Source organism: Pseudomonas frederiksbergensis (assembly GCF_003732275.1).
GTDB lineage: Bacteria > Pseudomonadota > Gammaproteobacteria > Pseudomonadales > Pseudomonadaceae > Aquipseudomonas > Aquipseudomonas frederiksbergensis_H.
Genome location: NZ_MOBM01000038.1, coordinates 691,773 through 1,153,145, shown reverse-complemented (window position 1 = coordinate 1,153,145; position 461,373 = coordinate 691,773). Strand labels below are relative to the sequence as shown.

Below are 461,373 nucleotides of genomic sequence, written 5' to 3'. Positions count from 1 at the left end.
ATGACCATTGAAACTGTGGGGCTGGTCCTGCTGTGGCTGGCGCCCTCGACGGGTTATGCCTTGATTGGCGCAGGGCTGACCGGGTTCGGCTTGTCGCTGGTGTATCCGGCGCTGGGGGTCGAAGCGATCAAACAAGTACCCAATTCCAGTCGCGGAGCGGGTTTGAGTGCTTATGCGGTGTTTTTCGATCTGGCGCTGGCGATTGCCGGGCCGCTGATGGGCGCGGTGGCGTTGAACCTGGGGTATTCGTGGATTTTCTTTAGTGCGGCGTTGTTGTCGATAACCGGGCTCGGTTTGACCTTATTACTGAAACACCGCGCAATGGCCTAAGCCTGCCGCATATCCCCTGTGGGAGCGGGCTTGCTCGCGAAGAGGGCGTGTCAGTCGACATTAATGTGTCTGACCCACCGCATTCGCGAGCAAGCCCGCTCCCACAAGGGTTCCGGGGACATTATTGATCTGCGGTCTGCATGCCGGCGCGGGTAGGTTTGCCCAGGGCATGGGAGAAGAACCGTCCGGCTTCGGAAATCATGTTGCGGTGAATATCCTTGCGGTCGACGCCGTCGGCATCGGTGCATAGTGCCGGCATGGCGGCGATCTGTTCTTCGTTGCACGGCGCCAGGAACACGAAGTGCCCTGCCCCGGCCAGCAATTTGAAGTCCGGTGCGGTCGGCAGTTTGCGCGCAAGCGCTGCGGCGTTTTTGTCGAACGCCACCAGTTTGTCGCCATCACCGCTGTACAGCAGCACCGGCACATGCACGTCGGCCAGAGTATGGCGGCCGAACTTCAGGCTCAGCGGCGCCATCAGCAGCAAGGCATGCACGCGCGGGTCTGCCACTGGCTGCAAGTCATCACGATCGACGATCAGTTCGCCTTGCGTGTTGCAGGCATCGTGATCATCCGGGCGCTCCTGGCAATAACGGCGCAGGCGATCCAGATCCGGGGTGGCACCGGACAGGATCAACGCGGTCTCGCCGCCCGCCGAATAGCCAATCACTCCAACCTGCTCGGCATTGACGAACGGCGCAAGCATCCGGTCGCCCAAGGTCGCGGTAATGGCTTCGGAAATCTGGATCGGTCGACCATAAAGGTTGCTCAAGGTGCCGAGGCGGCTGTGGTCTTTGGAGTTGTCGCCGGGATGGATCACCGCCACCACCACAAAACCCTTGCGCGCCAATGAGGTGGCGAGGTCGTGCAGGGCCAGCGGGGTTCCGGTGTTGCCATGGGACAGCATCAGCATCGGGAAACGTCCGATGGCGACTTTGGTGTCTTCACCGGCTTCGATCGAGTAGCCCTCGAGCGTGCTGGAATGTTCCTTTTCACTGGACGGGTAAAAGGCGATGGCGCGCATCGGCTGCAAGTCCAGCGGATCAAGGAACGTCATCTCATGGAAACCGACGCTCCAGTGAGGATGCGGCGCAGGCATGGCATGCACTGAATTCAGGCTGCCCAGCAGACAAATCAGTAGCGTTGCACAAAGACGCATCATGGGATGCCCCACCTTATTACCTGACCGCAGATGTTAACCCTCGACTGCATAACCTGGGCCAGAGACTGATAACCGCCAGAAACAAAAAAACTCCGTACCTGGCCATCACGATGACCAGAATACAGAGTTTCAGGGGTATTGCCCGAGCTGTTTACGACTTTACGCAAGCCTTATGCGGCAGCAAACAATTGCTCGCTGATGTGCGCCTGAGCGTCGCTCATGGCTTTGGTGCGCACTTCATCACCGTAGGCCAGGCCATGGGCGCGGACGAACTCGATGTCGGTGATGCCGAGGAAACCGAACAGCACTTTCAAATAATCTTCGTGCGCAACACCGGTTGCTTGACCGGCATGCAGACCGCCGGCAGTCGAGACGATCACGACTTTCTTGCCGCCACACAGGCCTTCAGGGCCGGCTTCGGTGTAGCGGAAAGTCTGACCGGCTACGGCGATGCGGTCGATCCAGGCCTTGAGTTGGGTCGGGATGGTGAAGTTGTACATCGGCGCGGCAATCACAACGGCATCGGCGGCGAGGAATTCGGCCAGGGCCTGCGCGCTCAGATCGGCTTCGTGCTGTTGCGCGGCGTTGCGCAGTTCAGCGGCGGTGCCGGCGGCGACCAGGGTGGTGGCGGAGAAATGGCTGATGGCGTCGGCTGCCAGGTCGCGGTAAGTCACCACAACGCCAGGCTCGGCGGCTTGCCAGGTTTTGACGACTTCGCCGCTCAGCTGACGGGAAGCCGAGTTGTCACCCAGAATGCTCGAATCGATATGCAGTAATTTCATGTGGGATCTCCAAGGTGAGGATCGCCACCGGCGATCTAATGGAGACAATCCTACCGACGAAACCAATAGATGATTAGTCGGTAACAATGCGATAGTTTGTCCCACTGATAGAACAGTCGAGTTTAAACCATGCAAGATCTCAACGACCTCTACTACTTCGCCAAGGTGGTCGAAGCCGGTGGTTTCGCAGCGGCCGGGCGTTTGTTGGGGATTCCCAAATCGCGGTTGTCGCGACGCATCGCCGAGCTGGAAGAACGCCTGGGAGCGCGTCTGCTGCAACGCACCACCCGCCAACTCAACCTGACCGCCGTGGGCGAGCGTTACTTGCGCCATTGTCAGGCGATGCTGCTGGAAGCCGAGATGGCCGACGAAGCGGTGGCCAGCATGTCCAGCGAACCCCGAGGGCGCTTGCGAGTGTCCTGCCCCGTCGGATTGGCCCACGAAATTCTGCCTGGGGTGATCAGTCACTTCCTGGAGAAATTCCCTCAGGTTCAGCTGGAGATGATGTTGCTCAACCGTCGGGTTGACTTGATCAACGAGGGCGTCGACGTCGCCTTGAGAGTGCGGGATCTGGGTGATGAAGATCCATTGCTGGTCACCCGCCGCCTGCGTCAGGCTCAGATGCTGATGGTTGCCAGCCCTGCATTTTTGCTCGGCCGTGAAATCAATCATCCCGAAGACCTGAAAAACCTGCCCGTTCTCGGCGCTCTGGAAGCCGACCGCATGGTGCATATCCGCATGCTTGATCAAACAGGTAAAAGCTATGATCTGAGCCTGGAAGCGCGATTGGGGATCGACGATTTCATCGTACGCAAAGCCTGCACCCTCAGTGGCCAGGGTTTTACCATGCTGCCCATGATGCATTGCGAGCAGGAGCTGAAAAACGGCGAGCTGGTGCAACTGTTGCCCGACTGGTCATTGCCGGGCGGCTGGCTGCAAGCCGTCTACCCTCATCGACGCGGGGTGATGCCGGCCGTGCGCGCCTGGATCGACCATTTGATCGAATCATTCAATGCTTGTGGGGACAGACTGTTATGAAAGCGGGATTAATGAGCGAAGAGGATGTCGCGCAATACTGCCTGGCGTTGCCCGGCGCGCGGGAGGATTACAAGTGGGGTGGCGTGCGGGTGTTTTCGATTGCCGGGAACAAGATGTTCGCCTTGCAGAACCTGCGGGGACAGTCGCTGGCTTTCAAGGTCGACAAGGACCTGTTCCTGGGCCATTGCGACCGGCCGGGCATTCACCCGGCGCCGTATCTGGCTCGGGCCCAGTGGGTCATCATGGAAACGCCCTACCCGCTGGGCACCGAAGAACTGCAAGGCTTGCTGCAACGTTCCCACCAACTGGTGGTGAGCAAGTTGCCCAAGCGCACGCAGGTCGGCTTGCTGCTTTAAAGTGCTTTAAAGCAGCGCAAACAGATTAGCGCCCAGAAACAGCTGATCGATCCAGAACACCTGATGCATCAGCACGATGAGCCAGAACACCAACTGAAACGAGACTTTGCGGGTCTTGTGCCGAAACGTTTGCTGGGCCAGCAAGGCACCCGGCCAACCGCCGGCCAGCTCCACAGCGTGCAAGACATTCTCCGGCGTGCGCCAACTGTCGGCGCGGGCCTTGTGCTTGTCGCTCCAGTACAGGAAAAACGCCAGCACGCTGACGATGCCGTAGGCCGCCAGGGGAATCACCGACACCCCGTGCAGCCACAGCGACACCGAGCCAAACAACGGCACTGCGCACAGCGCAACGAACACCAGCAGTTTCAGCCGCAGGTTCTGAATGGCGCCCCCGGACTTGCGTCCGGGGTTGTTGTTGCGCGCACTGGAATCGTTCATGGCTTGACTGCTGTCCAGTCGACCCAGCCGAACTGCCAGGTGGCCAGGATCACCAGACCGAACGCAATGCGATACCAGGCGAACGCCGCGTAACTGTGGCTGGCGATAAATTTGAGCAAGCCCCGAACGGCGATCATCGCAAAGATAAACGCAGTGACGAAGCCAATGGCGAACACCGGAAAATCAGCCGGCACAAACAGGTTGCGGTATTTGTAGCCCGAGTACACCGCCGCGCCGACCATGGTTGGCATGGCGAGGAAGAATGAGAACTCGGTGGCCGTCTTGCGCGACAACCCGAACAGCAGACCGCCAATGATCGTCGAGCCGGAACGCGAGGTCCCCGGAATCATCGCCAGGCATTGGGCGAAGCCGACTTTCAGGGCGTCTTTCCAGGTGATGTCATCGACACTTTCAGCATGCACTTCATGTTGACGGCGTTCAGCCCACAACATGACGATCCCGCCCACGACCAATGCGGTGGCCACGGTAATCGGGTTGAACAGGTACTCGTGAATCAAGTCGGCGAAAATCACCCCCAATACCACGGCCGGCAGGAAGGCAATCAACAGGTTCGCGGTAAAGCGTCGAGCGCTGGGCTGCGTCGGCAAACCGATGACCACGTCGAAGATCTTGCGGCGAAACTCCCAGACCACCGCCAGGATTGCCCCGAGCTGAATGATGATATTGAAGGCCATGGCCCGCTCGCCCCCAAAGTTGAGCAAGTCCGCCACAATGATCTGGTGCCCGGTACTGGAAATGGGCAAGAACTCCGTCAACCCTTCTACAACGCCTAAAATCAATGCCTGAAAGGCCGTCCAAAGATCCATCAATCCCCCAAGAAGCAATGCCCCAGGCACGCCCCGTTAATATTTTTTGAGCGTTCACTGCGATCAGCGTAGCTGACATCCCGCGCGCACAAAGATCCCCACAAAACCGTAAAAATTCCGTGAAAACCAAACTGGAACTCAGGTTTTTTCGCGCGGGGCCGAAATCCTATCAGACACGCCCTGTTTTCGCTGCCGCGTAATAGGACCTGAGTCGCATAGGCCCGATCGGCAAAGTGTGGTTGGATGCTGGCGATCGTTTATTACAAGAACAAGAAACCGGAGTAACAGCGTTATGAACAGCTTGCGCAGTGTGTCGATCAGCCGACGCTTGTGGCTCATCTTGATCGTAGCCGTGGTGATGCTATTGACGTTGGGCGTGTTGATGCTCAAGCAGATTCACGACGACCTCTATCATGCCAAGGCTCAGAAAACCCAGCATGTGGTGCAGACGGCCAGTGGCATCCTGACCTACTACCACAGCCTGGAAACCGCCGGCACCCTCACTCGCGACGCCGCGCAAAAACAGGCACTGACTGCCGTGCGCGGTTTGCGCTACGACCAGAACGATTATTTCTGGATCAATGATCTGACGCCCGTCATGGTCATGCACCCGACCAATCCCAAACTTGAAGGTCAGAATCTCTCGACGATCCGCGACCCTGACGGTTTCGCGCTGTTCAACGAGATGGTCGCCATCGCCAAGGCCAAGGGTGCCGGCATGGTCGATTACCGCTGGCCGAAACCGGGCGCCAGCGCGCCGGTGGAAAAAACCTCCTACGTCAAACTGTTCGAGCCCTGGGGTTGGGTGATTGGTTCGGGCGTATACATCGATGACATGCAGGCCGAGTTTTATGCGCAGGTCTGGAAGGCGTCTTTCGTGGGCCTGGTGATCGCCCTGATCATGGCGTTGCTGGTGATCATGATTGCCCGCAGCATCGTGCGTCCGCTCCAGGAAACCGTGAACGCCATGGCCAACATCGCCAGTGGTGAAAGCGATCTGACCCGTAGCCTCGATACCCACGGCCAGGACGAAGTCACGCAACTGGCCCGGCACTTCAACGCCTTTACCGCCAAACTGCGCCTGGTGATCAGTCAGCTGCAAACCTCCGCCAGCGCGTTGGGTCAGTCTTCCAGCGAACTGGGCAACGATGCCGCGCAAGCCCAGCAACGCAGCCAACAGCAATCCCAACAAATGGAACTGGTGGCAACCGCGATCAACGAAGTGACCTACGGCGTGCAGGATGTGGCCAAAAACGCCGAGCACGCGGCCAGCGAAATGCGCAATGCCGAGTCTCAGGCGCAACAGGGGCAGGTCAATATCGACGGCAGCCTGCAGCAGATCGACAAGCTGTCGTCGACCATCGATCAAGCCGTCGAAGTGATTCGTACGCTGGCCGCCGAAAGCACACAAATCGGCAGCGTTCTGGAAGTGATCCGCTCCATCGCCGAGCAAACCAACCTGCTCGCCCTCAACGCCGCCATTGAAGCTGCCCGGGCCGGCGAGCAAGGTCGCGGGTTTGCGGTGGTCGCCGATGAAGTGCGGCTGCTGGCCCAGCGCACCCAGAAGTCCACGGCGGAAATCCAGTCGATGATCGAACGCCTTCAAAGCCATTCCGAAGCGGCGGTCAAGGTGATTGGCGACAGCAGCCGTGCGTCGCAGCTGACTATCGAACAGGCCGGCCTGGCGGGCGCCAGCCTGAATGCCATCGGCCAGGCCTTGCGCAACCTCAACGGGTTGAACGCTTCGATTGCCAGTGCGACCTTGCAACAGGCCCATGTGGTGGAAGACATCAATCAGAACGTCACCCAGGCAGCCGGGTTGTCCCACAGCACGGCACTGGCGGCCGAACAGTCAAGCGTGGCCAGCGTTCACCTCAAGGAACTGAGCGAACAGTTGAACGGGTTGCTGAAGCAATTTCGGGTCTGATCAATTCAGTAGGGGCAACTGGCCCGGCCAGCCCGGAACACCAGTCGCCCCCATCGCGAGCAGGCTCGCTCCCACGTTGGATCGTTGTCGAACACAAAGCCTGTGTCCTCTAAAGATCTCCTGTGGGAGCGAGCCTGCTCGCGATGAACGATGACGCGATTTTTCCGGGTACAATTCGCCCCCCTCATTTTTACGACACCAAGGAACTCCCATGTCCGGGCTTGAACTGTTTGCTGCCGCCCTCGGCGTGATTGCCGTCTGGTTGACGGTCAAACAGAACCCTTGGTGCTGGCCGATCGGCCTGGTCATGGTGCTGCTGTATAGCTGGATTTTTTTCGAGGTGAAGCTGTATTCGGACATGTTGCTGCAAGTGATCTACGCCGCGTTGCAGCTCTACGGCTGGTGGCAGTGGACTCAGGGGACCGCGACTCATGGTAGGCGGCAGGTCAGCCTGCTCGATGGAAAATCCATCGCGCTCGGTCTGGCCGTGGGCGCAGCCGGCAGTTTGTTGCTGGGCGCCGCAATGGCTCACTGGACCGATGCCGCCCAGCCTTGGCTTGATGCGGCGTTGACCGGTTTCAGCCTCGTGGCGCAATTATGGATGGCGCAAAAACGTCTGCAATGCTGGCCCCTGTGGCTCGCGCTGGACATCATCTTTGTTGGTCTCTTCATCTATAAAGCGCTGTACCTGACCGCCGGCCTCTATGGGGTATTCGCGTTGCTGGCGGTGCATGGCTGGCGGACATGGCGCGCCGACCCGGCGTTGCGCACATGAAAGTGCTGGTACTCACGGGGCCTGAATCCAGCGGCAAGAGCTGGCTGGCCGCCGAACTGCAACAGCAATTCGGCGGTGCTCTGGTAGGCGAATACGTGCGCTGGTTCATCGAGCAGGAGGCGCGAGACACCTGCCCGGACGATATTCCTGAAATTGCTCGCGGTCAGCTGCAATGGGAGGATGATGCTCGCGCCCTTGGGCCGCCGTTGCTGATTCTCGACACTCACCTGCTGAGCAACATGCTCTGGAGCCAGACCCTGTTTGGCGATTGCCCTACCTGGCTCGAACAGGCGCTGCTGGCTCGGCACTACGACTTGCACTTGCTGCTGTCGCCCGAACAGGTCGACTGGACCGATGACGGTCAGCGTTGTCAGCCCGAACTGGATGAACGCCGGGCTTTTTTCAGCGCCACTCAGGCGTGGCTGGAGCAGCATCGACAGCCTGTTCAAGTGCTTGAGGGTGATTGGACCGAACGCCGGCTTCGGGCATTGCAAGCCGTCGCGTTACTGCTCGAACACTGATCTGCCCTATTTGGGCCAATACCCCATGCCAAGGCGGGACCTGTGGGAGCGAGCCTGCTCGCGATTGGGCCTTCACATTCAACATCTATGTTGACGGTCAGACCGCTATCGCGAGCAGGCTCGCTCCCACAAGGGATTGGGCTTAACTTACTGGCACTCTCCTCCAGCATTTGTTGCAAAATTTTTGCAAATACGTCCGTTTCTGAAACACGCGTCCCCTCTCAAACAGCCCGTTTCAACGCTGGTCATCGTCTTGTCATGCGATGTGTTAAAGCGCCGATACATCCCCGCACAAAGCTTGGATCCAGAGTGTTTGCGATCCTTTATCACATTGCCGCCCCGGCGGTTGTCTCAGACCTGAAACAGCACCCTCCATCGATCCACTCGCCTTGATCGATAACCCTCTGAATCAAAACAATAATCAAAAACCGGCACAGCTTTCGCTCACTCCTTCACAACGCTGATTTAGGACCAGCCCACAACAAAGAAGGAATTGCCGCCGTGGGGACATTTGATAACAGCATCTATAGCCTCCTACTGATCGGATGCGCACTGGGCTCAAGTTTCAGCCTGCCCGTACAGGCCGACAACGGCATCATTATTATCAAACGTGATGTCCAACCGCGCATGGCAACGCGTCCGCCGGTGGCTCCCGACCCTAGCCCCACGACCGCCAATGCCAACCCGTCCAAACAAATCCTCAGGCAAACGAATGAGTTGAGCGACGGCGACTTTGCCAACGTCGCCAGTGGTGCAGGTATCTCCCGCCTGGTCACTCAAAACACCAATAACCTGGGCGGCAATCTCACCAATCAGACCCAGCTTTCCAACCTCCCCGCTGGACGTTCGGGCAATTCGGGTAACGGTATTTCCAATATGGTCAATTCCAACATCCAGCAAGGCCTGGGTGCTCTGAGAGTTGTAACGGGAGACCGTTGAGATGAATCGTACGCTGCTGATGATTGCCATGTTTTGCAGTGCATCGACCTTTGCCCAACCTCCCGTCATCAATAACGCCGAAATCGACGGTTCGGGCATGCAGCACCAAGGCAACCTCTCGGTCAACCAGGCTGCGGGCGATCAGCAGCAACAGGCCAACGCCCGAGCCATCGCCGTTGGCAACAACGCCAGTGCTACCACACAGATTCGCCAACGGTTGCGTACGCAGGTCGACCCCAGGATCGATGCTCGATCCAGCATTCAAGGCGACTCCTTCAGCCACGGCAACGGCGTACTGGGCGTCAACCAGAGCGCGGGCGCCAGCAACCAGCAAGCCAATGCCCTGCGGATAAGCATCAGCACACAGCCGCAAAGTATCGACGACAGCGTCCTCATGCAGCAGAACGTGGCGCTGATCAACAACTCCGATCCAACTGACTCTGCACCAGGCAATCGCCAGGTCGCTACCAGCGATCAGGCCTTCACCGGTAGCCGTGGGGTGATCCAGTTGAATCAGAGCGCCGGGGTGGGAAACCGAACGGCCAATACCCTGAGCGTACGGGTCTCGGATTGACCCAAACAGGTAGAAACAACACTTAACCTAAAATAAGTACGGAGAATCACCATGAAACCTTCGATGGCACTAAAGCCTCTGGTTTTCGCAATTGCTGCGGTCATGGCTGTTGCTGTACAAGCGAACGATTGGCGTGACAATGACCACCACCATGGCCACAACAACGGCCATCACACCCCTCCTCCAACAAAGATCCCTGTCTATGCGACTGCCAATGCGTGGGATAACCAGAGCAGTACCGGCAACCGCATCCGTAACGAAGGGACTGTCAACGAAGCTGAAATGACCAGCTCTGCCACAGGCGCCAGCGGCAACGTCGGCGTCAACGTGGCAGCAGGTAGCGGCAACCAACAAGACAACGCGTCCGCTATCGCCAATGCTGCCTCAAACTCCAGTCAAGACAACAGCTTCGTGTTCGGCACTGCCACAGCCACCGCCGACGTCACGCAATACAGCAACAATAACAGGGTCAACAACTTCGGCAGCACAGCCTCTGCCGTGATGGGCGGATCGGGTAATGGCGGCAGCGGTAATATGGGTATCAACATTGCTGGTGGCGACCTTAACCAACAGAAAAACACCATGGCAATTGCCAACACCAATGCCCCACTTGGTAACGCAACAGCCACCGCCTCTGCCGATCAACAAGGTCCTGGCCTGGTAGTGAATAACAACGCCGATCGGACGTATCGCCTGGATACGATGACAGTCAGCAACTCGGCCAGCGGTAGTTTCTCTCGCGATAAGTCATCCGAGGCTAGCGGCAGTAAAAGCGCTTCTTCTAGCTGGGACGCGAGCGGTTCCAGGAGCTTTGATGCCAGCGGTTCCAAAAGCGTTGATATAAGTGGTTCTAATAGCAGTAATGCGAGCGGCTCTAACAGCAGTACTGCGAGCGGTTCTTCGAGTGCTTCTTTGAGTGCTTCCTTGAACGCTACTTTGGACGCTAATGCAGCGGCTGCCAGTTCCGTTACCTTCAATAATGGCAATGGCGATCGCACCCGCAGCAGGACTGCCGACGCATCGCTTAACGCATCGATTGACGCAACGCTTGACGCATCGAGAGACAGATCGTACGACAGATCGCGCGACTCTTCGTACGACAGATCGCGCGATTCCTCGTACGACAGATCGTACGATAAATCGTACGATAAATCGTCCGCCTCCTCGTACGAAAAATCGGGCAGTAAATCGTCCGAATCTGCGTACGACAAAGCGAAAAGCTACAGTGAAAGCAGCTCATATGATTTGAGCAACACCTATTCCTATCAAGTGCTGACTCCAACTGGCTGGGCAAACCCTGTGACCAACACTGCGGCCCTGAACGGTTCGGTGAATGGTGGCAGTGGCAACCTGGGCGTCAACGTGGCTGCCGGTGTGGGTAACCAACAAAGCAACTCGCTGGCCATTTCCAACAACTCATTCTAATTGCTGTCTCTGGAGGCCCCCTTACGGGGGCCTGTTTCAACACAACCAGAAGGCGTCCTACCATGCGCATTATCGCCTTGGCATTTTTGCTTTGCGTGGCCTGCGTGAGCGAGGCTGCACAAATGCCGCTTTCCGTCCTGCCGGGCGGCGCGGTGGTGTATAAGCCGATCCAGAGCATGCGCGAGCGTAAATTTGCCGACCTGGTGCAACAGAAAACCGACTTCAGTTGCGGCGCCGCTGCGCTGGCGACCATATTGCGCCAAGCCTATTGGCTGGACGTGAATGAAGAACAGATCATCGAAGGCATGCTGTCACACTCCGATCAAGATCTTGTCCGCGTCCAGGGCTTCTCCATGCTCGACATGAAGCGTTACGTGGAAAGTATCGGCATGCGGGCCCGTGGCTACCGGGTAGCGCCGCAAATGCTGAGCGAAATCAGAATTCCGGTGGTGGTACTCATGGATATCCGTGGTTACAAACATTTTGTGGTCATGCAAAGAGTCCATAAGGGCTGGGTCTATATCGGAGATCCGGTACTCGGTCATAAACGCTACAAAGTCGACGACTTTGTAAAAGGCTGGAACGGCATCATCTTTGCCGTCATCGGTCAGGGCTACGACAAAACCAATGCGTTGCTCGACCCACCCCTGCCACTGACCGCCAAAAACCGCATCAACACCTTCGCCCCGGTGCGAGACGCAGAGTTGATGGATTTCGGATTCATCCAAAGCGACTTCTTCTAATGACAAGGAGCACGACGCTCCGGGAGCATCCAATGAAGACTCCAATGTGGCTGGTCGTGGTTTGCCTGGCCGCCAGCCTGCCGACCCAGGCACAGACATTCAAACCCATTGAACTGAAGGATCAGGAATTGGCGACCCTGCGCGGCCGCTATGTCATGCCGGGGCGGGTCATCAGTTTCGGCATTGTCATGACCAGCACTTGGCAAAATGCCAACGGTGAAGTGATCGGGGCAACGTCCTCGATGCAAATTCAACAATCAACCATCAAGCCACAGTTCTATGTGTCGATGATCAACGAAAAAGGTGATGGCTCAGCGCGTTCGCAAGGCACCGGTACCGTCACTGGCGGCAGCGGCCTCAACAGCACCGAAGGCGTCACTCAAGTCGTGCGTGCTGCCGGCGACCATAACACTGCCTACAACAACGTTGAAATCAACGTCACAAAAGCTAGCCAAGCGCCAGCAACGCAACAGCAGGGCCAGGCGTTGGCCGCAGGCTCGACGTTGGTCGGCGCCAATGGCGCGGGCTCGTTGAGCGTTTCCTCGACCGGCACGGGTGTGCAACTCAACATCGTGGGCAACAACAACCAGGGCAGTACCGTACAACGCCTGGCCCAGGGCGGGCTGATGCAGAACACGACTTTGCTCGGCGGTGGTAACCAGGTCAACAACCTCACATCCTTCAATGTCGTGCTGCGTGACAATGCGACAACCGGGTCGCTGAGCGGCAACCTGGACCAGCTCAAAGGTCTTCGCACTCAAGGATTCTGATCTACGCTCAGTGTCACCCGATGTAGTCAGAAGGGACGGCTAACCCATGCACCGATCGTTGACGTTCAGAGCTATCGTTTGTTTGAGTAGCCTGGCCCCGACCACACTGCTATACGCAGCAACGGACCCCCAGGTTGAAGCACTAAAACAAGAACTCATGGAGTTGAAACAGCGTTACGAAGTACAACAGAACGCGCTGATGGTACTCGAGCAACGCGTTCGCCAAGTCGAAGAAGCACCTGCGACTCCTGCTCCCAAACGCCTGACCAAATCCCCCGCAGAAACGCCCAGGAGTGGTCAGACGGTGGCCGCCGGTGCGCCGGGAACCACGGGCAGTTCATACGGCCAATCGCTCCAGGAGGATTCGGAGCCTGCGCAAAGCGTTTCCAACCTGTATGACGAAGCCAGCGGCTTCTTCGGTGGCGGCAAGTTCAGCGTCGAAACCGGCCTGACCTATACGCACTACGATACCCGTGCATTGGTACTCAATGGCTTCCTGGCACTGGACGCAATTTTCCTCGGTAACATCAACCTCGACCGTATCAAGGCGGATAACTGGACCCTGGACCTGACCGCCCGCTACAACGTGGCACAACGTTGGCAGTTCGACATCAATGTCCCCGTGGTTTATCGCGAATCAACGTATTCCTCCGGTGGCGCCGGTGGCGCAGGACCGGTGACGTCGGACGCAACCGTTACCCGCGACCCGACCATCGGCGATGTGAACTTTGGCGTTGCCTACAAGTTTCTGGATGAGTCGGCCAATCTGCCCGACGCGGTCTTTACACTGCGCCTCAAGGCGCCGACCGGTAAGGACCCTTACGGCATCAAGCTGGTCAATGACCCGAACAACGATAACCTCTCGGTACCCGAGGACTTGCCTACCGGCAATGGTGTCTGGTCGATCACCCCGGGGCTCTCGCTGGTCAAGAGCTTCGACCCGGCCGTGCTGTTCGGCAGCCTGGCCTACACCTACAACATGGAAGACTCTTTCAGCGACATCAGCCCTCAGGTCAACTCCAAGGTGCCCGGGGACGTGAAACTGGGCGATTCCTGGCAGGTCGGCGCCGGCATTGCATTCGCCTTGAACGAGAAGATGAGTATGTCGTTCTCGTTCACCGATCAGTTCGCCCGCAAGAGCAAGATCAAGCCGGACGGTGGCGATTGGCAATCGATTTCCAACAGCGATTACAACTCGGCCAACTTCAACATCGGCATGACCCTGGCAGCAACCGATAACCTGACGATCGTTCCCAACCTGGCCATCGGCCTGACCGACGACTCGCCAGACTTTTCCTTCAGCCTGAAATTCCCGTACTACTTCTAACCGTTTTCCCCCTATGGAAAAGGCCCGCTGCGATGAATGTCGCAGCGGGCCTCTTCGTTTCACCGCGCCCTAGCGGATTTGGTGCTTATGCAGCAATCGGTAAAAAGTCGGCCGCGACACGCCCAGGACTCTGGCGGCGACGCTCAGGTTATCGCTGTGCCGGTTCAACACATCGCACAGCGCCTGACGCTCGGCGCGGGTCTTGTAGTCTTCAAGGGTGCCCATCGGCGTAGCGGTGATGTGTTGACTGATCAACCCCAGGTCTCGCGCCTCGATCTGCCGTCCTTCGGCCAGAACCAGCCCGCGCCGTACCCGGTTGGCTAACTCACGGACATTGCCCGGCCAGTCGTGCTTGCCCATGGCGATCAGCGCGTCCTCGCTGAAGCTGCGAGGACGACGGCCGGTTTCCTGGCTGTAGAAATGGGAAAAGTGGTTGGCCAGCATCGAGAGATCGCCATGGCGTTCACGCAGCGGCACGGTGATGACTTGCAAGACATTCAAACGGTAATACAGATCTTCGCGAAAGAGTTTCTTCTCAATGGCCGCTTCAAGGTCGACGTGCGTTGCCGCCAATACCCGCACATCCACCGGAATAGGCTGGTGCCCCCCTACACGCTCAATGTGTTTTTCCTGCAGGAAGCGCAGCAGATTGGCTTGCAGTTCGAGGGGGAGATCACCGATTTCATCGAGAAACAGCGTTCCGCCGTTGGCCGCCTCGATCCGTCCGACCTTACGCTGATGAGCGCCGGTAAAGGCCCCCTTCTCGTGGCCAAACAGTTCGGACTGGATCAAGTGTTCGGGAATCGCGCCGCAGTTGATCGCCACGAACGGTTTGCTGTGACGCTGGGATTGTCGATGCAGGGTGCGAGCGACCAATTCTTTGCCGGTCCCGCTTTCGCCGCGGATCAGCACCGGGGATTCGGTGGGTGCCAGTTTGCTCAGCAGTTTGCGCAGTTCGCGAATCGGTTTGCTGTCGCCGAGCAGTTCGTGTTCAGGCTGATCGATATGAACCGTGCCTTGGCCGCGCAGGCGCGCCATGCCGAAGGCGCGGCCCAAGGTGACCTGAACCCGTGAAACATCGAACGGCAGGGTATGGAAGTCAAAAAACCATTCGCAGACGAAGTCCCCGACATTTTGCAGTCGCAGGACTTCTTGATTCAGCACCGCAATCCACTCGGTACCGCTACGGCTGATCAATTCCTTGACGGCTTCCGGGCGCTCCAGATGAAAGGGCTGCAATCGGAACAGGCCGACATCGCAGGTTCGTTCGGTGGCGTTTTCCAGGGTACAGCTATCAACATCCCAACCCACGGCGCGTAAACCCGGCAACAGACGGTGGCAGTCGTCGCAAGGATCCACTACTAAAAGACGTCGCAAGGCAGGCGCTTCGATCATGACTGTTCCTTGACGCCAAATTTTAGGAAATATTATTAAAAACAGTCATTTGGCGGGCTTCGTTGTAACACTAGCAAGATTTTGACGCAGGCTTGTATCGATTGCTTATAGGGCTGTTTGCTTATTAGTTATAAGAAATCAATTGGTTAGTTACCTAACGAGTTGAACCTTTCATTCAGCTTTCAGAAACAGCCTGAATATCGAATCAATCAAAGAAAGTTGAAATTTCTTTTGATTGTGTGTGACCCAACCCCCACTTGCGGGCATCAGTACAAGTAACCAGCCGAACGGTAAGCCCAACCGACGGCATATCACTTGATTGGGCATACAGAGAGAAAACCCCATGAACGCCCCGCTCCGTATCAACGAAGCACTTTTGATTGCCGACCGCGCATTCCAACCCTTTCAATGCGTGGCCTGGGCACCACAAGACGGTAATGGCGAGCTCAGCCTGACTATCATCGATCGCACTAGTACTCGTATCGGCCGTAAACAAATTCCAAGCAGTGCCTATTCCGATCCAGCGCAACTCGAACACGTGCTGGAAGAAGCCCGTGCCGAGTTGAGCCAGGAAGGTTACACACTGCAATCGTGGTCCATGCCGCACTAAGCGTTTTCGCGGATTGCCGCCCGGCAATCCGCGCCCCCACTTCCTCTTAGTTGACGATTTTCTACAGTCAATGCGCGACACCACTCACCTGTTTTAACTTCTAACCCGCCATATTACTTGGCAGGCTTGGCAATGGTTCGAAAAGACATTGTTCTGGCACAAAACGCGCTTCCTCCAGCTCATGAAAACAGTTGTGCGCCGAGTCATTCAGGGGTTGAATGTTTTGCTCAGGCAGTCGCCATCCGGGAACCGGATTAAGGACGGCTGGCAAGGAGATGCATGCATGTCACCCCAGACTGCTTTTGCCTTACCTGCAACCGTGAATGGTGCCGAACGGCTCGATACGAATTTCGCTGGCACCGGCAAGACTCAAGTGTATTTCGCCGGCAGTCTCTCCAGCATGACCAATGGGGTTGCGATTGACCACGTCGGCCGGTTGTTGGTGGCGGCAAAGGTCGGTACGCCGGGCGGCCAACGCTTTGGCCTGGCCCGCCTGCTTGCAGATGGTTCGGCGGATCTGGAATTCGGCAAAAAAGGCAGCATCAGCGGCCAGTTCGCACTCGGCTTCGAGGCCATGGCTGGCAAGGTACGGGCATTGCCCAACGGGCACATTCTGGTGGCCGGCCTGCACTACGAGAATGCTCACCGTACGCTTCCCGCCCTGGCGATGTTTGATCAGCAAGGCTGCCCGGTCCAGGGTTTTGGCGACAATGGACGTTGCGTGGTGCGCCTTGCGGGTAATCTTTCCCTGGGTGCTCGCGACGCCTGGTTACCGCCCGGCGTGCCGAGCGCCGAAGCCTGTGATGTCTGCGTGCAGGACGACGGTCGAATCCTGCTGCTGGCCAATCATTACTTCGAACCGACCGATCACGTCGGCATGCTGATACGACTCAACGCCGACGGCTCGCTGGACGACAGCTTCAACGGTCGCGGCTTCGTCATGGTTCGGCACTTGTTGATGAACACCTGGCTCAGCAGCCTGATGGTGCAACGCGATGGTCGGATCCTGGTGAGTGGCTCAATCAATTTTCCCGAGGAAGGTCTGCTGGCGCGCTATCACCCGGACGGCCGACTGGATGACAGCTTCGCCGTGGATGGTTTCATGACCTTCAAGGCACGGGAGCACAGCGCTCAGATCAACCAGATCGTCCAGCATGAAAATGGTGACTTGCATTGTTTTGGCAGCAGTCGCGACCCGATGCTCTGCCTGTCTCTGAAAGTTCACAGTAATGGCCGACCCGATATTCATTGCAACGGTGGCAAGCCAAAGCTTTTAGGCGTCGGCCGCAGCAGTTGCCGCTGGACCGCCGCCGAGACTCAACCGGATGGACGTGTGCTGACAGTTGGATCGATGGTCGGCGGGATCGAAGCCGATTTCATTTTTGCCCGATATTTACCCAGTGGGCAGCTGGATCGCAGTTTTGCCAAGGGCATTGGCTGGTGTCGCACACGCCTGGGTCGCGGTTCGCATACCGCTACTTCATTGGCGATTCAGGCCGACGGCTGCATTGTCATAGGCGGCTACTCACTGGACGGAAACTGCCGCGCGATCGTCGCGCGTTATCAGTGTTAGGCCAACGTCATTTTCCTGCACTTGATCTTCTGTTCTTCTTACGGCAAGTTGCGCGCTTCTTAATACAAGGAGTAGCCGATGTCCGGTTCAATGGCCCAGGCCTTCGCGCACAACTTTCTCGGGCACTCACCTCGTTGGTACAAGGCGAGCATTGTCGGCTTCCTGATTCTCAACGCCCTGGTGTTGTGGACGGTCGGACCGGTGGCGGCCGGCTGGTTATTGGTGCTGGAGTTCATCTTCACCCTGGCCATGGCGCTCAAGTGTTACCCGCTCATGCCCGGTGGCTTGCTACTGGTCGAAGCGCTGCTGCTGAAAATGACCACACCCCAGGCTCTCTATGATGAGCTGGTGCACAACTTTCCGGTGATCCTGCTGCTGATGTTTATGGTGGCAGGCATCTACTTCATGAAAGACCTGCTGCTGTTCCTGTTTTCGCGCCTGTTGTTGGGGGTTCGCTCCAAGGCCCTGCTGGCATTGATGTTCTGTTTCCTGTCAGCGTTTCTGTCGGCGTTTCTCGATGCGCTGACCGTGACGGCAGTGATTATCAGTGCATCAGTGGGGTTCTATACGGTGTATCACCGCGTCGCCTCGGGCAACGACCCGCGTCAAGACAGCGAAATCAGCGATGACCGGCACCTGCCCACACTCCACCATGCCGACCTCGAACAGTTCCGCGCTTTCCTGCGCAGCCTGCTGATGCACGGTGCTGTGGGCACGGCGTTGGGTGGCGTGTGCACGCTGGTTGGCGAGCCGCAGAACCTGCTGATCGGCCATGAGATGGGGTGGCACTTCGCCGATTTCTTTTTGAAGATCGCCCCGGTGTCGCTGCCGGTGCTGGCAGCCGGCCTGGTGACTTGCGTGCTGCTGGAGAAACTGCGCTGGTTCGGCTATGGCACGCTGCTGCCAGACAACGTGCGTACGGTGCTGGCCAACTACGCCGCCGAAGACAACGCCGAACGCACTGCACGTCAGCGCGCTGCGTTGCTGGTTCAAGGGGTGGCGGCGCTGATTCTGATTGCCGGCCTCGCGTTTCACGTCGCCGAAGTCGGCCTGATCGGTTTGATGGTGATCGTGCTGATCACTGCGTTCACCGGCATTACTGACGAACACCGTATTGGCAACGCGTTCAGGGATGCGATGCCGTTCACGGCGCTGTTGGTGGTGTTTTTCGCAGTGGTGGCGGTGATTCATGATCAGCAACTGTTCACGCCGCTGATCCAGTGGGTGCTGGCGCTGCCGGCAGATCAACAGCCGGGCATGTTGTTTATTGCCAATGGCTTGTTGTCGGCCATTAGCGACAATGTGTTCGTGGCGACCATTTACATCACCGAAGTGAAACAGGCTTTCATCTCCGGCCACATGAGCCGCGAGCACTTTGAAACCCTGGCCATTGCGATCAATACCGGCACCAACCTGCCAAGCGTGGCGACACCCAATGGTCAGGCGGCGTTCCTGTTCCTGCTGACCTCGGCGATTGCACCGCTGATTCGCTTGTCGTATGGGCGAATGGTGTGGATGGCGCTGCCTTACACCGTGGTGATGGGCGTGTTGGGCTGGTATGCGGTGAGTTACTGGCTGTAACGCTGAACAAAATGTGGGAGCGGGCTTGCTCGCGAAGGCGATGTGTCATTCAACAACAATGTTGAATGTGACGGCCTCTTCGCGAGCAAGTCGAATCGTCGCACCGCCGCTCCCACATTGGTTTTGTGTCGTTATCGAGGAAGGATGTACTTCTCAATCGCCTGGGCCGCACCGTCTTCGGTATTGGCCCCGGTCACCACGTCGGCCTGACGCTTCACCGCCTCCTCCGCCTGCCCCATGGCGATCGACAACCCGGCGCTATGAAACATCGCCGGGTCATTGCCGCCGTCACCCATGGCGGCGGTCTGTTCCAGCGGCACCCCGAGAAACTCGGCCAGTGTCGCCAATGCCTCGCCCTTGTTCGCCAGCATCGCCGTCACGTCCAGATAGATCGGTTGCGAGCGCGAAACCTGCGCCTGCCCTTCGACCTTGGGCAGCAACTGCGCTTCCAGTTCGATCAACAGTTCGGCGTTGTTGCTGGCCGCGACGATTTTGTCGATGCGTGCCAGGTGAGGCTCAAAACTCTCGACCACCACCGGCGGATAACCCAGGCCGTGCTGCTCTCGCGGGACCATCGGGCCATACGCATCTTTCAGCAGCCAGTCGCCACCACTGAACACCCAGACTTCAATGTCCGGCTGATCGGCAAACAGCGTCAACGCCGTCAACGCTGCCGTGACCGGCAAATAATGCGCCACCAGCAAACTGCCGTCCGGGTTGACGATTGTGCCGCCATTGAAGGCCGCCGTCGGCAGATCGATACCCAGGGCTTCGATCTGCTGCAACATGGCTTTGGGCGGTCGCCCGGTCGCCAGGCTGAACAGCACACCGGCCTCGCGCAAGGCGCGGACTGCTTCGATCGTGCGCTGACTGAGGCTGTGATCAGGGAGCAGTAAAGTGCCGTCCATGTCACTGAGCAGAAAACGGATGGGTTGTTGCGTTACGTCACTCACCGACGCTGTGCCAAACACGGCCGTCGCGGGTCAGCAACTCGTCAGCGGTCTGTGGTCCGTCTTCGCCGGCCGCATAGTTCTCCACCGTTGCGTCCTGCTCCCAGGCGTCGAGGAATGGCTGCACGGCGCGCCAGCCATTCTCGATGTTGTCGGCACGCTGAAACAGCGTCTGATCGCCAGTCAGGCAGTCGTAGATCAAGGTTTCATAGCCAGTGGACGGCTGCATCTCGAAGAAATCCTTGTAGGCAAAGCCCAGTTCGATATTGGCCATGTTCAACGCCGGCCCCGGCCGCTTGGCCAGCAGGTCGAACCACATGCCTTCGTTGGGTTGAATCTGGATCCGCAGATAGGTCGGCTGCAACTCGTCGACCTCGGTGTCGCGAAACTGCGCGTACGGCGCAGGCTTGAAGCAAATGACAATCTCGGTGTCGCGCGCGCTCATGCGCTTGCCGGTGCGCAGGTAGAACGGCACGCCGACCCAGCGCCAGTTGTCGATCATGACTTTGAGCGCGACATAGGTTTCGGTCGTGCTGTCGGGCGCCACGTTGGCTTCCTGGCGATAACCGGGCAGCGGCTCGTCATCGATCTGGCCGGCGGTGTATTGGCCGCGCACCGAGTTGGCTCGCGCTTCCTCGGTCGACCAGGGGCGGATGGCGCCGACGACTTTGGCTTTTTCGCCGCGTACCGCATCGGCGCCAAAAGCGGCCGGTGGTTCCATGGCCACCATCGCCAATAATTGGAACAGGTGATTGGGCACCATGTCCCGCAGGGCGCCGGTGACCTCATAAAAACTGCCACGGGTTTCCACGCCGACGGTTTCGGCGGCGGTGATTTGCACGTGGTCGATGTAATGGTTGTTCCAGAAGGCTTCGAACAGGCTGTTGGAGAACCGGCTGACCAGAATGTTCTGCACGGTTTCCTTGCCCAGATAGTGATCGATCCGGTAGATCTGCTTTTCCGTCATCACTTTTAGCAAGCACGCGTTCAAGGCTTCGGCGGTGTGCAGATCGGAGCCAAAAGGTTTTTCGATCACCACCCTTCTGAATGCTTCGGGGGTTTCCTGGAGCAATCCGGCAGCACCGAGACGCCGCACCACTTCGCTGAAAAAGCGCGGCGCGGTAGCCAGATAGAAAATCGCATTGCCAGTTCCGCTGGCGGCGATTTTCGCCGCCAGCGCTTCATAGGTGCGTTCGTCGAGGAAGTCGCCCTGGACGTAACTGATGTGCTTGGCCAGTTTGGCCCACAAGGCCGGATCAAGGGCTTGATCGCCCTTGCCGACCTTGGTCGCCACTTCCGCCCGAATGAAATCTTCGAGTTTTTTGGCGAAGGCTTCGTCACTGATGGCGTTGTGATCAACGCCGATGATCCGCAGTCCATTTCCCAGCAAACCGTCGCGACTCAGGTTGTACAGCGCCGGCATCAGCAGGCGCTTGACCAGATCACCATGGGCACCGAACAGAAACAGCGTGGTAGGCGGTGCGGGTTCTGCCTTGGATTTCCTGCGGATCACATGGGTCATTTTTTCGAAGTCTCCACGTGGCCGCCGAAGCCGAAGCGCTGGGCAGAGAGAATCTTGTCGCCAAAGGTGCCTTGCCCGCGCGAACGGTAGCGCGAGAACAGCGAGTTCGACAGCACCGGTACAGGCACCGATTGCTCCATCGCGGCTTCGATGGTCCAGCGACCTTCACCGCTGTCAGCCACCGAGCCCGAGTAACCGTCAAGTTTCGGGTCGCTGGCCAGGGCATCGGCGGTCAGGTCGAGCAGCCAGGACGACACCACGCTGCCACGACGCCAGACTTCGGCGATGTCGGCGACGTTCAGGTCGAAACGCTGGTCTTCCGGCAGGTTGGTGCTGGCTTTGGTCTTGAGGATGTCGAAGCCTTCGGCGAAGGCCTGCATCATTCCGTATTCGATGCCGTTGTGGATCATTTTCACGAAGTGGCCAGAACCGGCCGGGCCTGCGTGGATATAACCGCGCTCGGCGCGATCGTCATCGGACTTGCGGTCCTTGGTGCGCGGGATGTCGCCCAGGCCCGGGGCCAGGGATTCGAACAGCGGGTCAAGACGCTTAACAGTCTCGGCATCGCCGCCGATCATCATGCAATAACCACGCTCCAGGCCCCAGACGCCGCCGGAGGTGCCGACGTCGATGTAGTGCAGGCCTTTTTCCGACAAGGTTTTGGCCCGGCGGATGTCGTCCTTATAGAAGGTGTTGCCGCCGTCGATGATGGTATCGCCAGCGTCGAGCAAGGTGCTCAGGGTGTCGATGGTGTCTTCGGTCGGTGCGCCGGCGGGCAGCATGACCCACACCGCGCGTGGTTTGGCCAGGCCAGCGACCAGGGCTGGCAAGTCGGCAACACCGGTGGCGCCTGCTTCAGCCAGGGTGTCGACAAAGGCGGTATTGCGGTCGTAAACAACGGTGGTATGTCCGTTGAGCATCAGGCGCCGCGCAATATTGCCGCCCATGCGGCCCAGTCCAATAATCCCGAGTTGCATGTACTGATGCTCCCTACTACAAATAAAGTGTGTCAAAGGTTATAGCCCAACGCGACTAATGAGGGTTAGTCCAGAGCGGCGGGATGAAGTTTCCGGGCATTGTGCCCGATCCAGACTGATAACGTCGGGAATCGTGCCGAAGACACAACGACCATGAAAAATAAAAAAGTTCCCTTCGAGGGCAAAAGAAATCAAAATTGGCGCCGATAGTAAGAGAGCACCTGATCCAGGGAGCGAACTTACAGTTGAGACAGCCATTTGCGAGGTGAGCAATGGGCACCGTACACACAGCACTGCCAGCACAAACCCTTTACGTCACGATCCGTCGCGATGAACTGCGCCAGTTGAAAGATGAGCGTGACCAATTGAAGCGGGAAGTCGCGCAATTGCGCCTGCTGACCCAAGGCAATGAGGTTCAGCCCTGGCCTGTCACCCAACGTGCTCCCCACGCCTGACCCCCTCGTTTGAATCGGAAACAGCCGCCGCTGTTTCCGACTCGCTGCAACCCTGCCTGCTCCGGCAACTCACAAAGTTTTCACACCTTCTTGTCGATACTTCGGCTCATTGTGGCCGTTCGGTATCCGTGCGGCATCCGTTCGTCTGCGACAGGGAGAGTGCGACGGCCGAAGTAATTATCAGGCTGGAGTGCTAATGGCTTTGTTTAAACGCAGCAAAACGTCTGCGAAAGGTTTTGATTGGGCAGGATTTCTCTGGTTATTTCTGTTCTTCTGGTATTTTTCGGGCATTACCCAACTGCTGATTCAACTGACGGGCACCTCCGGTTTTACCGGGTTCCGCCAGGCCTTTGTGATGAGTGCCATCTGGCTCGCGCCGATGCTGTTGTTCCCTAGGCAAACACGCGTGATGGCCGCGCTGATCGGCGTGGTGCTGTGGGCCTGTTCGATGGCCAGCCTCGGTTATTTCTTCATCTATCAGCAGGAATTTTCCCAGAGCGTCATCTTCATCATGTTCGAATCGAACGTGTCTGAAGCCGGCGAGTACATGACCCAGTATTTTGCCTGGTGGATGGTGCTGGCTTTCCTCGCCCACACCGCGTTCGCGTATTTGCTCTGGACCCGCCTGCGTCCGGTGTACCTGCCTCGTGGCCAGGCGCTGATCGCAGCGATGGCGATTCTGCTGGCCGTGGTCGGTTACCCGCTGATCAAGCAGACCGCGCACACCGGCAGCCTGGCGGGCGGCTTCGAGAAATTCGAAACTCGCATCGAGCCCGCGGTGCCGTGGCAGATGGCCGTGGCCTATCACCGTTACCTCAATACCCTGGCCGGCATGCAAGCCATGCTCGACAGCGCCAGCAAGATTGCACCGCTCAAGAACCTCACCGATGCGATGGCCAATCAGCCGGCGACTCTGGTGCTGGTGATCGGCGAGTCCACCAACCGTCAGCGCATGAGCCTGTACGGTTACCCACGGGAAACCACCCCCGAGCTGGACAAGCTCAAGGATCAACTGGCGGTTTTCGATAACGTCATTACCCCGCGCCCCTATACCATCGAAGCGTTGCAGCAGGTACTGACCTTCGCCGACGAAGAAAACCCCGACCTCTACCTGTCCACACCGTCGGTGGTCAGCATGATGAAACAGGCCGGTTACAAGACCTTCTGGATCACCAACCAGCAGACCATGACCAAGCGCAACACCATGCTCACAACGTTCTCCCAGCAGGCCGATGAGCAGGTGTACCTGAACAATAACCGTAACCAGAATGCCGCCCAGTACGATGGCGATGTGATCGAGCCGTTCAACAAGGCGCTGGCCGATGCGGCCCCACGCAAGCTGATCGTTGTGCATCTGCTCGGCACGCACATGAGCTACCAATACCGTTACCCGTCGACGTTCAACAAGTTCACCGACCGCAAAGGTGTTCCGGACGGCGTGCGTGACGATCAGGTGCCGACGTACAACAGCTATGACAACGCCGTGCTGTACAACGACTTCGTGGTGTCGAGCCTGATCAAGGACTACGCCAAGACTGATCCGAACGGCTTCCTGCTGTACCTCTCCGACCACGGCGAAGATGTTTTCGACTCCGCTGGCCACAATACCCTGGGCCGCAATGAGAGCAAGCCGACGGCACCGATGTACACCATTCCATTCATGGCTTGGGCATCGCCGAAATGGCGAGAAACCCATGACTGGAATTTTGCCGGTGATCTCGGACGGCCATACAGCAGTTCTCAGCTGATTCACACCTGGGCGGATCTGGCAGGCCTGAGTTTCGATGAACTGGACCGCAGCAAAAGCCTGGTCAGCGACAGCTTCAAGTCACGGCCGTTGATGATCGGCGATCCTTATGAGCGTCAGCAGCGGCCGTTGATCGACTTCAGCCTGATGAAACCCAAGAGCACGCCTGTCACGCCGGCAGTTGTTCAGCAGTAGTTTTTGGCGCGGATCCTGTTGGAGCGGGCTTGCGTGGCGAGGGAGCTTGCTCCCGCTCGGCTGCGAAGCAGTCGTAAACCCTTTACATGCGGTTTAACTTTGAAATGCCGGGGTCGCTGCGCGACCCAACGGGAGCAAGCTCCCTCGCCACACAAGCCCGCTCCCACAAGATTGTGGATTGCAAATTAAAGCGTTTTGATCCAGAACAGCATCCGCCCGTGCGCCGGGTCGAACATGCCTGGCGAAAAACCGAATTTGCCATAGGCCCCCTGAGCCACCGCATTACCTTCCAGTACTTCCAGGGTGATCTTGCAGCAGCCGCGCTGGCGTGCGATGTCCTCGACTTTGTGCAGCATCTTCTGACTCAGCCCCATCCCGCGAAACTTCGACACTACCGCCACGTCGTGTACGTTGACCAGCGGCCGGCAGGCAAAGGTCGAAAAACCTTCAAAGCAGTTGACCAGCCCTGCCGGCTCGCCGCCGACAAACGCCAGTACGCTGAAGGCATGCGGACGTTTGGCCAGTTCCCCAGGCAGTTGTTGCAATCTATCGGCGGATAACGGGTGACCGCCACCCATCGGGTCTTCGGCGTAGTGGTTCAATACAAGACAAATCGCCTCGGCATGCACCGGGTTGGTGTAGCTGGCCTGAAGCACAAGAATTACTGCGGATTCCATTTCCACCCTCAATCACACAAGTTGCCCCAGTTCGCCTCTTGCGCGCTGAAAGGTCCAGCGACCTTATCGCGAGTCCCGGGGTGCCGACAACTAGATCCTGTTGTGATCGTTCCCTCTCAAACGCCCCAGATCAATGCCTCGGTCCATCCCAACTCGGCAAAGTCCTCGGCCCTCAACTCTGCCTCACCGGCACAGAAAAACTCGTCCAGTTGCGGCGGCTTGACCGAGGTGCCACTGAGCATTGCGTGAACCTGCCCGCGATGATGAATCTGATGCTCGAACAAATGGGACAGCATGCGCAAACGGCTGTCATGTTGCGGCGTGTCGCGCGCGATGGTCACGAGCCGTCCGAGGTCTGCGTCGCGCAGTTGCTCGCAGTAGGCGATCAGTCGACGGTCCACCATTGCTTGCTCGCGCTTGAGATCGGCACCGTGGGTGAACGGCTCGTCTACGTTGAAGAACACGTAGCAATCGGGATGCGGTTCGTCACCGCGCAACTCCCGCTCCAGTGCATCCACATAGAACCAGTCGCACGTGAGGATGTGATTCAGAGTCGCGTTGAGGCTGGGGAAGAAACTGACTCGCGGCGCAGCCAGTTCAGCCCGGCTTAACTGAAGCCAGGCCTTGGCGAGTCGATGATTGGCCCAGGCGTTCTGATAGGCCATGGTCAGCAAATGGTGAGACAAGGGCTGATTCATGTTCGCTCCTTCTGGAGATCAAGCCTCGGCGAAACGTTTTAGCTGCATTTCCTGCAGACGACTAAGGGTGCGGCGAAACGGAAACTCCAGATAGCCCTCGGTGTACAACGCCTCCATCGGCACCTGCGCTTCGAGGTACAGCGGCACCTTGCGGTCGTAGCATTCGTCCACCAGGGCGATGAACCGGCGCACGCCGTCGTCATGCACCGACAACTGCGGCAACTCGCGATCCCCTGCCACCACCCGCTCGACACCGTCTTCAGTGCCGCGAGCGATGCGACCTTCGCGTTTTTGTGCGCTGAGGTTGGGCACGTCGCTCAACAGAATAGCGCTGAAGGTGTCGCACAGGGCCATGAAGTCCATGGCGGCAAATGGCTGCTCGCAGATATCGGCGTAACGGCACCACAGCACGGTTTGACTGGCCTGCATCACATTGACCGAACGGTAGCCGATCCTGACCGGATCGCTGGACAGCGCCTGGCCCACGGTCAAGGCTTTGAACACTTCGCTCAGAGCGCCGGGCTGACCTGGTACGTTCACCCAATAACGCTGCAGACCGGCGCCGGGGTGCAGACGATGATCTTCCCCGCCATCCACCGCAATCACCTGCATGTGTTGCTTGATTGCGGTAATGGCCGGCACGAACCGGTCACGGTTGAAGCCATCCGCGTACAGCTGATCCGGCGGCTGATTGGAGGTGCAGACCACCACCACACCCTGCTCGAACATCACCTGAAACAAACGCCCGAGAATGATGGCGTCACCGATGTCGTTGACGAACAGTTCATCGAAACACAGCACGCGCACTTCCTGGCTCAGCTCGCGTGCCAGCGCTTTCAACGGGTCGGCGGTGCCGGTCAATTGAAAGGAGCGCTGATGCACCCAGCCCATGAAGTGATGAAAGTGCTGACGTCGGGCCGGGACGCGCAGGTTTTGATAGAACTGATCCATCAACCAGGTCTTGCCCCGCCCGACCGGTCCCCAGAGGTACACGCCAGTGATGGGTGTGCGGCCTTCATGCAAGGCTTCGTGGCATTTTTGCAGCGCCCACACGGCATGTTCCTGGGCTTCGTCCTGGACGAAGCCCTTCTGTTCGATGGCGTGTTGCCAGGCGCTTAAGGGAGAGTCGACATTCATGCGCGGCAGTATATAGCAGCTAGCGAAGCTCAACCCCTGTGGGAGCGAGCCTGCTCGCGATAGCGGCGGGTCAGTCAATATTGATGCTGAATGTACCGCCGTCATCGCGAGCAGGCTCGCTCCCACAGGTTTAGCAGCGCGATACAGCACCGGGTTACAACGAGATATCCAGCCGGGCGATCTTGCCCTGCTCATTGAGGCGGAACATATAGCGCAGTTCCAGCGGGCTGCCGGGAAAGGTGCCGGAGATCAGGTTATGCACCAGCACTTTGCCGGTGCGCAGCTGAACGTCGAGCACCTCGACCCTTGGCTGATAACGTTGTGCGGTGTCTTGCATCCATTGGGCGATGGCTTGTGTGCCGACCTGATGCTGCCCTTCATCGAACACGTTGGCATCCTCAGCGAAAAAACTGGCAACCCTCGACGTGTCACGAGCATTGGCAGCGGCAATGTAGGCGGCGATGGCGGGGGCCAGTGAAGAGGCTGGATTGGACATGTTTACGGCTCCTTGTGAGTTGATTCTGGAGCCATGCTAAAACAAGCCTGTGTCAGTTCTTGTCAGGAGTGAAACGCCCTGCTTCGTCCAGTTGCATCTGCTTGCGCCAGGTGCGCAAGAGGTCGCTGCGCCGCCCCGGATAGTGTTCGCCCTGTTCGCTGGCGGCCGAGATCCGGTCGGTGCGAAAGGTGCGATAGGCACTGCGCAATTCACACCAGGCAACGATGATCCGCACCTCGTTGAGAAAGCCCAGGGCCAGTGGCCATATCAGCCGCTGACTCGGCACCTGGTTGGCGTCCGCGTAATCGATGTGCAGCTTGGCCTGATCGCGGATGGCTTGGCGAAATACATTCAAGGGCACGGCATTTTGCGGATAGCCATAACCCGGAGGACCCGGCAGCACGGTCGGGTTGCGCAAGGCCTCCTGGGCCGCGGGGTCGAGTACCGCGGCGATTTTTGCCAGGGCATCGGCCGCGGCTTTGCCCAAGACCTCATCACCACGCTGATCCACGTAGCGCAAGCCGAGCACGATGGCTTCGGTTTCATCGGCATTGAGCATCAAGGGCGGCAGAAACAGACCGCTGCGCAACACATAACCGATCCCCGCCTCGCCAAAGATCGGTGCGCCGAGGGCGGTGAGTTCCGCGATGTCGCGGTACAGCGTGCGTTCGGAAATCTCCAGTTCGCTGGCCAATGTCGCGGCAGTCACCGGACGACTTTTGCCCCGAAGCACTTGTAACAAAGTCAGTAAACGGCTGGTTCGCGACACGGTCGGCAGGCTCTTTCCTGAAAAGTCGTCGGAGCTTAGCAGAGGCTGCTGTCAGAAACTGGCAGGAGCGATAAGACCATCGCTCTATGGCCTGACACAGATCAAATGCGGGAGCGGGCTTGCTCGCGAAAGCGACCACAACATCTTCGAATCACCGATCACCGTCGGTGCGTTGTGCGCTATCGTGCTGAATATCTTCCTGCCCGAAGAATTCATCGAGCTGGAAGAAGATGAGTTCGACCCGCAAGCCTCGGTGCTTCAGGTGATGCAGAATCCGGATGTTGCGCCCAAAGGTGAACCCGCTTCACCTGCAGCTGTCGCACAGTTGAACCGTGCGTCATGCTCAAGAGCCGAGCCACGAGCGGCTCGGCCTTTTTCTTTACGGGAGCCTGTCCATGCGCAGATTGTTCGCCCTGTCTCTGTCCCTCTTGCTGCTCTCCCTGAGCGCCTGCGCCCTGTTCCCTCATCACGACCCGCTGAACATCAACGTGGTCGGTATCGAGCCGCTGCCAAGCCAGGAACTGGAAGTGCGTTTTGCGGTAAAACTGCGTGTGCAAAACCCCAATGAAACGGCAATCGACTACAACGGTGTAGCCCTGGATCTGGAGGTGAACGGTCAATCACTCGCCTCCGGCGTCAGCGACCAGTCGGGCTCGATTCCGCGTTTTTCCGAAGCAGTCATCGTGGTGCCGGTGAGCGTTTCGGCCTTCTCGGTGCTGCGTCAGACCCTCGGGCTGAGTCAGACGCAGACACTGAACAATCTGCCTTACGTGCTTCGGGGCAAACTGGCCAGCGGTGTGTTCGGCACGATGCGTTTCGTTGATCACGGCAAACTCAGCCTGCCGGGGCCGACTACCGACACGTGGTGACGCTCACGGCTCGGCCCGCGGCTTAACCGGATCGATCACCTGGGTCACGCAATGTTTGAGGCCTTCTACGTGCCAGTTGGCCCACAGCCGACTTTTGCCGGTGCTGTCTTCATCCGGCTCTATCGCCAGCCAGTTTCGAGCGGCTATCAGGTAACGTCCTCGGGCACCGATGGGCAACAGGGTTGCGGTGATGCCGTAGTCGATCTGTTCCTGGTGCTTGCCAATGGACTCCAGAAACTGCACCGCCAGCACCGGCGGTGCAGGATGCACGACCCCGGTCGAAATCAATTGGTAGATCAATCCTGAACCATCGTTGCGATGCCGGGATAACGTCGATTCAATCACGCAGGCCCCCGCCACATGAACATCACCGGACACCAGCGTGACCTTGCATGACTCGGCATGGGCGAAATCCAGCAGCCGCATGATCAACCGCTTGCGTTCGTCTCGGTGGGGCAGGCTTCGCCAATGGTCGCGCAAATCGTCCTCCAGTTCCTGTTGCCCCGAGATCAGGTCCAGTGCCTTTTCGGCCGCCTGCAAATCCAGGTAGCCGACGGGAATACTCGACATCAGCAGCAAGTGCTTATGCGCCTTGACCTTGCCCAGCCAGGCATAAATCGCATCCCAACTGACGGGGGAAATGATCCGGGTTTGCCGAGCCGGGGGCGTCGTCAAATCCGGCGCACGCTCACTGCGCAAGTCAGGCACCAGCAATGCCAATTCACCCAGGCCGGTAAACCCCAGGTGAAAGCCGTCAGCGGTGTCGGGAATCGCACAGGGATGGGTATCAGCGGACGGTTTGAGGTGAGGATGAGTCTGGATCAGTTGCTGCTGGAAAATCCTGAAATAGCGCTTGGCCGTGGCAAACAGCCCCTGGAACACCGGGCTTGAATGCAGAATCTCATCGTAGGAACCCCAGCCATCGATGATGTCATGGTCATCCCACATCATCACCGTCGGAACGGCGCTGAGCAGCTTCGCGACCTCAGGCTGTTTCCAGCGCTCCAGGTAGAGTCTGGCGAAGAACTTGTCCAGATCGGCTTCGATCACCTTGCTGTAGACCGCCTTTTGACGGTCGGCAAAGGGTTTGGCAAACCATGTTTTCATCGACGACACACTGCTGCGCATGTCGTCGCTGTAAACCTGATCGCCCCCCATCAACAACAGATGATAGGGCTTGCTTTGATGAACCCCCCACATGTGCTCCCAGCGCTCGTTGTTCCGGTCCACTTTCTCCATGTCCCTGGGGTCCGAGAAACCGTTGCACGACACATAGGCCATGCGCGGCGACTGACCCTCGGCAGGAACGACGAAGTTGGCCTCCGCGCCCTCTATCTTGATCGTGTAAGTCGTGGCGACAGCCTGGTCTTGCAGCGCTTTGAAATCGACGCGCCAGACGCGGTACTGAGGATTGAGCAACGGGATATCGGCGGTGGCCAACGGTTTGCCGGCAGTGACACCGCCGGGTACTTTTACGCTGGGTGATGTCGCGCCCAAGGGTAAAACCACTAGAGCCGACACGTTATAGACATTACTGTTGATGCCACGAAACTGCAGAATCGGGCCGAGTAACAAACTCATGGACGGTCCATCCGTTGACAGGGGTGTGAACGCCTAGAGACTAGACGACAATCGACGCTGCGCATGACGCGCAACACCCGTCTCTACAAGGAGGTCATCCACGATGCACGCCGCACCAACGCTCTACACCGAACGACTGATTTTGCGCCCGCTGGAACTGGCCGATGCCGACGCCATCCAGCAACAATTCCCCCACTGGGACGTGGTGCGTTATTTGAATGTCCTGGTGCCGTGGCCTTATCCCGCTGACGGCGCGTTGACTTATCTGCGTGATATTGCCCTGCCGGCGATGACCCGTGGCGAAGAATGGCACTGGTCGATCCGCTTGAAGTCGGCCCCCGACCAACTGATCGGCAATGTCAGCCTGATGAATGAACAGGACAACAACCGCGGCTTCTGGCTGGCCCCGCAATGGCAAGGCCAGGGGTTGATGGGTGAAGCCAGTGCGGCGGTGACCGAGTACTGGTTCGAAACACTCGGCCGGCCGTTGCTGCGCGTGCCGAAAGCGGCGCCGAATATTGGCTCGCGCAAACTCTCGGAACGTACCGGCATGCGCTTGATACACACCGATGAAGGCGACTTTGTCAGTGGACGATTCCCGAAGGAACTCTGGGAGATCACCCGCGAAGAGTGGCTTCAACTGCGCTGAAGATCCAATGTGGGAGCGGCGGTGCGACGATTCGACTTGCTCGCGAAGGCGGTGTGTCAGTCAATATTAATGTCGACTGACACGCCCTCTTCGCGAGCAAGCCCGCTCCCACATTATGCGTTGAACCGCACGCCCGGTTTGGCCCGCTCATCCACCGTCAACTCAAACACGTCCGGGCGCGCGTAGTGCCCGACCACGTCGTAGTCGTAACGGGCGCGGATCAGGTCGTCGGTGTCGATTTCAGCGGTGAGCAAACCCGCCTCGTCACGCAGCGGCCCGGCGAGAATGTCGCCCATCGGCCCGACAATCACGCTGCCGCCGGCAATCAACGGACGCTGCGCCGGCCAGTTGGCGATTTCCACGCCCAAGGCTTGAGGTGAGGCCTGCACCTGACAGGCGCTGACCACAAAGCAGCGTCCTTCATGGGCGATGTGGCGCATGCTGACTTGCCACATTTCCCGCTCGTCCACGGTCGGCGCGCACCAGACCTCCACGCCTTTGGCATACATCGCGGTACGCAGCAGCGGCATCATGTTTTCCCAGCACACCACTGCGCCGACTCGCCCGACCTGGCTGTCGATCACCGGCAAGGTCGAGCCATCGCCCTTGCCCCAGATCAGTCGCTCGGTGCCGGTGGGCATCAGTTTGCGGTGCTTGGCGACCAGCCCGGCCTGCGGATCGAAATACAGCGCGGTGCAATACAATGTGCTGCCGGCGCGCTCGATCACGCCGATCACCAGGTTGGCACCAGTACGTGAGGACAATCCGGCCAAGGCATCAGTCTCGGCACCGGGCACGTCGATGGCGTTGTCGAAATACCGCGCAAACGCTTCACGCCCCTCCGGCAGTCGATAACCGAGTTGCGTGCCAAAACCCTCGCCCTTGGGGTAGCCGCCGAGCAACGCCTCCGGCATGACCACCAGTGCGGCGCCGGATTCGATAATGGCGGTTTCCCAAGAGAGGATTTGATCAAGGGTGTCGGCCTTGCCGCCGGGCAAGGCGCCGATTTGCAGGGCAGCAACGATGGACTTGGGCATCGTGATGACTCCGTCAGTAATGAGGTGTTGCTCATTCTCCGGCGCCACAGGATCATGAATAAAGCCCGACTCACTGCTGAATGATATGAACCAAATGAATATCGCGACCGTCGATCTCAACTTGCTCAAAGTCTTCGAAGCCCTGCATGAGGAATCCAGCGCCAGCCGTGCCGCGCTGCGTCTGGGCGTGACGCAATCGGCGGTCAGCGCGGCGTTGCGCCGATTGCGCGAGGTGTACGGCGATCAGTTGTTCGTGCGCACGGGTCGAGGTCTTGCGCCGACGCTCAAGGCCAACCAGTTAAAACCGGTGGTCAGCGATGCGCTGAATAAATGCCGCCAGAGCCTGGCGATGGTCGATCCGGCGGCGAATCATTACGACGGACGTTCGGTGACGGTGGGTTTATCGGATGATTTCGAAATCGCCTACGGGCGACGATTGATTGACGAGATCGCGGATCGCGCGCCGAAACTGCGGCTGATCTTTCGCCAGACCCATAGCCAGATCGTCGCCCGAGCCTTGATGGAACGCAGCATCGATCTGGCGATTACAGCAGGCGGGTTCGCCGAGCGTTTGCTCAGTCGTCAGGTGCTGGGTGAAGGCGATTATCTGTGCCTGGTGGATCCCCTCAGTCTGACCGAGGGACAGGAAACTCTCAGCCTTGAAGCGTTCGTCGCCCGTGAGCATATTCTGGTGTCATCGGGCGGTTTTATCGGGATCACCGATGAAGGCCTGGCGGCGTTGGGGCTGAGCCGGCGGGTATGTGCATCGACCACGCACTTTGCCGCGTTGCCGCATCTGCTCAAGGGCAGTCAGGCGGTGGCGACTATTCCAGCTCATGCGGCACGAAGTATCGCTACGCTCAGCGGACTGGCGCTGCTGCCCTGCCCTCTGGCGCTGCCACGCTATCCGATCGAACTGGGCTGGCGCACCAGCACGCAGCTCGATCCGGTGGTGCTGAAAGTGCGCGAGGCGATTATCGCGACCTTTTCCTACCCGTAGGAGCTGGCGAAGCCTGCGATCCTTTGATCTTTAGCAGTTTCGAAACCGGCAAAAGAGCAAGATCAAAAGATCGCAGCCTTCGGCAGCTCCTACATGAGCGCGTACATCCGCCATTGATCGGTCGTACTCATTCCCCGTAGGAGCTGGCGAAGCCTGCGATCTTTTGATGTTCGACAATTTCGAAACCGTCAGCGCTGGAAGCTTATTTAGCGGCCATCAGGCGATTGACTTCACTGCGCACCATGTTCGCAAATTCCGGGGGCGACATGCCGTCAAGTTCGGAGCGGACCCACTCGGCCCATTTGCCTTTGCGCTTGGCACGCTCACCGAACAACCGTGCGGCTTCGCCCTTGGATTTACCCAGGTTGTTTTGCCAGAGCTCGAACAGACGGGATTTTTCATCTTCAAGCGCCGCGCGCTCGGCAAGGGGTTTGTCGGCCAGATTGAAGCTCATGGAAGATACCTGCTGCGTAAAATAGGCGACATCTTACACTGTAGGAGGAAATGTCCTGCCCTGGATTTTTCATCAGGGTGGAGTCGCCACGCAAAATGGCTGCAACTTTTGCCATCGCGCCAGACTCCATTGTTCACTGCCCATTTACCTGCAAGGAGTACTCCAATGGCCCGCAAAATCATCGATCAAGTCGCCGAGGATCAAATCAAGGATCAGGTCTTCAGCGAACTTCAGGCCCTGATCGAAGAGTCGGAAAAACTGCTCAAGAGCAGTGCTTCACTGGTCGGTGAAGAAGCGGACACCCTTCGTGGGCAAATCGCCCAGAAGCTCCAGCAGGCCCGGGGTTCAGTTTCCAGTATACGTGACCGGACCAGGCCCGCAGTCGAGGCCAGCGAAATCTACATCGGTGGTCATCCCTGGCAAACCGTGGCCATCTCCGCCGGATTCGGTTTGGTGGTGGGGCTGTTGTTGGGTCGGCGTTAAGCCATTGTGGCGAGGGGGCTTGCCCCCGTTGGGTCGCGAAGCGGCCCCAAAACTGTTTCCGCGGTGAATCAGCTAAGCGGGTGTGCAGGTTTCACGACTGCTTCGCAGCCGAACGGGGGCAAGCCCCCTCGCCACAAAAGCCCGCTCCCACATTAGGGCTTGCGTTTGAGCTCAAAGCCCGGCCAGTTCCCGCAGATTTGCCAGCGTCTGAGCATCGAGTGCAATGCCTTCGACCTTGGCTTTGGCGCGCTGCTGATGACGCCGATCACCCGGTAACCGCTTGAGCCCTACACCGTGCATTTGCCGAACCAGTTCCTCACTGCGCTCGGCAAAACTCTGCCCCGCCGACTTGCTCGGGTCGATCACGATCAGCAGTTGACCCGTCCAGGGTGTTTTCGCCCCGGGATGGTTCGACCAGTCGAACTCGAAAGAAAAATTGCCGCCAGTCAACGCCGCCGCCAACAACTCCACCATCATCGACAGCGCCGAACCCTTGTGTCCGCCAAACGGCAGCAAGGCACCACCTTCAAGGATCGCTTTCGGATCCTGGGTTGGCTGGCCGAGGCTGTCCACCCCCATGCCCGCGGGCAAACGCTCGCCTTTACGGGCGGCGATCTGTACATCGCCATGGGCGATGGCGCTGGTCGCCAGGTCGAAGACAATCGGACCACCGTTGGCCCGAGGGGCAGCGAAGGCAATCGGGTTGGTCCCGAATAGCGGACGGTCGGCACCGTGCGGAACCACGCAAGTCATGCTGTTGACCACGCTCAGTGCCACCAGCCCTTCATCGGCAAACGGCTCGACGTCCGGCCACAAGGCAGCGAAATGGTGGGAATTACGGATGGCCAGCACCGCAATGCCGGCACCACGGGCTTTCTCCACCAACAATGACCGCGCCGCCGCGAGGGCCGGTTGGGCAAAACCATTAGCGGCGTCGACCCGGACGAAACCCGAGGCCACGTCCTCGACCACCGGTACAGCCTTGCCGTTGACCCAGCCGCTTTGCAACGTCGACACATAACCGGGAATGCGGAATACGCCGTGGCTGTGAGCACCATCGCGCTCGGCACCGGCGCAGTTAAGGGCCAGGGTTCTGGCGACATCGGCTGAGGTGCCGTGGCGCAAGAAGATCTGCTCGAGCAACGCCGTCAGCGCTTCGAAGGACAGGTTTTGCGAAACCGCAGTAGACACATGATCGTGTGGCGCAGACATCTGAAGCTCCAGAGTAATTATTGGAGGGGGCAACAGCGTACGAAGACAAGCCGATTAACAACGCACGACGAGCGAGCTGTCAACTTTTCGGTTGATCACCTGCAGGCCGTACCCGCGCGGCCTCCACTTTCTTCTCGAGTTTGCACGATCAACCGGCAGGCTGTGCGGTAACTATCTACCACCTTCCACACTTCAATGACTTTTAGTCTCGAGGCTCAATCCACTGGCGAATTTCAATCGCGCCCTGAACGAGACTCGACGATGTCTACACCTGTTACTCCGATGTTTTTCCCCCAGGCCCTGAAGTCTCCCGGACTCTGGAGGAAACTTGGCCAAACCCACGGGCTGACGCAAAAGGACTTCGAATGGTTCAGTCACCTGCAACTAGCCAACCACACGCTGCGCGGTGAACAGAAACCGCCCATGCTCGCCGAAAAAATTCTGCTCAAGACCAACGACCTGGAACCCGTGCCCCTGGCCGGCAGCTTCGTGCTGAGCGCCACACCGGATGACAACGGCGTGATTCTCTATACCCCCTACGCCGGCATAAAGAAGTTCGACAGCCGCTCAACCTTGACCGAACAGCTGAACCGCCAGCTGAACAGCGCGACCGAGGACGACGACCTGCTGGCGTTCATGTCGTTGTCTCAACGCAGAACGCTGGCAGATGCCGCCACTATCGAGGTGACCTTTCAAACCATCGAAGGCGAGGTGTTCGAAGACCAAAGCAGCACCATCACCGCACATCAGCACATGAACGATCAGGCCATGCTCGACGAGTTGAAAGCGCTGCCGACCCTGACTTCGCTGCTCGATACGGTGCTCAATGAACTGCTGAAGTCAGCCTTCCCCGGCCTGGATCAACGCCAGACCCAGGTCAGTTTCTATTCCACGGCAACTGCCGATGAACACGATAAGGAAAGCACTCCGGCGCGGCGCTGGCTCAACGCGATGTCCTTGAGTGATGCGGTGCTGTTTCACTACCGCAATCAACGCTGGCCGTTGGGGCAATCACATGAGTTTTCCCACCCGAAAAAGCTTCCGGCCAGCACTGACCAGCAATACTGGGAAACCGCCGTAGCCACTGCCTCCCGAAAACTGATCAGCCTGCTTTCCGAGCAAATGAATAGTTACTGGGACGCAGCGAGTGCCGATGGCGCATCACGTCGCGATTTGTTCAGCAAGGCCATTGCTGAACAGGCGCGAGCGGAGTTCCTGCTCAAGCGCGAAGCCGAAATCATCACGCCTGAACAAAGCCAGGACTTGCATTCGCTGATCGAACCGACCAGCAGAACGTACGAGACACTGACCGTCGAAACCGTGCGTCTCTGGGAATACGAGGCCAACTATGTGGAGCTGGCAGGCTCGCTGATGATCAGTGGCAGCAATGCGTTTCTCTACACCCCCGCTCAGGGGCTGCAGGTGCTGAAAGACTATCAGGACCTCAAAGACACCTTACTGAGCAAATTCAGCGCGGCCGGTCATGAGGATGAGCTCTACGGCCTCCTGAGCCTGGCGGAACGTCAGCGCTTCATCGGTTTCGATCAGCCGAATGTCTCCGGGAAAGTGATTTCCGGTTCGATCTTCAAAAAGCTGTTCGAGGCGATCATCACCAAACAACAGCAGAATGTGGAGTATGCCCTGCAGGTTTTCCGTCACAGCGACGGCATCGTGGACATCAACGCCTTGTTCGACAAGGCGCTGGACATCCGCTCGATGCTCAGCGAGCACCTGCTGATGCTGGATGCCCAAGGGCGCTGGAGTACGCGACCGGTATTGTCGGGCAAGCAACAGCCCTCCATGGTGCTGGCAGACACGGCGGCGGCGTTCGTGAAAACCTTCAGCGATATCGAAGCGCTGATCGGCGCGGACTTTGCAGCTCAACCCACCACCGCGTTGGCACTGCAGCGAGTCTATCTGGAGAACATGAAACCCCGGCTGGCTCATGCTCTTTCCGTAGGCATACGTGGGGAAGCCAGTCTTCGGGGGCTCGACGCCACATTGGGCGACACGGACCGGGCCATTGTCGATACGGTGCTCAATCCGGATAAGCCGGATCGTAAACGCCGGCTCTCACTCAAGGGGTTCCGGCCTGACGCCTATTCATTGACCCTTGAGTGCACCGGCCAAACGAATATCCTGCCCTTGGCCAATTGCATGTTGTTGACCGAGCGTGGCGGGCTCGACCCTCAGCATTCGGGCCGAACAGTTTTATGGACACCTGCGCAGGGCCTGGAAGTCTTTGATACCGTCAGCCGCGCGAGGCAGGAACTGGACCGGCGCCTGCATGATCCGCAAAAACGTCTGGCGCTATTGGAAAACCTCTCCCCTGTCCAGCGCACCTTCCACCAGCGTTATACGCTCGGTGCGTTGCGACTGATTGAAGATCATGTCCTGCAGCGGTTATCACAATCATCCATTGACCACTTCCTGGGACATTGCGAATACCTGCGCGCCCTCAAGCTGGACACTGCAAAACAGATCAAAGCCCTTCAAGCCCTGACAAAAACGGTGGTCGACACCAACTTGCGCAGAGCCACTTCGATCGCGCAGGCGATCACCCTACAGCAGTCCTTGCCTGCCTGGCTCGCAATGGCACCCGTCGAGGAGCAGCAGCTGCACATCGAACTGCTGGAGCAATACCGCAACAGCGTCGACGATGACAAAGACTACCTGCACGGCCTAAAGACGCTGAAGTCCTATGTGCATGAGACGTTGGAGTCACTGCTCGGTAGCCGCTTCTCGGGGACACTGCCAGACCCCGACGACATCGAAATCATCCCCAACCTGACCTTGGCCGGCCCCGCTCGATCCCTGACCGAGTTTGCCTTGAACCATGTCAACATTGCCCAGGGCACAGGTTTCACGATCGCTTCGAAAACCACTCAATCCCTTCCGCAAGGCCTGGACCAGTCCGCTGTCAGGCAACTCCTGCTGTCACTGAACATTCAGCAAACCTACGCAAAACTGGTCATAGACAGCTTGTCGAACAAAAGCGCCGATGCCGACATTCGAAGGCTGCGCTTCATTCGGCAACTGCCCTGGCAATTGATGCAACACGCCCATGCACAAAAACTGCAGCAACGTCTTTCCGACAGCGCCTTCGACTTGATTCGACAGGTGATGGACATGCCGGACGCTATCGCCCGCGCGGCTGTCAACGGCGCCCACGCCATTGTTCGCCCTCTGGAGCTGATCAAGACAGTCGGCGCTGCTGCCGTCAGGACACTGGGCCTGTACCTGATAGGCCCCGGCTCCGGACAGAAAGGTCCGCAAGTCCTGTATGCGCCCTACCATGCAGGCTCGCCATTCACCGAGTTCGACAATGAGACCAGCGTTGTCTCGGCGTTCAATACGCCGGGACCGTTACAGGAGCTGCTGATACGTCGCCTTCCAGCAAGTGCGCAATCCGGGTTTCGCAATCTGTTGAAGTCCACCGTCGGACAAGCGAGCGAAATCACCCTCGCCTCTAACCCCATCGGCGGCAACTTGCTGACCCGGTTGTTCAGCGACAACACAAGCCTGCTGTGGCAAATGCTCGGCGCTCAGTCCGAGGTCGGCGGCCAGTCAGACTGGGAGGCAGCCAAAAACCTGTTCAGCTCCGGCATCCAGAGGTTCTCGGGCCTTTTACCCGGCAAACTGGCTTATGGGCTGTTTTTGTGGCAAGCCTACAAAGACTTCAAGAACTCGGCCGAAGCGCTGCAGGACCACCACTGGAAACAGGCAATGTTCAACTTTATTGCCGGTGCAGTGCAAATGGTGTCACTGGGCAGGTTGTCGCTGGAAGAGTCGATCGGCACAGCGCAGGCAACGACCAATACTCTCGCCGAACCGGCGGCCACTCCTGTGGTCGCGCCGCAATGGTCGCAAGTGCAATCCACTGCACCGATGCGCACGTCACTGCAGCCTTTCGAAACCACCGCCGTCGAACTGAAGGATTTAAAGAAGAACAGCGCTGATGGCACTTACCTGGAAATGACCAGCAGACAAACCTATGCCCCCATCGCGGGCAAGGTGTACCGCGTGACCAAACCCGGGGCGATCTGGCGGATGATCAAAGACACGGAAGAAGGCCCGGCGCTCCTGACTACCTCAGACAAGCAACTGGTGCTCGATTCGGACATCCATACCGTCCACTATGGAAAAGCCCTGTCGAAAATGCACAATCGACATGCCGCCGATAAATATGCCAGGCAGCTTCTGAATATCGAAGCACGGGGAATGAAAGACATTCGGGCAAAACACCCGGAAAAAGCGCGCATGATCGTGCAAGCCATAGACCTGGCTCGCTACTACGCTTTTAACAGTCTGCATAACCTGGCGCAGCTCAGACAGCTGAAGCCGGGGACGCGGCTGGATACCTTCCTCAGAGCCGTTTTTGATGCTGACCTTATCGACGACAGCCTCCTGGACAAAATCAAGAAAGTCATCGTGCCCATTTGCACAGCGCTGGTGGACCCAAACGTGGATTTCATGAATACCGAACGTTTTGTGGTCGGGTCAAACAAATACGCAATCGGCAATACGATTGCTTTTGTTATAAATGATGACGCACAGAATCGTGTGCATTTCACGGAGAGGTTCTTTGACCCGCAACTCGATTGGTACGAGTCCTGTTTGACTGAGCCTTTCAGCGTCGGCGACCATGCCCGGGCCACTACGCTGATCCATGAGTTCTCTCATCTTTTTTCAAAGACCGTGGATATTGCACTGGTTGAAGCAAGGCGCCCGTTCAGCGATCTCATTGCCACCGTCACCGCTTACGGTGTGGCAATCAAACAAACGCAACAGGATTTCCAGCGAAAAGCACTGTCCCTCGCCACCCCGAGAGAGGAGCTGTTTGCGCATTGGAACGAAACGTTGCAGGAATGGATCGATCTGGATTCGGTTGAGGGTTTGGGGCATGTGGCTCAGGACATCCTCAAAACGACGGGCTGTAAAACACTGGATGAAGCTCGCAACATTTTCCTGAATCCGGACAATGTGCATCTGCGAACCGACGTCATTTTGCGCAACGCAGACTCGATCGCTTACTTGATAGGTGAAATGGGTCGACAACTGGATCCGGTGCTAGCCCCATCCCCGAGTTGATCTGAATTTTTCATCATAAAAGCATGTGCAGTCACCCTATCTGCACATGCTTTGCTCGCCCGGTACAGGGCACCAGCCTTGCAGGGGCTTGACCCTTTTTTCACTCAATTTATGGATACTGCCAGGCGATACCCTGTTTGCGGGCGTGCGGATGAAAAATAAGTCGTACTTTGATGGGCAATTGCCATGACGGTTGTTCTCGCAGACTTCCCCTCAAGGTTAGAATGCAGGAAATCAGGATGAGTCAATGACCGATCACTCTCTCTCGCAAGCCCAATACGACGCCATCACCGATGCCGCTGCGCACTGGTGCATGCGTCTGCACGCCACCGACTGCACGGCCGAAGAACGCCTGGCGTTCGAGCAATGGCGTGACGCCCATCCTCTGCATGCCTTCGAGTACGAAGCCATGCTGCAGATCTGGGATGTGGCTGGGGATTTGCCTCGTCCCGAATCTCCCGCGCCGGCAGTTGGCATCAAACCGGCAAAGTCCTGGCGCACCTTCGGCATTGCAGCCACCGTCTGTGCCCTGGCATTGCCACTGGCGGCATACACCGGATGGAACCTGGGTTGGCTGCCCAATGCCTACCAGCATTTCGAGGCGACAGACAATGTTCGTCAGGTCACGCTGGGCGACGGCAGTCAGGTGGAGCTGAACCTGGGCAGTGAACTGACGTTCAGCAACTACAAGGATGAACGTCGTGTCACGTTGAAAAAAGGCGAAGCCTTCTTCAACGTCAGTCACGACGTGCAGCACCCTTTCATTGTCAGGGCGGCCGACGGCAGAATTCGCGTCACCGGAACCCGATTCAACGTCTGGATGTATGAGGATCAGGTACGCGTGAACCTGATCGAAGGTTCCGTCCTGGTAACCAGCAATGGTGCTCTGCCCGGCGAGGGCTCACGTCTCGAACCTGCCATGCAGGCACGTTACCGACACGGCGACTTCACACCGCAAATCAGCCAGACCTCTGCCGATGACCATTCGCTGGCGTGGCGCAGCGGAAAACTGGTGCTCGATGATCTGACGCTGACCGATGCCCTGCCCTTGATCAATCGTTATTTGAACAAGCCAGTCATGATCGCAGACCACAGTACTGGCTCGATTCGCCTCGGCGGCATCTACAACATCAAGGAACTCAACAACCTGGTGGCTTCGCTACCCAAGGTGCTGCCGGTCTACCTGACCCGCAATAAGGACGGCAATCCGGTCCTCAATTCGATCCCGCAACAAGCCCCAAAAAGCTGAAGGCCGCCACCCTTGCGGGGTGCGGCCTTCACTTTTGATTCAAACGCTATCGCGACTACTGCGCGGCGATCTTCCCTGCTTTTTCATCCTGCTCTCGAATCGTCTGAGCCTGATACTGCGGATCGGACGTGATCTGCTGCTCGGTAAACGGCAACACACTCAGCTGTTTCTTCGAAAAGGCCAGTGTCTGATCCCGGGAGTACTTCGACGCCGGGTCACTGGACAACGAGAAAGCCAGTAAGCCCCGAGCCTGCGGTCCCTTATCATCGAAAGTCACCACCTGCAAATAGCTGGTACCACTGACGACTTCGCGTTTTCCGTCGCTTCTCGGCACGCTTTGGATCGCGTTATACACACCCAGCGTGCCCGGCCCGCCGTGGATCGGCGTTTGCTGCCCGCCACTGCTGACCACCTGGATATCACCCCAGCGGCTATCGGCCTTCAGGCCAAGGGCTTTCACCTGTTCGACCGAAGCCATCATCGCCGCCCGAATCGCTTTGGCAACATCTGGCCGTTCAATTGCCAGGCCATGTGGAGTGTTTTGCGGATCCTTCGGATCGAACGCTACACGCCAGATATCAGGGATCTGCTGTAACGGCTCCATGACATTCTGAAAATGCACAAAGCCCAGTCCACTGTCCAGATTCACCCGGCGATCCCAGGCCTTGAGGCTGGCACACAGCGGTGTAAGCGTCGGTGCATCGGCGCCGAGATTCGCGGCGCAGAACTGCAGCAGATCCGGCATCACTTGGGCCGCCTGATACACCTGATCGTCCATCACCATGTGTTGCAGATCGGCCGCAGCGACAGGGCCGGCCTTGCTCAATGTGCCCAGACGCTCCAGTGCGAAACGCGAACGCAGCCCCAACGGCTGATTGTCCTGACTGATCAACGGCGAAAAACCGGTGAGCGGTTGTGCCGGGTTGGCCATCCAGGCCGAATCATTGGAATGCTGCACAAAGTCTTTGCGCAGCAGTTGCGGCAACTTGTCTGCCGCGTAGATACCTTTTTGCGCAGCGTGCGGGTCGATGTCCCAGGCACAGGCGCTGTTGGAACCGTCGAGCAGAATCATCTGTAATCCGGCCCGCGGATCGCTGCACTTGGCCAGCTTGTCGGCATTGACGTTCGGCACCACCGACAGGTTCATGTAAAGCGTCTGCCCTTGATCGTCCACCGCCAGGGTGTTGACCCACGGGATCCCCTGAATCTTGTGCAGCGATGCCTGCAAATCCTTGAGGCTGGTGGCACGGTTCATCGCATACCACTGCTGCAAGACCCGGTCGTTCTCCAGGTTAGCGTCGCGCAGGCTATAGGCGAACTGGTTGTTCCAGTCCAGCTTACCGGGCCATTGCACAATCGGGCCGAACTCCGAGCTGTAGACCACATGGGAGATTTGCCGGGTCTGGCCATCGGCTTGCTTCACGTTCACTGCCAGCGTCTGCTGTTTCATTGGCAAGGACTTGCCATCCAGCAGGTAACGGGTCGGGTCCTTGGGATCGAGTTGCAGGCGATACAGCGTGAAGTGCTTGGACGAATCCACCGTGTGGGTCCACGCCAGGTGCTGGTTGAAACCAATATTGATCATGGGCAGGCCGGGCAACGCGGCGCCCATGACGTCCAGTTTGCCGGGAATGGTCAGGTGCATCTGATAGAAACGCATCCCGCCCACCCACGGAAAGTGTGGATTGGCCAGCAACATCCCGCGACCGTTGAACGAACGTTCGCTGCCGACCGCCACGGCGTTACTGCCGCGATCCAGAGCAAAGCGTTGCATGCGCGAAGCCGCCAGCTGGAACGACGCCGGTTCGCCCGCCAGATGGGCAACGGTTTTCGGCGGGGTAGCACCGGCCAATGCTTCGGCAAACTGCCCCACGCCGCCTTCGACCAACAGACGTCGGGTCAACTTGACCAGGTCCTGGGCGGTAATCGCGCGCACCCATTCTCCCTGGCATTGCTGCGGCAAACCCTGCGCTCGACGCTCTGTCAGCGAACGGTTGTAACCCGCCACGTAACCTTCGATGAGCTCTTGGACTTCAGGCGTTTGCGTCTGCCAGAAAGCGGCAACAGCCTGCGGGGTATTCAGCCAGTTGAAAAACACATCGCTGGCCAGGTTCCCGCGCTCTTCGACGCTAGACTGGTCCGGGCCGAAATACCGTGAGCGCTCGCCATTGACGGTGACGATCTCATTGGCCAGCAAGCACAGATTATCTTGAGCGTAGGCATAGCCAATGCCATAGCCGAGCCCACGCTCGTTGTCGGCACGAATATGCGGCACGCCGAAACTGGTTCGACGAATCTCGGCCGTCGCCTGCTCTGGCTGGCTGCGCGCGTTTGCTGCAAGACTGAGCCCCAGAAACACACCCGCAAGGCTCAACCTGGTTAACTGCCTGGAAATAATCACGCTCGCTCCTGATCGAAAAGACGTATGACACGCAATGCGCCTCCCCTTAAAACGAAGCAAACAGCAAAAATTTAGGACATCCCCCGCGCCCGGCTCACGGGCCGCTGACATAACGGCGACAAATTTTCTACATACGGGTCTTCATTATTTGCCTGGCTCATTCGTCTTATTGATTGAGAGCGCCCATCACTTTTTCCTGATCAGGCTCTGAAAAGGAGTTTTTGCATGTACAACCCGCAACTGCCAACGGACGGTAGCCATGCGCCAAAGGCCAGCACCCTGGGCTCCGGCGTTTTCAATCAACCAGCCGAACGCCACGGCAACGAACGGATCAGGTTTCTGCTCAAGAGTTTTGGCCTGCGTACCAGCCTGATTCGCCTCAAAGTCATCGACGCCTTGCTGACCGCCGCCGAAAGCGACCGCAGCCTGGGGGTGCGTGGCGTCCACAGTCACTTGCTGGACCTGGACATTCCCCTGTCCTTTCTCAGTGTCCGTGAAGTGTTGAAACGCTTGTGCGGTGAAGGCGTGATCACCCTCAATCCGGACAAAAGCTACAGCCTGCATCCACAGGCCGCCGCTGTCCTCTACAGCGAGCAATCTGGCCAGGGGGCGTCGTCGCTCAAGGCTTGACCTTGCGACGCATCACGCCATTGATCACCACCACGAGCACTGCCACGCCAATGGCGATGTACTGGAACAGCTGTTCGGTGATGATTCCCGCATTTTGCAGCCAGGAAAGGCCGAACATGATCCCCAGTACCACCAGGGAAATCAGAATCGAGTATTTCAAACGTTGCGACTGGGTCATTGCGGGTTCCTGAACCAAAAAATGTATCCGGCTTGTATCCGATTGCATGCCAAGCCACTACCGTTCTGCGGGAATGAGGGGCTGCAAACGAGGTCTTATGTTACAGCCCATGACGCGTTTTGACTTCATAGCGGCGATTACCCGGATTTCGAAATGTTTCGTCGAATCACATTGCTGATTCCCTTGCTTGCTCTCCTGACCCTGAGTGGCTGCATCGTTTTCCCCCACGGCGGCTGGCATGGCGATCACCATTACGACCATGGCGCACCCGGTTATTATCAACATCGATAATATGGAACTCGCTCAGGTACTTGAGTCATTTCTATAGAAGCCATTCACCGACTGCGCACAGAGCTCCACCATCCCAGTCGACGAACACCCGCACCCGTCGGGACAACTGGCGATGAGGAGGATAGAGCGCCGTCAGCGGCATACCCGGTGGCGGCACATCCCTCAGTACCTCGATCAAACGCCCCTCCTTCAGTTGGCGGGCAACGTGATAATACGGGGTCTGGACCAAGCCATATCCCGCCTCACACGCCGCCAGATAGCCATCGGCGCTATTGACCGAAACGTGCTTGGGCAGATCGATCAACCGCAGGTGGTCATCGACTGCAAATTCCAGTCCGTAGCGTTTGCCTGTGCTATTGGAAAAGTATTCCACCATCTGATGACCTTTCAGATCCTCCAGGCACAGCGGAGTCCCACGACGCTGCAAGTATTCCGGGCTGGCACAGGTGACCTGGTCCAGCATGCACAGCGGGCGCGCCACCAGTGATTCGTCCAGAGTCGAGCCACCGCGCAACACGCAATCGACGCCTTCGCGAATCAGATCCACAGGCCGGTCATTCAAACCGATCTCCAGTTCGATCAATGGATATCGGGTGGTGAACTGCGGCAATGCCGGGATCACGATCAAACGCCCCACTCCCGCGGGCATATCCACTCGCAGCAAACCTTTGGGGTTGTGGCGAGCAGCGGAAAATACCGCTTCGGTTTCCTCCAGATCCGCCAGCAACCGCACGCAACGCGGGTAATAAGCCGCGCCATCAAGCGTCAAGCTGATCTGCCGGGTGGTGCGTTGCAGCAGTTGCACCCCCAGATGAGCCTCGAGTTGCTTGATCAGAATGGTCACCGAAGCCCGGGGCAATTGCAGGCTGTCCGCCGCTTTGGCAAAGCCGCCCAGTTCGACGATTCGGGTGAATACGCGCATGGCGTTTAAACGGTCCATTGCTTTGGCTTACCGGCTTATTATTTAGAAATTACAAATAGTGATAGCAGTTTTAGCCGGTTTATCTTGTTTCTGTCGAGGTTAACAATAGGTTTTCAATTCACAGGGAGCTAATTTCATGCAAACACGTCAACTGGGCAAAAACGGCCCGCAGGTGAGCGCGATAGGTCTGGGCTGCATGGGCATGACCGATTTCTACACCACCGGCGTGGACACCCGCGAAGCCACGGCCACTTTGCACCGCGCGCTGGAACTGGGGGTCAACCTGCTCGACACGGCAGACATGTACGGTCCACATACCAACGAAGAACTGATCGGCAAGGCCATTGTCGGCAAGCGTGAGCAAGTGTTTCTGGCCAGTAAGTTCGGCATTGTCCGCGACCCATCCAACCCCGGTACACGAGGCGTCAACGGGCGACCGGAATATATTCGCGACGCTATCGACGGCACCCTCAAGCGCCTTGGTGTGGAAACCCTGGATTTGTATTACCAGCACCGCATTGATCCGCAGGTGGCCATCGAGGAAACCGTAGGCGCCATGGCGGAACTGGTGAAGGCCGGCAAGGTGCGTTACCTGGGATTGAGTGAAGCATCGGTCGCCACGCTGGAGCGAGCGAACAAGGTTCATCCGATCAGCGCACTGCAAAGTGAGTATTCGCTGTGGAGCCGCGATCAGGAGGAGAACGGTTGCCTGGCCGCGTGCCAGCGTCTGGGCGTTGCCTTTGTCCCTTACAGCCCGTTGGGCCGGGGTTTTTTGACCGGTGCTCTGAGAAGCCCGGATGATTTCGCAGCCGATGATTACCGTCGCTTCAGCCCACGTTTTCAAGGGGACAACTTCGCAAAAAACCTTTTGCTGGTGCAACAGGTGCAGGCCCTGGCCGCCGACAAGGGTGTGACGGCGGGCCAACTGGCGTTGGCGTGGGTCTTGGCCCAAGGGGATTACCTGATCCCGATTCCAGGCACCAAACAGCGTAAATACCTGGAAGAAAATGTGGCGGCGCTGGACGTGAAATTGAGCCGCGAAGAGTTGCAGGCCCTGGAAGCGATATTCCCGGCCAATGCCACGGCAGGCCTGCGTTATCCGGAAGAAGTCATGAAGTTGCTTGACCGATAGCAGGTGCCCGGCCCACAGGCAGCGTCGCGCAGAAGCCCGGTCAGGCTGGCATGCCCCCTCGCCACAGGGGTTAACCCAAGGCTGTATTACTTCGAAACAATCCCCTGTCTCTTTGTTGGGTAAACGGGTCAAAATGCATCTTTTTGGCCACAACCCGAGACGAGATCTCCATGCGAACCCACCTGCGTCTGGTCGCCCTGAGCGCGCTCTTCATCTCTTCCCTGGCCCAGGCCGCCGACCTGATCCCTATCGAGGTTCACCGCGACGCCAATTGCGGCTGCTGCAAAAAATGGGTCAGTCATCTGGAAGCCAACGGTTTCAAGGTCGAAGACCATGTTGAAGCCGATATGAGCCAATTCAAGCAACAGCACGGTGTGCCACCTCGCCTCGCGTCGTGTCACACCGGCCTTATCAACGGCAAATTCGTCGAAGGCCATGTGCCGGCCGATCAAGTACTGGCCTTGAGCAAGCGCGACGATCTGTTGGGGGTTGCTGCCCCTGGCATGCCCATGGGATCGCCCGGCATGGAAATGGACGGCATGAGCGATGCCTACCAAGTGATCGGTCTGAAAAAGGACGGCACTGACGTAGTGGTGGCGGACTACCCCGCCCATTGATGTTCGGCGCCTACATCGGGCTGTTTCTCGCGGCATTCGGTGCCGCGACGTTGCTGCCCTTGCAATCTGAAGCCGTGCTGGTGGGGCTGTTGCTCAGCGACCGGTATTGGCTTTGGTCGCTGCTGACCATCGCAACGCTGGGCAACGTGCTGGGGTCGCTGCTGAACTGGTGGCTGGGGCGCGGCATCGAGCGGTTTCACGAACGGCGCTGGTTTCCGGTCAGCCCTCGCCATCTCGAGCAAGCCCAAAAGCACTATCAGCGCTATGGTCATTGGTCATTGTTGCTCAGTTGGGTGCCCATTATCGGCGACCCTCTGACGCTGGTGGCCGGCGTCATGCGCGAACCGTTGGGGCGTTTCCTGATGATCGTGACGCTCGCCAAGGGCGCCCGCTACGGTGTATTGGCCCTTGCTACGCTGGGGTGGATGGGTTGAACGATCATGCAGGGCCATGGCCCAATGCCCGTCAGTTAAAGTGCGCAACCTGTGGGATCGCCGCACCGCCGCTCCCACATGGATTGCGCTCGGCATTACGGTCGTGACCTATGTTTAATGTCACCCTAATCATGCCGATCCAGCATCGGCGGATTTCCTGTGGAGTTCACCCATGTCGCCCACTTTCTCCCGCTGGTTACCGGGCCTGCTGCTGACGGCGGCACTGCCCGCTCTCGTTCATACCCAGAACCAGGCCCAACCCAAGGTCGAAACGCCGGAATACGGCCCGGAACTTCAGGGCTTCGAGTACCCCTACACGGTCAAACACTTCGCTTTTGAATCCCAGGGAAAATCCCTGCAAATGGGTTACATGGACGTCGCCGCCCTTGGCAAGGCCAACGGGCGCAGCGTAGTGCTGATGCATGGAAAAAATTTCTGCGGTGCCACTTGGGACAGCTCGATCAAGGCGCTGAGCGAGGCCGGTTACCGGGTCATCGCCCCCGACCAGATCGGCTTCTGCACCTCCAGCAAACCGGACCACTATCAATACAGCTTCCAGCAACTGGCGGCCAACACCCAGCAACTGCTCAAGGCTCTGGGCATCCAGAAAGCCACCCTGCTCGGCCACTCTACCGGCGGCATGCTCGCCACCCGCTATGCACTGCAATACCCCGATCAAGTCGAACAACTGGCGCTGGTCAATCCCATCGGCCTGGAAGACTGGAAAGCCCTTGGCGTGCCCTATCTCACGGTTGACCAATGGTATGAGCGCGAGCTGAAAGTCACGGCGCAAGGTATCCATGACTACCAACGCAGCACCTATTACGATGGCCGCTGGAAGCCGGAATTTGACCGTTGGGTGAACATGTACGCAGGCTTGGCCAAAGGGCCGGGCAAAACAGCGGTGGCGTGGAACTCGGCGCTGATCTACGACATGATCTTCACCCAACCGGTGTACTACGAGTTCAAGGACCTGAAGGTGCCGACCCTGCTGCTGATCGGCACTTCCGACACCACGGCCATCAACAAGAACATCGCACCACCCGAGGTCAAGGCGAAAATCGGTCATTACGACGTACTCGGCAAGCAAGTGGCGAAACTGATTCCCCGGTCGACGCTGATCGAATTTCCCGGCATGGGCCACGCGCCGCAGATGGAGGAACCGGCGAAATTCCATCAGGCGTTGCTCGGCTGGCTGAACCAAACCAATACCGTTCCTTGATGAGGTAAAGGCTGATGCAGATTGCGGTGATCGATGACTGGCAGGACGTGGCTCGCGACGTGGTGGACTGGTCGGTGCTGGACAGCATCGGCCAGGTGAGTTTTATCCATGACTACCCTGCCGACAACGAAACCCTGGCCGAGCGGCTCGGCGCATTCGAGGTGATCTGCGTAATGCGCGAGCGCACCCGGTTCGACGAAGACCTGCTGCGCCGCTTGTCCGCACTCAAACTGCTGGTCACCGGCGGCATGCGCAATGCCGCCCTGGACCTGAAAGCCGCCGCCGTGCTGGGCATTCAGGTCTGCGGCACGGACAGCTACAAACATGCCGCCCCCGAACTGACCTGGGCGCTGATCATGGCCGCGACCCGCAACCTGGTGGCCGAAGCCAACGCCTTGCGCGCAGGTCAGTGGCAACAAGGGTTGGGCGGCGACCTGCAGGGCAAGACCTTGGCGATTCTCGGGCTGGGCAGCATTGGTCAACGGGTAGCCCGGTTCGGGCAGGTGTTCGGCATGCGGGTGATTGCCTGGAGCGAAAACCTGACCGCCGAACGGGCTGCCGAGGTCGACGTCACCTATGTCAGCAAGCAGGAACTGTTCGAGCAGGCCGATGTGTTGTCGGTCCATCTGGTGCTCAGCGAGCGCAGCCGAGGGCTGGTGGACGCTCAGGCACTGGACTGGATGAAACCCACGGCATGGCTGGTCAACACCGCTCGCGGGCCGATTGTCGATGAGTCCGCATTGATCAAGGCACTTCAGAAAAAACGCCTGGCGGGCGCTGCGCTGGACGTGTTCGAGCACGAGCCGTTGCCCCGCCATCATCCCTTCAGAACGCTGGAAAACGTGCTGGCCACGCCTCATGTCGGGTATGTCAGCCGGCAGAATTACCAACTGTTCTTTTCGCAAATGATCGAGGACATACAGGCCTGGGCGGCTGGGGAGCCGGTTCGGATTCTGAGCTGAGACCGCGTTATCGTTCTTCGCGAGCAGGCTCGCTCCCACATTTGGCTTTGCTCACGCATCCTGTGCACACCCGAGATCCAATGTAGGAGCGAGCCTGCTCGCGATGAGGCCCTCAAACCCACTACATTCCGCCCTGCGCACCGCAATGGTGCAACCCACATCCCATCACGCCCGATTATCGTGACTTCCCAGTCCCGATTTGACCCATGCAAAAAAATAAACCTGCCCTTCGTCGGTGCATCTCCCTACAAAACCCCATGCCTGTACTCTCTTTTGACCGATTGTCGAACAATTTCACCCGTTGGCCGACCCCGCTCTAAGTTCTGGCCTAGACTGATTTTCGCGGAGTAAAACCGGCTAGTCATTCGGTGAAAATAATCGAAACTTTTGGTGCTGGCCTCGTGTCAGGTTAAAGGTAGGGCCACAGCGACTGGTGCATTCCTTGCAACAGCCACTTCACCCATTCTGCTTCAGCGCATGGGCAGCACTTGCTCACCGATGCGTAGCGCGTTTGCGCCCGGCCACAGGATTTGGCCACGAACACCGTTTGTGCCAGGCCTAGAATTAGATCAACAACACGGGAGATTCATATGATCAGTGCGGCTTTAGATATCCAGGGAGAACGTGCTCATCAGCAGGTCGGGGAAACGAGCACCGTCGGTGTCCTCAATGCCAAATCAGTCAATATGCCGATCCCCAAGACGCTGACACCGGCAGCCAGCCAGAATCCCAACAAGAAGAAAGTCCTGTTCGTCACCTCGGAGATTGCCGACCTGGTAAAGACCGGAGGTCTTGGCGACGTTTCCGCCGCACTGCCCCGGGCGATGGCGCATCTGCACGATGTCCGTGTGCTGATCCCCGGTTATCCGCAAGTAATGAACAGCGAAAACCCGATTCATATCATTGGTGAACTGGGCGGGCACGCAGCATTGCCGCCTTGCAAGATCGGGCGCATGGACATGCCCGACGGCCTGGTCATTTACGTGTTGATCTGCCCTGAATTGTACGAGCGCGAAGGTTCACCCTACGGCGCCAACAACGGCCGCGACTGGCCGGACAACCATATTCGTTTCGCTCGACTGGGCCTAGCAGCGGCCGATATCGCCGCCAATCTCGCCCAAATTCACTGGTGCCCGGACCTGGTGCATGCTCACGACTGGCCGGCTGGCCTGGCCCCCGCCTATATGCACTGGCGCGGTCAACGCACCCCGACCCTGTTCACCATCCACAACCTGGCATACCAGGGCGTCATCAGCCTTGGCTCGTGCCCGGAACTCGGGATCCCCATGCATGCCTTGCAACAGGAAGGCATGGAGTTTTACGGCAAGATGTCGTTCCTCAAAGCTGGCATGGCCTACTCGAGCCACATCACCACCGTCAGCGCCACCTATGCCCAGGAAATCACCACGCCAGCCTTCGGCTGCGGCCTCGACGGTTTTCTCGCCGCCAAGACCCAGCAAGGTCTGCTCAGCGGGATTCCCAATGGCATCGATGAGAGCTGGGATGCAGCGACCGATCCGCACCTGTTCCACCCCTTCGGCATCGGCGACTGGGACGGTAAAGCAGTCAATGCCATGCACGTTCGCAGACTGTTCGACCTCGAAGACTCCGAAGGTCCACTGTTCGCCGTGGTTTCGCGGCTGGTCTATCAGAAAGGCCTGGACCTGACCGAAGCAGTGGCCGAATACATTGTCGACAATGGCGGGCAAATCGCGATCATCGGCCGTGGCGAACCGGAAGAAGAACAAGCCATGCGTGAACTGGCGTTGCGCTTCCCCGGGCAAGTCGGCGTACACATCGGCTTCAATGAAACCGACGCCCGCCGGATGTTTGCCGGCAGTGATTTCCTGCTGATGCCTTCGCGTTACGAACCCTGCGGCCTGAGCCAGATGTACGCCCAGCGCTTCGGTTCATTGCCGGTGGCCCGCAATACCGGTGGTTTGGCCGACACCATTGAAAACGGTGTGACCGGTTTCCTCTTCGACGAATCCACGGTGGAGAGTTATCGCGAAGCCCTGAGCCGCGCGTTCAAGGTGTTCGCCTTCCCGGATCTGCTCAACGCGATGCGTTGCCGAGCCATGGCGGCGCCTTTCAACTGGTGCAAGGCCGTCGAACCCTACGCCGAACTCTACGAACAGCTGGTGGCTAAAGCCCTGGGAAAATCGGGCAAACAGTAAGAGGCTTTCAACGATGCCGTTACGGACCCTTGAGACCTGGCCCCACGGCGCAATCATGCTGGACGCAGAACACACGCGTTTTGCCTTGTGGGCGCCAGATGCGTTTTTCGTCAGTCTCGAACTGGAAGATGGGCAATCACTGCCACTGCTGCCTCAGGCCGATGGCTGGTTTGTGATCAACACCCGCTGCCCCGCGGGTACCCGCTACCGCTACAACATCGATGGCGAGCTGGAGGTGCCGGACCCGGCCTCCCGCGCCCAGGCGGGCGATATCGACAGCCACAGCGTGGTGGTCGATCCCCTCGCCTATCGGTGGCACCACAGCGCCTGGCAGGGTCGACCGTGGAATGAGGCGGTGATCTACGAACTGCACGTCGGTGCACTCGGCGGCTTCAGCCAGGTTGAGCAGCATCTGGAGCACCTGGTCGAGCTGGGTATTACCGCCATCGAACTGATGCCGCTGGCGCAGTTCCCCGGCGAGCGTAACTGGGGCTATGACGGGGTTTTGCTTTACGCGCCGCAAGCTTCCTATGGCTCGCCCGAACAACTCAAACACCTGATCGACACGGCCCACGGCCACGGCCTGGCGGTGATTCTCGACGTGGTCTACAACCACTTCGGCCCGGATGGCAATTACCTGCATCGCTACGCCAAAGGCTTTTTCCGCGAAGACAAACACACCCCGTGGGGCGCGGCGATCGACTTCCGGCGGCGCGAGGTGCGCGACTTCTTTATCGACAACGCGCTGATGTGGTTGCTGGAGTACCGCTTCGACGGCCTGCGCCTGGACGCGGTGCATGCCATCGAAGACCCGGACTTTCTTCAAGAGCTGGCGCAACGGGTGCGGCGGCAAACCGATCCGGCGCGGCACGTGTGGCTCATGGCGGAAAACGAGCACAACCAGGCCAGCCTGCTGGAGCAAGGTTTTGACGCGCAGTGGAACGACGACGGCCATAACGCCCTGCACGTTCTGCTCACGGGTGAAACCGACGCCTATTACGCCGACTATGCCGAGCACCCCACCGAACAGCTCGCCCGCTGCCTGAGCCAGGGCTTCGTGTTTCAAGGCCACATCACCCGTCACGGTACGGCGCGCGGTGAACCGAGCGGTCACTTGCCGCCCACAGCCTTCGTGCTATTTCTGCAGAACCACGACCAGATCGGCAATCGCGCCTTTGGCGAACGCCTGCATCAGTTGGCCCATCCTGATGCCCTTTATGCCGCCACTGCGTTGCTGCTGTTGTCGCCGATGATTCCGCTGATGTTCATGGGCGATGAGTTTGCCGTCGAGCAACCGTTCCTGTTCTTCACCAGCCACCACGGTGAATTGGCGGAACTGGTGCGCGAAGGACGACGCAACGAGTTCGCAGCGTTCAGCGCCTTTGCCGACCCGCACAAACGCGAGCAGATTCCCGATCCGAACGCGACGCAGACCTTCGAAGCTTCACGGCCGACACTGACCACCAGCCGCCAATCGCCGATTTACGCTCTGTATCGCCAACTGCTGCAGATCCGCCACCGACACATCATCCCGCACCTGCCCGGCGCCCAGGCGCTGGGTGCGCAGGTACTGGCCGAGGGTGCGGTGACGGCGCGCTGGCGGCTGGGCGATGGCAGTCAGTTGCGCATTGACCTGAACCTCAGCGATGCACCTGCGGTCCACACCCCACAGGCCGACGCGACATTGCTGTTCGAACACCCGCCACAATCGGCCGGTCTGTTGAATCAGGGCATGCTTGCCCCGTATTGCGCGCTAGTCAGCCTCACGGCCGCAGCCCCTTTGCTACCCCCGGATGGAGAGCGCCCATGAGCAATGCGCAACTGGAAATACTGGCCAGCCGAGCAGGCTTGGCCGTCGACTGGATCGACGCCAATGGCCGTCCACAGAAAGTCACCCCGGCGGTGTTGCGCTCGGTGCTGGCCGGGCTTGGCCATCCCGCCGGCAGCGCTCAGGAAATCGACGCCAGCCTGCTGCAACTGCAGGAGGTGCAACAAACCCGGCACCTGCCACCGCTGTTGACCTGCGACGTGGGCGTCGGCCTTGATCTGGCCCACTACTTTGAACCGCAAACCCCGTGTGAGATCCATCTCGAAGACGGCTCACGGATTAACTTGAAGCTCGATGACAACGCTGTGTTGCCCGGGCTGGTGCCGGTGGGTTATCAGCACGTCAGCATCGACGATCAATCCTTCACCCTGGCGGTGGCACCTCAACGCTGCTACAGCGTCGGCGATGCGGTTGACAGTAAAAACCCCCGCGCCTGGGGCCTGAGCGTGCAGCTGTACTCGCTGCGTCGCCCCGGCGATGGCGGTTTCGGCGATACCCAGGCCCTCGAAGATCTGGCCCGGGTGGCCGGCGAACGGGGCGCCGAAGCGTTGGCGATCAGCCCGCTGCATGCGATGTTCAGCGGCGACACCCAACGTTACAGCCCATACTCGCCGTCCAGCCGTTTGTTCCTCAATAGCCTGTACGCGGCGCCCGGCGCGATCCTCGGTGAGCGCGCCCTGCGCACCGCGATCGACGCCACCGGCCTTGCCGCTGAGCTCAAGCACCTTGAAGCGTTGCCGCTGATCGACTGGCCCACCGCCGCCGAAGCCAAGCACCGCTTGCTCGAAGCCTTGTACGAAGGGTTCACCCACGGCGAACACCCCTTGCACCCAGACTTCAGCAGTTTCCGTCATGCCGGCGGCGAAGCACTGGAAAATCATTGCCGCTTCGAAGCGATCCAGGAAGCCCGTGCGCGGCGCGGTGAAAGCCTCGACTGGCGCGAGTGGCCCGAACAATGGCGTGACCCGCGCAGCACCGCCCTGGCGCATTTTGCCGAAGAAAATTCGACCCGCATCGGCTACTACGCATTCTGCCAATGGCTGATTGCGCGCAGCCTGGAACGCGCCCAGGCCGCCGCCCGCAGTGCAGGCATGGGCATCGGTCTGATCGCCGACCTGGCCGTTGGCGCTGACGGCGGCGGCAGCCAGGCCTGGAGTCGTCAGGACGAATTGCTCGCCTCACTGACCGTGGGTGCGCCACCAGACATCCTCAATCGTTCCGGCCAGGGTTGGGGCATTTCCGCGTTCTCTCCCGAAGGTCTGGTGCGCAACGGCTTTCGCGCATTCATCGAAATGCTGCGGGCCAACTTCGCCCATGCCGGCGGCCTGCGTATCGATCACGTCATGGGGCTGCAACGACTGTGGGTGATCCCCAACGATGCGCCGCCCAGCGACGGTGCCTACCTCTATTACCCGGTGGACGACCTGCTGCGCTTGCTGACCCTCGAATCCCATCGGCATCAGGCCGTCGTCCTCGGCGAGGACCTCGGCACCGTGCCCGAGGGTCTGCGCGAGAAACTCATCGCACGCTCGATTCTCGGCATGCGCGTGCTGCTGTTCGAACAGGACAATACTCACTTCAAGCCGATTCTTGACTGGCCGGACAACGCGCTGGCAACCACCAGCACCCACGACCTGCCGACGCTCAATGGCTGGTGGCATGGCCGCGATATTGACTGGAGCGCGCGCTTGAATCTGGTCGACGCCCCGGGGGAAATCGAATGGCGCCAACACCGTGAACGCGAGCGCGAAGGTTTGCGCCGGGTGCTGAGCGAGGACCCGCAGAATTTCCGCGAAGAGTCCCACGAAACCGATCAGGTGCTCGACGCCGCGATCCGCTTCCTCGGCCATACCCGCGCGCCGCTGGTATTGCTGCCAATGGAAGATGCCTTGGGTATCGAACAGCAGGCCAACCTGCCCGGCACCACCGATACCCATCCCAACTGGTCCCGCAGGCTGCCCGGCGACAGCGAAGCCCTGCTCGATGATCCGGACGCCGCACGGCGCCTGGAACTGCTCGCCTGTGCACGACTTCAGGCGGCCGAGCGTGACCAATGAATCAACCGTTCATCCAACCGCTGCGGGCGACTCTGCGGCTGCAATTTCATAAAGGTTTCACTCTGGATCAGGCGGTGCCGCTGGTGCCGTACTTCGCCAGTCTGGGCATCAGCCATGTCTATGCCTCGCCGCTGCTCGCCGCCCGCGCGGGGTCCATGCATGGCTACGACGTGGTGGACCCGACCACGGTCAACCCAGAACTGGGCGGCGAAGCGGCATTGCGGCGTTTGGTCGGTGCATTGCGCGAACAGAACATGGGGCTGATCCTCGACATTGTCTCCAACCACATGGCCGTCGGCGGTGGCGATAACCCCTGGTGGCTCGACTTGCTGGAATGGGGGCGACTGAGCCCTTACGGCGAGTTCTTCGACATTCAATGGCACTCGCCCGACCCGTTGATGGAAGGCCAGTTGCTGCTGCCTTTTTTGGGCAGTGATTACGGCATCGCCTTGCAGGACGGCACCCTGCCCTTGCGTTTCGATGCCCGGCGCGGCGCTTTTTATGTCGAGCACTATGAGCACCACTTCCCGATTTCCCCGTCAGACTACGGCGAGCTGCTCAAGGCCGATGATCAATTGAATGCCGAGCAGGCCGAGCAGCTCAAATCCCTGGCAGACCGCTTCAGTACCTTGAGCTACCAGACTGACGCATACAGCCTGGCGATTCCGCTGAAAACGGAACTGCATGAACTCGCCAGCGATCCGGCCATTCTTCACGCCATCGAACACACCCTCGGCACGTACGACTCGCTCACCCCCGAGGGTTTCCAGCGCCTGCATAATCTGCTGGAGCGCCAGAGTTATCGCCTGGCCAGCTGGCGTACCGCGGCGGACGACATCAACTGGCGGCGTTTTTTCGATATCAATGAACTGGGTGGCCTGCGCGTCGAACGCCCGGCGGTGTTCGAGGCGACCCATGCAAAAATCTTCGAGCTGGTAGCCGAGGGTCTTGTCGACGGGCTGCGCATCGATCACATCGATGGCCTCGCCGACCCGCGTGGCTACTGCCGCAAATTGCGGCGCCGAGTCGATAGACTGGTACCGGAGCGGCACCTGCCGATCTACGTCGAGAAGATCCTCGGCGAAGGCGAAACCCTGCACCGCGACTGGTCTGTCGATGGCAGCACCGGTTACGAATTCATGAACCAGTTGTCGTTGCTGCAACACGACCCCGAAGGCGCCCAGGCCTTGGGTGAACTCTGGAGCCGGCACAGCGAACGGCCCGCCGATTTCCGCCAGGAAGCACAACTGGCGCGTCAGCAGATTCTCAACGGCTCCCTCGCCGGGGATTTCGAAAGTGTCGCCCACGCCCTGTTGCAAGTGGCCCGGGACGACCTGATGACACGGGACCTGACCCTCGGCGCAATCCGTCGGGCCTTGCAGGAACTGATCGTACACTTCCCGGTGTATCGCACTTACATCAGCCCGCTGGGCCGAAACTGCGCCCAGGACGAGGTGTTTTTCCAGCAAGCCATGGACGGTGCAAGGCAAACCCTTGGCGAAGCCGACTGGCCCGTGCTCGATTGCCTGTCCGGCTGGCTGGGTGGCCAACCCTGGCGCAAACACCCGCTGGGCCGCCCACGCAAACTGCTCAAGCATGCGTGCGTGCGCTTCCAGCAACTGACCTCACCGGCGGCGGCCAAGGCGGTGGAAGACACCGCGCTTTATCGCTCGGCGGTGCTGCTGTCGCGCAACGATGTCGGCTACAACACCGAGCAGTTCAGTGCGCCGGTGGCTGACTTCCATGCGGCCTGCGCCAATCGCCTCGCCGAATTCCCCGACAACCTGCTGGCCACCGCGACCCACGACCACAAACGCGGCGAAGACACCCGTGCGCGGCTGGCGGTGTTAAGCGAGCGCAGCGCCTGGTATGGCGCACAGGTCGAACACTGGCGAACCCTGGCCGACCAATTGCGCACTGAACCCGGCGCGCCCTCGGCGGGCGACGAGCTGATTCTTTATCAAGCGATCCTCGGCAGCTGGCCGCTGGAACTGCGCAGCGATGATCAGGTGGCGCTCGAGGACTACGCCAAACGCCTCTGGCAGTGGCAACAGAAAGCCCTGCGCGAAGCCAAGTTGCAAAGCAGCTGGAGCGCACCAAACGAGGGATATGAACAGGCGACCCATGGGTTTCTCGAACGCTTGCTGCTCAGCCCCGAAGGCCAGCCACTGCGCGCGACCATCGGTGCGGCGGCGCAGAGCATCGCCGCCCCGGGTGCGTTGAATGGCTTGGCGCAAACCTTGCTGCGAATGACTGTGCCGGGGGTACCGGATCTCTATCAGGGCAACGAGTTCTGGGACTTCACGCTGGTCGATCCGGACAACCGCCGGCCGGTGGATTACGTCAGCCGTCAGCAGGCCATGCACGTACGACTGGACCTGCCGGATCTGTTGGTGAACTGGCGTGACGGGCGCATCAAGCAAACCCTGATCGCCCATGCGTTGAGCCGACGCGCCGAGCATGCCCAGCTGTTTCAGACAGGGACTTATCAAGCCCTTGAAGTCCTCGGCAACCAGGCTCACCGGGTATTGGCGTTTGCTCGTGAATGGCAGGGAAAACGGGCTATCGTGATCGTACCGATACGCTGTGCCGAGCTGCTGGAAAACAGTGCCGAACCACAGGTTGAGGCGCCGCTGTGGGGCGATACCCGAGTCAAATTGACGTTCGCCGCGCCTGAAGAAAATCTGAAGGGACTTTTTGCAAGCGTCACAGTCACAAAACACAGGGAGCTGATGGTCAGCGCCGCGCTGGGGGATTTCCCGGTCAATCTCTTTATCCAAACTACCCAAGCTTGAGTTCAGTTCAGGAGCATTGCGATGAGTACCGACGATAAACGCATCCGCGAATTTGCCTATCAGATCTGGGAGTCCGAAGGGAAACCCGTGGGCCAGGAAGCACGCCATTGGGAGATGGCCTGCAAACTCGCCGAAGCCGAAGCACTGGCTCCCGGCAAGTCATCGAAAGCGACCGGCAGCAAACGTGTCGGCACCAAATCTGCGGTCGGCAAGCCCGACGGCAAGCTGGTCAATGCCAAGGACATCGAACCCGCACTCAAAGCCAAAACCAAGCCCAAGGCCAAACCCGCCGCCGCTTCGACAGTGATCCCGCCGGGAGAAAAATCCACGGAGAAAAAGCCTCGCGCCGCGCGTAAACCGCCAACGACCTGACGCTTTATCGCCTTGCCCCGCTTGATTTGTGGCGAGGGAGCTTGCTCCCGTTGGACTGCGAAGCGGTCCCCCTCTTTCTGGGGATAGGGGGGCCGCTTCGCGGCCCAACGGGAGCAAGCTCCCTCGCCACAGCTGACCGGCATTAGCCCAGTACCGCCCCCCAATGCAGGAGCATCTATGAGTAGTCCAAAGAAAACCGCGCCCGAACCTCGTGCCGAGGCCTCGCGAATCCGTGAAGGCCTGCCCTTCCCGCTAGGCGCGACCTGGGATGGCCTGGGGGTCAATTTCGCGCTGTTTTCGGCTAACGCGACCAAGGTCGAACTGTGCATCTTTGACGACGCCGGCGAGGTGGAAATCGAGCGTATCGAGTTACCGGAATACACCGACGAGATCTACCACGGCTACTTGCCCGACGCCCACCCGGGGTTGATCTACGGCTATCGCGTGTACGGTCCGTATGACCCGGCCAACGGCCATCGTTTCAATCCCAACAAGCTGCTGATCGATCCCTATGCCAAGCAATTGGTCGGTCGATTGAAATGGTCCGAAGCGTTGTTCGGCTACACCATCGGCCACCCTGACGCCGACCTCAGTTTCGATGAACGGGACAGCGCGCCCTTCGTGCCCAAATGCAAAGTGATCGACCCGGCCCACACCTGGGGTCATGACCATCGGGTCAGCGTGCCGTGGGACAAAACGATCATTTACGAAACACACGTACGCGGTTTCAGCATGCGTCACCCCTCCGTCCCCGAGAACCTGCGTGGCACCTTCGCCGGGTTGATGGTCGATGACGTGCTGGAACACATCCGCAAGCTCGGCGTATCGACTGTGGAATTGCTGCCGATTCATGCCTTCGTCAATGACCAGCATCTGCTGCACAAAGGCATGACCAATTACTGGGGTTACAACAGCATTGCGTTCTTTGCCCCGGACCCGCGCTACCTGGCCAGCGGCAAGATCGCCGAGTTCAAGGAGATGGTCGCGCACCTGCACGAGGCCAATCTGGAAGTGATCCTCGACGTGGTCTACAACCACACCGCCGAGGGCAACGAACAAGGCCCGACCCTGTCGATGCGCGGCATCGACAACGCCTCATACTACCGCTTGATGCCCGACGACAAGCGCTACTACATCAACGATTCCGGGACCGGTAACACCCTGGACCTGAGTCACCCGTGTGTGCTGCAAATGGTCACCGACTCCCTGCGTTACTGGGCCACGGAAATGCACGTGGACGGTTTCCGTTTTGACTTGGCGACCATTCTTGGCCGCTACCACGACGGTTTCGACGAGCGTCACAGCTTTCTCGTGGCCTGCCGTCAAGACCCGGTGCTGCGCCAGGTGAAGATGATTGCAGAAGCCTGGGATTGCGGCCCCGGTGGCTATCAAGTCGGCAACTTTCCTCCGGGTTGGGTTGAGTGGAATGACAAATTCCGCGACACCGTGCGCGCGTTCTGGAAAGGCGACGACGGCCAACTGGCGGACTTCGCCAGTCGCATGACCGCCTCCGGCGAGATGTTCAATCAGCGTGGCCGGCGGCCGTATGCCTCGGTGAACTTCGTCACCGCCCACGACGGTTTCACCCTGAACGACCTGGTGTCGTACAACGACAAACACAACGAAGCCAACGACGAGAACAATCAGGACGGCAGCAACAACAACCTGTCCTGGAACCATGGCGTCGAAGGCCCGACCGACGATCCCGAGATCAATGAACTGCGCCAGCGCCAGATGCGCAACTTCTTCGCCACCTTGCTGCTGTCCCAGGGCACGCCGATGCTGGTGGCCGGCGATGAGTTCGCTCGCACCCAGGAAGGCAATAACAATGCCTATTGCCAGGACAGCGAGATCGGTTGGGTCAATTGGGACCTGAGCGAAGACGGCAAGGCCCTGCTCAAGTTCGTCAAACGCCTGATCAAACTGCGTCTGGCCTATCCGATTCTGCGTCGCGGGCGCTTTCTGGTGGGCAATTACAACGAAGACATCGGCGTCAAGGACGTGACCTGGCTGGCCCCGGATGGCAGCGAAATGTCCATCGAACAATGGGAAGAAGGCCACGGTCGTTGCCTGGGCATGCTGCTTGATGGCCGCGCCCAGGAAACCGGCATTCGCCGCAAGGGTGCCGACGCAACGTTGCTACTGGTGGTCAACGCCCACCATGACATCGTCAATTTCCTGCTGCCGGAAGTGCCTGACGGCGGTTTCTGGACCTGCATTATCGATACCAATCAACCCTCGATTCGTGGCCAGGAACGCTTCGAGTTCGGTCACGAATATTCAGTCACCGGCCGTTCGCTGCTGCTGTTCGAATTGCAGCGTGAGGAAGACGAGTAAAAAAGGAAGCAGTCCATGTGGGAGCGAGCCTGCTCGCGATTGCGATGGCACATCCAGCATTAATGTGACTGACAGACCGCTATCGCGAGCAGGCTCGCTCCCACAGTTTTTTTTGCTGACTATTTGCAACATTCGACACAGCCCGGATCAAAAAAACCTATCAGACCAAAGGCTGAGGCGACGAATAGCATTCCATGAGCAATACTCTGCCCGCGGCAATCCAGGGTCCGGAGCGCTGCAATTGCTATTTACCCCCGCCTTCACGGGTCTGCCAGGCTTGCGTCCTGCAAGTAATACGCATGACTGAGGGCACGACAGAACAAGGAAGTAGCGCCTATGAAATCAGTTTCCATCAGCGAAAACAGTTTGCCCGCGCAGATCTGGAACAGCGCCCCGCAACTGGACAACATCCCTGTCATCAACACCGAAACACTGGTCCCGGCCGGCGCTCGCGCGGTAGTCATCGCGCCGCATCCCGGCGATGAAGTGGTGACCTGCGGTGGTCTGCTGCAGTTGCTGTGCTCCCTTGGTCATCCCCTGCAATTGATCTCGATCACCGACGGTAGCGCCAGCCATCCGGGATCGCGGCAGTGGTCGGAAAAACGCCTGAGCGTGTTCCGGCCCCAGGAAAGCGTCGAAGCCTTGCGCCGACTCGGGTTGCCGATGCACAGCCTGAAGTGGATTCGCGGCGGCTTCACTGACAACGCTCTTGCCGAGCGGGAGTCCGAATTGACCCAATTCATCGCCCGTTATCTACGCCCCGGTGATGTGGTGTTCAGCACCTGGCGCGAAGACGACCATGGCGACCACGGTGCCGTCGGCCGGGCCAGCGTCAAGGCTGCGGCCCTGGTCGACGCGACGCTCAACGAAATACCGGTCTGGGCCTGGCACTGGCCGATGCGCGATCATGGGCTGATCCCCTGGCATCGCGCGCGCAAGGTACGCCTCGACACCTGGACCGTTGCGCGCAAAAGCCACGCCACTTACGCTTACGCCAGCCAACTCGACGGCGAGCCGGCGATCGGCATCGCCCCGTTGCTGCCCCCGGTGATTCTGGAGCGCATGCGATTGCCGTATGAAATTGTGTTTGTCTAAGTTTTTCGAGGACTGTCGTTGGTAAAGGAGCTTTTGTGGCGAGGGAGCTTGCTCCCGCTGGGGCGCGAAGCGGCCCCAAAAGCTTTGCGACTGCTTCGCAGCCGAACGGGAGCAAGCTCCCTCGCCACAGGCAAGCCCCCTCACCACAGTAACCCGCTCCCACATGGGGCGGTGTCGCTCAAACTGAACTGCTGGCCCGTGCATCAGTCGCATGGAAACAGCAGCCTTGATTCAGAGGAGTGAACGTGTCCAGCGATGCCGAACGACAGGCCGTCGAATCAACGCCACCGAACACACCTCCGGCGATTCATCGACTGAGAGTACTGACGGTCAACACCCACAAAGGCTTCACCGCCCTCAACCGGCGTTTCATCCTCCCGGAACTGCGTGAAGCGGTGCGCAGCACATCGGCGGACCTGGTGTTTCTGCAGGAAGTGGTCGGTGAGCACGACCGGCATTCTTCCCGTTACAACGAGTGGCCACAGACTTCGCAATACGAGTTCCTGGCCGACAGCATGTGGAGCGATTTCGCTTACGGCCGTAACGCGGTCTATCCCGACGGCCATCACGGCAATGCCCTGCTGTCGAAATACCCGATCCGTGAATTTCGCAACCTCGACGTCTCGATCACCGGTCCCGAGCGGCGCGGGTTGTTGCACTGTGTTCTGGATGTGCCGGGGCATGCCGAAGTGCATGCCATTTGCGTGCATCTGAGCCTGTTGGAAAGCCATCGACAACTCCAGCTGCAGTTGCTCTGCCTGTTGCTCGAATCGTTGCCCGATGATGCCCCGGTGATTATTGCCGGCGACTTCAACGACTGGCAGTTGCAAGGCAACGCCGCCCTCGCCCGGCGCGACTACCTGCATGAAGCCTTCGAACGCCATCATGGCCGACCGGCGAAAACTTACCCGGCGCGTTTTCCCCTGCTGCGCCTGGACCGGATCTACCTGCGTAATGCCAGCAGTCATGAGCCTCGAATACTCGGCCATAAACCCTGGACGCATCTGTCGGACCATTTGCCGCTGGCGGTGGAGGTGCACCTGCAATACCGTCAAACAACAGTCGCCACAGACTGCCAACTCTGACAGAAAAAATGACAGCAATGGCGCACCGACGCCATTTGTTTATCCTGCGCTTGATCGTTCGTCAAACAACCGATAGCCCCCTACCCAGCGCGTCTGGACCGCATCTTTCGGGATGATTTTTTGCACAAACAACAACTTATATACACGCCAAAAATCAGTCACTTACAACGTCTAAAATAGCCATACCGCTTATCGGCCACTTTCTTGACGCAGCGTCAGCAGTCTTCTTAGCTACTGCTTACTACCCCCGGAAATCCATCAGGGGCAAGCCTCCAGACTCCTGTAAAAACGGGCGGTCTGACCTTGCCTCAATCCATTCGGTCGCCCCTCATTCGGGGTAGGAGAGACGCCAAAGCGAGAGACGCATGCGATTGCAAGGTAGACCCCCATGAAAACTTCGTTCACCCCACAAGAGATCAAAATCACTTTTTGCACTGTCACCAGTTCATTCCTGCTGTGCTCATCCATGGAGGTGCAGGCCTCGCCTGCCGAGGACGAAACACCCCTCTGGTACAACCAGGCATTGCCGACCCTTACCTTGCCAACCGCCTCCGCCACGTATCCCGGCCGCTTACGCTTCAATCCAGACTTACAAAGCTCACGCCTGACGGTTGAAGATGCCTCGCCTTCAGCCTGGGACCACGTCTACGGAAAGACCTCACGGCAGGCCCAAACCGACTCTCTGGCCCAGGGTTCTTCTATCCCCGGCGCCAGCGAATTCAAAGGCCCGGCTCTGCTGACCGTACAAAGCAACAGCGGCCATACTCAACGGGTCGGACTGATCGGCGGCACCGCCCAATTCCAGGGCAATGACAACGGCCTGCTGACCAGTCGCGCGCTCGCCGACCCCGGCCATGACACGCTCAGCCTTCAAGGCCAAAGTCTCGGCGCCTACTGGAGCCTGACCGGTCCGCAAGGCTGGCACGTAGACTTGACGGCCAGCGGTGGCCGGGTCAACGGCTACAGTCGCAATGACCAGGGCGCGCGACAAGCCACCGAAGGCAGCGCGGTGACGTTCTCGGTGGAAGGTGGTTTCCCGATTGGTCTGGGTAATAACTGGGTGGTCGAACCCCAGGCGCAGTTGATCAATCAACGCGTTACCCTGGATACGCCCTATGCCGGCTCTGGAAATGCCTCATCCAGCGACATGACGTCCTGGAGCGGTCGGGTCGGGGCACGCTTGAAAGGCAGTTACGATATTAACGGCCTGCCGGTCGAACCCTATGTGCGGACCAACGTATGGCACACGGTGTACACCGGCAATACCGTAAGCCTGGATCAGGTCGACAAAATCAGCAGCAGCCGCAATTCATCGACAGTGGACGTGGGTCTGGGGCTGGTGGCCAGAGTGACGCCTTTGGTCAGCCTGTATGTCAGTGCCGATTACAGCAGCGATGTGGATGACAATGATTTGAACGGGTTGATTGGCAGCCTTGGGGTGCGGATGCGTTGGTGAGTGCATGACTCAAGAAGCGCTTTGTTCGGTCTGGCCCCTTCGCGAGCAAGCCCGCTCCCACATTGGTTTTGTGTACGACGACAATCCAATGTGGGAGCGGGCTTGCTCGCGAATGAAGCGACGCGATTTTAGATCAACCCTCCGGACGCAAAATCAACACCGCCAACGGCGGCAGGTTCAACTCCACAGAGAGGGCCTGGCCATGGCTCGGTTCTTCGTCGGTGAACACTCCGCCGCCGTTACCGTAATTGGACCCGGCATAAGTGTCGGCATCGCTGTTGATCAACTCGACCCAGCGCCCGGCAAACGGCACGCCGACGCGGTAGGCCTGTCGCGGCACGGGGGTGAAGTTGGCCACCACCAACACCGGCCGCCCGTCCTTGCTCCAGCGCAGCCACGCGTAGACGCTGTTGACCGCATCGTCGCCAATCAACCACTGGAAGCCTTGCGGGGCATCGTCCTGATCGTGCAGCGCCGGTTCTTCGCGATACAACCGATTCAGGTCACCGACCAGCTTGCGCACGCCTTGGTGTTCCGGGTATTGCAGCAAATACCAGTCCAGTTGCTGATCGTGATTCCACTCTCGCCACTGGCCGAACTCGCAGCCCATGAACAGCAGTTTCTTGCCGGGATGCGTCCACATGAAACTCAGATAAGCCCGCAGGTTGGCAAACTTCTGCCAGCGATCGCCGGGCATCTTGTCGATCAGCGAATGCTTGCCATGCACCACTTCATCGTGAGAAATCGGCAGGATGAAGCGCTCGGACCAGGCATACACCAGGCCGAAACTCAGCTCGTTGTGGTGATGGGCGCGGTATACCGGATCTTGCTGAATGTAATGCAGTGAATCGTGCATCCAGCCCATGTTCCACTTATAGGCAAAACCCAGCCCACCCTGTTGCGTGCTCTGGCTGACACCCGGCCACGCCGTGGATTCTTCGGCAATCACCAGTGCGCCCGGCGTTTCCAGGGCCACCACATCGTTGAGATGGCGGACGAAATCAATGGCCTCCAGATTCTCCCGACCGCCGTGACGGTTGGGCACCCATTCGCCGGCCTTGCGCGAGTAATCGCGATACAGCATCGACGCCACTGCGTCCACGCGCAGGCCATCAACGTGGAAATGCTTGAGCCAGTGCAGCGCCGACGCCAGCATGTAGCCATGCACCTCGGTGCGGCCCAGGTTGTAGATCAGCGTGTCCCAGTCCTGGTGAAAACCTTCCTGCGGGTTGCCGTACTCATACAGCGCGGTGCCGTCGAACTGCGCCAGGCCGTGGGTATCGGTGGGGAAATGCGCCGGCACCCAATCGAGGATCACGCCGATCTCGGCCTGGTGACAGGCATTGACGAACGCGGCGAAATCATCCGGCGTGCCGTAACGGGCACTCGGGGCGAATTGCGACAGCAGTTGATAACCCCAGGACCCACCGAACGGATGCTCCATGATCGGCATCAGCTCGATGTGGGTGAAGCCCAGTTCCTTCACATAAGGAATCAGCCGCTCGGCCAACTCGGGCCAGGTGTACTGACGGGCGACCTCGCCCAGGTCATCCAGCTCGCATTGCCAGGAGCCGGCGTGCAACTCGTAGATCGACAACGGTGCGCTCGTTCGCTGACGCTCGCCCCGCGACTGCATCCAGGCATGGTCCTGCCAGTCGATTTTCAGCGGCGAGGCGACTTTCGATGCAGTGTCCGGTGGCAAAGCGGTGGCAAGGGCCATCGGGTCGGCCTTGAGCGGCAGAATGCCGTGGGCGCCGAGGATTTCGTATTTATAGGCCTCCCCCGCTTGCAGGCGCGGGATGAACAATTCCCAGACGCCGGCAGGGTGGCGCAGGCGCATCGGATGGCGGCGCCCATCCCAGACGTTGAAATCGCCGACCACCGAGACCCTTCTGGCATTCGGCGCCCACACGGCAAAGCGCACGCCGTCGACGCCATCGACCGTCTTCAGCTGTGCGCCGAGGCAACTGCTCAGGTCGCGGTGATTGCCCTCGGCGAACAGGTACAAGTCCATCTCGCCGAGTAATGGGCCAAAGCTGTAAGGGTCCTCGGCGAGTTGCTCGCCACCGGCCCAACGGGTTCGCAACTGATAGGGTCGGGCCCGCTCGAAGTGCCCGACGAACAGCCCCGGGGTTTGGGTGGTCTCAAGGCTGCCGAGTTCTTCCCCGGATTCCTTGTCCACCACCTGCACGCTCAAGGCGTCCGGTAGATAAGCTCGAATGAATTGCCCGCCGGCGCCATCGCCGTGCGGGCCGAGAATTGCAAAGGGGTCTTGGTGCTCGGCACGTACCAACGCATCGATATCCCGCGTCCTGGGTAGCAGCGCCTGTCCCACATGCCCCTGTTCCTTGTTCGAGATACTCATGACTACTCTCCACCAAGATCGGAAAAGGGTTTGAGCCCACTCAATAACCCGTACAGACCGTGCAACGGCACGGGCAGCCAGGTGGGGCGATTTTCAGCCTCATAGGCCACTTCATAAGCCGCCTTCTCCAGACCGAACAACGCCAGCGCGGCGTCTTCGCCTTCAGGATCTTGCCATGCATGAGCAAGACTAGCTGCCGCCAGCCGATAAGCGTCGACAAATGCTTGCCTTGCCTCTTTCAGATAACGCTCGGCAACCCGTTGACGCGCCTCTTGGGCGGCGACGGTGTTATCGACGTTATGCACGTTGATCGTCATCGCCGCGGCGTAATCGAAGGAGCGCAACACGCCGCTGACATCTTTATAAGGGCTGTGCTTGCCTCGGCGCTCATGCAGCGGCCGCGCCGGCTCGCCCTCGAAATCGATCAGGTAGGCATCGCCCTTGATCACCAGCACCTGCCCCAGGTGCAAGTCACCATGGACGCGGATACGCAAACCGCCAGCAGCCTTTTTACCCAGTTCCTGGACATGGCTGAGGATGGATTTTTTGTTGTCCAGCAAACGACTGACCAATGCCTGATCCTCGGCGTTCAGTTCAGTTTGATGCTGCTTGAGTAACTTCAGGGCATGTTCCAGTTGCGCCGCCACATCCTTGGCCGAGGCCAAAGCATCTTTCTGGGTGGTGATCTGTGGGGCAAAGTCCGGATTGGCGCTCGGGGCGGCCAACATCTGATGCATTTCCCCCAGACGCTGGCCGAGCATGCCGGCAAAATCCTTCAGCTCGCCGAGGGCGTTGTAGTGCTGCTCCTGCTCGGACATGGCATCAGCGAGTTCGTCGCGAAGTGCCCGTTCGAGGTTGTTCTGGGTCCACTCCCACGCATCGCCCTGATTGCTCAAGTAGCCTTGGGCGATCATCAACAACGTGTCTTCGCCCGCCGCATCGCGACGAATCACCGCCCCCAGCAGTGGCGATATGTTTTGGAAACCGGCATGGGTCAGGTACGCACTCATTTCCAGTTCCGGATGCACGCCTGACGCGACCTTGCGGATCAGTTTCAGCACCAGGCTGCTGCCGATCACCACCGAACTGTTGGATTGCTCGGCGGACAGGTACCGCACCTCCGACTCGGCCGTCAGGCCAAGTCTGGCCAGTTCGTCGGTAGGCTCGAAGCGGATCTCGCCGCCGTCCGACGGCAACACCATGCCGGCCTGCATGCTCTGCAACACGGTATGAACAAAGCTGTCGAGGCTGAAGGCGTCGGTGATCAAGCCGACCTGACGCCCGCGCCGGACCCTGGCCAGCGCCAATTGCTGCGGCAACGCCGCGCCAACCTGTTCCTCGGAAATAAAGCCGAACGGCAATTGATAGCGGCTGGTCTGACCGCCGCTGGTGACGTCGATTTCACCCAGCAGCACTGGATGCTGCGGGTCGCCAAAACGCACGCCGTAAGCGAGGTTGACGTTGTCGATGATGCCGTCCTTGCCGGCGTACCAGCGGCGGTTCTGCAACCAGCTCGGCAGGATGCCCTGCTCCAGAGTACGTCGGGATGGCGCTTCGAGCAGCTCTTCCATGCGTTTCTTCAGCACCAGGGTGGTGAAGTCCGGCAGGCTTTGTGCCGGTTCCACGTGCCAGCTCGGCATTTGGTTTTCCGCCGCCAGCCCGAACCAATAGAAACCGTAAGGCGCCAGCGTCAGCAGGAAATTCAACTGGCCGATGGGCGGGAACGCATTGCCGCCGAGCATCTCCACCGGAACCATGCCGACGTAAGCCGACAGATCCAGTTCCGCCGCTTGCGCGCTGCGGGACACGTTGGCCACGCACAAAATAATCTCGTGCTTGCCGTCCGGGCCGGTGAATTCGCGGGTGTAAGCCAGAATCCGTCGATTGCTCGGCGAGAGCATCTTCAACGTCCCGCGACCGAAGGCCTTGGACTGCTTGCGCACCGCGAGCAGGCGCCGGTTCCAGTTCAACAATGAATGAGGGTCACCGGCCTGGGTTTCGACGTTGACCGACAGATAGCCGTAGAGCGGGTCCATGATCGGCGGCAGCACCAGGCTGGCCGGATCGGCGCGGGAGAACCCGCCGTTACGATCGATCGACCACTGCATCGGCGTGCGCACACCGTCGCGGTCGCCGAGGTAGATGTTGTCGCCCATGCCGATTTCATCGCCGTAATACAGGGTCGGCGTGCCGGGCATCGACAGCAGCAGGCTGTTAAGCAGTTCCACGCGGCGACGATCACGTTCCATCAACGGCGCCAGACGCCGGCGAATCCCCAGATTGATCCGCGCCCGACGGTCGGCGGCGTAGTAATTCCACAGGTAATCGCGCTCCCGGTCGGTGACCATTTCCAGGGTCAACTCATCGTGGTTGCGCAGGAAAATCGCCCACTGGCAGTTGGCGGGGATTTCCGGGGTCTGGCGCAGGATATCGGTGATCGGGAAGCGATCTTCCTGAGCCAGCGCCATGTACATGCGCGGCATCAGCGGGAAATGAAAGGCCATATGACATTCGTCGCCGTTCTGGCCACTGGCGTCGGTGTTGCCAAAGTACAGCTGAGTGTCTTCCGGCCACTGATTGGCTTCAGCCAGCAACATGCGGTCGGGGTAATTGGCGTCGATCTCGGCACGGATCTGCTTGAGGACGTCGTGGGTCTCGGGCAGGTTTTCATTGTTGGTGCCGTCGCGCTCAATCAGGTACGGGATCGCGTCCAGCCGCAGACCGTCGATGCCCATGTCGAGCCAGTAACGCATCACCGACAGCACCGCTTTCATGACCTGCGGGTTGTCGAAGTTCAGGTCTGGCTGGTGGGAATAGAAACGGTGCCAGAAGTACTGACCGGCCACCGGGTCCCAGGTCCAGTTGGACTTTTCGGTGTCGAGAAAGATGATGCGAGTGCCATCGTATTTCTGGTCGTCATCGGACCAGACGTAGAAGTCGCGGGCCGCCGAACCGGGCTTGGCCTTGCGCGCGCGCTGGAACCAGGCGTGCTGGTCCGAGGTGTGGTTGATGACCAATTCGGTAATCACCCGCAGGCCGCGTTTATGAGCCTCGGCAATGAAGCGCTTGGCATCGGCCATGGTGCCGTAGTCAGGATGCACACCACGGTATTCGGCGATGTCATAGCCATCGTCGCGTCGTGGCGAGGGGTAGAATGGCAACAGCCAGATGGTGTTGACGCCCAGATCGGCAATGTAATCGAGTTTGGCGATAAGGCCGGGAAAGTCGCCGATCCCGTCGTTGTTGGAGTCGAAAAAAGACTTAACGTGAACCTGGTAGATCACCGCATCCTTGTACCAGAGCGGGTCTTTGATAAAGGTGGCTGACCTGGGTTTCTTCGCCATTTGTAACTCCTGTTGAATTCAATAAGGCCACTAAGGCGAAACACTCTGCTGCCGAGGGCGGCTCTTTGTGGCGAGGGAGCTTGCTCCCGCTGGGTTGCGCAGCAACCCCATTGCAGTTCATCAGTTGCACCGCATTCACCGGGTTTGCGACTGCTTCGCCGCCGAGCGGGAGCAAGCTCCCTCGCCACAGGAGCGCGGTGTATTCAAGAGGCAGATATCCGCCAAATCCCGAACGGCTGATGCCACGGTTCGATCCGCATGAACTGGTACTTGCCGTGCCAGGTCCAGCGGTGGCCGTTCATCAAGTCTTCGCCCTGAGTGCTGGCATCGTCGGGCAGGCCCATTTCCCACAGCGGCAATTCGAAGTTCGCCTCTTGGGCGTGATGCGGATCGAGGCTGACCGCCACCAGAATGAAATTGCTGCCGTCGACGCTGCGTTTGCCGAAGTACAGAATGTTGTCGTTCCAGGCGTTGTAGACCTTCAGGCCCAGGTGCGTGTGCAACGCCGGGTTCTGCCGGCGGATGCGGTTGAGCTGGGCGATTTCGGCAATGATGTTGCCCGGCGCGTTGAAGTCCCGTGGGCGGATTTCGTACTTCTCGGAATTGAGGTATTCCTCCCGGCCCGGCACCGGTGCCGCTTCACACAGTTCAAAACCCGAATACATGCCCCACAGCCCGGAGCCCATGGTCGCCAGCGCGGCACGAATCAGAAAACCCGCGCGCCCGGATTCATGCAGGAACGCCGGGTTGATGTCCGGCGTGTTGACGAAAAAATTCGGCCGGTAGCATTCACGCCACGGCGACTCGTTGAGTTCGGTGAAGTAAGTCGCCAGCTCGGTCTTGGTGTTGCGCCAGGTGAAATAGGTGTAGCTCTGGGAGTAACCGACCTTGCCCAAACGCGCCATCATCGCCGGGGTGGTAAAGGCTTCGGCCAGGAAGATCACCTCGGGGTACAGCGCCCGCACATCGGCGATCATCCACTGCCAGAACGGCAACGGTTTGGTATGAGGATTGTCGACGCGAAACAGCTTCACGCCCTCCTTGACCCAACCCACGACGATGTCACGCAACTCGATCCAAAGACTGGGAATAGCATCCACGGCATAGAAGTCGACGTTGACGATGTCCTGGTATTTCTTCGGCGGGTTCTCGGCGTATTTGATCGTGCCGTCCGGCCGCCAGTTGAACCAGCCCGGGTGCTGTTTGAGCCACGGGTGATCCTGGGAACACTGAATCGCAAAGTCGAGGGCAATTTCCAGCCCATGCTCGGCAGCGGCCGCAACGAGCCGGCGAAAATCTTCGCGAGTGCCCAATTCCGAGTGAATCGCCTCGTGCCCGCCCTCTTCGCTGCCAATGGCGTAAGGGCTGCCCGGATCGTCGGGGCCGGCGATCAACGAGTTGTTCGGGCCTTTGCGGTAGCTGCGGCCGATCGGGTGGATCGGCGTGAAGTACAGCACGTCGAAACCCATGTCCTGGATCATCGGCAGCCGCGAATGCACGTCGTTGAAGGTGCCGTGGCGGGCCGGGTCATCGGTGATCGAGCGCGGAAACAGTTCATACCAACTGGCGAACTGCGCCAGCGCTCGCTCTACGTCCACCGGGTATTCAGGGCTCAGGTTCAGCGAGGGACGATGGTCGGCCTGGGCCATCAAGTCCGCGCTACGCTGGTGCAGAAACAAAGCAACCTGCTCGGTTTCGAGCAGACCGGACAATTCATGGTGCAACGCCGCCAGTTGTTCACTGAGCTGACCTTCGGAGCGTTCGGCGGCCTGCTGGACGTGAGTGCGCCCTTCCTGCAGCTCCAGGCTGACCGAAACGCCAGCGACGTGCTTTTTTTCCAGCTCATAACAAAAACTGGCGAACTGATCGATCCAGGCTTCGAGGCAGAACACATAGCGGCCCTGCTTCTCGACACGGAACTGGCCCTGCCAGCCGTTATTGCCCAACTCGGCCATCACCTCGCTCTGCCAGGTTTCGTCGCCGTCGGCACGCCAACGGATGCGCACGGCCAGTTTGTCGTGACCGTCGGCAAACACTTTACTGGTCACCACCACGTCCTGATCAATCACGGCTTTAACGGCGAATTGCCCGCCATCGAGGATCGGCATGGTGTTTTCGATCACGATCCGCGGCAGCAACAATGCCTGGGACAGCGGTATATGCGGGTTGTAGCTCGCCTCTGTGGGTTTTTCAGCGGTCATCGAGCATCTCTCCTTAACGCCCCAAGGACGCTCTTGTGCCTGGTCGTCGTTCACACGAAGCGGTCTGCCCCGACATGAACTCACTTAAGTTCCGAACAGCAGGCGCCGGTAAAAGTTCAGAGGGATTTGCCAAGTCTTTCGGGGAATCAAATTCCCTGTGTACGGGTCAACCAACTTAAGCACGACTCACGCCATCTGCCACTGGAGACGATCGATGAGCATTCCAATCCCGGCCGAGACACCCGATCCGAACATCGATGAGCCGACGATTCCGCCAACACCGCCAACTCCGCCGACCGAACCCGGCCCCATCCCCGAGCAGGAACCGCCAGGCACCAGCCCGCCGCCCCGGGAGGAGCCGCCGAGCTCCCAGCCGCCGGAAATCGTGAGTCCGTGAACAGTGCTCCCGACGCATGAAGGTTTTACGGGTTTCGATCCTTTTCAATCTGGCGCACCACGACAGGCATCACACCGAGAATCACCAACGCCAGCAACGTACTGAGCAGCGCCGTCGCCTCGCGGCCCATCCCGGCTGAAACGCCAATGGCCGCCGTCATCCACAAACCGGCAGCGGTGGTCAGGCCTTTGACATGGCCCTCGTCGCCATCAGTATTTTTCAGGATAGTCCCGGCCCCGAGAAAGCCGATGCCGGCGATCACGCCCTGCACCACCCGGCTCATGGCGTCGGCCTGGGATCCTGACATCTGCGGCACCAGCACAAACAGCGCCGCGCCCAGCGCTACCAGCATATGGGTGCGAATCCCGGCGGCCTTACCTTTCTGCTCACGTTCGAAACCGAGAATGCCGCCCAGCAAAGCGGCCATTAGCAATCGCACTGTAATGCGCGTCAGTTGCGAGGCGTCGCCGATGTCGGCGAACTCCGCTTGCAGCGTCACCCAAACCTCGTGCCACCAGGCATCCATGGCGCAGTCCTTGTGATGATGTAATGACCCGATAGAGGATGGACCGCACCCACCATTAATCGGTTGCACAGAACGATGATCGGCGCACGCGTCCTAACACTTCAGAATCCGCCGAAAAAAGGACGCCTCCATGACCGTGCGCATCGAAAACCAGACCTGCTTCTTCATCACCCAAAACAGAGAAGAAATCCGTCTTTGCTCCGACGTGACCATCATCACCGACGGGGAAAAATCCATGTCGGCGGTCGACCTCGACGACCAGCGCATCTATATCACCGAAGCAGAAGCCGATGCATTGACCGTAGCAGGCGCAGTGGATGAACGCCGGCATTTGAAGGCCACGGACAGTGATTCGGTGATTTGACTGAGCCGCATCAACATACGCCGCAAACACCTGGCACAGGCGTTTGCGGCCTGCCGTTGCGGGTGCATCAAGTTGTCGCAGGCAGGAGCCAGAAACTCATCTGATCCTCTTTTTATTGCTTTAGCTGAGTCTGTTATGCAAACAGATCGCTGGTCATAGTGCTCAGGCCTGATGGAGGCTGATGAGCGAAAGACCATGAGCGATAGAATCCCCGTCCGAACCGTTGAAACGTTCGAGCCTTTGCGTCCAAAGATAAAGGCCAAATCCAGCGACAACCTGATCCATACCCGCAGCTTCACGGGCTTGTTCCGCACCCTGCGCATGAGTGGCGCGGGGGTTCTGTTTCTGCTGTTCTTCGGCACGGTGTGGCTGAACTGGGGTGGCCGCCAGGCGGTGCTCTGGGACCTTTCCGAAAGCAAATTTCACATCTTCGGCGCGACCTTCTGGCCACAGGATTTCATTCTGCTTTCGGCGCTGCTGATCATCGCCGCATTCGGCCTGTTTGCGATCACCGTGTTCGCAGGCCGGGTCTGGTGCGGTTACACCTGCCCGCAGAGTTCCTGGACCTGGATCTTCATGTGGTGCGAGAAGCTCACCGAAGGCGAACGCAACCAACGGATCAAACTGCAAGCTGCGCCCTGGGGCCTGAACAAACTGGTCCGCCGCACGGCCAAACATACCCTGTGGCTGGCAATCAGCCTGCTCACGGGCCTGACCTTTGTTGGCTACTTCACACCGATCCGTCCGCTGGCCGAGGAGCTGCTGACCTTGCAAATCGGCGGTGTCAGCCTGTTCTGGGTGCTGTTCTTTACCGGGGCTACTTACATCCATGCCGGTTGGCTGCGCGAAGCGGTGTGCATGCACATGTGCCCGTATGCGCGGTTCCAGAGCGTGATGTTCGACAAGGACACCCTGACCATTTCCTACGACGTGGCCCGCGGCGAAAACCGTGGCCCGCGCAAACGTGACGTGAAACCCGCCGAGGTCGGGCTGGGTGATTGCATCGATTGCCAACTGTGCGTGCAGGTCTGCCCGACCGGCATCGACATTCGCGACGGCTTGCAGATGGAATGCATCGGTTGCGCCGCGTGCATCGACGCCTGTGATTCGATCATGGACAAAATGGGCTACGCCCGTGGGCTGATCAGCTACACCTCGGAGCATGAGTTGCAGGGTGGCAAGACCCACCTGTTGCGCCCGCGCTTGATCGGCTACAGCGCGGTGCTGCTGGTGATGATCGGCGCCCTCGCCCTGGCGCTGGTGGAGCGGCCGATGGTGTCGCTGGACGTGAGCAAGGACCGTGGCCTGTTCCGCGAGAACAGTGAAGGCCAGATCGAAAACATCTACAGCCTGAAGGTCATCAACAAGACCCAGCAACGTCAGGACTACCGATTGACGCTGGTCGATGGTGACGGCTTTCAGCTGCAAGGCAAGACCGAACTGAGCCTGGCCCCCGGTGAGATCGTCGACGTACCGGTGTCGGTGGCCATGACCACGGATCGCCCGAGCAGCAGCTCGCAGACCATCAGTTTCAAGGTTGTCGACAGTGATGAACCGGACATCTATAGCGTGGCCAAGAGCCGGTTTGTTTCGCCGATGAACCGTTGAGCCTTTAAGATGCAGTCCTTTGTCAGATGCGGTCCTCTGTGGCGAGGGAGCTTGCTCCCGCTCGGCTGCGTAGCAGTCGTAAATTTTTGGGGGCGCTTCGCACCCAGCGGGAGCAAGCTCCCTCGCCACAACAGCGCACCCACTGAGTAACTTCAAACCGGGACTCAAATGAAACGCTACGAAAAATTCGCCGACGACATCGCTGAACTGATCCGCTCCGGCGTCCTCGGTCCCGGCCAGCGAGTGCCATCGGTGCGCTACGCCAGCCAGACCTACGGCGTCAGCCCGTCCACGGTGTTCCAGGCCTATTACCTGCTCGAACGCCGCGGCCTGATCCGCGCCCGACCGCGTTCCGGTTACTTCGTCAATGTACATGCACCGAGCCCGTTCTCGGAGCCGGTGATCAGCAGCCAGGTCAACGAGTCCACCAAAGTCGACGTCAGTGAACTGGTGTTCTCGGTGCTGGACTCGATCAAGGACCCGAACACCGTGCCCTTCGGCTCGGCTTTCCCCAGCCCCACGTTGTTCCCGCTGCAACGGTTGTCCCGTTCGCTGATCAATGCCGCCCGGGAAATGGACCCGCGCATGGTCGTCACCGACATGTCGCCGGGTAACCCGCAACTGCGTCGCCAAATCGCCCTGCGCTACATGGTCGGCGGGCTGATGTTGCCCATGGAAGAATTGCTGATCACCAGCGGCGCCCTCGAAGCGCTGAACCTGTGCCTGCAAGCAGTCACCGAACCCGGCGATCTGGTGGCCATCGAAGCCCCGGCGTTCTACGCCAGCCTGCAAGTGCTGGAACGCCTGAAGCTCAAAGCGGTGGAAATTCCCGTCCACCCGCGAGACGGCATCGACCTCGGCGTGCTCGCCCAAACCCTGGAACGGCATCCGATCAAGGCCTGTTGGTGCATGACCAGTTTCCAGAACCCGATGGGCGCGACCATGCCCGAAGCGAAGAAACAGGAGCTGGTGGAGTTGTTGCGCCGCCATCAGGTGCCGCTGATCGAGGACGACGTCTACGCCGAGCTTTATTACGGCCAACAGGCGCCAAAACCGGCCAAGGCTTTCGATACTGAGGGTCTGGTGATGCATTGCGGCTCGTTCGCCAAGAGCCTGGCCCCCGGTTATCGCATCGGCTGGGTCGCCGCTGGGCGGTATGCGCAGAAAGTCGAACGCCTGAAGCTCATGACCTCGCTCTGCGCTTCGATGCCCGCCCAGGCCGCCATCGCCGATTACCTGCAACACGGCGGCTATGACCGGCACCTGCGCAAACTGCGCTACGCCCTGGAAGAACAGCAAAGCGCCATGCTCGCCGCCATCGCCCGCTACTTCCCGGCCCAGACCCGCGTCAGCCAACCGGCCGGCGGCTACTTCCTGTGGCTGGAACTGCCGCCGCAGATGGATTCGTTGAAGTTGTTTCAGATGGCATTGGCGCAAGGGATCAGCATTGCGCCGGGGCCGATCTTTTCACCGACCCAGCGGTTCAGGAATTGTATTCGGCTGAATTATGGCAGCCCTTGGACCGAGGATTCGGAGAAGGCGATGGAGACGTTGGGCAGGATCGTACGGTCGTTCTGAAGGTTTGATGTCGTTTGAAAGATGGCTATCGCGAGCAGGCTCGCTCCCACAGGGCTCGGTAATGTTCACAAATGATGTGTTCACACAGATCCACTGTGGGAGCGAGCCTGCTCGCGATGAGGCCAGAACAGACGGCGCCAACCTTAAGGATTAACGCCCGCCTCCCAGGTCGACGAAAGTCCCCGTCGCATACGAAGCCTTATCCGACAACAACCAAACAATCGCCTCCGCCACTTCATCTGGCCGCCCACCCCGAGCCATCGGGATCGCCGACTCCAGCTTGCTGACCCGATCCGGATCACCGCTCAATGCATGGAAATCGGTGTAGATGTAGCCCGGCCGCACGGCGTTGACGCGAATCCCCTCGCCCGCCACTTCCTTGGACAGGCCGATGGTGAAGGTGTCCAGCGCGCCTTTGGACGCGGCGTAGTCGACATATTCGCTGGGGGCGCCCAAGCGGGCAGCGACCGACGACACGTTGACGATGCTGCCACCCTGCCCGCCATGTTTGGGCGACATGCGCAGGATCGCGTGTTTGGCGCAGAGGATCGGCGCCAGAACGTTGGTCTTGAGGATTTTCAGAATACGGAATTCGGACATTTCGTCGATCCGCGACTTTTGCCCGACAGTGCCGGCGTTATTCACCAGCGCCGTGACCCGACCGAGTTCGGTGTCTACGCGGTGGAACAGGCCGATCACCTCATCTTCGATGCTGACATCGGCGCGCACGGCAATGGCCTGGGCGCCGAGTGCGCGGACTTGTTCCAGCACACTGTGCGCTGCCTGTTCGTCGGACTGATAGTTGATACAGATCCGATAGCCTTGTTCTGCGGCCAACAGGGCCGTGGCGGCGCCGATTCCGCGGCTGCCTCCGGTGATGACGATGACTTTGTCCATGCTGGCATTTCCCCCGTTTCAAGCGTAAGCAGTCGGGGCCAAGAATAACCGCCATTGCGCGGTTTTGCATGAACCTGCGTCAATTCCAATGACACAAACCTGTGGCGAGGGAGCTTGCTCCCGCTGGAGTGCGCAGCGCTCCCAATCCAGGCCGCAGCGGTACATCAGGTAAATCGAGGTGTCTGGTTTACGACTGCTACGCAGCCGAGCGGGAGCAAGCTCCCTCGCCACAGGGGTCCATCAGCCAGTAGCCAATTGCTCCCCACGGTGAATGTCGGCCATGAAGCGATCAGCAGGCAACGGATGCCCCAGCAGATATCCCTGCAACGAGTCGCAGCCCAATTGGGTCAGGAAGTCTTGCTGGACATCGGTTTCCACCCCTTCGGCCACGATCCGCAAACCCAAGGCCTGGCCGAGGGCGACGATGGCCGAGACGATGGCCGCATCGTCGCTGTCGTGTTCCAGATCGCGGACGAAACCCCGGTCGATCTTCAATTCATTGGCCGGCAGGCGCTTGAGGTACATCAAGCTCGAATAGCCGGTGCCAAAGTCATCGATGGACAGGTCAACGCCCATTTCCGAGAGTTCCTGCAGCACCGTCATGCTCGCATCGGCGTCGCTCATGGCGGTGGTTTCGGTGATTTCCAGGGTCAGGCTGTTGGCCGGCAAATGGTGAGTGGCCAGGGCCTTGGCGACGCTCTGAACCAACCCGGCGTGGCAGAACTGCAAGGCCGAGAGGTTCACCGCAATGCGCCAGTCGGTGTAACCAAGCACGTACCACTCGCGCATCTGACGACAGGCTTCGTCGAGCACCCACTCGCCTATCGGGATGATCAGCCCGGTCTTTTCCGCAAGATCGATGAAGCTGTCCGGCTGCAGCATGCCCTCGCTGGGGTGCATCCAGCGCAGCAACGCCTCGGCGCCCACTGCTCGGCCATTGCCGGCGTCGAACTTGGGTTGGTAATAGAGACTGAACTGCTGCTGATCGACGGCATTGCGCAGGTCTTGCAGCAATTGCAGCTGTTTGCGCGCGTTGCTGTTCATCGAGGTGTCGAAGAAGCGGTGGCCGTTTTTCCCGGCGCCCTTGGCGTGGTACATCGCGGCGTCGGCGTTCATCAGCAATTCCTCGGCGGTGTGACCGTTGCCCGGATAGAGCGCGATGCCGACGCTGGCGGAAATCTGCAAGTCATGTTCCGCGACCCGGAACGAGCGCCCGATCAGCCCCACCTGTCGCGCCGCCAGGTTCAGCGCGTCATTCGGCTCGGTGAGTTGCACCAGCAGCACAAACTCATCGCCGCCGATCCGCGCCAAGGTGTCCTGGCTGCGCAAATCCTCGCGCAGGCGCAGGCTGACCTCACGCAGCAACTGGTCGCCCATGTGGTGTCCGAAGGCATCGTTGACCGGTTTGAAGCCGTCCAGATCAATGAACATCAACGCAAAACAGCCGCCCTGCTCCTGCACCCTCGACATCGCCTGATCGATGCGATCGGCCAGCAACACTCGGTTCGGCAGCCCGGTCAGGGTGTCGTGCAACGCCAGTTGGGTGAGTTCGCGATTGGCCTCGGTCAGTGATTGGGCGAGCTGCGCAGTGCGAGCCTCCAGACGGGCATCGAGGATCGAGGTGAGCAAGGCAATGCTCAACACTGCCAGGGTGGTGATCAGAACAAGATTATCCAGGCCCTTGCCGTTCAGGCCATCGACCGCCGCGCCACAGAAACTGCCGTCGGCAAAGCGCGCCGCGGCCATGCCGGTGTAGTGCATGCCGACGATGGCGATGCCCATGATCACCGCTGCACCGCCGCGAATCAGACGAACATACGGTGCGTGCTGGCGCAGGCGAAACGCGATCCATAACGCCGCGCCCGATGCGCCAACGGCAATCAGCAGCGACGCGCTAAACAGTGCAGGGTCGTAATCAATGCCCGGCTGCATGCGCATGGCGGCCATGCCGGTGTAATGCATCGCACTGATGCCTGCGCCCATGACCAAGGCGCCGAACGCCAGTTGCCAGGCCGGTAGTTGTGTCTGGCTGACCAGCCACAGGGCAAAGCCGCAGGACAGGACTGCAATCAATAGGGACAGCGCCGTAAGGGTAACGTCGTAGCCCAGATCGATCGGCAATGTGAACGCGAGCATGCCGATGAAATGCATCGACCACACGCCGATCCCCATCGCAAAAGCGCCACCCGCCGTCCACAGATGCGCCGCCCGGCCCTTGGCCGTGGTGATGCGACCGGTGAGGTCGAGCGCGGTATAAGAGGCAAGTATCGCCACACAGAGCGATATGAAAACCAGGGTAAAGGAATAACTACCGATGAGCATGGGACTTCTCGTGACCGCCCCCGCCGTGCTGCGTTCATTAACGGGGAGCAAAGTCGGCGATTGTACTGATTCCGCGGACGAACGCACTCACAAAGTAATCAAAGGGCCATCAAGACGATGAAACGTTTGGGTGGTCGCGGCACAGGGCAGTGAAGGCAATAATCATCTGTGGCGAGGGAGCTTGCTCCCGCTCGGCTGCGCAGCAGTCGCAAGCCGGTTGACGCGTTTTGTCTGAACGTATGCGTCAACACCTATGGGACGGCTTCGCCGTCCAGCGGGAGCAAGCTCCCTCGCCACAGGCAAGCCCCTCGCCACGATGTTGCGTTATTGCTTGTCGCTCACCTGAAGCTGCCCGTCCCATCCGCCGCCCAGTGCGGCAATCAATTGCACGCTGGCGATCAAGCGGCTCTGCAGCAAGCTCAGCACGTTGCGCTCGTTGCTCAACGCCGTGGCCTGAACCACCACCACATCCAGATAAGCAATCACCCCTGCCTTGTACTGATTCTGGGTCAACCGCAGAGACTCACGCGCCGCATCCAGGGCTTCCTGGCGCACCTTGGCTTCGTCTTCCAGCACCTTGAGCTGCACCAGATAGTTTTCCACTTCACGGAAGCCATCGAGCACGGTCTGGCGGTACTTGGCGACGGTCTCGTCATAGGCCGCTTCGCTGCGATCGACTTCCGCCGAACGCTGCCCACCGTCGAACAGGGTCATGGCCAGTTGCGGCCCGACCGACCAGAAGCGGTTCGGCACGCTGATCCAGTTATTAGTGGTGCTGCTGCTATAACCGCCGTTCAGGCTCAGGGTCAGGTCTGGGTAGTAAGCGGCTTTGGCCACGCCGATATTGGCGTTGGCGGCCATCACCGAGCGTTCGGCGGAGGCGATATCCGGGCGGCGTTCCAGCAACTGCGACGGCAGGCTCAGCGGCACCTGCGGCAATGCCGGGATGTCTTGGGTTTCAGCCAGGCTGAACTCGGCCGGCGGCAGACCAATCAGTACGGCGATGGCGTTCTCGAACTGCGCGCGCTGCCAGATCAGGTCGACCATCTCTGCCTGGGTGCTTTTGAGCTGCGTGGTGGCCTGGGCCACTGCGTCCTTGCCGGAGACACCGGCGCGGTACTGGTTTTCGGTCATGGTCAGCGAGCGCTGATAGGCCTCGACCGTCGCTTCCAGCAGGCGTTTCTGTTCGTCGATCACCCGCAGTTGCAGGTAGTTCTGCACCAGCTCCGATTGCTGGCTCAGGCGCATCGCCGCCAGGTCGGCAAAACTCGCCTCGGCGTTGGCGGTGTCGGCTTCCAGGCCTCGGCGCAATTTGCCCCAGACGTCCGCTTCCCAACTGACCCCGGCCTGCGCCGTGTAAGTGTCGCGAATACCGCTGGAGGAACTGCTCAGGCTCGAACTGCTGCTACCGGTGCCCTGGCTGGAACGGGTTTTCCCGACTGTCAGGTCCACCGTCGGGAAAAACGCACCCCGGGCGCTGCGCACCAAGGCCTGGGCCTGGCGGTACTGGGCTTCGGACTGGGCGACAGTCTGGTTGGCGCTGTTGAGTTTTTCGATCAAGCCATTGAGCTGCTGATCGCCATACAGCTCCCACCAGGCACCGCGCGCCAGAGAATCGCTGGGATTGGCCTGACGCCAGCCAGCCGCTTCCTTGTACTGTGCCGGCGCGGCGGCTTGCGGGCGCTGGTAATCCGGGCCGATAGCGCAGGCGCTGAGCATCGCCACGCACAGCGACAGGCTCAGCAAGCGCGAGCCTCGGGCCGTGATCAGCGGTGCAGTCAGGTTGATAAGCGAACGGTCAGTCATAGCGGAGTTTCCAGAGCAGCATCGGTACGCACCCCACGCCAGTGGTTGAAGCGATGGCGCAGTTTGTCGAGATAGAGGTAAACCACCGGGGTGGTGTAAAGGGTCAGCACTTGGCTGAAGACCAGCCCGCCGATGATGGTCAGGCCCAGCGGCTGACGCATTTCCGCCCCTTCGGCCCGGCTCAGCAACAACGGCAAGGCGCCAAGGATCGCCGCCAGGGTGGTCATCAAAATCGGCCGCAGCCGTTGCAGACAGGCGCTGCGGATCGACTCCAGCGGCGCCAGGCCCTGGTGCCGTTCCAGTTGCAGCGCCAGGTCGATCATCAGAATCGCGTTTTTCTTCACCACGCCGATCAGCAGGAACAGCCCGAGCAAGGAGATCAGGCTGAACTCGCCGCCCAGCACGTAGATCGACAACAACGCTCCGACACCGGCGGACGGCAAGGTCGAGAGAATGGTCAGCGGATGGATGTAGCTTTCATACAGCACGCCCAGCACCAGATACACCGCCACCAGCGCGCCGAGAATCATCCACGGCTGGCTCTTCTGGGTGGCGGCAAACGCATCGGCGGTACCGGCCATTTTCGCGATCACGTCTTCCGGCAGACCGACCTTGGCAATCGCCCGCTCGATGGCCGCCGAGCCCTGCTCCACCGTCACGCCTTCGGCCATGTCGAAAGCGATGCTCTCCGACGCGAACTGGCCTTCGTGGCTGACCCGGTCGTCTTCCAGGCTGTTTTCGTAATGGGCAATGGTCGACAGCGGAATCCGCGCACCGTCGGCGGTGATCACCTGCACTTGCTTGAGCGTGACCGGGTCCTGCGCGTATTTCGGGTTGACCTCCATCACCACCTGATACTGGTTGAGGCTGTCGTAGATCGTCGAAATCTGCCGCTGGCTGTAGGCGTTGTTCAGCACCGCCGTGACCATGTCCATGTCCACGCCCAGACGCTTGGCCTGATCACGATCGACAATCAGGGTCACTTGCTGGGCGCCACGGCCTTCACGCGCATCAATCGCCGTCAGTTCCGGCAGCGCCTTGAGGGCGGTGACGACTTTCGGATACCACTCACGCAATGCGCCAAGATCGCCGCTTTGCAGGATGTAGGAATATTGCGAAGTGGTCTGCTCGCGGCCGCCGCCAAATTGCAGGTCCTGATCGGCCATCAGCATCAATTGCGCACCGGGCACCTTGGGCATTTCCTTGCGCAGGCGTTCGATGACTTTCTGCGCGGACACGTTGCGTTCCTTGATCGGCTTCAGTCGCACCAGCATGAAGGCGTTGTTGGTGCCGTTGTTGCCACCGATGAACCCGGCGACGCTTTGCACCGCCTCGTCCTTGAGCACGGCGCGGCGGAAGATTTCCATCTTCGGCTGCATCACGCTGAATGACAGGCCATCGTCGCCGCGCACGAAACCGATCAATTGACCGGTGTCCTGCTGGGGTAAAAATGTTTTAGGAACAACAACATACAACGCGATATTCACGCCAATCGTCACGAACAGACTGAGCAAGGTCAGCCGACGGTGACGCAACACCCAGTCGAGGCTGGTGGCGTATTTGCCGACCATCCACTCGTTGGTTCGCTGGCTCCAGCGTTGCAAACGGTTTTCCTGCCCCGGTGTATGCGGCTTGAGCCAGCGCGCACAGAGCATCGGCGTCAGCGTCAGCGACACCAGCAACGACACTACGATCGCGGCCGCCAGGGTGATAGAAAACTCGCGGAACAGGCTTTCGATGATCCCGCCCATGAACAGGATCGACAGGAACACCGCCACCAGCGAGACGTTCATCGACAGCAGCGTGAAGCCGACTTCCTGGGCCCCAAGATACGCGGCCTTCATCGGTGGCACGCCCTTGTCGATGTGCCGGGAAATGTTCTCCAGCACCACGATGGCATCGTCCACCACCAGCCCGGTAGCCAGGATCAGTGCCATCAGCGACAGGTTGTTCAGAGAGAACCCGTAGAGGTACATCACCGCAAACGTGCCCACCAGCGACACCGGCACCGCCAGGGTCGGAATCAGCGAGGCGCGGAAATTACCGAGGAACAGGAACACCACCAGAATCACCAGCGCCACGGCAATCAGCAGGGTCATTTCCGCTTCATGCAGGGTGGCCTTGATCACCGGCGAACGGTCCATCGCCAGGTTCAGCTTGACGCTGGCCGGCAACACGGCCTGCAACGCCGGCAACTGCGCCTTGATCTCGTTGACCGTCTCGATGATGTTGGCGCCGGCCTGGCGGTTGATCACCAGCAACACCGCCGCGTCGTCGTTGAAGAAGCCGCTGTTGTAGCGGTCCTCGACGCCGTCACTGACCTTGGCCACATCCTTCAGGCGCAGGGCCGCGCCGTCCGCGTAGTGAATGATCAGCGACTCGTAGTCCTTGGCCTTTTCCAGTTGATCGTTGGCCTGAACCTGCCACAGCCGCTGGCTGTCTTCGACCGAGCCCTTGGGCCGGCGCACGTTGGCGTTGGCGATGGTGTTGCGCACGTCATCCAGGGCCACGCCGTACTGGTTGAGCGCCTGGGGTTCGAGTTCGATGCGCACCGCCGGCAACGAACTGCCACCGATCTGCACTTCACCCACGCCCTGCACCTGCGACAGGCTCTGGGACAAAATGGTCGAGGCCAAATCATAGAGCTGGCCTTTTTCCAGCACATCCGAGGTCAGCGACAACACCATGATCGGCGCCTGGGAGGGGTTGACCTTCTTGTAGGTGGGCATGCTGCGCATGCCGCTCGGCAGCAAATTGCGCGAGGCATTGATCGCCGCCTGCACTTCCCGCGCCGCGCCGTTGATGTCGCGGTCCAGGTCGAACTGCAGAATCACCCGCGTCGAGCCTTGGCTGGAACGGCTGCTCATGGTGTTGACCCCGGCGATGGCGCCGAAGGAACGCTCAAGCGGTGTGGCCACGGTCGAGGCCATGACCTCAGGGCTCGCACCGGGCAAACTGGCCTGAACCACGATCACCGGGAAGTCCATCTGCGGCAGCGGCGATACCGGCAACAGGCCGAAGCTCACGCCGCCCAGCAATATGATCGCCAGGCTCAACAACATCGTTGCGACCGGGCGCTTGATGAAAGGACCGGACAGGTTCATCGACGCCAGCTCCCGACATCCACCCCTGTGGGAGCGAGCCTGCTCGCGATGAGGCCTGCACATTCAATATCGATGCTTACTGCCCCACCGCTATCGCGAGCAGGCTCGCTCCCACAAGGGGTGCGCCTTGCAGGGGCAGATTTGTCTTTGCGAGCCATCATACCGCCGCCTCTTGGACGTCGGACTTGCCGAAACGGCGTCCCAACCGATCGAAGTACAAGTAGATAACAGGCGTGGTAAACAACGTCAGCACCTGACTCACCAGCAAGCCACCGACCATCACCAGACCCAAAGGCTGGCGCAGCTCCGCCCCGGAACCGGTGGCCAGCATCAACGGCACCGCGCCGAACAACGCCGCCAGGGTGGTCATCAGAATTGGCCGGAAACGCAGCAGCGCTGCCTGATAGATCGCGGTTTGCGGGTCCATGCCCTGATTGCGTTCAGCCTCGAGGGCGAAGTCGATCATCATGATCGCGTTCTTTTTCACGATACCGATCAGCAGGATGATGCCGATGATCGCGATCATCCCCAGGTCATTGCCGCTCAACAGCAACGCCAGCAAGGCGCCGACCGCCGCCGAGGGCAAGGTCGAGAGAATGGTGATCGGGTGAATGTAACTCTCGTAGAGCACGCCGAGCACGATGTACATGGTCACCACCGCCGCCAGAATCAGCAGCAAGGTGCTCGACAGCGACGCCTGGAACGCTTCGGCCGCGCCCTGGAACTGGGTCTGCACGCCAATCGGCATGCCGATGTCTTTCTGCACCTGATCGATGATCTGCACCGCATGCCCCAACGCCACGCCGGGCGCCAGGTTGAAGGACATCATCACCGCCGGGAACTGGCCAATGTGGGTGATCGCCAGTTGCGCCTGACGTTCCTCGACATGCGCCAGGCTGGACAGGCGCACCTGGCCGCCATCGGTGGTCTTGACGTGAATCTGGTTCAGCGCATCCGGGCCGATCTTCTCGCCGGACTGCGACTGCAGCACCACGCGGTATTGGCTGGCCTGGGTGTAAATGGTGGAAATCTGCCGCTGACCGAAGGCGTCGTACAGCGCGTCGGTGATGTTCGACACCGATACACCGACCCGCGACGCCGCATCACGGTCGATCACCAGATACACCTGCAAGCCCTTGTCCTGCAAATCACTGGCGACGTCGGTCAATTCCGGTCGTTGCGCCAGGGCTTCCACCAGACGCCCGCTCCACAGGCTGAGCAACTCGGAATCCGGCGACGACATGCTGAACTGGTACTGCGTGCGGCTGACCCGATCTTCGATGGTCAGGTCCTGCACTGGCTGCATGAACAGGCGAATGCCGATCAGCTTGTCCAATTCCGGTTGCAGACGCGCAATCACTTCGGTGGCGCTCAGGTCGCGATTGCTGTGGGATTTGAGGTTGATCAGCAGCCGACCGCTGTTCAGCGTCGAGTTGTCACCGTCGACTCCGATGTAGGACGACAGGCTCTCCACGGCCGGATCGGCGAGGATCACCTTGGCCAGTTCCTGCTGCCGCTCGCTCATCGCCGCGAAGGAAATCGACTGTGGCGCCTCGGAAATACCCTGGATCACCCCGGTGTCCTGCACCGGGAAGAAGCCCTTGGGCACCACCATGTACAGGAACACGGTCAATGCCAGCGTGCCGATGGCCACCATCAGGGTCAGCGGCTGGTGCTTGAGAACCCACTTTAACTTGCACCCGTAAGCCGCGATCATCCAATCAATTGCGGCGCCACTGGAGCGATAGAAACGGCCCTGCTCTGCTTCCTTGGGCTCACGCTTGAGCAGCCGCGCGCACATCATTGGCGTCAGGGTCAGGGAGACGACAAGGGAAATCAGGATCGCCACCGCCAGGGTGATCGCAAACTCGCGGAACAAGCGCCCCACCACGTCCGCCATGAACAACAGCGGAATCAACACCGCGATCAGCGACAGCGTCAGGGAAATCAGGGTGAAACCAATCTGCTTGGCGCCCTTGAGCGCCGCTTGCAGCGGGCTGTCGCCCTCTTCGATAAATCGGGAAATGTTCTCCAGCATGACGATCGCATCGTCCACCACGAAACCGGTGGCGATGGTCAGCGCCATCAGGGTCAGGTTGTTGACCGAAAAGCCTGCGAGGTACATCACGCCGAAGGTGCCGATCAACGACAGTGGCACGGCCACCGACGGAATGATCGTGGCGCTGGCCCGCCGCAAGAACAGGAACGTGACCATCACCACCAGCGCGATGGCGATCAGCAGTTCGTGTTGCACGTCGGTGACCGAGGCGCGGATGGTCTGGGTGCGGTCGGTGAGCACTGTAACGTCGAGACCGGCCGGCAGGTTGTCGGTGATGCTTGGCAGCAAGGCCTTGATCCGATCGACTACTTCGATGACGTTGGCGCCGGGCTGGCGCTGGATGTTCAGCAATACCGCCTGGTTTTCATTGGCCCACGCCGCCAGACGTTCGTTCTCGGCGCCGTCGACGATCTCCGCCACGTCTTTGAGCCGCAACGGCGCGCCGTTGCTGTAGGCCAGAATCAGGTTGGCGTAATCCTTCGGTGAGGTCAGCTGATCGTTGGCGTCGAGCATCGACACCCGAGTCGGCCCGTCGAAGTTGCCCTTGGGCTGATTGACGTTGGAGGCGCCGATCAGAGTGCGCACGTCCGACAGGTTCAGGCCATTGGCCGCCAAGGCCTCTGGGTTGACCTTGATCCGCACTGCCTGACGCTGGCCGCCGGCAATGCTGACCATGCCGACGCCGCTGATCTGGGCGATTTTTTGCGCCATGCGGGTGTCGACCAAATCATTGAGCTTGGGCAACAGCATGGTTTTGGAGGTGATGGCGAGGGTCAGCACCGGGGTGTCCGCCGGGTTGACCTTGTTGTACACCGGCGGTGCCGGCAAGTCCTTGGGCAGCAAATTGGTCGCAGCGTTGATCGCGGCCTGCACTTGCTGCTCGGCAACGTCCATGTTGATGTCGAGGCTGAACCGCAGGGTCAGCACCGAAGCGCCGCCGGAACTGGTCGAGGCCATCTGGGTCAGGCCGGGCATCTGCCCGAACTGACGCTCCAGTGGTGCAGTCACGGCGCTGGTCATGACATCCGGGCTGGCGCCGGGATAGAGCGTCATGACGCGAATGGTCGGGTAGTCGACCTGGGGCAATGCCGACACTGGCAGCAGCCGATAAGCGATCACGCCGGCCAGAATAATCGCCAGCATGCTCAGGGTCGTGGCGACCGGGCGAAGGATGAACAGCCGCGAGATGTTCATGCGCCGCCCTTTTTCGCCTTGTCGGTGGCCGTCGCGTCAGGTGCAGTGGCGGCCGACTTGCCTTGCAGGTGTTCGGTCGGGGTGGTCGGCACATCCTTGCTGTCGTTGACGACCTCCACTTCGCTGCCTTCTTTCAGGCGGTCGGTGCCTTCCAGCACCACCCGATCACCAGCGGCCAGGCCTTCGGTGATCACCGTGTTGTCACCGTCACTGGCGCCGACTTTCAACTGGCGGATGGTGACCTTCTTGTCGCCGTCCATGGCATAGACGAACGTACCGTTGGTGCCGAACTGGATCGCCGCCGAGGGCGCAAGCACCACACCCTTGAGGGTGTCGGCCAGCAAGTGGACGTTGACGAATTGATTGGGGAACAGCGCTTGATCGCGGTTCTCGTAACGGGCCTTGAATTTCAGGGTGCCGGTGGTGACGTCGATCTGGTTATCCAGGCTCTGCAACACGCCAGTGGCCTGCAATTTGGTGTCACCACGGTCCCAGGCTTCGGCGGGCAGTTTGGCGCCGGTGCGATAGCGGGCCAGCACGGTGTCCAGGCTGTTTTCCGGCAAGGTGAACGCCACGCTGATCGGTTGGGTCTGGGTGATGATCACCAGCGCCGTGGTGTCGTTGGCCGCCACAAGGTTGCCGACATCCAGCTGACGCAGGCCTACGCGCCCGGCGATCGGGGCGCGAATCTTGGTGAATTCCAGGTTGAGCTTGGCGTCGTTGACCGCCGCCTGATTGGTCTTGACCGTGCCCAGGTACTGGCCGACCAATGCTTCGGCGGTGTCCAGGGTTTGCTTGGCGATACTGTCTTCGCGGTACAGGCCGCGATAGCGCTCGACATCGACTTGGGCGTTTTTCAGTTGTGCCTGATTCTGCAGCAAGGTGCCTTCGGCCTGGAGCAAGGCGTTCTGGTAAGGACGCGGGTCGATCTCGGCCAGCAGGTCGCCCGCCTTGACCATTTGCCCTTCTTCGAAATAAACCTTGACCAGTTCGCCACCGACGCGGCTGCGCACATTGATGGTGTTCAGCGCGGTCACGGTGCCCAGCGCCTTGTAATACAACGGGAAATCGCCTTTGACCGCCGGCGCCACGCGCACCGGAACCGGCCCGCTCGCCCCACCAAACCCCGGACGCATTCCCCCCGACCGGCCTGTATGCCCGGCAACGGCTTTCTGCCCTGCGCCCTCCTTCGGGCTGCTGCCTGCGGGCCAGAACTTCCAGCACAGGCCAGCGATGACCAACAGGACAAGCAGGCCGAACAGCCAGCGACGAGGATTGCGGGAAGCGGAGGATTGCATGGAATGATCAACCATTGGGCGCGTGAGCTTCTTTCTACGGGAGGCTGAACGATAAGCACTGGCGGGTATTAAGCAAAGCGCCTTTACCGGCAATTTACCTTTGGCTTACGTAACAGGAGGTTTGGCTAAGACACTGAAGCACAAATGAAAACGGCCTGGACAGGGCCAGGCCGTTAACAATTGTAAAACCGCGCTTATTTCAAAACAGCGAGTGCCGCTTCGTAGTTTGGTTCTTGACCGATTTCGCTAACCAGTTCGCTGTGCAGAACCTTGTCGTTTTCGTCCAGAACCACGACGGCACGGGCGGTCAGGCCTTTGAGTGGGCCATCGGCAATCGCCACGCCGTAGTTCTCGATGAACTCGGCACCGCGCAGGGTCGACAGGTTCTGCACGTTTTCCAGGCCTTCAGCGCCGCAGAAACGAGCCTGGGCGAACGGCAGGTCAGCGGAGATGCACAGCACCACGGTGTTGGCGACATCATTGGCCTGGGCATTGAACTTGCGCACGGAGGTGGCGCAGGTCGGGGTGTCGATGCTTGGGAAGATGTTCAACACTTTGCGCTTGCCGGCGAAGCTCGCCAGGGTCACGTCGGACAGATTGCCGGCAACCAGGGAAAAGGCTGGCGCCTGGGAACCGGCTTGTGGCAATTGGCCGTTGACTTGAACCGGGTTGCCTTTAAGAGTGACTTGAGCCATGAACGGAGTCCTTCTGAACGTTGATGTAGAGAATTTTGACGAGGCCGAAGTTAACCACGAAATCGCCTGACGACCTATGCCCAGATACAAATTGTGATATGTCGTCGCACAAAAATGGATACAGGTGTTTCAACAAAACTTACTAACACTGCACCACCCTGTGGGAGCGGGCAAGCCTCGCTCCTACAGAGATAGGGGCAAAAGGTTTGTAGCGATTTTCCTTTGGCCGCATTGTCGATTTAGCCCATGGCCATTCGACTAGACAGTGAGTCACTCAAATCCAGCGGAGACAAGACCATGCGATTCATGATCATTGTGAAAGCCAGCCCGGATTCCGAGGCCGGTGTGATGCCCAGCGAAGAACTGATGACTGCAATGGGCAATTTCAACGAGGAACTGGTCAAGGCCGGCATCCTCATCGATTGCGACGGCCTGCAGCCCAGCAGCAAAGGCGCCCGCGTACGTTTTTCGGGTGACCAGCGCACGGTGATCGACGGCCCGTTCGCCGCCACCAAAGAGCTGATCGCCGGCTATTGGTTGTGGCAGGTGAAGTCGAAAGAGGAAGCGATCGAGTGGGTCAAGCGCTGCCCCAACCCGATGCCGGGGACAGAGGCCGAGATCGAGATTCGCCAGGTGTACGAGGCCGAAGACTTCGGTGCCGAGTTCACACCGCAATTGCGCGAGCAGGAAGAGCGAGTGCGTACGCAGGCGAAGAAGAACTGAATCACACCTGATGCACCGTAGGCGGGGATATCGGGGTCTCAAGGGGAAATTAGTAGTACCGGGAGACCGCTTTCGCGAGCAAGCCCGCTCCCACATTTGATCTCTGGTGTTCACAAAATCTGTGATCGAAACAGAATCAATGTGGGAGCGAGCCTGCTCGCGATATAGGCCCTCAGCCCCGCCGCATTACTTGGACTTGAGCTTCAGATACGACTGATGCATATCCGACGCCCAGCCATCGATCACGTTTTTCACGTCACCGGCCTTCATCACCTGATCTGAGTTTTCCAGCGGTTTGCCGATGCCCTTGCGCACCACCTGGGCCACGACTTTGTTGTTGCCGCCATCGAGAAACACCGCTTCGGTGGCCAGATTGGTTTCCTGGTCGCGAATGCCGCTGGCTGTACTGACTGCCGCTGCCACCAGGGCGATCGGGATCACTTCATAAGGCTGAAGGCCTTCGGTCTTGCTGGTGACAGAGGTGATCGCCGCACGCACCACCATCACGCCGGGGCCGGGGCCGTTGGCCAGTGGCAGGGATTTGCCTATTTCGCGTTTAAGTGCTTGATCGTAGTAACTGGTGATGCCGTTCAGTGTGGTCTGCGGGATTTTCACCGTCGGTTGCGGTTTGGGATAGAGCTGAGTCGGCTCGATGTAGACACTGGTGAATTTTTTGACATCGAGCTTGGGGTCCATCCAGCGCATCACCACGGCGCCCGATGGCGACTTGGCTTCCTTCAGCTGACTGTAGTCCTTGAGAAAACCGGAATACTGGTCTGGCTCAACGACTTTACTGGAGCACCCCACCATCCCGATAGAGGCGATGCACAGTGTGCTCATCATTAACGCAAGCTTCATGCTGTAACTCCTGTCAGAAGGCCGGGCAACAATATTGCATAGAGGAATTACAGGTATAGCCAATGCCCGGCACTTTGTTTTCAAAAAACACAATATTCATCTATTGCCGCAGCATATCGTTGATATTCGAAGGGCTCTTCGCGGGCAAGCCACGCGCCCACAGGATTTTCGTCGCTCAAAACTCTTAATTTACTAGCATTGGGACAGGCCCCCTCGCCACAGGCTTCAGCGCCGTCTGAACAACGGCCGCGGCTCAATCACCGAGCGCCCATAAAGCACACTCATCCCGGCCAATCCCTTCAGCGCATCTTCGGCGGATTTGTCTTCGCGCACGGCAAAGCTGTCGAAACCGCATTGGCGCATGTGGCTGAGTTGATCGCGCAGTACATCGCCAATCGCGCGCAATTCGCCTTGCCAACCGAAACGCGTACGCAGCAGATAGGCCTGGCTGTAGGCACGTCCGTCGCGAAAACTCGGGAAGTCCAGGGCAATCAACGGCAGGTCGGGAAACCATGGGGCCAGGTTTGTCACTTCGTCGCTGGGACCCAGCCAGACGCCTTCGAGCGCTGATGTCCTGTCGGCATTCAGGGTCAGCCACTGGGGTAACGGCAGTATCAGCGGCCCGGCCGGCAATTCCTCCGTTGTTTCACGAATCAGCTGCCACGGATCATCGCGCACCCACTCGGCGCCGCGGTCTTGCAAACGCAGCAGATTGTTCATGCCGACACCTCCAGCATTTTCGGGTATACCCGCTCCTTGAACGGCTCCAGACCGATGCGCGCAAAGGTATCGACGAACAGCTCCTCGCTTTCCCGGTAGCGAACGAACGTGGCAATGATCCGTTCAATGACATCGGGCACTTCGGCAGCGCTGAAGGACGGGCCGATGACTTTGCCCAACGCGCTGTTCTTGCCCTGGGCACCGCCGAGGGTGATCTGGTACCACTCGCTGCCGTTCTTATCGACGCCAAGAATGCCGATGTTGCCGATGTGGTGGTGGCCGCAGGCGTTCATGCAACCGGAGATGTTCAGGCTGATGTCGCCCAGGTCATGCAGGTAATCCAGATCCTCGAAACGCGCCTGAATCGCTTGTGCTATGGAGATTGATTTGGCGTTGGCCAACGCGCAAAAGTCACCGCCGGGGCAGGCGATGATGTCGGTTAGCAAGCCGATGTTGGCGCAGCCCAGGCCTTGCTCGCAGGCCAGGCACCACAGTAGATAAAGGTCAGCCTTGGGCACATCCGGCAGGACGATGTTCTGTTCATGGGCGATGCGGATTTCGCCGAAACCAAACTGCTCGGACCACTGGGCCACCGCTTCCATTTGCTCGGCGGTGACATCCCCCGGCGGCGCGGTGATGCCCGGCTTGGTCGACAGCACCACGCTGGCGTAACCCGCCACCTTGTGCGGTTGAACATTGCGCGCCACCCAACGGGCGAATGCCGGTTTCTCGGCCAGGCGTGTACCGAAGTCCAGATCAGTGCCGGCCAGTGGACGGTAATCGGGCGGCACGAAGGCACTGGCGACACGCTCATATTCGACGTCGGTCAACTGCGCCGGACCGTCCTTGAGGTACACCCACTCCTCCTCCACTTCCCTGGCGAACGCCTCGATACCCAAAGCCTTGACCAGAATCTTGATCCGCGCCTTGTACTTGTTATCGCGCCGTCCGTAACGGTTATAGACCCGTAACACTGCCTCGACATAGGACAGCAGGTGCTGCCACGGCAAGCCTTCGCGAATCTGCAAACCGAGGATCGGCGTGCGCCCCAACCCGCCGCCAACAATCACCCGCAAGAGCATTTGCCCGCGGTCATCGCGATAAAGATAGAGGCCGATGTCATGCATCATGATCGCCGCGCGGTCCTGCTTCGCCGAGCAGATGGCGATCTTGAACTTGCGCGGCAGGAACAGGAATTCCGGGTTGATGGTCGACCATTGCCGCAGGATCTCAGCCAGCGGGCGCGGGTCCATCAGTTCGTCCGCCGCGACACCGGCGAAGGCTTCGGTGGTGATATTGCGCACGCAGTTGCCGGAGGTCTGGATCGCGTGCATTTCCACTTGGGCCAGGCGTTCGAGGATGTCCGGCACCTGAGCCAGTTCGATCCAGTTGAACTGCATGTTTTGCCGGGTGGTGAAATGGCCGTAGCCACGATCGTAATCCCGCGCGATGCTCGCCAGAATGCGCATTTGCTTCGCGCTCAGCGTGCCGTAAGGAATCGCCACGCGCAGCATGTAGGCGTGCTTTTGCATGTACAGGCCGTTCTGCAGACGCAGGGGCAGGAATTCTTCTTCGCTCAAATCGCCTGCCATGAAACGTTCGACCTGATCGCGAAACTGCGCAACACGCTCGAACACCAGGGCCCGGTCATAGTCGTCGTATTGATACATGTGGCTGCCACCTCATCAGGATTATCGGGCTCTGCGGCTAATGCCGGTCAGTCAGGGATTTGAATGCCGCAATCCATGTGGGAGCGAGCCTGCTCGCGATGACGGTTGCACATTCAACACATGTGCTGCTTGTCAGTCCGCTATCGCGAGCAGGCTCGCTCCCACAAGGTCTGCGCCTTAATTGGTCGGCATCAGGCTCTGCGGCTCGTTCTTGAGGTGGCGACTATGCACCTACGGCGCAGCGCGTTACAGATTCAGCTAAACACCAAAAAACCGTATCAGAGCACGGCCTATGTCCGCAGGCTCGCGTCGCATCTGATCCGTACAAACTCGGTTTTTCTGAGTCTGTTTTGTTTGCAACAGGGTTTCTACAGTTCATGGCATGCCAGACCGGATGGCCTGGCAAGACTTTGCAACCGTGGAAGAACTGACCATGAGCACAGCAACAATCGGACAGGCCTATAACTACAAGGTCGTTCGCCAATTCGTCGTGGCAACCATCGTCTGGGGTGTCGTCGGGATGGCGATGGGGGTATGGATCGCCTCGCAACTGGTGTGGCCCGAGATGAACCTCGACCTGCCGTGGACCACCTTCGGCCGCTTGCGCCCGCTGCACACCAGCCTGGTGATTTTCGGCTTTGCCGGCAGCGCGCAATTCGCCGCCAGTTACTACGCGGTGCAACGCACCTGCCAGGTTCGGCTGTACTCCGACAAGCTCGCTGCGTTCACCTTCTGGGGCTGGCAGTCGGTGATCGTGGTGATGCTGATTACCTTGCCGCTGGGCTACACCACCACCAAGGAATACGCCGAGATCGAATTCTCCGGCGCGGTGTGCATGACGGTGGTCTGGGTCGCTTACGCCATCGTGTTCTTCACCACCGTGGTGCAACGCAAGACCAGGCACATCTACGTCGGCAACTGGTTTTTTGGTGCGTTCATCGTGGTGATCGCCACGCTGCACGTGGTCAATCACCTGTCGATCCCGGTGGACTGGTTCAAGTCGTATCCGGTGTATTCCGGGGCCACCGACGCCATGGTGCAATGGTGGTACGGGCACAACGCCGTGGGGTTCTTCCTGACTACCGGGTTCCTCGGGATGATGTATTACTTCGTGCCGAAACAGGTCGGGCGGCCGGTGTATTCCTATCGTTTGTCGATCGTGCATTTCTGGGCGCTGATCACCCTGTATATCTGGGCCGGCCCGCACCACTTGCACTACACCGCGCTGCCGGACTGGGCACAGTCGCTGGGCATGGCGATGTCGCTGATTCTGCTGGCGCCGAGCTGGGGCGGGATGATCAACGGCATGATGACGCTGTCGGGCGCCTGGCATAAGTTGCGCACCGACCCGATCCTGCGCTTTCTGGTGCTGTCATTGGCCTTCTACGGCATGTCGACGTTTGAAGGGCCGATGATGGCGATCAAAACGGTGAACGCCCTCTCCCACTACACCGACTGGACCATCGGCCACGTTCACGCCGGGGCCCTCGGTTGGGTGGCGATGATTACCTTCGGCGCCATCTACCACATGGTCCCGAAAGTCTTCGGTCGCCCGCAGATGCACAGCATCGGCCTGATCAATGCGCACTTCTGGCTGGCGACCATCGGTACCGTTCTGTACATCGCGTCGATGTGGGTCAACGGCATCACCCAGGGGTTGATGTGGCGCGCGATCAACGACGACGGCACGCTGACCTACTCCTTCGTCGAAGCCTTGCAGGCCAGCCATCCGGGGTTTGTCGTGCGCTTTGTCGGTGGGGTGTTCTTCCTCAGCGGCATGTTGCTGATGGCCTACAACACCTGGCGCACGGTGCGGGTGGCGGACGTGAAAATGGCTGAACTTGAAGCGCAGATTGCCTGAGGCAAGGAGCCTGACATGATCGAGATGGTGTTGAATCTATTGGGTGTTTTGGGGCTTTGGCTGGCGGTCGAGTATTGCCTGAAACATCAGACGGCCGAGAGCCTGGACGATGCCAGCCTGATTCCGTTTGCCGATGGCCCCGAGGTGGCACGGCGGGTGGAATTGGCCACCGGAAAGAAAGTGAACGCCGTCGCGCCGGCAGAAGTGAAGCCGGGTTGGGGCAACCTCGAAATCTGATACACCACGATCACTGTGGGAGCGGGCTTGCTCGCGAAGGCGGTGTGTCAGGCAACATTGATGCCGACTGACACTCCCTCTTCGCGAGCAAGCCCGCTCCCACAGTGGTTATGTGTTCGTCACAAATAACACGCTTCAGCCGCGCTCGCGGGGAATCAGGCTCTGCAGCTGCTGCGCCAGGAAGTTCGCATCGAAGGCAAAGGTGTCCGGGTCTTTCAAGCCATTGGTCTTGCGCCACTGCCAACTGCTGGAGGGCGGCAGGCACACCAGCGAAATGCTGCCATAACGCGCCGCGGTCAAGCCCATCACTGCCAGGGAAATCTGCCCACCCGCGCCCATCACGTCCGGCACAAACTCCACCGGTTTACCGGCGATCACAATGGACAGTTTCTCGGTCTTGAACGTCGACGTCTCAAGCGGCACGCTCGGCCCGGACGCGACATACGCCTCGCGGCTCACTTCCAACAGATTCGGCGTCAGGACCGGCGCCAGCCACTGCTGGATCTGATCGAACAACTCACCAATGCGCGTCGCCCACACGGCCGATTGCGACTCAAACAGTTGCTTCTTGTGCGCTTCGCTATCTGCATAGTGGCGAAGCATCTCGCCCAGTTGCTGTACATCGTCCATTGCGGTGTTCCTTTGGTTGAAGCGGTGCTGCGGACTTTGAGCATGGCAGATGCCGACCGCTCGCGTACAGAAAAGGTGCGAACGGCTACAGAGTCTCGGTAGATGAAAAAGCACCATGACACTTCACCGAAAGATGAACGGTACAGTTGATTTTCGCTGGTATCCGCCGTTGGACAAACGGAAACTCCCTTCAGGCCTGCCCTATCAACACAGGCCATAGCCTGAGGAAATCCAATGCGCACCATCGGCCTTATCGGCGGCATGAGCTGGGAGTCCAGCGCCGAGTATTACCGTCTCATCAACCAGCAGGTACGTGATCGCCTCGGGCCGTTGCGCTCGGCGAAATTGCTGATGTACAGCGTCGACTTCGGCCCTGTCGAACAGGCCCAGCATGCCGGGCGCTGGGACGACGCTGCGGCGATCCTGGTGGATGCAGCCCAGCGTCTGGAAGCGGGTGGCGCCGAGTGCGTGGTGCTGTGTACCAATACCATGCACAAGGTGGCCGGGCAGATTCAGGCAGCGATCGATATTCCGTTCCTGCACATTGCCGACCCGGCCGGCCAAGCGGCACTGGACGCTGGCGCGCTGCGAGTGGGTTTGCTGGGCACCGCGTTCACCATGGAACAGGACTTTCTCAAGGAGCGTCTGACGGCCAAAGGCCTGACGGTGCTGGTGCCGGAAGCCGAAGAGCGCCAAGCCGTGCATCGGATCATCTATGACGAGTTGTGCGTCGGGGTGATCAGCGAGGCCTCACGCCAGGTCTATCAACGGGTGATCGAATCGCTGACCGAACGCGGCGCCCAGGCGATCATTCTCGGCTGTACCGAAATCGGCCTGCTGATCAAACCCGAGCACAGCGCCCTGCCCTTGCTCGACACCACCGAACTGCATGCGCAGGCGGCGGTGGCGTTCGCGCTGGGCGACTGACTCGCACAGGATTTTCGTCGCTCAAATTACCGGCATTGGGCCTCGGGCATGCGACGCAGGCGCGCCATGCTCAGGGTATCGACCAGCCGGCCGTCACGCACGGCGTAATCGCGAAACAGGCCTTCGGTCTCGAAACCGAATTTCTGGTACAGACCGATGGCCGCTTCATTGTCGGCGTACACCGAGAGTTCGACCCGTTGCAGGTTCATCCAGTTGTCGGCGACGTCCAGCGCTGCTGCCAGCAGTTTCGAGCCGACGCCCTTGCCCTGCCACGCCACGGCGACCCCCATGCCGAAGCTGCCGGCGTGGCTGCGGCGGATTCGCGAAAACTGCTCAAGGCCAATGTTGCCGATGACCGCTCCCTGGTGCAGCGCCACCAGTTTCACTGCCCGCTCGTTGTCCGCCATCAGCCGTTGGCGCCAGACCTCGGTGGACTGAAACGGCATCTGCAGCACCTGCCGTGCCACGGCCGGGTCGTTGTAGAGCGCGGTGATGCCCTCGATGTGGGATTCGTTGAAGCGTTCGAGGTGAATGGCGGGGTCGTGGTCGGGCATGACGGTGTTCGTCCTTGATCGGTGTGTGGCTGACCACTCTAAACCGCACGCCCTCTGCGTGGCGATAACAATTGAAGGTGTATCCACCTGTGGCGAGGGGGCTTGCCCCCGTTCGGCTGCGTAGCAGTCGTAAACCCGGAAAATGCGATTTATCAGATACAACCGGGTTGAATGATTTTGGGGCTGCTGCGCAGCCCAACGGGGGCAAGCCCCCTCGCCACAAATGAGCGGGGTCAGTCATTGCGGCCCCATCATCAGACGTTCACACAAGCGCAATACAGTAACGCGGATTGATTTCTCGCCCCTTCAATCTGTGAGCCGAATACGTAATGTTGCCTGTTGCCGAGATAGAAGCCGCCTTGAAAAACGGGATTGCAAAGATCCCTGATCGTTACGCTGGCAGCAATGAAGTGGGGGCCTACTGCCCCACTAACGACGTTGAGATCAACGTTCGATTTCTAACGCCAGCTGACATTCCCTCGGTGCTTGAACTTGAGCAAAGGAAGTGGGAAGACGATCAGCGCGCCGAAGCCTCCATGCTGGCGTCACGGATCGCCTCTTTCCCGGCATTGAGTATCGGCGCTTTTTGCACTCGCACGGGGACTGCGCTGGCGTCGTTGTTCATGAAACCTACCCGGCACGACAGCATACGCAAGTGCCCGACATGGGCAGACTGTGCAAGAAAACAGGACGGCGAGGAGTCCGCAAAAACCGGTGTGTTGTTTGGCATCAGCCTGAGCAGTATTGATCCGAAAGCGGTGCAAGCGATTTTCGAGTTCTTTTGGCCCCATGCGCTGAAGGCGGGATGGTCAGACATCTATCTTGGCTCGCCGGTCCCGGGTCTTCGTCATTGGGCCTCGCAGAATCCTGATCTTCCAGTAGCGCAGTATGTGCGAGGTGAACGCAAGGGCCTGCCGCTGGATCCGCAACTGCGGTTTTACTTCAAAAAAGGCTTTCGCAAGATCGTCGCCATCAACGACAACTATTTCCCGCATGAGCCTTCGCTGGATGTCGGCGTGCTGATCGTAGGTAAAGTGCCGCTCTCCGGCCTTTCCTTCATATGGAAGAGAGTTCCACTGCCCTGGCTGCAGCGCATGAAAAAACTGTGCTCCGTGTGCTTGTGAACGCCTCTCTGACAAAAGCGCAGCACGTCGATGCCGGCTCGCGCTCCAACCTGCCCAGCTATCTGTTCATGGCCCTGTGCGTCTTGAATACGGCCGCGATTGCCTGGTTGGCTGCGCACGCGGGGTATGGATGGCTGGCCGTTGCTCCGCTGATCGTGCTCCAGGCGATCCTGATGATTGGTGTTCAGGAGATCAAGCATCAGGCTGTGCATCGTCAGTTTCTCGTTGGCACGCGTCTCAATGATGCAGTGGGTGTGTTCGCGGCTGCCATTTTCGCCGCCAACTTCGTCGGCTACCGCTACTTTCACCTCGAACACCACCGCAAAACCTGCCAGGCCGATGATCCCGAAGGGCTGATGTACGAACAGACATGGCGGACACGCCTGATCAGCCTGCTGGGTGCAGCGGAGCAACTATGGGTTACCGTCACCACCAATATTATTTCCCGACGCTACACACCCCCTCGCGCGGTCTGGCGCTGGCGCTGGAACAATGCCTTGATCGTCGTTTTCGTTGCAGTGCTGGGGTTAGGCATCCATGAGGTGCCTCGACAAATTGTGTGCGCCTATCTGCTCCCGTATTGCCTTTTTGCCTGGATGGATTTCTGGCTGACGCAGGCCGAGCACTATGGCGTGCCGATCTCGGCTCAAGGCTCGCGCCGCGCACCCGCTGACATCACGACGGATTTATACCTGCCAAGGCCTCTGTCCTGGCTCATCCTGAATCGCTCGCTGCATCGCATTCACCACCACGCGCCGGCGACCCGCTGGTTCCATGCGTACGCTCAATCGAGGGCTCTGGCCAAACGCAAGCCAGGTGGCGTGACGGACCTGCCCACCTTCTTTGCAACCTGGATGCGACTCGGTCCCCGACTCTGGAAGTAAGCCATGACAGACGCACCTATCGAACCGCGGCGCGCAAAGATTGCCGAGGCCGACATCTTCAAGCCCTTCTGGAACGACACATCGATCAAGACCTATCTGTTCGATGCCTGTTCGGTACTGCTTCCTGCCGGTGAGCAATTCGTGATTTCGGTGGTGGAGTCATCTGCGTTGCGGTTGCAACAAACGTCGGCGCTTGCCGAACATTCGCGCAGTTTCGTGGCAGAGGAACGGGCCCACCAGCGAGCGCACAGGCTGTACAACCAGCAACTGGAAACCCAGGGGTTTGAAGTCAAGAAGTTCGAGCACATGATCGAAAAAGATCTCGAGGCTCTTCAGTCGAAATTGTCACTCAATGCGCAACTGGCATTGGCTGCTGCGTTCGAGCACGTGACGGCTGTCATGTCCGCTGCCGCCTTGCGCAGAAACGGCTTGCTCTCGGTCAAGGAGTCACCACAGACCCGCCTGTGGCGATGGCATTGCGCTGAAGAAGTGGCGCACCAGCACGTCACCACGGACCTGGCGCGGTCGCTGGGCATACCCTATTGGCAGCGGATTCTCTATTTCCTGGCAGCATCGGGGCTCATGGCGTTCGATGTCATTCGCCACATGCACAGTTTTGCCCGCCTCGACATCGCCCGCGGCCGCGTCAGCTCGAAGGAAGTACGGCGTGCCGTGGGCAGCTTGCTGTTTCGCGATGGCGCCAACCTGGCATTGATGGCAATCGGATGGGCCGCCTACTTTCTTCCGCTGAAAAAAAGTTAAGAGGTCAGCCCGATAAAAGAGCGGCAAGGCTGGACGGTTGAGGCGCCAACCACCTGCTAGAGTAAAAAGCATATCAATCGACTATCCAGCACCGGAGTCGTGCGCTGCCACCTGGCTTTCGACTTGTGAAACGACGTTATTGGCCGGACTGAATGTCACCTTCGGAAATGAGGAAATTTCTATGAAAGGTTTGCTTCGCGTCGCAGGATTCAGCTTGATGGCGCTTTTCGCAAGTTGTGGTGTCGGTGCTCAGACCGTGCACAGTCATGCGGCGCCGCCTGCCTTCACCGCCACAGCGGCCGATATCCAAGGGGATAGTCAAAGAAATTGATCGTTCCCATGTTCCACGCAGGCGTGGGAACGGGCTTGCTCGTGAAAGGCGACCTGCACAGTCGATATTGATGTCGAATGTGATGGCCTCTTCGCGAGCAAGCCCGCTCCCACATTTGAACTGTGGCTACCCTTCAAACCACTCCCGCCGCTCGTTGAAGGTGTTGTGGATCAGTTCGACGATTCCCTGCACCTCGGCCTCATTCCGGGAGTCGGCATTGACCGCCATCCACACCTGGCGCTGCATCGGTTGCTTGAAGAGCCCGGGCAATGCCATCAGCCCCCGGTCGAATTGGCTCATGTAGTGCGGCAACAAACCGATGCAGGCGCTGCAACGGATCATCTCCAGCATCAGCTCATAGGAATGCAACTGCACCACCCCTGCCAGGCGCTGCTCCACCAGACTGTTCCATGGGCCAAAAGCGGTGACCTGACGGTCGTGTTGCCATTGCACCAGCATGAAATCGGCCAGGTCACCCAGGCTGTCCGGCCGCGCCGCGACCCGTGAATAGCGTTTGGCGATGTGCGGCAGATAGTCCAGCCGTGCCAGACGCTGGGGTTCGCTGATGGCGAAACTGGGGCCTGGCAACGGCGAATCGGTGCCCGCCAGCCACACCACCACATCGGCACTGATCGCTCGCAGGGACAGTTCGCTGTCCAGGGAGATGATGTCCAGACGCACACTGGCGTTGCGCCGCAGCAGCGAGACCAGATCGCGGCCGAGGATGTGGTGCAGGATTGATTCGGCCACGGCCAGGCGAATCAAGGGCTGTTCGATCACTGGCAACTTGCGTTCATGGGCCAAGGCAATCAACTGCGCCTGAAACTGCAAGCCGTCACGACTGAGGGCAAAGCCATTGCCCGAATGGCTGAACAGCGAACACTGCAATTGCGCCTCAAGTTGCGCCAATTGTTTACGCAACTGGGTCGACTTGATGTTGAGGCTGCGGGCCGCTTGCATGAAACAGCCGCAACGGGCACTGACCCGGAAAGACTGCACCAGCACCGGATCGATTCTGGCCGCCAGCGTGTGCAAGGATTCGCGCTGTTTTACGGGCCTGCGGTACTCGGCCACACCCTGACGCCCGGTGGATTCCATGAATGACATTGATGACTCCCTGTCGATCTGTCCTTGTACGTTTCATCCTGCTGATCGTTCATGAACCTGATGTGACAGCCGGGTAAAAATTGAATCAACTGCCTGATACCTGCAGGAGCGAGCGGTGCGGCGATCCGACTTGCCCGCGAAGGCGGTGCGTAGGAACTGCCGAAGGCTGCGATCTTTTGATTTTGGCTTTGTTGATTGATCGAGGGTATAGGCAAGGGCAAGATCAAAAGATCGCAGCCTTCGGCAGCTCCTACAGGGTTTGCGCTTGAATCAACCGCTGGGCATTTGCCGAAAGCTCACCGCCAGGCGATTCCAGCTATTGATGGTGCTGACGGCCATCGTCAGGTCGACCAGTTCACCTTCGCTGAACTGCTCCCGGGCCACTGCGTAAACATCGTCCGGTACGTGGCTTTCCGAAAGCAGGGTTACCGCTTCGGTCCAGGCCAGGGCCGCCCGCTCCCGAGGGTTGAAGAAGTTGCTGTCGCGCCAGACCACGATCGCATACAGCCGACGATCGCTCTCACCGAAGCGGCGCGCGTCCACCGAGTGCATGTCGGTGCAAAAGGCGCAGCCATTGAGCTGCGAGGCGCGGATTTTGATCAGGTTCAGCAAGGCCGGTTCAATGCTCAGATCGCGGGTCAAGGCCTCCATGGCGATCATGGCTTTCATCGCTTTGGGGGATGCGCTGTAGTAATCAAGACGGGCGTTCATGGGGCGACCTCGTGGATCGGATCAGTGCCTCCACACTAGCCGCCGATGCACCCGCGTTACAGACCCAATTCAGCGAAAAAACAATGGACCGCCCGGCAGCAGGCCAATCGCAGGTTTTTCGCCCACGCAACTTCTGCGCAGCCGTTCATGCGGGTAATCTGGCGCGACGCACAGTCGCCTAAACCGCCCAGGAGCCCCGCCGGTATGGAACTTCATGTTGTCATCAACGGCCGCAAGGACCTGGCAGGCCAGTTGTACCGGCAACTGCGCGATGCCATTGAGTCCGGTCGCCTGACAGCCGGGACGCAGCTGCCGCCCAGCCGCTTGCTGGCCGAACAACTGGGGATTTCGCGCAAGACCATTTCCGACACGTATGCACAACTGACCTATGAGAACTTCCTCACCGGGGTGATCGGCAAGGGCACTTACGTCAATGCCCGTCCGGCAAAAATCGTCCACAAGCAGAGCCATTCGGAGCTGGCGAGCTTTGATGTCATCGAACGCTGGCGCAGCCTGCCGACATTCTTGCGCCACCCGACGCTGGAAGGCTCGTTGCGTTACGAGTTCATCGGTGGCGCCACCAGCAAGGGCCAGTTTCCGCAGGACGATTGGCGCCGCTGCACCTCCCATGCCTTGCGCCAGATTGCCGGTTCCAAAGGTTTCTACAGCCTGCCCGAAGGCCTGCCGGCGCTGCGCAATGCGATCGCACGGCACATCGCGTTTTCGCGCGGGGTCAATTGTCAGGACGAAGACGTGGTGGTGTGCAACGGCGCGCAACAGGCGCTGGACCTGATTTCCCGGGTGCTGACCCAACCGGGCAGCCTCGTCGCCATGGAAGATCCCGGTTACCCGCCAGCACGTCTATTGTTTGGGAGCCATGGCGCAACGGTGGTCGGCGTGCCGGTGGATGCGCAAGGCATTCAGGTCGAGCACATTCCTGATGGCGCCCGGCTGATTTACGTCACCCCGTCCCACCAGTTCCCCTTGGGCATGCCCATGAGCCAGGCCCGGCGCGAAGCCCTGCTCGCAAGGGCATACGAGCTGGGGGCGATCATTATCGAAGACGATTACGACAGCGAATTCCGCTATGAAGGCCGGCCCACCGACTCGCTGCAAAGCCTGGATGAGCGCGGTATCGTCGCCTACGTCGGCACTTTCTCGAAGACCTTGTTGCCGGAACTGCGGCTGGGTTACGCGATTTTGCCGCCGGCGATTCTCGAAGCGGTGATCCGCGCCAAGCAGCTCACCGACTTGCACACCTCCACCCTGCCCCAATGGGCACTGGCCAAGTTCATCGCCGAAGGCTGCCTGCTCAAGCACATCCGGCGCTGCCATACGATTTACGCCGGGCGCCGTGAACGGATCCTGGCACGCATGGCGGGCGATCTTTCGCCGTGGTTTGAAGCGGTGCCGACCACGGCCGGATTCCACATGGCGGTGCTGTGTAAGGTGCCGGTCGATATTCCATTGGTGATCGAATTGGCAAAAAAAGTCGAAGTGGGGCTCTATGCCCTGGACGGCTTTTTTTACCAGCAAGCGCCGCGGGCCGGGCTTTTCCTGGGGTTCGGCGCGATCGAAACCCTGGACATCGACATCGCCCTGGACCGGTTAAGGGACATTTTGCAGCAGCTCGGCTGAGGGATTGGTCTGCGGCTTTATCTGGCGATTGGCTATTGGCGGTCTGGGGGTGCAGGCCTATCCTGATTGGGCGTTATCCCTCAATGAGCAGGATTCGTCCGGCCTGATTCAGGAGTGTGAGCAATGTCCAACGAAGTGATCACCACCGTAAAGGTGCAGGCTGCCGCCGGCCGCTCGGACGAACTGGGTAAGCAACTGCAAAAGATTGTCGACACCCTGCGCGAACTACCGGGCTGTGACTCCTATATGGTCGACCGCTGCCCCGAGGACGACACCCGCTGGACGGTCAGCGCCCGCTGGCAATCGGAAGCGGCCATGCAATCGCATTTCAACTGCCCCGAAGTGCAAGGCTTCATCGGCCTGATCGACAGCCGACTGGCGAATGCCGTCGACTTCAACAGCTTTCCAATCGTTTAAAAGCAAGATCAAAAGATCGCAGCGTTCCGCAGCTCCTACATTGGAATCGCGTGCACCCTTGAAACATCGGGCGGACGCAAATTCTGTAGGAGCTGCGGAACGCTGCGATCTTTTGATTTTGACTTGCTTGATTGGTCCCCTCGCCTTCCCGAAAATTGGCCGTTTGATTGCCCGATAGCGCGGCTTACTGTGCTCCCTGACGACTCACCACCTCAGGTAATCAACCATGAATGCGCTTCGTTTTTTTGCTGCCCCTCTCGCCGCCCTGACGCTGAGTGTTTCAGCCCCGACATTCGCCCACGACACCGCAGCCCCTTCAGAAAAAGTCACCGTCCTGCAGGACCAGATGCTGAAAAACGCACCCGGCAAAAAAGCCTTGATGATCGAAGTCGATTACGAGCCGGGCCAATCGTCCATCGCCCATAAACACCAGGGCACGGCCATGGCCTATGTGCTTTCGGGGGAGATCATTTCGCAAGTCAAAGGTGAAAAAGCGATCACCTACAAGGCCGGCGAATTCTGGTACGAACCGGCCGGGTCGGAACATCTGGTTTCGAAGAACGCCAGCGCTACCCAACCCGCCAAGTTGTTGGTGTTCATGGTGTTGGCTCCGGATGAGAAAGTGTTGATTCCTTTGGAAAACTAATAGCTGAGGCGATGCTGATGGCCCTATCGCGAGCAGGCTCGCTCCCACAGTAGATCGCTTTCTTCTGGAAGAATCCGGTCACCTGTGGGAGCGAGCCTGCTCGCGAAGAGGCCCGACCAGACCTCACAAAACCTCCAGACAAAAAAAAGCCCCATCTCTTTCGAGACAGGGCTTTTTCATTCAACGCCTATCAGGCAGCCGGCTCCAGCTCGGCGCTGGCAGTCATATTGGCAGTGGTAGGCACCACCGCTTGACCGCTCAACGCCAGGTCCAGCAGTTCGCGGTTGGCCACCGCGTACATGGCGTAGTCGGTGCCGCTGGCGGCACGGATTTCCACCAGCATGGCGCGCCAGCGTTCGATCATGCCTTCGTGCTCTTCCATCCACAGCGCCAAGCGTGTTTCCACGTCCTGGGTGCCGTCGCCCTGTTGCAGGACGGAGATGGTGATCGCACGTTGTTGCCAGTCGACATCGTCGCGGAACGCCTCACGGGCCAGGGCCTGCCAGTTGTTTTCAACCGGCAGAGCGCTGATCTGTTGCAGGTACCAGGTGATGTCCAGCGCACTGCCCACGGCGAAGTAGGCCTTGGCCACGTCCGCTGCGTTCTGGCCGGTCACGTCCGAAGCTTCGATGATCGGCAACAAGGTGTACAGGTGGGTGGTACCTGCAACCATGCGCGCCAGCAACTCAGGCACGCCAGCAGCGACGTAAGCCTGGTAGCGGGTCTGCCAGCCTTCGCGGGTCGGGCCTTCCAGCAGTTCGTCGAGCTTGAGGCCCAACGCGGCCAGATGCGGACCGAAGTGTGCGACGTCACGGGCAGCGTTCTGCTCGTTGCGACGGCTGCGCAGGAACCAGCGCGTAGCGCGACGGCCCAGACGCATCAGCTCATCCATCAGCTCCAGTTGCACATCAGCGGAGACCTGGTAGTCCAAGGCTTCGATCTGACGGAACCAGTGCGGGAGATGGAAGATGTCACGCACGATCACGTAAGCACCGGCCACATTCGCCGGGCTCATGCCGGTCGACTCTTTGAGTCGTTGAACGAAGGTGATGCCCATGTGGTTCACCAGATCGTTGGCGATCTGGGTGCTGACGATTTCGCGCTTCAGACGGTGACGGCGCATGGCGGCGGAGAACTTGCTCACCAGCGTCGGCGGGAAAGCGGTTTCCATGTCGCGGGTCAGGTAGTCGTCGTCCGGCACCAAGGAGTTGAGCAGCGCTTCCTTGAGGTCGATCTTGCTGTAGGAGATCAGCACCGACAGCTCGGCACGGGTCAGGCCATGGCCCGCCGCGACGCGCTCGTTGATCGCCTCTTCAGCCGGCAGGAACTCGATGGCGCGATCCAGCTTGCCGCGGCCTTCCAGATCGTTCATCAGACGCTTGTATTCGGCAATCCGCGGCAAGGCACGGCGTGCCGCCAGGGACAGGGCCTGAGTCTGCTTGTAGTTGTTGCCGAGCACCAGGTTGCCGACTTCGTCGGTCATGCTCGCCAGCAACTGGTTACGTTGCTTGTCGGTCATGTCACCGGCGTGTACCACTTCGTTCAGCAGGATCTTGATGTTCACTTCGTGGTCGGAGCAGTCCACACCACCGGCGTTGTCGATGAAGTCGGTGTTGGAACCGCCGCCATTGAGGCCGAATTCGACACGACCCAACTGAGTCATACCGAGGTTACCGCCCTCGCCCACGACTTTGCAGCGCAGTTCGTTGCCGTTCACGCGCAGTGCATCGTTGGCCTTGTCGCCGACATCGGCGTGGCTTTCGGTGCTGGCTTTCACGTACGTACCGATACCGCCGTTCCACAACAGATCCACCGGTGCCTTGAGCAAGGCATTCAGCAGTTCGGTTGGAGTCAGTTTGTCAGCCTGAATGTCGAAACGCTCTTTCATCTGCGGGGAAATCGCGATGCTTTTTGCGCTGCGCGAGAAAATCCCGCCGCCTTCGGACATGATGCTGGTGTCGTAGTCCGACCAGGCCGAACGCGGCAAGTCGAACAGACGCTGACGTTCGGCGAAGCTGTTGGCTGGCTCCGGGTTCGGGTCGATGAAGATGTGCAGGTGGTTGAATGCAGCGACCAGTTGCAGCTTTTCGGACATCAGCAAGCCGTTACCGAACACGTCACCGGCCATGTCACCGACGCCCACCACCGTGATGCTGTCTTCCTGAACATTGATGCCGCGCTCGCGGAAGTGGCGTTGTACGCCGACCCACGCGCCCTTGGCGGTAATGCCCATTTTCTTGTGGTCGTAACCGGCCGAGCCGCCGGACGCAAAGGCGTCGCCGAGCCAGAAGCCGTAGTCGATGGCGATGCCGTTGGCGATGTCGGAGAAGGTCGCAGTGCCCTTGTCCGCCGCCACCACCAGGTACGGGTCATCGTCGTCATGACGCACGACGTTGGCCGGCGGTACCAGCGCGCCGTCTTTCAGGTTGTCGGTGATGTCCAACAGGCCCGAGATGAAGATGCGGTAGCAGGCGATGCCCTCGGCCGCGATCTCGTCTCGGCTGCCGCCCAGTGGCAGGCGACGCGGCAGGAAGCCGCCCTTCGCACCCACCGGTACGATGACCGAGTTCTTCACTTGCTGGGCTTTTACCAGGCCCAGGACTTCGGTGCGGAAGTCTTCTTCACGGTCGGACCAGCGCAGACCACCGCGAGCAACGTTGCCGAAGCGCAGGTGTACGCCTTCAACGCGAGGCGAATAAACGAAGATTTCGAACTTCGGAACCGGCTTCGGCAGCTCTGGAATCTGGTGCGGGTTGAACTTGAAGCTGAAGTAGGACTTGTTCTGACCGTTGGCGTCGGTCTGGTAGAAGTTGGTCCGCAGGGTCGCTTTGATCAGGTCCAGGTAACGACGCAGGATGCGGTCTTCGTTCAGCACCTGAACATCGTCCAGTGCTGCCAGAATCGCGTGTTCCAGGCGTTGCTGCTTGTCTTCCAGATCATCACTGGCCAGCTTGCGCGCCAGGTAGAAACGGGTCTTGAACAACCGGGTCAACTCGCGAGCGATGTCGGTGTGGTTGTTCAGGGTGCTGGCGATGTAACCCAGGTCGAAGCCCAGGCGGATCTGCTTCATGTAACGGGCGTAGGCACGCAGCAGCGCCACATCGCGCCATGGCAGGCCGGCGGTCAGCACCAGGCGGTTGAATGCATCGTTCTCGGCATCGCCACGCACGATGTGGACGAAAGCGTCCTGCAAGGTGTCGTTGAGTTGCTGGATGTCGAGTTCCAGACCTTCGGCGGCGGTGAACGCGAAGTCATGAATCCAGAATTCGCGGCCATTGTTGTGACGCAGGCGATACGGGAACTCACCCAGCACGCGCAGGCCGAGGTTTTCCAGGATCGGCAACACGTCGGACAACGCCAGCGGCGTATCGGCGTGATACAGCTTGCAGTGCAGCATGCGCTGACCGGAAACCTGGGCCAGAGGCTGATAGAAGCTCATGACCAGCGGATTTTTTTCGCTCAGGCTCAGCAGGTGCTGCATGTCGACCACAGCCGAGTGGGCTGCGAAACGCTCGCGGTAACCGGCCGGGAAGCCTTTCGGGAAGTCGGCCAGCACGTTGGTGCCCTGGGCTTCGCCAAAGCTCTCGACCACCAGGCTCGCGTAGTCGTCCTGCCAGCTGCGGCAGGCCTGCACCACTTCTTTTTCCAGCAGAACCGGGTCGATGTCCAGACGGTTCTTCGGATCGACCCGCAGAATCAGTTGCACACGGGCCAGCACGGACTCGGAGAAGAAGGTCCAGAACTCGCAGTCCGAGGCTTTCAGGCGATCCATCAGCACTTGCTGGATCTTCTGGCGCACTTCGGTGGAGTAGATGTCGCGCGGCACGTAGGCCAGGCAGTAGCAGAAACGGCCGTACGGGTCTTTGCGCAGGAACACGCGGATCTTGTTGCGCTCCTGAATCTGCACGATCGACATCACGGTGGTGAACAGCTCGTCCACCGGGGTCTGGAACAAGTCATCGCGCGGCAGCACTTCAAGCACCTGGGCCAGTTCCTTGCCCAAGTGAGCCTTGGCCTGGAAGCCCGAACGCTGTTCGATGATCTCGACCTTGCGACGGATGTAAGGAATGACCCGCACGCTTTCGCCATACACCGAGGAGGTATACAGGCCCATGAAGCGGCATTCTTTAACGACTTTGCCATTGGCATCGATCTGGCGGATCGACACGTAATCGGGGTACGCCGGACGATGGACACGGCTTGGGTGTGCAGCCTTGGCGAACGACAGCGGCGTCGGTTCGCGCAGGTAGTTGACGGCGTAGTCTTCGATGCGCAGATCGTCGACGGTCAGGCCGGCGCGCAGCAGTTTGGTCAGGCCGAGGAACGAGTTCTGGTCATATTCGATGTGACCGCCGTTCTGATCTTCGCCCACCACGAATTCTTCGTAGCCCAGGAAGGTGAAGTGGTTGCCCACCAGCCATTCCAGGAAGCTCTTGATTTCGGACTTTTCGTCGGCGTTGATGATGAACTGGCTGTTGTCGATGCCTTCGATCAGCTCCTTGACCTTGGCTTTCATCGGTTCGAAATCGGCGACCGCGACGCGGACTTCGCCGAGAACCTGCTCCAGCTCTTTGGTCAGGACGTTCAGTTCGGCCGTGTTGGCGCAACGGTCGATTTCCAGGTACATCAGCGATTCTTGCAGAATGCCTTCGCCCTGGGTGCCTTTGGGCAGGATTTCCAGCAGCTCGCCCTTGCTGCCGCGACGCACGCTCAGCACAGTGGTTTGCAGGGTATGAATGCTGTAGCCGCGACGGTTCAGCTCGGTGCGCACCGAGTCCACCAGAAACGGCAGGTCGTGGTGCAGCACTTCGACCGCGGTGTGGGTCGACTGCCAGCCGTGGCGTTCGTAATCGGGGTTGTAGACGCGCACTTGCGGATGCGCGTGATCGAAGCGCTCAAGCAGGCGCCACGCAGAAAGGGTGCAGCCGGCGAGATCGGACAGCCGACGCTGGGTCAGCTCGTCCAGGGAAATAATGCCGAAGAATTGTTCGGCGAACAGCGCCACTTGTGGCAGTGCCTGTTCACTGATGTGCTGCGCCAGTGCCGCTTGCAGTTGGTGCTGGAAGTCGGCTTTGCTGGCTGCGGTGAAGAACGCCATCTGTGGTACTCCGCTTGGGCTTGTTATTGATGGAAGCGTCGCGTGCAAACCCCTTTCGGGGGCAATCCGTCACCCTGTTCCTGATTCTCGGGCAGAGGAAACAGGATGACAGGTGGGTGAAGCTGGACGAGACACTCAGGTCACATTCACCTTCCATTGAATGGGCATCTGCAAAAACGACTGCCAAGGCAACAGGCAATGCCTTTACGGGTGCTCATCCGTTGCGCAGCTTAACGAGTGCGGCAAGGGCCGTGCTTGCAGCGCTGCGACATATTCGGTCATCGGCACGTAACTCGCGGCATGTGCCTCGAACAACACTAGCAGTCGTGCAGGAAAATGGGCACTTTATGCCCGGTTTTACGGCACCCGCGTGCCAAAAATGACCAGTAACACCCCGAATGTTCACGACACATATTCTGACACTCAGCCAAGCAGAAATTCCCCGGGGCTGGCAGAATTGCCTTTTGTTACGTTCACCACGCTCGCCGAGCCAGGATTTTCCCATGCAAATGACAACTGACCTCTTGATCGTCAACCCGTGCGACGAAGAAGAAGACAACTTGGCCATGCTCTGCTGCAACAGCGCCGAGGGCGAAATGTTCCTGATGAGCCGCTTTCCGGACGAGGATGAGCTGGAGATCATCTTCCACGACAAGCCTTCGGCCCTCAACGGTGTGAAAGTCACCCTCAGCCCTGACCGCCTGCTGATCGAGATCGCCGCCACGGACGCCGATGTGCTCGATGGCGATGATTCGCTGGAAATCCTGCACAGCACCGATGCGCAGGATCTGGCTGAAGTGGAAGAAACCTTGCAGAACATCCTCAAGGGGACTGGTACTTATATAAGTCAGCTCTAAGCCTCGGAATCTCGGGTGCCTGAACCTGCCTCATCGCGAGCAGGCTCGCTCCCACATTTGATCGCATTTTCATGTGAGAACCCGGTCACCTGTGGGAGCGGGCTTGCTCGCGAAGAGGCCAGCCAGATCACCACCCTGCCCCTCGCCTACAAAATTCCAACAATTTCCCCCATCAATTCCCGCACTTTGCACAAAATGCCGTTAGTCGCCGCACCCTGCGATGGATTAAAGTAACGCCCCCAGCCCTGGCGTTATTCGAACGTCTTCGGTCACCCTTTCCAGGAACAGTCATCGATGGAACATCGTGAAGCGCTGCTCGCGCTGCGAACCTTTCTTTCAACGCAGATTCTCGGCCAGGAAAAACTCATCGAGCGCTTGCTCATCGCCTTGCTCGCCGACGGCCACATGCTGGTCGAGGGCGCCCCGGGGCTGGCCAAGACCAAGGCCATCAAAGAGCTCGCCGAAGGCATCGAAGCACAGTTCCATCGCATCCAGTTCACCCCCGACCTGCTACCGGCCGACATCACCGGCACGGAAATCTATCGCCCGGAAACCGGCAGCTTCGTGTTCCAGCAAGGTCCGATTTTCCACAATCTGGTGCTGGCGGACGAAATCAACCGTGCCCCGGCCAAGGTTCAGTCGGCCCTGCTTGAAGCCATGGGCGAACGCCAGGTCAGTGTCGGGCGCAGCACCTACGACCTGTCGCCGCTGTTTCTGGTCATGGCCACGCAAAACCCCATCGAGCAGGAAGGCACCTACCCGCTGCCCGAAGCCCAGCTCGACCGTTTCCTGATGCACGTAAAAATCGGCTTCCCTGACGCCGCGGTCGAGCGCCGGATTCTGCAACAGGCTCGCGGCGAAGCGCTGCACGGCGAAACCAAGCCCGAGCGCCGGGTCAGCCAGCAGGCGATCTTCGCCGCGCGCAAGGAAATCCTCGGGTTGTACATGGCCGACGCCGTGGAGGAATACCTGGTGCAACTGGTCATGGCCACCCGCACGCCGGCCAAATTCGACCCGGAAATGGCCGAATGGATCGCCTACGGCGCCAGCCCGCGGGGCTCCATTGCCCTGGACCGTTGCGCCCGGGCCCACGCATGGCTGGCCGGTCGCGACTTCGTCAGCCCGGAAGACATTCAGGCGGTGCTGTTCGATGTGTTGCGCCATCGCATCATTCTTTCCTTTGAAGCCGAAGCCGCTGGCATCGACCAGGACCGGGTGGTCCAGCGGATTCTCGACGTCGTAGCCGTCGCTTGACCCCGATGAACGCCCTCCTGCCGCCCGAGCCGGGCATCCGTGTCAGCCTCGCCGAGCTGATCGAGATGCGCCATCGCGTGCGCGAAGTGCAGCTGTTTTCCACGCCGAGCCAGCGCAGCCCGCTGATCGGCCTGCACCACTCCAAACTGCGCGGGCGCGGGGTGGACTTCGATCAGGTGCGGGTCTATCAGGCCGGTGATGACGTGCGAAGCATCGACTGGCGCGTCACCGCCCGGACCCAGGAGCCTCACACCAAGCTGTTCCACGAAGAACGCGAGCGGCCGATTTTCATCATGGTCGAACAGAGCCGCCGGTTGTTTTTCGGCTCCGGGCTGATGTTCAAATCGGTGCTTGCTGCCCAGGCGGCGAGCCTGATTGGCTGGGCCGCGCTAGGCCATAACGACCGGGTCGGCGGCCTGGTGTTCGGCGACGACGAGCACTACGAAATCAAACCGCGACGTAGCAAACAGAGCCTGCTGCAATTGCTCAACCGCCTGGTGCGGGTCAATCAGTCGCTGCACACCGAACGCGAGCCGGACCGCGACGCCTTCGGCATTGCCCTGCGCCGCGCCCGGGAAGTACTGCGCCCCGGCAGCCTGGTGATTGTGATCTGCGATGAACGCGCCTTGTCCGACGGTGCCGAGCAGCAGTTGAGCCTGTTGTCACGCCATTGCGACCTGTTGCTACTGCCCGTGTCCGATCCGCTGGATCACGCCCTGCCCGCCGCCGGGCTTTTACGCTTCACGGAACGAGGGGCGCAGCTGGAACTCGACACGTTGAATTACGACTTGCGCCAGGCCTATCGCGCACAAGCGGAAGCGCGTATCGCCCGCTGGGAGCTGTTGGCGCAAAAGTTGCGGGTATTGCTGATGCCTTTGAGCACCCAAAGCGAAATGGTCGAGCAACTGCGCGAATACCTGAACCCGCAGCGTCCGGGGAAAGGTCGATGAGCAGCCTCGATCAACTGCAACCGCTGATTTCCCCGCCACCGATCGGCTTCTGGCCGCCGGCGCCGGGCTGGTGGCTGCTGCTGTTATTGCTGCCATTGATCGGTCTCGGCTTGTGGCAGTTGCGCCGTTTCATCCCGAACAAGCGCCCTATCGTCCGCGCCGAACAACCGCTGGATCCTGTGCGTCTCGCGGCGCTGGCTGAACTCGCCCGGATGCCCAAGCCCTATGACGGCGCCCCGGCCGGTGCCTGGCTGCAGCAACTCAACGGGCTGCTCAAACGCCTGTGCCGCAACCATTACCCCTACAGCCAGAGCCACACCCTTAATGGGCGCAAATGGCTGGCATTCCTCGATAACCGATGCCCGGCTGCAGGCCTTACGCGCTGGATGGTGCTGGTGGAAGGCGCCTACAAACCCGAATGCAAACTCGACGACAAGGCCATCGCCGGCCTGACTCAAGCAGTCGACACCTGGATTCGCAAACATGTTTGAGTTCGCCTGGCCGTGGATCTTCGCCCTGCTGCCACTGCCGTGGCTGATGCGGGTGTTACTGCCGGTCGCCGACAGCGGCGAACCGGCACTCAAAGTCAGCTTTCTCAGCGACCTCGAAGGCCTCGCTCGCCGCCGTGCCCGGGCGAATCTGCCGGCGTGGCGTCAGCAGGCACCGTTCATTTTGCTGTGGCTGTTATTGCTGATCGCCGCCGCGCGCCCGCAATGGCTCGGCGACCCCCTGCCGGTTGCCGCCAGTGGCCGCGATCTGCTGGTGGCGGTCGACGTGTCCGGCTCCATGGATTTCCCCGACATGCGGTGGCAGGACGAAGACGTCAGCCGACTGTCGCTGGTGCAGCATTTGCTCGGTGACTTTCTTGAAAGTCGCGACGGCGATCGGGTCGGGTTGATCCTGTTCGGCAGCCAGGCCTATCTGCAAGCGCCACTGACCTTCGATCGGCACACCGTTCGCGTGTGGCTCGACGAAGCGCGGATCGGCATCGCCGGCAAGAACACCGCCATCGGCGATGCCATAGGCCTGGCCCTCAAACGCCTGCGTCAACGCCCGGCACAAAGTCGTGTGCTGATTCTGGTCACCGACGGCGCCAACAATGGCGGCGAAATCGACCCGCTGACCGCCGCACGCCTGGCGGCCAAAGAAGGTGTGAAAATCTATCCGATCGGTATCGGCACCGATCCGGAACAAAGCGGCACTTTGGGATTCCTGGGCATCAACCCGAGCCTGGACCTCGACGAACCGGCCTTGAAAGCCATCGCCCAAGCCACTGGCGGCCAGTACTTCCGCGCCCGCGACGGCGAGGAATTGCAGGCGATCAAGCGCACCCTCGACCAACTGGAACCCGTGACTCAACAACCCACCCAAGCCCGCCCGGCCCAAGCGTTGTATCACTGGCCTCTGGCGATGGCCCTGCTGTTGAGCATGCTGCTGGTGATCCGCGAGCGCTGGCCGGACAACCCGTTGCAACGGCTGTTTACCAAAGAGCGGTTTCTGCAATCGCAACTGCCCGACTGGCGTCAGCGGCTCAAACGCCTGCGACTGCGGAGGCGCCGATGATTGCGCTCTGGCCGCACTGGTTCCGTCCCTGGTGGCTGCTGTTGTTGCCGCTGCTGGGCTGGTTACTCTGGCAACTCTGGCATCGGCAGAAGCGCGCAGGCCGCTGGCAAATGATTCTGCCACCGGCCTTCCACGCCGCGTTGCTCAGTGGTGGCAGCGGTCGCGAGAGCAAACTGCCCTGGGTCGCCCTGGGCCTGGCTTGGGCGCTTACCGTTTTGGCCCTGCTAGGGCCGAGCTGGCAGCGCGTCGAACAAACCAGCCAGAAACCCGCCGACCCGCTGGTGGTGTTGCTTGAGCTGACTCCGGAAATGCTCGCCACCGATAGTGCGCCGAACAGGCTGGAACAAGCCCGGCGCAAACTGTTCGACCTGCTGCAAAACCGTAGCGACGCGCAGACCGCAATCATCGTCTACGCCGGCAGCGCCCACACCTTGGTGCCGCTGTCGGATGACCTGTCGACCAGCCGCAACCTGCTGGGTGCGCTCAAGCCGTCGCTGATGCCCCAGGCCGGTCATCGTGCCGATCTGGCGGTGGCCAAGGCCCTCGCGCTGCTGGATCAGGGCGCCCTCGGCCAGGGTCGGATCCTGCTGATCGGCTCGTCGCTGACGGAACAGGAACGCCAAGGGACTCGTCAGGCATTGGACGACAAGTCCACGCAATTTCTGATGCTCGGTATCGGCACTGCCGAAGGTGCGCCGGTCGCGCAGGACGACGGCAGTTTCCTCAAGGATGACCTGGGCGCAATTCTGGTGCCGCGTCTGGACGGCCCCAGCCTGAAGGCCTTTACCAACGGTCTGGGTGGACGTTACCGCCAGGCACGCCTGGACGATGCCGACCTGCGCGGCCTCGGCCTGCTCGACGGCCCACGGGATCTGCGCAACGACGGCCAGACGCTGCGTCTCGACACCTGGGCCGATCAGGGTTACTGGCTGCTGCTGCCACTGTTATTGCTGGCCGCTTGTGCCGGGCGCCGCGGCTGGCTGTTCTGCCTGCCGCTGCTGTTCCTGCTGCCGCAACCGAGTTACGCCTTCGATTTCGAAGACCTGTGGCTGCGTCCCGATCAACAGGGCCTGCACTTGCTCAAACAAAAGCGCCCGGCCGAGGCTGCGCAGCATTTTGAAGATTCTCAATGGCAAGGCGTGGCGCTTTATGAAGCTGGCGACTACAGTGGCGCCGCTCAGCGGTTTGCCGAAAGCAATGACGCCCACGCCCACTACAATCGTGGCAACGCCCTGGCCAAAAGCGGTGAGCTGGAAGCGGCGCTAGACGCTTACGAACAAGCGCTGGAACGTCAACCGGATCTGCGTCCGGCCCTGACCAACAAGGCACTGGTGGAAAGTCTGCTCAAACAGAAGGCCTCAGCGCCGCCCGTCGAGCCGGACAAAACCGCCGATGGCAAAACCGAAACCATCACCCAGGAACCGCCGCCGGGCAGCGCCACCCAACCCAGCAATGGCGAGCCGAAAACCGACGCCGAGCAAACCACGCCGGACGCCGAGCAGCCGCCCACGACACCACCGCAACCGGGCGCCAATGAAGTCCCGGGCAGCGAGTTGGGCGATGAGCAAAGCACCACGCCACCGCGGCACCCGGCCAGCGACATGATCGAAGGCGAACAGCGCCAGGCGCTGGAGCAATGGCTGCGCAAGATCCCGGATGACCCCGGCGAACTGCTCAGACGCAAATTCTGGTACGAACAGCAACAACATCAGGATCAGGAAAAAACTCGATGACCCGCTTCACCGCCTTCTTGCTTGCATTGTTGCCCGCCCTGTTGCTCTGCACCGTTCAGGCCCAGGCTGCGGAGCTGGTCGCCAGCGTCGATCGCAGCCGCCTGAATTCCGGCGAGACGGTCGAACTGACCCTGGAAACCAGCGACGTAACCCAGTTCGGCAAACCCGACCTGACCCCGCTGGAGCCGCTGTTCGAAGTGCGCGGCACCCGTCAGGTCAACCAACTGAACACCCTCAACGGCGACACCCAAGCGACCACCCGCTGGATCATCACCCTGCTGCCCCGGCAAAACGGCAGCGTGGTGATTCCGTCGCTGCAACTGGGCGACGTCCAGAGCCAGCCGATTACCGTACAAGTGATCGAAAGCGAAACCCAGGACAGCAGCAACACACTGGCGCCGGTGTTCATCGAGGCCAGTCTCGACCAGAACAGCGTCTATGTGCAGGCCCAGGCGATCCTGACTTTGCGCATCTACCATTCGGTGTCGCTGTACGACGACAGCAGCCTGACCCCGTTGCAGATTCCCGATGCGCGCATCGAACAGCTGGGCGAGTCGCGCACCTACGAAAAAGTCATCAACGGATTGCGCCATGGCGTGATCGAAATGCGCTACGCGATTTACCCGCAACACAGCGGTGAATTGACCATTCCGGCGCAGATGTTCAGTGCCACGCCGGTCGATACCCGGCCGTCCCAGGACGCAACACCCCAAGGGCCAAAACCGGGCAAGCAGATGCGCGTCAAATCCGCCGAGATCCCGCTGACGGTCAAGGCCAAACCCGGCACGTATCCGGCCGATGTTCCCTGGCTGCCGGCCCGTAGCTTGAGCCTGAGCGAAACCTGGAGCCCCGAACCGGATCAAGCGCAGGTCGGCGACTCGCTGACCCGTAGCCTGACCTTGAACGCCGAAGGCCTCGCCAGTTCCCAGCTGCCCCCCTTACCCGCCACCGAGATCAACGGCCTGCGGCGCTACCCGGATCAACCGGTGCTGGGCAACCAGAGCAGCGAGCGCGGCTTGATCGGCAGTCGCGAGGACCGTGAAGCCCTGGTGCCGACCCGTACCGGCAACATTGACTTGCCGAGCGTTGAAGTGGTCTGGTGGAACACCTTCGAGGATCACCTGGAACACAGCAGCCTGCCGGCCCGCACGCTGCAAGTGGCGAGCAATCCGAGCCTGATCGTCGATAGCCCGGCGGGCAGCCCGCAGGTGATGTCCGGCGCCAACAACGAAGCCCTCTGGTGGTGGAAACTCAGCACTGTGATTCTGGCCTGCACCACCCTGCTGGGCTTCGGCCTCTGGTGGCGCGCCCGTTCGCAACCGGCAATCCTGCGGGCGGCGCAAACCGGCCCGAGCCCACGCACGCTGCTCGACGACCTCAAACGCGCCTGCCAGGCCAACGACTCCCATGCCACCCGCCAGGCCCTCGACGCCTGGGCCCGGCAACAACCGGAAACCCTGGCCGACATGGCGGCGCGTTTTGTGCCGCTGTCCGATGCGCTCGATGGCCTGAACGGCGCGCTTTACAGCGAAACCGGACAGTACTGGCAAGGCGAAGAACTCTGGCGCGCAATTCGTGCGATCCCGACGGCCGAAGGGGTTCAAGACCTGGTTGGCGATACCGGGTTGCCGCCGCTTTATCCGAAATAGAATCAAAAGATCGCAGCCTTCGGCAGCTCCTACGGGTGTACACCATTCCAATGTAGGAGCTGCCGAAGGCTGCGATCTTTTCTGCCCTTCTGCATTCCCGACCTTTTGCCAGTAAACTCTCCTCCCTTTAGTCGCTGTCATTTTCCTCGCGATCATTACCTTATTTCCTACGGAGTACGCCTTGCGTCTGTTTCATACCTCCGACTGGCACCTTGGGCAGAACCTGCACGGCCAGGAGCGCGATTTCGAGCACGCCTGTTTTCTTGACTGGCTGCTGCGTCAGCTGAAGCTGGACCAGCCCGATGTGCTGCTGATTGCCGGCGATATCTTTGACACAGTCAACCCGCCGGTCAAAGCCCAGGAACGCCTCTACGATTTCATCGTCAGCGCCCACGAACAGCAGCCCTTGCTGACCATCGTGATGATCGCCGGCAACCATGACTCCGGCTCGCGAATCGAACTGCCCGCGCCGTTGATGCGGCGCTTGCGCACTCACGCCCTCGGTCGCGTGCTGTGGCTCGATGACGGTCAACTGGATGCCGAACGTCTGTTGCTGCCGTTGCCTGATGCCAGCGGCGAAATTGCCGCCTGGTGCCTGGCGCTGCCGTTCCTGCGCCCGGCCGAAGTGACCGGCGCGCATTTGGGCGATAACTATTTGCGCGGCATCGGCCAGGTTCATGAATGGCTGATCGAAGCGGCCAACATCAAGCGCAAACCAGGCCAGGCGCTGATCGCCATCAGCCATGCGCACATGGCCGGCGGTTCGGTTTCGGAAGATTCCGAACGTAGCCTGATCATCGGCAACGCCGAAGCCCTGCCTGCCAGTCTGTTCGGGCCGAGCATCAGCTATGTCGCCCTCGGGCATTTGCACAAGCCGCAGAAGGTCAACGGTGAAGAGCGCATTCGCTACTGCGGATCGCCGATTCCGTTGTCGTTCTCCGAGATCAATTACCAGCATCAGATTCTCGATATTCAGCTTGATGGCGAAACATTGGTCAGCGTCGAACCGCGCCTGATTCCGCGTTCCGTCCACCTGCAACGCCTCGGCTCCGCGCCGTTGGCCGAGATCCTGCTGCAACTGGCCGATCTGCCCAACATCGACCTGCTCGCCGATATCCAGCGCCAGCCGTGGCTGGAAGTGCGGGTCCGTCTCGACGAACCGCAACCGGACCTGCGCCATCAAGTGGAAACGGCGCTGCAAGGCAAAGCCGTGCGGCTGGTGCGCATTGCTGCCGAATACGCCGGCAATGGCAGCCGCGACGGCGTCGATGACGGCACAACCTTGATCGAACTGGATCAGCTTTCGCCCCAGGAACTGTTCAGCCGCGCCTGGCAGGACAACTACGGCAGCGACGTCGACGAGCAAACGCTCAAGGACTTCGCCGAGCTGTTGCAAGACGTGCAGATGGAGAGCGAACAGCCATGAAAATTCTCGCGATCCGCCTGAAAAACCTCGCCTCCCTGGCCGGGCCTTTTGAAATCGATTTCACCGCTGAGCCCTTGGCCAGTGCCGGTCTGTTCGCGATTACCGGACCGACCGGGGCCGGCAAAAGCACGCTGCTCGACGCCCTGTGCCTGGCGCTGTTTGGCGCCGTGCCGCGCCTGAACAACACCGGCCGCGACGCCAAGGTCCCGGATGCCGATGGCGAAATCGGCACCGGCGACCCGCGTACCCTGCTGCGTCGTGGCACCGGTGAAGGCTATGCGGAAGTGGATTTCGTCGGCATCGACGGTCGCCGCTATCGCGCTCGCTGGGAGGCCAACCGCGCTCGAGAAAAGGCCGGCGGCAAACTGCAAGCCAGTCGCCAGAGCCTGCGCGACATCGATCAGGATCAACTGCTGGCCAGCCAGAAAGGCGAATACAAAGCTCAGCTCGAAGCCGCGCTGGGCCTGAACTTCGAACAGTTCACCCGCGCCGTCATGCTGGCTCAGAGCGAGTTCAGCGCCTTCCTCAAGGCTGACGACAACGACCGCAGCGAACTGCTGGAAAAGCTCACCGACACCGCGCTCTACACCCGCCTCGGTCGACGCGCTTTCGACAAGACCAAAGAAGCTCGTGAAGCCCACAAGCTGTTGCAGGATCAGGCCACCGGGGTCACGCCGCTCTCCCCCGAAGCTCGGGCTGAACTCGATGAGCGTTTCAACAACGCTCAGCAGCAACTCAAGACCCAACAAGCGCAGCTCAAACAGTTGGAGTTGCAACACACCTGGCTCAAGGAACTGCGCCAGGTGCAGGACGCGCAACAGAGCGCCACCGAGCAACTGCACTCCGCCCAGCAACACTGGAACAGCCTCGCCGGCGAGCGCTTGAAGCTGACCCGACTGGAGCAACTGGCGCCGCAACGGCATCAGTTCGCACGCAAGACCGAACTCACCGCCCAGCTCACGCCGCTGGCAGCGCAGATTCAGCTGCACACGCAACAGCAAAGCGAGCTGATCGAGCGACAGACTCAACTCGAACAGAGCCTGGGCACCGCCCAAACGGTGCTGACCCAAGCGCAAAGCCAACACACCTCCAGCGCGCCACTGCTGCGCCAGGCCTTCGAAGAGCAAAGCGCCCTCGCCCGTCTGGTCAAGGACGCCAGCCGCAGTGCCGACCTCAAGCAGCAGGCGGAACAGGCCTGCACTCAGGGTCAGGGGACGATTCAGGGTTTGCTCGACCAACAGAAACAGGTCGCCGAACGGTTGCAGCGAATTGCCGGCGAGCTTGAGCAAAGCACCCCTCTGGCGCCGTTGAGCGATGCCTGGAATGCCTACCGCGATCGCCTGCAACAACTGATGCTGATCGGTAATCGCCTGAACAAGGGCCAGGCCGAACTGGCGGCTCTGGAGCAAAACGCCGCCCGCGCCGCCCAGGAGCTGGCCACCCAGCGCCAGAGCCTTGAGGTGCTGTACAAAGAGGCCGGCGCCGAACCTGAAGCGGTGGCCGAGCAGATTCAGATCCTCGGCAGTCTGCTACAGGACAACCGCAAGCAACTGCGGGCCTTTGAAGAACTGACGCGACTGTGGGCCAGCCAACAGGAACTGGACAAGCGCGGCGCCGAGCTTCAGCAGCGACAACTCGCCGCTCAGCAAGATCGCGATCGTCTGACCCAGGACGGCGTGAAGACCAAAGCCGAACTGAGCGTCGCCGAACAGACCCTGACCGTCACCCGCGAACTGCTGGAGCGTCAGCGCCTGGCGCGCAGTGCCAGTGTCGAAGAACTGCGCGCGCGGTTGCAGGACGATCAGCCGTGCCCGGTTTGTGGCAGCCCGGACCATCCCTATCATCAGCCTGAAGCCTTGTTGCAAAGCCTCGGCCGGCATGATGAAAGCGAACAGACCAACGCTCAGAAAGCCGTCGACCTGCTCAAGGAAAAACTCACCGATCTGCGCGCCGAAGTCGGCGGTTTGATTGCTCAGCAAAAGGAATTGCTGCAACAGCAAGAACAGCTCGCGGCTCAGCAACAAGGCCTGACGCCAAGCCTGGAAGCGCACCCACTGTCCGCACAACTGTTGGGCCAGGACGCCAGCAAACGCGATGCCTGGCTAACGCAACAAAGCAGCCAGTTGAACCAGAGCATCACGCAGGACGAACAACGGCAAACCGCCCTGCTCACCCTGCAACAGGATGCCGCGCGCCTTGCACAGCAACTGCGCAGCGCCGAAGCGGCAAGTCAGCAAGCAACACAACACCTGCTCAACCAGCAACGAGAGTTGAGCAGTGATCGCCAACGCCTGGATGAAGAACTGACGGCGTTCAGCACCCTGCTGCCAGCCGAGACGCTCGAGGCCTTGCGCAACGAACCCGCCGCGACCTTCATGCAGCTCGACCGGCAGATTGCCCAGCGTCTGGAACAACTCGACCAGCAGCGCGATGAACTCGGCGAACAGCAACAACGCCAGCAGACGCTGGAGAAAGAACAGTACCAACAGCAGACCCGCACCCAGCAGTTGGACGCCGCGCAACAGCAGTTCACGGCGTTGACCGGGCAGCAACAGGCTTGCCAGCAGAAACTGACTCAACTGCTGGGCGAACATGCCAGCGCCGAACAGTGGCAGCAGCAACTGGATCAGGCCGTCGAGCAGGCGCGCACTGCCGAAGCGACGGCCAATCAGGAATTGCAAACCGTGCGCACGCGATTGGTGCAACTGGCCGCTGAACTCAAGGCGCAGCAGGAGCGTTCGCAGGCCCTGGAAACCGAAGATCGCGAGCTGAGCGCCAAGATCGCCGACTGGCGTGCGCAGCATCCAGAACTGGACGACGGCGGACTGGAAGATTTGTTGGGCGTCGACGACCAACATGTCAGTGAACTGCGTCAACGCTTGCAGCAGAGCGAAAAAGCCATCGAGCAAGCCAAGGTGCTGTTGCAGGAGCGCGATCAGCGCTTGCTCGATCATCAGGCGCAGCACAACGGCAATCTCGATGCAGAACAACTGGCCACGACGCTGGCCGAGCTGCAAAACCTGTTCGCCACCAGCGAGCACCGCTGCGCCGAATTGCGCGCAGAACAGGCCGAGGATCAGCGTCGACAGAACGCCAATCAGGCGCTGGCGCAACAGATCGCCGACGCCTACACCGAGTATCAGCGCTGGGCACGCTTGAATGCGCTGATCGGTTCGGCCACCGGCGACACCTTCCGCAAGATCGCCCAGGCCTACAACCTCGACCTGTTGGTGCACCACGCCAACGTCCAATTGCGACAACTGGTGCGGCGCTATCGTTTGAAACGCGGCGGCAGCATGCTCGGGTTATTGGTGATGGACACCGAGATGGGCGATGAACTGCGCTCGGTGCATTCGCTGTCCGGTGGCGAGACGTTCCTGGTGTCGCTGGCGCTGGCGCTCGGTTTGGCGTCAATGGCTTCGAGCACGCTGAAAATCGAATCGCTGTTCATCGACGAAGGCTTCGGCAGCCTCGATCCGGAATCCCTGCAACTGGCCATGGACGCCCTTGACGGTTTGCAAGCGCAGGGCCGCAAGGTCGCGGTGATTTCCCACGTGCAGGAAATGCATGAACGGATTCCGGTACAGATTCAGGTCCACCGCCAAGGCAACGGCCTGAGTACGCTGGAGGTGAAATGAATACGTTGTATTCATTCCGCCGCTGCCCCTACGCCATGCGCGCACGCATGGCCCTGCACAATTCGGGGGTTGCGGTGAATATCGTCGAGGTCAGCCTCAAGGCCAAACCGGCCGAAATGCTCGCACTGTCGAGCAAAGGCACGGTGCCGGTGCTGAGTGTGGATGGGCAGGTGATCGATGAGAGCCTGGAAATCATGCGCTGGGCGCTGGCGCAGAACGATCCGCAGGACTGGTTGCTCAAGGATGATCCGCAAGGACAGCAACGCAGCGCCGCACTGATCGAAGAGAACGATCAGGTGTTCAAGGTGTACCTGAATCGCTACAAGTATGCCGAGCGTTATCCTGAGCAACCGATGGAGTTTTACCGATCAGAGGGCGAGGTGTTTTTGCAAAAACTGGATGATTTGCTGGAAGGGCGCGACTACTTGCTGGCCGGGCATCCGAGCCTGGCGGATATCGCCGTGATGCCGTTCGTACGGCAATTCGCCCACGTGGATCGCGAGTGGTTCGGGCAGACGCCTTATGTGCGGTTGCAGGCGTGGTTGCAGCGCTTCATCGAGTCAGACCTGTTCACCGGTGTGATGCAGAAATAACACCGCGCACTTGTGGCGAGGGAGCTTGCTCCCGCTCGGCTGCGTAGCAGTCGTATATCAGCCGATGAAAGCTGTCTGAAACAATGAGGTGGCAGGTTTTGGGGCTGCTGCGCAGCCCAGCGGGAGCAAGCTCCCTCGCCACATTAGATTGGGGATTCATGCCAATACCGCGCACATCCCCAACGCCGAGCAGTCCACCTGGAACGGCCCGAAGAATCCGCCATTGGGCTTGATCGGCGGATTACCCACCAGCAGCTCCAAAGCCTTGGCAGTCTGAATGTTGTGGGCGATGTTGTGGTTGCATTCGATGGCCCGTGCCACCGACCCCGCCGAGCCCTGCCCGATCCCAAGTAAAGAAGCGCCATTGGTCATGAACGCCAGGAAGGCGATGACCCAGAGCTTGCGTCCTTTCATGCCCCCACCACTCCCGCCACGTCGGCGTGATCGACCATTACGTTTTGCGCGCGGTGTTCGAATTGAATGGCGGGATAAGCGACCTGAATCGGTGCTTGAAGGCTTTGTTGCGATTGAGCCGAAAGGCTGACGAGCAACACCATGACCACGTAAAGACCGATGGCCAGGTAGGCGCCGTATTTGGCAGAAGTGATGATTGCGCTGGCCATGGTGTTCTCCGTTGGCATGTTTCAGTGCCCACAGAATCGATCAAAAAACAGAAGATAACTAGCGAGCTTTATGCATAGTAGCTATCAGTTTTATTGATCATGAACCCGGCGTGTTTCAGTCCTCGATAAAACTCATCAAGCGCTCGCGGGCCGCCTCAGGTTCGTTTGAAACGGGCTGGGCTGCAGACAGAATCGGGGTTGAATAGAGAAACAGGAGAACCACTGCCAGACGCATCGCCATGCTGTCGATCCTTATTGGGGAAGGAGTCAAAAACTCAGCGTCAAATTTAAACTCATGGCCATGTGATATCAAGCAATACATTGATAGCAATATGATGCTGTCGGAAACGCGTTATGCAGGAGCGACATCACTTCGGGGCTTTTCGGCGCTTATAGCTCGATCGGCAAGTGACTTCGCTCCTGCATAAAAGGTGCAAGGCTTACATTTCAGTGTTGGGTTTTATGATCCAGCGCGGCGTAGAAGTTGGCGCTCTGTTGCAGGTATTTCTGGGTGTAGCTCTGGGTGTGGGATTTTTTATCGCTGATTTCAACGTTGGCGCTGGCTGGCAGTGCAACGGTGGCAGAGATAGCGGAAGCGGCGATGACGGAGAAGAGATTGAAGTTCATGGCGGTATTCCTCGATTCAGTTGGCTTGCTTGCCCGGTGGGGCCGTGAAGCAAACTTAACTCCCGAGGGTCGGCGCCTTGAAATGCTTTGTAGCATTAGCCGATATCAGTCTCATTAATAGAAGGTTGCAGGCCCCATCAACCGGGGCCTGCGGTCTATTGACGCACCAGGAACTTGAGATCGCTGGGGGCATCCATCGGCAGTTTCTGCACGGTTTTACCCAACAGACCGGTCTTGGCGTCGCGTTCGACGACGACAATCTGGTTGCTCTTCTGGTTGGCAATCAGCACGAACTTGCCACTCGGATCGAGGCTGAACTCGCGCGGGTGATCACCGTCCACGGAGCGGCGCTGAAGCTCCTTGAGGTGCCCGGTCGCCGGGTCGATGGCGAACACCAGCAATTGATTGGTGGTGCCACGGTTGCTGACGTAAAGGAACTTGCCGTCGGCCGAGGCGTGAAGCGCAGCCGCAGCCTTGCCCGATGTCGGCAGACCCGCCGCCAGATCGACCAACTGCGTTTGCTCAAGCCTGCCGTCGCGGTAATCGAACACCGCGACCTGCGCGCTCATTTCCATGGTCAGCCAGGCGTGCTTGCCATCGGCGCTGAACAGCAAGTGTCGCGGCCCGCTGCCGGGTGGCAACTGGACGGACGCCGGTTTGGCGGCGGTCAATGGCAGTTCCGGATTAGCTTTTGGATCGAAGCGATAGACGAAAATCTTGTCCGCTCCCAAGTCGTTGGAAAACACGTATCGGCCATCCGGTGATGAAACCACCGAATGCACGTGCGCTGACTTCTGCCGCTCAGGATTGACCCGGCTGGACGGATGACTGCTCATCTGCACGACGGGTTTTAGCTTGCCATCGGTGCCCACCGGTAACACCGCCAAGGTGCCGCCCGGGTCTTCAGCCACCGAGTAGTTGCTGACAAACACGTGACTGGCGTCGCCGCTGACGCTCGAGTGCGTCGGCTCGTTGCCCAGGGTTTGCACCTGACTGATCAGGCTCAACTCGTGGGTCTTGGGGTCGATCGCATAGCTGCTGACACGCCCTACCGGATCGGCCTGACCCGGGCCGTTTTCGTTGACCGCGAACAGGCGCTGTTGATCCTTGGACACGGCGAGCCAGGACGGGTTGGCGCTCTTCACCACTTGCAGGGGTTTGGCGTCGATCTGCCCGGTGCGGCTGTCGAAGCTCAGGCGATAAATACCCTGGCTCTGGCCGGCGGTGTACGAGCCCACCAGCAACTCGTAATGATCGGCCGGTGCCGCCTGCACGCCCATCGCGCCGACACTGCCGGCCATCAACAGTGGCCAGAGGTTACGCATCCTCATTCGCTTCGTCCTCATCGTCACCACCGCCGAATGCTTCCATGGGCACCAACCGGTGCTCGCCGGAATCGCCGGTAATGATCCAGCTCTTCAAGTCAGGATCGAAAGTCGCCGCCGCGATCTGCGCCACGCTGAACTCCCAGCGCTTGAGCGCCCGACCGTCCATGCATTCGATGTGCAGGTTATCGTCTTCATCGAGAGAGAAGTCGAACGCGTGCAGCCCGTCGATTTCCAACATGTCGCAATGTTCGAGGGCGTTGATCAAGGTGTCGTCTACGGCAGTCATGGCAGTCAATCTTTGAATGGAAAAAAGCAATGATAGCTCAATGTGGAAGCGGGCTCGTGTCGGTCACAACACTCGCACACGACACCGAACACATGTGGGAGCGGGCTTGCTCGCGAAGACGGTGGCACATCCAACCTCGAAGTGACTGTCAGACCGCTATCGCGAGCAGGCTCGCTCCCACAATGGGTCAGTGCCGATCACATCATTCGCGCACGACACCGGACACACGTGGGAGCGAGCCTGCTCGCGAAGACGGTGGCACATCCAACCTCGAAGTGACTGTCAGACCGCTATCGCGAGCAGGCTCGCTCCCACAATGGGTCAGTGCCGATCACATCATTCGCGCACGACACCGAACACATGTGGGAGCGAGCCTGCTCGCGATGATGGCGGCACATCCAACATCACAGTGACTGTCAGATCGCTTTCGCGAGCAAGCCCGCTCCCACAGGGATTGTGACCAGTCGTTAGAGAGCATCGCGCGATGGCCTGCCATCAACCAGGCGCTGGATGCGCAGCGGATTACCATTTTTCAGTGCTTCCGGCAGCAGGCTGTCGGGGTAGTTCTGGAAGCACACCGGGCGCAGGAAACGGTCGATGGCCAGGGTGCCCACCGAGGTGCCGCGCGCATCGGAAGTCGCCGGATACGGCCCGCCATGAACCATCGAGTCGCAGACTTCCACGCCGGTCGGATAGCCGTTGAGCAGGATCCGTCCGACCTTCTGTTCCAGCAATGGAGTCAGTTCACTGAACTGTTCAAAGTCCGCCGGTTCACCGATGATCGTTGCCGTCAGCTGCCCATGCAGGCCGTTCAACGCGGCACTGAGTTGTGCCTGATCCGCCACTTCGACGAACACCGTGGTCGGGCCGAACACTTCCTCTTGCAGCACTTCATCGCCATCGAGCAACAGGCTCACATCGGCCTTGAACAGTTGCGGTTGCGCCTGATTGCCTTGTTGCGGGTTGCCGGCCAAATGCTCGATTTTCGGATGCGCGAGGAGCTTCTGAAGGCCTTTGCCATAGCTGCCCAACGTACCGGCATTGAGCATGGTTTGCGCCGGTTGATCGCCAATCAGCCCCGCCACCTGCTGCACGAACGCACTGAACTGCGGCGAACGAATGCCGATCACCAACCCCGGATTGGTACAGAACTGACCACACCCCTGCACCACCGAAGCCGTGAGATCACGGGCGACGCTTTCAGCCCGAGCTTCCAGCGCTTGAGGCAGCACGATCACCGGGTTGATGCTCGACATCTCGGCAAACACCGGAATCGGCTGCGCGCGTGCCGCGGCCATGTCGCACAGCGCACGGCCACCCTTCAGTGAGCCGGTAAAACCGACCGCCTGAATCGCCGGGTGCCTGACCAACGCTTCCCCCACCCCGCCGCCATAGATCATGTTGAACACACCGGCCGGCATGGCAGTTTTCTCGGCGGCACGGATCACGGCGTCGGCCACCCACTCGGCGGTTGCCATGTGGCCACTGTGGGCCTTGAACACCACCGGGCAACCGGCGGCCAAGGCGGATGCGGTGTCGCCGCCCGCCGTGGAAAACGCCAACGGAAAGTTACTCGCGCCAAACACCGCGACCGGCCCGAGGCCGATGCGGTACTGACGCAGATCCGGACGCGGCAATGGCGTACGTTCAGGCAGCGCGCGATCAATCCGCGCCCCATAGAAATCACCGCGCCGCAGTACCTTGGCGAACAGACGCATCTGGCCGCTGGTGCGACCACGCTCGCCTTGAATACGGCCGGCCGGCAATGCGGTTTCGCGGCAGACCACGGCGACAAAGTCATCGCCCAGCGCATCCAGCTCATCGGCAATCGCATCGAGAAATTGCGCACGTCGTTCGGCGCTCAGGCTGCGATAGGCCGGGTAAGCAGCGGCGGCGGCCTTCGCGGCGGCGTCGACTTCTTCAAGGGTGGCCTGATAGAAATCGTGAGGCAAAGCCTCGCCAGTGCTGGCGTCGACGCTTTGGAGTTTGACGGTGCCGGTAGCGCTACGCTGACCGCCAATGTAGTTGTGGCCAAGAATCCGGGTCATGGGTGTCTCCTTAAAGTGTGCCGACGGTGCCGGGTTCAAACGCCGCTTCAACGGGCTCAATGCCGTTGATCAGGGGCGCGCCGAACTCGGCCTGACTGATCTCGAACACATCACCCGGTTGGGTGCGGATGCCGTCAGCGAAAGACAGGGTCGCGGTGCCGAAGAAGTGAATATGCACGTCACCGGGGCGCAGGAACTGGCTGTATTTGAAATGGTGGTACTCGAGGTTTTCCAGGCTGTGGCACATGTTCGCTTCGCCACTGAGGAATTCGTTCTGCCACAGCACTTCACCATCGCGCAGGATCCGGCTGGTGCCGGCCAGATGCTGGGGCAACTGGCCGACCCGAAGCTCCGGGCCATAACTGCAACTGCGCAATTTCGAATGGGCCAGGTAGAGGTAATTCTTGCGCTCCATCACATGATCAGAGAACTCGTTGCCCACCGCGAAACCGAGGCGATACGGTTTGCCGTCGTGGCCGATTACATAGAGACCGCTGAGTTCAGGTTCCTCCCCGGCATCTTCGGCAAACGGCGGCAGCGGGAACGGTTGGCCCGGTCGCACAACGATGCTGCCGTCGCCCTTGTAGAACCACTCCGGTTGCACGCCAGCCCGGCCGGTCGCGGGTTTACCGCCCTCCACGCCCCACTTGAAGATGCGCATGGTGTCGGTCATGGCGGTTTCGTCGCCGACCTGCTGATGCATTTTGTCCCGGGCCGACGCGCTGCCCAGATGGGTCAGGCCGGTGCCGCTGACCAGCATGTGCGCGGGGTCCGGGTGATCCAGCGGCGGCAGGATTTGCAGATTGGTCAGCAGCGCTGAATAGTCGTGGCTGATGCCCAACCCCAGGGTTTGAACCTGTTGCTCAAGATTGACGCCCGCCTCGATCGCTGCCAGCGCCAGATCCCGCACCGAGCGCGCATCCTGCACTTCGCGCACCAGACCGTCCTCGACCACGCCGACGCGGCGTTCGCCGTTACTCAATTCGAACTGAACTAAACGCATGTCTTTCTCCTGTAAACAAACTCGAAAACGCCACAAAACCAATGTGGGAGCGAGCCTGCTCGCGATGAGGCCATTCGGTCCGACATCAATGTTGAATATCAGGCTGTCATCGCGAGCAGGCTCGCTCCCACAGTTGATTGGTGTTAAACCTCAGATTCAGATACGGGTAGCCCCACGCGCACTGGCCGCAAACTCATCGGCCGGTAGCACGTGCTTACGCTCCAGCAGCCGATAAACCACACCCGTCAGCACCAGGCCGAACACCATTACACAGGACAGGAAGTACAACCCCGACGCCAGATTGCCCGTGTATTCCTTCAGCGCGCCGATCACGAACGGGCCGATGTAGCCGCCGAGGTTGCCCACCGAGTTGATCAAGGCAATGCCCGCCGCCGCACTGGCGCCAGCGAAGAAGCGACCCGGCAAGGTCCAGAACACCGCGGTGCAGGAAAACAACGCGAACGCCACCAGGCACAGCGCCGCCAATTGCAGCACCGGCACCGTCAGCCAGGCGCTGAGAAACAGACCGATGGCGCCCAGCACATACAGCACCGCCAAATGACCGTAGCGATCATTCAAGCGATCTGAACTGCGCGGAATAATCAACAAACCGATGATCCCGAAGATGTACGGCACCGACGACACAAACCCGGTCATCAGGTCAGTGCCAGCGAACTGCTTGATCAACGTCGGCAACCACAAACCGAGACCGTAGATGCTCAACGTCACCGGCAGATAGAACAGCGCCAGCAGCAACACGCGTTTGTCCTTCAGCGCATGCAGCGGATTGCCGTGGCGGGTCTGGCCATACTCTTCCAGGTCCTTTTTCAGTTCGCCGGTCAGCCAGTCTTTCTCAGACTGGTCCATCCATTTCACCTGTTGCGGGCCGTCCGGCAGGTAACGCAGCACTGGCCAGGTCAGCAGGATCGCGGGTGTACCGATGACGATGAACAGCCACTGCCAACCGTGCAGCCCAAGAATGCCGTCCATGCCCAGCAAGCCGCCGGACACCGGACCGGTAATCATCATCGCGATGGGTTGGGAAAGGATGAACAACCCGAGGATTTTGCCGCGATGGCGGATCGGGAACCATTGGGTGATGTAGTACAGAACGCCCGGGAAGAACCCGGCTTCGGCCGCGCCGAGCAGAAAGCGCATCACATAGAAGCTGTTCGGTCCCTGGACGAACGCCATGCCGATGGTGATAGCGCCCCAGGTGATCATGATCCGCGCGAACCAGCGCCGGGCGCCGAAGCGGTCGAGCATCAGGTTGCTGGGGATTTCCAGCAGGAAGTAGCCAATGAAGAACAGCCCGGCACCCAAGCCATAAGCCGCGTCACCCAGGCCGATGTCGGCGCCCATGTGCAGCTTGGCGAAACCGACCGCGGAGCGATCCACATAGGCGATCAGGTACAGCAGGATCAGGAAGGGAATCAGTTTCAGCGTGATGCGACGAATAAGCCGCAGTTCCTGGCTCATGAGTTCGGTCTCCGATTGTTGTTGTTATAGAACCTCGGGGGACGCCTCTCGCAGAAAACCGCCAGGGCCACCCCTCCGTTGAAAACGACTATATAGTAATACTATTTAACCAACAACACTTCCAAACAGCCGAAATTGCGCTTATGTTACGCCGTAGCTCGAACAATATAGTCATACAATAAGAGAACGATCATGTCTGATAAGAAACCCACCCTGCGCTCCGCCCAATGGTTTGGCACCGCCGACAAGAACGGCTTCATGTACCGCAGCTGGATGAAGAATCAGGGCATCGCCGACCATCAGTTCCACGGCAAGCCGATCATCGGCATCTGCAACACCTGGTCGGAACTGACCCCGTGCAACGCGCATTTCCGGCAGATCGCCGAGCACGTCAAACGCGGGGTGATCGAAGCCGGCGGTTTTCCAGTGGAATTCCCGGTGTTCTCCAATGGCGAATCGAACCTGCGCCCCACCGCGATGCTCACCCGCAACCTGGCGAGCATGGACGTCGAGGAAGCGATTCGCGGTAACCCGATCGATGGCGTGGTGCTGCTCACCGGCTGCGACAAAACCACTCCGGCGCTGCTGATGGGCGCGGCCAGTTGCGACGTGCCGGCGATCGTCGTCACCGGCGGACCGATGCTCAATGGCAAGCACAAGGGCCAGGACATCGGCTCGGGCACGGTGGTCTGGCAGCTCAGCGAACAGGTCAAGGCGGGCACCATCACCATTGATGATTTCCTCGCGGCCGAGGGCGGCATGTCACGCTCGGCCGGTACCTGCAACACCATGGGCACGGCCTCGACCATGGCTTGCATGGCCGAAGCCCTCGGCACTTCCCTGCCCCACAACGCGGCGATTCCAGCGGTCGATGCACGCCGTTATGTGTTGGCGCACATGTCCGGCATGCGTGCGGTGGAGATGGTCCGCGAAGATTTGAAACTGTCGAAAATCCTCACCAAGGAAGCCTTCGAAAATGCCATCCGGGTGAACGCCGCCATCGGTGGTTCGACCAACGCGGTGATCCACCTGAAAGCCATCGCCGGGCGCATCGGTGTCGAGCTGGACCTGGATGACTGGACCCGCATCGGTCGCGGCATGCCGACCATTGTCGACCTGCAACCCTCCGGGCGCTTCCTGATGGAAGAGTTCTACTACGCCGGCGGCTTGCCCGCGGTGTTGCGTCGCCTCGGCGAAGCCAACCTGATTCCGAACCCGAATGCCCTCACCGTCAACGGCAAAACCATCGGCGAGAACACCAAGGACGCGCCAATCTACGGCCAGGACGAAGTGATCCGCACCCTCGACAACCCGATCCGCGCCGACGGCGGCATTTGTGTGTTGCGCGGCAACCTGGCGCCACTGGGTGCGGTGCTCAAACCTTCCGCCGCGAGTGCCGAATTGATGCAGCATCGCGGGCGCGCGGTGGTGTTCGAGAACTTCGACATGTACAAGGCGCGGATCAACGATCCGGAACTGGATGTAGATGCCAATTCGATTCTGGTGATGAAAAACTGCGGGCCGAAGGGTTATCCGGGCATGGCCGAAGTCGGCAACATGGGGTTGCCAGCCAAGCTGCTGGCCCAGGGCGTGACCGACATGGTGCGGATTTCCGACGCACGCATGAGCGGCACCGCTTACGGCACGGTGGTCTTGCATGTGGCACCGGAAGCGGCGGCTGGCGGGCCTTTGGCGACAGTGAAGGAAGGCGACTGGATCGAGCTTGATTGCGCCAACGGGCGTTTGCACCTGGACATTCCGGATGCAGAGCTGGCGGCGCGCATGGCGGATCTGCAGCCGCCACAGCAATTGATCGTGGGCGGTTATCGTCAGCTGTACATCGATCATGTGCTGCAGGCGGATCAGGGTTGCGACTTCGACTTCCTCGTCGGATGCCGAGGGGCCGAAGTGCCGCGTCATTCTCACTGACACCATCTATCCCCTGTGGGAGCGAGCCTGCTCGCGATGACGGACTGACAGCCAACTTAAATGTTGAATGCTCAACCGCTATCGCGAGCAGGCTCGCTCCCACAATGGTTCTGCGTCTGCATCAGAATCTTGCGCTAGCGACCTTCACTCGCCGCGCCTGCTATCATGCGCGGCACCCCATCGCACAGGATCGCGCCGTTCCCCATGGATTACCGCAAACCCTCCGACCGCAAAAGCATGCACTCGCGCATCGTCCAGGAACTGGGCATGCAGATCGTCTCGGGACGTTTCAAACCGGACGACAAACTGCCCGCCGAAGCCCTGCTGTGCGAGGAATACGCGGTCAGCCGGCCGGTGCTGCGCGAAGCCACTCGCGTATTGGTCGCCAAGGGCCTGGTGTATTCCCGTCCACGGGTCGGCACGGTGGTCAAGCAGCGCAAGGAATGGCACATGCTCGACCCGGACGTGCTGCACTGGTTGATGCAAAGCAGCCCGCAAAATGAATTCTTTGATCTGCTGACCAGCGTGCGCAGCATCATCGAACCGGCCGCCGCCGCGTTGGCCGCGCAGTTCGCCACGGATGAAGACATCGCCTCCATCGGTGAAGCCTACCAACGCATGGAAGCTGCACCGACCCCGGAAGCGTTGTTGCAACCGGACCTCGATTTCCACAGCCGCATCGCCGACGCGACTCATAACGACTTGCTGGCGAACCTGTGCAACATGCTGTCGGTGGCAATTGCCGAAGCCTTGAAGCATTCAAACCAACGACCGAATCTGCATGAATTGGCGATGCCACGGCACAAGGCGATCCTCACCGCTATCGAGAATCGCGATGCGTTGGGCGCACGGCATGCGACGCTGGTGCAGCTGGATGATGCGCGTAGTGCGCTGAATGTGGTGCTGGGAACCGATCCCTCATAACCACCACAAATCCAATGTGGGAGCGGGCTTGCTCGCGAAGACGGAGTATCAGTCGACATCAATGCTGAATGTACACGCATTCGCGAGCAAGCCCGCTCCCACAGGGGATCTGTGTCGAACTTGAGGTATAAAAAAGCCGCAACCTTGGTTGCGGCTTTGTTGTTTCAGCGACCGGTCAGTGAGCAAACAGCGAGTTGCCCTTCTGCCCTGCCAATTTCTCCGGTTTGATCAGGAACCGTGCCAGCGCTGGCAGCAGCCACAATGCGCCGAACATGTTCCAGAGCAGCATGAAGGTCAGCATCAGACCCATGTCGGCCTGGAACTTGATCGCCGAGAAGATCCAGGTGCATACGCCAATCGCCAGGCACAGACCGGTGAACAGCACGGCTTTACCGGTGGACTTCAGCGTCTGGTAGTACGCCTCTTGCAGCGGCAGGCCGGCACGCAGGAAGCTTTCCAGACGGCTGTAGATGTAGATCCCGTAGTCCACGCCAATCCCCACCCCGAGCGCCACCACCGGCAAGGTCGCCACTTTCACGCCGATGCCCATGAACGCCATCAACGCGTTGCCGAGTACCGAGGTCAGCACCAGCGGCAGCACGATGCACAAGGTCGCCGCCCAGGAACGGAAGGTGATCATGCACATGGTCGCGACGCAGATGTACACCAGGACCAGAATGGTCAGTTCGGAGCGTTTGATCACCTCGTTGGTGGCCGCTTCGATCCCGGCATTACCGGCGGCGAGGATGAATTCCAGGCCTTCCTTGTTGTTGTCTTTGGCGAAGTCCTGCACCGCATGCACCGCGCGGTCCAGCGTTTCGGCCTTGTGGTCGTTGAGGAACACCAGCACCGGCGCCAGGGAGCAATTGTTGTTGTACAGGCCATCGGCACGGGCGATGGAGTTGTTCAGTACGTCCGGGTTGCGCGACAGGGTTTCCCATTTCAGGTTGCCCTCGTTCATGCCCTTGATCATCTGCTTGGACACGGTCACCAGTGAGATCGCCGACTGCACGCCCTCGGTGTTTTGCATCTTCCACATCAGCTCGTCGATCGGCGCCATGGCTTCGTAGCGCGAGCAACCTTCGGACTTGGTCTTGACCATCACCACCAGCACGTCGGAACTGGTGGAGTAGTTATTGATGATGAAGCTGTTGTCCTTGTTGTAACGCGAGTCCGGACGCAGTTCCGGCGCGCCTTGGTCGAGGTCGCCGATTTTCAGGTTCTGGCTGTACCAGAGGCCACCACCGAAAGCGATCAGCGCCAGGGCAATGGAAATCGGGGCGACTTTGGGGCTGGCAAAGTTCGACAGCAGGCGCCAGAACGGATGCTCGCGATGCGCATCTTTCTTGCTGCGTTCGACGGCGCGTTTGCTGATACCGACGTAGGAAATCGCCACCGGCAGCAGGATCAGGTTGGTGAACACGATCACCGCCACGCCGATGGAGGCGCCAATGGCCAGTTCACGAATCACGCCAATGTCGATGATCAACAGCGTGATAAAGCCCACCGCATCCGCGAGGATCGCGATCATCCCCGGCAGAAACAGCTGACGGAATGTGCGGCGTGCCGCGGTCAGCGCGTTCTCCGCCTCGCTGGACTGCAAGGCGATACCGTTGATTTTCTGCACGCCGTGGGAAATCCCGATGGCGAAGATCAGAAACGGCACCAGCATCGAATACGGATCAAGCCCGAAGCCGAAGAAGTGCATCAGGCCCAGCTGCCAGACCACCGCCACCAGTGTGGTGCTCAACACCGCCACGGTGCTGCGCATGCAGTTAGTGAACCAGTACAGCAGGATCAGGGTAATGACGAAGGCGACGCCGAAGAACATCACCACCATGACCAGCCCATCGATCAGGTCGCCGACTTTCTTGGCGAACCCGACAATGTGGATCTTCACGTTGGGGTTCTGGGCTTCGAACTTGTTGCGGATCTTGTCTTCGAGTTCGTGAGAGAACTTGCGGTAGTCCAGCGCCAGCAACTTGCCCTGGTCCTGCGGGTCCGGGTAGGACTCCAGCAGCGGGATGTCGACAATGCTCGACTTGAAGTCGTTGGCCACCAGCCGCCCGACTTGCCCGGACTTGAGCACGTTATTGCGCAGCAGGTCGAGGCTCTGCTGAGAGCCGTTATAGCTCTGTGGAATTACTTCACCGCCGGCGAAGCCCTCCTCCGTCACCTCGGTCCAGCGCACGCTCGGGCTCCACAGCGACTTGAGGCCGGAACGGTCGACGCCGGAAATGTAGAACACCTCGTCGTTGATCTGACGCAGGGTCTCCATGTATTCCTTGGAGAAGATGTCGCCATCGGTGGCTTCCACGGAAATCCGCACCGTGTTGCCCAGGTTCGCCAGATCGTTGCGGTGCTCCATCATTTTTTCAATGAACGGATGCTCAAGCGGGATCATTTTTTCGAAACTGGTGGACGGCCGGATCAGCGTTGCCTGCCAGAACAGGAAAACACTGACCAGCAGGCAGATGACGATGACTGCCGGGCGGTTATTGAAAATCAGGCGTTCAAGAAACGTCGCCTTGTCCTGATGAGGAGTGCTTAAGGATGTCATAGACCCGCCTTCTTATTATTTGCCCGGCTCATTTGGACGACCCGTTTTTTCCATTCTCTGCGCCGGTAGGCGAAGTGACGCGAACGCCACCCTGTCCTGCCAGAATCAGATTGCCGTTGCCTGCCGCAGTCACCGCCGAAACAGAAATGCGATCCGGGCGGTTGAACACGCTGAAGGTTTCGCCGTCGTCGGTGCTGCGAATAATGCTGCCGCCGTTGCCGACGATCACGATGGAGCCGTCATCGAGCAATGTCGCGCCGGACAGACCGAACTCCAGTGCGCCACGTGCAGCCTTGAGTTCGACCTGCTCCCAGGTGCTGCCAAAATCCGTGGAACGGTAGAGATTGCCCCGCAACCCATAGGCCAGCAGCGTAGCCGGTTGCGCAGTGCCGATCACACCGAACAGCGAGCCTTCGTAGGGGCCCTCAAGCTTTTCCCAGGTTTGCCCCTCATCGGCGGAGCGGAACATGCTGCCCTGCTCGCCGACGATGAAAATGCCGGAATCCTTGACCGCGGCAATAGCGTTGAGGTGGTACTGGTCTTCGTTGTCCAGGCGATCGCTGACGTCTTCCCAGTTTTTTCCGCCGTCGGTGGTTTCCAGCAAGGCACCGTAAGCGCCCACGGCAAAGCCGCTGTTAACGTCCTTGAACCAGACGTCGAGCAGCGGCGATTCGCGTTTCAGGTCTTCGAATTGTTTGGTCCAGGTGGTGCCGCCGTCTTCGCTGGCGAGGATCTGTGCGTCATGGCCAACGGCCCAGCCGTGTTTGTCATCGACAAAAAACACTGCCGTCAGCAGTTGCCGGGTCGGCACCTTGGCCTGGGTCCAGGTCGCGCCCTGGTCATCGGAATACAGAATGTGCCCGCGATCGCCGACCGCCACCAGGCGCTTGCCGGCGTGTACGACATCGAGCATCAGGCCTTTGCTGGCCTTGGCGGATTCAACGGAATAAACCACATTGGTGGCCGACGCGGCAGCGGCCAGCGCAGGCGCCGACAGCACGGTACAGCCCAACAGCGAGAGCGCTGTAGCCAGCAACGCGAACCTGCGTAACGCCGGCGGGCGGCCAATACTCACACCCATGACAGGCTCACTCATAGACCTTCCCCCACATTATTATTGTTAGGTCGTTCAACCCTTCAGGGCGCCGTAAGGGATGCGCATCGGGATTGACCTGTTCAGGAGCATAGTCCTGAAACCCGCAATCCAGAGCCCCTTCGGAAGCTGGCTTATCCTATCGGGGTTTGGAAAGGTCTGACAATCGACGCCACGTTATGTTTTGTTAACCTGAGGGGTATGGGGTGGGGGTGAATGATTGGGTATCAGGTGGGGTGATTGGGGTTTGGGGTACATATCCGTTTCTGCGGTAGTGCCGGCTGACGGTTATTGCCCTTGTAGGAGCGAGGCTTGCCCGCGAAGGCGGCCTGATAGCCAATTGGGGTCTTTGATCGTGTACATATCCATTTCTGCGGTCACGGCCGCTGGCGGTTTCGCTTTTACAGCGAGTCACTTTCGAAAAGCGCGAAAGCAACCAAAGCGCTTCTGCCCCTTTCGTTCGGTGCCTCGCTAAGGCTCGGCATGCCCTCGCTCCGGTCCTGCTCCGTGGGCCCGCCGCCATCGGCCATCCATGGCCGTGCGCGGCTAACCCGGCATCCATGCCGGGTTGCCCACTGCGCAGAACCTCCACTCGGCCTCTCGAGGGGGCGGTGCGTCAACATCAAAAGCTGCAGGCGAGCTAACGCTCGGCCTGTTGAGTGGTGAAAAGCAGAGCGGATGTGCTCTGATTTTTGATGCGCTTTGATTTTTTGTGGGAGCGGGCTTGTCGGGTCGCCGCATCGCGGCGATGGCGGCCTGTCAGCCGACCAATCTTCCCCGGATGTACCCCGTCCAACTGTGGGAGCGAGCTTGCTCGCGAAGCTGTTGATGTTGCTGTTGCCGTTGCTGTTGCTGTTGCTGTTGCTGTGGCTTTTGATCTTGATCTGCCTGCCCCTTTCCCAGAGGCCGAACGCAGGTATTGCGCAGGGGGCACCGCGGCAAGGATGCCGCGGTAGCCGCCCCCGGCCATGGATGGCCGATGGCGGCGGGCCCCCGGAGCAATGCCGGAGTGAGGGCATGCCGAGCCTGGGCGAGGCACCGAATGGCGGGGCAAAAGCGCTTTGGTTACTTTCGCGCTTTTCGAAAGTGACTCGCTGTAAGAGCGAAACCATAGGCCGCCATAACCGCAGAAATGGATATGTACACCATCAAAAATCCCGGTCGGCTATCAGGCCGCCTTCGCAGGCAAGCCAGCTCCCACAATTTGATCGGTGTACATCTGCAAGAGGTCGGCTATCAGGCCGCCTTCGCGAGCAAGCCCACTCCCACAGGGTCCGAGTGACCCCGAGGGAGCAAGGCCAAACTCAGGCCAGGCTTTTGCTGACCACTTCAAACACATCGCTGGACAGTTGCCCCGAAGCGCGAATCCGCTCCAGCTCACCTTTCATCAACGCCTGACGGGCGTCGTCGTATTTGCGCCAGCGAGTCAGCGGCGCCAGTTGGCGAGAGGCGATCTGCGGGTTAAACCCGTTCAACTCGATCACCAGATCCGCCAGGAACCGATACCCGGAACCATCGGCCGCATGGAAGTTGATCAGATTCTGCCCGGCAAACGCGCCGATCAGTGCCCGCACCTTGTTCGGGTTCTTGATCGTGAACGCGGGGTGTTGCATCAAGGCTTTGACCCGTTCCAGACCACCCGGCAACGTGCTGCCTGCCTGAACGCTGAACCACTGATCCATGACCAGCGGATTGTCCTTGAAGTGCTCGGCAAAGCTCGCCAACGCCGTGGCTTTCTGCTCCTCGAACGGCGAATTCACCACCACCGCCAACGCCGTCAGACGCTCGGTCATGTTGTCGCTGGTGTCGAACTGCTCAAGGGTCGCCGCCAACACTTCCGGCTTGCCGCTGAGCATCAGGTACGACAGCGCAATGTTTTGCAGCGCGCGGCGGGCGAAATGCTCGGCCTCGGCCACATACGGCGTTTTCTTCGAGAGATCGCGATTGGCCTGATAACGCAGCCACAATGCCTCGAACAAGCCTTCAGCCAATTGCTTACGGGCAAACTCGCGAGCCGTGTGAATGGCGTCTACGTCAGCCACTTCACTGATCTCGGTCAGATACGCCTCGCCCGGCAGCGAAAGCATCTCGGCGACCATCGCCTGATCCAGTGTGTCGTCGGACAGCACGGTACGCAGTGCTGAAACCAAACGCTGATCCAGCACCAGCGCTTCGCCCTTCTGTTGATGTTCGATCAACTCTTGCAGCACCTGCACCGACAATTGCTGACCGGCATCCCAGCGGTTGAAACCGTCGCTGTCGTGCTGCATCAGGAACATCAGCTGATCGCGGTCGTACGGGAAGCTCAGTTTCACTGGCGCCGAGAAGCCACGCAGCAACGAAGGCAGCGGTTTTTCAGCAATGTCGACGAAAGTGAAAGTCTGCTCGGCTTCAGTCACCGAAATAACCCGCGAAGTGCCTTGAGCACTGGCTTCACCGACAAGACGCAGGGCAATTTCGCCGCCCTTGCTGTCCAGCAGGCCCAGTTCCACTGGAATCACGAACGGTAATTTTTCCACCTTGTCCGGGGTTTCCGGGCAGCTCTGGCGGAAAGTCAGGCTGTAGGTTTTCGCTGCGGCGTCGTAGGACTCGCTCACCGCCAAACGTGGTGTGCCGGCCTGGCTGTACCAGCGTTTGAATTGAGTCAGGTCAACGCCGTTGGCGTCTTCCATGGCCTTGATGAAGTCGTCGCAGGTCACGGCCTGGCCGTCATGGCGTTCGAAGTACAGGTCGCTGCCTTTGCGGAAGCCTTCGGCACCCAGCAAGGTGTGGATCATGCCGACCACTTCCGAACCCTTTTCGTACACGGTCAGGGTGTAGAAATTGGAAATCTCGATGAAGCTGTCCGGGCGCACGGCGTGGGCCATCGGGCCGGCGTCTTCGGCGAACTGGTGGGTACGCAGGTAAGCCACGTCCTGGATGCGTTTGACCGTGGCCGAGTTCATGTCGGCGGAGAAGCCGGAATCGCGGAATACGGTGAAGCCTTCCTTGAGCGACAACTGGAACCAGTCGCGGCAGGTCACGCGGTTGCCCGACCAGTTGTGAAAGTATTCGTGGGCGACGATCGCCTCCACACGCTGGTGCGCGGCGTCGGTAGCGGTTTCGGCGCGGGCCAGTACGGCGCTGGAGTTGAAGATGTTGAGGCCCTTGTTCTCCATGGCGCCCATGTTGAAGTCGTTGACCGCGACGATCATGAAGATGTCCAGGTCGTACTCGCGACCGTAAACCTCTTCGTCCCAGCGCATGGACTTCTTCAGGCTGTTCATGGCGTGCTGGCACTTGTCGATGTTTTCCGGCTCGACGTAGATGCGCAGCGCCACGGAGCGCTCGGTCATGGTGGTGAAGGTGTCTTCGACGCACCACAGGTCACCGGCCACCAGCGCAAACAGGTACGCCGGTTTCTTGAACGGGTCTTCCCAGGTCGCCCAGTGCCGGCCGTCTTCGCCCGGACCTGAGGCAATCGGGTTGCCATTGGACAGCAGCACCGGATAGCTGTGCTGCTCGGCGACCACCGTGGTGGTGAACGTGCTCATCACGTCCGGGCGGTCGAGGTAATAGGTGATCTTGCGGAAACCTTCGGCTTCACACTGGGTGCAGAACATGGTGCCGGATTTGTACAGGCCTTCCAGGGCGGTGTTGGTTTCCGGGTGGATCTTGACGCTGGTGTCGACCGTGAAGCTTATATCGGTCGGTTGCAGGGTCAGGTGATTCTCGGTCAGTTGGTAGTCGGAAGCGCTCAGCTCACGGTCGGCCAAAGTCACCGACAGCAGCTCGAGTTGCTGACCGTCCAGCACCAGCGGCGGCAGGCCCGGGCCACGTTCAGGATTGCGGCGCATCACCAGTTGCGCATGGACCAGGCTGTGGTCCTCGAACAACTCGAAGGTCAGGTGCGTCTCGTCGATCAGGTACTCAGGCGCCTGATAGTCCTTCAGGTAGATCATCTTCGGTTGTTCGGTGCGCATACTGGAATCCTTACTGATGCACGGCGAGCTGGTAGGCCGTGTATTTACGAATATTGATCACGCCGGTGTCGAAAATCAGGTACTGGCCCTTGATCCCCAGCAGCGTGCCTTCGGCAATCGGGTTCTTGTCCAGGTTGAAGCTGACAATCTTGGCCGGGTATTGCTCGACCGGATAGCGGATTTCAAGCGGTTCGACATCGGTAATGGTCTGGATTGCTTGTAGGCCAAATCGTTCCTGCAAACCTTGCAAACCTTCCGCACAACTTTCAAACAGCTGATCGCGCACCTGCGCCAGGTCCACAGATACGGCGTCGCCCTTGAGTAAAGCACGCCAGTTGGTCTTGTCGGCTACCTGACTGCGGAACAGGTCTTCGACGAAACCCGATTGCTGGCGGGTCGCGACGCGCATGATCGGCAAGGCCTGGCTGGCGCCCTGATCGAGCCAACGAGTGGGCAGCTGCGTAGCACGGGTTATGCCGACCTTGATCCCCGACGAATTGGCCAGATACACCACATGATCGGTCATGCAGAATTTTTCGCCCCACTCCGGATCGCGGCAGGTGCCAGCGTCGTAGTGGCAACGTTCCGGGCTCATGATGCAGATGTCGCACTGCGCCAGTTTGGTCATGCACGGGTAGCAGTAACCCTGGCTGAAACTGGTTTTGGTCTTGCGTCCGCAATGGGTGCAGTGGATCGCCCCCAGGTATTCCAGGCGCACCGTGGTGCCGATCAACGGATTGACCGGTACCTCGGCGTCGCCCAGACGAAAAGCGTACTGAACGTTCGGCCCGTCAAGGCGCGCCGACATTTTGCTGATTGCACCGCGGCCAATCTCGATCAATGGATGGCATCCGATTTGAACAGAATGTTTGGCACTTCAATCGACTTCGACTCGCATTCCTGCGGGCCCATGTAGCCGGTGCGCTCTTCCTCGGGCAGGTTCTGGATTTCCCAGGCGATCATCGCTTGCAGGGACAGTTCGCGCTGCTCGGCGGTGAGTTTGCCACCGTCGGACCATTTGCCGATTTCCACCGCCAGTTTCAGGCTCTGGTAGATATCCGGGGTGATGTTTTTGATCATTTCGTTAAAAGAGGACATCAAGGGCTCCGCGCTCTTTAATCACATAGCTTATTTGGAAGTCAGTTTACGGCGGTTGTACAAACCGCCCAACAAACCGGTGAAGCATCCGATGAGTAACCCGCTGACGTGGGCCGCGTTGGCAATCTGGCCGAAGCCGATCATCGAAACCAGCCCGGACAGGCACACCAGCAACCACACCAGCATCATCACCAACACCCCTCGGGGCAGGCGATACGCCGGGTTCGGCGACAGAACCTGGAAGATCCAGCAATGCCCGAGCAGGCCGTACAGCACCCCGGACAACCCGCCAAACAGGCTCGGGCCGCTGAAAAGGTATTGGGTATAGTTGGACACCAGGCTGAACAGCAACGTCAGGCCGATCAGGTTGATGCTGCCCTGACGCGACTCGATACGCCGCCCCAGCTCCCAGTACCACATGCCGTTCATGGCCAGGTGCAGGATGCCGAAGTGGATCAGCATCGGCGTCACCAGACGCCACCACTGCCCCGCCGCCAGGCTGTCAGCCAATGGTGTGAAATGGATGTACTCGCCGACCACACGGAAATCGAGGAAGGTCAGCCAGCGTATCGTCTCGAGGTTTTCGCCCAGCAGCGTCACCACGCCGACGATCAGGCTCAGCAACAGCACCAGCGCCGTAGCCTTGCTGTAGCGCAATTGCTCGACGAAGCCCGGACGCGACCGCGTCTGCGCGATCGGGATATCCAGTTGCTGATCAGGGTCGCCTGCGGGAAAGCGTTCGTACAATGAGCGTACGTCTTCGCTGATGTTGGCCGGGACCCACAGCACCTGCTCGCCCGCCTCTTCGCTGACCCGATGGGGCACTTGCATGCGCTGCAGCAGTTTGACGAATCCGCTCAAATCCACCGCCAGAGGCAGACGCAATACCGCCACCGCCGTCATTGCAGCACCTCCGGCCGCTCGACATCGACCCAGACGAACTTATGCGGGTCGAGACGGGTTTCCTGATCCAGACGATAAGCGACCAGTTTGCCGTAGAGCACCGCGCTGTAATCCAGGCACGCCAGGTTCGGGCGGATCGGCGCCGGTTTGCCGCTGCGCCAGTAGTGGCCGACGAACAACAACGGCTCATCGACGCCGTAGCGCAGCAAGTTGTCTTTTTCGCTGGACGATAGTGGCGTGCGGGCCACCGGTTCAGGCAAGGCGTCAGGCTGGAACACGATGTCTCCGTAGGTTTGCGGGTCGTCTTCCCAGAACTTGGTGCGGAAAAACGAGCGCGTCAGGCCGTCGCCGCTGGTCATGGTCAACCCGTGGGGCAAGCGCATGTCGGTGCCGCGCAACAGGCGATCGAACACGGTGCAGGCAAAACTGCCTGGCACCGCGGAGGCCTGGAGGAAGTGCTCATCGATGCAGCCGTCGGGAAACAACCCGCGCAACGGCTCGATCAGGCCGGCATCCCAGCAGGCATGCACGACGCGAAAGCGTCCGGCATCGACGAACAATGGCAGTTCATAGAACCATTGCAGGAAGTCATGCCAATCTTCGGGATGATCTTCGAACTGGGTCAGGGTTTCCTTGAGCAGGCGCGCGTGGCGTGGCGTATGTTCACGCACGAACTGCTGGCCACTGCCCGGCAACGCCGGCGTGCTCCAGCCGAGGGCGTTGAATTCATGGTTGCCCATGATGCACAGCGCCTGGCCGGCCTCGACCATGTCGTGGACGATATGCAGCGCCTCGCGAATCCGCGGGCCGCGGTCGATGATGTCGCCGAGGAACACCGCCATGCGCGACGGATGCCGCCAGACACCCGCCTGTTTGTGGTAACCGAGCCGGTCAAGCAAGTGCTCAAGGGTCAGAGCGCAACCGTGCACGTCACCGATCAGGTCGTAGCTACGCGCGGGATCGAGCATCAGTCGCCTCCACCACCCAACTTGCTGCCCCAGCCGAGCTTGGTCCGGCAGACTTCATAATAGTTGTGATCGAGCGGATGAATCAGCCGCAGCTTCTGCGCTTTCTTGCTGATGGTAATGGTGTCACCGGGCGCGCAGGTGAAGTGATTCTGCCCGTCACAGGAGACTTGCGGGTAAATCTGCATATCTTTGGACACGACGATTTTCAGCTCACTATTGCCATCGACCACGATCGGTCTACCTGACAAGGTATGGGGGTACATCGGCACAATCACAATAGCGTCGAGCTTGGGATGCATGATCGGGCCGCCCGCCGACAGCGCGTAAGCGGTCGAACCGGTCGGCGTGGCGACGATCAGGCCGTCAGCCTTCTGGCTGCAGACGAACTGGCCATCGATGTACAACTCGAACTCGATCATCCGCGTCGATTTGCCGGGGTGCAGCACCACATCGTTCAGCGCATCGCCCTGGCCAATGGCCTCGGCGTGGCGACGGACTTCGGCTTGCAGCAGAAAGCGGTTTTCCACCAGATAGTGGCCGTCGAGCACTTCGGCGACTTTGACTTCCAGCTCATCGGGACGAATATCGGTCAGGAACCCCAGGCTGCCCCGGTTGATGCCGAGCACTGGAATATTGTGTCGGGCCAGCGCCCGGGCGGCGCCCAGCAGGCTGCCGTCACCACCGACCACAATCACCATGTCACACACTTCACCGAGCATCTTGCGCGACGAAGTTTGCAGGCCATGACCCGGCAGGACTTCGGCGATGGTGTCTTCGAGGATCACATGTAGATGACGATCGAGCAGAAACCGTTTCAGTCGGCGGACGGTATCCAGCACCTGAGAACTGCCCAGGCGACCGATGATGCCGATATTACGAAATTGCTCCATGGGGCTCCTGCGAGGGTCTGCGGCGGCGAAAAACACGATTATGGGCGAAAGCGCGGCGTAGACAAAACCCTTTCAGCCACGAGTGAAGAGGCTATGCTCGCAAGATGATCCTATTTCCAGATTTGCTCCAGTTACCTCACCAGTTGCGCCACCCTGAAGTGCGCGACCTGGCTTGGGTCATCCTCGCACCGCCGATGCTCAGCGTCACCCCGTGGCCGCAGCGTCATCCGCTGGCGGGCAGCGACTGGGTGCAGGCACCGGAGCGCCTGGAACACTGGCTCAGGCAACTGGATCGCGACAGCTACGATTTGCTGCACTGGCTGGCCCAGGCCAGGACCCGGCGCCTGGGTCTGTACTACGAGCGGCTATGGCAATACGCCGTGCGGCACGCGCCGGGCATCGAACTGATTGCCGCCAACATGCCGATCCGCCGTGAAGGCCACACCTTGGGTGAGCTGGACATGCTGCTGCGTGATCGCGACGGCGTGCATCACCTGGAACTGGCGATCAAGCTCTACCTTGGACCACAGAACGGTGACGGCCATGACTCCGCGCAGTGGCTCGGACCGGGTTGTCATGATCGGCTGGACCGTAAACTGAAGCACCTGAGCCAGCATCAATTACCGATTTCCGCGCGGGTGGAGAGCCGTGCAGTGCTGGCGTCGCTGGATATCCAGCAGTTCAGTGCGCATCTGTGGCTGGGCGGTTATCTGCTCTATCCGTGGCCGGGGCAGGCCGAATCACCCAGCGGCGCGCACCCTCAGCATTTGCGCGGTAGCTGGCTGCATCAGAAAGACTGGGCGGACTTTGTCGTGCAGCGCCCATCCGGTCGCTGGCAACCCCTGCCCCGCCATGCCTGGCTGGCGCCGGCACACTATCCCGAAGAGCAGACCTGGAACGCTGAACAGCTGAATGCGTGGCTGAGCGATCTGGACCCGCTGGCACCGGCGCAATTGATGGTGCGGCTTACAGAGAACGGCGAAGGCGATTGGGAGGAAGCCGAGCGGCTGTTTCTGGTGTCCGATCTTTGGCCGAATGTGCCGGGTAATGGTTGAGTTTATGTGGTGAATGGACGGGCCCTATCGCGAGCAGGCTCGCTCCCATATTGGATCTCCTTATGGTGAAGATCCTTGTGGGAGCGAGCCTGCTCGCGATAGGGCCGATACGGTTCAGATAGACAACCGCAACGCCAACGCCGCCAACATCACCGCCAACACAGTCTCGACCTGCAGGCTCGGCAGCTGCTGCAAGGGAAAGGTCATTGCTTTTTATGCTGCTCAACCCACAGCGCATACGCATCGATGAATTTCTGCAAGAACGGCCTGACCGACTCCGACAACTTGCCTGCCTCGTCGAACGCTGAACCGGCGCCGCCCAGGTAGGCTTCCGGCTGCTGCATGCACGGCACATTGAGAAACACCATGGACTGGCGCACATTGTGGTTGGCCCCAAATCCGCCGACGGCGCCCGGTGAAGCGCTGATCACCGCACCCGGCTTGCCGTTCCAGGCGCTCTTGCCATAAGGGCGCGACCCCACGTCGATCGCATTCTTCAACGGCGCCGGCACCGAACGGTTATATTCCGGGGTCACGAACAGCACCGCGTCGGATGAACTCACTTGTTGTCGGAAAGTGCTGTAGGCTGCCGGCGGTGATTCGCCATCGATGTCTTCGTTATAGAGCGGCAAATCGCCGATTTCGACGATATTCAGCTTCAGATTGGCAGGCGCCAGCTCGGCCAGCGCCAGCGCGACCTTGCGGTTGATCGATGCTTTTCTCAGGCTGCCGACCAGAACGGCGATCTCGTAGACGTTGCTCATGGAAGATTCTCGACTGTCCGATGGGAAGAGCTTCTAGTTATAGATGATCAAATGACGATTCAACCAGTGGGCGACGGAAAAACGCCGCCCCTGACTATTTTTTTCCTGTAGGAAAACTTACCTCGCCCAACCACGGTCTACAGAACCGCAAATTGAGTGATTTATCTCCAGAGGTTCTAAGCAGATGGCAGCAGTACTCGTCGGTCAGTTCCATGCAAGAGACGCGGAAGGCCGCGTTTATTCCGTGCATGAGTTCCAGGAATCCACTCCGTCGCACGACGGCCTCGCCGGCTCGGTGCCTGTCACCACCTATAAGCTGGCCATTGGCGACCGGCTCAACAAACTCGACGACAACGAATTTGTGCTGGTGCAATCAGGCGTCACCCTCACTCGCGAACCTGAAACGAACGTGGCCTCATAACCCGCTGTTATGAGCAGAAGTCATATGCACGCACTTGAGTTAGGATTCAGTGACTGACTCCCTCACCTGCTGAACATGGACTTCACGCATGCGTTTACGTCATATCGAAGTAATCCAGGCGCTCCTGCAGACCGGTCACCTGGGCACCGCCGCCGAATGGCTGCAGTTGCCGGTGGCCGAGGTTGAACGCACCCTGCGTGATGCCGAGGATCAATTGGGTTTCATGCTGTTTGCCAGCGTGCGTGGTCGCCTGCAAGCCACGCGCGAGGCGCGGGAGTTGCAGGCCGAGATCGCCCACGTCTACGAAGCCCTCGAGCCGGTTCAGCGACTGGCCAGCAGCCTCAAGCAATATTTGGCCCCACCCCTGCGAATTATCTGCACCCCGCCTTTGGCGCAGCAATTGTTGCCACACAGCATCGCGGCTCTGCGCCGACGCCTCCCAGACGCACCATGCACCCTCCTGAGCCAGCCGACCCGCGAAATTGTCAGAAGCCTGCTGCTGCGTGAAAGCGATCTGGGCCTGAGCCTGCATGACCCGGACCACGCCGATATCCATTGCCAGGTCATCGCTCAAGGCAAGCTCCAGCTGCTGGCGCCCCATGGCTGGCTGCAACCGAAACAGAAGTACATCTCGCTGCAGGACCTGGCCGGCCAGTCGATGGTTGGTCTGGAAGGTCACGATCCGTTAAGCCCGGCGCTGGACAACAAACTGCATGCGCTGCGCCCTGCCCCGGTCATCCAGACCCGGGTACAGACTCATCAAATGATGCGCAGCATGGTCGAGGCCGGCGAAGGCCTGGCGATCGTCGACCCGTTTACCGCCCTCGGCGCCAAATCGGCCGGGCTCGATGCCTGCCCATTGGCGCCTGCCGTGCCGATCAGCGTGTATGCCTTGAGCCTCAAGACCGCCGAGCCCTCTTCGGCGGTTCAGGCGCTGCTGGACATCGTCACGGAACAAGCCGTGGCGATGTTGGCGAGCTGAGCGGGTTTTCCAGCGGATTATCGAACAGGCGATACCAGAACAGCGCCACCTCAGCGGTGTTCGGATCGATCCCGCGGTAGCGCAGATGATCGATCCCGCCGACCACATAGCCACAGCGCTCATAAAGCCGACAGGCGCCCAGGTTGTTGTTCTGGGTTTCCAGCATGATGCCAGGCAGTTTTTTCTTGCGACTCCAGAACTGCGCCACGTCCAGCAGCGACTTGGCCACGCCATGACGGCGCGCCGGAGCATGCACCGCCAATTCGTCGATATGGGCGAAGCCGTTCCAGTTGGTGCTGACCACCAAATGACCCACCGGCTCGTCATCCAGATAGGCCATGAAAATCGCGCTGTCAGTGGCATCGTGAAAACTGCTGAATTCCTCGGGATCGATGCCATAACACTTGCGATACGGGGTGATTGGCGTCACCGGCCACTGCGCCACCGGCTTACCGATTTGCGCGGCACCATAGGCGGCGACTTCAAAACTGAAATCACTGCCCCAGATATAAGCCGCAAACCCCTCATCGGCGACACGCACCGAGAGGCCTGGGTGTTTGGGATTCATGACTGGTTGCATACTCGGAAAGGTCCTCATTCCTTGATGCAATCGACGGTGTAGTGCCGTCCATTGCCCTCGTCTTCGTGTTGCAAGCCATGCACATCGGCGACAAATCCGGGGAAACTGCTGTCGAACGTACGGGCAAACTTCAGGTAATCGATGATCGAACGGGTCGACTCGGTGAAACGCTCGCCGGGCATGATCAACGGGATCCCCGGCGGGTATGGCACCAGCATTACCGCCGCGATCCGCCCATCCAGAGCATCGATCGAAACAGCCTCAACCTCCCCGCGTACCAATTGATCATAGGCGTCAGCCGGCTTCATGGCGACTTCCGGCAGCACTGTGTACATGCGTTTGAGGTGTTTGGCCGTGGCGTTGCTGCGATAACAGGCGTGCAATTGATCACACAGATCGCGCAAACCCATGCCTTGATAACGGGCAATATTGTGTTGCGCCACGCACGGCAGGCAGGTGGCCAGGTTGACATTGGCGTCGTAACTGCGCTTGAACTCCAGCAACTCGGTCAGCAACGTGCTCCATTTGCCCTTGGTGATGCCCATGGAGAACAGCACCAGGAACGAATACAGCCCGGTCTTTTCCACGACCAGCCCACGTTCCCAGAGAAATTTGCTGACCACCGCCGCCGGAATCCCCCGCGCACTCAGGGCACCGCCCGCCGTCAAACCCGGCATCACCAGCGTGACCTTGATCGGATCGAGCAGCACGTAGTCGTCGGTCACGCCGCCAAAGCCGTGCCAATCGGCGTCGGGTTGCAGCAACCAGTCTTCGGTGACCACCTGTTCGATACCTTCGGCCGAGGGTGGTTGCCAGATGGAAAACCACCAGTCATCGGCGGCGATGTGCTGGCGCAGATTAGCCAGGGCCCGGCGAAAACTCAGGGCCTCGTCGAACATTTCCTGTAACAGCGAACGTCCGGCCGGCCCTTCCATCATCGCCGAGGCCACGTCCAGCGAGGCGATGATGCTGTACTGCGGCGAGGTCGAGATGTGCATCATGAACGCTTCGTTGAAACGGTCGCGATCCAGTTGCCGCGCCCCGCCGTCCTGAACGTGAATCATCGACGCCTGACTGAACGCCGCCAGCAATTTGTGCGTGGAGTGCGTAGTGAACACCAGCGGGCTGTCTTCGCTGCGAGAGGTGCCCATGCCGTAACGACCGGCGAAAAACTCGTGGAACGCCGCGTAGGCGTACCAGGCCTCATCGAAATGCAGCACCTCGACGCTATTGCCCAGGCTCTGCTTGATCAGCTCGGCGTTGTAACAGAGGCCGTCGTAAGTCGAGTTGGTCACCACCGCCAACTTGACCTTGGGCTCGCGGCCCTTGGTCAGTGGGCTGGCGTCAATCTTGGCCTGGATCGATTCGCGGCTGAATTCGCTCAACGGAATCGGCCCGATAATCCCCAGCTCATTGCGCTCCGGGCACAGGTACAGCGGAATCGCACCGGTCATGATGATCGAGTGCAGCACCGACTTGTGACAGTTGCGATCTACCAGCACCAGGTCATCGCGGGCCACCATGGAATGCCAGACGATCTTGTTGGCGGTCGAGGTGCCATTGATCACGAAAAAGGTGTGATCGGCGCCGAAATTACGCGCAGCTCTCGCTTCTGCCTCGGCCAGTGGGCCCGTGTGATCGAGCAGCGAACCGAGTTCCGGTACCGACACCGACAAATCCGAGCGCAGTGTGTTTTCCCCGAAGAACTGATGAAACGCCTGCCCCACCGGGCTCTTGTGATACGCCACGCCGCCGCCATGGCCAGGGGTGTGCCAGGAATAATTGGAGTCGGCGGTGTGCTGCACCAGCGCCTTGAAGAACGGCGGCAACAGACCGTCCAGATATTTACGCGCCGCGCGGGCGACTTGCCGGGCAAGGAAGGGCACGGTGTCTTCGAACAGATAAAGAATGCCGCGCAGCTGATTGAGCTCGGCCATGGCATTGGCCGGGGCGTTTTCCAGGGTGACCTGCTCGCCCAGGGCAAAGATCGGCAGGTCCGGCGCCCGAACCCGTGCCAGGCGGATCAGCTCGGCCATGTTATGCAGAAGATGAGCATGGGTGCTGGCGTCTTCGGCGGCAATCAACATGCAAGAGAGGCCGTGATGAGTCGAGGCGACCAGACGCCCTTCGTTGTAATCGACTGCCGAAACGATGCTGAAGCCTTCCTGCTCCAGCTCCCGGGCGATGCCACGCACACGATCACCGGCAACGGTGTCGGCTTTGATGTCGCGGTGGACGATCAGGACCGGGAATTTCAAATCTTTATACATGGTGCTCGGTGTCCTGAGGCGGCAGACCGTGGCCTGCCAATAACCTCAGGGTAGAGGGTTGGAGCGCATGTGGCGAGCGGGATGCCCTGAAGTGGGTCGGCGGGCGCACCAGCATGTGGCCAGCAAACCCATTGTTCAGAAAGCTTATCTGTGGCGAGGGAGCTTGCTCCCGTTGGGCTGCGAAGCGGCCCCCTGCATTCGCTCAGATACACCGTGCTGGCAGGATTTGCGACTGCTGCGCAGCCGAGCGGGAGCAAGCTCCCTCGCCACAAAAGCCCTTCCGCTCGAAGGGGCTCAGGCCTGAGCCTTGGCCTCCGCCAATTGCTGCCACAGCGACGGAGCGCCGGCGGATTTGGCGATGGCTTCAAGGCGCGCAATGTGCTGGGCCAGATCTTCTTCACTGGCACGGATGATCCGGATCGGCTGACGATCGGCCGGCAGACGACGGATTTCTGTGGCGGAGTTGTCCGCGCCTTCACCGGAACCATTGCCATCAGACGCATTACCGGCCAGCGACAGGCTGGTCTGGCCGCCGGTCATGGTCAGGTAAACGTCGGCGAGAATCTCGGAGTCGAGCAAGGCGCCGTGCAGTTCACGGCCGGAGTTGTCGACGCCATAGCGTTTGCACAAAGCGTCGAGGCTGTTGCGCTGCCCCGGGTGACGTTCCCGGGCCATCATCAGGGTGTCGAGGATCGAGCAGTGTTGCGTGATGTCCGCGCGGTCGTGGTGGCCCATCAGGGCGAATTCGTTGTTGATGAAGCCAACGTCGAACGCCGCGTTATGGATGATCAGCTGCGCGCCCTTGATGAACTCGAAGAATTCATCGGCCACTTCGGTGAAACGCGGCTTGCCCACCAGAAATTCGTTAGTGATGCCGTGGACGCCGATGGCGCCTTCGTCACTCTCGCGATCCGGTTGCAGGTAAACGTGGAAGTGCCGGCCGGTCAGGCGCCGACCGATCAACTCGACACAACCGATTTCGATAATCCGGTGGCCGTCGGTCACCGGCATGCCGGTGGTTTCGGTATCGAGTACAACGGATCTGGTGGCCATCAGTGCTCAGCTCTCAACGGGTCAATCGTGCAAAAGCGGCGATGTTAACACGCTCGCTGGGGTCTTTCAGGTACACCGTGTGGCACCCATCGCGAGCAGGCTCGCTCCCACATTGAATTCGGGGGTTCACAGAATTTGTGCTCAACGAAGATCAAATGTGGGAGCGAGCCTGCTCGCGATTGGCCACGACGCGGTGCATCGATAGAACCGGAATCAAGCCTGCTTGTACCCACGCACTTCATCAACGCCACGATTGGCCAGTTGGTCGGCTCGTTCGTTGCCGTGATGGCCAATGTGCCCTCGCACCCATTTCCAGGTGACGTTGTGGCGGTTGACCTGCTCGTCGAGCAGTTTCCACAAGTCGGCGTTTTTCACCGGTTCCTTGGCCGCGGTTTTCCAGCCGCGTTTCTTCCAGTTGGCCATCCACTCGTTGATGCCTTTCATCACGTACTGGGAGTCGGTCACCAGCAGCACGTCGCAGGAGCGCTTGAGCTCTTCCAGGCCGCGAATCGCGCCCATCAACTCCATGCGGTTGTTGGTGGTGTTGGCTTCGCCGCCCCAGAGTTCTTTTTCAACGCCCTTGCACACCAGCAATGCACCCCAGCCGCCCGGACCAGGGTTGCCCTTACAGGCGCCATCGGTGAAGAGTTCTACGCTATCGCTCATGCCAATCTATCCAGAAAATGCGGTGGCTCGCCGATCGGTGACCGACGATGCCCGAGGCCGGGGCGAACCCGACCGGGAAAATAAAAAGTGTATTACGGTTCGAGGTGACGACGGTTGACCTTGGCCATCGGCAACGGAATCAGCTTGCCCATCGGTTCGCGCCGTTCCTGACGCACCGGCCGCAGGCCCACCACGATCTTGCGCGCGACCAATAAATAGAAGCCACCACCCGACAATTGCCAGTCACCGGCCTTGCGTTCCCAACCGGCCAGACGGGCTTGCCAGGCAGGCGACGCAAGCGGCGGACGATAGCACCCGAAGCGGCGTTTCTCCAGCGCGAAGCCCAGCAGGTTCAGCCAGTCACCAACCCGCGATGGCGAAATGCAACGGGCCTTGCGCAAGGCGTCATGGGCGAACACATGACGCAGGCCCCAACTGCTCCAGGGGTTGATTCCGACGATCAGCAGATGCCCGCCAGGCCGAACACTGCTCGCCGCTTCGCGCAGCAAACCGTGAGGCGACAGGCAGAAATCCAGCCCGTGCTGCAACACCACCACATCGGCGGCGTGCTCGCTCAAAGGCCAGGCCTGCTCTTCGCAAACGATCTCGACCCCCGGCAACGGCGCACCCAGTCGCACATTGCGCTGGACCTGCGGCGCCGACGGCGGCGTTTGCGCCGAGGGGCCGTAATGCACCAGGTAGCCGCCGAAGAAGCGCCCCAACTCGTCTTCGAGCATGCGTCGTTCTTCGTCCAGCAGAAATTGCCCGATGGGCCCGGACAACCATTCACGGGCCGCGCTGATCAACGTCAGCCACTCAGGATCGGCCTGAGCGAACGCTTTATCGGTCATTGCATTCTCCAACGCGCCAGGAAGTTCTAAGATGCGCCAATGTTTTCCGCTTGGCGAATCCGACGATGATACAGATCAGTGCCCTGCCCGCCTTCACCGACAACTACATCTGGTTGTTACAAGACCACAGCACCCAGCGCTGCGCGGTGGTCGATCCGGGCGATGCCGCGCCAGTACAAGCCTGGCTCGCGGCGCACCCGGGTTGGGTGTTAAGCGATATTTTGATCACTCATCACCATCATGACCACGTCGGCGGCGTCGAGCGGCTGAAAAAAGCGACAGACGCGACAGTCTACGGCCCGGCCAGCGAAAGCATCCCGGCGCGGGACGTGGCCCTCAAGGACAATGACCGCATCAGCGTGCTGGGCTGGGACTTCGACGTCATCCAGGTGCCGGGCCATACCCTGGGGCACATCGCCTTTTATCACCAGGGCCATTTGTTTTGCGGCGACACCCTGTTCGCCGCCGGTTGCGGACGCCTGTTCGAAGGCACGCCGGAGCAAATGCATCACTCGCTGAGCCGCCTCGCTGCGCTGCCCGAAGACACGCTGGTCTACTGCACCCACGAGTACACCCTGAGCAATCTGAAGTTCGCCGCAGCAGTCGAACCGGGCAACCCCGATACCCTCGAACGACTGGCCACAGTCGCCCGGCAACGCGAAGCCGGCATCATGACGCTGCCTTCGACGCTGGCACTGGAAAAGCTCACCAATCCGTTTTTGCGTACCGGCGAAACATCCGTTAAAGAAAAAGTGGACGAACGGAACGGACCCGATAACCGGGCGCCGAGTGCGGTTTTTGCTGCTCTTCGCGCTTGGAAAGATACGTTCTAGGGAGGCTGCTTGATGATACAAAAATTCTGAATGGTTGACCGCAGGGGGTGCGCTTTCTAGAATCGCCCGACATTTTTGCCCGGAACTTACTTCCAGCCAATGTCGTCACCTATTCGTAAAGCCATCAATTCAGACGCATTGACCCGCTTGGCTCAAGCCATTGCGGTGGCTGTGTCCGCCACTTTGGCGGGCTGTTCCAGCCATGTGCCGCAGACCGAAGCGACACACACTCCGAATATTGCCGCTCGAGCCAAGCAGAAACCCATCTGGCTCAGCGAAAAACCAACACCGCAAATTCCACAGGACGTCTGGGAGCGCATGCGCCAGGGCTTCCAGTTGCAGGACAACCTGGGCGTCAACCCGCGCATCGAGCAACAGCGCTTGTGGTTCGCCAGTAACCCGTCCTTCCTCGAAAATGCCGGCGAACGCGGCAGCCTCTACATTCACTACATCGTCGAACGCCTTGAAGAACGCAACATGCCGCTGGAACTGGCGCTGTTGCCGGTGATTGAAAGCGCCTACAACCCGATGGCCTATTCCCGGGCCGACGCGGTGGGTCTTTGGCAATTCATTCCTTCCACCGGGCGTTACTTCAACCTGCGTCAGACCCGCTTTTATGATGGCCGTCGCGATATCACCGCCTCGACCACCGCGGCCATGGATTACCTGACCCGCCTGCACGACATGTTCAACGGCGACTGGTTGCTGGCCCTGGCGGCCTACAACGCCGGCGAAGGTACGGTCAGCCGGGCCATCGAGCGCAACGAACGACTCGGCCTGCCGACCGACTACTGGAACCTGCCGCTGCCAGCGGAAACCCAGGCCTATGTGCCTAAGCTGCTGGCCTTGTCGCAAGTGGTATTGGCGCCCGAAGCCTATGGCGTGAACCTCAACCCGATCGCCAACGAACCGTACTTCCAGGTCGTCGAAATCAACCAGCGCATGGACCTGTCCAAGGTTGCCGCGGTGGCCAATATCGACGAAGACGAACTGTTCCAGCTCAACCCGGCCTTCAAGCAGCGCACCACCATCGACGGCCCCCAGCATCTGCTGGTGCCAACGTCCAAGGCGCAACTGCTGACCGCCAGCCTGTCGACCATGCGCCCTGACGAGCTGATCAGTCAGCGATCGCTCAAGCCGGTGTTCGAAGGGGCAGACGACAGCGAAATCGCCAGCCTCAAGCGCGCCTATCGGGTCAAACGTGGCGACAACCTGGGCACCATCGCCAAGGCCAACAAGGTCGACATCAAGGACCTGCAACGCTGGAACAAACTGACGGGCAAGGACCTCAAGGTCGGCCAGACCCTGGTCATGCAGGACACCACCAAGCGCAAACCCGGGCGCGTCAACACGGTGGTGGCGGCGAACAGCAAGGCGAACGGCAAAGTAACCAACAAGACGCAACAGACCCAGTACAAGGTCAAGCAAGGCGATTCGCTGTATATGGTCGCCAAACGCTTCAACGTTGAAATGCAGCACCTCAAGCGCTGGAACCCTCGGGTTGGCCAGGCGCTGAAGCCGGGGCAGATGCTGACGGTTGCTTCGCCGAATTAAACAACACGCCCTGTCGAGGGGATTTTGTGGCGAGGGAGCTTGCTCCCGTCGGGTTGCGAAGCAGCCCCAAAACCTGAAACCCGGTGATTTCTGACACACCGCGTATTTCGGTTTACGACTGCTTCGCAGCCGAGCGGGAGCAAGCTCCCTCGCCACAGGTTCTGCGATCCGCCGAACCTTCACCGGCACAATTAACCACGCATTACCCCCCCATCTTTTTCCTGTCGATACAAGCTGTTACTGTACGGCCCACAAAGCCCAAGCCGCCTGGATCGGATCTCTGACTTGAAGCGTCCCCTCCTCCTGCTCCTGATCAGCCTGGCCTTGAGCTCCCCCGCAAGCGCGACGATCAGCGAAAGCCATGGTTATGCGCAGTTCGGCACGCTCAAGTACCCGGCCAGATTTACCCACTTCGACTGGGTCAACCCGCAAGCGCCCAAGGGCGGTACGTTGCGGGTGATGGCGTTTGGCACCTTCGATACGCTCAACCCTTACACATTCAAAGGCTCGAGCCCGGTTTCCACCGCCAATTTCCTGCAGTACGGCATCAACGAACTCAATGAACCATTGATGGTCGGCACCGGCCAATACGCGCCGTCCGGCGATGAGCCGACCTCCAGTTATGGCCTGATCGCCCAATCGGTGGAATACAGCGAGGACCGCAGCTGGGTGGTGTTCAACCTGCGCCCCGAAGCGCGCTTCCACGATGGCACGCCGATCACCGCTTACGACGTGGCGTTCTCTTACCGATTGCTGCTCAAGGATGGTCACCCGCAATACCGCACCAACCTTCAGGAAGTGTCGCGGGTGGATATCCTCAACCCACAGCGCATCCGCTTCGTCTTCAAACGCGCCGGCAATCCGCTGCTGATCCTGCGCCTGGGCGAGTTGCCGGTATTGCCCCAGCATTACTGGGAAGGTCGTGATTTCAAGGCCACCACCTTCGAGCCGCCATTGGGCAGTGGACCGTATCGCATCACCTCGGTAACGCCCGGGCGGCAGATCGTCTTCGAACGGGTCAAGGATTACTGGGGCAAAGACCTGCCGGTCAATCGCGGCAAGTACAACGTCGATCGCATGGAAGTCGAGTTCTACCGTGACAGCGACGTGGCTTTCGAAGCGTTCAAGGCCGGTGAGTTCGACATCTACATCGAGCACCAGGCGAAGAACTGGGCCAACGGTTACAACTTCCCCGCCGTGCGCCGTGGCGATGTGATCAAGGCGCAAATCGCGCACCAGATCCCGACCCAGAGCCAGGGCCTGTTCATGAACACCCGGCGACCAACCTTCGCCGAGACCAAGGTCCGCGAAGCGCTGGGGCTGATGTTCGACTTCGAGTGGACCAACCGCACGCTGTTCAGCGGCGCCTACAAGCGCGCCATGAGTTATTACCCCAACAGCGAGTTCTCCGCCACCGGGCTACCGGTCGGTCATGAGTGGCTGCTGCTCAAGCCCTATCGCGATCAGTTGCCCGCCAAGCTGCTCACCGAGCCGTTCAGCCTGCCGCAGACCGAAGGTCGCGGCATTCCACGGGAAACCATGCGCAAAGCCCTGGAGCTACTCGCCCAGGCCGGCTGGAAGCTCAACGGTCAGCGGCTACAGAACACCATCGGCCAACCGTTGCGTTTCGAGATCCTGCTGGTCAATCCGAACCTGGAACGGATCCTTCAGCCTTACGTCGAGAACCTCGCCAGCATCGGCATCGACGCACGGCTGCGCACGGTCGATCGCGCCCAGTACAAACAACGCCTCGATCAGTTCGATTTCGACATGATCCTGATGACCCTCAACCAGACCCTCAGCCCGGGACTGGAACAATGGCAGTACTTTCACTCCAGCCAGGTCGGGGTCAAGGGCAGCAAGAATTACGCAGGTATCGCCAACCCGGTGGTCGACCATTTGCTCGAACAACTGCTCGCCGCCCAGACCCGTGATGCACAAGTCGCCGCCGGCAAGGCACTCGACCGGGTGCTGCTGTGGCAGCACTACATCATTCCCAACTGGTACCTCAATTATCACCGCCTGGCCTACCGCAACCGGTTCGCCTTCGTCACCACGCCGCCCTACACCCTGGGCCTGAGCGCGTGGTGGCTGAAATCTTCGGAGAAAGATCGATGAAACCCCTACGCGCCCTGCTCTTGCAGGCCAGCGGTCTGTTGTTCGCCGGGCTGGCCTGCGCCGCCCCGCAACATGCCCTGACCCTGTACAACGAGCCGCCGAAATACCCGGCCGATTTCAAATATTTCGATTACGTAAACCCTGACGCGCCCAAGGGCGGAATCTTTCGCCAGGCCGGGTTCGGTGGCTTCGACAGCCTCAACCCGTTCATCAACAAAGGCGTGCCGGCCGACGACATCAGCATGATCTATGACACCCTGGCCAAACAGGGTCTCGATGAGCCGTTCACTCAATATGGCTTGATCGCCGGCAAAATCGAAAAAGCCCCGGACAACAGCTGGGTGCGCTTCTACCTGCGCCCCGAAGCACGTTTCCACGATGGCCACCCCGTGCGTGCCGAAGACGTCGTGTTCAGCTTCCAGACCCTGATCAAGGACGGTGCCCCGCTCTACCGCGGCTATTACAGCGACGTGGAGGAAGCGATCGCCGAAGACCCGCTCAAAGTGCTGTTCAAGTTCAAGCACAACAATAACCGCGAACTGCCAATGATCCTCTGCCAGTTGCCGGTGCTACCCAAACATTGGTGGGTGACCCGCGACTTCAACAAGGGCAATCTTGAACTGCCGCTGGGCAGCGGTCCGTACAAAGTCAGCGAAGTGAAGGCCGGACGCTCGGTGCGCTATGAGCGGGTCAAGGATTACTGGGGCAAGGACCTGCCGGTCAATCGCGGCTTCTACAACTTCGACGTGCTGACCACCGACTACTATCGCGACAACACCGTCGCGCTGGAAGCACTCAAGGCCGGTCAGTTCGACTACTGGCTGGAAATGGCCGCGAAAAACTGGGCCAATGCCTACAACATTCCGGCGGTGACCGAAGGTCGGTTGATCAAGGAACAGATCCCGAACGGCAACCCCACCGGTATGCAGGGTTTTATATTCAACCTGCGCCGTCCGGTGTTCCAGGACGTGCGCGTGCGTCAGGCACTGACCCTGTTGCTGGACTTCGAATGGACCAACAAGCAGCTGTTCAACGGCGCCTACGCGCGCACCCGCAGTTACTTTGAAAACTCGGAAATGGCCGCTACTGGCCTGCCGGACGCCGATCAACTGGCGATCCTCGACCCGTTCCGCGGCAAGCTTCCCGAGCAAGTGTTCAGCGAGGCGTTCCAGAACCCGGTGACCGACGCCAGCGGCATGATCCGTAGCCAGCAGCGCAAGGCCTATCAACTGCTGCAAGAGGCCGGCTGGCGGATTGTCGACGACAAGATGGTCGACGCCACCGGCAAACCGGTGAGCATCGAGTTCCTGCTGGCCCAGACCGAGTTCGAACGGGTGCTGCTGCCGTTCAAGCGCAACCTCAGCGACTTGGGCATCGACCTGGTGATTCGCCGGGTCGACGTCTCGCAATACATCAACCGCGTGCGTTCTCGGGACTTCGACATGATCGTCGGCAGCTTCCCTCAATCCAACTCGCCGGGTAACGAACAACGTGAGTACTGGATGAGCGCCGCTGCCGACAAACCCGGCAGTCGTAACTCCATGGGCTTGAAAGACCCGGTGGTGGACCACCTGGTCGAGCAACTGATCAACGCCGATTCGCGCCAAAGCCTGGTGGCCCATGCCCGGGCGCTGGACCGGGTGCTGCAATGGGGCTATTACGTGATCCCCAACTGGCACATCAAGACCTGGCGCGTGGCGTACTGGAACCACATCGGCCACCCCAAGGTTTCGCCCAAATATGACATCGGCATCAATACCTGGTGGGTCAAGCCCAACGCGACATTGCCGATAGAAGTCGAAACCAAACTGCTAGCCGACCCTGCGGGCACGGAGTAATCAGATGCTGGCGTATATTTTTCGGCGACTGCTGCTGATCATCCCGACCCTGCTCGGCATTTTGCTGATCAACTTCGTGATCATCCAGGCCGCCCCCGGCGGGCCGGTGGAACAGATGATCGCCAAGCTCGAAGGCTTCGAAGGCGCCACCAGCCGTATCGCCGGCGGCGGTGCCGAGGTGTCGGTGGCCGGTTCCGCCTATCGCGGCGCCCAGGGCCTGGACCCGGCGCTGGTCAAGGAAATCGAGCACATGTACGGCTTCGACAAATCGGCGCCGGAACGTTTGTGGATCATGATCAAGAACTACGCCACCCTGGATTTCGGCGACAGCTTCTTCCGCGACGCCAAGGTCATCGACCTGATCAAGGAAAAGATGCCGGTGTCGATCTCCCTCGGGCTGTGGAGCACGCTGATCATGTACCTGGTGTCGATTCCGTTGGGGATCGCCAAGGCGACGCGACACGGCAGCCACTTCGACGTCTGGACCAGTTCGGCGATCATCGTCGGTTACGCGATTCCGGCATTCCTGTTCGCCATCCTGCTGATTGTGGTGTTCGCTGGCGGCAGCTATTTCGACTGGTTCCCGCTACGGGGCCTGACCTCGAACAATTTCGATGAGCTCAGCACCGGCGGCAAGATCCTCGATTATTTCTGGCACCTGGCACTGCCGGTGACCGCACTGGTAATCGGCAACTTCGCGACCATGACGCTGCTGACCAAGAACAGCTTCCTCGATGAAATCAACAAGCAGTACGTGGTGACCGCCAAGGCCAAGGGCCTGACCCGCCATCGCGTGCTGTACGGCCATGTGTTTCGCAACGCCATGCTGTTGGTGATCGCCGGTTTCCCTTCGGCATTCATCGGGATCTTCTTCACCGGCTCGTTGCTGGTGGAAGTGATTTTCTCCCTCGACGGCCTCGGCCTGATGAGTTTTGAAGCAGCGATCAACCGCGACTACCCGATAGTCTTCGGCACGCTGTTCATCTTCACCCTGCTGGGGTTGGTGGTGAAGCTGATCGGCGACCTCACTTACACCTTTGTCGATCCGCGCATCGACTTCGAAAGCCGGGAGCATTGAGATGAACCTGTCCCCTCTCAATCGCCGACGTTTCGAACTGTTCAAGGCCAACAAGCGTGGCTGGTGGTCGTTGTGGCTGTTCCTGATTCTGTTCGGCGCAAGCCTCGGTGCCGAACTGATCGCCAACGATAAACCGCTGGTGGTGCATTACGACAACGCCTGGTACTTCCCGGCACTCAAGCGCTACCCGGAAACCGCGTTCGGCGGCGAATTCCCGCTGGAAGCCAACTACAAGAGCCCGTACATCCGCGAACTGCTCAAGGCCAAGGAGGCCTGGGTCTTGTGGGCGCCGATTCCCTACAGCTACCAAAGCATCAACTACGACCTGAAAGTCCCGGCCCCCGCGCCGCCGTCCGCCGACAACCTATTAGGCACCGACGATCAGGGCCGTGACGTGCTGGCCCGGGTGATTTACGGCTTCCGGATTTCGGTATTGTTCGCGTTGACGCTGACCATTCTCAGCTCGACCATCGGCGTGATCGCCGGGGCCTTGCAGGGTTTTTATGGTGGCTGGGTCGACTTGGCCGGGCAGCGTTTTCTGGAGATCTGGTCCGGGTTGCCGGTGCTGTACCTGTTGATCATCCTGGCCAGTTTCGTGCAGCCTAATTTCTGGTGGCTGCTGGGGATCATGCTGTTGTTTTCGTGGATGAGCCTGGTGGATGTGGTGCGCGCCGAGTTCCTGCGCGGGCGGAACCTGGAATACGTGCGCGCGGCGCGGGCGCTGGGCATGCAGAATGGTGCGATCATGTTCCGCCACATTCTGCCCAACGCGATGGTCTCGACCATGACGTTCATGCCGTTCATCCTGACCGGCGCCATCGGCACCCTGACCGCCCTGGATTTCCTCGGCTTCGGCTTGCCGCCGGGCGCGCCGTCCCTGGGTGAACTGGTGGCCCAGGGCAAATCCAACCTGCAGGCGCCGTGGCTCGGTATGAGCGCGTTTGCGGTGCTGGCGCTGATGTTGAGTCTGCTGGTGTTCATCGGCGAGTCCGCTCGCGATGCCTTCGACCCGAGGAAGTGAAATGAATCAGGACAATCTGATCGAAGTGCGCGATCTGGCCGTCGAATTTATCGTCGGCGAGCGTGTTCAGCGGGTGGTCGAGGGCGTGAGCTTCGACATCAAGCGCGGCGAAACCCTGGCGCTGGTGGGTGAAAGCGGCTCCGGCAAATCGGTGACCGCCCACTCGATCCTGCGGCTGCTGCCCTACCCGCTGGCCCGGCATCCGTCCGGCACCATCACTTATTCCGACCGGAATCTGCTGGACCTGAAAGAGAAAACCATCCGCCACATCCGCGGCAACCGGATTGCGATGATCTTTCAAGAGCCGATGACCTCGCTCAATCCGCTGCACTCGATCGAGAAGCAGATCAACGAGGTGTTGGGCATCCACAAAGGCCTGACCGGCAAAGTCGCGACCAAGCGCACGCTGGAACTGTTGGAAATGGTGGGCATCCCCGAGCCCGAGAAGCGTCTCAAGGCCCTGCCCCACGAATTGTCCGGCGGCCAGCGCCAGCGGGTAATGATCGCGATGGCCCTGGCCAATGAGCCGGAATTGCTGATCGCCGACGAACCGACCACGGCGCTGGACGTGACCGTTCAACTGAAAATTCTCGAACTGCTCAAGGAATTGCAGGCCCGTCTGGGCATGGCGTTGTTACTGATCAGTCATGATTTGAACCTTGTACGAAGAATTGCGCATCGCGTATGTGTCATGCAGCGCGGTTGCATCGTCGAACAGGCATCGTGCGAAGAATTGTTCCGCGCGCCGCAGCATCCGTACACGCGGGAACTGCTGGCAGCGGAGCCCAGCGGGACGCCTGCGACCAATGTGATTGGCCCGCCGTTGCTGCAGGTCGAGGACCTGAAAGTCTGGTTCCCGATCAAGAAAGGCTTTCTGAAAAAGACCGTGGACCATATCAAAGCGGTGGACGGTATCAATTTCAGCCTGCCCCAGGGCCAGACTCTGGGGATTGTGGGAGAAAGCGGTTCCGGCAAGTCGACGCTCGGCCTGGCAATATTGCGGCTGATCGGTAGCAAAGGCGCCATCCGTTTTGAAGGCAAGCAGCTAGACTGCCTGACGCAGCAACAGATTCGACCTCTGCGGCGGGAGATGCAGGTGGTGTTCCAGGACCCGTTCGGCAGCCTGAGCCCACGGATGTGCGTGAGCCAGATCGTCGGCGAAGGCCTGCGGATCCACAAGATGGGCACCGAGGCAGGACAGGAACAAGCGATTATTGCGGCACTCAAGGAGGTAGGTCTGGACCCGGAAACCCGGCACCGCTACCCCCACGAATTTTCCGGTGGGCAACGGCAAAGAATCGCCATTGCCCGGGCATTAGTGCTAAAACCGGCGTTGATTCTGCTGGACGAGCCGACTTCGGCCCTCGACCGCACCGTGCAACGCCAAGTGGTGGAGCTGCTACGTTCACTGCAAACCAAGTACAACCTGACGTATTTGTTTATCAGCCATGACCTGGCTGTCGTCAAAGCGCTGAGCCACCAGCTGATGGTGGTCAAGCATGGCCAAGTGGTCGAACAGGGAGACGCGCAAAGTATCTTTGCCGCCCCCAAACATCCGTATACACAGCAGTTGCTGGAAGCCGCTTTTCTGGCACCAGCCACTGCGCAATAAACCTGAAAAGAGGAGCAACACATGGGTTTTCTCGCCGGTAAGCGCGTACTGATCGTCGGTGTCGCCAGCAAGCTGTCCATCGCATCCGGCATCGCTGCCGCCATGCATCGCGAGGGCGCTGAGCTTGCCTTCACTTATCAGAACGACAAACTCAAGGGTCGTGTCGAAGAATTCGCACAAGGCTGGGGCTCGAGCCCTGAGCTGTGCTTCCCGTGCGACGTGGCCAGCGATGAAGAAATCGCCAAGGTCTTCGAAGCACTGAGCAAGAAGTGGGACGGCCTGGATTGCATCGTGCATTCCGTCGGCTTCGCCCCGGGCGACCAACTGGACGGCGACTTCACCGAAGCCACCACCCGTGAAGGTTTCCGCATCGCTCACGACATCAGCGCCTACAGCTTCGTGGCCCTGGCCAAGGCTGGCCGCGAAATGATGAAAGGCCGCAATGGCAGCCTGCTGACCCTGTCGTACCTGGGCGCCGAGCGCACCATGCCGAACTACAACGTAATGGGCATGGCCAAGGCTTCTCTGGAAGCGGGCGTGCGTTACCTGGCCGGCTCCCTGGGCCCGGATGGCACCCGCGTGAACTGCGTATCGGCTGGCCCGATCCGCACCCTCGCCGCTTCCGGCATCAAGAACTTCCGCAAAATGCTGGCCGCCAACGAAGCGCAAACCCCGCTGCGTCGTAACGTCACCATCGACGAAGTCGGCAACGCCGGCGCCTTCCTGTGCTCGGACCTGGCGTCCGGCATCAGCGGCGAAATCATGTACGTAGACGGCGGCTTCAACACCACCGCCATGGGCAACATCGAAGAGTGATCTTCGGTTAGCCATGAAGAAACCCGCCGATTGGCGGGTTTTTTTATGCCTGCCATTTCAAAATCGATGCAATTCCCCTGTGGGAGCGAGCCTGCTCGCGATAGCGGTTCGTCAGTCGATACATGCAGTGCGTCTGACATTGTCATCGCGAGCAGGCTCGCTCCCACAGGGGATGGTGGTCAGTCGTCGATTTTCGTCAAACACCGCGCAAACAACTGCTGGAATAGCGAAACACCCAGCCCGCATTCGACCATTTTGACGATAGCTTCCAGCTCATCCAGCTCCAGAGCCACCGGCACATCGATCTGCTGCTCGCGTAAAAAGCGAGCCACCAGGCGCCCACCGAACGAATTGCGGTCGTAGCGTACGTGCGGATGGTTGGCGAGCAGCTGCAGCGGGTCGTCACCCTCAAGACCTGCCGGCACGATCAGCACAAATGGCTCCCGCCCCTTGCGGCAACGCTCTGGAGTTCAAGGCGTTCAGGAATATCGATCAGTTGTTCGCCAAATGATCCGCCCGACCGTTGACGCCAGCTCCACCATTCAACAATGACGAGCATCAAATTCCCGGGCGTACAGCGCTTTATCGGCCAAGGCCAGCAAGTCTTCCGCCGTCTGGTGCAGCCGAGAATCAAACTCGATCTGCCCGACACTGAAGCGAATGTCATAGCCACGATGCGCCGTGGCATTGCGTTCATCGAGTATTTCTTCGAGGCGCGCTCTGATCGCGGCGATTTCCACGGCGTCGGCGCCGGTCAACAAGGCAGCAAACTCATCGCTGCCGAGCCGGCCGATCACATCGCTTTCACGAAAGGCGATGCGTAGCACATCGGCGAAGGTTTTCAGGGCATTGTCGCCCTCGGCGCGACCGTACAGCTGATTGATGCGCTTGAAGTCATCAAGGTCGAAAAACAGCAGGGTCGCGGGTTTGCCCAACTGCTGACAGGCCTCCAGCCCCAATTGAGCCAAGGCCTCAAACCCATGACGATTGGAGAGCAGCGTCAGTTCATCCATGCTCGCCATCTGCACGCCCATCAGCGCTTGCTCGGCCTTGCGGGCCAGATCGCGCAGTACATCGCGATCCTGCACTGCACTGTCGAGGACGTTCGGCGCACGCAAAGTGTCTGCGCCAGCGCCGCGTTTAACCGGTTTGCCTGGGGTTAACATCACTCACTCCTTGATGGGTATGAACGTTAGAGTCGTTCACACCCGATATGACTCCCTATAAACGCGCCGCTGGTCAGCTTCCTGCCACCGGACACGGCCCTCCAGCATCCGCCCAGAGCTTGAACTGGGTGACAAAGATGTCGTGGGGCACCGGTACCGGCGCCCGCCCCTCACCCGGATTCCAACCCCAAAGCACCAGCTTATCGTCGCTGACGTGCTTGATCAGCGCCGCAAAATCACGGTCGCCATTACTGGAACGGTCCTTGATCATCGCGCACAACTTGTCGGCCGGCAGGCCGATCCAGGCCATCTTGTGCGCGGCCGGCGGCAGGCTCCAATGCGGCGCTCCGGGCGGCGCGTGAGGGCCATAACTGGCCGGCGGATTGCTTTCGGCATGACAACTGGCACACGGCAAACCGGCCGCTCCCTTGCCATCAAGGCCGCGAACCACATTCATTGCGTGAGCAATACCGGCGTCGAACTGCAACGGCGAATCGCCGGGGATATGACAATTCTGACAACGCGGGCTCTGGAACACTTTCTGCACCGTGTCGAACGCCTTCACCGCCTCTTTATCGTCAGCGAACAGGTCCGAGGTATAGCTACCCAGGCCAATCAACATCACCGCACCCCAAAATATATGTCGTCTCATCTCACACCCCCGACAGTTGCAACGGCAGTTCCCGCAGACGCTGCCCGGTCAGGGCAAACACCGCGTTCGCCACTGCCGGCGCCACCGGAGGCACACCGACCTCGCCGATGCCGCCGGGCTTGTCGCTGCTGGGGACGATATGCACCTCGACCACCGGCATCTCGTTCAGGCGCAGGACCTGATAGTCGTGATAATTGGACTGCTCAACCTGACCGTTCTTGAACGTCAGTTTGCTGTGCAAGGTAAATCCGAGACCGAAGGTGATGCCCGATTCCATCTGCGCCGCGATGCCCTGCGGGTTGACCGCAATGCCGCAATCCACCGCACACACCACCCGATGCACGCGAATCGCCAGGTTGTCCTGGGATACCTCGGCCACCTGGGCGACGTAACTGCCGAAGGACTCATGCACCGCCACGCCCAATGCGTGACCGTCCGGCAAGGGTGCTTTCCAGTCGGCTTTTTCCACCGCCAGATTCAGCACGCCCAAATGCCGTGGATGCGCCTTGAGCAAGGCTCGTCGATATTCCACCGGATCCTTGCCGGCGGCGTCTGCCAGTTCATCGATCAACGACTCCATGACGAATGCAGTGTGGGTGTGCCCCACCGAACGCAACCACAGCACGCTGATGCCGGTTTGCGGTGAATGCAGATCCACCTGATGGTTGGCCAGCCCCTCAAGGTAAGGGCTGTCGGCCACGCCTTCGACGGAGGTTTTGTCGACGCCATCCTTGACCATGGTCGCCGCGAACGACGTGCCCGTCAGAATTGACTGGCCGACCAGCACATGCTTCCAAGCCATTGGCATGCCGTCGGCACCCAGCCCGATGCGCGCCTGATGCAAGAACGCCGAGCGGTAGTAACCGCCGCGAATGTCATCCTCTCGGGCCCAGACGGTTTTCACCGGCCCGCCCGCTGCCTTGGCGACGTACACGGCTTCGCTGACAAAATCCGAGGTCGGATTGGCCCGTCGCCCGAAACCGCCGCCGAGGAATTGGGTGTGGATCTCTACCTGTTCGGGTTTGAGCCCAGTGATCTTCCCCGCGATCATCTGATCCAGCGTTTGAAACTGCGTGCCGGTCCATATTTCGCATTTGTCCTTGGAGATTTTCACCGTGCAATTGAGCGGTTCCATCGGCGCATGAGCCAGGTACGGCACGCTGTATTCAGCCTCAATCGTTTTCACCGCTTTGCCCAGCGTCGCCGTTGCATCCCCGGCCTGACTGGCGGAAGTGCCAGGGGTGGCGGCGAGTTTACGAAAGCTCTCCAGCAGTTGTTGGCTGTCGAGCCCGGCGTTCGGCCCCAGGTCCCATTCGACCTTAAGCGCATCACGCCCCAGCTTCGCCGCCCAATAATGATCGGCAATCACCGCGACACCCGTGGGCACCTGCACCACTTTGTGTACGCCCGGCACCGCCAGCGCCTCGGCGCCTTCGAAGGATTTGACGCTGCCACCGAACACCGGTGGACGAGCGACCAGCGCCGTCATGAGCCCGTCGAATTGCACGTCTATGCCAAACTTGGCTCGCCCGGTGATTTTCTCCGGGGTGTCGAGGCGCTTGGTGGGTTTGCCGATGACCTTCCAGTCTTTGGCTTCCTTGAACTTGATCGAGGCCGGATCCGGCACCGGCAACTTGGCGGCGTCATCCGCCAGTTCGCCGTAAGTGGCGCGTTTGTCGCCGGCAATGACCACGCCCGACTCGGTGCGGATCTGCGAAGGTGCCACGTCGAATCGCTTGGCGGCCGCCTCGATCAGCATCAAGCGCGCCGCCGCTCCGGCCTGGCGATAGCGATTGAACTCCATCCAGGTCGACGTCGAACCGCCGGTAATCTGCATTCCGCCAAACGCCGGCAGGCCATAATCGGCGGCCGAGGCCGGCGCATGTTCGACATGGATTTTCGACCAGTCGGCGTCCAGCTCTTCGGCGATCAACATGGTCAGGCCGGTCCAGATGCCCTGGCCCATTTCCGAATGGCCGAGCAGCACGGTGATGCTGTTGTCGTTGCCAACGCGTAAAAAGGCATTGGGTGCGAAGACGTTTCCTTGATTCTCGGCCCCGAGGGCAAAGCGATTGGCACCCGGGATGACAAATGCCACCACCAGACCGCCGCCCAGCACTGCGCTGCCCTTGAGAAAACCGCGACGCGAGACAGGGTTGATTCTGTTCATGGGTCAGCTTCCTTAGACGTGGTATCAACCGATCTCGGCGGCACGTTTGACCGCGGCGCGGATTCTTGGGTAGGTGCCGCAGCGGCAAATGTTGCCGGACAGCGCCTGGTCGATGTCACTGTCGGTGGGCTTGGGGATCTTCGCCAGCAACGCGGCCGCCGACATGATCTGCCCCGATTGACAATAACCGCACTGGACGACATCGAGCTCGGCCCAGGCTTGCTGGACCGGGTGCGAGCCGTCGGCGGACAAGCCTTCGATGGTGAGAATTTTCTGCCCGTTGGCCACCGCCGTGGCGGGCGTGATGCAGGAGCGCAGCGGCGCGCCGTCGACGTGTACGGTGCAAGCGCCACACTGGGCCATGCCGCAACCGAATTTGGTGCCCGTCAGGTGCGCGACATCGCGCAGTACCCAGAGCAACGGCATGTCTGCGGGGACATCCAGTTCCTGGTCTTTGCCATTGATATTAAGGGTCAGCATTGCGAATTTCCTCAGACTCAGGGGGCGTTACGCGCGCCTTGGGTTATCCATACAGCTAAGCGCAATTTGACCCACTAGCCATGTTCATCGACCACCGGTCGCCCTCCATTCGCTCCAAACGGGTTGGGGGAATTCTCACGATTTGTCGATCTATGGCACAACCGGACCACCGCAGGCTGACTACGCTGATAATCCAGAGTGATTAACCCGCAGAGGAGCACCGCCATGCACCGCGTTCAAAAACTCACGCCCTGCCTGTGGTTCGACGATCAGGCCGAGGATGCCGCGAAGTTTTACTGCGCGATCTTCGATCATTCCAAAATCGCCGGCATCACCCATTACGGCAAGGCCGGTCAGGAAATCCATGGCCGGCCGGAAGGTTCGGTGATGACCGTCAGTTTCGAACTCGATGGGCAGAGCTTCACCAACCTTAACGGCGGCCCGGTTTTCAAGTTCAATGAGGCGATCTCATTCCAGGTCAATTGCCACACTCAGGAAGAAGTCGACCACTTCTGGGGACGCCTTTCTGCGGGCGGTCCCGTTGAAGCCCAGCAATGCGGCTGGCTCAAGGATAAATTCGGCGTGTCGTGGCAAATTGTGCCCGTGGCGTTGATGGACATGATGAAAGACCCCGATACAGGCAAATCCCAGCGTGCCATGGCAGCGATGCTGCAAATGAAAAAACTCGACATTGCCACGCTGCAACGAGCCTTTGACAACGAGAGCTAATACACTCGAGCGCTGGCCTGCCGAGGAAATCGAGATGAAGCACACCGTCGCCAAAGATGCAGACAAAGCCCCGCGCTTCTGGCGTGACGACGCCCTGCCCTTCATCGAAGCCCGCTCCATCGCCGACGGTCGCGAGGTCTGCTACAGCCGGCATTCCCACGCGCATTTTTCTATCGGGGCGATCACCGCCGGGCGCAGTACCTATATCCACGAGCAATCGGAATATCAGGTCAGTGCCGGCACCGTGGTGCTGATGAATCCGGGCGATGTGCATGCCTGCAATCCGATCGACGACCAGCCGTGGTCGTACCTGATGCTGTACGTCGAGACGCCTTGGCTGACCGATTTGCAGCATCAGCTCGGCTTCAGCCAGGACTTGGCGTTTCGCCGGTTTTCCATCACCCACAATCGTGATGTCGAGCTGTTTACCGGCCTGAAGAATTTGTACGAGGTGTTGGTCGACCCGCAGCAAGAGGTGCTGTGCAAGCACAGCGCGGCGCTGGAGTTTTTCACCGAGGTGCAACAGCGGCTCAACCCCGTCGATCAACCGCTGCGCGAACCCAATTTCAAGCTGGAACGGGCCGCCGACTTTATCCGCGACAACTGCACACAGATGCTCAAACTCGAAGACATTTGCGAGGTGGCGCAACTATCGCCGTCGTACCTGATCCGCGCGTTCAAGCAGCATTACGGCATGACGCCCCATGCGTTCCTGGTCAACCGGCGCATCCAGTTCGCCCGGGATCGACTGCGCAGCGGCAAGCTGATCGCCGATGTGGCGCTGGAAGCCGGGTTTGCCGATCAGGCGCATTTTCAACGCGCGTTCAAACAGCATCTGGCGGCGACACCGGGGCAGTACCGCGGCTAACTCAACCTCCCTCGCCACAAGTCTTGATGGGTGGAGCTCCCACATTAAGGGAAACACCCTCCAGATCTACGGCAACAGCAAATACGCCGCACTCACCGCCAGCAGCAACGCCATGACCCGATTGAACAGCCGTATCCCCGCAGGATTGCTCAGGTAGCCGCGCAAAAACGTCCCGACATACACCCAGCAACCCACCGACAAGTAACAGATCACCAGATACACCGCCGCAAACTGCCACACCAACCGCGCTTCGCCATCGGCGACAAACGCGCCCATCCCCGCCACACAGGCCAGCCAGGCTTTCGGGTTGAGCCATTGCATCACCGCGCCATACAGCATCGACGGCGCCCGACCGGACTCCCTGGCATCGAGCTGACCGTTATCAGTGGCCAATTTGAAAGCCATGAACAACAGAAACGCCACCCCCGCCCATTGCACCACCCGTGTCAGCGCCGGCCAACGCTGTAACACCTCATGCAAACCCAACCCCATCAGCACCAACAGCAGAACAAACCCCAAGGTCGCCCCGGCCACATGCCGCTGGCTCGCGCGGAAACCGAACTGCGCCCCCGAGCTCAACGCCACAATATTCACCGGCCCCGGCGTTATAGAGGCGACCAGCGCAAACGCGGCCATGGAAAGAATCAGACTCATCGCACACCTGCTTCAAATCAAGGAATACAGGTCCACGGTAACCAGAGCATTGCTCGGGGTATTGAAGAAAATTGCTCTTGCCAAACGCTTCAACCCGTTGCCCAAGCCTGTAGAAAGTGCGCTCAGCGGCCTGGCCTGAGTTCGTCAGCGCATAAAAGGGACAGGCCACGATTTCAGGTAAAAGCTGAGCAATCGTGGACTGTCCCCTGCTTTCCCTAAGTCATTGCAAACCCGCCACGATGTGCCTTGTGGCGGGCCTATACTTCAAGGGTCGGCACACTCGAAGCGACATGCAATCGTGTTTGATGTACGGGGGATCGCGTCGAGTGATCGTTCACGCAGGCCACGGCCTGCCTTCATCGTAGGGAGGAGAAGATCATGGCGCGTAAATACATCGACTGCCGCGAGTTTCCAAGCGATTCCAAATGCTCGGTCGCGCTGTCCGCAGACTCTGAAAACGAACTGCTCGAGGCCGCCGCACAGCATGCGGTCAGCGTTCACAAGCACACCGACTCACCGGAACTGCGTGCTCAACTGAAGACAATGTTTCACGACGGCACCCCGCCTGTTGAAGCACCGCGTCCCGCTTGATAGGGAGCCCCTCTGCAGGAGCTGCCGCAGGCTGCTCCTGCAGAGGGAATTGCCCAAAATCCGACGATGCGCAATCTCTGGAAAACCCTCGATAGAGCCTCGTTACGCTTGCCCACCGCAGCTATTTAGATTCACTAGATGGCACTGGGCCAGACTGTGTCAGATGTCGGGCCTGAGCTTACTCTTGCCTGACAATATCGACCGAGATCTCCACCGCCGGAACCGTTCCTCTGTTCTCAAGCCAGTGAGTGGTGTTCCTGTCCTCGGGCCAGCCCACTCCCGGCCCATAGTCCGTGGCGACTCCATTTCGATGGTCAGTGATCGTTCCTTGCAATATGTAGACGGTGCCGGGTCTGTCCTTATGATTATGAATCGGCCCGAAGACGCCTCCAGGCTCAATGGTCACCATACGCATTCTGAGTTGGCGCCCTGCCATGCCCTCGATCTCAGGGCCAAGGTCAATCGTTGCAAGTAACTTCACCGCAACACCTTTTGTCTCAGGTGCCACCTGTTCGTTGCTCATGGTGCTCTCCTCTCTGTGCATACAGGGCCTGACTAGAAGTAAACACCCTAAAAGCCGGGAAAGCTCGTTGGGCAGAAGGCAGAAACTCCTGATTCACGCAAACGGCGGTATGAACGTCGAAGCAGGAGCCTTGCGCCGTCGTCACAAGGGAAGCAGCCTACCCGGATGACCCGTTTCATACGAATGCTCCGCTGTGTATCACAGTGTGTCTGGCTAGCCTCTTGATACATGGGTTTTCACCTGGCCTGCGATTCGACACAGGCCAGATACGTCGCCGCGTTCAAATGCAAGCCAGGTTTGAAGGGGATCACCCAGAACCCCTGGCCAACGGCTTGCAACGGAGACATCACCATGAAGATGGCACTGCAGAAAAAAACCGGCACAACTCGCCGCCGTCTGGTCGGCTCATCGATCCTCGCGCTCACCCTGTTCAGCGTTCTCGGTGCGGCCCACGCACAAACAGCCGCAGCCGTGCAGGCAGACGCGATCAGTGCCGGCGCCACTCATGCGGCACCCTCTCCTTTCGGCCCGCTGAAGCATGTCAGCGCCGGACTGTTGAACGTGGCGTACGCCGAAACAGGCCCGGCCGATGGGCCGGTAGTGATTCTTCTGCACGGCTGGCCGTACGACATTCACAGCTATGACGAGGTCGCGCCATTGCTTGCAGCAAAGGGCTATCGAGTGCTGATGCCGTATGCGCGTGGCTACGGCGATACGCATTTTCTGTCCGAGAAAACTGTTCGCAATGGTCAACCGGCCGCGCTGGCAAGTGACGTCATCGACTTTATGGATGCGCTGAAGATCAAACAGGCCGTGCTCGGTGGCTATGACTGGGGCGCGCGTTCGGCCGACATCGTCTCGGCGCTGTGGCCAGAGCGGGTCAAGGCGTTGGTCTCGGTCAGCGGCTATCTGATCGGTAACCAGGCGGCCGGCAAGAACCCGCTGCCACCCAAGGCCGAATTGCAGTGGTGGTATCAGTTTTACTTCGCCACCGATCGCGGTCGCTCCGGGTACGAGAAAAATACCCACGACTTCGCCAAGTTGATCTGGCAACTGGCTTCGCCGAAATGGGCGTTCGATGACGCCACTTTCGACCGCAGCGCCAAGGCTCTGGAGAACCCCGACCATGTCGACATCACCGTATTCAACTACCGCTGGCGCCTGGGGCTGGTTCAAGGCGAGAGCCAATATGAAGCGCTAGAGCAGAAACTGGCTATGGCGCCTTCCATTAGCGTGCCGACCATCACCCTTGAAGGCGATGCCAACGGCGCGCCGCACCCTGCCCCCGAGGATTACGCCAAGCGCTTCACTAGTAAATACGAGTTCCGGCTGATCAACGGCGGCATTGGCCACAACCTGCCGCAGGAAGATCCGCAGGCGTTCGCCAAGGCTGTGATTGATGCGGATCACCTTTGAATCCGGCACCGTCACAACAACGGCTCGTTCCCTCTAAAGTGGCCGGCGGTCGTTGCATTTCGCTCGCCGCCGGGCGTTTGGCTAAGCTGATTAAATCGGGACGAACTGAAATTTTAGTAGTGGCAGCCATCAACGGATCTTGATTGGCATCAAGACGGTAACTCCCAAAGGAGACGACCATGTATGCGGTTATAAGAACCTACTTGGGTGCTGGCGCAAAGCAGCTGTTCGATCTTTTAGAACAGCGCAAGGCCGACGTCGAAGCTACCCTGCGGACAGTGCCTGGCCTGGTAAGTTACACACTGCTGAATACGGGTGATGGCGGTACGGCGGTGACTGTTTGCACGGACAAGGCCGGCAGCGATGCGAGCTTGAAAGTCGCGCGCGACTGGATTCAGAAAAATGCCTCGAATATCCACGCAAACCCGCCGATCGTGACGGAAGGTCCGGTGATTGTGCAGATCAAATAGCGCGTCTTTTATCCCAACCTGAATGACGAAGTATATCCCCCGTAGGAGCTGCCGAAGGCTGCGATCCTTTGATCTTGATTTTCGGTGGTCTGGGTGAAGATCAAAATCAAAGGATCGCAGCCTTCGGCAGCTCCTACGGGGGATTTCGGGTGTTTAGGGGAGCTTGTTTAATGTGGCTGCGCGTTACTTCCTGAAAGCTACAGCGTCTTGCGTCATTGCCTACGACTACGCCAGAATCCGCCGGCTTGTGCGCCTTGGCCCTGGCCTCTATCGTTTCCCTGCCACTGCCTATCAGTGGTCGGGTTTAGTCGCCCGCTGATGTCAAGATGCACATGCTTCTATCAGTCAGGTATCCCATCCCTGCACTTGATGGTGGCTGTGCGCAGGGCGCTTCGGCGCGCCGATTTCTTGGCTCATCGGTCGACTAACCTGCGCACAGCTGCCTCCTATTCGTTTAGTCGCGAACTGGTTGCAGCCTCACTCATATAGAGGTTAGAGCCAATGTTCAAGATCACACCGAATCCACCGGAAACCGACGACGACGTTTCCCCCTACGAATCCATCGACTCAAAAAAGCTCCACGACGCGGCGGAACGCGCGCTCGATCATTACCTCAAGCCCCCCAAAGAACCCGCTGCTGCCCGTAAACCCAGCAGAATGTTCATCGTCGCCCCCGACATGGATACCGAAAGCTTGCTGGCCCATGCCTGCGAATCACTCGCATCAGCCAGTGTCATGCTCAGTGATTTTGCAAACCTTCTGGAAAACCCGCATCGCAACACCATGCTGGGGATTCAGCAGAACATCATGCTGGGCGAGCTGGCGGTGAACCGGGCGCTGGACAATATCGATCCGCAGAATTAGTCGCTTCGTCCGTTGAAAAAACGGCCTTAACCAGGCAATGCCAGTCAGTTAAGGCGCAGAACCTGTGGGAGCGGGCTTGCTCGCGAAGGGGGAGTATCTGCCAACATTAATGTTGCCTGACACACCGCTTTCGCGAGCAAGCCCGCTCCCACAGGGATTGCGCTAACCAACTGGCATTTGCCTTGACCAACCCGGCACAAGTGTACGGCGATTTGCGCTCACCGCTGTATGGGCCGGCCCACTCGTCACTCATGATAAAAATACGGCTCACGTTACTGGAGCCGTCGTCGTGGACCTCGCCACCCTCACCCTGTTTCTCCCGGCCTGCTTCGCCCTGAACATGGCCCCCGGCCCGAACAATCTGCTGTCGGTCAGCAACGCTACCCGTTATGGCTATCGTCGCGCCTGCGTGGCCGGCGTCGGACGCTTGCTGGCGTTTGCCGGAATGATTGCCCTGGCCGCCGCCGGGTTGTCGGTGGTGCTGCAAACCTCGGAATGGCTGTTCTACGCGATCAAAATCATTGGCGCCGCTTATCTGCTGTACCTGGCGTGGCAACTGTGGCGCGCCCACCCCGAGGCCGAGCAGGTTGTGAACGGTGCGCCAATTGGCATTGTCGCTCTGGCGCGGCAGGAATTTCTGGTGGCGGCGGGTAATCCCAAGGCTATTTTGCTATTCACCGCGTTCCTGCCGCAGTTCGTCGACCCGACTCGACCGATTGCCGCGCAATTCGTCGTGCTCGGCGCGTTGTTCCTGATGCTGGAATGGATCGCCATCAGCGCCTACGCCTACATGGGCCTGCACATGCGCCGCTGGTTCGCCGAACCACGGGGCAAGCGGATATTCAACCGTTGCTGCGCGGGATTGTTGTCGGCAGCGGCTTCGGTGTTGTTGATGGCGAAACGGGCCTGATCTTTACCCTTGAGACGGCCCTTTCAGTTCAACCTGATTGCCATCCGGGTCGAAGCAATAGATCGACAGCCCATGGCCTTCGGCGCCGAAACGCACTGCGGCTTTCTCGGGTGTCAGGCCGAAGGACTGCAAGTGACTGACCAGCGCTTCCTCGTCGAACGGTTCAATGCGCAGGCAGAAGTGATCGACGTTGCGCCGTTCGTTGCCTGCGGCAGCACCGCCCTTGCGGCCGAGTTCACCCTGGATGTCGACGAGGTCGATCATCGAGGTGCCCGCACGTAAATGCACCAGGCCCAAATCGTCACGGCGCTTGACCAGTTCGGCGCCGAATACCTCGCCGTAAAAAGTGATGCTTCGTTCGAGATCCTTGACGCGCAGGACGATGTGATCGATGTGTTTGATCATGAACGGTTGCATTAGAAGGATTCCTGAAAATATCGTTTACAGGATTATCGGTGACCCGATGACTGTAGCTCAGGGCTACAAAAATTCACTGTCGATTTTCCGGTGGAGGCGCCGGGCGACGCGGCATATGCTCAGCCCATGAACCTACAAAACGCTGTGCTTCCGCCCCACGCCGAGATGGTTCGCGCCATGCTCGAACGCGACACCGCCTACGAGGGGGTGTTCTTTACCGCGGTCAAAACCACTGGCATTTTCTGCCGCCCCGGCTGTACGGCGCGTAAACCGAAGCCGGAAAACGTCGAGTTCTTCGCCCATGCCGATGAGGCGATGTTGGCGGGCTATCGGGCCTGCCTGCGTTGCAAGCCGCTGGACGCCGCGGCCATCGCGCCGGACTGGGTGCAGCGGCTGCTCAAATCCGTGGACGCCGACCCCGACCTGCGCTGGACCGATGCCCAGTTGCTCGCCGAGGGCATCGAGCCGCTGAAACTGCGTCGCTGGTTCAAGCAGCATTTCGGCATGACCTTTCACGCCTGGCTGCGCAGCCGGCGCCTGGGCATTGCTCTCGGTGGCATCAAACAGGGCGAATCCATCGACAACGCCGCGTTCGACTCCGGCTACGAATCCCTGAGCGGTTTTCGCGATGCGTTTCAAAAGTCGTTCCACATCACGCCCGGCCGCGCCGCCCACAGCGAGCCACTGCTGTTCACTCGACTGATCACACCGCTGGGGCCGATGATCGCCATGGCCGAACAGCGTGGGTTGGTACTGCTGGAGTTTCTCGATCGACCGGCACTGACCAAGGAAATCGAAGAACTGCAGAACCGTTATGGCTACGCCGTGGCCCCCGGGCATAACGGGCATTTGCAGAAGATCGAAGAAGAACTGGCGCAATACTTCGCAGGCAAACGGACCGAATTCAACGTGCCACTGCACTTGCCCGGCAGCGATTTCGCCCGGCAGGTGTGGGCCGAACTGACGAAAATCCCCTACGGCCAGACCACTACTTATGGCGCGATCGCCGCGCAACTGGGCAAACCCGGCGCCAGTCGCGCCGTGGGCCTGGCTAACGGACAAAACCGTCTGGCGATTATCCTGCCCTGTCACCGGGTGATCGGTGCAGACGGCTCGTTGACCGGCTATGGTGGAGGACAACCGCGCAAGGCGTTTCTGCTCAGGCTGGAAAACGCCGCAGTGCAAATCACCCAACAACTCGCGTTCTGATCACTCCGCCGTTTCTTTTCAGACAGTCATAAGGAAGGACATTCGATGGACATACTCGACAAACAATTCCACCAACTGCACCAGAGCGGCCTGCTGATTCTGACCAACGTCGCCGACGCCACCGGGGCGCGACTGGTGGAACAGCTGGGCAGCAAGGCCGTCGCCACCAGCAGCGCGGCGGTGGCTTGGGTTCACGGTTACCCGGATGGCAACACCTTGCCGCTTGAACGTCTCGTGTCCACCGTTGAATCCATCGCCCGAGTCATCACGGTGCCGTTGACCGTGGACATTGAGGCCGGTTATTCCGATGACCTGGGTCGGGTCGCAGAAGTGATCGACGCCGTCATCGCTGCCGGTGCCGTGGGGATCAATATCGAGGACGGTGCTTCGCCGCCCGAGCTGCTGGCGCGCAAGATCGAAATCGCTCGCCAGGTCGCCAATCGCCGGGACGTGAAGTTGTTCATCAACGCCCGGACCGACGTGTACCTCAGGGGCTTGGTATCTGCCGAAGATCGCGTCGCAGAGACACTCAAGCGTGCCGCGTTGTATCAAGCCGCCGGTGCCGACGGGCTGTTCGCGGCGGGCGTCACGGCGGCGTATGAGATCGAAGCGCTATGCCGTGGCACGACGCTGCCGGTGAACGTGCTCGGTTTCGCGGGCCTGCCTTCGCCGGAAGAACTGCAAGCCCTCGGCGTGCGCCGTTTGAGCGCAGGTTCGAGCATCGCCGAATTCCTCTACGGCGCCATGGCGTCGGTAGCCAAAAGCTTTCTGGAGACCGGAAAACTCGATAGCAGTGACCTCAAGGCCTTCACTTATGGCCAAGTGAACGCCCTGCTGGCCCCCACCGGCAAAGTTTGACCGCAAGCAATAGAGTGCGGCGCTGCGGGGGGACGACTAATCTTCCCGCAGTCACCCGCGCTTCAGGACGCTCCATGCCCGACACCTATCAACTGGCCAGCGAATTTCTCTCTGCCCTCGATGCCGACTGGCAACGCCACATCAGCGCCATCGGCCCCTGCCTGCATCAGCCCCATGCGGCTCGCGATCCTTATGAGTCGCTGGTGCGGGCGATTGCCTATCAGCAACTGCATGCCAAGGCCGGCGATGCGATTGTCGGCCGGCTGCTGGCGTTGTTTCCGGCAAGCACCTTCCCCAGACCTGAGCAGATTCTGGCGACAGACTTCGAACAGATGCGCGGTTGCGGGTTTTCCGCCAGCAAGATCACGACCATTCAGGGCATCGCTCAAGCGGCTCTGGACGGCGTGGTGCCGGATTACGCCACGGCCTTGGCGATGGACGATGAAGCGTTGATCAAGCGCTTGATTACCTTGCGCGGGGTGGGTCGCTGGACGGTGGAAATGCTGCTGATCTACAGCCTGGAGCGGCCGGACATCTTACCGGCCGATGACTTTGGCGTGCGTGAGGGTTATCGGCGGCTGAAGGGGCTAGAGGTACAGCCGACTCGTAAGCAGATGATTGAAATCGGGCTGGCGTGGAGCCCCTATCGGACGGTGGCGGCGTGGTACTTGTGGCGGGTGCCTAGCCGATAGACCGCGTTATCTTCATCGCGAGCAGGCTCGCTCCCACATTTGATCTTCAGTGTTCACACATAATGTGTTCACAGAAATTCCCTGTGGGAGCGAGCCTGCTCGCGATAGCGCCCGCACATCCAGCACAAATTCAACTGCCCGGAAACCCTGACGGTCTAGGCTGTCTTGAGCCATCCCAAGACCCGTCGGAGGTTCCCATGCAGCTCGAAGGTTCCTGCCATTGCGGCGCAGTGTCGTTCAGCCTGACCAGCGCCCACCCCTACCCTTATCAGCGCTGCTATTGCTCGATCTGTCGCAAGACCCAGGGCGGTGGCGGCTATGCGATCAACCTGGGCGGCGATGCCGACAGCCTCAAGGTGCATGGTCGCAAGCACATCTCGATTTACCATGCGCGGCTCAAGGACGAAGGTGACAAACGCGCCCGCCGCAGCACCGCCGAGCGGCATTTCTGCTCTCTTTGCGGCTCGGGATTATGGCTGTTCAGCCCTGAATGGCCGGAGTTGATTCATCCGTTTGCCTCGGCCATCGACACTCCGTTGCCGGTACCACCGGAACATACGCACCTGATGCTCGGCTCCAAGGCGCCGTGGGTGGAAGTCGAGGCGCATCCGGGCGACCAGCAGTTCGACGTCTACCCCGAAGAGTCCATCGCCCAATGGCATGAGCGCCTGGGTTTGAGCCGCTAAGCCCGTTCACAGTCTTTGACAGTTTCCCGACAAAGCTCTCAAAGATTGCCGGCCGGCACCCGCTTAGCATGGGCGCATCCAACCTCCCTTCGGGTGCTCCCATGTTCCGTTCGTTGTGTCTGCCGTTGACTTCATGCTGCCTGCTCATCTCTTCCGACTCATTGCACGCCGAAGACTGGCGCTACAGCTTGCGAGCCGGTGCCGCCAGCGTGCCGCGTTACAGCGGCAGTGACGAACGCGCAGTGGCACCGCTGTTGGGGGCAAAAATCACCAGCCCTTATGGGTTGTTTCTCGACACCGATAAGGGGCTGGGCTGGGCGTTTGACGAAGACGACTTCGGTTTGAGCGTGTACATCGGCGCCAGTGATGTGCGCAAGGATCGCAAGACCGGTTTCAAAGGCTCGGATGAGCTCAATGGCATGGGCTCGATCAAGTCGCGGCCAGTACTGGGGCTGGACGGAACCTACCAGATGGGGCCGATCATCCTCGGCGCCACTTTCGAACATGCACTGGAAAAGGATGATGACGATCACGACACCGGCTCGGCCTGGAACCGACTGAAGCTGAGCATCAGCGCACCGCTTTATGACGGTGATCATGGCAAGCTCGTGGGCAGCCTCAACAGTCAGTTCGGCGACAGCAACTACGTGCGCACCTGGTATGGCGTCAGCGCAGCGCAGGCATCGCGCAGTCAGTTTCGGGCCTATGACACACACGGTGGGCTGGTGAGTCGCGGGGCGGATTTGACCTGGTCGCTGCCGATCAATGATCAGTGGAGTGTTTCAACGGTGCTCGCCGTTCAGTACCTGGCCAATGATGCGGCGGACAGCCCGATTGTGGAGCGCCGGATGCAGACGTCGTTGGTTGGGCAGGTGGTGTACAGCTTTTGATGATGCGGTGTTGCAGATGGCCTCTTCGCGGGCAAGCCTCGCTCCTACAGGATTTGCGGCGTTCGCGAATGCGGTAGGAGCGAGGCTTGCCCGCGAAGGCGTACGCAAGAACAACACAGCTAATCCAGGTGCGCCCAGGTCATGCGAAACGACGCCCCGCCCCACGGCGAATCCGTCACTTCCACTTGCCCGCCATGGGATTGCGACACCCGTCGCACCAGCGCCAGCCCCAAGCCAAACCCACCGGTGCGGCGGTCGCGGCTGGCGTCCAGGCGCGAGAACGGCTCGAAGATTTTCTCCCGCCCGTCCAGCGGCACGCCCGGCCCGTCGTCGTTGACCCGCACTTCGTAATGATCACCGGTGCGCACCAACGACACTTCCACCCGCTCCTCGGCATAGCGAATGGCATTGCGCAGCAAGTTGATCACCGCGCGGGCCATGAAACGCGGTTCGATACGAACTTCGTCGACCTGACATTCGACAATCAACAGCTGCACCCTGGCAGCCTCAGCCTCCAGCGCCACGCTGCCAACTACGCTGTCGAGCCAGTTGCTGGCCTGAATATTTTCCCGCGTGATCACCGTGGCGCCGCGCTCAAGGCTGGCGTACGTCAGAAGCTCGGAAACCATCTCTTCCAGCTCGCCGAGGTCGGCGTACATGTCGGCAATCAGTTCGAGATTCTGGGTCGGATCGGATTGTTGCTTGAGCTGATCAAGTTCAAACGACAACCGCGCAATCGGCGTGCGCAGTTCATGGGACACCGCGTTGGTCAGCTCGCGCTGATTGGCGATCAGGCCTTCGATGCGTGCTGCCATCAGGTTGAAGTGTTCGGCCAGATCGCGAATGTTCGAACGCTTGGACAACTGGATGCGGGACGACAGGTCGTTATCGCCGAATCGCTCGGCGGCCAGGCGCAGTTTTTCCAGGTCGCGCCAGTGCGGGCGCACCCAGAATAACAACACGAAACCGATCATCACCGCGATCATCAGATAGGCCGCGGCAATGTAAAACGACATCAGGCTCGGCTCGGCCGGCAGTTTGATGCTGAGCAGCTGCGAGCCGTCGTCAATGCGCGAGATGAATTGCGTGTACTTGTCGCGAATCACCAGCAGGCCCTGGGCCAACTCGGCTTTTTCCTCATCGGTCAGGGACAGTTGATCGGACTCGACCAGAGTCAGGCCCAAGCCGTAATGGGGGCGCACGGCTTCCAGTTGGCGCTCCCGGGCCGAACTGTCCAGGCCGCGCAACTGCTCGGCCAGCGACCAGGCCTGGCCCCGCCCCGCCTCTCGGTTGTAGCTCTGCATCTGACCGTCGAGAAGCGCATCGAACGTGCGCTCGACGGTTTGCAGGCCCAGTACCAGGCCAACCGTCATCACCAGAAACAGCCCCAAAAACAACCGCAGCATTTACAGCTCCCACGCAAACGGATTGAACAGGTAACCCTTGCCCCAGACTGTCTTGATGCACACCGGCTCGCGCGGGTTGTCCTTGAGCTTGCCGCGCAATTTACTGATGTAGACGTCGACGCTGCGGTTTAGGCCGTCGAAGGCGATACCGCGCATGTTGAGAATGTCGTCGCGGGACAGAGTCTTGCCGGCGGCGCTGGCCAGCAACCATAGCAGTTCGAATTCCATGGTGGTGAGTTCAATGCCCTCACCCGCCAATCGCACTTCGCGGCAGCTGCGGTCGATGCTCAGATGACCAAATTCCAACGAACTGCACACGCTGCTGTCTGGCATCTGACGGCGTTGCAAGGCGCGCAAACGTGCCAGCAGCACCGGTGGTTTGATCGGTTTGATCACGTAGTCGTCGGCACCGGATTCCAGGCCGAGGATGTGATCGAGGTCGTCTTCCTTGGCGGTAAGAATGACGATCGGCGTGTCGGATACGCTGCGGATTTCGCGGCACACGTGCAGGCCACTCTGGCCCGGCAGCATCAGGTCGAGCACCACGATTTTCGGTGTGAAGTCGAGGAAAGCGGCCAACGCGAGATCACCGCGATGCACCTGTCGGACCTCGAAGCCGTGTTGGGACAGGAAATGCGCGATCAGCCCGGCAAGCTTTTCGTCGTCTTCCACCAGCAGTACTTTGCCAAAACCCAGGTTATCCATAACGACCGTTTGCCAACCCTTGAATGAAGTGGCCGGCATTATGGCGCCAATCGCGTTCGGGACGGTTATCGCAAGCAGCAAAAACCGGCCACGGGGGCCGGTTTTTGGCGATGTTTCATTCTTTTAAGAGTTTTTTACAAACAGGGTCAAAGATCGCAGCCTTTATCACGCCGCTACCGGCACACCACTGTGAAAGCGAAACTCCACATCCGGCGACTCGATCAACGCCTGCTCGGCGTCACGAACCTTCTCGATCACCTGGGCGATGTCCTTGGCGTCACCGTACTGATAGGCCAGTTTCAGGTAACCCTGGAAATGCCGCGCCTCGCTTTTCAGCAGACCGAAGTAGAACTTGCCCAGTTCTTCATCCAGATGCGGCACCAACGCCTCGAAACGCTCGCAACTGCGGGCTTCGATGAAGGCGCCGACCACCAGCGTATCCACCAGCTTCACCGGCTCGTGGCTGCGCACCACTTTGCGCAGCCCCGAGGCGTAACGCCCGGCGGACAGCTGACGCAGCTCGATCTTGCGCTTTTTCATCAGGCGCATGACCTGCTCGTGATGCACCAGCTCTTCCCGGGCCAGACGCGACATCAGGTTGATCAGATCGACGTGGGAGTGGTATTTGGCAATCAGGCTCAACGCCGTGCTGGCCGCCTTGAATTCGCAGTTTTTGTGGTCGATCAGCAGGGTTTCCTGATCGGCCAGCGCGGCCTGGACCCAGCCAGCGGGCGTGCGGCAGCCAAGGAATTCGTGAATTTCGGGAAGGATCATGGGGCTCACGGATAAAAGGTACAGAACGAAGGGCGCCGATTATACCGGCCTGCCGACAGACCACCAGCCGCCAACCGTTGATATGCATCAAGTCGCCGAATGCCGACCAGCAACTATAGTTGTCCAACGCAGTGTTTTTACCTTCCAGGGAGATTCCGATCATGCAAGCCATTCGCAGCATTCTGGTGGTCATCGAACCCGAGCACTCGGAGAGCCTGGCGCTCAAACGGGCCAAACTGATCGCCGGCGTGACCCAGGCCCATTTGCACCTGTTGGTCTGCGACAAAAAGCATGACCACGCTGGCATGCTGGGTGTGCTCAAGGCGGCCCTGCTGGAGGACGGTTACAGCGTCACCACCGAACAGGCCTGGAACGAAAGCCTGCACGAAACCATCGTCGATGTGCAGCAAGCCGAAGGCTGCGGGCTGGTGATCAAGCAGCATTTCGCTGACAGCCCGCTGAAAAAAGCCCTGCTGACCCCGGCGGACTGGAAACTGCTGCGCTACTGCCCTACTCCGGTGCTGCTGGTGAAAACCGCCAAGCCCTGGACCGGCGGCGTGATCCTGGCGGCTATCGATGTCGGCAACATCGACGGCGAACACCGCACCTTGCACGCCAGCATCATTGATCATGGCTACGATATCTCCAGCCTGGCCAAAGCCCATTTGCACGTGATCAGCGCCCATCCATCGCCGATGCTGTCGGCGGCCGACCCGACGTTTCAGCTAAAAGAAACCATCGAGGCCAGTTACCGCGAGCAGTGCAAGGCGTTCCAGGCCGAGTTCGACATTGATGATGACCATCTGCACATCGAGGAAGGTCCGGCGGATGTGTTGATTCCGTATATGGCCCATAAATTGGGGGCATCGGTGACGGTGATCGGCACCGTGGCTCGGACCGGGTTGTCCGGGGCGTTGATCGGTAATACGGCGGAAGTGGTGCTGGATGCGCTGGAAAGCGATGTGCTGGTGCTCAAGCCGGATACGGTCATGGATCATCTGGAAGAGATCGTGACCCAGCATTGAAATCTGCGGTGCCCGGCAGGACGCCATCGCGAGCAGGCTCGCTCCCACATTGGATCTGTGGCGCTCACAAATCCCCTGTGGGAGCGAGCCTGCTCGCGATGCTCTTAACCGCCGAACGCATCCTTGAGAAACCCCGGCGCAATGTAGCGCTGGTAATGCGCCTCAGACAGCAGGAAAAATTCCCGATCAATGGCATCGCGCAATTCCGGGAGGTTCCAGTCGCGGAACTCCGGCAGCAGCACCATCCCGTAGGCTTCCAGATTATTGATGACCCGCGCGCCCCGGGCGATCAGCTGATAAGCCCAGCAATATTCCGACTGATGCGGCACAAAACGAATCTTGCGCTGCTCCAGCTGCAGACGCAGCAACGCGGGATCGAAAATCTCTATCTTGCTGGCCATCACCTGCGACAACAATTGCTCAAGACGCAGCCACACCGCGCGTTTTTCTTCCTCGTTGTAACCGTTCCAGTGAATCACTTCATGGTGGAAACGCTTGCAGCCACGGCACACCAGATCACCGTAAACAGTGGAGCAGAGGCCGACGCAGGGGGTCTTGATGGTCTGATTGGGCATAGGTAGGCAAAACACGGGAAAGCAGAACAGGTCGGCATGTTAGCCCTTTGTCTAACATTCATCACCCCTCAAAGTTTGGGGCCTCAGGGTCTGTTGGACTTTGGTGACGGCCGCGACGGATGCCCGCGCCTTGCCCCGCACACGTTGGCCCAGCAACGCAGCTCACCACCAAAGTCCAATAGACCCTGACTTACCTTTAATTTTTTTTTGCCGTAGAATCAGCCAGCCTTTTAAGGCGCCAATGTCCGTTAGAAGCTGTTTTCAAAGCGTCACGAGCACAGTCGTTCCTTCAGAGCGGTGTTGGCGAAGGGTTTTTCAGCGGTGAAAAACCTGACGCCAACCCTCATCAGCTCCCCGTTCTGCAGGCGTAAAACTTTGAAAGCAGCTTCTGTAAGGAATTGCCGGTAATTCTGGCTAAGCGGCCCACAACGCCACGCAGCGCATGAGTACGGCAATTTCGGGATGAGCGTCCCGGACACCCATTTGGGACCACTGATGAGGGTAATAACTGTGCTTGAAGCCTACCGCAAACATATCGAAGAGCGTGCAGCACTGGGTATCGTTCCCCAGCCGCTTAACGCCGAACAAACTGCAGGCCTGGTCGAGCTGCTGAAGAATCCCCCGGCTGGCGAAGAAGCCTTCCTCGTTGACCTGATCACCAATCGCGTTCCGCCAGGCGTGGACGAAGCGGCCTATGTAAAGGCCGGTTTCCTCTCTGCCCTCGCCAAAGGCGAAGCCAAATCCCCTCTGATCGACAAGAAACGCGCTGTTGAACTGCTCGGCACCATGCAGGGTGGCTACAACATCGTGACGCTGGTCAATCTGCTGGACGACGCCGAACTGGCACCAGTAGCCGCCGAAGAGCTCAAGCACACCCTGCTGATGTTCGACGCCTTCCACGACGTGGCTGAACGTGCCAAGAACGGCAACGTTCACGCCAAAGGCGTTCTGCAATCCTGGGCCGACGGCGAGTGGTTCAAGAACCGCCCTGTGCTGGCCGACAAGATCAGCCTGCGCGTGTTCAAGGTGACTGGCGAAACCAACACCGACGACCTGTCCCCTGCTCCTGATGCCTGGTCCCGCCCGGACATCCCGCTGCACGCCCTGGCCATGCTGAAAATGGCTCGCGACGGCATCGTGCCGGACGTACAAGGCTCCATCGGTCCGATGAAGCAGATCGAAGAAATGCGCAACAGCGGCTTCCCGATCGCCTACGTCGGTGACGTGGTCGGTACCGGTTCGTCGCGTAAATCGGCCACCAACTCGGTGCTGTGGTTCTTCGGCGACGACGTGCCTTTCGTGCCGAACAAGCGTGCTGGCGGCTTCTGCTTCGGCAGCAAGATCGCTCCGATCTTCTACAACACCATGGAAGATGCCGGCGCACTGCCAATCGAATTCGACGTAACCAACATCAACATGGGCGACGTGATCGATCTGTACCCGCACGCTGGCAAAGTCTGCAAGCACGGTACCGACGAAGTCATCACCACCTTCGAAATGAAGACCCCTGTGCTGTTGGACGAAGTCCGTGCCGGCGGTCGTATTCCGCTGATCATCGGCCGTGGCCTGACCGATAAGGCTCGCGCCGAACTGGGTCTGCCAGCGTTCGACCTGTTCAAGAAACCGGATGCCCCGATCGAAAGCACCAAGGGTTTCACCCTGGCGCAGAAAATGGTCGGCAAGGCGTGCGGCGTAGCCGGTGTGCGTCCAGGCACCTACTGCGAACCGAAGATGACCACCGTGGGTTCTCAGGACACCACCGGTCCAATGACCCGTGACGAACTGAAAGACCTGGCGTGCCTGGGCTTCTCCGCTGATCTGGTGATGCAGTCGTTCTGCCACACCGCGGCTTATCCAAAGCCGATCGACGTGACCACCCACCACACCCTGCCTGACTTCATCATGACCCGCGGCGGCGTTTCCCTGCGTCCGGGCGACGGCATCATCCACAGCTGGCTGAACCGCATGCTGCTGCCGGACACCGTCGGCACCGGTGGTGACTCGCACACCCGTTTCCCGATGGGCATTTCGTTCCCGGCCGGTTCCGGTCTGGTCGCATTCGCCGCTGCCACTGGCGTGATGCCGCTGGACATGCCGGAATCGATCCTGGTGCGTTTCAAAGGCGAGATGCAACCGGGCGTCACCCTGCGTGACCTGGTTCACGCCATTCCTTACTTCGCAATTCAGGCTGGCCTGCTGACCGTCGAGAAGAAAGGCAAGAAGAACGCCTTCTCCGGCCGAATCCTGGAAATCGAAGGCCTGGACAACCTGAGCATCGAACAGGCTTTCGAGCTGTCCGACGCCTCGGCCGAACGTTCGGCTGCCGGTTGCACCATCAAGCTGTCGAAAGAGTCGATCACCGAATACCTGCAATCGAACATCACCCTGCTGCGCTGGATGATCGGTGAAGGCTACGGTGATGTGCGTACCCTGGAACGTCGTGCTCAAGCGATGGAAGCCTGGATCGCCAACCCTGAGTTGATGGTTGCCGACGCTGACGCCGAATACGCTGAAGTCATCGAAATCGACCTGGCCGACATCAAAGAGCCTGTGCTCTGCGCGCCAAACGATCCGGACGACGCCCGTCTGCTGTCCAGCGTTGCTGGCGAGAAGATCGACGAAGTGTTCATCGGTTCGTGCATGACCAACATCGGTCACTTCCGCGCTGCCGGCAAGTTGCTGGAACAGGTCAAGGGTCAGCTGCCAACCCGTCTGTGGCTGTCGCCGCCGACCAAAATGGACGCTCACCAGCTGACCGAAGAAGGCTACTACGGCATCTACGGCAAGGCCGGCGCACGCATGGAAATGCCAGGCTGCTCGCTGTGCATGGGCAACCAGGCACGTGTAGAGCCGAACTCGACTGTGGTGTCGACGTCGACCCGTAACTTCCCGAACCGTCTGGGTGACGGCGCGAACGTCTACCTGGCTTCGGCCGAGCTGGCGTCCGTTGCGTCCATCCTGGGTCGCCTGCCGACCGTCGAGGAGTACATGGAATACGCTGGCAAGATCGACAGCATGGCGGCCGATGTTTACCGCTACCTGTCCTTCGACCAGATCGCCGAGTTCCGTGAAGCTGCTGCGAACGCCAACATCCCGGTCGTTCAAGCCTAACGTTACAACGCCATAAAAAACGCCGCCCATCGTGAGATGAGCGGCGTTTTTTTATGCCTGAAGAAATGTGGGACTCACTGCCTGGCTCACCTGAAGAACGAGGCGCCCCCATCGCGAGCAGGCTCGCTCCCACAGAAACGGTGCAGAACCTGTGGGAGCGAGCCTGCTCGCGATAGCGGACTCACAGGCCCGCAGAAACGTCAGTGGTCACTCAAATTCAGACGGTCAGCGAGTAGATCAACGCCGAAATTGCTACCAGGCCCACCGCCGTCACGAAGACGTTAGAGGCTTGACCACGAAAGCGCGCCATGGCCGGAACCTTGCGGATCGCGTACATCGGCATCAGGAACAGGATCGCGGCGATGATCGGGCCACCGAGGGTTTCGATCATGCCGAGAATGCTCGGGTTCAGCGTGGCAACGATCCAGCAGACCACCAGCATGAATGCCGCGGTCATGCGGTCCAGCGTCTTCGGTGCCGGGCGTTTGCCGCTCTTGACGATCAGGCCCTTCAAGCCTTCGCTGGCGCCGATATAGTGGCCCAGGAACGACTTGGAAATGGCCACGAAGGCAATCAACGGCGCCGCGAAGGCGATGGTCGGGTTGCTGAAGTGGTTGGCCAGGTACGACAGGATCGACAGGTTTTGCGCCTTGGCTTCCGCCAGTTGCGCCGGCGACAGGGTCAGCACGCAGCTGAAGACGAAGAACAGCACCATCACCACCATCAAGATGTGGGCGCGTGACAGGATCTGCGAGCTGCGCTCTTCGGCATGCGCGCCGTAGCGACGCTTCTGGTCCACTGCGAACGCCGAGATGATCGGCGAGTGATTGAACGAGAACACCATCACTGGAATCGCCAGCCACAGGGTGTGCAGCAGCGCCGACGACTCAGGCAGCGTGGTCGCAGTGCTGAGGATGCCGCCATTCCAGTGCGGAACCAGGAATACCGCCAGGAACATTAGCGCGACGATGAACGGATACACCATCAGGCTCATCGCCTTGACGATCGCCTGCTCACCGCAACGCACCACTGCCAACAGGCCAAGAATCAGCACGAACGACAGCACGGCGCGAGGTGGCGGCATGATGTGCAGTTGATGTTCGAGGAAACTGCCCACGGTGTTGGTCAGGGCTACGCTGTAGATCAGCAGGATCGGGAAGATCGCGAAGAAATACAGCAATGTGATCAACGCACCGGCCTTGATGCCGAAGTGTTCTTCCACCACTTCGGTGATGTCGGCGCCTTCACGGCCGGACAACACAAAGCGGGTCAGGCCACGGTGTGCGTAAAACGTCATGGGGAACGCCAGCACTGCCAGGATCAGCAGCGGCCAGAAACCGCCCAGCCCCGCGTTGATCGGCAAAAACAGGGTACCGGCCCCGATTGCCGTGCCAAACAGGCCCAGCATCCAGGTGGTGTCATGGCGATTCCAGCTTTCTAGGCTCGCTGGTGTTGCCGCTACATAGCGTTCGTCGACGCTATTGGCCTGATCATTCATCGGGTCGGATCTCCGCTTTCCGGTCACTTGCCACCCGGTCAGGACGAGTCGGAAAAACCCGACAGGCAGCGCCCTGGCCGAAACAGGGGCGCGATTGTCCGGGATTAATCAACAGAAGCAAAGGCTTAGGTGAGGAATGGTTATGCGGATCAGATTCTCCCGTAGGAGCGAGCGGACAAATCCTCTCCATCTGCCTCGCACTGATCTAGTGTTGTCATTAGAAGGATCGCAGGCTTCGCCAGCTCCGCCACCGGGAGCCAAAACCCTGGCCATTGCCAAATCGCTCTGAGGTCAGCAATCTGAAGCGACGTTCGAGCCCCCGACATTCCGCTGCCCGCAGGAGCCCAGCATGACCGCAACTGTTCTGGTACTGGTTGAAACCATTAATGAATACCTGCCGATTCTCGAACATCAGGGGTTTCATCTGATTCTGGCCCCGACCCCGGCCGAGCGTGCCGCCGCCATTGCCCGACAGGGCAGTCAGATCGATGCAGTGCTGACGCGCGGTCCATTGGGCCTGTACGCCAATGAAATTGCCGCCCTGCCCAACCTCAAGATCATCTGCGTGATCGGCGCCGGCTACGAACATGTCGACCTGCAAGCCGCCGCCGACCGCGGCATCACCGTCACCAACGGGGCCGGCGTCAATGCCTCTTCCGTCGCCGACCACGCCATGGCGTTGCTGCTGGCACTGGTGCGGGATATTCCTCGGGCCGATGCTGCCGTGCGTCGGGGCGAGTGGCCGAAAATCATGCGCCCTTCCCTGGCTGGCAAACACCTGGGCATCCTCGGCCTTGGGGCCGTCGGCATCGCTATCGCCAAACGTGCCGCCAACGGCTTCGACATGAGCGTGAGTTACCACAATCGCCAGCATCGCAGCGATGTGCCCTACAGTTTCTGCTCGACGCCGACTGAACTGGCGCGCCATTCGGATTTTCTGATAGTTGCCGCACCCGGCGGGCTCGGCACCCAACACTTGATCAACAGGCAGGTACTGGATGCTTTAGGGCCCAACGGATTTATCGTCAACATTGCCCGGGCCAGTGTGATCATCACGGCAGACCTGATCAGCGCGCTGGAACAACGACGGATCGCTGGCGCCGCGCTGGATGTCTTCGATAACGAACCCCAGGTGCCGGACGCCCTCAAGGGACTGGCCAACGTGATTCTGACCCCGCATGTCGCCGGATTGTCCCCGGAGGCCACCCAAGGCACCGTGGAACTGGTCGGCAAAAACCTGACGGCGTTTTTTTCCGGTCAACCGGTACTGACCCCCATTGCTTTACCGCCGCCGACGGCAGCCACCCGGCACAATCACTAAAGGACGCCCAATAGCAGTTATCGGTACGCTTCTTCACTATTCGCGGGTTCGCTGAGTACTGGGGTGCCGGGATGACTGGCGGCCTGGCGGCCGGGGTCGATGCCGCCACCATGAGCGTATCGACAGGCGCCGGGGTTGGTTTGGCGCTCGACCGATGCTGCCGGAGCTTAAAGCCTTGTATTGACTGAGATCGCCTCATCGCGAGCAGGCTCGCTCCCACCTTTTGGATCTCCGTCGTACATAAATACCGCGCTCAACCGAGATCCCTGTGGGAGCGAGCCTGCTCGCGATGACGTCGGCACATTCATTATCGATGCTGGCCGACATTCGTCCGCCGAGCCTGCGCTCGCACATCAGGAACGCTGATTATCCGGCAACACGCTAACCTATAAGACCGTGCCGCGCTTGTGGCCCCCCCGGCGCACCATTAGATTAGCCAATGATGTCTGGCCTCCAAAATAAGCAGAAGGGATAAGCATGGCGCTTACTGACCAGTCCACCCGTATACGCTCCGGCGAAGAACTCGATGCCAGCCTGATCGATCCTTACCTCAAGGCGCACATTCCGGGCCTGAGTGGCTTGCCGAAAATCAGCCAGTTTCCGGGCGGTGCGTCGAACCTGACTTACCTGCTGGAATACCCCGAACAGGAATTCGTCCTGCGTCGGCCACCGTTCGGTCACAAGGCCAAGTCCGCCCACGACATGGGCCGCGAATTCCGCATACTCAATCAGCTGCGGGACGGCTTTCCCTATTGCCCCAAAGCCTACGTGCATTGCACTGACGAATCGGTGATCGGCGCCGAGTTTTATGTGATGGAGCGGGTCAAGGGCATCATCCTGCGCTCCGAACTGCCGCCGGAACTGGGTCTTGATTCAGCCAAGACCGAAGCCCTGTGCAAAAGCTTCATCGACAAATTCGTGGAACTGCACCAGGTCGACTACAAGGCCTATGGCCTGGGCGACCTTGGCAAACCCGAAGGTTATGTCGCGCGGCAAATCAAAGGCTGGAGCGAGCGCTACGAAAAAGCCCTGACCCCGGATGCGCCGAAGTGGGAAGCGGTCAAGGCCTGGCTCAACGACAAGATGCCGGCCGATCACCCGACCTCGAGCATCGTCCATAACGATTACCGCTTCGACAACGTGATCCTCGACCCCGAGAACCCGATGCAGATCATCGGCGTGCTCGATTGGGAGCTGACCACCCTTGGCGACCCGCTGATGGATCTGGGCAATACCCTCGCCTACTGGATCGAAGCCGACGACCCGGCGCCGGTGCAATTAATGCGCCGCCAGCCAAGCCACGCTCCCGGCATGCTGACCCGCCGTGAGTTTGTCGATTACTACGCCGAGCGCGCCGGCATCCAGATCGACAACTTCGACTTCTACTACACCTACGGCCTGTTCCGTCTGGCCGGCATCGTGCAGCAGATCTACTACCGCTTCTTCCATGGTCAGACCCAGGACAAACGCTTCGCGCAGTTCATTCACATGAACAAACTGCTGGAGCAGATGAGCCTGCAAGTCATCTCGAAATCCAGCCTCTGATCACGGCCGCTGATCGGGCCCAAAAACAAGGAAAAATCATGTCCAAGACTCAGTTGTTCGACCTCGACGGCAAGATCGCTTTCGTCTCCGGCGCCAGCCGCGGCATCGGTGAAGCCATTGCCAGACTGCTGGCGCAGCAAGGCGCCCACGTGATCGTCTCGAGCCGCAAACTCGATGGTTGCCAGCACGTCGCCGACGCCATCATCGCCGCCGGCGGCAAGGCCACCGCCATCGCCTGCCACATTGGTGAGATGGAGCAGATCACCCAAGTCTTCGCCGGCATCCGCGAACAGTTCGGGCGCCTGGACATTCTGGTCAACAACGCCGCGACCAACCCGCAGTTCTGCAACGTCCTGGACACCGACCTCAGCGCATTCCAGAAAACCGTCGACGTGAACATTCGCGGCTATTTCTTCATGTCGGTGGAAGCCGGCAAGCTGATGCGCGAACACGGCGGCGGCAGCATCATCAACGTCGCCTCGATCAATGGTATTTCGCCGGGGATCTTCCAGGGCATCTACTCGGTGACCAAGGCCGCGGTGATCAACATGACCAAAGTCTTCGCCAAGGAATGCGCGCAATTCGGCATTCGCTGCAACGCCCTGCTACCGGGTCTGACCGACACCAAGTTTGCTTCGGCGCTGGTGAAGAACGACGCCATATTGCAAACGGCGCTGCAGCAGATTCCGCTCAAGCGTGTGGCGGATCCGAGTGAAATGGCCGGTGCGGTGTTGTATCTGGCGAGTGATGCGTCGAGCTACACGACTGGGGTTTCGTTGAATGTGGATGGTGGTTTTCTGTCCTGATTTGGTTCTGCGAATAAACTGAAGGCAGCCAAAAGGCTGCCTTTTTTGTGTCCTGCGTATGTACACCGTCCCCGTGTAGGAGCTGCCGAAGGCTGCGATCTTTTGATCTATGGCGTCAGTTGAATCGTTAAAGGTCAAAAAGATCGCAGCCTTCGGCAGCTCCTACAGTGGGATCGGCGTTTTCACAGGAAGTATCGAATCCAAACATAAGAATATTTATTCCACCATTTGCATATTGGGAATATTTATTCCATAAATAACCCTCCTGAAAATAAAAACCAAAGGACCTTGGCTATGCGCGAACTCGGTATCGGACTTATCGGCACAGGTTTCATGGGCCGTGCCCACGCCTTGGCCTTTCGCAACGTCAGCGCCGTTTTTGAATTGCCGCTGAAGCTCAAACTCGCCGCCCTCGCCGACGCCGACCCGCAACGTGCGCGCCACTGCGCCGACGCCTGGGGCTTCGATGCGGCTCACAGCGACTGGCAACAGCTGATCAATGACCCCAAGGTCAACCTGATCGCCATCACTACTCCTAATCATCTGCACTACCCCATGGCCATGGCCGCCCTAGCAGGCGGCAAACCGGTGTACTGCGAGAAGCCCTTGGCCGTGAATCTCGAACAGGCCAGTGCCATGCGTCTGGCCGCCAAAGCAGCGGGTGTGGTGACGCGGGTCGGTTACAACTATCAACACAACCCGATCATCGGCCTGGCTCGCGATCTGATTCAAAACGGATCGCTGGGGCAGATCATCAGTTTCCAGGGCGAATTCAGCGAAGACTTCATGGCCGACCCTGTTTCACCCTGGTCCTGGCGCTGCGACGCCGATTACGCCGGCGGTGCCTTGGCGGACCTGGGCAGTCACTTGCTGGCCATGGCTCGTCATCTGCTGGGCGATATCGAGGCGGTGTGCGCGGACACCCAGACCGTACATGCGCAACGCCCCGTTACGTTGGGCGGTCAGGAACGGCGCGAGGTCGCGGTCGACGATCAGGTCCACGCGTTGCTGCGGTTCGCCAACGGCGCGCGCGGGACGTTCAGCAGCAGCTGGCTCAAACACGGTTACAAGAATCACCTGAGTTTTGAAATCAGCGGCACCCTAGGCACCTTGGCGTTCGATCAGGAACGCTTGAATGAACTGCGGCTGTATCGCGCAGGGCAAGGCGGTTTCCAACGGCTGCTGGCCGGGCCGGATTTACCGGGTTATGCCGCCTTCAGCCCGGCACCGGGGCATCAGTTGGGTTACAACGAACTCAAGACCCTTGAAGTGCATGAGTTGGTGATGGCGCTGGCCGGTCTCGGTCAGGACGGGACAGATTTCGAACAGGCATGGGAAGTCGAACGCCTGGCGACGGCAATTCGTTTGGCGGCACAAGCGTCGCGGTGGGTCAGGATCGAGGAAGTCTGACCCGCCACTCAGGCCACACCCGCCGGTCGCACATCGCGCCGGTACACCTGACCCGGCTTACTGAGTGACGCAACGGGTCAGGGTCGTGGTCCGGGTCACCTGCCCTTCAACCCTCATATCACCCTGCACATCGGTGTTTTCGGAGGTCTGACAGGTTCGAACCGGTGGCGGTGGCGGCGCAGCGGGTGGTGGAGGCGGCGGACTGGCGCAACCACCCAGAATCGCCGCGCAGAGTACGAGCGACAATGGCGAAAAAATACGTATCCCAAAACTGTTCATAGGCTGACCCGCGGTAAGTAATCGACATTTTCCGCGACACAAAAACCACACCGCACACCCGCGGCCCCGTCACAGAAAAGAAATACCTCGCATTCCTTATAGCCCAGCCACCCGCCAATGCCAGAAAATCGCGAGCAGGCTCGCTCCCACAGTTTGAACGGCGTACATCAGAGGGGGATTTATAGGTTATAAGGTCGTCTTCGCGAGCAAGCCCGCTCCCACAGTGGATCGGGGGATATCTGCGAGAGAAAAGCCAGCGCCTACAAAGCACTGGACCGATGCAGGCCAATGCTCTCAAGCTCGTACCGCAACTCTTCAATCAACGCCGCCATTGCCTCTGGCGTCCTGAGCATCGCCATGCTCAACCCACTGACCACCAGATCCACCTGCCCCGTCGCCGGGTGATAAAGCTTCACCGTCAACGAATTATCCCCCGTGAGCGCACACTCACAGGCCAACGGTGAAAAATTCCGCTCCAGTTGCATACGCAATTGCGCCAGATGAATCATCCCGATTCACCTTGGCGACGACGCAAAATCGACCCCACGCTTGATCTGTTCGCACCCATGTGGCTGTTCCTTTAGCTGCATCGAAGAGGACCCGATACCGACCCGAAGTCACGTATCGCACCCTTACAGCCTAGAAAAACCAGCCCCTTGGCAGAACATCAAATTGCACCATCCCAACTAGTGCATTTGCATCTTAACGTTGCCCCTTGGGCCGCCTCTCGCTGGAGAACAGACCCCGTTCGCGGGCCCATACAATCGCCTCACTGCGGCTATGCACGTCGAGCTTGGAATACACCGTCGAGACATGATTACGCACCGTATTGGGCGCCAGTTTCAGGCGCGCGGCGATTTCCTTGTCGGCGAGGCCTTCACAGATCAAGCCGAGCACATCACGCTCCCGGGCGGTCAGGTCGGTGAACGACACACTGGGCAATTGCGGCAAATTGACGTTCTTCACATTAGCCAGTTTCTCGATCAGCGTGCGGCTGAACCAGGAGGCATCTTTCATCACCTCTTCAATCGCCGACACCAACTCCAGCTCGGTGCGTTTACGCTCCGTGATGTCCATCAACACCAGCAGATAACAAGTGCCGTCCTGAATGTTCACGGTGTCCGCCGAGACGGCGCAATCGATCAGCCCGGCATCCTTGCAGCGTACCCTGACATCGACGCGATCCACGCGCCCGGTTTTCTCCAGGGCCGCAAACAGTCGCGTGCGAGTGCCCGCATCGTCGATGAATCCGAGTTGCGCCACGGTCTTGCCGAGCACCTCTTCACTGGGGCACGCGAGGGTATCGAGAAAGGCTTCGTTGACGTCCATCACCACTTGATCGTCGGCGCTGCACACCAGGATCGGCACCGGGGTGAGGCGAAAGGCTTTGGCGAACCGTTCCTCGCTCTGGCGCAGGGCAATTTCGGCCTTGTGCCGCAGCTCCATGTCGACGAAGGAAAACAGCATGCAAGCTTCGTCGTTGAGCTCCAGCGGTTGCCCGGCAACGATCACCTGTTTGCTGCCACCGTCGGGCAATTGCAGTTCGGCCTGCATCTGCGGAATGGTTGCCCCGTCACGCAAACGCTGCTTGGCCAGTTCCTTGTTTTCAGCGCGCTCCAGTACATCCAGCTCATAGGTCGAAGCGCCGATCACCTGATCGCGGGCATAACCGGTCATTTCCAGGAAGCCCTGATTGACTTTGATGAAGCGCAAATCGCTGAGGCGACAGATCACCGCCGGGGCCGGGTTGGCATTGAAGGTCTTTTCGAAACGCTGCTCGGCGCTGGCCCATTCGGTGACGTCGTTCATGATCAGCACCAACGACTCCGGCTCGCCGGCGCGGTCGGCCAGCACCATGCTGCGCACGCTATGAACCCAGGTGCGCTCTTTGTTTTCGACTGGCGTCAATTCAACAAGAACATCACTGAACATCTCGCCGCGGGCCACGCGGCTGATCGGATAATTCTCCGTCGCTACCGGATGATTGTTGCGATAGCGCAAGGCAAACCGCTTCGCGTACTCCCTGGCATTGGCGCCCAGCTCACCAATCCGATTGACACCGTGCATGGCCAGCGCGGCGTCATTGGCCCAGAGAATGGTCTGGTCGAGCTCCAGCAGAATCACCCCATCGGACAGTCCGGCGATGATCTGCTGCAACTGGCGGCGATTGGTTTCGGTGGTCAGGACGTCCTGGCTCATTGGAACTCCACGATTGCGGCGGCGCAGTTACGCGCGACCCTGTGAAGATTACGACCGCCAGCGTTTGCGATAGTGCAGATAGCACTGCCACCTCCTCCAATTGCCAACACAACCTTTGTGGCGAGGGAGCTTGCTCCCGCTGGAGCGCGAAGCGGTCCCAAATCCTGTCACCGCGTTGTTTCAGGTACTGCGCGTTAGTTGGTTTACGACCGCTACGAAGCCGAACGGGAGCAAGCTCCCTCGCCATACGGCGGCGGTGCGACGTTCGCGCGCCCCTCGATGCTGAGTGTTTCTTCCGTGATGACTTAGAAGTCTGACATCGACTTCATCGCCAGCTCTATTCGCTCCCGTGCAGCGCTGGTCAGGCGCCTCACCCCCAATGCTTTAGCGATTTCAAGTGGCCTGTCACCTGCTGAGATCAAGGACGCCACCGTCAGCAACTCCTCGGCAGCTATCTCTTCTACAGACCGGGCATCTTCGATAGTCACCGGTATCCGATAGCGGTTCCAGCCAGCAACATCATTTTCAGAGTGCCAGACAAATTGACCGTCAACGGGATCGGTTCTCAGGTGATGATTCTGCTCTGTCAGGTCCAGGACTCGTTCTCGAATAAGGCGTCCGGAGCGCTGAAACCCATGAGCTCGAGCAACCCGTTGCACCAGCAATGAGTCGAGGATTGGAGCTTCGTGTACTAATACATGTGCAATCAAATCTGCGAGAACTGCGTCGTATTCTGGCGAGTAAAAGGCCTCTGCACTAATCCTGTCGCCCACACCGGTGAAATCAGTGACACGGTACTCACCTTTGATCGCAGGGCTGGCCGACGCCATAAAGGATCTCGCAATTTTGAGGTCTACCGGCTCCTCGACTGGCATTTCCATCGCTGGTGCGTCGACAACTTCTTCTACTTGATCAACGACTGTTGCTACTGGAGCGTTCTGCACCAGTGACAATTGAGGAATATGCAGATCTTTGTTGGGCGACAGGCTTGCGGCGGGGACCGCACGAGACTCCTGCAGCAGCGCTTCCAGTGACACATGCAAGCGATCAAGGGCACCAGACTTATCAATCCACCATTCGGTGGACCACAGTCGAACCAACTTCCAGCCCAACCCTTTGAGAATTGCACTGCGGACTTTGTCGCGGTCTCTGGCTGTCGCAGCGCTGTGGTAGGTCGCGCCATCGCATTCGACACCGACAAGATAGTCACCTGGTCTATCTGGATGGACGATCCCCAAATCAATTCGAAAACGAGAGACACCAATCTGCGGCACCACTTGCCAGCCCTTACGTCGCAAACCTTGAGCGACCGCTTCTTCAAACGGCGAATCGTAGCCACCCACTGAACCCTGTACCGCTTCAGCCAGCGCCCTCGGCCCACGCTGCGCAAACTCAATAAAGTGTTTCAGATCACGCACGGCTCGTGCATTGGTACGGTTCAGGTCAACCATCGAAGAATCAAAAGACGAGAAGACCAGCATTTCCCTACGCGCACGTGTTATCGCGACATTCAAACGACGCCATCCACCTTCCTTATTCAGGGGGCCGAAGTTCATCGACATAACCTGAGCACCAGATTCCGTCGGACCATACCCAATACCCAGCATGATCAAATCACGTTCGTCACCTTGTACTGTCTCCAGATTTTTTACGACTACAGGTTCGGCAATATCATCCTGGAAAAATGGCTCAATCTGCGGAAATTGTTGCCGTGCTCTGTCCAACAGATCGGTAATAAGCCTTTGCTGATCGCTGTTAAGCGTGATGATCCCGATCGTATGACCCGCAGCGATAAAGGCTGGGTCCATCAAGCGCTTCACGGTTTCGGTAACGATGGCCTCGGCCTCTGCCTGATTGTGCCGGCCTTTACCCTTCGCATAAACACCGTCAACACGACGCCACTCCACAGCACTCGCCCGTGTTTCGGCAGCCGGGAACGTAATCAAGTTACTGTCGTAATAACGATGGTTGGAAAACGCAATCAAGCTTTCATGGCGACTACGGTAGTGCCAGCTGAGACTATGGCTCGGGATGCCCGCGCCGAGACACTCATCCAGAATGCTTTCCATATCCTCCGCCGTATCATCTTCTGAGGCGGACGCAGCGCGATTGAAAAAATTAGTAGGTGGCATCTGCCGAGGATCACCTGCGATTACCACCTGCTTGCCTCTCGCAATGGAGCCGATGGCGTCCCATGGGGCAATTTGCGAAGCCTCATCGAAGATGACCAAGTCAAAAAGGGCCAGATCTGTCGGTAGATATTGCGCAATCGAAAGCGGACTCATCAGCATACAAGGGGCAAGCTTGGACATTGCATCACCCATCTCGACTGCCAGTTGTCGTACTGGTTTATGGCGCCGAGATTTTAGCAGTTCATGTTTCAAAATACCAAAGCCGCCTTGCTTGCCGATCTCGTTTTTTGACGGGATCAAACCACACAGTTTTGCTCGGATGTATCGCACTGTGAGCTTGGACAAATCCTCATCAAGGCGAATAAATGCGTCAATGTCGCTTGCGTGTTCCGCGGGTACAAAGTTTCGCAACAACGGTTCTGCATCAATCGTCACCGTTGCAAACCAACGAGCGTAGGCCGTTTCGAAGGTATCAACAGTGCCACCTTCAGGTATCGCATTAGCCGCCAGTGCATCGCTTAAAGGTTGAAGCCCTGAGGCAATTGCCTCCTCTCTAACCCGGCACCAATCACACCAGGCTTTCAGCTTCGACTCCTGCCGGACGATGGCATTAGAGGCTTCTAGCAAGGACTCAATCGTCAGCTTGCCTTCAAATGGACGGTTGCCCAGTTCGTTGAATCGTTTAGTTGCTTGATTAAAGTAAGCCAGTGCATCCTTCAACTGATGAAGCGCCGAGGCAATGAACCCTCCTCCACCCAGTAATTCATTGGCTTTAACGACAAGCTTTTCAGTGGCCCCGCGCAATACAATCAGGTCCTCAGGGGACTCTGCCCTTGAGCTAATCATCGTCCGCAAGCGCTCGCCCAACTCACATGCAGCGGCCATGGCAGACACATTGCTGGACAGGCCGCTCCAGCCAGGCACAGAGCTCAAATCTGCAGATACACCCTCCAGAGAGATAAGCAAGCTGCGCATTTCGTTGAACTTGAGCAGATCCGACTCAACGTCTGGAAGACCAGCAGCACCACCAACGCTTGCCAAGTTTTTGGCCACCTTCTTCTTGCCGAAAGTAGCGAGTATCCAGAACTTACCGTTGGCTACCTCCCAGTCGTTTTTGAGCTGTTCAAGGTTGAGGGTGCGGCAAGCTTCTGGTGCGTATCGCAGAGATAGCGATTGTTCGATTTCTCGATATTCAGCTAGTAGCTGAATGGCTTTTTTGGCGGCGCTTATCTTCGCGCTCACATTCAGCGTAAAAACGAATGAAAGATCAACACCATGTGCATCAACCAGAACAGCGACGAACTGCGCAAGTTGCTCGATATCGTCGCTATGTGCGACCGCAAGTGGAAGGTCCGTTGCCTTCAACAAACTGGTGCTTGCGGCTTTAAGTCGTTCTATTGCACTAGGCAAATCACTGGCAGCAGCAACAATCGCCTCCTGCCACCCGTTCGACCAATCCGTAGGGGCCAAAAGTGAAAAGCCGACAGAAAGCTCTCGGGCGGCCTGACTATTTAGGTCAAGACGTCTAGCGATATCGCGCAGCAGAGCATAGGTATGCGCGTCGTGGGTTGTTCCTTCTGGCCATCCAAGACGCGGTAACGAGGAATTTCCATCCCGCACAACCCGGCCGATAGCCTGATGCACAGACAATCCATTGGGCGAACGGCGATGCAACAACTCAACAACTTCATTTAGTCGATTTCGCAGCTTATGCAGCTTCGCTGTTTCAACTGTCCATTCGTCTGCTGTCAGAGCATCACGCACGTCCCATGCACGTTCGAGTTGTTTGAGCACTTCCACTTTCGAGGTCTTGCTGGAGTGGAGCTCAAGGCAGAACTCGCCCAATCCTTTTTCTTCAAGTCGACGATAAACCACATCCAGAGCAGCCATCTTTTCAGCGACAAACAATACTCTGCGCCCTAAGGCGAGGTTGTGCGCAATCATATTGGCAATGGTTTGAGATTTACCGGTGCCGGGAGGTCCGTCGAGTACAAAGTCACAACCACTGGCCGATGCAACGACGGCTGCTAATTGGGAGGAGTCTGCCGGTAACGGTGTAAAAAGATCAGCCGGATTGACCTTCCTATCCAATTCATTGGGGTGAGGAAAGTCACCTGAGGTGGAATAACCTTCACCGCCAACACTCCTCTCGAGCAAGTGCTTGACCATGGGGCTTTTCAAAAGCTGTTCTGAGCGGGCCGCCAGATCCTGCCACATCAAGTATTTTGCAAAGGAAAAAGTCCCAAGCACAAGTTCCGTAGTGACTTCAAACCCCGGCACATCCCTTATCGCACGCCTGACAGTATTCCAGATACCTGCTACATCGATACCGCTTTCATCGGTCGGAAGCTCTCCTTCCAATCCTGGAATCACCAACTCGAAATCGTGCCGAAGCAACTCGAGCAATGTCAGGTTAAAGCGAGGTTCATCCTCAAGCAGGGTCATCGTCACACCCGACAAGGCACTTTTTCGATCAAGCTTTACCGGTAACAAAATCAGGGGAGCTGAATAGGTCTTCGAATCGTCTGCCGACTTTTTCCACTTTAGAAAGCCGAGAGCAAGAAACAGCGTGTTAGCGCCGCCCTCATCAAGATCGCTCCGGGCTTTGCGATAAAGCTCTATCAGCGCTACTTCAAGTTTGCTTTTCTCCAGCGTGGCCAGTACTTCACCTCGAGACAGAGCGCTCCGTGCATATTCATCGCGCAAACTTTCACGATTTTGCTGTTCATAAAGAGCGGCGTCTCTACCGCCTGCTTCTAGATCGGGTACCGAAACAATTCTGATGCGTTTACCACTGGCCAGTTGATCCTCCAACTCAGCAGGCTCGGGGCAAATCAAGCGAACGCCCTTTGCGCTATCAGGCAGGTGCAAGAGGCGGTTTCTAGTAGTCAGGTCCAGAAGCTTGCGCTGCCACAAGGTTAGCTTCCCAGCCGGAGAATCGGTTTCGGTAAGAATTTCAATGTCGAAACCAGGTAGCGAAGGCGCAATTTCCAACGCCTCTAGAGTTGCTTCCGAATCTTGAACAGTTTCCGATTTTGGCCCAGAGATCGACGTTGCCAAAGGTCGGATGCGTTGCATACGCGCCCGGTGTATATCAATGGCCATGATGAAATCTTCATCATTAATTTGCCGCTCTGCTGTACTTACTGCCTGACTGAAACTCGGCACAGGAAACCGCGTAGCAAGGGTGGTTTCAAATACGAGGGCTTCTTTCAGGTCAATACGCTTTCGTACAGCAGAAGCTTCGTCGGTAATGAGCTGGGAAAATTCTTGTGGTTGAAGCCAAACACCAACAAAAGCGTGGCCTTTGGTCAGTATCAAGAGAGCATTGAGCCCCGCCTGTTCTAGTGCTGCCGAAAAAAGCAATGCGGTGTCCAAGCAGGTTGCGACACCACCCTCCAGAATAAGCCCTGGTGTTCGGACCTTTTGCCCTTGGGTTTCAAAGCTTGCGGGTGGTAATGCATAACTTAATCTCAGACCACAGACTGCCGACCATATCGCGGAAGCCAGTTCCCACGTTAGGGTTCTGGATTTGCTTTCGTATCCGTTGATGCCATCTGGTTTACCAGCGCGACGTAAAACATCCGAAGCAGACTTAAGTATCCGATCAACGGCCGGATCATTGGGCATGGAAAACGCAGGAAGCAACTCCGGCATGGAGTTCACGCCGCCCCATTCGTTTTTTGCTAGAAGCTCAATCGGGAACGACTGGCTGTAGAGAATTTCTGCTTTGCAGCGGAGGCGCAGAACCAACGTTGCAGTCAGGCTTTCCGCAAGGTCTGCAAGATAGCCAGCATTCAGCGTCAAATTGCGCTCTGAAATATGCAGCGTCGAATCTTTGCTTAACCGGTCGAGCCGCCACGTCTTGCCTTCGAGGAAGGGAGGATCCGCCACAAGCTCCAGCTCAAGATCGTTATAATCTGCATCACCGTCATTGTGTACCATCAGCTCCCTTAGGACTGGCACAGCATTCTGGTGGGAAGCAAAGCCAATTTTATTGGCGATCACTCCCTCGATCTTGATGGTCATAAACCATTTCTCCGTGGTGAACTCGACGACGCGACTTTGAAAGACAGGCACAAATAGTGGGCATACTCACCGACATGCATGGATTTTGAAACTGCTTTTTTTACTATATGTGTAGTTGCGAAAGCTCCTACTCTTAAGGCTGTGCATTTATCGTAAGAATCAACACTGAAAGCTCGCAAGCGTAGGCCCCTTGGCCAGTTAAAAGTGAAGTCATCAATTCAGTACGCACTCTCCCTCAGGCGACTGCTTCGCAGTCGAGCGGGGGCAAGCCCCCTCGCCACAGAAGTAGCATCCGGCCGAAGGTTTTCGCCAGCCAACAAAAAACGGCCCGCAGGCCGTTTCTTGTAGTCTCATAGGGCGCGTGTAGAAACGCTCAATGGCAACAGGATTTTTCGATAATTGCGGCCCGAATTGTCAGGAGCTCTGAACAAAATAAACGGGACCGCTGAGTGTGGTGGCAACAATCTCGCACTGAGTTACTGCACATCCAACAAATCTCGCAACCCCACCAACTTATCCGGATTACGCATGATGAAAATCCGGTTCACCCGCCCCGCTTCGTCAAAACCAAAACTCAGCGATGCGACGAGTTCGCTGTCGGCTTTGATGATCACGCCTTGAGCGCCGTTGATTTGCGTGGGCAGCCATTCGTACGTCTGCCAGTAGGTGTGCAGCGACTGACCAATGAAATCCAGCACGCGGTTGATGCCGAACAGGGTTTCGCGGATGGCCGAGGCCTTGCCGCCGCCGTCGGCGCAGAGTTCGACGTCTTCGGCCAGCAGCGCGGTCAGGGACGCGGTTGAGCCGCTGGCGATGGCGCTGTGGAAGGCGTTCAGCAACTGGTTCTGACGCGCGGGTTCGGGTTGATAGCGGATTTGCCCGCTACCCAGACCGGCCTTGGCCCGGGACACCAACTTGCGGCAAGCCGCTTCCTGGCCCCCGATAACCTCCGCCACTTGGGCGTAATCCATATCGAAAATTTCGTAGAGCAGGTACGCGGCGCGCTCCTTGGGGGTCAGCCGTTCCAGCAAGAGCAGGAACGCGGTGGACAATGACGAGGCCAGTTCATGCAGGTGTTCGGGTGAATGCTGATGGGTGGTGTGAATCGGCTCCGGCAGCCAGGTGCCGATGTAATCGACCCGTGACTTGTGCGCCGAGCGCAACAGGTCGATGCAGTGCCGGGTGCAAGCGGTGGTGAGCCAGGCGGCTGGCGTGGTGATGGAGGCCCGGTCGGCCTCCAGCCACTTGATGAACAACTCTTGCACCACATCCTCGGCTTCGGTGCGCGAGCCGAGAATGCGATACGCCAGACCGAGCAAAAAGGGCCGGCGCTGCTCGAACACAGCGGCGGCGTTTTCAGCGGAGTTCATCAATCAGTGCCTCGACACCTGCAAACGGTTCCACAGGTTGATCATGCCGATCTCGGCCGTCAAGGCACCGATCTGAGCATCGTTGAAATGCTCGCGCAAGTCCCCGCGCAGGCTGGCGTAGTCGGTCTTTTCATCGAGCACAGTCAGGGCTTCGGTCCAAGCCAGCGCCGCGCGTTCGGCAGCGCTGAAATCGCTGACATGGCGCCAGACGATCAGGCGGTCCAGGCGCTCGTTGGTTTCATTGGCCTCACGCGCCTCACGGGTGTGCATCTTCACGCAGAAACCGCATTGGTTGATCTGCGAGGCACGCAGGTGCAGCAGGTGTTTGAGGGTCGGGTCCAGGTCATGGCTGTCGAGGGTGACATGGACTTGGGTCAGGCTTTCGAAAACCTGAGGAATGGACTGCAGCAGATTGACCGGTTGGGTGTTGGACGACATCGTGTTGCTCCGCTAATTGAGGGGTTCAACAGGATGACGATTGAGGATTCGGGTTTGTGACGTGGGGACTTTTTTTAACGCATAAAAGCGAAAGATCGCAGCCTTCGGCAGCTCCTACAGGGGTCGCGTACATCCATGGGTGTACGGCTCAATGCAGGAGCTGGCGAAGCCTGCGATCTTTTGATCTTCAGGCCGCAAGTTCTCCGCTGGCAATCGCATCCGAAGCCGCCAGCATCGCCCGCAACAACACCGCACACCCGGCAGCGAGGTCATCCGGCGTGGCGTTTTCGATTTCGTTGTGGCTGATGCCGCCTTCGCAGGGCACGAAGATCATCCCCGCCGGGCCGAGTTCGGCGAGGAAGATCGCGTCGTGCCCTGCCCCGCTGACGATGTCCATGTGCGACAAACCCAACCCTTGAGCGGCGCCGCGTACTGCTTCGACGCAACCCTTGTCGAAGTAAAGCGGCGGGAAGTCGGCGGTGGGAGTCAATTCGAAGGTCAGGCCGTGTTCTTCGCAGGTGGTTTCGATGACTTCGCGAACTTCGGCGATCATTGAATCGAGTCGCGCCGGTTCCAGATGACGGAAGTCCAGGGTCATGCGCACTTCGCCGGGAATCACATTGCGTGAGCCGGGGTAGGCTTGCAGGCAGCCGACAGTGCCGCAGGCGTGGGGTTGATGGCCGAGGGCGGCGCGATTGACCGCGCCGACGATCACTGAGGCGCCGACCAGAGCATCCTTGCGCAGGTGCATTGGTGTCGGGCCGGCGTGGGCTTCGACGCCGCGCAATTTCAGGTCGAACCATTTCTGCCCGAGGGCGCCCATGACCACGCCGATGGTTTTGCGCTCGTCCTCAAGAATCGGGCCTTGCTCGATGTGGGCTTCGAAATAGGCGCCGACGGCGTGGCCACTGACTTTGCGCGGGCCGGCATAGCCAATGGCATTCAGGGCTTCGCCGACGGTCACGCCCTCGGCATCGACCTTGGCCAGGGTTTCTTCGAGGGTGAATTTTTCCGCGAACACACCGGAGCCCATCATGCACGGGGCGAAGCGCGAGCCTTCTTCGTTGGTCCAGACCACCACTTCCAGCGGCGCTTCGGTTTCCACGCCCAGGTCATTGAGGGTGCGCAAGACTTCGACCCCGGCCAGCACGCCGAAGCAGCCGTCGAACTTGCCACCGGTGGGTTGAGTGTCGATGTGGCTGCCGGTCATCACCGGCGGCAGGTTCGGGTTGCGCCCCGGACGGCGGGCGAAGATGTTGCCGACAGCGTCGATACTGACGGTGCAGCCGGCTTCCTCGCACCAGTTCACGAAGATGTCCCGGGCCTGGCGGTCGAGGTCGGTCAGGGCCAGTCGGCAGACGCCGCCCTTGACCGTGGCACCGAGTTTGGCCAGGTCCATGAGCGACTGCCACAGACGGTCGCGGTTGATGTGCTGATGGGTGGACTGCAGAACGTCTATGGCAGCGTTCATGGTGATCTCCTCAGGCAGTTGTTATAGGTTTCTTCATGAAAATTTGTGGTTATTGTGAGGCCGCCATCGCGAGCAGGCTCGCTCCCACAGTTGAAATGCATTCCCTTGTAGGAGCTGCCGAAGGCTGCGATCTTTTGATCTTGCTCTCCGGCGGCCCCGAAAAGATCGCAGCCTTCGGCAGCTCCCACAGTTGAGATGCATTCCCCTGTGGGAGCGAGCCTGCTCGCGATGAGGCCATCCCTCACACCGCAGTTTTCACAGCAGTAGGACTCGGCCGCATCACACTCAACCCGTAATAAATCAGCCCACCAAGGGCCGAGCCGGTGAACCAGCCGTAGCTGTAGAACCAGCTGAACGCATCGCTGCCCAGCGACAGCAGCGTCAATGCCACCGGCACGCCGAACGCGATAAAACCGAACCAGTGCCACGCCGGGTAAACGTCATCGCGGTAGAGACCCGCCAGATCCAGCTGCTGTTTCTTGATCAGGAAATAGTCCACCACCATGATCCCGGCGATCGGCCCCAACAGACTCGAATAGCCCAGCAACCAGTTGGAATACACCGTCTCCAGGCTCAAATCCGAAACGATCAGCCCCAGCTTTTTCAACAATTCATGAGCCATCAGCGCCAAGCCGACCAGCCCCGTGAGGATCACCGCTTTGGTGCGGTTGATGATCTTGGGCGCAACGTTCTGGAAGTCGTTGGTCGGCGAAACGATGTTGGCCGCGGTGTTTGTGGACAACGTGGCGATGATGATCAGCGCCATGGCCAGGGCGACCCAGACCGGGCTCTGGATATGGCCGATCAGGGTGACCGGATCGGAAACAGTGACGCCCACCAGTTTTACCGAAGCGGCCGTCATCACCACGCCGAGGGAGGCGAACAGGAACATGGTCAGGGGCAAGCCGATAATCTGCCCGATAATCTGATCCTTCTGGCTTCTCGCGTAGCGACTGAAGTCCGGAATATTCAGCGACAAGGTGGCCCAGAAGCCAACCATGGCGGTCAGCCCGGCGGCAAAGTAACTGACCACGCTGGCCCCTTCCGGACGCTTGGCCGGGATCGCCATCAATTCGCTCATCGATACGTTCGGCATCGCCCACATCAGCAGCCCCACGCCGACCAGTACCAGTAACGGTGCGGACAGTGTTTCCAGCCATTTGATCGAGTCCGCGCCGCGAATCACCACCCACAGGTTCAAGGCCCAGAACACCATGAAGCCGATCACTTCACCGGTGCCGCCGAGGGCTTTCCAGTCATCGAACACCGACCCGAGAAACAGGTGAATCGCCAACCCGCCAAACATGGTCTGGATGCCGAACCAGCCACACGCTACCAGGGCACGGATCAGGCATGGAATGTTGGAACCGAGGATGCCGAAGGACGAACGCAGCAACACCGGGAATGGGATGCCGTACTTGGTGCCGGGGAAGGCGTTCAGGGTCAGTGGAATCAGCACGATAATGTTGGCGAACAGAATCGCCAGCAGCGCTTCGCCGACGGTCAGCCCGAAATAAGCGGTGAGCACGCCGCCGAGGGTATAGGTCGGCACGCAGATCGCCATGCCGACCCATAACGCGGTGATGTGCCATTTGTTCCAGGTTCGTTCATGCACCTTGGTTGGTGCCATGTCGTGGTTGTAACGGGGACTGTCAAGGACATCGCTGCCGGCTTCTAGCTCAAACAAGCCGTCGCGCTCGGTCACTTGCGATCTGATCTGTTGCATGGCCGCTCCACTGTTCTTTTGATTATTTTTGCTCATCAGGGGCTGGCGCGAGACGCGCGAGCCGGACGATGGCCGGAGAAACTGACAACTTTTACGGACCGGCCAAGGTGTCAGCGGCGGCATCAATAAACGTGCCGGGTACCCCGCTTACGCATCGGGCAGTGCCATAAAATTTCGCTAACCAACTGATATTGATCAGCTTTATTTATCCAACTATTGAATCCGCGGTGAGTTGCGATGCCACTCAGGCCGAATGTCAGGCAAGTTGTCCGAACAGTCAGGACTCAATCTGGTGCGTCGATCTTTTTTGAAAGACTGCGCCTCAACCATAGACCATCTACAAGCGGCTGATTTCACATAGAAAATCTCGTCTATTTTTGGAACCTGTCAAGTGCGTCAAAATGGTGAGAGGCCTCACCATTTTGGTGATTTTCAGTTTTAATCGTTATTTATCAATCAGTTAAAACAGTCATAAGCTTATAAAAAATATTCTTGCTCAATCCGTAAACTGCAGCTAGCGTCTATTCTTGACAGCGCTGACAGGAATACACCGATTGGCGTCTGCTTCATATAAAACATTTAGAACCGGCATCAGTCGGTCAATGCCTGCGAGGAACTCGGAATGTCTCTGTTGATCCGTGGCGCCACCGTTATTACCCATGATGAAAGTTATCGCGCCGACGTCTATTGCGCCGAGGGCGTGATCAAAGCCATCGGTGAAAACCTTGATGTTCCCGCCGATGCCGAAGTGCTCGACGGCAGCGGCCAATACCTGATGCCCGGCGGCATCGACCCGCACACTCATATGCAGTTGCCCTTCATGGGTACGGTGGCCAGCGAAGACTTCTTCAGCGGCACCGCGGCGGGGCTTGCCGGCGGCACCACCTCGATCATCGACTTCGTGATTCCCAACCCGCAGCAATCGTTGATGGAGGCATTTCATCAATGGCGCGGCTGGGCCGAGAAGTCGGCGTCGGACTACGGTTTCCACGTCGCCATTACCTGGTGGAGCGAGCAGGTCCGCGAAGAAATGGCTGAGCTGGTGAGCCATCACGGGGTCAACAGCTTCAAGCATTTCATGGCCTACAAGAACGCGATCATGGCTGCCGACGATACGCTGGTGGCGAGTTTCGAGCGGTGTCTGGAATTGGGCGCAGTGCCCACCGTGCATGCGGAAAACGGCGAGCTGGTCTATCACCTGCAACGCAAGTTGATGGCCCAGGGCATGACCGGGCCGGAAGCGCACCCGCTGTCGCGACCTTCGCAGGTGGAAGGTGAAGCCGCGAGCCGGGCGATCCGTATTGCCGAAACCCTCGGCACGCCGCTGTACCTGGTCCACGTCTCGACCAAGGAAGCCCTCGACGAAATCACCTATGCCCGCAGCAAGGGTCAACAGGTCTACGGCGAAGTGCTGGCCGGGCATTTGCTGCTGGACGACAGCGTTTACCAACACCCGGACTGGCAGACCGCCGCCGGTTACGTAATGAGCCCGCCCTTCCGTCCTCACGGCCATCAGGAAGCCCTTTGGCATGGCTTGCAATCAGGCAACCTGCACACCACCGCCACCGACCACTGCTGCTTCTGCGCCGAGCAAAAAGCCGCCGGCCGTGACGACTTCAGCAAGATTCCCAACGGCACCGCCGGCATCGAAGACCGCATGGCAGTGCTCTGGGATGAAGGGGTGAACACCGGGCGCTTGTCGATGCAACATTTCGTTGCCCTCACCTCCACCAACACCGCGAAGATCTTCAACCTCTATCCGCGCAAGGGTGCGATTCGTGTGGGCGCTGATGCCGATCTGGTGCTGTGGGATCCGGAAGGCACGCGGACGATTTCAGCCAAGACCCATCACCAGCAAGTCGACTTCAACATCTTCGAAGGCAAGACCGTGCGCGGCGTGCCGAGCCACACCGTCAGCCAGGGCCGAGTGGTGTGGGCCGATGGTGATTTGCGGGCCGAGCGTGGTGCCGGTCGGTATGTCGAACGGCCGGCGTATCCGGCGGTGTTCGATTTGCTGAGCAAGCGGGCTGAATTGTGCAGGCCGGTTGCTGTGAAACGCTGAAATCGAGGCCTTCGGCCTTCGCGAGCAAGCCCGCTCCCACAAGGGAACGCATTCCAAATGTGGGAGCGGGCTTGCTCGCGAAGGCGGCAGTCCTGACAACACAAAAACCAATGCCCACCAGAGGCAATACCTCAAATAACCGTGAGGCCAACACCGTGATCAAGACCCTGAACCACCTCCCGCATCCCCATGAGGACGCGGCCGCCCTCGCCGGCCACTTCACCGATCTGGCGCCGCCGCTCAACGACCGTCAGGCGCATCTGGAAGCCTCGCGCTGCCTGTATTGCTACGACGCGCCGTGCGTGAATGCCTGTCCGAGTGACATCGACATTCCGTCGTTCATCCGCAATATCCATCAGGAAAACGTTCAGGGCGCCGCGCAGAAAATCCTCTCGGCGAACATCCTCGGCGGCAGTTGCGCCCGGGTCTGCCCGACGGAGATTCTTTGCCAGCAAGCCTGCGTGCGCAACAACGCCCAAGAATGCGCGCCGGTGCTGATCGGCCTGTTGCAACGCTACGCCGTGGACAACGCACACTTCAGCGAACACCCGTTCCAACGCGCCGCCGCAACTGGCAAGCGCATCGCTGTGGTGGGTGCCGGTCCGGCCGGTTTGTCCTGCGCGCACCGCAGTGCCATGCACGGCCATGACGTGGTGATTTTCGAGGCGCGGGAAAAGGCTGGTGGACTCAACGAATACGGGATCGCCAAGTACAAACTGGTGGACGATTACGCGCAGAAGGAGCTTGAATTCCTGATGGGGATTGGCGGGATCGAAATTCGTCACGGGCAGAAGCTCGGCGACAACCTGACCCTCAGCGAACTGCATCAGCAATTCGATGCGGTGTTCCTCGGCCTCGGTCTGGCCGCCAGCAAACAGCTGGGTCTGGCCCACGAGGATGCCCCCGGCCTGCTTGCCGCCACCGACTACATCCGCGAACTGCGCCAGGCCGATGACCTGACGCAACTGCCGCTGGCCGAGCGCTGCATCGTCCTTGGTGCCGGCAACACCGCCATCGACATGGCCGTGCAAATGGCTCGCCTCGGCGCTCGCGACGTCAATCTTGTGTACCGCCGCGGCGTCGAGGACATGGGCGCCACCGGTCACGAACAGGACATCGCCAAGGCCAATCAGGTGCGTCTGCTGACCTGGGCTCAACCGCAAGAAGTGCTGCTCGACGATAAGGGCAAGGTGCGCGGCATGCGCTTCGCCCGCACCCGGTTGGTGGATGGTCGCCTGCAAACCACTGGCGAAACCTTTGAACTGGCCGCCGACGCGATCTTCAAAGCCATAGGCCAAGCCTTCGACAACAGCACCCTCGCCGATCCGCTGGCCCGTGAACTCAAGCGTCAGGGCGACCGCATCCTCGTCGACGAACAGCTGCGTACCAGCATTCCCGGGGTGTATGCCGGTGGCGATTGCACCAGCCTCGATCAGGACCTCACCGTGCAAGCCGTGCAGCACGGCAAGCTGGCCGCCGAGGCCATCAACGCTCAACTCATGCTCAACGTGGAGGCTGCGTAAATGGCCGATCTCTCGATTTTTTTCGCCGGCATCAAAGCCCCCAATCCGTTCTGGCTGGCTTCCGCGCCGCCGACCGACAAAGCCTACAACGTGGTTCGCGCGTTCGAGGCAGGCTGGGGCGGCGTGGTCTGGAAAACCCTGGGTGAAGACCCGGCGGCGGTCAACGTGTCGTCGCGTTACTCGGCGCACTTCGGGGCTAATCGGGAGGTGCTTGGTTTTAACAACATTGAACTGATCACCGACCGTTCGCTGGAAATCAACCTGCGTGAAATTACCCAGGTCAAAAAGGACTGGCCGGACCGCGCGCTGATCGTGTCGCTGATGGTGCCCTGCGTCGAAGAGTCGTGGAAAAACATCCTGCCGCTGGTGGAAGCCACCGGGGCCGATGGCATCGAGTTGAATTTCGGCTGCCCCCACGGCATGCCGGAACGGGGCATGGGCGCGGCGGTCGGCCAGGTGCCGGAATACGTCGAACAGGTCACCCGCTGGTGCAAGACCTATTGCTCGCTGCCGGTGATCGTCAAGCTCACGCCGAACATCACCGACATCCGCGTCGCCGCCCGTGCCGCTTACCGGGGCGGGGCTGATGCGGTGTCGTTGATCAACACCATCAACTCGATCACCAGCGTCAACCTGGAACGCATGGTCGCCAATCCCGCCGTCGGCAGCCAAAGCACCCATGGCGGTTATTGCGGTTCGGCGGTGAAGCCGATTGCGTTGAACATGGTCGCCGAAATCGCCCGCGATCCGCAGACCCAGGGCTTGCCGATCTGTGGCATTGGCGGGATTGGCAGTTGGCGCGATGCGGCGGAATTCATTGCCCTGGGCAGCGGCGCGGTGCAGGTATGCACGGCAGCAATGCTGCATGGTTTCCGGATTGTCGAGGAGATGAAGGACGGTTTATCACGCTGGATGGACAGTCAGGGCTACGCCAGCGTCTCGGAATTTTCCGGGCGGGCGGTGGGCAATACCACGGACTGGAAGTACCTGGACATCAACTATCAGGTGATTGCGAAGATTGATCAGGCGGCGTGCATCGGTTGCGGTCGTTGTCACATCGCTTGCGAAGACACCTCGCACCAGGCGATTGCGAGCCTTAAGCAGGCGGACGGGACGCATAAATATGAAGTGATTGATGATGAGTGCGTGGGGTGCAACCTGTGTCAGATCACCTGCCCGGTGCAGGATTGCATCGAAATGGTGCCGATGGATACCGGCAAGCCGTTTCTGGATTGGAACCATGATCCGAGGAATCCGTACCATGTCGCGGTCTGAACTCAGCGGCGCCTGAACTGACGCCTTCGCGAGCAAGCCCGCTCCCACAGTGGATCAACTTCGCGCACAAATCCTGTGTTCGCTAGAGATTTAATGTGGGAGCGGGCTTGCTCGCGAAGAGGCCAGCTGCTGCGCCGCAAACCTCAAGGCTCCAACCCGATCCCGCGCAATATCACGCTGGTCACCGTCTGAACCGCCCGCTCGAACTGCATGTCCGACAACGGCTGGTGATCATTAAGAATATTCACCTGGTGATCAAAGTCGGCGTAATGCTGGGTCGAGGCCCAGATCATGTACAGCAGGCTGGAAGGCTCCACCGGCAGGATGCGTTTGTCCTCCACCCACTGGCGAATTTTCGCTTCTTTCATCTTGGCCCAGTCGTACAGGCTGGCGTCCAGTTTCTCACCCAGTGTCGGCGCACCGTGGATGATTTCGTTGGCCCAGACTTTCGAGCCGTAAGGGCGACTGCGGGAATGGTTCATCTTGGCGCGGATATAGCTGCTGAGCACCACTCGCGGGTCGTCGAACATCTCGAAGCACAGGGCGTCCTGCTTCCAGACCTCCAGCAAACCCAGCAACACCGCGCTGTACAGCTCGCTCTTGGTGCTGAAGTAGTAATGCAGGTTGGAACGCGGCAATTGCACTTCGGCGGCGATGTCAGCCATGGCGGTGCTGCCGAAACCTTTTTCGGCGAAGACTTTTTCGGCCCCCAGCAGAATCTTTTCGACGTTACTGCGACGAATCTCGATCTTGTGATTGCCCATGAGGGCTCCCTGACAACAGCGTTGATCAAGACTAGCATCCGCTCTGGATCGGGGCGACAGGGGAAAACGAAACTTCGTACGGTGGTCTTGTGGCAGGTAAACTGGCCGCCTCTTTGAACCTGCCTCCGAGGTCTTCACGATGCTGCTCAAGAACGCCCTGACCACCACCGCCCTTCTCGGCTCGTTGCTCGCCGCCTCATCGGTGTTTGCCCACGCGCACCTGAAAAGCCAGACCCCGGCGGCCGACAGCACCGTCAGCGCGCCCTCGGAGCTGCGCCTGAAGTTTTCCGAAGGGGTTGAAGCGACGTTCACCAAAGTGACGATCAGCAAAGACGGTGCCGACATCCCGGTAAAAAACCTCGCCACCGAAGGCAGCGACAAGAAAACCCTGATCGTCACCCCTGCCGTGCCGTTGGCCGCTGGCGATTACAAAGTCGAATGGCACGCCGTGTCGGTCGACACCCATAAAAGTGAAGGCGCCTATCGCTTCAAGGTCGGTCAGTAATTCATGACCGATGCGCTGGTGCTGTGCCGCTTTCTGCATTTCACCGTGGTGCTGATGCTGTTCGGGGCCTGGGTGTTCAGGCCTCTGCTGTTGGGCCGTGAAACCGCGTGGCTGGATCCATCTCTGGCGCGTGTGACCCGCTGGCTTACCGCTGTAGCGTTAATCAGTGGCGTCGGCTGGTTGCTGCTGATCACCGCCAGCATGGCCGGCTCCGCGGACGCGGCACTTGATCCGGCGACGCTAGGCCTGGTGCTGAGCAATACCTTTTTCGGTCAGGTCTGGCGTTGGCATCTGCTGCTCAATCTGTTGCTCATGGCCCTGCTGCTGACGCCCTGGCGTTCCAGTTCGCTTTGGCGCATCAGCCTTTCGAGCTTGCTGCTGGCGACGCTGGCCCCGGTCGGTCATGGCGCCATGCTCGATGGCCTGCAAGGCCAGTTGCTGATTCTTAACCAGATCATTCACCTGGCGTGCGTCGGCGCCTGGCTGGGTGGGTTGATGCTGTTGGTGATGATCCTGCGCCAACCGGCCGATCATCCCTTGAGCGCGATATTGCAACGCTTCAGCGGGATCGGTTACGCCTTGGTGGCGGGGCTGGTGATGACCGGGCTGATCAACGTGCGGGTATTGACCGGCGTGTTCTGGCCGACGCCGTTGCTGTCCGGGTTTGCGCTGATCCTGCTGATCAAGGTTGTGCTGGTGATCGGGATGCTGGGGTTGGCGCTGTTCAATCGGCGGCGGGTCAAGGATTGCCAGCAGCGCCCGGACCTGTTGCGTGCCAGCGTCGTGCTGGAGTGGTTGCTGGGGATTGGCGCGGTGGCAGCGGTTTCGCTACTGGGCACCATGCCGCCGATGACTACTGCCTGAACACACCTCCAATGTGGGAGCCCTGTGGCGAGGGGGCTTGCCCCCGTTTGAGTGCGTAGCGCTCACAAGATTTTTGCTACAACAGACATTTTGGGGCTGCTTCGCAGCCCAACGGGGGCAAGCCCCCTCGCCACAGGTCGCTCCTACAAGGACCGTGTCAATCAGGGGTGATCGCGGCAGCGGTATCAATACTCACCACCACCGACATCCCCGGCAGCAACCGCTCGCTCTGTTCCTGATCGGCATCGACGGTGATCCGCACCGGCACCCGCTGGGCGATCTTGACGAAGTTGCCGGTGGCATTATCGGCCTGGAGCAAACTGAACTCGGACCCTGTGGCCGGCGAAATCCGCTGTACCCGTCCGTGGAATTGACGATGGCTCAGCGCATCGACCGTGAAGCTCACCGGTTGGCCGACCCGCACGTTGTCCATCTGGGTTTCCTTCATGTTGGCGATCACCCACAACTGGTTCGGCACCAGCGCCATCAGCTGCGCCCCGGAGTTCACGTAGGCGCCAAGGCGCACACCGATCTGCCCGAGTTGCCCATCGCGCGGCGCCACCACGCGGGTGTTCGACAGGTCGATCCGTGCCAGTTGCACCGCCGCTTCAGCATTGGCCACCGCCGCTTCCAGCGAGCCGCGATTGACGATCACCGTTTGCAGATCCTGCCGGGAGATTTCCAGATTAGCCTGGGCCTGCGCCACGGCGGCAATGGTCTGGGCATTGGCGGCCAGGGTCACGTCCAGTTCGCGTTTCGACACCGAACCATCGCTGACCAGCTCCTTGTTACGACGCAAATCCGCTTCACTTTTGCGCAACTGCGCCTGGGCGTCGGCGACGGCGGCCTGACGCAACTTGATGGTCGCTTCGGCGCTGTTGCGTTGCTGCACCACGTTGGCCAGCGCGGCTTTCTCCACCGCCAATTGCGCCAGGGATTGATCGAGGCGCTGCTTGTAGATGCGGTCGTCGAGGCGCACCAGCAAATCCCCGGCCTTCACAAACTGAAAATCCTGCACCGGCACTTCGTACACGTAACCGCTGAGCTGCGGGCCAATGATCGTCACTTGGCCCCGCACCAGTGCGTTTTCCGTGGTCTCGACCGCGCTACTGAACGGCGGCAGTTGCCAGGCGTACAACACGATCAGCACGCCGACGATGGCAATCGCCGCAAAGCCCAAGGACGAGATGATCCGCACCCGCAGCGAACGCGGTTCGGTGCCCGGCGAGGATGGCGGCGTTACGCCCTCGGGGGTGGCGGCAATGGCGTTGGTGGTCGGTTCGGTCATGGAGAAGTGGCACCGCTGGGTTGTACGGTTGGAGTGGCAGGCGCCGGGGCGACAGTTTGGGTGGTGCTCATCAGCCACAGGGCGCGAATGGAGATCCAGATCATGGTCAGCACCGCGATCACGGCAATCAGCATGAACACATCGTTATAGGCTAGAACATTGGCCTCGCGGGTGGCCGCGGCGGCCAGGCTGCGAATGCCCTGCAGGTTGCGCAGGCTCGGGTCGGCGATCACCGAGCCGACCGCGTTGCCACCGCTCTGTACCCGCGCAGCCACACGCGGATCAAGCAGGGTCAGCTGCTCGACGATGTGGCTGGAGTGGAACTTCTCGCGCACGATCTGGAACGTCCCCAGCAATGCCGCGCCAATCAGGCCACCGAGGTTCTGGCAAATACCGAACAGCACCGAGAAACTTACCAGGTTACGGGGGCTGGACAGCACGTTGCGCATGCCGTAGACCATGGTCGGCCCGAGAAAAAACGTCCCGCCGAAGGCCAGCAGGAACTGGCTGAAATACAAGTTTTCCGGACGGGTCAGGTTGTTCGAATAGCTGTCCATCACCGAGCCGACCGCCATCAGCGCGAGAGAGATGTTCAGCGGCATGATCAGGTGTTTGGGATCGATGGTCAGGGCACTGGTGGCCAGACCGGCAATGCTGCCGATCAACATCACCACATACAGACTGTGCAGTTGCTGACTGCTCATGTTCAGCGTCTGCATGAACCCCACCGCGCCGGTGGATTGTTCCGACGTCACCATTCGGATCAGAATCACCGCCAAGGCCAGGCGAATCATCGCCCCGCTGCCGAGCCAGCGGGTCATCAGCATCGGGTTGCTGCGGTTGTGCTCGATGGCCAGGCCCGTGAGGATCAACACGATCGAGGCCGCCGAGGCCACGCCGATCCACTGCGCTTCGAGCCACCAGTCGATCCGCCCCAAGGACAGCACCGCGCAAAGCAAGGCCACGCCGCTGGCAAGGATGGCGAAGGTCAGGAAGTCGAGTTTTTCGAAGGTCTTGAAGCGATCACCCGGCGGCAATTTCAGCAGGAATACGCAGCCCAGGGACAACAGCGCCATGCCCAGTTCGAACAGATACAAGCCGCGCCATTCGGCGATTTGCAGCAGGTCTTCGGAGAACAACCGCGCCATCGGCAACGCCAGTTGTGAGGTGCCGAGGCCCAACACCAGCGCCTTCATCCGCCATTTCGCCGGGAAGGCCTGGATCATGTAATACAGGCCCAGCGAACTCAGCGCCGCGCCGACCATGCCGTGGGCCGCGCGCACGGCAATCGCCGAACTCAGGTCGTTGACGAACAAATGGCCGAAGGTCACCAGGGCATAGAGCATCAGGAATACTTCGGTGAACGCCCGCAAGCCGAACTGCTGGCGAAACTTCACCAGCAGCAGGTTCATCGATACGTTGGTCATCACATAGGCCGCCGGCAACCAGGCCATCTCGGCGGTGGTCGCCCCCAACGCGCCTTGCAGGTAAGGCAGGTTGGCGATCACCAGCGAGTTGCCGAGGCCGCCGGTCAATGCCACCAGCAAACCCACCAACGCATAGGCCAGCCGTCTGGGGTTGGAGTGCAATGGCGTCGAAGGCGAACCGGGCAGGCTGGGGCGCTCGTGAGGCTGCCAGTTGCGCGGGGTGTAGTGATCCATTCAATGGCCTTGTTTCGGGAAGGTTGTCAGTTTGCCGGAAAATCTCAGCCGAAACACAAAACCCTTGTGGGAGCGAGCCTGCTCGCGATGGCGGATTGTCAGCTGATATCAATGTTGAATGTCAGACCGCTATCGCGAGCAGGCTCGCTCCCACAAGGGGACGATGTGATCGTACAACTTGTGATTGACATTCGTGCAAAGCCTCGCAAATAATCGCCGCCAATGTTGTACGACGACGTATAACAAAAAATAAAAATAACAAAAAACCAGGGAGCGTTACTGTGAGCAGACTCGCCCGCAATTCCTTCACCAGCACCCCTCACCCCACCTTCGCCCGTCGCCATACCCTCAGTTTGATCGGTTGCAGCAGCCTGGCCCTCGCCCTGCCCATGACCAGCCAGGCCGAAGGTTTCGTCGATGACGCCAAGGCCACGCTGAACCTGCGTAACGCCTACATCAATCGCAACTTCACCAATCCGAACAACGCCCAAGGCAAGGCTGAAGAGTGGACGCAAAACTTCATCCTCGACGCTAAATCCGGCTTCACCCAGGGCCCCGTCGGTTTCGGCATGGATGTGCTCGGTATGTACTCGCAGAAACTCGACGGCGGTAAGGGTACGGGCGGCACGCAGTTGCTGCCGATCCATGATGACGGTCGCCCCGCGGACAATTTCGGTCGTCTGGGCGTGGCGCTGAAAGCCAAGGTGTCGAAAACCGAATTGAAGGTCGGGGAATGGATGCCGGTGCTGCCGATCCTGCGCTCCGATGATGGTCGCTCGCTGCCGCAAACCTTCCGCGGCGGCCAGGTCACCTCCACCGAGCTCAGCGGCCTGACGCTCTACGGCGGCCAGTTCCGCGGCAACAGCCCGCGCAATGACGCGAGCATGGAAGACATGTCGATGAACGGCAGAGGCGCGTTCACCTCCGACCGCTTCAACTTCGGCGGCGGCGAGTATGCGTTCAATGAAAAACGCACTCAGGTCGGCGTCTGGTACGCGGAACTCAGCGACATTTATCAGCAGCAGTATTTCAACCTGAGCCACAGCCAGCCCATGGGCGATTGGACCCTGGGGGCCAACCTCGGTTACTTCATCGGCAAGGAAGACGGCAGTGCGCTGGCCGGCGATCTCGACAACAAAACCGCGTTCGCCCTGCTCTCGGCCAAATACGGCGGCAACACCTTCTATGTCGGCCTGCAAAAACTCAGCGGCGACAACGCCTGGATGCGTGTCAACGGCACCAGCGGCGGCACGCTGGCCAACGACAGTTACAACGCCAGTTATGACAACGCCAAGGAACGCTCCTGGCAGGTGCGTCACGACTACAACTTCGTCGCCCTCGGCATCCCCGGCCTGACGCTGATGAACCGCTACATCAGCGGCGATAACGTACACACCGGCGCGATCACCAACGGCAAGGAATGGGGCCGCGAATCGGAACTGGCCTACACCGTGCAAAGCGGCGCGCTAAAGAACCTCAACGTCAAATGGCGCAACGCGACCATCCGCCGCGATTTCAGCACCAACGAATTTGATGAGAACAGGATCTTTATCAGTTACCCGATTTCGTTGTTGTAAGGCGCAGATCTTCTGCAGGCAGGATACCCCCTTGTGGCGAGGGAGCTTGCTCCCGCTGGAGTGCGAAGCGCTCCCAATCCGATCACTGAATGTTCCTGAACTTCTGGATGGGGGCTGCTTCGCAGCCCAGCGGGAGCAAGCTCCCTCGCCACAGGTCAGTGAACTCATTGGATGAACATGACCCTCCGTCAATTTCAACCAAAGTGGCGTTGACAAGCACCGGAAAGCCTAACAATACTTCGTCCAAGTCATACGACAACCTACAACAAACCCAATAACTACAATTTTCTGTTCAGGGATTTACATGACGACCACATCCCCATTCAATCGCCTGCTCCTGACCGGCGCCGCCGGTGGCCTCGGTAAAGTCCTGCGCGAACGCCTGCGACCTTACGCCAACGTACTCCGTCTGTCGGACATCGCCGACATGGCGCCAGCCATTGATGATCGCGAAGAAGTCGTGCCCTGCGACCTCGCCGACAAGCAAGCAGTACATCAACTGGTCGAAGGCGTGGATGCGATCCTGCACTTCGGCGGCGTGTCGGTGGAGCGTCCGTTCGAAGAGATCCTCGGCGCCAACATCTGCGGCGTGTTTCATATCTACGAAGCGGCCCGTCGCCATGGCGTGAAGCGGGTGATCTTCGCCAGTTCCAACCACGTCATCGGCTTTTACAAGCAGGACGAAGCCCTCGACGCCCACTCCCCTCGCCGCCCGGACAGCTATTACGGTTTGTCCAAGTCCTACGGCGAAGACATGGCCAGTTTCTACTTCGATCGCTATGGCATCGAAACCGTCAGCATCCGCATCGGCTCCTCGTTCCCGGAACCACAGAACCGCCGAATGATGAGCACCTGGCTGAGCTTCGACGACCTGACCCAACTGCTCGAACGCGCGCTGTACACCCCGAATGTCGGCCACACCGTGGTGTACGGCATGTCCGACAACAAGAGCATCTGGTGGGACAACCGATTCGCGGCGCACCTGGGTTATGCGCCCCAGGACACGTCCGAAGTCTTCCGCGAAAAAGTCGAAGCCCAACCAATGCCCGCCGAAGATGATCCGGCCCGGGTTTATCAGGGTGGCGCCTTTGTCGCGGCCGGGCCGTTCGGCGACTGAGCCCTCGCCAATCCCCACATAACAAAGCCAAGGGAATGCGTTGCCATGCAAGCCGAATTGATTGTCGATGCCCGCAATGCGGTCGGTGAAAGCCCGGTGTGGGTCCCCGAGGAAAACGCCCTGTACTGGGTCGATATTCCGGCCGGTGGATTACAGCGCTGGAATGCCGACAGCGGGCACGTTCACGCCTGGAAAGCCCCGCAAATGCTTGCCTGCATCGCTCGTCACAGCGCGGGTGGCTGGGTCGCCGGCATGGAAAGCGGATTTTTTCACCTGCACCCGCACAACGATGGCAGCCTCGACAGCGAACTGCTGGCCCACGTCGATCACGCCCGCCCCAACATGCGCCTGAACGATGGCCGCTGTGATCGTCAGGGCCGTTTTTGGGCCGGCAGCATGGTGCTGAACATGGGCGCCAACGCCGCCGACGGCACGCTCTATCGCTACAGTGCCGGACAACGCGGGCCGCTCGACGCCCGGCTCAGCGGTTTCATCGTGCCCAACGGCCTGGGCTTCAGCCCGGACGGCAAGACCATGTACCTCTCGGATTCGCACCCGAATGTGCAGCAGATCTGGGCTTTCGATTACGACATCGATAGCGGCACGCCGTCCAACCGTCGGCTGTTTGTCGACATGCATCACTTCCTTGGCCGCCCCGATGGCGCGGCAGTGGATGCCGAAGGTTGTTATTGGATCTGCGCCAACGACGCCGGGCTGATTCACCGTTTCACCCCTGATGGCCGACTGGATCGTTCGCTCCCCGTGCCGGTGAAGAAACCGACCATGTGCGCCTTCGGTGGCAGCCAGCTCGACACTCTGTTTGTGACCTCGATCCGCCCCGCTGACGACCATGACGAACAGTCGCTGGCCGGCGGCGTGTTCGCTCTTAACCCCGGTGTCAAAGGCTTGCCGGAACCGGTGTTCAACGAATGGCTTTAACCCCGCCTGCTGCATCGCTGTGCCTTGAATAAAAAAAACAACAAGACTGGAGACGCACCCCATGGACTTCAAACGCACCTTGCTCGCCGCCGCACTTCCCATCACCGCAGCGCTCACCTTCACCCTCAGCAGCGCCGCCCAGGCGCTGGAAATCAAATTCGCCGACATTCACCCCGCCGGTTACCCGACCGTGGTCGCCGAGGAACAGCTGGGTAAAACCCTGGTGGCCGACAGCAACGGCAAACTGACGTTCAAGATGTTCGCCGGCGGTGTGCTCGGTTCGGAAAAAGAAGTCATCGAACAGGCCCAGGTCGGCGCTATTCAAATGGCCCGGGTCAGCCTCGGCATCGTCGGGCCAGTGGTGCCGGACGTGAACGTGTTCAACATGCCGTTCGTGTTCCGCGACCAGGCGCACATGCGCAATGTCATCGACGGTGAGGTCGGCGATGAGATCCTCGACAAGATCACCAACTCCGAATTCAACCTGGTCGCCCTGGCCTGGATGGACGGCGGCACGCGCAATATCTACACCAAAAAACCGGTACGCAGCCTCGCCGACCTCAAAGGCATGAAGATCCGCGTGCAAGGCAACCCGATGTTCATCGATACCATCAACGCCATGGGCGGCAACGGCATTGCCATGGACACCGGCGAGATATTCAGTGCATTGCAGACCGGGGTTATCGACGGCGCGGAAAACAACCCGCCGACCCTGCTCGAACACAACCACTACCAGAACGCCAAGTTCTACAGCCTGACCGGGCACCTGATCCTGCCCGAGCCAATCGTGATGTCGAAAATCACTTGGGAAAAACTCAGCCCCGAGCAGCAAGTGCTGGTGAAAAAAGCCGCCAAAGCCGCACAGGCCCAGGAGCGCACGCTGTGGGATGCGAAGTCGGCCAGCAGTGAAGAAAAACTCAAGGCTGCCGGCGTCGAGTTCATCACCGTCGACAAAAAACCTTTCTATGAAGCCACGGCTTCGGTCCGGGAAAAATACGGCGCGCCTTACGCCGACCTGATCAAGCGCATCGAAGCCGTTCAGTAACCCTCCCTGCATTCATGAAAGGCCCGGTACCGTTGACGAGTGGATCGTCAGCGGCGCCCGGTTACGGTGAAACCCGATGAAGAATCTGCTGCTGCGCATCAACGACAGGATTTACATGACCTGCATCTGGGTCGCCGGCCTGTCGGTCCTGACCATTGCCCTGATCATTCCCTGGGGCGTCTTCGCCCGTTACGTCCTCGGCACCGGTTCAAGCTGGCCAGAGCCCACCGCGATTTTGCTGATGATGGTCTTCACCTTCATCGGTGCCGCCGCCAGTTATCGCGCCGGAGCGCACATGGCCGTGGCCATGCTCACCGAGCGCATGCCCCCCGAACTGCGCAAGACCATGAGCATCGTTTCGCAGCTGCTGATGGCGACCATTTGCCTGTTCATGGCCATCTGGGGCACCAAGCTCTGTATGTCCACCTGGAATCAGTTCATGAGCTCCCTGCCCACCCTGCGCGTGGGCATCACGTATATGCCTATTCCTGTTGGCGGTGTGCTGACGCTGATTTTCGTGCTGGAAAAACTCTTGCTCGGTGACCAGAGCAACCGTCGGGTCGTGCGTTTCGACCTGGTTGAAGAAAGCGAAGGTGCCGCATAAATGGACGCTCTGATTCTGCTCGGCAGTTTTATCGCTTTGATCCTGATCGGCATGCCGGTCGCTTACGCCCTGGGGCTTTCTGCCCTGATCGGTGCGTGGTGGATCGACATCCCGTTCCAGGCGCTGATGATTCAGGTCGCCGGCGGTGTTAACAAATTCTCGTTGCTGGCGATTCCGTTCTTCGTGCTCGCTGGCGCGATCATGGCCGAGGGCGGCATGTCCCGGCGACTGGTGGCGTTTGCCGGGGTGTTGGTGGGGTTCGTGCGCGGCGGCTTGTCGCTGGTGAACATCATGGCTTCGACTTTCTTCGGCGCGATTTCCGGCTCTTCGGTGGCGGACACGGCGTCGGTCGGTTCGGTGCTGATTCCGGAAATGGAGCGTCGCGGCTACCCGCGGGATTTCTCCACAGCGGTGACGGTCAGCGGTTCGGTGCAAGCCCTGTTGACGCCGCCCAGCCATAACTCAGTGCTCTACTCGCTGGCCGCTGGCGGGACCGTTTCGATCGCCTCGCTGTTCATGGCCGGCGTGGTGCCGGGCCTGTTGATGAGCGCGTGCCTGATGGTGCTGTGCCTGATTTTCGCCAGAAAGCGCAATTACCCCAAGGGCGAAGTCATTCCGCTCAAGGAGGCGCTGAAAATCTGCGGTGAAGCGATGTGGGGCATGATGGCGATGGTCATCATTCTCGGCGGCATTCTCTCGGGCATCTTCACCGCCACCGAATCGGCGGCGATCGCGGTGCTGTGGTCGTTCTTCGTCACCATGTTCATCTACCGCGACTACAAGTGGAGTGAGCTGCCCAAGTTGATGCACCGCACGGTGCGCACCATCTCGATCGTGATGATCCTGATCGGCTTCGCCGCCAGCTTCGGCTACATCATGACGCTGATGCAGATCCCGGCGAAGATCACCACGATGTTCCTGACCCTGTCGGACAACCGTTACGTGATCCTGATGTGCATCAACGTGATGCTGTTGTTGCTCGGCACGGTGATGGACATGGCGCCGCTGATCCTGATCCTCACGCCGATTCTGATGCCGGTGATTCTGGGCATTGGCGTGGACCCGGTGCAGTTCGGCATGATCATGCTGGTGAACCTGGGGATCGGCTTGATCACACCGCCGGTGGGCGCGGTGCTGTTTGTCGGCTCGGCGGTGGGCAAGGTCAGCATCGAAAGCACCGTGAAAGCGCTGCTGCCGTTCTATGGCGTGCTGTTCCTGGTGCTGATGGCCGTGACTTACATTCCCGCCATTTCGCTGTGGTTGCCGCATTTGGTGTTGTAACAACGGCTGGCAAATCTCCCTGTGGCGAGGGAGCTTGCTCCCGTTGGCTCGCGCAGCGGGCCCCAGCAATCTTCCCGAGGGACCGAGTTATCTGGATTTACGACTGCTTCGCAGCCGAACGGGAGCAAGCTCCCTCGCCACAAAAAACCTCATGCAGCCAATGAAGATCGCCATGACGCCAACACTCCTGGAACTCGAAGACGAACTCACCCGCCTCACCCTCGCCCCGGCACTCGGGGCGGGCATCGTCAACTGGACGGTACGCAGCACCGGCCAACCGCTGTTGCGTCACAGTGACCAACACGCCTTGAACACCGGCCTGCCCGGCAAACTCGCCTGCTATCCCCTGGCGCCGTGGTCGAACCGTATCGCCGAAGGCGGTTTCGATTGCCCGGATCGCTGGCTGGCGCTGACGCCCAACAGCCTCACCGATCCCCTGCCGATCCATGGCAGTGCCTGGCAACAGCCGTGGCAGATCGTCTCCCTGCAACTCGACAGCACCACACCCTTCGCTTATTGCGCAAGGCAACGTTTCCATCTGAGCGAGGGCAAGCTGAGCATCGATTTACAGGTCACCCACCTGGCCGAACACGCCGCCTGGCATGGGCTCGGTTTACATCCCTACTTCCCCCGCACCGCAGGCACTCGGTTGCAGGCACAGGCGCGGCAGGTCTGGTTGTGCGACAGCACAAAACTGCCAACACAACTCACTTCGATACCCAAGGATTGGGACTTCAGCCAGCCCCGGGCATTAGCCGAAACGCTGGTGGACAACGGCTTTTGCGAATGGGACGGCCGCTGCCTGATCCAGCAACCCGAGCTGGGTTATGAACTGGAATGCCAGGCCACCGGCAGCGACTACTACCTGCTCTACTGCCCCGTAGGCCTGGAATTTTTCTGCATCGAACCGGTGAGCCACCCGGTCAATGCCCATCACTTGCCGGGTCGGCCAGGGTTGCGTTTGCTGGAGCAAGGCCAATCTGCCGAGCTCGGTTTCAGCCTGCGCTATCGCTACGCCAACAACTGAGTCAGCACTGCGCGCAATTTGCCGGGCTTCACTGGTTTGTTCAGCAGCGGCGCGTCGAGGCGCTGCAATGAGCGCCGACATTGGTCGGTGCGGTCGGCGGTGATGATCACCGCCGGAATCGCCTGGCTGAAATGCTCGCGCAAATGCCGAACCACCTCACAACCCACTACCCCGTGATCCAGGTGATAGTCCGCCAGAATCAGTTCCGGGGCCTGTCCCTGCAAAGCCACTAGTGCCGTGGCCTCGTCGGTGGCGGTGACCACCTCGCAGCCCCACTGCCCGAGCAGCGCGCTCATGCTTTCAAGAATGCTGACTTCGTTGTCCAGCACCAACAGGCGCCGGCCCGGCAACGGGTTGCCGGTACTCGGTTGCGGCGCGACCTGACTGATCGGCAGTGGAACCTCATGGGAAATCGGTACTTCGATGCTGAACATCGAACCACGCCCCGGCTGCGAATGAACCTGAATCCTGTAGTCGAGGATCTTGGCGATGCGTTCGACAATCGCCAGTCCCAGGCCCACGCCCTTGCGATCGGCGGCGCGCCCGACGTCCAGTTGGTTGAATTCGAGGAAGATCGAGTCAAGACGATCCGCAGGAATCCCGCGCCCGGTGTCCCAGACTTCGAGACGCAGCGCATCGCCCCGGCGTCTTGCCCCCAGCAGAATGCAGCCTTCGTCGGTGTAGCGGCAGGCATTGCTGAGGAAGTTGCGCAGGATTCGGGTCATCAGGCGCAAGTCGGTATGAATGGCGTAATCGCCCATGCGCACCCGCAGGTTCAACCCGGCTGCCGCGGCCACCGACTGAAACTCCGAGACCAGTGGCGCGAACAATTCGTCGAGGCGGTACAGGGCAATGTCCGGCTTCACCGCGGCCTGATCGAGCCGGGAAATATCCAGCAGATCGGTGAGCAAGTCTTCAGCCCCCTCCAGCGCCTGATGCGTGCGTTCCACCAGCACCTGCTCGACGTCGGGCAGTTTGCGTTCGCGCAAGGTCGAGATCAGCAAACGCGCAGCGTTGAGCGGTTGCAGCAAGTCGTGACTGGCGGCGGCGAGGTATTTGTCCTTGCTGCGATTGGCGGCTTCGGCGGCATCACGGGCATCGCGCAAGGCTTCTGCGATCTGTTTGCGCTGGGTGATCTGCTGTTGCAGGTTGCGGTTGGCGTCCAGTAACTCGTTGGTGCGCGCGGTGACCCGCTGCTCCAGTTCGTCATTGAGTTGTTGCAGGCGCTGCTGAGCCAGTTTTCGCTCGGTGATGTCGGCGACAAAGCCCTCCACCAAACCTTCCTGATCCGGTTTGAGCAGCAAGTTCATCAATACGTCGAGGACGCTGCCGTCCTTGCGCCGCAGCTGAGTTTCATAGCCCAGCAGGCTGCGCTCGCGCTGGAGGATTTCGCCGATGCTTTCCAGCTCTTGCGCCCCGCCGACGAACAACGTGCCCGCCAGGTCCGTCAGGGAAAACAGCACCTCCTGCGGGTTTTGATAGCCAAGCATTCGCGCCAGCGCCGGGTTGGCGGCGCGCATGCCCTCCAGCAGGCTGGCCTGGAAGATCCCGTGTACCGCGTTTTCGAATAGCCATTTGTAGCGGTTGCGTTCGGTTTCCAGTTCATCCAGGCGCGCAGCCAGTTCCGGGTAATGACTCTTGCGCGCCGAGTGGTTGCCCAAGCCGAGTAACCCGGCCAGCGCCCGTTGTTGCTCGTCAGAGGGCTTCGCCATAGACGACCTCGACGTCGCGCTGACTGGATTCGCGCGGGTTGGTAAGGATGCACGGGTCGTGCATGGCGTGTTGCGACAGGAACGGAATGTCCGCCGTACTCACCCCGTGCAGACCGAGGGTTTCGTGGAAGCCGATGGCGTGTTTAAGGGCGATCAGGTGTTCGACCAGCCGCCCGCAAATCTGCCGGTGATTGAGGCCACGGCAATCGATGCCGAACGTCTCGGCAATCACCTTGAAGCGCTCGGGCGCCGAGCTGTAGTTGAACGCCACCACGTGTTCCACCAGCACCGCATTGCACAGGCCATGGGGCAGATCGAGGAAGCCGCCGAGGCTGTGAGACATGGCGTGCACCGCGCCAAGGATCGCGTTGGAGAAAGCCAGCCCGGCCTGCATGCTGCCGAGCATGATTTTTTCCCGCAGGGCGATGTCGCTGGGGTTGGCGATCATTTGCACCAGATTGCCGTTGATCAGCCGCATCGCCTCCAGCGCATGAGGGTCGGTGAGCGGCCCGTGACCGGTGGAGACGAAGGCTTCGATGGCATGGACCAACGCGTCGATGCCGGTACAGGCCGACAGGAACGGGTCCATGCTCAGGGTGGTTTCCGGGTCGATCAGCGACACGTCCGGCACCGCGGCTTTGCTGACGATGGAGAATTTCATGCGTTCTTGCTGATTGGAGATGATCACGAACTGCGACACGTCGGCCGAAGTGCCGGCGGTGGTCGGGATCAGGATCAGCGGCGGGCTGGGCATGCGCAACATGTCCACGCCCTCGAATTCGAGGATGTTGCGCCCGTGGGCGACGACGATGCCGATGCCCTTGCCGCAATCCATCGGGCTACCGCCGCCGATCGCCACGATCACATCGCAGTGATTCTCCCGGTACAACTCGGCGCCGAGCATGACCTCTTCGATCCGCGGGTTGGGCGAAACGTCGCTATACAAAAAGAAATCAATACCCTGGGCTTGCAGGCTGGCCTCGACATCGGCGACCCAACCGGCGGCAATCACACCGGGATCGCTGACCACCAGCACCTTGCGGGCGCCGAAGGTCTTGGCGTAGTTGCCGACGTTATGCCGACAGCCGGCACCGAAGATGATTTCAGGCGAAACGAATTTACGCAGCTGGCTGAGATTCTGGCTCATTGGAAAGCCTGTTTTTATTGTTTTGGAAGGTAAAGTCCACACTAAAGCATCCGGCTGCGAATGCAATCAGACCAATGGATAGCGAGCCAGCCCGGGGGTGCACTCCGATTTCAGATTCACCGAAGATCCCCTGTGGGAGCGAGCCTGCTCGCGATGGCTGTCTTCCAGTCAATATGATGTTGTCTGACACTCCGCCATCGCGAGCAGGCTCGCTCCCACAGGGTTCTGTGTTCACAACTCATCCGCGATAAATCAGTCGCGAAGCCTTTTCATTGCGCAAGGTCAGGTGCTCCATGCCCTGCCCCGGCACGTCGGCGTCGTCCCGAGCCTTGAGAATAACGTCGTGCTGCGGCGACTTGCTGCACACCGGGTCGGCGTTGGCGGCATCACCGGTGAGCATGAACGCCTGGCAGCGGCAGCCGCCGAGGTCCTTGTGCTTTTCATCGCAGGAACGGCATGGCTCTTTCATCCAGTCATCGCCGCGAAAACGGTTGAAACCGAAGGAGTCGTTCCAGATGTGTTCGATGCTGTGCTCACGCACGTTGGGAAACTGCACCGTCAGCTGGCGGGCGCTATGACAGGGCAACGCCGTGCCGTCCGGGGTGATGTCGAGAAACAGGTTGGCCCAGCCATTCATGCAGGTCTTGGGGCGTTCTTCGTAGTAATCCGGGGTGACGAAAATCAGCTTGCACGGGTGGCCCTCGGCCTCAAGCCGCTGGCGGTATTCATTGGTGATGCGCTCGGCGCGCTGCAACTGTTCGCGGGTCGGCAACAGGCCGATGCGATTCAGTTCAGCCCAACCGTAGAACTGACACGTCGCCAACTCGACGAAATCCGCCTCCAGCTCCAGGCACAGTTCGATGATCTGCGCGATCTGGTCGATGTTGTGCCGATGGGTGACGAAGTTCAGCACCATCGGGTAGCCCTGGGCCTTCACCGCCCGAGCCATGGCCAGTTTCTGGGCGAAGGCCTTGCGCGAGCCGGCGAGCAGATTGTTCACCTCTTCGTCGGCGGCCTGAAAGCTGATCTGGATATGGTCCAGCCCGGCGACTTTAAAGTCGCGGACCTTCTGTTCGGTCAGGCCGATACCCGAGGTGATCAGGTTGGTGTAGTAACCCATGTCCCGCGCGGCCTTGATCAGCTCGGCCAGGTCCTGGCGCACCAACGGCTCGCCCCCGGAAAAACCCAGTTGTGCAGCGCCCATCTCCCGCGCCTCGCGGAACACCCGAATCCACTCTTCTGTGCTCAACTCCTCACCCTGTTGGGCGAAGTCCAGCGGGTTGGAGCAATACGGGCATTGCAGCGGGCAACGATAGGTCAGCTCCGCCAGCAACCACAGCGGTGGGCCGGGTTGCTGTTCGATCTGGCTCACAGGGTGATCCCCCGATGCCAGACCTGCTCGGTGGTGACGGTGTGATACGGTGGGCGATCCAGCTCGTAGGCCATGCTCATCGCGTCGAGCATGCTCCACAGCACATCGAGCTTGAACTGCAGAATCTCCAGCATGCGTTGCTGGCCTTCGACCGTGACGTAGTGCGCCAGGGTGATGCGCAAACCATGCTCGACATCGCGCCGGGCCTGGCTCAGACGCGTACGGAAATAGTCGTAACCGGCCGGGTCGATCCATGGGTAATGGGTGGGCCAGGCGTCGAGCCGGGACTGGTGGATTTGTGGCGCGAACAGTTCGGTCAGGGAACTGCTGGCCGCTTCTTGCCAGCGAGCGCGGCGGGCGAAATTGACGTAGGCGTCCACGGCGAAACGTACGCCCGGCAGCACCCGTTCTTGCGAGAGGATTTGTTCGCGATCCAGCCCCACTGCTTCGCCCAATCGTAGCCACGCTTCGATGCCGCCTTCACTGCCGGGGACGCCGTCGTGGTCGAGAATCCGTTGCAGCCATTCCCGGCGCACGTCGCGGTCCGGGCAATTGGCGAGGATGGCGGCATCCTTGAGCGGGATGTTCACCTGGTAATAGAAGCGATTGGCGACCCAGCCCTGAATCTGCTCGCGGGTGGCGCGCCCGGCGTACATGGCTTGGTGGAACGGGTGGTGGATATGGTAATAGGCACCCTTGGCGCGCAGGGCGGCTTCGAATTGGGCGGGGGTCATTGCTTTGCTAGTCATGGCGGTTCTCCGGGGAATAACCGTGTGTTCTGTATTGTCTGGTCTGGCCCATCGCGAGCAGGCTCGCTCCCACAATGGACCTGCTTTGCACAGAAAATTGGATACGACCCGGACTCCTGTGGGAGCGAGCCTGCTCGCGATGGGGCCATCAGCTACAACACAATGTCCATGCCGTCATAAGCCACTTCAATCCCACGCCGCTCCAGCAAGGCACGCTCGGCCGAGTCTTCATCGAGGATCGGGTTGGTGTTGTTGATGTGGATCAGCACCTTGCGCTGGCGATTGAAGCCCTCCAGCACGTCGAGCATGCCGCCGGGGCCGCTTTGCGGCAGGTGGCCCATTTCGCTGCCCAGGCTCTGGCCGACTTCGCACGCGCGCATTTCATCGTCGCGCCACAGCGTGCCGTCCAGCAGCAGGCAGTCGGCGCGCTGCATCCAGCTCAACACCTCGGCGTCGACCTGCCCCAGCCCCGGCGCATAGAAAACCGATGCACCGCTGCGCAGGTCTTCGATGAACAGGCCGATGGTGTCGCCCGGTTGCGGGTTGCCACGGTTGGGAGAATACGGCGGTGCATTGCTGACCAACGGAATCGCGCGAAATTGCAGGTGTGGGCAGGCAGCGATACTGAACGGCTCGCGGTCCAGCCCGATGGGTTGCCACTGCAAGCCACCGTTCCAGTGTTTGAGCATGGCGAACAAGGGAAAGCCGCTGCTCAGGTCTTCGTGAACCCGCTCGGTGCACCAGACCGAATGCGGGCAACCTTCGCGCAGGCTCAACAGCCCGGTGCAATGGTCGATCTGACTGTCCAGCAGGACGACACCGGCAATCGCCGTGTCACGCAAGCGTCGGGCCGGTTGCATCGCCGGGAAGCTTTCGAGTTGCGCGCGAATGTCCGGTGAAGCATTGCAGAGCACCCACTCCACACCGTCGTCGCTCAGGGCAATGGACGACTGCGTGCGGCGTTGCGCGCGCAGGTTGCCGTTGCGCATGGCGGCGCATTGACGGCAGTTGCAGTTCCATTGCGGAAAACCGCCGCCAGCGGCGGAACCGAGAACGCGGATGTGCATGGGATGGCTCCAGAAGGCAGGCCCGGCCAACGCGACGGCTGACCGGGCGATCAAATCAACGGTTGGCGAAATACATCGTCACTTCGAAGCCAATGCGCAGATCGGTAAACGCGGGTTTATTCCACATGGGTCAATCCTCTTCTTGTGCCGGGCAATTCCGGTAAGACCATTAATGCACGGGGGATGGGATGACCGAATGCTACTTTCGAAGGAGGTTGTGGGGTGCGTTGGTAGGGGGTGTTGCGCAGGTCCTGGAAACACACAAAACCAATGTGGGAGCGAGCCTGCTCGCGATGGCGGGATGTCAGTCAACCTTGATGCTGAATGTGCTGGCGTCATCGCGAGCAGGCTCGCTCCCACCTTTGAACTGCGTTACCCGGCAATGACTGACAGACACAAATCCACTGTGGCAGCGGGCTTGCCCGCGATGGCGCCATCACATTCAACACATTCGTTGACTGACAGTTCACTATCGCGGGCAAGCCCGCTCCCACAGGTTTCAATGGTGTTCTTGCGGGTTAGAAGAACCCCAGCGGATTGATGTCGTAGCTCACCAGCAGGTTTTTAGTCTGCTGGTAATGGTCGAGCATCATCTTGTGGTTCTCACGGCCAACACCGGACTTTTTGTAGCCACCGAACGCGGCGTGGGCCGGGTACAGGTGGTAGCAGTTGGTCCAGACGCGCCCGGCCTTGATCGCCCGGCCCATGCGGTAGGCGCGGTTGATGTCGCGGGTCCACAGGCCGGCGCCGAGGCCGAACTCGCTGTCGTTGGCAATCGCCAGGGCTTCGGCTTCGTCCTTGAAGGTGGTGATACCCACCACCGGGCCGAAGATTTCTTCCTGGAATACACGCATTTTGTTGTGGCCCTTGAGCAGGGTCGGCTGGATGTAATAGCCGCTCGACAAGTCGCCCTCAAGACGCTCGGCCGCGCCGCCGGTGAGCAGTTCGGCGCCCTCCTCCTGAGCGATTTTCAGGTACGAGAGAATCTTGTCGTACTGCTGCTCGGACGCCTGGGCGCCGACCATCGTTTCGGTGTCCAGCGGATTGCCGCGCTTGATCTTGACGATCTTCTTCATCACCTCGGCCATGAACGGCTCGTAGATCGATTCCTGCACCAGCGCCCGGGACGGACAGGTGCAGACTTCGCCCTGGTTGAAAAACGCCAGTACCAGGCCTTCGGCGGCTTTCTCGATGAACTGCGGCTCGGCGTTCATGATGTCTTCGAAGAAAATGTTCGGCGATTTGCCGCCCAGTTCAACGGTGCTTGGAATAATGTTCTCGGCCGCGCAATGCATGATGTGCGCGCCGACCGGGGTGGAACCGGTGAAGGCAATTTTGGCGATGCGCTTGCTGGTGGCCAGCGCCTCACCGGCTTCGCGACCGAAACCCTGGACGATATTCAGCACGCCGGCTGGCAGCAAGTCGGCGATCAGCTCAGCGAACACCATGATCGACAGTGGCGTTTGTTCGGCAGGTTTGAGCACGATGCAGTTGCCGGCAGCCAGGGCCGGGGCGAGTTTCCACGCGGCCATCAGCAGCGGGAAGTTCCACGGAATGATCTGCCCGACTACGCCCAACGGTTCGTGGAAATGATAGGCGGTGGTCAGTTCGTTGATCTCGGCGGCGCCGCCTTCCTGAGCGCGGATGCAACCGGCGAAATAACGGAAGTGGTCGGCGGCCAGCGGCACGTCGGCGTTGAGGGTTTCGCGCACGGCCTTGCCGTTGTCCCAGGTTTCGGTGACGGCGAGAATTTCCAGGTTCTGCTCGATGCGGTCGGCGATTTTCAGCAGCACCAGCGAGCGATCCTGCGCCGAGGTTTTACCCCAGGCATCGGCGGCGGCATGGGCGGCGTCAAGGGCTTTTTCGATGTCGGCGGCGCTGGAGCGTGGGAATTCGGCGATCACTTCACCGGTGACCGGTGAGGTGTTGGTGAAGTACTCGCCGTTGATTGGGGCAACGAATTCGCCGCCGATGAAATTGCCGTAGCGCGGTTTGAAGGAAACGACGGCGCCGGGTGTTCCAGGTTGTGCGTAGATCATGGTGGGCCTCTGTCTGGGTCGATGCCTGTCGAGCCAACAGGCGATGAACCGATAGTAGAGAGCCCCGCCTGCCAGACGAATGCGCCGTTGGCAGGGGGATTCTCGTTATTTGGTAGTAGGTTTCACACAAACTAATGTGGGAGCGAGCCTGCTCGCGATGGGGCCAGTACATTCAACAATGATGTTAACTGTCAGACCGCTATCGCGAGCAGGCTCGCTCCCACAGGGTTATGCGGTGGATTTTGAGTTAATGCTTCGCCACCAGATCTTTAGGCAGCTTGAACGTCCAGAGCATGCCGCCCTGGTTGAAGTCCTTGATGCGCTTGGCCACTTCTCCGCCCCACAGCGGTACCGCGCCGCCCCAGCCGGAGAGCACCGAGACATATTGTTCGCCGTCCATTTCCCAGGTGATGGGCGAGCCGAGCACGCCGGAACCGGTCTGGAATTCCCAGACTTTCTCGCCAGTCTTGGCATTGAATGCCTGCAGGAAACCTTCCGGCGTACCGGTGAACACCAGATTGCCCTTGGTGGTCAGCACTCCGCCCCACAGCGGCGCGAAGTTCTTGTGGCGCCAGACTTCCTTGCCGGTTTTCGGGTCGATGGCGCGCAGCACACCGATGTAGTCTTCATTGAGCGGCTTGATGGTGAAACCGGCGCCAAGGAACGCCGCGCCTTTCTTGTAGGCGATGCCTTCGTTCCAGATGTCCATGCCCCATTCGTTGGACGGCACATAGAACAGGCCGGTGTCGCGGTTGTAGGCCATCGGCATCCAGTTTTTCGCGCCGAGGAACGCTGGCGCGACGAACACCGAACTGCCTTTGGCCTCGGAGCCCGGCGCACCCGGACGGCTGGCTTCGTTGTAGATCGGCCGGCCGTTCTTATCCAGGCCGCTGGCCCAGGTGATCTTGTCCACGAACGGGAAGCCACGGATGAATTTGCCGTTGGTGCGATCGAGCACGTAGAAGAAACCGTTACGGTCCGCCGTGGCCGCGGCTTTGATTTCTTTGCCGCCTTCGTTGTAGTTGAACGACACCAACTCGTTCACGCCGTCATAGTCCCAACCGTCGTGGGGGGTGCTCTGGAAGTGCCATTTGATGGTGCCGTCGTCCGGGTTCAGCGCCAGACGCGAGGACGAGTAAAGGTTGTCGCCCGGACGCAGGTGCGAGTTCCACGGTGCCGGGTTGCCGGTGCCGAACAGCAGCAGATTGGTTTCCGGGTCGTAGTAGCCACCCAGCCAAGGGGCCGCGCCGCCGGTTTTCCACAGATCGCCCGGCCAGGTCTTGCCCGCTTCGCCGCCGGAGATGCCGTTCTCTACCGCTTTGCCGTCCTTGTAGACATAGCCCATGTGGCCTTCGACGGTGGGACGAGTCCACAGCAGGTCGCCGTTTTTCGGATCATAGGCTTCGATTTTGCCCACCACCCCGAACTCGCCACCGGCCACACCGGTGATCAGTTTGCCGTTGATCACCAACGGCGCGGCGCTGATGGAATAGCCTTCCTTGTGGTCGGCAACTTTCTTGCTCCAGACAACCTTGCCGGTGTCCTTGTTCAGGGCCACGAGCTTGGCGTCGAGGGTGCCGAAAATCACCAGATCGCCATACAGCGCAACACCACGGTTGATCACGTCGCAGCACGGGCGGATGTCATCGGGCAGGCGCGCGTCGTATTGCCAGAGCTTGCGACCGGTGCGCGCATCCACCGCGAATACCCGCGAGTAGGAGCCGGTCATGTACATCACGCCGTCCTTGATCATCGGCTGCGCCTGCTGACCGCGCTGTTTTTCCCCGCCGAACGAAAAGGCCCAGACCGGGCGCAGGTCCTTCACGTTGTCGACATTGAGGGTGTCCAGCGGGCTGTAGCGCTGACCCTGGACGCCCAGGCCGTTGGTGACGACCTGCTCCGGGTTCTTCGGGTCCTGGAGGATGTCTTGATCGGAGACTGCGGCCAATGCCTGGCCGGACAACAGCATGGCACTGAGCAGCACGCTCAAGGCGAAGGGTTGGCGACGTGCGGGTTGGGTCATGACGGCTACCTCTGCGGTTTTTGTTATACCCGGGAAATTTTCCCGGTCTGGTGCAGATTCTTGGGCGCCGCCGCCCTTGCAACAATTGCCCGCAATGCGGAGATTGCTAGTTCCTTAGTACCGGGTCGGTCGCGGATTTTGTGATCGACATCGGCCCCTGTGGGAGCGAGCCTGCTCGCGATGAGGCCAGAACATTCAACATTGATGACGCCTGACACACCGCCATCGCGAGCAGGCTCGCTCCCACAAAAAGCGTCATTTGCGCATGCCGGAATCTACCCGCCTCATCTGCCCCCGTTCGTAACGCGGGTACAAATGGCTGACGCTGCGAATCAGTTCATAGCGGCTCAGGCTGATCCCGGCGAAACGTTCGGGAATGGGGCTGCGGATCATCTCGGCCATGTCGCTGCCATGAGCGGCGCCATCGCGCATCAGCTGGTCCAGCCAGGTCAGGTAATCGCGCATCTGCTCGAACGGTTTTGTGTCCGTGGCCACCGGCCCATGGCCAGGGACAATCAATGTCCACGGCAAACCCTGCAGGGTCGCGATGTCCGCCAGCCACACCGACAGCCCCGGGCTGTTCGGCGTGGTCAGGGCGCGTTGATAAAACACCAGGTCCCCGGCAAACAGCACGCCGGTTTTCTGGTCGAGAATAGCCAGATCCGCGCCGGTGTGCCCACCCAGACTCAGTAGGCGCAAATCGTGATTCCCAAAACTTTTCACACCTGGCATCAGCGCCTGCGTCGGCAATACCACCTCAGTGCCGCGCATCCAGTCGCCCACCAGCCGATACATGTTCTCGGCCATGACATCACCCTGTTGATGCAACAACTCGGTGGTACCGGCCAAAGCGCCGATCGGCACGTCGGTGAAAGCCTGATTACCCAACACATGGTCGGGATGGTGATGGGTCAGCAGCACCTGGGTCACCGGTTTATCGGTGGTCATCGCAATCGCTTTGCGCAGGGCTTCGCCATAGCGTTTCGACGGTCCGGTATCGATTACCACCACGCCCTCCTCGGTGACGATGAACGCGGTGTTGACGATGTTGCCGCCGTTGCTCTTGGCGAAGTTGTCGGTGCTGCCTTCCAGCAACCAGGTGTCTTCGGCGATCTGTCGGGGCTTGAGTGCGTAGTCGGGATCGGCCAGGGTCGGCAGGCTCAGACTGATGAACAACAGCAGCATCCAGCGCATCACTCGCTCCTTGGGTCAGGGAATGGCCGCATCGAATTGATTGCCGCTGTTGTCGCGCAACACCAGGCGCGTCTGCCCTGCTCCTTCGATGTCGAAGGCCAGGTTGGGGTTTTCACTGACCGCCGGGAACAACGCCAGACGTGCCAGCAGCTGATCGTTTTGATCGCGCAGTTCGGCCTGGTTGATGAAAAATTCCGGGATGCCGCTGACCATGCCGTTGTCCATCGGATGCGCCACCTGCAAACGCACGCGACTGAATTCACCACGGGGATAGCGACCACCCAGCACTTCGCCGATGTGTTCTTCCCAACCCGGCTGGGTGCGCACCACGCTCGGTGCCGTGCAGCCGCCGCCTGCCGCATCGATCAGGGTCGAGCCGACATGCCACAGTCCGTCGCGGGTCAGTACCGCCGCACGTAATGGCGTGGCCTGTTCAACGCGGATGCGGATCGACAGCCACGGCAGCACACCGGGCAAGGGTTCGAAGTCGACGATTTTCGGCAGCGGATTGAGTTCGGCCCAGGCGAGGATTCGCACCACTTCACCCTTGAACGCCCGGGCGTCAATTTCCAGCGGAACTTGTCGGGCGTCTTCGGCAAATGGCGGCGCGAGCAACTTGACCCGCTCGTCGAACACGAACGGTGCGTCGCCGAGCATCTGCTTGTGATAGAACGCCCACATCACCGACGGCACCGGGTCTTTACCCGGTTCGACGTCCACCGCGTTCGCGGCCAAGGGTAACCAGCAGGCCAACAGACAACTCGCGCGCCAGTTCACTATTGATACATCTCGGGCACGTCATACCGCAGGCCGTAACGGGCATAAATGGCTTTCACCGAGCCCTCGCGAATCAACCCTTCCAGCGCCTCTTCCACGGCGTAGGCCAGTTGCCGATTGCTTTCATGCACCGCCATGCCGATCTCCCAGAGCTGTTTGCCCATGTTCGGGTAGGCGTTTTCCGCCAGCGCCACTTGCGGGTCGGCAGCCTGATGGACTTGCCAGTCGATCTCGCCGCGCATGGCCATTACCGCGTCGACTTCACCAGCCTTCATCGCGGCAAACGCCTGAGATACGCCTGGATAATGGTGGGTCTTGGCGGCGAGCATGCCGTTGAACACCGAGGTCAGGTAAAACGACGGCACGCTGTCGACCTCGACGCCGATCGGGTGTTGCTGGAACACCGCGACACTCGCCACCGAGTCCAGACGACGACGGTCATAAGCCACTTGCCATTGTTCGGTCTGGTACGGCCCGAACATCACCACATGGCCGTTTTCCAGTTCACCCAGTTCATTGCGTTTCTGTGAGTAATCGCGATCGTAGGGCACGCGCATCATCAGGTCGGCCAGTTGCTGATTGTGCAACTGACTGGCCCGCCAGATGTAATCGCGCAGGTCGTCGTCGAGCTTTTCCCCGGCGGGTGCCCAGATCAGTTTCAGGCGCACCCCCATGGCCTTGGCCAGTGCCTGGGCAAGCTCGACATCGACCCCGCGAGCCTCGCCAGCGTCTTCAAAGCTGTAGGGCGCGAAGTCCTTGTACACCGCGACTTTCAGCTCGGCGGCGGCGATCATTTCGTCATAGGTACGGACCTGCGCCTGCGCTGTCTGGCAACACAGCCACACAGCGCTGATCAACACCGCGAGCAAACGCATGGGTCACTCCTCGACATGCACGCTGTCCAGGTAGGTGCGCACCGCCCACAAGGCTTCCTGACTCAGGTAGTCGGCCATCTTCGGCATGTACACCCGGCCGTCACGCACGGCGCCATGGCGCACGCGTTCGACGAACCACTCATCACCGGCCTCGCCGACGTCGAGCATGCGCAAGTCAGGGGCGATGCCGCCGGACTTGGCTTCCAGGCCATGACAGGCCGCGCAGTTCTGGTTGTAGGCCGAAGAGCCGATTTCCAAGGCTTTATCGTGTTCCGGGGAGGAACGGTAAGGGTTCGCCGCCGCCCAACCATCGGCATCGACCTGCACACCGGCATCCTTGATCGGGGTCAGTCCCTTGGTTTCGACGGCCTGGGGTACCACGTTGCCGTGAGCCCAGACGGAACCTGCGCTGATAAAACCGGCCAGCAGTCCGGCAATGAGCAAGGCGTTGCGTTTTGTTGTCATTGTTCTGCCCTCAAGATTGCACGCAAAACCTCTTTGAAGAGGCTATGGCACCCATCTTAGGAACGGCTTTGCGCCAACCCCATGCTGCTTTGGTGGCCGCGGCCTACTCCCTTGGTAGTAGGGCTTGTGGCGCAGGACCAACCAATACGGGTCGGGCGCCGTGAAGCTTGTCGATGCCGATCAGGGTCAGGATCAGCAAAAACGGCAGGAGCAGTGCTTTGAGAATTCGCATGGTCAATCTCCCCCCTTGAGTGATGGCCGTTGTAGCCCATGCTAAAACCGCGCCGCCCTGGGTGAGTTACGACCTTGGTACTGGCTCATCGGTACTTTCTGCATATTTCCCCGCCCGTCCTGGGTTCCTATGCTGACGCTACCTGTGATGGAGTGCCTTTATGCGCCAGCTCGCCCCTTATGCCTTGATCTACTTGCTGGCGATAGCCTGCGCCGCCGGGGTGGCGACCCAGGTTCAGGCGGCGGATGCGCCGTTGCAGGTGCAAATCGGCTACCTGGGCTATCGCCCCGACCCCGGCCCGTTGCTGTCGAACGTCATTCCCGAACCGACCGATGCCGGCCTGCGGGGCGCCGAACTGGCGATCACCGACAGCAACAGTACCGGGCGCTTTCTCAATCACAGCTACAGCCTGGTCAGCGCCAGCGTCGACACTCCGGATGCGCTGATCGAAGCAGCCAAAGCCCAACACGAACAAGGCCTGCGCCTGTTTGTGGTGAATGCACCGGTGGAAACCCTGCGCAGACTCAGCGCCGTGCTACCCGACAGCTTGCTGTTCAATGCCGGCAGCCCCGATGACAGTCTGCGCAGCACCGATTGTCTGCCAAACGTGCTGCACAGCCTGCCAAGCCGCGCGATGCTGGCCGATGCGTTGGCGCAATTTCTGGTGCTGCGTAAATGGCAACGGGCGCTGCTGATTGTCGGCCCGACCGCGGACGATCAAGCCTATGCCGCCGCCCTGCGTCGGGCGGCCAAACGCTTCGGCCTGCAACTGATAGCGGAGAAAGCCTGGAGCTTCGATAACGACCAGCGCCGCAGCGCCCAGGCCGACATGCCACTGTTCACCCAGACCGCCGAGTACGACGTGGTGCTGGTGGCCGATGAACGCGGCGACTTCGGCGAGTACGTGCCCTACCAGACCTGGTATCCACGGCCGGTCGCCGGCACTCAGGGCCTGACCCCGGTGGGCTGGCACAAGACCGTAGAAACCTACGGCGCCGCGCAGTTGCAGAAGCGCTTCGAAGCCCTGACCGGACGCTGGATGAACGACCGGGATTTCGCCGCGTGGATGGCCGTACGCAGCATCGCCAGTGCGGTGGGCAAACTGCGTCAGGCCGATGCCATGGCGATCCGTACGCTTGCAATCAGCGATCAATTGCCTCTGGACGGCTTCAAGGGTCGCAAGCTCAGTTATCGGCCATGGAACGGTCAGTTGCGCCAGCCGATCCCCATCGTGCAACCCCGGGCACTGGTCAGCACCTCGCCGCAAGACGGTTTCCTGCACCCCGTCAACGAAATGGACAGCCTGGGTTACGACAAAGCCGAGGTCAGCTGCCGCTTTCTCTGATCCTTTTTTCACGACAACAACAATAAGGAATCTGCCATGCGCCGCACCCTGCTTTCCTGCGCCCTGCTGCTCGCCGCCGGGCACGCCGCTGCCAGCACCGCCTGGGTCTCCAACGAAAAGGACAACAGCCTGAGCCTGATCGACATGCAGACCCTGAAAGTCACCGACACCCTGCCCGTCGGCCAGCGCCCGCGCGGCCTGTTGCTGTCCCACGACAATAAGCTGCTGTACATCTGCGCCAGCGATTCGGACCGGGTCCAGGTGATGGACGTCGCCACGCGCAAGATCATCAAGGAACTGCCTTCGGGCAAAGACCCCGAGCAATTCGCCCTGCACCCTAATAATCGCTGGCTGTATGTCTCCAACGAGGACGATGCACTGGTGACAGTGATCGACACCGAAACTTCCAAAGTGCTCGGGCAGATCAACGTCGGCGTCGAGCCCGAAGGCATGGCCGTCAGCCCCGACGGCAAGTGGGCGGTGAACACCAGTGAAACCACCAACATGCTGCACTGGATCGACACCAGCACCCAGAACCTGGCCGACAACACCCTGGTCGATCAGCGGCCGCGTTTTGTCGAATTCAATCCCGATGGCTCGCAGCTCTGGGCCTCGGCGGAAATCGGCGGCACGGTGACGATTCTCGACGTCGCCAGCCGCAAGATCCTCAAGACCCTGACCTTCCAGATCAAAGGCGTACACCCGGACAAGGTTCAGCCGGTGGGGATCAAACTCAGCGCCGACGGCAAATACGGTTTCGTCGCCCTCGGCCCGGCCAACCATGTGGCGGTGATCGACGCCAAGACCTTCGAGATCCTTGATTACCTGCTGGTGGGCCGACGGGTCTGGCAGATGTCGTTCACCCCGGATCAACGGCAATTACTGGCCACCAATGGCGTCAGTGGCGACGTATCGGTGATCGATGTCGACAGCCTCAAGGTGACCAAATCGGTGAAGGTCGGGCGCTATCCGTGGGGCGTGGTGGTGACGCCATGAACGCCCTTGAAGTCAGCGACCTGAGTTTCGCTTACGGCCAGCGCGAGGCCTTGCGTCAGGTGAGTTTCAACCTGGCATCCGGGCGTTTTGCCGCGCTGCTGGGACCGAACGGCGCGGGCAAGTCGACACTGATCGCCCTGCTCACCCGTCTTTATGATGTACAGCGCGGTGATATTCGGGTCGGCGGCTGTTCCTTGCGCACCTCGGCACGTCCGGCGCTCAAGCAGTTGGGTGTGGTATTTCAGCAAAGCACCTTGGATCTAGACCTCAGCGTCGAGCAGAACCTGCGTTATCACGCCGCGCTGCATGGCCTGTCCCGACGCCAGACCGGACTTCGGGTCGACGCCGAACTGGCACGTCAGGCCTTGACCGAACGCCGTGGCGAACGGGTACGCGAACTCAATGGCGGCCATCGCCGGCGGGTGGAAATCGCCCGCGCGTTGCTGCATGAGCCAAGCTTGCTGCTGCTTGATGAGGCCAGTGTCGGCCTCGATCCGGCCAGTCGTCTGGCGCTCAACCAACACATCCGCAGTCTGTGCCGCGAGCACAACATCAGTGTGCTCTGGACCACTCATTTGCTGGATGAAGTGCAGCCCAGCGACAACTTGCTGATCCTGCATCAAGGCCGTTTGGTGGCCAGCGGACAGGCTGATGCGTTGAGCCTGGAACATGGCGGTGACCTCGGTTCGGCCTTCGCGCGACTGACCACCTCGGCCCCTTCAGGAGCAGTCGTCAGATGAATGTTTACTGGCAATGCTTCAGCGGTATCGTACTGCGTGAATGGCTACGCTTTGTGTTGCAGCGCACGCGGTTTCTCAGTGCGTTGGTGCGGCCGTTGTTGTGGCTGCTGGTGTTCGCCGCCGGTTTTCGCGCGGCACTCGGCATCGCCATCATCGAGCCCTATGACACCTACATTCCCTATGAGGTTTACATCATCCCGGGCCTGGCCTGCATGATCCTGCTGTTCAACGGCATGCAAGGTTCGCTGTCGATGGTCTACGACCGGGAGATGGGCAGCATGCGCGTGCTGCTGACCAGCCCCCTGCCCCGGACCTTCCTGCTGTGCAGCAAATTGCTGGCGACATCGCTGATTTCGCTGTTGCAGGTGTATGCCTTTCTGGCGATTGCCTGGCTGTACGGCGTGCGACCGCCGGCCACGGGTTTGTTGCTGGCGTTGCCGGCGTTGCTTCTGGTCGCGTTGATGCTTAGCGCGCTGGGGCTGTTGCTGTCCAACGCCATCCGCCAACTGGAGAACTTTGCCGGGGTGATGAACTTCGTAATCTTCCCGCTGTTTTTCCTGTCGTCGGCGCTGTATCCGCTGTGGAAAATGCGCGAATCCAGCGAGTGGTTGTATTGGTTGTGTGCCTTGAACCCGTTCACCCATGCGGTGGAACTGGTGCGGTTTGCGCTGTATGAACGCTTCAACCCGGTCGCGCTGGCGGTGTGCGTAGGGCTGACGCTGGTGTTTGCCCTGCTGGCCGTGCTCACCTTCAACCCGCAGCACGCGGCCTTGCGCAAAACCAACTGACAACACGATTCCCCGTGTGGGAGCGGGCTTGCTCGCGATGGCGGTGTATCAGTCGACATCAATACTGAATGTGATGGCCTCATCGCGAGCAGGCTCGCTCCCACAGTTGATCTGAGGTGTTCACATATTTTGTGTTCACACACCATTCAGTGTGGGAGCGAGCCTGCTCGCGATTGCGGTGTGTCAGTCGACATCAATGCTGGATGTGATGGCCTCATCGCGAGCAGGCTCGCTCCCACAGTTGATCTGAGGTGTTCACATATTTGTGTTCACAAGGAAAGCACCCGGCAATCCGGGCAAAATTACTACTTTAGTACTGGTTTACCTGTCTATCGTCGCATTCACAACGCACCGCTACTGGCATGTAATGGGTTCATAACTATAAGGACTGAACCTCCATGCCGCGTGCACGACGTGTTCTGCTGTGCCCTTCTCTCGCCGCGCTGTCGCTGAGCCTGTTGCTGGGCGTGGCGCAGGCTGAAACTGCGCTGTTCTCCGCCGAAGGTTATCGCATCGGTCTGTACCGCAGCCCGACCCCGACTCAGCTCCAGGGTGCGAACATCATCGACACCCCCGCCCTGCAAAACCTGCTCAAGCACACGCCCCAACCGCTGCTGATCGATGTCTACCGCCGGCAATGGTTGCAAGACCGTTTCATCGAAGACGAGGCCCACGAAAACCTGCCCGGCAGCCATTGGCTGGCCAATACCGGTGACGGCGACCTGACGCCCCCGTGGCAGCAATATTTCGCGCACCACCTGCAGCAATTGACGGCGGGTGACCTGACGCGACCGTTGGTCTTTTACTGCCGTTCCGATTGCTGGTTGAGCTGGAACGCGGTAAAACGCGCCGCTTCCATGGGCTATAAGACACTGTATTGGTACCGCGACGGACTGGATGCGTGGCAGGCGGCGAATCTGCCCGTGACGCCGGCCCGGCCCGACCCTTTCCCTGACTTGAGCGCTTGCGTGTTGTTGCCACACCCTGATCAAAAAAAAATAATGAGGTGAAAGGCCATGTACAAAATTCTGATTGCCGACGATCACCCGCTGTTTCGCGAAGCCATTCATAACGTCATCAGCGATGGTTTCCCCGGCAGCGAGGTCATGGAAACCGCCGACCTCGACAGTGCCCTGGCCCTGACTCAGGAACACGATGACCTGGACCTGATCCTGCTCGACCTGAACATGCCTGGCATGCACGGCCTAAATGGCCTGATCAACCTGCGCAACGAGGCGCCGACCATTCCGGTGGTGATCGTCTCGGCCGAGCAGGACAAGCAAATCGTGCTGCAAGCCATCACCTATGGCGCGGTGGGGTTCATCACCAAGTCCTCGCCTCGGGTGCAGATGACCGAGGCCATCCAGCAGATTCTCAATGGCAACGTCTACCTGCCGCCGGACATCATCCGCACGCAGAAAAGCGGCACTCATCGCCGGATGAATGACACCCCGAGCTTCCCGCCGGAGCTGCTCCAGGCACTGACCCGCAAGCAGTTGCTGGTGCTTGAGCGTATGACCAAAGGCGAATCGAACAAACAGATCGCCTACACCCTGGAAATCGCCGAAACCACGGTCAAGGCTCACGTCTCGGCGATATTGCGCAAACTCAATGTACACAATCGGGTGCAGGCAATTTTGAGTGCCGGGGATATTGATTTCGGGTCGTATTTGCGGCGTTGATGCTTCTTCAGAAAGACCGCGTCGCCCCTATCGCGAGCAGGCTCGCTCCCACATTAGATCTGAGATGACTCGGTCAAATGTGGGAGCGAGCCTGCTCGCGATGAGGCCCTCACAAACACCAGAAAACTCAAGGCCGACCCAGCAAATGACTCATCGCCGTCTTGAGTTTCATCGGCCGCACCGGTTTGTGCATCAGGGTGTGGCCCAGTTCGCGGATCTGCTGTTTGAGTTCGTTGCTGTAGTTGGCGGTGATCATCATCGCCGGGATCGCTGAAGCGCGACGGGCGTTGATGCGGGCCACGGCGTCGACACCATTCTTCTCGTCATCCAGGTGATAGTCGGCAATCAGCAGGTCAGCTTCGTCGTGGTAATTATCCACTTGCCGCGCCAGGTCCTCCTCCGACAACGCCGTGATTACCCGGCAACCCCAACCTTCGAGCAAGGTGCGCATCCCCGCGCAAATGGCCGCGTCGTTGTCCAGCACCCACACCCGTGCGCCGCGCAGGCGCTCGAGCATCGGTTCACTCATCAGCAGGTTCGGCAACGCCTTCGGCGCCGTGGCACTCAACGGCACTTCGACGGAAAACATCGAGCCCTTGTCCGGCCACGAACGCACATGAATCCGGTGGCCAAGAATGCGCGCGATTTTCTCCACAATCGCCAGACCCAGCCCCAAGCCGCGATCCTGATCCGGACGCTGTACGTCACCGCGTTTGAACTCCTGAAAAATCTCCTCCAGACGGTTTTCAGCAATGCCCATGCCGCTGTCCCAGACTTCGATGGTCAGCCGCTGATGATGACGCCGGCAGCCGAGCACCACTCGCCCGCTGTAGGTGTAGCGAATGGCATTGCTCAGCAGGTTGCGCAGGATCCGCGCGAGCAACTGAATGTCGCTGCGCACCAGCGCCGAACACGGAATGAAATGCAGCTCGAGGCCTTCGCTGCGGGCCACTTGGGTGTATTCGGCGGCGAGGTTTTCCAGCAATTCGCTCAGGGCAAATGGCGCAATGTCAGCCTTGATCACTCCGGCATCGAGTTTGGAAATATCCACCAGGGTGCCCAGCAGGTTTTCCACGTCCTCCAGGGAATTGCTGACGTTGCGCACCAGAATCTCGTTGGCCACCGGCTCCCGGCGCTCCAGCAAGGCACTGGTAAACAACCGCGCAGCATTCAGCGGTTGCAGCAGGTCGTGACTGACCGCCGCGAGAAATTTGGTCTTCGACAGGTTGGCCTGCTCGGCCTCGAGCTTGGCCTCGCGCAAGCGTGACTCCACGCGGCGACGCTCGTCGATTTCGCGCAGCAATTGGTCATTGAGGGTGGTCAGTTCGGTGGTACGTTCACGCACCCGCAATTCAAGGTTCTGATAGGCCTGATGCAGCGCTTCGGCGGTGCGGCGGCGCTCGGTGATGTCGCGGATCAACACGAAAATCCCCACCACTTCCCCGGTGGCCAGGCGATTGGGCACGTAGGAGCGCAGCATGTAGCGCTCCTGATTATTGATGTTGGTTTCGGCAAACTCGAACGTCACGCTCTCGCCGGTCAGGGCCCGGGCCACGTAGGCTTCCAGGCGCTGATAATGCTGTTCACTGTGAACTTCGCGCAGGCTCTGCCCGAGCATCACGCCCCGGGGCCAGCAGTACCATTCTTCGTAGACTTTGTTAGTGAATTCATAGACCAGATCGGCGTTCAGGTAGGCGATCAGCGCCGGCACGTGGTCCGTGATCAGGCGAATCCAGCGCTCGCTTTCGCTGAGTGCTTCGGCGTGCTGGTAGCGTTCGGTGATGTCGGTGAAGGTGTTGACGAAACCGCCGGTGGGCAACGGATGGGTGCGGATTTCCAGCACCCGGCCATCGTAGAGGCGCTGCTCGCACTCCTGCACGTGCCGCCCGTTCGGGTCGCGACTGGCCGGGGTCAGCAGGTTCAGTTCGCTGTCGGCAATCACTTCGGCGAACGGCCGATGGGCCGCCACCGGGGCCAGACCGCTGAGTTCCAGGAAGCGCCGGTTCCACAGTTCCAGAATGCCCTCGGCGTTGACCATCGCCACCCCTTGGGACAGGTTGTCGACCGCCCGCTGCAACAAATGCGACTTCTGCGCCACGGCCTGTTCGCGGCGCAGGGTTTCGCTGAGTTTGACGTCGGTAATGTCAGTGAACAGGATCACCCGCCCGCCTTCCTGAGTCGGCCGTTCGCTGACTTGCAGCCAGCGCCCGTTGTGCAGGCGATAGAGCAGGTTTTCGTCGGCGTGCCCGCGGGGTTCTTCGCTGAACAGTCCGGTCGCGGTCATCAGCCGTTTGACCTCGCGCAAGCGCATGCCGGCGTTGATCCGCACCCGGCTGTTGCCCCAAAACGCCTTGAAACGGCTGTTGAACAGCACGATCCGCTGCTCGGCATCGAACAATACAAAGGCGTCGGAAATGCTTTCGATGGCGTCGATCAAGTGTTGATGGGCAGTTTCGGCCCGCAGTCGTGCCTCGCTGAGCAAATGATTGCCGGCCTTGAGTTCGGCCATGGCCTGGTTCAGGGCGTCGGTGCGCTCACGCACCTGCTCGGCCAGCACCACCGAATGCTGGAACGCCGCATACGGGTCGTTGCCCCGGGTGATGCCGGATTCGATGCGCTCGATCAGCGCGCCATTAATGCGCTGCAGTTTGTGGTTTTCGCGCCGCAGGCTGGCGATCTGCGCCTGAAGGTCAGCGCTGTCCAGGGGAGCGGCCTCGGGCAATGGCAACCCCGGTGAAGGTCTGGTTGATGTGCATGCCATTGAACTGTTCTCCGTAGGTGTTGAAACCCATCACCCGCTGATCCCGCAAAAATGCGCCGATCTGCTCGAGACGGCCGCCGTCTTCCAGTTCCAGACGCCTGAGAAAACAGTCGCAGCCGATGGTCAGCAACAGGTCGCCGAGACGCTCCTGCAAACCGTCGAACAGGTTTTGCAGATTCGGCAGCATGGGGCCGGGGGTCATGACGGTGAGGACGATGCCGTTTTCCACCGCACAGTAGAAACTCAGGCTCAGGTCCGGATGAACCTGCTGGATCGCCCGCACGTAATACTGATCGTTGATTCGCACCGCCAACGGGTGCGCGGCAAAGATCCGGTAATCGAGGTCGGCCACCGCCACGCCGATGTGCCGGGCGTACTCTTCGGCGGCCGGTTCGGCGTTGAGTTCGAACACCCGGCGTGAGGCGCTGTCGGCAGCGGTGACCACCAGTTTCTCGGCCCTGGGCAGGATGTGGTGGGTGGTGAAGACTTCGAAGTCCAGCCAGGTATTGACCAACACCACCACCGCCGCGCCGCTGTGAAACTCGCCGCCGAAATACACGTGGGTGTGGGTCAGGTAGTTGTCGTCGCCGGCCGAACCGCCAAAATGCGGAATGTCGCCCAACGCCGCACTCAGGGCAGCGAGAACCATTTCTTCACGGCTGGACAAGCCATCGAGCAGGGTCAGGGCAAAGCTGTTGCCCTTGATTGGCGCCAGGGTGTTGCTGCGACAGCCACTGACCAGTCGCTCGACCATTTGCTGGGCATCGATCAGGCTGAAATGTTCCATTTCGTCGATCAGTTCGGTGGAGATGGAAAAGTGCCGATGATCGAAGCCCACCGCCGTCACGCAGCTGCGGCCATAGCCTTGGGGGGTGATTTCTCCGGCACTGGTGCAGCCCACCAGACGAATGCCGCCGAAGCTCTGTTGCAACGCCTGCCCCAGCGCCTGCAAGTCGTACTCGGCGGAGCAGAAGAACAGCACGAAGCCCAAATGCGGGTGCAAGAGTTGTCGCGCCAGATCCTGAGCCGCTTGCTGGGCGTCGGTGGCCTGGGACATGGCACTGACCACACCGTCGTTCTGAACCTGCTCCATCCTCGCCCCTCGCCGGTGCGCCTGTATGAGGCACGAGTGTACGAAGCCTGCGGGCGGCGGCGAATGCTACTTGGGTAGTGGGTGGGTGGTTCGATGGGATGAGAGGGCTTTCAGAATCTATAAGACACTGCAGATCCCCTGTGGGAGCGAGCCTGCTCGCGATGGCGGACTTACATTCAACATATTCGCTGAATATTAGGCCCTCATCGCGAGCAGGCTCGCTCCCACATTGGATCTGCGTTGTGCCGATTACGGAGTTACCAAGTCAACACCGCCCCCACTGCAAACGTATCGGTGTCTTCATTCTGAGCGCTGGTGTCATGGCCGTTGATTTCGAACTGGTTGTACTCGGCCACCAGCTTCAGGTTGTCGTTGACGTCATGGAACAGCGCAATGCCGCGGGTCTCGTAATCGGCGCCGCTGCCGACCACGCCGTTGCCGTCGTCCTCGGTCTTGCCGTAAGACAGTGCCAGGCGGTTTTTGCCGAGTTTGTAGGAGCCCTGCAACAAGTAACCGTCGCTGTCGACGTTGCGCAAGGTCGGTTCGCCGGCGTTGTTGGTGAAGAACGGGTTGATGCCCTTGGCCTGGAAACCGGAGCCGGTCAGCGACAGCCCGCCCATCTTCGCCTGCACGCCGTAGCCGACGCCTTTGGAGGTGACGGACTCGACGCTGGAGTCGGTGTTGTCCGAAGTCTGGTAGCTGCCGTTGAGCCAGCTGTAAATCTTCGCCCCGCCGACGTCGAACTGATAGGTGATCTCGCTCTCGGTGCGCGGGTTCTCCTGATACGCCTTGCCCGTCGCGCTGCTGTCGTTGGTGTCGACCGGGTCCATGATCCCGACCGCCACCCGCAAGCCATCCATCACCGGGGTGCGATAGGTAATCTGCGACGTCGGGAACGGGTACGGATAACCGCTGCCGATGTTGCCGAACGACACCCCGCCGCCGTCCACCAGGCCCAACGTATCGCTGACCTGACCATAACCGGCGAGCAATTCATCGAGCAGGATGTTGGAGCGGGCAAACAGGCCGAAGTCCTTGCCGATCAGCACCTCGCCCCACTCTGGATTGGCCACCGTGCCGTAGAACTGCCGCACGTCGATGGCGGTGTCGGTGCCGTTGGTTTCGCTGTCGTTGATGGTCACCCAGAACGAGGCGCGGGCGCCGAGCTTGAGGTCATCGACTTGTTTGCCCATGTTGAAGCCCAGGTAGTTGGGCAGGAATCCCATCTTCACCCGCGCCTGGCGCCGGTCGTACTGCTCGCCGGCCCGGTCCACGTCGCTGTTCACGTAGAAGGCGTTGATGTAGCCATCCGTGGAGAACGTGGTCTGGTCCTTGTCGTACAGCATGATCTCGGCCTCGGCCATTGAGCTCAGGCCCAGGGAGGACAGGCTGGCGATGAAGGCCGGCAAGAAACGATGCTTGAAGTTCTTATTGTTGTGCATGACGCGCTCCGCAACGGGGGACTTGATGTCGGAGGCGATTATCGAAAGTGGACCGGCGGCGTCATACGCTGCCTTGGGGGCGGTTGTCAGCTGCTTTGGATTGGCCGGTGGCGCGCGGCAAATTCGGTGTAAGACCGCCCGCCGGCCAGGCCCGGAACTTAGGGTGTACGCCTGTGGACCCGACTGGCGTCCACAGGAACCGGTGTCCGCTAGGCGAGCGCTCTAAACAGCATGTAAACGGCGGTCACCACGCAGACGCTGGCGAAGCCGATCTGCAGCCCTCGGGCCGGTACCCGTGCGCAGAGTTTTCGACCGAGGATCATCCCGACGATGCTGGCGACAATGAACGACACGCCCAAACCATCGATCCGCACCCCGGCATGAAACGCGCCGATCACCCCAATCACCGAGATCAGACTGATCACCATCAACGAAGTAGCGACGATGCCGCGCATCTGCACGTCGGTCAGTTGCTTGAACGCCGGCACAATCAGAAAGCCGCCGCCAACACCGAGCAGCCCCGAGACCACACCGGTCACCGCGCCGAGTACCGCCAGGGTTGCGGTGCATTTGGCGGTCCAGGAAAAACGCCCGGTCTGCTGATCGAGCATGCAGTTCTTCTGGCCCCAGTTGGCATGCCCGTGATCGCTCGGGCCATCGTCGGGCTTTTCCCGGCGCAGCATCCGCCAGGCCACCATGACCATCAGCAGACTGAACAGAATCATCAGGATCTTTTCCGGCAACTGATGGGCGAAGTAGATGCCCACCGGCGAAAACACCGCGCCCAGCAGTGCAATCAACAACGCCGCGCGATAGCGCACCAGGCCATGGCGCAAACCGTCGATCGCACCGATCGCCGCCGCACTGCCCACCGCGAACAAGGCGACGGGCGCCGCTTGGGTCATGGTCAATCCCAGCCCCAGCACCAGGGCCGGCACCGCAAGAATACCGCCACCGGCACCGGTCAAACCGAGCACCAGGCCCATGACCACACCGAAAAAACTGGCCAGCAACATAGAGTTCTCTCAGTCAACCTTGGACAGATGGGTCAGCCATTCACGGCCCTTGAGCAGGCCATTCCAGTAGAACCATGGCAGCAGGGTCGCCTTGAGAAACCAGGCTGAACGACGCGGCACGATCGGGTCGAGGGGAAAGGTCGGCAGCAATTTACCGGCGTAACCGAACTCGGCGAGGATCACCTTGCCCTTCTCCACCGTCAGCGGGCAGGAACCGTAGCCGTCGTACTTGAGTGGCAACGGCTGTTGCTTGCGCAGGGCCAGCAGGTTTTGCGCCACCACCACGATCTGCTTGCGCGCGGCGGCAGCAGTTTTCGCGTTGCTGGTGGAACAGACATCGCCCAAGGCAAAGACGTCTGTATAGCGTACGTGTTGCAGGCTGTGCGGGTTCACTTCGCACCAGCCAGCGGCGTCGGCCAACGGGCTCTGGCGGATGAAATCCGGCGAGACCTGAGGCGGCACGACGTGCAGCAGGTCGAAGGTTTTTTCTTCTACGGTCACAACACCTGCAGCGTCCCTGACCTCGAACCACGCGGTTTTCGACGGTCCGTCAACCTTGACCAGATTGGAATTGAAGGCCAGCCGGGCGTTGTACTTTTCCATGTACTTCATGAGCGGCGGCACGAATGTCGCCACGCCGAACAACGCTGCGCCGGCCAGATTGAACTCGACGTCGAATTTGTTCAGAACCCCTGTTTTACGCCAGTGATCGCAGGACAAGTACAAGGCTTTCTGCGGCGCACCAGCGCATTTGATCGGCATCGCTGGCTGGGTGAAGATCGCTTTGCCGCCGCGCAATCCCTGGACCAGTTCCCAAGTGTAGGCCGCGTGCCGATAGCTGTAATTGGAAGTCACGCCGTTCTGGCCGAGGGTGTCCTGCAAGCCTTCGATTTTCTCCCAGGCCAGGCACAACCCCGGGCAGACAACGAGGTTCTGGTAACTGACGGTGCGGCCATCGTTGAGGGTCAGCTGTTTGCTGTCCGGGGCGATATCAGTCACGGACGCCTGCAACCAAGTGGCCTGACGCGGCATCACTGAGGACATCGGGCGCGCGGTGTTTTTCACCGCGTAAGCACCGCCGCCCACCAGCGTCCACGCCGGTTGGTAGTAGTGCCGGCTATCGGGTTCGATAACAGTGATGTTCAAGCCCGGATCGCGTTTCAGCAGGCTGGCCACCAGGCCAATGCCGGCGGTCCCGCCGCCTATTACCACGATGTCGGCACTGATGGATGGGCCCCAGTGTTGATCGTTCATCATTCATTCCTTGTTATTGCATGCATGGCGCCAGGTTCATTAAGTCGCGGAACCTGTGGGAGCGGGCTTGCTCGCGAAAGCGGTGTGTCAGGCGACATCATTATTGACTGTGCCACCGCCTTCGCGAGCAAGCCCGCTCCCACATGGATTGCGCTTAACTGACCGGCATCAGGTTCAGCCCCAGCTTTTCAGCACCGCTCCGCAGTACAGGCCGGACAGTGTCTTCATCACCTGAATCACTTCGTGACTGGCTAAACCATAGAATATGTACTTGCCTTCACGACGGGTGACTACCAATCCTTCGTCGCGCAGGATGCCCAGCTGTTGGGACAGTGTGGGCTGGCGCACGCCGGTCATTTTCTCCAGCTCGCCGACGTTGCGCTCGCCCTGGGTCAATTGGCAGAGAATCAGCAAGCGGTCCTCGTTGGCCAGGGCTTTGAGCAGCGCGCAAGCCTTGGAGGCCGAGGCCCGGAGCTGGGCGACTTCACATTCGGTCAGACTGGATTGCATTTGCAGGATGCCTTCGACGTCACTTAAGCTGCGGACATTATGTTTAAACATAAAGTGTTGCAACCGGTTACTGTGCTCTCGCCCCTTTCCACAGGTTCGTCCCCATGTCTGCGTTGATTGAAGCCTTCCTCGACCCCGCATCAAAGACCTACAGCTACGTGATCTACGAACACGATGGCGGGCACTGCGCGATTGTCGATCCGGTGCTGGATTACGACCCCGCCGCCGGGCGCACCGCGACCGTCCAGGCCGACAAGATCATCGCCTTCGTACGCGAACACCAGTTGCAGGTGCAATGGCTGCTGGAAACCCACGCCCATGCCGATCACCTGTCCGCCGCGCCTTATCTGCGTCGGGAACTGGGCGGCAAGATTGCGATTGGTGAGTCGATCAGCAAGGTTCAGGGGGTGTTCAAGACGCTGTTCAATCTGGAGCCGGGATTTAGCGTCGATGGTTCACAGTTCGATCACCTGTTCGCGCCGGACGAGTCATTCCGGATCGGCAACCTCAAGGCCACGGCCCTGCATGTGCCCGGGCATACCCCGGCGGACATGGCCTATTTGATCGACGGCGATGTGATTCTGGTGGGCGATACGTTGTTCATGCCGGATGTCGGCACGGCGCGCTGCGACTTCCCCGGTGGCAACGCCAACCAGATGTTTGCCTCGATCCAGAAACTGTTGGCTTTTCCCGCCAGCGTGCGGCTTTACGTCTGCCACGATTACCCGCCCACGGGCCGCGCTCCGCAATGCCAGAGCACGGTGGGTGAGCAGCGCAAAAGCAACATTCATATTCACGATGGCATTGATGAGGCCGCCTTCGTCGCCATGCGTACCCGGCGCGATGCCGGGTTATGCATGCCGACGTTGTTGCTGCCAGCGATTCAAGTGAATGTGCGGGCGGGGAATTTGCCGCCGGCGGAAGAGAATGGCGTGACTTACCTGAAGATCCCGATTAATAAGCTGTAAATCAGATCAAAAGATCGCAGGCTTCGCCAGCTCCTACATTGATCGTATGCAACCTCAATGTAATGGGTGTACCCAACCCCCGCCGTAGGAGCTGCCGAAGGCTGCGATCTTTTGATTTTCAATTGGCCAACGTCAACCCGTTCGCCGGCAACGGCAGCGCCGTCTTATACCTCACCTGCTTGAGCGCAAAGCTCGAACGGATGTTCGCCACCCCCGGCACTTTGGTCAGAAAATCCATCATGAAGCGTTCCAGCGACTGAATGGTCGGCACCAGCACGCGGATCAGGTAGTCCGGGTCGCCGGCCATCAAATAGCACTCCATCACTTCCGGGCGATCCGAGATCGCCTCTTCGAAATGCTGCAACGCCTCCTCCACCTGTTTCTCCAGGCTGACGTGAATGAACACATTCACATGCAGCCCCAGCAGGTCGGCATCCAGCAGGGTCACTTGCTCACGAATCAGTCCTAATTCTTCCATCGCCTTGACCCGGTTGAAGCACGGCGTCGGCGACAGGTTCACCGAGCGCGCGAGGTCGGCGTTGGTGATGCGCGCGTTCTCCTGAAGGCTGTTGAGAATGCCGATATCGGTACGGTCCAGTTTGCGCATGAGACAAAACCACCTGCTTTTTATGTTTATGCAGAATTTTTATCCTCAAATGACCGCAAGCGCAACGAAACAGAGAGAAATATTCTTCTTGGGCCGGCCTATGATTGTTGTAGGACAAGAATTCTTTTACCGAAGAATGACTGCCAGCTCACTACAAGAAATTCACAAGATCGAGCGTAGAAGCCATGAACCAAGCGTACGAACCGCTGCGCCTGCACGTTCCCGAACCTTCGGGCCGCCCCGGCTGCAAAACCGACTTCTCCTACCTGCATCTGACTGACGCAGGCCTGGTGCGCAAACCCCCAATCGACGTTGAACCGGCGGACACGGCTGATCTGGCCAAAGGCCTGATTCGCGTGCTCGACGACCAGGGCAATGCCCTCGGCCCATGGGCTGAAGGCGTGCCAGTCGAGATCCTGCGTAAAGGCATGCGCGCCATGCTCAAGACGCGGATTTTCGACAACCGCATGGTGGTCGCCCAGCGTCAGAAAAAAATGTCGTTCTACATGCAAAGCCTTGGCGAAGAAGCCATCGGCAGCGCCCAGGCCCTGGCCTTGAACATCGACGACATGTGCTTCCCCACCTACCGTCAACAAAGCATCCTGATGGCCCGCGAAGTGCCACTGGTCGACCTGATCTGCCAACTGCTGTCCAACGAGCGCGATCCGCTCAAAGGCCGTCAGCTGCCGATCATGTACTCGGTCAAAGACGCCGGCTTCTTCACCATTTCCGGCAACCTCGCCACTCAATTCGTTCAGGGCGTGGGCTGGGGCATGGCCTCGGCGATCAAGGGTGACACCAAAATCGCCTCGGCCTGGATCGGCGACGGCGCTACCGCAGAATCGGACTTCCATACCGCCCTCACCTTCGCCCACGTCTACCGTGCGCCGGTGATCCTCAACGTGGTCAACAACCAGTGGGCGATCTCGACGTTCCAGGCGATTGCCGGCGGTGAAGCCACCACCTTCGCCGGTCGCGGCGTCGGTTGCGGCATCGCCTCCCTGCGGGTCGATGGCAACGATTTTGTCGCGGTGTACGCCGCCTCTGCCTGGGCCGCCGAACGCGCGCGCCGCAACCTCGGCCCGACCATGATCGAATGGGTCACCTACCGCGCCGGCCCGCACTCGACGTCCGACGATCCGTCCAAATACCGTCCTGCCGACGACTGGAGCCACTTCCCGTTGGGCGACCCGATTGCCCGCCTCAAGCAGCACCTGATCAAAGTCGGTCAGTGGTCCGAAGAGGAACACGTCGCCGTCAGCGCCGAACTGGAAGCCGAAGTGATCGCCGCACAGAAAGAAGCCGAGCAGTACGGCACCCTCGCCGGCGGCCAGATTCCAAGCGCCGCGACCATGTTCGAAGACGTCTACAAAGAGATGCCGGAGCACTTGAAGCGCCAGCGTCAAGAGTTGGGGATCTGACATGAACGATCACAACAATAAAATCGAGTTGGAAACCGCCATGACCACGACCACCATGACCATGATCCAGGCCCTGCGCTCGGCCATGGATGTGATGCTTGAGCGTGACGATAACGTCGTGGTGTTCGGCCAGGACGTCGGTTATTTCGGCGGCGTGTTCCGTTGCACCGAAGGCCTGCAGAACAAATACGGCACCTCCCGGGTATTCGATGCGCCGATCTCCGAAAGCGGCATCGTCGGCGTCGCCGTGGGCATGGGCGCTTACGGTTTGCGGCCGGTGGCCGAGATCCAGTTCGCCGATTACGTCTACCCGGCGTCGGACCAGATCATTTCCGAAGCGGCACGCCTGCGTTATCGCTCGGCCGGTGAGTTCACCGCGCCGATGACCCTGCGCATGCCATGCGGCGGCGGCATCTATGGTGGCCAGACCCACAGCCAGAGCATCGAGGCGATGTTCACCCAGGTTTGCGGTTTGCGCACGGTCATGCCGTCCAACCCTTACGACGCCAAAGGCTTGCTGATCGCCTCCATCGAAAACGATGACCCGGTGATCTTCCTCGAACCAAAACGTCTGTACAACGGCCCGTTCGATGGTCACCACGACCGTCCGGTAACGCCATGGTCGAAACACCCCGCCGCGCAAGTACCGGACGGTTACTACACCGTGCCGCTGGACGTCGCCGCCATCGCTCGTCCGGGCAAAGACGTGACCATCCTGACCTACGGCACCACGGTTTATGTGTCGCAAGTGGCGGCTGAAGAAACCGGTATCGACGCCGAAGTCATCGACCTGCGCAGCCTGTGGCCGCTGGACCTGGACACCATCGTCAAGTCGGTGAAGAAAACCGGCCGTTGCGTGATTGTTCACGAAGCGACCCGCACCTGCGGTTTCGGCGCCGAACTGGTCGCCTTGGTGCAAGAGCATTGCTTCCACTACCTGGAAGCGCCGATCGAACGCGTCACCGGTTGGGACACCCCCTACCCGCATGCGCAAGAGTGGGCGTATTTCCCTGGTCCGTCCCGAGTGGGCGCGGCTTTGCATCGGGTTATGGAGGTCTGAATGGGCACGCACGTTATTAAAATGCCGGACATTGGCGAAGGCATTGCAGAAGTTGAACTGTCTCAGTGGCACGTCAAGGTTGGCGACATGGTCGTCGAGGATCAGGTGCTGGCCGATGTCATGACCGACAAGGCGATGGTCGACATTCCATCCCCGGTGCATGGCAAGGTGATTTCGCTGGGCGGACAGCCTGGCGAAGTCATGGCGGTTGGCAGCATCTTGATCAGCATTGAAGTTGAAGGCACGGGCAACGTTAAAGAGTCGGCCCAGCCAGTAGCGGTTAAAGAAGCACCCGTTGCAGCGCCGAAAGTTGAAGCCGTTGTTGAAAGCAAACCGGTTGCGGCGCCTCGCCCGGCCGCCGCGTGCCAAGGCCCGATGGTTGCTCGCGAGGCCGATGAACGCCCGCTGGCCTCCCCGGCCGTGCGCAAACATGCCCTGGACCTCGGCATTCAATTGCGTCTGGTGCGTGGCAGCGGCCCTGCCGGTCGGGTGCTGCACGAAGACCTCGAAGCCTGGCTGGCTCAGGGTCAGTCGAATGCATCGACCGCCACCGCCGCGTACGCCCAGCGCAACGACGAAGAGCAAATCCCGGTGATCGGCATGCGCCGCAAGATCGCCCAGCGCATGCAAGACGCCACCCAGCGTGCTGCCCACTTCAGCTACGTCGAAGAAATCGACGTCACTGCCGTGGAAGAACTGCGCGCACACCTGAACGAAAAACACGGCGCGACCCGCGGCAAGCTGACCTTGCTACCGTTCCTGGTCCGCGCGCTGGTTGTGGCTCTGCGCGACTTTCCGCAGATCAACGCCCGCTACGACGACGAAGCGCAAGTCATCACCCGCCTCGGCGCGGTGCATGTGGGCGTCGCCACCCAAGCCGACATCGGTTTGATGGTGCCGGTTGTGCGTCATGCCGAAACTCGCAGCCTGTGGGACAGCGCCGCGGAAATCTCCCGTTTGGCCACCGCCGCGCGCACTGGCAAGGCCAGCCGCGATGAGCTGTCCGGTTCGACCATCACCCTGACTAGCCTCGGCGCCCTGGGCGGCATCGTCAGCACCCCGGTGCTGAACCTGCCGGAAGTGGCAATCGTCGGCGTGAACAAAATCGTCGAACGGCCGATGGTCGTCAAAGGCCAGATCGTGATTCGCAAGATGATGAACCTCTCCAGCTCCTTCGATCACCGCGTGGTCGATGGCATGGACGCGGCGCAATTCATCCAGGCCGTTCGTGGCTTGCTCGAACAACCCGCCACCCTGTTTGTGGACTAATTATTAGTGGAGCAGGCATGCAAACTTTGAACACCACGCTGCTGATCATCGGCGGCGGCCCTGGCGGCTATGTGACGGCGATCCGTGCCGGTCAGCTGGGCATTTCGACCATTCTGGTGGAAGGCGAATCGTTGGGCGGCACCTGCCTGAACATCGGCTGCATTCCATCGAAGGCATTGATTCACGTCGCCGAACAGTTCCATCAGACGCAACACCACAGCCAATACTCGGCGCTGGGCATCAGCGTGTCGACACCGACCCTGGACATCGGCAAGAGCGTCGAGTGGAAGGACGGTATCGTTGATCGTCTGACCACCGGCGTCTCGGCGCTGTTGAAGAAGCACAAGGTCCAGGTCATTCAAGGCTGGGCCAAAGTGATCGATGGCAAAACCGTCGATGTCGGCGACACGCGCATTCAGTGCGAGCACCTGGTGCTGGCCACCGGTTCGAAAAGCGTGAACCTGCCAATGCTGCCGATTGGCGGGCCGATCATCTCCTCCACCGAAGCCCTGGCGCCGAAAAGCGTGCCGAAACGGCTGGTCGTGGTCGGTGGCGGTTACATCGGTCTGGAGCTGGGGATTGCCTATCGCAAACTCGGCGCCGAGGTCAGTGTGGTCGAGGCGCAGGATCGTATCCTGCCGGCCTACGATGCCGAACTGACCCATCCCGTACACGAAGCGCTTAAGCAACTCGACGTGAAGCTTTACTTGAAACACAGCGTCGAAGGCTTTGATTCACAAAGAAATACTCTACAAGTTCGTGACCCTAACGGCGACATCCTGAATCTTGCAACCGATCAGGTGCTGGTGGCCGTCGGTCGCAAACCCAACACTCAGGGCTGGAATCTCGAAGCCTTGAATCTGGAGATGAGCGGTTCGGCGATCAAGATCGACAACCGTTGCCAGACCAGCATGCGCAATGTCTACGCCATCGGCGACTTGAGCGGCGAACCGATGCTCGCCCACCGGGCCATGGCTCAGGGTGAAATGGTTGCCGAGCTGATCAGCGGTAAACACCGCGAATTCAACCCGACCGCCATCGCCGCCGTGTGCTTCACCGACCCGGAACTGGTGGTGGTCGGCAAGACACCGGACGAGGCCAAGGCTGCGGGACTGGACTGCATCGTTTCGAGTTTCCCGTTCGCCGCCAATGGCCGGGCGATGACGCTGGAGTCGAAAAGCGGCTTTGTGCGGGTCGTGGCGCGCCGTGACAATCATGTGATTGTTGGTTGGCAGGCGGTGGGTGTGGGCGTGTCGGAGTTGTCGACGGCGTTCGGTCAAAGCCTGGAAATGGGCGCCCGACTGGAAGACATCGCCGGCACCATCCACGCGCATCCGACGCTCGGTGAGGCGGTGCAGGAAGCGGCGTTGCGTGCTTTGGGGCATGCGTTGCACCTGTAAACGCGATCAACTGTGGCGAGGGAGCTTGCTCCCGCTGGGCTGCGAAGCGGCCCCTTGCTGACTTTCAGGCACACCGCGTTGTCTGGATTTACGACTGCTTCGCAGCCGAGCGGGAGCAAGCTCCCTCGCCACAGGGTTTCGAACAATGAATAATCGGCAGCAAATTTAATGAGCGAGCCGATAGTCCGGGCTGCGAAATGGGCCCGGAATGAAGTATTGTTGTCCCCATCCAGAAAAATGTCAGAAGCCTTGAACCGTTTCGGCGGTTGTTAAGTGATAGAGGGTGTCATGGGTAACGAAAGCATCAATTGGGACAAGCTGGGTTTTGACTACATCAAGACAGACAAGCGATATCTGTCGCACTGGCGTAATGGCGAGTGGGACAAAGGCACCCTGACCGAAGACAACGTGCTGCACATCAGCGAAGGCTCCACTGCCCTTCACTATGGCCAGCAGTGCTTCGAAGGCCTGAAGGCCTACCGCTGCAAGGACGGTTCGATCAACCTGTTCCGCCCGGACCAGAACGCCGCACGCATGCAACGCAGCTGCGCGCGCCTGCTGATGCCGCAGGTGTCTACCGAGCAGTTCGTCGAAGCGTGCAAGGAAGTGGTGCGCGCCAACGAGCGTTTCATCCCGCCTTACGGCACCGGCGGCGCGCTGTACCTGCGCCCGTTCGTGATCGGCGTGGGTGACAACATCGGCGTGCGTACCGCGCCCGAGTTCATCTTCTCGATCTTCTGCATCCCGGTCGGCGCCTACTTCAAGGGCGGTTTGACCCCGCACAACTTCCTCATCTCCAGCTACGACCGTGCTGCCCCACAAGGCACCGGCGCGGCCAAGGTCGGTGGCAACTACGCCGCCAGCCTGATGCCGGGCTCCCAGGCCAAGAAGGCGCATTTCGCCGACTGCATCTACCTGGACCCGCTGACGCACACCAAAATCGAAGAAGTCGGCTCGGCCAACTTCTTCGGGATCACCCACGACAACAAGTTCGTCACCCCGAATTCCCCTTCGGTGTTGCCGGGCATCACTCGTCTGTCGTTGATCGAGCTGGCCAAAACCCGTCTGGGCCTGGAAGTGATCGAAGGTGACGTGTTCATCGACAAGCTGTCCGACTTCAAGGAAGCCGGTGCTTGCGGTACTGCCGCCGTGATCACCCCGATCGGCGGTATCAGCTACAACGACAAGCTGCACGTGTTCCATAGCGAAACCGAAGTCGGCCCGGTCACCCAGAAGCTCTACAAAGAGCTGACCGGTGTACAGACCGGCGACGTCGAAGCGCCAGCGGGCTGGATCGTCAAAGTTTGATTTGACGCGACTGCCCGTTTGAACACAAAAGCCCGGCCATCACATTGAAGGCCGGGCTTTTTTTCGTCTGCGTTTCGTGGAAACGTCACTAGACTTGCCACGTGCAACAGCCATCAACAGGTGCCACTAAAACCATGGGAAAACTCTGGCGAAAGTATCTGGCCTTGCTGGACACCGATTTCACCACGCAAGTGTTCGACAACATCAAAAACCTGCTGGTGTGCGCCCTTCTGTTCGCTGCAGGCACCAACGTACTGGATCGCGAGCATCACCTGTTCATGGGGTTGCTCGCTTCGAATCTGGCGGGTTGGGGGCTGATTTTGGTGTCAGCGATGCTGATGTTGCTGAGTGTCAGTGACGGTCTGCGCCGGCTGTCCAAGTTGCCGTATCACACGGCATTTCAGATTATCTTGTTTCTGATTTACCTGATCTTGGCAGTCCGCGTGGTGGAGATTGTCTGGGTTTTCAGAGCGTAGCGGTCACAGCACGAGGTGTTTTCCAACGCTGCTCATCCTGAGCAATCCGGGCAAACAACCACTCCACAAACACCCGTGTCTGCGCCGTCACGTCCGGCGCAACACCGTAGTAATAACGCGGCAACGGCATACGCAACTCGGGCAACGGGCAGGTCAGGTCTCCGCTCAAAAGATGGGTGCCCAGCAAAGAGGTCGGGCACAAGGCTATGCCCTGTCCCTCCACGGCAGCCTGAAGCACCATGTGCATGTGATCAAACTGCCGGGTGACCTGAGTAGCTGACAGACTTTGACCAAAGTGCATCGCCCAATGGTGCCAGTCTTCACGACGTGCCTTGGCGGTCAGTAACGTGTGCCGGCTCAGCGAAGTGAGGTCTTCAAGTGGCAGGCGCTCGATCAGCGATGGCGCCGCGACCAGTAAGAGTTCGTCTTCGAACAGCGCTCGCGCCTCAATCTCCGGCGCCCAATCGTCACGACCACGGCGAATGACGATATCGAACCCGTCGCGTGCCTGATCGGGCGCCTGGGTTTGCGTGATCACCTGCGGCTTGATGTCCGGGTGCTGCGCAATGAAATCCCCCAGCCTGGGCGTCAGCCAAAGCACGGCAAAGGACGGACGGACATTGATCTTCACGGTAGGCAGCGAGGCATGTTGCTTGAGCGCAGCGGCGGCGTTGGCTATCTGCGCCAGCCCGGCGCTGACTTGCTCATAAAAGCGCTGGCCGGCCGGCGTCAGCACCGATTGCCGGATGCGCCGCTCGAACAGCAGCACGCCCAGGTATTCCTCGAGCAATTTGATGTGCCGGCTGACGGCACTGTGGCTCACATGCAACTCTTCGGCCGCCAGCCTGAAGCTCTGATGACGAGCAGCGATGGCGAAGGCGCGAACAGCATTAAGCGGCGGTAGTTGATTTTTCATGCGTCTAATTTAGTCACCTATGCGCTTTAATTAAAGCGTTTGTCACGCCCTCGTCGTCACGCCACTCTGCCAGCACGCAGCCAGCGCCACCTGACGGAGCACGACATGAACAGCTATGGACTCTTTATACTTTTCGCCACCCTGACCATTTTGAGCCCGGGGCCTGGCGTGGTCCTGACCCTGTCCAACGCAGTGCGTCACGGCTGGACGGGCGCAGTGCCGGGCATTCTGGGGATCGCGTCGGGGGCGTTCGTTGTCGCCGCCATCAGTGCCACCAGTGTGGGTCTGATACTCAGCACCTCCGCAAACGCCTTTACCGCGTTGAAATACGCAGGGGCCGCCTATTTGTTGTACCTGGGTTACAAAAGCTGGCGCTCGGATCGTTTCAGTACGCTGCTTGAAACGCGCCCCTCAAGCCCTGGCTATCGCTTCCTTGAAGCGGCTTCGATGCAGCTTTTGAACCCCAAGGCGGTGTTTTTCTTTCTGGCGGTGTTTCCGCAATTCATCGATACCTCGGCGCACTTCTACACCCAGTTCATCAAACTGGTCGCTTCCTACGGCGTATTGGTGATTCTGGTGCATGGCAGCTATGCCTTGCTCGCCAATGCCGCCAAAGGCTGGTTGTCGAGCCCGAAGGGTTCCTGGCTGGCGGCGAAAGTCTCGGGCGTGACCTTCGCCGGCTTTGGCGTGCTCATGGCCTCGTCGAGTCGCTAAGCCACAGGACTGGCAATCGCGCGGCGCCTGCTCTCAGTGGCCGCGGGTTGTGCTGTTGTCGCCTGAACCGGCAGCTCAACGGCGAACCGGCTACTGAGTTCCTTGCGCCCCACCGCCGTCAACGCCAGCGCCCGGCTGTCCAGATCCTGCGTCACCCATTTGCGTTTGATCGCCGTTTGCAGCAATGCCGCGCCCAAGGCGCCGCCCAAATGCGGCCGACGCATGCTCCAGTCCAGACACGGGCAGGCGAAGCGGCGGCGCAAGGTGCCGAGGTCTTTGACGTCGATCCCCAACCCTTCGAACAACGCTTCACCGCTGTCGCTCAGTCGATAAGCCTGCTCATCGGTTTCCAGCAACCACCCCGCTTCGATCATCCGGTCATGCAGCAACACCGCCAACGTACCGGCCATGTGGTCGTAGCAAGTGCGGGCGAATTGCAGGCGGTCGGGGGTGCGCGGATTGAACGTCGGCGCCGCGTTCTGGCCGATTACCATCAGCGCTTCCAGGGCCTGGGCCACGCGCTTGTCCGCGAGGCTGTAATAGCGGTGACGGCCCTGAATGTGCAAACGCACCAGCGCCAGCTCCTTGAGCTTGGCCAGATGAGCACTTGCGGTCGAGGCGCTGACTTCGGCAACCGCCGCCAGTTCGGTGCTGGTGCGGGCGTGGCCGTCCATCAGCGAACAGAGGATTTTCGTCCGGGCCGGTTCGGCAATCGCTGCCGCCACTTGAGAGACGCCAATGTCGTGTTGTTCTACGTTCATATTTCGCTCCTGGACGAATCAAGGCCCTTTCGGACTGGAGATAGTAGCAACACTTTTCAACCACCGATAAGGCTGCGACCCATGGACCCGATCATCGCTGCGACTCACGCCGATCCCTACCCTTACTACGCGCAATTGCGCACCGAGGGCGGACTGGCTTTTCATCAAGGACTGAAACTGTGGGTGGCCAGCAGCGCGCGATCCGTCGCGGCCGTGCTGGCGCATCCGGATTGTCATGTGCGGCCTCCCCATGAACCGGTGCCCAAGGGCATTGCTCAAGGCATGGCCGGCAAGGTGTTCGGTCAGTTGATGCGGATGAACGAGGGCGCACGGCAGCGTTGCCCGAGGGCGGCGATTGAGCCGGGGCTGGCGTTGATTGACGTGAACGAGGTCAATGCGTTGGTCGGCGCTCGGTTGATTACCCCGGGCGCCGACGGGTTGTACGCGGCGATGTTTCGCGGGCCGGTCTGCGTAGTGGCGGCGTTGCTGGGGTTTTCTCCAGCTCAGGGCCGGGCCATCAGCGAGCTGACCGCCGACTTCGTCGCCTGCCTGTCGCCCCTCAGCGACCAAGCGCAGCTGGACACCGCCCATGTCGCGGCGGAACAACTGAAGGGTTATTTCATCGGGCTTCTGGACGACCCGAGCAACCGAAGTGCCCTGCTCGCCGGTATCCGGCAGCGCTTCGCGGCAACATCGACCGATTCTGAAATCTTGATCGCCAATTTGATCGGCCTTTTCTCCCAGACCCATGAAGCCACTGCCGGGCTGATCGGTAATGCGCTATTAGCGTTAATCCGAAACCCACAGCTGGATTCGGCTCAAGTTGATGACTTGATCGCTGAAGTCCAGCGCTTCGACCCATCGGTGCAAAACACCCGCCGTTTCGTCGCCGAGCCGTGTGAAATCGACGGCATAAACCTGAACCCCGGCGACGTTATTCTGGTGCTGCTGGCCTCAGCCAATCGCGATCCGCAGCTTAATGAGGATCCCGATGCGTTTTTGCCCGATCGCCCGAACCGTCGCAGTTTCACTTTCGGCGCGGGGCGTCATCAATGTCCGGGGCAGGTGTTAGCCATGAGCATTGCCAGCGCCACGCTGACTGAGATCCTGGCGATGAAACCTGCTTTGGACCGTTTGGCCTGGCACTATCGCCCTTCCCTGAATGGGCGGATTCCTTTGTTCACCGACCTGCCGAATACCTGACAGACCGCGTCATCGTTCTTCGCGAGCAAGCCCGCTCCCACACTTGATCGTCGATGTTCACAACATTTGTGATCGACACAAATCCCCTGTGGGAGCGGGCTTGCTCGCGAAGGCGGCCTGACAAACAACGCATTACTTTTGACTTGCGCAATAGGCTACATCGCGGGTGAACTGACCGTGAACCAGCCACAGAATGGAGTTACAAAGTGAGCCTCCTCTACCAAGATCCAACAATGAGCCACGAGGAAGCGACGAGACTTCTAGCGAGCGACTTAGAAACCAACGTTGCCGCCGCATTGATTTCTATCGGGCTGAATGAGCAAGACAGGGTTTGGGCTCAGAACACCTGCCTGAAGTATCTCGAGGGTGAATCCGAATCGGTTGCAGCAGCTGCCATCACCGCGCTCGGTCACATAGCCCGCAGACAGGGTGGTCTGGACTTGGGTGCTGTACGCCCGGCTCTTGAAAAGGTGAAGGAAAGATTCCCCTCACTGGAAGGGACTGTGGCGGACACCCTTGATGATATTGAGGCATACACCTGACTTACCGTTTAGCAAAAGGACACTTGGGATCGCCAAGATCGCAGCCTTCGGCAGCTCCTACGCCGACCGGGTACACCCATGGAATCGAAGCCGTACACAAATCCGTAGGAGCTGCCGCAGGCTGCGATCTTTTGGGGCCGCCAACACTAAACGGACAGTCATCAAGACAAGCCCCTCTCGCCACAAAAAAGCCAAAAACCCGCCATCTCTGTAAGAAGAAATGGCGGGGTTTGTCGTTTCAACTCACACAGCCATCAATCATCACGCGTCAGCACTTCCAGCAATTCAATCTCGAAAATCAGATTCGAATTCGGTGTAATCGCGCCCATCGTTCGCTCGCCATAAGCCAGATGCGCCGGCACCAGCAGCTTGCGTTTACCGCCAACCTGCATGCCCATGATCCCTTGATCCCAGCCCTTGATCCCAGCCCTTGATCACCCGCCCCGTGCCAATCACGCACTGAAACGGTTTACCCCGACTGTAGGAAGAATCGAATTCAGTGCCATCTTCCAGCCAACCCCGATATTGGGTGGTGATCAGCGCGCCTTTGACAGCCGCTTTGCCGTCGCCCACTTCAAGGTCGATTACCTGCAATTCATCATTCATTACATTCACTCTAGTGTGCGCTTGCCCGAACAAGCTTCATGGGCGCCGTTTTCCCAGAAATACAGGCTGTTGGCAACCGTTTCGGCCTGTCTCCGGCAGTGGCCGTGATCTAAGATACCCACCACCTCGATGCTTACGCATGCATTGATCCGCTCAACGCATCAATGCATGCCAACTATGCAATTAACATATCGATGGCCCTGCTCCACTATCCGCCCTAATAAGAACCGTGCACCGCGTCCAGGCAGTGCACGTCATAAAAGCGGTGGAGTACACGTCAATGACAGCATCAATCCATTCCGGTCGCTCCCGGGCCAGTTCGATTTTCCGGGTGACCTCGGGCAACTTCCTCGAACAATTCGATTTCTTCCTTTTCGGCTTTTATGCCACGCAGATCGCTGCCGTGTTTTTCCCCGCCAGCAGCGAGTTCGCGTCCCTGATGATGACCTTCGCGGTGTTTGGCGCAGGCTTCCTGATGCGCCCGTTGGGCGCCGTGGTGCTGGGCGCTTACATCGATGATGTGGGGCGACGCAAGGGGTTGATCGTCACCCTGTCGATCATGGCCAGCGGTACGATTCTGATTGTGCTGGTGCCCGGTTACGACACCATCGGGCTGTTCGCTCCGGCCATCGTGCTGATCGGCCGATTGCTGCAAGGCTTCTCGGCCGGTGCGGAAATGGGCGGTGTATCGGTGTACCTCGCGGAGATCGCCACTCCCGGCAACAAAGGCTTCTTCACCAGTTGGCAATCAGCGAGCCAGCAGGTGGCGATCATCATCGCGGCGGCTTTGGGCTATGGTCTGAACCAATGGATGGCGCCGACGATGATTGCCGATTGGGGCTGGCGGATTCCGTTTTTCGTCGGCTGCATGATCGTGCCATTCATCTTCTTCCTGCGCCGTAACCTGGAAGAAACCGAAGAGTTTGCCGCTCGTAAACATCGGCCTGGCATGGCCGAGGTGTTCCGCACCCTGGCGCAGAACTGGGTCATCGTGTTCGCCGGAATGATGATGGTCGCCCTGACCACTACCGCGTTCTATCTGATCACCGTGTACGCGCCGACCTTCGGCAAAACCGTGCTGCACCTGAGTACCTCCGATGCGCTGTTGGTGACCTTGCTGGTGGGGGTTTCGAACTTTTTCTGGCTGCCGATTGGCGGCGCACTGTCGGATCGCATCGGTCGTCGCCCGGTACTGATCGCCATGGCGTTGCTGACGTTGGCCACCGCCTACCCTGCGCTGACCTATCTGGTGCAAGCACCGAGTTTCATCAACATGCTGTTGGTGCTGCTGTGGCTGTCGTTCATTTATGGCTTGTACAACGGCGCGATGATCGCCGCGCTCACGGAAATCATGCCGGTCGAGGTTCGGGTTGCAGGTTTCTCTTTGGCTTATAGCCTGGCGACGGCGGTGTTTGGCGGTTTCACACCGGCGATATCGACCTTCCTGATCCAGTACACCGGCGACAAGGCTGCACCCGGGTACTGGATGAGTTTCGCCGCACTCTGTGCCTTGTGCGCAACGCTGTTTCTCTATCGCCGTGCCTCTGGCCGCCTGCAACCGGCCGTGTCGTAAACCCCGACCTCTAACTGCGAGAGCCATTCGATGAAAAAATTTTTCAACTTCACCGCCCTGGCCCTGGTGATCAGCCTCGGTTTGAGTGCAGTCGCCCAGGCCGAAGAAATCCGTGTGATGACTTCCGGTGGTTTCACCGCAGCCTACAAGATCCTCGGCCCGAAATTTGTCGAGTCTACCGGCAACACCCTGGACACCGCCCTCGGCCCATCCATGGGAAAAGCCCCGGAAGCCATTCCCAATCGTCTGGCCCGTGGTGAACAAGCCGACGTGGTCATCATGGTCGGTTATGCCCTCGACGACCTGATCAAGCAAGGCAAAATCGATCCCGCTTCACGGGTCGAACTGGCGGATTCGCGAATTGGTCTGGCAGTGCGTGAAGGTGCGCCGAAGCCGGATATCAGCTCGGAGGATGGATTGAAAAAAGCCTTGCTCGATGCCAAATCAGTCGCCTATTCCGACAGTGCCAGCGGTGTGTACATCGAACAGCAACTGTTCAAGCGCCTGGGCATCGAAAACCAGCTCAAACCCAAGTCAAAAATGATCTCGAAAATCCCGGTGGGCTCGGTTGTTGCCACCGGTGACTATCAACTGGGCTTCCAGCAGGTCAGCGAATTGCTGCCGGTGCCGGGAGTGAGCTTTGTGGCGAAAATTCCAGAATCGGTGCAATCGGTCACCCGTTTCGCCGCCGGCATTCCGGTCAATGCGCAACACCCGACCGAGGCCAAGGCGCTGCTTGAATACCTGGCCTCCACCGCAGCTCAGCCGGATGTAAAAGCAACGGGGCTGGACTCGGTCAGCCACTGACCGAGGGTTGCTGGACTTTCATTTCCACCACCAGGCGCTCCAACGCCAATGCCGCCGGGGTTAACGTACGACCCCGGCGCTTGATCAAACCAACACTGCGCATCACCTGCGGATCGGTCAGCGGTACCCGCGTCAGAATCGGATGGTCCGCAGCCGGCATCGCCATCAACGGCACCGCTGCCACGCCCAACCCGGCTTCTACCAGACCGATCATGGTCGTCACATGACGGGTTTCGCAGATGCTCGGCCGCTTGGGCACCACGCCAGCCAGCGCTTGATCCAGCAGAAATCGATTGCCCGAAGTCTTGTCCAGCGAGATGTAATCCTGCTGATAAAACTCATCCCACGTCACGCTGCTGCGTCCCGCCAGGGGATGATCTCGTCTGCACGCCACCACGTAACCTTCCTGCACCAACTGCTCGAACTCGACTTCGACCTCCAGAACCCCCATGAAACTCAGACCGAAATCCGCTTCACCGTTGACGACGGCGCTCAATACCTCGTGGGCACTGGAATCGAGCACCTTGACCTTGATCCGCGGAAATTGCCGGTGGTAGTGGGCGATCACACGCGGCATGAAGTAGTACGCCGCAGACGGTACACACGCGACGGTCACGTGGCCGAGCCGGCTCGAAGCGACTTCACTGATGCCTAAAAGCGCAACGTCCAGGTCATCCAGCAAGCGCTCAACGCTGGGCAAGAAACCGCGTCCGGCCTGAGTCAGACTGACCCGTCGAGTGGTGCGCTCGAACAATTTCACGCCCAGAGCGTCTTCGAGCTTTTCGATCCGCCGGCTAAGGGCCGGTTGGGAAATACGCACCGTGTCCGCGGCCTTTCGAAAGCTGCCCTGCTCCACCACGGCGCGGAAGGCTTGCAGATCGTTAAGGTCGAAGTTGATGGTCATGGTGCGCACTCGGGAACGAAACGGATTGATCAGCTTATCCTATTAATGTAACTAATTGATGCCAAATGTAACGACATCTTTGTCGCCTGCTCGCGATGTGTGTCGGCGCATAACGTTTTCGTTCATGGCTGACGCATCCAGTGTCAGCCTTTATCCTATGCGCCCCCGTCGCACCGAGTTAATGGAGTTTCGCCATGCCCCACGAAGGCAATCTGTTGCAAGCCGCTGTCGTCTTTTTATTCGCGGCGGTGCTCACCGTCCCTTTGGCCAAGCGCCTGCAACTGGGGGCGGTCCTGGGTTATCTGTTTGCCGGGGTGATCATCGGGCCGTCGGTGCTTGGCTTGATCGGTAATCCGCAAAGCGTCAGCCATATCTCCGAACTCGGGGTGGTGTTGTTGCTGTTCATCATCGGCCTTGAGCTGTCGCCGCGACGCTTGTGGGTGATGCGCAAATCGGTGTTTGGCGTGGGCCTGGCGCAGGTGCTGCTGACCGGGTCGGTGATTGGTGTGCTGGCGTTGTTCGTGTTCGGCCAATCCCTGAACAGCGCCATCGTGTTGGGCCTTGGCCTGGCGTTGTCGTCTACTGCATTTGGTTTGCAAAGCCTGGCCGAGCGCAAGGAACTGACCAGCCCCCATGGGCGGTTGGCGTTCGCGATTTTGCTGTTCCAGGACATCGCCGCGATCCCGCTGATCGCGATGGTGCCACTGCTGGCCGGCGGTGATCACACCAGCAGCGCCGCCGATGATCTGAACCATGGTTTGCGGGTGCTGGGCAGTATCGCGGTGGTGGTGATTGGCGGGCGGTATTTGCTGCGACCGGTTTTTCGCGTGGTGGCCAAGACCGGCTTGCCGGAGGTGTCCACCGCCACTGCGTTGCTGGTGGTGATTGGTACGGCGTGGCTGATGGACCTGGTCGGTGTGTCCATGGCACTTGGCGCGTTCCTCGCCGGTTTGCTGCTGGCGGATTCCGAATATCGCCACGAACTGGAAGCGCAGATCGAGCCGTTCAAGGGCCTGCTGCTGGGGCTGTTTTTCATCAGCGTCGGCATGGGCGCCAATCTGAGTTTGTTGCTCAGTGCGCCGATTGTGGTGCTGGGGCTGACGGTGCTGCTGATCGCGATCAAGCTGCCGTTGCTGTTTGTGGTCGGTCGATTGGCCGGGGGCCTGGGCAAGGTCAATGCGATTCGCTTGGGCATCGTGCTGGCGGCCGGTGGTGAGTTTGCCTTTGTGGTGTTCAAGATCGGCCGGGATCAGGGCTTGTTCGAGCCGCGCCTGTACGACTTGCTGGTGCTGACCATCACCCTGTCGATGGCGCTGACACCGCTGTTGTTGCTGGCCTGCGCACGACTGGTCAAACCCAAGGTTCAACCGGTGGAGGTGCCGGAGAAATTCCGCGAAATCGACACCGACACACCTCGCGTAGTCATCGCCGGCATGGGCCGTATGGGGCAGATCGTGGCGCGGATTCTGCGGGCGCAGAACATCAAGTTCGTCGCCCTCGACACGTCGGTGGAAACCATTGAACTGTCCCGCAGCTTCGGCGGCGTGCCGGTGTTCTACGGTGATCCGATGCGCCCGGAAATCCTCAGCGCGGCCAAGGTCGAGCAAGCGGAGTTTTTCGTGATCGCCACCGATGATCCGGACACCAACATCAAGACGGCCGAGGTGGTACACAAGCTTTATCCGCACATCAAAATCATCGCCCGCGCCCGTAACCGTCAGCATGTACACCGGTTGGTGGATGTCGGGGCTCAGGCGGTACGGGAAACCTATTACTCCAGCCTGGAAATGACCCGGCGGACCCTGGTTGGACTAGGGTTGACCCAGGCCCAGGCGGATGCGCGGATCAAGCGCTTTACCCATCACGATGAACAGGTGCTGGAAGCCCAGCATGCGGTGTACGACGATGCGGCCAAGGTGATGCAGACCGCGCAGGAAGCACGGGCGGAACTGGCAAAACTGTTTGAGTCGGATCAGTTGGAGGAGGAAGCGGGTAAGGCTTGAGGTGAATCTGATGTCCCCATCGCGAGCAGGCTCGCTCCCACAGGGGATCTATGTCAGCCGAAAATCTTGTGGCTGACTCGATCACTGTGGGAGCGAGCCTGCTCGCGATGAACGATGACGCGGTGCATGGGATAAATAACAACGACCAAGGAACCCACAATGGCTGACCAGACCTCCCCCGCCCTGAAGGAAATCTTCAACGCCGAACGCCTCGCGCACATCGCCACGGAGATGACTGCGGTCTACCCCGGCTTCGATGCCAAAGCTTTCCTGAAACTGGCCAAAACCGGTCTGGCGAAATTGTCAGTCATGCAACGCATGGCCCGCGTCAGTGAATGTCTGCACGCGGTGTTGCCACTCGATTTTGAAGAATCCCTGGACGTCCTGCGCGCCCTCGCCCCGCGCCTCAACAGCGCCTTCGTCAGTATGTTTTTGCCGCACTACGTCGCGACCTACGGCGCTCACACGTTCGATCTGTCGATGAATTCGCTCAAATATTTCACTTCCTTCGGCTCCTCGGAGTTTGCCATCCGGCATTTTTTGCGCAGTGATATCGAACGCTCGTTGGCGCTGATGCACGACTGGTCGCTGGATGAAAACGAACACGTCCGGCGCCTGGCGAGCGAAGGCAGCCGACCGCGCCTGCCATGGTCGTTCCGCCTGGAACAGGTCCAGGCCGACCCGACACTGGCGGTTGCGATCCTCGACAACCTCAAGGCCGACGACAGCCTCTACGTGCGCAAATCCGTGGCCAACCACCTCAACGACATCACCAAGGATCATCCCGAGTGGGTGCTGGCGCTGATCGAGGGTTGGTCGCTGGACAACAAGCATACGGCGTGGATCGCCATACACGCTCTGCGCAGTTTGATCAAACAAGGTAACAAGCGGGCGCTGGCAATCATTGGCGCGGGTGGCAAGCCCGAAGTTGAAATCATTGACGTGAAGGTTGAGCCGGCGGTGATTCGACTGGGGGAGAAAATCACTTTGTCTTTCAGAGTGAAGTCCACGGTCCCGGACAGTCAGCGATTGGTGATCGATTACGCTATCGATTATGTCAAAGCCAACGGCAGCACCTCGGCAAAGGTGTTCAAACTTAAAGCCCTCACGCTGTCCGACAATGCCAGCGAAGCCATTAGCCGCAGTCAGCACATCAAGGAACTGACCACCCGCAGGCACTATGCCGGCCAGCACGCGGTGCACATTCTGGTAAATGGCGAACGCTTGGCCAGCACCCAATTCCGAATTATCGCTGACGCTCATTGATGCCCACACCAGAGCCGCCCGGCAGCATGCGCGTGAGCGTGTTGTCGCGGACCCAGTAGTGATGGAACAACCCCGCCGCTGCATGCATACCAATCAACCAATAGCCAGTGCTACCGAGCAATTCGTGCCAATGCTTGAGTTGCTTGGCCAGATCGGGATCAACCGCAATCGGCGCCGGCAGGAAAAAGCCGAAATACGGCATCGGCTTGCCCCCGGCGGCCAGCATCAACCAGGCCAATAGCGGCGTAGCGATCATCAGCCCATAAAGCGCCAGGTGCATGAGGTGCGAGACGCCCGTCTGCCAGGTGGGTGGGGCCGGGGTAATCGGTGGTCGGGGCGTGAGGCGCCCGAGCAAGCGAACCCAGACCAGCACAAAAATGCTCAACCCGAATATGCCGTGCAGCCCCAGAAACAGGCCCTTCAAGGCATGCCCACGGGGCAACAATCCTTTGATCTCGATGCAACCGTAAACGCCGACGAACAGCGCCAGCATCAGCCAGTGCAAGGTGATCGAGAGTTTTCCATACCGGTGTACTGCTGAATCTCGGGTCATACAGGGCCTCGTGAAGATCGGTGGCGGCTGCCGACTCATTTCGTACAGCCTGGATCCGGTTTCGTCGAACCGACCGGCGCCACCCTGCCCGCCCAGTCTTAAGGCAATCTGAAGGCCACCTTCAGACTCCGTTAAGAATTGCCTTTGATACTCCTCCCAAACTTACTCAGGGAGGCGTTCTTGCCCATGCCCGATTTCGACTGGAACATCCCTCTGCCCCTGCACTTCGGCCAAGCCGAAACCCCGCAGATGAGTCTGGCCAGAGCCTTGCCGGACGATCCCCAGCGTCCGGTCTTCGAAGCTTTTATCCAGCAGCGTTTTCGAAAGACCCACGGCGCCGACATCCGCCAATTCATGCCACAGCTGTTCGGCATGAGCGATGCGTCAGGCACGCTGTGTGCGGTGGCCGGCGTACGACTGGCCAGTGCCGAACCGCTGTTTCTGGAGCGTTACCTGGACGAGGCGATCGATCCGCTGATCAGCGACGCTGCCGGTCAACCCGTGGACCGGGCCGGTATTGTCGAGGTCGGGAACCTCGCTGCCAGCGATACCGGCAGTGCGCGCCTGAGCATCATCGCCATCACCTACCTGTTGGCCATGGGCGGGCTGGAATGGGTGGCGTTCACCGGCAACATCGGGCTGGTGAACAGTTTTCATCGCCTGGGCTTGAAGCCGGTGACGCTCTGCGCCGCCGACCCTGCGCGACTGGGCGACGACCGTCACCTCTGGGGCAGTTATTACGAGAGTCAGCCATGGGTGCATGTCGGCAACATCCGCGCCGGTTTCATCCATTTACGCAACATCGGTCTGTTCAATCGCCTGGGGTTGCCGACGTCCCTTGAGGAGTCCAGCCATGTCGCCTGAAATGGAGCGGTTCAAACAGACCCTGCGCAATCACGCCGAACGCAAGACCAACGCCATCGCCTTGTGGGGCGATCAGTTGAAACTGGACTACGCCACGCTGTACGCCGAGGTCATGTACCGCCAACAGCGTCTGCGCGATGAGCACGTCAAAGTGGTCGCGCTGGCCCTGGACAACGGCGCCGAGGCGATACTATGGGACCTGGCCGTACTGTTCGAAGGCCTGACCTGCCTGACGTTGCCGCCCTTCTTCAGCCCGGCACAACGCAGTCATTGCCTGGAACAGAGCCAGGCCGAACGGGTGATTGCCGAACCGGAACTGGAGGCCGAACTGCAGGCGGCCGGCTACGAGAAGACCGGCGAATTCTGGCGTCGCACCTTCAGCGATCCGAACCGGATACCCGAACGCACCGCCAAACTGACCTTCACCTCAGGCACCACCGGCACGCCCAAAGGCGTGTGCCTGAGCGCCGAGAGCCTTTTGCGGGTGGCCCGTGAACTGGATCAGGCAAGCAAGCCCACCGATCCACGGCATCACCTGGCGCTGCTGCCCCTGGCGATTCTGCTGGAAAACCTCGGCTGTTATGCCGCGCTGTATGCCGGCGCGACCTTGAGCGTACCCAGCCAGAAAACCCTGGGCATTCAAGGCGCCAGCGGTGTCGATGTGCCGCGGCTTTTGGGTTGCCTGGCCATCCGCGCACCCGAGAGCTTGATCCTGGTGCCGCAGTTGCTGCTGATGCTGGTCAGCGCCGCCGAGCAAAAAGCGTTCAACCCTCAGTCGTTGCGCTTTGCCGCCGTGGGCGGTGCGCGGGTTTCCGAAGAATTATTGCATCGCGCTCAGCGCATCGGCATTCCGGTTTACGAGGGTTACGGGTTGTCGGAATGCTCGTCGGTGGTCTGCCTCAATCGCCCGGGCGCGCGCCGCCCCGGCAGCGTCGGCCGGCCCCTGCCCCATGTTGAGATTCGCCTGGCCGATGATGGTGAAGTGCTGGTCAAGGGCTCGACCCTGCTCGGCTATCTGGGGCAAGCGCCCTTCAGCGATGAATGGTGGCCGACCGGCGATCTCGGCGAGTTCGATCCGGAAGGTTTTCTCTACCTCAACGGGCGCAAGAAGCATCAGTTCGTCACCAGTTTCGGTCGCAACGTCAATCCGGAATGGGTCGAGGCCGAACTCACTCAGCGTCGCCACATCGCTCAGGCGTTCGTCTACGGCGAAGCGATGCCAACCAACCACGCTCTACTCTGGCCCCATCGGCCGGACTGCACCGATGAAGAACTGGCCGCTGCGGTGGCCCAGGCCAACGAGGCCCTGCCCGATTACGCCCAGGTTCATCACTGGACCCGTCTCGATCAACCGTTCACCGCCGCCAACGGCTTGCTGACCGCCAATGGCCGACCACGCCGCGACGCCATCGTCGAGCGTTACCGGGCGCAGCTCACTGACTCCGTTTTTTCCGAGGAATCCGCATCATGAGTTTTTTCGACACCCTGCAAGAAGCCACCCAGCAGGAACGCCACGAGTTGTTCAACCTGCCGATCATCCGCGATGCCCTCGAGGGCAAAGTCAGCCTGGAGAGCTACCGCGCCTTCCTCGCCCAGGCCTACTACCACGTGCGCCATACCGTGCCGTTGATGATGGCGTGCGGCGCACGGCTGCCGCAGCGGCTGGAATGGCTGCGCAAAGCAGTGTGCGAGTACATCGAGGACGAATACGGCCACGAACAATGGGTACTCGACGACATCGAGGCCTGTGGTGGCGACAGAGAGGCGGTGTGTGACGGTCGTCCATCGCTGCCAATCGAGTTGATGGTCAGCTTCCTTTACGACCTGATTGCACGGGACAACCCGGTGGGCCTGTTCGGCATGGTCAACGTGCTGGAAGGCACCAGCATTGCCCTGGCCACCCACGCGGCCGGCAGCATCCGCGAACGCCTGGCGCTGCCGGAAACCGCCTTCAGCTACCTGAGCTCCCACGGCTCGCTGGATATCGAACACATGCAAACTTACCGCCGGCTGATGAACACACTCGAAGACCCGGCGGATCAAGCCGCGGTGATTCATGCCTCGAAGGTCGTTTACAAACTCTATACCGACATGTTCCGCGGCCTGCCCCGCGATGGGGAGAACCTGCATGCAGCTGCATGAAGCCCGTGTGGTTTTGACCGGAGCCAGCGGCGGTATCGGCCTGGCCATTGCCAGTGCCCTGTGTGCCAGTGGCGCGCGGGTGTTGGCCGTGTCCCGGCACCGGGAGTCGCTGGAGCCCTTGCTCGAACACTACCCGCTGCACCTGTGTTGGGTCGGCGCTGACCTGACCGTCCCCGGCGACCGACACAAAGTGCTGGCTGCGGCCGAAGCCATCGGTGGCATCAACCTGCTGGTCAATGCCGCCGGGGTCAATCACTTCGCCATGCTCGAACAGCTCGATGACAGCGAGATCAATGCGATGCTGGCGGTGAACATCAGTGCGCCGATCTGCCTGACCAAGCTGTTGCTGCCGCTGCTCAAACAAGCCGAGAGCGCCATGGTGGTGAACGTCGGCTCAACCTACGGCTCCATCGGTTACCCCGGTTACGCCAGCTATTGCGCCACCAAATTTGCTTTGCGCGGTTTCTCCGAAGCCCTGCGCCGGGAACTGGCCGACACTCGCATCAGCGTGCTCTACGTCGCCCCCCGGGCGACCCACACCAGCATGAACAGCCCGGCGGCCCAGGCGTTGAACGACGCGCTCAAAGCCAACGTCGACGACCCGCAGACCGTTGCCTCGGCGGTCATCCATGCGATTGCCGGTGACCGGCGCGACTTGTACCTGGGCTGGCCGGAACGCTTTTTCGTCCGCCTGAACAGTCTGTTGCCGCACTTGGTGGACCGTGGCTTGCGCAAACAATTGCCGCTGATCCGTCGCCTCAGTCAGAAGCCCGATAACGAGAGCCTCAAACCATGAAAAAAATCGTCACGTGCCTGCTGTTCGGGGTGTTGAGCCAAAGTGTCTGGGCGCTGGACGCCGCCGATCAGCAGCGCCTCAATGGCATTCAGCAAAGCTGGGCGCACATTCAATACGAATTGCCCGCCGAACAGCGCACCGCGGCCTTCGAAAAACTCGCGACCCAGGCCTCGGCGTTCACCCAGGAACGTCAATCCCTGGCTGAAGCGTGGATCTGGTCCGGCATTGTCACCAGCAGTTGGGCCGGAGCCCAGGGTGGCCTCGGCGCCCTGAGCAAAGCCAAGGCCGCCAAAGTCGATCTGGAAAAAGCCCTGGCCATTGATCCCAAGGCCCTGCAAGGCTCGGCCTACACCAGCCTTGCGGCGTTGTATGATCGCGTGCCCGGCTGGCCCATCGGTTTCGGCGATGCCGACAAGGCCGAACAACTGTTGAAGCAGGCCTTGCAGTTGAACCCGGCCGGCATCGACAGTCTGTACTTCTGGGGCGATCACCTTTACCGTCAAAAGCGCTATGGTGAAGCCAAGGACGCACTGCAAAAAGCCCTGCAAGCGGCACCGCGTCCTGGCCGGGAAAGCGCCGATGCCGGGCGCCGCAAAGAGATCGAGGCATTACTGGTGGACGTGAACAAGAAACTCAGCTGACAGGAGTCCGCGTGCGTTTATTACTGATCGAGGATGACGTGGCTCTCGGCGAGGGCATTCATCAGGCCCTGGGCCGTGAGGGTTACACCGTCGACTGGCTGCAAGACGGCAGCAGTGCCTTGCATTCGCTGCTCAGCGAGACGTTTGACCTGGCCGTGCTCGACCTCGGCCTGCCGCGCCTGGATGGCCTGGAAGTGTTGCGCCGCCTGCGCGAAAGCGGCTCTAACCTGCCGGTACTGATCCTCACCGCCCGGGACGCCACCGAAGACCGCATCGCCGGCCTGGATGCGGGGGCCGATGATTACCTGATCAAGCCCTTCGACCTGGCCGAACTCAAGGCTCGCCTGCGGGCCTTGTTGCGACGCAGCGCCGGTCGCGCCCAAGTGCTGATCGAACACGCCGGCATCAGCCTGAACCCCGGCACCCAGCAAGTCAGCTATCAAGGCGAGCCGGTGGCGCTGACGCCCAAGGAATATCAACTGCTCCACGAATTGCTTTCGCCGCCGGGCCGGGTCATGACCCGCGATCACCTGATGCAACTGCTTTACGGCTGGAACGAAGAAGCCGAAAGCAACACCCTGGAAGTGCATATCCATCACCTGCGCAAGAAGTTCTCCACCGACCTAATCCGCACCATTCGCGGTGTCGGGTACCTGGTGGAGGAGCGTCGATGACTTCCATCCGGCGTCGCACCCTGACGCTGATCATCGGCCTGTTACTGACTGGCCTGGCGATCATCAGCGTGCTCAACCTGCACGACAGCAATCACGAGATTGCCGAAGTCTACGACGCCCAACTGGCCCAGAACGCCCGGTTGCTGCAGGGTGTGATGCGCATGCCGTTGGCCAGCAATGAACACGCCGAACTGTACCAGGCATTCAACATGGCTTTGAGTGAAGCGGTGCCGAGAGTTGATGGTCATCCCTATGAAAGCAAAATTGCCTTTCAGGTGTGGAATCGCAAGGGCGAAGTACTGGTGCATACCGCCAGTGCGCCCTCCTTCACGGCGCCGCCGACGAAATCCGGTTTCAGCGATGTGGTGGATCTGCACAACCGCCATTGGCGGGTGTTCATGCTCGAAGACAAACAGAATGACCTGCGCATCTGGGTCGGTGAACGGGACGACGTGCGTGCGGACCTGGTAGACCGGATCGTGCGTCATACCCTGTGGCCCAATGTGCTGGGCAGCCTGATACTGGCGGCCATGGTCTGGCTGGCCATTGGCTGGGGGCTCAAACCCCTGGCCAATATGGCGGAAACGTTGCGGGCACGGCACAGTGGTTCTCTGGAGCCGTTGCAACTGACTCCATTGCCCAGCGAACTGGAACCGATGCAGGCAGCGCTCAACCGCATGCTCGCGCAAATTCAAGAGGTGCTTGGCCGCGAGCGGCGCTTCATCGCCGACGCCGCCCACGAATTACGCACGCCGCTGGCCGTGCTGCGGGTGCATGCGCAAAACCTGCAGGAAGCCGGCACGGAACAGGAACGTCGTGAATCCCTGGCGTTTCTGATTGCTGGGGTCGACCGCACCAGCCGCCTGGTCAATCAGTTGCTGACCATGGCCCGTCTCGAGCCCAAAGCCGTGGCGCCGGTGCTGCACAGCATCGACCTGAGCGAAACCGTGCGCGCCAGCCTGGCCCAACTCACACCCTGGTTACTGAGCCGGAACCTGGAACTGGCCTTCGACGTCGATGACCAGCCGTTCAAAGTCCTCGCCGACGCCGCCGCCATCGACATCGCCCTGAACAATCTGGTCACCAACGCCGCGAATTTTTCGCCAGAGCATGGCGTCATCACCGTGCAATTGAGCCAGGAGGAAGGGTTCTACAACTTGAGCGTCCAGGACCAGGGGCCGGGCATCGACGAAGCGGAACGTACGCGGTTGTTCGAACGTTTTTACAGCCGCGGAAATACCGGGGGCGCGGGGTTGGGGTTGACCATCGTCAGCACCATTGCGACGCGGCTGGGTGGGCGGATTACGCTGGTCAATCCACCCGAAGGCGGGCTGCGGGCGACCCTGTCGATTCCCGATGGCCAGAAGCACAACTCTGTGCGACGGACCACCCGCGAGCTGCCGCCCAATGGCTGAATGACCACAGCCCCGCTCCTACAGGCGAATGGTGCATGCGGCACATCCTGTTCGTGGCCGCTGAACAATCTGTGGCGAGGGAGCTTGCTCCCGCTAGGCCGCGAAGCGGTCCCAAAAAAGGAGCCACTGCACAACCCTGCGTCAGTCACTCACTCACCACAGCAGCCCATGCCTACTCGGGCGTATCAATGTGATCCAGAACCCGGTTCGCGGTGATCTCCGCCACCATGATGCTGTTTGAAATGCCCAGCAGGGCGTAGCGTGACTCACCCTCCAGATGATCCACCAACTGATGGACCATCACATCGACCGAGGCCAGCGTCTCGACCAAAAAAATCGCCAGGGTTTCGGCTGTGGCCTCTGGGGCCACGGCAAACAGCTTGCTGGGGTTACGCGCGGTGGCTTTGATATCGGCATTCGATGGAAAGTGGAAGTCGAGGGCGCGTTTGGCGGCCTCATTGAGTTTTTTTGAATCGGGTTCGTACGGGGATATCGGATCGGTGTCCGGCGGATTGGGCGTAGGTTTGATCATGGTGAAACTCCTGATTGTTCATTAGGAACTACCGACATCACTTGCAGATGATGGGTGGCAGCCATGTGCGGGTCTGCAAGACCGGGAAACCAGGAACCCGGCAGATCCGAAGATCTCCCGCACAAAGCCGCCATTTCGCGGACATAAACGAGCGTCCTTTGGCAGGGCTATGCGACTGGTATTCCGGCGGGCTTGCAGACCCGATCACTGATGAGCAGTGACGGGAATCAAGTTACCGAGCGGGCCCAAGGCGCACAAGCCGGCGGATTCTGTCTTACGTGTAGGGAGTGGCGCAAGGCGTTGTAGCCTCTGGATGGTAACGGCAAGCTTCATTTAAACGATCGCGGTTTTTCTTGTTTAAAACGTGCCCCATAGGAGCGTAATGATGTTCACTTAAGCGCGACTCTTCGGTCATGCCTGCCTTTGTGGCGAGCGAGCTGCTTGCGCTGGGCTGCGTAGCGGCCCCAAAATCTGAACAATCGCCGGTTTTTGTGAGTGCTACGCACTCAAGCGGGAGCAAGCTCCTTCGCCACAGGTTTCTCACTGACTCAAGATTCTCTTAAGTGAACAGCATTACCCGTAGGAGCCTCGCAGCAGATCCTGCTCACGCTCACACAACTCCACCACGTAATCCCACAACACCCGCAGCCGCACGGACTTGTGCAGCTCGCGCCGCGTGCTGATCCAATAACTGCGCTGGATGCTTTCATCCGGCAGCAACGGCACCAAGTCCGGATCGGCGCTGGCCATGTAGCACGGCAACACGGCGATCCCCAACCCCGAGCGCGCGGCCTGTTGTTGGGCGATGACGCTGGTGCTGTGGAAGACCACCTGGGGGTTGCGGCAGAAGCTGTTGAGGAACATCAGTTCCTGGCTGAACAGCAAGTCGTCGACGTAGCCGATCCATGCATGCCGACCGAGGTCTTCGCGGCTGCGCAGTGGTGGCGCGCGGTCCAGATAGGCCTGGCTGGCGTAGAGCGCCAGTCGGTAATCGGTGAGTTTTCGAGTGACCAGCATGTCGGCGGCCGGGCGTTCCAGGTGAATGCTGATCTCGGCTTCACGGTTGAGAATGCTGACGAAGCGCGGCACCGCCACCAGCTCCACCTCCAACCCCGGATAGCGTTCGAACAGCCCGTTCATGCGGCTGGCGAGGAACATGATGCCCAGCCCTTCCGTCACCCCGACGCGGATCTTGCCCAGCGGCGCGGATGATTGGGTGATTTCTTCCTGAGCCAGCAGCGCGACGTTTTCCATGGCCTCGGCGTGTTTGAGCAGCGCTTCGCCGGCCGGGGTCAATTCGTAGCCTTGGGTATGCTGGACGAACAGCGCGGTGCCGAGGCTTTTTTCAATGGCTTCGATGTGCCGGGCCACGGTGGCGTGGGTGGTGTTCAAACGGCGAGCGGCGGTGAGCAAGCGGCCGCTGCGCTGCAATTCGAGAAAAAACCGCAGGTCATTCCAGTCGAACATGAACCATCCCTGACGTTATGCCGTTAACGACGCTGTCTAAAAACGCACAGCAGCTGCGCAAAAACTAACATTCTTTTAACGAAAGCTAACAACTAGGATGACCGACAACAAGAACAACAATACGAGGTCAGGGATGCAGACTTCCCTTGATGAATACGACTACATCGTGGTCGGCGCCGGGCCGGCCGGTTGTTTGCTGGCCAATCGATTGTCAGCCAACCCGCAGCATCGCGTGCTGCTGCTCGAAGCCGGCGGCCGCGATAACTACCCGTGGATTCACATTCCCGTCGGTTACCTGTTCTGCATCGGCAACCCGCGCACCGACTGGTGCTTCAAGACCGAAACGCAACCGGGCCTGCAAGGCCGCGCCCTGAGCTACCCACGCGGCAAGGTGCTCGGCGGCTGTTCTTCGATCAACGGCATGATCTACATGCGCGGCCAGGCCGGTGATTACGACGGCTGGGCGGCCGAGGGCAATGCCGGCTGGGGCTGGCAAGACGTTCTGCCCCTGTTCAAACAAAGCGAAAACCACTTTGCCGGCGACTCGGAGTTTCATGGCGCTGCCGGCGAATGGCGGATCGAACGGCAGCGGCTGTCGTGGCCGATCCTCGACGCCTTCCGCACCGCTGCCGAGCAAAGCGGCATTGCCAGCATTGATGACTTCAATCAGGGCGACAACGAAGGCTGCGGCTATTTCCAGGTCAACCAGAAAGCCGGGATCCGCTGGAACGCGGCCAAGGCGTTTCTCAAACCGATCCGCCAGCGCGCCAATCTGACGGTGCTGACCGACGTCGAAGTGGACCGCGTGCAGCTGGAAAACGGCCGTGCCTCAGCAGTCAGCGCACGTTGGCAAGGCCAGGCCAAAACCTTCAAGGCACGCAAGGAAATTGTGCTGTGTGCCGGTTCCGTCGGTTCACCGGGCATCCTTCAGCGTTCCGGAATCGGCCCTCGCCCGCTCCTGCAAAAACTGGGCATCGGCGTTGTCCATGAACTGCCCGGCGTGGGCGGCAACCTGCAGGACCATCTGCAACTGCGGCTGATCTACAAACTGGAAAACGCCCGCACCCTGAACCAGATTGCCGGCACGCTGTGGGGCAAGATGGGCATGGGCCTGCGTTATCTGTATGACCGCAGCGGCCCGCTGTCCATGGCACCGAGCCAACTCGGTGCCTTCGCCCGTTCGGGGCCGGAGCAGACCTCGGCGAACCTCGAATACCACGTGCAACCGTTGTCGCTGGAGCGCTTCGGCGAGCCGCTGCACGCCTTCCCCGCCTTCACTGCGTCGGTCTGCGATCTGCGCCCGCAAAGCCGTGGCCGGATAGACATTCGTTCCGCCGACCCGCGGGAAGCGCCGCTGATTCAGCCCAACTACCTGAGTCATCCCGAAGACTTGCGAGTGGCAGCCGACGCCATCCGCCTGACCCGCCGCATCGTCTCCGCGCCCGCCTTGCAAGCGTTCAAACCGGTCGAGTACCTGCCCGGCGACAGCTTGCAGAGTGAAGAGCAATTGCACGAAGCGGCCGCCCGGATCGGCACGACGATTTTCCACCCGGTGGGCACCTGCCGGATGGGCAACGATGCGCACGCGGTGGTCGACGCCGAGTTGCGTGTTCACGGCATCCCCGGCCTGCGCATCGCCGATGCTTCGATCATGCCGCGCATCACCTCAGGCAACACCTGCTCGCCGACGTTGATGATTGCCGAGAAAGCTGCGCAATTGATCCTCGAAACTACCGCCAACACCCCCACTGTGGGAGCGAGCCTGCTCGCGATGACGGTCTGACATCCAACATCTATGGTGACTGATACACCGCCATCGCGAGCAGGCTCGCTCCCACAAGGGATTGCACTCCAACAGGGATTGCAGCTGATTCGCGAGCATTGAGCATTACCCCTACAAGGAACACGCAACACCAGTGGAACAACAAAAACAATCACTGTGAGGGATACCGATATGTCAGAACATGTTCAGCCCCTGGAAGCCGTCCGCAGCGCCGGCACCAGTCAGGAAACCCAGAAAGTCATCTTCGCCTCGTCCCTCGGGACGGTGTTCGAGTGGTACGACTTTTTCCTCTATGGCGCCCTCGCGGCGGTCATCAGCAAACAGTTCTTCGCCGGGGTCAACGACACCACGGCGTTCATCTTCGCGCTCATGGCCTTCGCCGCCGGCTTCATCGTGCGGCCGTTCGGTGCGCTGGTGTTCGGACGTTTGGGGGACATGATCGGGCGTAAATACACGTTCCTCGCGACCATCGTCCTCATGGGCCTGGCGACGTTCTGCGTCGGTTTGCTGCCGACTTATGCGAGTATCGGCATTGCCGCGCCGATCATCCTCGTGGTGCTGCGCATGCTCCAGGGTCTGGCGCTGGGCGGTGAATACGGCGGCGCGGCCACTTATGTCGCGGAACACGCGCCGATCGGCAAACGCGGTTTCCACACCAGCTGGATTCAGTCCACCGCCACCCTCGGCTTGCTGCTGTCGCTGCTGGTGGTGCTCGGCTGCCGCTACTTCACCGGTGACCAGTTCGAAGTCTGGGGCTGGCGCATTCCGTTTCTGTTTTCAATCGTGCTGCTGGGCATCTCGACCTGGATTCGCTTGAGCCTGCATGAGTCGCCTGCGTTCGTGAAAATGAAAGAAGAAGGCAAGCTCTGCAAGTCGCCGCTGCGCGATTCCTTCGGCAAATGGGACAACCTCAAAGTGGTGCTGATTGCGCTGTTCAGCATCAACGCCGGGCAAGCGGTGACCTTCTACGCAGCGCAGTTCTATGTGCTGTTCTTCCTCACCCAATTCCTGAAAATGGACCCGGCCCTGGCCAACAGTCTGCTGATCGTCAGCGTGATCATTGGCGCACCGTTCTTCATCTTTTTTGGCTGGCTGTCGGACAAGGTCGGGCGCAAACCGGTGCTGATGATCGGCCTGTTGCTGGCCACCGCGCTGTACTTCCCGATCTTCAAGACTCTGGCCCATTACGCCAACCCGGCCATCGACCAGGCCAGCCGCCAGGCACCGATCACCGTGCTGGCCGACCCGGCCACCTGCACCTTCCAGTTCGACCCGGTGGGCAAGGCTAAATTTGATAGCCCGTGCGACAAGGTCAAAACCTTCCTGGTCAAACAAGGCCTGCCCTACAACAGCGAAGCGGCTCCGGCCGGCAGCGCCGTGCAGGTCAGCGTCGGTGAAGTGAAACTTGAAGGCTACGATGAAGCGGCCCTGCGTGGCGCCGTGACCCTGGCTGGGTATCCGTCAAAAGCCGACACCCAGCTGATCAACAAACCGATGATCGTGGCGCTGATCGTGGCGCTGATTATCATCTCCGCCATGTGCTACGGCCCGCTGGCAGCGTTGATGGTCGAACTGTTCCCGACCCGCATTCGCTACACCTCCATGTCCCTGCCCTACCACATCGGCAACGGCTGGTTTGGTGGTTTCCTGCCGACGGTGTCGTTTGCCCTGGTGGTGTACACCGGGGATATTTTCTATGGGCTGTGGTACCCGGTGGTGATTACCGGGGTGAGCCTGGTGGTGGGAATGATCTGTTTGCGTGAGACGAAGAATGTGGATCTGGACAAGAACTGACGGCACGTACCTCTAGCCCAGGCTTACCTGTGGGAGCGGGCTTCCTGTGGCGAGGGAGCTTGCTCCCGCTCGGCTGCGAAGCAGTCGCAAGACGGACACCATGCTCTATCTGAATCCCGTGCGCTGACAGGCTTCGGGGCCGCTACGCGCCCCAGCGGGAGCAAGCTCCCTCGCCACAATGGTACGCGAGACTCTGAATTTCTGTTAACTGGCCGACATTAGGCCAAGCCCCCCACCACAATGCTTTCTGCACCTCAGGTATCAAGCACCTCAAACGTCACTTCTTCAGGATAAAACGCCACATACCCGCGAATCTGCTCAACTGACACCTTCGGGTCCTCATAACTCCACACCGCATTGGCACCTTCATGCCCGGGTATTTGCAGGCTGAAATAGCTGGCATCGCCCTTGTACGGGCAATAGCTGGTGTGGTCGGTGCGGGCGAAATAGTGTTCGGCGATGTCCTCACGAGGGATGTAGTACACCGGAGGATAATTGGCCTCATGCATGACCAGCGCCCGAGTGGATGACGCCACTTGAATGCCATGGAACTTCACCACCACGCAGCCGGGTTGAGGGGCGATGGCGATGGGATTACCGGGACCTGGGACTTTCATGGGATAGCTCCTCTGTTACAACGGCGAAGATCCAAATGGAGCGCAGGCTTGTTCGCGATGGGCAGCATAGCCCTCACACACCTTTACCAGGAACCATCAGGTATAACCCATGTTCCGTCGACGCGACGGTTTCGCAGCCGAACGGGTGCAAGCTTGCTCGCAGAGGTAGTACTGTCGAAATCCCGCTTGGCGTTGGAGTTGAAACCATAGACCGTGTCGTCGGCGCGAGTCTCGAGGTTGGCACCGCCATTGGCACCAGGTTGATCGTGGTGGATTGACCACAGTCATCAACGGCAACAGCTTAAGCTGTACATCCATACAGATAAAGATTGCTCCATCGCTCATCAGCCGCCATTCTGTGCATCTCCCGAACACTGATTGATGATGGTGGTTATGCAGCTGTACCTCTGTGAAAAACCCTCCCAGGCCAAAGACATCGCGGCCGTGCTCGGCGCCAAGCGCCGGGGCGACGGCTGCTGGCTGGGAACGGGTGTCACGGTGACCTGGTGCATCGGCCATCTGCTGGAAACCGCACCGCCGGATGCCTATGACGCGCGTTACAAGCGTTGGGTGCTGGCGGATCTGCCGATCATTCCCGAAAAATGGAAGATGACCGTCAAACCGCGCACGGCCAGCCAGTACAAGGCGGTCAAACGCTTGCTCGGCGAGGCCAGTGAACTGGTGATTGCCACCGACGCCGACCGTGAGGGCGAGATGATCGCCCGGGAACTGGTGGAGCATTGCCGTTATCGCGGGCCGATCCGGCGGCTGTGGCTGTCGGCGCTGGACGATGCATCGATCCGCAAGGCACTGGCGGCGCTCAAGCCGGGGGCCGAGACGTTCAGCCTTTATCATTCGGCATTGGGGCGCTCCCGGGCCGACTGGCTGATCGGGATGAACATGAGTCGGCTGTTCACCCTGCTGGGGCGTCAGTCCGGCTATCAGGGCGTATTGCCGGTCGGTCGGGTGCAGACACCGACCTTGCGCCTGGTGGTGGATCGCGACCGCAGCATTGCCGATTTCGTCCCGGTCGCCTACTGGGCGATCGATGTGCAACTGCTGCACGATGGCACCGCGTTCACCGCCCAATGGCGTGCGTCCTCCGACGCTTGCGACGATCAGGACCGTTGCCTGAATCAGGCGCTGGCGCAAAAAGCGGCTACGGCCATTAGCGGTGCGGCGAGCGCTCGGGTGATCAAACTGCGCACCGAGCGGATGCGCGAAGTCGCGCCTTTACCGTTCGATCTGGGCACGTTGCAGGAAGTCTGTTCAAAGAAGCTCGGGCTCGGTGCTCAGGAAACCCTCGATATTGCCCAGGCGCTGTACGAAACCCACAAAGTCATTACCTACCCGCGTAGCGACTGCGGCTACCTGCCCCTGAGTCAGCACAGCGAAGCCCCGGGTATTCTGGCGGCGCTTCGGCAAGCCGATCCGGCCCTGAACGCCTTGCACGATTACCTGGAGCCCCAGCGCCGCTCACGGGCCTGGAACGATGCCAAGGTCAGCGCTCACCACGGCATCATTCCCACTGCGGCGGCGAAAAACCTCGACCGACTGGTAGGCAAGCAACGGGCGGTCTACACCCTGATTCGTGCGCGTTATCTGGCGCAGTTCCTGCCCAACCATGAGTACGACCGGACCCAGGCCGACTTCGACTGTGCCGGTGAAGCCTTGCGTGCCGTGGGCAAGCAGATTGTCGAGCCCGGCTGGAAACGCGCCTTGCCCGAAGCCCTCGCGCCAGCCAAGGGCCGCGAAGCACCGGCACCACAAACACTGCCGGCATTGGCAGAAGGGCGTGACTGCGCAGTGGCCGACGTGAAGCTCAAGGACCTCTGGACCCAGCCGCCCAAGCCATTCACCGAAGGTGATCTGATCAAGGCGATGAAGAACGTCGCCAAACTGGTGGAAGATCCGCTGCTCAAGCAGAAGCTCAAGGACACCACTGGTATCGGCACCGAAGCCACCCGCGCCTCGATCATCCAGGGCCTGCTGGACCGCGGCTACCTGATCAAGAATGGCAAGGCCCTGGCCGCGACGCCGGCAGCGTTCAGCCTGATCGATGCCGTGCCGCGCGCGATTGCCGACCCCGGAACCACGGCGATCTGGGAACAGGCCCTGGACATGGTGCAGAGCGGTGAAATGAGCCTGGAAGAATTCGTCACCAAACAGGCTGCGTGGATGAGCAAGCAGGTGGCACGTTGCGCCGGCCTGAACCTGACCATCAGCGGGCCGGCAAGCCCGGCCGGGCGTGGCGCCACACCGTGGAAAAACAAACGCAAACCGGCCAAACGCAAGCCCTCGACCGGCACCAAACGCGCGGTGAAACCGGCAAGCAAGGCTTGAGGACAGTTCGAGCGAACCTGAATGGTCTAGTGTTCTTCATGTCCGGCAATAGCCCCCATGCCAGTCAGTCAAGCCCAATCCATGTGGGAGCGAGCCTGCTCGCGAAGGCGACGGCACAGTCAATATTGATGTCGACTGACACACCGCTATCGCGAGCAGGCTCGCTCCCACAGGTTCCGCCCCCTAACTGACAGGCATCAGGCAACAGCCCAGCTTTCTGAAAAGGTACGACCATGACGACAATCAGAAGCCAGCCCTCAATAGAACTGCACGCCGCTCAGCGCGACGAACTGGAAACCATCGAAAACCTGATGCAGTTCTACATCTACGATTTCAGCGAATGGCTGCCCCTGAAACTCGGGGATCATGGCTTCTTCAACATCCAGCCCAAGCTTGATTACTGGCGCAACCCGGCAACCAGGCCGTTTCTGATCAAGGTTGACGGCGAGCTTGCCGGTTTTGTGACCGTGGATAATGAAACCCATACCGTCGGCGCCGAGCACAACATCGGCTACTTTTTTGTCAGTCGACGCTTTCGTGGCCAAGGCGTCGCGAAGTTTGTCGTCTCTGCCCTCTTGAACCGATTCCCCGGTCAATGGCAGATTTTCCACATCGATGCCAACCAGCCTGCACGGCTGTTCTGGGCCAGGGTGATGCCCGATCTCACGGGTGGCGAGTTCACCTTGCATCACCTGTCGATCGACGGTTATCCATGCACCGTTTACCGCTTTAAAAGATCGCAGCCTTCGGCAACTCCTACGGGGCCGGGGTAGGAGCTGCCGAAGGTACGATCTTGGCGATTCTGTGACATCACAGCCCTCCAATCGCTAGCCACACCCGACTTTCTAATTCCAAAACCACTTTGTCCGACAATATGTAGTGAACAAAAATAATCACTACAAAACCGTTGACGCCTCCGGTTTGCCCTTGCATGATGCAGACGTCTCCCCGATCGGGAGTACAGGCAACACGTTTGAGCAAGCTCGTCTGACCGCCGAGCTGTTTTTCCCGGATACACGCTGCCCACAAGGCAGATTGAAGAAGCTGACCTGGCCTGAACGTCCAGTACAAAGGACGAGAAGCGCTGGCGATCAATCCTCATGAAGCTTGTGGCCGACCCTGAAAATGTCGGCAGTGGCCTCCAGGTTTTCGCTGCTTCTCTTCGTTGTGACGCTATTGCGTAGCAGTTATTCAACACGACTACATGCAGCAGACGCGAGACCCCGTCGTATTGACGGTCGACCGCTGACGTCCTGGTTTCGGTGCCAGGGATCAACTAACCGATGGGCTACTTGTATTAGCGAATCAACTTTGAAAGATCACCAAATGGTCAAGGGGCTTACAATGAATCTGAACAATCAACCTACTATCGATGAACTGGCTCGCTTGTTCGCTGCGCAAAAAGACAGCCAGGACAGCCATATTCTGTGGATCAGCAAATCGGGCCAGGTTCATATCGACTGCCTGTCGCCTCATGCCCACGAAGAAGAGTTCGACCAGAACAACCAGAACCTGCTCGCCCGACTGAAGATGTACCGTCGCGGCCAAGGCTATGTCGGCAAGAAAGCCGCGGCCGACAAGGACTTCATCGGTAATGTGCTGCAAACGCTGAAACAAGCGTGGGCATCGATGCAGAACCAGAACGAAGTTCGGGTGATTGATCGGTTGTACTGATCTCTTTCAAAGGGGTCTCCCCCCATAAACAAAAGGCCCCGCTCGTATCATCGAGCGGGGCCTTTTTTTGTTTGTCGCGTATACACCTCTTACTTCGCACTGAGTCAAAAGAACAGAGCTATGGTTAACAGAGCGCTGGACATCGGTTTATTCACTGGAGGTCTGCGATGAAAAGAACCCTGACATTCATGCTACTGGCGTTGGCGGGTGCCGCTCATGCGAACAGCGTTCCCGGCGTTCCTGCCTTTGATGTGGACTGCCCCGGGAAAATCATGGTCCACGCCGACCAGGATGGCCCGGTCTTGATCAACAGCAAAGAAGCCCAGACCAAAATGATCAACGATCGCCTTTTCGAGGCCAAGGGGGCGGACGTAACGATCTCGATCAGCATCGCGGATGACGATTCGGTTGCCGTGACCTATACCAGCAAGAAAGGCGGCAATGGCATCTGCCAGTCCGTGGATGATTGATCTACACGCTGGCGCTGGCGGTCATCACCAGGTTCGCGAACGCCACCGACGCGGCGCTGTGATAATTGTTCTTCCTGCGCAGCAACGCCGCGTCGCGCCGGGGTGCTTCGCCCTGTAATTCAATCCGGCGCAATGCCCGCTCCGCAGTGGCGATGGGTTCAGGGAGGATGGTGGCCATCGGCGCGTGGCGAATGACCTCCAACAGCGTACTCACCGAGTTCACCTCGATCGCCACTTTGGGCGTGATGTTCTGTTGCCGAAAATACCCGTCGATGGAGGATCGGGTAATGAAGTCCGGCGTCAGCAACGCGAACTCCAGCTGCGCCACCTCCTTTGCCGATAGCGGGTTCTGGCGCTCGTACAACGGATGACTGCGCCCGACCATCACGCCCAAGGTCTCGACAAACGCCGGCACGCACTCGATGTCGGGGCTTCTCACCGGGGTAAAGGCGATGGCGATGTCCAGCGAGTCATCGAGCAACCCGGCCTCGATGTCATCCATCGATAACTCGAAAATCTGCAGACGGATGTTCGGAAACTTCGCCACGTAATCGCGCACCAACGGCCCCACCAGATACGCCATGAACGTTGGCGTCATGGCCAATCGCAAAGTGCCGCGAGACAAGTCCTTCACGTCATGCAGCGCGCGTTTCCCCGCTTCAAGCTCCACCAGTACCCGACGGGCACTTTCGATATAGGCCAGTCCCGCATCGGTCGGCTTGACCGTGCGCGAGGTGCGGTCGAACAAGCTCACGCCCAACGTTTCCTCCAGTTGTCGGATCTGCTGGGACAGCGTCGGTTGGGAGACATGCAACGCCTCGGCGGCGCGGGTGAAGCCGCCGTGGTCGGCGACTGCCAGCAAGTAGCGCAAATGTCGAAGCAGCATGGGGGTACACCATCTATAGGCAGGGCTTATGCGAAGCATTGTATATCGGTCTTGGACGCTATGGATCAATCGACCGAAGATGGCTCCACTTTCCAGCCACAACCGATAGGAGTCACATCATGCAACAGTCCCACGCTTACCAGGACCCGAGTCTGGCCCTGACCACTTCGATTCTCGATGCCAAGGCGCGCAAGAATCTGTCCTGGCAGGATCTGACCGACGGCACCGGCCTGGGTCTGGCCTACGTCACCGCCGCCCTGCTCGGCCAACATCCGCTGCCGGAAGCTGCCGCCAAAGTGATTGGCGAGAAACTCGAACTGGACGCCGACGCCGTGGCCCGCCTCCAAATCATTCCGCTGCGCGGCAGCCTCTCGGGCGTCCCGACCGACCCGACCATCTACCGCTTCTACGAAATGATCCAGATCTACGGCACCACGCTCAAAGCCCTGGTTCACGAGCAATTCGGCGACGGCATCATCAGCGCGATCAACTTCAAGCTGGACATGAAGAAAGTTGAAGACCCGGAAGGTGGTTCCCGCGCAGTGATTACTCTGGACGGCAAGTTCCTGCCGCTGCGTCCGTTCTGAAATAGCCCGCACCGACTGATGTCAGTCAGTTAAGAATTTGAACACCGCCCTCCTGTGGGAGCGAGCCTGCTCGCGATAGCGGCGGGTCAGCCAACATTGATGCTGAATGTACCGCCATCGCGAGCAGGCTCGCTCCCACATGGATTGTGCCTAACTGACTGGCATTAACCCCCCCTCATTCATTGCAAGGAAGTCCGCCATGAAAGCGCTCATCGAAGGTTTATTGAAGTTTCAGAACGAAGCCTTTGTACAACGTACCGACCTGTTCAAACACCTGGCCACCACCCAGCATCCCGGCACTTTGTTCATCACCTGTTCCGACAGCCGTGTGGTGCCGGAACTGCTGACCCAGCAAGAGCCCGGCGAACTGTTCGTGGTGCGCAATGCCGGCAATATCGTGCCCTCTTACAGTCCGCATCCCGGCGGCGTGTCGGCCACGGTCGAATATGCGGTCGCGGTATTGGGCGTGACCGACATCGTAATCTGCGGGCATTCGGACTGCGGCGCCATGACCGCCATTGCCCAGTGCAAATGCATGGATCACCTGCCCGCAGTCAGTGGCTGGTTGCAACACGCCGAGTCGGCCAAAGTGATCAATGACTCCCGCCCTCACGCCAGCGACGCAGCCAAGGTGAATTCGATGGTCCGGGAAAACGTTATCGCCCAACTGGCAAATATCCAGACTCACCCGAGCGTGCGTCTGGCCCAGGAAAAAGGCCTGCTGAATCTGCATGGTTGGGTGTATGACATCGAGACCGGTTCGGTCGATGCTCTGGATGCCAGCCGTCGCAACTTCGTGTCGCTGGCCGAGCACCCGGACACCTGTGCGGTGTATGGTCAAGCGGTCGAAGCCGCCTGAAGTCTTCACCCGCCCGAGCTGCGCCAGGCTTGGTGCAGCATGACAAAATGGGCACGCGCGCGACTACACCCGCCGACCGGGAATGTGACACTCACAAGATCGCCACTGTCATTTATCGTCCATCTTTGTAGACGATTGTGACCGACGCTCGGAGGACTCTTCGGCGTTGGGCGCTTCTGGAAAACTGCCCGGCGTGAACACGTGAGTGAGCAATTCGCTGGCGTCGATGTCGACAACACCGTGAACCGAACGGGCCAGAGCAACAGCATGCTCACACTGCCTGTGAGTGTTGACGCGGCCGCTCAATGCCACCCTGCCCGCATGGGTTTTGACATGGACATGCAGGCCAAGGGTTGAGTCGGCCAATGCCAGGGCCGACTTCACCCTGGTGGTAATCCACGCGTCGTGAACGACCGATTCCAGATCATGAGAGTAATGTTGAAAGGAATGAAGTTTCATGGCGCAACCCTCCCTCACGTAATCAGATGCGCCGCCCGCCCCACCGCAGACACGGACACACATTAATTATAGTGCGGCCGTTGCCTGCAGTCGGGGGGCTGTCCCTGATGCCGGTAAGTTAAGCCGCGCAAACTTGTGGGAGCGAGCCTGCTCGCGATGACGGGGGCACCTTCAGCATCAATGTTGCCTGACCCGCCGCTATCGCGAGCAGGCTCGCTCCCACAGGACTGCGGTGTTCAAGCCCTTAACTACCGATGCCGGCTGTTCTGGAGTGCCGTTTCAGCGTTTGACCGACAGATCCGTCTGCGTCATGCGGCTACGGATGGTGAACACGCCATCCCCCGAGAGAATCGCGCTGCGCGCAAACAGGCGCCCACTCTCCCAGTTCGAAAGCCCCAGTTCCGGCTTGTTCAGCGCGTACTGCCCGTCGACCCAGCGGGTAATCCCGTTGCCGACAAAAGGCGCGTTGACCGCGTTGTAGAAACGCTCCTGCGCCGGGGCATCTTCACTGATCAGCGACACGGTGAATTGCGGGCTGTAGCGGTTGAACAAAGCGATGGCCTGGTCCAGGTCGTCGACGATCTTCAGGCTGACTTCCGGGGTTTCTTCCCATTCCCACTCGCGGCCCAATTGATCCTCGGGCAGCGGTTCGGCCAACGCTTCGGTCTGATAGCCTTCGGCGCGGTACACCTCGACGCTCGCGGTTTGCCAATCAGTTGGCAAATGCTGCTCGCTACCCTCGACGATATGCAACTTGCAGCCCTGGCCCCGAGCGGTGCCGGCCTGTTGCAGGGCGTCGAGAAACAGCGGCACCAGCTCGGCGGCGCGGTCGCGGTGGATCAGGCAAACGTTCAGGGTGTTGCAGACTTTGCGGTCCAGCGAGTTGCGCACCACAGCGGCAAAGCGCTGGGCATCGGCGTCCTTGTCGGCGATCAGCCACGCGCCACCGGTGCCGTGCAGGCTGACCGCGGTGCCGGCCTGTTGCGCGATGCTGCCCAACTGACTGACCGCACGCCCCGACCCGCGGGCCACAGCTAGCGACAAGCGCCTATCGGCGAACATCGCCCAACCGGCGGCGTGATTGACGCTTTCCACCAGCGAAACTGCTCCGGTCGGCAATCCGGCATCAGCCAATGCAGGATTCAATGCATGGGTGACGATGGCCTGGGCGGTGCCCAGCGCATCGCTGCCAATGCGCAGCACCGCGGTGTTACCGGTGCGCAATACCCCGGCGGCGTCGGCAAAGACATTTGGCCGGCCTTCGAACACGAACGCGACGATGCCCAGCGGCGACACCACTTGCTCGACTTTCCAGCCGTCATGCTCGACACAACTCACGACCTTGCCACGGGTGGCCGGTGCATCGCGCCAGGCGCGCAGGCCGGCGATCATGTCGCCGCGCATGCGTTCATCGGCGAGCAACCGCGTGGTGGAGCGCCCGCGCGCCTTGGCCCGCTCGATGTCGGCCAGGTTGGCAGCCGCAATCAAGGCCCAGCATTCCGGGGTTTCCAGACGTTGAGCAAAGTGATCGAAGAACTCGCTGATGGCGTGATCCGAGACACCGGACATCGCAGCAAAAGCCGCTTCTGCGCGCTCGATGGCGACCGCCGCCGCTTGCTGGTCCGCTACCGGGATCAGCAACAATTCGCCGCTGACCTGCTCCACCAGCAGATGGTCGCCGGGCTGAAAGCGCGCCGCCAGTTCGGGGCTGACGACAGTGACACGATTACCGGCAAAAGGGATTGGCGTGCCAGCGACTAGACGTTCGAGCGCAAGAGACATGAAACGGTTTCACCATGCAGGAGAGCGGCCAGAAAATGTATAGGAAAATCCGTGGAGCGTCATTCCCTGGGGCGTGGTGGCGGTTACTTTTTCGCAAGTCGAAATACATCTTGCTCCAGGCGATTGCTCCCCTGTTTGCGCCACCCGGCATTCGCGTCATAGACCACCAGCAGCAAGGGCTCTTCTACGCCCGCGGTGCTGACAAAGGTCAGTCCTTCGGCATGATCGCAGCCTTTATCCTCTCCTTGTCCGTAAGGAACCTCCAGGACCGGCGTCAATTGTTCGCTGAAGACAAAACTTTCGTCTGTTGGCCTGGCGCCGTCGTGCCATCGAAATAAGCTGACAGGCCCGTCGAGGTTCATCGTCGGCCCGGCCAGGATCAACATGTCGTCACCATCGATGCATAAGTCCCTGACGCCGAGTCCATCCAGCTGGAGAAAATGCTTTCGATATTTGCGCCCCTTGGGCCCGATTTTTTTCAGCGTCAGTGTGTGAGCAGCATCTGGATGGTCTTCGGGTTCGACCTCCAGAACAATGGTCCAGCCCCGCAACACCGGCCCTCGCAACCCGATAAAAACACGCTTGCCGTTGATCTCGAGGCCTTCGGTATCGAACCCGTTGTCCTTGCCGGGAATGTGCAGAAATGCCCCCACATGCTCGTCGTCCTTGAGCTCATCGAGCAATTCGTTACCCAGTTGATTGCCGGCCAATTGGGCGGCAACTCGATCATCGCCGGCGGTACTCTTCACCAAAGTGAACGTCCCGTTTTCTTCGACCACCGGAATCCGGGCCAGGAGAAAACGATTGCCATCGCTGCTGACGGTTGCCAGACGCTCGGCGTTTTTCTTCAGGGACTTGCTGTTGTCGGGTTGTTTCCGTTTCAGGCTGTGAGACCCCACAACCCAGAGATACCCCGTGTCGCGGTCGTAGCTCATGCCTTCCAGGTCTGCTTCAACGAATTCTTTGCCAATCGTCGGGATGACCGGCAGGGCTAACAGGGACGCCAACGAGAACTGTTTGTGCTGGTCAAACAGAAATTCGCCCGCACCGGCAGGCTCACGCAGGGTGAGGCGCTCCAGGCTCAAGGATTCATCATTGGCGACCCACAGGGTATTGCCTATCTGGACCACGGCAGACAACCCTTTGCGCAAATGAGCGCCCGGGTCATTGAAGACTAGAAGCGCGGAACCGAATTTCACCATGAAGTCACCCGCTCCTTCACCCGTTCGGGTGAGTCAAAGAATGCCTGCTTCACGGTAGCGGTCATCGGGCGCTAGTCAAGACTGGTCATCAGAACACCGACCAGCCAATCCGCTGACTCAACAATTCCAGCGCGGCCATGCCAGCGAGGGAGTTGCCGGCAGCGTTCAATTCCGGAGACCAGACGCACACCGTGAATTGCCCCGGCACTACTGCGACAATCCCGCCACCCACACCGCTCTTGCCTGGCAGGCCGACGCGATAGGCAAAGTTGCCCGCTTCGTCGTACAACCCGCTGGTGGCCATGATCGAGTTGACTTGCTGGGTCTGGCGGGCGCTGAGGATCTGGGCGCCGCTGTGTTTGCAGAAACCGTCGTTGGCCAGAAAGCAGAACGTGCGGGCCAGATCCACGCAACTCATGCGCAGCGCGCAATGGCTGAAGTAGCTGCGCAGCACGGCTTCGACGTCGTTATGAAAGTTGCCGAACGACTGCATCAGATAAGCCATGGCCGCGTTGCGCGCGCGGTGCTGATATTCCGACTCGGCGACTTTGCCGTCCACCATGACATTCGGGTTACCAGACAAACGCCGGACAAAATCGCGCATCGACAACGCCGGCGCGGCAAAACGTGACTGGTTGATGTCGCAGATCACCAGCGCACCGGCGTTGATGAAAGGATTGCGCGGGCGCCCGCGCTCGAATTCAAGCTGCACCAGCGAGTTGAACGGCTGACCGGAAGGCTCGTGGCCAAGGCGCTCCCAAATCGCTTCGCCGGAATGGTCGATGGCCTGCACCAGGCTGAATACCTTGGAGATACTCTGCACCGAGAACGGCGTGTCGGCGTCTCCGGCACAAAACAACTCGCCGTCATTGCCATACACGGCAATGCCCAACTGATTGGACGGCACGGTGCCGAGGGCGGGAATGTAGTCAGCCACTTTGCCCTGACCGATCAACGGTCGGACTGCGTCAAGGATCTCGTTCAACAGCGCTTGCATGCCGGGTTCCGAAGTCTCGCCCCATAGGATTGCGGGGACACTGTCGCTAGACGCTGCTGGTCGGTGCTGAATCACAGTTTTGTATGGGAATGTATCTGTCGCGGCCCCGGATACATGAACTTGCACCGGGCGACCTTTCGGACATACCCCCCACACACCGGGTTGAAAAACTCCTGCTGTCCGCTGACCACCGGCAAAACCAGGTCGGCCCTTGCTCAGGAGTGTTGTCATGCTGACCCAAGTTCCCCGTTACCACGGCTGGTCGCTGTTTGGCCTGCTGTCCTTGCTGGTGCTGTTGATGACCGGCCTGATTCTGTTGCTGAACCCGGACCTGGTGGAAGCCACCCGCAGCGCCATTCGCGCCACGGCACGCACTTCGTTTGCACTGTTTCTCGCTGCGTTTACTGCGTCCGCTTTGGCCGTGCTGGTGCCCTCGCCTTTCACCCGATCGTTGGTGCGCGAGCGACGCTTCATCGGCCTGGCCTTTGCATTTTCCCATCTGGTCCACGCCGTCCTGATCTACAGCTACGGCCAACTGAATCCCGAGTTCTGGCCCAGCCGCACCACGGTCGGCAACATTCCGGGCTCGGTTGGTTATCTGTTCATCCTGTTGATGGCGCTGACCTCGTTCAAAACCACGGCGCGGCTGATCGGCCCCAAACCCTGGAAAGCCCTGCACCTCAGCGGCATGTGGGTACTCGCAGCGGTGTTCACCTATTCCAACTTCAAACGCATCCCCATGAGTGCCTGGTACGTCCTGCCGTTCGGTTTGATGTTTTCGGCGATCGTCATTCGGCTGCTGGGCAAGATTGCGTTGAAGTACAAACGGTCGGCCAGGAGTGCGCTATTGGCCGAGTGAAATCCCTGGAACACCACAATCCCCTGTGGGAGCGAGCCTGCTCGCGAAGAGGCCACAACAGTCGATATCAATGTTGACTGTCAGCCAGCTATCGCGAGCAGGCTCGCTCCCACAATAAATCCCTGGAGCTCAAGCCCATGAACACCTCTCTCTCGTCGGCCATCAAAGGCCTGCACCTGAACCTCGACCGCGCCGGCAGCTGGATCGCGCCCCTGACCTTGCGGGTGTTTCTGGCCTGGGAGTTTTTCGAGTCAGGCCTGGAAAAATGGAACGGCCAGAACTGGTTCGCCGACATCCAGAGCAGCTTCCCGTTTCCCTTCAACCACGTGCCGGCCACGCTGAACTGGGAACTGTCGATGTGGGCCGAACTGATCTGCGCCCTCGCCTTGCTGGTGGGTCTGGGAACGCGGGTTTCGGCGGTTATTCTGACCGTGGTCACGATCGTTGCGACCGCTGCCGTTCACTGGCCGGCCGATTGGTCTACATTGAGTGAACTTGCCCAGGGTTATGCCATCAGCAATAAAGGCCATGGCAACTTCAAACTGCCGCTGATCTACCTCGCAGCCCTCATGCCGTTGTTGCTCTCGGGGGCCGGCAAACTCAGCGTGGACGCGCTGTTGGCTCGATACTTCTGGCGGCGCAGTCTCCGCTGATACGCCAGCGTCTCGATAACCCACCCAACTTATGTAAAGGAGCCATCATGAGCGTGACCACCCAATGGATCGAGATCACCAGCGCCGAAGGCACATTCGGCGCTTACCTGGCCATTCCCCACACCCTTAAAGGTCCGGGGATTGTGCTGATTCAGGAAATCTTCGGCGTCAACGAGCACATCCGCTCGGTCGCCGAGCAATACGCCGCCGACGGCTACCTGGTCATCGCGCCGGATCTGTTCTGGCGCAACGGCCACCGTATCGAACTGGGTTACGACGAAGCCGGCTGGAAACGCGCCGTCGAGCTGATGAACGCCACCGACACCACCAAGGCCCAGGCCGACATCAAACTGGCCATCGACGCCCTGAAAGCGCAGCCGGGGCTGGACGGCAGAATCGCGTCGATCGGTTTCTGCTTCGGCGGCATGCTGTCGTACAACACCGCGGCCAACGGTTTCGTCGACGTGGCGATCGCCTACTACGGCGGCGGCATTCAGAACCAACTGGATCGGGCCGGTGAAATCAAGGTGCCGATGCTGATGCACTTCGGTGAACAGGACAGCCACATCCCCATCGACGCCGTGAAGCAAATCGCCGAGCGTTTCGAGTTCAATGACGACGTCGATATCGAGGTTTATCCGGGAGCCGAACATGGCTTCAACTGCTCACACCGTGACAGCTACAACCAGCGGGCGGCGGTCGAGGCACATGGCAATACGTTGCTCTTTTTGAGTCAGAACCTTTAAGGCCTGATCGCTGGGGTTGGCGACATAAACAATCGGTGAGCATTCAATCCCGGAAACCAGCATGGACAACCTCTCAAAACCCAGATCGGCCTCACTGCGCATTCCCTCCACGGTCTGGGCCCTGGGTTTTGTCAGCCTGTTCATGGACCTGTCTTCAGAACTGGTACACAGCCTGCTGCCGGTGTTTCTGGTCACAACCCTGGGCGCCAGCGCGTTGACCGTTGGGGTGATCGAGGGCATCGCCGAGGCGACTGCGATGCTGACCAAGATCTTCTCCGGCGCCATCAGCGACTTCATCGGCCGGCGCAAAGGCCTGCTGTTGATGGGCTACGGTCTGGCCGCCTTGACGAAGCCGCTCTTTCCCCTCGCGCACTCGGTGGATGTGGTGTTCACCGCGCGTTTTCTGGATCGCATCGGCAAAGGTATTCGTGGCGCGCCGCGAGATGCGCTGGTTGCCGATATCGCGCCCGCCGAAATCCGTGGCGCCTGCTTCGGCTTGCGCCAGTCGATGGACACCGTGGGCGCCATTCTGGGTCCGATTCTGGCCATCGTGCTGATGCTTTGGCTCGGGCAGATCCATCTGGTGTTGTGGTTCGCGGTGATCCCGGCGGTGATATCGGTGGCGCTGATTGTCGGCGGGGTAAAAGAACCGACCGCTGCCGCTGGCGAACACACCTTTCGCTCACCTATCCACTGGAAGGTTCTGCGGGATTTTTCCCGTGGTTACTGGTGGGTGGTGGTCGTCGGCGGCCTCTTCACGTTGGCCCGTTTCAGCGAAGCCTTTCTGGTATTGAAGGCGCAACAAACAGGCCTGACGGCAACCTGGGTGCCGATGGTGATGGTGGTCATGTCGCTGCTCTATGCCGTGTCCGCCTACCCTGCCGGCTGGTTGTCCGACCGGATCAGCCGCACCAAAATACTGTGTATCGGCATAGTCCTGTTGATCCTGGCAGACCTGTTATTGGCACAAGCGGATTCGATCATGACCATGCTGGCGGGCGTGGCCCTGTGGGGCCTGCACATGGGCTTCAGCCAAGGAATTCTCGCAACGCTGATCGCCGACACCGCGCCCGAACATCTCAGGGGCACGGCATTCGGTCTGTTCAATCTGAGCAGCGGCGTGTGCCTGTTGATCGCCAGTGTGCTCGCCGGCGCGCTGTGGGAGACCTCAGGCTCGGCCAGCACCTTCATCGTCGGGGCGGTGCTGGCGGCGGCGGCGCTGCTGTTGCTACTGTTTCGAAAGCCTTAGCCCACCGCAACTGCGAACACGATCGCCTGAACTATCCATTGGCGACTGCCAGGATTGAGCCAACCAACATGAGCGCCAAACCTGTTAATAGTGCGGTCAGCCGTTCACACTGACGTGTTAAGCGCCACCGCTGCGCGGATCAGCGCCTTCAACGCTTGCTCATCAATTCTCTCGCCCTCATGAATATCGATGGCACGTCGGGTGTTGCCGTCGAGGCTGGCGTTGAACAGACCTGAAGGATCCTCCAGCGAGGCACCCTTGGCGAAGGTCATCTTCACGGCATTCTTGTACGTCTCACCGGTGCAGATGATGCCGGCATGCGACCACACCGGAACCCCTCTCCACTTCAACTCCTCGACCACGTCGGGGTCTGCCTGCTTGATAAGCGCCCGAACCCGAGCGAGCGTCTCACCCCGCCAGTCACTCAGCGCCTGGATTTTCGCCTCAATCAGCTCAGAGGCAGAGCCTCCCTCCTCGTCTTCCTTTGTGTCGATCTTCTTCATGATGGTTGTCACTCCTATGAGGGGTTATCAACGCCTTAGCTTCAAGCCAAAGCGCTGGCATCGGCTTCATGCTCGTCCGCGAAGGCCATGAGCACCTCCAGATCGAGCACATCCAGCTTGATCTGGGCGATAAAGGCCGAGAAGGCAAGATTGGCGGCGAGCCGACGCAGATCGGCGGCCCAGGCCGGGACATGAACCGGCCCCTGGAGCCAGCCGGACTCGAAGAGCGGAGCCAAACGAACGGTATCCCCCAGGCTGAGGCGCCCGGCAAACAGATGACCCACCAGTTCTGGCCGGTTGTCGCGGATCGCGATACGCAGCAGGGTATGGACGCCGAGCAAACCGGTCAGGTAGGCGGCATCCTTGGTGAACGCCGAACCACCGCGCAGGTCGGCGCCGCGAAAAACCCGCTGTGTCGAGCGGAAGGACTCCTCTTGCGACTGGCCGGCCGCGAGAAAACCTTCGAATACCTGGATGAAATCGGCGCCATCCAGCGCCTGCTGGACTGCAAGCACGCGCAGGGCGAGGCGGCGCAGGCGGTTGATGTCCATGCTGCCGGTGAACAGCTCGGCCAGGGTGGCAATGCCCTCCTGAGTCTGGGTGGTGCGTGGCGCCCCCAGACCCAGGCTTTTCAGGTTGGGTTGGAGCGCGCCGTTTTGTGCCGTGGCGACATGCACGAAAGCCTCATGCTGCAATAACTGGCTCTTGTCCAGCTCCGAAAACAGGGCGCTGGCACGCAGACGGATGCGGCTCGACCCGGCGATGGCCTTGGCGGCCAGAGTGGGATCAAGCACGACCGTGATCCGGCCCGGGCCGAAGAAGCCATCCAGTTCCGGCTGCATCCAGGCAGCGAAGGCCTCAGCCGGAATCTCCGCCGGGCTCGGTGGAATCCGGGCACCGCCCAGCAGGGCATCGGTGGTCTTGAGAAAGAATTGGGCCGCGTCCAGCATGCTCAGTTTCTGGCTCGGGTAATAGAAGTCCGGGCGCCGGTACAACGCTGACGAATACTGAGTGAAAGCAGGTGTGCCAATGGCACCCAGCATGCGCCCGGCCGTGGCATAACTGCGCGCCGTCATGGCGAGGTAGCGCCCGGCCGGATGCCCCTCATCGCAGCGGTCGGTAAAGGCTTCCAGGGCGGCGATGTCCGCGCTGTGCGCGCGCGGGCGCAGTTCGACCCTGGGCAGTTCTGCATGCCCGGCGCGCCAACGCGCCAGGAATACTTCCTCGACCCCATCCGGCCAGGCCAGGGCATCCAGTACGCGGATCTTGCGGGCCAAACCGGGCAAAGCGGCATCGAGTTCGGACAGGGCAGCGGCGCTCACAGAACTCTCCTTGGGAGACGACGGTCAGTGCAAAAAGTCTAGTCGTTGTTGAAGCGTGGCGTTGCAACAGGTCGAGTCTTAACCAGGCTTTCCGCTGGATTCATGGTCTTGGCCATCTCGGCACGGCCCAGTTGCGATTGACTGAGAATGCACGGCTTTGCTCGAACGAAAGACCAGGCAGCTCGCCGCCACTAGCACCCATGCCGCAATACCGCCATACAGCATCACCCAGCCAAATCCATGGGCCAGCGCTGCGTTGGCCACATCGACCGGAATCGTAGTGCCTTGGCCAGTCTGCGCCAACACAGCGGAGTTGCCGGCTGAAATGTTCTCCGCCAGCAACCTCAGTTGCACATCATCGGAGGAGCCAGATAACTGCTCGCGCAGGGAAGACAGGATGCCTTCCACCAGGATGAACCCCATCAGCGCGATATTGATTGCAAGGCTGATCATACGAGCACTGATATCGATGCCCGATGCCATGCCGGCACGTTCACTGGGCACCGATCCGGTAGTGGTATTGGTAACAGGCGTATTGGTCAGCCCCAGTCCGATCCCGGCGATCAGGCAGCCAGGAAGCATCGTCAACCAGCTGGCATGCGTGACACTGCTGCCCCATTTCATCAGCAGGAACCCCAGACCTATGGTGAACAAGCCTGCGGGAATCACCACGTCAGGTCGATAGCGCAGCGCCAGCCGCTCGCCCAACGGAGGGATAACCAGCGTCGGCAGCGTATACGCCAGCAGTGCCAAACCAGTGCCGACACTGGCGTAGCCCAGGCTATTTTGAAAGTACAGAGGCAGGTAGATCATGAATGGCCAGAAGCTGAAGTTCATGCCTGCCGACCCTAGCAAGGCACCCGAGAAACGGCGGATGCGAAATACAGAGAAGTCGAACATGGGATCGACATAGCGTCGCTGTGCGATGACAAAGACAATGAAGCTGACCATTGCTACAACCAGGCTGGCGATGGCCGAACCACTGGAGAAGCCCAGCCCCGCTCCCTGAGTGATGAACCAGGAAAGACCCAACACCGCCAGCGATAACGAAATAATGCCCAACACATCCAGCCTGCGGCGCTGCGGATCACGTGACTCATCGACACCGACGAGCACCAGCACCAGCGCAAGCACGGCAATGGGCGCATGCACCAGGAACACCCATTCCCAACTCGACAACGCCACGATAGCTGCGCCGATAATCGGACCGAACCCCAGACCGATGCCGAACACGATCCCCCAGGCACTGAACGCTTTGCCGCGCGCAGCTCCCGACTGGAATCGGTGAGACAGTACTGCCACCTGACAAATCAGCATGGCACCACCGGACATGCCTTGCAGAAATCGGCTTGCGATCAACACGCTGGTGCTTTGCGCCCATCCACAGCTCAGAGAGGTCATGCCGAAAAGCAGCAGGCTAATGACAAACACTCGCTTGCGCCCATACCGATCCGCCAGTGTGCCGGTGGCCATCAGCACCGTGGTGCAGGCGATGGTGTAGGCATTCATGATCCACTGCATATCTTTGAAATCGCTGCGCAGAACCGATTCAAGTGTGGGCAAGATTGCCGGCACGCTCGAGATTTCCAGGCCGAACATCAGCGAGGCCAAGCAAACGGCGGCTATTGTGAAAACATCCTTTTGCGAAGAAGAGAACTGCATCGTGATCTTTCAGATCAAGTTGATAGGCACTGGCAAGACGGCCCTGCCCCCCCTCAGGGAAGTTGGCGCGATAGCCTCACCAGCGTCACCAGACATAACTCCAAGTGACCGGCCGCATTCTGGAAGTAATTAAAAAATGACAGAAATGATTTAATTTCGTAAGTTTTATTAATATTCATCATGAGTTGACTAAATGGACTTCGACCCAGCTCTGTTGCGTGCTTTTGTCGCGATCAAGGAGACCGGAAGTTTCACTCGTGCCGCAGAACGCCTGCACTTGAGCCAGTCAGCGATCAGTCATCAGATCCGGCGTCTGGAAGAACAGGCCGGCACCACCCTGCTGGTGCGCACCACCCGACGTTTGACGCTGACAGAAGATGGCGAAGATTTTCTGCGTCATGCCGAACATGTCCTCAGAGCGCAAGACGCCCTCTCCCGGCGTTTCGAAACATCATCGGTATCCGGGACCGTGCGCTTCGGTGTGCCAGAAAACTTTATTGGCGACGGTCTGCCGCCGTTACTGACTCGGTTTGCCAGACAATTTCCCGCAGTACGTCTGGATGTAACCGTCGGCACTTACCTCGATCTGCGCGCGCAGGTCGATGCCGATGGGCTCGATCTGGCCGTGGTCATGGCATTGCCGGGCAGTCAGGCCGGCGGTACCGTGCTGCGCGAAACCCGGTTTGTCTGGGCCGCGGCGCAGAGTTTCGACCCTGCCGACGACGCCCCTTTACCGCTGGCGTTTGCACCAGCGCCCTGCATGCACCGGCAAGTGGCTGTAGAGGCACTGGCGAGTTCCACAGTGGATTGGCGGGTCGCCTTTACCTCTCCAAGTCAACAAGGACTGCGCGCGGCGGTATTGGCGGGGCTTGCCGTCACCGCGCTACCGCAGGGAGATCTAGAGCCCGGCATGGTAGTGATTGACGGTCAACATGGCCTGCCACCGCTGCTGGATGCTGATTTCCGACTGATATGGAGTGTCACAGGAAAGACGCCTGCGGCCCATGCATTTGGGCAACTGCTGGTGGAGATGTCTGAGTCGTCATCAATCTAGAACAGGCTGACTGCCATTGGCATTCCAGGGTAAGCGCCCTGTTGATTGCGAATAGCTGTTTGGGTTGTGGACGTTGGACACGCAATGGCTATCGCCGCAATATTGCCAAGCCTGCGGATACAAGGAAGAAACACCATGGCGCTAACCAGCAAGATTTCCCCCTACGACAGTAGATGGCCCGCGTTCTTCGTTAGTGCCGAAGAGCAGATCGCGAAGGCGTTTGGCACTGAGCTTGTTGCCATCCATCATGTCGGAAGTACCGCCGTTCCCGGGCTCGCAGCCAAGCCAGAGATCGACCTCCTGGTCGAGGTTGCGGAGCATCGAAACGAATCCTCCCGAGACAATGTCATGCGCGAATTAGGCTACGCACGGGGAAGCGATCTGTCGGCGGGACACCATTTTTATCGTCGCGATATTGAGGGTGTGCGAACACATAAGGCCCACGTTTGTATCACCGGCCACGGTCAAATCGAAAGAATGCTCCGTTTTCGTGACCTGCTCAGGGACGCCCCTGTGATTCGCCAGCAGTATCAAGACTTGAAACTTGAACTGGAAGCAAGCAACACCGGGGGCATAGGTGAATACCTGGCACGGAAAGCACCCTTTATCGAGCAATGCTGTTCACTTAAGAGAGTCTTGAGTCAGTGAGAAACTTGTGGCGAGGGAGCTTGCTCCCGCTTGAGTGCGTAGCACTCACAAAAAATCGGCAATGGTTGTCAGATTTTTGGGGCCGCTACGCAGCCCAGCGCGAGCAAGCTCGCTCGCCACAAAGGTAGGCATGACTGAGGAGTCATGCCTACATGACCCGCATTACCTTTATCGAAGGGCTTATGGGATCGATCTCGACACCCCTAATGACTCTGCCATTCGAACCAAATCAGCAAACGACTTTGCGTGCATTTTTTTCATTGCATGCCCGCGGTGAATTTTCACGGTGATCTCGCTCAGATTCATCTGCCCTGCAATCTGTTTATTCATCAGACCTTTGACTGCAAGGGCCATTACCTCTTTCTCACGAACTGTCAGCGTCTGATAGTGGGCATGCAGATCTGAAAACTGCTGCTCAAATTGCCGGCGTTTGACATCTGCCTGCAGTGCGGCAGACACCGCATCCAGAAGGTCCTGTTCACGGAACGGTTTTGCCAAAAAATCCACCGCGCCGGCTTTCATCGCCTTGACGGACATTTCGATGTCCCCATGCCCAGTGATGAAAATAATCGGAATATTGGCATTGGATTTAGCTAACTGGCTTTGAAACTCAAGACCACTGTTACCTTGAAGTCGTACATCAAGGATCAAACAGCTTGCACCCTCTGTCTTTGGCTGTTGAAGAAACTCCGCAGTGGATGCGAACGTCTCGACTTGTATACCGGCAGAGCGTAAAAGATTGCTTAATGCGTCGCGCATGGAAGCATCGTCATCCACCACGAACACCATAGAACCTTTACTGCCTTGCTCATTGGATGGTGGATTTCCGTTCATGCACAGCCCTCTTTGGTTGGTTGAAGGAAAAAGTCTAGCACAACACTTTATTTTGCGTTAGCGCGCACAAGCACGATTACAACTACCCGGAAAGACCGGGAAAAGTCATGCAATAAAATACAGCTCCAGCGCTGAAATAAAAGAAAGCAGATAACGTGGGCAATGTAGAAACGCCCTGACCTGGACACTACAACTTCTCCCACTAATGCACCAGTTGCAAAAATGCTCGCAGTTATTGGACAGAATCCTGTATTGACTTTCACCCATTCTAGAGCGCGCACGGCTGACAATTTCATCGCTTGAATATTCACACGATTCCCGTATCAACCAGACTGGCTTGCCACGTGCGAAGCTTTCAAGGTCAGTCACTTCGATGGGACCTGGTTTGAGTGAACTGCTAAATCCAGAGTAATGAGCGACGTCTCCACACCCAAGGTATATGCCATGATGCACATAAAATTTGCGCGGGCTAATCAGGTGCGAACCTATTGGCAAATTAACTGCATCCTTTTCGACATGCACTAACTCCAATGGAAACATGAAGGATCTTCTTGGCGACTTACTACCATTGCAGCGCTCGAGCATCAGCGCCTTCAAATAACCAGCGAGGTCTATTGCCATTATCGTCAGACAAAAAACGATTGCTGATCGAAGCGATGAAAATCCACTTATCAACTTGATAGCTAGAGTATTCACGACAAATTCTCCGCAGACCCTTGTCATGTAATATATCGCCAGGGCTGCGAAGCTTCATTTGTACACAGGATTAATTTAAGTGACCATTAATATACCTCCCCTAAACCTAAGTATTAAACCGAGCACCTGGTTGCAGGCGACCAGAGTGCAGTAGATTCAATGATGCTCGACAGGCAGGGTGAATTGAACGGTAGCACCGCGGGGCCGGTTGACGCTTGCCCACAAGTGGCCGCCATGTGCCTCGATGATCGAGCGACAAATGGACAACCCCATCCCCAATCCGGTGGGCTTGGTGGTGTAGAAAGAAGCAAAAATTTGCTCGGTGTTTTCCGAGGCAAACCCTGGCCCCGAATCGCTCACACTGACGAGCACACAGCCGGCGTCATTTAACAGAGCGCTGATGTGCAATTGGCGTTCACCCTCGCTCACACCATTCATGGCCTCGAGCGCATTCATGATCAAGTTGAGCAGCACCTGTTGCAGTTCAACGCGGTCGCCTTCGATAAATGGCAAACCGTCTTTGAGTTGAGTCCGAATCAAGGCCCCACTCTTCATGATCTGGCCACGGGTGAACTCGATCATCTCGCGAATTGCCGCGCTGATGTCCACCGCCCCCTTTTGCGGGGGTGCCTTGCGGATATGTCGACGAATTCGACCCAATACATCGGCTGCTCGATTGGCATCCATGATGAGACTGCCAAGTACTTTGCGGACCTCTTCGATCTCCGGCGGCTGGATGTTTAGCCAGCGCAGCGCGGCGTTGGCATTGAGGATGGCCGCTGCAATCGGCTGATTGACTTCGTGAGCAATCGAGGCGACAAGCTGCCCCATGGTCGCGACGCGGTTCGCGTGGGCCAACTCCGTTTGCACCTCGCGATAGCGTCGTTCGCTTTCGCGGATTTTTTCTTCCGCCTGTTTGCGCTCGGTCAGATCCAGCACGAAAGCGACCCCCTCCTTGCTGCTGGCTTCGAACATCGCCAAACCGACAATCACCGGCAGGCGACTACCATCCTTTCTGAAATATTCCTTCTCGTGGGGTTGGGCATAGCCGGTCCGCACGGCTTGCGCCAAAAAGTGCTCGCTGAGTTCATGAAATTCCGGTGTTGTCAGATCTCTCCAGCGCAGACAGCCCGTCGTATCCGACCATGCGAAGAAATGCATCATTGGCCTCGACGATATCACCGTCGGCGTTCCAGACGAGGATCCCGATGATGTTGGCGTCTACGAGACGCCGAATCTTCCCTTCGCGCTCCGCGACCTCGCGGTACAAACGGGCATTTTCCAGCGAAATAGCAGCCTGTGAGGCCACCAGTTTCAACACGGCAATCCGGGATGGGCTGAACACACGGGCGGTCAGATTGTTTTCGAGGTAGAGCGCACCGGTCAGTTTGGCCTGGTTCATCAACGGCAGGCAGAGAACCGATCGGACGTGGTGCCGACGTATATAGGGGTCTTCGGCAAACGGGGCCTCGGTCAGGGCATCATCAAGAAAAACACTCTCACCCGTGCGCAGGACATGGTAGAGAAGTGACTCCGGCAGCAGCGCCGAAGTCATCGGCTCATCGCGCAACTGCATCGAATGGCTGCCAGTGGTCACTTGCGCTGCTATGCGGTGTTCACCAGTGTCCGACAGAATCAACACGCCTCGTTCGGCACCGGCCTGTTCGATGGCTGTGCGCATGATCATGTCGATGAGTTTTTCCAGGACGATTTCTCCCGACACGGCCTGCGAGACCTTTATCACGGTGGCCAGATCGAGGTGTTCGACCGGTGCGGCCATCGTAGTTGTCGGGCCGAGCGTTTGCTCTTCGGCCCTCAGCAACGGATACCGCGCCTCAAGCTGCCGCACCTTGCCATCAGCGCCCCAGCGCAGGTAGCCGTAGCGAGCGTCTTGCAAGTAAACGCGGGCTACTTTCCCAAGACCGCGGGCCGCATAGAAGCGAGACGCCAGTTCGTTGGCAAGCGCTTCGATATGGACGAAACCGCTCTTCTGCGCCGAGTGGACGGCTTGTTCGTAAAGCAACTCAGCCTCGATCATGCGCCCTTCGACGCGGGCGATCTCGGCGTCGACCAGCGCGGCCCGGCTCGCGAAATTCTCTGGACACTGTTCAGCCCAGATCTGGAGTTGCCGGTGATCCGTCGCCATTGCGATCAAGTGCTGCGCACGTTCGTCCACCGGGACACTGTCGCACCATCGGGCACGAGCCAGTGCGTCATAGAAGTAAAACTCAGCCTCCTCGAAGAACAAATATGACGTCCATAGCAACTGCTGTGCCTTTGCGGCGGCTTGCATGGCCGCCCTGGGGTCGTCGGCCATGTAGCATGCCTGTAATTTGCGGACCCAGTACCAGCACTCGGCCAATGCCAGGTCCGGATTGCTGGACAGGTGGGCTTCGGTGCCTGGCTCGTCAAACTGTCCATCATCAAAACAACCGAATACTGGCGTCGAGCCCCGGAGCATCCGGATCAGCGCCAGTTGTGTGCCAATGAAATCGGTGACCAGCCCGAACCGCACCTTCCTGGCGTAAGCCAGGCCACGTTCGGCTTCGTCCTGTACCTCGGACAATGGCTCGCCGGCGAAGAGAGCGTCGGAGGTGAGGCTATTGCCCGCGTAAGCACCATATGGCAAGTCACCAATCCGGTTCGCCGCAGCAAATGAGCGGTGCAGCAGGTCGCGGCATTGCTCTACGGGCTTCATCCAGCGCACGGAAAAATTCGAGAAACAAAGATAGGTACTGGCTTCGAATCGCTTCAGGCCTCGCTGTTCAACGAGTTCGCAGCCGAGCTGGCCGAATCGGAATCCTGCCTCGTAATCGCCGAAACGCCGTCCGGCGACTCTGAATGCATTGGCGTAATGCACACATGAGGCATCGCAGTTGCCCCCTTCGAGGCTCAGGCTGATCGCCTTGCAGATCAACAGGTCCGTCAGGTTCGCATCCGTCTGCAAGGCAGGCGGGAAGAGCTTGCCCAGCGCGCTGACGGTCATGAGGGAAGCTGCGTCCTCCATCAATGGCAAATCAATGAGCTCCTCGATTGCCCGATCGCCCAGTAACGACCAGATATGGTCGTACTCCTGGCGCACTTCATCGTCGCTCGGATGGGCTGACCACTCGATACCCACATGCCGCAGATAGGCGAGACAAGCAGCGACCGCGCCATCGCTCCGATCCAGGAGCAGGTAGTCATCCATTTGCAGACACACGACATTGGCTCGTTCGATCGTCGTCATGGCGCGATCCGAAAGCGCCGCCAGGCGTTTGTCCGCGACCGATAACTGTCCAGTCAGCATCTCGCATTCGGCCCGGTTCAACTCCAGCGCGAACATCAACCCATGCAGACGCGCCCAACAGCTGTCGTCCAACAGCTGCGCACCCGTGGTGAGATAGTTGAGCGCCGAGGCATAGGCCGTTGACGCCTTGGCACGCTGGCCGGCCATCAGGTTGAGCTCTGCCAATTGCTCCCGCTCGGCCTGATCGGTGAGCAGCACTGCGCCGCTGTTGAGCTGGCCGACGATGTCAAAGATCGCCTCCTCCCGCCCTTGCAGGGGCGTCTGCGCTGCGAGCAGCCGGCCGATTCGCAGATGAGCCTCGGCGCGTGAATCCTTAGGGATCAGTGAATAGGCCGCTTCATGAATACGGTCATGGACAAAGCCATAAGCGCCTTCCAGCCGCTGAACCAACTCCTGGCGCACGGCTTCCCACAATACCGTGCGGATCTGTGCCTGGGGGATGCCCAGAACGGTCGAAAGCGTCGTGGTCCCGGCAACGTTCCCCAGACAGGCAAGCTGCTGTAATGCCAGTTGCGTTTCAGCCGGTAAGCGGGTCAGCTTGCCGACCATCAGGTCCACGATGTTGTCGGTGTACCCCTTGGCATGGATGCGCTCCGGGCTCCAGCACCACTGCCTTGCTTGATGATCGAAGGTCAGCAGCTGTTCGTCAGCGAGCGTTTGCAGAAACTGGATCACGAAGAACGGGTTGCCGGCGGTTTTGTCCAGCACCAACTGCGCCAGGGGCTCGATGTGCGCAAGCTCGTCGTGAAGCGCATCCGCAATCAACTGCTCAATGTGTCCCTTCGCGAGCGGCGCCAGAGTGATTTCATCTACCCTGCCCCCGGCGTTCCGAATGGCCTGAAGTTTGCCCGCTAATGGATGCGTGACATTCACTTCATTGGTGCGGTAGGCACCTACCAGCATCAGATGCCGCACATCCGAGCTGGTCAACAGATCCTCCAGCAGGTCGAGCGTTGCCGCGTCGATCCACTGCAGATCGTCCAGAAACAGGGCAAGCGGATGCTCCGCCCGGGCAAATACACCGATAAAGCGCCGGAACACCAGGAGGAAACGGCGTTGCGCCTGTTGAGGTTCAAGTGTCTGCACCGGTGGCGGCTCACCAATGATGAGCTTCAGTTCGGGAATGAGGTCGGTCATCAGCCCCGCGTTGGCATCCAGTGCGTTCTGTAATGCGTCACGCCATTGCGCCAGTTCAGTGTCGTTCTTGCCCAGCAGCGTGCGCACCAGGCTTTGAAATGCCTGCACCAGCGTCGAATAGGGAATATCGCGCCGGTATTGATCGAACTTGCCGGTAGCGAAGAGTCCTCGCGGCGGGACCAGCGCTTTGTGCAGCTCATTGACCACAGAGGATTTGCCAATACCGGAATAGCCGGTGACCAACATCAGTTCCGGCGCGCTGCTTGCGATGATCCGATCGAACGCGGCGATCAAGGTACTCACCTCATGCTCGCGCCCGTAGAGTTTCTCGGGAATCATCAGCCGATCGGATGTCCCTTGCTCGCCCAACGCGAAGGCATTGATGTGGCTCAAGGACTCCCAGTCTGCCAGGCATTGCCGCAGATCGTGTTCAACACTCGCAGCCGTCTGGTAGCGCTCCTCAGCGGTCTTGGCGAGCAGCTTCATGACAATCCGGGAAAGTACATCGGGGACGGTTTCGACCCGCACGCTCGGTGGCTGCGGTTTTTTGGCGATATGGCAGTGCACCCACTCTATCGGCTCAGATGCCGTAAACGGCAGCGAGCCCGTGAGCATCTGGTAAAGCGTGACGCCGAAGGAATAGAGGTCGCTGCGCAAATCGATCGAGCGATTCATCCTGCCGGTCTGCTCAGGTGCCATGTAAGCGAGCGTGCCGGCGATGGTCTCAGGCGCCTGTCGCTCACGCGGTAGCCACGAGGCGAGGCCGAACCCTGTAAGCCGGGCCTGACCGTCGGAGCAGTTCACCAAAATATGGGAGGGCTTGATATCTTTATGGACGAGTCCGCGCTGGTGGAGCTTTCCCAATGCCTGCGCGATGCTAATAGCAAGACGCAGAAAAGTTAGCGTTTCCATGGGGGCAACCAGCAACTGCACAAGCGGCGTGCCGCCCGTATCTTCCAGCAGCAGATACATCTGCCCACTTTCTCGCACCATCTCAAGCGGACGCACAGCCCAGGAGCCATCCAGTTCGTCCTTCAGGCCAAACTCGTGGGCGAAACGGCCAAGACAAGCCGGAAGCGGTTGTTCAGCAGCGGGTCGTGCAACTAGAACATTGCGGTCGCCTTCCACCCCCGAGCGTAACTCTCGACAGAAGGTACGCTCACCATCGTTCCATAGTATCTGCATGTTGTTATCCGTCGGAGCGGGAACAATAAGTAGGTTCTTGACTGCCGCACATTGCCGTCACGCTGTATCCAGAGTCGCGCCGCACATGCCAATGCCGCCGCAATAGCCTACAACAGCTTCCAGTACCATTAGAACTCAGATTTGACCCAGCCCACCGTCAGCACAAAGGTCACGCTACGGCCAGAGGCGCGGGCTGCTCTTGATGTTGACCGAGATAGCGACAGAAGCACGAACGCAACCAGCGTTCCCGAGGGTCGTTGTGGGCCGCGCCGCGCCAAGCCATGGACAAGTCCGGCGCCGGTAACGCCAATGGCGCAAAGTCGGCACGCATCCCTTCCATTCGCGCCATGGCCCGGGCGACGTAGTCCGGTACGATCGCAATCATGTCGCTGCCGGCGAGCAAAGCGGGCAAGGCACTGAACTGCGGAACAGCCAGTACTACCCTGCGCTGCCGACCGATCAGACTCAGGGCATGGTCGGCATCGTCGATGACATTTCCCATCGAAGAGACAACCACATGAGGCCGCCTGCAAAAGTCATCCAGCTCGAGGGAACCGGGGGCCGAATCGGCGCGCAATAGCATGGGTTGCATCGCTCGCAAGCTTTTGCAATGGGCACTTGCAGGCAGTTCTTGCGCAAAGCTGATACCCACGGAAATCTCTCCCGAGGTCAGCAATTGGGGTAATTGCCGATGGTCCACTCTGCGCACTACCAGTGTGATGTTTGGCGCCTCGTCCCGCAGGTGCTTGATCAAACGAGGAAGCAGCGCGTACTCGACATCGTCAGAGAGTCCGATATGAAAGGTCTCGTCACTGGTGAGTGGGTCGAACGTCTGGGCACAACTCAAGGCGACAGCAATGCCATCCAATGCTGGCGTCAGCCGCGCATGAATTTCTTCTGCCCGCGCCGTCGGCTCCATCACCCTGCCAGTGCGGATGAACAGCGGATCATTGAACATCGAACGCAGTCGCCCGAGGGCGCTGCTGATAGTGGCCTGACACAGGAAAAGTTTCTCTGCGGCCCGGGTAACGTTGCGTTCGCACATCACTGTTTCGAAGACAATCAACAGATTAATGTCGGCACGCCGCAGATCATTTCTGTTCATCACGTTCACCGCCTAGGCGCAAGGCCGCATGGGTAAGGGGAGTTCAAGCTTATGCAGGCCAACAGCAAGACGTCACTTGTACCTAGGTTCAACCGATGTATCCCTTGGTTGGGCAGCCTTGTACGTGGGTATGCCCGGAACTGCGACCCAGTAGCACAAGACCAACCTGGGTGACTTCATCGAACTTCCAGGTAGACCATCTACACCTTGGTCTTAGCTGACTATACATTGGTATACTTCTACCCCTTATAAGTTGGCGTATGTTGTAGTAACGGCCAAAGCTGTCACGAGGGTCCCAAATGAAACAAGATACGCAAATACGCAATTCAATGATTATCGCCATCGTCGACGATGATGATTCGGTCCGGACAGCGCTTGAAAGCTTGCTGCGATCCTGCGGTTACAAAGTTCAAACTTATTGCAGCGCTCTGGAGTTTCTCAACACGGATGGCCCCGCTCAAACACGTTGCCTTATATCCGATATCCAGATGCCGGGAATGAGCGGTTTTGAGCTTCATAAGCAGCTCGTCGCGATGGGCTTTCACATTCCCACTATATTCATCACTGCTTACCCTGAAGCCCTCCCTCCCCTTAGCACCGATACGCCTGCGCTGATTGCCTATCTGCCTAAACCTTGTGAAACCAATAAGCTTCTGAACTGCATCGAAACAGCCCTCCTCCAGCAGAATTGAGAGCGTTCTGAAAGTTCTCTTTTGCATCCAATACAAACCTTCGTATATCCCCATACCACTGACGTATAGCTTTTCTGAACCGATGTAGAAGTGCGCCGACAATAATCCAGCAATAACATAAATCCACAGCGGGCGACCTGCTGCATTCAACATAGACACCTTGACTTTCGGCGCCCTTGTATCGCTCCACCAAACTTGAAGAATAACTTCAAGAACATTGAAAACCTTTTTGAGGAACAACTAATGAAACAGCATATTCTGGTTATTGGTGCGGGGTTCGGTGGTGTGTGGAGTGCATTGAGCGCCGCCCGTCTACTGGATAAGCACAGTCGTAGCGACGTGGACATCACGTTGCTGGCGCCCCAGGCGCAATTGCGCATCCGTCCCCGCTTCTACGAAAGCGACGTGCACAAAATGTTCGCTCCCCTGGATGGGTTGTTCGACTCGGTAGGTGTGCGTTTCATCAAAGGCACCGCCGAGCACATTGATGACCTTGGAAGGACCGTTGGCTATCGCGATGAGGCTGGCCGGTGGAGCACATTGACCTACGATCGCCTGGTACTTGCGGCTGGCAGCCAGTTAGCCCGCCCGACGGTGCCAGGCCTTGACGCCCATGCCTTCGACGTTGATCAGATCGAAGCCGCGGTGCGCCTGGAGAACCACCTCAAATCCCTCAAGAACCGTCCCTCCAGCGTTGCCCGCAACACGGTGGTGGTCGCCGGTGGCGGTTTCACCGGTATCGAGACCGGCACCGAGATGCCGGAACGCCTGCGGTCCTTGCTCGGTAACGATCAGGACATCCGCGTGATCATCATCGACCGTGCGCCTCAGATCGGCGCGACCATGGGTGAGGGAATTCGTCCATCAATCATCGAGGCCTCCGAATACCTGGGCATTGAATGGGTGGTCAACGCCAGTGTGACGGCGGTGGACGCCAACGGCGTTACCCTCGCTGATGGTCGCCGCATCGAGAGCCAAACAGTGATCTGGACCGTCGGCTTTCGCGCCAGCCCGCTGACCGAACAGATTTCCAGCGTGCGCGATGTCCAGGGTCGCTTGCACGTCGATGAGAACCTGAAGGTGTTCGGCCAGGAACATGTCTACGCCGCTGGAGATGTCGCCTATGCCGCCACCGACGACCTCGGCAACTTCGCCGCAATGTCTTGCCAGCATGCGATTTCTCTAGGCCGTCACGCCGGGAATAACGTCGCTGCGGACCTGCTAGGTGTCGCGCCCACCCCCTACCGTCAGCCCAAGTACGTGACCTGCCTCGATCTGGGCGCCTGGGGCGCGGTGTTTACTGAAGGCTGGGATCGCCAGCTCAAGCTGGTCAAGGAAACGGCCAAGGAGCTCAAGACGCAGATCAACACCCAGTGGATCTACCCACCGGCAGCTGATCGGGCCGCCGCCCTGGCGGCAGCCGACCCGATGATTCCGGTGGCTTGAAGCCCCTCTGAGATTCTTGACCCAAGCAATAGGAGAAGGACCATGACTATGCATTTGAACCACCCCACCCAAAAGGATGGAACACATCAAAAAAGGAACGCTCAGCAGGAGTCAAACCTGAGCTTGCACAACACCTCACACCCCGGTGGGTCGGGGTCCGAGGAGTTGGTTCCTTCGCGCTATGCGCTGCGGATCGGCGAGATTGACGTGCTGGTGGTCAGTGATGGGGTGCTGCCTCTGCCGACCGAGACGATGTCCACCAATGCCGACCCAGCCGCCCGCGCGACCTGGTTCAAGGACATGTTCCTGGGGCCGGACGCGTTCGATTGGGCGCTGAACGTACTTGTGGTGCGTAGCGGCGACAAGCTCATCCTCGTCGACGCTGGACTCGGAGGGCAGTTCCCCGGATTTCCGCGGGCCGGGCAGTTCCCCAAACGACTGAAGGCCGCCGGTATCGATCTTGCGTCCGTGACCGACGTGGTGATAACCCACATGCACATGGACCATATCGGCGGGCTGCTTGTCGATGAGGTGAAGAGCCAACTACGTCCAGATCTGCGTATCCACGTTTCAGCCACCGAGGTCGCGTTTTGGGAGTCGCCCGATTTCTCCCTCACCTCCATGCCGTCGCCGGTGCCGGACGTCCTGCGGGCAACGGCCAATCAGTTCATTAACGAATACCGCAGCAAGGTGCGCACGTTCGAGGATGAGTATGAGGTGGCACCAGGCGTGGTCGTCAAGCTCACCGGCGGCCACACCCCAGGGCACAGCGTGGTCTACGTGACATCCGGCGGTGAGCGGTTGACCTTCGCAGGCGACGCCCTGTTCCCGGTCGCCTTCGAACACCCCGACTGGCATAACGGCTTTGAACATGACCCTGAGGAGTCGGTTCGCGTTCGTGTCCGCCTGTTGCAAGAGGCGGCAGCTAGCGGTGAGCTGTTTGTGGCGACTCACCTGCCGTTCCCCTCCGTTGGCCGGGTGGCAGTGGACGGTGACGCCTTTCGCTGGGTCGCGGGTTTCTGGGACTACTGATCGCTTGTCGGGTTTGCGCCTCCGTTCACGGAGGCACGAATCTCCCTGAGCAACATCACATGATCGAGCGACCTTCAATGAAAGACTCCAATCGGGAGATAGATCTCCAGCGTCGGGCCATATTGACAAGTTCAGCAGTAGTGGCCGCCAGTTTGTTGGTACCGCTTTCCAGCTTTTCCGAGTTGACGCAGGCCGCTATTAAGCACTCTGCAACCCAAAACAAACCAGATCACAAGGAGATGCACGCTATGAACTCTATTACGACCAAAGACGGCACCGAGATTTTCTTCAAGGATTGGGGTCCGAAAGACGCGACGCCCATCGTGTTTCACCACGGCTGGCCATTGAGCGCGGACGACTGGGACAACCAGATGATGTTTTTCTTGCTCAAAGGCTATCGGGTGATCGCGCACGACCGCCGCGGTCACGGGCGCTCGACCCAAACCTGGGTGGGCAACGAAATGGACACCTATACCGCCGATGTCATCGAGCTGACCGATGCGCTCGACCTTAAAGGTGCGATCCATGTCGGCCATTCGACCGGTGGTGGTGAAGTAGCGCGCTACGCCGCTCGAGCCAAACCGGGACGCGTTGCCAAGGCCGTACTGATCAGCGCGGTTCCCCCCATCATGGTTAAGTCAGAGAAGAACCCCGGCGGTTTACCTCTGGAAGTGTTCGACGGGTTCCGTTCGGCACTGGTCGCCAGCCGCGCACAGTTTTACCTGGACGTGCCGTCGGGGCCGTTCTACGGTTTCAATCGACCCGGGGCCAAGGTTTCACAAGGCGCAATCGACAACTGGTGGCGTCAAGGGATGATGGGCGGTGCAAAAGCTCATTACGACTGCATCAAAGCGTTTTCCGAGACCGACTTCACCGAAGACCTGAAGGCGATTCAGGTGCCCACACTGGCCATGCATGGAGAGGATGATCAGATTGTGCCGTTTGCCGACTCTGCGCCGCTTTCGGCCAAACTATTGAAGCATTCCACCCTCAAGACGTACCCGGGCTTTCCTCACGGTATGCCGACTACCAACGCGGATCAGATCAACGCCGATTTGCTGGCGTTCATTCGCGGTTGAGCACTAACGTCGCGACGTCTGAAATGGCCGGTGCTGGAAAACACTAAACTACGAAACGCCCGCAGAACGATTTAGCCAATCTGTTGCATCGACCGGTTGAATCTACAGCCAATAGCGGACGTTCGAGCCAGAGCCGCACTCGGCGTTGAAAAAAGGCGCCATATTGGCGCCTTTAGCGGTATCAAGCGATTTTGATTACAACCTTCCCAAACGCCCCCTTCGCAAGATGCTCGTAAGCTTCTCGTGCTTTCTCGAACGGATACACCTGATCGATCACAGGACGAATCTTGTGTTCGTTGAGGAATGCATTCATCCGGTCGAACGATGAGCGCGGCGCCACAGCAATACCGCGAATGGTCGTCTGGCGAAAAATGAGTGGCATCAGATTGAGTTCAACGGTCTGCCCGGTCAAAAAGCCGATCTGCGCAATACGCCCGGATGCCTTGGTCGCGGCGACCGATTGATTGATGCCGCTGCCACCGGCCACATCGAGCAGCAGGTCCACGCCTTTGCCTTCGGTCAGCCTCAGTACCTCGTCTGCCCAGTTCGGAGTAGTTCTGTAGTTGACGCCCGCTACGGCTCCCAGCTCCTGCACGGCTTGCAGATTCTCGTCGCTACTCGACGTTGCGATCACCTTCGCGCCAAGCGCAGTAGCGATCTGCACGGCAAATATGGACACACCGCCAGTGCCTTGAACCAACACGGTTTGCCCGGGCTGAATTTGTCCAAAGTCTACCAGCGAGTACCACGCCGTGAGCGCGGCAATCGGCAGCGTCGCTGCCTCTTCATCGCTCATGTTGTCTGGCGCACCAACGGCGCTGTCTTCGTGGATGATCATGTATTCGGCCAAACCGCCAGGCAACGGCGAACCGAAACAGTAATCCGGCTCATTCGGCCCAGGCTCGCCATCCAGCCAACGGGAGTACAGATGCGAGTTGACCCGATCACCGACTTTGAAGCGCGTGACGCCGTCACCGACCGCGACCACTGTGCCGGCTGCATCGCTAACCGGGATCAGGGGTTTGGGCACCCTATGCGGCTCATAGATGCCATCAACAATCGCCTTGTCGCGAAAGTTGAGTGAGACAGCGCCGACCTTTACGAGCAACTCGCCGGTCTTGGGTTGCGGGGTCGCTGTCTCTCCCAGTTGCAGGTTGTCGAGTCCGAAATCTTTCAATAACCAAGCTTTCATTGCGAATCTCCAAAACGAGTCAATGGCTGCAAACCGCAACGGCTTCGCCTTGAGCACATCTTTCGCTTTTGGGGGCGCGCAATAAATACGTAAAAAAGGACATGATTATTCTATCCTGAGGCAACAATTGTATTAGGCAAGGTAAGACATCATGGAATTGCTGCAATCAATGCGACTGTTCGCCAGGCTTGCTGAACTCGGCAGCTTCACTAAAGCCGCCGAGTCGCTGGACATCGGGCGGCCTCAGGTCACCCGTTACATCCAGGAGCTGGAGACGTCATTGGGCGTGCGCCTATTCCAACGCACCACGAGAAAGGTGGCGCTCACCGCCGAGGGCGAACGGTTCTATGAGCGGGTGCAGGAAATTCTCGCGGATATTTCTGCCGCGACCTCGATGTTTGACCGCACCGGAGCAACGCTCATGGGCCGACTTCGAGTCGATATCCCGACCGCTTTCGCGCAAATGGAGTTCATAAGAAGTCTGAAAGAATTCACTAGAACCTTCCCCGGCATCAACATGGTACTGGGCGTGACCGATCGAGCCGTTGACCTGATAGGTGAAGGCATCGACTGTGCGTTACGTATAGGTGATTTACCGGACTCGACCTTGATCGCTCGCCCCATCGCGATGGCAACCATGGTGACATGCGCAGCTCCCGAGTATCTGTATGAGCACGGCGAACCCGAGACACTCGATGATCTAGTGTCCCATCGAGGCGTCAACTTCTTGTCCGGTCAGAGCAACAGGACACTGCCTTGGCACTTCTCGGTAAAGGGTCAGGATCGAGCGTTTGTCAGTAACGCAGGTATCACAGTCACCGAGTCGAATGCGTACGTTCAGTGTGGCGTGTCGGGCTTCGGAATAATCCAGGCGCCAGGCATCACCGTGGCCGAGCATTTGGACAGTCGCGCTTTGGTGGAGATTCTAAAACCCTATCGGCCAGCCCCTCGTCCTGTGTCGGTGCTGTACCCAAGCCGGACGCACCTGGCACCGCAGGTGCAAGTTTTTATTGAATGGTTGCAAGAGCGTTTTCCGCAGCTCCACTCTGACTGGCTGGAACAATAAGCGATCAAAAAAATCGCTACAACGCGTCCGAAAGCTGCCAGCCCCAAAACCATTCCCGCGTTAAATCAGCCCCCATCGTTTGACGGTGCCCGACAGTCATTCCAAACCTCACGTATCACCTCCTTAAGCATCAGCGCCTCGGCCCAGCGATCGGTGATGTCGCGTCCGTCGGCACCCGTAATGGCATAAGGCGGCGGGCCGAGTTCACAGGTGAAGGACAGGCTGTCGGGCGTGTTCGGTCGGGCCAGCCAATCCTCGATCCCATAGCGCCACCAACCCAGGAAACGCTCCAGCCAGGGTCGATGCTGGGCGAAGCTCAGGGGCACCTGGACCTGTTCGCCGTTGGCGACACGACCATGAAAACCCCAACTGTGGCGCAGGATGGTGTGTATCTGTTCGTCGTCCTCGGCGGTGGCCGGCTCTGGCAATTCGCGGCCTACGACATAGTGGGACAAGTCGGCCAACAGTTTGAGGTCGGGCATTTCAGCGAGAATGTCGAGGGTGAACAACAGGTCACTGGTGAGGCGATAACGGTGGGTTTCCAGCAGAACGGGAAAGTCCACCTGCTCGGCCAGACGCTGCCAGCCTTCGATCAGTTCAATAGCTTGCTTCAACGTGCGCGGTCTCACGTCTGCTTGCAGCGTGAGGTGGTGGCAGCCGTAGCGGGATGCGACATCGATCGCTGCCGCCAGATCATCCACGGTGCGGGGGAACACCTGCCCTTCGATTTGCAGGCCCTGCGCCTTGGCGGCGGCATGCAGGCGTGCGGCATGTGGCGCGACCCAGAAATGGTCGGTGATGCCATCGAAACCGGCGGCGGCGATTTTCTCCACTTGCGCTTCCAGGGGAAGGTCGCATTGGCCGCGGTGATCTTGCATGGCCCACTGGGACTGAAAGACCAGAAATTCACGCATGTCAGTTCCTCAGCAGTTGTTTGAGCGGTACATCGGCGTCGGCCAGAGCGTCTACCGAGAGAGGGTTATGGTGAGCGATCAGCCGCTCGCAAAGCTTGATGTCTTTGGCGATGCTATTCCCCTGCCCCCAGCCGCAAGCGCCTTGAAGACGTTGCTCGGCATCGAGGTAGAACGACAGGAAACCGCCACCGGGGGTTGTCCGGCTCGCGGCGGGTTGTGTGTTTGCGATCACGCCCACGGTCTGCAATCCCCAGTCGTATTGATCGGACCAAAAACCGGGAATGACCTCGAAGGGCAACTCGCCGCCCAACAGATTCAGGGCGGCGTGACGACCTTGGGTTTCGGCGTTGCGCCAGGTTTCCTGACGCTGGAAAACGCCTTGCGGGTTCAGACGAAACTCACAGACATCGCCCGCCGCAAAGATGTCCGGCGCACTGGTGCGCAGTCGGGCATCGACGCGGATGCCCTGGCCGACCTCGAGTCCTGCGGCCGCAGCCAGTTCAGTGTTGGGTTGCATGCCGATGCCCACCACCACCAGGTCGCAGGGCAGCAACTCGCCGTCGACCAGTTGCACGGACTCAGCGTGAGTAGCGCCCTGCACCGCCTCAATGGCCACATTCAGCCGGACATCCACGCCCCGACTGCGATGCAGTTCCAGCAGGACACTAGACAGTTGCTCCGGCAACACTCGCCCCGCCAAACGCGGTCCGGCCTCGAGCAAGGTCACCGTGCAACCCAAGGCTCGGGCGGTGGCGGCGACTTCGAGTCCGATGAAACCACCGCCGATGATCACCACCCGCGCGTCGGGTTGCAACGAAGCGCGCAGTGCCAGGGCCTCGTCATGGGTACGCAGATAAAGCACATTGCCCAGATGCTCGGGCACCGAGGCGAGTCTGCGCGACCGCCCTCCTGTCGCCAATAACAGCCGCGCGTAATGCAGCCAGTTGCCGTCGGCCAACTGCAGACGATGCTGCTGCGGATCCAGGCATTTCACCGGGTTGCCGGACAAGTGTTCGATGTCCAGATCGGCGAGCTGAGCGGTGTCGCACAGGCTGTAACCCGCCAGATCGACCGTGCCCTGCAACAGCCCCTTGGACAGCGGCGGACGTTCATAGGGCGGGTGGGACTCGTCGCCTATCAGAATCAGGCGGCCGCTATAACCTTCACCGCGCAAGGTCAGGGCCGCACGGCCACCCGCATGCCCGGCGCCGACGATGATCAATGGAGCATTGGCAGGATTCATGGCACAGACTCCGTGCAGTTAAACCGTGATGGCGAGCAGCACACGCCCCGCCTCGACCCGGACTTCATAGGTCTTGAGGTTGACGCACACCGGTGCGCCGAGGGCTTTGCCGGAGCGGTAATCGAAACGCCCGTTGTGCTTGGGGCACTCGACGACATGCTCCATCACCAGGCCATCGGCCAAGTGGATGGACTCATGGGTACACAGGCCCGCGGTGGCGAAAAACTCGCTGTCGGCGGAGCGGTAGACGGCATAGGTGTGCTGGCCATGGTCGAAACGAATGACATCTTCTTCGTCGATATCGCCCACGGCACATACATCGATCCATTGATCGGTCATGGCGTTTTCTCTTGTAGTGGTACACACAGGAAGGTGTCCTGTGGGAGCGGGCTTGCTCGCGAAAGCGGTGTATCAGGCGACATCGATGTTGACTGTGACGCCGTCTTCGCGAGCAAGCCCGCTCCCACAGGGGTTGTGCCTATTGGATGTCAGCCCGGCATTGCTTCAGGTTGTGCCCGGACGGTTGCGGCGGCTTTGGTGCTTTGTGGCAAAGGACGAGAGACGAAATGAGTCGGGTCTTTGCGCTGCTTCCAGATGGTCGGGATGATTTCCTTGAAGGCCTCGAACAGACTGGTGTAAGGCGGCGGGCAGTCGTTGCGAATCTCCTCGTGAAGCTGCGCCAGCGCGTGAAAAGGCACCATCGGATACATATGGTGCTCAAGGTGATAGTTCATGTTGAGGTACATGAAGCGCAGCACCGGGCCCATATAAATCGTGCGGCAGTTGCTGCGGTGATCGAGTACATCCTCAGCCAGGCCGACATGCTGCGACAGGCCGAACAGGTAGGACAGCCAACCGCCATAGAGGGTCGGCAGACCAATAAACATCAGCGGCAACCAGCTCTGCATGTACAGCGCAGCGCCCACGGTGAGCGCATAAATCGCTAGCCAGACACGTGCGTCCCTCACCACCTTGGGCCACTCGGACTCGGGGATGAACGTCTGTTCTTCTTCACCCATCCGCCCTACCGCATGCTTGCAGACTGACCACATCGTCTTCAACGCATAAGGCATTCTGAACAGGCTCAGCACCATATTGATCAGGCTTGGCGGACGCGGTTCGACGATCTCCGGATCGCGGCCGACGATGACGGTGTCGGTGTGGTGCCGTGCATGGCTCCAGCGCCAGACTTGGGGTTCGAACATGAACATGAAGCTCGACAGCTGATAGACCGCATCATTCATCCAGCGGGTCTTGAACGCCGTACCGTGACCCGCTTCGTGCCAACGGGCATTGGACGCCGTGCCGTAGAGCATCCCGTAGACGAAGAAGAACGGAACGCAGGCCCAGGAGCCCCAGAGCCAGTAACCGCCGAAGCCGGTCACGACCATCGCCGACAGCCAGATCGCGGTATCAAGCAAGGCCGGGCCATCGCGGCGCTGCATCAATTCCTTCATGCGTTTACGAGAAATGGGGGATTGGTACCAGCTTGCCGATACCAGGCCTTTTTGCGCCGCTCGGGCGGCTTCGGGGCCGGTCAATCGATAATCCCGAGGCTCGGGCTTACCGGGGTTTTCAAAGGCTGCGTTTTGTTCAGGCATTTTATTGTTCTCCGCAAGCTTGATTGTTTTAGGCACTTTTCGACGCGGGATCACATCGCTGGGGAAAATATAGAGAGCGCAGAAATCACCCTCAAGCCCTTGAATACATTCCCTATCAAGCTATCATCCAGGCCCATTGAAGCTTGATAGTTTTCTATCAAAGCGCTTGCGGGGCCCGCCATGAACAACACTAAACGCCCAACCATCGCCACCGTTGCCGAACACGCTGGCTTGAGTGTCGCCACCGTGGACCGGGTGCTCAACGCCAGGGCTCCGGTCAACCCGGACACCGCCGAGCAGGTATTCCAGGCCGCCGAAGCGGTCGGTTATTTCGCCGCCAGGCTGATCGGCCAGCGGATCCGCGAACGGCGTCCCACCTATCGTTTCGGCATCCTGCTGCTCGGCACCGCCCAGGCCTTCTATGGCAACGTGGCCACCGCCATCACCGAGGCGGCGCAGCGTCAGGCTGGCGCCAACCTGAGCATTCAATTCGAGTACGTTTTCGATCGCACGCCCAGCGCGATCATTGCCCAGATCGAACAACTGGCGGTGCAGTGCGATGGTCTGGCGGTGGTCAGCTTCGCGCATCCGCTGATCAATGCCGCCATTGCGCAGATCAGAGAAGCCGGCGTGCCGGTGATCGCAATGCTGTCCGACATTCATGAGGCGGCGGATGAGCCTTACGTCGGCCAGGATAATCACGAGGTCGGACGTACCATGGGTTGGCTGATGGCTCACACCTGTGGCGCCCGCAAAGGCAGTGTCGGGGTGTTGCTCGGCGGTCACCGTTTTCTTGGCCATCAGGCGCGGGTCGAGGGGTTGCGCAGCTACCTGGCGGAACGCGCCCCGGGGTTGCGGCTGCTGGAAGCGGTGATCAATCTGGACAATTGCGACATCACCGAAGAGGCGACGCTGGACCTGCTGGCGCGGCATGACGACTTGCGCGGTTTGTGCGTGGTCGGCGGTGGCGGCGACGGGGTCATCAATGCCCTGTCGCAACTGCCGAAGCAGCCGTCGCTGTGCTGCATCCTGCAGGAGTCGACCGAGCTGTCGCGACAAGCCCTGGATCAGGGATTGATCAGCCTGGTGATCGACTCCCAGCCGCGATTACTGGCAACCGCGCTGGTCGACTTGCTGGTCGAGCTGCAGACCACGCCAGACTTCGATCCGAGCCGGCATCGAATCCATATTCCATTGCAGATCATCACCTCAGAGAACGCCCGACAGTGAACCTGTGAGTGGTACCGAGTTTCGCAGACACACTAAACCTGTGGCGAGGGAGCTTGCTCCCGCTGGGCTGCGTAGCAGCCCCAAAACCAATCACTGAGTTTCTTCTGAAAGACTGAGACAAGACCTATTGGGGTCGCTGCGCAACCCAGCGGGAGCAAGCTCCCTCGCCACAAGGTCATTTTCAGCCTGTCAGAGGTTGGGTTCCGAACGGAAAGCATCGGCGCTCAACCCGAACCGATTCATCTTGTTGTACAACCCGCCGCGAGAAACATTCAGCTGCCTCGCGGCCAGGCGGATGTTGCCGCGGGTATCCCTGAGGGCCGCGATGATCGCATTCATTTCATGGGTGCCAAGGTCCAGGGCAGCCCGGGGCTCGGGCACACTTCCCGGCGTCGACTGACGCAGCCTTTGCTTGATTTCAAGCGGTAGATCAGCTGGCTGAATCAGTTCGGTCACCGCCAGATTGGTCGCGCGCTCGATGGTGTTTTCCAACTCGCGAACATTACCCGGCCAGCTGTACGCCGAAAGAATATCCAACGCCTCTGGCGAGATGCCCTGCACCGATTTGCGCAACGACCGGGTGCAACGATTGAGAAAATGTCGCGCCAGCAATGGAACATCTTCCCGGCGCATCCGCAACGGCGGAACCGTCAGGTTCAGCACATTGAGCCGGTAGTAAAGATCCTCACGGAACGCGCCATCGGCAACCGCCTGGCTCAGGTTGCGGTGGGTGGCGGCGATGATGCGTACATCCACTTGCCGGGATTTTTTCGCGCCCACGCGAGTCACCTCACCTTCTTGCAAAACGCGCAGCAGGCTGACCTGGGCATCGAAAGACATGTCACCGATTTCGTCGAGGAAAATCGTTCCGCCATCGGCCAATTCGAACTTCCCGGCAGAGCCTCCACGGGCCGATCCGGTAAAGGCACCCTCGACATGACCAAACAGTTCACTCTGCACCAGATCTCGCGGAATGGCCCCGCAATTGACCGCCACAAACGGACCGCTGCAACGCTCACTGGCGTTATGGATCGCCTGGGCAAACAGCTCCTTGCCGGTACCGCTCTCACCGAGGATCAGCGTGGTCGAGTCACTGCGACTGGCAATCCGCCCCAGGTGCAACGCGTCCTGTATGGCTCGCGAACTGCCTTGAATGGTCTCGAAGGTGTAGCTGGCTTGAGTGCCGATTATTCGCCGGGTAATTTCCCGGATGCGCCGGTTCTCGCGCAACGAAACAATGCGCCCACCCTGCTCCAGTGGGCACACCGACACCAGACACGCCAAGAGGCTGCGATCATGCAGCTCAAACGTGCAATCCAGATCTCTTATCCCTTCATACTGCTGCCCTTCCCCGCCGCGCAGCAGAATCTCATCGGTCAGTTCGCTCTGGCCCAGACGCTGGAACGGGCTGCCCAACAGGTCCCGGCCGACACGAAACAATTGGCGGGCATAGCGGTTGAGCGCCTTGATGCAGCCCCGCTCATCCAGCACCACGAGCCCCTCGTTGAGCACTTCGAGGACGGTTTGCTGTTCTTCCAGCAGAGCTTGCAGCGCCATCTGCCGCGAGACCGCTTCGGCCGCCGCCTGGACGGTGCCCAGCGTATGGAAATGAAACCACCCCGGCTCGGCGGTCAGGGTCAGCATGGCCAGCGTCCTGCCCTGCGCATCCCGGATCGGCGCGGCGGCACAATGCATGCGCCGGCGACGCAGACCGATCCCGAAGTTTTCCTCGGCCAGCACATACACCAAGCGATCTTCGGCAATCGCCAGCCCGGTGCAGTTGGTGCCCTGCACCGACTCCAGCAGTCGACTGCCCACAGGCGTAAGGTCCAGGCCGCAGAAATACAGGGTCGTGCCTGCGGCATCGGTCAGATTGATATGGCCCCTGGGATTGTAAGCCAGCAATCCCTTCATGACCTCCGCCGCCGCGGCGATCAAGGCACGATTGGCCGCCAGCGTTGCAGCCAGAACGGTCGGGGCGACAAACCGGTATTCGCCATCCTCAGAATCGAGACCGGCACTGACGCTGCGCAGCCAGGAATCCCAAATGACCTGCCTGACCCCGGCAGGTCGATCGATGCGCCCTTTCAGGCAAGCCAGCCAAGCCTGGTCCAGCTCGGCGATCGGTCCTTCGTTCAACGACGCAGGACCGAGTGCGGTGATGTAATCGAGGTCTTGCGCGCTGAAGGCTGTCAGCTGTGGGTTCACCATCGTCAGATCCACTTCCATGTTCACGTTTTAGACATGTCAGTGTAGACATGTCATGGGAATGAACACATCTTTCAAAAAATATTAATTAAACCCTTGAATATCAATGAGTTAAATATTGGCACAGCCCTTGCTCCCTTGATTGACGCCAGCAAGGACATTCCTGCTGCGAGTCATTGAACAACAATAAAAGGGAGTCATTTCATGAGTACGTCCAAGATCATCCGCCTGGGTCTCATCGGTGCTGGCCGCATGGGCAGCTTTCACGGCTTGACTGCCGCCAGACACATTCCCGGCGCCTGCCTGGCCGCCATCGCCGACCCAACACCCGGTCAAGCCGCCCGCCTGGCCGCAGAGTTGGGTGTGCAACGGGTCTATACCGATCCACAGCAACTGCTCGATGACCCGGAAATTGATGCTGTCTTGATCGCCGCCCCCGCCCGCAGCCATGCCGAGTTGGTGATCAGTGCGGCCCGCGCCGGCAAAGGCGTGTTTTGTGAAAAACCCATGGCCATCACCCTCGACGAGGCGGACCGCGCCATCGCCGCAGCCGCCGATGCGCGTGTGCCGCTACAGGTCGGCTTTAACCGCCGCTTTGCCAAGAGCTTCAGGGCCGCCCACCTGGACGTGGTCGCCGGCCGTATCGGTACGCCGCAACTGCTGCGCTCGCTGACCCGCGACCCGGCGCTGAACAACCCGGCTGCCTCGCCGCAGTGGGTGATTTTCCTCGAAACCCTGATCCATGACTTCGATACCCTGCGCTACCTCAATCTCGGTGCCGAAGCGGTCGAAGTTTTTGTCATGGCCGATGCCCTGATTGCACCGGACTACAAGGCCAAGGGCTTCCTCGACACCGCCGTGGTCACGATCCGTTTCGACAACGGCGCCATCGCGACGGCCGAGGCCAATTTCCAGGCTGTGTATGGCTACGATGTTCGAGGGGAAGTGTTCGGCAGCGCTGGCATGCTGATCATGGGCAGCCTCAATGACTCTGACCTGGTGCGCTATCTGGCCAATGGCATCCAGGCCGACACTCAGCGCATGGACACCGACCTGCTGCGTGATGCCTATGTGGCTGAGCTCAACCACTTTGTCGATTGCCTGCGCACCGGCGAGAAACCACTCGCCAGCGGCGAAGATGCCCGGGCGGCACTGGCCATTGCCCGCGCGTGTATCGAGTCCTTCCAGCAGGGCAAACCTGTGCGCGTGCAAGGAGCCCAGTCATGAGTTTCACACCGTTCAAACTGGCGATCAGTGCCGAGATGGTCTTCCTCGATCTGCCATTCACAGAGCGCGTCAAACGCATTCACGCGCTGGGTTTCAGCGCCGAACTCTGGGACTGGACGAAGAAAGACATTGCGGCCCTTGTCGCCACGGGCGCTGACTTCACCTCGATGACCGGCTACATCTCGGGCAACCTGACCGACCCCGAAGACATCCAGCACCTGCTCGACAGCGCACGAGAATCCCTGGCCGTCGCCGCACAACTGAATTGCCCGAGCCTCAACCTGCATGGCACCGGTTTGGGCGACCAAGGCTTGCCGGTCAAACCCGTGGCCCACACCACCGGACGCATGTGGCTGAGCGCCTGCAAGACCCTGGAGAAAATCGCTCGCCTGGGCGAAGACGCAGGCCGGGTATTCTTGCTGGAAAACCTCAATACCGAGGTGGACCACCCCGGCACGCCCTTCGCTCGCGCCGACGATACCCTGGCGCTGATCGAGGCCGTGGGCAGCCCTCATTTGAAGATGAACCTGGACCTTTACCATGCCCAGATCGGCGAAGGAAACCTGATCGAACTGATCCAGCGCGCCGGCAGCGCCATCGGCGAAATCCAGGTCGCCGATGTCCCCGGCCGCATGGAACCCGGCACCGGCGAAATCCATTATCCGGCCATTGCCAAAGCCTTGTTCCGCATGGGATACACCGGTGTCGTCGGGCTTGAGGGCTGGGCCAGCGGCGACAGCGAAGCGGCACTTGAACGCTTTCGGCAAGCCTTCACGCTGGATTGAGGACGCTGGCGCTCTCGGCGGGTTTGATTCAGAGAGCGCCAGAAACCCTCACGTTTGATCTTGATGAATTTCAACTCATAACAAAAAAGGAAAAACCATCATGCGTCGCTGCACACTTCTTTTTGCCACGCTGTTATTCCTCTTCAGCCAATGGGCCGCCGCCAGCTATCGCATCGGCGTCAGCATTGCCAGGGTTGACGACAACTTCATGACCTATGTGCGCAGCGGCCTGGAAGATGCCGCCAGGAAGGAAAACGTCGAGATCCAGTTCGAGGATGCCCAGGGCGATGTGGTTCGCCAGCTCAATCAGATTCAGGGCTTTCTCGGCCAGAAGGTGGATGCCGTCATCGTCCTGCCCGTGGACACCGCCGCCACCGCCAACATGACTCGCGCCGCCGTCGAAGCGAAAATACCGCTGGTCTACGTTAACCGCCATCCGGACGAACGCGTCCTGCCCAAAGGCGTGGTCACGGTCGCGTCCAACGACGTTGAGGCCGGGCAGCTGCAAATGCGCTACCTGGCTGACAAGATGGCGGGCAAAGGCAACATCGCGATCATCATGGGCGACCTGGCGCAGAACTCCACGCACGACCGCACCGAAGGCGTCAAACAGGTGCTCAAGGACTATCCCGGGATCAAGATCGTCGAACAACAAAGTGCCGAGTGGCAGCGCAACAAAGGGATGGACCTGACCAGCAACTGGCTGCTGGCCGGCACCGGCTTCGATGCCATCGTTGCCAACAACGACGAGATGGCCATCGGCGCCGCCATGGCACTGCAGCAAGCCGGTAAAGCCAAGGGCGAGATTGCAATTGTCGGCATCGACGGCCTGCCTGACGGCCTGGCGGCCATCAAGCGAGGAATGCTCGTAGCCTCCGTGTTTCAAGACCCCAAAGCCCAAGCGACCAGCGCGCTGCAAGCGGCCATCAAAATGATCAAAGGGGAGCCGGTCGAGACGGATGTCTGGGTGCCCTTTCAGCTGATCACGCCGGAGCAGGTAGCGGTGTTTGAGCAGCATTATAAATAGCGTCAAACGGTTGCGGCCTACTCCTCAAAGCGACCCGTGGCATCACGATGTTTGGCGCACGGATGCGCGCCCTTGCCAACCAGGCACCGTGCAGATACTGTCAGCTTCATGAATCAACCACGCATTGCCTCGACCACCACAACCACGACCGCCCAGGGCGGGTCGTGAGAGGTGTCGTGAGCCAATAACGCACGAACTTCAAAGGCCCGCCAGTGATGGAGAGGGCCTTTTCTTTTGCCCTTGTGTCACTGGTCCAAACGCAAGAAAAAGCACTATGCATGCACTGTTGATTCTCGATATGCAGGTTGGATTGTTTCATGGCCCGGATAAACCCTGGGCTGGCGAAGCGCTGTTAAATACCTTGAATAGCCTGCTGAGCAAAGCCCGGAAGGCAGGCGCACCAGTTTTCCTGGCTCGCCATGTGGGTCCGCCTGGCTCGCCTATCGAGCCTGCGAGCCCGTTGACACAACTGGTGCAGGAACTGCTGCTACAAGGCGACGAAGTGATCTTCGAAAAAAGCCGACCCAACGCTTTCGCCATGACTGATCTGGCCGATCGGTTAAAAGCGTGTGAATCTCAAGGTGTGGTTATTGCCGGAATGAAGACCCAGTATTGTGTCGACAGCACCTGCCGCGCCGCACGAGATCTTGGGTTCGATGCAGTGCTGATCGCCGATGGTCATACCTGCGCCGACACCCCTGCGTTGACGGCCGAAAATATCGTCGCTCATCACAATGCAACCCTGGCGGGCCCATTCTGTCGTGTCGTTCGCGCTGAGAACTGGCACTTCTGACCAACGTTGATAGATCGGCTCAGGCTGGGTCGATCTATCCTTCGTCGGCGTCGTTTCCGCTTGAGCCCGAGCGTGTCAGATATCGGGCCTGACACTACTCGCTCGTTCCATCTAACGAGCCATTTTCTAATTTTTGCACTCCGACAAAACCACGTGGCAGGTACCCGGCGTGCCACCGGATCGGCCGGCATAGCGTATGCAATTAGTCAGGGATTTTTCGCGCGCCATGCTCAAGGTTGAGCCCCAAGCCAGGCCACCTTCACCAGCGGTGGGTAGCGCTTTTGCATAACAGCTTGAGCCTATGTTTGAGGCCGAATAGCGAGCCGTGGAAACGTTGCTTGAACATCCCGCCGTCAGCGCCAGGTTGATGACTAACAGGGAGAGTAGAACCCATGACGAGCATTGGCACGCTGTTGTTCCGGTCATCCCGTTTCCCCTGTAGCAAGAGGCATGAGCCACGTTTGTGCTCGTGTACTATTCAGATTAGACGGTGTTGTGCCTGCCCTTGGCTCCGTTCAGCGGACTGATTTGCGCGGGCCTGCCACTCTCCGGAAGTTGCCAAAATAGCCCGGTTGCCTACGCTACTAAAATGTATGCATCAGTCCCTATTTTGGAGAACCGAGATGATCAGCAAAAACACGATTTGTCTCTGGTACGACGGCACCGCGCTGGATGCTGCGACGTTCTATGCCGAGACGTTCCCGGACAGCGCTGTGGGAGCTGTCTTTCACGCACCGGGCGATTATCCGGCGGGCAAACAGGGCGATGTCTTGACGGTCGAGTTCACGGTGATGGGCATTCCTTGCCTTGGGCTGAACGGGGGCTCGGCGTTCAAGCACAACGAGGCTTTCTCGTTCCAGGTGGCGACCGACGACCAAGCCGAAACAGACCGCTTGTGGAACGCGATTGTCAAAAACGGCGGCCAGGAAAGTGCATGCGGCTGGTGCAAGGACAAGTGGGGACTGTCATGGCAAATCACCCCACGCGTTCTGACAGCGGCGATAACCGATCCTGATCGAGCGGCGGCCAAGCGCGCGTTCGACGCCATGATGGGGATGATAAAGATCGACATCGCTGCGATTGAAGCGGCTCTGAAGGGTTAACCAGCGGTGCCTGGGGTTGGCGCGCTTGGACGTGTCGGATGTGGCCGGTGCTGAAGCCGGGTACTGAAAAACTGTAACCGGCAGATATCGGCCAAAAAGCCTCCATGTTCAGGCCGCTTTGCACGTCAACCACGCCCCCCAGAAAAGACTGCTGAAGAAACGGGTGGCATCCCCAAATCCGGCGTCATGCAACAGCTTTTGAACCGCCGCCTCGGAGTGTGGAGGGTCCGCACCTTGAAGGATCTTCCCAAGCTTGACCTTCACTTCATCCGGGCTGGCTCCATGCTGCCGCCACCGTTGCCCCCAGGCAGCAAGCAGTAACGGCTGGCTGGCATAAGCATATTGATTCCCCGCGACAATCAGCGGTGCATCCGGCTTTAGATGAGTCCGAATGGATCGTAAAATTTGTCGCTTGGTATCATCTCCATCGAGATGATGGAGTACACCGATCAAGGTGGCTGCGTCGTATGATTCGTCTGCTGCCAGGTCTTCAACATGCCCAAGATGCATGGTCGTTCTTTCAAGCAAGTTGTTCGCCTCTAACTGCTGCTTTGCTGCCTCCAGCATCGGCTCGGATGGATCAACGGCAGTGAAGCGCCAACCCGGCTCAAGCTTGGCCATAGCAATAATCTCCTGCGCCGTGCCCCCAGCGCCCACTACCAGTATTTTTGCCATGCTTGTATTACCAAGGCTTGCCGCCAGCATGCACGCCGCCAAGTCTTGGCAAGCGTCATATCCGGCTAGTGCAATACGGCTCTGTCGTCCGTACTCATTGGCTCGTGAGATATCAAATTTTCCAGCAGCGTTGAGAGGGTATGATTTCAAGGCGGTTCTCCATGTCCTTGAATCAAGCTACGTTATACCCAGCAATAATAAAAATTCATTAATTTTATGTATTGCATTCCCGTAAGGAATATATAGCCCAAACATTTTTCTCGTCTGCTTAAGCTGATTCAGCCTTGTGGCGACAGTTAGCTTTGGGTCGGTTGCAGCTCTTCCTGACAGACCGCTATCGGCCAAGAGCAGCCGTCCAGCCCATCAAAAAAACGGACGATTTACTGCTTCACCATGGGGTGACAGAAATGGGCTACCTTGTTGACCCATTTACTCATAGCTCAGGGAGAGCGTCATGTCTGTAGAGATCCAGCTTTCGGAAAACGCGACCGAAGCAGAGCGGTTAGGAATTTTGACTTCTTTACTGGCCCATAATCTGGCCAACGGTGGGGATGACGCCCATGAAACATTTGCCCTGTTGCTACGAGACCCTGACAGTAATGAAGTTATAGGCGGGCTATACGGCAAGGTCTCATATCAATGGCTGCTCATTGATCTTGTCAGCGTTCCCGAGTCGATGCGTGGCCGAGGTATCGGAGAGCGGCTAATGCGCATGGCCGAAGATATCGCTCAGAAAAAGAACTGCACTGGTATTTGGCTGGAGACCTTCAGCTTTCAGGCACCAGGCTTTTATCAAAAACTGGGCTACTCCGAATTCGGACGCCTGGCAGACTATCCACCGGGACATACCCGACTCTATTACCAGAAGCTGTTGTGCTGACAACGTTTTGATCTTGGCCAGATAACTGCTTCATAGCAGACCAATTTCAGCCAATGCTGACCGTCAGCTTTGGGTCGACTGCTGCCCTTCACTGCAGGCAGTAATCGGCCAGAAGCAGACATCCATTTACAGCACTCCACGACAGCAGCTGCCTCAGAGGCGTCGAGGCAGCTTTTCACACTTGCGACCTAAGCCTGAACCAGGTTGGAGATCTTGACGTCCGGATCGACCTCAGCCTCGTAGTCCACCCCTTCGATCCCGAAACCGAAGAGACGCAGGAACTCCGTCTTGTAACCGACAAAGTCAGTAAGTTCATAAAGGTTGTCATTGCTGACCTGATCCCAGAGTTGCTTGACGCGATTCTGGATTTCGGGAGCCAGCTCCTTGTAGTCCGCGCGCAGGCGACCCTCTTGATCCATAACTGGAGAATGGCCGTACAAGCTGTCTTTGTAGAGCGCGTAGACCTGCTCGATACACCCCTCGTGTGTGCCCTGCGCTTTCATGACTTTAAACAACAATGACAGATACAGCGGCATGATCGGAATAGCTGAACTTGCCTGGGTAACCACCGCTTTCAATACCGAGACCCGCGCATCGCCCCCCAGCACAGCCAACCGTTCACGGATACCAAGGACTTTCTGATCCAGGTCCTTCTTGGCCGCACCAATGGAGCCATTCCAATAGATGTCATGAGTCAGTTTTTCGCCCAGGTAAGTGAACGCGGTCGTTTTCGCCCCATCAGCCAAAACACCCGCTTCGTGCAGGGCATCGATCCACATCTGCCAGTCTTCGCCGCCCATCACGGCCACCGTGCCATCGATTTCGCTTTGGGTCGCGGGTTGTAGCGTGGTGTCCTTGACCACTTCCTTATCAGTATCCAGACCCCGCAAGGTCACGGCCTTGTCGAGCGGCTTGAGGGTAGAACTGAATACTTCACCCGTCTTGGGGTGTGTCCGGCGCGGTGCGGCAAGACTGTAAACAACCAGGTCGACCTTCCCGAAGTCGCGCTTGATAACGTCGATAGTCTTCTGTTTGATCTCATCGGAAAAAGCATCGCCGTTGATGCTCTTGGCGTAGAGGCCGTCGGACTCGGCAAACGTGTGAAAGGCCGCTGTGTTGTACCAGCCGGCGGTGCCGAGCTTGCCCTCATCGCCTTCACGTTCGAAAAACACACCGAGAGTGCTGGCGCCACAACCAAAAGCTGCCGTTATCCGCGCAGCAAGTCCGTATCCGGTCGATGCACCGATCACGAGTACGCTCTTTGGCCCTCCGGTGATCAATCCTTTCGTAGTAACGTAATCGATCTGATTCTTTACGTTGGCTTCGCAGCCAGTGGGATGGGTAGTCACACAGACAAAGCCGCGAACGCGCGGTTTAATGATCATAAAAGTTCTCCCTCTTCCAGGATGAGAGCCAACCTTGGCTACAAAGTTATAGACGCCTGGAAAGCTGGAACGTCACGATGGAAGATCTGCAGCGATTGGTGCCTCGCCAAGCAATACTTGAACAAATCCTTCCTTCTAGTCATATGGCATTGGCCGACCTCGAGCCGGGCAAGAGACTGCGACGGTCTAGCCTCGACCGTTGCAGTGGGTGGTCAGACGTCCGTCTGTTCCGCAATTTCCAGGGCGTCATCGACCTCGATCCCCAGGTATCTGACGGTACATCCAAGCTTCGTACGGCCAAGCAGGAGTCGCATTGCTCTCAGGTTCTTCGTCCTGCGATAGATTAGCGATACCTTGGTTCTCCGTAGCGTGTGGGTACCGTACATGGTTGGTGTGTCCTGCATCGGCAACCTCTCTACGGTAATCTCACGCACATTCGGTGCATAAAATGGTCGCGAGAATGGACACCCGCTCCCTCACATTTCAACAGTTGTTTCGTCCGGGGAGCTACTCAAATGGCTGCACCGTGGCCGAACGATGCTCCATCGATTTTCTAATTGACGAACGTTCATTGCTCAATGCTCTCATCACAGCTGCTGGTGATCATTCAGACTATATGGGCTGTTTCGTCAAAGGCTTTCCGGAGCCAAACAACCTGTCTAACTCTCGCCTGCTTTTATGCGAACACGCTGAAACAGAAAGTGGTCGTATCCTCCTCTACATTTGCCCCGAGTGCGGCGACATGGGTGTGGTTCCTACTCGGTGCATGTTCGCCAAAACGATGACTGCTTTACGTGGGATTCCTTTGCTTACGAGAACGGTTATGAAGAGCCTTTAATCATAGAAGGCGTTGGCCCCTTCACATTTGAGAAGCATGCATATGAGGCGGCTATCAACGATGCGGCGGGGATCTAAAAGGTGATTTAACTGCATTACTAAAGCGGGATCGATTGCAGACCTTTGCAACAGGCAACCATGGGCCATATTGCACCCCTCCCTGACGGGCAGTTACCAGGCGAGGGGCGGTCAGTCTTCGAAAGCCCGTCTCTCCCGTTCCGATAATGGAGCGCGCGCCCGGCAGCAATCTTGACCATTGCGGCTATCATCAATGTCACTGTACTTTTTACGATTAAGCTCAGAAATGGGAAGCGCCACAGCAGTTTGCAGTGTCGTCCAGCCTTCTGGGGGGGTGCATCATGAAATGGACTTCGCACTTGGCACTCGCGGCTCTTTGTACCACCATCGTCCAAGCTGCGGATGTGTACAAATGCACGACCCCGGATGGTCGTGTGGTTTTCTCGAACTCCGGATGCGGAACCGCAAACGGGAGCGCAGAATTACAAGAGCTGAAAATCAACAACATGGGGGGGCCCATCCAACCATCTTCTGGGCAACGGAAAACCCAAAGCGTGGATTCGGATTCGCCTCATAACTCGCCGACCGTAGTCCAAGATTCCGCCGATGAAGATACAAGGGATGGTCGTATCAAGCGACGTTTAAGGGCTCAGGAGGAGTATCTCGACAGTCTGAAACCGAAAATCCCTGGCGTGACGGTGATCAAAAATAAGGGTAGCGAAACCAACCACGAAAAATCGATGCGTCTGAAAGAGGAGGCTCGAGAACTTTACTACCAACACTAATTGTTTTGAATGACGAATTTGAATTGATGGTCTCGCGTGACCGGACTTCGCGCGCTGCTCAAGCGCCTATCTAGCGAACAAGTGATACCGCTATTTCGGTCCATGGTCGAAGCAGCTTTTCGTCACAGGCAGCAATCGGCCAGAAGTGACATCTGGAATGCCCTCGACCTTTACATCGCTTTGGAAGATATCGCATTGGCCAACCCAAAACGTGCCTTGAGCAAACGCGGCTAGGCACGTTCACGCCGCTATAGTCGACTCTATTGCCGACCGTACTTCCAGGAGCCTTTTCCCAGTGTCCGACATGCCGACCAACTTCGCTTACACAAAACGCTTCAACGCCGTACTCGCCTACATTGATGCCCATCTCGAAGGTGACCTGTCGGTGAAGACGTTGAGCCATGTGGCGAACTTTTCGGTGTTTCACTTCCATCGACAATTCACCGCGTTCGTAGGAGTGCCTGTCTCACGTTATGTGCAGCTGATGCGGCTACGACGCGCGGCACATCGCCTGGCCGCCCTCGCTGATCACTCGGTACTGGACGCCGCACTTGGTGCCGGCTTTGAAAGTCCCGAGGCATTTTGCAGGGCATTCAGGCGGGCGTTCGGTATGACGCCGAGTGCGTTCAGGAAGGAACCGAACTGGCAGGTCTGGAATGCGGTATTCGCAATCCCTCACTTTTCCAGGACTATTATCATGCAAGTACGAATCGTGGAATTCCCTGAAGTCAGGGTAGCAACGCTTGAGCACTGCGGACCAGCCGGGCTCGTCAATGAGAGCGTGTGCAAGTTCATCGAGTGGCGTATGCAGAGCGGACAGTCGCCGGTGGCCTCGAGTCGCACCTTTGGCATTCCCTATGGCAACCCCGATACGACACCTCCACAAGCATTTCGCTTCGCCATTTGCGGCGAGATTCACGAGGCCGTGGCGCCGAATGGGTTCGGCGTTCATGAGATCGTCATTCCTGGCGGTCGCTGCGTCGTGGTGCGACACGCGGGGTCACCGGATCACATCGGCGAAACGATCTATCCGATTTACCGCGATTGGCTTCCCGCCAGTGGAGAGGAACTTCGTGACCAGCCACTGTTCTTTCATTACCTGAGCGTCTATCCCGAGACACCGCAGGATCAATGGCAAACTGATGTGTATGTTCCGCTGCAATAGCGGAGCAAGCAGCTTTTGACCGAAGCTGTGTAAAAACGTTTTTGAGCGCGATATCGGCATCGTCATGTGACGAGTGGACGTCCGTGCCATCATCGAAGCACTGATGATGAGGCGGACGTCGACGTCATGAAAATCGATCACAATCGATGAATAAAGACGGCCATCGAAGCTATGCAAACCCGAGGAACGACAGGATAACCACGACGATTACAACGACCCCGACGATGTAGATGATGTTGTTCATGAAGTCCGCCTCTCCACCTGGATTGGACTGCGACACGAGCCAGACTGCTCTGGCTTACCGTTACCGGGCGGGATTTGGAACGTGTAACGCCCCAATCCCGCCCTTCCTATTATTGACCACCCGACAATGGTGGGGTTCGAGGCGGAATCAATCGTTTCGTCCCCGTCGACTCAAACGCCGAAGCCAAGCGAAGCAGCGTCGAATCGTCATAGGCACGACCGGCGAAGGTCAGCCCGACGGGCATGCCAATGTCCGGCATGACACCCATCGGCACCGTGACCGTGGGAACACCCAAGTGGCGGATGGCGAGGTTGCCGTTGGCGACCCAGACACCGTTACTCCATGCGATGTCCGCAGACTTCGAATCGACATCGGCATTCGCCGGCCCAACGTCGGCCACCGTCGGGAAGATCACTGCGTCGAGCCCCAACCGATCCATCCAGTCCTCAAGATCGATTCGGCGCGTCTGCTCAAGGCCGCGTAGTCCGTCAGGTACTGTGGTGATCTGATCCCAAGGGGTGATGCCGCGCTCGGCCATCCGCACATATTCGTCCATACCAGCGGCAAGGTCGCCCTCACGGTTGGGCAGCGTCCCCGGATCGTGCGGGAAAATCAGCGGGCCGTTCACATCGGCCAGGCGATTCAGTTTTGGATCACCATTGGCCTGCAGAAAATCGTCAAATGCCCAGGCCGTCAGGTCCCACAACTCATGGTGAAGGAACTCTTTGGAAACCAGGCCCCGGTTAAACACCGTCGGCGCACCTGGACGATCACCCTCGCAATTGGAGACCAGCGGGAAATCGACTTCGATCACTTCGGCACCAAAGGCTTCGAGTGCTTTGCGAGCCTCTTCCCAGAGCCCGATAACCGAGGGACGGGTGTTGATTCGCTGGCCCGTCGGACCGCCGATGCCAGGCGCATCGCTGGTGCCTGCATCGGGATCGGCGTTGATGTACATACGAGGAACGCCGAAGCGCTTTCCGGCGAGGGCATCGGTATTCGCGGCAAGCGACTGATAGGAAGCGGGACGCACCGAAGCGACACTCGGGATGGGCACCCAAGGTTGCATCCGCCACAGGTCGCCTCGTGTGTCGGGATCGTCCGCCACCACCACGTCGAGCACTTCGAGCAGGTCGGCCATGGTTCTGGCAAACGGCACGACAACGTCCATGGTCGGCGTCAACGGCCAGTTCCCGCGCACCGAGATCACTCCGCGCGAAGGCGTATAGGCGCACAAGCCATTGTTCGATGCAGGCCCCCGGCCGCTCGACCAGGTTTCTTCGGCGAGGCCGAATGCAGCGAAGCTGGCGGCGGTTGCAGTACCGGCGCCGTTCGATGAGCCCGACGCGAAGGGTGCGGTGAGATAGCCAGCGTTGTACGGGCTCTCCGCACGACCGTAGACCCCGCGCTGCATGCCGCCGTTGGCCATGGGCGGCATATTGGTTTTGCCCAGGCAAATCGCGCCGGCGGCACGAAGCCGTTCGATGGTGAACGCATCGCGATAAGCAATCAGGTTCGCGAAGGCGGGACTTCCAGAGGCTGCAGTGAGCCCCTTCACCAGATAACTGTCCTTGGCGGTATAGGGAATACCATCGAGCGGACCCAGCGTTTCGCCCTTGGCCCGACGGGCATCGGACGCCTGCGCTTCCTTGAGTGCATCGGGATTGCGAACCACCACCGCGTTGAGGGCGGTGGGCGTGTCGGCACCGTCGTAGGCATCGATCCGGGCGAGATAGGCCTGGACCAGCTCAACCGCCGTCGTCTGGCCCGATTCGAGCGCAGCACGCAGTTGGGCAATGGAAACCTCGGTGACCTCAATCATGCTATTACCGCCGGCTGCTGATGGGTGACTGGATCTTGGGCTCAAAGACATCACTTATCTCAAAATGGGTTTTTGTACTGGTTCTCGTTGCACTGCATTAGCGCGCTCGATCATCCACAATACGTGCTTAACATCTTTATTTCAGGGCGCTTGCTGCAGGATCTGCGATCAATACGCGGTGAGTACGTCGTACCCGTGATTTTGCATGAGATTAGAGAAAGAGCCCACTCCATGAACGGCCCTGGAGCGCTATGCGTCCTGAAGCCGCTCACGCAGAAACTCGATAAATCGCTGGGTTTTCGCTGGCAACAGCCGTGTCTCGGTGAGGGCGTAAACCGAGACAGGTGAAGCCTGCCACTGCGGCAAGACTCTGCGCAGTGTGCCATCGGCGAGGTCTTGCGCAACGATACCCTCCCCCAATAACGCGATACCCAGATCCAGCGTCGCCAGACGTCGAATCATTCCCACGCTGTTGAGTTCGAATCGACCGCCCACCTCAACCTCCACCTCCCCTTCACTGTCGGTGAGTATCCAGCGGTTGGCGCGCGTGCCGCGCATACGCAAGCATTCGTGCCCGGTCAGGTCCGAGGGATGAATCGGATCACCGTACAGTTCGAGATAACGGGGTGAGGCATACAGGCCGCGGCGCAAACTGGCGAGCTTACGGGCGATCAGGTTCGAACTCGCGGGTTCGCCCATGCGAATGACCACATCAACCGGCTCACTCACCAGATCGACCTGACGCGGGGTCAAATCAATCTCGAAATTGATGCCGGGATACAACCGGGCAAACTCCGCGATCAGCGGTGCCAGGTAGATATTGGCGAAATCCACCGGCAGCGAGGCCCGCAGTACACCGCTGGGCCGGGCAAGCATTTCGCCGAGCTGCTCGTGCGCGAGCCTGGCTTCATCGACGATGCGTTTGCAGCGATCGAAGTACAACTGCCCCGCCTCGGTCAGCTCGATTTTGCGCGTGGTGCGATGCAAAAGCCTTAGCCCGATTTCCTTCTCGAGGCCACTTATCCGGCGCGACAGCGTCGAGTTCGGCATCCCCATCGCCTCCGCCGCCCGGCGGAAACTGCGCGCCTTCACGACTTCGACGAACAATGCCATGTCGTTGAGAAACTCCAATGTCATTGCTCCATCAGTGGATCAGTCAATTCAGTTTTACCCGGTTTATCCCGGATTCGGATTGATCAATGATAGCCACATCGTTTACCGAGGAGTACCGCAATGCATTCGCTTTTTTCTCAAGTCCAGATCGGTCGCCTTACACTGTCCAACCGCATGGTCATGGCCCCGATGACCCGTTCGCGTTCCGACGACGCTGGTGTGCCAAGCGAACTGGTTGCGACTTACTACGCACAACGTGCCAGCGCCGGGCTGATCATCAGTGAAGGGGTGTTCCCCGTTGCAATGGGCAAGGGCTATGTCCGTACCCCAGGCATCGAAACCGTTGAGCAGGTCGCCGCGTGGAAGCACGTCACTGAGGCCGTGCATGCTCGTGGCGGACGAATCTTCATGCAGCTGATGCACTGCGGTCGCATCTCGCACCCTTCGCTGTTGCCTGACGGCGCCCTGCCACAGGCCCCCTCCGCGATCAAACCCGCCGGCCAGACCTGGACAGCCTCAGGCCTTCAGGACTTCGTCACACCCCATGCGCTGAGCGTGGTCGAGATTGCCGCGGTCATCGAGGGCTACCGTCAGGCCGCACGCCTGGCCATCGAGGCCGGCTTCGACGGTGTCGAGCTGCATGCCGCTTCGGGGTATCTGCCGGAACAGTTTCTCTCGACGAGCAGCAATCAGCGCACGGATGAGTACGGTGGATCGGTTGAAAACCGTGTTCGCTTTGTACTGGAAGTGTTGAACGCCATAGCGACGGAAATTGGCAGTGATCGCGTCGGCATCAAGCTCTCCCCTGAAATGAACTTCAACGACATCGTCGATGCCAACCCGCAAGAAACCTACACCTGGCTGGTCGAGCAATTGCGCGGGCTGAATCTCGCCTATCTGCACGTTGCCCTGTTCGGCGCCAGCGTCGACTACCACGCCTTGTTGCGCCCACTGTTTGATGGCAGCTACCTGATCGGTGGCGGGCTCGACCAAAACGCCGCCCAATCCCTGCTCGCTAAGGGCCAGGCCGACGCGGTGGTGTTTGGCAACGCATTCCTCGCCAACCCCGACCTGCCCGAGCGTTTTCGCACAGGCGCCGAACTTAATGTGCCGGACAAAGACACGTTCTACGCACCGGGCGCTCAGGGGTATATCGATTACCCGGCCATGAGCCCGGCTTAAAGCGCCTGAGGAAACGCCGGAAGCTGGGCTACGCCGCAAGGTGGACAGTTGGTGCAAGTGCTGATGGAAGCGCTTCAAGGCTAAAAGCTTTCAGGCCATTAAGCACAAAACCTGTGGGAGCGAGCCTGCTCGCGATAGCGGTGGATCAGTCGACATCAACTGGAATGACTGACGGCAATCGCGAGCAGGCTCGCTCCCACAGGGCTTAGGTGCGTTTAACTGACTGTTGCCGTCTACATCTCAACCTGCGTGCCCAGCTCGATCACACGATTGAGCGGCAACTTGAAGTATTTGAGGTTGCTGTTGGCGTTCTTCAGCAAGAACGCGAACAGGTTTTCGCGCCAACGGGCCATGCCGATACGCTTGGTCGGAATGACCGTCTCTCGGCTGAGGAAGTAAGTGGTACGCATTGGACTGAAATCCAACTCTTTCAAATGGCAAAGGCTCAACGCCAGAGGTACGTCAGGCTCCTCGATAAAACCAAAGTGCAGACTCACTCGAAAGAATCCTTCACCAAAAGCTTCGACCTCGAATCGCCGATCCGCAGCCACACGCGGGCTGTCTTCAGACACCACGGTAAGCAACACCACCTGCTCGTGCAGCACCTGGTTATGCAACAGGTTGTGCAAGAGGGCATGAGGGACCGCATCAGCCCTGGCCGTCAGAAATACCGCGGTACCCTGCACCCTATGGGGTGGTTGCGAGCCGATGCTGCTGATGAACAACGGCAGCGGCAGCGAGGTTTCGTCCAGTCGCTCGACAATGATCTTTCGGCCGCGTTTCCAGGTGGTCATCAATATGAACAGGGCAATACCGGCAATCACCGGGAACGCACCGCCCTGGAAGATCTTCGAAGCGTTGGCGGCGAAGTACAGGCTGTCCACCATGAGAAACCCCAACAGCATCGGAATAGCCAGCCAACGGGGTGTTTTCCATAGCAGCAATACGACGGCCGAGGACAGAATGGTTGTAATCAGCATGGTCCCCGTCACCGCCACGCCATATGCCGCCGCCAGTGCACTGGACGATTCAAAACCGATGACCAGCAACACGACGCCGACCATCAGCGCCCAGTTCACCATGCCGATGTAAATCTGCCCCTGCTCCTGACTGGAGGTGTGCTGGATAAACATACGAGGCACGTAACCCAGCTGAATAGCCTGGCGAGTCAGTGAGAATGCGCCGGAAATCACCGCTTGGGAGGCGATGATGGTGGCCAGTGTCGAGAGCGCGACCATCGGCAGCAACGCCCAGTCAGGTGCCAATAGATAGAACGGATTACGTACCGCTTCAGGGTTCCCGAGGATCAGCGCGCCTTGGCCAAAGTAGTTGAGTACCAGGCCGGGGAGCACCAGGATGAACCAGGCACGAGCAATGGGTTTGCGACCAAAATGGCCCATATCGGCATACAGTGCTTCAGCACCGGTCAATGCCAAAACGACGGCACCCAGGATGGCGACGCCAATGCCCGGATGAACCACGAAAAATTGCACCGCCCACGCGGGATTCAGCGCTTGCAGAACTTCCGGCCGTTGCAAGATTCCGTAAATGCCGAGTGTACCCAACACCACAAACCACAGCACCATGACCGGGCCGAACAGGATGCCGATACGAGCCGTGCCATGTTTCTGTATCAGGAACAGTGCTACCAGGACGACCACGGACAACGGAACCACCCAATGCTCAATGCCATCGAACGCAAGCTGTAGCCCTTCAACCGCAGAGAGCACCGAGATGGCCGGGGTGATCATGCTGTCGCCGTAAAAAAGTGCCGCGCCAAACAGGCCAAGCAGCACCAGGACCCTGCTCATCTTGGGATATGGCGCCGCAGCCCTGCGTGCCAGTGCCGTCAAGGCCATGATGCCCCCCTCGCCCTGGTTGCTGGCGCGAAGGATAAACAGCACGTACTTGATCGAGACGACCCAGATCAATGACCAGAAGATCAACGACAGAATACCCAGTACACCGTCGTGATTGGCCTGGACTCCGTAGTGACCGGCGAACACTTCTTTGAGGGTGTAAAGAGGGCTGGTGCCAATATCCCCATAAACCACGCCCACCGCGGCGACGAGCAAACCCACTCCCGAGGTTTTGGAATGGGTTTCTTCATGGGCAGGGATCGCTGTTTCGCTCATGGGTCGCTTCTCGAAATTGAGGAAAAGAGGGTTTGCGGGGTCACTGGGTAGACGTTTCGACTCGGCCGCCATGAGACCCAACGGCTTGATAAGGACGAAAAATTACAGGCATATCGATGACCAAAAAAACGCGGCAAGTATCGTTGCGAGGAAGAATACCCACCGTAAAGAATCCGTAAAATTCTACGGACAGCACGCTCCGCCAGCGACTCCCACCTACTTCGCCGTCCCGCCATGAGGTTTATAGAACAGGAACCTCCGGGTCTCGGCCGTCCTGGTGTATTTCTTCGCCCAGGCGGGTTTCACCGTTCTGTCGTGGAAATACAAAGCACCATGGGTGCGGTCCGTGAGTTGCTTGTTGAGTGCCTTGCGCGCGATTTCCTTGGCGAGGACATATTCGTCGTCTTCCTTTACCTGATCCGCACGTCCGTCGCACCACCACGAAAACTGGCAGGCATGCGTTTCAGAACCTTGCTTGACCACCGCACACACCGTATCGGGAAAACCCTCATGGCCCAGCCGGTTCATGACCACGCTGGCAACGGCTTCCATGTCCGCACCGGCCACACCTTTGGATTCCCAATAGATGCTGCGTGCAAGGCAGGTGATGGCATCGTCCAGAGGGGCTGCGCCTGCCGGATCGACCGCCTGCGCTTCGGAGGGGGTGATGACGGCGGACTTGGGCACCGGAAGTTCACTGTCCTTCTCGGCGGCTTTCTGTTCCAGGACCTGCGCCTTGTCTTCGGCCACTTCCTGTTTTTGCTCCTGCTCAGTCGCCAACACCTGGCCACACAGAAGGATGATTGCGAAGCAGGTGACTACCCATTTTAATCGCATGTCGATCCTTCCGATGAACCTGGCTTGAGCAATGAAACGGCGATGTTGTAGCGTTGACCTGCTGTGATTGTAGTCGTCGCAAGGCATTCCAGCAGCCTGACAAAAATCTGCATGTCGAGGCGAAAAGGCATTGCATCCAAAGGGGTGAAATCGCGCATCATGGACGCAGTCCGTTCAAGGGAGATTTTCATGCGCAGCCTGTCATCCGTTTTGCATCTTGCCGTGTTGTCATTCGGGCTGGTGTTCAGCGTCGCCGCCTCGGCGGCCGATGAAACGCAGCTGGTCGAGTCGATCAACGTTTACCGTAGCCAGGTGCAGCGCTGCGGCGGCCAGGCGTCTTCGGAGTTGCCGCCGCTGGCGAGCGATCCGCGCCTGGTCCTGTCCGCCAACAGCATCGGCGACTTGCAGCAGGCACTGGCCCGCGCGGCTTATCCGATGGTCAATGTGCAGGCGATCAGCCTGTCTGGCCCGCGTGATGCGCCGTCCGCCATGAAGGCGATTCAGGAGAGCTTCTGCCAGGTGGTGCTGGACCCGCAATTCGTCGACGTCGGCGTCAGCCGCGATGGCCGTGAGTGGCGCATCGTGCTCGCGCGTCCGCTGTTGACCGGGCGTCTGGGCGACTGGCAGGCGGAGGGACAGAAACTGCTTGAAGCGATGAACAGCGCTCGCGCTCAGACGCGCCAGTGCGGCACCCAAGCCTTTACCGCCACGACGCCGCTGGCCTGGAACGCCACGCTGGGTTCCGCGGCCGAGACCCACAGCCGGGCCATGGCCAACAATAACTATTTCGATCACAAGGACCGCGACGGCCGCACGCCGGGTGATCGCGCTGAATTGGCGGGTTACGCCGGTCAACAGGTCGGCGAGAACATCGCCGCCGGGCAAGACACCGTGCGCAAAGTGGTCGATGGCTGGCTGGCCAGCCCGGGCCATTGCGCCAACCTGATGAACCCGCAATTTCGCGAGCTGGGTGCGGCCTATGCGGTGGACCCGAAGAGTGACGCGGGGATTTACTGGACGGCGATGTTTGGTACGCCGTGAAGGCTTGAATCGACAGTTGAAAAAGGAATCGTCATTTGAATAAAGCCCCCTCTTCGACCGTCGAACAGGACCTGTCGAAGCCTGAGGCCATCAGCCTGCGGGAAGCGTTTCTGTTCTGGCTGAAGCTCGGCTTCATCAGTTTCGGCGGGCCGGCCGGACAGATCTCGATCATGCACCAGGAGTTGGTGGAACGCCGACGCTGGATCTCGGAACGGCGCTTTCTGCATGCCCTCAACTACTGCATGTTGCTGCCCGGGCCTGAGGCTCAGCAGCTGGCGACCTACATCGGCTGGCTGATGCACCGGACGTGGGGCGGCCTGATTGCCGGCGCGCTGTTTGTGCTGCCGTCGCTGTTCATCCTGATCGCATTGTCCTGGGTGTACATCGCCTTTGGCGAAGTGCCGGTGGTGGCCGGGCTTTTTTATGGGATCAAACCGGCCGTGACCGCCATTGTGGTGCAGGCGGCCCACCGAATCGGCTCGCGGGCCCTGAAGAACAACTGGCTATGGGGGATCGCCGCGGCGTCATTCACGGCGATCTTCGTGTTCAATGTGCCCTTCCCGTTGATTGTGCTGGGCGCCGCGATCATCGGTTATGTCGGCGGACGACTGGCACCTGAAAAATTCCGCGCCGGGGGCCACAGCGCGACGAAAAAAACCTTCGGCCCGGCTTTTATCGACGACGATACCCCGCCTCCCGAACATGCCCGTTTCAGCAGTTTCAAATTGCTGCGCCTGTTGCTGGTAGGTGCTGTTTTGTGGGTATTGCCGATGGGCATTCTCACCGCGCTGTTTGGCTGGGAAGGCACCCTCACCCAGATGGCCTGGTTCTTTACCAAAGCGGCGTTGCTGACGTTCGGCGGCGCGTATGCCGTGCTGCCCTATGTGTATCAGGGCGCTGTCGGTCACTATGGCTGGCTGACACCCACGCAGATGATCGATGGCCTGGCGCTCGGCGAAACCACCCCCGGGCCGCTGATCATGGTGGTTGCTTTCGTCGGCTTTGTCGGCGCCTATGTTCAGCAAGTGTTCGGCCCCGAACACATGTTCCTGGCAGGCGCCCTCGCCGCCACGCTGGTGACCTGGTTCACCTTCCTGCCTTCGTTCCTGTTCATTCTCGCCGGCGGCCCGTTGGTGGAATCGACGCACAACGAACTCAGGCTCACCGCACCGCTGACCGCGATTACGGCGGCGGTGGTCGGCGTGATTCTTAATCTGGCGTGTTTCTTCGGCTATCACGTGCTCTGGCCCAACGGCTTCGGCGGTCAACTCGACTGGCCTTCGGCGCTGATCGCCATTGCAGCGGCCATTGCCTTGTTCCGTTTCAAACGGGGGGTAATCGAGGTGTTGATGGCCTGCGCGTTGATCGGGCTGGCGGTGCATCTGCTGCGCTAGCCCATCAAGACGCAATCATTGACCTTGCCGTTGCCTCTGTAGCTCAGTCTTCAGCCAGAGGTTGGCGGGTTGTACGCCTGCCGGACAGCGCACTTCATAGGCGCGGCCACTCATACTGCTTTGGCTGGCCGCCAGCTCGATGAAGTCTTCGGCGCTGTTTATCTTGTTTCTGTCTTCGAGGTACGTCAGCTTCTTCTGCAGATGCGCCCGGGCTTGAACGCCCGGGTATTCGCTTCCATTACGCACAAACCGGCACTCACTGTGCTCGACAAAGTCCAGCAAGCTGTTTATTTCCTGAGTGGCTTGAGGTGGGGTTTGCGCCTGTGCATCGAGCACCATGGCGGTCAGGCCAATCCCTGCCGCAATCAGCCATAGGCTGAGGGGCCTGGCGATACGTCCAGTCAGAATTCCCATGGTTGGGCCTCGCATGAGCAATGGCAGATCAGAGCGGCGGTGCCCTCCGCTCTGAAGGCTGACGGCAAGTCTCAATCGTCGTCGCGGTCGTCATGGTCCCGATCGCGGTAACGACGGCGATCATCACGACGGTCGTAATCCCGGTCATACCCTCGATCATCACGTTGGTCATACCCTCGGTCATGGTCGCGACGGTATTCACGGCGGTGATCCCGATCATACCTGTCGTCATCTTCCCAGTGAGGAAAGCAGCCTCCCAGCAGGAGGGTACTTGCAATGGCCAGGGTCATTATCGCGGTGCGCTTCATTTAAACGTCCTAAAAGGTCAGAGCTACGGGGATGAGGTGACGCTGCCCGCGAATTCAATCGCAGTGCGTTCAAACCCATAGCTACGACCTTCCAGCCGATCAATGATTCAGTTATCGCCGGGTCTTACAGCGTTCTTTGACTGTTACCGATGGTTTTGGCTTTTTCGATGGCCCAGTCCAGTGCGGCCTCCATGTCCAGCAGATGCGGCGACGGATGGTTGTCCTCAACGATGGCCGAGCCGTCCGGCCAGTAAACACCGATGAACATCCCCAGCGAACCGTCTCTCAATATCTCGGCCTTAACCTTGATCGTGCATCCGTTCGATAGCGTTTCCGAGTGGATCATATGGCGCTCAGTCATGACTGCATTCCTCCCGTCGTAGCTATCAGCGTAACCCATGCAGCGCTGACCGCGATGACGCTCAAGCGTCCACCTGCACCACCTCGATCCCCAGTTTCTGATAATCCTCGATATTGCCCGAGGCCACGTGACGTTCGGTGATCAGGGTATGCACGCGGTTGCAAGGCGCAACAACGAAGGGTTCCACCGCCCCCAGTTTGTCCGCGGTGGTGACGGCAATCACATGGGAAGCGCTGGCGAGCATCGCCTGCTTCACCGGCACCTCATCGAAATGCAGTGAGCTGAGGCCGACTTCCGGATGAATGGCGCAAACCCCGGTAAACACCAGGTCGGCCTTGATGCTCTCGATCAGCCGCAGCGCTTCATGGCCGCCGGAAGACATCGTCGCGGGATTGAGCTGACCGCCGGCGACGATCACCGTGATGCCTTTGTATTCGGCGAGGGTGATCGCGATCATTGGCGAGGCGGTGATGGCTGTGATGGAGATATCAACGGGCAGCGAGCGTGCGATCTGCAGTGTGGTGCTGCCGGAATCGAAAATCACGATCTGGCCATCTTTGACCCGGCGTGCGGCGAGTTGGGCCAGCCGGGTTTTCACCTCATCGGTTTCGCCGACCCGGGTGAAGTAATCCTTGCCCGTGTCCTTGGGCCGCGGCAGCGCCCCGCCATGCACTCGCTGCACCAGCCCGGCGCTGGCCAGCTCCGACAGATCCCGGCGAATGGTGTCTTCGGACACTGCGAAATGCTGGCTCAGTTCGGAGGCCATGACCTTACCGTCGCGCTCCAGGATCAGCAGGATTTTTTGACGGCGCAACTGCGGGAGTTCGGCGCTGGAATGCTCAGCCTGCATGGTTATGCCTGTTTTTGCGTGTTTGTGCGAGATTAGCCAAACGGCGGGATGAACACAACTGGCAGCAGAAGAATGCAGGCTCATGTCAGGCGCAGAACTTGTGGGAGCGAGCCTGCTCGCGAAGGCGGCGGCAACCCAGCATTGATGTTGCCTGACACACCGCAATCGCGAGCAGGCTCGCTCCCACATGGGATGCGTTAACTGAAATAAATCACAACGCGCCCACAATGAACTCCCGCAACCATTGATGCGCAGGGTCGCGATGAACACGCTCGGGCCAGAGCATCGACATCTCGTAACCCGGGACATCAAGCGGTGGCTCGACCACTCCCAACGCATCCGCATCGCGAACCAGCCGCGATGGCAGCATCGCCACCATGTCAGTGCTCTCCACTACCGACCGCACAAACAGGAAATGCGGGACTGAAAGCACCACCCGGCGTGTCATGCCCACCGCCGAAAGCGCCTGGTCGGTGACACCCTGAAAACTTCCGCCATCCCGCGACACGATCACGTGGTCGAGCTCGCAGAATTGCGCAAGTGTCGGCCGTTTTTTCAACTGCGGATGGCCGGCACGGCCCACCAAAACATACTGCTCGGTAAACAACGCGCGACGTCGCAAGCCGAGGGGAGCGTCCTCGCTGGTGTGAAAAGCCAGATCGATTACCCCCTGCTCCGCTTGCTTGGCGATCTGTGACGGAACCAGGTCAAACACCGCCAAACGCGTGCCCGGCGCTGCCGAACGCAGCCCGGCTAACGCAGGCAAAACGATAGTCGTCTCACCGTAGTCGGACGCCATGACATTCCACGTCTGGCGTGCCTCGGCCGGGTTGAAAGGACTGGCGGGCGACACGGCGCGCTCCAGGGCTTCAAGTGCCAGGCGCAACGGCTCGCGCAACTCATCGGCCCTGGCCGTGGGCCGCATGCCCCGCGGTCCTGGTAATAACAGCGGATCACCGAAAATGTCCCTCAATTTGGCAAGATGAACACTCACCGAAGGTTGAGACAAATTCAGGCGTTGCGCCGCACGGGTCACGTTGTGTTCCGAGAGCAAGACATCAAGGGTCAGCAGCAAGTTGATGTCCAGGCGTCGCAGATTATTCATGGTAATACCTGGCATATTGGTTATTCATTTCCAATATACCGGCTAAAGTCTGATTCTGCTGGCTCCTGACACTGGAGACTCAGCCATGAAAGTTCTGCTTGTTTATGCCCACCCCGAACCCAAATCATTGAACGGCTCGCTCAAAGACTTTGCCGTCAAACGCCTGGAGGCCGCTGGCCATCAGGTGCAGGTCTCCGATCTATACGCGATGGACTGGAAAGCCTCGCTGGACGCCGATGACAGTCCCGGCCGGCCAGCCGAATCGCGGTTCAATCCTTCGCTGGACTCCAAACTTGCCTTCGAAGAAGGCCGGCAAAGCCAGGACATCGCCCTCGAACAGGAAAAACTGCTCTGGGCCGATGCCGTCATTCTGCAGTTTCCGCTGTGGTGGTTCTCGATGCCGGCGATCCTCAAAGGCTGGGTGGAACGCGTTTATGCCTATGGTTTTGCCTATGGCGTAGGGGAGCATTCCGATGCGCGCTGGGGCAACCGCTATGGAGAAGGTACGCTCGCGGGCAAACGGGCGATGCTGATCGTCACTGCAGGTGGATGGGAGTCTCATTACAGCCCTCGGGGCATCAATGGGCCCATCGATGACCTGTTATTCCCCATTCAGCATGGCGTACTGTTTTACCCCGGCTTCGACGTGCTGCCACCGTTCGTGATCTATCGCACGAGCCGAATGGATGAGGAGAAATTTTCAACGACCTGCGACGCGCTCGGCCAACGGCTCGATGATCTCTGGAAAGCCGCACCGATTCCTTTCCGGCCGCAGAATGCCGGGGCGTATGACATCCCGCAGCTTACATTGCGTGCGGAGATTGCTTCGGATCAGACTGGCTTTGCGGCTCACGTCAGACAGGCGGAACGCGATGGACCAGGCGTGCGTGCGCCATTCGCAAAAGCGCGCGCCGCCGTGTAGAACAAACTGGCTACCCGCAAACACGAAAAAGCCCGCACAAGGCGGGCTTTGGAAATCGATGTAGGTGGCCAGCGCTGGTCTCTGGCTTACAAGGTTTATCGGGCCTCTCACAGAACAGGATTTTTAACTTTAGGCTGTTCTGCCTCACACGGCATAAGGGCTGGATCTCAGCGCGGAGATCTTTCTAACCGTGTACCCTTGGGAGCGCGCCCCACGCTTCCTCGCTATCCCTTTGCGCATCAGTCTGCGTCTTCACCTACAGCTTCAGAATAGCAAATTGATCGAAGCCTGGGTCGGGCTTTTTAGACCGATTCTTTTCTAGGGGAATCACCGGCAAATGGAAAAATACTAACGCGACCGTGACGATCTAATTCACGGACATGCTGCCAGTAAGGTTCTGCTGCATGTAAGCCAGGAAGCGACGCTGAAACAGCATGGTGTGTTCATGCGCGGCCTGTTCGGCCTCATCTGGATTGCGCGCCGCGATGGCGTCGATCATTTCATCATGGTCACGCCCCAACCGCGTGCTCGTGCTGGCAGCACTGATGATGTAGTCGAAATGCAGATGCAGCAGTCGCTGGCCTTCCCCCAGGAGCTTCTCGTAATAGTTGATGAAGTAGGGATTCTTGCCGGCTTCGGCAATGGTCATGTGGAAGGCTTTGTTCATTTCCGACATCGCCTGAAAATCCCCGGTGCTGACGGCTTCCAGATAGGCGGCATCGGCGGCGCGAATACGCAACAAGTCGTCTTCGGTGCGCTGTAACGCCGCCAGCCTTGTGACGGCACGCTGAATCAGGTCCAGGGCGGAGATGTAATTAGGGAATTCTTCGATCTCGAACGGTGTCACCAACGTGGTGCGATTGGGCAGAATCGTGACCAGCCCTTCGCTGATCAGTCGCGCCAGAGCGTCGCGCACAGGCGAGCGTGACAGCCCGAATTGCGCCGCCAATGACACTTCATCCAATGGCGTGCCCGGCTTGAGCTTGAGCGTCAGGATCTGTTTACGCAGCTCTTCGTAAATGTAACGCCCACCATGGCGTTTGACGCTTGCGTTGGGTTCAGCGGTGTCTTTGCTCATCAGGCAGCTCTCAGCGGTGCGGGCCGGACGTTTGTCCGGCCCGCAACTTTAGCATCAGCCAAGGCTCGGTTAGAAACCTTCGCCCCAGGTATCGCTCAGCATGAACCCTTCACGGAGCGGGTCGTCCGGGTCCACGCCGATCTGATGCAAACCATATACCCAGGCACGCCCGGTGATTCTCGGCAATACCGCGGGCCGATCCCCCACCTCGGTCAAGCCCAGCAACTCGACCTTGAATTCACCACCGATGGTGGAACGCGAGGTGAGCTGGTCGCCCGGGCGCACCAGACCGCGCGCGCTCAGGGTCGCCAGGTTCGCAGAGCTGCCCGTACCGCACGGCGAACGGTCCACTCGGCCGGGCGGCAATGTGGTGCAGGTTTGCCAGGTTTTATCGTCGAGGCGATTGCGGAACATCACATACGCGACTTCATTCAGCTCTTTGATCAACGGGTGGCGGACCACTACCTGCTCGTTGATCACGCGCCGCAAACGTACCCCCTCGCTTGCCAGCGTACGGGCGTTTTCCGGGGCGATACTCAGGCCGATCTGATCGACATCCACCAACGCGTAATAGACACCGCCAAAAGCGATGTCAGCCTTGATCGGTCCATATTCGGCGGTTTCGATGACCACGTCCAAATGCTCGACGAACGAGGGCACCATATCCAGCGAGACGCTGAGACAGCGCCCATCCGCACACTGGGCACGCGCCGTGACCAGGCCGGCCGGCGTGTCGAGCACCACGGTGGTGGACGGCTCCTGCATCGGCAAAATGCCCAGCTCCAGCAACGCGGTGACCACACAGATGCAGTTGCTGCCGGACATCGGGTGAGCCTTGTCCGCTTGCAACACAATAAAGCCAGCCTGAGCCTCTGGCCGGGTGGGCGGCAACAGCAGGTTGACGGACATTTGCAGGCAGCCACGGGGTTCCAGCACCACGAGCCGACGCAGGCTATCGTCCACCTCGTTGATATAGTTCATCTTGTCGAGCATGGTTTTGCCGGGGATGTCGAGCACGCCACCGGTAATGACTTTGCCGATCTCGCCTTCGCAATGCACGTCGGCCATTTGCAGGGTTTTCTTCCAGCGCATCTCGGCCTCCTCTACTTGATGTACCAGCCCCAAGGCTGCTGGCTGTCATAACGGGTGATCTGCTTGGTTTCCAGGTAATTGTTCAAGCCCCACTCACCCAGCTCACGGCCGATCCCGCTTTGCTTGTAGCCGCCCCAAGGCGCTTCGGTGAAGGTTGGCTGCGAACAATTGACCCAGACGATACCGGCCCGCAGTCGGCGCGCGACTCGCTCCGCCCGCTGCAGATCCGCAGACATCACCGCCGCCGCGAGACCGAAGCGTGAATCGTTGGCGCTACGCAATGCCTCGGCCTCATCGTCGAAAGGACGTACGCACACCACCGGGCCGAAGATTTCCTCTTTCCAGACCCAGCTCTCTTCGGGCACATCGGCAAAAATCGCCGGCGTCAGGAAGTAGCCTTTTTCACAGTCAGCCGGGCGCTTGCCGCCGTACAACAAGGTTGCGCCCTCCTCCTGCCCTTTGGCGATGGCTTCCAGCACTTTGTCGTATTGGCCACGGCTCACCAGCGGACCAAGCAAAACGCCTTCTTTCAGGCCATTGCCGATGCTCAGGCTTCGGGTCTGTTCGACCAGACGCTTGAGCAAAGGCTCGTACAGATCACGCTGGACCAGCACACGGGAGGTCGCTGAACACACTTCGCCCTGATTCCAGAAAATCCCGAACATGATCCATTCGACGGCAGCGTCGATATCGCTGTCATTGAAAATGATGAACGGCGACTTGCCGCCCAGTTCCAGGCTGATGTTTTTGATGTCGCGAGCCGCCGACTGCATGATCTTCGTTCCGGTCGGCACGCTGCCGGTGAAGGCCAGTTTGTCGATGCCCGGATGCTCACTCAACGGCGCGCCGGCCTCGCTGCCCAGACCGGTCACGACGTTCAACACACCGGCGGGCAAGCCGGCCTGATGGGCGATGTCGGCCAGCTCCAATGCCGTCAGCGGCGTGAGCTCAGACGGTTTCAACACCATGCAGCAGCCCGCCGCGAGCGCGGGGGCGACTTTCCATGCCGCCATCAGCATCGGAAAGTTCCAGGGAATGATCGCGCCCGCGACACCCATGGGCTCTTTACGGGCGATCGAGCTGAAGCGTTCATCCGCGAGGGCGATCGGTTGCTCCCGATGTCCATCGAGGTCTTCGGCCAGATCGGCATAGAAGTCGAAACAGCCCGCCGTATCGCCGATGTCCCACAGGGCTTCCGGCAAAGGCTTGCCGTTGTCTCGTACCTCAAGTTCGGCCAGGGGCTGCAGACGCTCGCGAATCCCGGCGGCGATTCGGCGCAGCACGATGGCACGTTCAGCCCCGGTCATCTGCGGCCAGGGACCGTCATCAAACGCGCGGCGCGCGGCTTTCACCGCCAGGTCGATGTCTTGCGCGGTCGCGGCGGCCACGCGGGTGATCACACACTCATTGCTCGGGTCGATGGTCTCGAAGCTGCCGCCCTTGGCGGGGCTCACCCATTGGCCGTCGATGTAAAGCAGGTCGTAGGATTTCATGAATGGCCTCAATTGAAAGCAAAGCGTTTGGCACTGAATGGGGTCAGGTCCTGGGCAGGTTTGCGCCCGGCGACCAGGTCTGTAATGAGTCGCCCGGTTGTAGCACCGAGGGTCAGCCCCAGTTGACCGTGGCCGAACGCGAGAAATACGTTTTTGAGCCGATCACTACGATCGATCACCGGTTTGGTGTCCGGCAGAAACGGCCGATAACCCACGCCGTATTCAAGGTCGTCGATCTTCAACTGAGGAAGGATCTTGCGCGCCTTCTCCAGGATGATTTCCGCACGCTTGTAATTAGGCGCGGCATTAGGGCCCGCGAACTCGATCGTTCCGCCTATTTGCAGGCCTCGGGTCATCGGTGCGAAACAAAAACCGCCGTCGGCGTAAATCACCGAGTGACGAACCTCGACACCGGAATGCGGGAGCAGCACTTGATAGCCGGCAATGCCCGCCAGAGGCACGCTGGCGCCTGTCTGTTCGAAGAATTGTCGTGAGCCGGTGCCGGCCGCGATCACCACATGATCAGCGGCATAACGCTCACCGGTGGTCACGGTCACGCCGCTGGCACGGTCTGCGACCTCATCGATGTGCTTCACCTGAGCACGTACCCTGACGCCGCCCTGATCGACGAAACTTTGCGTCAACGCGGCAATAAATCCTTTGGTATCGCTGACCGCGCGCCAATCGGGAAACAGCAGCCCGTGGCTGAATTTACCGGCCAATGCAGGTTCAAGGTCGGCGATTGCTGCGCGATCCAAAACCTGCGACTTGAAGCCGAGGGACCTGCGCAGCTCCATATGCGGTCCTTCCTGTTCAAGCCCTGCAGCCGTGTCAAAGACTTCGATGATCGGGCGTTCGCCCATCAACGTCTTGTCTGCACAGGCATCCAGCAGGGGCGCATAGTCTTCATAGACATGATGCGTCAGCGTCGCCATCTCATTGGAAATCTCGACAATCCTGGAATGCCGCGCGCAGGCCAAAAACCGCATAAACCACGGCAGGATTCCCGGCAAGGCACTGGGTCGCAACGCCAATGGTCCTTTCTGATCCAGCAACCAGCCCGGAATCTTTTTCAGTATTCCCGGTTTGGACAACGGGATGACTTCACTCACCGCCATTTGCCCGCAACTCCACTTGGCCGTGCTGTCGCCCGGCGCCTCGGGATCGATCAACGTGACTCGATAACCCTCGCGCTGCAGATACAAGGCGCAGCAGACGCCAACGATGCCTGCGCCAATGACAACGGCGGTTTGGCGATCGGCTTGCTGCTGGATGGGTGATTGCATAGGGGTCATAAACACCGTCTCTCTTTCATGAAGCCGAGCCCGTACAGGTGGAACCCATCCTGACACGGACACGCCATTACCCGCATCGGCCCGCGTGGAGGCCGATGCGGGAAAAGTATCAGCCTTGCAGCTTCTCGAACTCTTTGCGGAATTCGGTTTTTTCCTCAGGCGTCAGCGGCAACAGTGGCATGCGCGCGATACCCACTTCAAAGCCAGCCAGTTCGCATCCGTATTTGACCTTCTGAATGAACTTGCCGCTTTCCAGATTGGCCATCAACGGGAACAGCGAGCGGACGATTTGCTGCGCACCGGCCATGTCACCCGAGGTGTACTTGTCGTAGAACGAAACGATTTGCGGCGACAGGAAGTTCGCCGGTGCGCAGATCCAGCTGGTAGCGCCCCACAGGAAAAAGTCCAGCGCCTGGTCATCGGAACCGCAGGACAGCTGAATTTTGCCTTTATAGTTTTCACCGATCTCAATGGCGCGCAGCAGGCTGCCTGCGCTTTCCTTGATGCCAATCACCCGCTCATGATCCTTGAGCGCATCGAGCACGCTATAGCCCACTTCAACGTTAGTCCGGATCGGGTAGTTATAAAGAACCACATTCACATCCGGGACGGCATCGAGAATCGCTTCGTAGTGACCGATCAGCTCTTCCTGGGTCGGAATGGCGTAGTACGGCGGCGCGATGAGCAGGTTGCTGTAACCGATGTCGCGAGCCTGTTTGACCTGCTCGATCACTTCACGGGTGCATGAGCCGTTGGCACCCGCGATCAGCATGCCGCGATCACCGACCACCTCACGGACAGTGGCCATGACCTGACGACGCTCATCATTGGTCAGCGCGTAGTATTCGCCCGTAGAGCCCAGTGGCACGAAACCGCTCACACCCTGCTCGAGTTGATATTCGATGATCGATGCAAGGACGTCGTAATCGATGGCACCGGATTGATCGAACGGGGTCACCAGGGCTGGCAGGATGCCTTTGAGTTGCTGCATGGGAGTGTCTCCAGTGTGTTGAGTTAGTACGCGTAGCGTCTGAGCATCCGGGTTTCGATCACGCCGACCAGTCGGGTCAGGGGGAACGCCACCAGGAAATAAATCACCGCCACCGCCGACAGGAACTCGACCGGGCGTGCGGTGCTGTTGGAAATGTTCTGGCCGACGAACATGAGGTCCGCGATCCCCACCGACGAGATGAGCGCGCTTTCCTTGAACAGGCTGACCACGTTGGAAAGCAGTGGCGGGACTGCGCGCAAGAGTGCTTGCGGGAAAATCACGTAAAACACCTTGTTCCACGACGCCACGCCAAGGGCAGTGCAGGCATCGTGTTGTTCGCTCGGAATGGACTTGAGCGCGCCGCGAAAGGTCTCGCTGGTGATGGCGGTCATGTACAGCGTCAACGCCAACACCACCGATACGTAAGGGGGAACCGAGATACCGAATACGACAGGCAGGCAGAAAAAGATCCAGAACAGTTGAATCAGCAACGGCGTGCCGCGAAAAAGCTCGACGTAAAGCCCGGTAGGGATTCGGATCAAGGGGCTTTTCGAGAGCCGCAAAAGGCTCAAGAGAAACCCGCAAACGCTACCCAGTACGGCGCAGCTGACGGTGAACGCCAGCGTCAGCGCCAGGCCTTTGGCCAACACCTGCCAATAGGAAAGGACCACCATGAAATCCAGTTGCATCATTGTCTCCTCAGCGCGCGAGCGCAGTGTCCTGGCGTCGCTCTAGCCACTGCACCAACTGCGCGATGGGCAACGAGAGGGCGAAGTAGATCAGGGCAATCAGCGAGTAAGTTTCGAGTGGGCGATAGGCTTCAGTGGCAATGCTTTTGCCGACGTACATCAGGTCAGCGACTGCCACAATGGCAACCAGCGCACTTTGCTGGAGAATTGAAATGCCGTTGGTCATCAGCACCGGCAGCGCGGTGCGCACGGCTTGCGGGAGAATCACGTAAAGCGTTCGCTGCCACGGACGCAGACCCAGCGCAACGCAGGCATCCAGATGTTCGCGCGGAACCGCTTGCACCCCTGCCCGATAGGCTTCTGCGTTGAACGCGGTAAGGTTCAGCCCCAGGGCCAGTACGCCCATGGTGATCGGATCGATGAACACATTGAACAGCATCGGCAAGCAGTAGAAAAACCAGACGATCTGCAACAAGGCCGGCGTGCAGCGGAAGAACTCGATGAACAGCTGAGCGGGCCAGCGGATGAAAAACCAGCGGTTCAAGGTCAGCAGGCACAGGCCAAAACCGAGTATCAGCCCCACCACGTTCGACACCAACGCCAGTTGCAGGGTGACCTTGAGGCCTTCCCACAGGGCACCAAAGTTGCCGGTCAAAAAATGGAAATCAAATTGATAATTCATGGCCGTTATCCTCAGTCCAGGTGCAGGACTTTTTCGAGGAATTCGCGGGTGCGCGGCTCCTTCGGCTGAGTGAAGATCTGCGCGGGAGGCCCCTGCTCGACGACCTTTCCATTGGCGCAGAACACCACCCGCGAGGCGATGTTCCTGGCGAAGTGCATGTCGTGGGTGACGATGATCATGGCCATTTTTTCTTCTGCCAGTTGCATCATCACGTTCTGCACTTCGGTCACCATTTCCGGGTCGAGCGCCGAGGTCACCTCGTCGAACAGCATCAGCTTCGGTTCGAGCATCAAGGCTCGGGCAATCGCGACACGCTGCTTCTGCCCGCCGGAGAGCTGGCTCGGATACGCATTGAGCTTGCTTTCCAGACCCAGGCGAGCCAGAAACAGCCGAGCCTTCTCGGTCGCCTGGACCTTGGAGAGTCCGTGAACCTTCATGGGCGCCAGAATCAGGTTGCTCAAGACCGAAAGATGCGGGAACAGCGTGTAATGTTGAAACACCATCCCGACCTGGGTTTGCAAGCGCACATCCAGTGGCTTGCCGTGATTTCTCGCATTGCCATCGATGTAAGGCTTGCCCTGGAAGCTGATCGTCCCGCCCTGAATGCTTTCAAGCCCCATCATGACCCGCAGCAACGAACTCTTTCCGCTACCGCTGGGACCGATGATGACCAACCGATCGTCAGCGCGCATATCCAGGTTCAAATGGTCCATGACCACCAACCCTTCGCCATAGGATTTGTAAACATCGCGAAGCTGGATGAAGTCACCGCCGGCCGAATCAGGGACGAACGAAGCCTGTGGCTGGGCGGCCACCAGTAAAGGAGCTGTCATAGGGGGTCTCCAGGAGAGCGGCGGTTACGGGCCGCTCTCGGGAATCATCGAAATTACTTGGATGTTTTTTCGTCGGCGTTCGCGAGGACGGAAGCCTTGTCGACCAGGGCGGCAATCTCGCCTGTCTCGCGACGCTGGGTGAGGTAAATGTTCAGCACTTGCAGGTCTGATGGTGACGCGTCACGGCTCAGCCCGAACGCTACGCCCTGCTTCGCCAATGCCGGGGCCGGCAGTATTTCCTTGGTCCAGTCCGGGTTGGCGACGGCGAACAAATGGTTGGTGTCACTGGCGTCGACCAGGACGTCGGCCCGACGGGACATCACTGCCAGTCGCGTCTCGTCCATCCCGGGCAAACGCATGACCGTGCCATTCTTCACCACCGCGCTGATCGCCTTGTCGGCGGCAGTGCCAGACATCACCGCGAACGACACGCCCGGCTTGTCATAGTCCGCGATTGCATTGCCCGCCGTGGCGAGTTTGGGATTGTCTTTATGGGTGAGCAACGAGATCTGGTAGTCAGTCGCCGGGACCGAGAAACTGACGGCCATGGCGCGTTCCGGGGTCTGATTCAACGCCATCGCCAGATCCCATTTCCCGCCTTGCAGGCCCGCGACCAGATTGTCCCAATTGGTGTCAACGAACTCCACCTTGACCTTGAGCACCTTCTCGCCGAAGTCCCGGCACAAATCCACGAAGTAACCGCTGTACTGACCCGAACGGGCATCACGCATCACATAGGGCGCCGCGACGGCAGCGCCGCAACGCAGCACGCCGGCTTTTTGCACGCCTTGCCAAAGTGACGGATCAGCGGCGTGCGCTGGAGCCTGGCTCAGTAGCGCACCGATAGCGGCTGCACAGACGAGCATGTTGCGGACGGAGCGAGAGAATAACCGAGCCATTTTTTTGAACCTCACCGATATGTAGTTGTTCTTGGGCAGAAAGGTACAAGCGTGTAACGATGTGCGCTGTCATGTATGCAGCGCTGTATGCAGATTAGTTTTGAACGAATTGAGCTGTCAACAGGCTTCCGGAGATTTTTTCAGGAAAGTGACTGAGCGGTCGGATGACCGCTCAAGGGTCGAAACCGTCACGCGGTTTGCTGTACGGTTTCAGAAAGGGGTGAGGCTCAGGCGTCCAGCCGGGACAGCGCCTACGAGCGCCGGTTATCGAGTGGGAAGCTTGTTAGCAGCGCGTAGGTGAAGGTTTCGCCCGATTGATGCGCATAAAAAATCCGATGTCCGTTCAGGCATCGGATTTTAATTTATTGCGATCAAGGCTATGGGTTCGCCCGCAGAGCCATTTAATCAGCGCGTCATGGATTCACACTGCTCGCGCAGGTCATGATTGCTGATATCGTGCCCGGTATCATCGCCGTGCGGGCGCTAGACATGGGGCCACTGTAAGCATGAGCACGCAGTAAATCCGGAATTCCACTCTACGAACGCAACACCCCCATCGCCCGCCGATACTTCTCAACGCGCTCCAGATCCTCCCAGGACGGCTGGGCAATCCGCGACAAGTCGCTGTTCTCTTCCAGATCCGCCAGCTTTACCACCCGCCCGATCGGGTTCTGCGCCGCGCGCTCGACGAACGCCTCGTAGGACTCGTCCGGTACCTTGGTCACCGACGCAATTGCCATCAGCACCGTTTCGCTGAAGCCTTCGTTACGCAGATCGTCGAAGCTGATGCCGCAATCCTCGACCACGTCATGCAGCACCGCGACGATGCGCTCTTCCAGCGTGTTCACCCGTAGCATGACTTTCAGCGGATGCAGGATGTAAGGCGCACCGCCCTTGTCCAACTGCCCCTCGTGCGCCGCCGCGGCGATGGCAATGGCGCGTTCCAGTGTCTGGGTCATGGGATTCTCCTCGGGTTAAACGCCGTAACGGCCGCTGAAATGAATGTTGCGTTTGAACCAAACTGCAACCCTCTTCGTAATGAGCGCCACCGATGGACTGCTCGAAACAAAAAGGCGTATCCGGCCGGGAAAGGTCGATGTGGAAGAGGTAAATGTCCTGGGTTTTGTGCTGTGGCGTTGGGGCGTTGTTGCGGTTGCCGATTTCGATCATGGGCGCGTTCCATCCTTGAATTCCCGTCGGCTTTCAGTCTACGACGGTGGCGGCGCTGAACGGAAGCAAGCGTCCTCACCGCCGAAAATCCCGAGCCTGATCGTTCAATGAGCGTGCGGCCAGGATTTTGAAGTCTGAGAATCTCGTAGGAAATAACCGTTTGTGGCGAGGGAGCTTGCTCCCGCTGGGATGCGAAGCAGCCCCCAATCCTGCTAGCCCGTTTCCTCAGACACACCGCAACGCCCGGTTTTGCGGCGGCTGCGCCACCGAACGGGGGCAAGCCCCCTCGCCACAGTGACCGCGCGTGGTCCTACAGCCCGGTTGCGGCTATCAAAGTCGCTGACTAGAGTGGGTCTGTCGCTGACCGCATTTAGCGATAGGGTTTCGCAGCCCTGACGATACGTGTAGTAACCTTGCACCCCATAACCAGCAACGGTCGCACAAACGCGCCCGTACTCCGTTTTATGGTGGCTGTGTGTGGGAGACCTTCTGGTCTGCCGGGTTCCTCGTATCCTCGGTCTGCGAACCCGCACATAGCTACCACCCATTCGTTTCGCAGCGAACGGCAGTAGCTCTTCTTACAGATACGAGGAAGATTTACTTATGAGCACGAATACCCCGCTCCGCCATTACGCCCCAATGTCCCACTTCGCCACCGACCATCCCGTCCTCCTCATCGACGCCGACGCCCCACTGCGCGAACTCCACAACTGCCTCAGCGAACGCCTCAGCGCCGTCCTCAAATACCTCAACCTCATGGCCTGCACCAGCCTGCCGGACTACGCCGAGCACGACATCAACACCGTCACCAACATCGCCCGGATCATGGTCCAGGATGTGAGCGATGTGTTTCGGGTGATTGAGCAGCGTGGGTTTGATGCACCTATGGGCCAGTAACCAGATTTGAGCTGCAAAAAACCCGCGTTGCTGCGGGTTTTCTAATCGCTTCATTGCTGCCAACGGATTTTTCACCGCCGATGTCTCCAAGGCCTGCAAGACAACAGCGATCAGTAAACCTGCACCCGCCACAACTCCCGCGAAGACGAAGCCGCCGACATCGGCAGCCTTCCATGCAGTGTCCGATAGTTATCAATCAGCACCAAATCCCCTTCACTCCATTGATGGGCAATCATGCACTCCGGGTCATAAACCAGCGCGTTGACCTGTTCCAACAACGCCTGCTGAGCCTCCTCATCATGGTCCTGCACAGCCTGGCTCAGGGTCTGCAGTGTCGAGTCGGTGCCCTCTTGGTAGCGCAGGATGAGTTCGCCGCTGCGGGGGTGATGATCCACCAGGCTGTACATGCGCGGGGAGCCACCGAAGTAGGTCATTTTGGTGTAGTAGGTGATGTTCACGTTCTGCCATTGTCGGGCGACTTGCTGCCCGACTTTGCGCAGTACGTTTCGGCTGTCGACGATGGTGGTCTGGCCCTCGCCCGGCTGCGGCGCTGTCTTGCAATACAGCATGAATTTGCTGGCGCAGAATTTTGGATTGCGCTGAACCTGTGCGTCGCTGTCGGGCAGCATGTTCAGGTCCCAGTGCAAAGGTGTTTTCTCCAGCGAATGCACCACGCCTTGGGGTTTGTCCGCAGGTTTGACCACATGCACGGCGCCGAAGGCCCATTCGTACAGCGTGCCGAAGCGTTCGCAGCTGCGAGCAAAACTGTCCTGGTCGTCGAAGCGACAGCCCTTGAGGCAGACGAAACCAAAGGTTTCCACCAGTGCCTCCAACAGGCCCGTGGACAGTCGTTCGAAACCCAGCCCCAACGGGTCTCGCACCACCAGGCCAAAGAGCGGAAGCTTTTGCAGTTCGTATTCGAAGCCTTTGGCCTGCGGGTTTTCTGTTTGGTGGTAGAGCCACGGCCGCCCTTGCCAGGTGACCAGCACATGGTGGTCGAGGTCGACTTGGGCGCGTGCGCGAAGGCTCTGGCTGCCATCGATGTTGCACACCGGCACGGCATGCCAGGGGCTGACGACACGGGTCAGCCCTTCGGCCAAGCCGAAGGTGAATTTGGGCCCGGCATTGCTGTATTGATGGACCGACAATCGAATGTCGTCACCGAAGAAACGATCCACTGCCGCATTCAATGCCTGCCCGCGAAACATCATTTGGTAGGCTTTGAAATTGATTTGCTGCAGGTACTCATCCTCGCTCTGCCCGTCCTCACGACACAGACGCAGGTCGTTGTAGAGATGACTGCAGAGGTGATCATGCGCCTGGCTGAGGGATTCATCGTGCCGGCTCTGCTCGATCAGATCCCCAAGGTTTTTCCAGGGCAGACGAGCCTGCTTGATCAGGCAGGCGCGAACCGACTCGGCACTTTGGGCCTGAGGGAACAGGTCTTCCATGCTGACCCACTGAATCGTATGGGTGGTACACAGTTCACGCAAAGCCCGGTTGTAGGTCTCACGAACGTCGTCGGCCACCCCGACGATGTCATTGAACGTTGTTCCGTCACTGAGGATCGACACCACACAACCCGGTGCGTGCAGCGCGGCGATGGCCTGGCCGAGCTGGTCGAGGCGCTCGATAGCGATGACTTCGCCATAATCCGGCAGCACGCCGAATGTCTGGTCAGTGGCGTTTGGCGACTTGCAGGGAAAGCCTGGCAGTACCAGACGCACCGGCAGGCTCTGATCGAAGCAATGCCCCAGACGTAACGCGAGATGCGCTCTGCCTTGTGTGTCGAAACAATCATCCGTGCCTTTGAGCAGATAACCCGCGAGCAAATCGCTGACGGCAGCGATCCATGCGTCTCTATGTTCCATAGAACAAGTTCCTTGAGAGTGTGTGTATCAATAGGATTTAACCGTGTCGCCATGCTCGGTGAATGCAGGCGCGGTACCGCAGACTTGCTGCAGAATGCGCAGCAACCCGGCCGGCTGTTCGCAGCAGAAGTTCGGGGCCTGGGCCCGCAATATTGGGGGCAGGCCATACCCCCAAGTGACCGCCGCCGAGTACATGCCTGCAGCACGCGCGGTCTTCAAATCGATCTCGGTGTCACCGACGAACAAACAGCGTTGCGGATCAACCGACAATCGCCGGGCGGCTTCCCATGCCACATCCGGCTGAGGTTTGAGCGCCCTGCCCGCGCGATGCCCCAGAATCGTCCCGAAGGTATTTTGTGGAAGCAGCGCATCGGCTACTTGCAGGGCCATTTCCTCGGTCTTGTTGGTCACGATTGCCAGCGGCACTTGTAACTGGCGACAACCTTCAAGCAAGGCAAGCACACCGCTGAATGGCCGGGAAAATTGCACAAGGTTGTTTTGATACAGCGTCACATAGCGCTGGTGCATAGCGACCGCATCGGCAATGCCAAACCGCTCGGCAACCTGCTCGATCATCGCCGTGACCCCGCCGCCGATATAACCCCGCACCGTTTGCGCTGTCTGCGCCGGGCAACCGTGTTCGAGCAACACCTGGTTCAGGCACCAAGTGATGTCAGGCAGGGTGTCGACCAAGGTCCCGTCTAAATCGAAGAGTACGGCTTCGACCCGCAACCGAGACGCCATCATTGAGCACTGGCGTAGTGACAAGGACGCCCCTTGCGAAACACCAGTCGGTGGTAGCGCTCATCGACATTGCTGCGTTTTTCGAGGGTGACCACACCCCGTCGCTTGATCGCCACCGAATGCCAGGGCGTACGCCACAGGTCACTGGTTGGCACCAGTCGAATACCGATCTTCGTCGACACCGCCAGTTGCGGGTGAATCGACAGGCGCAGGCAATGCGGGTAGCGCGCCTGTAACAGAGCACTCCAGGCTTCACTGCGCTGGATCACCCGCTGCGAGGCAGGCTTGGCGATTTTCTTCACCGCATTGAGACTCATGCCGGCGAATACCTTGAGCCCCGAGTAATCCTCGGAAAGGAAGCGATGGATGCCGCAGTACATCAACATCATGTGCGGATCATCCTTGAAACGCTGCTGCAACAAGACCAATGACTGGCCGTGCTCGATCATCATTTCCTCACGCATGGCGTCCAGACAATCAAGCGGAGGATAGGCATCCCTGAGGTCGAAATGGGCGAACGTGCCGGGATAGTGCTGTTCAGCGTAGTCCTGGATAGCGTCGGTGTAGGCCTTAACGTCCGCATCGGGAACATGCACCAGGTCAGAGAATACATAGCCGTCGGAGCAGATATGAATCAGCGCCCCCGGTGCGTAGATCTCGTGGATCTCATTGCACAGGCGATGTAACTCGTCGATTGCATGATGTTCAGCAAGATCGGGTAGATGGCTGAGGGTTTTCTTGCGGCTGGGCGACTTGCCGGGAAAGGCTGGCAAGACCATTTCGATCTGGCGACCGCTCTCGACCGCTTGCATTACCTTCGCCAGATGGGGTTGCAGCACCTGCAACGAAAGTTCGTGATCCTGCCCCGGGGCAAGGCTACGACGTCGAAACAGGCATTCGAGGATTTGCTGGGCAATGTTCATGTGCGCGATGTTCTGATGCTCGTGCACCAGCTGACCGCACACCTGTTGAGCAACGGTGTTTGAACCCTGCATAGACAATCCCTTGTGTGGTGAATAACGGCCATTTTTTTGGCCGCCAGCAGATATTCCTTACCTGCGGGCGGCTAAATTCCTACAAGTCGTTAGGGCTGTCAATCGTGGCAATCAGGAATATTGCGGTCTGGTTTGTGGTCGAGGGGCTCGATGCGAATGCCATAGAACAAAAATTAAAGAACTGTGTTTTTTCGTGGCTACACTCATCACTGGTAGCTTTTGGCTACCAACGTGATGGGTCCCAATAGGAAATTACAAATAGAAGGGAATCTGATGAACAAATTAAAAGCCCCCCCGTTTGCCTGCGCTGCATTGTTGTTTTTCGGCTGCAATTCAATGACTCAGGCTGCCGACATTCTGGATCAGGGATGGAATGACACCACCCTCTCCAATTGGCATGACCTTTCACAAGGATCGAGAATTCTCCCTCTCTCCTGGGCGCTTGCATTGGAAGAGCCCACTTCAGAGGAGAAATTCATGAGTGACAACACGATCTCAGCCTACGGTTACACGCCTTATAATCCGTCTTATAAAGGTAAGCGTCTTACGTTGCCGATGGGTTTCGTTTTGGATGATAGCCACGACAGCAAGCTGTCTTTCACCAAACTCCGTTGGTTTTTTGGACAAGGGACGCAAGAGCCGTGGGTGGGGATGAACTGCTCTGCTTGTCACACGGCTCAAATCAATTTTGAAGGACAGAATCTTGTCATCAATGGCGGGCCAACCAACGCCGACTTTCAAAATTTCTTTAAAGCGTTGAGAGCGGCTTTAACCACAACGGCTTCCGACCCTGAAAAATTTGAACGCTTTGCAAAGAATGTCCTGGAGGATGACCTGTCGGACGGGAATCGCCAACGGCTGAAAAAATCCCTGGAAAGCTTGAATGCGTTTTATGCACAAAACGAGACACTGAACGCCACCGATCTGCAATATGGCCCAGGTCGCCTTGATGCAGTGGGCCACATTCTCAACAAGATCAGTCAAGTCACCCAAGCGAACCCGCCTACCCCTAACCCCTCTGATGCTCCGGTGAGTTATCCATTTCTTTGGAATACACATCAACACAACGTCCTCCAATGGAACGGAATGGTCAGTAAATCAGAAATCAACCCGTTAATACCAGGCGGCGACGGCCTCGATGTTGGAGGTCTGGGGCGTAATGCTGGAGAGGCTATCGGCGTGTACGCCGATATTCGACCGGTTAAAGAAAATCCGGCCAAGCCAGGATTTGTCTCCAGTGTGAACGTGAAAAATCTGGTGGTTTTAGAACATTCTCTTTATAGCCTGAAGCCTCCGCGGTGGCCCGGGGCGCTGCCAAAAGACCTCACATCAGGTGCCAAATTATTTACGGACAATTGTGCAGGCTGCCATGCACCCCTTGAGAGAAACGATCTCACCACGCCAATCAAAGCGGTCATGGTTCCAATTGCTGCGAATGAACATTTAAATCCTCGGGGCCCAAATGACAGGACCATTAGCACGGACCCCTGGATGGCGTGCAATGCCTATCAATTTAAAGCGGATGCTGGAGTGTTAGCGGGTTATCTTAAAGCCGATAAAACAAAAGAGCCCATTCAGTCAAATGAGCTTCTCTACAACATGCTGGGTGTGACCGTCCTGGAGACATTACTTGGCAAAGGACGCGATGTCGCCGAGCTGGTTTTCGATGGATTGCTTGGCATAGAGCCTCAACCTGTAAAAGTCCCGGGATTCAAAGACCGTGCCTTGTTCAGTAGTGTTGATGAGAAAGCGTTACGGCTATACAACTGTTACCGTGCCAGCCCAAAGGTCGCTCTTCTCGCCTATAAAGCAAGACCCCTCACCGGCATTTGGGCCACAGCGCCTTACTTGCATAACGGCTCTGTTCCGACCCTGAACGACCTTCTCCTGCCACCCCGTCAGCGTCCCTCGAGTTTTTATACAGGGACCCATGAATTCGATAATCAAAAGGTGGGATTCAAGACCGAGAAATCGGACAAGAATTGGTTTCTTTTCGACACCAAGCTTGAGGGCAACAGCAACGCCGGCCATGACTATGGCGTGGGCAGTCTTAGTGATATCCAAAGGTCACAGCTTCTCGACTACTTGAAGTCACTTTGAGCTGCGTCGCAGACGCCCTCACCTGAGGCATGGCGTGGTAATCGCTAGGAGGGGCGACCAAAAGTAGTGGTCGCCCCGCCGAGGCCGTTACAGGTTTAATGTTTGCTTTAGCTATCAGAAGTTAGCCGGGGTGTTGGCGCTGATGATTTCAGCCTCATCCGACCCAATATGGTAGATCGCGTTAGCTAGGCTGCTTGCCTTGAAGGGAATGGCGTTCAAGCAGCCTCATGACTTAGGCCCGCCACGGTGGAAGAGCCCCTTCGAAAAGTGAAAAGGCTCGATGCAGGAAACTGTTGAAGCGAGCGGCATCACGCCGCAGCCCTGCCTGTTGACCACCAATCAGGCATAGATGGGCCACCTGACCAATCACTTCTGCTTCGCCTGGCATATGGACCAAGCGGCGGCACGTCCGTATCGCGAAGTTCAGTCGTCTTGTGTCAACACGCTGCTGAAACTCGCCTACCAACGGATCGTGCAGCGACCAGGCTCGGATGGAAACTTCCCGCCCAGGTTGTTTCTCAGCGGCAATACTCAAGTAGCGTTTCAAGGTTTCGCCCGCGCTACGACCCTGCGCCGCATAAGCGAGCATGCGCTCCGTGTAGTCTTCTTCCCAAGCGGCCAGCAAGGTGCGGACAAAGTCTTCGCGATTGCGGAAATGGTGATAGAACGATCCGCGGGTCACATTTAATCGGCGCGAGAGACTCTCGGCCGAAACGCCAATATGCCCTATTTGGTCGAGGGCCTCAAAACCAGCCGCGATCCAATGGTTACGAGTTAGTTTTCTCACCAGTTATTTCGCTCCATATTTAGCGCCATACAGACTGTGTATGGTGCGCAACCGATTGATACGCTGCGAACACCAGCAAAGATGGCCGTTGCGTTTTGCACGCCAGCACTTTTCATGGAGCTCGCCTTGAAGAAAATCGTTCTGGTTGCTTTCGACCAATTCACTGATATCGACCTATTCCTGATGTGGGACATTTTAGGCCGCAACACTGAGGACTGGCACGTCCGAATATTGGGTTCTAGCTCTATCGTGCGATCGGCGCACGGCCTGCCTGTTTCGGTGCACGGTCCGCTTTCCGAGGCCAATAGCGCCGACGCGGTATTGTTCGTCAGCGGCAAGGAAGGGATACCCGCTGCACTTGCCGCCCCAGATTTCCTGAAGTCGTTTGAACTTGACTCCAGACGCCAGCGAATCGGCTCCATATGCGCCGGAGCTTTCATTCTCGAACGGCTTGGGCTGCTCAGCGGCCAAGCAACTACACACCCGGATGCACGATCGAGCTTGCGAGCTCTGGGACTTGAGCCCGTGGACCAGCCTCTTGTATGCCAGGGGAACGTTGCAACCGCTGGCGGATGCCTTTCGGCGCTCTATCTGGTGGGATGGTTGGTTGAATCCTGGTTCGATGTCGACAAGCGCCGTGCGACGTTGCTCCCTGTTCTGCCAACTGGGCAGCAAGAGCTCTATGATGCCTTGATCGGGCTCAGTATCCGACAAGGAGAAGTTGGCGCCTCAACACCCCACACTTGAATACGTACCTGATAGCCTAAGTAGGCACGCCGCAATATGGAAAAAGAGCCGCTTGTACAGCGAGATTCCTCCACTATGCAGATACCTCGTGTGCTTGGGAATGAGCAGTGAGCGCGGTTGTCCCTGTCCGGCTTGAAAGTCGGTAACCGTCACTTCTAAGCTAGACAAGCACTTACAGGGCGACAAGGAGCGTTATACGTCAAACCATCGCAACAAGAAACGCGACATGGCATGTCGTCTAATTAGTAGTTAGAACTCAGGAGAGATCCCCTATGCCCCGAGAATTTGAGCTCATTATGTCCGTGCCAGTCCCCTCGAGGTCCGGCATCACCCACCTTTACAAGTCGATGAACCTAGCGGACGCTTTTGCGATTCGGCTCCCTGCGGGCACATCTAGCAATCCAGATTTGCTAGCTCGATTCATCCTTTCCCACCAGCCATCCTGGATTGGATGGCTGATGAAAGTCCGAGACACTATCGTTGCCTGTTTTGGTCTCAAGACAGCCAAACATTTGGCATCACTTGCTAATCGGGTTGGAATCTTCAAGGTCTACAGCACGAACCAGACTGAAATCGTGTTGGGAGAGGACGACAAGCATCTCGACTTCCGGATATCGATCCTGTGTTCTGGAGAGGCAGAGCCAGAAGGCAGTCGCCAACTCGTTTTTTCAACCGTGGTCCAGTGCCACAACCGTCTAGGCCGGGCCTACATCTTCGTTATTGCCCCATTTCACCGCTTGGTGGTTAAGGCCAGCCTCCTCCGTGCAGCGCGCGTCGGTTGGCCTCTGGCTACCTGCCCCTAAGGCTGAGAGCGCTGTGTGCCCCTGAGGTCTAACCCTTCCATCGAAAGGCTGTTCTGGCAAGCCTGGCCAAGTCTCTCAGGTCAAACGTCAGGCCTCTAAAATTCATTCAATTGCGAAACCGATGCGGCAACGTCGTCGGAAAGTAATACCCATCCCCGGCATTCAACACACTAATCTGCCCATCAACGCCAAGCCTACAAAAGCCCTTTCACCATCGGAACACAAGCCAGCTGAAGCCCGGAGGGCGAATGGTAAATAGCAGGTTTGTCACCAACGAAACCGCAGCGCCGGTAAAAGTCAGCTGCGTTCAACGTGGCGTCCAGATTGACTTCCCTCAGCCCCAAATCCCGTGCCAGGGATTCAAGGTAGTCCAAGACTCTCAAGCCAATACCACGTTGCATAAAGCTCGGGAGCACAAAGATCGCACCGATTTCGCTCCTCTCTAGGTCAAGCATTCCTGTCGCCACCGGTTCACCCTGAATACAACCCAGATAAAAGTGTTTATCCATCAGGTCGCTATACCCGTCCTTGGCTGCTCCTGCCGTCCAGGCCAGCATTTGCTCCGTGGTATAGGCACCGATGCATTGATGCCGTATCGCTTGAAGGCGAATGTCGAACGCCATTTGGGCATCGCTATGCGTGGCTCGTCGAATCTCGAACATTTCATTCTCCATTAGCCATCGGTAGACGGAGAACTAAAAAGCCCCGTCCATTTCTGGCGGGGCCTTGGGTTTTTACGTCAAATTCTATGAACGCATGACCTCATGGCCCGCCAGAGGCGGTCATGGAGGAGCACATCATGTTCATGTGGCGTGTGTAGGTCATGGGCAGATAGTGTTTTGGATGATCCGGGTTGTCAATCGTGCAGCGGAATGATTAGGAACAGTACCCGGATTTACGACTGCTTCGCAGCCGAACGCAGTCTTCGGCAGCTGCTACAGGTTTGATATTCGCTATCGAGATCAGAAGTTAGCCGGGGTGTTGGCGCTGATGATTTCCGCCTCATCCGCCCCAATATTCCGAAACCGATGTGGCAGCGTCGTCGGAAAGTAATACCCATCCCCGGCATTCAGCACACTAATCTGCCCATCCACCGTCAGCTCAACCGTGCCACGGGTTACGAGCCCACACTCCTCCCCTTCAGCATGCACGATGGGCTCTTCGCCAGAACTCGCCCCAGGCGCGTACTGCTCGCGCAAAAGCCGCATCTGCCGACTCGGCACCGAAGCGCCGATCAGCAATAACCGCAGCCCATGACGCCCGAGATCCGGCTGCTCATTGGCGCGGAACACGTATTGATGCTCACGCGGCGGTTGGTCGAAGGTGAAGAAGTCCGCCAAGGACATGGGAATGCCTTCGAGCAGTTTTTTCAGGGAGCTGACGGAGGGGCTGACCCGATTCTGTTCGATCAGGGAAATGGTGGCATTGGTGACGCCGCTACGCCGGGCCAGCTCGCGCTGGGACAGTTTGTAGCTTTCGCGTACTAATTTGAGTCGTGAGCCCGTGTCCATGACAGCCTTATGCGAAGAATACTTAAGGGGTAATGGGGGTGGGTGGCGGGCGACTGGTGGCCGCGGATTTCGCCGTTTCCCGTCCCGGAACCGTGGAAGGCGGGTATTAAATCACGTTTGTTGGTGTTGCTCAGCAGGTTCGATAAACGGCAGATAAATCGAATAGGTGAATGATAGTCGTCCGTCCATGTCCGAAACCTGTGGGAGCGAGCCTGCTCGCGATAGCGGTGGGTCAGGTGACATCAATGTTGACTGTGCTGACCTCTTCGCGAGCAAGCCCGCTCCCACAGGGGTCGGTGCTGTTCGCAAAATTTGTGTATGTCGCCAATTCCCTTGTGGGAGCGAGCCTGCTCGCGATAGCGGTGTTTCAGGCGACATCGATGGCGGCTGATATGGCCTCATCGCGAGCAGGCTCGCTCCCACAGTTTGGTCCCGGTCGACCACCAATTTGGTGTTCGGCCTGGATTTCTGTGGGAGCGGTGCCCTGCTATGGCTGGCATTGGCCGGCGGCACATTTTTGGGATGGCCGCCGGTAAGGTTCTACTTAGATGCCGAAGCGGTCGCGTAGCGCGTAATACGCGGCGCCCATGGCGGTGAGCGGGGCCTGGAAGGTGCGGCCGCCGAGCATGGGCATGTGCGGCAGGGAGGCGAAGGCGTCGAAGCGTTCGGCGTCGCCGCGGATCATTTCCGAGATGAGTTTGCCGGCCAGGTGCGAACAGGTGACGCCGTGGCCGCTGTAGCCTTGCATGTAGTAGGCGTTTTTCTCGATGCGGCCGAATTGCGGCATGCGGGACATGGTCAGCAGGAAATTGCCGGTCCAGCGGTAGTCGATTTTCACGTCCTTGAGTTGCGGGAAGGTCTTGAGGATTTTTGGTTTGATCAGTTGTTCGATGTCGTCCGGCTCGCGGGCGCCGTAGACCACGCCGCCACCGTACAGCAGGCGGTTGTCGGCGGTGAGGCGGTAGTAGTCGAGCAGGTAGTTGCAGTCTTCGACGCAGTAGTTGTTGGTGATGAGGCTGCGAGCGACTCGTTCGGACAGCGGTTCGGTGACGACGATTTGCGAACCGCAGGGCATGCTTTTGCGCGTGACGCGGTTGTCGAGGTCTTGAGGCAGGTAGGCGTTGCCGGCGATCAGCAGGTACTTGGCCCGTACCACACCTTTGGCGGTGCGCACGGTGATGGGTTCACCGTAGGTGATTTCCACGGCGGCGGATTGTTCGTAGATTTTGCCGCCCAGGCTGATAATCGCGGCGGCTTCACCGAGGGCCAGGTTCAGCGGGTGAACGTGGCCGCCCTGCATGTCGAGCAGGCCGCCGACGTAGTTGTCGCAACCCACTTCGCGCTTGATGTCAGCCGCGTCGAGCATTCTCAGGTTTTTGTTGCCGTAGCGTTCCCAGCTGCTCTTCTGTTCGGCCAGGCCGTTGAGTTGTTTTTTGTTCAGCGCTGCGAAGATGCCGCCGGGGCGGTAATCGCATTTGATGTCGTATTCCTTGATGCGCGAACGGATGATGTCGGCGCCTTCGAAGATCATGCTGCCGAGCACTTCGGCGGTTTTATCGCCGTAGCGTTCTTCAATGACATCGACGTCGCGGCTATAGGAGTTGACCAGTTGGCCGCCGTTGCGACCACTGGCGCCGAAGCCGACTTTGGCGGCTTCCAGTACGGTGACGCTGTAACCCGCTTCGCTGAGGAACAGCGCCGAGGACAGACCGGTGTAGCCGGCGCCGATCACGCAGACGTCGCATTCCACCAGCTCTTCAAGCATCGGGAAGTCGGCTGTGTGATTGCGGGTCGCGGCGTAGTAGCTGTTTACATGGGTTTGTTTCATAGGTTTCTCCGATGGCCGCAAACGCTCGCCTGCGACCGCCGCTGTAAAAGTGTTAGAGCTTGATCCAGGTCGCTTTGAGTTCGGTGTATTTGTCGAACGCGTGCAGCGATTTGTCCCGACCGTTACCCGACTGTTTGAACCCACCGAACGGCGCGGTCATGTCGCCGCCGTCGTACTGGTTGACCCAGACGCTGCCGGCGCGCAAACCGCGAGCGAAGGTATGAGCCTTGCTGAGGTTGCTGGTCCACACGCCAGCGGCGAGGCCGAAGATGCTGTCGTTGGCAATCGCCAGTGCTTCTTCAGCGGTGTCGAAGGTGATCAGCGACAGCACCGGGCCGAAAATCTCTTCCCGGGCGATGGTCATGGCGTTGGTCACGCCGTCGAAAATCGCCGGTTCCACGTACAGGCCGCCGGTGCGTTCGAGGGTACGATTGCCGCCAGCGATCAGTTGCGCACCCTGGTCTTTACCGATCTGGATGTAGCGCAGCACGTTCTCCAGTTGGCGCTGATCGACGACCGCGCCGACGGTGGTGTCAGGATCGAGGGCATGCCCCGGTTTCCACGCTTGCAGTGCTTCCACCAGCAGCGCAATGAACTGCTCGCGAATCGAGCGCTCCACCAGCAAGCGCGAACCGGCGGTGCAGACTTCGCCTTGGTTGAAGGCAATCGCACCAGCCGCTGCTTGTGCTGCTGCGCGCAAATCCGGCGCATCGGCGAACACCACGTTCGGGCTCTTCCCCCCTGCTTCGAGCCAGACGCGTTTCATGTTGCTTTGCCCGGCGTAGATCAGCAGTTGCTTGGCAATCGCCGTGGAGCCGGTGAAGGCCAGCACGTCGACGTCCATGTGCAACGCCAGCGCTTTACCGACGGTGTGACCGAAGCCTGGCAGGACGTTGAACACGCCTTTGGGGATGCCGGCGTCGAGCGCCAATTGCGCGATGCGAATGGCCGTCAGCGGTGACTTTTCCGAAGGCTTGAGGATGAACGAGTTGCCTGCCGCCAGGGCCGGGGCGAACTTCCAGCTGGCCATGATCAGCGGGAAATTCCACGGCACGATGGCAGCGACGACGCCCGCTGGTTCGCGGGTGATGAGGCCGAGTTGATCGTGCGGTGTGGCGGCGACTTCGTCGTAGATTTTGTCGATGGCCTCGGCGCTCCAGCGGATCGCGTTGGCGGTCGCAGGGATGTCGATGCTCATGGAATCGCTGATCGGTTTACCCATGTCGAGGGTTTCGAGCAGTGCCAGTTCTTCCTGGTTTTGCAGAATCAGATCAGCGAAACGAATCAGGATGCGCTTGCGCTCGGCCGGGGGCAGTTTGGCCCAGATGCCGGATTCAAAGGTGCGGCGTGCAACCTGCACGGCGGCATTGGCGTCGGCTTCGTCGGTGCTGGCGATATTCGCCAGAAAGCGGCCGTCGACCGGGCTGATGCATTCGAAGGTATCGCCGCTGAGTGCCGGGCGATATTGGCCGTCGATGAATGCGCGGCCTTCTAGCGTCAAGGACTGGAAGCGTTGCTCCCAGTCGCTGCGAGTGTTTGTCATTGTTGTGACTCTACGCAGAGGAATAAGTAGTCGTCGGACTAAAGCCGACCAATTAACGATCAGAAAACCACGATCACTGTGGGAGCGAGCCTGCTCGCGATGGCAGAGTGTCAGGCAACATCAATGTTGACTGTGCCGCCCTCATCGCGAGCAGGCTCGCTCCCACAGTTGATCGGCGTTGTTCGCAAAGCCTGCGCATGCAGTCCATCAAACCGTATGCAAGTACCAGTTGTACTCAAGATCGGAGATGGAGTTTTCGAACTCGGCCAGCTCGCTTTCCTTGCACGCGACGAACACGTCGATGTACAGCGGGTCGATGTAGCGCGCCATGACTTCGCTGTCGTCCAGCTCGCGCAAGGCGTCGCGCAGGTTGTTCGGCAGGCTCTGTTCGTTCTGCTCGTAGCTGTTGCCTTCCACCGGGGCGCCCGGTTCGATTTCGTTGGTCAGGCCGTGGTGAATACCGGCCAAAACAGAAGCCATCAACAGGTACGGGTTGGCATCGGCGCCGGCTACACGATGCTCGATGCGCACAGCATCCGCCGAACCGGTTGGCACGCGTACCGCAACGGTACGGTTGTCGATGCCCCAGCTTGGCGAGTTCGGTACGTAGAACTGCGCGCCGAAACGTCGGTACGAGTTGACGTTCGGGCAGAGGAACGCCATCTGCGCCGGCAGGGTCTCGAGCACACCGCCGATCGCGTGACGCAGTGCGGTGTTCTGCTCGGGATCCTCGCTGGCAAAAATGTTGTTGCCTTCTTTGTCGAGAATCGAAATATGCACGTGCAAACCATTGCCCGCCTGGCCCGGATACGGCTTGGCCATGAAGGTGGTGTCCATCTCGTGGTCGTAGGCGATGTTCTTCACCAGACGCTTGAGCAACACCGCGTAGTCGCAGGCCTTTATAGGGTCGCAGACGTGATGCAGGTTCACTTCGAATTGCGCCGGGGCGCTTTCCTTGACGATGGCGTCGGCAGGAATGCCCTGCTCTTTCGCGCCTTCGAGGATGTCTTGCAGGCAGTCGACGTATTCGTCCAGATCATCGATCAGATACACCTGAGTCGAGTGCGGACGTTTGCCGGACACCGGCGAGCGTGGTGACTGCGGACGACCGTTCACGTTGTCCTGGTCGATCAGATAGAACTCCAGTTCGAAGGCTGCGCAAATGGTCAGGCCCATGTCATCGAACTTGCTCACCACCTGACGCAGCACTTCGCGCGGGTCAGCGAAGAACGGCTGACCTTCGAGTTCGTGCATGGTCATTAACAGCTGCGCGGTCGGGCGCTTCTGCCAGGGTTCGATGCTCAGGGTATTGGGGATGGGAAAGCAGATGCGATCCGAGTCGCCGATGTCCAGACCCAGGCCAGTGCTTTCCACCGTCGAGCCGTTGATGTCCAGCGCAAACAGTGACGCCGGGAGGTTGATGCCTTTTTCGTAAACCTTATGAAGACTGGTGCGTTCGATGCGCTTGCCGCGCACCACACCGTTCATATCCGCAATCAGAAGGTCGACGTACAAAACCTCAGGATATTTCTTAAGGAATGCGTTTGCTTCGTTGAGTTGAACGGCACGCAGAGGGACCGACATGATGCACCTATTAGCTGTTAATTATTATGTTCACCACCCTTTCACGAGCCCAGTCAATCCGAAAGGCAAAGTGAAGTCAATAGCGAACACCTGGCCTTTCAACCTTTATTTTCGGGCCTTTTTAGGGCACAAGAGTGTCAATTAAGGCTTGCGCACCGCGTAAACCCTGAAGATCGGACGCGTGGCGTTTAGAATTTTTTACATGAGAGTTGTTAATTAAAATCAACAAGGCTAAGCTCCGGAAAAGCTCGTTCAAGTGTGAAACTTCGAGGTGATAAAAATGGCATTCAAGCCATTGATCGGCGTTACTGCGTGCGTCAAACAGATTGGCCTGCACCCCTACCACGTCAGCGGCGACAAGTATTTGCGTGCTGTCAGCGTCGCGGCTTTGGGGTTGCCAGTGGTCATTCCTTCCTTAGGCGATCTGACCGAAATCGATGACCTGCTCGCGCAGCTCGACGGTCTGTTGCTGACCGGATCGCCGTCGAATGTGGAGCCCTTCCACTATCAAGGCCCGGCCAGTGCCCCCGGCACGGATCACGATCCGCAACGGGACGCCACCACCCTGCCCTTATTGCGCGCAGCCATTGCCGCCGGTGTTCCGGTGCTCGGCATCTGCCGGGGTTTTCAGGAAATGAACGTGGCGTTCGGCGGCAGCCTGCATCAGAAGGTGCATGAACTGCCCGGCTACCTCGATCACCGCGAAGCGGATCACCCGGACCTGGCGGTGCAGTACGCAGCGGCCCATGCGGTGAATGTGCAGCCGGGTGGTGTGTTCGAAGCGCTGGACCTGCCGCAGGTGTTCCAGGTGAATTCGATTCACAGCCAGGGCATCGACCGGCTCGCTCCCGGCCTGCGCGCTGAAGCTGTCGCGCCGGATGGTTTGATCGAGGCGATCTCCGTCGATCACAGCAAGGCCTTCGCTGTCGGCGTGCAATGGCACCCGGAATGGCAGGTGCTTTCGAATCCCCCCTATTTGAGTATTTTCCAGGCGTTTGGCGATGCGTGCCGGCAACGGGCGGCGCTGCGTAATACGCGCTGACTTCAAAAAAGCATTCAACGATTTAACTGCCCCCGTGAGTTTGGCGGGCGTGCCTTTGCGCGCTGGTCGCTCACGTAATAGATGAACCGCAATAACAACAAGTACGACCAGGCAGCCAGGATGGCGGTGCCGAATAAGCCCGATCGGTATGGGCCAGTGATTCAAATGCAAATCCCCTTGTGGGAGCGGGCTTGTGTGGCGAGGGGGCTTGCCCCCCGTTCGATTGCGAAGCAATCGTCAATCGGTCACCGCTTTCTAATTCAAGATCGCGGCGACTGATTCAGGGGCGCTTCGCACCCCAACGGGGGCAAGCCCCCTCGCCACACAAGCCTCGCTCCCACAGGGGATCTTCGCGGAATTGACTGGCACCGTACGGCTTGGGCTTGCAATCCACTCTTAAGTCAGGCCGCGTTGGCCCGACGACTGAAACCTGTTGGGAGTTTCATATGGCAAACGCCTCCAGCATCTACAGGAAGGCTCTTGAAGGTCACCAGGCACCGAAAAAGGTGTTGGTGAAAGTCGACCGCGTCACCAAGAAATTCGACGAAACCACCGCCGTGGACGATGTGTCCCTGGAGATCCATCAAGGGGAAATCTTCGCCCTGCTCGGCGGTTCCGGCTCGGGTAAATCGACGCTGCTGCGCATGCTCGCCGGCTTCGAGCGCCCGACCGAAGGGCGGATTCTGCTCGACGGTGTCGACATCACCGACATGCCGCCCTACGAACGGCCGATCAACATGATGTTCCAGTCCTACGCACTGTTCCCGCACATGACGGTGGCGCAGAACATCGCCTTCGGCCTCAAGCAGGACCGTTTGCCCGCCAGCGAAATCGACGCTCGGGTGGAGGAGATGCTGCGGCTGGTACACATGACGCAATACGCCAAACGCAAGCCGCATCAGTTGTCCGGCGGCCAGCGTCAGCGTGTCGCCCTCGCCCGTTCCTTGGCCAAGCGTCCGAAGCTGTTGTTGCTCGACGAACCGATGGGCGCACTGGATAAAAAGCTGCGCTCACAGATGCAACTGGAGTTGGTGCAAATCATCGAGCGCGTCGGCGTGACCTGCGTGATGGTGACCCACGACCAGGAAGAAGCCATGACCATGGCCGAACGCATCGCGATCATGCACTTGGGCTGGATCGCCCAGATCGGCAGCCCGGTCGACATTTATGAAGCCCCGGTCAGCCGCATGGTCTGTGAGTTCATCGGCAACGTGAACGCCTTCGACGGCACCGTGGTCGAGGATCTGGAAGGTCACGCGATCATTCACAGCCCGGATCTGCAACAGAAGATCTACGTCGGCCACGGCGTGAGTACGTCGGTGCAGGACAAGTCGATCACCTACGCCATCCGTCCAGAAAAAATGCTGGTCAGCACCCTCAAACCCGAGACTCGCTACAACTGGTCAGAAGGCAAGGTGCATGACATCGCCTACCTCGGCGGCCACTCGGTGTTTTACGTGGAACTGCCCGGCGGCAAGATCGTCCAGTCGTTCATGGCCAACGCCGAACGCCGTGGCGCCCGCCCGACCTGGGACGATCAGGTCTACGTGTGGTGGGAAGACGACAGCGGCGTGGTACTGCGCTCATGAGAACCTTCAATCAGCAATTCCTGCGCCTGGTGCCCAGCGGCCGCAAACTGGTCATCGGCATTCCTTTCCTGTGGTTGTGCCTGTTTTTCCTGTTGCCGTTCTTCCTGGTGATGAAGATCAGCTTCTCGGAAGCGGCCCTGGCCATTCCTCCCTACTCCGAGATTTACACCTTCGCCGAACAGAAATTTCAGCTGCTGCTGAACATCGGCAACTACTCGCTGCTGACCGAAGATGAGTTGTACATCTCGGCCTACTTCGGCTCGTTGAAGGTCGCGTTTCTAAGCACGCTGATGTGCCTGGTGATCGGTTTCCCGATGGCCTATGCGATCACCAAGGCCAACAAGGAAACGCAGAACGTTCTGCTGCTGTTGATCATGATGCCGACCTGGACCGCGATCCTGATCCGCGTCTATGCGTGGATGGGCATTCTCAGCAACAACGGTTTGCTCAATGCGTTCCTGATGTGGACCGGGCTCACGTCGCAGCCGATCGAGATCCTCAACACCAACACGGCGGTGTACATCGGCGTGGTCTATGCCTACTTGCCGTTCATGGTGTTGCCGCTGTATGCCAACCTGGTGAAGCACGATCAAAGCCTGCTGGAAGCCGCGTCAGACCTGGGTTCGAGCAACTTCAACAACTTCTGGAAAATCACCGTACCGCTGGCCAGGAACGGCATCATTGCAGGTGCAATGCTGGTGTTCATTCCGGTGGTCGGTGAGTTCGTGATTCCAGAACTGTTGGGCGGCCCGGAAACCCTGATGATCGGCCGCGTACTGTGGCAGGAGTTCTTCAACAACCGCGACTGGCCGGTGGCATCCGCCTTGGCGGTGGTGATGCTGGCGATCCTGATTGTGCCGATTCTGCTGTTCAACCGCAGCCAGGCTAAAGAGATGGAGGGACGGGGATGAAACGCTTCGGATTTTCAAAGTTGATGCTGATTTTCGGTCTGTCGTTTATCTACCTGCCGATGCTGATTCTGGTGATCTACTCGTTCAACGCCTCGAAACTGGTGACGGTGTGGGGCGGCTGGTCGGTGAAGTGGTACGTCGGCCTGCTCGACAACACGCAACTGATGGGCTCGGTGGTGCGCTCCCTGGAAATCGCCTGCTACACCGCGATTGCCGCCGTGGCGTTGGGCACCCTCGCCGCTTTCGTGCTCACCCGTGTGACGCGTTTCAAGGGGCGTACGCTGTTTGGTGGTTTGGTAACGGCACCGTTGGTGATGCCGGAAGTGATCACCGGTCTGTCGCTGTTGCTGCTGTTTGTGGCCATGGCGCAGTTGATCGGCTGGCCGCAGGAGCGTGGTTTGGTGACGATCTGGATCGCGCACACCACGTTCTGTGCAGCGTATGTGGCGGTGGTTGTCTCGGCGCGTTTGCGTGAGCTGGACCTGTCGATTGAAGAAGCGGCCATGGACCTGGGTGCGCGTCCGCTCAAGGTGTTCTTTCTGATCACCATTCCGATGATCGCGCCGTCACTGGCGGCCGGCGGCATGATGTCGTTTGCTCTGTCGCTGGATGATCTGGTGTTGGCAAGTTTCGTCTCTGGCCCAGGCTCGACGACCTTGCCGATGGAAGTGTTCTCGGCGGTGCGTCTGGGCGTGAAGCCTGAGATCAATGCCGTGGCCAGTCTGATTCTGCTGGCGGTGTCGATCGTGACGTTCATGGTCTGGTACTTCAGCCGCAAGGCCGAAGCCACGCGCAAACGGGCGATTCAGGAAGCGATGGACCAGACCGCCAGCGAGTCGTGGCAGCAGCCGAAAAACCAGCGAGTCGAAGCGACGGCTTAGTGCTGCGGTTCAGTTAACTGTGGCGAGGGAGCTTGCTCCCGCTGGGCTGCGAAGCGGCCCCAAAAATTCTGGCAACCCATGCCAATTTTGTGAGTGCTGCGCACTCAAGCGGGAGCAAGCTCCCTCGCCACAGGTTCTATAAAAAGAAAATGGAGTTGTACCGATGAAAATGTTTGGCAGGACTCTGCTGACACTGTCCTTACTGGGCGCGATGGCTACCGGTGCCCAGGCCAATGACAAGGTATTGCGCGTCTACAACTGGTCGGATTACATCGCCCCGGACACCGTCAAGAAGTTCGAAGACGAGACCGGCATCCGCGTGACCTACGATGTGTTCGACAGTAATGAAACCCTTGAGGCACGCTTGCTGGCCGGTAAATCCGGCTACGACATTGTGGTGCCGTCCAACAGTTTCCTGGCCAAGCAGATCAAGGCTGGCGTCTATCAGCCGCTGGATAAATCGAAGCTGCCGAACTGGAAAAACCTCAACCCGGTGCTGCTGAAAAACGCCTCCGCCAGCGATCCTGACAATGGCCACGCCTTCCCGTACATGTGGGGTTCGATCGGCATCGGTTACAACCCGGCCAAGGTCAAGGAAGTGCTGGGCACTGATGCGCCGGTGAACTCCTGGGACTTGCTGTTCAAACCGGAAAACGCCGCGAAGCTCAAAGCCTGTGGCATCAGTTTCCTTGATTCGCCGACGGAGATGCTCCCGGCTGCCCTGCACTATCTGGGCTACCCGGTGAATTCTCAGGACAAGGCGCAGATCGCTGAAGCCGAAGCGCTGTTCATGAAGATTCGGCCGTCGGTGGCTTACTTTCATTCGTCGAAGTACATCTCCGACCTGGCCAACGGCAACATCTGCGTCGCCGTCGGTTACTCCGGCGACGTGCTGCAAGCCAAGGCCCGCGCCAAGGAAGCCGGCGACAAGGTGAAGATCGAATACAGCATTCCGAAAGAAGGCGCCGGCAGCTTTTACGACATGGTCGCCATCCCACGGGACGCGGCCAACGTCGACAACGCCTACCTGTTCATGAACTTCCTGATGCGCCCGGACATCATTGCCGAAGTCACCAACAGCGTTGGCTACAGCAATGCCAACGCAGCGGCCACGCCACTGGTGGATGAAGCGATTCGTGACGACCCGGGCTCCTACCCGCCGCAAGCGGTGATGGCGACGTTGTATGCGATTCCAGATATGCCGATCGGTATTCAGCGGGTGATGACCCGGGGCTGGACGCGGGTGAAGCTCGGTAAGTGATTCACGATCGGACACAAAAATATCTGACTACCACGGACCAAAATGTGGGAGCGGGCTTGCTCGCGAAGGGGCCATCACATTCAACATCATTGGTGACTGATCTACCGCTTTCGCGAGCAAGCCCGCTCCCACAGGAGTCCGTAGTGGAACACAGATTTTTTGATGACGCCTATCCCCTGTGGGAGCGAGCCTGCTCGCGATGAGGCCATCACATCCAACATCAATTACAGCTTTCTCGTTTTCCGTTCACGCAGCGCCTTACCACCGCTGCACTCCTCTGAAGAAGAACGGCTTCACCTGGCTTCCTCGGTCAAGGTGAATTTAGGCGCCCTCGGGCGCCTTTTTTTGGGCTTATGCAGAGACCAGCGGCCATTCGGCCAGCGCCCGGTACCGGCCTTTATGGGATTCGAACAAGGTGAAGCGGTCGGCGCGCAGGAAAAACTCTGGCGGCGTAGCGGATTCGGGAACCGGCGCCCGGTAGTCGCGCATCAGGGTCAAATGCGGGCGAAATTCCCGACGGGTGTCTTCAAAGCCAAACGGCAACATGGCCTGCTCCAGCGCATACACCAACCGCAACAACTGCGGTGCTGCCTGCGCGGGCGCCAGCAACAAAACCCCGGAGCGACGCCAGACTTCCAGACGATCAAGCACAACCGTCAACGGCATGCCGGGCATCTGGACATTGGCGGCGGCCTCGCAGACACCCGCTATCTGCGCCATCCCCACTGTGCCGAGAAACAGCAGCGTCAGATGAAAGTTTTCCGCCGGCACCGGGCGCCCGACATTGAGTTCCAGCGCGTTGCGCCATTGGGCGATGGCCCGGCGTTGCTCGGGGGCGCAGTTCAGGGCGAAGAACAGCCGCTTGAACGGCTCACGGGTTTCATCGCTCATGTCTGGCACCTCAAGGCTGGGGGACCCTTTGATTTTACAAAGGGATACCACGCCAGCAAGTGCATTTCTGGCACGTGACGGCATGCGGGTTATAGTTGAAGCAACCGAATCGACGGGAGGGCGCCATGCGTCAGATCATCAGTAAAGAGCCATGGTGGGCCGTTCCACCGAAACCCGGCCAGGATGAGTCCGAGCTGGAATGGGGCTGGCTGGTTCACTACAACGAAGGCGAGCCGCGCTTCGAGTTCATCAAGGAGCGCCCCTCGGACAGCGAGATTCGTAATCGCAAGAGTTGCAGGACCGCCCCGACGCCGGAGTGATCCTGCGACTACGTTCAGGCTTACACGATCATTTCGAAACCGCCAAAAATCATGCGCTGACCGTCAAACGGCATTGGATTGACGTCGGGTTGCAGCCGCGGATCGCTCATGAGTTTCGCCATCCCGGCGTCACGGGTGGCCTTGTCGGGCCAGACGATCCAGGAAAACACCACGGTTTCGTCTTCCTTGAGTTTTACCGCCATGGGAAACGAGGTCACTTTGCCGTCGGGCACGTCGTCGCCCCAGCATTCGGCGAGGCTGAGCGCGCCGTTTTCCTTGAAGATTGCGGCGGCGGATAGCGCATGTTGCTTGAATTTTTCGCGGTTGGCGGTGGGTACTGCAGCGACGAAGCCATCAACGTAAGCCATGATCGTTCTCCTCGGGTTATGGGTTGATCTGGTGGGTAGTCGAATCAGCGTGGCTAAAATCGACAGCCCCTGCATCCAGACCGACCGACGGCTCGAGGGTCTCCTCCAGGCTGCCTTCGATCTGCCTGGCCATGTACAGCGTTCCGGCCATGACGCCGGTGGCGGGGTTATCCACCAGTTTCACCCATGCCTTGTCGAACGAATTACCCAGGCTGCTGCGGATCAGCGCTTCGCTATCGGGCCGATCGTTGGCCTGAATAATCGCGCGCACCCCCGCCACCCCCACGGAAATCAACGCCCCGGCCGCCTTCCCCGCCACTGCCGCCACGGCACTGGCCGCGCCTCGGGGGGCCATTTCGGCTTGTATTCGTCGGCTGGCACGTTTGGCCACCGGCGCCATGCCGGCATCCGTCGAAGCAATGCCCTTCTCGCCGCCCGCCGTGTGGATCTTCTCGATCAGCGCCGTGTAGGCCGGCAATTTGCTCAGTTCGGCATGCACCACCTGATACAGCGAAGCGTCACGGGCAGACGGCGGGCCCAGTGAAATAGCCGGGATTTTCTGGATACGACCGTTGAGCTGCGCCATCGGCACGCCATGACGTTTGGAGATGATTTCGAGTTGCTGCCCCATCAGTTGCACATAAAACTCTGTCGCCTGCCCGAGAATCGCGTCGGGATCGATCTCCACTGCCACTGGCTCAAGCACGCGCTGGTGATATTGCTCCAGCAGATAGGCCGCCAGGCGTTTGCTCGTCGCATCCTGCTCGTCCCCGGCATTGATGGCGTACCAGCTGACTTTCATCGACAGCCATTCCTGGGTCCAGTAGCTGCTGAACCACGGAATGAAGACTTCTTCGGTCTGCTGATAAACCCGCGTGCGCCAGTGCTCCATGGACCCGCGGGCGTAGACCCTGGCCTGTTCGGTGGCCTGTTGCGAAGCGGCGACAATCTCTCGGTCCACCTGCTGCCAGGTGCTCTGGGATACCACCACCGGCACCACGATTACCGGGGCAGGCGTGTGCGTGACGCATCCCGCCAATATCACCAACACAGCAACGATCAGCGAACGCAGGTTCAAGATCGCGGTGTCCTACAGTCTTCGCCAAACGGAGTGTTCGACGCTAAAGAACGTGCTGATTTGAGTATAGGTCGGGGTGGGGCTCCGTCCGTCAGATGGGTGGATGACGCCCTCGAGGACGCCTTCGCGAGCAGGCTCGCTCCCACAGGAGAATGCATTTCAAATGTAGGAGCTGGCGCAGCCTGCGATCTTTTAGGGGCCATCGGAGAGCAAGATCAAAAGATCGCAGCCTTCGGCAGCTCCTACAGATCACCACCATCATTCACATCAATATTCACCATCGCCGTGAATGCCTTCCGCAAAAAAACCGTCAGGTGCAGGATTGACGTCATCCCCATTTTAAACCCCCGCACGGAGGGGCAAATCATGTTGATCCATCTCCTGACCTGCCTGGCCCTGACGGCCGTCACCCTGACCTTGTTTTCCCGCTTGGTGCTGGATATCGGTCAAACCGAGGAGTCGAAATCATGATTCATTCCGTCAGCCTCGCCGTGAGCTTTCCGGTATTCGGCAGCAACTATTATTCGCAGCAGGTCGTGTCTCGCAAAGCAGTCGCGCTGGTGTTCGACGAGCACTTCGAGGCCTTGCTGATGCCGGCAGCGGCCAACCACTTCAGTAACGAAGTGGTCGGGCTCAACGATCAGTTCCGCTTTTTGAATGATGTGCTGGTTGAGCATTTGCTGGAGACTGAAATGGCTCAGCATCCGTCACGGGCGGGACAAGCGTTCACCTTCTGACATGCTACGAGATATTCAGAATCCAAGCCCCGCGCTCATCACCCTAACTGGTGCTCAAGATTCGCACCGGGCCCTGGCGATCGAGAACCTCGATCATGACATTTTCCCCCGAGCGCCGGAGCATCAAGTCCACACATTCGGCACCCACTGCCAAACGCCGCAAGGCGATGGTGTCCAGAAATGCCGGGAGCACCGGTTCGTCGAACAGGATGTTGAGTTTCCTCGGCCTGAAGCTCAGCCCCAGGCACGACTGAATCATCGACAACGGCGCAGCGGCGGCCCAGGCCTGGGGCATGCAGGCGACTGGATAGAACGTCGGCCCTTGGGTGCGTTGCCGGGCAAAGCCGCAAAACAGTTCGGGCAAGCGCCGCAGATCGATATAGGTAGACGCGGCGAACAGGCCTTCGAAAATCCGCGCCGCGTCCCGACGATATCCGTAGCGGGCGAAACCAGCGGCGATCAGCGCATTGTCGTGGGGCCAGACGGAGCCGTTGTGATAACTCATCGGGTTATAGCGAGCCTGGGAGGACGCGACCGTGCGCACGCCCCAACCGGAAAAGGATGAGCGGTCCATAAGGGCGTCGACGACCGACGCCGCGCGTTCCGGGTAAGCGATGCCGGCGAACAGGGCATGACCGGCATTGGAGGTACGGATTCGACAGGGTTTCTTGTTGCCGTCCAGGGCCAATACATAAGTGCCCAGTTCTTCGTCGAAGAAGCGGGAATCGAATTCTTCACGCAAGCGTTGAGCCTTGTATTTCAGGCGCTGAGCCCGCTCCGGATCACCCAGCCGACGAGCGATTTTGGCCGCACCAGTCCAGGCGCCATACACATAGGCCTGAACTTCGACAATCGCAATCGGGCCCACGGCCAGTTGCCCATTGGCATGGAAAACCGAATCGTGGCTGTCTTTCCAGCCCTGGTTAATCAGCCCCTCGGCGGACTGCCGGCCATACTCGACAAAACCATCGCCATCGCGGTCGCCGTACTCCTCGATCCAGGTCAGCGCCGCTTCGATATTGGGCCAGAGCTGACGCAGTGTACCCAGGTCATTGGTGCGCTCCAGGTACGCGGCGGCCAGCATGACGAACAACGGCGTGGAATCGATGCTGCCGTAATAACGTCGGAACGGCACCTCGCCCAACTCGGCCATTTCCCCCAGCCTTATCTCGTGCAGGATTTTACCGGGCTCGGAATCGGCGTGGGGGTCAACGATGGTTGCCTGGTTGGCGGCCAGATGCCCGAGCACGCCTTTGGCAATACCGGGATCGAACCACAGCATCTCCCATGCCGTGATCAGCGCATCTCGTCCGAAAACGGTGCTGAACCATGGAATGCCGGCATAGGGATATAGCCCCTCGCGGGTTTTGGTCATGAGCATGTAGAGGTCGGAAACGCTGCGGCTGACCGCCTCGTTGAACACATCATGGGAGGTCACCACAGAGGCCGCCCGCGAAGAGAATGTGCGTAACTCGCGCCGGGAATCGCGCAATGAAATAAAGAACCCATGGCGCACCGTAAACGGCGGATTTTGCACGCCGCAATTGATGTCCATGAACAGCGACTGGCTTTCCCCCGGGGCCAGCCGAACCTCGAACAACGCCGAATCACAGGTCAGGCTGGCCGGCACCGGGGCAAAACGCAGGCGGGTCATGCGCCGTTTGTGGTCCAGGCCGGTATAGGAAAGCACCACCTCTTCATCGGTAATCTCCGCCCGGTGCCCTTCACCGCGTTGCGGACGCCGAGCGCCGCGAACTTCGAACAAATCTTTGAAGTCGGCCGCGAACTGGATTCTCAATTGCAGATGCTGGGGCGAATCGTCGAAATTGCGCAGGGTCAGCCGTTCATAACAGGAGCCATTCCACAAGAATCGTGAGCGACGCAGATGGATCAAATCGTGGTGCAGGATTTTTTCACCATGGGCGTCGAACAGATCCGGGTTGGTCAGGTCGCACGTGAGCATCGCGTTATCGTCTCGTAGCGTGGAACTGAGCAACAGCGGCCGCGCGCCGTTAAGCGTCAGGTAGAGCCCGGAAAGGTGTCGGGTATCGGTATGGAAAATCCCTTGCGGGCTGTCGTCCGCAAACAACACGTCGCCATTGGGATCGAACACCGCGAAGGTGTCGTTGTTTTTCAGGTTGCGCAAGCGCAGCTCTTGCAGCGACGCGGTGGCCGGAATATCGAAGGGTGTGGAGGGATGGCCATAGGTGTTGCCCGCCGTCAGATGGCGATACAACTCCAGATAGTGATTGGTCATGCGCTCGACCGTGAACCGCTCGTCGAACCTGGCCCGCACCTTGCGCCGATCCAGCTCTGCCAACCGCTGCACCGCCGCTACTGCCCCTGCGACGCCATCGACGATGTAACCGGACACGCCCTCGTCGATCACTTCCGGCACCGAGCCCTGACCAAACGCAATCACCGGCGTGCCGCAGGCCATGGCTTCGATCATGACCAGACCGAACGGCTCGGGCCAGTCGATGGGAAAGATCAAGGCGCGAGCATTGCCCAGCAAGTCTGCCTTTTGCGATTCATCAATCTCGCCGAGAAATTCGACATTCGGATGGGAGGCGATCATCGGTGCGATGACTTCTTCCCAATACACCTGATCAGCCCTGTCGACCTTGGCCGCGATCTTCAATGACAGCCCCGCCTTCAAGGCAATCTCGATGGCCCGGTCCGGGCGCTTTTCAGGAGAGATACGCCCCAGAAACACCAGATAGTCGCCGCTCGGTTCAGGGTTGAAGGTCAGCAGATCACCCGGAATGCCGTGGTAGACATTGCCCACCCAGTTGACGTCACCCTTCACCGGGGTGCGTTGCGCCTTGGACACCGAAACCAGCGGCACCTCGGGAAAGTGAGGGTAAAAGGATTGGTAGTCCGCAATGTCCAGACGCCCGTGAAGCGTGGTCACGCTGCGCCCGGCCAAGTGTCGAATCAACGGAAAATGAAAGATATCGACATGAAAATGCATCACGTCGAATTGATCCGCCTGACGCAAGACTTGATCAAGCATCAGGATGTGATGAGGCGCCCCGTCCTTGATGCGTGGATCGAACCGCAGAGCCTGGTGCGCGCCCGATTCCAGACGTGCCGAGGTTTGCGAATCGCCGCTGGCGAAGAGCGTGACATCGTGACCCTGACGCACCAGCTCTTCGGTCAGGTAAGACACAATCCGCTCAGTGCCACCGTACAAACGGGGCGGACAACGTTCGGTAAGCGGCGCGATCTGAGCGATCCTCATTGAGGGGCCCTCCGTCATGGGGTCGAAGGATAATGGCCTCCAGCACCTCGGCGTTTCCTCTCACTCAGATCTGGCGGCCCTGTCCTCGATTGACGGTGCGCCTGCTGCAACAGTTCCATCCGGTAATACGCCCCGGGTACTCAGCGGTCGCCGCTCTCCAGACTTCTGAGCAAGTGACCCAAACCATCGGCAAAACAAGTCGGCTCGGTGCATCGAAAACGTTCAAGCAAACGTTGGTTATCGGCCCGGGAATGGCGGATGTCACCGGAACGCGGGGCAGCGTAATTCAACGCCAGAGGCCGGCCCAGCAGCGTACTCAACGTGGCCGCCAGCTCGTTGATGCTGGTGGAGCGGTTGAAACCGACGTTGACCGGTTCGCCGCTCGGCTCCGATTCTTTCACCGCCTGTACCAGTACCTTTACAAGGTCCTCCACATAAACGAAATCCCGGGTCTGTTCACCGTCCCCGTACACCGTGACGGGCAGGTGTTTCTGGGCTCTTTCGCTGAAGATACTGATGACCCCGGAGTAAGGCGATGAAGGGTCCTGGCGCGGTCCGTAAATGTTGAAGAAGCGCAGAATCACTGGCTCCAGACCATGCTGGCGGCGGTAAAAATCGAAGAAATGCTCACTGGCCAGTTTGTCCGCGGCATAGGGCGTCAACGGGGCTTTGGGCGTGTCTTCGGTAATGGGGGTGCCTTCGCCGTTGTTGCCATAGATGGCGGCGCTGGAGGCGAACACCACCCTTCTCAGACCTGCCTCGCGCATGGCTTCGCAGATATTCAGCGTTCCGATGAAGTTACTTTGATGGGTGGCGACCGGGTCTTCGACCGACGCCTGGACCGAGGCGACGGCGGCCAGATGCACCACCGCGCTGCAATCTTTCAGGGCGCGCTCCACCGTCGGCGCGTCTGCTACATCCCCGACTATCAGGCTCAAATGCGCCCGGTCCACCGGCAGATTTGCCAGTTTGCCGGTTGAAAGATCATCCAGTACCCGCACGCCATAGCCGTGTTCAAGCAAGGCTTCGACCAAGTGCGAACCAATGAAGCCCGCGCCACCCGTCACAAGAATTCGATCAGCAGACATGGCAAATTCACTCTGGAGTAGTGGTTGTAGGTCGATCCATCGCGACGAGCCCCTCGACTTTTTCCATCAACGCCCGGCCGGCACTGAACATCTCTTGCCAATCGGTGGGGAAGCGAACATTCAACGGCAGTTGATCGATTCGCCAGCGCGGCGGCAGCGGGTCATCAAACCGGGCTGCGACCTGCAAGCCCATTTCACTGGCGGCAAACGGCCCGCGCAGCACCGTCGGCGTGCGCCCGGCGCTGTCCACCGCCTGAACCACGTGAGCCGCCAGCCATTGGCCGTCCGGCATGCGCACGCGTAGCGGCTGACCGATAGCGGCGTAACTGATGTTGAGCGGTTCCAGATAAATCCATAGCAACGGGTCCTCCAGCCGCTCCAGGCGCATCAACAACGTGCCGGCGCCGACGTTTTCGCCCGGGGTTACCAGCACTTCCGCAATCCGGCCGCTTTGCCCCGCCTTGATCGACAACGCGGCGAGACGCGTCTTCAACCACTGCTGTTCGGCGTTCTGCTGAATGATCTCGCGCTCAAGCCCCTGCGGGGGCTGACGCGCCAGTTGCTCGCGGCGTTCGAACGCCAACAGGTCCGCTCGAAACCCGTCGAGTTCCGACTGCGCTGCCAGCACCTCGCCGCGAGCCGCCGCGCCTCGGTCAACCAGGTACTCCAATTCCTTGATTTTTTGTTCCGCCCTGCCGATTCGGGTCTGGAGCAACTGACGCTCGCGACCGCCCAATTGGGCAGTGCCGGTGCCTGTGCCCGTCGCCTTGGTCGGCATGGCCGCCAGTTGCGCCAGCCGGGCCCGCCATTCCGGGTTGTCCAGACTGACCAGCATCTGATCGGCCTGGACTTGCTCGCCCGCCTTCGCAAACAGCTGATCGACCCGGCCGGCATCGCGCGCTCGTACCTCGTAAATCGGCAGGCGCAATTGCGCCGGTGCGTCGATCATCAGCATGCTGTACGCCAGCTTTCCACCCAGCCAGATCAAGGGGCTGGCAACCAGCAACAGAATCAAATACCAGCGCGCGCGAAACGCCATGCGCTTGCCCGGTGCGTACAGCACGCTCAAGCCCTGTTCCTGGGTGGGGTTCAATTCCTTGCGACTATCGAAACGAATTTTCATGACGGCTCACCGTTTGGGGAAGTCTCGCCAGGCCTGCCAGTCGATACCGGCAACCCCCCGCGGTTGCAATTGTTCGCGCCAGGCGCTGGCCTGGTGTTTCAACTGTTCAGTCGATGCTCCCGCCCAGCTTTCCGTGGCTGGCAATTCGGGTTCTGTGCTTTGTGCCAAACGAAATTGCAGCGCCGGCCAACGCTGGGCGATCTGCTCTGTCATGCGTGCGCTGTTTTTCGGGTTGCGGGTGTATATCATCAGGCTGACCTGACGCACGCCGGCCTCGGGAAGTGAGCAAGGCACACAGGTTTGCCCAGGCTTGGGTTCAACGAACCAGCGATGATGGCTGGAAATTTCCACGGGCCATGGGCTCTCGTTTGACGCCATGCGCAAGGTATCGAGCCAGTTTTTCAGGCGCTGATCGGGCACGGGCATGCCCAGTTGTTCGACCTCGAGGTCCAGATGCAGGCTGCTGAATGCAAGCCCCTTTAACTTCTTCAGTAAATCGCTGAGCTGGTGGCGGTCCGTCGGCTCGATCCAGCTCGAATCGCCGAGCAACAGACTCACTTGCAGATCTTCTCGGGCCGCGTCCTGAAGCAATTGCTCCAGTCGTCGGCGAGTCGTGACCAAGTCATTAACCTGTGCAGCCTTGAGGCCGAGGTAGATCTTGTCCATCCCGGCCTTGCGCAGCGCCTGAAGCTCCGCCTCGCGCCGATCGGGATCGAGCAACGCTTCGCTGTCCCAGACATAACTGGCCTGGGACCATTTGCCCGAACTCGTCCCCGCCTCTGCCCCTGCTTTCGGCGCTGCCGCTGATGTGGACGCCAGCAACAAACGCGGTTGCCGCAGGTCGGCCTCGGCGGCGCGAAACATGGGGCCGGCTTGCTGCTTGTCGATCAAACCCTGAAGGGGCAGCGGTTGTGCGACGAGCGCCGCAGGGGGCAGCGACAGCGTCAAGGCTAGAAGGACCGATCGCATATCAAAACCTCGTGGCTCGTTTAAGAACCCACCACGGCGCCATCGAGGTCTCTTCATGGCCTCGACGAAACATCTCGTTGAGCATGGCCACTGCGCTCCAGCACCGAATGAGTAGCATGAACAGAGGGAAGACCGGCACCAACAACCCCAGGGTCACGTCCTGTCGAGGTCGATCGGACACCATCGACAACATGGCGCCGAACAGCAGCATGGTGATCAACAGGTACAGCAGGTAGATCAGCGCAAACAGAAACAACAGCGTCTTGCCCGGCAGAATGAATAGCGCCAGCAAGGTGTAGATGAAGATGATGAACGGCAGCACCAACTGGAAAAAGAAGCCACTGAGCAGGATCATCAGGAAGGTTGGCCAGCCCAGTAAATCCGGGTTGATGTTGTGGTTGTGCTTTCTGACGTACAGAAAAAACAGGTCGCCGTCCCAGCGCAAACGCTGCATCAGAAACTGCCTGAGCGTCGCGGGTGCATCGGTGTGCCCGATCGCTTCCGGCTCGAAGGGGATCCTCAAGTCATGTCGCTTGAAGTAACTTTTGATGCGCAACGTCAGGTCCAGGTCTTCCGCGGTATGGGTGTTCCAGCCACCGATTTTCACCAGGAAACTGCGGCGGAAAGCGCCGAAGGCACCTGAGACGTTATTCACCAGGTTCCATTCGGCCAGACCGATTTTCGACATGTGAATCGACAACACGTATTCCAGCGCCTGCATCGCTGTGACCCAGGAACCCCAGACATTGCGCACCCGCAGGCTGCCAGCGACCGCAGGCACCGAGGGGTCTTCGAAATTGCGCACGATGGCGCTGACCATGTTGTTGTCGAAGGATGTATCACCGTCGAGCGCCATGACGATTTCGCCGCTGGCATGGGACAAACCGGCGTTCAATGACGACACCCGTCCGCCCCTCTGCCATTTGGCGATCGGGCGTAAATGGCGCCGGGGGTACAACAGCGGGTCCACGTTGAAACGGCGAACGGCGCTGAGCGTCGGTTGATTCACCGTGGCGCCGTCCACCACCGGGATCATCTCGATGTGGCCGGGGTAGGTCTGCTCGCACAGGCTTAACAGCGTGGTCTGGACATCCATCCCTTCGCTGTAGCAGGTGATGATGCAAGAGACCTTGGGCCGATAGAGGCTGGTCTTCGGCACGCTGCTGCGCCGACGGGTAAACCAGCGCAATACGCCAAGCAGCACCATGATCGTCAGCGGCAATTCAAACACCAGAAACAACGGAAAGAGCATGTAGAACAACCGGCTCAAACCGTCCGTCCCCATGATTGCACTGAGCATGCTGTAGAGTTGCTCCATCAACGGGCTCATGGCTTAAATCAACTCACTGGCAAGACGGGCCAGCAACAGCTCACCGTCTTCTTTCTCGAGCAAATCCCCGGGGGCCGTGAAACTGACGACACGCAGGGAAATATCACTGACCTCCGGCGCGGAAAACAATTCGGCGACCCGGCTCAAGCGCTGGGCGACGAACTCCAGCCCTTTGCCATCCGTGTGCGGCAGCATGACCCAGAAGAACTCTTCGGTGCTTCGCGAGCAGCGATCGGTTTCCCTGACGGATTCTTTCAGGCGATCCGTCAGGCTATCGATGAAGGCATGCCCGCGGTGCTCACCAAGACGCGCCAGCGTACCGGCCAGATTGACGAAGCGCAGGCCGATCAATGAGAACGCCGGCTGCTTGTAACGACGCACCACCTGAAGCTGCCAGGTCAAAAGCTCGAAGAAATCCTTGCCGCCCAACAAATTGAGACGGCCGAAATGGTCGATCGATCGATCGTTGAAATCCTGGCGACAACGGAAGCGCCCTGCCTCCGTCAGACGAAAGTCTCGAACTTCGCGTATGCGCAACTTGTCGGGCGCGTGGGACAAGCCGCAATCCAGGCAGCGCGCCTGCACATCGGCGTCGACAAAAAACGCCTGGCATGAGCGGCAGCGGTAGTTTTCCAAAGGGCGATCATAGTCACTGCCGATGTGCCGCAAACGGTTCAGACAGTTGGGGCAGAGCAACACGCCATCCTTGAGAAACGACTCCTGATGACCCACGTGACCGCAGGTGAAGCAGTGCAACGACGGCTGCCGCGAAATGTCCATCGCCTGGCATTCGGCGCACACATCAATGTAATTGAGGCGCCCCGAGCCACAGTCCGAACACAGACGAACGCGATCGACCAGCACGCCCTCTTCCAGCCAGTCGTGCTGCACCATCAAACTGAGCCAGACAAACGGGTTGACCTGCTCGGCATCCGCCAGTGCTTCGAGCAGCGGATAACGATAATGCTGGGGGACTTCGGGGTCGCGCAGGGCATACACATGGGCGTTGGCACGCAACCACAGCCACGACAGCACCCGACTTTCAAACCGCTCGGGCGCAGAACCCTGCCGGAACAGGTTGAAGCGTTCTCGCCAGATCTCCCAGAGCATTTTTATTTCGCTGGTTTCGGCGGGGCATGCGCCATCGCCCAGTGCTTCACACCAGCCGTCCTGGTCTCGACAGCAATAAACGAGCTGGTAGCGATACGCCGGCGTCGAGCGCAATTTGCGCAACACTCGCCCGGCATAAGCCGCTGGCATATCAAGCAATAGAACATCGAATACAGGCGCAGCCAATAAACTGCTTAGATCCGAAAAGTGTTCAAGTTCCGGGACATTAGAACTGGCAACCCTATTACCGAAAACTGCAATACGAGGATTTGGAGTCGACATGATGCACTCCCCCTAAGAAGCACCCAAGTGTGATCCAACACAAGACTACCAACACTAGCACCCCGTCAGAAAAATGCCCGACTAATTATCGGGTTATTTTTTGACACTGCCATTGCCAAAATATCGCCACTAAACATCACGAGTCGCAATTATCAATAACCTGAAACACTAAGCAAATAACCAAAATAATATCGTTTATATTCAATATATTACGACTATAAAAAGCTGAACAACAAAGCTATTTGTATAAATATACAGCACAATTTAGCCTTGCCTTAATGCGTCTTGTTACCAGATAAAAACACCTGCCAAATTGCAGGCACACTGCAATAACATCGATACTATCCGAGACCAAATAAGTTCAACGCTATTCGTCGGCAAAACAACTATTGCGTACACATCCGAAGTGTTACATCAACTTTACATTAGCGGCTTATCGACATCATTCAATTAGAACACTCTATAAATTTTATGAATTTTTTTCGGAGACATTTAATTGAACATTTCGATAAAACAATCGGCGCCGGAACCACACAACCAATAGCGTGAAGAACGCGCCTCCCACTGCCAGCGCCATGTCGGCCTGAGAGTCCCATGGGTCATTTTGTGCAGCGACAAATGCCTTCGCCGTGTCTTCTCCCAAGAACTGCCCGCCTATCCATTCCACGATTTCATAGACAGCCGAGGTCGACAGCACGATGTTCAGCGCGATAAAACCCACCCAGAAACCCCGCAGCGGCGTGATTCGCACAAGCACTTCCCGAATCGGATACACCATCAAGAGTCCATACGTCAGATGGACCAGTCGATCGTAATGATTGCGTTCCAGCCCAAGGGTTTTGTTCAGGCTGACCCCGGTCAAGGCTGAGCACCAGCGGTCGTAGGGCACCAGCGCATAGGTGTAGTGCGACCCGAGTTCATGAATACAGAGGAATACGAACACCAGACTGATGGAAACGGCAGACAGACGGAACCGTCGGGAGACGCCCACCAGGACCATCACCAGCAGCAGGGCCAGCAGATTTTCCAGGAACCAATCCACTCGGCTATGGGGTGAAATACCCAGCGCTGCGACGATCAAAAGAAACACGATCAACAGCGCCAGGTCGTATCGCGGATGTTCCTTCGGTTGCATGGCTTGAGTCCCTCAAAAGGTCTCGCTCGGCCACTGTAGATTAGTTGCATTCGCGCACTGCGGTACGACCCGAGACTTGCGCCACAAAGGCTCATTCAGGCCGGCGCACCGCCCTCACCTTCCCGCTGTTGCCGCCGCCACAGAAAAACCGGTCGTGGCCATCGAACTCAAGTCCCGACACGCCGATGCCAGCTGGCATCTGGACGCTCTCCAACACCTCGCCCGTGGCCGGGTCGACTCGCCGCAACTCGCTCTCTTCCCCTTCCCAGGTGCCGTGCCACAGGTCGCCCTCGACCCAGGTCACACCGGTGACGAAGCGGTTGGATTCGAGCGTGCGCAGCACTGCCCCGGTCTGGGGATCGACCTGATGAATCTTGCGCTCGCGATATTCGCCGACCCAGAGCGTCCCTTCGGCCCATGCAAGCCCCGAGTCACCACCGCCGCCGGGCGCGGGGATGGTGGAGAGCACGCGGCCGGTCTGTGGGTCGATTTTCTGGATGCGATCCTCGGCGATCTGAAACAGGTGCTGACCGTCGAAGGCTGTGCCGGCATGGGCCGCGACATCGATCGAGCGCAGCGTCTTGCCGCTCGCAGGATCCAGGGCGTTGAGTTTGTCACCGGAGGCAAACCAGACCTGCTGGCCGTCATGGGTGACGCCATGCACGCTGTCGACGCCTGGAAAAGGTCCGTATTCGCGGATGATTTCGGCTGTTGAATGTTTCATGTCTTGCTCCTCGTTCACTGACTGCATTCACTGGGTTGGTGAAGTGGATGCTAGTCATTGGGCAGCAACCCTGTGAGTAACAATACCGTCGCGAATCCCGGAACCGGCGGGGTCATCCAGCGCCGCGCGCGACCATGACCGAATGACTGCACCTTGGCGGCAGCCACCAGCGTGTCGAGGGCTCGTTGCACGGTGCGCTGACTGGCGCCAAGCGCCAACGCCAGGGCCGAACTCGACCACGATTCGCCGTCGGAGAGGAAGGCGAGCAGCGTCGCATGCTGCTCTTCGACAGGCCGCGCCAGCACCACGACGTCACGCGCATCGTGCGGCACCAGCGCAAACCCTCGCGGGGTCGCGACGACGTCGGCGATCTGGTGCAGCGCCGCGCGCAACCGCCCGAGTTCTACGCGCAACCGCGCGCGATAGGAGTCATCCGCGAACTTCATCCGAAAGGCGCGCGCAATCAGCGTCTCCCTCGGCACGTCGGCGGGCCACGCTTCGCCCAACGCCCGGGCGAGTGCGAATAGCACCGGCCGCCGGGCGAGTGAAACCGCCGAGCCTGCGTCGCGCACGACATACCGGCACGCGTCCACGACCAGCGTCGGGGATGCCAATAAGGCTTCAATTTCATCGAGCAGCAGCGGCCGTTCCTGGCCACCGACAATCAGCCGCGCCGCCGGCGTGTCGAGGATGCGGGCGGCGTTTTCGACCTCGGCCGTCAACGCGGGGATAGCGGCGTGTTGTGCGGCACGCTCGGCCCGTTCGAGTGCAACGCGCGCCGCTTTTGTTTGCAGGCGGCGCATCGCGATGCCCGCCACGACCAGTTCGTAGGCCGCTCTCGATGCGGGTGGTAACGGCGTCGGATCGAGCTCGGCGAGTCGGTGTTCAGCCTCGTCAAGGTGCCCGATCAGCAACAAGCGGCGGATCTCGAGGTACCGCGCATGGGCGGCGTTGACCCCATCGCCGTGTGCCTGAAGTGTCGCTCGCGCGGCGTCGAGTGCCTTGGTTGGCCAGTTCAGGTCCCGCGAGGCGAGCGCGATTTCGGCCTCGGCGACGACACATCGCGCCCGGGCCAAAGCCTCTTTCGGCCCGAAAGCACGTGCGGCGCTGCGCACCAGTGCCTTCGCTCGCACAAGGTCACCCAACTGCGCCATCGCGATGCCGCGAAGCGCGAGGGCTGGCGCATCGTCGCGCAAGGCGATGCGGTTCAGCGCGCCGAGGGGATCACCCGCCGCGAGCGCACGGGCCGCTGCCGTGATCAGCGATTCCATCTGAAGCGCGCCACCTGCCACCCCCACCGTTCGATGCCCGCTGATCAGTCTATCTCACGACCGCCGGGCCGCACGCCGATGACGGTCAAGCCCTTCGCGTGGAGCAATACTCCACAATCAGCTGAGTGAGCGCTGCGACAATCGTCTGATCCGCTTCAGCAGAGGTAAACAACCGAAACTGCGCAGCCGGCAAATCCGGCAACCCTTGCTCCAGCCCCAGAGCCGCCAGTCCTTGCCCCAATTGACTGACCGCCATGGGCGCCACCGCGAAACCCGCCAATGCCGCCGCCCGCAACCCGGCGGTGCTGGTGCATGACATCGCCGTACGTTGGGCGATCCCCGCCTGAGCCAGCCGCCTCAGCGCTATCTCACGATAAGGACAGGGCGCAGGGAACAGCGCCAGCGGCAACGGTGTCGGTAACCGGGTGACGGGTTGCGCCGACCAGGCCCACACCAGCGGTTCTTGCCACAGTAGCAACCCTGCTTCACTGGTTTCGCACAGAGAACCGATGACCAGCTCAAGATCGCCTTGCTTCATCAGGTTCAGCAATGTGCCAGGAATACCCACCTGCACGTCGATTTCCATGCCTGGGTACTGCGCCGCGAAATCCTGAAAAGCCCGCAGCAATCGCGCTTCGACAAAATCCTCCGACACCCCGATCCGCACCCGCCCGTGAAACGGTGTGCGCGTCAGTTGCGCCCAGGCATCACGGTTCAACGCGAGGATCGTCCGCGCATAAGCGATCAGGCGCTCGCCATCGGGCGTCAATTGCTGGGAACGGGTCGTACGCTTCAACAGCGGTTTACCGATCTGTTCTTCCAGTCGCCGCAAATGACCGCTGACCGCAGATTGAGTCAGGTGCAGCTTGTCGGCTGCGCGGCTGAAACCATCTTCATCGACGACGGTGACAAAGGTTTTTAACAACAGCACATCGAACATAGTTCTATTCGTGATTAATGGCTTATTTATTCACGATTTATATTCCAAATAAAACTATGTTGCAATGATCCAACTTCCCGTCCGAGACACGCCATGACCACCCTTCTGCATATCGAATGCTCCCCGCGCAAACAGCGATCGGCCTCCCTTGAAGTCGCCCGCAGCTTCATTGCGCGCTATCAAGAAAATACCCCGGACACCGAAATCATCACCCTCGACCTTTGGAACAGGGTTCTGCCGGAATTCGATGAGCTGGCAATGGACGCCAAATACGCCGGGCTCAATGGCACGTCCTTGACCCCGGCGCAGCAAGACGCCTGGAACACCTTGAAAGATCTGGCCGCGTACCTGCACCGCGCAGACGTCCTGGTGATGTCCGTACCGCTGTGGAATTTCAGCATCCCGTACAAACTCAAACACTTCATCGACTTGGTGTCGCAGAAAGACATTTTGTTCAGCTTCGATCCGGAACGCGGTCTGGAAGGCATGCTGCACAATAAAACCGCCGTGGTGATGTACGCCCGCGGCCTGGATTTTTCGGCGCAATCGATCACACCAGCGGAGCGCTTCGACTTTCAGAAGCCCTACGTGGAAGCCTGGCTGCAATTTATCGGCGTGAGCGATGTGCATTCGGTGATTGTCGAGAAAACCATTCTGGGGGAAGACGTTGACCTGAGTGCGCGCAAGGCCGCGACTCAGCAGGCCGTGAGGCTGGCAGATAGTCTCGTGCTGTAAACTGACCTACCCCCTCAAACAAGAGATCCCCCATGGCAAACCACGACATCACCTTTCTCCCCGACCCAGACCCGGAATCCATCTCTTCCGACGTCGCCGGTTTCGGCGGCCTGCTGGTCTCCACTCAGATCCCTACCCGCGCCGACGGCAGTCTGGAGCTGGGCGGCATCGCCGAGCAGAGCGAATGCACTCTGCAAGCACTCAAGGTGGCACTGGAGCTTGCCGGCAGTTCCATGGATCGGGTTCTGCATCTGACCATCTACCTCACCGACATGGCTGACCGCGCCGCTTTCAACGAGGTCTACAAGCGCTTCTTCGCCAAGCCCTGGCCGGTTCGCGCCGCTGTTGGCGTGGCGTCCCTGGCGGTCGAAGGTATGCGCGTGGAAGTCACCGCGATGGCGGCCAAGGGCTGAGTCCGCGGACTTGTCCGGTGGCCCCGCTCCTGCGAGCGGCTACCACCGGGCCATTCCTGACGGCAGATTTTGCGCCGTCGGGAGACCCTCGCCGGGACTCAAAAAGCGGCTATTTGACCAGCCGTTTTTCCTTGGAAGGCCTGTAGCCAAAGTACGAGCTATAGCACTTGCTGAAATGACTGGGCGACACAAAGCCACAGGCAACCAACACATCTACCTGTGACAGCTCTGTGTGCTGAAGCAGTCGACGCGCTTCGGTGATGCGCAGCTCCATGTAATATCGCTGCGGCGTTGTCCCGAGTTGCTCCTTGAACAAGCGTTCGAGTTGTCGCCGGGAACGGCCGGCGTAGACCGCCAGCTGCTCCAACTCCAAAGGCTCTTCGAGGTTGGCGTCCATCAGCTTGACCACCTCTCGCAACGGCGCGCTCACACAGATATTTTCAGCCGGTTTGATGCGCCGGTAGCGAGACTCCTCGAAAGCGAGAATGTCCTCGATTCCCTCGACCAGGGCTTTATCGTGCAGTTCCTTGATCCAGTCCAACGCCATATGAAATGCGCCAGACGGACTGGACGCGGTGAGCCGGTCTCGGTCGATGACATAGGGCTCACTGGTGACATGCGTCGCCTTGGAGATTTCCGCGAGTGCGGGACGATGTTCGGGGTGAATGGCGCAACGGTATCCATCGAGCAAGCCTGCGCTGCCCAGGAACCATGCCCCATTCCACAACCCGGCCAGACTGACGCCCTGATCTGCCGCCGTTCGCAACAGGCTGATGAACTCATCAGTCGCCTTCAGTTCTGTCCTGTAGCCACCGCAAATGACCAGCAGGTCCAGGTCGTGAATGGCTGAAGAATCGATACGTGCATCCGGCCGAATGACCAGGCCCAGATCGCTGATGACCTCCCCCTCATTCAAGCCGAACGTTCGGGAAGAGAACAAGCCGGGGCGCAGAAGATTCGCGGTGACGATCGTATCCAGCGCTTGCGTGAACGCGGGCAGCGAGAAATGCTCGAGCAGCAAAAAGCCCGCTCGAGTCATTCGAGCAGGCTCGCCAGGATTTTCATTCAGATAGCGGAGGTTTTTCCCCTTCATGCCTCCGCTGAATTGACGTCGTTCGATCAATGTTCGGCCCACTCGGTTACGTTAACCAACCTGTCATTTGGTGCGCTAATAAAGCGTAATGCTAACGGCAAAAGCTCAAAAAGCCCTAGCGCCATTATGCGATCGATCAGGCCAGTTGAAAGCCGTGAAGAAGGGGGTCTTTATCATCGAACTCCCTCCTTACCGCTGAATCCAATATGTAGGCCAATGGAGGTGAGCGAAATGAACAATGATCACCGTGTTAATGACGACGAATCAGAAACGACCTCGAACGTCCCGCCTGCCGATACGTCTGGCAAACCCGTCGATGTGGTCGAAGGAGAACTTGAGGACAGCGATAATGACGTCGAAGGAGTAAATCAAACTCACGCCCAGGAGCTGGAGGCTGAAGAGCTCAGGCGAAAAATAGCGGAGATAGAACGCAAGGTGGCGGATGGTAATTAGCAAAATACCCGAGGGGCGAGACCTTCGGATCGCTTCGTTCACCGGGCATTAGAGAGATTGCAGCGGCCATCATCACACAGGTAGTATTGAGAACGATTTACACTAACATCTGGAAAAACGACCGGTGCACTCTCTCCCGACCAGCAAGCTGGGCTTCTTTTTCAGCGACCACCATCGTTGGCTGCTGCAGCATATTCAGCGGCGTCTACGCAATCGCGCGGATGCCGAAGATACCGTCGGCGATACGTTTTACCAGATGCTGGTGGCCCGCGTTGACCCCGACAGCATCGAACAACCTCGTGCGTACCTTTCAACGATCGCTCGACGGCTGATTTACGATCGTCATCGCCGGCGCAAGTTGGAGTTAGCTTACCTGGAACGCCTGTCTACGCTGCCCGAAGCGCTAGCACCCTCCCCCGAAGAACAGTTGCAGTTGATCCAGGCGCTGGTCGCGATCGACCGGGCGCTCGACGGTTTGCCTGTTGTGGTCAAGGCGACTTTCCTCTACAGCCAACTGGACGGTCTGAGTTACGTGGCTATTTCGCACAAGCTGGGGCTGTCGGAACGCACGGTCAGCCGCTACATGAAACAGGCATTGCAGCAGTGCTACCTGAGCGAATTATCGCCATGAGCAAGCCGCGCCTGGATCCTGTCAGTGAGCAGGCCATTGACTGGATGGTGAGGCTGCGCGCCGGTACGCCCGATGCCGTACTGCAAGAGCGTTTCAACGCGTGGCTGGTTATGGATCCTGCGCACGCTCAGGCCTGGGCAACATTGCAGGAATGTCTCGGTGGTTCCTTCAACACGGTTCGCGCGCTGGATCGACGGGTGCCCGGTCAAGCCGGTGAAGCCCGCCAACTGTTGCTGCAGCCCCATGGTTCGCGCCGCGACGCACTCCGTGTGATCGCCGGCTTGGGTTTGCTCGGGGGCGGCTTGTGGCTGGCTGCTCGCAGTCCGCTGGGCGACTCGCTACTGGCTGATCTGCACACCGGAACCGGAGAGCGTCAGCACTTCAATCTGGCCGACGGCAGTCGCCTGAGCCTGAACGCCGACAGTGCGGTGGACCTGTACTTCGATGACAAGCAAAGGCTGGTGGTGCTGCGCCGTGGAGAGCTGGTGATTCAGGTAGCCGCCGATCCCCAACGTCCGCTGCGCGTGCGTACCGCACAGGGTGAAATACGTGCACTGGGCACTCGTTTCCTGGTTGCTAAGGAGCAGGACGCCAGTCGAGTGGTGGTGCTGCAGCATTCGGTCGAAGCTCGGCTGTTCAACGGTCCAACGCTTGATCTGCAAGAAGGTCAGTCAGCCTTGTTATATGACCGGCAGATAATCCCCATTACCGGCGACCAGCGCCATCGCTCCGACTGGCTCAGCGGGCGGCTGAACGTGCTGGATGATCCACTGCATCAGGTCATCGACGCTCTACGCCCCTACAGTCGGGGCTTTGTACGGGTCGCACCCGAAGTTCGCAATTTGCGCGTCCAGGGCGTTTTCCCGCTCAACGACCCCGATCGGGCCTTCACCGCCCTGGCCGAAACCCTGCCAATACGCGTGGACCGCTACAGCCCCTGGGTGACGCTGATTCGTGCCAAATAATTTTTTTTGAAAATCACTCTCATTCGTGTCCGGTTTTCATTTCTCGTCCCACCTATCTCCTGACACTTCCATACGATCAGGAGAATGCTGTGCTCAACCCGTGGTCCCACACCCTTTCCGTTGCCGTTGCCCTGGCAACCCTGACCAGCCCCACTCTGGCCCAGACGCAAAGCCTGACCTTCAACTTGCCAGCCGGCTCACTGGCGAGCACGCTGAATGCCATCGCCAGCCAAAGCGGGCATATCGTTTCACTGGAGCCTTCGCTGGTGCAGGGCAAACAGGCGCCGGTGGTGATCGGCCAGATGCTTGCTGAACAGGCGATGCACGTGGCACTGACGGGTAGCGGCCTGCAGTTGCGGGTGACCGAGCAAGGCAACTTCAGCGTCGAGCCGGTCACGGACAGCAACGCAACGCTGCAACTGGACATGACCAGTATCGTCGAGCACAGCGTCGATGCCACCACCGAAGGCTCGGGTTCCTATGCCGCGCGGTCGGTGACTATCGGCAAGGGTACGCACACGCTCAAGGAAATTCCGCAGTCGGTCACGGTGATGACCCGCAAACAAATGGATGACCAGGGCCTGACCGACCTCAAAGACGCAGCCAACCAGACCACCGGACTGGTTGGCGTTCAAGGCGTGGGCAAGGGCATGATTCTGACCTCTCGCGGTTTTCAGATCGATGACTGGCAGTACGACGGCGTGCCGATCCCGCGCAACACCTACACGCTGGGCAATTGGGCCACGCAGGATCTGATCTTCTTCGATCGCATGGAGGTGCTGCGCGGCGCATCCGGATTGCTTCAGGGCACAGGCAGCCCCGGCGGGGCGATCAACCTGGTGCGCAAACGCGGCCAGAACGCACCGACCGTGACCCTCACCGGCAAGGCCGGCTCCTGGGATCACTACGGCCTGCAACTGGACGCCGGCGGGCCGCTGAACCAGACCGGCACCGTGCGTGGACGCTTCGTTGCCGACGAGGACCAGAGTGGTTCATTCATCGACTACGAATGGAGCAAGACCCACTCGCTGTACGGCGCTCTGGATATCGATCTGCGCGACGACACCACCCTGGGCCTGGCGGTCAGCCGCTCCGACGCCGAATCGCGCCCGATGCTGCGTGGCCTGCCTCGCTACGCTAACGGCGACCCTGTTGACGTCTCGCGTTCAACCTACTCGGGCGCTCGCTGGAACCATTCGGACATCGACGTCACCACCGTCTATGCCGATCTGGAGCATCGTTTCAACGATGACTGGGCCTTCAAGGTCGGCGCAGTGCGCATGAGTGAAGAGAACAAATCCACCCACCAGCGGGTGCAAACCTCCGGGGCCGGCCTCAACGCCGACGGCAGTGGCATGCAATACGCCGATTGGGTCACGGACTTCGACTCCACCAAGATCGGTCTGGACATGAACCTGACCGGGCGCTTTGAAGCCTTGTCCATGCAGCAAGAAATCACGCTGGGCGGCAATTACGCCAAGATGACCACGGATGACCGTTACGCGCGAACCTTCAATAACACCAGCGATAGCATTTTCGAGATCGACCACGACCGCCCCGAAATCAGCTACGAAGGTTTGCTCAATACCGTTGGCGGCCGTGCGACCACCAGCAAGTACGACATCCGTCAAAAAGGCCTGTATGGCAGCTGGCGAATCAAGCCATTCGAGCCGTTGACCCTGGTACTCGGCTCTCGGGTCAGCTGGTATGACTACAGTTACACGTCTGCGAACCAGGCGGCCTTTACCAACCTCTCTATCGCCAATACTCCAAGCGCCATGCACGAAACCGGGGAAGTCACGCCCTACGCCGGCATCGTCTATGACCTGAGCCACGAATGGGCGGTCTATGCCAGCTACACCGACGTATTCGAACCACAGACCGCACGCACTGCGAGCGGCTCGGTGCTCAAACCGGTGATCGGCACCAACTACGAAATCGGCCTTAAGGGCGAGCTGATGGATGGCCGGGTCAACACCTCCCTCGCCGTGTTCCGCTACGACCAGGAAAACCGTGCCGTCAACGACGTCGCCTCGGGTTTCGCCTGCGACGGCTGGTATTGCTCGACGGCCGCGGGGAAAGTTCGCAGCCAGGGGATCGAAGCAGAAATCAGCGGTGAAGTGCTCAGCGGTTTGCAATTGTTCGCTGGCTACACCTACAACACCACTAAATACCTTGAAGATCCGGTCGACGAAGGTAAAGTCTTCAGCCAATGGACGCCAAAACACATGCTGCGGGTCTGGAGCGACTACCAGTTCAGTGGCGACTGGAACCGAGTCAGCACCGGTCTGGGCTTCACCACCCAAAGTCACACCCTGGGTTACGAACGCACTTACCAGGTGCCAGGTTACACCGTATGGAACGCCCGCCTCGGGTACCAACTCTCCCCCGAGATCGGTCTGGCACTCAACGCCAACAACCTGTTTGACAAGTCCTACTACATGGCGGGATACAACCAACTGAATGGCAACAACAACTTTGGTGAGCCGCGAAACGTCATGTTCAGCGTAAAATACACCCCCTCGTTCTAGCGACGAAGATGTGGCACTGACGCTATGGAGCTTCGGGTCGACTGTCACCCTTCGCAACAGATTGCAATTGGGCCAAAACCGGTCAATATCGCTCCTTTCGTCTACCCTCACAACGCGCCAGGCATGCTTGGCGCCTCGACACTCTTTCGTTAATACACCGGAGATTTTCCATGCTCAAGCGCACCCTGGCATTGGCCATCGGCTTGACCCTGTCATTTTGCACCCTGTTGGCGCAGGCCGCCGATACGCTGAAAGTCAGCGCGATTCCCGATGAAGCCCCTACCGAACTGCTTCGCAAGTTCAAGCCGCTTGGCGCCTATCTGGAACAACAGTTGGGCATGAAGGTGGAGTTCGTGCCGGTGAGTGACTATCCAGCCGTGGTCGAGGCGCTGGCCACCGACCGCATTGACCTGGCCTGGCTGGGCGGCTTCACGTTCGTGCAGGCACGTCTGAAAACCGGCAATGCCATTCCGCTGGTACAGCGCGAACAGGACGCCCAATTCACCAGCAAATTCATCACCGCCGACCCTGCCGTCAAGTCCCTCGCCGATCTCAAGGGCAAGACCTTTGCATTCGGCTCGGTGTCCTCCACTTCAGGCAGTCTCATGCCGCGTTATTTCATGTTGAAGGATGGCATCAAACCAGAAACCTACTTCAGCCGAGTGGGCTACTCCGGCGCCCATGACGCCACTGTCGCCTGGGTCCAGGCCGGCAAGGTCGACGCCGGCGTACTGAACGCCAGCGTGTGGGAAAAACTGGTCGCCGCCGGCAAAGTCGACACCACCAAGGTTAGAGTGTTTGCGACCACCCCGGCCTACTTCGACTACAACTGGACGGTGCGCGGGACCCTCGACCCGGCGCTGGCGGCCAAAATCAAGGCCGCCTTCCTGGCGCTCGATCCGGCGAAGCCTGCGGACAAGGAGATTCTGGATCTGCAGGCCGCCAGCCGATTCATCGAAACCAAGCCTGAGAACTATAAGGGCATCGAGGAAGCCGCCCTCGCCGCCGAACTGCTCAAATGACATTGCGTCTGACCCAGGTCAGCCTTACCCACGCCAACGGCGTCCAGGCGCTGCGTGGCGTGGACCTGCACATCGGTGCAAGCGAACAGGTTGCCATCATCGGCCCGTCCGGCGCGGGCAAGTCGAGCCTGCTCAACCTGCTGGCCACCGCCCTGCGACCGGGCAACGGCGAGCTGCAGGTGCTCGGCGAGCGAGCCTGGCAACTTTCGGCCCGTCAGCGTCAGCGTTTGCGCGCTCGCATCGGCCTGATACATCAGTCGCCTCCCCTGCCACCGCGCCAGCGCGTGGTCACCGCGGTTCTGGCCGGAAAGCTGGGGCAGTGGGGTTTGGGCAAGAGCCTGTTGAACCTGGTGCATCCACTGGATATTCCGGGCGCACGCGCGGCATTGGCCAAGCTGGACCTGAGTGACAAGTTGTTCGCGCAATGCCAGCAACTGTCCGGTGGACAGTTGCAGCGCGTGGGCATTGCCCGCGTGTTGTACCAAGCGCCCGAGGTGTTGCTGGCCGATGAGCCGGTATCGGCCATGGACCCCGTGTTGGCCCAGCACACGCTTTCGGTGCTCTGTAGCCATGCCCGGCAGCACAACGTCACCCTGGTCGCCAGCCTGCATGCGGTGGAGCTGGCCCTGGCGCACTTTTCGCGCATCATCGGCTTGCGTGATGGACAGATCCTGTTCGACCTTCAGGCCAGCGAAGTCGACCGTGAGTTACTGGACAAGCTCTACGCCAACGAACAATTGCTGTCCCCACCGATTGCTCCGGCGCCCCTGAGTGTGCAGATTCCCCGATGCTGACCCGTGATACCCGAGATCCCGCCACCCGCCCCCGCCTGCTGCTCACCTTGCTGGCCCTCGCCTTGCTATGGCCAGGCATCCACTTCAGCGAGTTGAACCTCAGTGTGCTGCTGGCGAGTGACAGTCAGAGCGAGATGGGCCGGTTTGTATCCGCCTTCTGGCCACCGGCTCATGGCGAAGAGTTCATTGAGCTGTTGTTGCAAGCCACCCTGCAGACCTTGGCCATCGCCACGGCCGGCATGGCCCTGGCGTTGCTGTTGGCAGTCCCCGCCAGCCTGTTGGCCAGCCGCGCTCTGTCGCTGTCTGCTGCCTCCCGGGCCGGCCACCCGAGTTATTGGGGCCAACTGCTACGTTGGCCCATACGCGGTTTACTGATCTTCCTGCGCAGCGTGCCGGAAATCGTCTGGGCCCTGCTGTTCGTGCGCGCTGTCGGCCTCGGCCCGACTGCCGGGGTGCTGGCCATTGCCATTACCTACAGCGGCATGTTGGGCAAGGTCTATGCGGAAATTTTCGAGTCGGTCGACCAGCGTCCGGCTCACGCGCTACTGCAATCGGGCAGCGGTCGGCTCGCAGCCTTCTGCTACGGGATCCTGCCCAATGTCGCTGCGGAGCTGCTGTCGTACACGGTGTACCGCTGGGAATGCGCAATCCGCGCCTCGGTGGTGATGGGCTTTGTCGGTGCCGGCGGTCTGGGCCAGCAAATGGATCTGTCGTTGCGCATGTTCGCTGGAGGTGAAGTGGCCAGTTTGTTACTGACGTTCCTCGTACTGGTGCTGCTCGCCGATCAACTCAGCCGCCTGCTGCGCTGGAGGCTGGCATGAATCGTCTGATCAATCTGGCACTGCTGCTCTGCATCGGCGCAGCGGTCGTCGCCTCGTTCAACTACCTGGGCATCGACCTCGGGGAGCTGGGCAGCACTGGCAACCTGAAGCAGATGGGCGCTTATGCGCAGCGTTTTCTCAGCCCGGACCTGAGTTCGGGCCATCTGCAAGCCATCGGCCACGGCGCCCTGGAAACCATTGCCATGTCCGCGCTTGGCACCCTGCTCGCGGCGGTATTCGGTCTGCTGTTGGCATTGCCTGCGGCCGGGCGCTTCGGCTGGCCACTGCAGAGCGCATCGCGTCTGGTGCTCAACGCCTTGCGCGCGGTTCCGGAACTGGTGTGGGCCGCGTTGATGGTCCTTGCCGCCGGTCTCGGCCCCAATGCCGGTACCCTGGCATTAGCCCTGCACACCACCGGCGTGCTCGGCCGGCTGTTCGCCGAAGCGCTGGAAAACACCCCACCAGAACCCGCCGAAGCCATCCGCCTGCAGGGCGGCAATGCCGTATGGGCTTTCTGTTACGGCACACTGCCCAACCTGTTGCCACAGCTATTGGCCTACATCCTGTACCGCTGGGAAAACAATATCCGCATGGCCAGTGTGCTCGGCTTCGTCGGCGCCGGTGGTTTGGGGCAAATGCTCTATGTCAGCCTCAGCCTGTTCCAGGAAGCTCAAGCCAGCACGGTTATTCTGGCCATGCTGTTACTGGTACTCGCCGTCGATACATTGAGTAGCTGGAGCCGTCAACGCTGGGTCAAAGCCTGACTGCTTTCGGTGCCGGGCAATCGTTCAGTGGGTCTTCGAAGCTATGCAAACCCGAGGAACGACAGGATAAACACGACGATCACAACGGCCCCGACGATGTAGATGATGTTGTTCATGAAGGTCACCTCTCAACCTGGACAGGACTGCGACACGAGGGTGCTACAAATACAAGGTACTGCACCTTTGCGCGCAATTCCATTCGGAACACACATGGGCTCCGCTCTCGACGAAACCTTCGGTTTGATGCCGTGGTAAAGGGGGACGGATTTCCCCCCGAGGGATAATCGACCGCCCGCTACCGGACCGGCGAGAGGGTCATCTTCTCTATCAGCGAGGCGACGTCCTTCGCACCAAAACACCGAAATTTAACGCTGCCAGCGTCGGTATCCAGACGGACGATCTTCGTCACAAACCCACCTTCAATGCTGACCTTTCGAACCAATGCCAGTGGGACTTCAATATCCAGGGTCCCCTCCTGAACGAGGCGGTTCATGGCATTGGCGCTCAAGCGCACCGCGGTTTGGGTAACCAGCATTTTCCCGCCAACCCACAGACCTCCGTATGCTTCCTTGAAGCCCTCAAGTACGTCGGCCAACGCTTCCACAACGCCACTCCCGGCTACGTCGTACAGGTCGCTGACGCCGTCGTAGTTCACCTGAGCGTCGGCCACCAGAAAATTGACCAGCTTCGACTTCAAAATCTCTTCGGCCATCTACACATCTCCATAATTTGAAAAGCAGTCCAAGGTCTGAGGCCGTCGAACTCTAACATTGGCGACCGATGATGTTCTTCAACAAACTCACATTATGCTGTTGCATCAACGAGGACGATCACCGCTACTATCGTCGCTAGTGCGAAGCCACAGGATCAATCCGCCTGCAACACGGGTCAGAGCCTCACGGAGCTGAATCAATCCGTTCGCCTCGATTTTAAACATCTGCATAATCAGCCCTTCTACAGCCCCCAAAACCCTCAAGGCTTGCAGACTTAGCCGCTGCAGCCTTGTCGCCTGTCAACGACGCGGTATTGGCCGCGTTCTGTTGCCAAAGACGAGGCTATCCAATCTTCGATTGTGTTGATAGTAAACATCAGCACGAACACGTTGTTAGCCTACCAACTGGATGGTAGTTTGTTAGCGAGCTTCAAAAATCACTGTAATCACCACCATCCGTATCCCTGTGAGAATCCCATGCAAGACTGGAAGCAAACTCGTAAAGACATCAACACTCGCCTGGTCGATCTCAACGGCCTTTCTCCGGAAACCATGAAAGGCATGGCGTCACTTGGCGCTGCAGGCGCCAAGACCAATCATCTAAACGCGAAGACCCGCGAGTTGATTTCCCTGGCTGTGGCCGTGACCACTCGCTGCGACGGTTGCATCGCCTTCCACGCGGCCGAAGCAAAGAAAGTCGGTGTTACCAGCGAGGAAATTGGTGAAGCGCTTGGCGTAGCCATCAACATGAACGCCGGCGCCGCGCTGGTATACAGCACACACGTGCTGGACGCATTCGATAAGTCATAAATCAAACGCTGGCTTTCAACCTGTCAACGACGTCGAGTTTAATCATGAATAAGCTATTCACCCCTTACGATCTGTCCGGTATCGCATTGGCCAACCGTGTTGTCATGGCTCCGATGACTCGCACCCGAACCCTGGAAAACATCCCTAATGAATTCACCGCGCAGTATTACGCTCAGCGCGCAACCGCCGGCCTGATCATCACCGAAGGCCTGCCGATTTCCGAAGAAGCCCGCGGCTATCTGTACACTCCGGGCATTTACGCCAATGAACACTTGCCGGGCTGGCGTCAGGTCACCGATGCCGTGCATGCCAAGGGTGGGAAGATTTTCGCGCAGTTGTGGCACGTCGGCCGTATGTCCCATGTATCGGTACATCCGCAGAACGCGGTCCCGGTTTCTTCGGGTACGCAGCCAGCGGTCGACACCACGGTTTACGCATGGATCGAACCGGGCAAGTCCGGCCATGTGCAACCCAGCGTGCCACGTGCGTTGGAGACGAACGAAGTAAAACGCGTCACCGCCGACTTTGTGAAGTCTGCGCGCCTGGCGATGGAAGCAGGTTTTGACGGCATCGAAATCATGGCGGCCAACGGCTTCCTGTTCGACCAGTTCCTCAGCAGCGCCCTGAACACCCGCACTGACCAGTACGGTGGCTCAATCGCCAATCGCCAGCGTTTCCTGCTCGAAACCATTGACGCGATTGCTGATGAAATCGGCAGTTCGAACGTTGCCGTGCGCTTTTCGCCATTTGGCCGCCTTTATGACTTTGGTGTGTACGAAGGCGAAGAAGAGACCTGGATGAGCATGGCGGCAGCGCTCAACGAACGTGAGCTGGCGTACGTTCACCTGAACTATCAACCGACCATCCTCGCCGCCCAGACGCCGCCTGGTTTCGGTGCCGCGTTTCGTGAAGCCTACAAAGGTACGTTGATGGCGGCCGGCGGGTTTACCCAAGCGCTCGCTGAATCGGAACTGGCTAAGGGCGAGCTCGATTTGATCGCCTTCGGCACCGCCTATATCGCCAATCCCGATCTGGTGGAACGCATGCAGTACGGCTGGCCATTGGCTGAGGGTGATCGCACGACCTATTACGGGGTGAGCGACACGATTGCCAAAGGTTATACCGATTATCCGGCATACGCCGCGGGCGAATCCTGACATCCCATTTCGAACGTTAAGGAGCAGACCATGCCACTCGTTACCATCAAAGGCATTGAAGGCGTTTTTACCGACCAGCAGAAAGCCGAAGTTATCCAGAAAGTGACTGACACCATAGTGTCGGTGGAAGGTGAAAACATGCGCGCCCTTACCTGGGTCATCTTCGAAGAGGTCAAGAATGGGGATTGGGGTATCGCCGGAAAACCCATGACTGCGCAGGAGATATTGAAGCTGCAAGCAGATCAATAAGGTTTTCCTACTTCAAAAACGACTCCCTGATCGTTGGGCATCATCATGCTCAACGATCAGGGAGTTTTACGTTCTGAATGAACGCGTAGTTTGGGTTTTTCGGTTCTGGCTCAACCGCTGCAAGCGACGGCGACTTACTGCCAGATGTGCTGGAGGTCCACGGCGCGTTCAATGCTGAACAGACCATGCTCCATTCGCAAATTGGGTATTACGGCACGCGCCTGGCCTCTTGGAAGGAAGGCTGATCAGGGAGGCTGATTAAACGGCCTCTTCCAACTGTGCAAGAACCGCTTTTTTCAGCGCTGCGACTGAACGAGATCCGGGCATGACCCGGAGCAACCGCCCCTCGTGAAACACTGCCAAGGATGGCACTGCACGGATGCCATACATCTGCGAGATCGTCGGAGACACCGCCACATCGATCTTTCCAAAAGCCGCCAAGGCGTGGAGCTTTTCTTCCAAGGCATGAAAGACTGGCTTCATCTCCTGACAAGGCTTGCACCACGACGCGGAAAACAGCACGACGCTGCTGCCCTTGGCAACAAAACGGGCGAACTGTGGGGCACTCAACTCAACGATACGGCTCATTTTTGCCTCGTTTTCTACGCCACTGGAAAGCGGCACCACTCAGTGCCGCACACCTTCTGCCGATCAAATCTTGCAGCCATCTATACCGCAGACCTGGCCGATGAACGTGTCATCCTCGGTCTTTGACTTCGTTTGCAGCTTGTTCAGCGCTTCAAGAAACGCGGCCTCAGGCTGAGCGCCGGAGAATGAGAAGGCATTGTCGAATACAAACAAAGGAACACCCGAACCCAGTTGCGCAGCAATATGTTCGTCCTCCTCCATCTCTGCGCGCAATTCAGCGGATGACCATGCCAGTTGGATTGACTCATCCGATACACCTACTGCCTTGGCAATGGTCTTCAGGCTGCTGCGATCAAACAGTGACTTCCCATGGGTCGTACTCTGCTCATACAGCGTCTCCACCAGACGCTTCTTCGCTGCCGGATCTTCAACCGCCTTGACCAATACGTGAGCATCAGCGGTGTCGCCAAACAGCATGGTGTCAAAACGGTAATTCAGCTCATCGGCTTTGCCATATTTACTGACGGTGCTCATCATCGCGTCGGCGGAGTCCGGGTTTCCAAGCTTGCGCCTAAGAGCCGCAACCATAGGCTCTGGCGCGTGATTCGCCGCCAGACGATAGGCCCTGACATTTACCTGCACACTGTCTTTTTCAGGAAAACGCTCCAGCGCTTTTTCGAAGCGACGTTTGGCAATCCAGCACCAGGGGCAGACAAAATCAGACCAGATATCCACTACATATTTTTTTGAAGGGGTTTGCATAATTCATCCTGCACCAAAATTAATAGAGACCGCGTTGCCGGCGTTTCAAGCAAATAGTTGGAGTGACGACAGAAAGCCCCCCAATGGGGGACTTTCATAAGGTCGCGCTTGCTGATGTGGTCAGGCACGTACCGCCATGACACCGGCGTCCACATCCCAGATAGCGCCGGTCACCCAGGACGCCTTGTCGGAAAGCAGGAACAGGATGGTATTAGCCACATCTTCGGGAACACCGACTCGCCCGAGTGGGTGGAAAGCGTTAAGCGACTTCATTGCCTCCGGGATCGCTTCTTTGTCCATGAAACCCTCGTAGATTGAGGTATGGACGATTCCTGGCGAGACTGCATTGACCCGGATTCCGGAGTGGGCCAATTCAATGGCCAGGTTGCGGGTCAACGCATGCAGACCTGCTTTGGCCATGGAATAGGCCGATGCCGGTGAACCGGCCAATGCGGCCTGTGCACCGATGGAGCCGACGTTGACAATCGCCCCTTTGCGCTTCGCGGCAAGCATGTTCTTGACCACGGCTTGCGTAATGAAAAAAGTCGCACGGTTGAGCGACAGGTACATGTCGTACTCGGCTTCGTCGTGCTCAGTGAACGGCTTGGGAATAAAAATCCCGGCAGAGTTCACCATCAGGCTTATATCGCTGTGGTGGGTATTGATTTCCTGCCGAACGGAATTCATGCCCTCTTCAGTCATCAGGTTGGCGACGATCACGGACACAGAACCCAGCGGGCTCAATTCCTGGCGTGCAGCCTCGGCCTTATCCTGCTTGCTTCCGGTAAGCACCACGCTACCGCCCGCGTTGAGAACCATGCGGGCCGTTTCCAGGCCCATTCCGCTGGTGCCACCGACGACTAACAGTTTCTGACCTTTAAAGAAATCGCTCATTTCATCAGTCCTTCTGATCAAGATTTAAAACTTGGCACCAGGACGACTCATCGCCTGCTGGTGCGTGGATAGCCTGAACAACGCCCGGATCGGCGAAGTCAGCCCTCACGAACTTCGAGGGTGGGAACCATACGGATGGCTTTTGAGAAGTTTGCGTAGTTGACCGACGTCTTGAGCACAACTTTGTGCAGCTCTTCAACGCGCTCACGGGAAGCGTCGGTGTGCAGGCGAATAACCACACTTACCTCGTCATAGCCCGGGTTGACGCTCTCTTCAATCCCCAGAAAACCGCGCAAGTCGAGGGTGCCATCCGTCTCGATTTCCAAGCTATGAATCTTGATACCCATCATCGCGGCGTTGGCGGCATAACCGACCGACATGCAGGCATTGAGCGCTGCCATCAACAGTTCCTGGGGGTTAGGCGCGGTGTCCTGGCCCAGCAATTCATTTGGCTCATCGGCCACGATTTCGAAATCGCGTGAGTAGGTTTCACCCGCCAAGCTGTATCGGCTGACTTTCGCGACTGAGCGAGTCTGGTGCTCCCATTGGGTCTTGACGTTGAAACTTGCCTTGCGCTTGGTCACATCCTCAGTAACGCCTTGGGCAAACTGCTGGAGTGCGGCTACGTCGATACCATTCAGGTTGTTGCTCATCTATTCAATCCTCTTTGGATGGACCGGGCGCTTGGCCCGAAAGAGGCACAACCCTGCCAACTAGTAGGTTGTCATTCAAGAGATCTTTAAACCCATCAGCACTCGCCGAACAAATACACCCACGATCCGGCCTTTTTTGGATACGCGATGTCATTATTAAAATGTAGGGTTTGCCATCTTATTGGTTATAGCCTTTCCACCTCAGGCCATAGGCATTGGCAGATATCCGCAGCCCAACCGAGAGACGAGATGGGTTCTCCTCAGATCCAGTAGGCGGGAATAAAATTCAGGAGGTGAGAGATAAGCGACTGGAGCCACTTACTTGGCAGGAACAGCAGACCGAGCTGGCGATGGCAGAATCGGTCGTCTCATGAAGCAAAAAAAGCGGATCGGGCATTAGTGGCGCGGTTCGGCCACCCGAAGTCCATCTAAAATGAAATCGAATCCAGAAGAACGATCGTACTTGTCGTTCAGCGCCCAGGATACAAAGCTGCCACCTTCCAGCGTATTCAGGATGACTCTGGCGATCTTCACGCCGTCCAGCTCAGCTTTGATCTCCCCTGCCTCTTGGCCTAGAGCAATATTGGCCTGAAGCCAGTCGAGATGGATTTCGAAAAAGTCCCGCGTCATTTCCTTTAGGCTTTGCGGTAATGCCAGTAACTCCGCGGCCAAGGCACCACAGAGCGGTAACATGCCGTTCTCACTGCTTTGCGCAAACATCAGGGCGAAGGCATTTAGACGTTCAATAATGCCGGTATGTTCATCATTGATAACCTCCAGCTGCTTCTTGTACCGGAACAGGTAGCTCTCAACAATGGCAATTGCCAGGCCTTCCTTGGTCGGAAAATGGTGGTGAATACTCGCCTTCTTGATGCCGATGTCAGCCGCGAGATCGGCGTAACTGAAAGCTGCATAGCCCTTTGTACGCAACAATAGTTCAGCGGTGGTCAGAAGGTCGGAACGTGTACTCATGATGCCGGATCCAAATTTATCAATGCAGCATCATAAATTAGTACCTCTGCATAAGACAGCGCTCAGGTTGCTCACATCCGAACGTCCCAATGCAAGGTATTCAGCAACGCTAATCGAGTGGCGTGCGAGGCACATTCAGGATCATCACTGGCCACAGTCTGCAGTCGAGCACGTTGAGCTCTCGATCTCATCTACCGGCCATCCTCTCGGCGTCCGCCGCCAAGCGGAGCCGACGATACGCATCAACTAACTGCTCAAGATTGAACGCACGGTTTCTACCGCTCGGATTGGGCAAAACCCAAACACGCGTATTCCCGAAAGCCCTCCGCTGCGGCCCCCACTCCACTTCCTTTTGGCCCGTCAATGCGGCGTACGCTGCCTTCCCGAGAAACGCGACAAAGCGCGGCGCATACCGTGTGATCTTCTGCTCAAAATCCGCCGCCGCTGCAGTGAGTTCCTGCGCTGACAACTGATCCGCCCGCGCCGTCGGTCGCGGGACTACGGCCGTCAACCCATACCGATATTGCAGGATCGACCGATCGTATTCCGGACGTATTTCCTCAGGAGTGAATCCGGCCAGATGCAAGGTTCGCCAGAAGCGATTGCCCCGCCCCGCAAAGTGGTGCCCCTGGGCCGCAGCTGCCAGCCCCGGATTGATCCCGCAGAAAATCACTGAAAGGTCTTGGACCAGAATGTCTTCGAGTACTTCGCCAGTCATAAAGCCGCTCAACCGCACATCACCTTGATCGCATTGCGCACCAGCCCGGTCAATTCAGCCCGGGATTTGCCTGCCCTCGCCCGTATCGAAATGCTGTGCAACAAGGACGATGCAAGCACCGCCAGCGCCACCGGATCGACGTTGGATTTCAGTTCGCCGGTATCGATAGCCTTGCGCAGGCGCGCTTCGAGATCGGCATCGAGCCGGCTCAGCCGATCTGATAACACGTCACGAATCTCTGGGTCCTCGACCGCTTCGGTGGTCGCCGTGCCAATCGCGAAGCAACCACGGGGTTGACCGTCCCCCGAGAAGTAAATCGCCAATTGCCCATCGTAGAAACGCGTCAACGCCTGCTCCAGCGTCAGACTGGCGTCCGTCAGCGCCTCCTGCATCGCAGCCGAGGCTGTCTCCCAATACTGCTCGAGCGCCTTGATGTAGAGCGCATGTTTATCCCCGAATGCCGCATACAGGCTGGGGCGATTCATCCCGGCGGCGCTGGCGATGCTATCCAGAGAAGCACCGGAATAGCCGGTATTCCAGAACACGCCAAGCGCCTGCGCTAACGCGGTTTGCGGGTCGTAGGCACGCGGACGGCCGCGTCCCTTTCCTTCCGTAATTTTTTTTTGTGCCATGTCGTACAAAATCCTTGAAAGGGTTTGGGTCGAGAGATATTCTTACACCATCGCACAAAATTAAGGAACCAGAAATTCCTTGATTGGCAGGTTTGTTGTAGCGGAGCTCGAACTGGGTGTGGCGACGACGAAATAGCGGTGGCGGAGCGATCCTCCCCACGGCGCACGGCAGTGGTTTCTCACAGTAATTAACGACGTCGGGGCCGCAAGCGATTGTGCCAGGTCGGCCCGATTTCCCGGTTAAGGGCGTATTCGATCATGACTCAGCAGTTCGATCTCTCAGCGACACAAGCCTTGGAACATCCGGGGCCAAACCAGAACAGCGCGCCGAAAAAACCGCTCAAGGAAAAGTTGCGGCCATGGCTGATGGCGGGTGTGCCCGCCCTCTTCGCCGCCGTCGGCTACGCCCACTACGTGGCGAACGAGCCCATCGTTTCCACCGACAACGCCTACACCCGGGTGGCCAAGGCCTCGATCAATGCGCGGATTTCCGGGCAAGTGGTTGAGATCGCGGTCGAGGACAACCAGCCCGTGCGCAAGGGCCAGGTGCTGTTCCGCATCGACCCCAAGCCCCTGCAAATCGCCGTCGACCGTGCCGAAGCGCAACTGGGCAACGCGCGTCTGCGCATCGATGGATTAAAGGCCAGCTACCGCCAGCAGCAGGCAGAGTTGCAGTCGGCCAAAGAATCGGCGGACTTCGATCGAAAGGAATTCGCCCGTAAAAAAGCATTGGTCGCCACCGAGTTCGTATCACAAGCGATCTATGAGCGCGCGGAAACCGACCTCAAAGTGGCGCGCCAACGTATCGCCTCGGTCGAGCAACAGATCGCAAGCACTGTCGTTGCCCTCAACGGCAATCCGGACATCGCTATCGACAGCCATCCGACTGTGCGCGAAGCCAAAGCCCAGTTCGACGAGGCGCAGCTCTACCTCTCTTACGCCACAGTCACCGCGCCGGACGATGGCATTGTCGCCAAGGTCGACGATCTTCAGGTCGGCAACTACGTCAACGGCGGTGCGCCCGCGTTCGCCCTGATCTCCGACCGGGAGCTCTGGATCGAGGCCAACTTCCGCGAAACCCAAGTGACGCACATGCGCCCCGGCCAGGCAGCGACCATCGCCATCGACACCTATCCCGACCGCGTCTTCAAGGCCCATGTGATCAGCATGAGCCCCGGTGCGGGCTCCGACTTCGCGCTGCTGCCGCCAGAAAACGCCACCGGCAACTGGGTCAAGGTGGTGCAGCGAGTGCCGGTGCGGCTCGAGCTGGATGAGGTCGATCCGAGCCTGCCGCTGTTCTCCGGCACCAGCGCCACGGTCAAGGTCGACACCGGCCATCGCACGCCGTGGTGGCATCCGCTCAATTCGCTGTTGAGCGCAGGAGCCTTCTGATGAACGCCTATCCTGCGGATTCCTCTGCGACAGCGGATGCACGTTCGCTGCGGTTCGTAGTCCTCCTCGCGACCTACCTGCAGTCGGCCAACTTGCCGTTGCCGAACGCTGCACTGCGGTTGATCCAGGGCAGCCTGTCGATGACCGACGACCAGGCCGGATGGATTTTCACTGCCTACCTGGCCGCCACTGCGATCACTACGCCCGTCGCGCAGTGGCTCGCCGGACGCTTCGGCCTGAAGCTGGTTTATCAGACCGCACTCGCGTTGTTTGCCCTCGGCTTGTGGCTGGGCACTTTGGCGACCACACCACTGGAATTCATCGGTGCGCGCGTCCTTCAAGGCGCGGCCAGCGGTGTATTGGCGCCCTTGTCGATGGCGATAGCCCTGGAGACCTTGCCGCCTGCACGGCGTGCAAAATTCGGCGCGCAGTGGACGGCCCTGGTGCTGTTCGGCATCGTCAGTGCCCCGAGTATCGGAGGCTGGATCAGCGAGTACTTCGACTGGCGGCCGATGTTTTACCTCAGCCTGCCGCTGACGGCGTACATCTTCCTGGTGGTGACGTTGCTGCTTGCCGAGAAAAAATCCGACAAGCACCTGCCGTTCGATTTCTTCGGAGTCGGCACCTTCACCCTGGGCATGATTGCCCTGCAAATGCTCCTCGACCGAGGCGAACGCATGGACTGGTTCGACTCACCGGAGATCTGGATGGAGGCGCTGGCCTGCGCACTCGGGCTTTACCTGTTCGTTGTGCATCGGCTGACCGCAAAGACGCATTTCCTCAGCAAGGGGTTGTTCACCGACCGCAATTACGTGCTGTCGACGATCATCTTTTTTGCCCTCGGTTTCGTGCTGCTGTCGACCATGGCCCTGACCTCGCCGATGCTGGACGAAATCCTCGGCTACCCGCCAGACACTACCGGTTTTCTGACCGTCCCGCGCGGCGTGGGCCTGGTCGGCGCGTTCCTGTTGACGGGGCGATTGCTCGAGCGCTTCGACCCGCGGTTCTTCGTCGCGGCAGGTATCGCACTGGTGGTTTACGCCAATTGGCTGATGCTCGGCTATTCGTCGCTGATGGACTGGACCCCGGTAGCGGCAAACGGCGCTATTCAGGGCGCCGGCCTCGGCATGCTGATGCCGGCCCTGAGCAAAGTCGCGTTCAGCACCCTTGACCCGAAGCTGCGCCCGGAAGCCACCGGTTTCTTCAACCTGATGCGGGTCTACGGCAGCACCCTTGGTGTGGCCGTGGTGCAGATCTTTTTCTTCAACAACACACAATCGATGCATTCGGCGCTGCTCAGCCAGTTGACGCCCTATCGCCTGTCGACGACGACGTCGTTGCCGGCGCTTGAAGGGCTCAATCATCTGGTCACCCACCAGGCGGCGTTCATTGCGGTCATGGGTCAGTTCAAGATTTTGCTAGTGGCGATGCTCGTCGTGAGCCCGCTGGTGGTGTTCCTTCGCAAGCCCGTTCCGGCCAACTAGTTTTGTGGAGTCTGTCCAATGAAAACGTCCAAACGCATTTCCCATCGACATCCATTGCCAACAACAATCACTTTGCTGGCGGCGTTTGTATTGTTGTCCGCCTGCGCCGTTGGCCCGGATTTCGAACGGCCCGCGGCAAGCTTGTCGCAACACTATGACGCACAAGCCGAACAGCAACTCGGCAAGCCCGCAGCCCCCAATGCACAGCGCATCGACAGGGGCCGCAAGCTCAACGGTAACTGGTGGTCAGCCTTGCGCTCGCCCAAGCTCGACCAAGTGATACACCGGGCCATCGACGGCAACCTCGGATTGGTAGCGGCCGACGCCACCCTTCGTCAGGCGGCCGCCTTCGTTATCGCCTCGGAAGGTGCGTTGTATCCGCAAGTCGATTTCGGCGCAGCGGCTGGCCGTCAGCGGACGCACAATGGGCCCGAGGCGTCCGTTTCGAACTTCTATGCGATCGGTCCTCGGGTGACGTTCGATCTCGATGCGTTCGGCGGCAACAAGCGGCGGGTGGAACACCAGCAAGCGTTGAGCGATCTGCAAAAGCATCGCTACGAAGCGGCGTACCTGACGTTGACCGGCGATGTCGCCAGCCAGGCGTTGCTGCTGGCCTCGGCCAATGCCCAGATGCAAGCCGTGGACAAACTGCTGGCCAACGACGCGAAAAACCTCGACCTGGTGCGCGCCGCCCACCTCAACGGCACCACCACCCGGATCGACGTTTCCCTGGCCGAAACCCGCCTCGCCCAGGATCGCACGCTGTTGCCGCCCCTCGCCCAGCAGAGCGACGCCGCACGCCATGCGCTGGCGATACTGACGGGCAGTGGCCCGGCGGACTGGATCGCCCCCGATTTCACCCTGGACGAGTTCGCTTTGCCATCGAACATTCCCGTCAGTTTGCCGTCGGAGCTGGCCCACGCCCGGCCGGATGTACTGCAAGCCGAAGCGGAACTGCACATTGCCAGCGCCGCAGTGGGGGTCGCAACGGCCAATCTCTACCCTCATGTCGAACTGTCGGCCTCGCTCGCACAAGCGGCTTCAGGCAACGGCGGTGCCGCGCTCTGGGGGTTCGCCGCCGGGCTGACCGCGCCGATTTTCAACGGCGGAACACTCAAGGCGGAACGTCAGGCGGCTGTCGACGGCTATAACGCCTCCCTCGCCCGCTACCAACAGACGCTCATTCAGTCGTTCGGCCAGGTGGCGGACACGCTGCAAGCGATCAACCACGGCGCCGAACAGCACCTGGCGCAGGCCGATGCACTGCGCGCCGCCGAGACCAGTTTTCGCCTGAACCAGCAAGCCTACGCACAGGGCGAAAATAGCATTCTGCAAGTGCTGGAAGCAGAACGCGCCTACCAGCAAGCACTGATCGGCCAGGTCCAGGTGAGGACCGCGCTCTACCTCGACACAGTGCGGCTGTTCGTGGCGCTCGGCGGCAACTCAGTTGGCGTCCTGGAGCAAAAAGTCGCTTCACGCGAAGTCCCCAAACGCACTTATCAATAACGGCTTTGGCCACCCACTCGGCGGAAAAATCATGACTTACGAAGCGTTTCACGATGACCTGCGCGCGACACGACTCGCGCTGAACAACGGTTCGGGCGAGATGCCGGCCGTAGGCTTTGGCACGCTGTTTCGCGACCTGAGCACAACAACCGAAGCGGTTAAATGCGCACTGGAAGTCGGCTTCCGTCATTTCGATTGCGCCGAACGCTATCGCAATGAGGAGAAGATCGGCGTTGCCTTTGAGCAGGTGTTCGCCGCTGGAAACATCCGTCGGGAAGACGTGTTCATCACCACCAAACTGTGGAACACCAACCACCGTCCCGAGCGGGTCAAACCGGCCTTCGAGGCGAGCTGCCGCCGGTTGCAGGTCGACTACATCGATTGCTACCTGATCCATACGCCGTTCGCCTTTCAGCCAGGTGATGACCAAGATCCACGGGACACACTCGGGCACGTCATCTACGACGGCGGCGTGAGCCTGATTGAAACCTGGCGAGCGCTTGAGAACCTGGTAGATGAAGGCCATTGCAAGTCCATCGGCCTCTCGGACATTACCTTGCCAGCCCTGCAAGAAATTGTCGCGGCGGCGCGGATCAAGCCCGCAGTGGTGCAGATCGAGTCCCATCCCTACTTGCCGGAGTGGGAACTGCTGGAGTTCTGCAAACAGCAGGGCATCATCATCCTCGCCTTCGCCCCGCTCGGCCACGGCATGGAGCCGAGCGTACTGGGAGATCCGGTGATCACTGGCATCGCCAAACGTGTACGCAAGACCCCGGCACAAGTCGCGTTAGCCTGGGCGGTACAGCGCGGCTCCGCGTTTCTGACCACTTCGGCGACACCAAGCCATATTCAGGAAAACTTCGATATCGCCACCTTGCCTCACCGGGCCATGCATGAGATCAAGGAAGACATCACAACCCGAATTCGCTTCAATTCGGTGGTGGAAACCGGCGTCCCCGGTTTCATTCCACACAAGCAGTGACATACGTAAAAGGGGCAGCTCCTGGCGGAGTCGCCCCTTTTCCTGACCTGCAAACCACTGCTCAGGTCCTATAATTTTCGACTCATCCCCTGAGGCGGTAACGATGGATGTTTTCCAGACCATGCGGTGTTTCATTGCGGTCGCCCAGAGCGGCAGCTTCACAGCCGCCGCCGAATTACTCGACACCACCACGACCAACGTTTCCAAGGCCGTCTCCAGCCTCGAAGCCCGACTGCACACGCGCCTGATTAACCGGACCACCCGCCGCCTCGCCCTGACCGAAGCCGGCGTGCGCTACCTCCAACGCTGCGAAAAGATTCTGGATGAGGTACGTGAAGCCGACGAGGAAGCCGGCACGGCACAAACCCTGCCGGTCGGCAGACTGAAAATCCACTCCATGTCGGCCATCGGCAACCATTACGTGATCAACGCCATCGCCCGTTACCGGGAGATTCATCCCACAGTCATGTTCGACCTGACCCTGACCAATCGCCTGCCCGACTTGCTCGAAGAAGGCTACGACATGTCGATCGTGCTGGCCCGGGATCTGCCCGACTCTGGCTTCGTCGCACAGCGACTCGGGGTCACCTACAGCATTCTCTGCGCCTCGCCAGAGTACGTGGCGAAACGCGGGATGCCGGCAACACCCGGCGCACTGTGCGACCACGACTGCCTGAGAATCGTCAACACGGTAATGCCGGTGGAAAGCTGGACTTTCGAGGGGCCCGAAGGCATGGAAACGGTCGCTGTGCCGCTGTCACCCTTGCACATCAACACTGCCGACGGGATGACGATCGCGATAGAAAATGCAATGGGGATTGGCATTCAGCCGATTGCTTCAGCGGTTAAAGGCCTGAAAGCAGGAACATTGATGCGGGTACTGCCGGATTACCACCTGGAAGAGTTCAACCTGTTCGCAATCTACCCGTCGCGAAAATTCGTCGATGCGAAAATCAAGACCTGGCTGGAATTTCTTAAAACCGCCATTCCCCAGCTACTGACGTCAGATGAGGCTATCGCAGGTTCAAAAAAAACGCAGAACCTTTGAGTTGAAAGGTGCCGCCGATATGGAGTGTCGACCCTCCATCGTCCGCGCGGCACTCAACCGTTGGAACAACCGCTGCCCATCACTTGATACTGCAAGATATGCCGCTCGCCGTGAGAGTCTTCATACGTCATTTGCTTCGGCACCGGGCCGCACTGATCACCCGTGTCGGTGATGGAAATCACCCGTTTGATGTCAAGCGTGGTCGAGTAGCTGTAGATTTCGACTGGAGTCTTGCGGGCTTCGACTGCTGCAGAGTCGTCGTCCGCATAAGCATGTGCGCCGATACCACCAAGCACCAGAAGAAGCACTAATTTTGAAAGTTTCATGATGTTCACCGTCTCGTTGAAAGTTCACGTTGTGTTGCCGTGTTTTCACCTCGTGAGCCAGTGTTGTCGCACTGTTTTCTCATGGGCTGGAGACGATGCTAAGGGTTACCCCTCGCTGCAAAAATCGGTTGGTTGGACAAACACTTTGTCCGAGATTCGTATGAATGACCCTGTACCAGCGAGTTCCGCACCTCTATTAGAGCGCGCGGAGGAATCTGGAGGCCAGTAGCGCCTTCGAAGCTATTGCGCACCTGCCTCGGTCAGCCCCGTTTAAAGATTCAGCCCCACCTGCCGACAATCCGACATTCCCGAACGGATTCAGAGAGGTAACCGTGCGCTTTTTCACATCATTCATGTTTGTTTGCGGCGTCGTCAGTCTGGCAGGTTGCGTAACCAACGCGCGCAAGCCCGATAATGATTTAAAGGCTACCCTGGCCCAGCCCCTCGTGCAGGAAAGCATCATGCGCGAAGGCGACTTGCTGAGTTTCCAGTTGCTGCTGCCACAGTCTAATAACACCTTGCGTACCAGCGTGCAGATTGAGGCGGGATGTTCGTCACCGCAACTGCATTTGCTGTACTTGGACGGCGCAAGGCGCGTGTATTCGATGGGCTCTAGTCAGTACAGCCCGGCCCGCGCATTGTCCGCAGACTTGCAGACCACGCTGGCTGCCAACCCGACATTTGTCCAAGCATGCGCACAGACACCGAAAACCGACTGGCGTCTGGTGAAAACCAACGATAGCAATTGGGTGTTGCTCGATCGCAACAGCGTGAGCACGGACAATGGCGAAACCCGCTTCTGGGCGGCCTTCGATAATCCTGCGGTACTCAATGACCTGCCCTACAACGCACCGTATGCGCAGAAGCGCGAACGCTTTGCAGTGTCCTGCGCCACCGGCACCTTCAAGCTGTTGGCAGGTTATGACCTGGATGCGCGCAATCGGGTCAGCGACGGGCGAGTCGACGTCTCACCTACTCCCCAACCCATCGCTGGCAGCAATGCCGATTACCAGGCGCTGTTCGCGCTGGTGTGTGGCAACGGGCAACAGACTGCCCGGCTGGAATCGTTCAAGCCGCGCCTGAAAGCCTCAGCGAAGATCGCGCTGCAATCCGTGCAGCCCGAAGTGCTGACGGCGATTGGACAGCTCAACCTTGGGCAGCCAGTCCACTCATTGAAGTTCGTGCGCACAGGAGGCACAGCCACTTATAAAGGCAAAACCAGCCCGGCTGGCGAAGATCGATTCATCAGCAGCGATGTTCCGAGTGGCCAATTGAACATCACGGCACGCGGGGATGGTTATGAAAGCCAAGAGGTCAGCTGGCGTGGCTTGATCCCTCTGGTGTCCAAAGCAAGCTTCGGTGGAAGCGGTGGCATGGCCCAGAGCAGTGCGCTCAGCCGGTTGAACTTCAGCGGTGACTGGAAAACCCTGCCGATCGGCAAAACGGTCAGTTATACCTACAACAGTGCCACACTCAACAGCATTGTCGGAGCGTATGGTGACACCCCTAAAACCAATCGTTGCAAGGTCGAGCGGGAGCTGAAGGCAAGCGAACTCAACCTCGATCTTTCGGGCAACGCCAAGGCATTGGCCTGCACGGAAGAGTCTGATAAGTATCAACGGGTGGACCACGTCTACTACCTGGCTGACTACGGATACTTTTTTAAGGCTGGCACCGATAAAAACAGTTTCTTCTACAGTGACTATCGCATCGACACGGTGGAATAACAGGTGTTCGCGATTCCAGGTAATATCGCGAATATTGTTGCTACTGCTGGCCCGAATTAGTCGTCGCACAACTCAGAAGTTATGCGACAGTTTTTTCAAAGCCGCTATACCAGTATCAAAGCGCAAGGCCAATCGTAAAAAGTGAACTCACTCATCTTAAACACTGCGCCCCCCCTAAATTCATAAGTTCGTTAGTCATCAGCCATATGACCATGCGAGGGGTGTATTGCCGCTTACCTCACGTAAATTCCCGAGACGCCTCCCCATTAATATGTATGGTTTGAGTGAGGCAGTAGCCACGATTTCTGACTGCGCGAAAAAGATGCCTTCCTCCAGCGCGTTTCTTGAACTTTATTTGCAGTCTGCTCAGACTCATCTCCAGGCCGCGATAGAGACCAGGCTCTCTCCCAATACTACTAATTAGCTCTGCCCTACTGATTACGCGCTCCTCCTTGAGGAGCATGTTCTTTACAATGATGCTCTCAATATTTGTCAAGTGTATTTGATTGGCTCCATCGAACAGGATTCGATTATTTATATCGAGCTTCCAGCATTGAGGGTATTGAAGTGATATCTCTGTAACGTTTGTCATGGTTTTTGATTATAAAATTCATGGATGCAGAGCGACTGCACAGCAGGCTGTTGACTTATTTATAAGTTAGATATTAAGCGCTTACAGTGTAATTAGTTTGTTAAAACTCTTAATAACCCAGATTCAAAAGTTGATGAATAATTTTCAAAAATACCAAGTATACCAATAGATATCCAGCTCATAACTTGTAATAGTCTACCGCTGTTTTGGTAACAATGTGCCGCCCAGCCGACAGCGCATCCGTAGGGGAGGATTCCACCTCGTGGCATTGATGCAGACGGTTATATCCTCACCGTGTCCAACGTCGAGGTGCAGCCACAGTTGCAGGATTTGCTGGCGGACGTTTGCATGACGCTCGCTCGGTCGGAACCTCTGCTGGACGGGATTTATCTTTAAGGCAGCGTCGCTAGAGGCGACGCCGTGCTGCGCGTGTAAGGGTGATTCCCTTCATGGTGAAAAAGGAGCTGCCATACTATTCAGCATGACCAGTGCAACCTTCCGCTTCTACGAGGAGCTCAACGATTTCCTGCCGGCTGAACGGCGGCGGCAGTCCTTCACCTGCGAGTGCGCGCGCGGGGCGACGGTCAAGCATATGATCGAGGCGCTCGGGATACCGCACACCGAGGTCGAGCTGGTGCTGCTCAACGGCGAGTCGGTGGGCTTCGAGCGGGTGATCTTCGACGGTGACCGGCTGGCGGTGTATCCCAAGTTCGAAGCGCTGGACATCAGCCCGCTGCTCAAGGTTCGTGCGCAACCTTTACGGGTGCTGCGCTTCGTCGCTGATGCGCACCTTGGCGGGCTGGCCAACCTGCTGCGCATGAGTGGCTTCGACACCCTCTACGACAATGGCTTCGAGGATGGCGAGATCGCCGAGATCGCTGCGCAGCAAGGGCGCATCGTGCTAACCCGCGACCGCGAACTGCTCAAGCGGCGGATCATCAGCCACGGCTGTTACGTGCATGCCCTGAAACCGTCGCTGCAGTTGCGCGAATTGTACGAGCGCCTCGACCTGGCGCGTAGCGCGCGGCCATTCAGCCTGTGCCTTCATTGCAACCTGCCGCTGCACGAGATCAGCCCGGAACTGGCCCTGGCGCAGGTACCGCCACGCGTTGGCGCCCTCTATTCGCACTTCCTGCGCTGCGACAACTGCCAACGGGTTTACTGGGAGGGTTCGCACTGGCGCAGCATGTGTGCATTGCTGGCACCTCTGCTGGACCGATAGCCGAGCGCATCGGGCCGGCTGCATTGCCAGGGATAACAGGCTGTTGTATCAGGTAGATAACGGCCAAAAGCGGCCAATCAAATGTACCCAGGGAATCTGGTTCGATTCAGAGCCGCGAAGCGGCTACGGCTTGAATGAATTGTCAGGCCGCATCCTCGCGGCACGTGCCATCGGAATGAATAGCCCAATCAAATTTGTAAATTGCGGTGGTGCTCAAGCTACACAGATCAGTTCTCAGAAATGATTGAGTCGTCACCGGATTCAGCAGCCAGCTTCAATCGGTCAGCTTTACTAATGTATTTGGACTTGCTTGGCGGTGCCAATTTGGCACTAGCCTTTTTGGCGTGAGCCTTTAATAACTGCTTTATTTTTTTACGACGATTCATATTTTTCTACTCGGTTTGTAAGCTCTTGAATGATATCAGCTTAAAATATTGGGCCAGAATGGAACACCCCAAAGGTTGCATCCAGCCTTTGGGGTGCAATTCATCAAGCCATCAAGAGCGCCCTACGGAACCTGTGACCGGTAGATTCCCCAGCAATTTGAGCCCGGTACTCTTCACGAAAGCGTCATAGTCCATCGGTCTCTCGATACGGGTTTCAGCGTTGGGTAGTACGTAGGCCCAGGCACGCTTGGACGATGCGTCGTATACCAGTTTGAACAGGCGCGTCGGCACCCAGACCTTGTTTTCGCCGATGGTGGTGTGGCCTGAGTCAAAGAGCGGGCCGGTGAAGACAAAAACATTGCCATCGGCTCGCTTGGCAAACTTTCTGACATCGGACTCGACCTTACTCCAGATCTTCCGGTTATTGGTTGGGTCTTGCGGCACCATGTTCGACAGCGCAAAGGATTGGGCCATTGCATTGGGGTTCGGTGCATCGGCTGCCGGGGATTGATGACCGCGGTCCACGGCCGGATGTTGACTACGGTAGTCGCTCAACTCTGCCCGTCCACTCTTGGGGATGCGTGGGTCCGGGTAAAACTGGTTGGTGCGCTCCTCGCCTTTGGCATCCTGCAGCTGGGCGGCATTAAGGCGTTCGACTACTACCAGCGGCGTCTTGCTGGTTTGCGAGTACAGCACTGCAAAGTTGTCGGAACACAGGGCCAGGGGTTTCATTGTTGCAGGCACAGAGGCCATGTTTATTGGTTTCGCAGCCGGGAACAGATCTGCGCAGCCGTCAAACGATGCCTGTTTCTGTTTGTTTGAATAGAGGCCCAGAGCCGCGTTCTGGCTGACCGAGCCCGAGCGGGATACTTGTTCCTGATGCTGGGCGGGCGGTTTGAGGAGATCCAGCAGACTGCGGGCTTCTGCCCCGGTCGAGAGCAAAACAAGGGCCGACAGCCCAACTGCAATTTTGCGTAGGTGCATGCTTTAAATCTTCGAATAGGATTGAGGGGGTAAAACGTACGACGAGTCCCGATTCACGGAACCCGGTGGAGGCGGTTGCTGATTAAATTGCGGCAAGCATGCTTTCACTGTCCTTGATCAAAATACCGATGCGGATTCGGTCGGTTCCGAGCAGTACGACTGCTGAGGGTCGTTGCGGGATTTATTGACCATCACAAGTCACTTTAGTGCTGAACAGCGTTTACATTCGACTTACCAATGCTCGTCGAAGAAGCGATCGGTAGAGTACGGCCAGAAGCGGACACTATTGGCTCTGTTAAAGTACCTCTCCGAACACAACTCACGGACGGCTTCATGGAACGATTCCATCCTCGTGGCATTGATGCAGACGGTTATATCCTCACCGTGTCCAATGTCGAGGTGCAGCCACAGTTTCAGGATTTGCTGGCGAATGTTTGCATGATGCTCACTCGGTCGGAACCTCTACTGGACGGGATTTATCTTTATGGCAGCGTCGCTAGAGGCGACGCCGTGCTGGGGGTTTCCGACCTAGATCTAACCCTTGTCCTGCACAGCCCTCCTGCGTCGCAGGATCTGGAAATGCTGGAGTCGAAAAGGCACACGCTGGAAAGTCGGCATACCGAAATCATCAAGATCGATTTTGATATCGGTAGTCGTTCTGAAGTATTGGCGGCGGACAATCGATTGAGCTGGGGGTATTGGCTCAAGCATCACTGTCGTTGCTTATGGGGGAATGATCTGACCAAGCGCTTCGACCGGTTCAAGCCGTCGTGTGATATCGCCATTGCCGTAAATGGTGACTTCGAATCCGTACTGACCCGGTATGCCGATCTTATCGATCAGGCGGCGACACCGACGCAATCGCTACGCTTGCAACGCGAAGCCTCGCGCAAACTCATCCGGTCAACTCAAGTACTTCGCTCTGAACAGGACTTGATGTGGCCGCAAACACTGGAAGAACATGTCGAGCTGTTTGTTCAGCATTACCCGTGTATGAGAATGCAGATCTCTTTTTTCTTGTCCCAGGCAAGGAACCCGTACGCTAAGCCAAAAGAGTTTACGACTCAGCTGCATAGTTTTTTGACCTGGATGGCTTCAGAAACCGGTTGAATCCACAGTCGATAGCAGCCATTCCCCAAACCCCACCCTCCCATCTAAAGTAGCGCGATCAAAAACCGGGGAAAGATGAACATGGATGGGTTTTACCAAGGTAGCTGCCTATGCGGCGCGGTGAAGTATCAGGTATCAACGAAGCTGAAAGCCGTCACCCATTGCCATTGCAGCCAATGCCGAAAGGGGCATGGTGCAGCCTTCGCGACGTATGCCAGCGCTCCCAGGTCAGCGGTTTCGATCATGACTAGCGCAGAGACGCTCAAGGGTTATCAGTCGTCCGAAGGCGTAACACGACAGTTCTGCTCCAACTGTGGCTCCTCGCTGTTCTGGTCTGATTCGAAAGGACCGTTCCCGGATTGGATTTCGGTCGCGATAGGTACGCTGGATACGCCATTACTGGCTAAAAAGCAGAAACATGCCTGTGTATCCTCGAAAGCGTCCTGGTACGAAATACAAGATCCGCGATAAACCCGGCCGAGGACAGCAAGCCCGGGGTGTAGACATCGCGCTCAACGGCAAAAACCCCATGGGCAAACCCGATCATAGCGCTCTATGATTGAACCCCATGACGACCTCTCTTCCGATCCGCCAACCCTGCCCGCCCGGAGCCTGCATCTGCGAGCGTGAGCCTTTGCTGGAAACCCCCGGCGCGGATTTGCGCATCCTGAGCCTGACCCGGTCGGAGGAAAAGCGTCTGGTCGAGCGCCTGGAAAACCTTCAGAGCCTCGGCGACCTGGAGCGTCTGCAACGGCGGATGTATGAGCAGTTGGGTCTGCGCGTGGAGATCGTTCCGGGCTTCAATGAAGTGCGCACCATGCGCGGCATCAACATCACCCTCGGCGAATTGCCGGGTCTGTGCCGCAAAACCCGTCAGTCGATTCCGGCGGCGATTCGTCGAGGGCTGGAGAAGCGCCCGGAGATTGCCTACGAGCTGCTCAATGCCAACGACTTGTTGCGCGATGCCTGATGGTTTGCACTGTTATCCCGATATGTTCATTTCAACTGCCTGAAAAAGGATCAGCGGTCACACGCAAAACGCGGGCCGCTGCTATGCCTTTTCATGGGAGAAAGGGTTTCAGGCCAGCCAGGATGGAGCTGGAAACACAAACGTGACCGTGGCCCCGGCGCCAGCCAGGTGCGCGAAGATAAAGGTGCCAATCCGTAGCAGGAGATGGCAAATGTTATTCATCGTCCGTTGGTCCATCAGTCCGCAACATCGTAACAGCGCAATCGAACGTTTTCTCAAGACCGGTGGCGCGCCACCCGCAGGCGTCAACATGCTGGGGCGCTGGCATGCCGTCGGTGGCTCGAGTGGTTTTGGCATTGCAGAAGCCGATGATCCGGTGTTGATTCAGAAGTGGGTGCTGGAATGGAGTGACCTCATGAGCATGGAAGTCCACGCCGCATTGACCGATGAACAAGCGGCGCCGCTGCTGGCTGCCGCGCTCGGCAAGCGATAGTCGTCAAGGCGGCGAGCGCCCTCGCCGCCTTCCTTCTGATTCACTATTTTTTCATCCCGACCCGCCGACGCATTTCGGCAGTAATCGTCTGTCGGGTTTTCTTCAGGTCGGCCCAGGGTTCGTCACCGATTTCGGCCAGGCGCTCATGAGCGTTGTGCACGTTCCATTGATTGCCGCCCTTGAGCTCCGCCACCTCTTCCCGAAATATCGGCACGGACACCGGCAGACCCTCGCGGGTGCGCACGGCGTAGGCGCAAATAGTGGTGGCGCCCAGACCGTTGCGCAGGTAGTCGATGAAGATACGCCCTACACGGTTTTTCGGTCCGGACACCGCAGAAAAGCGATCCGGCAGTAATTTGGCCATGTGGCTGACGATTGCGTGGCTGAAGTCCTTGACCTCGTCCCAACCTTGTTTGCGGGTCAGCGGTACCACCAGGTGAATCCCCTTGCCGCCGCTGGTTTTGAGAAACGCCTTGAGCCCCAGCTCATCCAGCACTGTGAGCGTTAGCTGGGTCGCTTCGATCATGCTTTTCCAGGGCAGCGCCGGATCCGGGTCGAGATCGAGGACAAAGCGATCAGGTTTATCCAGATCGACTGACGTGGCATTCCAGGTGTGCAGTTCCACCGTGCTCATCTGCACCGCCCCGATCAGCGCTTTGGCGTTGTTGATGATCATCACCGGTTGGCCCGTCAGTTCTTTGTCCAGGGTAACAATCCCCGGAATGGCCAGGCGTTCGGCGTTCTTCTGAAAGAACAGTTCGCCGGCGATGCCGTCCGGCGCGCGCACCAGCGCCACCGGCCGGTCCTTGAGTTGCGGCAAAACCCATTCGGCGACGCTGGCGTAGTACTCCGCCAGTTGCATCTTGGTGGTGCCGCTGCTGGCGTCGATCACCCGGTCCGGGTGCGTGATGCGCACCTTGCCGCTGGCCAGGCCGATCTGCGACGGCGCGACAGTCGACTGGGCAGCTTTTGGATCGGCGGTATCAGATATCTCAGCGGCGGATTTCTTCTTCGCTGTGGATTTTGCTGCGGCGGTTTTCGAGGCTGATGTTTTCGAGGCTGAAGTGTTCACGGTTTTCGGCAGCTCCTCGGTAATTTCTTTGGCAGGCTTGTCATCACGCAAACCATGGAACACGGCGTGGCGCACCGAGCCGTCCTTGGTCATTTCGGCGAAAGCCACTTCTGCCAACAGTGCGGGTTTGAGCCAATGCACCCCCTTGGCTTCAAAACCGCTAGGCGGATTGACCACCGACGGCTTTTTCGTCTGCAGCGGTTTCAACTGTTCGTAAATACGCTTGAGAGTCGCCTCGTTGAACCCGGTGCCAACCTTGCCGGCATAACGCAACTCACCGCTGTCGCGGTCATGCAATCCCAGTAGCAACGCACCGAAGGCACTGCGTGCGCCTTTGGGGTCAGTGAAGCCGACGACGACGAATTCCTGCCGATGCTTGCACTTGAGTTTGATCCAGTCACTGGTGCGCCGAGACACGTAAGGCGAGCCCAGGCGTTTGCCGATCAACCCTTCCATCTGCATTTCGCAGGCGCTGTTGAGCAAGGCCTCCGGGGATTCGCCGAAGGCGTCGGAGAATCGCAACAGCGGGTTTTCATAGGGTTTGAGCACGGTCGCCAGCGCGGCCCTGCGCTCCTCGACGGGCACTTCGCGCAGGTCCACGCCGTTGAGGTAGGGCAAGTCGAACAGGTAGTAAACGATGCTGCCACTTCGGCCGGAATCGAACGCGTTTTGCAGCGCCTGAAAATCCGGAACGCCTTGCTCGTTGGCGACCACCATTTCGCCGTCGAGCCAGGCCGACTCCAGCCCCAGCGCTGCCAGTGCCTCGGCTTGCCCGGGCAATTTGTGGGTCCAGTCGTGACCATTGCGGGTGAAGAGTTTGATCTCGTCGTGGTCGATACGCGCCATGACCCGGTAGCCGTCGAACTTGATCTCATAGCTCCATTCGCCGCTCGGCGCGGATTCGACCAGCGTCGCCAATTCGGGTTTGAGCAGCTCGGGCAGCTTGGCTTTGCGCGCGCCCGTCAGTTGTGCCGACTTTTCCTTACGCGCCTTGGCCGGGGCTTTTTTGATCGGTTTTGGCTTTTCAGCACCGTGCTTTTTTTCCATGATGGTGCGGTCGCTGAGCACGCTGTCAGGCTCGGCGGCGACCACGTCATATTCGCTGTCGGGTCTGGCGGCGCTGTCCTGATGTTTGATCAGAAACCACTGCTCCTGCTTGCCCGGCATGTGTGTGCGCACGAGGTTCCACAGGCCGCCAAGCTTTTCTCCTTTCAGCTCGAATTTCAGCCGGCCCTTGGTGTACGCCTTGGCCGGATCGTCTTGGGGAATCCACACTCCGCGGTCCCAGACGATCACATCGCCGGCGCCGTAATGCCCTTCGGGAATGGTGCCCTCGAACGTGGCGTAATCCAGCGGATGGTCTTCGACGTGGATGGCCAGGCGTTTGACCTTGGGGTCCAGCGACGGCCCTTTCGGCACGGCCCAACTTTTCAGCGCGCCATCGAGTTCCAGGCGAAAGTCATAGTGCAGGTGTGAGGCGTCATGCTTCTGAATGCAGAATTGCAACGCATGATCCTTCGCCGTTTTTTTGCCCGAGCGTTTGGCGGCGGCCGGTTCCGAGGTCGCCGAGAAATCGCGCATGCGGTTGTAATCGTCCAGGTTCTTGTTCATGGCTGATGCTCGTTGCCGAACGCTGAGTGGGCAGGTTCTACATCAGCAGAGCGACAGGCCCGGAAGAAAATTCCATCGCCGTTGAAATTGCCCGGACAGACGGACCGGTGTTACGGCAACAACGTTGACCGGCGCGGGCGTTTTCCCGGCTTCTATCCATGCTTACAAGAACATCAGCCCTAACGCGAAAATGATCGCCGTGGTTTCCGCTCCACGCGGCGGTCAGTTCTTTGCGGCGTTGGGTCAGCTCAAAGTGCCCGAAGACCTGCCTCGGATACTGGAGATATCTGAAGGCTTCGGCGTTACGTTTCTGCTGACGAAATCACCAGAACACACGTAGGAGCTGCCGCAGGCTGCGATCTTTTGATCTTTGGCATATTCAAAACCGCTGAAAATCAAAAGATCGCAGACTTCGCCAGCTCCTACAGGTGAATGCTCAGGCAGCACCGCCCTTGGCCTGCTGCTCCAGATGCACCTGCAACTCTGGATCGATCTTCAACGCGGCAGCCAATTCATCCAGATAGTTGCGTTCAGCGTCCTGCTGATCGTCCACCAACATCACGCTGGCAAGGTACATCTCGGCGGCCATGCCCGGATCCTGGGCGGACTGCGCCACATCGGCGGCATCCAGCGGCCGGGCGACTTCGTCATCGAGCCATTGCTGCAGTTGCGGATCGTCGGTGTGGCGGCCGATTTCGGTGCTGATCATATGTTTCTCGGCGTCATCGATGCGGCCATCAGCCTTGGCGGCGGCGATCAAGGCGCGAAGGATAGCGTGGCTGTGGTCTTCGATTTCCGGGCCAGACAACAGGTCAACGGTGCGCGGTGCCTGTTGCGGTGCCGAGGCCTGGCTGCGTTGCCAGGCCTGATACGCCTGGAACGCCATCATCCCCAAAGAAGCCAACGCCGCGTAATTGGTGCCGCCCGAGCGCGTTTGCGTCGAACCACCCATGGGTGAACCGCCGCCCAGCAAACCACCGAGTAAACCACCCAAGCCTCCGCCGCCCGCCCCGCGCCCTAACAAACCACCAAGCAACCCGCCAAGATCGCCCAAACCTCCTTGAGCTGACGCCCCACCGCCACCTTGTTGCGACTGCGAGCCCTGGCCGGCCCGCAGTAATTGCTCAAGCAAATCACTGGTGTTCATGACGACGTCCTCATCAATGGGCAGAAAATCAGTCAGGCAACGATAGTCCTCACCCGACATTCCGCCAACTCCGTCTGGCTGACGTCATGGGTGCAGCCCTTGCCCTTCACACTCCTGACAGAAACTGACACCGCCTCCTTTTATGCTGCGCCCACCTTGAATGGAGCAGCCCTATGATCACTCCCCGTTATATTTTGCTTTTCGTGGAAAACCCCGCCGTCAGCGCGCGGTTCTATGAGTTTCTGCTGGAGCGCAAGCCCGTGGAAGAGTCGCCGACCTTCGCGCTATTTGTTCTGGAGGGCGGCTACAAACTGGGGCTCTGGTCACGGCATACCGCCGAACCGGCAGCGCAGGCGACGGGCGGCGGGACCGAGCTGGCGTTCCCGGTAGAGTCCGCCGAGCAGGTCGATGCGCTGTTTGCCGATTGGAGCGCGCTCGGTCTGACCATGGCGCAAGCACCGACAGAGCTGGACTTCGGTCGCACCTTCGTCGCGCTTGACCCGGATAACCATCGGCTGCGCGTGTTCCACCCCTCGCTGAGCTGACGCCCGTCTCGTGTCGTGCTCAATACGTGCCCCGGATATTTCCGGGGTATTTTTTTGCGTGGAGGCTAAGATTCAAAGGTGGTGAACCTTATTCCCGAAAATCCGGTCGATACCTGCAACCCGACCCGGTTTGCCGACGCCCTCAACAAGAGGGTGATAATTGGCTTGCTTCACTTTCTGGAGAACGCCCCCGTGATATCCACTGTACACATTGCCAGGCTCAAAGCATGGGGCGCCCATGGTTTTACCGCCACTGGCGTGGTCACAGCCTTCCTCGCGACCCTCGCCTTGTTGGAGAACCAGCCCACCAATTGCCTGCTGTGGCTGGGCGTGGCGCTGATCGTCGACGGTCTGGACGGCGCGCTGGCACGCAAGGTGAATGTGCAGTCGGTGCTACCGAGCTTCGACGGTTCGATCCTCGACCTGGTGATCGACTACCTGACGTATGTGTTTATCCCGGCACTGTTCATCTACCGCTACATCCCGTTGCCGGACTACACCCTGCTGCTGACCGTGTCGCTGATTCTGGTGTCATCGCTGTTTTGTTTCTGCAACGTCAATATGAAGAGCAAAGACAACTACTTTCAGGGCTTCCCCGCCGCGTGGAACGTGGTTGCGCTGTGCCTGTACATCATCGACCCGTCGCCGTGGATCACCTTGATCGCCGTCATCGGCCTGGCGCTGCTGACCGTGACCCGAATGAAGTTTCTTCACCCGTTCCGCGTACGGCGATTCATGCCGATCAACATTGCCGTGACGGCCGTCTGGCTGCTGTGCAGCTTGTCGCTGGTGGTCAACCACCCGGTTATCAATCCGCTGGTGATGGGCTTGTGGCTGCTGATGTCGGCGTACTTCCTGGGGATCTGCTTCTGGCGCACGGCGCTGGAGTGGTTCGACAGCTCGCGGCTCAAATAGGCACTGCGATCATGCCCATCCACATCGTCCAACTCGGCTCACCCCGCACCGCGAATGAAGGGCTGCGCCTGGGCACGGTACGCCGTCCGCCTCGGGGCGTACCAAAGGCCGAATTTGCCAGCCGGGATTTTTACGATGTGTGGCAACCGCTGCTGTCCCCCAGCCCCGAGTTGGTCGCCGAAGCCAAAGCGGCTGAAGATGCCAAAGCCTGGAGCTCCTTCAAGCGCAAATTCAAGGCCGAGATGAACCATCCCGCGCCCAGCCAGATGCTCGACCTGCTGGCCGCCCTCTCCCATCAAACATCGCTGGCCGTAGGATGTTATTGCGAGGAAGAGGCACACTGCCACCGTTCCGTATTACGGGAATTGCTGGAGGCACGGGGCGCGAAGGTTGTTTAAATAAAATGAACAGCACAAATCCCCTGTGGGAGCGGGCTTGCTCGCGAAGGCGGTCTTCCCGTTGATAGAAATGTTGCCTGATACTCCGCCTTCGCGAGCAAGCCCGCTCCCNNGGGAGCGGGCTTGCTCGCGAAGGCGGAGTATCAGGCAACATTTCTATCAACGGGAAGACCGCCTTCGCGAGCAAGCCCGCTCCCACAGGGGATTTGTGCTGTTCATTTTATTTAAACAACCTTCGCGCCCCGTGCCTCCAGCAATTCCCGTAATACGGAACGGTGGCAGTGTGCCTCTTCCTCGCAATAACATCCTACGGCCAGCGATGTTTGATGGGAGAGGGCGGCCAGCAGGTCGAGCATCTGGCTGGGCGCGGGATGGTTCATCTCGGCCTTGAATTTGCGCTTGAAGGAGCTCCAGGCTTTGGCATCTTCAGCCGCTTTGGCTTCGGCGACCAACTCGGGGCTGGGGGACAGCAGCGGTTGCCACACATCGTAAAAATCCCGGCTGGCAAATTCGGCCTTTGGTACGCCCCGAGGCGGACGGCGTACCGTGCCCAGGCGCAGCCCTTCATTCGCGGTGCGGGGTGAGCCGAGTTGGACGATGTGGATGGGCATGATCGCAGTGCCTATTTGAGCCGCGAGCTGTCGAACCACTCCAGCGCCGTGCGCCAGAAGCAGATCCCCAGGAAGTACGCCGACATCAGCAGCCACAAGCCCATCACCAGCGGATTGATAACCGGGTGGTTGACCACCAGCGACAAGCTGCACAGCAGCCAGACGGCCGTCACGGCAATGTTGATCGGCATGAATCGCCGTACGCGGAACGGGTGAAGAAACTTCATTCGGGTCACGGTCAGCAGCGCCAGGCCGATGACGGCGATCAAGGTGATCCACGGCGACGGGTCGATGATGTACAGGCACAGCGCAACCACGTTCCACGCGGCGGGGAAGCCCTGAAAGTAGTTGTCTTTGCTCTTCATATTGACGTTGCAGAAACAAAACAGCGATGACACCAGAATCAGCGACACGGTCAGCAGCAGGGTGTAGTCCGGCAACGGGATGTAGCGGTAGATGAACAGTGCCGGGATAAACACATACGTCAGGTAGTCGATCACCAGGTCGAGGATCGAACCGTCGAAGCTCGGTAGCACCGACTGCACATTCACCTTGCGTGCCAGCGCGCCGTCCAGACCGTCGACGATCAGCGCCACGCCCAGCCACAGCAGGCAATTGGTGGGCTGGTTCTCCAACAAGGCGAGGGTCGCGAGGAAGGCTGTGACCACGCCAGTGGCGGTAAAACCATGGGCGCCCCATGCTTTGAGCCTGGCAATGTGTACAGTGGATATCACGGGGGCGTTCTCCAGAAAGTGAAGCAAGCCAATTATCACCCTCTTGTTGAGGGCGTCGGCAAACCGGGTCGGGTTGCAGGTATCGACCGGATTTTCGGGAATAAGGTTCACCACCTTTGAATCTTAGCCTCCACGCAAAAAAATACCCCGGAAATATCCGGGGCACGTATTGAGCACGACACGAGACGGGCGTCAGCTCAGCGAGGGGTGGAACACGCGCAGCCGATGGTTATCCGGGTCAAGCGCGACGAAGGTGCGACCGAAGTCCAGCTCTGTCGGTGCTTGCGCCATGGTCAGACCGAGCGCGCTCCAATCGGCAAACAGCGCATCGACCTGCTCGGCGGACTCTACCGGGAACGCCAGCTCGGTCCCGCCGCCCGTCGCCTGCGCTGCCGGTTCGGCGGTATGCCGTGACCAGAGCCCCAGTTTGTAGCCGCCCTCCAGAACAAATAGCGCGAAGGTCGGCGACTCTTCCACGGGCTTGCGCTCCAGCAGAAACTCATAGAACCGCGCGCTGACGGCGGGGTTTTCCACGAAAAGCAAAATATAACGGGGAGTGATCATAGGGCTGCTCCATTCAAGGTGGGCGCAGCATAAAAGGAGGCGGTGTCAGTTTCTGTCAGGAGTGTGAAGGGCAAGGGCTGCACCCATGACGTCAGCCAGACGGAGTTGGCGGAATGTCGGGTGAGGACTATCGTTGCCTGACTGATTTTCTGCCCATTGATGAGGACGTCGTCATGAACACCAGTGATTTGCTTGAGCAATTACTGCGGGCCGGCCAGGGCTCGCAGTCGCAACAAGGTGGCGGTGGGGCGTCAGCTCAAGGAGGTTTGGGCGATCTTGGCGGGTTGCTTGGTGGTTTGTTAGGGCGCGGGGCGGGCGGCGGAGGCTTGGGTGGTTTACTCGGTGGTTTGCTGGGCGGCGGTTCACCCATGGGTGGTTCGACGCAAACGCGCTCGGGCGGCACCAATTACGCGGCGTTGGCTTCTTTGGGGATGATGGCGTTCCAGGCGTATCAGGCCTGGCAACGCAGCCAGGCCTCGGCACCGCAACAGGCACCGCGCACCGTTGACCTGTTGTCTGGCCCGGAAATCGAAGACCACAGCCACGCTATCCTTCGCGCCTTGATCGCCGCCGCCAAGGCTGATGGCCGCATCGATGACGCCGAGAAACATATGATCAGCACCGAAATCGGCCGCCACACCGACGATCCGCAACTGCAGCAATGGCTCGATGACGAAGTCGCCCGGCCGCTGGATGCCGCCGATGTGGCGCAGTCCGCCCAGGATCCGGGCATGGCCGCCGAGATGTACCTTGCCAGCGTGATGTTGGTGGACGATCAGCAGGACGCTGAACGCAACTATCTGGATGAATTGGCTGCCGCGTTGAAGATCGATCCAGAGTTGCAGGTGCATCTGGAGCAGCAGGCCAAGGGCGGTGCTGCCTGAGCATTCACCTGTAGGAGCTGGCGAAGTCTGCGATCTTTTGATTTTCAGCGGTTTTGAATATGCCAAAGATCAAAAGATCGCAGCCTGCGGCAGCTCCTACGTGTGTTCTGGTGATTTCGTCAGCAGAAACGTAACGCCGAAGCCTTCAGATATCTCCAGTATCCGAGGCAGGTCTTCGGGCACTTTGAGCTGACCCAACGCCGCAAAGAACTGACCGCCGCGTGGAGCGGAAACCACGGCGATCATTTTCGCGTTAGGGCTGATGTTCTTGTAAGCATGGATAGAAGCCGGGAAAACGCCCGCGCCGGTCAACGTTGTTGCCGTAACACCGGTCCGTCTGTCCGGGCAATTTCAACGGCGATGGAATTTTCTTCCGGGCCTGTCGCTCTGCTGATGTAGAACCTGCCCACTCAGCGTTCGGCAACGAGCATCAGCCATGAACAAGAACCTGGACGATTACAACCGCATGCGCGATTTCTCGGCGACCTCGGAACCGGCCGCCGCCAAACGCTCGGGCAAAAAAACGGCGAAGGATCATGCGTTGCAATTCTGCATTCAGAAGCATGACGCCTCACACCTGCACTATGACTTTCGCCTGGAACTCGATGGCGCGCTGAAAAGTTGGGCCGTGCCGAAAGGGCCGTCGCTGGACCCCAAGGTCAAACGCCTGGCCATCCACGTCGAAGACCATCCGCTGGATTACGCCACGTTCGAGGGCACCATTCCCGAAGGGCATTACGGCGCCGGCGATGTGATCGTCTGGGACCGCGGAGTGTGGATTCCCCAAGACGATCCGGCCAAGGCGTACACCAAGGGCCGGCTGAAATTCGAGCTGAAAGGAGAAAAGCTTGGCGGCCTGTGGAACCTCGTGCGCACACACATGCCGGGCAAGCAGGAGCAGTGGTTTCTGATCAAACATCAGGACAGCGCCGCCAGACCCGACAGCGAATATGACGTGGTCGCCGCCGAGCCTGACAGCGTGCTCAGCGACCGCACCATCATGGAAAAAAAGCACGGTGCTGAAAAGCCAAAACCGATCAAAAAAGCCCCGGCCAAGGCGCGTAAGGAAAAGTCGGCACAACTGACGGGCGCGCGCAAAGCCAAGCTGCCCGAGCTGCTCAAACCCGAATTGGCGACGCTGGTCGAATCCGCGCCGAGCGGCGAATGGAGCTATGAGATCAAGTTCGACGGCTACCGGGTCATGGCGCGTATCGACCACGACGAGATCAAACTCTTCACCCGCAATGGTCACGACTGGACCCACAAATTGCCCGGGCAAGCCGAGGCACTGGCAGCGCTGGGGCTGGAGTCGGCCTGGCTCGACGGCGAAATGGTGGTCGCCAACGAGCAAGGCGTTCCGGATTTTCAGGCGCTGCAAAACGCGTTCGATTCCGGCCGAAGTGGCAGCATCGTTTACTACCTGTTCGACTTGCCCTACCTCAACGGCGTGGACCTGCGCGAAGTGCCCGTCGAGGAGCGCAGGGCCGCGCTGGCGACCGTGCTCAAACCCTATGAAAACCCGCTGTTGCGATTCTCCGACGCCTTCGGCGAATCCCCGGAGGCCTTGCTCAACAGCGCCTGCGAAATGCAGATGGAAGGGTTGATCGGCAAACGCCTGGGCTCGCCTTACGTGTCTCGGCGCACCAGTGACTGGATCAAACTCAAGTGCAAGCATCGGCAGGAATTCGTCGTCGTCGGCTTCACTGACCCCAAAGGCGCACGCAGTGCCTTCGGTGCGTTGCTACTGGGATTGCATGACCGCGACAGCGGTGAGTTGCGTTATGCCGGCAAGGTTGGCACCGGGTTCAACGAGGCGACTCTCAAGCGTATTTACGAACAGTTGAAACCGCTGCAGACGAAAAAGCCGTCGGTGGTCAATCCGCCTAGCGGTTTTGAAGCCAAGGGGGTGCATTGGCTCAAACCCGCACTGTTGGCAGAAGTGGCTTTCGCCGAAATGACCAAGGACGGCTCGGTGCGCCACGCCGTGTTCCATGGTTTGCGTGATGACAAGCCTGCCAAAGAAATTACCGAGGAGCTGCCGAAAACCGTGAACACTTCAGCCTCGAAAACATCAGCCTCGAAAACCGCCGCAGCAAAATCCACAGCGAAGAAGAAATCCGCCGCTGAGATATCTGATACCGCCGATCCAAAAGCTGCCCAGTCGACTGTCGCGCCGTCGCAGATCGGCCTGGCCAGCGGCAAGGTGCGCATCACGCACCCGGACCGGGTGATCGACGCCAGCAGCGGCACCACCAAGATGCAACTGGCGGAGTACTACGCCAGCGTCGCCGAATGGGTTTTGCCGCAACTCAAGGACCGGCCGGTGGCGCTGGTGCGCGCGCCGGACGGCATCGCCGGCGAACTGTTCTTTCAGAAGAACGCCGAACGCCTGGCCATTCCGGGGATTGTTACCCTGGACAAAGAACTGACGGGCCAACCGGTGATGATCATCAACAACGCCAAAGCGCTGATCGGGGCGGTGCAGATGAGCACGGTGGAACTGCACACCTGGAATGCCACGTCAGTCGATCTGGATAAACCTGATCGCTTTGTCCTCGATCTCGACCCGGATCCGGCGCTGCCCTGGAAAAGCATGATCGAAGCGACCCAGCTAACGCTCACAGTGCTGGATGAGCTGGGGCTCAAGGCGTTTCTCAAAACCAGCGGCGGCAAGGGGATTCACCTGGTGGTACCGCTGACCCGCAAACAAGGTTGGGACGAGGTCAAGGACTTCAGCCACGCAATCGTCAGCCACATGGCCAAATTACTGCCGGATCGCTTTTCTGCGGTGTCCGGACCGAAAAACCGTGTAGGGCGTATCTTCATCGACTACCTGCGCAACGGTCTGGGCGCCACCACTATTTGCGCCTACGCCGTGCGCACCCGCGAGGGTCTGCCGGTGTCCGTGCCGATATTTCGGGAAGAGGTGGCGGAGCTCAAGGGCGGCAATCAATGGAACGTGCACAACGCTCATGAGCGCCTGGCCGAAATCGGTGACGAACCCTGGGCCGACCTGAAGAAAACCCGACAGACGATTACTGCCGAAATGCGTCGGCGGGTCGGGATGAAAAAATAGTGAATCAGAAGGAAGGCGGCGAGGGCGCTCGCCGCCTTGACGACTATCGCTTGCCGAGCGCGGCAGCCAGCAGCGGCGCCGCTTGTTCATCGGTCAATGCGGCGTGGACTTCCATGCTCATGAGGTCACTCCATTCCAGCACCCACTTCTGAATCAACACCGGATCATCGGCTTCTGCAATGCCAAAACCACTCGAGCCACCGACGGCATGCCAGCGCCCCAGCATGTTGACGCCTGCGGGTGGCGCGCCACCGGTCTTGAGAAAACGTTCGATTGCGCTGTTACGATGTTGCGGACTGATGGACCAACGGACGATGAATAACATTTGCCATCTCCTGCTACGGATTGGCACCTTTATCTTCGCGCACCTGGCTGGCGCCGGGGCCACGGTCACGTTTGTGTTTCCAGCTCCATCCTGGCTGGCCTGAAACCCTTTCTCCCATGAAAAGGCATAGCAGCGGCCCGCGTTTTGCGTGTGACCGCTGATCCTTTTTCAGGCAGTTGAAATGAACATATCGGGATAACAGTGCAAACCATCAGGCATCGCGCAACAAGTCGTTGGCATTGAGCAGCTCGTAGGCAATCTCCGGGCGCTTCTCCAGCCCTCGACGAATCGCCGCCGGAATCGACTGACGGGTTTTGCGGCACAGACCCGGCAATTCGCCGAGGGTGATGTTGATGCCGCGCATGGTGCGCACTTCATTGAAGCCCGGAACGATCTCCACGCGCAGACCCAACTGCTCATACATCCGCCGTTGCAGACGCTCCAGGTCGCCGAGGCTCTGAAGGTTTTCCAGGCGCTCGACCAGACGCTTTTCCTCCGACCGGGTCAGGCTCAGGATGCGCAAATCCGCGCCGGGGGTTTCCAGCAAAGGCTCACGCTCGCAGATGCAGGCTCCGGGCGGGCAGGGTTGGCGGATCGGAAGAGAGGTCGTCATGGGGTTCAATCATAGAGCGCTATGATCGGGTTTGCCCATGGGGTTTTTGCCGTTGAGCGCGATGTCTACACCCCGGGCTTGCTGTCCTCGGCCGGGTTTATCGCGGATCTTGTATTTCGTACCAGGACGCTTTCGAGGATACACAGGCATGTTTCTGCTTTTTAGCCAGTAATGGCGTATCCAGCGTACCTATCGCGACCGAAATCCAATCCGGGAACGGTCCTTTCGAATCAGACCAGAACAGCGAGGAGCCACAGTTGGAGCAGAACTGTCGTGTTACGCCTTCGGACGACTGATAACCCTTGAGCGTCTCTGCGCTAGTCATGATCGAAACCGCTGACCTGGGAGCGCTGGCATACGTCGCGAAGGCTGCACCATGCCCCTTTCGGCATTGGCTGCAATGGCAATGGGTGACGGCTTTCAGCTTCGTTGATACCTGATACTTCACCGCGCCGCATAGGCAGCTACCTTGGTAAAACCCATCCATGTTCATCTTTCCCCGGTTTTTGATCGCGCTACTTTAGATGGGAGGGTGGGGTTTGGGGAATGGCTGCTATCGACTGTGGATTCAACCGGTTTCTGAAGCCATCCAGGTCAAAAAACTATGCAGCTGAGTCGTAAACTCTTTTGGCTTAGCGTACGGGTTCCTTGCCTGGGACAAGAAAAAAGAGATCTGCATTCTCATACACGGGTAATGCTGAACAAACAGCTCGACATGTTCTTCCAGTGTTTGCGGCCACATCAAGTCCTGTTCAGAGCGAAGTACTTGAGTTGACCGGATGAGTTTGCGCGAGGCTTCGCGTTGCAAGCGTAGCGATTGCGTCGGTGTCGCCGCCTGATCGATAAGATCGGCATACCGGGTCAGTACGGATTCGAAGTCACCATTTACGGCAATGGCGATATCACACGACGGCTTGAACCGGTCGAAGCGCTTGGTCAGATCATTCCCCCATAAGCAACGACAGTGATGCTTGAGCCAATACCCCCAGCTCAATCGATTGTCCGCCGCCAATACTTCAGAACGACTACCGATATCAAAATCGATCTTGATGATTTCGGTATGCCGACTTTCCAGCGTGTGCCTTTTCGACTCCAGCATTTCCAGATCCTGCGACGCAGGAGGGCTGTGCAGGACAAGGGTTAGATCTAGGTCGGAAACCCCCAGCACGGCGTCGCCTCTAGCGACGCTGCCATAAAGATAAATCCCGTCCAGTAGAGGTTCCGACCGAGTGAGCATCATGCAAACATTCGCCAGCAAATCCTGAAACTGTGGCTGCACCTCGACATTGGACACGGTGAGGATATAACCGTCTGCATCAATGCCACGAGGATGGAATCGTTCCATGAAGCCGTCCGTGAGTTGTGTTCGGAGAGGTACTTTAACAGAGCCAATAGTGTCCGCTTCTGGCCGTACTCTACCGATCGCTTCTTCGACGAGCATTGGTAAGTCGAATGTAAACGCTGTTCAGCACTAAAGTGACTTGTGATGGTCAATAAATCCCGCAACGACCCTCAGCAGTCGTACTGCTCGGAACCGACCGAATCCGCATCGGTATTTTGATCAAGGACAGTGAAAGCATGCTTGCCGCAATTTAATCAGCAACCGCCTCCACCGGGTTCCGTGAATCGGGACTCGTCGTACGTTTTACCCCCTCAATCCTATTCGAAGATTTAAAGCATGCACCTACGCAAAATTGCAGTTGGGCTGTCGGCCCTTGTTTTGCTCTCGACCGGGGCAGAAGCCCGCAGTCTGCTGGATCTCCTCAAACCGCCCGCCCAGCATCAGGAACAAGTATCCCGCTCGGGCTCGGTCAGCCAGAACGCGGCTCTGGGCCTCTATTCAAACAAACAGAAACAGGCATCGTTTGACGGCTGCGCAGATCTGTTCCCGGCTGCGAAACCAATAAACATGGCCTCTGTGCCTGCAACAATGAAACCCCTGGCCCTGTGTTCCGACAACTTTGCAGTGCTGTACTCGCAAACCAGCAAGACGCCGCTGGTAGTAGTCGAACGCCTTAATGCCGCCCAGCTGCAGGATGCCAAAGGCGAGGAGCGCACCAACCAGTTTTACCCGGACCCACGCATCCCCAAGAGTGGACGGGCAGAGTTGAGCGACTACCGTAGTCAACATCCGGCCGTGGACCGCGGTCATCAATCCCCGGCAGCCGATGCACCGAACCCCAATGCAATGGCCCAATCCTTTGCGCTGTCGAACATGGTGCCGCAAGACCCAACCAATAACCGGAAGATCTGGAGTAAGGTCGAGTCCGATGTCAGAAAGTTTGCCAAGCGAGCCGATGGCAATGTTTTTGTCTTCACCGGCCCGCTCTTTGACTCAGGCCACACCACCATCGGCGAAAACAAGGTCTGGGTGCCGACGCGCCTGTTCAAACTGGTATACGACGCATCGTCCAAGCGTGCCTGGGCCTACGTACTACCCAACGCTGAAACCCGTATCGAGAGACCGATGGACTATGACGCTTTCGTGAAGAGTACCGGGCTCAAATTGCTGGGGAATCTACCGGTCACAGGTTCCGTAGGGCGCTCTTGATGGCTTGATGAATTGCACCCCAAAGGCTGGATGCAACCTTTGGGGTGTTCCATTCTGGCCCAATATTTTAAGCTGATATCATTCAAGAGCTTACAAACCGAGTAGAAAAATATGAATCGTCGTAAAAAAATAAAGCAGTTATTAAAGGCTCACGCCAAAAAGGCTAGTGCCAAATTGGCACCGCCAAGCAAGTCCAAATACATTAGTAAAGCTGACCGATTGAAGCTGGCTGCTGAATCCGGTGACGACTCAATCATTTCTGAGAACTGATCTGTGTAGCTTGAGCACCACCGCAATTTACAAATTTGATTGGGCTATTCATTCCGATGGCACGTGCCGCGAGGATGCGGCCTGACAATTCATTCAAGCCGTAGCCGCTTCGCGGCTCTGAATCGAACCAGATTCCCTGGGTACATTTGATTGGCCGCTTTTGGCCGTTATCTACCTGATACAACAGCCTGTTATCCCTGGCAATGCAGCCGGCCCGATGCGCTCGGCTATCGGTCCAGCAGAGGTGCCAGCAATGCACACATGCTGCGCCAGTGCGAACCCTCCCAGTAAACCCGTTGGCAGTTGTCGCAGCGCAGGAAGTGCGAATAGAGGGCGCCAACGCGTGGCGGTACCTGCGCCAGGGCCAGTTCCGGGCTGATCTCGTGCAGCGGCAGGTTGCAATGAAGGCACAGGCTGAATGGCCGCGCGCTACGCGCCAGGTCGAGGCGCTCGTACAATTCGCGCAACTGCAGCGACGGTTTCAGGGCATGCACGTAACAGCCGTGGCTGATGATCCGCCGCTTGAGCAGTTCGCGGTCGCGGGTTAGCACGATGCGCCCTTGCTGCGCAGCGATCTCGGCGATCTCGCCATCCTCGAAGCCATTGTCGTAGAGGGTGTCGAAGCCACTCATGCGCAGCAGGTTGGCCAGCCCGCCAAGGTGCGCATCAGCGACGAAGCGCAGCACCCGTAAAGGTTGCGCACGAACCTTGAGCAGCGGGCTGATGTCCAGCGCTTCGAACTTGGGATACACCGCCAGCCGGTCACCGTCGAAGATCACCCGCTCGAAGCCCACCGACTCGCCGTTGAGCAGCACCAGCTCGACCTCGGTGTGCGGTATCCCGAGCGCCTCGATCATATGCTTGACCGTCGCCCCGCGCGCGCACTCGCAGGTGAAGGACTGCCGCCGCCGTTCAGCCGGCAGGAAATCGTTGAGCTCCTCGTAGAAGCGGAAGGTTGCACTGGTCATGCTGAATAGTATGGCAGCTCCTTTTTCACCATGAAGGGAATCACCCTTACACGCGCAGCACGGCGTCGCCTCTAGCGACGCTGCCTTAAAGATAAATCCCGTCCAGCAGAGGTTCCGACCGAGCGAGCGTCATGCAAACGTCCGCCAGCAAATCCTGCAACTGTGGCTGCACCTCGACGTTGGACACGGTGAGGATATAACCGTCTGCATCAATGCCACGAGGTGGAATCCTCCCCTACGGATGCGCTGTCGGCTGGGCGGCACATTGTTACCAAAACAGCGGTAGACTATTACAAGTTATGAGCTGGATATCTATTGGTATACTTGGTATTTTTGAAAATTATTCATCAACTTTTGAATCTGGGTTATTAAGAGTTTTAACAAACTAATTACACTGTAAGCGCTTAATATCTAACTTATAAATAAGTCAACAGCCTGCTGTGCAGTCGCTCTGCATCCATGAATTTTATAATCAAAAACCATGACAAACGTTACAGAGATATCACTTCAATACCCTCAATGCTGGAAGCTCGATATAAATAATCGAATCCTGTTCGATGGAGCCAATCAAATACACTTGACAAATATTGAGAGCATCATTGTAAAGAACATGCTCCTCAAGGAGGAGCGCGTAATCAGTAGGGCAGAGCTAATTAGTAGTATTGGGAGAGAGCCTGGTCTCTATCGCGGCCTGGAGATGAGTCTGAGCAGACTGCAAATAAAGTTCAAGAAACGCGCTGGAGGAAGGCATCTTTTTCGCGCAGTCAGAAATCGTGGCTACTGCCTCACTCAAACCATACATATTAATGGGGAGGCGTCTCGGGAATTTACGTGAGGTAAGCGGCAATACACCCCTCGCATGGTCATATGGCTGATGACTAACGAACTTATGAATTTAGGGGGGGCGCAGTGTTTAAGATGAGTGAGTTCACTTTTTACGATTGGCCTTGCGCTTTGATACTGGTATAGCGGCTTTGAAAAAACTGTCGCATAACTTCTGAGTTGTGCGACGACTAATTCGGGCCAGCAGTAGCAACAATATTCGCGATATTACCTGGAATCGCGAACACCTGTTATTCCACCGTGTCGATGCGATAGTCACTGTAGAAGAAACTGTTTTTATCGGTGCCAGCCTTAAAAAAGTATCCGTAGTCAGCCAGGTAGTAGACGTGGTCCACCCGTTGATACTTATCAGACTCTTCCGTGCAGGCCAATGCCTTGGCGTTGCCCGAAAGATCGAGGTTGAGTTCGCTTGCCTTCAGCTCCCGCTCGACCTTGCAACGATTGGTTTTAGGGGTGTCACCATACGCTCCGACAATGCTGTTGAGTGTGGCACTGTTGTAGGTATAACTGACCGTTTTGCCGATCGGCAGGGTTTTCCAGTCACCGCTGAAGTTCAACCGGCTGAGCGCACTGCTCTGGGCCATGCCACCGCTTCCACCGAAGCTTGCTTTGGACACCAGAGGGATCAAGCCACGCCAGCTGACCTCTTGGCTTTCATAACCATCCCCGCGTGCCGTGATGTTCAATTGGCCACTCGGAACATCGCTGCTGATGAATCGATCTTCGCCAGCCGGGCTGGTTTTGCCTTTATAAGTGGCTGTGCCTCCTGTGCGCACGAACTTCAATGAGTGGACTGGCTGCCCAAGGTTGAGCTGTCCAATCGCCGTCAGCACTTCGGGCTGCACGGATTGCAGCGCGATCTTCGCTGAGGCTTTCAGGCGCGGCTTGAACGATTCCAGCCGGGCAGTCTGTTGCCCGTTGCCACACACCAGCGCGAACAGCGCCTGGTAATCGGCATTGCTGCCAGCGATGGGTTGGGGAGTAGGTGAGACGTCGACTCGCCCGTCGCTGACCCGATTGCGCGCATCCAGGTCATAACCTGCCAACAGCTTGAAGGTGCCGGTGGCGCAGGACACTGCAAAGCGTTCGCGCTTCTGCGCATACGGTGCGTTGTAGGGCAGGTCATTGAGTACCGCAGGATTATCGAAGGCCGCCCAGAAGCGGGTTTCGCCATTGTCCGTGCTCACGCTGTTGCGATCGAGCAACACCCAATTGCTATCGTTGGTTTTCACCAGACGCCAGTCGGTTTTCGGTGTCTGTGCGCATGCTTGGACAAATGTCGGGTTGGCAGCCAGCGTGGTCTGCAAGTCTGCGGACAATGCGCGGGCCGGGCTGTACTGACTAGAGCCCATCGAATACACGCGCCTTGCGCCGTCCAAGTACAGCAAATGCAGTTGCGGTGACGAACATCCCGCCTCAATCTGCACGCTGGTACGCAAGGTGTTATTAGACTGTGGCAGCAGCAACTGGAAACTCAGCAAGTCGCCTTCGCGCATGATGCTTTCCTGCACGAGGGGCTGGGCCAGGGTAGCCTTTAAATCATTATCGGGCTTGCGCGCGTTGGTTACGCAACCTGCCAGACTGACGACGCCGCAAACAAACATGAATGATGTGAAAAAGCGCACGGTTACCTCTCTGAATCCGTTCGGGAATGTCGGATTGTCGGCAGGTGGGGCTGAATCTTTAAACGGGGCTGACCGAGGCAGGTGCGCAATAGCTTCGAAGGCGCTACTGGCCTCCAGATTCCTCCGCGCGCTCTAATAGAGGTGCGGAACTCGCTGGTACAGGGTCATTCATACGAATCTCGGACAAAGTGTTTGTCCAACCAACCGATTTTTGCAGCGAGGGGTAACCCTTAGCATCGTCTCCAGCCCATGAGAAAACAGTGCGACAACACTGGCTCACGAGGTGAAAACACGGCAACACAACGTGAACTTTCAACGAGACGGTGAACATCATGAAACTTTCAAAATTAGTGCTTCTTCTGGTGCTTGGTGGTATCGGCGCACATGCTTATGCGGACGACGACTCTGCAGCAGTCGAAGCCCGCAAGACTCCAGTCGAAATCTACAGCTACTCGACCACGCTTGACATCAAACGGGTGATTTCCATCACCGACACGGGTGATCAGTGCGGCCCGGTGCCGAAGCAAATGACGTATGAAGACTCTCACGGCGAGCGGCATATCTTGCAGTATCAAGTGATGGGCAGCGGTTGTTCCAACGGTTGAGTGCCGCGCGGACGATGGAGGGTCGACACTCCATATCGGCGGCACCTTTCAACTCAAAGGTTCTGCGTTTTTTTTGAACCTGCGATAGCCTCATCTGACGTCAGTAGCTGGGGAATGGCGGTTTTAAGAAATTCCAGCCAGGTCTTGATTTTCGCATCGACGAATTTTCGCGACGGGTAGATTGCGAACAGGTTGAACTCTTCCAGGTGGTAATCCGGCAGTACCCGCATCAATGTTCCTGCTTTCAGGCCTTTAACCGCTGAAGCAATCGGCTGAATGCCAATCCCCATTGCATTTTCTATCGCGATCGTCATCCCGTCGGCAGTGTTGATGTGCAAGGGTGACAGCGGCACAGCGACCGTTTCCATGCCTTCGGGCCCCTCGAAAGTCCAGCTTTCCACCGGCATTACCGTGTTGACGATTCTCAGGCAGTCGTGGTCGCACAGTGCGCCGGGTGTTGCCGGCATCCCGCGTTTCGCCACGTACTCTGGCGAGGCGCAGAGAATGCTGTAGGTGACCCCGAGTCGCTGTGCGACGAAGCCAGAGTCGGGCAGATCCCGGGCCAGCACGATCGACATGTCGTAGCCTTCTTCGAGCAAGTCGGGCAGGCGATTGGTCAGGGTCAGGTCGAACATGACTGTGGGATGAATCTCCCGGTAACGGGCGATGGCGTTGATCACGTAATGGTTGCCGATGGCCGACATGGAGTGGATTTTCAGTCTGCCGACCGGCAGGGTTTGTGCCGTGCCGGCTTCCTCGTCGGCTTCACGTACCTCATCCAGAATCTTTTCGCAGCGTTGGAGGTAGCGCACGCCGGCTTCGGTCAGGGCGAGGCGGCGGGTGGTCCGGTTAATCAGGCGCGTGTGCAGTCGGGCTTCGAGGCTGGAGACGGCCTTGGAAACGTTGGTCGTGGTGGTGTCGAGTAATTCGGCGGCGGCTGTGAAGCTGCCGCTCTGGGCGACCGCAATGAAACACCGCATGGTCTGGAAAACATCCATCGTTACCGCCTCAGGGGATGAGTCGAAAATTATAGGACCTGAGCAGTGGTTTGCAGGTCAGGAAAAGGGGCGACTCCGCCAGGAGCTGCCCCTTTTACGTATGTCACTGCTTGTGTGGAATGAAACCGGGGACGCCGGTTTCCACCACCGAATTGAAGCGAATTCGGGTTGTGATGTCTTCCTTGATCTCATGCATGGCCCGGTGAGGCAAGGTGGCGATATCGAAGTTTTCCTGAATATGGCTTGGTGTCGCCGAAGTGGTCAGAAACGCGGAGCCGCGCTGTACCGCCCAGGCTAACGCGACTTGTGCCGGGGTCTTGCGTACACGTTTGGCGATGCCAGTGATCACCGGATCTCCCAGTACGCTCGGCTCCATGCCGTGGCCGAGCGGGGCGAAGGCGAGGATGATGATGCCCTGCTGTTTGCAGAACTCCAGCAGTTCCCACTCCGGCAAGTAGGGATGGGACTCGATCTGCACCACTGCGGGCTTGATCCGCGCCGCCGCGACAATTTCTTGCAGGGCTGGCAAGGTAATGTCCGAGAGGCCGATGGACTTGCAATGGCCTTCATCTACCAGGTTCTCAAGCGCTCGCCAGGTTTCAATCAGGCTCACGCCGCCGTCGTAGATGACGTGCCCGAGTGTGTCCCGTGGATCTTGGTCATCACCTGGCTGAAAGGCGAACGGCGTATGGATCAGGTAGCAATCGATGTAGTCGACCTGCAACCGGCGGCAGCTCGCCTCGAAGGCCGGTTTGACCCGCTCGGGACGGTGGTTGGTGTTCCACAGTTTGGTGGTGATGAACACGTCTTCCCGACGGATGTTTCCAGCGGCGAACACCTGCTCAAAGGCAACGCCGATCTTCTCCTCATTGCGATAGCGTTCGGCGCAATCGAAATGACGGAAGCCGACTTCCAGTGCGCATTTAACCGCTTCGGTTGTTGTGCTCAGGTCGCGAAACAGCGTGCCAAAGCCTACGGCCGGCATCTCGCCCGAACCGTTGTTCAGCGCGAGTCGTGTCGCGCGCAGGTCATCGTGAAACGCTTCGTAAGTCATGATTTTTCCGCCGAGTGGGTGGCCAAAGCCGTTATTGATAAGTGCGTTTGGGGACTTCGCGTGAAGCGACTTTTTGCTCCAGGACGCCAACTGAGTTGCCGCCGAGCGCCACGAACAGCCGCACTGTGTCGAGGTAGAGCGCGGTCCTCACCTGGACCTGGCCGATCAGTGCTTGCTGGTAGGCGCGTTCTGCTTCCAGCACTTGCAGAATGCTATTTTCGCCCTGTGCGTAGGCTTGCTGGTTCAGGCGAAAACTGGTCTCGGCGGCGCGCAGTGCATCGGCCTGCGCCAGGTGCTGTTCGGCGCCGTGGTTGATCGCTTGCAGCGTGTCCGCCACCTGGCCGAACGACTGAATGAGCGTCTGTTGGTAGCGGGCGAGGGAGGCGTTATAGCCGTCGACAGCCGCCTGACGTTCCGCCTTGAGTGTTCCGCCGTTGAAAATCGGCGCGGTCAGCCCGGCGGCGAACCCCCAGAGCGCGGCACCGCCGTTGCCTGAAGCCGCTTGTGCGAGCGAGGCCGACAGTTCGACATGAGGGTAGAGATTGGCCGTTGCGACCCCCACTGCGGCGCTGGCAATGTGCAGTTCCGCTTCGGCTTGCAGTACATCCGGCCGGGCGTGGGCCAGCTCCGACGGCAAACTGACGGGAATGTTCGATGGCAAAGCGAACTCGTCCAGGGTGAAATCGGGGGCGATCCAGTCCGCCGGGCCACTGCCCGTCAGTATCGCCAGCGCATGGCGTGCGGCGTCGCTCTGCTGGGCGAGGGGCGGCAACAGCGTGCGATCCTGGGCGAGGCGGGTTTCGGCCAGGGAAACGTCGATCCGGGTGGTGGTGCCGTTGAGGTGGGCGGCGCGCACCAGGTCGAGGTTTTTCGCGTCGTTGGCCAGCAGTTTGTCCACGGCTTGCATCTGGGCATTGGCCGAGGCCAGCAGCAACGCCTGGCTGGCGACATCGCCGGTCAACGTCAGGTACGCCGCTTCGTAGCGATGCTTTTGCAGATCGCTCAACGCTTGCTGGTGTTCCACCCGCCGCTTGTTGCCGCCGAACGCATCGAGATCGAACGTCACCCGAGGACCGATCGCATAGAAGTTCGAAACGGACGCCTCGGGCCCATTGTGCGTCCGCTGACGGCCAGCCGCTGCGCCGAAATCGACTTGCGGATACAACGCACCTTCCGAGGCGATAACGAAGGCGGCCGCCTGACGAAGGGTGGCGTCGGCCGCTACCAATCCGAGGTTGCCGTCGATGGCCCGGTGTATCACTTGGTCGAGCTTGGGCGAGCGCAAGGCTGACCACCAGTTACCGTTGAGCTTGCGGCCCCTGTCGATGCGCTGTGCATTGGGGGCTGCGGGCTTGCCGAGTTGCTGTTCGGCTTGTGCGTCATAGTGTTGCGACAAGCTTGCCGCGGGCCGTTCGAAATCCGGGCCAACGGCGCAGGCGGACAACAATACAAACGCCGCCAGCAAAGTGATTGTTGTTGGCAATGGATGTCGATGGGAAATGCGTTTGGACGTTTTCATTGGACAGACTCCACAAAACTAGTTGGCCGGAACGGGCTTGCGAAGGAACACCACCAGCGGGCTCACGACGAGCATCGCCACTAGCAAAATCTTGAACTGACCCATGACCGCAATGAACGCCGCCTGGTGGGTGACCAGATGATTGAGCCCTTCAAGCGCCGGCAACGACGTCGTCGTCGACAGGCGATAGGGCGTCAACTGGCTGAGCAGCGCCGAATGCATCGATTGTGTGTTGTTGAAGAAAAAGATCTGCACCACGGCCACACCAAGGGTGCTGCCGTAGACCCGCATCAGGTTGAAGAAACCGGTGGCTTCCGGGCGCAGCTTCGGGTCAAGGGTGCTGAACGCGACTTTGCTCAGGGCCGGCATCAGCATGCCGAGGCCGGCGCCCTGAATAGCGCCGTTTGCCGCTACCGGGGTCCAGTCCATCAGCGACGAATAGCCGAGCATCAGCCAATTGGCGTAAACCACCAGTGCGATACCTGCCGCGACGAAGAACCGCGGGTCGAAGCGCTCGAGCAATCGCCCCGTCAACAGGAACGCGCCGACCAGGCCCACGCCGCGCGGGACGGTCAGAAAACCGGTAGTGTCTGGCGGGTAGCCGAGGATTTCGTCCAGCATCGGCGAGGTCAGGGCCATGGTCGACAGCAGCACGAAACCGAGGGCAAAAAAGATGATCGTCGACAGCACGTAATTGCGGTCGGTGAACAACCCCTTGCTGAGGAAATGCGTCTTTGCGGTCAGCCGATGCACAACGAACAGGTAAAGCCCGAGTGCGCAGGCCAGCGCCTCCATCCAGATCTCCGGTGAGTCGAACCAGTCCATGCGTTCGCCTCGGTCGAGGAGCATTTGCAGGGCAATCATGCCCAGGGTGAAGGTGCCGACTCCGAAGAAATCGAACGGCAGGTGCTTGTCGGATTTTTTCTCGGCAAGCAGCAACGTCACCACCAGGAAGATGTACGCCGTCAGCGGCAGGCTGAGGTAAAACATCGGCCGCCAGTCGAAGTACTCGCTGATCCAGCCTCCGATACTCGGGGCACTGACGATGCCGAACAGCACCAGGGCCGTCCACTGCGCGCCGAATTTTGCACGCCGTGCAGGCGGCAAGGTCTCCAGGGCTATCGCCATCGACAAGGGCGCCAATACACCGCTGGCCGCGCCTTGAAGGACGCGCGCACCGATGAATTCCAGTGGTGTGGTCGCCAAAGTGCCCAGCCACAAGCCGAGGGCAAACAACGCGAGTGCGGTCTGATAAACCAGCTTCAGGCCGAAGCGTCCGGCGAGCCACTGCGCGACGGGCGTAGTGATCGCAGTGGCGGCCAGGTAGGCAGTGAAAATCCATCCGGCCTGGTCGTCGGTCATCGACAGGCTGCCCTGGATCAACCGCAGTGCAGCGTTCGGCAACGGCAAGTTGGCCGACTGCAGGTAGGTCGCGAGGAGGACTACGAACCGCAGCGAACGTGCATCCGCTGTCGCAGAGGAATCCGCAGGATAGGCGTTCATCAGAAGGCTCCTGCGCTCAACAGCGAATTGAGCGGATGCCACCACGGCGTGCGATGGCCGGTGTCGACCTTGACCGTGGCGCTGGTGCCGGAGAACAGCGGCAGGCTCGGATCGACCTCATCCAGCTCGAGCCGCACCGGCACTCGCTGCACCACCTTGACCCAGTTGCCGGTGGCGTTTTCTGGCGGCAGCAGCGCGAAGTCGGAGCCCGCACCGGGGCTCATGCTGATCACATGGGCCTTGAAGACGCGGTCGGGATAGGTGTCGATGGCGA

The 461,373-nt window shown here is 59.2% G+C and carries 411 protein-coding genes and 12 pseudogenes (2 of these 423 running past the window's edge); 214 read left to right on the top strand and 209 right to left on the bottom strand.

The annotated features are described in order from the left end of the window. Nucleotides 1-330: the 3' portion of an MFS transporter gene (locus tag BK662_RS24705; RefSeq protein WP_123359577.1), read on the top strand. It extends 858 nt beyond the left edge of the window; only the last 330 of its 1,188 coding nucleotides appear in the window; the start codon falls outside the window, past its left edge; it ends in the stop codon at nt 328-330. 121 nt (nt 331-451) lie between these two features. On the opposite strand, the gene BK662_RS24700 is transcribed toward BK662_RS24705, so the two are convergent. Both BK662_RS24700 and BK662_RS24695 read right to left on the bottom strand, forming a co-directional pair. Beyond that, a complete protein-coding gene (locus tag BK662_RS24700) occupies nt 452-1,489 on the bottom strand; it encodes an alpha/beta hydrolase family protein (protein WP_123359578.1) in 1,038 nt (345 codons plus the stop codon). A gap of 170 nt (nt 1,490-1,659) precedes the next feature. Next, nucleotides 1,660-2,271, bottom strand: coding sequence for an FMN-dependent NADH-azoreductase (locus BK662_RS24695; protein WP_038983429.1), 612 nt, complete (start codon nt 2,269-2,271; stop codon nt 1,660-1,662). Between the two features lie 129 nt (nt 2,272-2,400). Between BK662_RS24695 and BK662_RS24690 the strand changes: the two genes are divergently transcribed. Together BK662_RS24690 and BK662_RS24685 are read left to right on the top strand one after the other, a co-directional pair. Then, nucleotides 2,401-3,309 (top strand): LysR substrate-binding domain-containing protein, encoded by a 909-nt coding sequence (locus BK662_RS24690; RefSeq protein WP_123359579.1) that lies wholly within the window; start codon nt 2,401-2,403, stop codon nt 3,307-3,309. Beyond that, a complete protein-coding gene (locus BK662_RS24685; RefSeq protein WP_123359580.1) occupies nt 3,306-3,665 on the top strand; it encodes an MmcQ/YjbR family DNA-binding protein in 360 nt (119 codons plus the stop codon). Before BK662_RS24690 ends, BK662_RS24685 begins: the two co-directional genes overlap by 4 nt. 6 nt (nt 3,666-3,671) lie before the next feature. On the opposite strand, the gene BK662_RS24680 is transcribed toward BK662_RS24685, so the two are convergent. Together BK662_RS24680 and BK662_RS24675 are read right to left on the bottom strand one after the other, a co-directional pair. After that, the gene (locus BK662_RS24680) at nt 3,672-4,103 is read right to left on the bottom strand and encodes a DUF1294 domain-containing protein (protein WP_123359581.1); all 432 of its coding nucleotides are present in this window, start codon (nt 4,101-4,103) and stop codon (nt 3,672-3,674) included. Then, the gene (locus tag BK662_RS24675) at nt 4,100-4,930 is read right to left on the bottom strand and encodes an undecaprenyl-diphosphate phosphatase (RefSeq protein ID WP_123359582.1); all 831 of its coding nucleotides are present in this window, start codon (nt 4,928-4,930) and stop codon (nt 4,100-4,102) included. The genes BK662_RS24680 and BK662_RS24675 overlap by 4 nt, the downstream gene beginning before the upstream one ends. Before the next feature lie 292 nt (nt 4,931-5,222). Here BK662_RS24675 and BK662_RS24670 point away from each other — a divergent pair, with 292 nt between their 5' ends. The 9 genes from BK662_RS24670 to fapF all read left to right on the top strand — a co-directional run bounded on the left by BK662_RS24670 (nt 5,223) and on the right by fapF (nt 13,931). After that, nucleotides 5,223-6,857: a methyl-accepting chemotaxis protein gene (locus BK662_RS24670; protein WP_123359583.1), complete on the top strand. Its 1,635-nt coding sequence runs from the start codon at nt 5,223-5,225 to the stop codon at nt 6,855-6,857. 211 nt (nt 6,858-7,068) lie between these two features. Further along, nucleotides 7,069-7,632: a nicotinamide riboside transporter PnuC gene (gene pnuC, locus BK662_RS24665; protein WP_123359584.1), complete on the top strand. Its 564-nt coding sequence runs from the start codon at nt 7,069-7,071 to the stop codon at nt 7,630-7,632. Continuing rightward, the gene (locus BK662_RS24660; protein WP_123359585.1) at nt 7,629-8,153 is read left to right on the top strand and encodes an AAA family ATPase; all 525 of its coding nucleotides are present in this window, start codon (nt 7,629-7,631) and stop codon (nt 8,151-8,153) included. Before pnuC ends, BK662_RS24660 begins: the two co-directional genes overlap by 4 nt. 501 nt (nt 8,154-8,654) lie before the next feature. Next, entirely contained in the window at nt 8,655-9,092 is a 438-nt protein-coding gene (gene fapA, locus BK662_RS24650; protein ID WP_123359586.1) for a functional amyloid chaperone FapA, read from the top strand. A gap of 1 nt (nt 9,093) precedes the next feature. Beyond that, nucleotides 9,094-9,666, top strand: a complete 573-nt coding sequence (fapB, locus tag BK662_RS24645) for a fibril amyloid subunit FapB (RefSeq protein WP_123359587.1) — start codon at nt 9,094-9,096, stop codon at nt 9,664-9,666. Nucleotides 9,667-9,717: 51 nt separating this feature from the next. After that, the gene (gene fapC, locus BK662_RS24640) at nt 9,718-11,091 is read left to right on the top strand and encodes an amyloid-like fimbrin subunit FapC (RefSeq protein ID WP_123359588.1); all 1,374 of its coding nucleotides are present in this window, start codon (nt 9,718-9,720) and stop codon (nt 11,089-11,091) included. A gap of 62 nt (nt 11,092-11,153) precedes the next feature. After that, entirely contained in the window at nt 11,154-11,834 is a 681-nt protein-coding gene (fapD, locus tag BK662_RS24635; protein WP_123359589.1) for a fibril amyloid maturation endopeptidase FapD, read from the top strand. A 32-nt stretch (nt 11,835-11,866) separates the two neighbouring features. Further along, a complete protein-coding gene (gene fapE / locus BK662_RS24630) occupies nt 11,867-12,604 on the top strand; it encodes a fibril amyloid subunit FapE (RefSeq protein ID WP_123359590.1) in 738 nt (245 codons plus the stop codon). Between the two features lie 46 nt (nt 12,605-12,650). Continuing rightward, a complete protein-coding gene (gene fapF / locus BK662_RS24625; protein ID WP_123359591.1) occupies nt 12,651-13,931 on the top strand; it encodes a fibril amyloid transporter FapF in 1,281 nt (426 codons plus the stop codon). 69 nt (nt 13,932-14,000) lie between these two features. Here fapF and BK662_RS24620 read toward each other — a convergent pair whose 3' ends face one another. Continuing rightward, the gene (locus tag BK662_RS24620; protein ID WP_123359592.1) at nt 14,001-15,326 is read right to left on the bottom strand and encodes a sigma-54 dependent transcriptional regulator; all 1,326 of its coding nucleotides are present in this window, start codon (nt 15,324-15,326) and stop codon (nt 14,001-14,003) included. A gap of 343 nt (nt 15,327-15,669) precedes the next feature. Here BK662_RS24620 and BK662_RS24615 point away from each other — a divergent pair, with 343 nt between their 5' ends. The 3 genes from BK662_RS24615 to nhaB all read left to right on the top strand — a co-directional run bounded on the left by BK662_RS24615 (nt 15,670) and on the right by nhaB (nt 19,090). Continuing rightward, nucleotides 15,670-15,936 carry a hypothetical protein gene (locus BK662_RS24615; protein ID WP_123359593.1) on the top strand — a complete coding sequence of 89 codons (267 nt, stop codon included), beginning with the start codon at nt 15,670-15,672 and terminating at the stop codon, nt 15,934-15,936. Between the two features lie 283 nt (nt 15,937-16,219). Continuing rightward, nucleotides 16,220-17,509, top strand: coding sequence for an NHL repeat-containing protein (locus tag BK662_RS24610; RefSeq protein WP_123359594.1), 1,290 nt, complete (start codon nt 16,220-16,222; stop codon nt 17,507-17,509). A gap of 78 nt (nt 17,510-17,587) precedes the next feature. Further along, nucleotides 17,588-19,090 carry a sodium/proton antiporter NhaB gene (gene nhaB / locus BK662_RS24605; protein ID WP_123359595.1) on the top strand — a complete coding sequence of 501 codons (1,503 nt, stop codon included), beginning with the start codon at nt 17,588-17,590 and terminating at the stop codon, nt 19,088-19,090. Between the two features lie 131 nt (nt 19,091-19,221). On the opposite strand, the gene BK662_RS24595 is transcribed toward nhaB, so the two are convergent. From BK662_RS24595 to gnd, 3 genes are read right to left on the bottom strand one after another with little or no spacing between them, the layout of a single operon-like run. After that, nucleotides 19,222-20,043, bottom strand: coding sequence for an HAD family hydrolase (locus BK662_RS24595; RefSeq protein WP_123359596.1), 822 nt, complete (start codon nt 20,041-20,043; stop codon nt 19,222-19,224). Further along, on the bottom strand, nt 20,036-21,562 hold the full coding sequence (gene zwf / locus BK662_RS24590) for a glucose-6-phosphate dehydrogenase (RefSeq protein WP_123359597.1): 1,527 nt from the start codon (nt 21,560-21,562) through the stop codon (nt 20,036-20,038). Before zwf ends, BK662_RS24595 begins: the two co-directional genes overlap by 8 nt. After that, the gene (gnd, locus tag BK662_RS24585) at nt 21,559-22,539 is read right to left on the bottom strand and encodes a phosphogluconate dehydrogenase (NAD(+)-dependent, decarboxylating) (protein ID WP_123359598.1); all 981 of its coding nucleotides are present in this window, start codon (nt 22,537-22,539) and stop codon (nt 21,559-21,561) included. The genes zwf and gnd overlap by 4 nt, the downstream gene beginning before the upstream one ends. A gap of 272 nt (nt 22,540-22,811) precedes the next feature. On the opposite strand from gnd, the gene BK662_RS24580 reads away from it, so the two are divergent. Then, a complete protein-coding gene (locus BK662_RS24580; RefSeq protein WP_123359599.1) occupies nt 22,812-22,994 on the top strand; it encodes a DUF6026 family protein in 183 nt (60 codons plus the stop codon). A gap of 196 nt (nt 22,995-23,190) precedes the next feature. Beyond that, nucleotides 23,191-24,936: a phosphoethanolamine transferase CptA gene (locus tag BK662_RS24575; RefSeq protein WP_123359600.1), complete on the top strand. Its 1,746-nt coding sequence runs from the start codon at nt 23,191-23,193 to the stop codon at nt 24,934-24,936. Between the two features lie 185 nt (nt 24,937-25,121). Here the strand turns inward: BK662_RS24575 and BK662_RS24570 are convergent, their stop codons facing one another. The 5 genes from BK662_RS24570 to BK662_RS24550 all read right to left on the bottom strand — a co-directional run bounded on the left by BK662_RS24570 (nt 25,122) and on the right by BK662_RS24550 (nt 28,713). Continuing rightward, nucleotides 25,122-25,613, bottom strand: coding sequence for a GNAT family N-acetyltransferase (locus BK662_RS24570; protein ID WP_123359601.1), 492 nt, complete (start codon nt 25,611-25,613; stop codon nt 25,122-25,124). 116 nt (nt 25,614-25,729) lie between these two features. Further along, nucleotides 25,730-26,311 (bottom strand): DinB family protein, encoded by a 582-nt coding sequence (locus tag BK662_RS24565; protein WP_123359602.1) that lies wholly within the window; start codon nt 26,309-26,311, stop codon nt 25,730-25,732. Between the two features lie 18 nt (nt 26,312-26,329). After that, a complete protein-coding gene (gene zapE, locus BK662_RS24560) occupies nt 26,330-27,448 on the bottom strand; it encodes a cell division protein ZapE (protein WP_123359603.1) in 1,119 nt (372 codons plus the stop codon). Between the two features lie 154 nt (nt 27,449-27,602). Then, nucleotides 27,603-27,944 carry a nuclear transport factor 2 family protein gene (locus BK662_RS24555; protein ID WP_007897370.1) on the bottom strand — a complete coding sequence of 114 codons (342 nt, stop codon included), beginning with the start codon at nt 27,942-27,944 and terminating at the stop codon, nt 27,603-27,605. Nucleotides 27,945-27,996: 52 nt separating this feature from the next. Beyond that, the gene (locus tag BK662_RS24550) at nt 27,997-28,713 is read right to left on the bottom strand and encodes a helix-turn-helix transcriptional regulator (protein WP_123359604.1); all 717 of its coding nucleotides are present in this window, start codon (nt 28,711-28,713) and stop codon (nt 27,997-27,999) included. Between the two features lie 136 nt (nt 28,714-28,849). Here BK662_RS24550 and BK662_RS35400 point away from each other — a divergent pair. Together BK662_RS35400 and BK662_RS24540 are read left to right on the top strand one after the other, a co-directional pair. After that, nucleotides 28,850-29,047 (top strand): annotated as a pseudogene (locus tag BK662_RS35400) (xanthine permease XanP); the annotation flags it as partial. Between the two features lie 61 nt (nt 29,048-29,108). After that, complete coding sequence (locus tag BK662_RS24540) at nt 29,109-29,582, top strand: LEA/WHy family protein (protein ID WP_123359605.1); 474 nt, start codon at nt 29,109-29,111, stop codon at nt 29,580-29,582. A gap of 3 nt (nt 29,583-29,585) precedes the next feature. On the opposite strand, the gene BK662_RS24535 is transcribed toward BK662_RS24540, so the two are convergent. After that, complete coding sequence (locus BK662_RS24535; RefSeq protein WP_123359606.1) at nt 29,586-31,163, bottom strand: alkaline phosphatase D family protein; 1,578 nt, start codon at nt 31,161-31,163, stop codon at nt 29,586-29,588. Nucleotides 31,164-31,266: 103 nt separating this feature from the next. Here BK662_RS24535 and BK662_RS24530 point away from each other — a divergent pair, with 103 nt between their 5' ends. Continuing rightward, on the top strand, nt 31,267-31,812 hold the full coding sequence (locus BK662_RS24530; RefSeq protein ID WP_123359607.1) for a GNAT family N-acetyltransferase: 546 nt from the start codon (nt 31,267-31,269) through the stop codon (nt 31,810-31,812). Nucleotides 31,813-31,925: 113 nt separating this feature from the next. Here the strand turns inward: BK662_RS24530 and BK662_RS24520 are convergent, their stop codons facing one another. Continuing rightward, nucleotides 31,926-32,849 (bottom strand): carbon-nitrogen hydrolase family protein, encoded by a 924-nt coding sequence (locus BK662_RS24520; RefSeq protein WP_123359609.1) that lies wholly within the window; start codon nt 32,847-32,849, stop codon nt 31,926-31,928. Between the two features lie 85 nt (nt 32,850-32,934). Between BK662_RS24520 and BK662_RS24515 the strand changes: the two genes are divergently transcribed. Next, nucleotides 32,935-33,849, top strand: coding sequence for a LysR family transcriptional regulator (locus BK662_RS24515; protein ID WP_123359610.1), 915 nt, complete (start codon nt 32,935-32,937; stop codon nt 33,847-33,849). 202 nt (nt 33,850-34,051) lie between these two features. Here the strand turns inward: BK662_RS24515 and BK662_RS24510 are convergent, their stop codons facing one another. After that, complete coding sequence (locus BK662_RS24510; protein WP_123359611.1) at nt 34,052-34,303, bottom strand: hypothetical protein; 252 nt, start codon at nt 34,301-34,303, stop codon at nt 34,052-34,054. 165 nt (nt 34,304-34,468) lie between these two features. Here BK662_RS24510 and BK662_RS24505 point away from each other — a divergent pair, with 165 nt between their 5' ends. Continuing rightward, a complete protein-coding gene (locus BK662_RS24505) occupies nt 34,469-34,786 on the top strand; it encodes an ElaB/YgaM/YqjD family protein (RefSeq protein WP_123359612.1) in 318 nt (105 codons plus the stop codon). A gap of 171 nt (nt 34,787-34,957) precedes the next feature. Here BK662_RS24505 and BK662_RS24495 read toward each other — a convergent pair whose 3' ends face one another. Further along, nucleotides 34,958-35,998, bottom strand: a complete 1,041-nt coding sequence (locus tag BK662_RS24495; RefSeq protein ID WP_123359613.1) for an Ldh family oxidoreductase — start codon at nt 35,996-35,998, stop codon at nt 34,958-34,960. 261 nt (nt 35,999-36,259) lie between these two features. Here BK662_RS24495 and BK662_RS24490 point away from each other — a divergent pair, with 261 nt between their 5' ends. After that, nucleotides 36,260-41,089: a dermonecrotic toxin domain-containing protein gene (locus tag BK662_RS24490; protein ID WP_123359614.1), complete on the top strand. Its 4,830-nt coding sequence runs from the start codon at nt 36,260-36,262 to the stop codon at nt 41,087-41,089. Between the two features lie 247 nt (nt 41,090-41,336). Further along, complete coding sequence (locus BK662_RS24485) at nt 41,337-42,338, top strand: FecR family protein (RefSeq protein WP_123359615.1); 1,002 nt, start codon at nt 41,337-41,339, stop codon at nt 42,336-42,338. A gap of 55 nt (nt 42,339-42,393) precedes the next feature. Here the strand turns inward: BK662_RS24485 and pvdQ are convergent, their stop codons facing one another. Further along, nucleotides 42,394-44,739: a bifunctional acylase PvdQ gene (gene pvdQ / locus BK662_RS24480; protein WP_123359616.1), complete on the bottom strand. Its 2,346-nt coding sequence runs from the start codon at nt 44,737-44,739 to the stop codon at nt 42,394-42,396. Between the two features lie 225 nt (nt 44,740-44,964). Between pvdQ and BK662_RS24475 the strand changes: the two genes are divergently transcribed. Next, entirely contained in the window at nt 44,965-45,369 is a 405-nt protein-coding gene (locus tag BK662_RS24475) for a fe2+ zn2+ uptake regulation protein (protein WP_123359617.1), read from the top strand. Here the strand turns inward: BK662_RS24475 and BK662_RS24470 are convergent. Next, entirely contained in the window at nt 45,359-45,547 is a 189-nt protein-coding gene (locus BK662_RS24470) for a hypothetical protein (RefSeq protein WP_007901365.1), read from the bottom strand. The two genes, BK662_RS24475 and BK662_RS24470, sit on opposite strands and share 11 nt — an antisense overlap. A 153-nt stretch (nt 45,548-45,700) precedes the next feature. Between BK662_RS24470 and BK662_RS34870 the strand changes: the two genes are divergently transcribed. After that, nucleotides 45,701-45,838, top strand: coding sequence for a hypothetical protein (locus BK662_RS34870; protein WP_185047172.1), 138 nt, complete (start codon nt 45,701-45,703; stop codon nt 45,836-45,838). 12 nt (nt 45,839-45,850) lie between these two features. Here BK662_RS34870 and BK662_RS24465 read toward each other — a convergent pair. Continuing rightward, nucleotides 45,851-46,778, bottom strand: a pseudogene (locus BK662_RS24465) (LysR family transcriptional regulator). Between the two features lie 118 nt (nt 46,779-46,896). Here BK662_RS24465 and BK662_RS24460 point away from each other — a divergent pair. From BK662_RS24460 to BK662_RS24395, 14 genes are all read left to right on the top strand, one after another. Then, nucleotides 46,897-47,892, top strand: a complete 996-nt coding sequence (locus tag BK662_RS24460; protein ID WP_123359618.1) for an aldo/keto reductase — start codon at nt 46,897-46,899, stop codon at nt 47,890-47,892. A 170-nt stretch (nt 47,893-48,062) separates the two neighbouring features. Continuing rightward, a complete protein-coding gene (locus BK662_RS24455) occupies nt 48,063-48,509 on the top strand; it encodes a DUF411 domain-containing protein (protein ID WP_123359619.1) in 447 nt (148 codons plus the stop codon). Continuing rightward, the gene (locus BK662_RS24450) at nt 48,509-48,943 is read left to right on the top strand and encodes a YqaA family protein (RefSeq protein ID WP_123359620.1); all 435 of its coding nucleotides are present in this window, start codon (nt 48,509-48,511) and stop codon (nt 48,941-48,943) included. Before BK662_RS24455 ends, BK662_RS24450 begins: the two co-directional genes overlap by 1 nt. Nucleotides 48,944-49,115: 172 nt before the next feature. Beyond that, entirely contained in the window at nt 49,116-50,165 is a 1,050-nt protein-coding gene (locus tag BK662_RS24445) for an alpha/beta fold hydrolase (protein ID WP_123359621.1), read from the top strand. A 14-nt stretch (nt 50,166-50,179) separates the two neighbouring features. Then, nucleotides 50,180-51,127 carry a D-2-hydroxyacid dehydrogenase family protein gene (locus BK662_RS24440; protein WP_123359622.1) on the top strand — a complete coding sequence of 316 codons (948 nt, stop codon included), beginning with the start codon at nt 50,180-50,182 and terminating at the stop codon, nt 51,125-51,127. Nucleotides 51,128-51,717: 590 nt separating this feature from the next. Beyond that, entirely contained in the window at nt 51,718-53,304 is a 1,587-nt protein-coding gene (glgA, locus tag BK662_RS24435) for a glycogen synthase GlgA (RefSeq protein ID WP_123359623.1), read from the top strand. A 13-nt stretch (nt 53,305-53,317) separates the two neighbouring features. Beyond that, nucleotides 53,318-55,114, top strand: a complete 1,797-nt coding sequence (gene treZ / locus BK662_RS24430) for a malto-oligosyltrehalose trehalohydrolase (protein WP_123359624.1) — start codon at nt 53,318-53,320, stop codon at nt 55,112-55,114. Beyond that, the gene (gene malQ, locus BK662_RS24425) at nt 55,111-57,189 is read left to right on the top strand and encodes a 4-alpha-glucanotransferase (RefSeq protein WP_123359625.1); all 2,079 of its coding nucleotides are present in this window, start codon (nt 55,111-55,113) and stop codon (nt 57,187-57,189) included. The genes treZ and malQ overlap by 4 nt, the downstream gene beginning before the upstream one ends. Further along, the gene (locus BK662_RS24420; RefSeq protein ID WP_123359626.1) at nt 57,186-59,984 is read left to right on the top strand and encodes a malto-oligosyltrehalose synthase; all 2,799 of its coding nucleotides are present in this window, start codon (nt 57,186-57,188) and stop codon (nt 59,982-59,984) included. Before malQ ends, BK662_RS24420 begins: the two co-directional genes overlap by 4 nt. Nucleotides 59,985-60,005: 21 nt before the next feature. Then, nucleotides 60,006-60,356, top strand: coding sequence for a DUF2934 domain-containing protein (locus BK662_RS24415; RefSeq protein WP_123359627.1), 351 nt, complete (start codon nt 60,006-60,008; stop codon nt 60,354-60,356). 177 nt (nt 60,357-60,533) lie between these two features. Then, complete coding sequence (gene glgX / locus BK662_RS24410; protein ID WP_123359628.1) at nt 60,534-62,693, top strand: glycogen debranching protein GlgX; 2,160 nt, start codon at nt 60,534-60,536, stop codon at nt 62,691-62,693. 336 nt (nt 62,694-63,029) lie between these two features. Next, nucleotides 63,030-63,788, top strand: a complete 759-nt coding sequence (locus BK662_RS24405; RefSeq protein WP_123359629.1) for a PIG-L deacetylase family protein — start codon at nt 63,030-63,032, stop codon at nt 63,786-63,788. Between the two features lie 245 nt (nt 63,789-64,033). Then, a complete protein-coding gene (locus BK662_RS24400; protein ID WP_123359630.1) occupies nt 64,034-64,873 on the top strand; it encodes an endonuclease/exonuclease/phosphatase family protein in 840 nt (279 codons plus the stop codon). Nucleotides 64,874-65,261: 388 nt separating this feature from the next. After that, nucleotides 65,262-66,329 carry an autotransporter domain-containing protein gene (locus tag BK662_RS24395; protein ID WP_123359631.1) on the top strand — a complete coding sequence of 356 codons (1,068 nt, stop codon included), beginning with the start codon at nt 65,262-65,264 and terminating at the stop codon, nt 66,327-66,329. A gap of 133 nt (nt 66,330-66,462) precedes the next feature. On the opposite strand, the gene glgB is transcribed toward BK662_RS24395, so the two are convergent. From glgB to BK662_RS24380, 3 genes are all read right to left on the bottom strand, one after another. Beyond that, complete coding sequence (gene glgB, locus BK662_RS24390) at nt 66,463-68,694, bottom strand: 1,4-alpha-glucan branching protein GlgB (RefSeq protein WP_123359632.1); 2,232 nt, start codon at nt 68,692-68,694, stop codon at nt 66,463-66,465. A gap of 2 nt (nt 68,695-68,696) precedes the next feature. Continuing rightward, the gene (gene treS, locus BK662_RS24385) at nt 68,697-72,038 is read right to left on the bottom strand and encodes a maltose alpha-D-glucosyltransferase (RefSeq protein ID WP_123359633.1); all 3,342 of its coding nucleotides are present in this window, start codon (nt 72,036-72,038) and stop codon (nt 68,697-68,699) included. A gap of 203 nt (nt 72,039-72,241) precedes the next feature. Beyond that, nucleotides 72,242-74,239 (bottom strand): alpha-1,4-glucan--maltose-1-phosphate maltosyltransferase, encoded by a 1,998-nt coding sequence (locus BK662_RS24380; RefSeq protein ID WP_123359634.1) that lies wholly within the window; start codon nt 74,237-74,239, stop codon nt 72,242-72,244. A gap of 214 nt (nt 74,240-74,453) precedes the next feature. On the opposite strand from BK662_RS24380, the gene BK662_RS24375 reads away from it, so the two are divergent. Next, nucleotides 74,454-74,636, top strand: a complete 183-nt coding sequence (locus BK662_RS24375; protein WP_123359635.1) for a hypothetical protein — start codon at nt 74,454-74,456, stop codon at nt 74,634-74,636. A 25-nt stretch (nt 74,637-74,661) separates the two neighbouring features. Here BK662_RS24375 and BK662_RS24370 read toward each other — a convergent pair whose 3' ends face one another. Beyond that, the gene (locus BK662_RS24370; RefSeq protein WP_123359636.1) at nt 74,662-75,162 is read right to left on the bottom strand and encodes an MgtC/SapB family protein; all 501 of its coding nucleotides are present in this window, start codon (nt 75,160-75,162) and stop codon (nt 74,662-74,664) included. A gap of 130 nt (nt 75,163-75,292) precedes the next feature. Between BK662_RS24370 and BK662_RS24365 the strand changes: the two genes are divergently transcribed. From BK662_RS24365 to mapR, 3 genes are all read left to right on the top strand, one after another. Next, the gene (locus BK662_RS24365) at nt 75,293-75,526 is read left to right on the top strand and encodes a DUF3203 family protein (protein WP_123359637.1); all 234 of its coding nucleotides are present in this window, start codon (nt 75,293-75,295) and stop codon (nt 75,524-75,526) included. 195 nt (nt 75,527-75,721) lie between these two features. Beyond that, nucleotides 75,722-77,134: a cytochrome c oxidase accessory protein CcoG gene (gene ccoG, locus BK662_RS24360; RefSeq protein WP_123359638.1), complete on the top strand. Its 1,413-nt coding sequence runs from the start codon at nt 75,722-75,724 to the stop codon at nt 77,132-77,134. Nucleotides 77,135-77,302: 168 nt separating this feature from the next. Then, nucleotides 77,303-78,712: a GntR family transcriptional regulator MpaR gene (gene mapR, locus BK662_RS24350; protein ID WP_123359639.1), complete on the top strand. Its 1,410-nt coding sequence runs from the start codon at nt 77,303-77,305 to the stop codon at nt 78,710-78,712. A gap of 150 nt (nt 78,713-78,862) precedes the next feature. Here mapR and BK662_RS24345 read toward each other — a convergent pair whose 3' ends face one another. From BK662_RS24345 to tpx, 7 genes are all read right to left on the bottom strand, one after another. Further along, nucleotides 78,863-79,609, bottom strand: a complete 747-nt coding sequence (locus BK662_RS24345) for an SDR family oxidoreductase (RefSeq protein WP_008069154.1) — start codon at nt 79,607-79,609, stop codon at nt 78,863-78,865. A 240-nt stretch (nt 79,610-79,849) separates the two neighbouring features. Further along, the gene (locus tag BK662_RS24340) at nt 79,850-81,931 is read right to left on the bottom strand and encodes a putative bifunctional diguanylate cyclase/phosphodiesterase (RefSeq protein ID WP_123359640.1); all 2,082 of its coding nucleotides are present in this window, start codon (nt 81,929-81,931) and stop codon (nt 79,850-79,852) included. Nucleotides 81,932-82,255: 324 nt separating this feature from the next. Next, a complete protein-coding gene (locus BK662_RS24335; RefSeq protein ID WP_123359641.1) occupies nt 82,256-83,737 on the bottom strand; it encodes an efflux transporter outer membrane subunit in 1,482 nt (493 codons plus the stop codon). Beyond that, entirely contained in the window at nt 83,734-86,841 is a 3,108-nt protein-coding gene (locus tag BK662_RS24330) for an efflux RND transporter permease subunit (protein ID WP_123359642.1), read from the bottom strand. The genes BK662_RS24335 and BK662_RS24330 overlap by 4 nt, the downstream gene beginning before the upstream one ends. 157 nt (nt 86,842-86,998) lie before the next feature. Continuing rightward, complete coding sequence (locus BK662_RS24325) at nt 86,999-90,094, bottom strand: MdtB/MuxB family multidrug efflux RND transporter permease subunit (RefSeq protein WP_123359643.1); 3,096 nt, start codon at nt 90,092-90,094, stop codon at nt 86,999-87,001. Continuing rightward, complete coding sequence (locus BK662_RS24320) at nt 90,091-91,407, bottom strand: MdtA/MuxA family multidrug efflux RND transporter periplasmic adaptor subunit (protein WP_123359644.1); 1,317 nt, start codon at nt 91,405-91,407, stop codon at nt 90,091-90,093. Before BK662_RS24320 ends, BK662_RS24325 begins: the two co-directional genes overlap by 4 nt. Before the next feature lie 179 nt (nt 91,408-91,586). Continuing rightward, nucleotides 91,587-92,087, bottom strand: coding sequence for a thiol peroxidase (gene tpx / locus BK662_RS24315; RefSeq protein WP_123359645.1), 501 nt, complete (start codon nt 92,085-92,087; stop codon nt 91,587-91,589). Nucleotides 92,088-92,384: 297 nt separating this feature from the next. Here tpx and BK662_RS24310 point away from each other — a divergent pair, with 297 nt between their 5' ends. Beyond that, nucleotides 92,385-92,810, top strand: coding sequence for a YciI family protein (locus BK662_RS24310; RefSeq protein ID WP_123359646.1), 426 nt, complete (start codon nt 92,385-92,387; stop codon nt 92,808-92,810). A 186-nt stretch (nt 92,811-92,996) separates the two neighbouring features. Here the strand turns inward: BK662_RS24310 and BK662_RS24305 are convergent, their stop codons facing one another. The 3 genes from BK662_RS24305 to nirA form a co-directional block, all read right to left on the bottom strand. After that, entirely contained in the window at nt 92,997-93,668 is a 672-nt protein-coding gene (locus BK662_RS24305; protein ID WP_123359647.1) for a DUF3313 domain-containing protein, read from the bottom strand. A gap of 225 nt (nt 93,669-93,893) precedes the next feature. Next, nucleotides 93,894-94,388, bottom strand: a complete 495-nt coding sequence (locus BK662_RS24300; RefSeq protein WP_123359648.1) for a DUF934 domain-containing protein — start codon at nt 94,386-94,388, stop codon at nt 93,894-93,896. Next, nucleotides 94,385-96,058, bottom strand: a complete 1,674-nt coding sequence (gene nirA, locus BK662_RS24295) for a nitrite reductase NirA (RefSeq protein WP_123359649.1) — start codon at nt 96,056-96,058, stop codon at nt 94,385-94,387. Before nirA ends, BK662_RS24300 begins: the two co-directional genes overlap by 4 nt. A 433-nt stretch (nt 96,059-96,491) precedes the next feature. Here nirA and ccoN point away from each other — a divergent pair, with 433 nt between their 5' ends. Next, the gene (ccoN, locus tag BK662_RS24285) at nt 96,492-97,919 is read left to right on the top strand and encodes a cytochrome-c oxidase, cbb3-type subunit I (protein WP_123359651.1); all 1,428 of its coding nucleotides are present in this window, start codon (nt 96,492-96,494) and stop codon (nt 97,917-97,919) included. A gap of 15 nt (nt 97,920-97,934) precedes the next feature. Continuing rightward, nucleotides 97,935-98,156 carry a cbb3-type cytochrome c oxidase subunit 3 gene (locus tag BK662_RS24280; protein ID WP_123359652.1) on the top strand — a complete coding sequence of 74 codons (222 nt, stop codon included), beginning with the start codon at nt 97,935-97,937 and terminating at the stop codon, nt 98,154-98,156. 135 nt (nt 98,157-98,291) lie between these two features. On the opposite strand, the gene BK662_RS24270 is transcribed toward BK662_RS24280, so the two are convergent. Beyond that, nucleotides 98,292-98,786, bottom strand: coding sequence for a hypothetical protein (locus BK662_RS24270; RefSeq protein ID WP_123359653.1), 495 nt, complete (start codon nt 98,784-98,786; stop codon nt 98,292-98,294). Between the two features lie 234 nt (nt 98,787-99,020). Between BK662_RS24270 and BK662_RS24265 the strand changes: the two genes are divergently transcribed. Then, a complete protein-coding gene (locus tag BK662_RS24265; RefSeq protein WP_123359654.1) occupies nt 99,021-99,713 on the top strand; it encodes an aspartate/glutamate racemase family protein in 693 nt (230 codons plus the stop codon). Nucleotides 99,714-99,739: 26 nt separating this feature from the next. Here BK662_RS24265 and BK662_RS24260 read toward each other — a convergent pair whose 3' ends face one another. Further along, nucleotides 99,740-100,267 (bottom strand): GNAT family N-acetyltransferase, encoded by a 528-nt coding sequence (locus BK662_RS24260; protein WP_123359655.1) that lies wholly within the window; start codon nt 100,265-100,267, stop codon nt 99,740-99,742. A gap of 329 nt (nt 100,268-100,596) precedes the next feature. On the opposite strand from BK662_RS24260, the gene BK662_RS24255 reads away from it, so the two are divergent. The 4 genes from BK662_RS24255 to BK662_RS34875 all read left to right on the top strand — a co-directional run bounded on the left by BK662_RS24255 (nt 100,597) and on the right by BK662_RS34875 (nt 103,368). Beyond that, nucleotides 100,597-101,391, top strand: coding sequence for a hypothetical protein (locus BK662_RS24255; RefSeq protein WP_259695947.1), 795 nt, complete (start codon nt 100,597-100,599; stop codon nt 101,389-101,391). Next, nucleotides 101,328-102,275, top strand: a complete 948-nt coding sequence (locus BK662_RS24250) for a fatty acid desaturase family protein (RefSeq protein ID WP_259695948.1) — start codon at nt 101,328-101,330, stop codon at nt 102,273-102,275. The genes BK662_RS24255 and BK662_RS24250 overlap by 64 nt, the downstream gene beginning before the upstream one ends. Nucleotides 102,276-102,278: 3 nt before the next feature. Then, a complete protein-coding gene (locus BK662_RS24245) occupies nt 102,279-103,037 on the top strand; it encodes a metal-dependent hydrolase (RefSeq protein ID WP_123359656.1) in 759 nt (252 codons plus the stop codon). 181 nt (nt 103,038-103,218) lie between these two features. Then, nucleotides 103,219-103,368, top strand: a complete 150-nt coding sequence (locus BK662_RS34875) for a hypothetical protein (RefSeq protein ID WP_185047173.1) — start codon at nt 103,219-103,221, stop codon at nt 103,366-103,368. A gap of 126 nt (nt 103,369-103,494) precedes the next feature. Here BK662_RS34875 and BK662_RS24240 read toward each other — a convergent pair whose 3' ends face one another. Continuing rightward, nucleotides 103,495-104,475 carry a LysR substrate-binding domain-containing protein gene (locus BK662_RS24240; protein WP_123359657.1) on the bottom strand — a complete coding sequence of 327 codons (981 nt, stop codon included), beginning with the start codon at nt 104,473-104,475 and terminating at the stop codon, nt 103,495-103,497. 270 nt (nt 104,476-104,745) lie between these two features. Further along, the gene (locus BK662_RS24235) at nt 104,746-105,186 is read right to left on the bottom strand and encodes a carboxymuconolactone decarboxylase family protein (protein ID WP_123359658.1); all 441 of its coding nucleotides are present in this window, start codon (nt 105,184-105,186) and stop codon (nt 104,746-104,748) included. 204 nt (nt 105,187-105,390) lie between these two features. On the opposite strand from BK662_RS24235, the gene pdxR reads away from it, so the two are divergent. The 3 genes from pdxR to BK662_RS24220 all read left to right on the top strand — a co-directional run bounded on the left by pdxR (nt 105,391) and on the right by BK662_RS24220 (nt 107,887). Beyond that, nucleotides 105,391-106,824 (top strand): MocR-like pyridoxine biosynthesis transcription factor PdxR, encoded by a 1,434-nt coding sequence (gene pdxR, locus BK662_RS24230; protein ID WP_123359659.1) that lies wholly within the window; start codon nt 105,391-105,393, stop codon nt 106,822-106,824. A 123-nt stretch (nt 106,825-106,947) separates the two neighbouring features. After that, nucleotides 106,948-107,241, top strand: a complete 294-nt coding sequence (locus tag BK662_RS24225) for a putative quinol monooxygenase (protein WP_063343499.1) — start codon at nt 106,948-106,950, stop codon at nt 107,239-107,241. Nucleotides 107,242-107,467: 226 nt separating this feature from the next. Next, nucleotides 107,468-107,887, top strand: coding sequence for a cupin domain-containing protein (locus BK662_RS24220; protein ID WP_123359660.1), 420 nt, complete (start codon nt 107,468-107,470; stop codon nt 107,885-107,887). A 190-nt stretch (nt 107,888-108,077) separates the two neighbouring features. Here BK662_RS24220 and BK662_RS24215 read toward each other — a convergent pair whose 3' ends face one another. Further along, a complete protein-coding gene (locus tag BK662_RS24215; RefSeq protein WP_123359661.1) occupies nt 108,078-112,985 on the bottom strand; it encodes an NAD-glutamate dehydrogenase in 4,908 nt (1,635 codons plus the stop codon). A 503-nt stretch (nt 112,986-113,488) separates the two neighbouring features. Here BK662_RS24215 and BK662_RS24210 point away from each other — a divergent pair. The 10 genes from BK662_RS24210 to BK662_RS24165 all read left to right on the top strand — a co-directional run bounded on the left by BK662_RS24210 (nt 113,489) and on the right by BK662_RS24165 (nt 126,648). Further along, nucleotides 113,489-113,842, top strand: coding sequence for a hypothetical protein (locus BK662_RS24210; protein ID WP_123359662.1), 354 nt, complete (start codon nt 113,489-113,491; stop codon nt 113,840-113,842). Between the two features lie 294 nt (nt 113,843-114,136). Next, nucleotides 114,137-115,096: an AAA family ATPase gene (locus BK662_RS24205; RefSeq protein ID WP_007901181.1), complete on the top strand. Its 960-nt coding sequence runs from the start codon at nt 114,137-114,139 to the stop codon at nt 115,094-115,096. Between the two features lie 5 nt (nt 115,097-115,101). Beyond that, the gene (locus BK662_RS24200) at nt 115,102-116,046 is read left to right on the top strand and encodes a DUF58 domain-containing protein (protein ID WP_123359663.1); all 945 of its coding nucleotides are present in this window, start codon (nt 115,102-115,104) and stop codon (nt 116,044-116,046) included. After that, nucleotides 116,043-116,537 carry a DUF4381 domain-containing protein gene (locus BK662_RS24195; protein ID WP_123359664.1) on the top strand — a complete coding sequence of 165 codons (495 nt, stop codon included), beginning with the start codon at nt 116,043-116,045 and terminating at the stop codon, nt 116,535-116,537. Before BK662_RS24200 ends, BK662_RS24195 begins: the two co-directional genes overlap by 4 nt. Then, complete coding sequence (locus BK662_RS24190; RefSeq protein ID WP_123359665.1) at nt 116,530-117,609, top strand: vWA domain-containing protein; 1,080 nt, start codon at nt 116,530-116,532, stop codon at nt 117,607-117,609. The genes BK662_RS24195 and BK662_RS24190 overlap by 8 nt, the downstream gene beginning before the upstream one ends. Next, nucleotides 117,606-119,342, top strand: coding sequence for a tetratricopeptide repeat protein (locus BK662_RS24185; protein ID WP_123359666.1), 1,737 nt, complete (start codon nt 117,606-117,608; stop codon nt 119,340-119,342). The genes BK662_RS24190 and BK662_RS24185 overlap by 4 nt, the downstream gene beginning before the upstream one ends. Next, on the top strand, nt 119,339-120,991 hold the full coding sequence (locus tag BK662_RS24180; RefSeq protein WP_123359667.1) for a BatD family protein: 1,653 nt from the start codon (nt 119,339-119,341) through the stop codon (nt 120,989-120,991). The genes BK662_RS24185 and BK662_RS24180 overlap by 4 nt, the downstream gene beginning before the upstream one ends. A gap of 181 nt (nt 120,992-121,172) precedes the next feature. Next, nucleotides 121,173-122,417 (top strand): exonuclease SbcCD subunit D C-terminal domain-containing protein, encoded by a 1,245-nt coding sequence (locus BK662_RS24175; protein ID WP_123359668.1) that lies wholly within the window; start codon nt 121,173-121,175, stop codon nt 122,415-122,417. Then, entirely contained in the window at nt 122,414-126,055 is a 3,642-nt protein-coding gene (locus BK662_RS24170) for an AAA family ATPase (RefSeq protein WP_123359669.1), read from the top strand. Before BK662_RS24175 ends, BK662_RS24170 begins: the two co-directional genes overlap by 4 nt. Next, nucleotides 126,052-126,648: a glutathione S-transferase gene (locus tag BK662_RS24165; RefSeq protein WP_123359670.1), complete on the top strand. Its 597-nt coding sequence runs from the start codon at nt 126,052-126,054 to the stop codon at nt 126,646-126,648. The genes BK662_RS24170 and BK662_RS24165 overlap by 4 nt, the downstream gene beginning before the upstream one ends. A 156-nt stretch (nt 126,649-126,804) precedes the next feature. Here the strand turns inward: BK662_RS24165 and BK662_RS24160 are convergent, their stop codons facing one another. The 9 genes from BK662_RS24160 to BK662_RS24115 all read right to left on the bottom strand — a co-directional run bounded on the left by BK662_RS24160 (nt 126,805) and on the right by BK662_RS24115 (nt 134,042). Further along, a complete protein-coding gene (locus BK662_RS24160) occupies nt 126,805-127,062 on the bottom strand; it encodes a hypothetical protein (protein WP_123359671.1) in 258 nt (85 codons plus the stop codon). Further along, nucleotides 127,059-127,271, bottom strand: a complete 213-nt coding sequence (locus tag BK662_RS24155) for a hypothetical protein (RefSeq protein ID WP_123359672.1) — start codon at nt 127,269-127,271, stop codon at nt 127,059-127,061. Before BK662_RS24155 ends, BK662_RS24160 begins: the two co-directional genes overlap by 4 nt. 115 nt (nt 127,272-127,386) lie before the next feature. Next, on the bottom strand, nt 127,387-127,512 hold the full coding sequence (locus BK662_RS35405) for a hypothetical protein (protein ID WP_259695949.1): 126 nt from the start codon (nt 127,510-127,512) through the stop codon (nt 127,387-127,389). Nucleotides 127,513-127,718: 206 nt separating this feature from the next. Next, nucleotides 127,719-127,898, bottom strand: coding sequence for a hypothetical protein (locus BK662_RS24150; RefSeq protein ID WP_019650041.1), 180 nt, complete (start codon nt 127,896-127,898; stop codon nt 127,719-127,721). A gap of 155 nt (nt 127,899-128,053) precedes the next feature. Further along, entirely contained in the window at nt 128,054-129,229 is a 1,176-nt protein-coding gene (locus tag BK662_RS24145) for a lactonase family protein (RefSeq protein ID WP_123359673.1), read from the bottom strand. Continuing rightward, nucleotides 129,216-129,512: a DUF5629 family protein gene (locus BK662_RS24140; RefSeq protein ID WP_123359674.1), complete on the bottom strand. Its 297-nt coding sequence runs from the start codon at nt 129,510-129,512 to the stop codon at nt 129,216-129,218. The genes BK662_RS24145 and BK662_RS24140 overlap by 14 nt, the downstream gene beginning before the upstream one ends. A gap of 467 nt (nt 129,513-129,979) precedes the next feature. Further along, entirely contained in the window at nt 129,980-131,560 is a 1,581-nt protein-coding gene (locus BK662_RS24130; RefSeq protein ID WP_123359676.1) for an aldehyde dehydrogenase (NADP(+)), read from the bottom strand. Nucleotides 131,561-131,570: 10 nt separating this feature from the next. Then, nucleotides 131,571-132,563: an AraD1 family protein gene (araD1, locus tag BK662_RS24125; RefSeq protein ID WP_123359677.1), complete on the bottom strand. Its 993-nt coding sequence runs from the start codon at nt 132,561-132,563 to the stop codon at nt 131,571-131,573. A 156-nt stretch (nt 132,564-132,719) separates the two neighbouring features. Beyond that, the gene (locus BK662_RS24115; protein WP_123359679.1) at nt 132,720-134,042 is read right to left on the bottom strand and encodes an MFS transporter; all 1,323 of its coding nucleotides are present in this window, start codon (nt 134,040-134,042) and stop codon (nt 132,720-132,722) included. Nucleotides 134,043-134,234: 192 nt separating this feature from the next. Between BK662_RS24115 and BK662_RS24110 the strand changes: the two genes are divergently transcribed. Beyond that, on the top strand, nt 134,235-135,971 hold the full coding sequence (locus tag BK662_RS24110; RefSeq protein WP_123359680.1) for an IlvD/Edd family dehydratase: 1,737 nt from the start codon (nt 134,235-134,237) through the stop codon (nt 135,969-135,971). A gap of 204 nt (nt 135,972-136,175) precedes the next feature. Further along, nucleotides 136,176-136,895, top strand: coding sequence for a FadR/GntR family transcriptional regulator (locus tag BK662_RS24105; RefSeq protein ID WP_032835696.1), 720 nt, complete (start codon nt 136,176-136,178; stop codon nt 136,893-136,895). A 175-nt stretch (nt 136,896-137,070) separates the two neighbouring features. On the opposite strand, the gene BK662_RS24100 is transcribed toward BK662_RS24105, so the two are convergent. From BK662_RS24100 to BK662_RS24065, 8 genes are all read right to left on the bottom strand, one after another. Then, nucleotides 137,071-139,455, bottom strand: a complete 2,385-nt coding sequence (locus BK662_RS24100; protein WP_008011335.1) for an efflux RND transporter permease subunit — start codon at nt 139,453-139,455, stop codon at nt 137,071-137,073. Nucleotides 139,456-139,483: 28 nt separating this feature from the next. Continuing rightward, nucleotides 139,484-140,551 (bottom strand): WD40/YVTN/BNR-like repeat-containing protein, encoded by a 1,068-nt coding sequence (locus tag BK662_RS24095; RefSeq protein WP_123359681.1) that lies wholly within the window; start codon nt 140,549-140,551, stop codon nt 139,484-139,486. 1,301 nt (nt 140,552-141,852) lie between these two features. Then, nucleotides 141,853-144,510, bottom strand: coding sequence for an aminopeptidase N (pepN, locus tag BK662_RS24090; protein WP_123359682.1), 2,658 nt, complete (start codon nt 144,508-144,510; stop codon nt 141,853-141,855). 10 nt (nt 144,511-144,520) lie between these two features. Next, nucleotides 144,521-145,351 (bottom strand): DUF2797 domain-containing protein, encoded by an 831-nt coding sequence (locus BK662_RS24085; RefSeq protein ID WP_123359683.1) that lies wholly within the window; start codon nt 145,349-145,351, stop codon nt 144,521-144,523. After that, nucleotides 145,348-145,608, bottom strand: coding sequence for a YeaC family protein (locus tag BK662_RS24080; protein ID WP_038984092.1), 261 nt, complete (start codon nt 145,606-145,608; stop codon nt 145,348-145,350). Before BK662_RS24080 ends, BK662_RS24085 begins: the two co-directional genes overlap by 4 nt. 30 nt (nt 145,609-145,638) lie before the next feature. Then, entirely contained in the window at nt 145,639-146,511 is an 873-nt protein-coding gene (locus tag BK662_RS24075; protein ID WP_123359684.1) for a rhomboid family intramembrane serine protease, read from the bottom strand. Then, nucleotides 146,508-147,482 (bottom strand): metallophosphoesterase, encoded by a 975-nt coding sequence (locus BK662_RS24070; RefSeq protein WP_185047189.1) that lies wholly within the window; start codon nt 147,480-147,482, stop codon nt 146,508-146,510. Before BK662_RS24070 ends, BK662_RS24075 begins: the two co-directional genes overlap by 4 nt. Continuing rightward, nucleotides 147,479-148,369 carry an NAD(+) kinase gene (locus BK662_RS24065; RefSeq protein WP_007906781.1) on the bottom strand — a complete coding sequence of 297 codons (891 nt, stop codon included), beginning with the start codon at nt 148,367-148,369 and terminating at the stop codon, nt 147,479-147,481. Before BK662_RS24065 ends, BK662_RS24070 begins: the two co-directional genes overlap by 4 nt. Before the next feature lie 104 nt (nt 148,370-148,473). Here BK662_RS24065 and BK662_RS24060 point away from each other — a divergent pair, with 104 nt between their 5' ends. Further along, the gene (locus BK662_RS24060; RefSeq protein WP_123359686.1) at nt 148,474-149,424 is read left to right on the top strand and encodes a DUF1853 family protein; all 951 of its coding nucleotides are present in this window, start codon (nt 148,474-148,476) and stop codon (nt 149,422-149,424) included. A 203-nt stretch (nt 149,425-149,627) separates the two neighbouring features. Here the strand turns inward: BK662_RS24060 and BK662_RS24055 are convergent, their stop codons facing one another. Then, a complete protein-coding gene (locus BK662_RS24055; RefSeq protein ID WP_123359687.1) occupies nt 149,628-150,188 on the bottom strand; it encodes an NADPH-dependent FMN reductase in 561 nt (186 codons plus the stop codon). 184 nt (nt 150,189-150,372) lie between these two features. On the opposite strand from BK662_RS24055, the gene BK662_RS24050 reads away from it, so the two are divergent. Together BK662_RS24050 and BK662_RS24045 are read left to right on the top strand one after the other, a co-directional pair. After that, complete coding sequence (locus tag BK662_RS24050; RefSeq protein ID WP_052964268.1) at nt 150,373-150,609, top strand: hypothetical protein; 237 nt, start codon at nt 150,373-150,375, stop codon at nt 150,607-150,609. A gap of 88 nt (nt 150,610-150,697) precedes the next feature. Then, nucleotides 150,698-151,591, top strand: coding sequence for a LysR family transcriptional regulator (locus BK662_RS24045; protein ID WP_123359688.1), 894 nt, complete (start codon nt 150,698-150,700; stop codon nt 151,589-151,591). Here the strand turns inward: BK662_RS24045 and BK662_RS24040 are convergent. The 5 genes from BK662_RS24040 to BK662_RS24020 form a co-directional block, all read right to left on the bottom strand. Further along, on the bottom strand, nt 151,557-152,171 hold the full coding sequence (locus tag BK662_RS24040) for a GNAT family N-acetyltransferase (protein ID WP_123359689.1): 615 nt from the start codon (nt 152,169-152,171) through the stop codon (nt 151,557-151,559). The genes BK662_RS24045 and BK662_RS24040 overlap by 35 nt on opposite strands. 14 nt (nt 152,172-152,185) lie before the next feature. Then, on the bottom strand, nt 152,186-154,441 hold the full coding sequence (locus BK662_RS24035; protein ID WP_123359690.1) for a lysine-specific pyridoxal 5'-phosphate-dependent carboxylase LdcA: 2,256 nt from the start codon (nt 154,439-154,441) through the stop codon (nt 152,186-152,188). Nucleotides 154,442-154,735: 294 nt separating this feature from the next. Then, a complete protein-coding gene (dnaQ, locus tag BK662_RS24030) occupies nt 154,736-155,494 on the bottom strand; it encodes a DNA polymerase III subunit epsilon (protein WP_052964264.1) in 759 nt (252 codons plus the stop codon). Between the two features lie 213 nt (nt 155,495-155,707). Beyond that, nucleotides 155,708-156,160: a ribonuclease HI gene (gene rnhA, locus BK662_RS24025; protein WP_003180633.1), complete on the bottom strand. Its 453-nt coding sequence runs from the start codon at nt 156,158-156,160 to the stop codon at nt 155,708-155,710. Nucleotides 156,161-156,252: 92 nt separating this feature from the next. Then, nucleotides 156,253-157,011: a methyltransferase domain-containing protein gene (locus BK662_RS24020; protein WP_052964263.1), complete on the bottom strand. Its 759-nt coding sequence runs from the start codon at nt 157,009-157,011 to the stop codon at nt 156,253-156,255. A gap of 65 nt (nt 157,012-157,076) precedes the next feature. Between BK662_RS24020 and gloB the strand changes: the two genes are divergently transcribed. The 8 genes from gloB (at nt 157,077) to fabI (ending at nt 167,881) form a co-directional block, all read left to right on the top strand. Then, nucleotides 157,077-157,844 (top strand): hydroxyacylglutathione hydrolase, encoded by a 768-nt coding sequence (gene gloB, locus BK662_RS24015; RefSeq protein ID WP_123359691.1) that lies wholly within the window; start codon nt 157,077-157,079, stop codon nt 157,842-157,844. 99 nt (nt 157,845-157,943) lie between these two features. Beyond that, nucleotides 157,944-159,398, top strand: coding sequence for a transglycosylase SLT domain-containing protein (locus tag BK662_RS24010; RefSeq protein WP_123359692.1), 1,455 nt, complete (start codon nt 157,944-157,946; stop codon nt 159,396-159,398). Between the two features lie 285 nt (nt 159,399-159,683). After that, nucleotides 159,684-161,516 (top strand): extracellular solute-binding protein, encoded by a 1,833-nt coding sequence (locus tag BK662_RS24005; protein ID WP_123359693.1) that lies wholly within the window; start codon nt 159,684-159,686, stop codon nt 161,514-161,516. Then, entirely contained in the window at nt 161,513-163,354 is a 1,842-nt protein-coding gene (locus BK662_RS24000; protein WP_123359694.1) for an extracellular solute-binding protein, read from the top strand. The genes BK662_RS24005 and BK662_RS24000 overlap by 4 nt, the downstream gene beginning before the upstream one ends. 4 nt (nt 163,355-163,358) lie before the next feature. Continuing rightward, complete coding sequence (locus BK662_RS23995; RefSeq protein WP_008014542.1) at nt 163,359-164,432, top strand: microcin C ABC transporter permease YejB; 1,074 nt, start codon at nt 163,359-163,361, stop codon at nt 164,430-164,432. A 1-nt stretch (nt 164,433) separates the two neighbouring features. Beyond that, the gene (locus BK662_RS23990; RefSeq protein WP_123359695.1) at nt 164,434-165,453 is read left to right on the top strand and encodes an ABC transporter permease; all 1,020 of its coding nucleotides are present in this window, start codon (nt 164,434-164,436) and stop codon (nt 165,451-165,453) included. 1 nt (nt 165,454) lies between these two features. Next, the gene (locus BK662_RS23985; protein WP_123359696.1) at nt 165,455-167,065 is read left to right on the top strand and encodes an ABC transporter ATP-binding protein; all 1,611 of its coding nucleotides are present in this window, start codon (nt 165,455-165,457) and stop codon (nt 167,063-167,065) included. A gap of 21 nt (nt 167,066-167,086) precedes the next feature. Next, complete coding sequence (gene fabI, locus BK662_RS23980) at nt 167,087-167,881, top strand: enoyl-ACP reductase FabI (protein ID WP_007906751.1); 795 nt, start codon at nt 167,087-167,089, stop codon at nt 167,879-167,881. 179 nt (nt 167,882-168,060) lie between these two features. Here fabI and BK662_RS23975 read toward each other — a convergent pair. From BK662_RS23975 to BK662_RS23955, 5 genes and pseudogenes are all read right to left on the bottom strand, one after another. After that, nucleotides 168,061-168,327, bottom strand: a pseudogene (locus BK662_RS23975) (LysR substrate-binding domain-containing protein); the annotation flags it as partial. A 96-nt stretch (nt 168,328-168,423) separates the two neighbouring features. Next, nucleotides 168,424-169,047: a GGDEF domain-containing protein gene (locus BK662_RS23970; protein ID WP_123359697.1), complete on the bottom strand. Its 624-nt coding sequence runs from the start codon at nt 169,045-169,047 to the stop codon at nt 168,424-168,426. 73 nt (nt 169,048-169,120) lie between these two features. After that, nucleotides 169,121-169,699 carry a hypothetical protein gene (locus BK662_RS23965; protein ID WP_123359698.1) on the bottom strand — a complete coding sequence of 193 codons (579 nt, stop codon included), beginning with the start codon at nt 169,697-169,699 and terminating at the stop codon, nt 169,121-169,123. A gap of 1 nt (nt 169,700) precedes the next feature. Next, nucleotides 169,701-171,869 (bottom strand): xanthine dehydrogenase family protein molybdopterin-binding subunit, encoded by a 2,169-nt coding sequence (locus BK662_RS23960; protein ID WP_123359699.1) that lies wholly within the window; start codon nt 171,867-171,869, stop codon nt 169,701-169,703. 24 nt (nt 171,870-171,893) lie between these two features. Then, a complete protein-coding gene (locus BK662_RS23955; RefSeq protein ID WP_123359700.1) occupies nt 171,894-172,349 on the bottom strand; it encodes a (2Fe-2S)-binding protein in 456 nt (151 codons plus the stop codon). A gap of 225 nt (nt 172,350-172,574) precedes the next feature. On the opposite strand from BK662_RS23955, the gene BK662_RS23950 reads away from it, so the two are divergent. Beyond that, the gene (locus BK662_RS23950; protein WP_123359701.1) at nt 172,575-173,078 is read left to right on the top strand and encodes a VOC family protein; all 504 of its coding nucleotides are present in this window, start codon (nt 172,575-172,577) and stop codon (nt 173,076-173,078) included. Nucleotides 173,079-173,112: 34 nt separating this feature from the next. Continuing rightward, nucleotides 173,113-173,946 (top strand): AraC family transcriptional regulator, encoded by an 834-nt coding sequence (locus BK662_RS23945; RefSeq protein ID WP_123359702.1) that lies wholly within the window; start codon nt 173,113-173,115, stop codon nt 173,944-173,946. A 66-nt stretch (nt 173,947-174,012) separates the two neighbouring features. Here the strand turns inward: BK662_RS23945 and BK662_RS23940 are convergent, their stop codons facing one another. Then, a complete protein-coding gene (locus BK662_RS23940; protein WP_123359703.1) occupies nt 174,013-174,600 on the bottom strand; it encodes a LysE family translocator in 588 nt (195 codons plus the stop codon). Between the two features lie 378 nt (nt 174,601-174,978). Here BK662_RS23940 and BK662_RS23935 point away from each other — a divergent pair, with 378 nt between their 5' ends. After that, entirely contained in the window at nt 174,979-175,191 is a 213-nt protein-coding gene (locus BK662_RS23935) for a DUF1059 domain-containing protein (RefSeq protein ID WP_008074349.1), read from the top strand. 178 nt (nt 175,192-175,369) lie between these two features. On the opposite strand, the gene BK662_RS23930 is transcribed toward BK662_RS23935, so the two are convergent. Continuing rightward, a complete protein-coding gene (locus BK662_RS23930) occupies nt 175,370-175,714 on the bottom strand; it encodes a cupin domain-containing protein (protein ID WP_123359704.1) in 345 nt (114 codons plus the stop codon). Nucleotides 175,715-176,065: 351 nt separating this feature from the next. On the opposite strand from BK662_RS23930, the gene BK662_RS23925 reads away from it, so the two are divergent. From BK662_RS23925 to BK662_RS23910, 4 genes are all read left to right on the top strand, one after another. Further along, complete coding sequence (locus BK662_RS23925; protein WP_123359705.1) at nt 176,066-177,130, top strand: alpha/beta fold hydrolase; 1,065 nt, start codon at nt 176,066-176,068, stop codon at nt 177,128-177,130. Nucleotides 177,131-177,309: 179 nt separating this feature from the next. Beyond that, entirely contained in the window at nt 177,310-177,600 is a 291-nt protein-coding gene (locus BK662_RS23920) for a hypothetical protein (protein ID WP_052964247.1), read from the top strand. Nucleotides 177,601-178,101: 501 nt separating this feature from the next. After that, a complete protein-coding gene (locus BK662_RS23915) occupies nt 178,102-178,464 on the top strand; it encodes a DUF6124 family protein (RefSeq protein ID WP_123359706.1) in 363 nt (120 codons plus the stop codon). A 289-nt stretch (nt 178,465-178,753) separates the two neighbouring features. Beyond that, nucleotides 178,754-179,374 carry a LysE family translocator gene (locus BK662_RS23910; RefSeq protein WP_123359707.1) on the top strand — a complete coding sequence of 207 codons (621 nt, stop codon included), beginning with the start codon at nt 178,754-178,756 and terminating at the stop codon, nt 179,372-179,374. A gap of 3 nt (nt 179,375-179,377) precedes the next feature. On the opposite strand, the gene BK662_RS23905 is transcribed toward BK662_RS23910, so the two are convergent. After that, entirely contained in the window at nt 179,378-179,791 is a 414-nt protein-coding gene (locus tag BK662_RS23905; RefSeq protein ID WP_123359708.1) for a VOC family protein, read from the bottom strand. Nucleotides 179,792-179,917: 126 nt separating this feature from the next. Here BK662_RS23905 and BK662_RS23900 point away from each other — a divergent pair, with 126 nt between their 5' ends. The 5 genes from BK662_RS23900 (at nt 179,918) to BK662_RS23880 (ending at nt 184,126) form a co-directional block, all read left to right on the top strand. Next, nucleotides 179,918-181,000 (top strand): bifunctional transcriptional activator/DNA repair enzyme AdaA, encoded by a 1,083-nt coding sequence (locus BK662_RS23900; RefSeq protein WP_123359709.1) that lies wholly within the window; start codon nt 179,918-179,920, stop codon nt 180,998-181,000. Nucleotides 181,001-181,045: 45 nt separating this feature from the next. After that, entirely contained in the window at nt 181,046-181,858 is an 813-nt protein-coding gene (locus BK662_RS23895) for an isocitrate lyase/PEP mutase family protein (protein ID WP_123359710.1), read from the top strand. Between the two features lie 74 nt (nt 181,859-181,932). Further along, nucleotides 181,933-182,550: a DNA-3-methyladenine glycosylase family protein gene (locus BK662_RS23890; RefSeq protein ID WP_123359711.1), complete on the top strand. Its 618-nt coding sequence runs from the start codon at nt 181,933-181,935 to the stop codon at nt 182,548-182,550. A 197-nt stretch (nt 182,551-182,747) separates the two neighbouring features. Then, nucleotides 182,748-183,236: a GFA family protein gene (locus tag BK662_RS23885; RefSeq protein WP_123359712.1), complete on the top strand. Its 489-nt coding sequence runs from the start codon at nt 182,748-182,750 to the stop codon at nt 183,234-183,236. A gap of 101 nt (nt 183,237-183,337) precedes the next feature. Beyond that, entirely contained in the window at nt 183,338-184,126 is a 789-nt protein-coding gene (locus tag BK662_RS23880) for a MipA/OmpV family protein (RefSeq protein ID WP_123359713.1), read from the top strand. Between the two features lie 119 nt (nt 184,127-184,245). Here the strand turns inward: BK662_RS23880 and BK662_RS23875 are convergent, their stop codons facing one another. The 3 genes from BK662_RS23875 to BK662_RS23865 all read right to left on the bottom strand — a co-directional run bounded on the left by BK662_RS23875 (nt 184,246) and on the right by BK662_RS23865 (nt 187,011). Then, nucleotides 184,246-185,532, bottom strand: a complete 1,287-nt coding sequence (locus BK662_RS23875) for an ATP-binding protein (RefSeq protein WP_123359714.1) — start codon at nt 185,530-185,532, stop codon at nt 184,246-184,248. Continuing rightward, nucleotides 185,533-186,237, bottom strand: a complete 705-nt coding sequence (locus tag BK662_RS23870) for a response regulator (RefSeq protein WP_123359936.1) — start codon at nt 186,235-186,237, stop codon at nt 185,533-185,535. It lies immediately after the preceding gene. Nucleotides 186,238-186,402: 165 nt separating this feature from the next. Further along, nucleotides 186,403-187,011: a MiaE family protein gene (locus BK662_RS23865; protein WP_123359715.1), complete on the bottom strand. Its 609-nt coding sequence runs from the start codon at nt 187,009-187,011 to the stop codon at nt 186,403-186,405. Nucleotides 187,012-187,172: 161 nt separating this feature from the next. On the opposite strand from BK662_RS23865, the gene uspL reads away from it, so the two are divergent. Then, nucleotides 187,173-188,036, top strand: coding sequence for a universal stress protein UspL (gene uspL, locus BK662_RS23860; RefSeq protein WP_123359716.1), 864 nt, complete (start codon nt 187,173-187,175; stop codon nt 188,034-188,036). Nucleotides 188,037-188,140: 104 nt separating this feature from the next. On the opposite strand, the gene BK662_RS23855 is transcribed toward uspL, so the two are convergent. Beyond that, complete coding sequence (locus tag BK662_RS23855; protein ID WP_030130429.1) at nt 188,141-188,611, bottom strand: DUF1289 domain-containing protein; 471 nt, start codon at nt 188,609-188,611, stop codon at nt 188,141-188,143. A gap of 510 nt (nt 188,612-189,121) precedes the next feature. On the opposite strand from BK662_RS23855, the gene acnB reads away from it, so the two are divergent. Continuing rightward, the gene (gene acnB / locus BK662_RS23850) at nt 189,122-191,722 is read left to right on the top strand and encodes a bifunctional aconitate hydratase 2/2-methylisocitrate dehydratase (RefSeq protein ID WP_032835413.1); all 2,601 of its coding nucleotides are present in this window, start codon (nt 189,122-189,124) and stop codon (nt 191,720-191,722) included. A gap of 217 nt (nt 191,723-191,939) precedes the next feature. On the opposite strand, the gene BK662_RS23845 is transcribed toward acnB, so the two are convergent. Further along, nucleotides 191,940-193,220, bottom strand: coding sequence for a serine/threonine transporter (locus BK662_RS23845; RefSeq protein ID WP_123359717.1), 1,281 nt, complete (start codon nt 193,218-193,220; stop codon nt 191,940-191,942). 349 nt (nt 193,221-193,569) lie between these two features. Between BK662_RS23845 and BK662_RS23840 the strand changes: the two genes are divergently transcribed. The 4 genes from BK662_RS23840 (at nt 193,570) to BK662_RS23820 (ending at nt 198,302) form a co-directional block, all read left to right on the top strand. Continuing rightward, nucleotides 193,570-194,541 (top strand): 2-hydroxyacid dehydrogenase, encoded by a 972-nt coding sequence (locus BK662_RS23840; protein WP_123359718.1) that lies wholly within the window; start codon nt 193,570-193,572, stop codon nt 194,539-194,541. Between the two features lie 477 nt (nt 194,542-195,018). Continuing rightward, entirely contained in the window at nt 195,019-196,086 is a 1,068-nt protein-coding gene (locus BK662_RS23830) for a phosphotransferase family protein (RefSeq protein ID WP_123359719.1), read from the top strand. Nucleotides 196,087-196,124: 38 nt separating this feature from the next. Further along, nucleotides 196,125-196,892: an SDR family oxidoreductase gene (locus BK662_RS23825; RefSeq protein ID WP_123359720.1), complete on the top strand. Its 768-nt coding sequence runs from the start codon at nt 196,125-196,127 to the stop codon at nt 196,890-196,892. A gap of 294 nt (nt 196,893-197,186) precedes the next feature. Then, the gene (locus BK662_RS23820) at nt 197,187-198,302 is read left to right on the top strand and encodes a Gfo/Idh/MocA family protein (protein WP_123359721.1); all 1,116 of its coding nucleotides are present in this window, start codon (nt 197,187-197,189) and stop codon (nt 198,300-198,302) included. A gap of 539 nt (nt 198,303-198,841) precedes the next feature. Here the strand turns inward: BK662_RS23820 and BK662_RS23815 are convergent. The 7 genes from BK662_RS23815 to BK662_RS23785 all read right to left on the bottom strand — a co-directional run bounded on the left by BK662_RS23815 (nt 198,842) and on the right by BK662_RS23785 (nt 211,946). After that, on the bottom strand, nt 198,842-199,090 hold the full coding sequence (locus BK662_RS23815; RefSeq protein WP_123359722.1) for a DUF1652 domain-containing protein: 249 nt from the start codon (nt 199,088-199,090) through the stop codon (nt 198,842-198,844). Between the two features lie 193 nt (nt 199,091-199,283). Further along, nucleotides 199,284-200,780, bottom strand: coding sequence for a helix-turn-helix transcriptional regulator (locus tag BK662_RS23810; RefSeq protein WP_123359723.1), 1,497 nt, complete (start codon nt 200,778-200,780; stop codon nt 199,284-199,286). Between the two features lie 305 nt (nt 200,781-201,085). Beyond that, nucleotides 201,086-206,941 carry an anti-phage protein ProA gene (proA, locus tag BK662_RS23805; RefSeq protein ID WP_123359724.1) on the bottom strand — a complete coding sequence of 1,952 codons (5,856 nt, stop codon included), beginning with the start codon at nt 206,939-206,941 and terminating at the stop codon, nt 201,086-201,088. A gap of 476 nt (nt 206,942-207,417) precedes the next feature. Then, a complete protein-coding gene (gene sigJ, locus BK662_RS23800) occupies nt 207,418-208,311 on the bottom strand; it encodes an RNA polymerase sigma factor SigJ (RefSeq protein ID WP_123359725.1) in 894 nt (297 codons plus the stop codon). 3 nt (nt 208,312-208,314) lie between these two features. After that, nucleotides 208,315-208,749 (bottom strand): carboxymuconolactone decarboxylase family protein, encoded by a 435-nt coding sequence (locus tag BK662_RS23795; protein WP_063343432.1) that lies wholly within the window; start codon nt 208,747-208,749, stop codon nt 208,315-208,317. A gap of 187 nt (nt 208,750-208,936) precedes the next feature. After that, nucleotides 208,937-210,220 carry a Zn-dependent hydrolase gene (locus tag BK662_RS23790; protein WP_123359726.1) on the bottom strand — a complete coding sequence of 428 codons (1,284 nt, stop codon included), beginning with the start codon at nt 210,218-210,220 and terminating at the stop codon, nt 208,937-208,939. 241 nt (nt 210,221-210,461) lie between these two features. Beyond that, nucleotides 210,462-211,946, bottom strand: a complete 1,485-nt coding sequence (locus BK662_RS23785; protein ID WP_123359727.1) for an NCS1 family nucleobase:cation symporter-1 — start codon at nt 211,944-211,946, stop codon at nt 210,462-210,464. 622 nt (nt 211,947-212,568) lie between these two features. Here BK662_RS23785 and hydA point away from each other — a divergent pair. The 3 genes from hydA (at nt 212,569) to preA (ending at nt 216,806) form a co-directional block, all read left to right on the top strand. Beyond that, nucleotides 212,569-214,008 (top strand): dihydropyrimidinase, encoded by a 1,440-nt coding sequence (gene hydA, locus BK662_RS23780; RefSeq protein ID WP_123359728.1) that lies wholly within the window; start codon nt 212,569-212,571, stop codon nt 214,006-214,008. Nucleotides 214,009-214,163: 155 nt separating this feature from the next. Then, a complete protein-coding gene (locus BK662_RS23775; protein WP_123359937.1) occupies nt 214,164-215,531 on the top strand; it encodes an NAD(P)-dependent oxidoreductase in 1,368 nt (455 codons plus the stop codon). Beyond that, complete coding sequence (preA, locus tag BK662_RS23770; protein WP_123359729.1) at nt 215,532-216,806, top strand: NAD-dependent dihydropyrimidine dehydrogenase subunit PreA; 1,275 nt, start codon at nt 215,532-215,534, stop codon at nt 216,804-216,806. 143 nt (nt 216,807-216,949) lie between these two features. Here preA and BK662_RS23765 read toward each other — a convergent pair whose 3' ends face one another. Further along, entirely contained in the window at nt 216,950-217,570 is a 621-nt protein-coding gene (locus BK662_RS23765; RefSeq protein ID WP_007899508.1) for a TetR/AcrR family transcriptional regulator, read from the bottom strand. Between the two features lie 139 nt (nt 217,571-217,709). Here BK662_RS23765 and copC point away from each other — a divergent pair, with 139 nt between their 5' ends. Both copC and copD read left to right on the top strand, forming a co-directional pair. Further along, nucleotides 217,710-218,075 (top strand): copper homeostasis periplasmic binding protein CopC, encoded by a 366-nt coding sequence (gene copC / locus BK662_RS23760; RefSeq protein WP_123359730.1) that lies wholly within the window; start codon nt 217,710-217,712, stop codon nt 218,073-218,075. Between the two features lie 3 nt (nt 218,076-218,078). Then, nucleotides 218,079-218,939: a copper homeostasis membrane protein CopD gene (gene copD, locus BK662_RS23755; RefSeq protein ID WP_123359731.1), complete on the top strand. Its 861-nt coding sequence runs from the start codon at nt 218,079-218,081 to the stop codon at nt 218,937-218,939. Between the two features lie 157 nt (nt 218,940-219,096). Here the strand turns inward: copD and BK662_RS23750 are convergent, their stop codons facing one another. Both BK662_RS23750 and BK662_RS23745 read right to left on the bottom strand, forming a co-directional pair. Next, nucleotides 219,097-220,227, bottom strand: coding sequence for an HlyD family secretion protein (locus tag BK662_RS23750; RefSeq protein ID WP_123359732.1), 1,131 nt, complete (start codon nt 220,225-220,227; stop codon nt 219,097-219,099). Further along, entirely contained in the window at nt 220,224-221,888 is a 1,665-nt protein-coding gene (locus BK662_RS23745) for an MFS transporter (protein WP_123359733.1), read from the bottom strand. The genes BK662_RS23750 and BK662_RS23745 overlap by 4 nt, the downstream gene beginning before the upstream one ends. A 281-nt stretch (nt 221,889-222,169) precedes the next feature. On the opposite strand from BK662_RS23745, the gene BK662_RS23735 reads away from it, so the two are divergent. The 7 genes from BK662_RS23735 (at nt 222,170) to BK662_RS23700 (ending at nt 229,478) form a co-directional block, all read left to right on the top strand. Further along, nucleotides 222,170-223,465 (top strand): OprD family porin, encoded by a 1,296-nt coding sequence (locus tag BK662_RS23735; protein ID WP_123359735.1) that lies wholly within the window; start codon nt 222,170-222,172, stop codon nt 223,463-223,465. A 304-nt stretch (nt 223,466-223,769) separates the two neighbouring features. After that, nucleotides 223,770-224,582, top strand: a complete 813-nt coding sequence (locus tag BK662_RS23730; protein WP_123359736.1) for an NAD-dependent epimerase/dehydratase family protein — start codon at nt 223,770-223,772, stop codon at nt 224,580-224,582. 45 nt (nt 224,583-224,627) lie between these two features. Then, on the top strand, nt 224,628-225,521 hold the full coding sequence (locus BK662_RS23725; protein WP_123359737.1) for an SMP-30/gluconolactonase/LRE family protein: 894 nt from the start codon (nt 224,628-224,630) through the stop codon (nt 225,519-225,521). Nucleotides 225,522-225,582: 61 nt separating this feature from the next. After that, nucleotides 225,583-226,566 (top strand): TRAP transporter substrate-binding protein, encoded by a 984-nt coding sequence (locus tag BK662_RS23720; RefSeq protein WP_123359738.1) that lies wholly within the window; start codon nt 225,583-225,585, stop codon nt 226,564-226,566. 76 nt (nt 226,567-226,642) lie between these two features. Then, a complete protein-coding gene (locus tag BK662_RS23715; protein WP_123359739.1) occupies nt 226,643-227,170 on the top strand; it encodes a TRAP transporter small permease in 528 nt (175 codons plus the stop codon). Beyond that, nucleotides 227,171-228,451 (top strand): TRAP transporter large permease, encoded by a 1,281-nt coding sequence (locus tag BK662_RS23710; RefSeq protein ID WP_123359740.1) that lies wholly within the window; start codon nt 227,171-227,173, stop codon nt 228,449-228,451. Nucleotides 228,452-228,623: 172 nt separating this feature from the next. After that, nucleotides 228,624-229,478, top strand: a complete 855-nt coding sequence (locus BK662_RS23700; RefSeq protein WP_123359741.1) for an aldose 1-epimerase — start codon at nt 228,624-228,626, stop codon at nt 229,476-229,478. On the opposite strand, the gene BK662_RS23695 is transcribed toward BK662_RS23700, so the two are convergent. The 13 genes from BK662_RS23695 to BK662_RS35415 form a co-directional block, all read right to left on the bottom strand. Then, the gene (locus tag BK662_RS23695) at nt 229,463-231,190 is read right to left on the bottom strand and encodes a hybrid sensor histidine kinase/response regulator (RefSeq protein WP_123359742.1); all 1,728 of its coding nucleotides are present in this window, start codon (nt 231,188-231,190) and stop codon (nt 229,463-229,465) included. The genes BK662_RS23700 and BK662_RS23695 overlap by 16 nt on opposite strands. Then, on the bottom strand, nt 231,174-232,337 hold the full coding sequence (gene ercA / locus BK662_RS23690) for an alcohol dehydrogenase-like regulatory protein ErcA (protein ID WP_008071266.1): 1,164 nt from the start codon (nt 232,335-232,337) through the stop codon (nt 231,174-231,176). Before ercA ends, BK662_RS23695 begins: the two co-directional genes overlap by 17 nt. Nucleotides 232,338-232,575: 238 nt before the next feature. Further along, entirely contained in the window at nt 232,576-233,709 is a 1,134-nt protein-coding gene (gene pqqE, locus BK662_RS23685) for a pyrroloquinoline quinone biosynthesis protein PqqE (protein ID WP_123359743.1), read from the bottom strand. Further along, complete coding sequence (gene pqqC / locus BK662_RS23680; protein ID WP_123359744.1) at nt 233,706-234,458, bottom strand: pyrroloquinoline-quinone synthase PqqC; 753 nt, start codon at nt 234,456-234,458, stop codon at nt 233,706-233,708. Before pqqC ends, pqqE begins: the two co-directional genes overlap by 4 nt. Nucleotides 234,459-234,610: 152 nt before the next feature. Beyond that, nucleotides 234,611-235,525, bottom strand: coding sequence for a pyrroloquinoline quinone biosynthesis protein PqqB (gene pqqB / locus BK662_RS23675; protein ID WP_123359745.1), 915 nt, complete (start codon nt 235,523-235,525; stop codon nt 234,611-234,613). A gap of 55 nt (nt 235,526-235,580) precedes the next feature. Beyond that, nucleotides 235,581-235,652, bottom strand: a complete 72-nt coding sequence (pqqA, locus tag BK662_RS23670) for a pyrroloquinoline quinone precursor peptide PqqA (protein ID WP_010455123.1) — start codon at nt 235,650-235,652, stop codon at nt 235,581-235,583. A gap of 391 nt (nt 235,653-236,043) precedes the next feature. Next, a complete protein-coding gene (gene exaC / locus BK662_RS23655) occupies nt 236,044-237,564 on the bottom strand; it encodes an acetaldehyde dehydrogenase ExaC (protein ID WP_123359747.1) in 1,521 nt (506 codons plus the stop codon). 247 nt (nt 237,565-237,811) lie between these two features. Beyond that, nucleotides 237,812-239,587 (bottom strand): PQQ-dependent methanol/ethanol family dehydrogenase, encoded by a 1,776-nt coding sequence (locus BK662_RS23650; RefSeq protein ID WP_123359748.1) that lies wholly within the window; start codon nt 239,585-239,587, stop codon nt 237,812-237,814. 255 nt (nt 239,588-239,842) lie between these two features. Next, a complete protein-coding gene (locus BK662_RS23645) occupies nt 239,843-240,781 on the bottom strand; it encodes a quinoprotein relay system zinc metallohydrolase 1 (protein ID WP_123359749.1) in 939 nt (312 codons plus the stop codon). Between the two features lie 15 nt (nt 240,782-240,796). Beyond that, nucleotides 240,797-241,558: a quinoprotein dehydrogenase-associated SoxYZ-like carrier gene (locus tag BK662_RS23640; protein ID WP_123359750.1), complete on the bottom strand. Its 762-nt coding sequence runs from the start codon at nt 241,556-241,558 to the stop codon at nt 240,797-240,799. Then, nucleotides 241,558-242,433: a substrate-binding periplasmic protein gene (locus tag BK662_RS23635; RefSeq protein ID WP_123359751.1), complete on the bottom strand. Its 876-nt coding sequence runs from the start codon at nt 242,431-242,433 to the stop codon at nt 241,558-241,560. The genes BK662_RS23640 and BK662_RS23635 overlap by 1 nt, the downstream gene beginning before the upstream one ends. Before the next feature lie 3 nt (nt 242,434-242,436). Then, nucleotides 242,437-242,898, bottom strand: coding sequence for a cytochrome c-550 PedF (gene pedF / locus BK662_RS23630; protein WP_123359752.1), 462 nt, complete (start codon nt 242,896-242,898; stop codon nt 242,437-242,439). 103 nt (nt 242,899-243,001) lie between these two features. Beyond that, the gene (locus BK662_RS35415) at nt 243,002-243,130 is read right to left on the bottom strand and encodes a hypothetical protein (protein WP_256348746.1); all 129 of its coding nucleotides are present in this window, start codon (nt 243,128-243,130) and stop codon (nt 243,002-243,004) included. A gap of 160 nt (nt 243,131-243,290) precedes the next feature. Here BK662_RS35415 and pedA1 point away from each other — a divergent pair, with 160 nt between their 5' ends. The 6 genes from pedA1 (at nt 243,291) to BK662_RS23600 (ending at nt 248,681) form a co-directional block, all read left to right on the top strand. Continuing rightward, a complete protein-coding gene (gene pedA1 / locus BK662_RS23625; protein WP_123359753.1) occupies nt 243,291-244,475 on the top strand; it encodes a lanthanide ABC transporter ABC transporter substrate-binding protein PedA1 in 1,185 nt (394 codons plus the stop codon). Between the two features lie 36 nt (nt 244,476-244,511). Next, nucleotides 244,512-245,471 (top strand): YVTN family beta-propeller repeat protein, encoded by a 960-nt coding sequence (locus BK662_RS23620; protein ID WP_123359754.1) that lies wholly within the window; start codon nt 244,512-244,514, stop codon nt 245,469-245,471. Continuing rightward, the gene (gene pedB, locus BK662_RS23615) at nt 245,468-246,211 is read left to right on the top strand and encodes a lanthanide ABC transporter ATP-binding protein PedB/LutE (protein WP_123359755.1); all 744 of its coding nucleotides are present in this window, start codon (nt 245,468-245,470) and stop codon (nt 246,209-246,211) included. The genes BK662_RS23620 and pedB overlap by 4 nt, the downstream gene beginning before the upstream one ends. Then, nucleotides 246,208-246,999 (top strand): lanthanide ABC transporter permease protein PedC, encoded by a 792-nt coding sequence (gene pedC, locus BK662_RS23610; RefSeq protein WP_123359756.1) that lies wholly within the window; start codon nt 246,208-246,210, stop codon nt 246,997-246,999. Before pedB ends, pedC begins: the two co-directional genes overlap by 4 nt. Before the next feature lie 398 nt (nt 247,000-247,397). After that, the gene (locus BK662_RS23605; RefSeq protein WP_123359757.1) at nt 247,398-248,009 is read left to right on the top strand and encodes a PQQ-dependent catabolism-associated CXXCW motif protein; all 612 of its coding nucleotides are present in this window, start codon (nt 247,398-247,400) and stop codon (nt 248,007-248,009) included. A 6-nt stretch (nt 248,010-248,015) separates the two neighbouring features. After that, complete coding sequence (locus tag BK662_RS23600; RefSeq protein WP_008005351.1) at nt 248,016-248,681, top strand: response regulator transcription factor; 666 nt, start codon at nt 248,016-248,018, stop codon at nt 248,679-248,681. Between the two features lie 127 nt (nt 248,682-248,808). Here the strand turns inward: BK662_RS23600 and nahK are convergent, their stop codons facing one another. From nahK to BK662_RS23565, 6 genes are all read right to left on the bottom strand, one after another. Then, nucleotides 248,809-251,403, bottom strand: a complete 2,595-nt coding sequence (gene nahK / locus BK662_RS23595) for a hybrid sensor histidine kinase/response regulator NahK/ErcS' (RefSeq protein WP_123359758.1) — start codon at nt 251,401-251,403, stop codon at nt 248,809-248,811. Next, nucleotides 251,372-252,535, bottom strand: a complete 1,164-nt coding sequence (gene nosP, locus BK662_RS23590) for a nitric oxide-sensing protein NosP (RefSeq protein WP_123359759.1) — start codon at nt 252,533-252,535, stop codon at nt 251,372-251,374. Before nosP ends, nahK begins: the two co-directional genes overlap by 32 nt. A gap of 257 nt (nt 252,536-252,792) precedes the next feature. Next, on the bottom strand, nt 252,793-253,977 hold the full coding sequence (locus BK662_RS23585) for a porin (RefSeq protein WP_008005357.1): 1,185 nt from the start codon (nt 253,975-253,977) through the stop codon (nt 252,793-252,795). A 209-nt stretch (nt 253,978-254,186) separates the two neighbouring features. Continuing rightward, complete coding sequence (locus BK662_RS23580) at nt 254,187-254,993, bottom strand: sulfite exporter TauE/SafE family protein (RefSeq protein WP_123359760.1); 807 nt, start codon at nt 254,991-254,993, stop codon at nt 254,187-254,189. 9 nt (nt 254,994-255,002) lie between these two features. Further along, a complete protein-coding gene (locus tag BK662_RS23575) occupies nt 255,003-256,247 on the bottom strand; it encodes an NAD(P)/FAD-dependent oxidoreductase (RefSeq protein WP_123359761.1) in 1,245 nt (414 codons plus the stop codon). A gap of 174 nt (nt 256,248-256,421) precedes the next feature. Then, on the bottom strand, nt 256,422-256,757 hold the full coding sequence (locus tag BK662_RS23565) for an ArsR/SmtB family transcription factor (RefSeq protein WP_032830345.1): 336 nt from the start codon (nt 256,755-256,757) through the stop codon (nt 256,422-256,424). Nucleotides 256,758-256,861: 104 nt separating this feature from the next. Between BK662_RS23565 and BK662_RS23560 the strand changes: the two genes are divergently transcribed. Further along, complete coding sequence (locus tag BK662_RS23560; protein ID WP_123359762.1) at nt 256,862-257,725, top strand: MBL fold metallo-hydrolase; 864 nt, start codon at nt 256,862-256,864, stop codon at nt 257,723-257,725. A gap of 118 nt (nt 257,726-257,843) precedes the next feature. On the opposite strand, the gene bkdR is transcribed toward BK662_RS23560, so the two are convergent. Next, nucleotides 257,844-258,332, bottom strand: coding sequence for a Bkd operon transcriptional regulator BkdR (bkdR, locus tag BK662_RS23555; protein WP_017339472.1), 489 nt, complete (start codon nt 258,330-258,332; stop codon nt 257,844-257,846). A gap of 185 nt (nt 258,333-258,517) precedes the next feature. On the opposite strand from bkdR, the gene BK662_RS23550 reads away from it, so the two are divergent. From BK662_RS23550 to BK662_RS23525, 6 genes are all read left to right on the top strand, one after another. After that, nucleotides 258,518-259,753, top strand: coding sequence for a 3-methyl-2-oxobutanoate dehydrogenase (2-methylpropanoyl-transferring) subunit alpha (locus tag BK662_RS23550; RefSeq protein ID WP_123359763.1), 1,236 nt, complete (start codon nt 258,518-258,520; stop codon nt 259,751-259,753). 1 nt (nt 259,754) lies between these two features. After that, nucleotides 259,755-260,813: an alpha-ketoacid dehydrogenase subunit beta gene (locus BK662_RS23545; protein WP_007895121.1), complete on the top strand. Its 1,059-nt coding sequence runs from the start codon at nt 259,755-259,757 to the stop codon at nt 260,811-260,813. Further along, nucleotides 260,814-262,082 (top strand): dihydrolipoamide acetyltransferase family protein, encoded by a 1,269-nt coding sequence (locus BK662_RS23540; RefSeq protein ID WP_123359764.1) that lies wholly within the window; start codon nt 260,814-260,816, stop codon nt 262,080-262,082. It abuts the gene before it with no gap. Nucleotides 262,083-262,099: 17 nt separating this feature from the next. Further along, nucleotides 262,100-263,482: a dihydrolipoyl dehydrogenase gene (lpdA, locus tag BK662_RS23535; protein ID WP_123359765.1), complete on the top strand. Its 1,383-nt coding sequence runs from the start codon at nt 262,100-262,102 to the stop codon at nt 263,480-263,482. A 288-nt stretch (nt 263,483-263,770) separates the two neighbouring features. Further along, entirely contained in the window at nt 263,771-264,790 is a 1,020-nt protein-coding gene (locus tag BK662_RS23530) for a branched-chain amino acid aminotransferase (RefSeq protein WP_123359766.1), read from the top strand. 134 nt (nt 264,791-264,924) lie between these two features. After that, entirely contained in the window at nt 264,925-265,266 is a 342-nt protein-coding gene (locus BK662_RS23525) for a hypothetical protein (protein ID WP_123359767.1), read from the top strand. Here the strand turns inward: BK662_RS23525 and BK662_RS23520 are convergent. After that, nucleotides 265,256-266,182, bottom strand: coding sequence for a LysR substrate-binding domain-containing protein (locus BK662_RS23520; protein WP_123359768.1), 927 nt, complete (start codon nt 266,180-266,182; stop codon nt 265,256-265,258). The genes BK662_RS23525 and BK662_RS23520 overlap by 11 nt on opposite strands. Before the next feature lie 105 nt (nt 266,183-266,287). On the opposite strand from BK662_RS23520, the gene BK662_RS23515 reads away from it, so the two are divergent. Beyond that, nucleotides 266,288-266,896 carry a LysE family translocator gene (locus tag BK662_RS23515; RefSeq protein ID WP_123359769.1) on the top strand — a complete coding sequence of 203 codons (609 nt, stop codon included), beginning with the start codon at nt 266,288-266,290 and terminating at the stop codon, nt 266,894-266,896. Here BK662_RS23515 and BK662_RS23510 read toward each other — a convergent pair. After that, nucleotides 266,893-267,657 (bottom strand): ArsR/SmtB family transcription factor, encoded by a 765-nt coding sequence (locus BK662_RS23510; protein ID WP_123359770.1) that lies wholly within the window; start codon nt 267,655-267,657, stop codon nt 266,893-266,895. The genes BK662_RS23515 and BK662_RS23510 overlap by 4 nt on opposite strands. Nucleotides 267,658-267,738: 81 nt before the next feature. On the opposite strand from BK662_RS23510, the gene BK662_RS23505 reads away from it, so the two are divergent. Then, the gene (locus BK662_RS23505; protein WP_123359771.1) at nt 267,739-268,860 is read left to right on the top strand and encodes a cytochrome P450; all 1,122 of its coding nucleotides are present in this window, start codon (nt 267,739-267,741) and stop codon (nt 268,858-268,860) included. 206 nt (nt 268,861-269,066) lie between these two features. After that, nucleotides 269,067-269,402: a hypothetical protein gene (locus BK662_RS23500; RefSeq protein ID WP_259695950.1), complete on the top strand. Its 336-nt coding sequence runs from the start codon at nt 269,067-269,069 to the stop codon at nt 269,400-269,402. Nucleotides 269,403-269,656: 254 nt separating this feature from the next. On the opposite strand, the pseudogene BK662_RS23495 reads toward BK662_RS23500, so the two are convergent. Beyond that, nucleotides 269,657-270,008: pseudogene (locus tag BK662_RS23495) on the bottom strand (FKBP-type peptidyl-prolyl cis-trans isomerase). 280 nt (nt 270,009-270,288) lie between these two features. On the opposite strand from BK662_RS23495, the gene BK662_RS23490 reads away from it, so the two are divergent. Further along, nucleotides 270,289-271,581 carry an MFS transporter gene (locus BK662_RS23490; protein ID WP_123359772.1) on the top strand — a complete coding sequence of 431 codons (1,293 nt, stop codon included), beginning with the start codon at nt 270,289-270,291 and terminating at the stop codon, nt 271,579-271,581. 30 nt (nt 271,582-271,611) lie between these two features. Beyond that, nucleotides 271,612-272,388: a substrate-binding domain-containing protein gene (locus BK662_RS23485; protein ID WP_123359773.1), complete on the top strand. Its 777-nt coding sequence runs from the start codon at nt 271,612-271,614 to the stop codon at nt 272,386-272,388. Here the strand turns inward: BK662_RS23485 and BK662_RS23480 are convergent. Continuing rightward, nucleotides 272,378-273,292, bottom strand: coding sequence for a LysR family transcriptional regulator (locus tag BK662_RS23480; protein WP_123359774.1), 915 nt, complete (start codon nt 273,290-273,292; stop codon nt 272,378-272,380). The two genes, BK662_RS23485 and BK662_RS23480, sit on opposite strands and share 11 nt — an antisense overlap. Nucleotides 273,293-273,486: 194 nt before the next feature. Here BK662_RS23480 and BK662_RS23475 point away from each other — a divergent pair, with 194 nt between their 5' ends. Both BK662_RS23475 and BK662_RS23470 read left to right on the top strand, forming a co-directional pair. Next, entirely contained in the window at nt 273,487-275,295 is a 1,809-nt protein-coding gene (locus tag BK662_RS23475) for a monovalent cation:proton antiporter-2 (CPA2) family protein (RefSeq protein WP_123359775.1), read from the top strand. A 159-nt stretch (nt 275,296-275,454) separates the two neighbouring features. Next, nucleotides 275,455-276,561 carry a DNA alkylation repair protein gene (locus BK662_RS23470; RefSeq protein WP_123359776.1) on the top strand — a complete coding sequence of 369 codons (1,107 nt, stop codon included), beginning with the start codon at nt 275,455-275,457 and terminating at the stop codon, nt 276,559-276,561. On the opposite strand, the gene BK662_RS23465 is transcribed toward BK662_RS23470, so the two are convergent. Beyond that, nucleotides 276,542-277,114: a cytochrome b gene (locus BK662_RS23465; RefSeq protein ID WP_123359777.1), complete on the bottom strand. Its 573-nt coding sequence runs from the start codon at nt 277,112-277,114 to the stop codon at nt 276,542-276,544. The two genes, BK662_RS23470 and BK662_RS23465, sit on opposite strands and share 20 nt — an antisense overlap. Nucleotides 277,115-277,300: 186 nt before the next feature. On the opposite strand from BK662_RS23465, the gene BK662_RS23460 reads away from it, so the two are divergent. Genes BK662_RS23460 through BK662_RS23430 form a run of 7 tightly spaced genes read left to right on the top strand, consistent with a single transcriptional unit; the run spans nt 277,301 to nt 283,646 of the window. Then, nucleotides 277,301-277,978, top strand: a complete 678-nt coding sequence (locus BK662_RS23460; protein ID WP_123359778.1) for a thermostable hemolysin — start codon at nt 277,301-277,303, stop codon at nt 277,976-277,978. Then, on the top strand, nt 277,968-279,449 hold the full coding sequence (locus BK662_RS23455) for an AMP-binding protein (protein WP_123359779.1): 1,482 nt from the start codon (nt 277,968-277,970) through the stop codon (nt 279,447-279,449). Before BK662_RS23460 ends, BK662_RS23455 begins: the two co-directional genes overlap by 11 nt. Further along, nucleotides 279,446-280,120 carry an iron-containing redox enzyme family protein gene (locus BK662_RS23450; RefSeq protein WP_123359780.1) on the top strand — a complete coding sequence of 225 codons (675 nt, stop codon included), beginning with the start codon at nt 279,446-279,448 and terminating at the stop codon, nt 280,118-280,120. Before BK662_RS23455 ends, BK662_RS23450 begins: the two co-directional genes overlap by 4 nt. Beyond that, on the top strand, nt 280,107-280,916 hold the full coding sequence (locus tag BK662_RS23445) for an SDR family oxidoreductase (protein WP_123359781.1): 810 nt from the start codon (nt 280,107-280,109) through the stop codon (nt 280,914-280,916). Before BK662_RS23450 ends, BK662_RS23445 begins: the two co-directional genes overlap by 14 nt. Further along, nucleotides 280,913-281,557 carry a tetratricopeptide repeat protein gene (locus tag BK662_RS23440; protein WP_123359782.1) on the top strand — a complete coding sequence of 215 codons (645 nt, stop codon included), beginning with the start codon at nt 280,913-280,915 and terminating at the stop codon, nt 281,555-281,557. Before BK662_RS23445 ends, BK662_RS23440 begins: the two co-directional genes overlap by 4 nt. Before the next feature lie 11 nt (nt 281,558-281,568). Continuing rightward, nucleotides 281,569-282,231 (top strand): response regulator, encoded by a 663-nt coding sequence (locus tag BK662_RS23435; protein WP_123359783.1) that lies wholly within the window; start codon nt 281,569-281,571, stop codon nt 282,229-282,231. Beyond that, a complete protein-coding gene (locus BK662_RS23430; RefSeq protein WP_123359784.1) occupies nt 282,228-283,646 on the top strand; it encodes an ATP-binding protein in 1,419 nt (472 codons plus the stop codon). The genes BK662_RS23435 and BK662_RS23430 overlap by 4 nt, the downstream gene beginning before the upstream one ends. Before the next feature lie 172 nt (nt 283,647-283,818). On the opposite strand, the gene BK662_RS23425 is transcribed toward BK662_RS23430, so the two are convergent. Both BK662_RS23425 and BK662_RS23420 read right to left on the bottom strand, forming a co-directional pair. Next, on the bottom strand, nt 283,819-284,178 hold the full coding sequence (locus tag BK662_RS23425) for a DUF6124 family protein (protein WP_123359785.1): 360 nt from the start codon (nt 284,176-284,178) through the stop codon (nt 283,819-283,821). 573 nt (nt 284,179-284,751) lie between these two features. Further along, entirely contained in the window at nt 284,752-285,645 is an 894-nt protein-coding gene (locus BK662_RS23420) for a LysR family transcriptional regulator (RefSeq protein ID WP_123359786.1), read from the bottom strand. Between the two features lie 133 nt (nt 285,646-285,778). Between BK662_RS23420 and BK662_RS23415 the strand changes: the two genes are divergently transcribed. Together BK662_RS23415 and BK662_RS23410 are read left to right on the top strand one after the other, a co-directional pair. Continuing rightward, a complete protein-coding gene (locus tag BK662_RS23415; protein ID WP_123359787.1) occupies nt 285,779-287,428 on the top strand; it encodes a GMC family oxidoreductase in 1,650 nt (549 codons plus the stop codon). A gap of 171 nt (nt 287,429-287,599) precedes the next feature. Beyond that, complete coding sequence (locus BK662_RS23410) at nt 287,600-289,222, top strand: MFS transporter (protein WP_123359788.1); 1,623 nt, start codon at nt 287,600-287,602, stop codon at nt 289,220-289,222. Nucleotides 289,223-289,476: 254 nt separating this feature from the next. On the opposite strand, the gene BK662_RS23405 is transcribed toward BK662_RS23410, so the two are convergent. Both BK662_RS23405 and BK662_RS23400 read right to left on the bottom strand, forming a co-directional pair. Next, on the bottom strand, nt 289,477-289,839 hold the full coding sequence (locus tag BK662_RS23405; RefSeq protein WP_123359789.1) for a DUF427 domain-containing protein: 363 nt from the start codon (nt 289,837-289,839) through the stop codon (nt 289,477-289,479). A gap of 155 nt (nt 289,840-289,994) precedes the next feature. Further along, nucleotides 289,995-290,084 (bottom strand): annotated as a pseudogene (locus BK662_RS23400) (M10 family metallopeptidase C-terminal domain-containing protein); the annotation flags it as partial. Nucleotides 290,085-290,232: 148 nt separating this feature from the next. On the opposite strand from BK662_RS23400, the gene BK662_RS23395 reads away from it, so the two are divergent. The 4 genes from BK662_RS23395 to BK662_RS23375 all read left to right on the top strand — a co-directional run bounded on the left by BK662_RS23395 (nt 290,233) and on the right by BK662_RS23375 (nt 294,326). Further along, nucleotides 290,233-292,182: a DNA topoisomerase III gene (locus tag BK662_RS23395; RefSeq protein WP_123359790.1), complete on the top strand. Its 1,950-nt coding sequence runs from the start codon at nt 290,233-290,235 to the stop codon at nt 292,180-292,182. Nucleotides 292,183-292,415: 233 nt separating this feature from the next. Next, on the top strand, nt 292,416-292,955 hold the full coding sequence (locus tag BK662_RS23390; protein ID WP_123359791.1) for a GNAT family N-acetyltransferase: 540 nt from the start codon (nt 292,416-292,418) through the stop codon (nt 292,953-292,955). Nucleotides 292,956-293,526: 571 nt separating this feature from the next. Continuing rightward, complete coding sequence (locus BK662_RS23380; protein ID WP_052962958.1) at nt 293,527-293,856, top strand: hypothetical protein; 330 nt, start codon at nt 293,527-293,529, stop codon at nt 293,854-293,856. A gap of 167 nt (nt 293,857-294,023) precedes the next feature. Then, nucleotides 294,024-294,326 carry a hypothetical protein gene (locus BK662_RS23375; protein WP_123359793.1) on the top strand — a complete coding sequence of 101 codons (303 nt, stop codon included), beginning with the start codon at nt 294,024-294,026 and terminating at the stop codon, nt 294,324-294,326. Between the two features lies 1 nt (nt 294,327). On the opposite strand, the gene cynR is transcribed toward BK662_RS23375, so the two are convergent. Further along, entirely contained in the window at nt 294,328-295,212 is an 885-nt protein-coding gene (gene cynR / locus BK662_RS23370; RefSeq protein WP_123359794.1) for a transcriptional regulator CynR, read from the bottom strand. 119 nt (nt 295,213-295,331) lie between these two features. On the opposite strand from cynR, the gene cynS reads away from it, so the two are divergent. Then, entirely contained in the window at nt 295,332-295,799 is a 468-nt protein-coding gene (gene cynS / locus BK662_RS23365) for a cyanase (protein WP_030130783.1), read from the top strand. 199 nt (nt 295,800-295,998) lie between these two features. Continuing rightward, a complete protein-coding gene (locus BK662_RS23360; RefSeq protein ID WP_123359795.1) occupies nt 295,999-296,658 on the top strand; it encodes a carbonic anhydrase in 660 nt (219 codons plus the stop codon). A 108-nt stretch (nt 296,659-296,766) separates the two neighbouring features. Here the strand turns inward: BK662_RS23360 and BK662_RS23355 are convergent, their stop codons facing one another. The 4 genes from BK662_RS23355 to glsB all read right to left on the bottom strand — a co-directional run bounded on the left by BK662_RS23355 (nt 296,767) and on the right by glsB (nt 301,098). Next, a complete protein-coding gene (locus BK662_RS23355) occupies nt 296,767-297,117 on the bottom strand; it encodes a BON domain-containing protein (RefSeq protein ID WP_123359796.1) in 351 nt (116 codons plus the stop codon). A 279-nt stretch (nt 297,118-297,396) separates the two neighbouring features. Beyond that, a complete protein-coding gene (locus BK662_RS23350; protein ID WP_123359797.1) occupies nt 297,397-298,899 on the bottom strand; it encodes an aldehyde dehydrogenase family protein in 1,503 nt (500 codons plus the stop codon). A gap of 83 nt (nt 298,900-298,982) precedes the next feature. Beyond that, nucleotides 298,983-300,101 (bottom strand): DUF3616 domain-containing protein, encoded by a 1,119-nt coding sequence (locus BK662_RS23345; RefSeq protein WP_123359798.1) that lies wholly within the window; start codon nt 300,099-300,101, stop codon nt 298,983-298,985. Between the two features lie 88 nt (nt 300,102-300,189). Continuing rightward, a complete protein-coding gene (gene glsB, locus BK662_RS23340; protein ID WP_052962965.1) occupies nt 300,190-301,098 on the bottom strand; it encodes a glutaminase B in 909 nt (302 codons plus the stop codon). Nucleotides 301,099-301,327: 229 nt separating this feature from the next. On the opposite strand from glsB, the gene BK662_RS23335 reads away from it, so the two are divergent. The 4 genes from BK662_RS23335 (at nt 301,328) to BK662_RS23320 (ending at nt 304,605) form a co-directional block, all read left to right on the top strand. After that, entirely contained in the window at nt 301,328-301,957 is a 630-nt protein-coding gene (locus BK662_RS23335; RefSeq protein ID WP_123359799.1) for a ferric reductase-like transmembrane domain-containing protein, read from the top strand. A gap of 137 nt (nt 301,958-302,094) precedes the next feature. Beyond that, nucleotides 302,095-302,610 (top strand): HvfX family Cu-binding RiPP maturation protein, encoded by a 516-nt coding sequence (locus BK662_RS23330; RefSeq protein ID WP_123359800.1) that lies wholly within the window; start codon nt 302,095-302,097, stop codon nt 302,608-302,610. 47 nt (nt 302,611-302,657) lie between these two features. Beyond that, nucleotides 302,658-303,356, top strand: a complete 699-nt coding sequence (locus BK662_RS23325; protein WP_123359801.1) for a dienelactone hydrolase family protein — start codon at nt 302,658-302,660, stop codon at nt 303,354-303,356. A 61-nt stretch (nt 303,357-303,417) separates the two neighbouring features. Further along, nucleotides 303,418-304,605, top strand: coding sequence for an MFS transporter (locus tag BK662_RS23320; RefSeq protein WP_123359802.1), 1,188 nt, complete (start codon nt 303,418-303,420; stop codon nt 304,603-304,605). Nucleotides 304,606-304,709: 104 nt separating this feature from the next. Here the strand turns inward: BK662_RS23320 and BK662_RS23315 are convergent, their stop codons facing one another. The 3 genes from BK662_RS23315 to BK662_RS23305 all read right to left on the bottom strand — a co-directional run bounded on the left by BK662_RS23315 (nt 304,710) and on the right by BK662_RS23305 (nt 308,092). After that, entirely contained in the window at nt 304,710-305,108 is a 399-nt protein-coding gene (locus BK662_RS23315; protein WP_123359803.1) for a DUF1801 domain-containing protein, read from the bottom strand. Nucleotides 305,109-305,149: 41 nt separating this feature from the next. Continuing rightward, nucleotides 305,150-306,430, bottom strand: coding sequence for a peptidase MATCAP family protein (locus BK662_RS23310; protein WP_123359804.1), 1,281 nt, complete (start codon nt 306,428-306,430; stop codon nt 305,150-305,152). Nucleotides 306,431-306,508: 78 nt separating this feature from the next. Further along, nucleotides 306,509-308,092, bottom strand: a complete 1,584-nt coding sequence (locus BK662_RS23305; RefSeq protein WP_123359805.1) for an MFS transporter — start codon at nt 308,090-308,092, stop codon at nt 306,509-306,511. 193 nt (nt 308,093-308,285) lie between these two features. Here BK662_RS23305 and BK662_RS23300 point away from each other — a divergent pair, with 193 nt between their 5' ends. After that, a complete protein-coding gene (locus BK662_RS23300) occupies nt 308,286-309,146 on the top strand; it encodes a LysR family transcriptional regulator (protein WP_123359806.1) in 861 nt (286 codons plus the stop codon). A 135-nt stretch (nt 309,147-309,281) separates the two neighbouring features. Next, nucleotides 309,282-309,794 carry a GrpB family protein gene (locus BK662_RS23295; protein ID WP_123359807.1) on the top strand — a complete coding sequence of 171 codons (513 nt, stop codon included), beginning with the start codon at nt 309,282-309,284 and terminating at the stop codon, nt 309,792-309,794. A 180-nt stretch (nt 309,795-309,974) separates the two neighbouring features. Here the strand turns inward: BK662_RS23295 and BK662_RS23290 are convergent, their stop codons facing one another. From BK662_RS23290 to BK662_RS23275, 4 genes and pseudogenes are all read right to left on the bottom strand, one after another. After that, a complete protein-coding gene (locus BK662_RS23290) occupies nt 309,975-310,628 on the bottom strand; it encodes a response regulator transcription factor (RefSeq protein ID WP_123359808.1) in 654 nt (217 codons plus the stop codon). A gap of 105 nt (nt 310,629-310,733) precedes the next feature. Further along, nucleotides 310,734-311,324 carry a lecithin retinol acyltransferase family protein gene (locus tag BK662_RS23285; RefSeq protein ID WP_123359939.1) on the bottom strand — a complete coding sequence of 197 codons (591 nt, stop codon included), beginning with the start codon at nt 311,322-311,324 and terminating at the stop codon, nt 310,734-310,736. A gap of 156 nt (nt 311,325-311,480) precedes the next feature. After that, a pseudogene (locus BK662_RS23280) lies at nt 311,481-316,935 on the bottom strand (trifunctional serine/threonine-protein kinase/ATP-binding protein/sensor histidine kinase). A gap of 169 nt (nt 316,936-317,104) precedes the next feature. After that, the gene (locus tag BK662_RS23275; RefSeq protein WP_123359809.1) at nt 317,105-318,040 is read right to left on the bottom strand and encodes a LysR family transcriptional regulator; all 936 of its coding nucleotides are present in this window, start codon (nt 318,038-318,040) and stop codon (nt 317,105-317,107) included. A 299-nt stretch (nt 318,041-318,339) separates the two neighbouring features. On the opposite strand from BK662_RS23275, the gene BK662_RS23270 reads away from it, so the two are divergent. From BK662_RS23270 to BK662_RS23255, 4 genes are all read left to right on the top strand, one after another. After that, on the top strand, nt 318,340-318,732 hold the full coding sequence (locus BK662_RS23270; RefSeq protein ID WP_123359810.1) for a response regulator transcription factor: 393 nt from the start codon (nt 318,340-318,342) through the stop codon (nt 318,730-318,732). A 243-nt stretch (nt 318,733-318,975) separates the two neighbouring features. Then, on the top strand, nt 318,976-320,178 hold the full coding sequence (locus tag BK662_RS23265) for an NAD(P)/FAD-dependent oxidoreductase (protein ID WP_123359811.1): 1,203 nt from the start codon (nt 318,976-318,978) through the stop codon (nt 320,176-320,178). A 42-nt stretch (nt 320,179-320,220) separates the two neighbouring features. Next, nucleotides 320,221-321,210: an MBL fold metallo-hydrolase gene (locus BK662_RS23260; RefSeq protein WP_123359812.1), complete on the top strand. Its 990-nt coding sequence runs from the start codon at nt 320,221-320,223 to the stop codon at nt 321,208-321,210. Nucleotides 321,211-321,458: 248 nt separating this feature from the next. After that, nucleotides 321,459-322,289: an alpha/beta fold hydrolase gene (locus tag BK662_RS23255; protein ID WP_123359813.1), complete on the top strand. Its 831-nt coding sequence runs from the start codon at nt 321,459-321,461 to the stop codon at nt 322,287-322,289. A gap of 181 nt (nt 322,290-322,470) precedes the next feature. Here the strand turns inward: BK662_RS23255 and BK662_RS23250 are convergent, their stop codons facing one another. Further along, nucleotides 322,471-323,481 (bottom strand): zinc-dependent alcohol dehydrogenase family protein, encoded by a 1,011-nt coding sequence (locus BK662_RS23250; RefSeq protein ID WP_123359814.1) that lies wholly within the window; start codon nt 323,479-323,481, stop codon nt 322,471-322,473. Nucleotides 323,482-323,632: 151 nt separating this feature from the next. Here BK662_RS23250 and BK662_RS23245 point away from each other — a divergent pair, with 151 nt between their 5' ends. Then, nucleotides 323,633-324,547, top strand: a complete 915-nt coding sequence (locus BK662_RS23245; RefSeq protein ID WP_123359815.1) for a LysR family transcriptional regulator — start codon at nt 323,633-323,635, stop codon at nt 324,545-324,547. A 65-nt stretch (nt 324,548-324,612) separates the two neighbouring features. On the opposite strand, the gene BK662_RS23240 is transcribed toward BK662_RS23245, so the two are convergent. The 4 genes from BK662_RS23240 to BK662_RS23225 all read right to left on the bottom strand — a co-directional run bounded on the left by BK662_RS23240 (nt 324,613) and on the right by BK662_RS23225 (nt 328,305). Continuing rightward, nucleotides 324,613-325,461, bottom strand: coding sequence for a sugar phosphate isomerase/epimerase family protein (locus BK662_RS23240; RefSeq protein WP_123359816.1), 849 nt, complete (start codon nt 325,459-325,461; stop codon nt 324,613-324,615). Between the two features lies 1 nt (nt 325,462). Continuing rightward, nucleotides 325,463-326,704: an NAD(P)/FAD-dependent oxidoreductase gene (locus tag BK662_RS23235; RefSeq protein WP_123359817.1), complete on the bottom strand. Its 1,242-nt coding sequence runs from the start codon at nt 326,702-326,704 to the stop codon at nt 325,463-325,465. A gap of 18 nt (nt 326,705-326,722) precedes the next feature. Next, nucleotides 326,723-327,043, bottom strand: coding sequence for a MocE family 2Fe-2S type ferredoxin (locus BK662_RS23230; protein ID WP_123359818.1), 321 nt, complete (start codon nt 327,041-327,043; stop codon nt 326,723-326,725). 149 nt (nt 327,044-327,192) lie between these two features. Beyond that, nucleotides 327,193-328,305, bottom strand: a complete 1,113-nt coding sequence (locus tag BK662_RS23225; protein ID WP_123359819.1) for a fatty acid desaturase family protein — start codon at nt 328,303-328,305, stop codon at nt 327,193-327,195. A 180-nt stretch (nt 328,306-328,485) separates the two neighbouring features. Here BK662_RS23225 and BK662_RS23220 point away from each other — a divergent pair, with 180 nt between their 5' ends. After that, a complete protein-coding gene (locus BK662_RS23220; RefSeq protein WP_123359820.1) occupies nt 328,486-329,535 on the top strand; it encodes a LacI family DNA-binding transcriptional regulator in 1,050 nt (349 codons plus the stop codon). 189 nt (nt 329,536-329,724) lie between these two features. Here BK662_RS23220 and BK662_RS23215 read toward each other — a convergent pair whose 3' ends face one another. After that, nucleotides 329,725-331,746 carry a sigma-54 interaction domain-containing protein gene (locus BK662_RS23215; protein WP_185047174.1) on the bottom strand — a complete coding sequence of 674 codons (2,022 nt, stop codon included), beginning with the start codon at nt 331,744-331,746 and terminating at the stop codon, nt 329,725-329,727. Nucleotides 331,747-331,947: 201 nt separating this feature from the next. On the opposite strand from BK662_RS23215, the gene BK662_RS23210 reads away from it, so the two are divergent. The 4 genes from BK662_RS23210 (at nt 331,948) to BK662_RS23195 (ending at nt 335,575) form a co-directional block, all read left to right on the top strand. Then, nucleotides 331,948-332,970, top strand: coding sequence for a Gfo/Idh/MocA family oxidoreductase (locus tag BK662_RS23210; protein WP_123359821.1), 1,023 nt, complete (start codon nt 331,948-331,950; stop codon nt 332,968-332,970). Next, on the top strand, nt 332,967-333,755 hold the full coding sequence (locus BK662_RS23205) for a TIM barrel protein (protein ID WP_123359822.1): 789 nt from the start codon (nt 332,967-332,969) through the stop codon (nt 333,753-333,755). Before BK662_RS23210 ends, BK662_RS23205 begins: the two co-directional genes overlap by 4 nt. A 100-nt stretch (nt 333,756-333,855) precedes the next feature. Further along, entirely contained in the window at nt 333,856-334,782 is a 927-nt protein-coding gene (locus BK662_RS23200; protein ID WP_123359823.1) for a sugar ABC transporter substrate-binding protein, read from the top strand. A gap of 274 nt (nt 334,783-335,056) precedes the next feature. Then, a complete protein-coding gene (locus tag BK662_RS23195) occupies nt 335,057-335,575 on the top strand; it encodes an isochorismatase family protein (protein ID WP_123359824.1) in 519 nt (172 codons plus the stop codon). A 126-nt stretch (nt 335,576-335,701) separates the two neighbouring features. Here BK662_RS23195 and BK662_RS35425 read toward each other — a convergent pair whose 3' ends face one another. Next, a complete protein-coding gene (locus BK662_RS35425; RefSeq protein WP_123359825.1) occupies nt 335,702-336,001 on the bottom strand; it encodes a hypothetical protein in 300 nt (99 codons plus the stop codon). A gap of 197 nt (nt 336,002-336,198) precedes the next feature. On the opposite strand from BK662_RS35425, the gene BK662_RS23185 reads away from it, so the two are divergent. After that, entirely contained in the window at nt 336,199-336,678 is a 480-nt protein-coding gene (locus tag BK662_RS23185; RefSeq protein ID WP_123359826.1) for a VOC family protein, read from the top strand. A 108-nt stretch (nt 336,679-336,786) separates the two neighbouring features. Here the strand turns inward: BK662_RS23185 and BK662_RS23180 are convergent, their stop codons facing one another. Then, nucleotides 336,787-337,503 carry a class I SAM-dependent methyltransferase gene (locus BK662_RS23180; RefSeq protein WP_123359827.1) on the bottom strand — a complete coding sequence of 239 codons (717 nt, stop codon included), beginning with the start codon at nt 337,501-337,503 and terminating at the stop codon, nt 336,787-336,789. Between the two features lie 304 nt (nt 337,504-337,807). Between BK662_RS23180 and BK662_RS23175 the strand changes: the two genes are divergently transcribed. Next, entirely contained in the window at nt 337,808-338,233 is a 426-nt protein-coding gene (locus tag BK662_RS23175; protein WP_123359828.1) for a GNAT family N-acetyltransferase, read from the top strand. Between the two features lie 188 nt (nt 338,234-338,421). On the opposite strand, the gene fabV is transcribed toward BK662_RS23175, so the two are convergent. Then, on the bottom strand, nt 338,422-339,618 hold the full coding sequence (fabV, locus tag BK662_RS23170) for an enoyl-ACP reductase FabV (protein WP_123359829.1): 1,197 nt from the start codon (nt 339,616-339,618) through the stop codon (nt 338,422-338,424). A gap of 212 nt (nt 339,619-339,830) precedes the next feature. Continuing rightward, nucleotides 339,831-340,010: pseudogene (locus BK662_RS35430) on the bottom strand (integrase); the annotation flags it as partial. 68 nt (nt 340,011-340,078) lie between these two features. On the opposite strand from BK662_RS35430, the gene BK662_RS23160 reads away from it, so the two are divergent. The 3 genes from BK662_RS23160 to BK662_RS23150 all read left to right on the top strand — a co-directional run bounded on the left by BK662_RS23160 (nt 340,079) and on the right by BK662_RS23150 (nt 342,423). Next, nucleotides 340,079-340,456, top strand: coding sequence for a hypothetical protein (locus BK662_RS23160; protein ID WP_259695951.1), 378 nt, complete (start codon nt 340,079-340,081; stop codon nt 340,454-340,456). Between the two features lie 358 nt (nt 340,457-340,814). Beyond that, nucleotides 340,815-341,258 (top strand): DUF4124 domain-containing protein, encoded by a 444-nt coding sequence (locus BK662_RS23155; protein ID WP_123359831.1) that lies wholly within the window; start codon nt 340,815-340,817, stop codon nt 341,256-341,258. A gap of 295 nt (nt 341,259-341,553) precedes the next feature. Further along, entirely contained in the window at nt 341,554-342,423 is an 870-nt protein-coding gene (locus BK662_RS23150; RefSeq protein WP_123359832.1) for an AraC family transcriptional regulator, read from the top strand. A gap of 353 nt (nt 342,424-342,776) precedes the next feature. Here BK662_RS23150 and BK662_RS23145 read toward each other — a convergent pair whose 3' ends face one another. Together BK662_RS23145 and BK662_RS23140 are read right to left on the bottom strand one after the other, a co-directional pair. Next, nucleotides 342,777-344,489 (bottom strand): amidase, encoded by a 1,713-nt coding sequence (locus BK662_RS23145; RefSeq protein WP_123359833.1) that lies wholly within the window; start codon nt 344,487-344,489, stop codon nt 342,777-342,779. 249 nt (nt 344,490-344,738) lie between these two features. Beyond that, nucleotides 344,739-345,620, bottom strand: a complete 882-nt coding sequence (locus BK662_RS23140) for a LysR family transcriptional regulator (RefSeq protein ID WP_123359941.1) — start codon at nt 345,618-345,620, stop codon at nt 344,739-344,741. Nucleotides 345,621-345,722: 102 nt separating this feature from the next. On the opposite strand from BK662_RS23140, the gene BK662_RS23135 reads away from it, so the two are divergent. Further along, nucleotides 345,723-346,784 carry an alkene reductase gene (locus tag BK662_RS23135; protein ID WP_123359834.1) on the top strand — a complete coding sequence of 354 codons (1,062 nt, stop codon included), beginning with the start codon at nt 345,723-345,725 and terminating at the stop codon, nt 346,782-346,784. A gap of 233 nt (nt 346,785-347,017) precedes the next feature. On the opposite strand, the gene BK662_RS23125 is transcribed toward BK662_RS23135, so the two are convergent. From BK662_RS23125 to BK662_RS34880, 3 genes are all read right to left on the bottom strand, one after another. Further along, nucleotides 347,018-348,919 carry a potassium transporter Kup gene (locus BK662_RS23125; RefSeq protein ID WP_123359835.1) on the bottom strand — a complete coding sequence of 634 codons (1,902 nt, stop codon included), beginning with the start codon at nt 348,917-348,919 and terminating at the stop codon, nt 347,018-347,020. Between the two features lie 216 nt (nt 348,920-349,135). Continuing rightward, nucleotides 349,136-349,756: a cell wall hydrolase gene (locus BK662_RS23120; protein ID WP_123359836.1), complete on the bottom strand. Its 621-nt coding sequence runs from the start codon at nt 349,754-349,756 to the stop codon at nt 349,136-349,138. Then, the gene (locus tag BK662_RS34880; RefSeq protein ID WP_185047175.1) at nt 349,747-349,917 is read right to left on the bottom strand and encodes a hypothetical protein; all 171 of its coding nucleotides are present in this window, start codon (nt 349,915-349,917) and stop codon (nt 349,747-349,749) included. Before BK662_RS34880 ends, BK662_RS23120 begins: the two co-directional genes overlap by 10 nt. Nucleotides 349,918-349,945: 28 nt before the next feature. On the opposite strand from BK662_RS34880, the gene BK662_RS23110 reads away from it, so the two are divergent. Then, a complete protein-coding gene (locus BK662_RS23110; RefSeq protein ID WP_123359838.1) occupies nt 349,946-350,797 on the top strand; it encodes a CAP domain-containing protein in 852 nt (283 codons plus the stop codon). Between the two features lie 35 nt (nt 350,798-350,832). Then, nucleotides 350,833-352,191, top strand: coding sequence for a chromate efflux transporter (gene chrA / locus BK662_RS23105; RefSeq protein ID WP_123359839.1), 1,359 nt, complete (start codon nt 350,833-350,835; stop codon nt 352,189-352,191). 15 nt (nt 352,192-352,206) lie between these two features. On the opposite strand, the gene BK662_RS23100 is transcribed toward chrA, so the two are convergent. The 5 genes from BK662_RS23100 to BK662_RS23080 form a co-directional block, all read right to left on the bottom strand. Next, on the bottom strand, nt 352,207-352,605 hold the full coding sequence (locus BK662_RS23100; protein ID WP_123359840.1) for a YfeK family protein: 399 nt from the start codon (nt 352,603-352,605) through the stop codon (nt 352,207-352,209). A 71-nt stretch (nt 352,606-352,676) separates the two neighbouring features. Then, a complete protein-coding gene (locus BK662_RS35435; RefSeq protein ID WP_123359841.1) occupies nt 352,677-352,913 on the bottom strand; it encodes a hypothetical protein in 237 nt (78 codons plus the stop codon). A gap of 124 nt (nt 352,914-353,037) precedes the next feature. Then, the gene (locus BK662_RS23090) at nt 353,038-353,274 is read right to left on the bottom strand and encodes a hypothetical protein (protein ID WP_007904583.1); all 237 of its coding nucleotides are present in this window, start codon (nt 353,272-353,274) and stop codon (nt 353,038-353,040) included. A gap of 61 nt (nt 353,275-353,335) precedes the next feature. Further along, a complete protein-coding gene (locus tag BK662_RS23085; protein WP_123359842.1) occupies nt 353,336-354,124 on the bottom strand; it encodes a DeoR/GlpR family DNA-binding transcription regulator in 789 nt (262 codons plus the stop codon). A gap of 211 nt (nt 354,125-354,335) precedes the next feature. Further along, nucleotides 354,336-355,229, bottom strand: coding sequence for a LysR family transcriptional regulator (locus BK662_RS23080; RefSeq protein WP_123359942.1), 894 nt, complete (start codon nt 355,227-355,229; stop codon nt 354,336-354,338). A gap of 85 nt (nt 355,230-355,314) precedes the next feature. On the opposite strand from BK662_RS23080, the gene BK662_RS23075 reads away from it, so the two are divergent. Further along, complete coding sequence (locus tag BK662_RS23075) at nt 355,315-356,151, top strand: NAD(P)H-dependent oxidoreductase (protein ID WP_123359843.1); 837 nt, start codon at nt 355,315-355,317, stop codon at nt 356,149-356,151. A gap of 367 nt (nt 356,152-356,518) precedes the next feature. On the opposite strand, the gene BK662_RS23070 is transcribed toward BK662_RS23075, so the two are convergent. The 10 genes from BK662_RS23070 to BK662_RS23025 form a co-directional block, all read right to left on the bottom strand. After that, nucleotides 356,519-357,229, bottom strand: coding sequence for a GntR family transcriptional regulator (locus tag BK662_RS23070; RefSeq protein WP_123359844.1), 711 nt, complete (start codon nt 357,227-357,229; stop codon nt 356,519-356,521). 69 nt (nt 357,230-357,298) lie between these two features. Continuing rightward, a complete protein-coding gene (locus BK662_RS23065; RefSeq protein ID WP_123359845.1) occupies nt 357,299-358,321 on the bottom strand; it encodes a proline racemase family protein in 1,023 nt (340 codons plus the stop codon). 11 nt (nt 358,322-358,332) lie between these two features. Next, nucleotides 358,333-359,814 carry an aldehyde dehydrogenase family protein gene (locus tag BK662_RS23060; RefSeq protein WP_123359846.1) on the bottom strand — a complete coding sequence of 494 codons (1,482 nt, stop codon included), beginning with the start codon at nt 359,812-359,814 and terminating at the stop codon, nt 358,333-358,335. Between the two features lie 8 nt (nt 359,815-359,822). Next, nucleotides 359,823-361,109, bottom strand: coding sequence for an NAD(P)/FAD-dependent oxidoreductase (locus BK662_RS23055; RefSeq protein WP_185047177.1), 1,287 nt, complete (start codon nt 361,107-361,109; stop codon nt 359,823-359,825). 109 nt (nt 361,110-361,218) lie between these two features. Continuing rightward, nucleotides 361,219-362,100 carry a 4-hydroxy-tetrahydrodipicolinate synthase gene (dapA, locus tag BK662_RS23050; protein ID WP_123359848.1) on the bottom strand — a complete coding sequence of 294 codons (882 nt, stop codon included), beginning with the start codon at nt 362,098-362,100 and terminating at the stop codon, nt 361,219-361,221. Between the two features lie 23 nt (nt 362,101-362,123). Beyond that, nucleotides 362,124-362,789: an amino acid ABC transporter permease gene (locus BK662_RS23045; RefSeq protein WP_123359849.1), complete on the bottom strand. Its 666-nt coding sequence runs from the start codon at nt 362,787-362,789 to the stop codon at nt 362,124-362,126. Between the two features lie 10 nt (nt 362,790-362,799). Beyond that, entirely contained in the window at nt 362,800-363,471 is a 672-nt protein-coding gene (locus BK662_RS23040) for an amino acid ABC transporter permease (protein ID WP_123359850.1), read from the bottom strand. A gap of 11 nt (nt 363,472-363,482) precedes the next feature. Then, a complete protein-coding gene (locus BK662_RS23035) occupies nt 363,483-364,304 on the bottom strand; it encodes an amino acid ABC transporter ATP-binding protein (RefSeq protein ID WP_123359851.1) in 822 nt (273 codons plus the stop codon). A gap of 53 nt (nt 364,305-364,357) precedes the next feature. Beyond that, nucleotides 364,358-365,203, bottom strand: coding sequence for a transporter substrate-binding domain-containing protein (locus tag BK662_RS23030; RefSeq protein ID WP_123359852.1), 846 nt, complete (start codon nt 365,201-365,203; stop codon nt 364,358-364,360). 536 nt (nt 365,204-365,739) lie between these two features. Beyond that, complete coding sequence (locus tag BK662_RS23025) at nt 365,740-366,162, bottom strand: HD domain-containing protein (RefSeq protein ID WP_123359853.1); 423 nt, start codon at nt 366,160-366,162, stop codon at nt 365,740-365,742. Between the two features lie 43 nt (nt 366,163-366,205). Here BK662_RS23025 and BK662_RS34890 point away from each other — a divergent pair, with 43 nt between their 5' ends. Both BK662_RS34890 and BK662_RS23005 read left to right on the top strand, forming a co-directional pair. After that, nucleotides 366,206-366,484, top strand: a complete 279-nt coding sequence (locus BK662_RS34890; RefSeq protein WP_185047178.1) for a hypothetical protein — start codon at nt 366,206-366,208, stop codon at nt 366,482-366,484. Nucleotides 366,485-366,976: 492 nt separating this feature from the next. After that, a complete protein-coding gene (locus BK662_RS23005; protein ID WP_123359855.1) occupies nt 366,977-367,270 on the top strand; it encodes a fructose-bisphosphate aldolase in 294 nt (97 codons plus the stop codon). A 110-nt stretch (nt 367,271-367,380) separates the two neighbouring features. Here the strand turns inward: BK662_RS23005 and BK662_RS23000 are convergent, their stop codons facing one another. From BK662_RS23000 to BK662_RS22990, 3 genes are read right to left on the bottom strand one after another with little or no spacing between them, the layout of a single operon-like run. Beyond that, nucleotides 367,381-369,141: an isocyanide synthase family protein gene (locus BK662_RS23000; RefSeq protein ID WP_123359856.1), complete on the bottom strand. Its 1,761-nt coding sequence runs from the start codon at nt 369,139-369,141 to the stop codon at nt 367,381-367,383. 27 nt (nt 369,142-369,168) lie between these two features. Continuing rightward, nucleotides 369,169-369,885, bottom strand: a complete 717-nt coding sequence (locus BK662_RS22995; protein WP_123359857.1) for an HAD family hydrolase — start codon at nt 369,883-369,885, stop codon at nt 369,169-369,171. Continuing rightward, complete coding sequence (locus BK662_RS22990; RefSeq protein ID WP_123359858.1) at nt 369,885-370,880, bottom strand: isocyanide synthase family protein; 996 nt, start codon at nt 370,878-370,880, stop codon at nt 369,885-369,887. Before BK662_RS22990 ends, BK662_RS22995 begins: the two co-directional genes overlap by 1 nt. A 273-nt stretch (nt 370,881-371,153) precedes the next feature. Between BK662_RS22990 and BK662_RS22985 the strand changes: the two genes are divergently transcribed. Further along, the gene (locus BK662_RS22985) at nt 371,154-372,980 is read left to right on the top strand and encodes a di-heme-cytochrome C peroxidase (protein ID WP_123359859.1); all 1,827 of its coding nucleotides are present in this window, start codon (nt 371,154-371,156) and stop codon (nt 372,978-372,980) included. 232 nt (nt 372,981-373,212) lie between these two features. Here BK662_RS22985 and BK662_RS22980 read toward each other — a convergent pair whose 3' ends face one another. Beyond that, a complete protein-coding gene (locus BK662_RS22980) occupies nt 373,213-373,767 on the bottom strand; it encodes a TetR/AcrR family transcriptional regulator (RefSeq protein WP_123359860.1) in 555 nt (184 codons plus the stop codon). A gap of 126 nt (nt 373,768-373,893) precedes the next feature. On the opposite strand from BK662_RS22980, the gene BK662_RS22975 reads away from it, so the two are divergent. Both BK662_RS22975 and BK662_RS22965 read left to right on the top strand, forming a co-directional pair. Then, complete coding sequence (locus tag BK662_RS22975; RefSeq protein ID WP_123359943.1) at nt 373,894-374,514, top strand: DJ-1/PfpI family protein; 621 nt, start codon at nt 373,894-373,896, stop codon at nt 374,512-374,514. 272 nt (nt 374,515-374,786) lie between these two features. Then, nucleotides 374,787-375,317 (top strand): DUF2867 domain-containing protein, encoded by a 531-nt coding sequence (locus tag BK662_RS22965; RefSeq protein WP_123359861.1) that lies wholly within the window; start codon nt 374,787-374,789, stop codon nt 375,315-375,317. Between the two features lie 106 nt (nt 375,318-375,423). Here BK662_RS22965 and BK662_RS22960 read toward each other — a convergent pair. The 6 genes and pseudogenes from BK662_RS22960 to BK662_RS22930 all read right to left on the bottom strand — a co-directional run. After that, nucleotides 375,424-375,513: pseudogene (locus BK662_RS22960) on the bottom strand (cupin domain-containing protein); the annotation flags it as partial. After that, nucleotides 375,512-375,979, bottom strand: coding sequence for a GNAT family N-acetyltransferase (locus tag BK662_RS22955; RefSeq protein ID WP_123359862.1), 468 nt, complete (start codon nt 375,977-375,979; stop codon nt 375,512-375,514). The gene BK662_RS22955 and the pseudogene BK662_RS22960, both read right to left, overlap by 2 nt. Nucleotides 375,980-376,279: 300 nt before the next feature. Beyond that, nucleotides 376,280-376,828: a cupin domain-containing protein gene (locus BK662_RS22950; protein ID WP_008011722.1), complete on the bottom strand. Its 549-nt coding sequence runs from the start codon at nt 376,826-376,828 to the stop codon at nt 376,280-376,282. Nucleotides 376,829-377,372: 544 nt separating this feature from the next. Beyond that, nucleotides 377,373-378,656: an NAD(P)/FAD-dependent oxidoreductase gene (locus BK662_RS22940; RefSeq protein ID WP_123359863.1), complete on the bottom strand. Its 1,284-nt coding sequence runs from the start codon at nt 378,654-378,656 to the stop codon at nt 377,373-377,375. A gap of 52 nt (nt 378,657-378,708) precedes the next feature. After that, complete coding sequence (locus BK662_RS22935; RefSeq protein WP_123359864.1) at nt 378,709-380,199, bottom strand: aldehyde dehydrogenase; 1,491 nt, start codon at nt 380,197-380,199, stop codon at nt 378,709-378,711. A 207-nt stretch (nt 380,200-380,406) separates the two neighbouring features. After that, nucleotides 380,407-381,783 carry a glutamine synthetase family protein gene (locus tag BK662_RS22930; protein WP_123359865.1) on the bottom strand — a complete coding sequence of 459 codons (1,377 nt, stop codon included), beginning with the start codon at nt 381,781-381,783 and terminating at the stop codon, nt 380,407-380,409. A gap of 280 nt (nt 381,784-382,063) precedes the next feature. Here BK662_RS22930 and BK662_RS22925 point away from each other — a divergent pair, with 280 nt between their 5' ends. The 5 genes from BK662_RS22925 (at nt 382,064) to BK662_RS22905 (ending at nt 387,467) form a co-directional block, all read left to right on the top strand. Further along, entirely contained in the window at nt 382,064-382,825 is a 762-nt protein-coding gene (locus BK662_RS22925; protein ID WP_123359866.1) for a gamma-glutamyl-gamma-aminobutyrate hydrolase family protein, read from the top strand. 446 nt (nt 382,826-383,271) lie between these two features. Then, nucleotides 383,272-384,414 (top strand): polyamine ABC transporter ATP-binding protein, encoded by a 1,143-nt coding sequence (gene potA / locus BK662_RS22920; protein ID WP_050681360.1) that lies wholly within the window; start codon nt 383,272-383,274, stop codon nt 384,412-384,414. A gap of 29 nt (nt 384,415-384,443) precedes the next feature. Further along, entirely contained in the window at nt 384,444-385,325 is an 882-nt protein-coding gene (locus BK662_RS22915) for an ABC transporter permease subunit (RefSeq protein ID WP_185047188.1), read from the top strand. Further along, complete coding sequence (locus BK662_RS22910) at nt 385,322-386,206, top strand: ABC transporter permease subunit (protein WP_123359868.1); 885 nt, start codon at nt 385,322-385,324, stop codon at nt 386,204-386,206. Before BK662_RS22915 ends, BK662_RS22910 begins: the two co-directional genes overlap by 4 nt. Before the next feature lie 163 nt (nt 386,207-386,369). Continuing rightward, entirely contained in the window at nt 386,370-387,467 is a 1,098-nt protein-coding gene (locus BK662_RS22905) for a polyamine ABC transporter substrate-binding protein (RefSeq protein WP_123359869.1), read from the top strand. Nucleotides 387,468-387,818: 351 nt separating this feature from the next. Here the strand turns inward: BK662_RS22905 and thpR are convergent, their stop codons facing one another. After that, nucleotides 387,819-388,358 (bottom strand): RNA 2',3'-cyclic phosphodiesterase, encoded by a 540-nt coding sequence (gene thpR / locus BK662_RS22900; protein WP_123359870.1) that lies wholly within the window; start codon nt 388,356-388,358, stop codon nt 387,819-387,821. Nucleotides 388,359-388,483: 125 nt separating this feature from the next. Here thpR and BK662_RS22895 point away from each other — a divergent pair, with 125 nt between their 5' ends. Further along, nucleotides 388,484-388,678, top strand: a complete 195-nt coding sequence (locus tag BK662_RS22895) for a hypothetical protein (RefSeq protein ID WP_030128949.1) — start codon at nt 388,484-388,486, stop codon at nt 388,676-388,678. A 20-nt stretch (nt 388,679-388,698) separates the two neighbouring features. Here the strand turns inward: BK662_RS22895 and BK662_RS22890 are convergent, their stop codons facing one another. Both BK662_RS22890 and BK662_RS22885 read right to left on the bottom strand, forming a co-directional pair. After that, complete coding sequence (locus tag BK662_RS22890; RefSeq protein WP_123359871.1) at nt 388,699-389,046, bottom strand: DUF1428 domain-containing protein; 348 nt, start codon at nt 389,044-389,046, stop codon at nt 388,699-388,701. Nucleotides 389,047-389,062: 16 nt separating this feature from the next. Beyond that, complete coding sequence (locus BK662_RS22885; protein ID WP_123359872.1) at nt 389,063-390,124, bottom strand: hypothetical protein; 1,062 nt, start codon at nt 390,122-390,124, stop codon at nt 389,063-389,065. A gap of 467 nt (nt 390,125-390,591) precedes the next feature. Between BK662_RS22885 and BK662_RS22880 the strand changes: the two genes are divergently transcribed. Next, nucleotides 390,592-390,861 carry a hypothetical protein gene (locus tag BK662_RS22880; RefSeq protein ID WP_008068154.1) on the top strand — a complete coding sequence of 90 codons (270 nt, stop codon included), beginning with the start codon at nt 390,592-390,594 and terminating at the stop codon, nt 390,859-390,861. Nucleotides 390,862-390,904: 43 nt separating this feature from the next. Here the strand turns inward: BK662_RS22880 and BK662_RS22875 are convergent, their stop codons facing one another. From BK662_RS22875 to BK662_RS22830, 10 genes are all read right to left on the bottom strand, one after another. Continuing rightward, the gene (locus tag BK662_RS22875; protein WP_185047180.1) at nt 390,905-394,105 is read right to left on the bottom strand and encodes a glycogen debranching N-terminal domain-containing protein; all 3,201 of its coding nucleotides are present in this window, start codon (nt 394,103-394,105) and stop codon (nt 390,905-390,907) included. A 140-nt stretch (nt 394,106-394,245) separates the two neighbouring features. Further along, nucleotides 394,246-395,193 (bottom strand): NAD-dependent epimerase/dehydratase family protein, encoded by a 948-nt coding sequence (locus BK662_RS22870; RefSeq protein ID WP_123359874.1) that lies wholly within the window; start codon nt 395,191-395,193, stop codon nt 394,246-394,248. A gap of 7 nt (nt 395,194-395,200) precedes the next feature. Further along, nucleotides 395,201-396,316, bottom strand: coding sequence for an HlyD family secretion protein (locus tag BK662_RS22865; protein WP_123359875.1), 1,116 nt, complete (start codon nt 396,314-396,316; stop codon nt 395,201-395,203). A gap of 6 nt (nt 396,317-396,322) precedes the next feature. Continuing rightward, nucleotides 396,323-397,285: a hypothetical protein gene (locus BK662_RS22860; protein WP_185047181.1), complete on the bottom strand. Its 963-nt coding sequence runs from the start codon at nt 397,283-397,285 to the stop codon at nt 396,323-396,325. Between the two features lies 1 nt (nt 397,286). After that, on the bottom strand, nt 397,287-398,615 hold the full coding sequence (locus BK662_RS22855; protein ID WP_123359876.1) for a glycosyltransferase family 2 protein: 1,329 nt from the start codon (nt 398,613-398,615) through the stop codon (nt 397,287-397,289). Between the two features lie 3 nt (nt 398,616-398,618). Then, the gene (locus BK662_RS22850) at nt 398,619-399,911 is read right to left on the bottom strand and encodes a TackOD1 domain-containing metal-binding protein (protein ID WP_311196293.1); all 1,293 of its coding nucleotides are present in this window, start codon (nt 399,909-399,911) and stop codon (nt 398,619-398,621) included. A gap of 565 nt (nt 399,912-400,476) precedes the next feature. Next, nucleotides 400,477-401,142, bottom strand: coding sequence for a DUF2238 domain-containing protein (locus tag BK662_RS22845; RefSeq protein ID WP_123359878.1), 666 nt, complete (start codon nt 401,140-401,142; stop codon nt 400,477-400,479). 91 nt (nt 401,143-401,233) lie between these two features. Next, nucleotides 401,234-401,866 carry a Vgb family protein gene (locus BK662_RS22840; protein WP_123359879.1) on the bottom strand — a complete coding sequence of 211 codons (633 nt, stop codon included), beginning with the start codon at nt 401,864-401,866 and terminating at the stop codon, nt 401,234-401,236. Nucleotides 401,867-401,916: 50 nt separating this feature from the next. Continuing rightward, nucleotides 401,917-403,137 carry a helix-turn-helix domain-containing protein gene (locus BK662_RS22835; protein ID WP_123359880.1) on the bottom strand — a complete coding sequence of 407 codons (1,221 nt, stop codon included), beginning with the start codon at nt 403,135-403,137 and terminating at the stop codon, nt 401,917-401,919. 85 nt (nt 403,138-403,222) lie between these two features. Next, complete coding sequence (locus BK662_RS22830; protein WP_123359881.1) at nt 403,223-404,077, bottom strand: LysR family transcriptional regulator; 855 nt, start codon at nt 404,075-404,077, stop codon at nt 403,223-403,225. 93 nt (nt 404,078-404,170) lie between these two features. Between BK662_RS22830 and BK662_RS22825 the strand changes: the two genes are divergently transcribed. Continuing rightward, nucleotides 404,171-404,812 (top strand): FMN-dependent NADH-azoreductase, encoded by a 642-nt coding sequence (locus BK662_RS22825; RefSeq protein WP_123359882.1) that lies wholly within the window; start codon nt 404,171-404,173, stop codon nt 404,810-404,812. 32 nt (nt 404,813-404,844) lie between these two features. Beyond that, entirely contained in the window at nt 404,845-405,225 is a 381-nt protein-coding gene (locus BK662_RS22820; protein WP_038983873.1) for a RidA family protein, read from the top strand. A 109-nt stretch (nt 405,226-405,334) separates the two neighbouring features. Here the strand turns inward: BK662_RS22820 and souR are convergent, their stop codons facing one another. Further along, nucleotides 405,335-406,348 carry a transcriptional regulator SouR gene (souR, locus tag BK662_RS22815; RefSeq protein WP_185047182.1) on the bottom strand — a complete coding sequence of 338 codons (1,014 nt, stop codon included), beginning with the start codon at nt 406,346-406,348 and terminating at the stop codon, nt 405,335-405,337. Between the two features lie 201 nt (nt 406,349-406,549). Here souR and BK662_RS22810 point away from each other — a divergent pair, with 201 nt between their 5' ends. The 8 genes from BK662_RS22810 (at nt 406,550) to phnE (ending at nt 414,299) form a co-directional block, all read left to right on the top strand. After that, nucleotides 406,550-406,771, top strand: coding sequence for a hypothetical protein (locus tag BK662_RS22810; protein ID WP_123359884.1), 222 nt, complete (start codon nt 406,550-406,552; stop codon nt 406,769-406,771). A gap of 124 nt (nt 406,772-406,895) precedes the next feature. Further along, nucleotides 406,896-407,402, top strand: coding sequence for a sigma-70 family RNA polymerase sigma factor (locus tag BK662_RS22805; protein ID WP_123359885.1), 507 nt, complete (start codon nt 406,896-406,898; stop codon nt 407,400-407,402). Next, nucleotides 407,399-408,367, top strand: a complete 969-nt coding sequence (locus BK662_RS22800; RefSeq protein WP_123359886.1) for a FecR domain-containing protein — start codon at nt 407,399-407,401, stop codon at nt 408,365-408,367. The genes BK662_RS22805 and BK662_RS22800 overlap by 4 nt, the downstream gene beginning before the upstream one ends. A gap of 89 nt (nt 408,368-408,456) precedes the next feature. After that, nucleotides 408,457-410,898 carry a TonB-dependent siderophore receptor gene (locus BK662_RS22795; RefSeq protein ID WP_123359887.1) on the top strand — a complete coding sequence of 814 codons (2,442 nt, stop codon included), beginning with the start codon at nt 408,457-408,459 and terminating at the stop codon, nt 410,896-410,898. Between the two features lie 170 nt (nt 410,899-411,068). Then, nucleotides 411,069-411,920 carry a putative selenate ABC transporter substrate-binding protein gene (locus BK662_RS22790; RefSeq protein WP_123359888.1) on the top strand — a complete coding sequence of 284 codons (852 nt, stop codon included), beginning with the start codon at nt 411,069-411,071 and terminating at the stop codon, nt 411,918-411,920. After that, entirely contained in the window at nt 411,917-412,714 is a 798-nt protein-coding gene (locus BK662_RS22785) for a phosphonate ABC transporter ATP-binding protein (RefSeq protein WP_123359889.1), read from the top strand. The genes BK662_RS22790 and BK662_RS22785 overlap by 4 nt, the downstream gene beginning before the upstream one ends. Next, nucleotides 412,708-413,535, top strand: coding sequence for a PhnE/PtxC family ABC transporter permease (locus BK662_RS22780; RefSeq protein ID WP_123359890.1), 828 nt, complete (start codon nt 412,708-412,710; stop codon nt 413,533-413,535). Before BK662_RS22785 ends, BK662_RS22780 begins: the two co-directional genes overlap by 7 nt. Beyond that, a complete protein-coding gene (phnE, locus tag BK662_RS22775) occupies nt 413,532-414,299 on the top strand; it encodes a phosphonate ABC transporter, permease protein PhnE (RefSeq protein ID WP_123359891.1) in 768 nt (255 codons plus the stop codon). The genes BK662_RS22780 and phnE overlap by 4 nt, the downstream gene beginning before the upstream one ends. A 295-nt stretch (nt 414,300-414,594) precedes the next feature. Here the strand turns inward: phnE and BK662_RS22770 are convergent, their stop codons facing one another. Further along, nucleotides 414,595-415,011, bottom strand: a complete 417-nt coding sequence (locus tag BK662_RS22770) for a hypothetical protein (RefSeq protein WP_123359892.1) — start codon at nt 415,009-415,011, stop codon at nt 414,595-414,597. A gap of 477 nt (nt 415,012-415,488) precedes the next feature. Between BK662_RS22770 and BK662_RS22765 the strand changes: the two genes are divergently transcribed. From BK662_RS22765 to BK662_RS22755, 3 genes are read left to right on the top strand one after another with little or no spacing between them, the layout of a single operon-like run. Further along, on the top strand, nt 415,489-415,821 hold the full coding sequence (locus BK662_RS22765; RefSeq protein ID WP_123359893.1) for a carboxymuconolactone decarboxylase family protein: 333 nt from the start codon (nt 415,489-415,491) through the stop codon (nt 415,819-415,821). A 44-nt stretch (nt 415,822-415,865) separates the two neighbouring features. Next, nucleotides 415,866-416,978, top strand: a complete 1,113-nt coding sequence (locus BK662_RS22760; RefSeq protein WP_123359894.1) for an alkene reductase — start codon at nt 415,866-415,868, stop codon at nt 416,976-416,978. 30 nt (nt 416,979-417,008) lie between these two features. Beyond that, nucleotides 417,009-417,227: a tautomerase family protein gene (locus BK662_RS22755; protein WP_123359895.1), complete on the top strand. Its 219-nt coding sequence runs from the start codon at nt 417,009-417,011 to the stop codon at nt 417,225-417,227. 258 nt (nt 417,228-417,485) lie between these two features. Here BK662_RS22755 and BK662_RS22750 read toward each other — a convergent pair whose 3' ends face one another. The 7 genes from BK662_RS22750 to BK662_RS22720 all read right to left on the bottom strand — a co-directional run bounded on the left by BK662_RS22750 (nt 417,486) and on the right by BK662_RS22720 (nt 422,446). Next, nucleotides 417,486-417,815 carry a thioredoxin family protein gene (locus BK662_RS22750; RefSeq protein WP_123359896.1) on the bottom strand — a complete coding sequence of 110 codons (330 nt, stop codon included), beginning with the start codon at nt 417,813-417,815 and terminating at the stop codon, nt 417,486-417,488. A 63-nt stretch (nt 417,816-417,878) separates the two neighbouring features. Further along, nucleotides 417,879-418,577, bottom strand: coding sequence for a DsbA family oxidoreductase (locus BK662_RS22745; protein ID WP_123359897.1), 699 nt, complete (start codon nt 418,575-418,577; stop codon nt 417,879-417,881). Nucleotides 418,578-418,697: 120 nt separating this feature from the next. Next, nucleotides 418,698-419,471 (bottom strand): SDR family NAD(P)-dependent oxidoreductase, encoded by a 774-nt coding sequence (locus BK662_RS22740; RefSeq protein WP_123359898.1) that lies wholly within the window; start codon nt 419,469-419,471, stop codon nt 418,698-418,700. A gap of 98 nt (nt 419,472-419,569) precedes the next feature. After that, nucleotides 419,570-420,124, bottom strand: coding sequence for an OsmC family protein (locus BK662_RS22735; protein ID WP_123359899.1), 555 nt, complete (start codon nt 420,122-420,124; stop codon nt 419,570-419,572). 396 nt (nt 420,125-420,520) lie between these two features. Further along, the gene (locus BK662_RS22730; protein WP_123359900.1) at nt 420,521-421,096 is read right to left on the bottom strand and encodes a TetR/AcrR family transcriptional regulator; all 576 of its coding nucleotides are present in this window, start codon (nt 421,094-421,096) and stop codon (nt 420,521-420,523) included. A 187-nt stretch (nt 421,097-421,283) separates the two neighbouring features. After that, nucleotides 421,284-421,814, bottom strand: a complete 531-nt coding sequence (mug, locus tag BK662_RS22725; protein ID WP_123359901.1) for a G/U mismatch-specific DNA glycosylase — start codon at nt 421,812-421,814, stop codon at nt 421,284-421,286. 8 nt (nt 421,815-421,822) lie between these two features. Beyond that, entirely contained in the window at nt 421,823-422,446 is a 624-nt protein-coding gene (locus tag BK662_RS22720; RefSeq protein WP_123359902.1) for a TetR/AcrR family transcriptional regulator, read from the bottom strand. 258 nt (nt 422,447-422,704) lie between these two features. Between BK662_RS22720 and BK662_RS22715 the strand changes: the two genes are divergently transcribed. The 5 genes from BK662_RS22715 to BK662_RS22695 all read left to right on the top strand — a co-directional run bounded on the left by BK662_RS22715 (nt 422,705) and on the right by BK662_RS22695 (nt 428,858). Next, nucleotides 422,705-423,838, top strand: a complete 1,134-nt coding sequence (locus BK662_RS22715; RefSeq protein ID WP_123359903.1) for an HlyD family secretion protein — start codon at nt 422,705-422,707, stop codon at nt 423,836-423,838. Next, nucleotides 423,838-425,322, top strand: a complete 1,485-nt coding sequence (locus BK662_RS22710) for a DHA2 family efflux MFS transporter permease subunit (protein WP_123359904.1) — start codon at nt 423,838-423,840, stop codon at nt 425,320-425,322. The genes BK662_RS22715 and BK662_RS22710 overlap by 1 nt, the downstream gene beginning before the upstream one ends. 18 nt (nt 425,323-425,340) lie before the next feature. Then, complete coding sequence (locus tag BK662_RS22705) at nt 425,341-426,828, top strand: efflux transporter outer membrane subunit (RefSeq protein WP_123359905.1); 1,488 nt, start codon at nt 425,341-425,343, stop codon at nt 426,826-426,828. A 31-nt stretch (nt 426,829-426,859) separates the two neighbouring features. Next, nucleotides 426,860-427,810 carry an aldo/keto reductase gene (locus BK662_RS22700; protein ID WP_123359906.1) on the top strand — a complete coding sequence of 317 codons (951 nt, stop codon included), beginning with the start codon at nt 426,860-426,862 and terminating at the stop codon, nt 427,808-427,810. A gap of 103 nt (nt 427,811-427,913) precedes the next feature. After that, entirely contained in the window at nt 427,914-428,858 is a 945-nt protein-coding gene (locus tag BK662_RS22695) for a LysR family transcriptional regulator (protein ID WP_123359907.1), read from the top strand. A gap of 53 nt (nt 428,859-428,911) precedes the next feature. Here BK662_RS22695 and BK662_RS22690 read toward each other — a convergent pair whose 3' ends face one another. Next, the gene (locus tag BK662_RS22690) at nt 428,912-429,184 is read right to left on the bottom strand and encodes a DUF2790 domain-containing protein (protein ID WP_123359908.1); all 273 of its coding nucleotides are present in this window, start codon (nt 429,182-429,184) and stop codon (nt 428,912-428,914) included. 461 nt (nt 429,185-429,645) lie between these two features. Here BK662_RS22690 and BK662_RS22685 point away from each other — a divergent pair, with 461 nt between their 5' ends. The 3 genes and pseudogenes from BK662_RS22685 (at nt 429,646) to BK662_RS22670 (ending at nt 432,725) form a co-directional block, all read left to right on the top strand. After that, nucleotides 429,646-430,911 (top strand): hypothetical protein, encoded by a 1,266-nt coding sequence (locus BK662_RS22685; RefSeq protein ID WP_259695952.1) that lies wholly within the window; start codon nt 429,646-429,648, stop codon nt 430,909-430,911. An 844-nt stretch (nt 430,912-431,755) separates the two neighbouring features. Beyond that, nucleotides 431,756-431,896, top strand: a pseudogene (locus BK662_RS35445) (nucleotidyltransferase domain-containing protein); the annotation flags it as partial. An 88-nt stretch (nt 431,897-431,984) separates the two neighbouring features. Continuing rightward, nucleotides 431,985-432,725: a Mut7-C RNAse domain-containing protein gene (locus BK662_RS22670; protein ID WP_123359911.1), complete on the top strand. Its 741-nt coding sequence runs from the start codon at nt 431,985-431,987 to the stop codon at nt 432,723-432,725. 227 nt (nt 432,726-432,952) lie between these two features. Here the strand turns inward: BK662_RS22670 and BK662_RS22665 are convergent, their stop codons facing one another. Together BK662_RS22665 and BK662_RS22660 are read right to left on the bottom strand one after the other, a co-directional pair. Next, the gene (locus tag BK662_RS22665; protein WP_123359912.1) at nt 432,953-433,111 is read right to left on the bottom strand and encodes a DUF2986 domain-containing protein; all 159 of its coding nucleotides are present in this window, start codon (nt 433,109-433,111) and stop codon (nt 432,953-432,955) included. A 111-nt stretch (nt 433,112-433,222) separates the two neighbouring features. Next, on the bottom strand, nt 433,223-434,095 hold the full coding sequence (locus tag BK662_RS22660) for a DNA/RNA non-specific endonuclease (RefSeq protein ID WP_123359913.1): 873 nt from the start codon (nt 434,093-434,095) through the stop codon (nt 433,223-433,225). A gap of 333 nt (nt 434,096-434,428) precedes the next feature. Between BK662_RS22660 and BK662_RS22655 the strand changes: the two genes are divergently transcribed. From BK662_RS22655 to BK662_RS22640, 4 genes are all read left to right on the top strand, one after another. Next, nucleotides 434,429-435,205, top strand: coding sequence for a nucleotidyltransferase domain-containing protein (locus BK662_RS22655; RefSeq protein ID WP_123359914.1), 777 nt, complete (start codon nt 434,429-434,431; stop codon nt 435,203-435,205). 81 nt (nt 435,206-435,286) lie between these two features. Next, entirely contained in the window at nt 435,287-435,676 is a 390-nt protein-coding gene (locus tag BK662_RS22650) for a GFA family protein (protein WP_123359915.1), read from the top strand. 97 nt (nt 435,677-435,773) lie between these two features. Next, nucleotides 435,774-436,175: a hypothetical protein gene (locus BK662_RS22645; protein WP_008073195.1), complete on the top strand. Its 402-nt coding sequence runs from the start codon at nt 435,774-435,776 to the stop codon at nt 436,173-436,175. 211 nt (nt 436,176-436,386) lie between these two features. After that, nucleotides 436,387-436,668: a DUF3303 domain-containing protein gene (locus tag BK662_RS22640; RefSeq protein ID WP_123359916.1), complete on the top strand. Its 282-nt coding sequence runs from the start codon at nt 436,387-436,389 to the stop codon at nt 436,666-436,668. A gap of 43 nt (nt 436,669-436,711) precedes the next feature. Here the strand turns inward: BK662_RS22640 and ligD (BK662_RS22635) are convergent, their stop codons facing one another. Then, nucleotides 436,712-439,351, bottom strand: a complete 2,640-nt coding sequence (gene ligD, locus BK662_RS22635; RefSeq protein WP_123359917.1) for a DNA ligase D — start codon at nt 439,349-439,351, stop codon at nt 436,712-436,714. 145 nt (nt 439,352-439,496) lie between these two features. On the opposite strand from ligD (BK662_RS22635), the pseudogene BK662_RS35450 reads away from it, so the two are divergent. Next, a pseudogene (locus BK662_RS35450) lies at nt 439,497-439,691 on the top strand (cupin domain-containing protein); the annotation flags it as partial. Nucleotides 439,692-439,787: 96 nt separating this feature from the next. On the opposite strand, the gene BK662_RS22625 reads toward BK662_RS35450, so the two are convergent. Continuing rightward, complete coding sequence (locus tag BK662_RS22625; RefSeq protein WP_123359918.1) at nt 439,788-440,558, bottom strand: tellurite resistance TerB family protein; 771 nt, start codon at nt 440,556-440,558, stop codon at nt 439,788-439,790. 113 nt (nt 440,559-440,671) lie between these two features. Between BK662_RS22625 and BK662_RS22620 the strand changes: the two genes are divergently transcribed. From BK662_RS22620 to BK662_RS22610, 3 genes are all read left to right on the top strand, one after another. Then, nucleotides 440,672-441,043 carry a VOC family protein gene (locus BK662_RS22620; protein ID WP_123359919.1) on the top strand — a complete coding sequence of 124 codons (372 nt, stop codon included), beginning with the start codon at nt 440,672-440,674 and terminating at the stop codon, nt 441,041-441,043. A 192-nt stretch (nt 441,044-441,235) separates the two neighbouring features. Next, a complete protein-coding gene (gene pcsA / locus BK662_RS22615) occupies nt 441,236-441,958 on the top strand; it encodes a phosphatidylcholine synthase (RefSeq protein ID WP_123359944.1) in 723 nt (240 codons plus the stop codon). Between the two features lie 11 nt (nt 441,959-441,969). Further along, a complete protein-coding gene (locus BK662_RS22610; RefSeq protein ID WP_123359920.1) occupies nt 441,970-442,356 on the top strand; it encodes a DUF488 domain-containing protein in 387 nt (128 codons plus the stop codon). A 224-nt stretch (nt 442,357-442,580) separates the two neighbouring features. On the opposite strand, the gene BK662_RS22605 is transcribed toward BK662_RS22610, so the two are convergent. The 3 genes from BK662_RS22605 to BK662_RS22595 form a co-directional block, all read right to left on the bottom strand. Further along, complete coding sequence (locus BK662_RS22605) at nt 442,581-442,967, bottom strand: DUF488 domain-containing protein (protein WP_123359920.1); 387 nt, start codon at nt 442,965-442,967, stop codon at nt 442,581-442,583. Nucleotides 442,968-442,978: 11 nt separating this feature from the next. Further along, nucleotides 442,979-443,701, bottom strand: coding sequence for a phosphatidylcholine synthase (gene pcsA, locus BK662_RS22600; protein ID WP_123359944.1), 723 nt, complete (start codon nt 443,699-443,701; stop codon nt 442,979-442,981). A gap of 192 nt (nt 443,702-443,893) precedes the next feature. Continuing rightward, complete coding sequence (locus BK662_RS22595) at nt 443,894-444,265, bottom strand: VOC family protein (protein WP_123359919.1); 372 nt, start codon at nt 444,263-444,265, stop codon at nt 443,894-443,896. 113 nt (nt 444,266-444,378) lie between these two features. On the opposite strand from BK662_RS22595, the gene BK662_RS22590 reads away from it, so the two are divergent. Then, the gene (locus BK662_RS22590; RefSeq protein ID WP_123359918.1) at nt 444,379-445,149 is read left to right on the top strand and encodes a tellurite resistance TerB family protein; all 771 of its coding nucleotides are present in this window, start codon (nt 444,379-444,381) and stop codon (nt 445,147-445,149) included. A gap of 96 nt (nt 445,150-445,245) precedes the next feature. Here BK662_RS22590 and BK662_RS35455 read toward each other — a convergent pair. Further along, nucleotides 445,246-445,440, bottom strand: a pseudogene (locus tag BK662_RS35455) (cupin domain-containing protein); the annotation flags it as partial. Between the two features lie 145 nt (nt 445,441-445,585). Here BK662_RS35455 and ligD (BK662_RS22580) point away from each other — a divergent pair. After that, nucleotides 445,586-448,225: a DNA ligase D gene (gene ligD, locus BK662_RS22580; protein ID WP_123359917.1), complete on the top strand. Its 2,640-nt coding sequence runs from the start codon at nt 445,586-445,588 to the stop codon at nt 448,223-448,225. A 43-nt stretch (nt 448,226-448,268) separates the two neighbouring features. On the opposite strand, the gene BK662_RS22575 is transcribed toward ligD (BK662_RS22580), so the two are convergent. The 4 genes from BK662_RS22575 to BK662_RS22560 form a co-directional block, all read right to left on the bottom strand. Continuing rightward, nucleotides 448,269-448,550: a DUF3303 domain-containing protein gene (locus BK662_RS22575; RefSeq protein WP_123359916.1), complete on the bottom strand. Its 282-nt coding sequence runs from the start codon at nt 448,548-448,550 to the stop codon at nt 448,269-448,271. Nucleotides 448,551-448,761: 211 nt separating this feature from the next. Next, complete coding sequence (locus tag BK662_RS22570; RefSeq protein ID WP_008073195.1) at nt 448,762-449,163, bottom strand: hypothetical protein; 402 nt, start codon at nt 449,161-449,163, stop codon at nt 448,762-448,764. A gap of 97 nt (nt 449,164-449,260) precedes the next feature. Further along, nucleotides 449,261-449,650 carry a GFA family protein gene (locus BK662_RS22565; RefSeq protein ID WP_123359915.1) on the bottom strand — a complete coding sequence of 130 codons (390 nt, stop codon included), beginning with the start codon at nt 449,648-449,650 and terminating at the stop codon, nt 449,261-449,263. Between the two features lie 81 nt (nt 449,651-449,731). Next, nucleotides 449,732-450,508: a nucleotidyltransferase domain-containing protein gene (locus BK662_RS22560; protein ID WP_123359914.1), complete on the bottom strand. Its 777-nt coding sequence runs from the start codon at nt 450,506-450,508 to the stop codon at nt 449,732-449,734. A 333-nt stretch (nt 450,509-450,841) separates the two neighbouring features. Here BK662_RS22560 and BK662_RS22555 point away from each other — a divergent pair, with 333 nt between their 5' ends. Together BK662_RS22555 and BK662_RS22550 are read left to right on the top strand one after the other, a co-directional pair. Beyond that, on the top strand, nt 450,842-451,714 hold the full coding sequence (locus BK662_RS22555; protein ID WP_123359913.1) for a DNA/RNA non-specific endonuclease: 873 nt from the start codon (nt 450,842-450,844) through the stop codon (nt 451,712-451,714). A gap of 111 nt (nt 451,715-451,825) precedes the next feature. Continuing rightward, a complete protein-coding gene (locus tag BK662_RS22550) occupies nt 451,826-451,984 on the top strand; it encodes a DUF2986 domain-containing protein (RefSeq protein ID WP_123359912.1) in 159 nt (52 codons plus the stop codon). Nucleotides 451,985-452,211: 227 nt separating this feature from the next. Here the strand turns inward: BK662_RS22550 and BK662_RS22545 are convergent, their stop codons facing one another. The 3 genes and pseudogenes from BK662_RS22545 to BK662_RS22530 form a co-directional block, all read right to left on the bottom strand. Continuing rightward, on the bottom strand, nt 452,212-452,952 hold the full coding sequence (locus tag BK662_RS22545; RefSeq protein WP_123359911.1) for a Mut7-C RNAse domain-containing protein: 741 nt from the start codon (nt 452,950-452,952) through the stop codon (nt 452,212-452,214). Between the two features lie 88 nt (nt 452,953-453,040). After that, nucleotides 453,041-453,181 (bottom strand): annotated as a pseudogene (locus BK662_RS35460) (nucleotidyltransferase domain-containing protein); the annotation flags it as partial. 844 nt (nt 453,182-454,025) lie between these two features. Beyond that, on the bottom strand, nt 454,026-455,291 hold the full coding sequence (locus BK662_RS22530) for a hypothetical protein (RefSeq protein ID WP_259695952.1): 1,266 nt from the start codon (nt 455,289-455,291) through the stop codon (nt 454,026-454,028). A gap of 461 nt (nt 455,292-455,752) precedes the next feature. Between BK662_RS22530 and BK662_RS22525 the strand changes: the two genes are divergently transcribed. After that, complete coding sequence (locus BK662_RS22525; RefSeq protein ID WP_123359908.1) at nt 455,753-456,025, top strand: DUF2790 domain-containing protein; 273 nt, start codon at nt 455,753-455,755, stop codon at nt 456,023-456,025. 53 nt (nt 456,026-456,078) lie between these two features. Here the strand turns inward: BK662_RS22525 and BK662_RS22520 are convergent, their stop codons facing one another. From BK662_RS22520 to BK662_RS22500, 5 genes are all read right to left on the bottom strand, one after another. Continuing rightward, nucleotides 456,079-457,023 carry a LysR family transcriptional regulator gene (locus BK662_RS22520; protein ID WP_123359907.1) on the bottom strand — a complete coding sequence of 315 codons (945 nt, stop codon included), beginning with the start codon at nt 457,021-457,023 and terminating at the stop codon, nt 456,079-456,081. 103 nt (nt 457,024-457,126) lie between these two features. Continuing rightward, complete coding sequence (locus BK662_RS22515) at nt 457,127-458,077, bottom strand: aldo/keto reductase (protein WP_123359906.1); 951 nt, start codon at nt 458,075-458,077, stop codon at nt 457,127-457,129. 31 nt (nt 458,078-458,108) lie between these two features. Further along, nucleotides 458,109-459,596 carry an efflux transporter outer membrane subunit gene (locus tag BK662_RS22510; protein WP_123359905.1) on the bottom strand — a complete coding sequence of 496 codons (1,488 nt, stop codon included), beginning with the start codon at nt 459,594-459,596 and terminating at the stop codon, nt 458,109-458,111. An 18-nt stretch (nt 459,597-459,614) separates the two neighbouring features. Continuing rightward, entirely contained in the window at nt 459,615-461,099 is a 1,485-nt protein-coding gene (locus BK662_RS22505) for a DHA2 family efflux MFS transporter permease subunit (RefSeq protein WP_123359904.1), read from the bottom strand. Then, a protein-coding gene (locus BK662_RS22500; protein ID WP_123359903.1) for an HlyD family secretion protein crosses the window boundary here: on the bottom strand, nt 461,099-461,373 show its final stretch. It continues 859 nt past the right edge of the window; the window shows 275 of its 1,134 coding nt (coding positions 860-1,134); its start codon lies off the right edge, out of view — the gene reads right to left on this strand; it ends in the stop codon at nt 461,099-461,101. Before BK662_RS22500 ends, BK662_RS22505 begins: the two co-directional genes overlap by 1 nt.

Coding starts and splice junctions, on each gene's coding strand:
- BK662_RS24700 (WP_123359578.1), bottom strand. CDS start 1,489: ATGATGCGTCTTTGTGCAACGCTACTGATTTGTCTGCTGGGCAGCCTG.
- BK662_RS24695 (WP_038983429.1), bottom strand. CDS start 2,271: ATGAAATTACTGCATATCGATTCGAGCATTCTGGGTGACAACTCGGCT.
- BK662_RS24690 (WP_123359579.1), top strand. CDS start 2,401: ATGCAAGATCTCAACGACCTCTACTACTTCGCCAAGGTGGTCGAAGCC.
- BK662_RS24685 (WP_123359580.1), top strand. CDS start 3,306: ATGAAAGCGGGATTAATGAGCGAAGAGGATGTCGCGCAATACTGCCTG.
- BK662_RS24680 (WP_123359581.1), bottom strand. CDS start 4,103: ATGAACGATTCCAGTGCGCGCAACAACAACCCCGGACGCAAGTCCGGG.
- BK662_RS24675 (WP_123359582.1), bottom strand. CDS start 4,930: ATGGATCTTTGGACGGCCTTTCAGGCATTGATTTTAGGCGTTGTAGAA.
- BK662_RS24670 (WP_123359583.1), top strand. CDS start 5,223: ATGAACAGCTTGCGCAGTGTGTCGATCAGCCGACGCTTGTGGCTCATC.
- pnuC (WP_123359584.1), top strand. CDS start 7,069: ATGTCCGGGCTTGAACTGTTTGCTGCCGCCCTCGGCGTGATTGCCGTC.
- BK662_RS24660 (WP_123359585.1), top strand. CDS start 7,629: ATGAAAGTGCTGGTACTCACGGGGCCTGAATCCAGCGGCAAGAGCTGG.
- fapB (WP_123359587.1), top strand. CDS start 9,094: ATGAATCGTACGCTGCTGATGATTGCCATGTTTTGCAGTGCATCGACC.
- fapC (WP_123359588.1), top strand. CDS start 9,718: ATGAAACCTTCGATGGCACTAAAGCCTCTGGTTTTCGCAATTGCTGCG.
- fapD (WP_123359589.1), top strand. CDS start 11,154: ATGCGCATTATCGCCTTGGCATTTTTGCTTTGCGTGGCCTGCGTGAGC.
- fapE (WP_123359590.1), top strand. CDS start 11,867: ATGAAGACTCCAATGTGGCTGGTCGTGGTTTGCCTGGCCGCCAGCCTG.
- fapF (WP_123359591.1), top strand. CDS start 12,651: ATGCACCGATCGTTGACGTTCAGAGCTATCGTTTGTTTGAGTAGCCTG.
- BK662_RS24620 (WP_123359592.1), bottom strand. CDS start 15,326: ATGATCGAAGCGCCTGCCTTGCGACGTCTTTTAGTAGTGGATCCTTGC.
- BK662_RS24615 (WP_123359593.1), top strand. CDS start 15,670: ATGAACGCCCCGCTCCGTATCAACGAAGCACTTTTGATTGCCGACCGC.
- BK662_RS24610 (WP_123359594.1), top strand. CDS start 16,220: ATGTCACCCCAGACTGCTTTTGCCTTACCTGCAACCGTGAATGGTGCC.
- nhaB (WP_123359595.1), top strand. CDS start 17,588: ATGTCCGGTTCAATGGCCCAGGCCTTCGCGCACAACTTTCTCGGGCAC.
- zwf (WP_123359597.1), bottom strand. CDS start 21,562: ATGACCCATGTGATCCGCAGGAAATCCAAGGCAGAACCCGCACCGCCT.
- gnd (WP_123359598.1), bottom strand. CDS start 22,539: ATGCAACTCGGGATTATTGGACTGGGCCGCATGGGCGGCAATATTGCG.
- BK662_RS24580 (WP_123359599.1), top strand. CDS start 22,812: ATGGGCACCGTACACACAGCACTGCCAGCACAAACCCTTTACGTCACG.
- BK662_RS24575 (WP_123359600.1), top strand. CDS start 23,191: ATGGCTTTGTTTAAACGCAGCAAAACGTCTGCGAAAGGTTTTGATTGG.
- BK662_RS24570 (WP_123359601.1), bottom strand. CDS start 25,613: ATGGAATCCGCAGTAATTCTTGTGCTTCAGGCCAGCTACACCAACCCG.
- BK662_RS24565 (WP_123359602.1), bottom strand. CDS start 26,311: ATGAATCAGCCCTTGTCTCACCATTTGCTGACCATGGCCTATCAGAAC.
- zapE (WP_123359603.1), bottom strand. CDS start 27,448: ATGAATGTCGACTCTCCCTTAAGCGCCTGGCAACACGCCATCGAACAG.
- BK662_RS24555 (WP_007897370.1), bottom strand. CDS start 27,944: ATGTCCAATCCAGCCTCTTCACTGGCCCCCGCCATCGCCGCCTACATT.
- BK662_RS24540 (WP_123359605.1), top strand. CDS start 29,109: ATGCGCAGATTGTTCGCCCTGTCTCTGTCCCTCTTGCTGCTCTCCCTG.
- BK662_RS24535 (WP_123359606.1), bottom strand. CDS start 31,163: ATGAGTTTGTTACTCGGCCCGATTCTGCAGTTTCGTGGCATCAACAGT.
- BK662_RS24530 (WP_123359607.1), top strand. CDS start 31,267: ATGCACGCCGCACCAACGCTCTACACCGAACGACTGATTTTGCGCCCG.
- BK662_RS24520 (WP_123359609.1), bottom strand. CDS start 32,849: ATGCCCAAGTCCATCGTTGCTGCCCTGCAAATCGGCGCCTTGCCCGGC.
- BK662_RS24515 (WP_123359610.1), top strand. CDS start 32,935: ATGAACCAAATGAATATCGCGACCGTCGATCTCAACTTGCTCAAAGTC.
- BK662_RS24510 (WP_123359611.1), bottom strand. CDS start 34,303: ATGAGCTTCAATCTGGCCGACAAACCCCTTGCCGAGCGCGCGGCGCTT.
- BK662_RS24505 (WP_123359612.1), top strand. CDS start 34,469: ATGGCCCGCAAAATCATCGATCAAGTCGCCGAGGATCAAATCAAGGAT.
- BK662_RS24495 (WP_123359613.1), bottom strand. CDS start 35,998: ATGTCTGCGCCACACGATCATGTGTCTACTGCGGTTTCGCAAAACCTG.
- BK662_RS24490 (WP_123359614.1), top strand. CDS start 36,260: ATGTCTACACCTGTTACTCCGATGTTTTTCCCCCAGGCCCTGAAGTCT.
- BK662_RS24485 (WP_123359615.1), top strand. CDS start 41,337: ATGACCGATCACTCTCTCTCGCAAGCCCAATACGACGCCATCACCGAT.
- BK662_RS24475 (WP_123359617.1), top strand. CDS start 44,965: ATGTACAACCCGCAACTGCCAACGGACGGTAGCCATGCGCCAAAGGCC.
- BK662_RS24470 (WP_007901365.1), bottom strand. CDS start 45,547: ATGACCCAGTCGCAACGTTTGAAATACTCGATTCTGATTTCCCTGGTG.
- BK662_RS34870 (WP_185047172.1), top strand. CDS start 45,701: ATGTTTCGTCGAATCACATTGCTGATTCCCTTGCTTGCTCTCCTGACC.
- BK662_RS24460 (WP_123359618.1), top strand. CDS start 46,897: ATGCAAACACGTCAACTGGGCAAAAACGGCCCGCAGGTGAGCGCGATA.
- BK662_RS24455 (WP_123359619.1), top strand. CDS start 48,063: ATGCGAACCCACCTGCGTCTGGTCGCCCTGAGCGCGCTCTTCATCTCT.
- BK662_RS24450 (WP_123359620.1), top strand. CDS start 48,509: ATGTTCGGCGCCTACATCGGGCTGTTTCTCGCGGCATTCGGTGCCGCG.
- BK662_RS24445 (WP_123359621.1), top strand. CDS start 49,116: ATGTCGCCCACTTTCTCCCGCTGGTTACCGGGCCTGCTGCTGACGGCG.
- BK662_RS24440 (WP_123359622.1), top strand. CDS start 50,180: ATGCAGATTGCGGTGATCGATGACTGGCAGGACGTGGCTCGCGACGTG.
- glgA (WP_123359623.1), top strand. CDS start 51,718: ATGATCAGTGCGGCTTTAGATATCCAGGGAGAACGTGCTCATCAGCAG.
- treZ (WP_123359624.1), top strand. CDS start 53,318: ATGCCGTTACGGACCCTTGAGACCTGGCCCCACGGCGCAATCATGCTG.
- malQ (WP_123359625.1), top strand. CDS start 55,111: ATGAGCAATGCGCAACTGGAAATACTGGCCAGCCGAGCAGGCTTGGCC.
- BK662_RS24420 (WP_123359626.1), top strand. CDS start 57,186: ATGAATCAACCGTTCATCCAACCGCTGCGGGCGACTCTGCGGCTGCAA.
- BK662_RS24415 (WP_123359627.1), top strand. CDS start 60,006: ATGAGTACCGACGATAAACGCATCCGCGAATTTGCCTATCAGATCTGG.
- glgX (WP_123359628.1), top strand. CDS start 60,534: ATGAGTAGTCCAAAGAAAACCGCGCCCGAACCTCGTGCCGAGGCCTCG.
- BK662_RS24405 (WP_123359629.1), top strand. CDS start 63,030: ATGAAATCAGTTTCCATCAGCGAAAACAGTTTGCCCGCGCAGATCTGG.
- BK662_RS24395 (WP_123359631.1), top strand. CDS start 65,262: ATGAAAACTTCGTTCACCCCACAAGAGATCAAAATCACTTTTTGCACT.
- glgB (WP_123359632.1), bottom strand. CDS start 68,694: ATGAGTATCTCGAACAAGGAACAGGGGCATGTGGGACAGGCGCTGCTA.
- treS (WP_123359633.1), bottom strand. CDS start 72,038: ATGGCGAAGAAACCCAGGTCAGCCACCTTTATCAAAGACCCGCTCTGG.
- BK662_RS24380 (WP_123359634.1), bottom strand. CDS start 74,239: ATGACCGCTGAAAAACCCACAGAGGCGAGCTACAACCCGCATATACCG.
- BK662_RS24375 (WP_123359635.1), top strand. CDS start 74,454: ATGAGCATTCCAATCCCGGCCGAGACACCCGATCCGAACATCGATGAG.
- BK662_RS24370 (WP_123359636.1), bottom strand. CDS start 75,162: ATGGATGCCTGGTGGCACGAGGTTTGGGTGACGCTGCAAGCGGAGTTC.
- BK662_RS24365 (WP_123359637.1), top strand. CDS start 75,293: ATGACCGTGCGCATCGAAAACCAGACCTGCTTCTTCATCACCCAAAAC.
- ccoG (WP_123359638.1), top strand. CDS start 75,722: ATGAGCGATAGAATCCCCGTCCGAACCGTTGAAACGTTCGAGCCTTTG.
- mapR (WP_123359639.1), top strand. CDS start 77,303: ATGAAACGCTACGAAAAATTCGCCGACGACATCGCTGAACTGATCCGC.
- BK662_RS24345 (WP_008069154.1), bottom strand. CDS start 79,609: ATGGACAAAGTCATCGTCATCACCGGAGGCAGCCGCGGAATCGGCGCC.
- BK662_RS24340 (WP_123359640.1), bottom strand. CDS start 81,931: ATGCTCATCGGTAGTTATTCCTTTACCCTGGTTTTCATATCGCTCTGT.
- BK662_RS24335 (WP_123359641.1), bottom strand. CDS start 83,737: ATGACTGACCGTTCGCTTATCAACCTGACTGCACCGCTGATCACGGCC.
- BK662_RS24330 (WP_123359642.1), bottom strand. CDS start 86,841: ATGAACCTGTCCGGTCCTTTCATCAAGCGCCCGGTCGCAACGATGTTG.
- BK662_RS24325 (WP_123359643.1), bottom strand. CDS start 90,094: ATGAACATCTCGCGGCTGTTCATCCTTCGCCCGGTCGCCACGACCCTG.
- BK662_RS24320 (WP_123359644.1), bottom strand. CDS start 91,407: ATGGTTGATCATTCCATGCAATCCTCCGCTTCCCGCAATCCTCGTCGC.
- tpx (WP_123359645.1), bottom strand. CDS start 92,087: ATGGCTCAAGTCACTCTTAAAGGCAACCCGGTTCAAGTCAACGGCCAA.
- BK662_RS24310 (WP_123359646.1), top strand. CDS start 92,385: ATGCGATTCATGATCATTGTGAAAGCCAGCCCGGATTCCGAGGCCGGT.
- BK662_RS24305 (WP_123359647.1), bottom strand. CDS start 93,668: ATGAAGCTTGCGTTAATGATGAGCACACTGTGCATCGCCTCTATCGGG.
- BK662_RS24300 (WP_123359648.1), bottom strand. CDS start 94,388: ATGAACAATCTGCTGCGTTTGCAAGACCGCGGCGCCGAGTGGGTGCGC.
- nirA (WP_123359649.1), bottom strand. CDS start 96,058: ATGTATCAATACGACGACTATGACCGGGCCCTGGTGTTCGAGCGTGTT.
- ccoN (WP_123359651.1), top strand. CDS start 96,492: ATGAGCACAGCAACAATCGGACAGGCCTATAACTACAAGGTCGTTCGC.
- BK662_RS24280 (WP_123359652.1), top strand. CDS start 97,935: ATGATCGAGATGGTGTTGAATCTATTGGGTGTTTTGGGGCTTTGGCTG.
- BK662_RS24270 (WP_123359653.1), bottom strand. CDS start 98,786: ATGGACGATGTACAGCAACTGGGCGAGATGCTTCGCCACTATGCAGAT.
- BK662_RS24265 (WP_123359654.1), top strand. CDS start 99,021: ATGCGCACCATCGGCCTTATCGGCGGCATGAGCTGGGAGTCCAGCGCC.
- BK662_RS24260 (WP_123359655.1), bottom strand. CDS start 100,267: ATGCCCGACCACGACCCCGCCATTCACCTCGAACGCTTCAACGAATCC.
- BK662_RS24255 (WP_259695947.1), top strand. CDS start 100,597: ATGTTGCCTGTTGCCGAGATAGAAGCCGCCTTGAAAAACGGGATTGCA.
- BK662_RS24250 (WP_259695948.1), top strand. CDS start 101,328: ATGGAAGAGAGTTCCACTGCCCTGGCTGCAGCGCATGAAAAAACTGTG.
- BK662_RS24245 (WP_123359656.1), top strand. CDS start 102,279: ATGACAGACGCACCTATCGAACCGCGGCGCGCAAAGATTGCCGAGGCC.
- BK662_RS34875 (WP_185047173.1), top strand. CDS start 103,219: ATGAAAGGTTTGCTTCGCGTCGCAGGATTCAGCTTGATGGCGCTTTTC.
- BK662_RS24240 (WP_123359657.1), bottom strand. CDS start 104,475: ATGTCATTCATGGAATCCACCGGGCGTCAGGGTGTGGCCGAGTACCGC.
- BK662_RS24235 (WP_123359658.1), bottom strand. CDS start 105,186: ATGAACGCCCGTCTTGATTACTACAGCGCATCCCCCAAAGCGATGAAA.
- pdxR (WP_123359659.1), top strand. CDS start 105,391: ATGGAACTTCATGTTGTCATCAACGGCCGCAAGGACCTGGCAGGCCAG.
- BK662_RS24225 (WP_063343499.1), top strand. CDS start 106,948: ATGTCCAACGAAGTGATCACCACCGTAAAGGTGCAGGCTGCCGCCGGC.
- BK662_RS24220 (WP_123359660.1), top strand. CDS start 107,468: ATGAATGCGCTTCGTTTTTTTGCTGCCCCTCTCGCCGCCCTGACGCTG.
- BK662_RS24215 (WP_123359661.1), bottom strand. CDS start 112,985: ATGGCGTTCTTCACCGCAGCCAGCAAAGCCGACTTCCAGCACCAACTG.
- BK662_RS24210 (WP_123359662.1), top strand. CDS start 113,489: ATGCAAATGACAACTGACCTCTTGATCGTCAACCCGTGCGACGAAGAA.
- BK662_RS24205 (WP_007901181.1), top strand. CDS start 114,137: ATGGAACATCGTGAAGCGCTGCTCGCGCTGCGAACCTTTCTTTCAACG.
- BK662_RS24200 (WP_123359663.1), top strand. CDS start 115,102: ATGAACGCCCTCCTGCCGCCCGAGCCGGGCATCCGTGTCAGCCTCGCC.
- BK662_RS24195 (WP_123359664.1), top strand. CDS start 116,043: ATGAGCAGCCTCGATCAACTGCAACCGCTGATTTCCCCGCCACCGATC.
- BK662_RS24190 (WP_123359665.1), top strand. CDS start 116,530: ATGTTTGAGTTCGCCTGGCCGTGGATCTTCGCCCTGCTGCCACTGCCG.
- BK662_RS24185 (WP_123359666.1), top strand. CDS start 117,606: ATGATTGCGCTCTGGCCGCACTGGTTCCGTCCCTGGTGGCTGCTGTTG.
- BK662_RS24180 (WP_123359667.1), top strand. CDS start 119,339: ATGACCCGCTTCACCGCCTTCTTGCTTGCATTGTTGCCCGCCCTGTTG.
- BK662_RS24170 (WP_123359669.1), top strand. CDS start 122,414: ATGAAAATTCTCGCGATCCGCCTGAAAAACCTCGCCTCCCTGGCCGGG.
- BK662_RS24165 (WP_123359670.1), top strand. CDS start 126,052: ATGAATACGTTGTATTCATTCCGCCGCTGCCCCTACGCCATGCGCGCA.
- BK662_RS24160 (WP_123359671.1), bottom strand. CDS start 127,062: ATGAAAGGACGCAAGCTCTGGGTCATCGCCTTCCTGGCGTTCATGACC.
- BK662_RS24155 (WP_123359672.1), bottom strand. CDS start 127,271: ATGGCCAGCGCAATCATCACTTCTGCCAAATACGGCGCCTACCTGGCC.
- BK662_RS35405 (WP_259695949.1), bottom strand. CDS start 127,512: ATGGCGATGCGTCTGGCAGTGGTTCTCCTGTTTCTCTATTCAACCCCG.
- BK662_RS24150 (WP_019650041.1), bottom strand. CDS start 127,898: ATGAACTTCAATCTCTTCTCCGTCATCGCCGCTTCCGCTATCTCTGCC.
- BK662_RS24145 (WP_123359673.1), bottom strand. CDS start 129,229: ATGAGGATGCGTAACCTCTGGCCACTGTTGATGGCCGGCAGTGTCGGC.
- BK662_RS24140 (WP_123359674.1), bottom strand. CDS start 129,512: ATGACTGCCGTAGACGACACCTTGATCAACGCCCTCGAACATTGCGAC.
- BK662_RS24130 (WP_123359676.1), bottom strand. CDS start 131,560: ATGACCCGGATTCTTGGCCACAACTACATTGGCGGTCAGCGTAGCGCT.
- araD1 (WP_123359677.1), bottom strand. CDS start 132,563: ATGCGTTTAGTTCAGTTCGAATTGAGTAACGGCGAACGCCGCGTCGGC.
- BK662_RS24115 (WP_123359679.1), bottom strand. CDS start 134,042: ATGAGCCAGGAACTGCGGCTTATTCGTCGCATCACGCTGAAACTGATT.
- BK662_RS24110 (WP_123359680.1), top strand. CDS start 134,235: ATGTCTGATAAGAAACCCACCCTGCGCTCCGCCCAATGGTTTGGCACC.
- BK662_RS24105 (WP_032835696.1), top strand. CDS start 136,176: ATGGATTACCGCAAACCCTCCGACCGCAAAAGCATGCACTCGCGCATC.
- BK662_RS24100 (WP_008011335.1), bottom strand. CDS start 139,455: ATGACATCCTTAAGCACTCCTCATCAGGACAAGGCGACGTTTCTTGAA.
- BK662_RS24095 (WP_123359681.1), bottom strand. CDS start 140,551: ATGAGTGAGCCTGTCATGGGTGTGAGTATTGGCCGCCCGCCGGCGTTA.
- pepN (WP_123359682.1), bottom strand. CDS start 144,510: ATGCGCACCGAACAACCGAAGATGATCTACCTGAAGGACTATCAGGCG.
- BK662_RS24080 (WP_038984092.1), bottom strand. CDS start 145,608: ATGTCCTCTTTTAACGAAATGATCAAAAACATCACCCCGGATATCTAC.
- BK662_RS24075 (WP_123359684.1), bottom strand. CDS start 146,511: ATGACGGCGGTGGCGGTATTGCGTCTGCCTCTGGCGGTGGATTTGAGC.
- BK662_RS24065 (WP_007906781.1), bottom strand. CDS start 148,369: ATGGAGCAATTTCGTAATATCGGCATCATCGGTCGCCTGGGCAGTTCT.
- BK662_RS24060 (WP_123359686.1), top strand. CDS start 148,474: ATGATCCTATTTCCAGATTTGCTCCAGTTACCTCACCAGTTGCGCCAC.
- BK662_RS24055 (WP_123359687.1), bottom strand. CDS start 150,188: ATGAGCAACGTCTACGAGATCGCCGTTCTGGTCGGCAGCCTGAGAAAA.
- BK662_RS24050 (WP_052964268.1), top strand. CDS start 150,373: ATGGCAGCAGTACTCGTCGGTCAGTTCCATGCAAGAGACGCGGAAGGC.
- BK662_RS24045 (WP_123359688.1), top strand. CDS start 150,698: ATGCGTTTACGTCATATCGAAGTAATCCAGGCGCTCCTGCAGACCGGT.
- BK662_RS24040 (WP_123359689.1), bottom strand. CDS start 152,171: ATGCAACCAGTCATGAATCCCAAACACCCAGGCCTCTCGGTGCGTGTC.
- BK662_RS24035 (WP_123359690.1), bottom strand. CDS start 154,441: ATGTATAAAGATTTGAAATTCCCGGTCCTGATCGTCCACCGCGACATC.
- dnaQ (WP_052964264.1), bottom strand. CDS start 155,494: ATGGCCACCAGATCCGTTGTACTCGATACCGAAACCACCGGCATGCCG.
- rnhA (WP_003180633.1), bottom strand. CDS start 156,160: ATGAGCGATAGCGTAGAACTCTTCACCGATGGCGCCTGTAAGGGCAAC.
- BK662_RS24020 (WP_052964263.1), bottom strand. CDS start 157,011: ATGACCGATAAAGCGTTCGCTCAGGCCGATCCTGAGTGGCTGACGTTG.
- gloB (WP_123359691.1), top strand. CDS start 157,077: ATGATACAGATCAGTGCCCTGCCCGCCTTCACCGACAACTACATCTGG.
- BK662_RS24010 (WP_123359692.1), top strand. CDS start 157,944: ATGTCGTCACCTATTCGTAAAGCCATCAATTCAGACGCATTGACCCGC.
- BK662_RS24000 (WP_123359694.1), top strand. CDS start 161,513: ATGAAACCCCTACGCGCCCTGCTCTTGCAGGCCAGCGGTCTGTTGTTC.
- BK662_RS23995 (WP_008014542.1), top strand. CDS start 163,359: ATGCTGGCGTATATTTTTCGGCGACTGCTGCTGATCATCCCGACCCTG.
- BK662_RS23990 (WP_123359695.1), top strand. CDS start 164,434: ATGAACCTGTCCCCTCTCAATCGCCGACGTTTCGAACTGTTCAAGGCC.
- BK662_RS23985 (WP_123359696.1), top strand. CDS start 165,455: ATGAATCAGGACAATCTGATCGAAGTGCGCGATCTGGCCGTCGAATTT.
- fabI (WP_007906751.1), top strand. CDS start 167,087: ATGGGTTTTCTCGCCGGTAAGCGCGTACTGATCGTCGGTGTCGCCAGC.
- BK662_RS23970 (WP_123359697.1), bottom strand. CDS start 169,047: ATGTTAACCCCAGGCAAACCGGTTAAACGCGGCGCTGGCGCAGACACT.
- BK662_RS23965 (WP_123359698.1), bottom strand. CDS start 169,699: ATGAGACGACATATATTTTGGGGTGCGGTGATGTTGATTGGCCTGGGT.
- BK662_RS23960 (WP_123359699.1), bottom strand. CDS start 171,869: ATGAACAGAATCAACCCTGTCTCGCGTCGCGGTTTTCTCAAGGGCAGC.
- BK662_RS23955 (WP_123359700.1), bottom strand. CDS start 172,349: ATGCTGACCCTTAATATCAATGGCAAAGACCAGGAACTGGATGTCCCC.
- BK662_RS23950 (WP_123359701.1), top strand. CDS start 172,575: ATGCACCGCGTTCAAAAACTCACGCCCTGCCTGTGGTTCGACGATCAG.
- BK662_RS23945 (WP_123359702.1), top strand. CDS start 173,113: ATGAAGCACACCGTCGCCAAAGATGCAGACAAAGCCCCGCGCTTCTGG.
- BK662_RS23940 (WP_123359703.1), bottom strand. CDS start 174,600: ATGAGTCTGATTCTTTCCATGGCCGCGTTTGCGCTGGTCGCCTCTATA.
- BK662_RS23935 (WP_008074349.1), top strand. CDS start 174,979: ATGGCGCGTAAATACATCGACTGCCGCGAGTTTCCAAGCGATTCCAAA.
- BK662_RS23930 (WP_123359704.1), bottom strand. CDS start 175,714: ATGAGCAACGAACAGGTGGCACCTGAGACAAAAGGTGTTGCGGTGAAG.
- BK662_RS23925 (WP_123359705.1), top strand. CDS start 176,066: ATGAAGATGGCACTGCAGAAAAAAACCGGCACAACTCGCCGCCGTCTG.
- BK662_RS23920 (WP_052964247.1), top strand. CDS start 177,310: ATGTATGCGGTTATAAGAACCTACTTGGGTGCTGGCGCAAAGCAGCTG.
- BK662_RS23915 (WP_123359706.1), top strand. CDS start 178,102: ATGTTCAAGATCACACCGAATCCACCGGAAACCGACGACGACGTTTCC.
- BK662_RS23905 (WP_123359708.1), bottom strand. CDS start 179,791: ATGCAACCGTTCATGATCAAACACATCGATCACATCGTCCTGCGCGTC.
- BK662_RS23900 (WP_123359709.1), top strand. CDS start 179,918: ATGAACCTACAAAACGCTGTGCTTCCGCCCCACGCCGAGATGGTTCGC.
- BK662_RS23895 (WP_123359710.1), top strand. CDS start 181,046: ATGGACATACTCGACAAACAATTCCACCAACTGCACCAGAGCGGCCTG.
- BK662_RS23890 (WP_123359711.1), top strand. CDS start 181,933: ATGCCCGACACCTATCAACTGGCCAGCGAATTTCTCTCTGCCCTCGAT.
- BK662_RS23885 (WP_123359712.1), top strand. CDS start 182,748: ATGCAGCTCGAAGGTTCCTGCCATTGCGGCGCAGTGTCGTTCAGCCTG.
- BK662_RS23880 (WP_123359713.1), top strand. CDS start 183,338: ATGTTCCGTTCGTTGTGTCTGCCGTTGACTTCATGCTGCCTGCTCATC.
- BK662_RS23875 (WP_123359714.1), bottom strand. CDS start 185,532: ATGCTGCGGTTGTTTTTGGGGCTGTTTCTGGTGATGACGGTTGGCCTG.
- BK662_RS23870 (WP_123359936.1), bottom strand. CDS start 186,237: ATGGATAACCTGGGTTTTGGCAAAGTACTGCTGGTGGAAGACGACGAA.
- BK662_RS23865 (WP_123359715.1), bottom strand. CDS start 187,011: ATGATCCTTCCCGAAATTCACGAATTCCTTGGCTGCCGCACGCCCGCT.
- uspL (WP_123359716.1), top strand. CDS start 187,173: ATGCAAGCCATTCGCAGCATTCTGGTGGTCATCGAACCCGAGCACTCG.
- BK662_RS23855 (WP_030130429.1), bottom strand. CDS start 188,611: ATGCCCAATCAGACCATCAAGACCCCCTGCGTCGGCCTCTGCTCCACT.
- BK662_RS23845 (WP_123359717.1), bottom strand. CDS start 193,220: ATGAATGATCAGGCCAATAGCGTCGACGAACGCTATGTAGCGGCAACA.
- BK662_RS23840 (WP_123359718.1), top strand. CDS start 193,570: ATGACCGCAACTGTTCTGGTACTGGTTGAAACCATTAATGAATACCTG.
- BK662_RS23830 (WP_123359719.1), top strand. CDS start 195,019: ATGGCGCTTACTGACCAGTCCACCCGTATACGCTCCGGCGAAGAACTC.
- BK662_RS23825 (WP_123359720.1), top strand. CDS start 196,125: ATGTCCAAGACTCAGTTGTTCGACCTCGACGGCAAGATCGCTTTCGTC.
- BK662_RS23820 (WP_123359721.1), top strand. CDS start 197,187: ATGCGCGAACTCGGTATCGGACTTATCGGCACAGGTTTCATGGGCCGT.
- BK662_RS23815 (WP_123359722.1), bottom strand. CDS start 199,090: ATGATTCATCTGGCGCAATTGCGTATGCAACTGGAGCGGAATTTTTCA.
- BK662_RS23810 (WP_123359723.1), bottom strand. CDS start 200,780: ATGAGCCAGGACGTCCTGACCACCGAAACCAATCGCCGCCAGTTGCAG.
- proA (WP_123359724.1), bottom strand. CDS start 206,941: ATGACCATCAAGATCGAGGGAGTGATCGCCAATAAAATTGGCTTTGCT.
- sigJ (WP_123359725.1), bottom strand. CDS start 208,311: ATGAACTCCGCTGAAAACGCCGCCGCTGTGTTCGAGCAGCGCCGGCCC.
- BK662_RS23795 (WP_063343432.1), bottom strand. CDS start 208,749: ATGTCGTCCAACACCCAACCGGTCAATCTGCTGCAGTCCATTCCTCAG.
- BK662_RS23790 (WP_123359726.1), bottom strand. CDS start 210,220: ATGAACGCTGCCATAGACGTTCTGCAGTCCACCCATCAGCACATCAAC.
- BK662_RS23785 (WP_123359727.1), bottom strand. CDS start 211,946: ATGCAACAGATCAGATCGCAAGTGACCGAGCGCGACGGCTTGTTTGAG.
- hydA (WP_123359728.1), top strand. CDS start 212,569: ATGTCTCTGTTGATCCGTGGCGCCACCGTTATTACCCATGATGAAAGT.
- preA (WP_123359729.1), top strand. CDS start 215,532: ATGGCCGATCTCTCGATTTTTTTCGCCGGCATCAAAGCCCCCAATCCG.
- BK662_RS23765 (WP_007899508.1), bottom strand. CDS start 217,570: ATGGGCAATCACAAGATCGAGATTCGTCGCAGTAACGTCGAAAAGATT.
- copC (WP_123359730.1), top strand. CDS start 217,710: ATGCTGCTCAAGAACGCCCTGACCACCACCGCCCTTCTCGGCTCGTTG.
- copD (WP_123359731.1), top strand. CDS start 218,079: ATGACCGATGCGCTGGTGCTGTGCCGCTTTCTGCATTTCACCGTGGTG.
- BK662_RS23750 (WP_123359732.1), bottom strand. CDS start 220,227: ATGACCGAACCGACCACCAACGCCATTGCCGCCACCCCCGAGGGCGTA.
- BK662_RS23745 (WP_123359733.1), bottom strand. CDS start 221,888: ATGGATCACTACACCCCGCGCAACTGGCAGCCTCACGAGCGCCCCAGC.
- BK662_RS23730 (WP_123359736.1), top strand. CDS start 223,770: ATGACGACCACATCCCCATTCAATCGCCTGCTCCTGACCGGCGCCGCC.
- BK662_RS23725 (WP_123359737.1), top strand. CDS start 224,628: ATGCAAGCCGAATTGATTGTCGATGCCCGCAATGCGGTCGGTGAAAGC.
- BK662_RS23720 (WP_123359738.1), top strand. CDS start 225,583: ATGGACTTCAAACGCACCTTGCTCGCCGCCGCACTTCCCATCACCGCA.
- BK662_RS23715 (WP_123359739.1), top strand. CDS start 226,643: ATGAAGAATCTGCTGCTGCGCATCAACGACAGGATTTACATGACCTGC.
- BK662_RS23710 (WP_123359740.1), top strand. CDS start 227,171: ATGGACGCTCTGATTCTGCTCGGCAGTTTTATCGCTTTGATCCTGATC.
- BK662_RS23700 (WP_123359741.1), top strand. CDS start 228,624: ATGACGCCAACACTCCTGGAACTCGAAGACGAACTCACCCGCCTCACC.
- BK662_RS23695 (WP_123359742.1), bottom strand. CDS start 231,190: ATGGCGAAGCCCTCTGACGAGCAACAACGGGCGCTGGCCGGGTTACTC.
- ercA (WP_008071266.1), bottom strand. CDS start 232,337: ATGAGCCAGAATCTCAGCCAGCTGCGTAAATTCGTTTCGCCTGAAATC.
- pqqC (WP_123359744.1), bottom strand. CDS start 234,458: ATGACTAGCAAAGCAATGACCCCCGCCCAATTCGAAGCCGCCCTGCGC.
- pqqB (WP_123359745.1), bottom strand. CDS start 235,525: ATGCACATCCGCGTTCTCGGTTCCGCCGCTGGCGGCGGTTTTCCGCAA.
- exaC (WP_123359747.1), bottom strand. CDS start 237,564: ATGATCTACGCACAACCTGGAACACCCGGCGCCGTCGTTTCCTTCAAA.
- BK662_RS23650 (WP_123359748.1), bottom strand. CDS start 239,587: ATGACCCAACCCGCACGTCGCCAACCCTTCGCCTTGAGCGTGCTGCTC.
- BK662_RS23645 (WP_123359749.1), bottom strand. CDS start 240,781: ATGCGCTGGATGCTGCTGTTGTTCATCAGTCTGAGCCTGCCGACCCTG.
- BK662_RS23635 (WP_123359751.1), bottom strand. CDS start 242,433: ATGCGTTTGCTCGCGGTGTTGATCAGCGCTGTGTGGCTGTGTTGCCAG.
- pedF (WP_123359752.1), bottom strand. CDS start 242,898: ATGACAACAAAACGCAACGCCTTGCTCATTGCCGGACTGCTGGCCGGT.
- BK662_RS35415 (WP_256348746.1), bottom strand. CDS start 243,130: ATGCGAATTCTCAAAGCACTGCTCCTGCCGTTTTTGCTGATCCTGACC.
- pedA1 (WP_123359753.1), top strand. CDS start 243,291: ATGCGCCAGCTCGCCCCTTATGCCTTGATCTACTTGCTGGCGATAGCC.
- BK662_RS23620 (WP_123359754.1), top strand. CDS start 244,512: ATGCGCCGCACCCTGCTTTCCTGCGCCCTGCTGCTCGCCGCCGGGCAC.
- pedB (WP_123359755.1), top strand. CDS start 245,468: ATGAACGCCCTTGAAGTCAGCGACCTGAGTTTCGCTTACGGCCAGCGC.
- pedC (WP_123359756.1), top strand. CDS start 246,208: ATGAATGTTTACTGGCAATGCTTCAGCGGTATCGTACTGCGTGAATGG.
- BK662_RS23605 (WP_123359757.1), top strand. CDS start 247,398: ATGCCGCGTGCACGACGTGTTCTGCTGTGCCCTTCTCTCGCCGCGCTG.
- BK662_RS23600 (WP_008005351.1), top strand. CDS start 248,016: ATGTACAAAATTCTGATTGCCGACGATCACCCGCTGTTTCGCGAAGCC.
- nosP (WP_123359759.1), bottom strand. CDS start 252,535: ATGGAGCAGGTTCAGAACGACGGTGTGGTCAGTGCCATGTCCCAGGCC.
- BK662_RS23585 (WP_008005357.1), bottom strand. CDS start 253,977: ATGCACAACAATAAGAACTTCAAGCATCGTTTCTTGCCGGCCTTCATC.
- BK662_RS23580 (WP_123359760.1), bottom strand. CDS start 254,993: ATGTTGCTGGCCAGTTTTTTCGGTGTGGTCATGGGCCTGGTGCTCGGT.
- BK662_RS23575 (WP_123359761.1), bottom strand. CDS start 256,247: ATGAACGATCAACACTGGGGCCCATCCATCAGTGCCGACATCGTGGTA.
- BK662_RS23565 (WP_032830345.1), bottom strand. CDS start 256,757: ATGCAATCCAGTCTGACCGAATGTGAAGTCGCCCAGCTCCGGGCCTCG.
- BK662_RS23560 (WP_123359762.1), top strand. CDS start 256,862: ATGTCTGCGTTGATTGAAGCCTTCCTCGACCCCGCATCAAAGACCTAC.
- bkdR (WP_017339472.1), bottom strand. CDS start 258,332: ATGCGCAAACTGGACCGTACCGATATCGGCATTCTCAACAGCCTTCAG.
- BK662_RS23550 (WP_123359763.1), top strand. CDS start 258,518: ATGAACCAAGCGTACGAACCGCTGCGCCTGCACGTTCCCGAACCTTCG.
- BK662_RS23545 (WP_007895121.1), top strand. CDS start 259,755: ATGAACGATCACAACAATAAAATCGAGTTGGAAACCGCCATGACCACG.
- BK662_RS23540 (WP_123359764.1), top strand. CDS start 260,814: ATGGGCACGCACGTTATTAAAATGCCGGACATTGGCGAAGGCATTGCA.
- lpdA (WP_123359765.1), top strand. CDS start 262,100: ATGCAAACTTTGAACACCACGCTGCTGATCATCGGCGGCGGCCCTGGC.
- BK662_RS23530 (WP_123359766.1), top strand. CDS start 263,771: ATGGGTAACGAAAGCATCAATTGGGACAAGCTGGGTTTTGACTACATC.
- BK662_RS23525 (WP_123359767.1), top strand. CDS start 264,925: ATGGGAAAACTCTGGCGAAAGTATCTGGCCTTGCTGGACACCGATTTC.
- BK662_RS23520 (WP_123359768.1), bottom strand. CDS start 266,182: ATGAAAAATCAACTACCGCCGCTTAATGCTGTTCGCGCCTTCGCCATC.
- BK662_RS23515 (WP_123359769.1), top strand. CDS start 266,288: ATGAACAGCTATGGACTCTTTATACTTTTCGCCACCCTGACCATTTTG.
- BK662_RS23510 (WP_123359770.1), bottom strand. CDS start 267,657: ATGAACGTAGAACAACACGACATTGGCGTCTCTCAAGTGGCGGCAGCG.
- BK662_RS23505 (WP_123359771.1), top strand. CDS start 267,739: ATGGACCCGATCATCGCTGCGACTCACGCCGATCCCTACCCTTACTAC.
- BK662_RS23490 (WP_123359772.1), top strand. CDS start 270,289: ATGACAGCATCAATCCATTCCGGTCGCTCCCGGGCCAGTTCGATTTTC.
- BK662_RS23485 (WP_123359773.1), top strand. CDS start 271,612: ATGAAAAAATTTTTCAACTTCACCGCCCTGGCCCTGGTGATCAGCCTC.
- BK662_RS23480 (WP_123359774.1), bottom strand. CDS start 273,292: ATGACCATCAACTTCGACCTTAACGATCTGCAAGCCTTCCGCGCCGTG.
- BK662_RS23475 (WP_123359775.1), top strand. CDS start 273,487: ATGCCCCACGAAGGCAATCTGTTGCAAGCCGCTGTCGTCTTTTTATTC.
- BK662_RS23470 (WP_123359776.1), top strand. CDS start 275,455: ATGGCTGACCAGACCTCCCCCGCCCTGAAGGAAATCTTCAACGCCGAA.
- BK662_RS23465 (WP_123359777.1), bottom strand. CDS start 277,114: ATGACCCGAGATTCAGCAGTACACCGGTATGGAAAACTCTCGATCACC.
- BK662_RS23460 (WP_123359778.1), top strand. CDS start 277,301: ATGCCCGATTTCGACTGGAACATCCCTCTGCCCCTGCACTTCGGCCAA.
- BK662_RS23455 (WP_123359779.1), top strand. CDS start 277,968: ATGTCGCCTGAAATGGAGCGGTTCAAACAGACCCTGCGCAATCACGCC.
- BK662_RS23450 (WP_123359780.1), top strand. CDS start 279,446: ATGAGTTTTTTCGACACCCTGCAAGAAGCCACCCAGCAGGAACGCCAC.
- BK662_RS23445 (WP_123359781.1), top strand. CDS start 280,107: ATGCAGCTGCATGAAGCCCGTGTGGTTTTGACCGGAGCCAGCGGCGGT.
- BK662_RS23440 (WP_123359782.1), top strand. CDS start 280,913: ATGAAAAAAATCGTCACGTGCCTGCTGTTCGGGGTGTTGAGCCAAAGT.
- BK662_RS23430 (WP_123359784.1), top strand. CDS start 282,228: ATGACTTCCATCCGGCGTCGCACCCTGACGCTGATCATCGGCCTGTTA.
- BK662_RS23425 (WP_123359785.1), bottom strand. CDS start 284,178: ATGATCAAACCTACGCCCAATCCGCCGGACACCGATCCGATATCCCCG.
- BK662_RS23420 (WP_123359786.1), bottom strand. CDS start 285,645: ATGTTCGACTGGAATGACCTGCGGTTTTTTCTCGAATTGCAGCGCAGC.
- BK662_RS23415 (WP_123359787.1), top strand. CDS start 285,779: ATGCAGACTTCCCTTGATGAATACGACTACATCGTGGTCGGCGCCGGG.
- BK662_RS23410 (WP_123359788.1), top strand. CDS start 287,600: ATGTCAGAACATGTTCAGCCCCTGGAAGCCGTCCGCAGCGCCGGCACC.
- BK662_RS23405 (WP_123359789.1), bottom strand. CDS start 289,839: ATGAAAGTCCCAGGTCCCGGTAATCCCATCGCCATCGCCCCTCAACCC.
- BK662_RS23395 (WP_123359790.1), top strand. CDS start 290,233: ATGCAGCTGTACCTCTGTGAAAAACCCTCCCAGGCCAAAGACATCGCG.
- BK662_RS23390 (WP_123359791.1), top strand. CDS start 292,416: ATGACGACAATCAGAAGCCAGCCCTCAATAGAACTGCACGCCGCTCAG.
- BK662_RS23380 (WP_052962958.1), top strand. CDS start 293,527: ATGAATCTGAACAATCAACCTACTATCGATGAACTGGCTCGCTTGTTC.
- BK662_RS23375 (WP_123359793.1), top strand. CDS start 294,024: ATGAAAAGAACCCTGACATTCATGCTACTGGCGTTGGCGGGTGCCGCT.
- cynR (WP_123359794.1), bottom strand. CDS start 295,212: ATGCTGCTTCGACATTTGCGCTACTTGCTGGCAGTCGCCGACCACGGC.
- cynS (WP_030130783.1), top strand. CDS start 295,332: ATGCAACAGTCCCACGCTTACCAGGACCCGAGTCTGGCCCTGACCACT.
- BK662_RS23360 (WP_123359795.1), top strand. CDS start 295,999: ATGAAAGCGCTCATCGAAGGTTTATTGAAGTTTCAGAACGAAGCCTTT.
- BK662_RS23355 (WP_123359796.1), bottom strand. CDS start 297,117: ATGAAACTTCATTCCTTTCAACATTACTCTCATGATCTGGAATCGGTC.
- BK662_RS23350 (WP_123359797.1), bottom strand. CDS start 298,899: ATGTCTCTTGCGCTCGAACGTCTAGTCGCTGGCACGCCAATCCCTTTT.
- BK662_RS23345 (WP_123359798.1), bottom strand. CDS start 300,101: ATGGTGAAATTCGGTTCCGCGCTTCTAGTCTTCAATGACCCGGGCGCT.
- glsB (WP_052962965.1), bottom strand. CDS start 301,098: ATGCAAGCGCTGTTGAACGAGATCCTTGACGCAGTCCGACCGTTGATC.
- BK662_RS23335 (WP_123359799.1), top strand. CDS start 301,328: ATGCTGACCCAAGTTCCCCGTTACCACGGCTGGTCGCTGTTTGGCCTG.
- BK662_RS23330 (WP_123359800.1), top strand. CDS start 302,095: ATGAACACCTCTCTCTCGTCGGCCATCAAAGGCCTGCACCTGAACCTC.
- BK662_RS23325 (WP_123359801.1), top strand. CDS start 302,658: ATGAGCGTGACCACCCAATGGATCGAGATCACCAGCGCCGAAGGCACA.
- BK662_RS23320 (WP_123359802.1), top strand. CDS start 303,418: ATGGACAACCTCTCAAAACCCAGATCGGCCTCACTGCGCATTCCCTCC.
- BK662_RS23315 (WP_123359803.1), bottom strand. CDS start 305,108: ATGAAGAAGATCGACACAAAGGAAGACGAGGAGGGAGGCTCTGCCTCT.
- BK662_RS23305 (WP_123359805.1), bottom strand. CDS start 308,092: ATGCAGTTCTCTTCTTCGCAAAAGGATGTTTTCACAATAGCCGCCGTT.
- BK662_RS23300 (WP_123359806.1), top strand. CDS start 308,286: ATGGACTTCGACCCAGCTCTGTTGCGTGCTTTTGTCGCGATCAAGGAG.
- BK662_RS23295 (WP_123359807.1), top strand. CDS start 309,282: ATGGCGCTAACCAGCAAGATTTCCCCCTACGACAGTAGATGGCCCGCG.
- BK662_RS23290 (WP_123359808.1), bottom strand. CDS start 310,628: ATGAACGGAAATCCACCATCCAATGAGCAAGGCAGTAAAGGTTCTATG.
- BK662_RS23275 (WP_123359809.1), bottom strand. CDS start 318,040: ATGAACAGAAATGATCTGCGGCGTGCCGACATTAATCTGTTGATTGTC.
- BK662_RS23270 (WP_123359810.1), top strand. CDS start 318,340: ATGAAACAAGATACGCAAATACGCAATTCAATGATTATCGCCATCGTC.
- BK662_RS23265 (WP_123359811.1), top strand. CDS start 318,976: ATGAAACAGCATATTCTGGTTATTGGTGCGGGGTTCGGTGGTGTGTGG.
- BK662_RS23260 (WP_123359812.1), top strand. CDS start 320,221: ATGACTATGCATTTGAACCACCCCACCCAAAAGGATGGAACACATCAA.
- BK662_RS23255 (WP_123359813.1), top strand. CDS start 321,459: ATGAACTCTATTACGACCAAAGACGGCACCGAGATTTTCTTCAAGGAT.
- BK662_RS23250 (WP_123359814.1), bottom strand. CDS start 323,481: ATGAAAGCTTGGTTATTGAAAGATTTCGGACTCGACAACCTGCAACTG.
- BK662_RS23245 (WP_123359815.1), top strand. CDS start 323,633: ATGGAATTGCTGCAATCAATGCGACTGTTCGCCAGGCTTGCTGAACTC.
- BK662_RS23240 (WP_123359816.1), bottom strand. CDS start 325,461: ATGCGTGAATTTCTGGTCTTTCAGTCCCAGTGGGCCATGCAAGATCAC.
- BK662_RS23235 (WP_123359817.1), bottom strand. CDS start 326,704: ATGAATCCTGCCAATGCTCCATTGATCATCGTCGGCGCCGGGCATGCG.
- BK662_RS23230 (WP_123359818.1), bottom strand. CDS start 327,043: ATGACCGATCAATGGATCGATGTATGTGCCGTGGGCGATATCGACGAA.
- BK662_RS23225 (WP_123359819.1), bottom strand. CDS start 328,305: ATGCCTGAACAAAACGCAGCCTTTGAAAACCCCGGTAAGCCCGAGCCT.
- BK662_RS23220 (WP_123359820.1), top strand. CDS start 328,486: ATGAACAACACTAAACGCCCAACCATCGCCACCGTTGCCGAACACGCT.
- BK662_RS23215 (WP_185047174.1), bottom strand. CDS start 331,746: ATGGTGAACCCACAGCTGACAGCCTTCAGCGCGCAAGACCTCGATTAC.
- BK662_RS23210 (WP_123359821.1), top strand. CDS start 331,948: ATGAGTACGTCCAAGATCATCCGCCTGGGTCTCATCGGTGCTGGCCGC.
- BK662_RS23205 (WP_123359822.1), top strand. CDS start 332,967: ATGAGTTTCACACCGTTCAAACTGGCGATCAGTGCCGAGATGGTCTTC.
- BK662_RS23200 (WP_123359823.1), top strand. CDS start 333,856: ATGCGTCGCTGCACACTTCTTTTTGCCACGCTGTTATTCCTCTTCAGC.
- BK662_RS23195 (WP_123359824.1), top strand. CDS start 335,057: ATGCATGCACTGTTGATTCTCGATATGCAGGTTGGATTGTTTCATGGC.
- BK662_RS35425 (WP_123359825.1), bottom strand. CDS start 336,001: ATGACCGGAACAACAGCGTGCCAATGCTCGTCATGGGTTCTACTCTCC.
- BK662_RS23185 (WP_123359826.1), top strand. CDS start 336,199: ATGATCAGCAAAAACACGATTTGTCTCTGGTACGACGGCACCGCGCTG.
- BK662_RS23175 (WP_123359828.1), top strand. CDS start 337,808: ATGTCTGTAGAGATCCAGCTTTCGGAAAACGCGACCGAAGCAGAGCGG.
- fabV (WP_123359829.1), bottom strand. CDS start 339,618: ATGATCATTAAACCGCGCGTTCGCGGCTTTGTCTGTGTGACTACCCAT.
- BK662_RS23160 (WP_259695951.1), top strand. CDS start 340,079: ATGGACACCCGCTCCCTCACATTTCAACAGTTGTTTCGTCCGGGGAGC.
- BK662_RS23155 (WP_123359831.1), top strand. CDS start 340,815: ATGAAATGGACTTCGCACTTGGCACTCGCGGCTCTTTGTACCACCATC.
- BK662_RS23145 (WP_123359833.1), bottom strand. CDS start 344,489: ATGATTGAGGTCACCGAGGTTTCCATTGCCCAACTGCGTGCTGCGCTC.
- BK662_RS23135 (WP_123359834.1), top strand. CDS start 345,723: ATGCATTCGCTTTTTTCTCAAGTCCAGATCGGTCGCCTTACACTGTCC.
- BK662_RS23125 (WP_123359835.1), bottom strand. CDS start 348,919: ATGAGCGAAACAGCGATCCCTGCCCATGAAGAAACCCATTCCAAAACC.
- BK662_RS23120 (WP_123359836.1), bottom strand. CDS start 349,756: ATGCGATTAAAATGGGTAGTCACCTGCTTCGCAATCATCCTTCTGTGT.
- BK662_RS34880 (WP_185047175.1), bottom strand. CDS start 349,917: ATGATGCGCGATTTCACCCCTTTGGATGCAATGCCTTTTCGCCTCGAC.
- BK662_RS23110 (WP_123359838.1), top strand. CDS start 349,946: ATGCGCAGCCTGTCATCCGTTTTGCATCTTGCCGTGTTGTCATTCGGG.
- BK662_RS23100 (WP_123359840.1), bottom strand. CDS start 352,605: ATGGGAATTCTGACTGGACGTATCGCCAGGCCCCTCAGCCTATGGCTG.
- BK662_RS35435 (WP_123359841.1), bottom strand. CDS start 352,913: ATGAAGCGCACCGCGATAATGACCCTGGCCATTGCAAGTACCCTCCTG.
- BK662_RS23090 (WP_007904583.1), bottom strand. CDS start 353,274: ATGACTGAGCGCCATATGATCCACTCGGAAACGCTATCGAACGGATGC.
- BK662_RS23085 (WP_123359842.1), bottom strand. CDS start 354,124: ATGCAGGCTGAGCATTCCAGCGCCGAACTCCCGCAGTTGCGCCGTCAA.
- BK662_RS23080 (WP_123359942.1), bottom strand. CDS start 355,229: ATGAATAATCTGCGACGCCTGGACATCAACTTGCTGCTGACCCTTGAT.
- BK662_RS23075 (WP_123359843.1), top strand. CDS start 355,315: ATGAAAGTTCTGCTTGTTTATGCCCACCCCGAACCCAAATCATTGAAC.
- BK662_RS23070 (WP_123359844.1), bottom strand. CDS start 357,229: ATGAGCAAAGACACCGCTGAACCCAACGCAAGCGTCAAACGCCATGGT.
- BK662_RS23065 (WP_123359845.1), bottom strand. CDS start 358,321: ATGCGCTGGAAGAAAACCCTGCAAATGGCCGACGTGCATTGCGAAGGC.
- BK662_RS23060 (WP_123359846.1), bottom strand. CDS start 359,814: ATGAAATCCTACGACCTGCTTTACATCGACGGCCAATGGGTGAGCCCC.
- BK662_RS23055 (WP_185047177.1), bottom strand. CDS start 361,109: ATGACCCCTATGCAATCACCCATCCAGCAGCAAGCCGATCGCCAAACC.
- dapA (WP_123359848.1), bottom strand. CDS start 362,100: ATGCAGCAACTCAAAGGCATCCTGCCAGCCCTGGTGACCCCGTTCGAT.
- BK662_RS23045 (WP_123359849.1), bottom strand. CDS start 362,789: ATGCAACTGGATTTCATGGTGGTCCTTTCCTATTGGCAGGTGTTGGCC.
- BK662_RS23040 (WP_123359850.1), bottom strand. CDS start 363,471: ATGAATTATCAATTTGATTTCCATTTTTTGACCGGCAACTTTGGTGCC.
- BK662_RS23035 (WP_123359851.1), bottom strand. CDS start 364,304: ATGACAGCTCCTTTACTGGTGGCCGCCCAGCCACAGGCTTCGTTCGTC.
- BK662_RS23030 (WP_123359852.1), bottom strand. CDS start 365,203: ATGGCTCGGTTATTCTCTCGCTCCGTCCGCAACATGCTCGTCTGTGCA.
- BK662_RS23025 (WP_123359853.1), bottom strand. CDS start 366,162: ATGACCCAGACACTGGAACGCGCCATTGCCATCGCCGCGGCGGCGCAC.
- BK662_RS34890 (WP_185047178.1), top strand. CDS start 366,206: ATGTTGCGTTTGAACCAAACTGCAACCCTCTTCGTAATGAGCGCCACC.
- BK662_RS23005 (WP_123359855.1), top strand. CDS start 366,977: ATGAGCACGAATACCCCGCTCCGCCATTACGCCCCAATGTCCCACTTC.
- BK662_RS23000 (WP_123359856.1), bottom strand. CDS start 369,141: ATGGAACATAGAGACGCATGGATCGCTGCCGTCAGCGATTTGCTCGCG.
- BK662_RS22995 (WP_123359857.1), bottom strand. CDS start 369,885: ATGGCGTCTCGGTTGCGGGTCGAAGCCGTACTCTTCGATTTAGACGGG.
- BK662_RS22990 (WP_123359858.1), bottom strand. CDS start 370,880: ATGCAGGGTTCAAACACCGTTGCTCAACAGGTGTGCGGTCAGCTGGTG.
- BK662_RS22985 (WP_123359859.1), top strand. CDS start 371,154: ATGAACAAATTAAAAGCCCCCCCGTTTGCCTGCGCTGCATTGTTGTTT.
- BK662_RS22965 (WP_123359861.1), top strand. CDS start 374,787: ATGCCCCGAGAATTTGAGCTCATTATGTCCGTGCCAGTCCCCTCGAGG.
- BK662_RS22955 (WP_123359862.1), bottom strand. CDS start 375,979: ATGTTCGAGATTCGACGAGCCACGCATAGCGATGCCCAAATGGCGTTC.
- BK662_RS22950 (WP_008011722.1), bottom strand. CDS start 376,828: ATGGACACGGGCTCACGACTCAAATTAGTACGCGAAAGCTACAAACTG.
- BK662_RS22940 (WP_123359863.1), bottom strand. CDS start 378,656: ATGAAACAAACCCATGTAAACAGCTACTACGCCGCGACCCGCAATCAC.
- BK662_RS22935 (WP_123359864.1), bottom strand. CDS start 380,199: ATGACAAACACTCGCAGCGACTGGGAGCAACGCTTCCAGTCCTTGACG.
- BK662_RS22930 (WP_123359865.1), bottom strand. CDS start 381,783: ATGTCGGTCCCTCTGCGTGCCGTTCAACTCAACGAAGCAAACGCATTC.
- BK662_RS22925 (WP_123359866.1), top strand. CDS start 382,064: ATGGCATTCAAGCCATTGATCGGCGTTACTGCGTGCGTCAAACAGATT.
- potA (WP_050681360.1), top strand. CDS start 383,272: ATGGCAAACGCCTCCAGCATCTACAGGAAGGCTCTTGAAGGTCACCAG.
- BK662_RS22910 (WP_123359868.1), top strand. CDS start 385,322: ATGAAACGCTTCGGATTTTCAAAGTTGATGCTGATTTTCGGTCTGTCG.
- BK662_RS22905 (WP_123359869.1), top strand. CDS start 386,370: ATGAAAATGTTTGGCAGGACTCTGCTGACACTGTCCTTACTGGGCGCG.
- thpR (WP_123359870.1), bottom strand. CDS start 388,358: ATGAGCGATGAAACCCGTGAGCCGTTCAAGCGGCTGTTCTTCGCCCTG.
- BK662_RS22895 (WP_030128949.1), top strand. CDS start 388,484: ATGCGTCAGATCATCAGTAAAGAGCCATGGTGGGCCGTTCCACCGAAA.
- BK662_RS22890 (WP_123359871.1), bottom strand. CDS start 389,046: ATGGCTTACGTTGATGGCTTCGTCGCTGCAGTACCCACCGCCAACCGC.
- BK662_RS22880 (WP_008068154.1), top strand. CDS start 390,592: ATGATTCATTCCGTCAGCCTCGCCGTGAGCTTTCCGGTATTCGGCAGC.
- BK662_RS22875 (WP_185047180.1), bottom strand. CDS start 394,105: ATGAGGATCGCTCAGATCGCGCCGCTTACCGAACGTTGTCCGCCCCGT.
- BK662_RS22870 (WP_123359874.1), bottom strand. CDS start 395,193: ATGTCTGCTGATCGAATTCTTGTGACGGGTGGCGCGGGCTTCATTGGT.
- BK662_RS22865 (WP_123359875.1), bottom strand. CDS start 396,316: ATGAAAATTCGTTTCGATAGTCGCAAGGAATTGAACCCCACCCAGGAA.
- BK662_RS22860 (WP_185047181.1), bottom strand. CDS start 397,285: ATGCGATCGGTCCTTCTAGCCTTGACGCTGTCGCTGCCCCCTGCGGCG.
- BK662_RS22855 (WP_123359876.1), bottom strand. CDS start 398,615: ATGAGCCCGTTGATGGAGCAACTCTACAGCATGCTCAGTGCAATCATG.
- BK662_RS22845 (WP_123359878.1), bottom strand. CDS start 401,142: ATGCAACCGAAGGAACATCCGCGATACGACCTGGCGCTGTTGATCGTG.
- BK662_RS22840 (WP_123359879.1), bottom strand. CDS start 401,866: ATGAAACATTCAACAGCCGAAATCATCCGCGAATACGGACCTTTTCCA.
- BK662_RS22835 (WP_123359880.1), bottom strand. CDS start 403,137: ATGGAATCGCTGATCACGGCAGCGGCCCGTGCGCTCGCGGCGGGTGAT.
- BK662_RS22830 (WP_123359881.1), bottom strand. CDS start 404,077: ATGTTCGATGTGCTGTTGTTAAAAACCTTTGTCACCGTCGTCGATGAA.
- BK662_RS22825 (WP_123359882.1), top strand. CDS start 404,171: ATGACCACCCTTCTGCATATCGAATGCTCCCCGCGCAAACAGCGATCG.
- BK662_RS22820 (WP_038983873.1), top strand. CDS start 404,845: ATGGCAAACCACGACATCACCTTTCTCCCCGACCCAGACCCGGAATCC.
- BK662_RS22810 (WP_123359884.1), top strand. CDS start 406,550: ATGAACAATGATCACCGTGTTAATGACGACGAATCAGAAACGACCTCG.
- BK662_RS22800 (WP_123359886.1), top strand. CDS start 407,399: ATGAGCAAGCCGCGCCTGGATCCTGTCAGTGAGCAGGCCATTGACTGG.
- BK662_RS22790 (WP_123359888.1), top strand. CDS start 411,069: ATGCTCAAGCGCACCCTGGCATTGGCCATCGGCTTGACCCTGTCATTT.
- BK662_RS22785 (WP_123359889.1), top strand. CDS start 411,917: ATGACATTGCGTCTGACCCAGGTCAGCCTTACCCACGCCAACGGCGTC.
- BK662_RS22780 (WP_123359890.1), top strand. CDS start 412,708: ATGCTGACCCGTGATACCCGAGATCCCGCCACCCGCCCCCGCCTGCTG.
- phnE (WP_123359891.1), top strand. CDS start 413,532: ATGAATCGTCTGATCAATCTGGCACTGCTGCTCTGCATCGGCGCAGCG.
- BK662_RS22770 (WP_123359892.1), bottom strand. CDS start 415,011: ATGGCCGAAGAGATTTTGAAGTCGAAGCTGGTCAATTTTCTGGTGGCC.
- BK662_RS22765 (WP_123359893.1), top strand. CDS start 415,489: ATGCAAGACTGGAAGCAAACTCGTAAAGACATCAACACTCGCCTGGTC.
- BK662_RS22760 (WP_123359894.1), top strand. CDS start 415,866: ATGAATAAGCTATTCACCCCTTACGATCTGTCCGGTATCGCATTGGCC.
- BK662_RS22755 (WP_123359895.1), top strand. CDS start 417,009: ATGCCACTCGTTACCATCAAAGGCATTGAAGGCGTTTTTACCGACCAG.
- BK662_RS22750 (WP_123359896.1), bottom strand. CDS start 417,815: ATGAGCCGTATCGTTGAGTTGAGTGCCCCACAGTTCGCCCGTTTTGTT.
- BK662_RS22745 (WP_123359897.1), bottom strand. CDS start 418,577: ATGCAAACCCCTTCAAAAAAATATGTAGTGGATATCTGGTCTGATTTT.
- BK662_RS22740 (WP_123359898.1), bottom strand. CDS start 419,471: ATGAGCGATTTCTTTAAAGGTCAGAAACTGTTAGTCGTCGGTGGCACC.
- BK662_RS22735 (WP_123359899.1), bottom strand. CDS start 420,124: ATGAGCAACAACCTGAATGGTATCGACGTAGCCGCACTCCAGCAGTTT.
- BK662_RS22730 (WP_123359900.1), bottom strand. CDS start 421,096: ATGAGTACACGTTCCGACCTTCTGACCACCGCTGAACTATTGTTGCGT.
- mug (WP_123359901.1), bottom strand. CDS start 421,814: ATGACTGGCGAAGTACTCGAAGACATTCTGGTCCAAGACCTTTCAGTG.
- BK662_RS22720 (WP_123359902.1), bottom strand. CDS start 422,446: ATGGCACAAAAAAAAATTACGGAAGGAAAGGGACGCGGCCGTCCGCGT.
- BK662_RS22715 (WP_123359903.1), top strand. CDS start 422,705: ATGACTCAGCAGTTCGATCTCTCAGCGACACAAGCCTTGGAACATCCG.
- BK662_RS22710 (WP_123359904.1), top strand. CDS start 423,838: ATGAACGCCTATCCTGCGGATTCCTCTGCGACAGCGGATGCACGTTCG.
- BK662_RS22705 (WP_123359905.1), top strand. CDS start 425,341: ATGAAAACGTCCAAACGCATTTCCCATCGACATCCATTGCCAACAACA.
- BK662_RS22700 (WP_123359906.1), top strand. CDS start 426,860: ATGACTTACGAAGCGTTTCACGATGACCTGCGCGCGACACGACTCGCG.
- BK662_RS22695 (WP_123359907.1), top strand. CDS start 427,914: ATGGATGTTTTCCAGACCATGCGGTGTTTCATTGCGGTCGCCCAGAGC.
- BK662_RS22690 (WP_123359908.1), bottom strand. CDS start 429,184: ATGAAACTTTCAAAATTAGTGCTTCTTCTGGTGCTTGGTGGTATCGGC.
- BK662_RS22685 (WP_259695952.1), top strand. CDS start 429,646: ATGCGCGAAGGCGACTTGCTGAGTTTCCAGTTGCTGCTGCCACAGTCT.
- BK662_RS22670 (WP_123359911.1), top strand. CDS start 431,985: ATGACCAGTGCAACCTTCCGCTTCTACGAGGAGCTCAACGATTTCCTG.
- BK662_RS22665 (WP_123359912.1), bottom strand. CDS start 433,111: ATGAATCGTCGTAAAAAAATAAAGCAGTTATTAAAGGCTCACGCCAAA.
- BK662_RS22660 (WP_123359913.1), bottom strand. CDS start 434,095: ATGCACCTACGCAAAATTGCAGTTGGGCTGTCGGCCCTTGTTTTGCTC.
- BK662_RS22655 (WP_123359914.1), top strand. CDS start 434,429: ATGGAACGATTCCATCCTCGTGGCATTGATGCAGACGGTTATATCCTC.
- BK662_RS22650 (WP_123359915.1), top strand. CDS start 435,287: ATGGATGGGTTTTACCAAGGTAGCTGCCTATGCGGCGCGGTGAAGTAT.
- BK662_RS22645 (WP_008073195.1), top strand. CDS start 435,774: ATGACGACCTCTCTTCCGATCCGCCAACCCTGCCCGCCCGGAGCCTGC.
- BK662_RS22640 (WP_123359916.1), top strand. CDS start 436,387: ATGTTATTCATCGTCCGTTGGTCCATCAGTCCGCAACATCGTAACAGC.
- ligD (WP_123359917.1), bottom strand. CDS start 439,351: ATGAACAAGAACCTGGACGATTACAACCGCATGCGCGATTTCTCGGCG.
- BK662_RS22625 (WP_123359918.1), bottom strand. CDS start 440,558: ATGTCGGGTGAGGACTATCGTTGCCTGACTGATTTTCTGCCCATTGAT.
- BK662_RS22620 (WP_123359919.1), top strand. CDS start 440,672: ATGATCACTCCCCGTTATATTTTGCTTTTCGTGGAAAACCCCGCCGTC.
- BK662_RS22610 (WP_123359920.1), top strand. CDS start 441,970: ATGCCCATCCACATCGTCCAACTCGGCTCACCCCGCACCGCGAATGAA.
- BK662_RS22605 (WP_123359920.1), bottom strand. CDS start 442,967: ATGCCCATCCACATCGTCCAACTCGGCTCACCCCGCACCGCGAATGAA.
- BK662_RS22595 (WP_123359919.1), bottom strand. CDS start 444,265: ATGATCACTCCCCGTTATATTTTGCTTTTCGTGGAAAACCCCGCCGTC.
- BK662_RS22590 (WP_123359918.1), top strand. CDS start 444,379: ATGTCGGGTGAGGACTATCGTTGCCTGACTGATTTTCTGCCCATTGAT.
- ligD (WP_123359917.1), top strand. CDS start 445,586: ATGAACAAGAACCTGGACGATTACAACCGCATGCGCGATTTCTCGGCG.
- BK662_RS22575 (WP_123359916.1), bottom strand. CDS start 448,550: ATGTTATTCATCGTCCGTTGGTCCATCAGTCCGCAACATCGTAACAGC.
- BK662_RS22570 (WP_008073195.1), bottom strand. CDS start 449,163: ATGACGACCTCTCTTCCGATCCGCCAACCCTGCCCGCCCGGAGCCTGC.
- BK662_RS22565 (WP_123359915.1), bottom strand. CDS start 449,650: ATGGATGGGTTTTACCAAGGTAGCTGCCTATGCGGCGCGGTGAAGTAT.
- BK662_RS22560 (WP_123359914.1), bottom strand. CDS start 450,508: ATGGAACGATTCCATCCTCGTGGCATTGATGCAGACGGTTATATCCTC.
- BK662_RS22555 (WP_123359913.1), top strand. CDS start 450,842: ATGCACCTACGCAAAATTGCAGTTGGGCTGTCGGCCCTTGTTTTGCTC.
- BK662_RS22550 (WP_123359912.1), top strand. CDS start 451,826: ATGAATCGTCGTAAAAAAATAAAGCAGTTATTAAAGGCTCACGCCAAA.
- BK662_RS22545 (WP_123359911.1), bottom strand. CDS start 452,952: ATGACCAGTGCAACCTTCCGCTTCTACGAGGAGCTCAACGATTTCCTG.
- BK662_RS22530 (WP_259695952.1), bottom strand. CDS start 455,291: ATGCGCGAAGGCGACTTGCTGAGTTTCCAGTTGCTGCTGCCACAGTCT.
- BK662_RS22525 (WP_123359908.1), top strand. CDS start 455,753: ATGAAACTTTCAAAATTAGTGCTTCTTCTGGTGCTTGGTGGTATCGGC.
- BK662_RS22520 (WP_123359907.1), bottom strand. CDS start 457,023: ATGGATGTTTTCCAGACCATGCGGTGTTTCATTGCGGTCGCCCAGAGC.
- BK662_RS22515 (WP_123359906.1), bottom strand. CDS start 458,077: ATGACTTACGAAGCGTTTCACGATGACCTGCGCGCGACACGACTCGCG.
- BK662_RS22510 (WP_123359905.1), bottom strand. CDS start 459,596: ATGAAAACGTCCAAACGCATTTCCCATCGACATCCATTGCCAACAACA.
- BK662_RS22505 (WP_123359904.1), bottom strand. CDS start 461,099: ATGAACGCCTATCCTGCGGATTCCTCTGCGACAGCGGATGCACGTTCG.